This is a genomic window from Pseudomonas pisciculturae, assembly GCF_015461805.1.
GTDB classification, from domain to species: domain Bacteria; phylum Pseudomonadota; class Gammaproteobacteria; order Pseudomonadales; family Pseudomonadaceae; genus Aquipseudomonas; species Aquipseudomonas pisciculturae.
Genome location: NZ_JACVZE010000008.1, coordinates 1 through 324,124 on the forward strand (window position 1 = coordinate 1; position 324,124 = coordinate 324,124).

Sequence of the window (324,124 nt, forward strand, 5' to 3'; positions counted from 1 at the left end):
CGAGCACCATACTGGCTGCCTTGAGTTTGAATTCACTGGAATAAGATTTGCGCATATTCAAAACACCTCAAATTTAGGCGCCATCATAGCGCCCGATTAAAGTGTCCAAAATCATTAGGCCAGATCAAGCCCCCTCCCACATTGGGTTTGCGGTGGTCTGTAGATCAGCGCTTACTGTCAGAGCAACGAAATCGGGTAACTGATAAAGACCCGATTCTCATCAAACTCGTTATTACTGAAATCCCGACGCATGGTCGCATTGCGCCAGCGCACGTTCAGGTTCTTCAACGCACCACTCTGCACCGTATACGCCAACTCCGACTCCCGGCCCCATTCCTTGCCGTCGGTAATCGCGCCGGTGTGCACGTTACTGCCGCTGATATAGCGGTTCATCATGGTCAGCCCCGGAATGCCCAGCACCACGAAGTTGAAGTCATGGCGCACCTGCCAGGATTTTTCCTTGGCGTTGTCGTAGCTGGCGTTGTAGCTGTCGTTGGCCAGTGTGCCGCCGCTGGTGCCATTAACCTTCATCCAAGCGCTGTCGCCGGTGAGTTTCTGCAAGCCGACATAGAAGGTGTTGCCGTTGTATTTGGCCGAGAGCAGGGCAAACGCGGTCTTGTTATCGAGGTCGCCGGCCAGGGCGCTGCCGTCTTCCTTGCCGGTGAAGAAGCCGAGGTTGGCGCCCAGGGTCCAGTCGCCCACGGGCTGGCTGTGGGTGAGGTTGAAATACTGCTGCTGGTAGATATCGGTCAGCTCGGCGTACCACACGCCAACCTGGGTGCGTTTGTCGTTGAAGGTGTATTCGCCGCCACCGAAGTTGAAACGGTCGGAGGTGAAGGCGGCTTTGCCGTTCATGAACATGTCTTCCATGCTCGCGTCGTTGCGCGGGCTGTTGCCGCGAAACTGGCCGCCGTAGAGGTTCAGGCCGGCGATTTCATTCGACGTCACCTGGCCGCCACGAAAGGTCTGGGGCAGGGAGCGGCCATCGTCGGAGCGCAGGATTGGCAGCACCGGCATCCATTCGCCGACCTTCAGTTCGGTCTTCGACAGCTTGGTTTTCAGCGCCACGCCCAGGCGGCCGAAGTTATCGGCGGGGCGGCCGTCATCGTGCACGGGCAACAGTTGAGTACCGGCAGTGCCTTTGCCACCGTCGAGTTTTTGCGAATACAGGCCCAGCACATCAATGCCGAAGCCAACGGTACCTTGGGTGAAGCCTGACTTGGCATCGAGGATGAAGTTTTGCGTCCACTCTTCGGCCTTGGCCTGAGGGTTGGTGTCGTTGGTGAAATTGCGGTTGAAGTAGGCGTTGCGCAGGTTGAGGGTGGCTTTGGCGTCTTCGACAAAGCCATCGGCCTGGGCGCTGAGGGGGAGGGTGAAGGCGAGGCTGCCAAAACTGATAAAACCCAGACGTGCGCAGGAATTGCGGGCGAATTGACTCACAGTGAAGCTCCCTTTCTTTTGTTGTTTTTATTATTTGTCATACGTTGTCGTACAACATTGGAGGTGATATTTGCGAGGTTTTGGTGAAGTGTCAAGCAGAAGTTATACGATGACTTTGCTGGCGATGATCTAAAGCGGGGCACGGTCAAAGTGGGAGCTGGCTTGCCTGCGATAGCATCGGCGCGGTGTTTCTGGCAGACCGCATCGTCTGCATCGCAGGCAAGCCAGCTCCCACAGTTGATTGCATTTCAAAGAGGGGACGTCAGTTGGCCATGACCATCGGTGGCAGGGTTCCTAGTAGAGAAACCGCCGCCACTGCCGCAATCCCCAACAGCCACTCCAGCATCACACTGGCCTTCAAACTGCCTACACGCTCGTCACAACGCTCGATCCGCAACCGGTTCAACAGCGCCAGTGCCAACATCCCGAGCACCAGCATCACCTTGATCAACAGAATCAACGCAAACCCGCTGAACAGCGGGGTGGGCCACAACTGCCCGGTCAGCACGCGCACGTTGATCAAGCCAGTGACCAGCAGCCCGGCCACCAAGCCATACCCCACACCGCTGAACCGTCGAAGGGTCGGCTCCAGCGCATGGCCTTGCGGTTGACGCAGGATCAACACCAGTAACAACAACCCGCCAAGCCACGCGCCCACGCAGGCCAGATGCACCACCTGATTGAGAATCAGCAGTTGCCCGCTGAGCCCATCGAGCATGGCGCCATGGCCAACCGGGGCCAGGGTTGCCAGCAGCAGGGCGAGCACGGGCAGTCGCAGTGCCGGCCAGGGCCTGGCCAGCACGATCACCAGTAACAGGTTGAGCAGCAGATGCCACACCCACACCTGGCCAAAAAACGTCTTGCCCAGTACCAACTGCACGGTGGCCGGTTGCAGCGCCGCATCCCAACTGCCGGCCATGCTGGCGGTGATCAACAGCAGCCAGGTCACGCCCGATACGAGCCCGATCCAGGCCAGTGCGCGAGTGATGCGCAACAACTGCCGGTCCAGTCTTGGCTGTGCTTCAACGCCCAGCAGCCAGGGCCTGAACAAGCAGGCCCCGAACATCAGCAACACAACGATGAAATGCACAAAACGGCACAGCACCAGCAGGGTCGCCATGGGTTATTGGCCGACCTTGAAGCTGTATTCACCGTTGCTCTTGTGGGTGTCGACCGACACCGCGTTCCACACCACCTTGTAGGTGCCGGTGGCCAGTGGTGCGGCAGGCGTGACCACCAGGGTTTTCTTGTCGGCGTCTGGGGTTTGCAGGCCTTGGATGGCGACTTCGGTGCCGTCCTTGCTCAGGGACACTTTGGTAAAGGTGGCTTCTACGCCTTCGCTGAAGGTCAGGCGCAGATCCGCAGGCGCGGCGACGGTGCTGTCGGCGGCGGGCGTTGCGGTTTTCAAGTGGGCGTGGGCGAAAGCCGCCGAAGCGCCTAATAGGGAGGCGAGCAGGGTGACGGTGGTCAGGGTCTTTTTGATCAACATTGTTCAATACCAATCAATGGGGGCAGAAGCGGGCAGTGTACGAAGTTTTAGTATGGCCTGTCGCCGCGATCTAGAGCCGGTGGTAGTCTCTAACCCTAGTTGTTGTCAGGGAGCCCTTATGGGCAATCACAAGATCGGAATTCGCCGGGTCAACGTCGAAAAAATCCTACTGGCGGCGGAGAAAATCTTCGCCGAGAAAGGCTATGGCAGCACCGCCATGGCCGATATCGCCGAAGAAGCGCAACTGCCGCGCTCCAACCTGCATTACTACTTCACCACCAAGAGCGAACTGTACAGCGCTGTGCTGTTCGACCTGCTGGAATTGTGGAAACAGGACGCCCTGAGTTTTGAGACCTTCGATGACCCACGCGTGGTGCTCAGCAGCTACATCCGCGCCAAGATGCAGCGCTCGCGCACGCGGCCCTATGGTTCGAAAGTCTGGGCCAATGAAATCATCCACGGTGCGCCTACCCTGGGCGAAGCGCTGGATGAAAGCCTGTACGACTGGGCCAAGATGAAGGAAGCGAAAATTCGCCAATGGGTGGAAGACAAACGCATCCTGGCGGTAGAACCGTCGAGCCTGCTGTATATGATTTGGGCGTCGACGCAGCACTATGCTGACTTTGATCATCAGGTGAAGATTTTGAATGATCACCAGCCGTTGTCGGATATGCAGTTTGAGCGGGCGATTCAGACGGTGACGGGGGTGATTTTGCGCGGGATTGGACTGGAGCCTTGAGGTGTGTGGTGAGGCTGATAGCCTCATCGGGGGCAAGCCCCCTCCCACATTTGGGTTTGTGAACACGGTCAAATGTGGGAGCTGGCTTGCCTGCGATAGCGGTCTGAAGGCCTACACCGCTTCCCGATAAGGATTACGCGGATCCTGCGTCCAATTCAAAAACGGCTTGCCGGTATCCATCGGCACCATCTCGATACAGTCCGCCACCGGGCAGGTGATCTGGCACAGGTTGCAGCCCACACATTCATCATCGATCACCTCGTATTTGTGCGTGCCATCTGCCTGTTTCAAGCTCGCAATCGCTTGGTGCGAGGTGTCCTCACAGGCAATGTGGCAACGCCCACAGCCAATACAGGCCTCTTGGTCGATCTTCGCGATCACCTGATAGTTGATGTCCAGGTACTTCCAGTCCGTGGTATTGCCCACCGCCCGCCCGGAAAATTCCTGCAGGCTGGTGTAGCCCTGGCTGTCCATCCAGCGCGACAGCCCGTCCTTCATCTCTTCCACAATCCGAAACCCATGCAGCATCGCCGCCGTGCACACCTGCACCGCGCCGCAGCCCAGCGCAACGAATTCGGCTGCATCGCGCCAGTTGCCGATGCCGCCAATGCCGCAGATCGGCAGGCCCTGGGTTTGCGGGTCGCGGGCAATTTCGGCGACCATGTTCAGCGCGATCGGCTTGACCGCTGAGCCGCAATAACCGCCGTGGGTGCTTTGAGTACCCACCATCGGCAGGGCGACCATGCGCTCCAGGTCGACGCTGGTGATGGAGTTGATGGTGTTGATCAGCGACACGGCATCCGCGCCGCCGCGATAGGCCGCCCGCGCCGCCACGCGAATGTCGGTGATGTTCGGCGTGAGCTTGACGATCACCGGCAGCGAGCAATAGGTCTTGCACCAGCGCGTCACCTGTTCGACATACTCCGGCACCTGGCCCACCGCTGCACCCATGCCGCGCTCGGGCATGCCGTGGGGGCAGCCGAAGTTCAGTTCGATGCCATCGCAACCGGTGGCTTCCACCAGCGGCAGGATGTTTTTCCAGGACTCCTCCACACACGGCACCATCAGCGACACGATCAGCGCGCGGTCGGGCCAGTCTTTTTTCACCTGGGTGATTTCCCGCAGGTTGATCTCCAGGGAACGGTCGGTGATCAGCTCGATATTATTGATGCCCAGTACTTCACGGTTGGCGCCGTAGTGGGCCGAGTAGCGGGATGACACGTTGACCGCCGCCGGGTCTTCACCGAGGGTTTTCCACACCACGCCGCCCCAGCCTGCTTCGAAGGCGCGCACTACGTTGTAGGCCTTGTCGGTGGGCGGCGCAGAGGCCAGCCAGAAGGGGTTAGGGGCTTTGATACCGGCGAACACAATCGAGAGATCGGCCATTACGCAGCCTCCACATTCAGCATGAGTTGGGCGTGCATGGCTTCGGCAGCCAACTTGCCGTGTTGCACGGCTTGCACGGTGAGGTCTTGGCCGAGGCTGACGCAATCGCCGCCGGCATACACCCCGGGAATACTTGTGCGCAGCTGTTCATCGACGAAGATGCGCTCGCCGACGCGGTGCAGTTGTTGAGCGAGAGGATCGTGCAACGCCTCGCTGTCAAACCCTTGGCCGATGGCCTTGAAGATCGCATCGGCGGCCAGTTCAAAGGTCTCGCCGGTGGGGTGCAGGCGGCCGTTTTCCATGTGGGTACGCAGGAAGCGCATGCCGCGTACGTGGCCTTTTTCGTCGAGCAGTACTTCTTCGGGCTGGGCCCAGGTCAGCAGGCGCACCTGATTGGCTTTGGCAATGTCTTGCTCGTGATGAGTGGCGCCCATATCGGCCAGGCCGCGACGGTACACGAGGTTCACATCACGAGCGCCGAGTCGGGCCATCTGCACGGCCATGTCGATGGCAGTATTACCGGCGCCGAGCACGATGCAGCGGTCGGCCAGCGGCAGTTGGGTCAGGTCATCGGCCTGGCGCAGTTCGCGAATGTACTCGGTGGCGGCGAGCAGGCCGGGGGCGTCCTCATGGGGCAGGCCGAGTTGTTTGCTGGCGGCGAGGCCGAGGCCCAGGAACACCGAGTCGAATTGTTGGTGCAGCTCGCTCAGGCTGAGGTTGTCGCCCAGGCGTTGGCCGTGGCGTATCTCGATGCCACCGATTTGCAGGAGAAAATCCAGCTCTTTCTGGGCGAAATCATCCACCAGCTTGTACTTGGCGATCCCGTATTCGTTGAGGCCGCCGGCTTTTTCTCGGGCTTCGAAAATCACCACGTCATGGCCGTGCAAGGCACTTCGATGGGCGCAGGCCAAACCGGCGGGCCCGGCGCCGACCACGGCAATGCGCTTGCCAGTGGAGGCGGCACGGTGGAAGGGGTGTTCAGTGAAATGCGCGTTGTCTACCGCATAGCGTTGCAGCAAGCCGATCAGCACCGGGGCGCATTCTTCGGCGTTGTTACGCACGCAGGCTTGCTGGCACAGGATTTCGGTGGGGCACACTCTGGCGCAGCTGCCACCGAGGATGTTGGCCGAGAGGATTTTTTGCGCAGCGCCTTGCACGTTTTCGGTGTGAATGTTGCGGATGAACGATGGGATATCGATCTCGCTGGGGCATGCGTTCACGCATGGCGCGTCGTAGCAATACAGGCAGCGCGAGGCTTCCAGTTGGGCCTGGCGGGCGTTGAGGGGGGGCGCCAGGTCGGTGAAGTGGCTGGCGAGGGTAGGGCCATCCTCTAGGGGATGGGGGAGGTGGGTCAGGGTCTGGATCACGGGTTTGGCCTCACGGTTATTGAGGTGCTGCCTCTGATGGGCATTGGTTTTTGTGTTGTTTGTACTGGCCTCTTCGCGAGCAAGCCCGCTCCCACATTTTGAATGTGTTCACAAATCGAAATGTGGGAGGGGGCTTGCTCCCGAAGGCGGCTTCAGCGGTTCACAGCCACTGGCTTGGAGTGCGCTGCCCGCTTGCTCAACTGCTCAAACACCGGCGGATACGTCGGCCGCTCCACATACCGCCCGGCACCCCGCTCGGCGCGCAGGTCGCCGTCTGCCCAGACCAACTTGCCCTGGCTGATGGTGTGGCTCGGCACGCCGCGTACGGTCTTGCCTTCGAAGATGTTGAAGTCGACTTTTTGATGGTGGGTCTTGGCGGAAATGGTCCGCGTGCCCTCGGGGTCCCACAGCACCAGATCAGCATCGGCGCCGACGCGGATCGCGCCCTTGCGTGGGTAGAGATTGAAGATCTTCGCGGTGTTGGTGGAGGTCAGGGCGACAAACTCTTGCATCGACAGGCGCCCGGTGTTGACGCCTTCATCCCACAACAGCGCCATGCGGTCTTCGATACCGGCGGTGCCATTGGGGATCTTGCTGAAATCGTCCCGGCCAGCCGCTTTTTGCTCGGCGCAGAAGCAGCAATGGTCAGTGGCGGTGGTGTGCAGGTTGCCCGATTGCAGGCCGTGCCAGAGGGCTTCCTGATGCCCGCGTGGGCGGAACGGCGGGCTCATCACGTAGCCGGCGGCGGTTTGCCAGTCGGGGTGTCTGTAGACGCTGTCGTCCAGTAGCAAATGGCCGGCGAGGACTTCGCCATAGACCGGTTGGCCCTTGCTGCGGGCGTAGGTGATTTCGTCGAGGGCTTCCTTGGTCGAAACGTGTACCAGGTACAGCGGCGTGCCAATGGTTTCGGCGATACGGATCGCGCGGCTGGCGGCTTCACCTTCTACCTGAGAAGGCCGCGACAACGGATGCGCTTCCGGCCCGGTGATGCCCTGGGCCATCAGCTTGCGTTGCAGGTGGTACACCAGCTCGCCATTTTCGGCATGCACGGTGGGCACTGCGCCCAGCTCCAGGCAGCGCTCGAAGCTGGCGACCAGGGTGTCATCCGCCGCCATGATCGCATTCTTGTAGGCCATGAAATGCTTGAAGCTGTTGATGCCGTGATGGTTGACCAGCTCGGCCATTTCTTCGCGCACCTGCTCGCTCCACCAGGTGATCGCCACGTGAAAACCGTAATCGGATGCGGATTTTTCTGCCCAGCCGCGCCACTGGTGAAAGGCTTCCAGCAAGGATTGCTGCGGGTTGGGGATCACAAAATCGATGATCGACGTGGTGCCCCCTGCCAAACCCGCCGCCGTGCCACTGAAAAAGTCTTCACTGGCCACGGTGCCCATGAAGGGCAGTTGCATATGGGTATGGGGGTCGATGCCGCCGGGCATCAAATATTGACCGCTGCCATCGAGTATTTCAGTGCCGGCGGGAATATCCAGATTCGTACCAATGGCGCGAATTAGACCGCCTGCGCATAAAACATCGGCGCGGTAACTTTCATCATGGGTAATAACGGTGGCGCCACGGATCAACAGCGACATGTCGAGTTCCTCACAGGCTTGACCGGCTTGTGCCAGTTCTAAGTGTTGTAATGCTGCGTGCCGATGGAGAAGTTAATTCCTGTCATCGGTGACAGGAATAGAAACTAGCCCGAGTTTTTCGATTGGGCAAGAAGATTTTTTATAAGCTTATATCGTGTTTAAAGTATTGAGTTATAACGATAAAAATCAAAAATAACCAAAATGTAGCGAGCGCTCACCATTTTGACGCACTTGACAGGTTCTCAAATTGAGCAACATTTCTTATTGCAAATCAGACGCTTGAGACATGCCCCTTGACGGGGCCGGGAAATAAAAATAATTGTGTTGCACCAGATTGAGTCCTGACAGTTCGGGAAACTTTCACTTGGTTTAGCCTGAGCCGCGTGAGAAGTACCGATGGATCAATCGGAAAGCTGATAAACATCAGCAAGTTATATAAGCGGTGCGGGTTGAAGATGGTCGGTCGGCACGGTTATTGAGTGCAGTGGCGGCTGGCCGGGCCCGTGATGTCATGTTGTTTACGAGGTACTCCGGCCATCCAGCGTAAAGCGTTGGATGAGCAACAATAATTCGAAAAAACCGTGGAGCGGCCATGCAACAGAACAGATCGCAAGTCATTGAACGCAACGGCCTGTACGAACTCGACGCCGGCCCCGACGTCCTCGACAGCCCGCGCTACAACCACGACATGGCACCGACCAAGGTGCACGAACGAACCTGGAACAAGTGGCATATCACCGCGCTGTGGGTGGGCATGTCGATCTGTGTGCCCACTTACACGCTGGGCGGGGTGCTCACTGCGTACTTCGGCTTGTCGGTGGGCGAGGCGCTGATGGCGATCTTGCTGGCCAATATCGTGGTGTTGATCCCGCTGACCCTCAATGCGTTTCCTGGCACCAAGTACGGCATTCCGTTTCCGGTGTTGTTGCGTTCATCGTTCGGCATTCTGGGTTCTAACGTGCCGTGCCTGATTCGGGCGCTGGTGGCGTGCGGCTGGTTTGGTATTCAGACGATGTTTGGCGGGCTGGCGATCCACCTGTTTTTGGGGTCGATTTTCGAAGGGTGGAAGTCCCTCGGTGGCACCGGTGAAGTCATCGGTTTCATGATTTTCTGGGTGCTGAACCTGTGGGTGGTGTTGCGCGGCGCCGAGTCGATCAAGCTGTTGGAAACCCTGTCGGCGCCGCTGCTGGTGGCCGTGGGGATTGGCCTGCTGGTATGGGCGATGCCGAATGTGTCCATCAGCGAGTTGATGGCGATCCCGCCCAAGCGCCCCGAAGGCGCGAGCCTCACCGGTTACTTCATGGCCGGCCTGACCGCGATGGTGGGGTTCTGGGCGACCTTGTCGCTGAATATTCCGGACTTCAGCCGTTACGCCAAGAGCCAGAAGGACCAGATACTGGGGCAGATTTTCGGCTTGCCCCTGACCATGTTCCTGTTCGCCTCCCTGGGCGTGATCATGACCGCCGCATCGGTGAAACTGGTGGGTGTGAGTGTGTCCGACCCGGTGACGTTGATTGGGCATATCCAGAGCCCGGTGTGGGTCGCGGTGGCCATGGCGCTGATTATCGTCGCCACGTTGTCCACCAATACCGCGGCGAACATCGTTTCGCCCACCAATGACTTTCAGAACATTGCCCCCAAGCTGATCAACCGCACGACCGCCGTCATCCTCACGGGGCTGGTGGGGTTGGCGTTGATGGGGCATGAGCTGCTGAAGAAACTGGGGTTGATCGTCTCCGACGTGAGCCTGGAGACGGTCTACTCCAACTGGTTGCTCGGTTACTCAAGCCTGCTCGGGCCTATCGCCGGGATCATGGTGGTGGACTACTTCATCACCCGCAAACAGCAACTCGACCTGGCCGGTTTGTACCGCGATGACGTGTACCCGGCGTGGAACTGGAGCGGTTTTATCGCGTTTGGCGTGCCGGTGGTGCTGACGCTTTTGTCGTTGGGCAGTGACGCATTCAGCTGGTTCTACAGCTATGGCTGGTTTACCGGTTCGGCGTTGGGTGGGCTGCTGTATTACGGCCTGAATGCCAAGCGCGGGGCCAGCCCGGTGCCCGCCAAATCCCAGTTGTGAATGCGGACCAGTGTGGGAGGGGGCTTGCTCCCGATAGCGGTGTATCAGCTACAGAGTTATCAACTGAACCACTGCAATCGGGAGCAAGCCCCCTCCCACATTTGACCCGAGTCAAACCATAAGAAATTCAGCTTGAGGAGATCCCCATGAACGCTGCGCTCGACGTTCTGCAATCCACCCATCAGCACATCAACCGCGACCGCTTGTGGCAGTCCCTGATGGACCTGGCCCAACTTGGCGCCACGCCCAAGGGCGGCGTGTGTCGCCTGGCCCTCACCGACCTCGACCGCAAGGCCCGCGATCTGTTTGTGCAGTGGTGCGAAGACGCCGGCTGCACCGTGACCGTCGACGGTATAGGTAACATCTTCGCCCGCCGCCCCGGCCGCAACCCCAACCTGCCGCCGGTGATGACCGGCAGCCATATCGACACCCAGCCCACCGGCGGCAAGTTCGACGGTTGTTTTGGCGTGCTGGCCGGAGTGGAGGTTCTACGTACGCTTAACGACCTAAAGATCGAGACCGAAGCGCCGCTGGAAGTGGTGGTATGGACCAACGAGGAAGGCTCGCGTTTTCCGCCGTGCATGATGGGCTCAGGGGTATTTGCCAAGAAATTCAGCCTAGCGGATACCTTGGCCAAGGTTGACGCGGATGGCATTTCTGTAGGCGACGCGCTGAACGCCATCGGCTATGCGGGTACTCGTCCGGAAAGCGGTCACAAGGTCGGCGCGTATTTCGAGGCCCATATTGAACAAGGCCCGATTCTGGAGGATGAGAAAAAAACCATCGGCGTAGTGTTAGGCGCATTGGGCCAGAAGTGGTTCGACCTGAAACTGCGCGGCGTCGAAGCCCATGCCGGGCCAACACCGATGCACCTGCGCAAGGACGCCTTGGTCGGCGCGGCGGCTGTGGTTGCAGCGGTGAATGCGGCAGCGTTGGGGCATCAGCCGCATGCTTGCGGCACGGTGGGTTGTTTGCAGGCTTATCCGGGGTCGCGCAACGTCATCCCCGGCGAAGTGCGCATGACCCTGGATTTTCGTCACCTGGAACCGGCACGGCTGGACTCGATGATCGCCCAGGTACGTAACGTGATCGAAGACACCTGCGCCAAACACGGCTTGAGTTTCGAAATGGAACCCACTGCGGACTTCCCACCGCTGTACTTCGACAAAGGCTGCGTGGACGCCGTGCGCGACGCAGCCAATGGCTTGGGCCTGTCGAACATGGACATCGTCAGCGGGGCCGGGCACGACGCGATCTTCGTCGCTGAACTGGGCCCGGCGGGGATGATCTTTGTGCCGTGCGAAGGGGGCATCAGCCATAACGAAATCGAGAATGCTGCGCCGGATGATTTGGCCGCCGGCTGCGCGGTTTTGTTGAGGGCAATGGTCGCCGCCTCAGCCGCTATCGCCAGCGGCAAACTCGCCGCCTGAAATGCAGTTCAAAACTGTGGGAGGGGGCTTGCTCCCGATGGCGGTGTGTCAGCTACATATGTATCAGCTGACACGTCGCTATCGGGAGCAAGCCCCCTCCCACATTTGAACTGTGTTGGCAGTTAGATCCAGATGGCATCCCATAGTGGGTAGTCGCCAATTCGCTCGACCAAACCTGCCCGTAGCGGGTTGGCCACCACATACCTGGCCATCTTCACCAAATCATCTTCCTTGCGCAGTGCTCGATCATGAAAACTCTCCTGCCAAAGCCGCCCTTTGCGCCCGCTTGCCCCGTTGACGGTCCGTGTGCTTTTAGATTTCACCTGACACATCAGATCCGCCAGCGATCCCTTTTTCAACTCGATAATCCAATGAAAGTGGTCAGGCATGATCACCCACGCCAGCGAATTCGCCAGCCCTTGGTACTGAACCAGGCGAAACTGCCAAACCACCAGCCGACCGAGATAAAAGTTGCTAAAAATGGGCGTGTGTTCGTGGGTGTTGGTGGTGATGAGATAGATGCGGTTGGGCTCGCTGAAACGCCCGATACGCAGGCGGTTTGACGCCGGTAGATCTGCCATTCCCTGGCCCTCTCAAGGTGTGTGTTGAGAGGCTAGATGGGTGTGCAAGAAGTTGATGGGCAGGCTGTTGGCAGGATGTGTCTGGGCAGGCGCTATCGGGAGCAAGCCCCCTCCCACATTGGATCTGCGGTGTTTATACAATCTGTGTCTTGCGCAGAACCCATGTGGGAGGGGGCTTGCTCCCGATGCGGTGCGTCAGTCGCAGCAGTTTTAACCGGCACGCCTTTGCCAGCCGCCGCCAAGGGCTGTGATCAAGCCGACGCTGGCTTGCAGTTGTCGCGTCTGCACCGCCTGCAACGTTCTCTGTGCCTGCAACGCCGCCGTCTGTGCAGTCACCACATCCAGATAACTCACCGCCCCGGCCTGGTAGCTGTTCATCGCCAGCGTTTGGGTGTGCTGCGCTGCATCCGCCGCTGCTTGTTCATCCTGCGCTTCCTGCTGCAAATCCCTCAGTTGCCCCAGGTTGTCTTCAACTTCGCGGATGGCTTTGAGCACATGACTACGGTACTGCGCCGAGGCTTCTTCGAATTCGGCTTTTGCCTGGCGTTCATTGGCGCTCAGGCGGCCGCCATCGAAGATCGGCAGGTTGACCAGCGGCCCCAGCGCCCAATAGCGATTACCCGCCGAGAGCAAATTGCCAACGCCCTGGGTCTGCCCGCCTATCAGCCCGGTCAGGCTGAAGTCCGGGTACCACGCGGCCTTGGCCACGCCGATATTGGCGTTGGCGGCGAACACCCGGCGTTCTGCCGCAGCGATATCCGGGCGGCGTTGCAACAGGTGGCTGGGCAGTTGCGAAGGAATGCCTGGCAAGGTGATTAGTTGCTGGCTCGGCGGCAATGAAAAATCACTCGCCGCCACGCCCACCAGTTCGCCGATGGCATGCTCGGTGAGGTTGCGTTGGCCGCGTACTTCATCCAGCTGCGCCTTGGCTTGCGCGAGTTGGTTTTGCGCGCGGGTCAGGTCCAGCTCCGAAGCGATCTGGCCTTCGTAGCGACTGCGCGTGAGTTGTAGCGCCTGGCTGAAATCCTCCAGCGAACTGTTGAGAATCCGTGCCTGGGCGTCGAGCCCATTGAGCTGCACATACAAGGTCGCCAACTGGTGTTGCAGGCTCAGGCGCGCCACCGCTAGATCGTCGGCGGACGCTTGCGCCTGGGCATCGCCGGCCGCCACCTGGTTGCGGATTTTGCCCCAGAGGTCCAGGTCGTAACTCAGGGAAAAACCAGCGGTGTTGCTGTTGTAGACCGACGGCTGGGTATCGCCCCGCAGCGGTCGTGAGTCCGACTGGCGTTGTCGCAACGGCTGCGCACTGGCAGTGATCTGCGGGAACAGCCCGGCATGCAATTGGCTGGCATACGCCTGGGACGCGTCAAAGTGCGCCAGCGCGGCGGCCAAATCCGGGTTGGCCTTGAGCAGTTGCTGTTGCAGGCCGCTCAGGCGCGAATCGTTGTAGAGCGTCCACCATTGAGGCGCCAATGGGTCGGACGGTTGCGCGCTGTGCCACGGGCCGTCGCTGGTTTGTTCGCGATAGCCCGCTGGCAAATCAACCGAGGGCACCTTGTAGGTCGGCGCCATTGAGCAGCCCTGTAATGCCAGCAGCATCAAGGCGGTGAGGGGCTTAAGCCTTGGGTGCATGCGCACCTCCGGAGGCCGCTGCCAGTTGCACCGGGTCGCCTTCGCGCAGGGCGTCGGGTGGGTTGTCGACGACGCGGTCGGCGGGTTTCAGGCCTTGGTCGATGACCAGGCGTTCGCCGAGGTCCAGGCCGATGTGGATGGTTTGCAGATGCACATGATTCTGCGCGTCCAACACAGCGACTTGGGTGCCTTGGGCACGGAAGATCAGGGCGCTGGCGGGAATGCTAACGCCGTGGGTGTCTGCTGGAATCGGCAGTGTCGCTTCGGCGTAGTCACCCGGCAGCAATTCGCCCTTGGGATTGTCGGCCACGAACTGCGCGAGCAAGGTGCCGGAGCGGCGATCAATGGCGGTGGAGTCGCCAATCAGGCGCGCCTTGAAGTGTTCACCGGGATGCTCGGGCACGGTCAGCTCGGCTTCAAGGCCTGGGTGGATGACGGCCGCGTAGTTCTGCGGCACCGGCACGTACAGGCGCAGTTGGTGAGTGTCGGCGATATTGAACAACTCCGGGTCGCTGTCGGTATCGGCTTTGATCAACTGGCCGATATCGGTGTTGCGCGCGGTGATGGTACCGGCGAACGGTGCGCGCAGGGTCTTGTAGCTTTCCAGTGCCGACAGCCTTGCGTAGTCGGCTGCGGCGGCTTCGGCGTTGGCCTTGGCGGCCGCGGCGTTGGAGGTTTTTTCATCGGCCTCCTGACGTGATACCGAGTGGCTGGCCAACAGGTTTTGCCAGCGCGTGGCCGTGGTTGCGGCCAGGCGTGCGTTGGCCTGTTCCTGAATCAGGCGGGCGTGGGTTTGGGCTAGTTGTTGGTCCAAATCCGGGCTGTCGATTTCGGCAAGGATCTGCCCGGCTTTGACCTGGGTGCCGATATCGGCTTTCCAGTCTTTCAAGTAGCCGCTGACCCGTGCATGGATCGGCGCCTTGCTCCAGGCTTCCAGGTGTGCGGGCAAGCGCAGGGTGTCGCCGGCGGCGTTTTGTTGCGGTTGGAACACCATCACTTGCGCGATGGCGGCGGTTTCCGTCCACGCAGTAACCGATTGCTCGTGCAATGTACGGGCGTGCAGGCCGTTGGCGACCAGCAGGGCGGCCAGTGTCAGGCCGCCGACACCCATGAGCATCAGACGCTTGCGCGAGGGTTGGTGATCAGACGACATGTGGGGTTTCTCCTGCAACAGCGCGAGTAGGGTGACGCCCGTGGACCAGGCTGAAAACCACGGGTACAAACAACAGGGTGGCGACGGTGGCGAAGATCAAGCCACCAATCACCGCCCGGCCGAGGGGGGCGTTTTGTTCTTCGGAAAGGGCCAGCGGCAACATGCCGATGATCATCGCCAGGGCGGTCATGCACACCGGGCGGAAGCGCGTGTAGCCGGCCTCCATCGCGGCCTTGAGCGCATCACCATGCTCGGCCAGGCGTTCGCGGCAGAAGCTCACCACCAGGATCGAGTTGGCGGTGGCCACGCCCATGCACAAGATGGCCCCGGTCAGTGCCGGCACCGACAGCGAGGTGCCGCTGAGGAACAGCATCCAGACGATCCCTGCGAGTGCCGCCGGCAATGCGGTGATGATCACGAACGGGTCGGCCCAGGATTGGAAATTGACTACGATCAGCAGGTAAATCAGCACCACCGCGCCCAGCAGGCCCAGGCTCAGGCCGCTGAAGGCTTCGTGCAGTGCATCGATCTGCCCATGCAGGCTGATGGTCGCGCCTTTGGGGCGCATTGACGCGGTGTTATCCAGCACCTTTTGCACATCCCGTGCTACGCCGCCGAGGTCGCGGCCCTGTACGTTGGCGTAGAGGTCCAGGGTCGGCTCGATGTTGTAGTGGGTCACCACCGCCGGGCTTTGCACGCGAGAAATGCTCGCCACGCCGCCGAGGATTTGCGACTGGCCGTTGGCACCGGTCACCGGTAGCGCTTCCAGTGACGGCAGGCTGTCGAGGCGGTATTGCGGCGTGGCCGCGACGATGGAGTACGACACGCCATTGGCCGGGTTGAGCCAGAAGGTCGGCGCGGTCTGCGAGGTGCCGGCCAGGGAGGCGACCATGCTGTTGGTGACGTCGCGCTCGGTGATGCCCAAGCCGTTGGCACGCAGGCGGTCCACATTCACTTGCAGCGACGGGTAGCCGGTGGACTGCTGGATGCGCAGGTCGGCGATACCGGGTACGTGTTGCAGGCGGCGCTCAAGCTCTACCGCGTAGGCACGGTTTTGTGCATCGTTGCGCCCGGAGATTTTCACGTCCAGCGGAGCCGGGGCGCCGAAGTTGAGGATCTGGCTGCTGATGTCGGCTGGCAGGAATGCGAAGTGACTGCCGGGGAAGCTTTGCGGCAGGGCTTCACGCAGTTTTTTCACGTAGTCGGCGGTGGGGGCGTGGTCCTTTTTCAGGCTGACCTGGATGTCGCCGTCCTGCGGGCCGATGGTGCCGCTGCTGCTGTAGGCCATGTCGATGCCGCTCAGCGGGATGCCGATGTTGTCGACGATGGTGTCCAGTTCTTCGGCAGGGATCACTTCGCGGATTCGCGCTTCGATACGGTCGAAGGCGGCGGCGCTTTCTTCAATGCGCGTGCCCAGCGGCAGGCGCACATGCAGGGCCAGGGCGCCTGCGTCGGTGGCCGGGAAGAAGTCCTGGCCCAGGCTTGGCAGCAGCAGGAACGAGGCGAGTACACAGGCCAGGAAGCCGACGATAAAGCGCTTGCGGTTGCCCAGCGCCAACATCAACAGGCCATGGTAGGTGTCGCGGATATTCGAGAAGTGGCGCTCGAAACCCTGCTGGAAATTCAGCACCGCTTGCAGCAGCGCATTTCGCGGAGGTTTGTGCTGCTCGCCCTCGTGGTGGTTGATGAATTGATCTTCCGGGTGATGCCCTTCGCCTTGCTCCGGTGTGTGGGGCTTGAGCAGGAACATCGCCAGGGTTGGCACCAGGGTGCGCGAGAGGATGAACGAACTGGCCATGGCAAAGATCACCGCCAGGGCCATGGGCCGGAACAGATAACCGGCGATGCCTTGCAGCAGGAACATCGGCACGAACACGATGCAGATACACAGCAGCGAGACGAACGCGGGGCCGACGATCTGCGCGGCGCCGTCGAGGATCGCGGTTTTCACCGACTTGCCTTGTTCCAGGTGCCAGTTGATGTTTTCGATGGTCACCGTGGCGTCATCCACCAGGATACCCACGGCCAACGCCAGCCCGCCCAACGTCATCACGTTGAGGGTTTGCCCGCTCACCGCCAGCAGCGCGATGGCCGACAAGACTGCCAGGGGAATCGAGGCGGCGATGATCAGCGTCGAACGCCAGCTGCCGAGAAACAGCAGGATCATCGCGCTGGTCAGCAGTGCGGCAATGATGCCTTCCTGGGCCACGCTGCCCACCGATTGCTTGACGAACACCGAGGCATCACCCAGCAGCGAAGTCTTCAGCGACGGCGGCAGGGTTTCGTTGATGCGCGGCAGCATCTGGCGGATGCCGTCGATGATCGACAGGGTGGAGATGCTGCCGTTTTTCAACGCCGGCATCAGCACGGCGCGGTGGCCGTCGACGCGTACGATGTTGGTCTGCGGCGGCGAGCCGTCCCGTACGTGAGCCACTTGGCCGATGGTGATCAGCGCGCCATCCACGGTCTTGATCGGCAAGTCGTTAAGCTCGTCGATCGCCTTGGGGCTGTTGTTGAGCAAGATCGTGTATTCGTTGGGGCCGAGTTTGGCGGTGCCCACCGGAATGATCTGGTTCTGCAAGGCCAGGGCGTTGCCCACGTCCTGCGCCGACAGGCCTTTGGCGGCCAGCGCCTGCGGGTCGAGGTCGAGGGTGATCTGGCGTTGCTTGCCGCCCATGGGGGTGGGCATGGCCAGGCCGGGCAGGGCGCTCAGGGGCAGGCGGATATTGTTCTGCACCAGGTCGCGGATCTTCGCCTCCGAGAGGCTGGGGCTGGAGAACGCCATTTGCAGGATCGGCACCGTGGAGGCGCTGTAGTTGAGGATCAGCGGCGGCGTGATGCCCGGTGGCATCTGCTTGAGCACGGTTTGTGACACCGCCGTGACTTGGGCGTTGGCGGTACGGATATCTACGCCGGGCTGGAAGAAGATCTTGACGATGCCCATGCCGGGCAGCGATTGCGATTCGATATGTTCGATGTCGTTGACGGTGGTACTCAGGGAGCGTTCATAGGTATAGATCACCCGACCGGCCATGGCGTCTGGCGACAGGCCGTTGTACTGCCACACCACGGCGACCACAGGGATGCCAATATCGGGAAACACGTCGGTGGGAGTTCGCAGGGCCGCCATCGGCCCGATGATGCAGATGAATATGGCCAACACGATAAAGGTGTATGGCTTTTGCAGTGCGGTCTTTACCAGCCCGAGCATGCGTGAGTCTCCGGAGAAAGCAGGATTGCAAACCCCGGCAGTCTTGCCCGACCCACCTAACACGCACCTTTCAGCCAGGTGAAGGAACATTTAGGTTGGGGCTTAAGATCGTTTCATCTGTATTCATTTGTTCTACGCAGGCCAGCTCTCCAAGCTTGTAACCCATTGGACACATCGTCTTCCCTTGGAGCCCTGCCATGTCACTTAAACCTAAGTCACTTAACCCTCTGTTGTTGATTCCCGCCCTCGGTGCCGTGCTGTTATTATCGGCGTGCGCCGGCCCGATCCCGAAAGCGGACCCGAGCGAAGCCTGGATTGGTTTGAAAGAAGACGCGCCGAATGACCTGATGGCCGAGCGCGTGGACGGCAAGCGTGTGGATGACGGGCGTTTTTTTGAGGTGACCCCAGGGGATCATCGCCTGGACGTGACGTTATTCGAAGAGGAACCCGGTGACGACAACCAGCGGGATTGCCAGGGCCGGGTCGAGTACCAGGATTTCAAGGCGGGTGAGCACTACACCCTGACGGAATCAAGCTTGGGCACCACCGTGCGCGCATCCCTGAAGGATGGCCATGGCAAGGAAGTCGCAGCAACGCAGGACTTCAGTTGCATGCCCGGCTAGGCGTGATGCACCGCCGCCTTGTGGGGCTTCGCGGGTTTAACGTGGGGGTGATGGTGCCGGCGCGTAATGCGCAACACCCCCCACAACATAGCGCCGGCAACGGCCAGCCAACCGCAGATCAACATTAAAATCGTTGTAGCAAGGCTCATTCTGGCCTCCTTTCGCCCCGTACGGGGCACACACAGTCTTCTCAATGGACAGTCTAGCTACCTGGCGGTTGCCTGCTATTGACCAATGGTCGTGTCTGTCCAACTTCTTTGCTCTATGCCGGGTGTTTTACTGGCGCTTGAGGCTATACCCGCGTGGCAGAGCGTCCTATGATCATCGGCCTTACCGGCAGTTGATCAAGAGAGTAAAAAATTGCGGTTACGGTCGAACCTTTCAACGTCCTTGTTGCTTGCTTGTGCCCTGGGCCTCGCAGCCTGTTCCTCTGCGCCTTCAAAGCTGCCGGGCTTGCCGGAGCGTGTCGAGCTCAACGGTGTGCCGACTTTTCGTGGTGAGGCCTATCAGAGCGGCCCTACGGCTTTAGCCAGCATGCTGTCGCAACAAGGCATTGTCATGACACCGGGCTTGCTGGATAAGCCCTTGCATTTGCCCGGCGGCGAAGCGCACCTGGAGCGCAACATGCAGGTGCTGGCGCGTGAATACGGGCTGATGGTGTACCCGTTGGACGCCAAGCTGACGGCGGTGCTGGCGCAGGTGGCTGCGGGTTACCCGGTGATGGCGCGGATTGGCGGCGGGGTATGGTCGGATGCGCGCTATGTCGTGGTAGTGGGGTTCAATCAACAGAAAAGCACAGTGCTGCTGCGGTCGGGCATGGACCGACGTTTGTTGATGAGCTTCAGCGACTTTGAATCAAAGTGGAAGAGCGCCGGGAACTGGGCAATTCTCACCCAGCGGCCGAGCCAGTTACCGGCCAATGTGGATGCGCAGCGCTGGCGGGATGCGGCGAATGCGACGGCTCAGGCCGGGCAGGAGCGGGCGGCGGCGCAGGCCCTAAAGGTGCTGGCAGAACGCAAATAATCCATCATGTGTAGGTCAATGTGGGAGGGGCGGTGCGACGATTCGACTTGCCCCCGATAGCGGTGTTTCAGTCACATAGTTATCAACTGACCCACTGTCATCGGGGGCAAGTCGAATCGTCGCACCGCCCCTCCCACATTTGAGCATTTCATATTGGAATTGAGGTTGTGGCTTAGCGACGCACTTCTGCCGCGTTCGGGCGATTCTTCAGGTTTTTATCGGCCTTGTAGCGCAACGCTACATCCGGCACCGACCCACTCTTGCCGGTCTCAACCCAATTGCGAATCCGGCTGGCATCGGCAAAGTGCGTGAACTTGCCAAACGCATCCAGGATCACCAACGACACCGGGCGGTTACCCATGCTGGTGACCAGCACCAGGCAGTGGCCAGCCTGGTTGGTAAAGCCGGTCTTGGTCAGCTTGATATCCCAGTTGGCGCGGTTGATCAGGTGGTCGGTGTTGGAGAAGCCCAGGGTGTAGTTGGGCTTGCGGAACGACACGGTCTTTTCCTTGGTGGTGCTCAACTGGCTCAGCATTGGATAGTGACGCGCTGCGGCCAGCAGCTTGCTCAGGTCGCGGGCCGTGGACACGTTGTGAATTGACAGGCCTGTAGGCTCTACATAGTGCGTGCTGGTCATGCCCAGCGCCTTGGCCTTGGCGTTCATCGCGGCGATAAAGGCTGGGTAGCCGCCTGGGTAGTGGTGGGCCAGGCTGGCGGCGGCACGGTTTTCCGAGGACATCAGGGCGATCAGCAGCATTTCTTTGCGGGGCATTTCGCTGCCGATTTTCACGCGGGAGAACACGCCTTTCATTTCTGGCGTGTCCTTGATGTTGATATCGATGTACTCATCCATGTTCTGCTTGGCTTCGAGCACGATCAGGCCGGTCATCAACTTGCTCACCGAGGCGATGGGTACCACCACGTCGGGGTTGCTGGAATAGATGACCTTGTTGGTCTGCAAGTCCACCAGCATGGCGCTGCCGGAGGCGATTTGCAGTTTGGAGGTGTCACGCGGCGCTTGGGTGGTCTCGGCGGCGTGCGCGAAGGTGCCTGTGAAAGCAAAAAATAGGCTGGCAATAGAAAGACGAATTTTCACGCGGATGAACTCGCTAAAAAGTAAGGAAATACCGTTGGGGAACGGGTTGTGCGACAAATGCCGTTACATTTTAGGAGTATGGATCAGAAAGCGATAGAGAGCCTTTAAATAAAGGCTGTAAGCCGATGATGGGTTAGGGCTGTACCGGGTGTGTGGGGCTGGGATGTATGGGGGCGTTACAAATTTTGTTGCTGAGTATCACTGCGTTGCTTTCTGGCGATACTCGGTTGGAGTCAACCCGAGTTCCCGGCGGAACGCCCGGCTAAATGCTGCATCCGAGTCATAGCCAAGACCTTCGGCAATTGTAGAGATACGCTGGCTTGAGGATCTAAGGCGTTTGACGGCGAGTTGCATTCTCCAGCGCACGAGATATCGCATTGGGGATTCGCCGATCAGCCGGCTAAATTTATTCGCAAGATTTGACCGTGATTGACCAATTCTGGTCGCAAGCTTCTCCACCGTCCAATCTGCACCTGGCTCGGCGTGCAGCAATGCAAGTGCGTGACCGACGATAGGGTCGCGCAATGCCGAAATCCAGCCGGTAAAGCTATCCGGTGCTGTTGAAAGCCAGTTACGAATTGCCCAGATGAACATCAGGTCGATGATCCTGGAGAGCATGATCTTGCTCCCTATCGACGGAAACGCCTGCTCCTTTTGCATTGCCTGCACCGTCAGGTTGAGCCACTCCCTGGAGCCAAGCGTGTCAGGCTCGGTGGATGGCTGGCTTGACACGTGGAGAACCTTCGGCAAGCCCGACATCAGGGCCTTGCCGCCAATGCAATCAAACCGGTAAAGCCCGGAGGTAATGCTGCCGCCGGGCGTCGACGCTGTGGTTTGATACTGGATCCAATGGCTTACGCCACTGGGGATAAAAATGATGTCGCCCGTGCAAAGGTGCGTTGGCGTGTTGGCGTCCTCAAAGTGCAGTGCGAACGCCCCGTGATGCACGATATGAAAGCACCCCTTTTCTCCGTCAAAACGCTGCTTTTCAGTTTTTGAATAAACGTGTGTTGGAAGCAACTCGCTGGTCATTTCTGCCTTACTGAAGACATCAAAAAAAACGTCTGCAGCCGGGTGCCTCAAGTCGGCGTCGAACTTTCCCGTACTGCGGCGTTTCAGCATGTTTTCTGGCGTTTCGATCATGGTAAATCCCTTTCTGTCGACACAATAATTGCTCGGCCAGAAGGCTCCGAGGGTTTGCGCTTGGTTTGGCAGATGAAACGATTCAGGGTTCCTCTGGGAGATGCTCTAAACAACGGATTTCCGCTTAGCGGATTTCTTTCACTGACGAGTGGGGTTCTAACAATGACCAATAAACCTACGATATTGCTGGTCCACGGGTTTTGGGGCGGCGCAGCGCACTGGAGCAAAGTAATTGTTGAGTTAAACCGTAAAGGCTATACGTCCATTCATGCAGTAGAGATGCCTTTGACATCGCTCGCTGAAGATGCAGAGCGCACGCGTAAGATGATCGCTCAGCAAAAGGGGCCTGTCTTGCTTGTGGGGCATTCGTACGGTGGCGCCGTCATCACTGAAGCGGGTGACCAGCCCAATGTCATTGGGCTGGTTTACATCGCGGCATTTGCACCTGATGCAGGTGAGAGCCCGGGCGAGATCACTCAGCGAAATCTGCCACAAGCTGCCGCCAACCTTGAGCCGGATAGCGACGGATATCTGTGGGTAAAGGCGGATAAATTCCATGAGAGCTTTTGCCAGGACCTCTCTGCCAGTGAAGCGTTGGTGATGGCCGTCACTCAAAAGGCTCCGCTCGCCAGTACATTTGGCGACAAGATCACTGCACCTGCCTGGAAGAACAAACCGTCTTGGTATCAAGTGTCCAGTGAAGACAGAATGATTCATCCCGAGAATCAGAGGTTAATGGCGGCAAAGCTTGATCCTGAGGGCCTTATTACTTTAGCGACCAGCCATGCGTCGCTGGCGACTAAGCCTTTCGAAGTTGCTTCGTTTATTGATGAGGCTGCGGTAGCTGCATCCAAGGACTAAGTTCGCCCGAAGGATCCACTAGCCCAGCGTGTGTTGGGCTGCCCATGTTTATTACAGGCAATAAAAAGCCCTGCGCAACGGCAGGGCTTTTTTAGCACGGCTGTTTATTAGTCGTGCAGGGCTTCTGCCGCATACAGCGTGTTTTCCAGCAAGCACGCTCGGGTCATCGGGCCGACGCCACCCGGTACTGGAGTGATCCAGCCGGCGCGGGGCAGGGCGGTTTCGTACACCACGTCGCCCACCAGCTTACCGTCTTCCTGACGGTTGATGCCGACGTCGATAACGATGGCGCCCTCCTTGATCCACTCACCCTTGACCAGGCCTGGCTTGCCGGCGGCAACCACTACCAGGTCGGCGCGGCCAACGTGGCCGGCGAGGTCCTTGGTGAAGCGGTGGGTGACGGTCACGGTGCAGCCGGCCAGCAGCAGTTCCATGGCCATCGGGCGACCGACGATGTTGGAGGCGCCGACGACCACGGCATCGAGGCCGTACAGGTCGATACCGGTGCTTTCCAGCAGGGTCATGATGCCTTTCGGCGTGCACGGGCGCAGCAGCGGAATACGCTGGGCCAGGCGGCCGACGTTATAAGGGTGGAAACCGTCGACGTCCTTGTCTGGGCGGATGCGCTCCAGCAGTTTGGAGGCGTCCAGGTGTTGCGGCAGTGGCAGTTGCAGCAGGATGCCGTCGATACCCGCGTCGTCGTTGAGGCCGTCGATCAGGTCGGTGAGCGCCTGTTGGGAGGTCTCGGCAGGCAGGTCGTAGGCCTTTGAAATAAAGCCGACCTCTTCACAGTCTTTACGCTTGTGCGAGACATAAACCTGAGAGGCAGGATCGCTGCCGACCAGGATCACCGCGAGGCCAGGCGTGCGCAGGCCTTGCTGGCTGCGCTCGGTGACTCGTTTGGCGATCTGCTGGCGCAGGCTGGCGGCGATTGATTTGCCGTCGATAAGTTGTGCAGTCATTACGCGTGATTAACCATCGAGAGGGGGAAGAAAAGTGCGCGCATTCTCGCATGCCATGGCGTGAGGGCAAAGGCGCTTGGTCTGCAAATTGCCCTAACCCCTTAAATAAAATGAATTTTTTTCAAAAAAGATTTGACGGGTTTCCAGGCCCTCTATACTATTCGTCGCACTTGTCGGGCACAGCCTAGCACTGGTTAAGAAGGTCAAGCAGAATAGATGGTTATTCTGTAAGGCTGGAAGCATTTAGTTTGTAGTCCTAATAGAATACAGATTAATCAGGCGCCCGTAGCTCAGCTGGATAGAGCATCCGCCTTCTAAGCGGATGGTCGCAGGTTCGAGTCCTGCCGGGTGCGCCATTAGGCAGCTTTGGCACAAGTAGCGCTATATGGTGGGCGTAGCTCAGTTGGTAGAGCACGGGATTGTGACTCCCGTTGTCGAGGGTTCGATCCCCTTCGTCCACCCCATATTTTGAAAAGGCGCCAGATTAATCGTCTGGCGCCTTTGCTTTAAGAGCTTCAAGCGCGGATGTGGTGGAATTGGTAGACACACTGGATTTAGGTTCCAGCGCCGCGAGGCGTAAGAGTTCGAGTCTCTTCATCCGCACCAATTTCAAAGCGTCACCCTGCCGCAAGGTGAGGTGAGGTTCAACAAAGAAGATGTTCGAGTTCTTTGTTAATGCAATATGGTGGGCGTAGCTCAGTTGGTAGAGCACGGGATTGTGACTCCCGTTGTCGAGGGTTCGATCCCCTTCGTCCACCCCATATTCGAAAGGCGCCAGATTTAACAGTCTGGCGCCTTTTTTGGTTTTAGCGGTTCGAATATTCAGTGGCTGCAGGTTCTGGGCTGCAACGGCAGGGCGTTTCATCGTATTTATGTGTCTCGATGATACTGCGTTGTCCGCTCGCTCCCTTTGAAGGGTGGGCCGTCAGGGAGATGGGTGACGACTTCTTCTATATATAGAAGGGGCGGCGCAGAGCCCTGGCGTGATTGTCTGTATTTGTCACCGGGGCGAGGTACTTCAGTGCCTTCGTACCGATAAATTGCCGGCTGTTTTCGGGCGTATTTGCAGTAGGGTGACTTCTTGAGTTTGACCCACTAGAATGCATGCCCTTGATTGGGGTCGGAAATGGCCGGCTAACGTCTGTGCAACGAGGAATATCCATGCAAGTTTCTGTTGAAAATACTACTGCTATCGAACGTCGCCTGAGCATCACCGTGCCGGCTGAGCGTATCGAAACTGCGGTCAACAAGCGTCTGCAGCAGACTGCCCAGAAAGCCAAGATCGCTGGTTTCCGTCCAGGCAAAGTGCCGATGAGCGAAATCAAGCGCCGTTTTGGTGCTGATGCGCGCCAGGAAGCTGTTGGTGACGTGATTCAGGCTTCTTTCTACGAAGCTGTTGTTGAGCATAAGCTGAACCCGGCTGGCTCGCCTTCGATCGAGCCTAAGTCCCTGGAAGCGGGCAAGGACCTGGAGTACGTTGCTGTATTCGAAGTGTTCCCAGAATTTGAAGTGGCCGGTTTCGAAGGTATCGAAATCGAGCGTCTGAGCGCCGAAGTGGCTGATTCGGACCTGGACAACATGCTGGAAATCCTGCGCAAGCAGAACACTCGTTTTGAAGTGGCCGACCGCGCTGCCCAGAACGAAGACCAGCTGAACATCGATTTCGTTGGCAAGGTTGATGGCGAAGTATTCGCTGGCGGCTCCGCCAAGGGTACTCAGCTGGTGCTGGGTTCCAACCGCATGATCCCTGGTTTTGAAGACGGTCTGGTTGGCGCTAAAGCCGGCGAAGAGCGCGTTCTGAACCTGACTTTCCCTGCTGACTACCAGAACCTGGACCTGGCTGGCAAAGCCGCCGAGTTCACCGTGACCGTCAACAGCGTTTCCGAGCCTAAGCTGCCAGAGCTGAACGAAGAATTCTTCGCTCAATTCGGTATCAAGGAAACCGGTATCGAAGGTTTCCGCACCGAAGTTCGCAAGAACATGGAGCGCGAGCTGCGTCAGGCCATCAAGTCCAAGGTCAAGAACCAGGTTATGGACGGCCTGCTGGCTGCCAACCCGATCGAAGTGCCTAAGGCTCTGCTGTCCAACGAAGTGGATCGCCTGCGCGTTCAAGCGGTTCAGCAGTTTGGTGGCAACATCAAGCCTGACCAACTGCCGGCTGAGCTGTTCGAAGAGCAAGCCAAGCGCCGCGTTGTGCTGGGCCTGATCGTGGCTGAAGTGGTCAAGCAGTTCGACCTCAAGCCAGACGAAGACCGCGTTCGCGAAATGATCCAGGAGATGGCTTCGGCCTACCAGGAGCCTGAGCAGGTCGTGGCTTGGTACTACAAGAACGACCAACAGCTGAACGAAGTACGTTCGGTTGTGCTTGAAGAACAAGTTGTGGATACTGTTCTGCAGAAGGCTAAGGTGACCGATAAAGCGGTCTCTTACGAAGAAGCAGTCAAACCGGCGGAAGCAGCACAAGCCGACTGATTGTCCAACTCGTTGGAAATACAACCATAAGCCAGCCTCGCGCTGGCTTATGCGTTTTCAAGACATGACTATTTGGGAGTAACTGCAGAGCATGTTCCGTAATTCCTATATTCAGCAGAACTCTGATATCCAGGCCGCTGGCGGCCTGGTCCCGATGGTTGTCGAGCAGTCCGCTCGTGGCGAACGCGCCTACGACATCTACTCGCGCCTGCTCAAGGAGCGAGTGATCTTTCTGGTGGGCCCGGTAGAGGACTACATGGCCAACCTGATCTGTGCGCAACTGCTGTTCCTTGAAGCGGAAAACCCGGACAAGGACATCCATCTCTACATCAACTCTCCAGGCGGTTCGGTAACGGCGGGCATGTCGATCTACGACACCATGCAGTTCATCAAGCCAAACGTGTCGACCACCTGCATCGGCCAGGCCTGCAGCATGGGCGCGTTCCTGCTGACCGCGGGTGCCGAAGGCAAGCGTTTCTGCCTGCCGAACTCCCGTGTGATGATTCACCAGCCACTGGGCGGCTTCCAGGGCCAGGCGTCGGACATCGAAATCCACGCCAAGGAAATCCTGTTCATCCGTGAGCGTCTCAATACGCTAATGGCTAAACACAGCGGGCATACCCTGGAAGAAATCGAGCGCGACACCAATCGCGACAACTTCATGAGCGCCGAGGCTGCGCAGGCATATGGCCTGATCGATAAAGTGATTGACCGTCGCCCCGCTTAATATAAGCCGCTCAAAATAGGGCTGGTCGGCATGTCCGACCACTTGCGGGCTTGAAAAAGCCCGCATAAGCCTTCATCTTGTGTTGCAAGCCTATCGGATTTGGATCGAACGAATGACTGACACCCGCAACGGCGAGGACAACGGCAAGCTGCTCTATTGCTCCTTCTGTGGCAAAAGCCAGCATGAAGTACGCAAATTGATTGCCGGCCCCTCGGTCTTTATCTGCGACGAGTGCGTCGACCTGTGCAATGACATCATCCGTGAGGAGGTGCAGGAAGCCCAGGCCGAGAGCAGCGCGCATAAATTGCCTTCGCCTAAAGAAATCAGCGGCATCCTTGACCAGTACGTGATTGGTCAAGAGCGTGCAAAGAAGGTTCTGGCCGTAGCGGTGTACAACCACTACAAGCGCTTGAACCAGCGTGACAAGAAAGGTGACGAAGTTGAACTCGGCAAGAGCAACATCTTGCTGATCGGTCCTACGGGCTCGGGTAAAACCTTGCTTGCAGAGACCCTTGCTCGCCTGCTGAACGTTCCGTTCACCATCGCCGACGCCACCACCCTCACCGAGGCTGGCTATGTGGGCGAAGACGTCGAGAACATCATTCAGAAGTTGCTGCAGAAGTGTGACTACGACGTAGAGAAGGCCCAGATGGGTATTGTCTACATCGACGAAATCGACAAGATTTCGCGCAAGTCCGACAACCCGTCGATCACCCGTGACGTTTCCGGTGAAGGCGTGCAGCAAGCGCTGTTGAAGCTTATCGAAGGCACGGTTGCTTCCGTACCGCCCCAAGGCGGCCGCAAGCACCCGCAGCAGGAGTTCCTGCAGGTCGATACGCGCAACATCCTGTTTATCTGTGGCGGTGCATTCTCCGGGCTGGAAAAAGTTATCCAGCAGCGTTCCACCCGTGGCGGCATCGGTTTCAGTGCAGAAGTGCGCAGCAAGGAAGAAGGCAAGAAGGTGGGCGAGTCCCTGCGTGAAGTCGAGCCTGATGATTTGGTCAAGTTCGGTCTGATCCCGGAATTCGTTGGCCGTCTGCCGGTCCTGGCCACGTTGGACGAGCTGGATGAGGCTGCTCTGATTCAGATCCTCACCGAGCCGAAAAACGCCCTGACCAAGCAATACGCCAAGCTGTTCGAAATGGAAGGTGTAGACCTCGAGTTCCGTACCGATGCACTCAAGTCAGTGGCCAAGCGGGCACTGGAGCGCAAAACCGGTGCACGTGGTCTGCGTTCGATTCTCGAAGGCGTGTTGCTCGACACCATGTACGAAATCCCCTCGCAGTCTGAGGTGAGTAAAGTGGTGATCGACGAAAGCGTTATAGAAGGTAAGTCCAAGCCACTGTATATCTACGAAAACAGTGAGCCGGCTGCCAAGGCTGCGCCAGACGCGTAAGCGTTTTGCAGTTTCGGTAAAAACAAGGGGCCTTTAGGGGCCCCTTTGTTTTTACGGCGTTTTTTGTTGCGAGGCGTTTCCTGCGTTTAACTGCTGGCAATAAGCTTGTTTTTTTTGCATGCAGCCCCCATCTTGGTTTCAAGCTTATTTTTCATCTGTCATAGAGGCGAAATCATGAAGACCACCATTGAATTGCCTCTCCTGCCGTTGCGTGATGTCGTCGTCTATCCGCACATGGTTATCCCGCTGTTCGTGGGGCGCGAGAAGTCTATCGAAGCCCTCGAGGCCGCGATGACGGGCGACAAGCAGATCCTGCTGTTGGCCCAGAGAAATCCTGCTGACGATGATCCAGGCGAAGACGCCCTGTATCGCGTTGGTACCATCGCTACTGTCCTGCAACTGCTCAAGCTGCCTGATGGCACCGTCAAGGTGTTGGTCGAGGGTGAGCAGCGCGGTGCGGTGGAACGTTTCATGGAGGTGGACGGCCACCTGCGCGCCGAAGTGGCGCTGATCGACGAAGTCGAAGCCCCTGAGCGTGAGTCCGAAGTCTTTGTACGCAGCCTGCTCTCGCAGTTCGAGCAGTATGTGCAGTTGGGCAAGAAAGTCCCGGCTGAAGTGCTGTCTTCCCTCAACAGTATCGATGAGCCAAGCCGCCTGGTAGACACCATGGCCGCGCACATGGCGCTGAAGATCGAGCAGAAGCAGGATATCCTCGAAATCATCGACCTGTCGGCCCGTGTCGAGCACGTACTGGCGCTGCTGGATGCCGAAATCGACCTGTTGCAGGTTGAAAAGCGCATTCGCGGTCGCGTGAAGAAACAAATGGAGCGCAGCCAGCGCGAGTACTACCTGAATGAGCAGATGAAGGCCATTCAGAAAGAACTCGGCGACAGCGAAGACGGCCACAACGAAATCGAAGAGCTGAAAAAGCGCATCGATGCTGCGGGCCTGCCAAAAGACGCCCTGACCAAAGCCACCGCTGAACTCAACAAGCTCAAGCAAATGTCGCCGATGTCGGCCGAAGCCACCGTGGTTCGTTCCTATATCGACTGGCTGGTGCAGGTGCCGTGGAAGGCCCAGACCAAGGTGCGTCTGGACCTGGCTCGCGCCGAAGATATCCTCGACGCCGACCACTATGGCCTCGAAGAAGTCAAAGAACGCATCCTCGAATACCTCGCTGTGCAAAAACGCGTGAAGAAGATTCGTGGTCCTGTGTTGTGCCTGGTGGGGCCGCCTGGGGTGGGTAAAACATCCCTGGCTGAGTCCATTGCCAACGCGACCAACCGCAAATTCGTGCGCATGGCCCTCGGTGGTGTGCGTGATGAGGCGGAAATTCGTGGTCATCGCCGTACTTACATCGGTTCGATGCCAGGAAGATTGATTCAAAAGATGACAAAGGTGGGTGTGCGCAACCCGCTGTTCCTGCTCGATGAAATCGACAAAATGGGCAGCGACATGCGTGGCGATCCGGCATCAGCCTTGCTGGAAGTGCTCGACCCCGAGCAGAACCATAATTTCAACGACCATTACCTGGAAGTCGACTACGACTTGTCCGACGTAATGTTCCTGTGCACCTCCAACTCCATGAATATTCCGCCAGCCTTGCTGGACCGGATGGAGGTGATTCGTCTGCCGGGTTACACCGAAGACGAGAAGATCAACATCGCCGTCAAATACCTTGCGCCCAAGCAGATTTCGGCCAACGGTCTGAAAAAGGGTGAGATCGAGTTCGAGGTCGGCACCATCCGCGACATCGTGCGCTACTACACCCGCGAGGCCGGTGTACGGGGCCTTGAGCGCCAGATAGCGAAGATCTGCCGCAAGGCGGTCAAGGAACATGCGTTGGAAAAACGCTTCTCGGTGAAGGTCACGGCCGACTCCCTGGAACACTTCCTGGGCGTGCGTAAGTTCAGCTACGGCCTGGCCGAGCAACAGGATCAGGTCGGCCAGGTAACTGGCTTGGCATGGACTCAGGTAGGCGGCGAATTGCTGACCATCGAAGCCGCCGTGATCCCGGGCAAGGGCCAGTTGATCAAGACCGGCTCCCTCGGCGATGTGATGGTCGAATCCATCACTGCCGCGCAGACCGTGGTGCGCAGCCGCGCCAAGAGCCTGGGGATTCCCCTGGACTTCCACGAGAAGCACGACACCCACATCCACATGCCGGAAGGGGCAACCCCCAAAGATGGCCCTAGTGCTGGCGTAGGCATGTGCACGGCCCTGGTGTCGGCACTGACTGGCATTCCGGTGCGCGCCGATGTGGCAATGACGGGCGAAATCACCCTGCGTGGCCAGGTATTGGCTATCGGTGGGTTGAAAGAGAAATTGCTTGCCGCACACCGGGGTGGTATCAAGACCGTGATCATTCCTGAAGAGAATGTTCGCGACTTGAAGGAAATTCCTGACAACATCAAGCAAGATCTGCAGATTAAACCGGTTAAATGGATTGACGAGGTCCTGCAAATTGCGCTGCAATACGCGCCGGAGCCCTTGCCGGATGTGGCTCCGGAGATAGTTGCAAAGGACGAAAAACGTGAGTCTGATTCCAAGGAAAGAATTAGCACGCATTAATGCGATTAAGCCTGGGGGCTTCCTTGACAGCTTTTTAGAGCCCTTGTTATAAAGCGGCTCTTAAGTGTCTGTAGGCCATTCAGCACTGGTTTTTGCTTTCACCAAAAAACTTAGAATCATACTCAATAGATATATAAGGGGACTTAGAGTGAACAAGTCGGAACTGATTGATGCTATCGCTGCATCCGCTGATATCCCGAAAGCTGCTGCTGGCCGTGCGCTGGATGCAGTAATCGAATCCGTCACTGGCGCTCTGAAGGCCGGCGACTCCGTAGTACTGGTAGGCTTCGGTACTTTCTCTGTGACCGATCGCCCAGCTCGCACTGGCCGTAACCCACAGACTGGCGCAGCCCTGAAAATCGCTGCTGCCAAGAAACCAGGTTTCAAAGCCGGTAAAGCCCTGAAAGAAGCCGTTAACTAAGCTTCGATCCAGCCTTTACCTACCCGGGTCGAACGCAGGTTTGACCTGGCAGCGGAGCGGCAGTTGACCCATGTATGCATCGGGTCGCCACGCCGGGGGGAGAACCAAAGCCCCCGTCCGCTCCGCCAGTTGCGAGAAGGCGCATCCTTGGATGCGCCTTTCTTATATCCGTACTCTACCCACGCTCCACGGTTGGCTATTTCTGAAGATCAACCGTTTCTGGGGGACGCATGCTGCAAAATATCAGGGACAATTCACAAGGCTGGATTGCCAAGACCATTATCGGGATCATCGTCGCATTGATGGCGTTCACCGGTATCGAAGCCATTTTCCAGGCTTCGGGTAACAGTAAGCAGGACGTGGCCAAGGTCAACGGTGAAGAAATCACCCAGACCGAGCTGAGCCAGGCCGTCGACATGCAACGTCGCCAGTTGATGCAACAGCTGGGCAAGGATTTCGATGCTTCCCTGCTGGACGAAAAACTGCTGCGCGAGGCGGCCCTCAAGGGTCTGATCGATCGCAAGCTGTTGCTGCAAGGCGCTGCCGATTCCAAGTTTGGCTTCTCTGAAGCAGCATTGGACCAAGTGATCCTGCAGACGCCGGAATTCCAGGTGGACGGCAAGTTCAACGCCGAACGCTTTGACCAGGTGATCCGTCAGCTGGGCTACAGCCGTATGCAATTCCGTCAGATGATGACCCAGGAAATGCTCATCGGCCAGGTTCGTGCAGGTATCGCTGGCAGCGGTTTCGTGACCGACGCCGAAGTGTTGGCATTCGCCCGTCTGGAAAAACAGACCCGTGACTTCGCCACTGTCAACGTCAAGGCCAACCCAGCGGCGGTGAAACTCACCGACGATGAGGTCAAGGCTTACTATGACCAGCACGCCAAAGAGTTCATGACCCCGGATCAAGTCGTCATCGACTACCTGGAGCTGAAGAAGTCCTCCTTCTTCGACCAGGTCAGCGTCAAGGACGATGAACTGCAGGCTGCCTATCAGAAAGAAACCGCCAACCTCGCTGAACAGCGTCGCGCGGCGCACATCCTGATTGAAGTCAACGATAAGGTCACCGACGCCCAGGCCAAGGCCAAGATCGAAGAGATCCAGGCACGCCTGGCCAAGGGTGAGAAGTTCGAAGCCCTGGCTAAAGAGTTCTCCCAGGACCCGGGTTCAGCCAACACTGGCGGCGATCTGGGCTTTGCCGGCCCTGGCGTTTATGACCCAGACTTCGAAACGGCCTTGTACGCGTTGAACAAGGACCAGGTTTCGGCGCCGGTACGCAGCACCTTCGGTTGGCACTTGATCAAGCTGTTGGGCGTTGAAGCACCTGAAGTGCCGACGTTTGCCAGCCTGAAAGACAAGCTGACCCGCGAGCTCAAGACCCAACAGGTCGAGCAGCGTTATGTCGAAGCGACCAAGCAATTGGAAGATGCGGCATTTGAAGCCTCTGACCTGGCCCAGCCAGCGTCCGACCTGAAGCTGACCGTGCACACCTCCGCGCCGTTTGGCCGCGAGGGTGGCGAAGGTGTTGCGGCCAACCGTGCCGTGGTCACTGCGGCGTTCAGCCCGGAAGTGCTGGATGAAGGTGCCAACAGCACCGCTATCGAACTGGACCCGGAAACCATCATCGTGCTGCGTGCCAAAGAGCACTTGAAGCCTTCGCAGTTACCGCTGGAAAGCGTCGCTGCGGCGATCCGCACCCAGATGGCCAAGGAGCGCGCAAGCGCGGCTGCCAAGGCACATGCTGACGAGTTGATCGCCAGCCTGCGTGATGGCAAGACCCCGCTGAACCAGCCGATTGACGGCCAGGCGTGGAAGGTTACCGAAGCCGCTACCCGCAACCAGGAAGCGATCGACCCTACCGTGCTGCAAGCCCTGTTCCGCATGCCCAAGCCTGCGGCCAAGGACAAGCCGACCTTCACCACCGTGACCTTGCGTGACGGTAGCCTGGTGATCGTGCGCTTGAACGGCGTCAACGAAGCGGCTGCCCCAACGGACGAAGAAAAGGCGCAAATCCGCCGCTTCCTCGCTTCTCGTGTGGGCCAGCAGGACTTCGCGGCGTACCGCAAGCAGCTGGAAACCAAGGCTGACATCAAGAAGTTCTGATGTCGGTTTGAATAGAAAGCCCCCGGCCTGAAAAGACCGGGGGCTTTTTTATGGGCGCTTGCTCAGCGCCAGCAGCATCAACACGACGACTGCCCACGGGAACGCAATTACCCCCCAGCTTTGCAGCAACAAACCACCCACCAGCCCGCCGCCGGCGATACCCAGGTTCCACACAGTCACGAGCATCGACTGTGCTGCATCTGCAGAGTCCCCAGCGGCCTTGACCAGCGCAGTTTGTAGCAGGGCAGGCAGGCCACCGAACGCCAGGCCCCAAACCGCTACAGCAATGTAGACCACCAGGGGCGAGCTGAGCCACATCGCCAACGCGAGGGCGAGCAAACCAAACAGTGCGCAACTGATCAGCACCAACAGGCGCAGCCAGCGGTCGATCAACAGCCCCACCAGCCAGATACTTACCAGCGCTGCCAGGCCAAACACCAGCAGCACGCTATCGATGTCGGCGGCGATCCCGGCCGGAACCAGCAACGGTGCAATGTAGGTGTACAGAATGTTATGGGCCAGCACGTAGGTAAAGGTCACCCACAACACCGGACGAATGCCGGGCAGCGCCAGCACTTGACGCAGCCCCCGGCGCTTCTCGGTGGGCTGGCCGGCGAAGTCCGGCAGTTGCCAGCGCGCCCAGATCAGCAGCACCAGGGTCAGCCCGGTCATAATTGCGAAGCTCAGACGCCAGCCCACCACAGCGCCCAGAAAGGTGCCGGCCGGCACGCCCAGTGACAGTGCCAGTGGCGCACCTAACATGGCCACTGCAATCGCCCGGCCTTGCAGGTGTGGCGCCACCATCCGGCTCGCGTAACCGGCTAGCAGCGCCCAAAGCAACCCGGCGAATACCCCGGCGAAGAAACGCGCGATCAACGTAATACCGTAGTGGCTGGACACGGCGGTCACGCTGTTGACCAAGGCAAAGCCCCCAATGGCCAGCAACAACAGCGGCCGTCTGCGCCAGCCCCGGGTCAGCAAGGTCAGGGGAATGGCTGCCAGCAATGAGCCCAAGGCGTAAAGTGTAACCAGTTGGCCGACCAGTGCAGGTGACACGCCAAGGCCTTCTCCCATTTGGGGCAGCAGCCCGGCGGGCATGGCTTCGGTGAGGATGGTGATAAAGCCGGCGCAGGCCAGTGCCAGCAAGCCGCCTAAGGGAAGCCTATCCGGGGAGTCGCTTACAAGTGATGTCATGACGCAGTATCCATGCAAAGGGCAAGGATGCAGGGTAGGGGGCTGTGATCGACGGAAAAACAGGCTAAGGTTCCGAACTTATCGGACATCAGCGTCCGTAATAATTGAGGACTCAATCATGGATAGTCTGGGCAGCCTCTCAGTCTTCGTGCAGGTCGCAGAGACTCGCAGCTTCACGGCGGCCGGGCGCGCCTTGGGTGTGTCGTCTTCGGCAGTGGGCAAAAGCATTGCGAGAATGGAAGATCGCCTCGGGGTGCGCTTGTTTCATCGCAGCACCCGCAGCATCACCTTAACCTCGGAGGGCGCGTTATTCCTTGAGCGTTCGCGGCGCATCTTGGCCGAGGTCGAGGCGGCCGAGCGTGAGTTGACGCAAGCCAGCGCTACGCCACGGGGCAAGTTGCGTATCAGCCTGCCACAAGTACGCGGATTGTTGATGCCGGTGCTCAGCGACTTTATGCGTGCTTACCCGCAGATCGAGTTGGATGTGGACTTTTCCGACCGCATGGTGGACGTTATCGAAGAAGGCTTCGATGCAGTCATACGCACCGGCAAGCCGGAAGATTCGCGCCTGATGGCCCGTCATCTAGGGCACTACCACTTGGTGCTGGTAGGTACGCCGGCCTACTTCCGTCAATACGGTACGCCGCAACAGCCGCTGCACCTCAATGACCACGCTTGCTTGCGCCACAAGTTCTGCGCCACGGGCAAACTGGAGCCCTGGCCGCTGCGCCTGGCGCCTGGTACGGTGGAGCCGACCCTGCGCGCGCCTTTGGTCAGCACCACCATCGAGTCCCTTAATCATGTGGTGCATGAGGGGTTAGGCATTGCCTGCCTGCCGGATTACATGGTTAACCATGCCGTTGCGCAAGGGCGCCTGCAAAGGGTACTGGATGATTACCTGGAGCATCAGGGTAGTTTCTGGATGCTCTGGCCATCAAGTCGCCATGCCTCGGCCAAACTGCGCGTGTTTATTGATCATATGTGCGCTGGGCTTTTTCCCACCGCTACCCCTGCGTAGCCCTGTGACGTTTTACTGACAGGAATGCGCCCGCCAAGGCCTGTTCTGTTGCACAATACCGCCCGGACTGTTTTCCCCAGGATTTTCAATGTCGACATCATTTCACTTGCGTAGCCTCGGGCTGGCGCTGGTGTTGGCGGGCGCCGCGGGCTGCTCGTCACCCAAGACCGCTATTTATGAACATGAGAATTTCGACGACTCCGGCACGTTTTCCCGGGATTACCCGGTGACTGATGTGGCGGCATGCGAAGCGGCGCGACGTGCGCTGCTGAGCCAGGGTTACATCATCACCAGCAACGATCCGAAGCTGGTAGTGGGTAACAAGAGTTTCCAGCAGACCGGTGAGAGCCATCTGCAGATCAGCTTCAACGTGGTGTGTGCCGATGATGGCAAGGGTACTAACCACTCGACGATGTTCGCCAACGCCTTGCAGGACCGCTATGCGCTGAAGAAGGTCAACAACTCAGCAAGCCTGGGTGTCGGCGTGCTGGGCTCGGTGTCGATGCCGATCGGCTCTACGGATGACTCGATGGTGAAGGTCGCCAGTGAGACCGTGTCGGCGCCGAAGTTCTACGACCGCTATTTTGCGCTGGTGGATGTATTCCTGCCGCAAGAGGTGAAGAAGGCCGAGAATATCCCCGAGAAGCCCAAGGCAGACCTGGGGGTGCCGGAGCCAAAAGTCGCACCGGCTGCCGAAAAGGTTGAGGCGCCCAAGGAAGAGCCAGCGGTTTCCGTTCCGGTCTCGCCGCCCGCCGAGGCCGCGCCGATTGCCCCGCAGGAAGAAACTGCGCCTGCACCAGCGACCAGTAATCCGGACCTGCCGGCGCCAACAGAAGCGATTCCGCCTCTGCCGACGCCCGCGCAGTAAATCACACCGCTACGGGGTCGACCTTGTCGACGTTGATCCCGTAGCGTGTGATCGCCTCACTGACTTTGTCGCGGCCTATTACGCCGTCATCCGCTAGCGCCTTCAAGGCCGCCAGAGCGATGAAATAGCGGTCCACCTCGAAGAACGCCCTTAAGGTCTCCCGCGTATCCGATTGCCCGAAACCATCGGTGCCGAGCGCGACAAAGCGCCGGCCTGGTACGAATGGGCGGATCTGATCGGCGAATAACTTCATGTAATCCGTCGCGACGACCACCGGCCCGGTGTGCCTGGCCAGGCACTGCTCCACATAACTTACACGCGGCGCGTGCTCGGGGTGCAGCAGGTTCCAGCGTTCTACGGCATGCCCATCGCGGCGCAATTCGGTGAGGCTGGTTGCGCTCCACACCGTGCTGCGCACGGCGAAATCGTTTTCCAGCAGCTCAGCGGCGGCGATCACTTCCCGCAGGATCGAGCCGCTGCCCATCAGTTGCACCTGCGCCTGATCGCTTGTGCTCAGTGGGTACATGCCTTTGATAATCCCATCTTCCACGCCGTCGGGCATGGCCGGATGCGGGTAGTTTTCGTTGAGCAGGGTGATGTAGTAATAAATGTCCTCCTGCTCGACATACATCCGGCGCATGCCCTCGCGAATAATCACCGCCAACTCGTAGGCAAAGGTCGGGTCGTAGGACACGCAGCACGGAATCACCGACGAGAGGATATGGCTGTGCCCGTCGTCGTGTTGCAGGCCTTCGCCCATCAGCGTGGTGCGCCCGGCCGTGGCACCCAGCAGGAAGCCGCGGGCCCTTGCATCGCCCGCCGCCCAGGCCAGGTCGCCGACGCGCTGGAAGCCGAACATCGAATAGAAAATATAGAACGGTACGGTCATCAGACCGTGGTTGCTGTAGGACGTACTCGCCGCAATCCAAGAGGAAATGGCGCCGGATTCATTCAGGCCTTCCTGCATGATCTGCCCGTCTTTGCTCTCTTTGTAGTAGCTCAGTTGCCCGGCGTCCTGTGGGGTATAGAGCTGGCCAACGGCGGAGTGGATACCGATCTGACGGAACAGGCTTTCCATGCCGAAGGTGCGCGATTCGTCTGGCACGATGGGTACGATCAGCTTGCCCAGGTGCGGGTCTTTTAGCAGGGTGCCGAGGATGCGCACGAAGGCCATGGTGGTGGATATCGCGCGTTCGCCGGTGTCCTTGAGCTGGGTGCTGAAGGCTGACAGTTCGGGAATTTGCAGCGACTGCACGGCGCTATGGCGAGCGGGTACATAGCCCCCCAAAGCCTGACGGCGCGCCGCGAAATAGCGGGCTTCTTCGCTGTCGGCGGCGGGCTTGATGTAGGGGATTTCGGCGAGTTGCTCGTCAGCTACTTCCAGACCGAAACGGTCACGAAAGGCTTTGATGGCGTCGGCGCCCATCTTCTTCAACTGGTGATTGATGTTTTGGCCTTCGCCAGCATCCCCCATGCCAAAGCCCTTGACGGTCTTTGCCAGGATCACCGTCGGTTGGCCGGTGTGGCGCACAGCGGCGGCGTAAGCGTTGTAGACCTTGTCGGGGTCATGCCCGCCTCGTGAGAGTTTCCAGATTTCGTCGTCGGACATGTCTGCCACCAGTGCGAGCAGCTCGGGGTACTTGCCGAAGAAATGTTCGCGCACATAGGCGCCGTTCTGGGATTTGTAGTTCTGATACTCACCGTCCACGCACTCCATCATGCGTTGGCGCAGCAGGCCGCTCTTGTCTTTGTCCAACAGCGCATCCCAGCCGCCACCCCAGATCACCTTGATCACGTTCCAGCCGGCGGCGCGGTAGAGGCTTTCGAACTCCTGGATCACCTTGCCGTTGCCACGTACCGGGCCGTCCAGGCGTTGCAGGTTGCAGTTGACCACGAAGATCAGGTTGTCGAGTTTTTCGCGACCGGCCAGGGAAATGGCGGCCAGGGATTCCGGTTGGTCCATTTCGCCATCACCGAGGAACGCCCAGACTTTGCGGCCCTGATGTTGCTTGAGGTCGCGAAACTCCAGGTAACGCATGAAGCGCGCCTGGTACGCGGCGGTGATCGGGCCCAGGCCCATGGATACCGTAGGAAACTGCCAGAAGTCGGGCATCAACCGTGGGTGCGGGTAGGAAGAAATACCCTCGCCACCGGCTTCGCGCCGGAAGTTGTCGAGCTGCGCTTCGCTGATGCGCCCCTCTAGGTAGGCGCGACCGTAGATGCCTGGGGAGGAGTGGCCTTGGATATACACCAAGTCGCCGTCGAAGCTGTCGGTACGCCCACGGAAGAAATGGTCGAAGCCTACGTCGTACAGTACGGCGGCTGACGCATAGGTGGCGATATGCCCACCTACACCGGAGTGTTTGCCTGCGCGCAGCACCATGGCCATGGCGTTCCAGCGAATGTACGCATTGGTGCGGCGCTCAATCGCCAGGTCTCCGGGGTAGGGCAGTTGGCGGTCCACCGCAATGGTGTTGACGTAGGGGGTGGTGACCCGCCCGTAGAAGTCGCCATGGCGCGCAACGTCGAAATCAAGCAACTGGTCGATCAGGTAGTGGGCGCGCGGGCGACCTTCGGTGTGCAGCACCGATTCGATGGACTCCAGCCACTCGCGGGTTTCCTGCGGATCGTCGTCGCGTCTGATTGCGTTATTCGGGGGCATGTGAGGCTCCAGGGTAGGCGGATTTCAAGTGGCGGGTTCCTTGTGGGAATGCCGTCAAAGTAATTGCAATTGCAACTACAAGGTCGAATCTAGCGCGGGATGAGCTACTATTGCAACCTTCTTGAAATTCCCCGGATGGTGTTGCATGTCGTCGAAAGAGCCTGATGTATGGTTCCGTTTTGTCAGGGCCCACAGGACGGTCATCCGCGAAATCGAACGGCGCCTGGCTGAAGCGGGCTTGCCGCCCTATGCCTGGTACGACGCATTGTGGGGTTTGGAAAGCGGGCCAGAGGGCACGCGCCGCATGCACGAATTGGCCGATGTGCTGGCTATTGAGCGCTACAACCTCACACGCCTGGTAGACCGCTTGGAAAAGGATGGTCTGGTGGTGCGCTCCCGGTCCGAAGGCGATGGTCGTGGAGCATCCGCTTCGATCACAGACACTGGCCGGGTGCTGCGTAAAAAGATGTGGAAGATTTACGAAAGCACGGTAGATGAGTTGTTTTTGTCGCAAATCGAGCCCGAGCAGCGCCAGGGGTTTGCCGATGCGTTGGAGCGCACGGCGGGGATGGCCATGGAGGCGGGTGTGCAGACCCGTGGGCGCCGCAAAACCTGAAGAGCTGTGGAGATCCGATGTGGGAGCGGGCTTGCTCGCGAAAGCGGTGGTTCAGTTGAAGCATCTGTGAATGACACACCGTATTCGCGAGCAAGCCCGCTCCCACATGTTTGATAGCATTCCAATTCATGGCAGTGGGTAGCGGGCCATCGCTGTTTCCAATTGCTGTAAACCAATACGCCCTTCATCCACCAACGCGCGCAACGCCGCCACCACAATCCAATACCGACTCGGCGCAGCCCCCAACGCGACAAACCTGGCATCCATGTACCCGCCCAGTTGATCGACAATCGGCTGCGGATAGCCGGTGATAGCAATCACGGGCGCTTCACTCCCTTCCAGGCAATCACGCAAATGGCAGCCACGCTTGGGCTCGGTGGGATGCAGGCGATTCCAGCGCTCAGCGGCCGCCGCCTCGCGAGCCAGTCGCGTATAGCTGGGGCAACTCCATACCTGCGACTTCACATTCCAGTCCTGTTCCAGCAGCCACGCCGCTTGAAGGACTTCCTCCAACGCCTGGCCCGCGCCTAGCAATCGGATATCGGCTGCGCGTTCACCCTGGATCAGGTACATGCCCTTGAGCGCGCCGTCGCGGTCTTGCTCCGCCAGTGGCATTGCGCGCTCATGATCATGCAGCGCCAGGTAGTAAAAGCCCGGCTGGCCGTCCACATACAAGCTGCGCAACCCGGCCAGCACAATCGCCCGGGCTTCCTCGCCGCAGGCCGGGTCGTACGGTGTGCAGCGTGGGTTGGTCGCCAGCCAAAGTGGCAAAGAGGGCTGCGTGCCTTTGGGCCAGCGGGAGGGGTGGTTCTCGATGTCGTTGCACAGGATGCCACGCTGCGCCGTGGCGTCCGACAGCGCGCACAACTGCGCCGAAGACGCCGCACTGTGCAAGTACAGCATGGGTTTTTCCGCGGTGTTGCGGGCGAACCAGGTAGGCCAGCGGCCCAGGCGTTGGTTGCGCGACTGGCTGCGAATCACCCACGCCTGCCGGCTGGATTCAAGGGTATTGGCTATGTTCATCACGGTGTACAGCGGCGAGCTGCGGGAATGTTCGGCAGCGCTCAACGCATCAAGGCACAGCTGTGCGGCGTGGGCGGTGGAGGCGGGCATGGGTTGAGTCCCCTGATAACGAATGCCCTAACCCTAAAGGAAAAGTGTATGTGATTGCAATTGCAATCAAATTCGAAATCCAAGATGCTAAATTGCCACAACGCTGCTACGTTTAATTCTGGAGTGCAGGAACGTCATGGCGCAGACATTTTTTCGTCACAACGGCACTTTAGGCTGGTGATGCAGGTCACTTATTTGCATCCGCTTTTTTCAAGAAGGAGTCCACGATGGACGATTACCAGGAAGAGTTGCTCGAGTACCACGCGATTGAGTTGGACCCGTTGGAACCGGCAGACGACGCAACAGAGTTGTAACACCGACTTCAGGCGGAATGCCGCTGACTGCGGCGAAATTCCCCTGGGGTCTGGTTGTTCCACCGCCTGAACGCCCGTTGAAACGCCTGGGCTGAGGCAAAACCCAGCAGGTAGGCGATCTCGCCAAATGCCAGCTCCGTATCGCGAATGTAGGTCATGGCCAGATCGCGGCGGGTATCGTTGAGAATCGCGCGAAACTGAGTGCCTTCTTCGGCCAGTTTGCGGCGCAGTGTCCAGGTGGGCAGCTTCAGGCGTGCCGCCACTTCTTCCAGGTCGGGCTCCCGGCCACCATTGAGCATCGGCCCGAGCAAGCGGGTAATGCGCTCGCGTAGGCTGCGGGTGCGGGTCAACTGCTCCAACTCCCTCTCGCAAAGTTGTAACAACAGGTTCCAGGTACTGGGGCAATGCTGTGGGTTGCGTAATGCCAGGGTGTGCTGGTTCAAGCGCAGTTGGTTGGCATCGGCGCCGAAATGAACATCGCCGAGCATGCTGTAGCGCTCGCTGTAGTCCGGCACTTCAAACTCGATGTCGATGCGTTGCGCCTGCACCGCCTGCTGCGCCAGGGCCGATAACTGAAACAACCAGCCGGCGATGATCGAGTCCACCACAAAGCGGTTGTAGGCGTTATACGGGCTGATGGAATAGAACCGCAGCCAAGCGCCTTCGGCATCCTCATGAAAACTCGATTGCCCGCGGTAGTTGGAGCCGTAAAGCGCCTCGAACCGGGTGAGTGCACGCGCGGCTTCACGCACATTGGGCGCCTGGGCGGCGGTGACGCCAGCGAGCCCGGCCTGGCTCAAGCGGCTGAGCTGGCCCATGCGCAGGCCCAAGCCTGGGTCGCCGGTGAGTTGGATGGCCGCATGACCCAGTCGCATATAACGCGGGATCGATAACCGTGCACCGGCCTCGGCGAGTCGCGCCGGGTCGAGGCCGTATTGCAGCAGCAGTGGCTGCGGGTCTAGCCCGTGGCTTTGAATGGCATCGGCCAAGGTGTGCACAAAACCCACCGACAGGTCCCCCAGCCGCACCGGTTTCACAGCCAGATATTCAACATGCGCGCGCCACGGGCTTCACCGTCGGCGCTGATTTGGCCGTGGTTGCTGAGAAAACTGTGGCCGCCGGTGCCCAGGTCCCAGAACTGCCCGCGTAGAAATACACTCATGCCAGCACTGGCCTGACTGACGGGCTGCTGGCTGATCAACGTCAGGCGGCGCCAGGCTTCGCCCTCGCTGAGCTCTTCGGGTTTAAGGCTGATTTCGGGCGGGGTGGACACGCTTTTAAAACCGCGCCAAGGTCGGTCCCAGGTATCGCGGCCCAGCACAAACGCGGGCACTGCGATCATTTGCGCGCCTTGCTCGTTGAGTTTGCGGTAGTTGTCCGGGTACCAGCTGTCACTGCCTACCAACACGCCCAAACGCCCGGCGGGTGTGTCGACCACACTGACGATGTTCTCATCGCCGGGGGCGATAAAACCGCGTTCATCGTAGATCGGGTAGAGCTGGCGCTGCGGCTGGCCCACTGGCAAGCCGTCGGCGTTGAATACCAGGCTGGCGTTGTACAGCGCGCCGTGGCCGATTTGCAGTTGCCCTTGGCTCACCGTCGGATTGGGCAAGGTGATGGAGCCGGCCACCAGGGTGACGCCAAACTCCTTGGCCAAGCCGCCGAACAGCACTTGATAGTCGCGGGCCATGTCGGCCGATTTCATGCGCAAGTAGGCATCATCGGTACGGTTGTCGCCGGTGGCGCTGATCCAGGCGCGGGCGAAGCGCAGCGGGTTGCTGACCGACAGCCAGTTCATCGCCTCCTTGGCATGCAAGGCTTGGTACACCTCGTTCTTTTCGCCCTTGAGCATCAGCCAGGTGCCAATATGTTCCGGCAGCACCACGATAGTCTTGTCGTTGATCAGGCCCTGGTCGCGGGCGTTTTGCAGATAGGCCGCGAGTTTCAGGTGCAGGCGTTCCAGGCTTTGGTAGTCGGCCGGGAACAGCTCCGGCTGGATGCCCAGCAAGTTGCCACGATCGGCCGGCAGGCCTTCGTTGACGGCGAGGGTGATGCGCAGGTCCGACAGGTAATGCGCCACAGGGCGCTCCTGGGTCCAGACCAGATACGCGGCGACGGCGGCAACCAGGGCCAGGGAAACGGTAAAAGCGAGAAGTTTACGCATGGGGCAACAGACAACAGACCGGGTATAGGGTTCGCCGACTAGGGTAGGGCTCATGCACGCGCTTGCCAAGGGGCGCTGTACATTTGGATCAATAAGTTGTCAGTTACGGTCATTGAGCCTTCATCCATCGCCTCTTAGTCTGTGGGACATAAACCGATGGCACGCCGTTCGAGCGCGCCACGTCCCGTGATGATCCGTTGTGGAGCTTGACCATGACCGCTGTTGCCTACCCGCACCTGCTGGCCCCGTTGGACCTGGGTTTTACTACGTTGCGCAATCGCACCCTGATGGGCTCGATGCACACCGGCCTTGAAGAAAAACCCGGTGGTTTCGAGCGCATGGCGGCTTACTTTGCCGAGCGTGCCCGTGGCGGTGTGGGTTTGATGGTCACTGGCGGCATTGGCCCCAACGATGAAGGCGGGGTGTATTCCGGTGCGGCCAAGCTGACCACCGACGAAGAGGCGCAAAAACACAAGATCGTGACGAAGGCCGTGCACGAAGCCGGTGGCAAGATCTGCATGCAGATCCTCCACGCCGGCCGTTATGCCTACAGCCCCAAGCAGGTTGCGCCGAGCGCTATCCAGGCGCCGATCAACCCGTTCAAGCCCAAGGAGCTGGACGAAGAGGGCATCGAAAAGCAGATCCAGGATTTCGTCACCTGCTCGCTGCTGGCCCAGGTCGCCGAGTATGACGGCGTGGAAATCATGGGCTCTGAAGGCTACTTCATTAACCAGTTCCTCGCGGCCCATACCAACCATCGCACCGACCGTTGGGGCGGCAGCTATGAAAACCGCATGCGCCTGGCCGTGGAGATCGTGCGCCGGGTGCGTGAAGCCGTAGGCCCGAATTTCATCATCATCTTCCGCCTGTCGATGCTCGACCTGGTGGAAGGCGGCAGCACCTGGGAAGAGATCGTGCAGTTGGCCAAGGCCATCGAGCAGGCGGGCGCGACGATTATCAACACCGGCATCGGCTGGCACGAAGCACGTATCCCGACCATTGCTACCAAGGTGCCCCGTGGCGCGTTCAGCAAAGTGACGGCCAAGTTGCGTGGCGCGGTGCAGATTCCGTTGATCACCACCAACCGCATCAATACCCCGGAAATCGCCGAGCAGATCCTGGCTGAAGGCGACGCGGACATGGTCTCGATGGCGCGGCCGTTCCTCGCCGACCCGGAATTCGTCAACAAAGCCGCCGCCGGGCGTGCGGATGAAATCAACACCTGCATTGGCTGCAACCAGGCCTGCCTGGACCACACCTTCGGCGGCAAGTTGACCACCTGCCTGGTCAACCCGCGGGCGTGTTATGAGACTGAGCTGAACTACCTGCCGGTCAAGCAGATCAAGAAGATCGCCGTCGTCGGCGCCGGCCCTGCGGGCCTCGCTGCTGCCACAGTTGCGGCTGAGCGCGGCCACCAAGTGACCCTGTTCGACTCCGCCAGCGAAATCGGCGGCCAGTTCAACATCGCCAAGCGCGTGCCGGGCAAGGAAGAGTTTTTCGAAACCCTGCGTTACTTCAAACGCAAGTTGCAGACCACCCATGTGGAGCTGTGCCTCAACACCCGCGTGGATGTCGAGCAATTGAAGGCCGGCGGGTATGACGAAATCATCCTGGCCACCGGCATTGCACCACGTACACCCGCGATTCCAGGCGTCGAGAACGCCAAGGTGCTGAGCTACCTGGACGTCATCCTTGAGCGCAAGCCAGTGGGCAAGCGTGTCGCCGTGATCGGCGCGGGCGGCATTGGTTTTGACGTGTCGGAATTTCTTGTGCACCAGGGCGTGTCCACCAGCCTGGACCGCGAAGCATTCTGGAAAGAGTGGGGTATCGACACCCAGCTGCAAGCCCGTGGCGGTGTGGCCGGTATCAAGCCGCAACCCCATGCGCCTGCGCGGGAAGTATTCCTGCTGCAACGTAAAACGTCCAAGGTCGGCGATGGCCTGGGCAAGACCACCGGCTGGATCCACCGCACCGGTTTGAAGAACAAACAGGTGCAGATGCTCAACAGCGTCGAGTACCTGAGCATCGACGATCAGGGCCTGCATATCCGTATCGGCGCGCAGGGCGAGCCCCAACTGCTGGCGGTGGACAACATCATCATCTGCGCCGGCCAGGACCCGTTGCGCGAACTGCACGACGGCTTGGTGGCAGCGGGCCAGAACGTGCACCTGATCGGCGGCGCCGACGTGGCGGCAGAGCTGGATGCCAAACGCGCCATCAACCAGGGCTCGCGACTGGCCGCCGAGCTGTAAGGCACATAGACTACGGGCCCTTTTTGCACGCCGAGATGCATTCCGATGGGCCCGTTTGATTGGCTTCCCCGCGCACCCCTCGAACCCTTGCATCTGGATTGGCTGCAAGGGGTTGAGCTGGCCGTACTGCGCCTGGACCGCATCGACCCGCTGATCAGCGGCAACAAGTGGTTCAAACTCACCGGGCATCTGGCCCAGGCGCAAACAGCCAGCGGCATCATCAGCCTGGGCGGCGCCTACTCCAACCATTTGCATGCGCTGGCGGCGGCGGGCAAACGCTTTGGTTTTCCCACTGTCGGCCTGCTGCGTGGCCATCCTCAAGACACCCCCACGGTGCTCGACCTCAAAGCCTTTGGCATGCACCTGCATTGGCTGGGTTATGGCGGTTATCGTGCGCGCAACGAGCCGGATTTCTGGTTGCCTTGGCGCGAGCAATATCCTCATTTTCATCCTGTGCCCGAAGGTGGCGGCGGGTTGGCCGGTGCGGTGGGGTGCGGCGTGCTGGTGGAGCAAGCCCGCACGCAGTTGAGCGCATTGGGTTGGAGCGATTACGACGGCTGGTGGTTGGCTGCGGGTACCGGCACCACATTGGCGGGGTTGGTGCTGGCGGAGGCAGGTACGCACCCGGTATACGGCGCCATGGCCGTACCGGATGATCACGGTGTGGCGCAAAATGTGGCCGCTATCGCGGAAGGTGGTTATGAGCTGTTGGACGCCTGCCGAGGGGGCTTCGCCAAGGTTGATCCGCAGCTTCTCGACTTTATTGAAACCACGGAAAAGGCTTGCGGTTTGCGCCTCGAATCGCTCTACACCGGCAAAGCCCTACTGGCCTTGAAACAACAGATCGAGGCCGGGCGCTTCACCCCCGGCACCCGCCTGATCTTCATCCATACCGGCGGCCTGCAAGGCTGTCGCGGGTTCAAGGGTTAGCCCGCTTCCCCGGCATCATCCGCAACGCCGTGTTATCGCGCATCACATAATGGTGAAACAGCCCCGCCAACGCATGCAGCCCGATCAACCAGTACCCCACCTTGCCAAACCACACATGCCAACCCTCGATCTGCTTGGCCAAGTCCTTGTTTTCGCCAATCAACGGCGGCAGCTCCATGCCATAGAACATCACCGAATGCCCCTCGGCACTGACGATCAGCCAGCCGGCAATCGGCATGCCGATCATCAGCGCATACAGCGCCACATGCATGAGCGTCGCCAACAGGCTCTGCCATTGCGGCGGTGCGGGCACGATCTTCGGTGCAACGCCCAGGCTGCGGGCAAACAGGCGCAGCCATACCAGCACAAACACGGTGAGGCCGAGCATAAAGTGCATCTCGACAATCAACGTACGCGCACCGCTGCCTTTGGGAAACTGGCCGCGTAACTCAATGCAGGCGTAGACCACCGCCAGCAGCACCACCATCAGCCAGTGCAACGCAATCGATACAGTGCTGTATCGCGTATCGGAGTTTTTCCACGGCATCGCTGGGTTCCTCACTCATCAGGGCAAACGTGTGGCGAGGGAGCTTGCTCCCGCTGGGGCGCGAAGCGGCCCCCAAAAGCCGGCTCCAGCTTCGCTGTCGAACGGGACCAAGCGCCCTCGCCACAGGTACGGTTAACAGCATTGCGTTCTTGAGCGACGCAGTCCTTTTACTGTATGCCGGTTTTGAGCGGTTTGCCTGGTGCGAGTGCCGTTGTCTTGACCTCTATCAATGACCCTGCGGCATTTCCCCACGGGCCAGGCGCGCATTGATGTCGGCGATCACCCCTGGCAAGTCAATGAGGGTGTCGATCAGGTAGTGCGGGCGCGAGCCTTCGAACAGCGCTTCGATACGCTGGCGTTCGCTGGCCAGTGTCGCGGCATCCAGGGCGCGGAACTGTTCGTAGGTCAGGCCCAGCGCGTTGCCGGAGCAGGTCAGGGCCACGGTCCACATACCCGCACGGCGGCCTTCGAGGATGCCGGGCACTGTGTCGTCGACCTTTACGCAGGCCGCGACATCATCGAGCCCCAGCGCAATCACGTTGGCCAACGCCTGGGCGGGCCAGGGGCGACCGTTGGGTACTTCGTCGGTGGCCACCACGTGGTCGGCAACGTAGCCGTTGGTGGCGGCCAGTGCGACGACTTTATCCATCACCTGCTTGGGGTAGCCGGAGCACGAGCCGATCTTCAGGCCTTGCGCGCGTAGCTGGGCGATGGTGTCGAGGGCGCCGGGGATCAACGCCGAGTGTTCGGCGATCTTCTCAATCTGCAACGGCATAAAACGCTGGTAGATAGCGCTGACGTCATCGTCGGTCGGCGTACGGCCGAATGCCTGGCGATAACGCTCGGCCACCTGCGGCTGATCGCACAGGGTGCGGATGTGGTCCCACTTACCCATCCCCATCGGGCCTCGCGCTTCTTCAATGGAAACTTGCACGTCGAACTCGGCAAAGGCCTCGACAAAAATCTGCGTGGGCGCAAACGAGCCGAAGTCGACCACGGTGCCGGCCCAATCGAGGATCACAGCCTGGACAGTGTTGGGGTTTTGATAATTCATGCGGGCGATCCAATGGAAGAAAGGTTGATGTTCATGGCGTGCAGTGCCTCGGCGATGGCGGCGACGGCGGCGTGCATGTCGGTGGCGTCGACGTCGCCGATGCAGCCCACGCGAAAGGTGTCTACCTCGGTCAGTTTGCCGGGGTAGAGGATGAAACCCTTGGCCTTGACCCGCTCGTAGAAGTGCTTGAACTGGTAGCGCGGGTCTTGCGGGGCATGAAAGGTGACGATGATCGGCGCCTGGATCGCGGCCGGCAGAAAGCTGCGCAGGCCGAGTTCGGCCATGCCGCCCAGCAGCACCTGGCAATTGCGTGCGTAGCGTTGATGGCGTGCGGGCAGGCCACCTGCTTCGGCGTATTGCAGCAGCGCTTCATGCAGGGCGGCGACCACGTGGGTCGGCGGAGTGAAGCGCCATTGGCCGGTCTTGGCCATGTACGCGTGCTGGTCGAACAGGTCCATCGCCAGGGAATGGCAGTTACCTTGGGCGGCCGCCAGCGCTTGTTTGTCGGCGAAGACGAAGCCCATGCCGGGCACGCCTTCCAGGCACTTGCCGGACGCGGCGATCAGCGCATCGAACGGCACTTCGCGGGCATCGATGGGCAGCGCGCCGAAGGAGCTCATGGCGTCGACGATCAGGCGCTTGCCATGGTTTTTCACGACCTGAGCAATGGCCGGCAGCGGGTTGAGAATGCCGGTGCTGGTTTCACAGTGGATCAACGCGACGTGGGTGATGGCGCTGTCGGCGCGCAGCAGGCGATCAACATCGGCGGCGGTAGTGGGTTCGTCTTCGGCGGTTTCAAACGTGCAGAAGGCGCGCCCCAGTACTTCACAGATCTTCGCCAGGCGCTTGCCATAGGCGCCGTTGATCAGCACCAGCACCTTGCCGTTGCGCGGCACCAGGGTGCCGATGGCGGCTTCGACGGCGAACGTGCCGCTGCCTTGCAAAGGCACGCAGTGATGGCTGCTGGTGCCATCAATGATCGCCAGCAATTGCTCGCAGACGCTGGCGGTCAGTTGGTTGAAGCGCTCGTCCCATGAACCCCAATCCACCATCATCGCCTGGCGGGTGCGGGCAGAAGTGGTCAAGGGGCCTGGGGTGAGCAGGGTCGGTGCGGCGGCGGTCATTTTACATCCTCGCAAGGCTGGGGCTGAAGCTACGGCGCCTAAATTGCAGTTTGGCTTGTTATCAATCAAATTGTTTGTTGTTATGCGAGCTATCAGTGAGGCCGATAGCTATGAACCTGTTTCAACTGCGTGCATTCGATGCCGTGGCCCGCGAGGGCAGTTTTACCCGTGCCGCAAAGCGATTGTTTATCAGCCAGCCGGCGGTGACGGGGCATATCAAGGCCCTGGAGGAGTACTACCAGATCCCCTTGCTGCGCCGCACGGCGCGACGGGTGGAGCTGACCGAGGAGGGCGCACGCCTGGCGGCGATTACCCGGGCGATCTTTGGCCTGGTGGACGAAGCGCAAGCCCTGCTGGAGGCCAATCGCCAATTGCTCACCGGGCGCCTCGAAGTGGCGGCCGATGGCCCGCACCTGGTGATGCCGATGATCGCCAGCCTGCGGGCGCGCTACCCCGGCATCACCGTCAACCTGCGCTTGGGCAATGCCCAGGAAACCTTGGCGGCGTTGTTGTCCGAGCATGCGGATGTGGCGGTGCTGACCGAAGTGGAGCAACGTAATGGCCTGCATTTGCAGCCCTTGAGCGAGTCACGGATTTGCGCGCTGGTGCCGGCCAACCACCCCTGGGCGACACAGCCAGAAGGTATCCGCCTGGCGCAACTCAACGACGAGATCATGGTGCTGCGCGAGCCCAGCTCCATTACCCGCCGCACCTTTGATGACGCCTGCCTGGCGGCTGGCGTACAGCCCAAGGTGTTGCTGGAACTCGACAGCCGTGAGGCCGTGACCGAAGCCGTCGCCGCCCAATTGGGGGTTGGGGTCGTGTCGTCGATGGAGGTCAGCCCAGACCCTCGGGTACAGGCGGTCGCGCTGCAAGGTGACGGCCTGGCCAACCGGCACATGCTCGGCTGCCTGGAGCGACGCCGCTCATTGCGCCTGATCCAGGCGTTTTTCGAGTTGGCGCCCTGACGGTTTTTTGGTGGAACGTTGCGTTTTTGCGCTATAAACTCTGCCCCCAAAGCGCCGGCCAGTAGACGTTTGGGCGCGATGGATATCGAGAGAGTGAGTCATGGGCGCACAGTGGAAAGTCAAACATAAAGAAGCGGCATCCAATGCCAAGGGCAAGATCTTCGGCAAGCTGGTGAAAGAAATCACCATCGCCGCCCGCAACGGTGCCGACACCGCGACCAACGCCCACCTGCGTCTGGTTGTAGAGCAGGCCAAAAAGGCCTCGATGCCCAAGGAAACCCTGGAGCGCGCCATCAAAAAAGGCGCCGGCCTGTTGGGCGAAACCGTGCAGTACCACCGCGTGACCTACGAAGGGTTTGCCCCGCACCAGGTGCCGCTGATCGTTGAGTGTGTGACCGACAACATCAACCGTACCGTGGCAGAAATCCGTGTGGCGTTCCGCAAAGGCCAACTGGGGGCTTCCGGCTCCGTGGCTTGGGACTTTAACCATGTCGGCCTGATCGAAGCTTCGCCGGACACTCCGGACGCTGACCCTGAGATGGCGGCCATTGAAGCCGGTGCTCAGGATTTCGAAGACGGTGAAGAGGAAGGCGCGACCCTGTTCATCACCGAGACCACCGACCTGGATGCGGTACAGAAATCGCTGCCAGAGCAGGGTTTCACCGTGTTGTCGGCCAAGTTGGGTTATATCGCCAAAAACCCGGTGAGCGGTTTGAGCGACGAGCAGATGGCTGAAGTTGAAGCCTTCCTCGAAGGCCTGGACAACCATGATGACGTGCAGGATATGTTCGTCGGGTTGGCTGGCTGATTATCCAACTGGATAAATAGGCCCAAAATGTGGGAGCGGGCTTGCTCGCGAATGCGGTGTATCAGTCAATTCATGTATCGACTGATACACCGCATTCGCGAGCAAGCCCGCTCCCACATTGGTTTAGTGGTGTTGGAGGGAACTGAGTACGACTTCAATTTCCTCGAAGCCAGGCCGCGCCAACACATCCGGCTGGCAGCAGCTGTCGCGCAACGCTAGCAGCCCCTCACCTACCTCCCTCTCAACCCGCTCCAACAACTCCCCTAACAACACCCCAAACGCCCGCACTTCAATGCGCTGCAACGCCCGAGTCTCCAACGTGTCCGCCGTGGTGTGAAACGACGCCGCGCCAAAGTCCCCCAGCAAACAATCCCCCGCGTCATTGCACAGGATATTGTGACCGTACAAATCGCCATGGGTGATGCCGTGCCGGTGCAGATGCGCCGCGACCGAAGCAATGCCCCGCGCCATGCGCAACGCAACCTCAAGACTGAAACGGGTATCGGGTGCGTAGATATCGCGGGTGCACGAGGCCAGGCTCGGCAGGGCGGCGAGGTTGCGGTAGCTGGGGTCGATCAGGCTCATCACCAATGCCGCCTGACCCTCAGGATGATCGATTACGCGGCCTTCTACCTTGATCAGGTTGGGATGCAGCCCGGCAGCGATGCAGGCCTGCATTTCGTGCAAGGGCGAACCGTCGCTGGTGATGGTGCCTTTGTAGAGTTTCACCGCCACGGGTTTAGCCGCCGGCGTCCACATGGCCTTGCGGATCACGCCAGAGGCGCCCTCACCGAGAACCTCGGCCATTTCCAGTTCGGCCCAGGGAATGTCTGGCGTGGCGTCTTCCTCGGCGATGCTCACCGCCATCTCCACCGGGTTACCGGCGTAGGCCAGCCAGGTGAGGTTCGGCAACGCCAGTAGCCATTGCGGTAAGTGAGTAAAGCGGTTCGAGGCAATACGCAGCAGTTCGAGGTTATGACAGTTGGCCAGGCTGTGGGGCAACTGTGACAACTGGTTACCGGCCAGCATGAGTTTTTGCAGCAAAGGCCGCTGGCCCAACTCATCGGGCAATTGGCTGATCTGGTTGTCGGTGAGGATCAACCAGCGCAGTAACGGCGGCAGTGCGGCGGCGGGTACATGGCTGATCTGGTTGGCCTTGAAGCCGATCATGCTCAGCTTGGCGCACTGGCCCAGGCATTCCGGCAGTTCCGTAAAGAGGTTGTCCGAGCAAAACAGCACGCGCAGGTGCGGCAGGCGGTGCAAGTCGTCGGGCAGGCTGCTCAGGGCATTGGCGCTGAGGTTGAGGATTTCCAGGGAGTCCGCCAGCGCGAAGATTTCCCGGGGGAACTCGGTCAGCCCGCAGGACAGGTCCAGGCGCGTGATGCCAGCCAGTTGGCCGGCCTTGAGTTGGGCGAGGGTGTGCATGACCGGCGCAATCTCTGATGGCGTGAAGGGGGCTCATGATACCGGGTCGGGCAGCGCTTGCGGGTCGAGCGGCTGCAGTTGGCCCAGACGGCTGGCGGTGCGTGCCAGGTCGATGGCCTGGCCCGCCAGGCATTCGGCCAGGGGCTGGAGGCCGATCAGGGTCAGGTGCTTGTCCTTGTCGTAAAGCACGTCCACCAGGTTGATAAAACGCTGCTGTACGGCAATCGGGCAATCGGCCAGGTGGGGCAGGCCGTCGATGATCCAGTGGTCGAAGTCTTGGCACAGCAGCAGGTAGTCCATGACTGCCGTGAGCTGTTCGCACAGGTCGTTGAACGCGAAGGCGATGGTGCGCCCCTGTTGGCTGCGGCAACGCAACTGACGGTTGCCGACGGCCAGGGGCTGTGGCGGGCAGTCTGCAGCGGGTAGATCGAGCGCAGTACGCTGACTGGCGGTGCCCGGCCACACGTAATGGCCGTGGGTAAAGCGTTGCGTACTTTGCGCTTGGGGCAGGCTGCGAAAGTCCTGGGGTGAACTGACTTCCAGCACATCCATGCGCGCCGCGATCAAGTCAATCACCGGCTTGAAGCGTTCATGGTACAGCGGGTTGGGCAGCAGCCCTTCGGGCGGGTAGTTGGACGTGACCAGCACCAGCACGCCGCGTTGGAACAGCGCCTTGAACAAGCGGCTGATGAGCATGGCATCGCCGATGTCATGCACATGGAATTCGTCGAAACACAGCACCTGGCAACCTGCCAGCAACTCATCCAGGGTCATCGCCAGCGCATCGTCCTGATGCTGGTGCTGGAACATGCCCCGGTGTAAACGCGCAAAGAAATCGTGGAAATGCACGCGTTGCTTTTCGGCAATCGGCAGCGCCTGGAAAAAACCGTCCAGCAGCCAGCTTTTACCGCGCCCCACCGGCCCGTGCAGGTACAGGCTGCGGGTGGCCAGGCCCGCAAGCAGGTGCTGGGTTTCGCGGGCCAGGGCGTTGATGGCGCGGGTCTGCCCATCGCTGAGGGTATAGCCCTGTTGCGCGGCTTTTTTCTGAAAGAACGGCGGGATGGGAGAGTCGTCAAGGGTGTCGGTTTTTTTACCGAGCAGGCGACGAATCAGGGAGCGCGGAGCCAAGGCAAATCACTCTGTAGGTCGATGGTCGCTCACTTTAGGACGCTTGCCGCGATTTGACCAATAGAGAAGGGCGCCGCCAGCCATCTCGAAAAAGCATGGCGCTGGGTGGCCCTGTCGTAACTGGCGGATTCCCGCTGAGGGTCTAACCTTCTACACAGCAGTTACCCCTGTACAAGGATTTGGGGCATTGAAGGGACGAGCAGTAGTGGCAGTCATGAGCGCGATGCTCTGCAACACGGCTTACGCTGCGCAACTCCAGGTGGAGGTGCGCATCGACGTGCAGCGGGGCTGCCAGCTGGTGGGTATGACCCGCAGTGCTGGCATCGAGCAACTTGGCGTATTGGATTTTGGCAGCGGCCCGCGTCTGGATGACCCGGCCGGGCCCCTGAGTGCGGCGCTCATCAGCCAGCGCCAACCACGCCTTGAGTGCAACCCCGACACGCCATACCAACTGCGCGTCGATGGCGGCCTGCATGGCGGCTCCGGCGACGTGCGCTACCTCAGCGCGGGTCTCCCTTCTGGCAAACCCATTCCCTATCGTTTGTATGCCGACGCCGCGCGGCGCATCCCCTTGCCGGTGGATGTGCCCCTCAGCGGTCGCGTGCCGGATTCGGGCAGCGTCGACCTGCCGCTCTATGGGCGTATCGAACCGCTCAAGGACATCCCCGCAGTCGGTCGTTATTCCGACCTGCTCAAGGTCACGGTCACATGGTGAGCCGGTGCCTGGCCCTGGTGGCTATGGGTGGCTTGCTGCTGCTGGCGGATGACGCGCAGGCGGCGGCCGCTACCGGGCAGATCCACGCGCGGCTGGTGATCACCGCCAGTTGTGAGGTCAGCAAGGGCCCGGATGTCGCCCCGGTTACCCCGGAAAGCGGGTCAGCCCTGCTGGATTTCGGCAGTCATGGGCCGACTTGGAGCGAGGGGATGACCGCCGGCGTCACCGATGGCAACAATGCGCCGCTGGCCGTGTCCTGCAACCCCTCACTGGTCAGCAGTTTCACCGTGACCATCGACGGCGGCGTCAACGGTGACGGCGCCACGCGACGCCTGAGCAACGGCCGTCAGACCATTCCCTATCGTTTGTCGGCTGATCCCTTGGGGCGCAGCACCTACAGCATCGGCCAGCAACGCAATTTCGTCGTGACCAGGGGCACACAGATACCGATCCCGGTATTCGGCTCGGTGGTGGCGAATACCCGGGCCTTACCGGCCGGCATCTACACAGACACCCTGACGGTGACTCTGGATTGGTAAACCATGAGGATGGATATCATGCATGTACGCGTATCTCGATTAGGCGTTTGCGCGCTGGGCCTGGCGATGGCTTGCAGTGTCAACGCGGCCACCACGGTGACTGGGCAGATCACCTCCAGCCTGACGTTGATCGCCAGTTGCCAGGTCAACGGCTCCGGGGCGGCCACCGGGCTGAACTTCGGTAGCTTGAACTTCGGCACCACCAACAGCCTGTTCACCAATGCCGACGCCCAGTTGCTCGGCGGTACTGGCACGGGTGGGGGGTTGTCGGTGCTGTGTTCGGCGGGTACCACGCCGACGATCAAGGTGCGTGCCGGCGCCCATGACAACGCCTCCCCTGGCGGCACCCGCGCGCTGGCCGACGGGCTGGGCAATTTCGTGCCCTACGACTTCTACACCGACAGCGGGCATTCCACGCTGCTGGCCATTGATGGCGTGATTACGCTCGCCACCAGTACCGGCGTGGCGCAAACCGTTAGCCTCTACGGCCGGGCGGTGGGTAAGGCGGGGCTGCCAGCGGGCAACTACACCGACACCGTGGCCGTTGAACTGACGTTTTAGCGATGTGGCGCATCGCATTGATGGCCTGTGGGCTGGCGCTTCCTTTGCCGTTATCGGCGTTGCCCAGCCAGAGCTTCCAGGTGAGTGCCACCATCACACCGGGTTGCCTGGTGGTGGGAGGCGGCAGCAATTACGGGACGTTGGCCTACGGCAGTTATTCGGCGCTGGCCACCAGTACGGTGACCGCCGCGCTGACGGGCGGTGTGACCCTGCAATGCACGCCGGGGGTGACGCTGAACATGAGCGTCGACGGCGGGCTGCATAACAGCGCCGGGCGTAATTTGCAGCTCAACACCGGCAGTGCGCGGGTGGCTTATCAGTTGTTTCGCGATGCGGCGTTCAGCCAAAGCCTAGGGGTCAGTCAGAGCGTCAGCGTGGCCTACACCGACGCCAATAACATCAGCCTGCCGATCTACGGGCGGGTGCAATTACCGGGCAATCAGCCTGGGGGGACGTACAGCGACACGTTGCAGGTGCAACTGTCGTGGTAGGGCTATGGGTATAAGGAGTGGTTTTATGCGTTCACCTTCCCGGCGGTTGTGGGCCGCGGGTGTTGCCTTGGGTGCTTTGTGCACGGCCGGGCTCGTGTCGGCGGCCAGCTCGGTGCTGATCTGGCCTATCGACCCGGTGCTGGAGGCTGACCAACAGGCCAGCGCACTCTGGCTGGAAAACCGAGGCTCAGAGACGGCCAACTTGCAGGTCCGGGTGTTTGCCTGGAGCCAGAGCGGGTTTGACGAGCAATATCAGAACCAGCGCGACGTGATCGGCAGCCCGCCGGTGGCCAGGATCGAACCGGGGCAGAAGCAACTGGTACGCCTGACCCGTACCCGCGAAGTGCCCCCGGGGCAGGAGCTGGCCTACCGCATCATCATTGATGAAATCCCGTCACCCATGCAGTTGCCCACACCACCGGAGGGCAAGACCACGGCGGCGGCGATTCGCTTCCAGATGCGTTATTCGGTGCCGCTGTTCGCCTATGGCACGGGCCTGTGGAGCAAGGAGGATGCCACGCGCCAACGTGACCCCAAGGGCGCCGGCAAGCCGGACCTGAACTGGCACAAAGTCACGGTGGCGGGGCGCAGTTACATCGAAGTGCGCAACCAGGGCGCCGTGCATGCCCGCCTGACTGATGCCTCGTTCAAACAGGGCGGCCAGACTCGGCCCCTGGTGGACGGCCTGTTGGGCTACGTATTACCGGGCGCGACCATGCGCTGGCCGGTGCCGGATACCTTATCGGCCGACCAGCCGCTGCAGGTGCGTATCAACGGCGCAGCGCAGTTGGAGAGCCTTGCGCCGAAGCGGTAACGGGGTGTGCAGCGGGACGGGCTGACGCCCGGGTTCAACAGGATGGAGATGTCCATTGAAGGGCACAACGCCATGGTGAGTCGTGGTCCGGCTCGTTGTCTGTGGTCGTCGGTGGCAGTGGTGAGCGGGCTGTGGGGTGCACTGTTTGCGCTGCCAGGCGTGGCTGGCGACTTGCCGCCGCCGCCGAGCAGTATGGAGGCTGTCGCCGATGCGCAGTTGTTTCTGGAGCTGGTGGTCAACCAGATGGACACCGGCCGTGTCATCGCGGTCGAGCAACGGGCTGGGCAACTCTATGTGCCGGCCACCGCCTTGCAGGACGTGGGCATGAAGCTGCCCGGCGAACCCACAGGCAGCGTGGCCCTGGAAAAAGTCCCCGGCCTGCACAGCGACTACGACAGCAATGGCCAACGCCTGTTGTTGGACGTGCCGCCATCGTGGTTGCAGGAACAGTTTATCGGTAACCGCAACACTTACCCGCGCACCCCGGCGATGAGCAGCTTTGGTGCCTTGCTCAACTACGACCTGTATTTCAATGACACTGATGAAGGCGGCAGCTACCTCGCCGCCTGGAACGAACTGCGGCTATTTGATAATTGGGGCACCTTGTCCAACACCGGGCAATACCGCCAGACCCTGGCCGGCGGCATCAGCAACAGCACCCTCAACAACGGCTATCGGCGTTACGACACCACTTGGCGTTTCTCCGACGATGAGCGAATGCTCACCTACGAGGCCGGTGATGTGATCAGCGGTTCGTTGCCCTGGAGCAGTTCGGTGCGCCTGGGCGGGGTGCAGCTGTCGCGGGACTTTGCCGTGCGGCCGGACTTGGTGACGTACCCCTTGCCACAATTTGCCGGCGAGGCGGCGGTGCCGTCGTCGGTTGACCTGTTTATCAACGGCTACAAATCCGAAAGCGCACAGCTGCAACCGGGCCCCTACACCCTGACCAACGTGCCGTTTATCAATGGCGCGGGCGAAGCGGTGGTGGTGACCACCGATGCCTTGGGTCGCCAGGTATCGACCACGGTGCCGTTCTACGTCACCAGTACGTTGTTGCAACAAGGCCTGACGGATTTCTCGGTAGCGGCCGGGACCTTGCGGCGGGACTACACCGTTCGGGACTTTGCCTACGGCCCAGGCGTGGCCAGCGGTACCTTTCGTTACGGCTATTCCGACAACCTGACCCTGGAAAGCCACGCCGAGGCCGCCAGCAACCTGACCCTGGGCGGGCTGGGCGGCAATCTGCGCTTGGGCAACTTCGGCGTGCTCAACAGCGCCGTCAGTCAAAGCCAGTTTGAGGGGCGCACCGGCCAGCAACTGAGCCTGGGCTATCAGTACAACAGCACGCGCTACAGCTTGTCGTACCAGCGGGTGGAGCGGCGCGACGAGTACGCCGACCTGACCCTGGTGGACACCCCTTACGCCAGCCTGAGCAAGCGCAGTGAACAGGTGACCCTGAGCCTTAACCTGGAACGCTTCGGCAGCCTGGGCCTGGGCTATTTCGATGTGCAGGCGTCGGATGACTCGCGCACACGCCTGCTCAACCTGAGCTGGAGCAAACCGCTGTGGCGCAATACCAGTTTTTACCTGTCGGCCAACCGCGAGATCGGCGACAGCAACTGGGCCATGCAGGCGCAGTTGGTGATCCCGTTCGACCTCAATGGCAGCCTGGCCGTGAGCAGCGAACGCGGCAAGGACGGCGCCAGTCGCCAGCGCGTCAACTACAGCAGCGCGGTGCCCAGTGAAGGCGGCGTGGGTTACAACCTCGGCTACGCCCAGGGCGATGGGCCCACCTATCGCCAGGCCGACCTGACCTGGCGCCTGCAATCGGTGCAATTGCAGGCGGGCGTGTACGGCAGCAGCGATGCCCAGACCCGTTGGGCCGATGCCAGCGGCTCGTTGGTGTGGATGGGCGGCGACACCTTTGCCGCCAACCGCATCAACGATGCTTTTGTGGTGGTGAGTACCCAAGGGTTTGCCGGGATCCCGGTGCGCTACGAGAACCAACTGGTGGGCCAGACCGACCGCAACGGCAAATTGCTGGTGCCGTGGAGCAGCGCCTACTACCGCGCCAAGTACGAAATCGACCCACTGAACCTGCCGCCCAATATCCAGAGCCAGAATGTGGAACAGCGGGTGTCGGTGCGGCGCGGCAGTGGCTACCTGCTGGAGTTTCCGCTGCGTCGGGTGCTGGCCGCCAGCGTCACGCTGGTGGACAGCCAGCATCAGGAACTGCCCCTGGGCAGCCTGGTGGTGCATGAGCAGAGCAGCCAGCAGGCGGTGGTGGGTTGGGATGGCTTGGTGTACCTGGACAATCTGGCGGCCCATAACACGTTACAGGTGACCCTCGGTGAAGGGCGAACCTGCCAGGCGACGTTTGATATCGATGAGCAGCAACAAGACGTGCCTTTGATCGGGCCGTTGGTGTGCCAATGAGGGTGTGAGCAAGGAGCGCGCGGGTGAGGGGCAAGGGATGGCTATACAGTGTGTTGAGCGTTGCCGGCGTGGGTATTTCGAGCCCGGCGCTGGCCCTGTGCGGGGTGGCGGTAACGACGCCGGCGGGTTTTGGCTCGGTCAGTTCGGTCACTGTGAACACCACCTCGCAAGGCAGTTCGACCTTGAACGGCGGGTTGAGCTGCGGGCAGTCGCTGATCGCCCTGGGCACCAACGATCACTTTTACCTGACCGTTTCCTCGTTGACGGCGGGGATGGTCGGTCCTACCGGCGATGTGATCCGCTATACGGTCTATGGCAATAACACCACCAGCTATCCCATCGCGCGTAACACGCTGTTTGACTTCGGGCCTAATGGCATCGCCACCGCCGCGGGGCTCTTGACCGGCCCGGGCAATAAGTCCTTGCCGCTTTACTTGGGCAGCATCACTGGCAGCAATGTGGCGGCGGGGGTCTACACCGAAGTCTTGAACCTGGCGTGGTCCTGGGACTATTGCGTCGGCTTGGGTGTGGGCACGTTATGTGCGGTGCGCGATAAAAACCTGACGCCCCAGACCCGTACGTTGACCGTCACAATGACGGTGACCAATGACTGCCAGATCACGGCACCGGCCATCAGCTTTGGCAGCGCCCCGGTGATCAGCGGTTTTGCCACCGTGACCGGGCAGGCCAGCGTCTCTTGCACCAAGGGCAGCACCTACACCGTGGGCATGAGCGACGGCCAGAACCCGGTTGCCGTGGGCGGGCGCCGGCGGATGATTTCGGGCAGTAATTACTTGGCCTACGACATCTTCAAAAGCGCCGGCGCCACCCGATGGGGCAGCGTCGGCGCGGCTCGGCGCGACAGTTCAACCGCCGAAATCAACCCCGGCAATGGCCTGGGCACTGGCACGGGGGTGGGCAGCCAGGTGTACAACTACAACGCGAAAATCTACACCGACCAGACCACGCCGCCGGCAGGCACCTATATCGACAACGTGGTACTCGATGTGGGTTTCTAGAAACTCAGCAGCGGTGTGGCAGGCTGGTTTTCAGGGCTGACCATCGCGTAGTTGTAGCCGCCGCCGGACCAATATTGGGCGCGCAAGCCGTCTGCACTGCGATTGCCCCGCGGCAGAAAGCCGTTATCCGGGCCGGGTGGGCGGATGTAGAAGCTGATGCGCCGACCGTTTTGATCCTCATACAGCACCATTGCCGCCGCGCCTTGATCGGTGGTGAGCAAACGCCCGCTGATCGGCGTGAACCCGGCAGCGCTCAAGTCCGGCAGGCGGTGGGCCTGGTTGAAGTAACGGTCGAGCCAGGCCTGCATGGTGCCGCCACCCTGGGCCTTGAAATCGGCGGGCATGATGCCGTCCTGGGCAAACAGGCGGTAAGCCTGCATCGCATCGGCCATCGGCAGCAGCGGTGGTTGCGTGGCTTCGCGGGCATGCCAGCCGCCGAGGCCGCCGAGGCTCACGGCAATCAGCAACACCGCCGCTGTGGCGAACTGCCGGCGTGTTTGATGCTTGATGCGTTGGCGTATCAGCGCCGGGTCCAGGTCTGGGTTGGCCGGCTGTTGCAGGGTGCCGCCCAATGCGGCGCGCAGCGATTGCGCATCCTGTTGCCAGGCATGCACCTGGGCCGCGACGTCCGGGTGGGCCGCCAGCCAGGTTTCAAGGGCACGTCGATCGCTCTCCTGGAGCTGGTGATCGACATAGGCGTGCAAATCGCGTTCGTTGGGGGGCAGGCTGATCATTTGAGTATCCGCAGAGAAGGGCTGGCAATTTCGCCATCACTGAGTTGACGCAGGGCTTGGCGCGCCCTCGACAGGCGCGACATCACGGTACCAATGGGCACCTCAAGGATCTCGGCGACCTCCTTGTAGCTCAAGCCCTCCACCGACACCCACAGCAGCAGCGCACGTTGCTCGGTGTTGAGTTGGTCGAAGGCTTGCAGGGTCGATTGGGCGATCACCGTACGTTCCACCGATGGCTGCGCGTCATCGCGACCGGTAAAGAACTCCAGCATGCGCGCATAGCGCCGGGTGCGGCGGTGCGCGTCGAGGAACTGTCGGTAGAGGATCGAGAACAGCCACGCGCGCAGATCGCCTTCGATGCGCTTGTCGGCCCAGCGCGTGATCGCGCGTTCAAGGGTCGATTGCACCAAGTCGTCGGCGCTGCTGGCGTTACGGGTCAGGGACACGGCAAAGCGCCGCAGCCTGGGGATGAGTTCACGTAACGGTTCGTCGAGTTCGTGCATGGGAATCTGGCTGGTCACTACGCTGGGACTAGGGAGACGTGCGGCGTTGAAGGTTATTCCCGGTCTTTGCAAAAAATCGGCAAATAAATCGAAGGCCAAGGAATAGACCCGTGCGGCGTTCGTCTTAATGCTCCGACCTTATGTTTCACCCCTAAGGCCTTTGGCCCTGGAGTTCCTTCATGGTAGATCAGTCATCACCGCCCCGTCCCCCCTTAAGCACCGCGAGCCTGATCGCACGCCTCGTGGGTATCGGCGCCGTGGTTGCGGTTGTTGCGGGGGCGTTTGCCTACGTCAACGGCACCCTTGACCCACAACGCCTGCGCCCGAAAACCTTGGTCAATGCCCTGGAAACCAACAACGGCGTGCACCCAGGTTTTCGCCGCAACCATGCCAAGGGCGTGTGCGTGGCCGGGTATTTCGAGAGCAGTACGCAGGCCCGTGCTTACTCCAGTGCCCAGGTGTTCAGCGAAGCCAAGACGCCGGTGATCGGCCGGTTTGCCTTGCCCAGCGGCAACCCCTACGCACCGGACAGCAGTGTGCCGATCCGCAGCTTTGCCCTGCAATTCAGCCAGGCCAATGGTCAGCAATGGCGCACCGGGATGAACAGCATGCCGGTGTTCCCGGTGGGTACGCCTGAAGCCTTCTACGGTTTGCTCAAGGCCGGCGCGCCGGACCCAGCCACGGGCAAACCGGACCCGGCGGCGATGCCGGCGTTTTTTGCGGCCCATCCCGAGACGGCGGCGTTTCTAGCCTGGGTCAAGACGGCCAAACCGTCGGCCAGCTATGCGACTGAAACCTATAACGGCATCAACGCGTTTTACCTGGTGGGCGCCGATGGCAAGCGTCAGGCGGTGCGTTGGGGCGTGGTGCCACAGAGCCAGGACGCAGCAGGCGATAGCGCGCCGGCCGGCGGCGACTTCCTCGAAAAAGACCTGGTGCAGCGCCTGTCTGCCGGGCCGCTGCGCTGGCAGTTGAACATGACCCTGGCCAACCCCGGCGACCCGCTGGACGATGCCAGCAAGACCTGGACCGGTGAACACAAGGTGCTGAACGCCGGCACCCTGGTGCTGCAAAGCAGCCAGCCGCAGGCCGACGGTGATTGCCGCGACATCAACTTCGACCCGCTGATTTTGCCCAGCGGCATCCAAGCCTCCAATGACCCGCTGCTGGCGGCACGTTCGGCGGCCTACGCCAGTTCGTACCTGCGCCGCGCCGGCGAAGTCAGCCCGTTGCACAACACTCCACAGGAGTCGAAGCCATGAATGCCCAACCCCGGTTTTTCGCCCCGTTGGCGCGCCTGTTGCACTGGCTGATGGCGCTTATGGTCATCGCCATGCTGTTTATAGGCGCGGGTTTGGCGGCGTCGGTTTCAGAGCGATACGAATGGTTGATTCACCTGCACAAGCCCTTGGGGATCGCGATTCTGGCACTGGTGATCGTGCGGCTGGTGGTGCGTTTTTCCACCCGCCAACCGCCGTTGCCCGCAGACCTGCCATTGTGGCAAGTGCTGGCGGCCAAGGCGTCCCATCTGGTGCTCTACGGCCTGATGCTGGTGTTACCGCTATTGGGTTGGGCGATGATTTCAGCCGCCGGAGACCCGGTGATGCTCAGCAGCTCGGTGCAGTTGCCGGCGTTGGTGGGGGCCAATGCGCCGTTGTTTGCGGTGTTGCGCAAGGCCCATGGTTACCTCGCCTACCTGCTGTTCTTGACGGTGCTGGTGCACCTGGCGGCGGCGTTGTTCCATGGGCTGATCCGGCGTGACGGCGTGCTGCAAAGCATGACCGGGTCCAAACCCTAGCGCAGGCGGCCGACGATATCGGCGATGCTGCTTAATACGTCCTTGCCCAATTGCAGCGAGCGCTTCCCCGACCAGCCCGTCAGGGGGTTGGGGGCGTCGTTGTTGTCTTTGAACGGCATTTCCAGGGTCAGGGACAGGCAGTCGTATTGCTCGCCCACGGCGTTGCAGGCCAACGTCATGTTGGCTTCACCCGGCAGGTCGCGGGTGTAGCCGTGGGTGGTCTGGAAGTCTCGGGTCAGTGAGCTCAAGTGGCTGCGAAAGTGTTTCTCCAGGCCGGCAATGCGGGGTGTGTAGCCGGGGTTGCCTTCGCAGCCGGCGGTGAATACGTAGGGGATTTCCTCGTCACCGTGGATATCGAGGAACAGGTCCACGCCGTACTTTTCCATCTGCTGCTGCACGAACAGCACTTCGGGGCTGATCTCCTGGCTGGCGCTCTGCCAGGCGCGGTTAAGGTCCTGGCCCATGGCGTTGGTGCGCAGGTGGCCATGGAAGGCACCGTCCGGGTTCATATTGGGCACCAGGTAAAGGTCGGCGACCTTCAGCAACTTTTTCATCTCGGCGTCGCCGTCTTGTTGCAGGCGCTCAATGATGCCTTCCATAAACCATTCGGCCATGTGTTCGCCGGGGTGTTGCTGGGCGATGATCCAGATCTTGCGTTGACCTTCACCGCCCTTGCCGCGACGCAACAGTTGGATATCGCGGCCTTCGACACTGTTACCGGTGGCCAGCAGTTGGGTGTCAGCACGGCTCAGGGCCTGCTCGATCAGCCAGTCGTGGCGCGCACGGCTGTAGGGTTCGAAATAAGCAAACCAGGCGTGTTTTTCGCGGGTCTTGAGGCTGACGTGCAGGATTTCTCCATCAAAACGCGAAGGCACGCGAAACCAATTGATGTGGTCGTAGGAGGCCACAGCTTGATAGTCGCTCCACGCATGCGGGTAGGAAGACTTGCCCGCATTGCTCAGGCGAAAGGTGTGGGTGTGGCCCACGTGCATGCCTTCGGCCTTGAAGTGAAACCATTGGAAATGCTGACTGCGGGTGTCGGGTTTGATCGCGAGCAACAACTGGTAGGCATCGTGGGCATCCAGTACCTGGATATTGCCACTGTCGAAGTTGGTGCTGATCCTGATGGAGGTCAAAGCCACGGTCATAGTCTGGTTGCCTGATTATGAGTGTTGTGACAGATATCTTACACAGGAGTGGGTCAATCTCTGGATGCAAAAATTGTTGCAGGGGAGGGGGCATCGTCCTTGACGCGGCCGAAGCTTAGAGTCTATGAGATTGATTCTCAAGCGCTAATTCGCAAAGATCCGGTCTGGAGCGCTGCTTCGACTTTCTTTTGGCGATGGTCTTTTGCTACCATGCGCGCCATCGAGCAACACACAGTCTTCATTAGCCTGAAGCCATGCCAGGGAAACTGGCAAAAAAAAGACCCGGCCAAAGAGCCGGGTCAAAAACCGTGATTAGCCTGATGAGGAGATATTCCAAGAGTCCGACCTAAGGTCCCTTGGTCTATCGACTGATCTCGCGATCAGCTAGGTCCAATAATAATCATTATCATTTGCAAGTCAAATGTTTTTATCCATCTGATAGAAATATTTTTCGTTCGCGCCTGTTATCCGTTTGCCTGAGCCTGTGGCGCGTGCAACGACCGCTCTACCAAGGCCTTGGCCATATCAATCAAATACACCACTGAAAACGCCAGGTCCCGCTGGTTGCCTTGATACCTGCTCGCCGACTCGTAGGCCGTGGCCGCTGCGCTGCGCAACAGGTCTGAGGCGTGCACCAGGGCTTCCTCCTGGCTGATCTCGGGTTTGATGGCGAACATTGCTCCGTCCGGGGCTTGTGCCGATATATCTTCTTTCAAGTAATAATCCAGCGCGCGTCGGGCAGCTGCGCTGTTGCGCATGTCGCGTAGTTCTTCGTTTGCAGGTGTTTCGGGCAGCAGGCGAGGGCTTGTGGTCATAAGGGGAGGTACTCCGTGTGGGTGTCGAAAACCTTATGCTCGATAATAGTACGTATCGTATTTATGTCGTTTTATGGATTACTACAAACTGTTTATTGCCCTGGAAAATACCTCACGTATCTTCAGGCGCCATGGATAACTGGATAGCGTTGGTCAAGGCCAGCATGAAAGATCGCAAGGTCACGCAAGGTGAACTGGCTGAACGCTTGGGGATGTCCCAGGGCGGTGTCGGCCATTGGCTCAACAAGCGTCGAGCACCAAGCCTGGAGGACATGAACCGCGTATTGGCAGCGTTGGGCCTCGGCTATGTGGAAGTGGTGCTGGAGATTCGTGAGCGTCGCCTTGATGTCTTGCCACCCGCCAAAACACACTACAACCCGTATTTCCGCTACCCGGTCAGCGATTGGAAAGGCCTGTGTGAACTCCGTGAAGAACGTGCCGCCTATGGCGCGTCACGCTTCGAGCTGACGGACTATCACGCCCAGGGCAACGCCTTCTGGCTGCCAGTGACGGGCGATGCCATGACGGCCCCCAACGGCCTGAGCATCGGCGCGGGAATGCTGATCCTGGTAGACCCAGCCATCCCCGCCGAGCCCGGCAAACTGGTGGTCGCCCAATGGGCCGACAGCCCTCAGGCAACTTTTCGCCAGCTACAGGAAGAGAGCGGCCAGCTTTACCTGGTACCGCTCAACCCTACTTACCCCAAGGCCCGCTTCACCGACGATTGCCGCATCCTGGGCGTCGTGGTGCAGGCGACGGCCAGGTTTTAGCCAGCCGTTTCAAGCTCTACCAACGCGCAACCTTCGGCAACCATTTCGCCTTCGTGGCAGAACAGTGCCTTGACTACCCCGGCGTGGGGGGCACGGATGCTGTGCTCCATTTTCATCGCCTCAAGCACTACGAGCTGTGTGCCGGCTTCCACCGGTTGGCCCACCTCTACCAGTACGCGCACAATGCTGCCGTTCATCGGCGCGGTAAGGCCGCCTTGATGGGATTGGTTGGCCTCCACCGCTGCAATCGGGTCGAACAGGCTCACCGCGTGCATTTCGCCGTCCCAGCGCAAGTAAAGGGTGCTATCGCGACGAACCGCCAGATGGGCGCGACGCACGCCCTTATGCTCAATCAGTAACTGCTCGTTTTGCAGTTGAGCGTTGCCCGACAACATCACCAAGCGATCCTGCCCATTGCAGCTCAAATGCAGGGAGACCTCTGCCGGCAAACCTGCGCGGAACCCACGGGTGTCCGCCCACGGCCCGTCACCGGCCGGCAGGCTCTGCATGAAGGCCGCACCGGCGGCTTGCCAGAACTGATCACTCAATGCACTGGGCTGCGGCAGCAATTGGTCCTGATAGCGCGGAATAAACCCGGTATCGAGTTCAGCTGCTGCGAAGGCCGGATGGCCAATGATGCGCCGCAAAAAGCCCAGGTTGGTCTTGAGACCGCCAATGGCAAACTCATCGAGCATGCTTAGCAAGCGCAGGCGCGCCTGTTCACGGTTTTCGCCCCAGGCGATCAATTTGCCGAGCATCGGGTCGTAGAAGGGCGACACGCTATCGCCTTGCTCGACCCCGCTGTCCACGCGGCGGCCAGGGCCGGGCGCGGACTCACGGTACAGCGTCAAGTCGCCAGTGGCCGGCATGAAATCATTGGCCGGGTCTTCGGCATAGAGCCGCACTTCAATCGCATGGCCCATCAGCGGCACCTGCTCCTGGGTGATCGGCAACGCCTCGCCCTGGGCCACGCGAATTTGCCAGGCCACCAGGTCCAGGCCGGTAATCGCCTCGGTCACCGGGTGTTCCACTTGCAGCCTCGTGTTCATCTCCATAAAGAAGAACTCGCCCCGCGCATCCAGCAAAAACTCCACGGTGCCGGCGCCCACATAACCGATGGCTTGGGCCGCACGCACGGCGGCTTCGCCCATGGTCTTACGCTGTTCAGCGCTCAGCCCCGGCGCAGGCGCTTCTTCGACGACCTTTTGGTGACGACGCTGGATCGAGCAATCGCGTTCGTTGAGGTACAGGCAATGCCCGTGTTGATCGGCAAACACCTGGATTTCAACATGGCGTGGCTTGATCAGGTATTTCTCTACCAGCATCTGCCCATTGCCGAACGACGACAGCGCCTCGCGCTGTGCAGAGGCCAGGGCTTCGGCGAGTTGGCTGACGTCTTCGACCACCTTCATGCCCTTGCCGCCACCACCGGCCGTGGCCTTGAGCAATACTGGGTAACCGATGCGCTCGCAGGCGTCGCGAAAGGTTTCCAGGTCTTGGGCTTCGCCGTGATAACCCGGCACCAGCGGGACGCCGGCGGTTTCCATCAAGGCCTTGGCAGCGGACTTGCTGCCCATGGCGTCGATGGCCGAGGCGGGCGGGCCCAGGAAGATCAAACCGGCGGCTTCAATGGCGCGGGCAAAACTGGCGTTTTCGGATAAAAAGCCATAGCCCGGATGAATCGCCTGGGCGCCACTGGCTTGTGCTGCGGCGATCAATTTGTCGATTTGCAGGTAACTGTCGGTGGCCTTGCTGCCACCCAGGTCTACCCGGATATCCGCTTCGCGGCTGTGCTGGGCATCCCGGTCAGTGGCGCTGTGCACGGCCACGGTGGTCAGGCCCATGGCCTTGGCGGTGCGCATCACGCGGCAGGCAATTTCGCCGCGATTGGCTACCAGTAGGGTGGTCAGTGTGCTCATGAACGCGGCTCCTGAGCTTGCCAACTGGGTGCACGTTTTTGCAGGAACGCGCGCAAGCCTTCCTGGCCTTCGGCGCTGACGCGAATCCGGGCGATGGCATTTTCGCAGTAACGGCGCAGTGCTGGGGTGAGGGCGCCGTTGCCGACTTCGCGCAGCAAATCCTTGCTGGCGCGCATGGCCGCCGGGCTGTTTTGCAGCAGGTTGGCGATCCACTGTTCCACGTGCAGAGCGAGGTCTGCGGCAGGGTAACTCTCGGCCAACAGACCGATTTCCCGCGCGCGTTGGCCGCCAAAGCGTTCGGCCGTGAGCGCATAGCGGCGGGCCGCACGTTCGCCGATGGCCTGCACGACAAACGGGCTGATCACCGCAGGCGCCAGGCCGATGCGCACTTCCGACAGGCAGAACTGTGCATCATCGGCGCCAATGGCCATGTCGCAGCAACTGATCAGGCCCAACGCGCCGCCATAGGCCGCGCCTTGCACCACGGCCAGGGTCGGGATTTTGAGTTTGGCCAAGTTGTACATCAGCTCTGCCAGTTCGCGGGCGTCGTCCAGGTTGGTGTGGTAATCCAGCTCGGCCGATTGCTGCATCCAGGCCAGGTCGGCGCCGGCGCTGAAATGCTTGCCGCGCCCGCGCAGCAACAAAAAGCGCAGGGAAGGGTCGCCTTGCACTTGGTCGAGGGCGATGATCAGTTCGCGGATCATCTGGGCGTTGAACGCGTTGTTCTTGGCTTCGCGACTGAGCCACAGGGTGGCAAAGCCACGGCTGTCGGTGATCAGTTCGAGGGTGCTGAAATCGTTCATGGGGTACAGCTCCATTTACATGCGGAACACGCCGAAGCGGCTCGGCTCGATGGGGGCATTCAACGCGGCAGAAAGGGCCAGGCCCAGCACATCGCGGGTTTGCAACGGGTCGATGACACCGTCGTCCCATAGGCGCGCACTGGAGTAGTAGGGGTGGCCTTGGGTTTCATATTGGTCGAGGATCGGTTGCTTGATCGCGGCTTCTTCATCGGCACTGAACGCGTTGCCGGCACGTTCGGCCTGCTCGCGCTTGACCTGCACCAGCACGCCGGCGGCCTGTTCGGCGCCCATCACGCCGATGCGTGCATTTGGCCACATCCACAAAAACCTCGGGTCATAGGCGCGCCCGCACATGCCATAGTTGCCGGCACCAAAGCTGCCACCAATGATCACGGTGAACTTCGGCACCTTGGCGCAGGCCACCGCCGTGACGAGTTTGGCGCCATGCTTGGCGATGCCGCCGGCTTCGTATTTCTGGCCGACCATAAAACCGGTGATGTTCTGCAAGAACAGCAGGGGAATGCCGCGCTGACAGGCCAGCTCGATAAAGTGCGCGCCTTTTTGCGCAGCTTCGGCAAACAAAATCCCGTTGTTGGCAAGGATCGCGATCGGGTAGCCGTGCAGGTGCGCAAAGCCACAGACCAGGGTGGTACCAAACAATGCCTTGAATTCATCGAACACCGAGCCGTCTACCAGGCGTGCAATCACTTCACGCACATCGAACGGCTGCTTGGCGTCGGCCGGGATCACACCGTACAACTCTTCGCCGCTGTACAACGGCGCGACGGGCGTGCGCTGTAGCAACTGGCCCTGCTTGCGCCAGTTGAGGTTGGCCACACTGCGTCGTGCCAGGGCCAGGGCGTGCTCATCGCTGTCGGCATAGTGGTCGGCCACGCCAGAGATCTTGCAGTGCACATCGGCCCCGCCCAGTTCTTCGGCGCTCACCACTTCACCGGTCGCGGCCTTTACCAGCGGCGGCCCGGCGAGAAAGATGGTGGCTTGCTGGCGCACCATGATCGCTTCGTCGGCCATGGCTGGCACATAGGCACCGCCAGCGGTGCATGAGCCCATCACCACGGCGATCTGCGGGATGCCCTGGGCGCTCATGTTGGCCTGGTTGAAGAAGATGCGCCCGAAGTGCTCGCGGTCCGGGAACACTTCATCCTGACGCGGCAGGTTGGCACCGCCGGAGTCCACTAAGTAGATGCACGGCAGGCGGTTCTGCTCGGCAATGGTCTGCGCGCGCAGGTGTTTTTTCACGGTGAGCGGGTAGTAGGAACCGCCTTTGACCGTGGCATCGTTGGCGACGATCATGCATTCGACACCTTCGACGCGGCCGATGCCGGCAATCACCCCGGCGGCGGGCACATCTTCACCGTACACCTGATGGGCGGCCAATTGGCTGAGTTCCAAAAAGGGTGAGCCGGGATCAAGCAGGCGATTGATGCGTTCGCGTGGCAGCAATTTGCCCCGCGAGGTGTGCCGCTCTTGAGCCTTGGCGCCACCGCCTTGCTGCACATGGGCGAGTAGGGTGTGCAGGGCGTCGACTTGTTGGCGCATCACCGCGCTGTTGGTGGCAAACTCCGCCGAGCGCGGGTTGAGTTGGGTATGCAAGGTGGCCATGGTGCGCTCCCTCAGCGGGTTTCGTTGAACAGTTCGCGACCGATCAACATGCGGCGAATCTCACTGGTGCCAGCGCCGATTTCGTACAGCTTGGCGTCCCGCAACAGGCGCCCGGCAGGGAATTCATTGATATAGCCGTTGCCCCCCAGGATCTGGATTGCATCCAGCGCCATCTGCGTAGCGCGCTCGGCGCTGTACAGGATCACCCCGGCGGCGTCCTTGCGCGTGGTTTCGCCGCGTTCGCACGCCTGGGCTACCGCGTAAAGGTAGGCGCGGCTCGCGTTGAGTTGGGTGTACATGTCGGCGACCTTGCCCTGGATCAACTGGAATTCGCCGATGCTCTGGCCGAACTGCTTGCGGTCGTGAATGTAGGGCACGATCAGGTCCATGCAGGCTTGCATGATCCCGGTGGGGCCGCCGGAGAGCACCACGCGCTCGTAATCCAGACCGCTCATCAGTACCTTCACGCCACCGTTGAGCGCGCCGAGGATGTTTTCTTCGGGCACTTCGACGTCATCAAAAAACAGCTCGCAGGTGTTGGAGCCGCGCATGCCCAACTTGTCGAATTTGCTGCTGCGGCTGAAGCCTTTCCAGTCGCGCTCGACGATAAACGCGGTGATGCCGTGGGGGCCCTTTTCCAGGTCGGTCTTGGCGTAGATCACGTAGGTGCTGGCGTCGGGGCCGTTGGTGATCCAGGTCTTGCTGCCGTTGAGCACGTAGTGGTCGCCGCGCTTGTCGGCGCGCAGTTTCATCGAGACGACATCGGAGCCTGCGTTCGGCTCGCTCATGGCGAGGGCGCCGACGTGTTCGCCACTGATGAGCTGGGGCAGGTACTTGAGTTTCTGCTCGTGGTTGCCGTTGCGGTTGATCTGGTTCACACACAGGTTGGAGTGGGCGCCGTAGGACAACGCCACCGATGCCGAGCCGCGGCTGATCTCTTCCATGGCGACTACGTGGGCCAGGTAACCCAGGCCGGCACCGCCGTATTCCTCTGAAACAGTGATACCGAGCAGGCCCATGTCACCGAACTTGCGCCACAGGTCGGCAGGGAACAGGTTGTCGCTGTCGATTTGCGCTGCGCGGGGTGCGATTTCCTTGGCTACAAAGGACTGCACCTGGTCGCGCAGCATGTCGATGGTTTCGCCGAGGGCGAAGTTCAGGGACGGGTAACTCATGGACAGGCACCTTTTCTTAAGCATTGTTTTTATGGGGCCGCTTTGTGGGTTAGGCAGCGTGCTCACCTTTACGTTAACGTAAGCTTGCGTTACGGCGCTGTCAATCGTAGTTTACGTAAACGTCAACCTACAAAAAATACAATAGGGGTCGTTATGGAACAACCGAATCAGAGCTACAGCCGTGGCTCTCAGGACAAGACCTTGCTGGCCATGACGATTGGCCAGGCCTTCGACAAGACCGTCGCGCAATACCCCGATGGCGAAGCGCTGGTGGTGCGCCATCAGCAGCGCCGCTACACCTGGCGGCAGCTGGCCGAGGCCGTTGACCTGCACGCTCGGGCATTTATGGCCCTGGGCATGCAGACCGGAGATCGCTTGGGGGTCTGGGCCCCCAACTGCGCCGAGTGGTGCATCAGCCAGATCGCCAGCGCCAAGCTGGGGGTGATACTGGTCAACATTAATCCTGCGTATCGCAGCAGTGAGTTGGACTACGTGCTCAAGCAGTCCGGCTGCCAGTGGCTGGTGTGCGCGGGGGCGTTCAAGACGTCCGACTACCACGCGATGCTTCAGGCGTTGAAGCCGGACGTGCGCGGCATCATCAGCCTTGATGCCAACCCGCCCGAAGGGTTCATGCCCTGGTCGCAGTTATCAGCCCTGGGCGCAGGTGTTGCGCCCGAACAGTTAAGGGCATGCCAGGCCGGCCTGCACTTCGATCAACCGGTGAACATTCAATACACCTCCGGCACCACCGGCTTCCCCAAGGGCGCCACCCTCAGTCACCACAATATCCTCAACAATGGTTACATGGTCGGCGAAAGCCTGGGCCTCACCGCCCAAGACCGCCTGGTGATCCCGGTGCCGCTGTACCATTGCTTTGGCATGGTCATGGGCAACCTGGGTTGCATCACCCACGGCACCACGATGATTTACCCCAATGACGGCTTCGACCCGTTGCTGACCCTCACCGCTGTCGCCGAAGAGCGCGCCACCGGCCTGTACGGCGTGCCCACCATGTTTATCGCCATGCTCGATCACCCACGTCGTGGCGAATTCGATTTGGCGGCCCTGCGCACCGGCATCATGGCCGGCGCCACATGCCCCATCGAAGTGATGCGCCGGGTCATCAGCGAGTTGCACATGGGCGAAGTGCAGATCGCCTACGGCATGACCGAAACCAGCCCGGTGTCGCTGCAAACCGGCGCCGATGACGACCTGGAACGGCGCGTCACCACCGTTGGCCGTACTCAGCCGCAGTTGGAACACAAGATCATCGATACAAACGGCAACACCGTTGCCCGTGGCGAGATCGGCGAACTGTGCACCCGTGGCTACAGTGTGATGCTCAGTTACTGGAACAACCCCGACGCCACCCGCGAGGCCATCGACGATGCAGGCTGGATGCACACCGGCGACCTGGCGAGCATGGATGAACACGGCTATGTGTGCATCGCCGGGCGCAACAAGGACATGATCATTCGCGGCGGCGAGAACGTGTACCCGCGTGAGCTGGAGGAGTTTTTCTTCACCCACCCGGCGGTGGCGGATGTGCAGGTTATTGGCATCCCGGACGAGCGCTATGGCGAAGAGATTGTGGCGTGGGTCAAGTTCCATCCGGGCCATGTGGCCAACGCGTTGGAGTTGCAGACCTGGTGCAAAGACCGGATCGCGCACTTCAAGACGCCCAGGCACTTCAAGTTTGTAGACGAGTTTCCGATGACGGTCACCGGCAAGATCCAGAAATTTCGCATGCGCGAAATTTCGATTGAAGAGCTGCGAACCCACTCTACCTAACACCGCAAATCAAATGTGGGAGGGGGCTTGCTCCCGATAGCGGCGTGTCAGTCACCTCATGAATTGGCTGACACATTGCTATCGGGAGCAAGCCCCCTCCCACATTTTTATTCTTCGCCCGCCCAGAACATATCAAACGCCAGAAAGCACAAAGGGGACCCAAAGGTCCCCTTTAATTTGTCGTTGCGTGCTCTTTTTTTATTATTGAGGGGCGGTCTATTGTTGTTTTTGGCAACCGTTACCCTTTACCGCTGTTTTTGGCGACCCCCATCCGGGGTCAAGAGCAAACGTATTTTTTTGAGCGCTGATCTGCTTCTTCGTAAACGATCCAACCAGTGGGTAGCTACCTGAGGTAGTTTTATTTTTCTCTACTGGTCGCGGGTTTCGGCATTACCGTTCCCTGCGAAGCACATCTTCTCCAAAAAAATCTGTTAGCTGCGTCTCTGCCGTGTTGTTTTTGTTATGTCAGAGTCGTTTCGTCTTATTTTTATTAGGTTTGGCGCTTTTTATTCTTGTTATGCCATAGAGATAGCAGAAGCCGTGCCAACTTTTTAAAGTCCTTTAAAATCAATGGCTTGTGTTTTTTGCATGAAATGACCTACGGCAAATACGACAAAATATGTTCCCGTGTTACTCGATGTGTAGGCGGGCGGTAACACATTGTCACGGCCCAGCTACTCAACCGGCGTTACGTGCCTTGGCCACTCGTGAGCCGGTAGGTCGGCCCAGTACGTTGCTGATTTGCAGGCCCGCAGCTATCAATGCTTGCAGGTCGATACCCGTCTCGATGCCCAGGCCGTTGAGCAGGTACACGACATCTTCAGTTGCGACGTTACCGCTGGCGCCCTTGGCGTACGGGCAGCCGCCCAGGCCCGCGATAGAGCTGTCGAACACACTGATACCTTCCAGCAGGCTGGCGTAGATATTCGCCACGGCCTGGCCATAGGTGTCATGGAAATGCCCCGCCAGTTTGTCCCGTGGCACCTGCGCACCCACCACCTCGAATAAGCGTCGGGTAGCGCCCGCCGTGCCAGTACCGATGGTGTCGCCCAGGGAAACTTCATAGCAGCCCATGGCATACAGCTCCCGTGCGACCGCAGCGACTTGCTCGGGGGCGATCTCACCTTCGTACGGGCAACCCAACACACAGGACACATACCCGCGCACGCTGATGCCATGCTGCTTGGCCGCCGCCATGATCGGCGCAAAACGCTCCAGGCTCTCGCTGATGGAGCAGTTGATATTGCGCTGTGAAAACGCCTCGGACGCCGCCGCAAACACCGCCACTTCCTTTACCCCGGCGGCCAGCGCGTCTTCAAAGCCGCGCAGGTTTGGCACCAGTGCACCGTAGGTCACGCCGGGCTTGCGCTGGATCTGTGCAAACACCTCAGCGGAACCGGCCATCTGCGGCACCCACTTGGGCGAGACAAAACTGCCGACTTCGATATAGCTCAAGCCCGCGGCGCTCAACGCGTCCACCAGCAGGACCTTGTCCGCCACACTGATAGGCAGGGCTTCGTTCTGCAAACCGTCGCGTGGGCCGACTTCTACCAGGCGAACATGGGAGGGGAGGGGCATGGCGATTACCTTCTGATTATTGGCCAATCTGGCTCATGGTATGGGCCAGGGCCTGGGTGCAGCGCTCTTCGGCGGTGTCCAGTTCCAGCTTCATCTGTTCGATGTCCAGCAACTGCTGCTCAAGCTGCTCACGCCGCTCGGTGATCTTGGCGAGCATGCTGTTGAGCTGCACATGGTTGCCGCTGGTGGGGTCGTAGAGTTCGATGAGCTCACGGCATTCGGCCAGGGAGAAACCGATGCGCTTGCCCCGCAAAATCAGCTTGAGGCTGACCTTGTCTCGCGCCGAATAGATGCGCTCCTGGCCCCGGCGTTCCGGGGCCAGCAGGCCTTGTTCTTCGTAGAAGCGAATGGCGCGGGTGGTGATGTCGAGCTCGCGGGCGAGGTCGGAGATGCTGTAGGTGGTGCTCATGGATGGCGCTCAAGAAAATCTTGTCGCTAAACTAAAGGCAGGTTGACGTATACGTCAAGCGAATCGCAGTCTGTGGCGAGGGAGCTTGCTGTGGCGAGGGAGCTTGCTCCCGTTCGACAGCGAAGCTGGAGCCGGCTTTTCTGGGGCCGCTACGCAGCCCAGCGGGAGCAAGCTCCCTCGCCACAAAAGCTGCCCCAGCACAAAAAGCGGCTCAAGCTTGCTTGCCATCCAACTTCTTCTCATGCGCCGTAACCTGCTGGCACAACTCGATCATCTGCTCGCGCATCCAGCGATTCGCCGGGTCCTGGTCGGTGCTTTCATGCCAGTACAGGTGCGTTTCCACGGGCGGCACGTCGTTCACCGGCAGGTTGAACCAATGCAACTCATGACGGCGTGCAAAGCGCTCGGGCACGGTCATGACCATGTCGGTCTGTTGCAGCACTTGCGACGCCATCAGGTAATGCTGGGAGCGCAGCGCGATCTTGCGTTGCAGGCCCATCTTGCCAAGTGCCAGGTCGACATGGCCCAAACCGTTGCGGCGGCTGGAGATATGGATGTGGGTCAGGCCCAGATAGTCATCTAGGGTGAGTTTATCCTTGCTCGCCATGGGATGGCCTTTACGCATCGCGCACACGTAGCGGTCTTCCATCAGCTTGACGTGACGCACCTGCGGGTCGGTGTTAAGCGGCGCATCCACGGCAAAATCCAGACGCCCGGCCGCCAGTTCCTTGGTGGTCTCGCGGCGTTTTGACAGAAAACTCTCGATCACCACCGTCGGCGCCAAACGGCGCAGGCGCTGGAACAGCAGCGGCAAAATCACCGCCTCAGTGAGGTCGGTCATGCTGATGCGATAGGTCTTGGCCGCCTGTTGCGGGTTGAAAATGCGGCTTTCCTGCACCGACACCCGTAGCAGCGACAGCGCATTGCGCACCGGGCCGATGATGTTCTGCGCCATCGGCGTCGGCACCATGCCTTGTGCGGTGCGTACGAACAACGGGTCGTTGAAGGTCTCGCGCAGGCGGGCCAGAGCGTTGGATACCGCCGGCTGCGTGATGCCGACGATCTGCCCGGCGCGGGTCAGGTTGGCTTCGGTGTAGATCGCGTCAAAGACGATAAACAGGTTGAGGTCGACCTTGCTCAGATTCATTTCGTTGCGCTCTTATTGTTAGGTGGCCATCGGTCAATCATATATCGGTGATGAATGTTAATACACGCCGAGAATAGGCTAGGTAAATTATCAGTGCTGTTCTAGCATCGATTGCATGACCTAAACAACCTCTCAGAGAAGGGAGCTGCTCATGGATTTCGCTTATTCGCCCAAGGTTCAGGAACTGCGTGAACGCGTCACCGCGTTTATGGACGCCTACGTTTATCCGGCCGAGCCGGTGTTCGAACGCCAGGTCAACGAAGGTGACCGTTGGCAGCCCACTGCCATCATGGAAGAGTTGAAAGCCAAGGCTAAAGCCGAAGGCCTGTGGAACCTGTTCCTGCCCGAATCTGAGTTGGGCGCTGGCCTCACCAACCTCGAATACGCACCGTTGGCCGAAATCATGGGCCGCTCGCTGCTGGGCCCCGAGCCGTTCAACTGCTCCGCCCCGGACACCGGCAACATGGAAGTGCTGGTGCGCTACGCCAACGAAGAGCAAAAAGAGCGCTGGCTACAACCGCTGCTGCGCGGCGAGATCCGCTCGGCGTTTGCCATGACTGAACCCGATGTGGCTTCCTCGGACGCCACCAACATGGCCGCCACGGCCGAGCGTCAGGGCAACGAATGGGTGATCAACGGCAAGAAATGGTGGACCTCCGGCGCTTGCGACCCGCGTTGCAAGATCCTGATCTTCATGGGCCTGAGCAACCCCGACGCACCGCGCCATCAGCAGCACTCGATGATCCTGGTACCGGTCGACACCCCCGGTGTAAAAATCGTACGGCCGTTGCCGGTGTTCGGCTACGACGATGCGCCCCACGGCCACGCCGAAGTGCTGTTCGACAACGTGCGTGTGCCGTACGAAAACGTTCTGCTCGGTGAAGGCCGTGGCTTTGAAATCGCCCAGGGCCGCCTTGGCCCAGGTCGTATCCACCACTGCATGCGCTCCATCGGCATGGCTGAGCGGGCGTTGGAATTGATGTGCAAACGCGCCGTCAGCCGCACCGCGTTCGGCAAACCGTTGGCCCGCCTGGGGGGCAATATCGACAAGATCGCCGACTCACGGATGGAAATCGACATGGCCCGCCTGCTGACACTGAAGGCGGCGTACATGATGGACACGGCGGGTAATAAAGTGGCGAAAAGCGAAATCGCCCAGATCAAGGTAGTGGCGCCGAACGTGGCGTTGAAGGTAATCGACCGTGCGATCCAGATCCATGGCGGTGCGGGTGTTTCAAACGACTTCCCGCTGGCCTACATGTACGCCATGCAACGCACCCTGCGCCTGGCCGACGGCCCGGATGAAGTGCACCGCGCGGCGATTGGCAAGTTTGAAATTGGCAAGTATGTGCCTCGGGAGTTGATGCGCGGCGGGCAGTAACACCGCATCGCCTGCATCGCGGGCAAGCCCGGCTCCCACATTTTGAAGGCGTTCACAAATCAAAATGTGGGAGGGGGCTTGCTCGCGAAGGGGCCCGCCTGAACAACAAAAAACCTGAGGTTTCAGTACACCCAAACCTCCACCCGCCGGTTCTTGATGCGCCCTTCATCCGCCGTATTCGCCGCCACCGGCATCTGCGCCCCAAACCCGCGAATATCCCTCAGCACCACGCCGTTCTTGACCAACTCCCGCCGCACCGCCATGCCGCGCAGTTTCGACAGCAGCGCCGCACGCTGCGGGTCATTCTTGGCATCGCCAAACCCCACCAGGGTCACCTGCCTGTCGAGCTTGCCGTGGCCCTTGAGATAGGCCGCCACCCGCTGCAAGTCCTGGCGCGCCTTGTTGTCCAGGCTGGCGCTGCCTTCTTCGAAACGAAAATTCACCGTCAGGCGTTGGGCTTGGCGGGCGATGGCTTGATAGTCCTCCGGCATCGACGAGCGTGACTCCACCGAAATCGCCTGCACCTGCTGCGCGATAAACCCGCTGGCCGCGACAATCGCCTGGCCTTTGCTGCTCTGGGAAAAGTCCACCAGCGCCTTGGCCCATGGGTTATGGCTCGACGGCGGCAGGTAGAAAAACAGTCGGCGTGACAGCGGGTAATCCTCGGTAGCAATCAGGCTGTTCAACGGCAACATCGGCTGCGAGTCGCCGTCGACAATCGCCACGGCCTTGGCCTGGCGCACATAGGGCAGGCCGATAAAACCGATGCCCTGCGGGTCTTGGCTCACAGCGTCAGACAACTGCTCGCTGGACTCAAAACGCTGGGCCGCTGCGGCCAACGGCTTGCCGCGCAGGCGCAGCACCAGTTCCTTGAAGGTGTCGTAGGTGCCGGACTGATCATCCCGCGCATATAAATGAATAGCCCCGCCGACGCCGCCCAGGGCTTCCCACGTGCTGATATCGCCATTGAAAATCTGCGCCAGTTGCTCAGTGTTCAGGGTGTTCAATGGGTTTTGCGGGTTGAGGATAATCGCCAGGCCGTCGATGGCGATCACCTGTTCGGCGCCGGGGCTTTTCAGGTCGCCCAGGGGTTCAAGGTCGACCAGCTCGCTGTCTTTGATCGGACGGGATGACGCGGCGAGGTCAGCGGTGGTTTTTTTCAGCGCGCTGAAACCGGTGCTGGAGCCGTGGGCAGCGACTTCGATGGTCACGGTTTTGCCCTGGCGGGTCTTGCCGATGACGCGCTGTTCATTGGCGCCTTGCGCCGGTTCGCCGTGCACCGCTTGCAAGCCTTGGTGCTCCATCAAACCCTTGACCAACGCTGGCCCCAGTGCGGCGCCGATGGTGTTGGAGCCCTGGATGCGCAAGGCCGGGCCTTGGTCGGGAACAGGGAGGGGGGCAGCCACAGCGAACAGTGGAAACAGGACCAACAGGAACAGAACGCGCAGCCTCATGCCGGCACCTTCTTAAGCCAAAGGGAGTGCCGCGAGAATAAGTCAGGCAGGTTGCATAAATATGACTGACGCAGTGTGGTGCAAAATGTGGGAGGGGCGGTGCGACGATTCGACTTGCCCCCGATTGCAGTGTGTCAGCTACTAATAAGCTGGCTGATACTCCGCTATCGGGGGCAAGCCCCCTCCCACATTTGACCCCCTATCAGCCAGGAGGAATCAGCTCAATTCAAGCCATATCGGCGCATGGTCCGACGGCTTCTCCAGCCCACGCAAATCGTAATCCACGCCCGCATCCTTCACGCGAGGCAGCAAGCCATTGGACGCCAAAATCACATCAATGCGCAGCCCACGCTTGGGCTCATCCTCAAACCCACGGCTGCGGTAATCAAACCAGCTGAAGCGGTCGGCCACGGTCGGGTTGAGGTGGCGAAAGCTGTCCACCAAACCCCAGTTTTTCAGGCGGGCCAGCCACTCGCGTTCTTCCGGCAGGAAGCTGCACTTGCCGGTCTTGAGCCAGCGCTTGGCGTTGTCGGCACCAATGCCGATATCGATATCTTCGGGGGAGATGTTGATGTCGCCCATCACCACCAGCGCCTGGTCATTGCTGAACTGGCTTTCGAGCAACTGTTGCAGGTCTTCATAGAAGCGCTGCTTGGCCGGGAATTTGGTGGGGTGGTCGCGGCTTTCGCCCTGGGGGAAATAGCCGTTCATGATGGTGATCGGGTTGCCGTTTTCATCGGCAAAGGTGCCCCAGATAAATCGGCGCTGGGCGTCTTCTTCGTCGCCGGCAAACCCTTTGTGCAAGCTCAACGCCGGCTGGCGCGAGAGCAAGGCCACACCGTAGTGGCCTTTCTGGCCGTGGTAGTACACGTGATAGCCAAGGGCTTGCACTTCGGCGAGGGGGAACTGGTCGTCATGTACCTTGGTTTCCTGCAGGCCAATCACATCCGGTTGGTGCTTCTCGATCAGTGCCGCCAGCTGATGAGGGCGGGCGCGTAGCCCGTTGATATTGAAGGAGACGATTTTCATGGTCGGCAGTCCAGTCTTGGCAAAAGGGCGATGCTAGCCGACAAGTCGGACGGGGGCCAGCATGGCGGTAGGGCAGATGCGCTGCTAATGTCCGGGAACGACTCGTGCTGTGTAGGTTCGTAGCTATAAGAGCACTGCAAGAACGCTGCCTTTCAAGCCGCGCCCAGGGAGATTGACCATATGCCGGACACTTCAACTGCACCCGCTGAAATTCGCCTGCTCAACAGCGGCTATTCCCGCGAGGCTCGTTCCTTGTTGTACCAGGCCTATCGACACGAACCGACGTTCGCCTACATCTTCGAGGCCGAGCGTCCCGGTTATGAACAACGTGTGCGCGCCACGGTACGCGAGTTGGTCAAGCAGCATTTTTTTCAGAAACTTCCCGCCATCGGCCTGTTCGTCAACGACCGGCTGATCGGCATCGCGTTGATCGCACCGCCGCAACGGCGCCTGGGGATCACCGAAAGTTGGGCCTGGCAACTGCGCATGTGGCTGAGCACCGGGGTGCGCGGCACCCGGCGCTATCTGGACTACCACCACGCGGTTCTGGCCTGCTTGCCCAGCGAGTCGGTGCATGTGCTGCCATTGTTGGGTATTCACCCGCAGTTCCAGGGCAAGCACTACGGCGAGCAGTTGCTGGAGGCCGTGCATAACTGGTGCGCCGAAGACCCGCACTCGTCTGGCGTGGTGCTGGACACGGGGAACTCTCGCTATCTGGAGTTTTATAAGCGTCAGGGCTATGAGGAGATTGGCGAGGTCGCTGTAGGCCCCGTGCTGGAGCATGTTTTTTTCCACCCCAACCCCCGGCCGTTACAGGCTGCAACGGCTTAATGCAGAATTATTCAGACAATTCTGGGTTCAATGAATCTCCCTTGCTCGTGTAGCATCCGCGCCTATGAAGTTTCCAGGAAGATACACCAGCGGCTTGATGCTGCTGTTCACAAGCTTTGGCGCCTTGGCGCAAAGCGAATTGGACGTGCGGATCAAGCCCTCAAACGACGCGTTGAAAGCCAACATCGAAGGCTACATCGGCGGGGTGGGCGATCGTGATGAAGAGGCGTTGCTGCGGTTCAGCCGTGGCGCCGAAGAGCAGGCGCGTAAAGCCGCCCAGGCTCTGGGCTTCTATCAGCCACAGATTGAAAGTGATGTGAAAGGCGGTAAAAACCCGCGCTTGATCCTCACCATCGACCCAGGCGAACCGGTGCATTTGCGAGACGTAACCATTCGGGTCGACGGCCAGGCCTCCGACCTCAAGGGGTTTCGCGTGCCCGCCAGCCACGACCTCAAATCCGGCGCCGTGCTCAATCACGGCCATTACGAAGACGCCAAGCGTCTGATCCAGAACCAGGCCTCGCGCTACGGCTTTTTCAGCGGGCGCTTTATCAGCCAGAAACTCTCGGTAGACCCGCAAGCCGGCGTGGCCGATATCGAACTGATCTACGACAGCGGCCCGCGCTACACCTTGGGCCACGTCAACTTCAAGGGTGACACGCCGTTCGATGACGAACTGCTGCAACGCATGGTGCCGTTCAAAAGCGGCGCACCCTACGATTCCGAACTGATCGCCGAACTCAATCAAAACCTGCAAGCCAGCGGCTTTTTCGAAGGCGTGCGCGTGGACGCGACCCCGGCTGCGTCAACAGACGATGTGATCCCGGTGGCGGTGCAACTGGAAACCCGCAAGCCGCGCACCATGGGCCTGGGGCTTGGGTTTTCCACCGACGTCGGGCCGCGCGGCAAGGCCAACTGGACTCGCCACTGGGTCAACCCCCAAGGCCATAGCTATGGCTGGGAAGCCGAACTCTCGGCACCCCGTCAGAACGTCGGCTTGTGGTACGACATCCCGCTGGACCCACCGCTCACCGACAAATTGCGCTTCGCCGGTGGCTACCAGAATGAAGAACTGGCCAACACCGACACCTTGAGCAAGTTGCTCACCCTCGGCCCTGAATGGCACAGCAAATTGCCCAGCGGCTGGACCCGGGTCATCTCCCTCAAATACCAGCGCGAAGAGTATCGCCTGGGCAATGACTCGGGCCTCAGTAACCTGGTGATGCCGGGTATCAGCTATTCCTACCTGCGCAGCGACAACCGCATCGACCCTCACAACGGCTACCGCCTGCAATTTGATTCCAAGGTGGCCAAGGAGGGCTTGGGTTCCGACACCAACCTGCTTTACGGCACGGCCATGGTCAAAGGCCTCACCACGCTGTGGGACAACCACCGCTTTCTGGCCCGCGCACAAGTGGGTGGCAGCGCCACCAACGGTTACAAGTCGGTGCCGCCGTCACTGCGCTTCTTTGCCGGTGGCGACCAGAGCGTGCGCGGCTACGAGTACCAGACGCTGTCACCCGAAAACGATCGGGGCGACCGCATCGGTGGCCGCTACATGGTGGCCCTGAGCGCCGAGTATCAATACTCCATCACTGACAAGTGGCGGGTCGCGACCTTTATCGACCAAGGCAACTCCTTTAACAGCCTGGAACTGCCCAGCCTGAAAACCGGCGTTGGTGTTGGCATCCGCTGGGTCTCGCCGGTGGGGCCGATCCGCCTCGACCTGGCCCATGCCCTCGAAGATCCGGGCGGCGTTCGATTGCACTTTTCCATGGGGCCTGAGCTGTGATGCGTGGTTTGAAAATAGCGGGGCTGGCCGTGGTGGCCATCCTCGCCGTGCTGTTACTGGCACTGTGGGCGGTACTCGGTACTCAAGCGGGCAGCCGCTGGGCCCTGGGCCGGGTGCCGGGTTTAAGCGTGGAGAATTTCCAAGGCCACTTGGGTGGCCGCTGGAGCGCCGACCATCTGTTGTGGCAGCAGGAAGGCAGTCGCGTCGAGCTCACGGCGCCGACGTTCGATTGGTCACCGGCGTGCCTGCTGCGTATGACCCTGTGTATCGATCAGTTGGACGTAGAAAAAGTCAGCCTGCAATTTGCGCCGAGCACTGAAGAGAGCAGCGGGCCAATCCTGTTACCCGATTTGAAACTGCCGGTAGCCCTCCAGTTGGGCGACGTTCGCGTCGGTAGCCTGCTGTACAACGGCAGCGAAGAACTCAAGGGCCTGCAACTGGCTGCGCACTGGACTGCCGCGGGTATGCAGATAGATTCAGTACACCTGCAACGCGACGATTTGGTCCTGGACCTGACAGGCCTGCTGCAACCCACTGGCAACTGGCCATTGAGCGCAACCGGTAATGTGAGCCTGCCGTACGCGCCAGGCGGGGCGCCGTGGAAGGTCGCGTTGAAAATTGAGGGCGACCTGCTCAAGACCCTCAAACTCGACGCCGACAGCAGCGGCTACCTGCCCGCCAAACTCACGGGCGAGTTGCAACCGTTGGTGGAAAACCTCCCGGCGCAGCTGCATATCACCTCAGACGCTTTCAAACCCAGCGCCGACCTGCCCGATACCCTGCAACTCAATCAACTGGATCTCACGGCCAAAGGCGACCTGAAAAGCGGTTACCAGTTGCTGGGCAAGGCCGTACTCCCAGCGGAAAAAGGCCCCGTGGACCTGCTGCTGCAAGGCAAGGTCGACGCAAAGGGCGCGCAGATCGCCGGGCTGGACCTGACGGCAGGCGACAAACAAAGCCTCAAGCTCACCGCCCAATTGGACTGGCAACAAGGCTTCAGCGCCGACGCCAAGATCGACTGGCTGGATTTCCCTTGGCATCGCCTCTATCCGGTGATCGATGAGCCCCAGGTTGCACTGCGCACCTTCAACGGCGAGATCTCCTACAAGGACGGCAACTACCTCGGCAACCTCAAGGCCGACCTCGATGGCCCGGCGGGCAAGTTCAATGTGGTCACGCCGTTCAGTGGCGACCTTAAGCAGATCTTTCTGCCGGAACTGAAACTCACCGCAGGCCAAGGCAAGGCCGAAGGCCACCTCAACCTGCAATTCGCCGATGGCATCGCCTGGGACACTGCGCTGGATTTGTCGGCCTTGAACCCGGCGTACTGGGTCGCAGAACTGCCTGGCACCCTGGCCGGCCCGCTGCGCAGTAAGGGTGAGTTCAAGAACGAACAACTCAAGCTCAACGCCGACCTCGACCTCAAAGGCCGGCTGCGCGGGCAAACCGCCGTGGTGGCGGCCAAGGCTGAAGGCGCGGGCGAGCAGTGGACACTGGCTAACCTGGATATCCGCCTGGGCGACAACCGCATCAACGGCAGCGGCAGCTTGCAACAGCGCCTGGCCGGGCAGATCGATATCAAGCTGGCGCGCCTGGCCCAGCTGTGGCCGCAATTACGTGGGCAAATCAACGGCCGTCTCGACGTCGCCGGTAGCCTCAAGGCGCCCCAAGGCAAGCTCGACCTCAAGGGTCTGCAATTAGCGTTTGCCGACAATCGCCTGCAAAGCCTCACCCTTAATGCAAACCTCGACAGCGCCCAACGCGCCAAAATCGACCTCAAGGGCAGTGGCATCCAATCCGGCGATACGCAGGTGGGTACCTTGACCGCCAGCGCCCAGGGCGATATCAAAAACCAGAAAGTCCAACTCGACCTTGCCGGGCCTTTGATCAAACTGGCGTTGGCGTTGGACGGCAACCTCGACAAAGGTAACTGGCGCGGGCGCCTCGCCAGTGGCGATGTACAGGCCGGCGGCCAGGACTGGAAGCTACAAGCGCCAGCCAAAATCGAACGCCTGGCCGATGGCAAACTGACCTTCGCCGCCCATTGCTGGGTGTCTGGCCCCGCGAGCCTGTGTGGCGAAGACCAACGCCTGATGCCCGAGCCCAAGCTGCGTTACCACCTCAAGCAATTCCCCATCGACAGCCTGGCGGCTTGGTTGCCCAAGGACTTCGCCTGGCACGGCAAGCTCAACGCCGACGTGCAACTCGACTTGCCTGACAGCGGCCCCAAAGGCGTGGTCTCGGTGGACGCCAGCGGCGGCACCTTGCGCGTCAAGGACAAGGCCCAGTGGGTGGACTTCCCCTACGACACCCTCAAGCTGGAAACCACCCTCAACCCCAAGCGCATCGACACCTTGCTGAACTTCCGTGGCGGCAAACTCGGCGAACTGATGGTGCAGGCGCAGATCAACCCCTTGGCCAAGAACAAACCCATCACCGGCACCTTCAACCTCGCCGGTCTCGACCTCGCCGTGGCGCGGCCGTTTGTGCCGATGGTGGAAACCCTCAGCGGCAAGCTCAACGGTAACGGCCGCATTTCCGGCGGCTTGCTGGCGCCACTGGTCAACGGCAACGTCAATCTGGTGGGCGGCGAAGTGTCCGGCCCTGAACTGCCCATCAGCCTCGAAGGCCTCAACGTGCAAGCGTTGATCGCTGGCGAAAGCGTGCAGCTCAACGGCGCCTGGCGCAGCGGTAAAGCCGGGCAGGGCAGCCTCAAGGGGCAGATCGATTGGGGCCAGGCCGTGGTGGTCGACCTCAGCCTGCAAGGCTCGCAACTGCCGGTCACCGTGGAGCCTTACGCGGTGCTGGAAGTAGCGCCTGACCTTAAGATCACGATGAAAAACGACAAGCTGGCCATCGCCGGTAAGGTGCAGATTCCGCGTGGCGATATCGTGGTGCGGGAGCTGCCGCCGTCTACCGTCAAGGTCTCGGATGACACCGTGATCATCGGCAGCCAGACCGAAGAGGGCAAACCGCCGATGGCCATGGCCATGGATATCGACGTGGCCGTGGGCGAAGACCAGCTCAACTTCTCGGGCTTCGGCCTCACGGCCAAGGTGCAAGGCCACGTGCATATTGGCGACAACCTGGACACCCGTGGCGAGCTGTGGCTCAACGACGGCCGCTACCGCGCCTACGGCCAGAAGCTCGACGTGCGCCGCGCCCGATTGCTATTCGCCGGGCCGCTCGACCAGCCGTACCTCGACATCGAAGCCATCCGCAAGACCGGCGATATCGTCGCCGGTATCCGTTTGAGCGGCAGCGCCGAGCAGCCCACTACGCAAATCTTCTCTGAGCCGGCGATGGCCCAGGAGCAAGCCTTGTCTTACCTGGTGCTGGGGCGTCCGCTCAATAACACCGGCGAAGACAACAACATGCTCGCCCAAGCCGCGCTGGGCCTGGGCTTGATGGGTAGCGCCGGGGTTACGTCTGACTTGGCCAAGAACCTCGGTATCAAGGATTTCGAGCTCGACACCCAAGGCAGCGGCACCACCACCGCAGTCGTGGCCAGTGGCAAGATCACCGAGAAACTCAGCCTGCGTTATGGGGTGGGAGTGTTTGAGCCGGCGAGCACGATTGCGTTGCGGTATTTGTTGAGCAAGAAGGTGTATCTGGAAGTGGCCAGTGGTGTGGCCAGTTCCCTGGATATCTTCTACAAGCGCGATTTCTAAAGCCTCACTGGGACTAAAAATGTGGGAGGGGCGGTGCGACGATTCGACTTGCCCCCGATGGCGGAGGGTCAGCTACAAATCAGTAGACTGATACACCGCTATCGGGGGCAAGTCGAATCGTCGCACCGCCCCTCCCACATTTGTTTGTATTCCACTTCCCCATCTCAAGAAAATACCAAGCAACCTAATCATTCCATTTGACATTCGCTGCCTAAGCAGTAATATCTCGTCATACATTCACTGCCTAGGCAGTAATAAGGTGACTTCCCAATGAAACACTTCACCCCGGACAACTTCCATAACTGCCACCTCGGCCTGTTGCTGGGCCGTGCTGCGATCCTCAAAGACAAGATCATCGACACCCATATGGAGCCCCACGGCATCACCGCCGCGCAGTTCAAGGTGTTGATCATCATGGCGCAGTTCGGCGTCGATACCCCGGCGGAGCTGTGTCGCAACCTGTCCCTGGACAGCGGCTCAATGACCCGCATGCTCGACCGCCTTGAGCAAAAGGGCCTGCTGGACCGCAAACGTTCCGAGCAGGACCGCCGCCAGGTGCAGTTGGTGCTTACCGAAGGTGGTCAGCGTTTGGCTGACATGTTGCCGCACATCGGTGCGCAAGCCTTGAACCAGCTCGCTGGCGCTCTTGAGCCGGGTGAGCTGGAGACCCTGGAAAAGATCCTCAAGAAAATTCTGATAGCTGCCGGTGACCCCATCACTCTGCAGCGGGTAGGTAAATAATGAACACACGTGCCCTTTGCCTGGTGCTGGTCGCCATGAGCATGGCCGGCTGCGCCAACTTCAGTGGTCTCGATACCCAGGGTAAAAACCTCGACGCCAATACCCTGCAAATCGGTAAATCCCTGAGCGGCATAACCCTGTCCCAAGCCGCCTGGCCCAGCGCCGATTGGTGGAAAAGCCTCGGCGACCCGCAGCTCGACAGCCTGATTCAGGAGGCCCTGCAAAACAGCCCCGACATGCAAGTTGCGAGCGCCCGTGCCCACCAGGCTGAAGCGGCTGCCTACGCCGCCGACGCTGCACGCATGCCGACCCTGGACGCTAGCGCCGGTGTGACCCGCTCGCGCCTTCCTAGGGATCAAGACCCATTGGGGCAGGGCGATGCCTATTCCACCGTGCGAAAAATCGGCGCCAGCTTCAATTACAGCTTTGACCTCTGGGGTGGCCAGCGCGCCGCCTGGGAAGCCGCATTAGGCCAGGCCCGCGCCGCCGAAGTCGATCAACAGGCTGCGCGCCTGACCCTGGCCGCCAACGTGGCCAAGGCCTACAGCGATTTGGGCCAGGCCCATATCGTGCGTGACCTGGCCAATGACGACCTCAAGCGCACCCGTCAAATGTTGGACCTGGGCAAACGTCGCCTCAGCTCGGGCATCGACAGCCAATACCAGTACCAGCAAACCGAAAGCCTGGAAGCCAGCTCACAGTCGCAACTGATCGACGCTGAAAAACAACTCTCCAGCGCCAAGATCGCCCTGGCGGTGTTGCTCGGCAAAGGCCCTGACCGTGGCGGCGAGTTGACCCGCCCCAATGTGCTCAAACCCAGCGCCGTGGCCGTGCCGTCGGTGCTGCCCGCCGAACTGCTGGGCCGCCGCCCCGACCTGATCGCCGCGCGCTGGCGCGTCGAGGCCGCGAGCAAGAACGTGGCCGCGAGCAAAACCCGTTTCTACCCCAACCTCAACCTGAGCGCGAGCGCCGGGGCCGAGTCGTTGCTGGGGGATGCGATGTTCGGGTCCGCCAGCCGCTTCTTCAGCATCGCGCCGACGATCTCGCTGCCGATTTTCGACGGTGGCCGTCTGCGCGCCGACCTCGATGCTCGCGACGCCGACTACGACCTGGCCGTGGCCCAGTACAACAAAACCCTGGTGCAAGCCTTGGGTGACATTGGCAACACCCTCGCACAACTGCGCGACACCGGCCGCCAAATCCAGGCCCAGCAACATGCTGCGGACATTGCCCAGCAGTCCTACGACACCGGCGTGCAGCGCTACAGCTCGGGCATCGGTAACTACCTGGATGTGCTCAGCATCGAGCAGCAATTGCTGCAAGCCCAGCGTCAGTTGGCAACCCTGAATGCCGCGCAGATCGATCTGTCGATTCAATTGATGCAGGCCCTGGGTGGCGGGTTCAACGCCGCAAACGTGGCAGCGGCCACCCCAGCAACACGTACGGAATAATTTGAGGTATTTGTCATGGCCACTGCCGACAGCAACACCGCAACACCGCAAGACAACAACCCACGCAAGCGCAAAGTCCTGCTGATCGGCCTGGCGCTGATCGTCATCCTCGCCGTCGCTGGCGTGTGGGCCTGGCATGAACTCTATGGGCGCTTCAACGAAAGCACCGACGACGCCTACGTGAACGGCAACGTGGTGGAAATCACCCCGCTGGTCACTGGCACCGTGGTCAGCATCGGCGCCGACGATGGCGACCTGGTCCACGAAGGCCAGGTGCTGATCAACTTCGACCCGAACGACGCCGCCGTCGGCTTGCAAAGTGCCCAAGCCAACCTGGCCCGCACCGTGCGCCAAGTGCGTGGCTTGTACAGCAACGTCGATGGCATGAAAGCCCAGGTCAACGCACAGAAAGCCGACGTGCAAACCGCCCAAGACAATTTCAATCGCCGTAAAACGTTGGCCCAGGGCGGTGCGATTTCCCAGGAAGAACTGTCCCACGCCCGTGACAGCTTGACCGCCGCCAAGAACGCGCTGACCAACCTTGAGCAACAACTCAAGACCAGCAACGCCCTGGTGGACGACACCGTGATTTCGTCCCACCCCGACGTGCAGGCCGCCGCCGCGCAACTGCGCCAGGCTTACCTGACCAACGCCCGCAGCACGCTGATTGCACCGGTTACCGGTTACGTGGCCAAGCGCACCGTGCAACTGGGCCAGCGCGTACAGCCGGGTACTGCGTTGATGGCGGTGATCCCACTGAACCAGCTGTGGATCGACGCCAACTTCAAGGAAACCCAGCTGCGCAATATGCGCATCGGCCAGCCGGTGGATATCGAGTCGGATATCTACGGCAGCGACGTGAAGTTCAGCGGCACCATCGACAGCCTCGGTGCTGGCACTGGCAGCGCGTTTGCCTTGCTGCCGGCGCAAAATGCCACCGGTAACTGGATCAAGATCGTGCAGCGCGTGCCGGTACGCATCCATATCAACGCCGACGAGTTGGCCAAGCATCCGCTGCGCGTGGGCTTGTCTACGCTGGTCAACGTTGACCTGCACGACCAGAGTGGCCCGGTGCTCGCCCAGCAGCCGCCGCAAAAAGCCTCGTTCACCACCACTGTGTATGACCGCCAACTGGCCGAAGCCGACGCCATGATCACCCAGTTGATCCATGACAACAGCGTCGCCGCTCCCAAGGCTGCGCAACGCTGATGAGCAATAACGCCTCCTTCACGCCACCCAGCCTGTTGATGGCCACTATTGGCCTGTCGCTGGCGACCTTTATGCAGGTGCTCGACACCACCATCGCCAACGTGGCGTTGCCGACCATTTCCGGCAACCTGGGCGTCAGTTCGGAGCAGGGCACCTGGGTGATCACCTCTTTTGCCGTGAGCAACGCCATCGCCTTGCCGCTGACCGGTTGGCTGAGCCGTCGGTTTGGCGAGGTGAAGCTGTTCCTGTGGGCGACCATCCTGTTTGTACTGGCCTCGTTCCTATGCGGTATTTCCACCTCGATGCCCGAGCTGATCGGCTTTCGGGTGCTGCAAGGCTTGGTCGCCGGGCCGTTGTACCCGATGACGCAGACGTTGCTGATCGCGGTCTACCCGCCGGCCAGGCGTGGCATGGCCTTGGCGTTACTGGCGATGGTCACGGTGGTGGCGCCGATTGCCGGGCCGATCCTCGGCGGGTGGATCACCGACAGTTACAGCTGGCCGTGGATCTTCTTTATCAACGTGCCTATCGGCATCTTTGCGGTGATGGTGGTGCGTTCGCAGTTGAAGAAACGCCCAGTCGTCACCAGCCACCAGCCGATGGACTACGTTGGGTTGCTGAGCTTGATCGTCGGGGTTGGCGCCTTGCAGATCATCCTCGACAAGGGCAATGACCTGGACTGGTTCGAGTCCAACTTCATCATCATTGGTGCGGCGATTTCGGTGGTTGCCCTGGCGGTGTTTATCATCTGGGAGCTCACCGACAAACATCCGGTGGTCAACCTGCGGTTGTTTGCCTATCGCAACTTCAGGATCGGCACCATTGTGTTGATCCTTGGCTATGCGGGCTTCTTCGGTATCAACCTGATCCTGCCGCAATGGCTGCAAACCCAGATGGGCTACACCGCTACCTGGGCCGGGCTGGCAGTGGCGCCGATCGGTATTCTGCCGGTGCTGATGTCACCGTTCGTGGGCAAGTACGCGCACAAGTTCGACCTGCGTTTGCTGGCGGGCCTGGCGTTCCTGGCGATTGGCTTGAGCTGCTTTATGCGGGCGGGTTTCACCAATGAGGTGGATTTCACCCATATCGCCCTGGTGCAGTTGTTTATGGGTATCGGCGTGGCGCTGTTCTTTATGCCGACCTTGAGCATCCTGATGTCTGACCTGCCGCCGCACCAGATTGCCGATGGCGCGGGCCTGGCCACCTTCCTGCGGACCCTGGGCGGCAGCTTCGCGGCGTCGCTGACCACTTGGATCTGGATTCGCCGGGCCGACCAGCACCATGCGTACATGAGTGAAAACATGACCACTTACGACTCCGCCACCCGCAATGCGCTGGACGCGTTGGGTGGGGCAGGGCAGAAGGCCTACACGCAGCTGGACCAGATCCTCACCAGCCAGGCGTACATGATGTCCACCGTGGATTACTTCACGTTGCTGGGGTGGATGTTCATGGGGTTGATGTTGCTGGTGTGGCTGGCCAAGCCGCCGTTTGGGGCGAAGGCTGGGCCGGAGGCTTCAGGTCACTGATCCACAAAAGCCGGGATGCAATCCAAAGGTTGGAAAGCAGTCAAAGGTTGGAATGCAGTCTAATGTGGGAGGGGGCTTGCCCCCGATGGCGGTGTGTCAGTGAATATATCTATCACTGACCCACTGCAATCGGGAGCAAGCCCCCTCCCACATTTAAATCTGTGTTCACATTGGAGCTGTGTTGTCTGGTCTTAGGCGCCAGGCAGTGCCAGCTGTGGATTGACGAAGTCAAACGCCGCCAACTGAAACCCTTGCTCATCCACCTGCAACGCCCACCCTTGCTTGTCCCAATCCCCCAGCACAATGCGCTTGGCCGCCTGGTCACCAATCTGCAACTTATGAATGGCCGGGCGGTGGGTATGGCCGTGGACCAGGGTGCGCACGCCAAACTGCTGCATCACCCGCGGCACTTCCTCGGGGGTGACATCCACAATGTCATTGGCCTTCATGCGCGTCTGCGCACGGCTCTCGCTGCGCAGTTTGCGCGCCAGCTTGTGGCGGGTGCGCAACGGCAAATGCCGCAGGATAAACAGCACAATGGGGTTGCGCAGGATGCGCCGCAGCTTCATATAGCCGACGTCGCGGGTGCAGAGGCTGTCGCCGTGCATCAATAGCACCGGCTCGCCTAACAATTGCACGACACTCGGGTCCTTGAGCAAGGTGGCGCCGGCGGCTTTGCAGAACGCCTTGCCGATCAGGAAATCGCGGTTGCCATGCATGATAAAAATCGGGGTGCCGCTGTCGCTCAGCTCGCGCAGAGCCTCGCCTATCGAACGCTGGAAGGGGGTCATGCCATCGTCGCCAATCCAGGCTTCAAAGAAGTCCCCCAGAATGTACAACGCCTGGGCGCCACGGGCGCGGCCGTGGAGCAGATCCAGAAACGCCCGGGTAATATCCGGGCGCTCCTCTTCCAGATGCAAGTCTGAAATAAGCAGGATCACGCTTAGATGATCTCGGCTTTCTCGACGATAACGTCTTCTACCGGAACGTCTTGGTGACCGGCTTTGCTGGTGGTCTGCACGCCTTTGATCTTGTCAACGACGTCCTGGCCTTCGGTCACTTTACCGAATACCGCGTAGCCCCAGCCTTGTACGTTCTTGCCGCTGTGGTTCAGGAAGGTGTTGTCGGCCACGTTGATGAAGAACTGCGCGGAGGCCGAATGCGGCTCCATGGTGCGGGCCATGGCAACGGTGTACTTTTCGTTGGAAAGGCCGTTGTCCGCTTCGTTCTGAATGCTTGGGCGCTTGTCTTTCTTTTCTTTCATGCCAGGTTCGAAACCGCCGCCCTGCACCATGAAGTTACCGATCACACGGTGGAAAACGGTGTTTTCGTAGTGGCCGGCGTTCACGTACTCGATGAAGTTGGCAACGGTGATCGGCGCTTTTTCGGCGTTCAGCTCGATGACGATGTCACCGTGGTTGGTGGTCAGTTTGACTTGAGTCATGGTCGTTTCTCTTTCAAGGAATTCGTGGGTGTGGACGACTGAGCGCCTTACCAGTTTGGCGAAACAGCGGCCAAGGGGCGCAGTTTAGCGTGACCTGTAGGAATTTCGAGGTGGTTTTTTACCGCCTATGCAATAAATGCAGCAGTTTTTGGCCGCGCTCTGTCAGCGGCTTGACAGCATCGGCTATGATATCGCCTTTGTTTTATCTGGCCCCAACCGGCCACGAACCTGTCTGTTCAAGGATCCTATGAGCAAGCCCACTGTCGACCCTACCTCGAATTCCAAGGCCGGACCTGCCGTCCCGGTCAACTTCCTGCGCCCGATCATCCAGGCGGACCTGGATTCGGGCAAGCACACGCAGATTGTCACCCGCTTCCCGCCAGAGCCCAACGGCTACCTGCACATCGGTCACGCCAAGTCGATCTGTGTGAACTTCGGCCTGGCCCAGGAATTCGGCGGCGTCACGCACCTGCGTTTCGACGACACCAACCCGGCCAAAGAAGACCAGGAATACATCGACGCCATCGAAAGCGACGTGAAGTGGCTGGGCTTCGAATGGTCCGGTGAAGTGCGCTATGCCTCGCAATATTTCGACCAGTTGCACGACTGGGCCGTCGAGCTGATCAAGGCCGGCAAGGCCTACGTTGACGACCTGAGCCCGGAGCAAGCCAAGGAATACCGTGGCAGCTTGACTGAGCCTGGCAAGAACAGCCCGTTCCGCGACCGTTCGGTAGAAGAGAACCTGGACTGGTTCGCCCGCATGCGCGCCGGTGAGTTCGCCGACGGCGCCCGTGTACTGCGTGCCAAGATCGACATGGCCTCGCCGAACATGAACCTGCGCGATCCGATCATGTACCGCATCCGCCACGCCCACCACCACCAGACCGGTGACAAGTGGTGCATTTACCCCAACTACGACTTCACCCACGGCCAGTCGGACGCCATCGAAGGCATCACCCACTCCATCTGCACCCTGGAGTTCGAAAGCCATCGCCCGCTGTACGAGTGGTTCCTGGAGCACTTGCCGGTGCCGGCGCACCCACGTCAGTACGAATTCAGCCGCCTGAACCTGAACTACACCATCACCAGCAAGCGCAAGCTCAAGCAACTGGTGGATGAGAAGCACGTACATGGTTGGGACGACCCGCGGATGTCCACCCTGTCGGGCTTCCGTCGCCGTGGCTACACGCCTGCGTCGATCCGCAACTTCTGCGACATGGTTGGCACCAACCGTTCCGACGGCGTGGTGGACTTCGGCATGCTCGAATTCAGCATCCGCAACGACCTCGACCACAGCGCCCCGCGCGCCATGTGCGTGCTGCGTCCGCTGAAAGTCGTGATCACCAACTACCCGGAAGACAAGGTCGACCACCTCGAGTTGCCGCGTCACCCGCAAAAAGAAGAACTGGGTGTGCGCAAGCTGCCGTTCAGCCGTGAAATCTACATCGATCGCGATGACTTCATGGAAGAGCCGCCAAAAGGCTACAAGCGCCTGGAACCGGCTGGCGAAGTGCGCCTGCGTGGCAGCTACGTGATCCGCGCCGACGAAGCGATCAAGGACGCCGATGGCAACATTGTCGAACTGCGTTGCTCGTACGACCCGGAAACCCTGGGCAAGAACCCCGAAGGCCGCAAGGTCAAGGGCGTGATCCACTGGGTGCCGGCCGCCGCCAGCATCGAATGCGAAGTGCGTTTGTACGATCGCCTGTTCCGCTCGCCGAACCCTGAGAAGGCCGAAGACAGCGCGAGCTTCCTCGACAACATCAACCCTGACTCCCTGCAAGTACTCACTGGTTGTCGTGCCGAACCCTCGTTGGGCGAAGCACAGCCGGAAGACCGTTTCCAGTTCGAGCGCGAAGGTTACTTCTGCGCAGATATCAAGGACTCGAAACCAGGTCAGCCGGTATTCAACCGTACCGTGACCTTGCGTGATTCGTGGGGCCAGTGATTTAAGGGATTTGTCGTGCTAACGATCTACAACACACTCAGCAAGACCAAAGAAGTCTTCAAGCCGCTCGATGGCAACAACGTGCGCATGTACGTGTGCGGCATGACCGTGTACGACTACTGCCACATCGGCCACGGCCGCAGCATGGTGGCCTTCGACCTGGTGACCCGCTGGTTGCGTTTCAGTGGCTATGACTTGACGTACGTGCGCAACATCACCGACATCGACGACAAGATCATCAACCGCGCCAACGAAAACGGCGAGTCGTTCGACGCGCTGACCGAGCGCATGATCGCCGCGATGCACGAGGACGAGGCACGCCTCAACATCCTCAAGCCAGACATGGAACCGCGTGCCACGGACCACATCCCGGGTATGCACGCCATGATCCAGACCCTGATCGACAAGGGTTACGCCTACGCCCCAGGCAACGGCGACGTGTACTACCGCGTCGCCAAGTTCATGGGCTACGGCAAGCTGTCGCGCAAGAAAATCGAAGACCTGCGCATCGGCGCACGTATCGAAGTGGACGAAGCCAAGCAAGACCCGCTGGACTTCGTGCTGTGGAAGGCCACCAAACCGGGCGAGCCGAGTTGGGAGTCGCCATGGGGCGCGGGCCGTCCGGGCTGGCACATCGAATGCTCGGTGATGTCCACCTGCTGCCTGGGCGAGACCTTCGACATTCATGGCGGCGGCAGCGACCTTGAGTTCCCGCATCACGAAAACGAAATCGCCCAAAGCGAAGCCGCCACCGGCAAGACCTACGCCAACGCCTGGATGCACTGCGGCATGATCCGCATCAATGGCGAGAAGATGTCCAAGTCCTTGAACAACTTCTTCACCATTCGCGACGTGCTGGAAAAGTATCACCCGGAGGTTGTGCGTTACCTGCTGGTGTCGAGCCACTACCGCAGCGCCATCAACTACTCGGAAGACAACCTCAAGGACGCCAAGGGCGCTCTGGAGCGTTTCTACCATGCGTTGAAAGGCTTGCCGGTCGTCGCCCCAGCCGGCGGCGAAGCGTTCGTTGAGCGCTTCACCCAGGTGATGAACGACGACTTCGGCACTCCCGAAGCCTGCGCGGTGCTGTTCGAAATGGTGCGCGAGATCAACCGCCTGCGCGAGAGTGATCTCGACGCAGCGGCGGGCCTGGCGGCGCGCTTGAAAGAGCTGGCCAGCGTGCTGGGCGTGTTGCAGATGGAAGCCGATGACTTCCTGCAAGCCGGCGCCGAAGGGCGTGTGGATGCTGCCGAGGTGGATGCGCTGATCCAGGCGCGCTTGGCTGCACGTGCGAACAAGGACTGGGCGGAATCCGACCGTATCCGCGACCAACTCACCGCCATGGGCGTGGTGTTGGAAGACGGCAAGGGTGGGACAACGTGGCGGTTGGCTGATCAGGCCTGATCGGTAAACGCTGAATGAAAAACGCCCCGACTGGTTCGGGGCGTTTTTTTGCACATCACTTTAACGACCCACTCGACCCCTCGATCCACTCTGGGAGCTGGCTTGCTCGCGAATGCAGTGTGTGTCAGTCAATAGATTCATTGGCTGATCCACCGCATTCGCGAGCAAGCCCGCTCCCACATTTTGATCTCCATGTATCAGGTGGGACTGTGGTTTGCTCTGGCTCTGGCTCTGGCTCTGGCTCTGGCTCTGGCTCTGGCTCTGGCTCTGGCTCTGGCTCTTGATTTTGATCTTAGGCGCCCCGTTAAACACGCTGGCCGGAATTCGGCATGGATTTGGGGGGTAAACCGGCAGGGATGCCGGTTTAGCCGCCCCGCGCCATGGATGGCGCGTGGCGGCGGCCCCCCAAATCCATGGCGGATTACGGGCATGCCGAGCCTAGGCGAGGCACCGAGTGTTGGGGCAAGAGCCCTTTTGGTTACTTTTGGGGCTCTTTTCCAAAAGTGACCCGCCGTAAGGGCGGAACCCTAAGCCGCCGTTACCGAAGAAATGGATATGTACCCCGCCCAAAAAAAGCCTCAGCGCCTAACACACAGCTATCGCAGGCAAGCCAGCTCCCACATTTTTTACCGTGCCCGCTCAGTACCGCGAAAGTCTGCGCGGCGTACGTAATCCACCCACTCATATTCAAGGCCTTGGTGTTCCCTGACACCATGCCGGCTGACCTCGATGAACTCATTCTCGAAGCTGGGGAATTTGGCTTCGCCTTCGTGATCATCGTTGAATAGGGTGAGGTAGAGCCTGTCCACCTGGTCGATCACCTGGTCATACAACTCCGGCCCGCCGCCGATATGAATCTCTTCGGGCGCAAAGGCCGCCGCGCATAGCAGGGCGGATGCCAGGGACCGGCAAACAATCGCGTGTTCGTGCTGATACGCCGGATCACGCGAAAGCACGATATTCGGCCGATCCATCAGCGGTCGCCCGCTGAGTGCAATCACCGACTCAAAGGTCTTGCGCCCCATGATCACGGGTTTGCCGATGGTCTTGGCAGTAAAGCGCCGCATGTCGTCGGGCACCATTCGCAGCAACCCGCCAGCCTTACCGATGGAGCGGTTGCGACGGCCCATGCCTGCCACTATTGCGAGGGGTATGCTCACGGTCTGTTCCTTCAGAGGTGTTTTCATTTGTTTTGACGCCTGCCCAATCCTAGCTTTAGATAGTCGCCACCACCCACCCCACGACTGAAATGGCAGCGATTAAAATGGATTGTATTTTCTGCAGCATTGTCCGCAAAACCGCCCCGGCCCACATCCTGTGGGAAGACGACCAGCACATGGCCTTCCTCTCGATCTTCCCCAATACCCCCGGTTTCAGCGTGGTCATCCCCACGCAGCATTACGGCAGTTATGCGTTTGCGCAGTCGGATGAGGTGCTGGCCGCACTGGCGGTGGCGGCGAAGAAGACGGCCTTGCAGATCGACCGCGCGTTCCCCGATGTGGCGCGCACGGGGCTGATCATGGAGGGGTATGGGGTGGATCACCTGCATGCGAAGTTGTTTCCCATGCATGGGACGGGTGGGGACAGTACGTTCAAGCCGTTGAGCTCGAAGGTGGATAAGTTTTTTGAGGCGTATGAGGGCTATATCTCGTCCCATGATCATGTGCGGGCCGATGATGGCGAACTTTCTGAGCTAGCGGCGCGAATCCGGTCTTTCGCCTAGCATCGATCCAAATGTGGGAGCGGGCTTGCTCGCGAATGCGGTGTGTCAGTCAATACATGCGTGACTGATGTACCGCATTCGCGAGCAAGCCCGCTCCCACATTTTTAACCGAGTTTTCCTGAGGAATTAGCGGCGGCTGCTGACTTCGGCGGGCACATCATCCCCGGCCATGCGCTTGCGGAACAGTGCGGTTCTAGCCAGTAATAACGTGGTCACCGGCACCGTGATCGACAACAAAATCGGAATCAACCACCCGTGCAACACCGGCCCGGACTTGAGCACCGAAAAGTACACAATCGACGCCAACGCCACGCACCACGCCCCCAGTGTCGAGGCCAGTGCCGGCGGGTGCATGCGCTGGAAGAAGTCTTTCATGCGCAACAACCCAATCGCACCAATCAAGGCAAACACGCTGCTCATTACCAGCAGCACCGCGACGATCACTTCCACCCATAACGGCATCATTCAATCACCTCGCCACGCAGCAGGAATTTGGCCAGGGCAAACGAGCCCACAAAGCCGAACAGCGCGATCAGCAGCGCCGCTTCGAAGTAGGTGTCACTGGCATACCGAATGCCCAGCACCAGCATCATCAGCATCGCCAGCATGTAGAGGTAGTCCAGCGCCAGTACCCGGTCTTGCGCCGAGGGGCCTTTGAACAGGCGCACCAGCGTCAGCACCATGGCCAGCGAAAACAGGAACAGGCTGAACAGGATCGCATTGGAGAGCAGGGCGCTCATTCGAAGATCTCCATCAGGGGCCGCTCGTAGGTGGTCTTGAAGTGCTCGATAAACTGCGCTTCATCGTCCAGGTCGAACACATGCAACAGCAGGATGCTGCGGTCCAGCGCCAGTTCAGACCAGATGGTACCGGGCACCACCGTGGTGATCATCGACAGGGCGGCCAGGCCGTTGGCGTCGCGCAGGTCCAGAGGGATCTTGATAAAGCGCGAGCGCGGTGGGCGCCAACCGCATATCAGCACACCCCAGGCCACTTGCAGGTTGGACACGATCACATCGCGGCCCACCACGAAGAACAGGCGAATGATCACCCCAGGCCTGCGAATACGGATCGGCAACGGCCGCAATGGCGCCATCAGCAGCGGTGCCAGAAAGCCCAGCAACGCGCCCAGCAGCAGGTTGCCGGGGCTCATCGACAGGTTCAGCACCAGCCACAGCAACCACAGCGCCAGCGACAACCACGGGGCGGGGAACAGGCGTTTCATGGCTGCACCTCCATGGCGGCGGTCTTGGCTTCAGGGCTGGGCACGGGCCGCGTGGCCATCACTGCCATCACATACTGCTCGGGGTTGTTCAGGCTCACGGCGGTGTCTTGGGTGTAGCGCATCAGCGCTTCGCCCTTGAAGGTCAGCGCAATGCTCAGGCCCAGCAGGAAGAAAATCGGCAGGCATTCATAGCGGCGCAGCAGCGGCGAGGGGCGTTCTTCCGGGGTCCAGAAGCGCTGGATGCCCAGGCGTGCGAAGGCAATCAGCGAGGCCAGGCCTGAGAGGATCAGCAGGGCGACGAGGCCCCAGGCCGCCGGACGGATCGGCGCGTCAGCGCTAACCCCTAGCCCCAGCGGATTGACCAGCGCACTCAACAAACTGAGCTTGCCGATAAACCCCGACAGCGGCGGCATGCCGATGATCAGCAGCGCACAGGCGATAAAGCTCAAGCCCAGGAACGCCATGGTCCAGGGAATCACCTGGCCGACCACAGCTTGCTGCTCGTCATCAAGGTTCACGCCAGGCCGTGGATGCAGCGATTCCATGGCCTTGGGCAATGCATCGATTTCTTCATCCAGCGGCAGGTCATTGGCCGAGCGCGAGCGCTCGATCAGCTCGGCCAGCAGGAACAGCGCGCTCAAGGCCAGCGTCGAGCTGACCAGATAGAACAACGCCCCCGCCGTCAGGCTTGGCTGGGCGAAACCGACGGAGGAAAGCAGAATCCCCGCCGACACTAAAATGCTCAAGCTGGCCATGCGCTCCAGGCGTTGTGCCGCGATCATCGCCAACCCGGCGCAGATAATGGTCGCCATACCGCCGTACACCAGCCAGTCACCACCAAACAGCGCCGACGCACCGGCCTGGCCGGAGAACAGCAGCGTCCACAGGCGCAGCACGGTGTACACGCCGACCTTGGTCATGATCGCAAACATCGCCGCCACCGGCGCACTGGCTGAGGAGTAGGCAGGTGCCAGCCAGAAGTTCAGCGGCCACATGCCGGCCTTGGCCAGGAACGCCGTGGCGAGAATTGCGGCACCTGCATGCAACAGGCCGCGATCAGCCTCTGGCACCAGCGGGATCTTCAACGCCAGGTCAGCGAAATTCAGCGTACCGGTGACCCCGTAGATCATCGCCGCGCCAATCAGAAACAGCGACGACGCCAACAGGTTGATCGCGATGTAGTGCAACCCCGCCGACACCCGCGCCCGGCCCGAGCCGTGCAGCATCAAGCCGTAGGACGCCGCCAGCAGCACCTCGAAAAACACGAACAGGTTGAACAGATCAGCGGTCAGGAACGCGCCGTACAGGCCCATCATCTGCACCTGGAACAACGCATGGAAACTCGTCCCTGCCCGGTCCCAGCGGGCCATGGCAAACAGCAGCGCGCTCACGCCGATGATGCCGGTGAGCACCAGCATCAGTGCCGACAGTTGGTCGACCACCAGCACAATGCCGAACGGCACTTGCCAATTGCCCGGCAGGTACACGCCAATCGAGCCAGGGCCGCCTTTTTGCGTCCAGTACAGCAGCAGGATCGCGATGCCCAGGCCGATCACGCTGGAAAACAGGTTGATCTTGGCTTTAAGCGGGCGGCGTTTTTCGCCGAGCATCAGCATCAATGCGGCGGTGAGCAACGGCAGCAGGATCGGCGCGACGATCAGTTGATTCATCCACGTCATTCCTTGGGCTCCCGGCCGTCCACATGGTCAGTACCGGTCAAGCCCCGCGAGGCCAGCAGCACCACCAGGAACAAGGCGGTCATGGCAAAGCTGATCACGATGGCCGTCAGCACCAGGGCTTGGGGCAGCGGGTCGGTGTAGTTGAGCAGGTCTTGGGGCACGCCGTCCTTGATGATCGGCTCTTTGCCGATAAACAGACTGCCCATGCTGAAAATGAACAGGTTCACCCCATACGACAACAGGCACAGGCCCATCACCACCTGGAAGGTTCGTGGCCGCAGGATCAACCACACGCCGGAGGCCGCCAACACCCCAATGGCGATTGCGATGACTTCTTCCATCAGGCGGCTCCTTCTGTTGCGGCGACCACTTTGGCCTGGGTGCTTGGTTTGTGCGCACGCACCGATTGGTGACCGAGGGCGGTGAGCATCAGCAGCGTCGAGCCGACGACCATGGCGTACACGCCGACGTCGAAGAACAAGGCGCTGGCGACATGAATATCCCCCAGCACCGGCAAGCTGAAGTGCCACGTGTGGGTGGTGAGGAACGGGTAACCCGCAAACAACGCGCCGAGCCCGGTGAGTGTGGCCGAGAACAGCCCGAAGCCCATCCAGCGCATCGGCCGCAGGCTCATCTGCGCCTCGACCCACTGGGTGCCAGCCACCATGTATTGCAGGATGAACGCCACCGACATCACCAAACCGGCGACAAAGCCGCCGCCCGGCTGGTTGTGGCCGCGCATGAACAGGTAGAACGACACCACCAGCGCAATCGGCAGCAGCAGGCGTACCAGTACGGCCGGCACCATCATAAAGCCCAGGGCGGTGTCGCTGGCTTGGCGCGGGTTGACCAGGTCGGTGGCCACGTCTGGCGCCAGTTGGCGCTGTTGGGCGGGCAGTTGCATGCTTTCTTTCGAGGGGCGGAAGCGACGCAGCAGGGCGTACACGGTCAGCGCCACGGCGCCGAGCACGGTTATTTCGCCCAAGGTGTCGAAGCCCCGGAAGTCCACCAGCATCACGTTCACCACATTGCTGCCGCCGCCTTCGGGCAGCGCGCGGCTGAGGTAGAACGAAGAGATATCGTTGGGCGTCTGGCGCGTCAGCATGGCGTAAGACAACAACGCCATGCCACCGCCCACTACGGTAGACAGCAGGAAGTCCCGCAGGCGACGGATACGCGCCTTGCGCAACGAGCTTGGCAGTGGCGAGACTTCTTCGATCCGCCGTGGCAGCCAGCGCAGGCCGAGCAGTATCAGCACTGTGGTCACCACTTCGACAACCAGTTGCGTCAGCGCCAGGTCCGGCGCCGAGAACCATACAAAGGTGATGCAGGTCATCAGGCCGCACACGCTGACCATGGTCAGGGCCGCCAGCCGGTGGTATTTGGCTTGCCAGGCGGCACCGAGGGCGCACGCAATCGCCAGCAGCCACAGGGTCACGAACACGATTGAACCCGGGATCTTCGGCCGGTCGCCCCAACTAAGGCTGCTGTGCAGCATCGGGATCACACCGGCGACCACGGCCACCAGCACCAGCAGGAACAGCTGGGTTTGCAGGCGCTTGGTACTGATGCGTTTCTCGATCTTGCGCACGCCGCGCATCATCACCACCAGGCTGCGCTCGAAACCGCGCTTGCCATTGAAGTAGCTGATCAGGGGCGGGTATTTGAAGCGGCCACGCTTGAGCTGCTTGCGCAGGATCAAATACAGCACCACGCCGCAGCTCATGGCCACCAGGCTCATGATCATCGGCGCGTTCCAGCCGTGCCAGATCGCCAGGCTGTACTCGGGCAGCACGCCGCCTACTACCGGAAGGGCAGCAGCGGCCAGGATCGAACCCACCACCTGGGCCGGGAAGATCCCCACCAGCAGGCAGGTAAACACCAGCAGCTCCACCGGTGCGCGCATCCAGCGCGGCGGCTCGTGGGGCGTATGGGGTAGGTTGGTGGCGGTGGGGCCGAAGAACACATCCACAGTAAAGCGCAGGGCATAGACCACGCTGAACGTACCGGCGATGGTCGCAATCACCGGCAGCGCGAACTCCACCCAGGCGGTCGAGGAAATAAACACGGTTTCGGCAAAGAACATCTCTTTGGACAGGAAGCCATTGAGCAACGGCACCCCGGCCATGGAGGCACTGGCAACCATCGCCAATGTGGCGGTAAACGGAATCAGGCGAACCAAACCACTGAGCTTGCGGATATCCCGCGTGCCGCTTTCGTGATCGATAATACCCGCCGCCATGAACAGCGAGGCCTTGAAGGTGGCGTGGTTAAGAATGTGGAAAACGGCAGCGACGGCTGCCAGCGGGCTGTTAAGGCCCAGCAGCAAGGTGATCAAGCCAAGGTGGCTGATGGTGGAGTAGGCCAGCAGGCCCTTGAGGTCGTTCTGAAAAATCGCGCAGTAAGCGCCGAGGAGTAGAGTAATCGCGCCGGCACCGCCGACGATATAGAACCATTCTTCGCTGCCGGACAGCGACGGCCACAGGCGGGCCAACAGGAACACGCCGGCCTTCACCATCGTTGCCGAATGCAGATACGCCGACACCGGCGTGGGGGCCGCCATCGCGTGGGGCAGCCAGAAGTGGAACGGGAACTGCGCGCTTTTGCTCAAGGCGCCGATCAGCACCAGGGCCAGCATGATCGGGTACAGCGCGTGGGTGCGAATCTGATCGCCCGCCGCCAGCACCAGATCCAGGTCATAGCTGCCGACGATATGCCCCAGCAACATCACACCCGCCAACAGGCACAAGCCCCCCGCGCCGGTGACCATCAATGCCATGTAGGCGCCGCGGCGCGCATCGGCGCGGTGGTGCCAATAGCCGATCAACAGGAACGAAAACAGGCTGGTCAGTTCCCAGAAAAACACGATCTGAATCAGGTTGCCCGAGATCACCAGCCCGAGCATCGCGCCCATAAAGGCCAGGAAAAACGCAAAGAAGCGCGGCACCGGGTCATCCGGCGACATGTAGTAGCGCGCATACAGCGACACCAGCGTGCCAATGCCCAGCACCAGCATCGAGAACAGCCAGGCAAACCCGTCCATGCGCAACACGAAGTTCAAGCCCAGGCTGGGCAACCACATGAATTCTTCGCGGATCACGCCACCGTGGGCGATCTGGGGGTAGAGCAGGGCGACTTGAATGGTGCCGACCAGGGCCACAAGGCCGGCCAACAGGGATTCGGTGTTACGTGCGTTATGCGGCAGCAAGGCCGCCAGACAGCTGCCAGCGAACGGCAGAAGCAGTAGAACTATCAGGGACATAGGCTTCTAATCTGCGGGAGTTTGGGATGCATCATACGTGCCGCTTTCACGATCACCAAACGGCAAGATGTGGCAGGATCCTACAAGGTAAGCTGAAACCCCCCGTAACGCACTGTTACACCAAGACCAAATTTGGAATGCAACTCCTGTGGGAGCCGGGCTTGCCCGCGATGGCGATATCCCAGGCCTCCCACCCATCGGGCCTTACCCCAGACGCTCCTGCTCCAAGTCACTCTCCAACTCAGCAGCCTTCTGCCCCTTGGTCTTCAACTCACTCACAATCACCGCCACCACAATCAACACCGCTCCCAGCATCGCAATCGGCGGGAAGCGCTCGCCGGCAATCCGCCCAACCACACCTGCCCACACCGGCTCCCCGGCATAAATCAGCGTGGCCCGCGTTGGCGAAACACTCTGCTGCGCCCAGTTCATCGCCACCTGGATCACCGCACTGGTCAAGCCCAGGCCCACCGCGCTAAACAGCAGCAACCACGAGAACCCCGGCAGCGCCTCACCCATCGGCACCACCATCATGAACGACAGCACCGACGCCGTAGCCAGTTGCACCACAGTTACCCGGCGCACATCCACTTGGCCGGCATAGGCGCCAATCAGAATGATCTCGGCCGCTATCGCAATTGCACCAATCAACGTAGCGATTTCACCGGGGCTGAAATTCAACGAAGCCCCCGCTGGCCCCGTCAACAGCATCAACCCGGCAAACGCCAGCATGATGCCAATGCTCGGCATCAGCCCAGGGCGACGGCCGAGTACCAGCCATTGCAGCAACGGCACGAAGGGTACATATAAAGCGGTGATAAACGCCGACTGGCTGCTAAGGATCGTCTGCAAGCCAATGGTTTGCAGGCCGTAGCCAAACATGATCGCCACGCCGATAAATATCCCGGCCTTGAGCTCGAACAGCGTCAGGTCGCGCAGGGTACGTATAGAGAAGAAACCCACCACAATCGCCGCCGCTGCAAAGCGCAGGCCTACGAAGAACATCGGCCCACTGACGGTCATGGCGTGTTGCACCAGCAAAAAGGTGCCGCCCCAGATCATGGTGATAAACACCAGGATGCATTCGGCTTTGCTGAAACGGTTGAAACGCGAGGGGGTTTTCGGGGCAGTCATGGCGGCTCGGTCTTGCAAGGGAAAGGCACGGACCGCACAATGCGCCGCACGCTGGGCAGTATACTGCGCACACCCACCCATTGAGCAATATAGTGCACAAAGAAAATCCACAACGGGCCTCGGTCCTGCAGCACGTCAGCCAGAACGTTCGTCGCCTGCGCCACGCTGCCGACTTGAGCCAAACCGCGCTTTCGGAAAAGTCCGGGGTCAGCCGGCGCATGCTGGTGGCCATCGAGGCGGGGGAGAAGAACGTCAGCCTGTCTACCCTGGACCGGGTCGCCGAGGCGTTGGATGTGGCGTTCAGTGACCTGATCCAGGCCCCGGATGTGCGCGACCACAGCCGCATCAATGAATTGGCCTGGGCCGGTGAAATCGACGGTAGCAAGGCGGTGTTGCTGGCCAAGGCCACCGCACGCCGTGAAGTGGAACTGTGGGAGTGGCGCCTTGAACCCGGCGACCGCTATTGCCCCGACCCCGACCTGGAAGGCTGGAGCGAGCAGCTGTTTGTGTTTGAGGGCAGCTTGACCCTGGTAGTGGCTGGCGTAGAAAACAGCATCGGCGCCGGGGAGTTCTTCATGTTCGCCAGTCACCAGCAGCATACCTATCGCAATGACGGCGACGTGGCCGTGCGCTTTATACGCAACGTAGTGATCTAACTGTTTACCAGGCAACAGCGTATGGACACTTTGCTGGTTTAATGCGCCGCCCAACCCTGCATTTCATCAGCAACTTACTGATTTAGCTGGCGATTAATTTCAGGCACGACTCCTGCAATCACTCCGATATACCCTCGGAGCCTGGAGTCGGCCCATGTCAGCCCACCCTCAACACCCTGCCCATATCATCCGCTCGGACGCGGAGGCCATCGAGGTCGCCACGCGCCTGGCTGAACGCTTTGCCGTCGAGGCCAGCGAGCGCGACCGCGAGCGTCGCCTGCCCGTTGCCGAGCTCGACGAATTTTCCGCCAGCGGCCTGTGGGGCATCACCATTCCCAAGGCCTACGGCGGCGCCGAAGTGTCTTATGTGACGGTGGCCGAGGTGATCAAGTTGATCTCCGCCGCCGACCCGTCTCTGGGGCAGATCCCGCAGAATCACCTGGGTGTGGTCGACATCCTGCTGCAAACCGCCAGCGAGGAACAAAAGCGTTACTACTTCGGCAAGGTCCTGGCGGGTTATCGCTTCGGCAATGCGTTCTCCGAAGCCAAGAGCAAAAACGCCGGCACCTTTGATACGCAGATTCGCTTGCGTGGCGACACCGCGCAAATCAACGGTGAGAAGTTCTACTGCACCGGCGCGCTGTTCGCCCATATCGTGCCCACCGTGGGCAATAATGAAAACGACCAGGCGTTCATTGCCTTTATCGAGCGCGACGCGCCAGGCCTGAGCGTGGTCGATAGCTGGGATGGCTTCGGCCAGCGCACCACCGCCAGCGGCGGCGTGACCCTTGATGGCGTCACCGTACCGCTGAGTGCGGTGATCCCCGCGCACTTGGCGTTCGATCAACCCACCGCCAACGGCCCGATTTCACAGATCATCCAAGCGGCTGTTGATACCGGCATCGCGTTGGGTGCGCTTGAACAAGCCAAAATCTATGCCCGGCAAGCGCGCCCGTGGATCGACAGCCAACAAGATCACGGCTGGCAAGACCCATTCACCATCGCCGCCATCGGCGACCTGGAGTGGCGCGTACATGGTACCGAAGCCATCCTCGCCAAAGCCGGCCTGGCGGTAGACCGCGCCCTTGCCGAGCCCAACGAAGACACGGTAGCCAACGCCTCACTGGTCGTCGCCCAAGCCAAAGTGCTGTCGGCCGAAACCGCCTTGCTCGCCAGCAGCAAACTGTTCGAACTGGCCGGCACCCGCTCGGTCACCGGCAAGCACAACCTCGACCGCTTCTGGCGCAACGCCCGCACCCACACCCTGCACGACCCGGCCCGCTGGAAATACCACCTGATCGGCAACTTCGTGCTCAACGGCGTGAAACCTGCGCGCCACGCCTGGAACTGAGGAGCTTACCCATGACCACCCTGAACCTTGCGCGCCAATTGCTGGACAGCACCCGTCGCCACGTTGAAACCAGCACCGACCCGTACGTGATCAGCCGCTTCGGCGACTTGCAGATCCGCGTCGACGTAGCCGCTGCCTTGCTCGAACGCGCTGAAACCCACCCAAGCCCGGTCGCTGCCACTGAAGCGCAGATCGCCGCCGCTGAAGCCCTGATCGCCGCCAGCAACGCCGAATTCGAACTCACCGGCCAACGCACCGCACTGCCCTCGACCCTCGACGACCCCCTGCGCGCCAAATACCAAGTTGTCGGCAACTATCACCTCAACGGAGTGCTGTGATGTCCCGTGAAATCCGCTTGAATGCCTTCGACATGAACTGTGTCGGCCACCAGTCTCCTGGCCTATGGGCGCACCCGCGTGACCGCTCGTGGCAGTACAAAGACCTGGAGTACTGGACCGACCTGGCCAAGATCCTTGAACGTGGCAAGTTCGACGGGCTGTTTATCGCCGACGTGCTGGGCATCTACGACGTGTACAACGGCAACGGTGACGCAGCGATTCGCCAGGCCACCCAAGTGCCGGTCAACGACCCGCTGTCGCTGATCGCACCGATGGCGTTGGTGACCGAGCATCTGGGCTTTGGCCTGACGGCCTCGCTGTCCTTCGAGCATCCGTACCCGTTCGCTCGCCGTCTTTCTACGCTGGATCACCTGACCAAAGGCCGCATCGGCTGGAACATCGTCACCTCCTACCTGGAAAGCGGCGCCAAGAACCTTGGCCAGAAAGCCCAGACCGAACACGATGCGCGCTACGACTACGCCGAGGAATACCTAGAGGTTTGCTACAAACTCTGGGAAGGCAGTTGGGAAGAGGGCGCCGTACTGCGTGACCGCGAGCGCAGGATTTTCAGCGACCCAAGCAAAATCCACGAGATTCGCCACGTCGGCAAACACTTCCAGGTGCCCGGCATCCACCTGTGCGAGCCGTCGCCACAGCGCACGCCGGTGCTCTACCAGGCCGGTGCATCCAGCCGGGGCAAGCAGTTCGCCGCCGAGCAGGCCGAATGTGTGTTCGTCGCCGCGCCGTCCAAGGTGCTGCTGAAAAAGACCGTGGCCGACATCCGCCGCCGTGCTGCCGAGGCTGGGCGTGATCCGAAGAAGATCCTGATCTTCAACCTGCAAACGGTGATCGTCGGCGAGACCGACGCCAAGGCCAAGGCCAAGTTCGACGAATACAAATCCTACGTCAGCTACGAAGGCGCGATGGCGCTGATCTCCGGCTGGACCGGCATCGACTTCAGCCAATTCAAGCCCGATGAACCGCTCAAGCATGTGCATACCAATGCGATCCAGTCCGCGGTGGAAGCCTTCTCCACAGCAGACCCGAACAAAGTCTGGACGCCCAATGAACTGGCCGACTGGGTCGGCATCGGCGGCTTTGGCCCATTGTTCGTCGGCAGCCCGGAAACCGTGGCCGACCTGTTGCAGGAGTGGGTGGAAGACACCGATGTGGATGGCTTCAACCTGGCCTATGCATTGACCCACGAAACCTTCATCGACGCCGTGGAGTTGTTGGTGCCGGAGTTGCAGAAGCGCGGGGTGTACAAAACCGAATATGCCCAGGGCACGTTGCGCGAAAAACTGTTTGGTGACGGGGATCGGCTGGGCGCCAATCACCCTGGCGCTGGATACCGAGACCTTAAGGCCACTAGCCTCTAACTGAAACACCTCGGTCAATGTGGGAGCTGGCTTGCCTGCGATAGCGGACTGTCAGTTGATAAATGATCAGCTGACCCACCGCCATCGCAGGCAAGCCAGCTCCCACATTTGATCTTCATTGTTTGATAGATACCAGCCAGCGGACCACCGCACGCACACCCCACCAATAGGAGCCTTACCCCTATGAGCGTGCACGCACTCAAACGGCCGCTGGCCCTGGAATGGCCCGCCGAACTGCTCGGCGACCTGCCCAATGCCCTGGAACAACTGCACCATTGGGCGCAGATCACGCCGCTGCACACCGCCCTGCGCCACAAACGTCAGGGCCAGTGGTATGCGTGGCGCTGGATCGACGCCTTGCGCGATGTAGAGCGCCTCGCCGATGGCTTGCGCCAGCAGGGTTTCAGCGAGCAGTCGCGGCTGGCCCTCAGCGGTGCGTTCGAGCCGAACCTGTTGCTGTTGGCCTTGGCTGCCCAGTCCATCGGCGGGCAGGTGCTGACCGTGGCCGACAACGTCGACCCCGAGGCCCTTCAACACCACTTGTGGCGTATTCAACCCACCCATTCCTATACCCAAAGCCGGCAACACACGCGGTATTGGCAAGGCGCCAACCTGCTGGATTTTGCCCAGCTGCTCGGCCCGGCCGACCCCGCGCAACACCTCACCCGTTGGTGGCAACCCAGCGGCGAAACCGCGTTGTGGAGCGAGGAGGGCACCCACTGGCAGGGCGGCCTGAGGGTGGTGCTGGAGCAATGGCTCAACACCGGCCACGGCCTGGCGTTTCCGGAAGGCCTGGCCTCGGCGCAGCGTGATCGTGGCGAAGTCGCGCCCACGGGCCTGCTGCTGTCGCCGGCACGTTTGCAGTACCTAGCCGATGAGATCGAAAGCCGCCTGGCGCCCCACGGCACCTGGCGTCGGCGTCTGTGCGACTGGGCCATTGCGCAGCCACACAGTGGCCTGCGCCGGCTGGTGAAAAACCGCGTGCGCAAACTGCTGGGTTTTCAGCGCCTGGCCTATATCTGGCAACCGCTTAAATCGACCGCCGAGCCGAGCTGGCTGTATGAATCCAAACGGGACATCGCATGAGCCAAACCATTCTCCAAGTGCGGGACATCTCGCTGTCGTTCAAGGGGGTCAAGGCGATCAATGCCTTGTCCTTCGATGTACAGCGCGGCGAGATCTGCGCGCTGATCGGCCCTAACGGTGCCGGTAAAAGCTCGTTGCTCAATGTGCTCAATGGCGTTTACCGGTTCGACGCGGGCGAGATAGTGTTCGAAGACCAGCACTTTCACCGCATCGACCCACTCGGTGCGGCACGGCGGGGCATTGGGCGCACGTTTCAGAACAACGCGTTGTTCAAGAAAATGAGCGTGCTCGACAACATCCTCACCGGCCTGTCGCGGCATATGCGCAGCACCTTTATCGAACAGGCCCTGGGCCTGCCCCGCGCGCGCCGTGAGGCCGAGACTTTCCGCCTGCGTGCACAGAGCATTCTCGAATTCCTTGAACTGCAAGCGCACCGGGACGTGTTGGTTGGCAACCTCTCTTATGGCCTGCAAAAGCGCGTGGAGCTGGGCCGCGCGTTGATCGCCGGGCCCAGCCTGTTGCTGCTCGACGAACCCATGGCCGGCATGAACGCCGAGGAGAAACAGGAAATGGCGCGCTTCGTCGCCGACGTGAACCGCGACCTTGGCACCACGGTGGTGTTGATCGAACACGACATCGGCGTGGTCATGGGCTTGTCCCACCACGTCGTGGTGCTGGACTACGGGCGCAAGGTCGGCGACGGCACGCCGGCCGAAGTGCAGGCCAACCCCGAGGTGATCGCGGCCTACCTGGGAGCGGCGCACTGATGACGTTTTTCCTCGAAACCCTGCTCGGCGGCTTGCTCGCCGGCACCATGTATTCCCTGGTCGCCATCGGCTTCGTACTGATCTACAAGGCCAGCGGCGTGTTCAATTTTGCCCAGGGCTCGATGCTGCTGTTTGCCGCGCTGACCTTTGTCAGCCTGCATGACCAGGGCGTGCCGTTTGCCCTGGCGTTGTTGCTGACGGTAATCGTGATGATCATCGGCGCGCTGCTGATCGAGCGCTTGGTGCTGCGGCCGCTGGTGAACCGTTCGCAGATCACCTTGTTTATGGCGACCCTGGGCCTGTCATTCATCATCGAAGGATTGGCCCAAGGCTTGATGGGCTCGCAAGTGCGCGCCCTCGACCTGGGTATCGACGATGTGCCGCTGTTTCTCGGCCCCTTGATGCTCAGCCAGTTCGACCTGATCGCCGCCGCGGCTGCGGTGGTGCTGGTGACCGTGCTGGCGCTGCTGTTCAACAAAACCCGCATCGGCGTGTCGCTGCGGGCCGTGGCGGATGACACCACGGCGGCGCTGTCCATCGGTATCAACCTCAACCGTATCTGGCAGATCGTCTGGGCCGTGGCGGGGGTGGTCGGGCTGGTGGCCGGGCTGCTGTGGGGCGCGCGCCAAGGCGTGCAGTTTTCACTGTCGCTGGTGGTGCTCAAGGCCCTGCCGGTATTGATCATCGGTGGCTTCACCTCGATTGGCGGGGCGATTGTCGGCGGGCTGATCGTGGGCGCGGCCGAGAACCTCGCCGAGGTGTACATCGGTCCGCTGATCGGTGGCGGCATCACGCCGTGGTTCGCGTATGTCTTGGCCTTGGCCTTCCTGTATATCCGCCCCGCCGGCCTGTTCGGCGAGCGTGCCATTGAGCGAGTCTGAAACCATGTCGATCCCTGTCGTGCAAGAAACCGCGCCGTTGTTGCTGATCCAGCGGCGCATTCCGTGGGGCCTTCTTGGCCTGTTGGCGCTGGCGTTTATCGTGGTGCCGCTGTGGGGCAATGACTATTGGCTCAATGCGATTTTGATCCCGTTCCTCGTGCTTTCGCTGGCCGGGCTTGGGCTGAATTTGTTGACCGGCTATACCGGACAAACCTCGGTAGGCGCGGCGGGTTTCATGGCAGTTGGTGCATTCGCGACCTATGGGTTTTTGCTGCGTCTGCCTGAGCTGGGCTTGCCGGTGGCATTACTCGGTGGCGGGGTTATCAGCGCGTTGGTCGGTTTGCTGTTCGGCCTGCCCAGCTCGCGCATCAAGGGCTTCTACCTGATGGTCACCACGTTGGCGGCGCAGTTTTTTTTGGAGTGGCTGTTCGTCAAATTCCCGTGGTTCTACAACTATGGCTCGTCCGGCACCATTTCTGCGCCGAAGCTGGCGTTGTTCGGCCATGACCTCAACACCCCGCTTGGCCGCTACCTGCTGACGTTGGTAACGGTGCTGCTGCTGACCTGGACCGCCATCAACCTCGTACGCAGCCAGGTGGGGCGCAACTGGATGGCGATCCGCGACATGGACACCGCCGCCGCCGTGGTCGGCATCCCGGTGGTGCGCTACAAGCGCCTGGCGTTTGCGGTCAGCTCGTTCTACTTAGGCATTGCCGGCGCGCTATGGGCTTTCGCCTACCTGGGCACCGCCAGCGCCAGCAGCTTCGATATCAACCGCTCATTCCAGATCCTGTTCATCATCATTATCGGTGGCATGGGCAGCATTGCTGGCAACTTCGTCGGCGCGGCGTTTATCAGTTTGCTGCCGATCTTTCTTAGCCATGCCGGGCAGGCGTTATTTGGCGGTTCGGTGGATGCGGGGCAGTTGCAGAACCTGCAAAAAATCATCTTTGGCGCGTTGATCATCGTGTTCCTGATCAAGGAACCCGAGGGCTTGATTCGCCTGCTGCACAACCTGCGTGACCGTCTGCGGCAGTGGCCGCTGCGCTTCTAACTCCTAAGAGAACTCTCCATGCGTGCATCCTTGAAACGTTCCCTGGTCGGCACCGCCTTCGCGCTGGCTGCACTGGCCGGTGCTGTGCCCCAGGCCGTGGCTTCGGCCGATCAGCAATTCTTCCCTTTAGCCACCTACCGCGTCGGCGCCTACGCTTCCAGCGGCGTGCAGGTGTGGGCCGGGATGATCGACTACCTGCGCTATATCAACGAGGTCGAAGGCGGCATCAATGGGGTGAAATTGGTGTGGCAGGAATGCGAAACCGAGTGGACGGCGGAGAAGGGCATCGAATGCTACGAGCGCTTCAAGAACGGGCTCGATGGTGCGCCGGTGGCGGTGTACCAGCCCAACGGCGCTCCAGCGGCGTATGCGCTCAGCGAAAGGGCAGAGGTGGACAAGATCCCACTGATCACCCTCGGTTACGGGCGCACCGAAGCCACCGACGGCACGGTGTTCCCGTACAACTTCCCGGTGATGCTGACCTTCTACAGCGAAGCCTCGACGCTGGTGAACTACATCGCCCAGCGCGAGGGCGGGTTCGACAAGCTCAAGGGCAAGAAGATCGCCACGGTCTACCACGACTCGGCCTACGGTCGCGAAACCCTAGGGCCGCTCAAATTGCTGGCCGAGAAGTATGGCTTTGAGAATATCCAGATCCCGGTGGCCGACCCGGGCAACGAGCAATCCGCGCAGTGGCGCCAAGTACGCCAGGCCAACCCCGACTGGGTGTTCTTGCGCACGTGGGGCGTGTCTACCCCGGTTGCCGTGAAAACCGCCGCGCGCTTTGGTTTCCCGGTGGACCATATCATCGGCGATATCTGGGCCAGCTCCAGCGAAGACGTACTGCCCGCAGGCGCCGCCGCCAAAGGCTACCTGGCCCTCACGCCTTACCCGGCGGGCGCTGATTTTGAGATCCATAAACGTCTCAAGCAGTACATCCTCGACAAGGGCCACAGCGATCTCAAAGACCTGAAAAACTTCGGCAGCGTCTACTACAACTCGGGCCTGGTGAACGCCGCCGTGGCGGTAGAAGCGATCCGTACCGGCCAGGCCAAGTTTGGCAAGCGCCCGCTCAATGGCGAAGAAGGGCGCTGGGGCCTGGAGCACCTGAATATCGACGATGCGCGTTTGAAGGACATGGGCTATCTGGGCCTGATGCAAAACCTCAAGCTTTCGTGCCGCGATCACGAAGGCGGCGGTTCGGCGCGGGTGCAGCAATGGGACGGTGCCAACTGGACGTTGGTGAGCGAGTGGATTGCAGCAGATCGCGCGCTGCTGCGCCCATTGATCGACGAAAAATCCGCGGCCTTCGCCAAAGAAAAAGGCCTGACGCCGCGCACCTGCACCGGGGATGAGTAAACCATGAGCCAGCCCGCCGTTGAGTCCGCCATTGCCTCGCTGCTGACGGTCAATGACATTGAAGTGATTTACGACGGCGCAATCCTGGCGGTGGCCGGGGTGTCGCTGCACGTGCCCAAGAGCGCCATCGTCGCCTTGCTTGGCGCCAATGGCGCGGGCAAGAGCACCACCCTCAAGGCGATTTCCGGATTGGTGCGGGCCGAACGCGCCGAGGTCAGCCGGGGTGTGATCGCGTACGACGGGCACGACCTGGCCGGCGTCGACCCCAGCCAGCGCGTGCGCCAGGGCATGGTCCATGTGCTGGAAGGCCGCCATGTATTCGGCCAGCTTACGGTGGAAGACAACCTGCGCAGCGGCGGCTTTGTGCGACGCCTGAGCCGCAAGGACATGGAGCACGACCTGGAGCGTATCTACGCCTGGTTCCCGCGCCTCAAGACCAAGCGCCACACCCGCGCCGGCCTAACGTCGGGCGGCGAGCAACAAATGGTCGCCATCGGCCGGGCGTTGATGACCCGTCCTACTTTGGTACTGCTCGACGAGCCGTCCATGGGTTTGGCGCCTATGATCGTGCAGGAGATCTTCGAGATCATCGCGCAGCTCAACCGTGAGCAGCAGGTGAGCTTCCTGATCGCCGAGCAGAACATCAACGTCGCGCTGAACTATGCGTCCCACGGCTACGTGCTGGATACTGGCCGAGTGGCCTTGAGTGGCAGCGCCGCGCAGCTGCTGGCACGGGGCGATTTGCATGACATTTATCTGGGTAAACAGTAAAGGCGAACTTGCATGACTGACTCCATCCGCAACGCTGATGTCTTGATCATCGGCGGCGGGCTAAGCGGCACCATGCTGGCGGTGCAACTGCTGCGCCAGCCGGGCCAACGCCGCATCCTGGTGATCGAGCCACGTGCCGAACTTGGTCGTGGCGAGGCCTACAGCGCGGTTGAACTGGGCCACACCCTGAACGGCAACGCCGCCCGCATGAGCGTCGACCCGGACAACGCCGACGACCTGACCCAATGGCTCACCGACTACATCGGCGCGGGTGGCTGGCCGGAGTCGGACCAACAACATGTACCCATCAGTGAACTGTTCCCGCCACGCGGCATTTTTGGCCTGTACGCGCAGCAACGCCTGGTCGAAGCCAAGGCACTGTCGGTGTCTACGGTCGAGCATGTGCGCGGCGAAGTGGTCGACCTGCAAGTGGATGAAGACGCAACGTTGCTGACCCTCGCTGACGGCCAGCAACTGCGCGGCGCCTTTGCGGTGTTGGCCACTGGGATGTTCCCCGCGGCGCGTACGCCGCAGACTGAGTCCAGCGGTTTGAATGCGGCGGCTGTTGACCCCTGGGATGTGAAAACCATGACCCAGCTCGACCCGCAGGCCACGGTGTTGATCATCGGTTCCGGGCTGACCATGGTGGATGCCGTGGTGTCTCTGGAACAAGCCGGCCATCGTGGCCCCATCGAAATTTTCTCGCGCCACGGCCTGCTGCCCCATGTGCGCCGCCAGCCACCGAGCTGGGTGGATTTTTTGGGTGAAGATCACCGTCTGCGCAGCCCGCTGCAATTGCTGCGGGAGGTGCGTCGTCAATGCCGCAGCGCGATAGAGCAGGGCATCGATTGGCAGTCGCCGCTGGATACCGTGCGCGCCCATATCGGCCGCTTGTGGAGCCAGGCCAGCGAGCGCGAAAAGCGCCAGTTTGTGCGGCATGTACGGCCCTGGTGGGAAAGCCATCATCACCGTTCGCCGCCGTTGAGTGCGCAGTTGGTGGCGCGGTTGCATGAAGAGGGGCGGTTGCGCATTCAGGCCGCGTCGTTCAAAGGCTTGGAACCTTCGGTTGAGGGCGTGACCATCCGCTTGCGCCACCGGGGCGAGCAAGCGCTGACCCTGATGTCGGGTGCGGCGTTGATCAACTCCAGTGGTATCGAATACGACTGGCGCCGCGTGGCACGGCCGTTGCCGCAGCAGTTGCTCAAGCGCGGGCTGATTCAACCTGGGCCGTTGGCGTTGGGGATTGCGGCGCATGCCAGCGGGGCGGTGATGGATGCGGCGGGGCAGGTCAGCCAGCGATTGTTTGCCATGGGGCCTCCGTTGCGGGGGTTGTGGTGGGAGAGCACGGCGGTGACCGATGTGGCGATTCAAGCCAAGGCATTGGCCTTGAAACTGACCACCTTCTAAATCTGCAATGCAATCCAATGTGCAATGCAACTCAATGTGGGAGGGGGCTTGCTCCCGATAGCGGTGGGTCAGCTGAAAGTCTAGTGCTGACAGACCGCCATCGGGAGCAAGCCCCCTCCCACATTAGAGCCTCATTCATTTCGGGACCTTCACCAGGCCGGACTTGAGCCCGAACACTTCAACGCCCTGCGGGGTTGATTGGCCGGTGGTGACTTTAACCCGCTCCACCGGCTTATCCATCGCCTCTCGATACTCCACCTCACCCGCCGAAATCGCCTGCACCGGCACCACAATCGCCTGGTCATTGTTGTAAGTCACAATGGTCAACCGCGCACTCATGCCCAACCGTACCCGTTGCAACTGTTGCGGCGTGAGCTTGGGGATCGACAAAGTCACCACAAACTGCGCGCTGCCCTGGCTGTCGCTGGCAATCGCCAGGCCGCTTACCACACTGACCGAGCCGGTCAGGCGTTCGCCGTCGAAACCATCCCCCAGCACTTCGACTGCCTGACCCTGGCGCAGTTGGTTGATGTCCAGCTCCGACACCTTGGCGGTGATTTTCAGCCGTTCGATATTGGCCAGGCCAAACAACACCTGGCCTTGGCTGACCTTGCTACCGGCTTGTACCGGGGCGTTAGTGTTGCCGCCGCCTTGGGGGCCGCTATTGCCAGGGGCGGGCACCACGATGCCGGAGAACGGCGCCTTCACCTCTTTGCCCTCAAGCAACTTGAGCAGCGCGTCGTACTTGACCGTGGCGTTGGTCAGTTCCATATCGGCGATCTGGCGGTATTCGCCCTTGCCCTGGTCGAGGGCCTGTTGCAGTTCGCTGCGGGCTGAGGCGAGGTCGAATTGTTGTTGCTGGGTTTGCTGCTTGAGGTCGTCCAGCTCGTTGCGCGGGATGATGCCGCGCTGGAACAGGTTTTCGCTTTCGGTGAGTTTGCGCTGGTTATTGCCGGCGGACATTTCGGCGGTGCGCAGGCTGCGTCGGGCGCGGGCGACGGCGGGGCTGCTGTCCCAATCTTGCATCTCTTGCACGGCGCGGCGCGCCTTGAGCTGGGTGGAGAGCGCGTCGCGCAGTTGCACTTCGAGGGTGGAGGGGTCCATGCGCAACAGCACCTGGCCGGCTTCGACTCGCTGGCCTTGTTCCACCAGGTTGGCTTGCACATTGCCGTCGAACGGCGCCGTGAGGGTGAGGGTGGTGTCGGGTTCGATCTTGCCCACCAGGCCGATCTGGTGCACCAGCGGGTCGGGTTTGACCGCCAGCCACTTCTCGGCAGGGTTGGACGGTTCATTCGCCGGGCTGCGCAGGCCGAGCAGCCCGGCAGTAGCGAGCAAGGCGATCACGGCAGCGCCGAGCAGGCGTTTTTGATTAGTAGTCATTGAGGGCGATTTCCCAACTTTCCAGCGTCATGCCCAGGGTCAAGTCGAGCTGGGTCTGGGCGTTCAGGTAAGCGATCAGCGCATTGAGTTGCGCGTTCTCGGCGTTGCGCAAATCGGTTTCGAAACTCAGCACCTGGAAGTTGGTGGAGCGCCCGGCGCTGAGTTTTTCCCGCTCGATCTCGATCTTGCGCCGCGACAGTTCCACGGCACGTTGGGAGATTTCGTATTGGCGCCAGCGGGTGCCGAGGTCGCGCACCACGTCGTTGACGCTGCGCTCCAGCTCTTGGCGGGCGTCGGTAATGCGGATCTCCTGGTCCTCCACATTGACCCGCGCACGCACTTCGGCCTGGCGCGTGCTGATGTCGCCAATGGGGATTTGCACCTGCACGCCGGCATAGCTGTCCCAGGTGCGGTTGTTGCTGCTGCCGGCATCGCTGTTGTAGGCATCGCGCACCTGATTTGCGCCGGCCACCAGGTCTACTTGCCAGCGGCCCGAGTCTTTTGCGATTACCAGGTTGAGGTCGGCCTGCTGGCTACCGAGCAGGGCAGCGAGGTATTCAGGTTGCTGGTTTTGCGCCAGGTTAAAGGCCTGGCGCTTGTCGATCTGCAGGGGCTTGGCCTCCAGGGCTTCGCTGGCTCGGATCGGCGTAGACAGGTCCAGGGCCAGCAGGCGCAGCAGGGCCAGGCGGCTGGTGTCGAGTTGGTTTTGGGCCTCTTCAACGCCCAGTTGTTGGGTGGCGATATCGGCTTCGGTCTGCACGATTTCGAACTCGGCCATGCGCCCGGCGTTGATCAGCGCCTTGTTGATTTCCAGCAGGGTGCCGGAGCGTTTGAGGGCGTCCTGCACGATGGTCAGTTGCTCTTGAGCGCGCAGCAGTTCGCGGTAGGTGGCGATGATCTGGCTGATGGTTTGCGCCACGGTGGCCTTGAGGTTCAGGCGGTTGGCCTGCTCCGACAGGCGTGACAGGCGCAGCGGCGCGGTGGTGGCGTCCCAGCCGGCACCGCGCATCAGTGGCTGGATGATCGCCAGGTCGAGGCCGTCGCTGCGGTAGCGGCCGGCGCGGTCGGCGTTGTTCAGTTGCTGGGTCCAGGCCATGCTCAGGCGGGTGCCGTATTCGCCGAGCAGGCTGGTGGACGGGGCCACGTTGGCATTGCGCGCGTTGTCGGCGGTGCCACGGGTGCCCCGGTAGTAGCTGTTGAGGGTCAGCTTGGGGTTGAAGGTGTCTTCGGCCACGCGCAAGTCGAACTTCTGCGCCACCCGTTGCAGGTAGGCGCTGCGGATCGCCGGGTTGTTGCGCAGGCCCAGGTACACCGCATCCCCCAGGGTCAGGGTGGTGACCTGGGCATTGAGCGACACGCCACGGTCATAGCCGCTGCGGGTGGTGCTCGGGGCTGATGGGTTGATGACCACCTTTGAGGCCATGACGGGCAGGCAAACCAGGGTCAGCAGCGCGAGCCATTTATTCATCGCGCAGGGCCTCCACCGGTTGCAGGCGTGAGGCTGAGACCGCCGGGTAAATGCCGAAGAACAACCCCACCAGCAACGTGCTGCCCACCCCCAGCGGCAGCGCGGCCACGGCCAGTGAAAATTCCCAGCCCGACAGCCAGGCGTAAAGCCATGCGGCGGTCATCCCCAACACCGCACCGCACAGCGCGCCGACGGCGGTGAGGGTGACGGCTTCGAGCAGGAACAGGTTGCGGATATCCCGCTGGCGTGCGCCGAGAGCCATGCGAATGCCGATCTCGCGGCGGCGCTCCGCGACATTCATCAGCATCACGTTCATCACACCGACACCGCCGCCCACCAGGGAAATCGCCCCCAGCGCCAACAGCAGATAGGCGAAGGTGCGGCTTTGCCGGGTCATGCCGTCGATCATTTGCTGAGGCACCTGGATATCCACCGTATGCTCGGTCAGTTGGCGTTGCAACGCCGCGGCGGCGTCCCTGGCCACGCGCTCCATGTCCAGACCGGGCGCGGCGCGAATGACGATATTGCTGATCTGCGGGTTGGCGTAGATGCGGCGCATGCCTTCGGCGGGGATAAACAGCGATTCGCCCCCCTGGATGGGCATCAACAACGCGCGAGGCTGGGCGTGCAGAATGCCGATGATCAGGAACAGGTAGTCGTTGATGCGCACGCGATCGCCCGGTTTCAGCGGGTCGCCAGGGACGCTCAGCGCCTGGGCGACCTCGGCCCCAATCACGGCGTAGGTTTCATTGGCGTCGAAGGCGGACAGGAAGCGGCCTTCGCGCAGGTTCAGGCGCATCGCCTGCTGGATGCCCGGGGTGCTGCCGACAAAATTGGCGTTGGTGGTGCGCCCGTGGAACACCACAGGCCCGCTGAACAGGCTGAGGGCACCAATGTGGATGATGCCGGGCACGGCCTGGCGTACGGCATCGAGGTCCAGGTGGGTGCGCATCTGTAGGGTGCTGGTGCCTTTGGATGGGAACTGCGCGACCAGGGTGTCGGTGCCCATGTCCTTGAAAATCATCGCCGCATCCACCGCCGCGTTGTGGCCGATATTGATCAGCGCCACCACCGACGAGCTGCCGATCACAATGCCCAGCAGGGCCAGGATCGAGCGTTTACCCAGGGTGCGCAGGCTGACGAAGGCTTCATGCAGCAGCTGGCTGAAGCTTTGCTCGACCCGCGGGCTCATGGGCGGGCAATCTCTTGCACCACGCCATTGCGCACCAAAATCTTGCGCTCCAGGCGTTCGGCGATGTGCGGGTCGTGGGTGACGATGATCAGCGTCACCTGCTGCTCGCGGTTCAGGGCCAGGAGCAGGTCCATGATGTCCTGGGCGGTGCTGCTGTCGAGGTTGCCGGTGGGTTCGTCGGCGAGGATCACCGAGGGGTTGCCCACGAGTGCACGGGCGATGGCCACTCGTTGGCGCTGGCCGCCGGAGAGGTCGGCGGGGCGATGGTGGGCGCGGTCGGCCAGGCCAACCTGGTCGAGCATGCGCAGGGCTTGCTCCACCGATTCATGGCGCGAGATGCCGCGATAACTCAGGGGCAGGGCGACGTTGTCAAGGGCGCTGAGGCGCGCCAGCAGGTTGAAACTCTGGAACACAAAGCCGATTTGTTGGTTGCGGATCGCCGCCAGCTCATCCGGGGTGGCGTTGAAGATATCGTGGCCAGCAAAGTGGTACTGGCCGCCGTTGGGCAAATCCAGCAGGCCGAGGATATTGAGCAGGGTACTTTTGCCGGAGCCGGAAGCGCCGAGGATGCCGCAACTGTCGCCACTGGCGATGTGCAGGCAGACGTCGTTAAGAATGGATAGATGCTGCCCGGCCAGCTGATAATGCTTGCCGATGCCTTGCAGGGAGATCAAGCCTGGGTGCGCGGGGGTATCTGTCGTCATGACTACGCCTTCAGTCTCGACGGTTCTCGCTCGCCCCTGTAAATCTTTGTAACAAGTTCGGGGGCTGCCTGGAACGCGTCACGGACTGGTTTTATTTCTTGTTTTTAAAATATTGTTTGAATAGTAACCGCGTTCCCCATGCTTCGCCAGCCATGGATATAGAGCGGTTTTACGCTCTGAAACGATTCACCTAGGGGGTGTTCCGAGTGTGCTGGACCCCGTTCGACTACCGGCAGAAAGCCCGCTGGCCAAGGCTTTGGATAATATGGCGGAGTGTCACTACTTGCTTTCGATCGGCCGCCCCGGTATAAAAAATCAAATTATTTTTTAAAACAATATTTCCGCCGTGGAACTCTTATGGTCGCGAAGAAACTCAGCGCTCCAAACGTTACCAAAACTCGATTGCTGGATGCGACTGAGGCCCTGTTCATTAAGTACGGATACGATGCGGTTTTGTTACGCCAGATTACCGAGCGTGCCCAGGTCAACCTGGCCGCCGTGAACTATCACTTCGGGGACAAGGACGCCCTGATGAAAACCCTGCTGATGCAACGCCTGGAACCGCTCAACGAGCAACGCCTGGAGCTGCTGGCACGTTGCGAGGCCGAAGCCGACGGCCCGCTGGACTGCGACACCCTACTCGGCGTGTTGTTCGCCCCGGCCATGGGCCTTGAGCGCAGCGACCCGGCCGGTGCCAATGGGGAAGGGCGTTCGTTCATTCGCTTCCTGGGCCGGGTGTACAGCGACACGTCGCCGTTTATTCAGGAATACCTCAAGGTGCATTACCAACCGGTGTTCCAGCGCTTCTTCGAAGCCTTCGCCCTGGCCCTGCCAGACCTGCCGCGCAATGAACTGGGGGTGCGCCTGCAATTTGCCCTCAAGGCGATCTCCGGCGTGATGGCCGGTACTGAGTTGCGCCTGCTGATGAACTCCATGAGCCTGGGCCGCCCGGCCACGGACGCTGAGGTGATGGCCAAGTTGATCACGTTGGTGTCGGCGGCGATCCGCGTGCCGCAGCAAAGCCCTGAAGCCGAAAATGCATTGGCCAAGGTGCTCGATACCCAGCGCGCCATTCGTGAGCAAACGGTCGCGCCCGTCGTCAAGGCCGCACGTTAGCCAGATTTCAGTATAGGTATCTACACAACTACTGCCCCCAGCATCCACAAGCTATGGCTATGGCTATGGCTATGGCTATGGCTTTTGACTTGGCTTTTGATCTTGATCTTAGGCGCCCCGTTAAACCACGCTGGCCGAACGCAGGCTTGAATCCGTGGGCCGGCATGCCGGCTCTTTTCCAAAGTGACTCGCCGTAAGGGCGAAACCAATATCAGCCCTCACCAAAATAACGGATATGTACCCCGCCCAAACCCCTCCAGCGCCCAACACACAGCCATCGCAGGCAAGCCAGCTCCCACATTAGAGCGGTGTACATCCCACAAAACTCGGCCACATGATAGGCCGCCTTCGCGACCAAGCCCGCTCCCACACTCGAACCGGTTTACACCCGGCGAGGCCGTCACGGGAGCAAGCTCCCTCGCCACAGGTCCAGCAGCAATGCTCAAAGTTGTGTAGATACCTATGCAGATCTCAGGCAAAAAAAACCCAAAAAAAAGCCCGCTGGGGCGGCGGGCTTGATGTGCAACATGTGTAACGGATGAGGCTTCACACTACGTTCCGGGATGTGAATAAAACGTGAAAACTTTGTAAGCTAAAATGTGAAAAGCCTGGGTTTTGTATAAGTTTCTGAAAACTTCCTGCTTCGCCCACTTTTTCAGATTTTCCAGTGTCCGGCAGTCTTCGCCAGCCGCTGGCGCATCCCGTCCACATTCTGCGCCAGTTGCAGTGTCAACAACCGATAGCCATCCAGCGCACTGTAAACCGGCGCGTCCAGTGCTGGCTCAACACCGCTGGCAGGGCTGACCCGCTCTAACCGCTCGGTCACTCCCGACTTCAACGCCCGCGCCATTCCCACCAGTTGCACCCGAATCTGCCGGTGCTCGGCCTTTAACATTGCCTGCATCCGCGCCATGGCCTGTTCGTCCCGTGGGTCGGGGCGAGTATTGCCGAGAATCTCCAGGGTGCTGATGCACAGGCGCAGGTGGCGTTGAATCGCATCCAATTCCGTCATTGAGATACGCACTTCCTTGGACACCGACGGCATCAGCGAACGCAGTTGCACCATCGCCCCATTCAGGCGGTTGAGCAGTTTGAAGTGTTCATCATCGGTGACCGAGCGACCGCTGATGATGCGGCTATAAATTTCGGCACAGTCGCGTAACGCACTGGCCAGGTTGTAGCGCCACGAATACACCGCATACAGCGGCAGGGCGAACGAGAACGCCAGGGCCAGCACGATGCCGATCAGGATGTCGACGGTACGCCATAGGCCATCCGACACGGGGTTGTCGCCGTGGCCGGCGACGATAAACACCGTGATCGCCGAGAGCAGCGCGATGTACCCGCCCTTGCCGATGGCGTGATAGGAAAAGAACCCGCATACCACCGACATCAGCAGGTAGGTCAGCAACGGCTGGCCCAGCCAGGCCTGTTGCAGCACCAGGGCCAGACCGACACTGGCGCCGATCAGGGTGCCATAGGCGCGCTCTACCGCTTTTTTGCCGATATTGCCGTGGTGCTGCAACCCGCCGATCACGATCAGCATGGTCACCGAAGCCCATTCACCATGGGGCAGGTTGATGCCGGTGGTCAAAAGGATCGTTGCCAGCAGGCCGATGGATACGCGCACGGCATGTATCAGTTTGGCGTGGCGATAGCGGCGGTACGGGTCGAGCAGGGGGCGCAGCAGGCGCCGGGCAAAGAGGGGCAGGTTCATCGGTACTAAAATGGCCTCGATAGTCGGTTTGTGCGGGGTCTGAATGTGGGAGCAGACTTTTGATCACCGATAACTCAGAAGATGTAATCGGTTGTCAGGAAGCTGGAGTCACGGTTGCGCAAGATATCGCTGACCAACGCCTTGTTACTCTCCTGGAACTTGGTCGCCACCAGCGTACGAATCGAAAACACCCGCAACGCGTCATGTACCGACAACGTGCCCTCGGCCGAGTTCTTGCGGCCGTTAAACGGGAAGGTGTCGGGCCCGCGCTGGCACTGGGCGTTGATGTTGATACGGCCGACCTGGTTGGCGAAGGTGTCCACCAATTTGCCGACGGCTTCGGGGTCGGTGCCGAAAATGCTCAATTGCTGGCCAAAGTCGGAATCCAGCACGTACTCGATCACGGTTTCCAGGTCGCGGTAAGGCACGATCGGCACAACGGGGCCGAACTGTTCCTCGTGGTACACGCGCATCTGTGGGGTCACCGGGTACAGCACCGCCGGGTAGAAGAACGAGCCACGGCTGGTGCCGCCATGCTCATTCACCACCTGGGCGCCGTGTTGCGCGGCATCGGCCACCAGGCCGTTGAGGTAGTCGACCTTGCCCGCTTCGGGCAGTGGGGTCAGCGCTACGCCGTCTTCCCACGGCATGCCGGGTTTGAGGGTGGCGAGCTTCCTGTTGAATTTCTCGATGAAGCTTGCGACGACATCCTCATGCACGAACAGGATTTTCAACGCGGTGCAGCGCTGGCCGTTAAACGACAGGGAACCGGTGACCGCTTCGCTCACTGCGTTGTCCAGGTCCACCTCAGGCAACACGATGCCGGGGTTTTTCGCATCCAGGCCCAATGCCGCACGCAAGCGGTGTGGCTTGGGGTGCAGCTTTTTCAAATCGCTGGCGGCCTTGTTGGTGCCGATAAACGCAAAGATATCGATCTTGCCACTGGCCATCAGCGCGCTGACGGTCTCGCGGCCGCTGCCGTAGATCACGTTGATCACCCCGGCCGGGAAGCTGTCGCGGAAGGCTTCCAGCAGCGGGCGGATCAACAACACGCCGAGCTTGGCCGGCTTGAACACCACGGTGTTGCCCATGATCAGCGCCGGGATCAGCGTGGTGAACGTCTCGTTGAGCGGGTAGTTGTAGGGGCCCATGCACAGCGCTACGCCCAATGGCACGCGGCGGATCTGCCCGAGGGTGTCTTGCTCCAGCTCAAAGCGGCTGGAGCGGCGGTCCAGCTCCTTGAGGGCGTTGATGGTGTCGGTGATGTAGTCGCAGGTGCGGTCGAACTCTTTTTGTGAGTCTTTGAGGTTCTTGCCGATTTCCCACATCAGCAGCTTGACCACCGCGTCGCGCTGTTCACGCATACGCCGTAAAAACGCCTCCACGTGTTGGATGCGATCGACCACGCGCATCGTCGGCCACTCGCCCTGGCCACGGTCGTAGGCACGTACGGCGGCGTCGAGGGCGGTGAGGGCGGTGTCGGCGTCCAGCAACGGCGTGCTGCCGATATGCACGCGTTTTTCACCCAGTTGCACCGGGCTCTGTACTTGGGCGAGCGGCCCGTTCCACACCTGCAACTGGCCGTCGACCAGGTAATCACGCTGTTCAATGGGCGCCGCCAGGCGGTATTGCTCGGGAATATCGGCGACGGAGTTGGGAAACAGCTGGGCGAGCAGGTTGCTGGTGGTCATGTCGTTACCCCTGAAATAGTTGCAAAACATGACTAGAGAGTCACCCAACACAGGGCTCTATGGCAAGGCTTGCGCGCTTTCTCCTACGCAGCGAAGTGAACGCCGGTTAAACTGTGCGGCTTTCTTGAAGGAGTTCACATGAGTCAGTACCAGCCGGGCATTCTTGCCGCCCCAGTGCCGTTGCAGGCACGCCATCTGTTTTTTGCTGTCGATTCCCTGGCCGCCGTGCCCGCTGCGCTGGACGCACTGGTGCAGTGGGTCGATTCGGCGGCAGTGGTGGGTTTTGGCGAGCCGCTGGTAACCGCATTGGGCGCACAGATCGACGGCTTGCGCAGCTTCCCGGCCGTCAGCGGGCCTGGCGCGCACAACCCGTCCACCCAGCAGGCGTTGTGGGTATGGCTGCACGGTGTTGATCGCGGTGAGCTGCTGTTGCGCAGCCGTACCGTTGAAAAGGCCCTGGCCCCGGCGTTTCGCCTGGTGCAAATGACCGAAGGCTTTCGCTACAAGACCGGCTTCGACCTCACCGACTACGAAGACGGCACCGAAAACCCCCACGACGATGCCGCCGTTGAAGCCGCCCTGACCGACAGCGGCGCCAGCTTTGCCGCGATCCAGCAATGGCAGCACGACCTCGACGGTTTCGCCGCATTGCCCGCCCAGGAGCGTGACCACATCATCGGCCGCCGCCATGGCGATAACGAAGAACTCGATGACGCCCCCGAGTCTGCCCACACCAAGCGAACCGCCCAGGAGAGCTTCACCCCGGAAGCCTTCGTGGTGCGCCGCTCCATGCCGTGGGCCGAGAATGGCCAGGCGGGGTTGATGTTCCTGGCGTTCGGGCATTCCTTCGACGCATTCGAAGCGCAATTGCGGCGCATGAGTGGCTTGGAAGACGGGATTGTCGATGGGCTGTACCGCATCAGCACGCCGTTGACCGGGGGCTACTACTGGTGCCCGCCGGTCAATAATGGGTGCCTGGACCTGAGTTCGTTTCGCTAGCCTGCGCCTGACGTAATGGCTACAGGCGCGCCATCGGTGACAACGGCGCGCTTAGCGCCCGCGTCATAAATGGCTCTGGCGGATAGGCCTGCGCCAAGCAAACGGGGGGGTGGGCGCATGGAGCGCCAATGACGGGTTTGTCTTTGGGCACATTGCCAGGGGCAGGCTTGGGTGGGGCCTTCTGGGTGAGGACCGTTAGCGCTTTGTTTGTACCGAAGGCCGCGGCGCCACCGACGGCCGCGAGCGCGACCGCTTTCGCGACGGGTACGATAACGGCCGACAGCGCCGCGCCGATTGCAGCAAAGATGGGAAGCATAGGCAGTATCCTTTTTCACGAGTGAGTAATGGTGATGAGGGAACGCCTCTCTTGAGTGTTGCCAACGTCGCGATCGGTTCCCGCCTTGCGCCCATGAATGGGTGATGTCAGCGATGGCTGTCCCCCCTAATCCTTGGGGGGCGTTCGCTTATTGAAAGGGGTCAGGCGACCCACTCCACCTCACCGCTGTTGAGTCGGTAAATGCCGCCGACGATGTTCAACGTTCCCTGGGCGAGGGCGTCGGTCAGCACGCTTGATTCGCGCTTGAGTCGCGCCACGTTGTCCATCACGTTTTGCGCGATGGCGTTGTCGAGCAAATCGCCAGGGGTGTTCACTACGGTGTTCACGGCCGGCTTGAGCGCATCCGCCAGGCCCTGGATTTTCCCCGGGAAGCGGGCATTTTCCTTGACGGCCTTGACCCCGGCCGCAATGGCGCCGCAGCGATCATGCCCCAATACCACGATCAGCGGCGTACCCAGCACGGCCACTGCGTATTCAAGGCTGGCCAGGCCATCATCAGTGACGAAGTTGCCGGCTACCCTCACCGCGAAGATATCGCCATGACCCGTATCGAACGCGTACTCCGGTGCGATCCTGGAGTCGGCGCAACCCAGCACCGCTGCAAAGGGGTTTTGCCCGGCTACCAGCGTTTCCCGCTCAGCGATGAAGTCAAGTCGCTTGGTGACGCCGGCAACGTAACGGCTATTGCCTTCCATCAACCGGGCAAGTGCCTGCTGAGGGTTGAGACCGTTGGCGGGTTTGGGTACTACGACTGGGGCCGCGTGGGCCTCGGTGGCGGGCAGCGCGCCCGCCAGCAACAGGGCGCCTGCACCGGCGGCGGCCAGGCGCAGGAAGCGCCGACGGTCATTCAACGAAGTCGGAGCAGTGGTTGTATGAGCATTGCACATGGGCTGGACTCTCGGCGTAAAGGAGCCAAGGGTGCAAAGAATGTTGCGTAAAGAACCTAGGATATTTCCGGGTATCGGCAGGTTTCTGCGCTCGAAGATGAAAATACTGACAGCCAGGCAATTGGCCACTGAAAAAAATCGCCACTCCCCGTAACCTAGACGCTTTTGTCACCTGTGCGGATGGGTCATGTCTTCTGTTGCCGATGGGTTACCTCTCAATAAACGCCTGCCGGCGGTGATCGCGATCTCGCTGGGGATCGGCATGGCGACGCTGGACACGGCCATCGTCAACACCGCGTTGCCCACATTGGCCGAGGGGATCGGTACGGATTCCGCCTCAGTAATCTGGGTGGTGAATGCCTACCAGTTGGCAATTATCGCCACCGTGCTGCCGTTTGCTTCACTCAGTGATGTGCTGGGCCATCGCCGGGTGTACCTGGGTGGGTTGCTGCTGTTTATCGTCTCATCGCTGTTTTGCGGGCTGGCCGGGTCGCTGGTCACGCTGACGGCTGCGCGGGTGGTGCAGGGGCTGGGGGCGGCGGCGATCATGAGTGTGAACACGGCGCTGCTGCGGCATATCTACCCGTCGAAAATGTTGGGGCGTGGCCTGGGCTATAACTCGTTGGTGGTGGGGCTCGCCTTTACGTTGGGCCCAACGGCCGCCTCGGCGATTCTATCGGTGGCCACTTGGCACTGGCTGTACCTGATCAACGTGCCGCTTGGGTTGTTGGCCCTGGTATTGGGCCTGCGCTCGCTGCCGACCCTGCCAATGACCGGGCATGCATTCGACCGACTCGCTGCGTTGCTGTGTGCGGGGCTGTTTGCTCTGTTGGTGCTGGGCCTGGGCACGGCGGTTCACGGTGCCCAAGGTGTATTGCCCCTCGGTTTGATCGGCGTGGCGCTGGTGTGCGGCGGGTTGTTGTTGCGGCGCCAGGCCGAACACCCGGCGCCGATGCTGGCCCTAGACCTGTTCAAGCGGCCGGTGTTCGCGTTGTCGTCCCTGACCGCGATTTGCGCATTCAGCGCCCAGGGCTTGGCGTTTGTGTCGCTGCCGTTTTTGTTGCAAGCGGTGCTTGGGCACAGCCAGGTGGAAACCGGTTTTCTGATGACGCCGTGGCCGGCCGTTGTCGCGGTGATGGCGTTGGTGGCGGGGCGACTGGCGGACCGCGTGTCGTTAGGCCTGCTGTGCGGCATCGGTCTGTTGATGCTCAGTGCGGGCATGGCGGCGTTGGCCGGTTTGGGCGCGGGCGCATCGGCCTTCGATATTGGTTGGCGCATGGCGTTGTGCGGCGCGGGCTTTGGTTTCTTCCAGTCGCCCAATCTCAAGGCGTTGATGACCAGCGCGCCTCTGGCCCGTAGCGGGGGAGCCAGCGGCATCGTGGCGATTTCGCGGTTGCTGGGGCAGACGCTGGGGGCGTCGTTGGTAGCGCTTTGCTTCCACTTGTCGTTAGGCAGCGGCCCGCAATACGCGCTCTGGCTGGGCTGCGGATTTGCATTGGTGGGGGCTGTCGCCAGCGGATTGCGTCTGTTGCCCTATGGGAAAAAACGCTGAATAAGGCTACCGTGGCGACCTGAATATTTCGGGATGTTTCAGATTTATGACCCGCCAGGCCCTTCGCACCGCCGACACCCAGTCCCGCCGCGCCGCGCTGACCTTGGCCTTGTGCTTGCCCAGCGACGTGTTGCTTTACTTGTTGCTGCCCATGGAATCCCAAGCGTTTGGCATCACGCTGGCCCAGGCCGGGGTATTGCTGGCCGCCAACCGATTGGTGCGGATTTTTGGTTACCGGCATGTGCTGAATTTCTACGCACGCAATGGCGACCGCCTCACCTGCATGATCGCTGCGGGCGCTGCGACGCTGTGCGCGGTGGGCAACTCGGTGTTGTCCGGTTTCGCGGCGCTGCTCGGTCTACGGTTGGTGTGGGGCCTGTGTTTTGCCGCCTTGAACCTGTCGACCCAAGTCTTGGCCACTGCGCAACCCGAAGGGGCTGCACGCCGGGCCGGGCGCTCGCGGGCATTGATCGCACTGGGGCCGATGCTGGCGCTGCCGCTGGGTGGCTGGCTGACGCTATGGGCCGGGCCACGTCCGATTTTTCTGATTCTGGCAGCGGCCTGCCTGGTCGGGTTATGGATGGCGTGGGGGTTGCCGACGGTTGGGCACGACTTGCACAGCACGCCGGGCCGACGCTTCAAGTGGCCGGACAGCGTGGCGATGTGGTCGTTTATCGAGGGCGTGGCGCTCGATGGGCTGTTTATCTTCGGCCTGTCGATTCAGGCACAGAAGATTCTCGGCGGCGACGCAGTGCTGATCGCGGGCGGTTTGATGGCGTTGCGGTATGTCTCGGAAATGCTCCTGAGCCCTTTAGGCGGCCGTGCGGCACAGCGCTTTGGCGCCACGTCGATGCTGTTGCTGTTTTCGTTCCTGAGTGCCCTGGCCCTGACTGCGTTTGGCAGCTACTGGGTGATCGTCGGCGCGGCGGCGGTGCTGGTGCTGCGTGCACTGCAATTGCCGCTGGTGACTACATTGGTGGCCGAGCGTAACCCAGGTTCGATGCGGGTTTCGGCGCTGGCGTCCAACGCGGTGTGGCGCGATATCGGCGCGGGTCTGGGGCCATTGCTGGCCGGTCTGCTGCTGCCGATTGCTTCGGCGCCGTGGGTATTCGGTGTGGCAGGGGCGGCCATTGCGGTGAGTGCGGTGTTCTGCTGGCGGGCAAAGGTCTCAACGCAGTAGCTCAGGCGGTTTTCAGGCGCTCGATCCAGGCGGGATCGAATCGGGTCTGCTCGGTTTCGATCCCCAACGCCTGCAACCTGGCCTTGTGCGCGTCGACCTCACCGACCAGCTGCGCCTGTGCACTGGAATTGGCGTCCAGCTCATGCATCTGCGTCAGCCCCAGGTGGTAAAAGCGCAACACCTTGAGCGCCGTCAGGTCATTGGCCTGCACCCGCTCGGTGACCTTGTGCATCACATTGGTCACGCTCATCAGGCAGCGCTTGAGCTGCCAGCCATACACTGCTGCTGCCATCCACGGCCGGGTCCAGAACGGGCCGCGCACCAGCGCTACCGTAATCAACACGCCAGCGAACACACCTCCGACATTGAAGCGAACGTTATCGCCGCCGGGCTCACCGAACAGCAACACCGCCAGGCTCGACAGCAACATGGCCAACGCCAGGAACAGCACCGCGACAATGACCGTACTGCGGCGGGTTTGCTGGCGATAGGTGACGGGGTCCAAGGGTTTGAGTTCGAACATCCGGTTCAAGTCTCTAGAAGAGGGCGGGCAGGCATCTTCGCACGCTTGGGCAAACAAGTTGAACGATGGCTCAACGCAGTTTCTCTAAAACTACGTAACCCCCCCTGAGGTGAACCATCATGGCCGAATACAAACAGCCGCCACCCGGCACCCCCAACCCTGACCGCACACCCGGCGAAGAGGAGCGCGACAACGATGCGTTGCGCCCCAACGACCCGGCGGAGCGTCAGGACAACGAAGTGAAGCAGGTCGAAGACGACCTGGAAAAACTTCACGACAAAGCCCGTCCACTTTGAGCAAGGAGAATGCCGTGAGCACGACTCCCAAAGGCCCGCACTCGGGTGAGCAGGGTGCCGATAAAGATGAACTGGGCTTTGATCCGGATTCGCCGGATGTGAGTGATCCGCAGGTTGACCCTATCGGCGCGGCGATTGCGCCGTTGGATAAAAACAAAGACCCGGCGAAAAAAAAGCCGCCCTATGATCCATTGGGCGACTTGAAGCCATAACCTGAGCCCCGGCGTTGTACGGGGCTTTGTTTATTTGGGCGCTATCCACGTGACTTCGGTAATCCCAAACTTCTCTGCCCAAGGGCGAGTCGTCTTTTTCACTTGCTCATGCCCTACGCGGCCTACGCGACTGACATGGGCAATATCGGCATCAACCGCCGCCCAATGCCAGGCCTCGGCGTTGTTCATCACCTCGGCGCGCACCACAAAAGACTTCGGTTGACCGTGCAGTTGGTAGTGGATGGTGTAGATTTTCGCGCTGCTCATGTTGCCTCCCTGTGTTGTTATCAATGGATAGGGGAGCGTTCAAAAAGGTTCATTCAAAATGACAATCTGCGTGCAGGCGCGGCATAGTGACGCCTTCGCCCCGCGCCCAAGGATTGCGCAATGTCCCACCTGACCCACCGCCAGCTCTACCTGCAACGCTTGGGCTACGACACGCCACCGCCGCCCACTTTGCAAACCCTGCAAGACTTGCAACTGCGCCATGTGTGCACTTTCGCCTTCGAAAGCCTATCGACTTTGCTGCATTTGCCGGTACCCATCGACCTGCCCAGCGTCGAGCAAAAAGTGCTGTTGGATGGGCGGGGCGGGTATTGCTATGAGCTGAACCAGATGTTCCTGGCCTTGTTGCTGTCGCTTGGCTTTGAGGCCCGAGGCATCACCGGTCGAGTGGTGATGGGCGGGCCGGCGGATGCGCACACTGCGCGTACCCATCGCCTGAGCCTGGTGACCCTGAACGGCGAGCGCTATATCACCGATGTCGGCTTTGGCGGCATGGTGCCCAGCAGCCCGTTGTTGTTGGACACCGAGGCGGTGCAGGCCACGGCCCATGAGCCGTATCGGCTGACTCTCGACGGCCAGGGCAGCTACACGATGTGGGCGCAGGTGGCGCAGCAGTGGCGCGGGCTGTATGTGTTCGACCTGCAAGTACAGGCCGATATCGACTACACCATCGGCAACTGGTACGTATCGACTCATCCGGATTCGCCGTTCTTGGGCCAACTCAAGGTCGCGCGCCTGGCGCCGGGTAAACGTTACACCCTGGCCAACGCCAACTATGCCGTGCATTCCCTGGATCGACCGAGTGAAAAGCGCACGCTGGGCAGTGCCGATGAACTGTTGCAGGTGTTGCAGGAGACCTTTGGTCTTTGCTTATCGCAGCTTCCTCAACTGCGAGAGGCACTTGATGAAATGACGGATAGGCACTTGGATCACGAAAAGCCAGTGCCTACCCCATAGCCATCGCAGGCAAGCGTGACTCACCGCGCCCAAGCGCCCCGGTAGCCTGAGTCTCACTGCATGCCTGGCCTGACAATACGTTCGGAAGCGCCGCACGCCATAAGGCGTGACGTGCTCTGGGCTGCATCGTGGCAGATGACTAGGCTCTGAGCCTTATGGGTTCGCAGGTCATCCGGTTATGTCTTCCATGCATCACAATACGCCGACTTTGGCGGTCATCGACCCACGTGGACTGAGTGTTCGCAGTGTCGCTTATCATCGCCGCACGCCCGGGGAGAAGCCCCAGGCGTGCATCACCCAGCAGGTCTTCGATGCCAGGGGGGGCTTGCAGGAACAGTGGGACCCGCGTTTGTTTGCACTGCAACAGACGCACGCCGACATACAGCCCAATCAGCGTCATTGCACCAGCCTCACTGGCAAGGTGTTGAGTACGCACAGTGTCGACGCGGGCCTTGAAGTAAAACTCTTTGGCCCCGGCGATCAATTGTTGCAGCGCTGGGATGGTCGGGGGGCTCAACAGCGATTTGAATTCGACGGGGCGATGCGGCCCGTGGCGGTGTACGAGCGGGGTGCGGGTGACGCCGTCGAGCGCTGCGTCGAACGCATGAATTACGCGACGACTACCGCAGAAAATGCAGCGCATAACCGCTGTGGCCGATTGCTGCGTCACGATGACCCTGCCGGCACCTTGCTGTATGAACGGTACGACCTTCAGGGCGGGGTCACCGAACTCACTCGACGATTTTGTGCAAGCCTGCACGACGTTGACTGGCCGTTGCCGCACTCCGCACGCGACACGCACCTTCAGGCCGAGGCCTTTACCACCACCTGGCAATACGATGCGTCGGGCCAAGTGCTGGAGCACGTCGATGCCAAGGGGCACCGCCGGCAATCACGTTACGGCGTCGACGGCAGCCTGATTCACTGCTCCCTGGTGTTCAAGAGTGGCGTGCGCAAGCCGTTGCTGGACCAACGCACGTACAACGCTTTCGGCCAAGTGCTGTCTGAGCGTGCCGGCAACGGCGTGGTGACGGTGGCGGAGTACGCCGATACCGACGGGCATCTCAAGCGCCTGACTGCACGCAAGCAAGATCGACTGCTGCAGGACCTCTCGTACGCCTACGACCCGGTCGGCAACGTCCTGAGCATCCGTGACGCCGCGCAGCCGGTGCGCTGGGCAAGCAATACCCAAGTCGACGCTGTCAGCACGTTCGAGTACGACAGCCTGTCCCGCTTGATCAAGGCCACTGGCCGCGAAAATGCCAGTCATCCTAATGCCCCAAGCGGGCCCGCGCACGTTGCATTGGGGGCGGTGGACGGCAATCTGTGGCGACAATACACCCGCCACTACCGCTATGACGTGGCGGGCAACCTGCTCACGATGCGACATGCACCCAGCACCGGAAGCGGTTTTACCCAGCACATGCGGGTCGGTGAGCGCAGCAACCACAGTGTCGTCGAGCAAGCAGGCGCACGTGCACCAGGGCTGGGCCAGGGTTTTGACGCGTGCGGCAACCAGCAGGTGTTGGCGCGTGGGCAGGCCATCACTTGGAATGTGCGCAACCAGATGGTCCAAGTGACGCAGGTGATGCGTGAAAACGGCGAGCACGACGATGAAGTCTATGTATACGACGCTGCCGGGCAGCGGGTCATCAAACGCCGCGTGGAGCAAGGCAAATCCCTGACCCACCGCCATGAAGTCCGCTACCTGCCAGGGCTGGAGTTGCATCGCGCAGGTGCCACGGGGGAATGGCTCGACGTGCTGCTTGTACAGGCCGGTCGTACCAGCGTGAGGGGGCTGCTTTGGGAGCAGGGGCGTCCTGAAGGCTTAGCGAATGAGCAGTTGCGGTTCAGCCTGGCCGACCATTTAGGCAGCAGTGCATTGGAGTTGGATGAACAAGCGGCACTGCTTAGCCAGGAAAGCTACTACCCCTTTGGCGCAACGGCTTGGTGGGCAGCCAAAAATGCCGTCGAGGCCAGTTACAAAACCCTGCGTTATGGCGGCAAGGAGCGCGATGCTAGCGGCTTGTATTACTACGGCGTGCGGTATTACGCCCCCTGGCTGTTGCGCTGGATCAGCGCGGACCCCCTGGGCGATGTTGATGGCTTGAACCTCTACGCCATGGTAGGCAACAACCCCGTCAGTTTTGTCGATCCGGACGGCTCGCAACGTTATCCGATTCTCATGCCGCTGATGATTATCGTCATGCTTGCGCTGGCGGGTTATGGGTCACAGATGGGGGTTGGCATGGTTGCACTAGTCGCGGGCTTGGGGTTTGTATTGGGTATCGCCTCACTGACGGTGATCGCTCATGGGCGGCATCGACCTTTGCCCGAAAGACGTCGGCAGTTCTATCAGCCTGAAATCTTAAAAAATGCTCAGGAACTGGGGCAAAGGCGCGGTTTGAACAGCGACGAGATCAACGATTTAGCCGCCTTTTTCCTGTCCCATCGATTGGCTGCTCCCGATACGCAAGTGTTGTCCTATGGCCTTACCCCGGCGGCACGCGGCGGCTTCTACGGCTACATTGGTCCTAGAGAGAACAGGGTCGAGGCCGAAGCTGCCTCTCATGCAGAGCGTAACCCTCACCGCACGCTGTCCCGTCTGGGCTTCTCTGGCACGCTGGTCAGGGCGTCGGCGCGCAAGACCGGCGCGGCTCCTCTGCCACCGGGTGGGCCGACCGAGGCCGACGTTCACCCGCAGACTCGCGTGTCCACGGTTCGTCGAGACAGCGGCGCGGTGGCTGTTGATGAACCGGCGTCTGAAACCCCAGGGCCGTCCGCCGGCGGTGCAGTGCAACGTCTTGTGATCAATGCCGCCGATATTCTGGAGGAGCTGCGCGGCGAGGGCGGGAGCATTATCCGCAACGTGATCCGCGAGTTGGAGCAAAGACTAACCCCATTCTCGAAAGGCCACGCCTACCATGGCGCCGAGAAAACCCGTGGCTTTGATTTGCCGGGGTATCGCGGGCAGCAGCGCCGTGGTGCCTATCGGTTATTGGTTCAACATGTGAGTGGCCTCAATTACCGTGCAGTCAGGGTCATGAACCCCCACCGTGGCTGACGCGTCGTGCTTGCTGAACCGTTATCGAGCCGAGCCTTTTAAAGGCCCGGCTCTTTTGCAGCCACCGGTGTGATATCAGCCGGTGGCGGGCGGCATAATCGTGTCGTTTTCATCCTCACTGACGGTGTACCAGGCCCAATAGGTCTGGCGGCGGGTGTGGTTATTGGCATTGAGGGTGCGTAGGAGGCGGCCCAGAGGGTCGTAGAAATAGCGCTCACTGTGGCGCTGCGCCCTGAGTGCCTCGTCGTTGACGTAGCCTGCACGGTCGACAAAATAGGGGCGCCAGGTCCGTGCTAGCTGGCCTTTTGCGTTGTATTCGGCAGGGGCGCTGATGCGCCAGCGAGTGGGGGTTTGGACCTCCAGCAGTACCTGGAGGTTGCCACTGTCCAGGCTCTCCCGGTCGTTGACTCGCCAGGCCGGCCCCGGTTGAGTCTTCTGTTGGTGTTGCAGGATTCGACCAAAACCGTCGCTGAACGCGAGCGCGACCTGGATATGTTTATCTTCTTGAGCACCTGCCCCCTGAAGCCGATCGGTTTGAAAGGCTGCGGTATGCACGGGTTGGCGGGTGGTCGCCTGGATCAGCGCTTTGAGTTCGAGGTGATGGGGTTGAGGGCTTGCCAGCGCGTTCAGTCGCAGCAATGCCGACCCGCGGATATGCCCGCCAGGCAGTAGATAGCCGCGCTCTATCCATTGCGTCTTTACACTGGCCGGCGTGATGCGCCCCATCCAACTGAAGGCCTCATGTAAGAACGCACGGTGGGCGTCACCCAGCGCGTGCTCAGGGCCGGCGATGGCCTGTATGGGGCTGGCGCCGGGCTCGCGCTTGAACGATGCGCGTGTGTCTGCGCCGATGGGCGTCTCGCCCTCATGGCCCAGCATGCCTACGGCCAGCACCTGCCCCAGGGCATTGTAGTGAATGTATTGTTGCGTTCTCTGCGGGTCGGTCATCAATACCGGCAAGCCAAGACGGTAATCATAGGTGGCAGAGGTGGTGCAGCCGTCTGCCGTTGTGACCTGGATGAGGTGTAAACAATAGGCATCGTATTCGGTGAGGTTTGGCGCATGGCTCTCACTCGCCCACTGCCTGCGCGGTCGAAAGAAACCCTGTGACTGGTCATAACGCACGTGCTCCCGGGTGAGCGACCAGAGCGTTTGCGCCGACGGCTGCACGGAAGCTTCGGGCAAAAACAGGCGCATGGGCCGATAGCCCAGGGTCGTCAGTGAGAGCGTCGGCAAATGTTGGTAAGCCGCCAGGGCGGGCTCATCCAGTTCTGCGACCTCCAGGCAGGCGGTCAGTGCCTGGAAACTCGCCGTTCCGGGTGCCAACGTTTCACTGCAATCGGCTTGGCAGTAATGGTGCACTGAAAGCCCGGCGAGTTGGCGCTGGGCACTTGGCCCCAAGGGATGTGCCGCATGGCGGTCGGTGAAGTATTCGTATGCAATCTGGTCGGCGCGAAGCGCGTTTTTTGCCAGCACCAGCACATTACTTCTTTGCCGATAGGGCAGTTGCAGGCGCCAACGCTCAGTGGCATCGAGATGAATCCATTGAGTGCACGTTTCGTTCAGGTACCAGGACTGTTGCGCGGGGTCGTGTGCATCACGCCACCATTGCTGTTCATCGTCCGCGCTGAAGGGCGGTGCGTCGGTGGCGATGGTTCGCCGCGCATGGTCGATGGCGATGCTGTGCTCAAGTGCGCCGTAGCGGTCCCAGCGCAGATTGATCTGATGGCGGCAGAGCGGGTCATCCTTTTGGCGCTCATAGCGACAGGTCACCGACTCCAGCAACCGGGGCATCAGCGCTGCTGGCTCCGAGGGTTGGCGTGACGGTTTGAGCAAGCGTACGAGGTAACGCTGGTGTTGAACCGAGTAGGGCACTGCCGTTTGCGGGGGATCGTCGGCCGCGTAGATTTCCTCACGCAGCAGCATGCCGCTCAACGCACGTTCGACCTCACGCAAGGTCGTCGGCAGAGGGTGTGTGAGCACCCTGTCCTGCGGGTCGTCATCTGTCACGCAGGTGAGCAACGTGGCACCTGGTTTCGGGGCTGCTGCGTCGCCGGTGTAAAAGGGCGTGTGCGGTGGGTACAGCGTGTGAAACCAACGCTTGGTCAGCAACACGCCGCTGTCGCGAAGGGTGGGCGGGCCGTCGGTCTCCAGCAGCAGGCCGAAGCCGATGAACTTGCGGTCTTCGCTGTCGTAACAACTTTCTCTGTAGGTGAAGTGCTGCGATTGGCTATCGCCGCTGACCAAGTCTTTTTGCCCGCGACTTTTGAGCACGTGCACGGTAAAGGGCAGCCCCCTGCCGATGGGCTTTGCCTGTGCATGGCCGTCACGTTTGTCGTCCAGCCATTCCTGGGCGCTGCTGCGATAGCCCAACTGTGTGGCCGCGCCCATGTTATTGAGCATACCGTTGAGCAAATAGGGTTTGTGCCGCACAAAGTCGTAGCGCCAGTGCCGCGGGCTTTTATGCGGTACGGTCAGGATCAGGCTGGAGCAGCCCACACCTTGCAGGTCCGCGATAGTGACCTGGCACGTCGTGTCGTAGCGCACCCCCTCTGGCCAGGGCAATCGCATCGCCGGCTCCACCAGCCCTGTGCCGAACCGATTCATGAAGATCAGCGCCTGGTCTGATTGCAGGTAGAGCACATCGACTGCGCCTGAGCCATCCAGGTCGGCCAGGCGGATGCGGGCGGCATCGAACCCGTCATAGGCGAAGGGCAATGTCGCGAACACAAACCCTCGACCAAAGTGGCCGCGCCCCAGATTGGGCCAGCATTTGATTTCGTTGTGACGAATGCGCACCAGGTGTTGTTGACCGCTGCCCAGCGGGTCACAAAAGGCGATCAACTCACCGGGCCCGTTGCTCAAGGTCGGCAGCTGATCATCGTCGGGCGCATGGGTGACCTGCACGCCAGGCCCGTAGCCTTCGGCCTGGCGCCCGGCATACAGGCGTACGCTGCGGCTGCCGATCAGTGTCAGGTCCAAGCACCCCGCGCCCATCAGGTCGGCCAATTGCCCCTGAGGGTGGAAGAACTCCTGGGGCAATGCCGCAAACGGGGTAAAATCGGACCACTGACGCTGTGGGCCCAAGCTGAAAAAGCCGCTGAGCCCCGGTTGCGCCATGACCCACTCCAAGTGCCCGTCACCGTTAACGTCCATCAAGGCCTGATAGGTAACGCGGGTGCTGTCGTTAACAGGGATGCGTGGCAGTTGCTGCTCAGGGCCGTAGGCGACAGCGTCGGCGTCGCCCGGGTTGAGCGCCCTGGTTGGCTCGCGGTAGTGCCAGCTTTTATCGGTACGGTAGAGCAGCCCCGGCAGGCCGTCGTTGAACAAATCAACCAACTGATAGTGGTGCCCGTCATTGAGGCCCGCCATGGCCTCGAACGGACGGTAGTGGCGATTGTTCAGCAACGGTTTGAAGTGCTGGTAGGCCAGTTCCAGCGGGGGCCAGGCGTCGGTCTGCCCTTGGCCATCGTAGGCCTGGTTATGCACGGCGCGCAGGTAGCTGCCGGCGTACGCATGGCGACTGTATTCCAGCACCAGCCGCTTGGTGAGTACAGGCTCCGGGCCCATCGTCGGCTCGTCGGGGAAGTAATGGAACATCAGTATTTGCCGGCAAAGACGCTGCGTGCCCAGTTCAAAACCAAAGGCGTAGCGCAAAAAAGGGTCTGGACGTGCGTCCCACGGCTGCTGTGCGGCGTAGCCGGGTAGGTGGGTCAACTCACTGCTGCGTTCGCCATAGTCAAACAGCAGTTCAAAGTGCCAGTGTTTCTCGCCGACATCCGGACTGTTCCAAAGGGCCAGTTGGCTCTGGTGCTTGAGGTTGCCGTAGCACACGCGTTCAAGGTAACGCTGAGCACGAAAGTCTCTTGAACCCGGCGCCAGCGCATCCTCTTGTTTGTAGTGGTAGTAGATCTGCTCACCGAGGGGGTTGAGGCTTTCCTGCAAAAACCAACAGGCGACATGCTCGCGGTTGCCGGGGTCGGTACAACGCGCCAGGTCGGTTTTGCCAAACAGATGGACGTTCCCGTCTGCGGCTTGAATCAGCCAGAACCCGGCGGCGTCGGAGGGGGGCGACCAGTGCTCGATCCGGTCGAACTGCGCCTCCACGGCTGGAAAGTAGCGCACCACGCGGTGCGTTTCGTTTAAGGCCAGGTCGTTGAACGCCGTGCGCAGCACACTGTGAATAGCACCGTCTGCGTCCCGTTCGGGAATCAGGTCAACGCCCTGGGGGCTGATGAATACATCATTGTCAGTGTAGGTCGGTACGCCCTTGCGGATATCGCGGCTGATGGTCGCCACCGGCACCGCCCAGCCGAGGCCGAATGGGCTGTTGCCCTGGCCGCTTCGGTAGCTGAGGGTTAACGCGGGGTCGAAGCCGCGACCGGCTGAAATCGGCAAGGGCAACTCTACCGACGCTTCGCCACTCATGCCGACAGGCGCCCAGTTGGCGCCGGGACTCTTCAGGGCTTCTGTGCCTTCGGGGACGACCAGTGGCGAGGATGACGGATTGCCCTGCGATTGGGTGTTCATTGCTGACCCCCGCGTTTAGCGGTGTAGCGCACATGCACGATGATATCGGTCAAGGAGTTGAGCAGGGCATTCTGGTCTTTGTGATTGGGGAAGGTCAGTTGCCACGAGGAGATAGCGCCGGTGTATTCAAACGGCAGGTAGCGCTCATCGTTCTCAAAGCTCAACGTGAATAACCCGCTGTCGTTCAGCCCGTTGGACAGCGCAATTTCCTGGCGCACACGCAAGTCGTGCCTGGCTGGAGCGTTCGCCGCAGCCGAGGGCGTCAGGTAGACGGTGCTGGCGGTCTGGGTCAGCAGGGCCTTGACATCCTCATAGGGGCCCAGGGTGGCCGGTAGGGAAACACTGACGGTTTTGATGCGCCTCAGGTAGTGGTTGGGGTAGTCGTTCTCGAACGCCTTGTGCGTCAGCTTGAAGGTGACGCTGCCTCGGCTGACAAGCGCGGCATGAAAGGCTTCCCAGGTTTGATCTTCAGTCGCGGCGGGTTCCCTTTCGCACAACTGGCGCAGCGAGACGGTCTTGCAGATTTCCAGCAGGCGTTCGTTGTGGGTGAGATAGGCGTTGCTCATGGTCAGCAAATTGAGTTTGAGCCCTTCGCCTGCGCTCAAGCCGCGGTATTTGTTGCTCCACTGATGGGGTGCAATGAAGTGCTGATCCCATTGCGCACGTTCTTCTTGCCAGCACGCCTGAGCGGTCAGGCAGAGCGATAAAGTCGAGTCATAAGCCTGGAAGTAGACACTCGCTAGTTGGTCGTTGAGCCATTGGTAGAGCTGGCTGGCGGTGAAGCGCTTACCCAGCATGTCGTAGAGGGTGCGCGCCTGCGCGAGCGACGCCTCGGCCAGGCGCAGTTGCAACCGGTTGATATCCTCCTGCTGTGTGTACGCTTTAAGTTGTGCGTCGACCTGAGCCAGTTCCAGCCGTGCCTGGTCCAGCGCGTGCTGCCATTCCTGGGCGCGTCGGGCGAACTGTTCGCAGCGATCAAGCCCGGTAGCCTCGGAGCGTTTGTCGTTGGCCATGCCTTGAAGGGCCGCATGCGTGGCATGGAAGGCGCCTTCGAAGCGAACGCCGCCGTTGGCGGTCCCGAAAATGTTCGGCAAGAGCATCGCCAACCCTGCTGCGGCTTGGGCTCCGGCTGCTGCGAGTTCCCATTTGGCACTCTCGCGGTACTCCTCTGTGGCTCTGACTTCTCCCTGGGTGAGACCGGCTTTGAGTTGGGTTTCAAAAAATGTCACGCGGCCTTGAACAAGCTTGCGTCCGGCCAACAACGCTTGCCGGTTTTTAGTGTCCAGCTGCAACGCCTGGGCTTGTTGCTCGACGGACAGGGTCGCCAGTTCCCAGGCATGTTGCTGCTGGGTTTCCAGGAGTTGGGCGTGTTCCTTGCGTTCCAGCAGTGACAATAGGGTGGTGCCCAATTGCGTCAGGTTATCGACCATTTGCAGCGCGTATCCCAAGATCACATTGAAGCGATAATGAGCGTTATGCGGCGGGGGTGAAGTGTGTACAGACCTAGGGGCGCCGCCCCCGTGAGCATAGGCAGTCAACAGCATTTGCGGTGTCAGCGTCGCCGCATACAGTTGAAGGTTCAGGGGGTTGCCGGTCAAGTCGAGGTAGTGACGCAGGTTATGCAGGCGCGCTTCGACTTTGTCCCAACGCATGAGCAGGTCGGCGCTTAACGAGCGGCATAGTTTCGTGACCGTACTTGTGTCGGCCTTGGGGGACGGTTTGAACGTAGAGGCCTTGAGTTGACCCAGGGTAGTGGCGGACCACGGGTCGATGGGGTTGACCGGCGGACGAGGGCCAAGCAGGCGTTTGGTTCTGATGTAACACAACTTGGCCTCAGCCAGACTGTCGCGGGTCAGCCGGCGATAGGCGGCGTCACCGCGATTAAGCAGGATGTCGACGTACAGCAGGTACAGCGCCTGACGAAAATACACAGGGTTTCCCAGGGCCAGTTGGTTGGGGTCGTTTGGCGCCGCCATGGCGTAATTCGGTTCGACCTGATCGTGCAGCAACGCGGGAAGTCGCCAACAGTCACGCAGGGTTTTGAGTGTCGTGGAGGTGTTGGCAGGTTCGAAGAGATACCGCAACCAGGACTCCGCTTCAGCGTGTTGGTGTTCAACATTCAAGCGATGCGCCAGAAGCCAGGGCAAATAAAGAAACAATTCCCAGAAGTATCGGCTGTAGGCGCCCTGGAAATCCAAGGGCTTGTCATCGGAGCCTTTCAGCAGCGTTGGCTCGCGCCATGTATGAGACGGTAAGGCAAGCAGGCGATGGAGGCCGTCGTTGGCGGTTTTCGTCAGCAGGTTGGCGACACAGGTATTGGTACGGATGGGTGCGCGTTTCAGATCAGGGCCTGTGTCGGTAATGATTGAATCTTTGAAGTCGATAAATTCTGCGGTACCGCCCGAAGAGGGCGGACCGAGGCGGATTCCGGGTGCCACCGGTATAGCGAGCGTCTGACCACCACGCTGGATATCAACGGCGACGGAGACAGCTTTGAGCGCATACCCCAGAATCGTTGCGCCTGAATGTTGGTGGCTGGTTTCCAGGATCAGTACGCCATTGATCAGCGTGATGGTTTCGTTGCCATTGGGCTTTTCGGCGTAGGGTCTCAAGGTGGCAGGGTCGAGCTCAACCTGCAGCTTGAGGGGGTGGGGTACGAGTAATTCGGTGAAGGTGTCGTGCAAATCGTGCCGTGGGTTTTCGGTCATGCCAATGAGCACCGTGTTGCCTCGATGGACATGTAACGGTAGGGCGTGGTTTTGCCATACGGGGTACATGAGCACGGGCTTGTATCGGCGTTGAGCCTGCATCACCCGGCAGTTATTAAGATGCACATCCCGTAAGTGCCGCTTGTCGCCCGTACAATCGTGAAAGGCTAATTTGATCAGGCTGGGTGCATCCGGGGTGTTAAAAAAATATTCAAAGGTTTCCTGACTGATGAAGGCATTGCTCAAACTGATCAGGCCGCTCTGCGTCGATGTGGGGGCAAGGCCCGTCGCTGGAAAAACCAATGTGAGTGAGGCGTTGTCTTTGTCACGAATAAAATCGGTGTGGCTGATGCCTGCGGTTTTGTAGTCGAAGGTCAACCGAATTGACGTCGAGGCAATGTCGAGAATGGGTTGGTAAATATCGAAGACAATCTTCGAGGCGTCACCCAAGGCAAACACAGTGTCACCGTTTTTTTTGCGGGTACTCAGTATCAGCGTGAAGCTCGCCAGCGTACTCAGGCTTGTTAGCGTCACGGTCCTGTGGGACTCGAAGCTTTTTGCAAGTCGGCTCGTCACTTCAATGACCGAGGTGGTGGTGTTGAGTTGGATGTCGTCGGGGCCCAGGTTGCCTATGTTGTCTTGGGTGCGGTCGAAGTCCCAACCGTCGGACCCTGGGTGAGGTGTCAAGTTGTGTACGTGTTTGAGACGGACCTGAGACGTTTGCGGCGCCCTGAACTGAAAGTTACGCTTGTTGTGTTGGGCAAATAACGTCAAGTATCGCCCGGCCAGTTCTGGGTTCATTTTCCATGGCCATAACGTGCGTGCGCCGCCGATGGACTGCACCCAACTGATGTTGAAGTGTTGATCCATCTGAACAGCCTGATAGAAATACGTGGCTGATTCGCCGATCCTGGAAGGGGCGTCAGAGGCCTCGGGGACCGCGCAGAGGCCGAGAAACAGCGAAGATGGCTGGGTGGCGGTGTCGAGGAAGGCCAGGCTGGTAATCCCGCCCATCAACTGCTCTTTGTTCAGGTTCATGATGGATTGCAGGACGCAATAATCCTGTATGCACGTTTGCGGTGCGCTCCAGCTGCCATCCAGCTTGCAAAAAGAGAAGTTCATCCGTAACTGTACGTAGTGGTTCCTCATCTGGGTTTCCAGACGGTGCGCGTACTCGTTTTCTGTTTCAGTTTCCCCTCTGCCGCGTAACGGCGTGAAGTCCGTTAAAGGCGTCAACGGCTTAATACACTCAACCCACACTACAAACAGTCGACCATTGAAGAAAACCGGGCGAATGCTCTGTTCAGGGATAGGTTCGCCACCGAGCGGCAAATGGATTTTTTTCCAGTTCGACCACGCAGTCGGGTACGGTTTGTGGGTCGCGTTGCTTGCTGCTTTATCACGTTGAGACAGGTCCAGCGATCGCCAGTAGAAGGTGTTTTCAGACCTGGATTTACCCACGAAGTAGTAAACGCTGTCAGCGAGATTGGCGGTGTCGCCGTCAATGTAACCATTGAGCGTTTTGATGCTGGCCAGTTCTTCGAATCGGTTGAGGTAACCCTGCACGGCCTTCGACAGTGGCTCAGCTTCGATGCGGAACTGGCTGAGTTCATTTTCGAGTTGCTGGAAACTATCGGTTTTGCCCTGGCGCAAGCTTGGGGAAAGGTAGCTCGCCGGGTAATGGCGCAGTTGCTGGTGGGCACGCCAGAGTGAGTAGGTCTGTAACGTGTCGTTCCAGGTTTTCTCTTGGGAGGGGCCGATGCCCCCGGTTTCGTAGCCGGGCTCAATGCCCATGAAAATGGCAGTGATGTAGTGTTGCAGGCTGGTAATGGCGCTTGCGATCAAGGTAGTGGGTACGGCCTGACTGACCTGGGGGTCGATCAGCCAGTGCGCGTAAAGGTCATCGGTGGTCTTGAGGGTTTCTGCCAGTTTCAAGCGCTTGATCGTAGCGTCTTCCGCCAGGGCGGTGGTCAGGTAAAAGGCGAGCATGGCATCGCGTAAATGCTCGTTCAGCGTGTGGGTGAGTGAGTCAGACATGGTCATTCCTTGAGCCGGGAATAAAGGGGCGTGGGTTATTGCGCGGCGGCGACAAGGGCGGCGCCCGTCTGTGCCCAATCTTGCGTCGTGAAGTCCGAGTTCAGGTTGACGGCCTTGAGCAATACGTCGGCTGACAGCCCGGTGCGCTTGGCTATTTCTCGACAGCGAATGATCCAGTCCAGGTCCGCCAGGGTGAGCACTCGCTTGCCGGGCAGGCGACCCACCAGGCTATTGATTTCGCCGGAGGTCCAGTCGAGCAGCGAGGCGAGGCGAGTGTGTGATGGGGTGTCTGCAGGGGCGGGAGAGTTGGCGTGTTGCAGGTAAGTCAGCAATGTTTCCTGGGAGAGTCCGTAGGTATCCAGGCATTGCGCAAAGCGCTGAAGCAGATACACCGTGGAGAGTGTCAATTTGAGCATTGCGCCGGGAGCGTAGTCTCTGCTCAACCATTGCGGATGAAGCAGGAAGGTATGCAGCACCTCACGGCTGACGGGCAGCCCAAGGAGCGTTTCTGCGTCGGGCAGCATCAACAACAGGTGCTTGAGCACTTCGGTGCTGGACGTAGCACTGGCGGCACGGGCGGTCTGACGGGCAATGTGTTTGAGCGATTGACTGATTAGGGTTGGATCGTAGGAGGCGTGCAAGGCCGCGCCGAAGAACGCATCTATTTTTTCTTTAAGCGGCAGCACCTGCAGGTAAAACTCGGCGAGCTTCTTGGAGAGTGCGGCCTTGATGTCGGTCTGCAGGATTGTGTTGCGTGTCGCGTCACTGTCGAACATTTGGTTGTCGACGAAATCAATCAGGTGTTTGGGTAACGCTTTTGGGGCTCGCCGGGGAAGCAGGGGGTTGTTGTGCAGAAAACCCTGCACGATCACGGCATGCCATTGGATAGGCAGCTTGCCTGTGCCGGCGAGTGGTTGCGGCAGCTGGAGGTCGTCGATGTCCTGTTGTTTGAGCAACCCGTGTCGGGTGAGGTTTGTCAGTTCCTCAAGAAGATTGAGGTGCGCCTGCACTGCAGGAGGTTGTAAGTTGTGGTTGATAATCAACAGGCGGTGCAAATCGGTGACAGATTGACCTCGGCGCCGTAGCCAGCCCACCAGCCAGTCCATCTGCATGAGCATGTCCAACAGGTCGCAAGGGTCGCTGTCGCCTGATCCATGCAGGAAAGGCGCAACCAAATACTTGCAGAAACGCTTGCCACCCAGCAGGTGTGCGAGGTGGTAGCTGTCCATCACCGACAGGCCAAACAGCGCTGCAATGCGAGTCTGTCGATACAAGGCGGACAGCACGGTCAGTGTGTGGTGAGGAGCAGGCAGATACTCTCGAGCCTGGCCAATGAGCCAGAGCAAAGAGTCGGGGGTATCCCTCAGACCCAGGCACGTGCACAACCCATACCGGAGGCTGTCGGGTAAGGGTTGGTCGAGGCGCAGTTCCAGCTGATCCATGCGCACGGGAAGACCCGGCAACGGCGTGTGATCGAACACCTGGTCGAACAGCGTTTTGCGCGTGCGCGGCGCCCTTACCGGGATATCGTGAAAAATCGCTGCAAACTCTTCGGCTTGCAGTTGGTGGTGGTGATTGAGGTAGCGAAAGACGCCCAGTACACGCAGGGAATTACCGTTGATAAGTGCGCTTGGATTGGCGGTGGGCTCGCACTGCATGGCGCTCACGAGTAGCGTGTCGAGTATGTCGAAGGGCACTTGCATCACGCGCTGTAGACGGATCATCCGGTGCAGGCGCTCGAAGCGATTAAACGAAGTGTTCACAAGGCGTGCCGGGGCATTGGCCGTTACCTCAAGCGGCGTTGTGGTATCGAGGTCGGTGGTTATCGGCCCATTGACGTAGGCCGCGCCGGCCTGAAGTTTGAGAGGTTCCGGCGGCAGGGCCGCGGGTGAGACATTGGGCGAAAGCTGCGGTAGGTATCGGCCGCAGGCCAGCAGTGCTTCGGTTTGATCTGCAGATAATTCTGTACGTTGCAGCCACGTCTCAAGGGATAGCAGTGCTGTTTCGTTCGAGCCGTAATGGTCGGTAAGGAAGTCCCGCTGCTTAACATTCGTGGGGGCTATCAAAAAGGCTTCAGTCAGCAATTCTTGCAGGGCCGGGCTCACGCCGGACAACAGGCGCTGCGCTTCATACGCGGATTGGATAGGGGCGCCGTAAGTGTTTTCCGCCCGTTGATTAAGCGGCAGCTGGATGCTGATGAGGTAGCTGATTTCGCCCAGTTGCGGTTTGCCGGTTGACGACAAACCCAGCACACATTCCTGATGGGCTCGGTCAAAGGGCAAGAGGAACGGGTAACGCCGTTGGCTGAGTACCTTGTGCAGGGGCTGCCCGCGGTACTTTCCCGCTGTGACTTTCAGGAAGGTATCCAGTTTGTCGGCGAGCATCGTGTTTACGATTGAGAGTTGGGGGACGAGGGCGGTGAGGCTGTGCCCGTCAATCTTCAATGTGGTGAGATCCGGGCGGCGGGCTTCCAGCTGGATCTTCGGTGCGCTTCCTGTACCGGTCGATTCCAGTGTCAGCGCAAACGCATGCAGTGCCTGCAAATACGCGACAGGAGAATCGACGGCAGCCATCGAGTCCGGTGAACATAAAAGCGACCACTGTTCATTGAACAGTGCGGTATAGGTGGGGGCGAGGGTATCCATGTTTTGGTGAATCTCCAGAGAACTCACGGGCCAATGCCGTAGGTCGAGGCACGCTACCACGGGCTGACGCAGTGGCCAGGTGGCCCTTTTCAGCACGTGAGCGGGGAGATATCACCGCGAGTTGTCCCTCTGCGAATCGCTGCGCCATTGGCGCACGCCCATGGGCGAAACCCTCTAAAACCAAAGCATCAGAATGCAAAACGGCGCCCTAAGGCGCCGTTTTGTTTACCGCATCACACTAAGCGATCAAACGCCCAACACCGCATGCTGCACCAGGGTCAGCAACGGTTGCGGGTACACGCCCAGGAAGAACGCGAGCAGGGCGATGGCCAGCAGCATCACGCCGCCTGCCTTCTGTTCCCAATGCAGCTCGGCATCCACACGGCGCAGGTTTGGCTCGATCAGGTACAGTGTCACCATCACGCGCAGGTAGTAGAACACGCCGATGGCGCTGCCCAGCACCAGGGAGGCCACCAACCACCATTCGTGTGCTTCAACACCGGTAGCCACGATGTAGAACTTGCCGATAAAGCCTGCGGTCAGCGGAATGCCGGCCAGTGACAGCATCATTACGGTGAGTACGGCGGTCAGGTACGGACGGCGCCAGAACAGGCCGCGGTATTCGTACAGGGCATCGGCGTCACGGCCTTTGAACGGCGAGGACATCAGCGTGATCACGCCGAATGCGCCGAGGCTGGTGATCACGTAGGTGACCAAGTACACACCCATCGCTTCCACGGCCAGGCCTTTGCTCGCCACCAGGGCGATCAGCAGGTAGCCGAAGTGCGCGATGGAGGAGTAACCCAGCAGACGCTTGAGGTTGTTCTGGGTCAGGGCCAGCAGGTTACCGAACAGGATCGACGCAATGGCGATCACGGTCAGTACGTTGCTCAGCACGCCGGTGTTGGCGACAGGCGAGATCTGGAACAGACGCACCATCACCGCAAACACAGCAACCTTCGACGCAGTGGCCAGGAACGCAGCCACCGGCGCCGGGGCGCCTTCGTACACGTCTGGGGTCCACAGGTGGAACGGCACCAACGACAGCTTGAACGCCAGGCCGATCAGCATCATCGCCAGGCCCAGTTGGGCAATTGGCGCTGGGCTGTTGGTGGTAGCCAGGGCGTGGCCGATACCGGTGAAGCTCAGGCTGCCGGCTTCGGCGTAGAGCAGGGCCATGCCGAACAACAGGAACGCAGAACCTGCTGCCGACAGCACCATGTACTTGATGCCGGCTTCCAGGGAGCGCTTGTTGAAGAAGGCGTAGGCCACCAGGCCATAGGTCGGGATCGACAGCAGTTCCAGGCCGATGAACAAGCCCGCCAGGTGCTGCGCGCTGACCAGCACGATACCGCCAGCCGCAGCCAGCAGGATCAGCAGGTACAGCTCTTCGCGGTTGCCTGGGTAGCCGGTGCCGCCTTCGCCGAGGTAGGCGTGGGCGAGGGTGACGCAGGCCAGTGTGGCGACCAGGATCAACGCGATGTACAGCAGCGCGAAGTCATCGACCATCATCAACGGCGTAACTGCCAATGGCGCGACCTTGAGGGCCGGGATGATCGACAGCAGGGCCAGGTTCAACCCGGCACACGACAGCAGGAACGTTTGCGAGTGATTGCGGCGCCAGGCGATGGCCAGCATCACCGCGACAACGGTGAGGCTGGTGATCAGCAGCGGCGCAAGCGCGATAAAGTGTTGGATCGTGAATTCCATAGCGCTCTTACCGGGCCGAAGCGAGTTGAGAGAAGGCGGTGCCGAACCACTGCTGCACGCCATGCATCGTCGCGGCAGAAGTGTCCAGGAACGGTTGCGGGTACACGCCGATGTAGATCAGCAGTACCGCAAGGCCGAGCACCATGATCAGTTCGCGAGCATCCATCCCTTGCAGGACGGTGTCGGACTTGGCCGGGCCGAAGTAGGCGCGGTGGATCATGATCAGCGAGTAGACCGAACCGAATACCAGGCCGGAAGTCGCAATGGCGCTGATCCACGGGGTTTGCACGAAGGCACCCATGAGGATCAGGAACTCGCCGATGAAGTTACCGGTACCCGGCAAGCCCAAGGATGCGGCGGCGAAGAACAGGCTGATCGCCGGCAGGTACGCGATGCGCGACCACACGCCACCCATCTCACGCATGTCACGGGTATGCAGGCGCTCGTACAGCTGGCCACTCAGGATAAAGAGGGCAGCGGCCGAAACACCGTGGGCCAACATCTGGATCACCGCGCCTTGCAGCGCCAGTTGGCTGCCGGAGTAGATGCCGATCAGTACGAAACCCATGTGGGAAACGGACGAGAAGGCAATCAGACGCTTGATGTCGGTTTGGGCGAACGCCAGGAACGCACCGTAGAAGATCCCGATCAGACCCAGGGTCATGGCGATCGGCGCGAACTCGGCCGAGGCATTCGGGAACAGCGGCAGGGCGAAACGCAGCAGGCCGTAGGCAGCGGTTTTCAGCAGGATACCGGCCAGGTCAACGGAACCTGCGGTCGGCGCCTGTGCGTGAGCATCCGGCAGCCAGGAGTGGAACGGCACCACCGGCAGCTTCACCGCAAACGCGATGAAGAAGCCCAGCATCAGGATGTACTCGGTGGTCAGGGACATCTTGGTTTTCAACAGGTCGGCGTAGTTGAAGGTGATCACGCCGGTGGTGTTGAAGTTGACCAGTACCAGACCCAGGATCGCCACCAACATGATCAGGCCGGAAGCCTGGGTGAAGATGAAGAACTTGGTCGCCGCGTAGATCCGGGTTTTCTTGCCGTCCGAAGAACTGTGACCCCAGAGCGCGATGAGGAAGTACATCGGCACCAGCATCATTTCCCAGAAGAAGAAGAACATGAACAGGTCCAGCGCCAGGAACACGCCGACAACGCCGCCCAAAATCCACATCAGGTTCAGGTGGAAGAAGCCCACGTGACGCTGAATCTCTTTCCAGGAGCAAAGTACCGAGAGGATACCCAGCAAGCCGGTCAGCAGGATCATCAACAGTGACAGGCCGTCGAGGGCCAGGTGCACGTTGATGCCGAAGCGCTGGATCCACACGTGCTTGAATTCAAGCGCGAACGTTGGATCGACACCCGGTGCCGGAGCAAATGAATAGTCGCCATGGGCCCACAGCCAGAGGCCGAGTGCGAGTTCCAGGGACATGGTCAGCAACGCAATCCAGCGGGGGAGGGTGGCGCCGAAGCGCTCACCCATCCAGCAGAGCAGGCCGCCGATAAAGGGGATCAGGATTAGCCAGGGCAGAATCATGACAGGCTCGTTTCCTTTCGCAAGTTCGCAAAGTTGGCAAAGTTCATAATCAGACCGCTACCACAACGATGGCGCCGATCACCAGAACCGCACCGGCGGCCATGGACGCGGCATACCAACGCAGTTGACCGGTCTCGCTGCGGCTCAGGGCGGTGTGACCGGCCTTGGCGGCGCGCGGGATCAAACCGATGGTCTGGTCGAGCGGGTCTTTGCGCAGTACATGGCTGATGGCCAGGTAAGGCTTGACGAACAGTTTGTCGTAGATCCAGTCGAAGCCCCAGGCAGCGAACCACCAGGCCGACAGGAAGCGGCCAATGCCACTGTTGGCAACGCCCGTCACGAAGCGACGCTTGCCGAGGAACAGCAGCGCGGCCAACAGGATACCGGCGATGGCGATGGCGCCCGAGGCGATTTCCAGGCTGTGCTTGGCAGCGCCGCCGGCATGGCCGGCGCTTTCCGGCAGTACACCGGCCAACGGTGGAGTGATCATGGCGCCGATGAAGGTCGACAGCACGATCAGTACCGACAAAGGCAACCAGTGGGAGATGCCGTGGCCTGCGTGGGCTTCGGTCTTGGCTTCACCGTGGAACGTGATGAAGATCAGGCGGAAGGTGTACAGCGAGGTCATGAACGCACCCACCAGGCCTGCGTACAGCAGGTTCTGGTTACCGCTGGCAAAGGCTTCCCAGAGGATTTCGTCTTTCGAGTAGAAACCGGCGGTCACCAGTGGCAGGGCTGCGAGCGCGGCACCACCGACGATGAAGCTGGCGTAGGCCAGTGGCAGTTTCTTCCACAGGCCGCCCATCTTGAAGATGTTCTGCTCGTGATGGCAGGCAACGATCACCGCACCGGAGGCAAGGAACAGCAGGGCCTTGAAGAAGGCGTGGGTCATCAGGTGGAAGATTGCCGCGTCCCAGGCACCAACGCCCAGGGCCAGGAACATGTAGCCGATCTGGCTCATGGTCGAGTAGGCGAGGATACGCTTGATGTCGGTCTGTACCAGGGCAGCAAAACCGGCCAGCACCAGAGTCACGCCGCCGACGATGCCGACAAGGTGCAGGATGTCCGGCGCCAGGGTGAACAGGCCGTGGGTACGGGCGATCAGGTAGACACCGGCGGTTACCATGGTTGCCGCGTGAATCAGTGCCGAAACCGGGGTAGGGCCGGCCATCGCGTCCGCCAGCCAGGTTTGCAGCGGCAGTTGCGCGGATTTACCCACGGCGCCGCCCAGCAGCATCAGGGTCGCCAACGTGATCCAGAAGTCGCCAACCTGGAACTTCTGCGGTGCCAGCACCAGCAGTTCCTGGATGTTCAGCGTGCCCACCTGTTGGAACAGGATAAACAGGCCGATGGCCATGAACACGTCACCGATACGGGTCACGATGAAGGCTTTAAGAGCTGCGTTACCGTTGTTGCGGTTGCTGTAGTAGAAACCGATCAACAGGTACGAGCACAGGCCCACGCCTTCCCAGCCGAAGTACAGGAACAACAGGTTATCGCCCAGCACCAGGAACAGCATGCTGGCGATAAACAGGTTGGTGTACGAGAAGAAGCGCGAGTAACCGGCTTCACCGCGCATGTACCAGGACGCGAACAAGTGGATCAAAAAGCCTACACCCACCACCACGCCCAGCATGGTGATCGACAGGCCGTCGACGTAGAGGGCGAAGTTCGGCTTGAAGCCTTCTACCGACATCCACTGCCACAGCACCAGGGTGTAGTGGCCGCCTTCGGGCGGCGCCACGTTGAATTGCCAGATGACGTAGGCGGCCACGATGGCCGACAGGCCAATGGAGCCCACGCCGATCAGGGCAGAGAGGTTTTCCGACCAGCGTCCGCGAGAGAACGACAGCAGCAGGAAACCGATCAGGGGAAATACGAAAGTCAGAAAGATCATGTTCATCCGCGCATCTCACTGGCAGCGTCGATATCAAGCGTGTGGAAGCGACGATACAGTTGCAGCAGGATCGCCAGGCCAATACTGGCCTCGGCGGCTGCCAGGCTGATCACCAGGATGAACATGACTTGTCCATCCGGCTGGCCCCAACGCGCACCGGCAACGATGAAGGCCAGTGCTGCGGCGTTCATCATGATTTCCAGGCTCATCAACACGAACAGAATGTTACGGCGAACCATCAGGCCGACCAGGCCAAGGCAGAACAGGATGCCGGCGACCGCCAGACCATGCTCCAAAGGGATAGCAGGCATCGTCATTGCTCCTTGGCTTCGTTGCGGCCCAAGTGGAAGGCGGTGATGGCTGCGGCGAGCAGCAGCATCGAAGCCAGTTCGACCACCAGCAGGTACGGGCCGAACAGGCTGATGCCCACGGCCTTGGCGTCTACGGTGGTGTGGCCGATGGCCTGGCCGCTCTGGTGAGCGAACAGCACGTACAGCAGTTCACCCAGCAGCAGGGCTGCCAGCACAACCGGGCCCAGCCAGATGCCGGGCTTGAGCCAGACGCGCTCCTGGGCGACCGAAGCCGGCCCCAGGTTGAGCATCATCACCACAAACACGAACAGCACCATGATGGCGCCCGCGTAGGCGATCACTTCCAGCACACCGGCGAACGGTGCGCCGAGGCTGAAAAAGGTCATGGCCACGGCGATCAACGAAATGATCAGGTAGAGCAGGGCGTGCACAGGATTGGTGTTGGTGATCACGCGAAGCGTGGACACCACTGCAATACCGGACGCGAAATAGAAAGCGAATTCCATCTTTCTTCCTTAAGGCAGCAAGCTCTTCACGTTGATCGGCTCGGCTTCGTTTTGTGCGGCGCCCTTCGGCTTACCGGCAACGGCCATACCTGCAACACGATAGAAGTTGTAATCAGGGTTTTTACCGGGACCAGAGATCAGCAGATCTTCTTTCTCGTACACCAGGTCCTGACGTTTGAACTCGGCCATCTCGAAATCCGGCGTGAGCTGGATCGCGGTGGTCGGGCAAGCTTCCTCGCAGAGGCCGCAGAAAATGCAGCGCGAGAAGTTGATGCGGAAGAAGTCCGGGTACCAGCGACCGTCTTCGGTTTCAGCTTTCTGCAGGGAGATGCAACCCACCGGGCACGCCACGGCGCACAGGTTGCAGGCTACGCAGCGTTCTTCGCCATCGGGGTCGCGGGTGAGCACGATACGGCCGCGATAACGCGGCGGCAGGTACACCGCTTCTTCCGGGTATTGCAGGGTGTCGCGTTTGCGAAAGCCGTGACCGAACACCATCACCAGGCTTCGCAACTGGGTACCGGTACCCTTAACGATGTCGCCAATATATTTGAACATGGGTCAAATCCTCACTGAACCGCGCCGGCGGGCGTGTTCAACAACACAACGGCAGCCGTCACCAGCAAATTGATCAGGGTCAGCGGCAGGCAGAAGCGCCAGCTGAAATCCATCACCTGGTCGTATCGTGGACGCGGAATGGAAGCGCGCAGCAGGATAAACAACATGATGAAGAACGCGGTCTTGAGGAAGAACCAGAAGAACGCCAACTGCGGCAGGATGCCGAACGGACCATGCCAGCCGCCGAAGAACAGCGTGACCAGCAGGGCCGAGATCAAGATGATGCCGATGTATTCACCGACGAAGAACATGCCCCATTTCATGCCGGCATATTCAATGTGGTAACCGTCGGCCAGTTCCTGTTCTGCTTCCGGCTGGTCGAAGGGGTGACGGTGAGTCACGGCCACGCCAGCGATGAAGAAGGTACAGAAGCCGAAGAACTGCGGAATGATGAACCACAGGTTCTGCGCCTGGTACTCAACGATGTCGCGCATGTTGAACGAGCCAACCTGAACCACGATGCCCATCAGCGCCAGGCCCATGAACACTTCGTAGGACACGGTCTGGGCCGAAGCCCGCAAGCTGCCCAACAGGGCGAACTTGTTGTTACTGGCCCAACCGGCGAACAGCACCGCGTAGACCGACAAACCGGCCATGGCGAAGAAGAACAGCAGGCCGATGTTCAGGTCCGCCACGCCCCAGGTCGGGGTGATCGGGATGATCGCGAAGGCGATCAGCAAGGCGCTCATGGCTACGACCGGTGCCAGGGTGAAGATCACCTTGTCGGCAAACGGAGGGGTCCAGTCTTCCTTGAAGAACATTTTGAGCATGTCGGCCGCGATCTGGAACATGCCGAACGGGCCAACGCGGTTCGGACCGTAACGGTCCTGCCACCAGCCCAGCAGGCGACGTTCGACGAAGCTGAGCAGGGCGCCCGCCACGACCACGGCCAACAGGATCACGATGGCCTTGACCACCGAGATGATCACATCGATCACTTCAGGAGTGAACCAAGTCATTTCGCTGCCTCCTGCAGACCGTCAACGGTTTTGCCAAAGATCGCCGCTGGAATGCCAGCGATGCCTTTTGGCAAGGCAATCAGGCCAGCGCCGAGCTCTTCATTGATGCGCAGCGGCAGACGCAGGGTCTGGCCGGCTACGGTCAAGCTGAGCAGGGCACCGTCGTTGACGCCCAGGCGATCGGCTTCGGACTTGGCCACCGACACATAGGCTTCAGGAATGCGCCCTTGCACCGGCGCGGCTTTGGAAGAGTTCTCTTCGCTGCCGAACAGGTGGAAGAACGGCACAACCTGCCAGGTGCCCTGGGCCGGGTTGAACGGACGCGGTACGGCAGCGAACCAGTTCAGCGAATCACCGGTGCTTTCGATCAGGCGGGTGCCTGGGTCGCCAGCGCGGATGTGACCACCGACTTCGTCCTGGAACTTGTTCCAGGCTTGTGGCGAGTTCCAGCCCGGCGACCAGGCAAATGGCACCTGCTGACGCGGTTCGGCGGAGCCCGAGTAACCTTCCATGGAGAAGGCAAACGCGGTGTCGTTGTCTTGTGGGGTACGCGGTTCGTGCACGCTGATATTGGCGCGCATGGCGGTACGACCGGAGTAACGCAGCGGTTCACGGGCCAGTTTCATGCCCTTGATGCGGAACGCGGCAGATGGCGCAGCGTCGACGATGCGGGCCAGTTGCGGCGCGCTGGCGGCGGTGGCAGCGGTCACGTGGTCGAGCTGGGTCCAGTCGATCGGTTGGTTCAGCAGGGTGGCGCGCAGGGCATGCAGCCAGCGCCAGCCTTCGTGTACCAGGATGCTGGCGTCCATGTACTTCGGATCGAACACCTGGAAGAAACGCTGAGCGCGGCCTTCCTGGCTCACCAGAGTACCGTCGCCTTCGGCGAAGGTGGCGGCTGGCAGCACCAGGTCGGCACGTTCGCTGGTGGCGGTGGTCTGGTGGTCGGCAACGATCAGCACCTTGGTGGCGTTGAGCGCGGCGTCGACCTTGGCCGAATCCGTACGGGTGTACAGGTCGTTTTCCAGCACCACGATGGCGTCGGCATTGCCGTCGATCACCGCTTGCAGGCCAGCGTCCAGGGACTCGCCACCGAGCATGGCCAGGCCAAGGCTGTTGGCTTCCGGCACTACCAGGCTGATGGAGCCGTTCTTGTCACGCAGCTTCAGGGCCTTGGCGATGTTGGCCGCGGCTTCGATCAGCGCTTTGGAACCCAACGAGGTACCGGCAATGATCAAGGGGCGCTTGGCCGCCAGCAGGGCGTCGGCGATACGCTGGGCCAGTTCGACGGCTTCGGTGTCCAGGCCTTCGACGGCAGGGGCGCTGGCGTCGAGGGCGTGAGCCACGGCGAAACCGATGCGAGCCAGGTCGTCTGGTGCGGCGTGCACGCACTCTTCGGCGATGTCGTCGAGCTTGGTTTCAGCCAGGCTGGCGATAAACAACGGGTTCAGCGCGTGCTGGCCGATGTTTTTCACCGCAGCGTCGAGCCACGGCTGTACGCGCATGGCGTCAGCCATCTCTTCGGCCTTGCCTTTGACCGACTGGCGCAGGGACAGGGCTACGCGGGCAGCGGTTTGGGTCAGGTCTTCACCGAGCACGAAAATGGCGTCGTGGTCTTCGATGTCGCGCATGTTTGGAACCGGCAGCGGGCTGTCGTTCAATACTTGCAGGACCAGACGGATTCGCTCCAGCTCACCGGCTTCGATGCCGCTGTAGAAGTGCTCGGCCCCGACCAGTTCGCGCAACGCGTAGTTGCTTTCGAGGCTGGCGCGTGGCGAACCGATACCGACGATATTGCGGCCGCGCAGCAGGTCGGCGGCTTTATCCAGCGCGTCGTCCAGGCTCAGCTTGGCACCGCCGGCCAGTGGCTGGCGCGGGCGGTCCTTGCGGTTGACGTAGCCATAGCCAAAACGGCCACGGTCGCACAGGAAGTATTGGTTGACCGAACCGTTGAAGCGGTTTTCGATGCGACGCAGTTCGCCGTAGCGCTCGCCTGGGGAGATGTTGCAACCGCTGGAGCAGCCATGGCAGATGCTCGGTGCGAATTGCATGTCCCACTTACGGTTGTAGCGCTCGGAGTGAGTCTTGTCGGTGAACACACCGGTCGGGCAGACCTCGGTGAGGTTGCCGGAGAACTCGCTTTCGAGCACGCCGTCTTCAACGCGACCGAAGTACACGTTGTCGTGGGCGCCGAATACGCCCAGGTCGGTGCCGCCGGCGTAGTCTTTATAGAAGCGCACGCAGCGGTAGCAGGCGATGCAGCGGTTCATCTCGTGGGAAATGAACGGGCCGAGGTCCTGGTTCTGGTGGGTACGCTTGGTGAAGCGATAACGGCGCTCGTTGTGGCCGGTCATCACCGTCATGTCTTGCAGGTGGCAGTGACCGCCTTCCTCACAGACCGGGCAGTCGTGGGGGTGGTTGGTCATCAGCCATTCGACAACGCTGGCGCGGAACGCCTTGGATTCTTCATCTTCGATGGAGATCCAGGTGTTGTCGGTGGCTGGGGTCATGCACGACATGACGATACGACCACGGGTGTCGTTTTCGTCGGTGTATTGCTTGACCGCACACTGGCGACAGGCACCGACGCTACCAAGTGCGGGGTGCCAGCAGAAATACGGGATGTCGAGACCGAGTGACAGACACGCCTGTAACAGGTTGTCTGCCCCATCGACTTCGAGCGCTTTGCCGTCTACGTGGATAGTGGCCATGGTTCAAAGTTCTTCGTTGGCCCGTTGTCAGCGGGCGTGGCTAATGGAATCTTGTTATTCATGTGCATCTACACAGCCGTTAAGGCGTCAGCACATGAGAAAGCGAAGGGCACGGACCCTTCGCTTCTTTAAGCGTTACGCGCCGACTACGATCGGCCTCGCCAGAGGCGGGACGGCGGCGCTGGTAGGCGCGATGCCGGCTTCGAACTCCGAGCGGAAGTATTTGATGGCGCTGCCCAATGGCTCCACGGCGCCCGGTGCGTGAGCACAGAAGGTCTTGCCTGGGCCGAGGAAACCGACCAGGCCCAGCAGGGTTTCGATGTCACCCTCGCGGCCTTCGCCTTTTTCCAGGGCCATCAGCAGCTTGACGCTCCACGGCAGGCCGTCGCGGCATGGGGTGCAGAAGCCGCAGGATTCACGGGCAAAGAACTGCTCCATGTTGCGCAGCAGCGAGACCATGTTCACGGTGTTGTCCACCGCCATCGCCAGGCCCGTACCCATCCGGGTGCCGACCTTGCCGATGCCGCCGGCATACATCTGTGCGTCGAGGTGCTCAGGCAGCAGGAAGCCAGTACCGGCACCGCCTGGCTGCCAGGCTTTCAAGGTGTAGCCGTCGCGCATGCCGCCGGCGTAGTCCTCGAACAGCTCGCGTGCGGTCACGCCGAACGGCAGCTCCCACAGGCCAGGGTTCTTGACCTTGCCGGAGAAGCCCATGAGCTTGGTGCCCATGTCTTCGCTGCCTTCACGGGCCAACGATTTGTACCAGTCCACGCCGTCGGCGATGATCGCCGGCACGTTGCACAGGGTCTCGACGTTGTTCACGCAGGTCGGCTTGCCCCACACGCCAACGGCGGCAGGGAAGGGCGGCTTGGAACGCGGGTTGGCGCGACGGCCTTCGAGGGAGTTGATCAGTGCGGTTTCTTCACCACAGATATAACGCCCGGCGCCGGTGTGCACGAACAGTTCGAAGTCGAAACCCGAACCGAGGATGTTCTTGCCCAGCAGACCCGCTGCCTTGGCTTCTTCTACCGCACGGTTGAGGTGCTTGGCGGCGGTGGTGTATTCGCCACGCAGGAAGATATAGCCACGGTAGGTTTTCAACGCGCGGGCGCTGATCAGCATGCCTTCGATCAGCAGATGGGGCAGTTGCTCCATCAGCATGCGGTCTTTCCAGGTATTGGGTTCCATTTCATCCGCGTTGCACAGCAGGTAGCGGATGTTGATGGATTCGTCTTTTGGCATCAGGCCCCACTTCACGCCAGTGGGGAAGCCTGCACCGCCGCGGCCTTTAAGGCCTGCGTCTTTCACGGTCTGGACGATGTCGTCCGTGGCCATGTCGGCGAAGGCTTTGCGCGCAGCGGCGTAACCGTTCTTGGCCTGGTATTCGTCGAGCCATACCGGCTCGGCATCGTCACGCAGGCGCCAGGTCAGCGGATGGGTCTCAGGCGAACGCTTGATCAGGTTGGCCGGGCCGAAAGATGTAAGGGTCATGGGTAGCCCTCAAGCAATTGGGTCACGCCAGTTGCCTGCACGTCACCGAATGTGTCGTCGTCGATCATCAACGCCGGCGCCTTGTCGCAGTTGCCCAGGCAGCACACCGGCAGCAGCGTGAAGCGGCCGTCCGGGGTGGTTTGGCCGAGGCCGATGCCCAGTTTGGTCTGGATCGCGTCAACCACTTTCTCGTGGCCGCCGATGTAGCAGACCATGCTGTCGCACACGCGAATGATGTGGCGGCCAACCGGTTGGCGGAAGATCTGGCTGTAGAACGTGGCCACGCCTTCAACGTCGCTGGCCGGGATGCCGAGGATCTCGCCGATGGCGTAGAGGGCGCCGTCCGGCACCCAGCCACGTTCCTTCTGAACGATCTTCAAGGCTTCGATCGACGCCGCGCGCGGGTCTTCGTAGTGATGCAGCTCGTGCTCGATGGCCGAGCGCTCGGTTTCACTCAAGGTGAAACGGTCTGTCTGGATAAGCGTGCTGTTCATGCTTAGCGGTCCACGTCGGCCATAACGAAATCGATACTACCCAGGTACGCAATCAAGTCCGCGACCATCTCGCCTTTGATCACCGAAGGGATCTGCTGCAAGTGCGGGAAGCTTGGGGTGCGAATCCGGGTGCGGTAGCTCATGGTGCCGCCATCGCTCGTCAGGTAATAACTGTTGATACCCTTGGTCGCTTCAATCATCTGGAAGGATTCGTTGGCCGGCATGACCGGGCCCCACGAAACTTGCAGGAAGTGCGTGATCAGGGTTTCGATGTGCTGCAGCGTGCGCTCTTTGGGCGGCGGCGTGGTCAGCGGGTGATCCGCCTTGTACGGGCCGGCCGGCATGTTGCGCATGCACTGCTCGATGATCTTCAGGCTCTGGCGCATTTCTTCGACGCGCACGATGCAACGGTCGTAGGCATCGCCATTGGCCGCCAGCGGCACTTCGAACTCGAAGTTCTCGTAGCCGGAGTACGGGCGCGCTTTACGCAGGTCGAAGTCGCAACCGGTGGAGCGCAGGCCAGCACCGGTGACGCCCCATTCCAGGGCCTCTTTGGTGTTGTACTGAGCGACGCCGATGGTACGACCCTTGAGGATGCTGTTATCCAGCGCAGCCTTTTGGTACTCGTCCAGACGCTTGGGCATCCAGTCGATGAACTCTTTAACCAGGCGCTCCCAGCCGTTCGGCAGGTCGTGTGCAACACCGCCGATGCGGTACCAGGCCGGGTGCAGGCGGAAACCAGTGACGGCTTCGATGACCTTGTAGGCGCGTTGACGGTCGGTGAAGGTGAAGAACACCGGGGTCATTGCGCCGACGTCCTGGATATACGTACCCAGGAACAGCAAGTGGCTGGTGATGCGGAAGAACTCGGCCATCATGATGCGGATGGTGTCGACGCGGTCTGGCACCTTGATGCCGGCCAGCTTCTCGACCGAGAGCACGTATGGCAGGTTGTTCATCACGCCGCCGAGGTAGTCGATACGGTCGGTGTACGGGATGAAGCTGTGCCATGACTGGCGCTCGGCCATCTTCTCGGCACCACGGTGGTGGTAGCCGATGTCTGGCACGCAGTCGACGATTTCTTCGCCGTCCAGTTGCAGGATGATACGGAAGGCGCCGTGGGCCGAAGGGTGGTTCGGGCCCAGGTTGAGGAACATGTAGTCCTCGTTGGTGCCGGAGCGCTTCATGCCCCAGTCTTCCGGACGGAAGCGCGCCGCTTCTTCTTCAAGTTGCTGCTTGGCCAGGTTCAGGCTGAACGGGTCAAATTCGGTGGCGCGGGCAGGGAAGTCCTTGCGCAGCGGGTGACCTTCCCACGTTGGCGGCATCATGATGCGCGTCAGGTGCGGGTGGCCAGGGAAGTCGATACCGAACATGTCCCAGACTTCACGCTCGTACCAGCTGGCGTTCGGCCAGATGCCGGTGACGGTCGGCACGCTCAGGTCGCTCTCGGAGAGGGCAACCTTGATCATCACGTCGCTGTTACGTTCCAGCGACATCAGGTGGTAGAACACGGTGAAATCGGCGCCGCTCGGCAGGCCCTGACGCTTGGTGCGCAGACGCTCGTCCACGCCATGCAGGTCATAGAGCATGACGTACGGCTTGGGCAGGTTACGCAGGAAGGTCAGGACTTCGACGAGCTTGGCACGCGCCACCCACAGCACCGGCATACCGGTGCGTGTGGCCTGGGCGGTGAAGGCGTCAGGGCCAAAACGGTTATTGAGTTCGACGACCACATCCTGGTCGTCTGCCTTATAAGGCGGGATGTACAGAGCGCTGCCTGTAGTCATGGTTTTTTTATCGCTTTCGGTCAACGTAAAGAATGAAGCCAGGTGTTCGTTCTATAAAAGAAGCGGTACTGGATCAGACTTCGTCAGGGCTGCGCAGGTTGGTGACTGCGATTCGCTGTTCGCGGCGCTCTTCCTTTTGCGAAGGCATCTCGGCGCGGTAGACGCCTTGATCGCCGACGACCCAGGAAAGCGGGCGACGCTCCTTGCCAATCGATTCCTGCAACAGCATCAAGCCTTGCAGGAATGCTTCAGGGCGAGGCGGGCAGCCAGGCACGTAGACGTCCACGGGCAGGAACTTGTCCACCCCTTGAACCACAGAGTAGATGTCGTACATGCCGCCAGAGTTGGCGCACGAACCCATGGAGATAACCCATTTTGGTTCGAGCATTTGCTCGTAGAGACGCTGGATGATCGGCGCCATCTTGATAAAGCAGGTGCCGGCGATAACCATGAAATCCGCCTGGCGCGGCGATGCCCGGATAACTTCGGCGCCAAAGCGCGCGATGTCGTGGGGCGCCGTGAAGGCGGTGGTCATTTCTACATAGCAGCACGACAGGCCGAAGTTGTACGGCCACAGGGAGTTTTTACGCCCCCAGTTGACCGCGCCATTCAGCACGTCTTCGAGCTTGCCCATGTAGATGTTTTTGTGGACTTGATCTTCTAACGGATCGGAAACGGTTTCCCGTTCGCCGATGGGGTACTGATCGTTAGGAGCATCCGGGTCGATCCTGGTGAGATTGTATTGCATCGCCAAAGCCTCATTGTTTCAGCTTCGCTTGCCGCTTACGACGAGCTTCCGGAGCCCAATCAAGGGCGCCCACTCGGAATAGGTAGACAAGGCCTGCCAACAGAATTGCTATGAAAACGAGAGCTTCGACGAATCCGGTCCAGCCGCTTTCGCGGACGGACACAGACCAGGCAAAGAGAAAGAGGGCTTCGATATCGAAGATCACGAACAGCATCGCGACCAGATAGAATTTGGCTGAGAGCCGCAAGCGGGCGCCACCTGTAGGCAGCATGCCGGACTCGAACGGTTCATTTTTGCTGCGGCCCCAGGCTTTTGACCCAAGGAGGCTGGAGACACCGAGCATGAAGGCACAGAGGCCGACAACACCGAGAAGGAAAATGGCAAAGCCCCAGTTGTGGGCCATGAGTCCTGTCGCTTCGGTCATGCTGGAAGTCCTTAACAGAGAGCAAAGGTCTCTGAGCTTAAAAAAGTAACGATGCAGTGACGATATGTCGCACTGCAATCAATCGCGGTGATTTTATGGCTAAACACCGGGCAAGTAAAATTCCTATAGCGAAATTATTCGATGGAATAAGGACATAGTGCACCTTCTTGGGGCTGTAGCCCTTGCGGGACGGGCATTAGCGGGCATTTGATCAAATGTGTTTTGTTTAAGCTGTAACGAAGTTTTCATCGTCCAAATGATAATGACTATTGTTTGCGCGGGGTTTAAGCGAATGTTTCTCGTGTGGCGCGGGAAGTTGTCGTTACTTGGTTGAATGCGGCTTAGTTGTTGACGGGGATCTTTTAACTGATCCGGGTGAGGCGGGTACCGCTCTGGATCAATGTTTTGCGCAAAATCCCAGGGTTGTCAATTTTTTAGTGTGAGAGGGGGCTTGCCCCCGATGGCAGTGGATCAGCTTGCACATGTGTTGTCTGACCCGCCCCTATCGGGGGCAAGCCCCCTCCCACATTTTGATCTTCATTTTGTCAGGGAGGTTTTCACGAAATAAAAAAACGCCCCGAACCAGTCGGGGCGTGATTGTTGTGCGGCACTGCGGTTAGCTCTTTAGTGGTTCCGCCGTGGCCGTGTACGCGGTGCTTAGTGGAACTGCTCTTCTTCAGTCGAACCGGTCAGCGCGGTCACGGACGAGGAGCCGCCCTGGATCACGGTGGTCATGTCGTCGAAGTAGCCGGTGCCCACTTCCTGCTGGTGCGCCACGAAGGTGTAGCCTTTGGACGCGTCAGCGAACTCTTGCTCTTGCAGCTTCACATAGGCAGTCATGTCGTTGCGGGCGTAGTCGTGCGCCAGGTTGAACATGCTGTGCCACATGTTGTGAATGCCAGCCAGGGTGATGAACTGGTGCTTGTAGCCCATGGCCGACAATTCGCGCTGGAACTTGGCGATGGTCGCGTCGTCCAGGTTCTTCTTCCAGTTGAAAGAAGGCGAGCAGTTGTAGGACAGCAGTTGGTCCGGGTATTCCTTTTTGATCGCTTCGGCGAAACGGCGGGCTTCGTCCAGGTCTGGCTTGGCGGTTTCGCACCAGATCAGGTCGGCGTACGGCGCGTAGGCCAAGCCGCGGGCGATGGCTTGGTCGAGACCGGCGCGTACTTTGTAGAAGCCTTCCTGGGTGCGTTCGCCAGTCACGAATGGCTGGTCGTACGGGTCGCAGTCCGAGGTCAGCAGGTCTGCTGCGTTGGCGTCGGTGCGGGCCAGGATGATGGTCGGCGTGCCGGCAACGTCAGCGGCCAAGCGGGCAGCGGTCAACTTCTGTACGGCTTCCTGGGTTGGAACCAATACTTTGCCGCCCATGTGGCCGCATTTTTTCACGGAAGCCAGTTGGTCTTCGAAGTGAACGCCGGCAGCGCCTGCCTCGATCATGCTCTTCATCAGCTCGTAGGCGTTCAGTACGCCGCCGAAACCGGCTTCAGCGTCAGCCACGATTGGCGCGAAGTAGTCGATGTAGCCTTCGTCGCCTGGGTTCTTGCCGGCTTTCCACTGGATCTGGTCGGCACGACGGAACGAGTTGTTGATGCGCTTGACCACAGTTGGAACCGAATCCACTGGGTACAGCGATTGGTCGGGGTACATGGACTCAGCGGAGTTGTTGTCCGCTGCCACTTGCCAGCCGGACAGGTAGATCGCCTGGATGCCGGCTTTTACCTGTTGCACTGCCTGGCCGCCAGTAAGGGCGCCCATGCAGTTGACGAAATCTTTGTCGGGGCGGAAGGATGGCTTGGCACCTTGGGTTACCAGGTTCCACAGCTTCTCGGCGCCGAGTTTTGCAAAGGTGTGCTCTGGTTGAACCGAGCCACGCAGGCGGACGACGTCAGCAGCGGAATAAGCGCGGGTCACGCCTTTCCAGCGTGGGTTTTCAGCCCAGTCTTTTTCGAGGGCTGCAATTTGCTGTTCGCGTGTCAGTGCCATGGGGAAAAACCTCGTCGCATAGGTCTAGGTGGAAAGATCCATTTGCCAGCCGCGCAATCGTTGCGGGGTATGGCTGCTCGCTGACCAGAAGCATAGGCGGTCAAGTCAGGTTCGACGGGGAAGGCGACGGGATGAACGATTGGCGAGAGGGCGGGTAGGTAAAGGCGGACCAAGAACAATCTTCAGGCGTCGTGGGCCCTTGGGTGTTCATCAGCGTGTTGCCGGGTTACCTGGTTAGCTTCCGTCCCTCGGGACAACTTCGTTCCAGTCGCAACCAAAGTCAAACACACCTTGTGGGCGGTACAGACACGAATCGGCTCAGGTGGGTAGCTTGGAGCGACGATCCGAAGGCCCTTGCCAGGGCCCCTGATTAGCGGGAGCGAGGCCATCATGCCCATGCTTTTTTGGATCGTCAAATGTTTTGTAGTGCTATTTTTTGGGCACTACATCTTTAGTCTAATACGACTCATCAGTCAGTTTTTGGTGCTTCAGTTCAGGGTGTCGACCTTGACCCGCACAGTCAGGTCATCGCGCCCCTGAGTAGAGTAGCTGCGGGTTGTAGAGGATTTGTCGGCCTGGGTCTGGCGATTGATGCCGGCCAGGGTGATCCACTCGCCCAGGCGGCCGCTGATAGTTGTGTCGGTACTTTGTACGTTCACTACATCGGGACGTTCCTGGCTCATGCGGTCACGGTTGGTACTGATTGCCAGGTGAACGGTGTCGCCGGTGACGCTGGCGGTCACGTAGAAACCCTGGGTTACGTTGCGGTATTGGGTTTGGTTTTGTAGGCGGCCGTAGCTGTCTTGCTGGGTGCTGGTGAGCGGCACGCTTTGGCCAACCTGGATCAGCGCCGGTACGCCTTCGCTGGCCTGGATCTGCTGCACGCCGCCGTCACGGCTGGTGGTGCCGTAGCTGATGATGCGGGTTTGGCTGTCGCCGCTGGCCTGCTGGTTGGTTTCGTTGGTGTCGACGGTGATCAGCAGGCGCTTGGACGGCGTGTCCAATTGACTGAGCAGGGCACGCAGGTCCTGGATCTTGCCGGGGTCCGCGTTGACGATAAGCTGGTTGCCGTAGGCGCTGACGGTGCCGTCCTTGCCGATGAAATTCTGCGCCACTGGCAGCAGGTCGGCGCTGGTGCGGTTGTTGAGGTTGACCACTTCGGTGTCGGCCATCGCCGAGGCACTGACGGCCAGCAGGAGGGCGGTGAGCAGGGTGCGTAGGGACATGTCCGTTATCTCTGCGAGTCAGTTGGGCTTGATAGTGCCAGTTTGTCGGCCGGGCGGGGTGCTTGTTGAATCGTAGACGGCAAAATGCCCTGGCAGGGCAGGGCATTTTGGGGTGTTGCTGATTAAGTCATCGCGGGCAAGCCCGCTCCCACATTTTGACCGCATTCCAAGGGGAGGACTCGGTCAAGTGTGGGAGCTGGCTTGCCTGCGATGCAGGCGCCGCGGTCTAGGATCAGTCTCCGCGCACCATATCCACATGCGGAATCCCGACTTCAAGAAACTCATCGCTGACAATCTTGAAACCCAGCCGCTCATAGAACGGCGCTGCATACACCTGAGCACTCAGGAACTGCTTGGCCTGGCCACGTTCTTCGGCCACCCCAATCACCGCTTCCATCAGTTTGTCGCCGACCTTCAGCCCGCGCCAATCCTTGAGCACCGAGACGCGCCCGATCTCGCCGCTTTCCAGCAAGCGCGCGGTGCCAATCGGAAAATCGCCTTCGAATGCCAGGAAATGCACCGCATCAGCGTCATCTGCATCCCATTCCAGCTCAGGTGGAACCGATTGTTCAGCGATAAATACCGCTTCACGAATGCGCCGTATCTCAGCGATATCCTTTTGCCAGTCTGCGACACTTACGTGAATCTTATTCATCGGCAAACCCCAGGCTTCCTTGCTTGACCAGTTCGCACAGCAGGTCGCGACCGTCTTCGTCTGCCAGCCATGGGCCAAGGTTTTCGGCGTGCAGGGCGTCGGCGGCGCAGACCAGCTTCAGCAACTCGCGCAGCTTGCCCGGCAGGTAACGGCTCTGGCCACTGGCGAACAGCAGCACGTCATCGTCCACTTCCGACCAGGCCATGCGCGCGCTTGGGTTGCGCACCAGGATGGCGCCGTCTTGCAGGGTGCTGATGAAGTCTTCCTCGCCCAACTCTTCGCCGGCCACCAGTTCCGGGTAGCGCGGCTCGGTCATGAACTGGCCGAACCAGGTCAGCAGCATGCGCTCGTCGCTCATGTGCTCGGCCAGCAGGCTTTTCAGGCGGTCGAGGGCGTCGCTCTGGATCTGGTGCGGGTCGCTGACCGGCTGGGCGTCGGCGTCGGTGTAACGCTCTTCGTCCGTCAGGTACTGGCTGAGGAAGTCGGTGAAGTGGGTCAGCACTTCGGCGGCGCTCGGGGCGCGGAAGCCGACCGAATAGGTCATGCAGTCGTCTTCGGCAATGCCGAAGTGCGCCAGGCGCGGCGGCAGGTAGAGCATGTCGCCCGGCTCCAGCACCCATTCGGCGCTTTCTTCGAATTCGGCGAGGATGCGCAGGTCGGCGTGTTGCAGCAGCGGGCTTTCGGAGTTGCACATCTGGCCGATTTTCCAGTTGCGCTTGCCCTGGGCTTGCAGCAGGAACACATCGTAGTTGTCGAAGTGCGGACCCACGCTGCCGCCGGGTGCGGCGAAGCTGATCATCACATCGTCGATACGCCAGCTCGGCAGGAAGCGGAACTGCTCCAGCAGCTCGGCGACTTCCGGTACGAACTGGTCAACCGCTTGTACCAGCAGGGTCCACTCGCGTTCCGGCAGGGTGCTGAAGGCGTCTTCGGCGAACGGGCCGCGGCGCAGCTCCCACGGGCGCTCGCCGTGTTCGATCACCAGGCGCGACTCGACTTCTTCTTCCAGGGCCAGGCCGGCCAGTTCGTCGGCGTCGATCGGGCTTTCGAAATCAGGGATGGCCTGGCGGATCAGCAGGGGTTTTTTCTGCCAGTAATCGCGCAGGAATTCCCGTGCCGTGATGCCGCCCAGAAGTTGAAGAGGGATGTCAGGATTCATGTGTAACCTATTGAAAGAAAGCACTTTTCAGACTGGAATAAAAACGCCCGGCGCGGCCGGGCGTCTCAAAGGGTCTTGCGATGATCAGATGCGCTTGGCTTGATCTACAGCGTTACCGATGTAGTTGGCCGGAGTGAGCAGTTTCAGCTCGGCCTTGGCGGCGGCTGGCATGTCCAGGCCGTCGATGAAAGTTTGCAGCGCTTGCGGGCTGATGCCCTTGCCGCGCGTCAACTCTTTCAGCTTCTCGTAAGGGTTTTCGATGTTGTAGCGGCGCATCACGGTCTGGATCGGCTCGGCCAACACTTCCCAGCAGGCATCCAGGTCAGCGGCGATTTTCTGCTCGTTGAGTTCCAGCTTGCTGATGCCTTTGAGGCTGGCTTCGTACGCGATCACGCTGTGGGCAAAGCCCACGCCGAGGTTGCGCAGTACGGTGGAGTCGGTCAGGTCGCGCTGCCAGCGGGAGATCGGCAACTTGCTGGCCAGGTGCTGGAACAGGGCGTTGGCGATGCCGAGGTTGCCTTCGGAGTTTTCGAAGTCGATCGGGTTGACCTTGTGCGGCATGGTCGACGAACCGATCTCACCGGCAATGGTGCGCTGCTTGAAGTAGCCCAGGGAGATGTAGCCCCAGATATCGCGATCGAAGTCGATCAGGATGGTGTTGAAGCGCGCAATGGCGTCGAACAGCTCGGCGATGTAGTCGTGCGGTTCGATCTGGGTGGTGTAGGGGTTGAAACCCAGGCCCAGCTCGTCTTCGATGAAGGCGCGGGCGTTTTCTTCCCAGTCGATCTCAGGGTAGGCCGAGATGTGAGCGTTGTAGTTGCCCACGGCGCCGTTGATCTTGCCCAGCAGCGGCACGGCCGCAACTTGAGCGATCTGACGCTCCAGGCGGTACACCACATTGGCCAGTTCTTTACCCAGGGTGGTCGGCGAGGCCGGCTGACCGTGGGTGCGCGACAGCATTGGCACGTCGGCAAAGCGGATAGCCAGTTCGCGGATGGCGTTGGCGGTCTGGCGCATCAGCGGCAGCATCACGTCATCACGGCCTTCGCGCAGCATCAGGGCGTGGGACAGGTTGTTGATGTCCTCGCTGGTGCAGGCAAAGTGGATGAACTCGCTGACAGCAGCCAGTTCCGGCAGCTTGGCTGCTTGCTCTTTGAGCAGGTATTCGATGGCTTTGACGTCGTGGTTGGTGGTGCGCTCGATCTCTTTCACACGCTCGGCGTGCTCCAGGGAGAAGTTTTCCGCCAGGGTGTTGAGCACGGCGTTGGCTTGCGCGGAAAACGCCGGCACTTCGCTGATGGCGGGGTGAGCGGCCAGGCGCTGGAGCCAGCGCACTTCAACCAGAACACGAGCACGGATCAGGCCGTATTCGCTGAAAATAGGGCGCAGGGCCTGGGTTTTGCCGGCGTAGCGGCCGTCAACAGGGGAAACCGCAGTGAGCGAAGAGAGCTGCATGGGGTGTTCTCGGACAGTCGGGCAACGAAATGGGGCGCGTATCATACATGAAAAAATCCGCCGGTCCGTCGCCAACTGACCGGCGTATTACGCGTGACGCTTGAAAAAAACGCTGTTGCTGCGACTTATTCGTTGCGCATCAACGGGTAAAGCTCTTTAAGCAATTTGCGTCGGCTGATGACCAACTGCCAACGATGACCGCCCAATTGACGCCACAACCGCGCCGAACGAATGCCGGCCAACAGCAGGGCGCGGATTTTCGAGGCGTTGTTTGGTTGTTGCAGGTTGCGCATGTCGCCGTGCACCTGGATGCGTTGGCGCAGGGTGCTCAAGGTGTCCTGGTATAGCGCACCGCAGGCGGCGATCACGTTTTCGTGGGCCGGGCCGAAGTGTTCTACCTGGGATTGAATCTGTGGCAGGCGCTTGCCGATGACTTCCAGCATGTCCTCGCGCTTGGCCAGTTGACGCTCAAGGCCGAGCATCGACAGGGCATAGCGTAGGGGCTCGCGCTGCAAGGTGCTGGGGTCGCGCTCCAGGGCGCCGATCAGTGCGCGGTAGCCTTCGCGCAGGGCGATGTCGTCGCCGCCGTAGACTTCCAGGGTGTCCTTGGGGTCGCGGATCAGCAGGCTGCCGAGCATGCAGGTCAGGCCTGCCTCGGTGACCTGGCCGGTCTTGGCGATCTTGTCCACCAAAACGGCGGCGAGGAAAACCCCGCCCAGTGCCGTCAATTGCTCCTGGGTCGGGCTCATGCCTTGTGGCTCCAGGCTTCTGCGATTTCAATCACGCCGCCGCCCAGGCAAATTTCGCCATCGTAGAACACTACGGACTGGCCGGGCGTGACCGCGCGTTGCGGGTCATCAAAGGTGGCGCGATAGCCGGTAGCGGTTTTTTCCAGCGTGCACGGCTGGTCGCTCTGGCGATAGCGCACCTTGGCGGTCAGGCGGCGCGGGGTGCTCAGGTCGATTGGGTTGACCCAGTAGATTTCCGAGGCCAGCAGGGCGCCTGAGAACAGCAGTGGATGCTCGTTGCCCTGGCCGACGATCAGCTCGTTGTTTTCCAGGTCCTTGACCAGCACGTACCAAGGCTCTTCGCCGGCGTCTTTCAAGCCGCCGATGCCCAGGCCTTGGCGTTGGCCGATGGTGTGGTACATCAAGCCATGGTGGCGGCCGATGACTTCACCGTCGGTGGTCTTGATCTCGCCCGGTTGTGCCGGCAGGTATTGCTTGAGGAAGTCGCTGAAGCGGCGCTCGCCAATAAAGCAGATCCCCGTAGAGTCCTTCTTCTTGGCGGTGGCCAGGCCGTGTTTCTCGGCGATCTTGCGCACTTCGGGTTTTTCCAGCTCGCCCACCGGGAACAGGGTCTTGGCGATCTGTTCACCGCCGACGGCGTGCAGGAAATAGCTCTGGTCCTTGTTCGGGTCCAGGCCTTTAAGCAGTTCGGTACGGCCATCGATATCGCGACGGCGCACATAGTGCCCAGTGGCGATCAGGTCGGCGCCCAGCATCATGGCGTAGTCGAGGAACGCCTTGAACTTGATTTCGCGGTTACACAGGATGTCCGGGTTCGGCGTACGACCGGCCTTGTATTCGGCCAGGAAGTGCTCGAACACGTTGTCCCAGTACTCGGCGGCGAAGTTGGCGGTGTGCAGCTTGATACCGATCTTGTCGCACACGGCCTGGGCGTCTGCCAGGTCGTCCATGGCGGTGCAGTATTCCGTTCCATCGTCTTCTTCCCAGTTCTTCATGAACAGGCCTTCCACCTCATAACCCTGCTCCATGAGCAGAACGGCGGAAACGGAAGAATCCACGCCGCCGGACATGCCGACGATGACGCGCTTCTTTTGTGTGTCAGAAGGGGCTGGATCACGCATAGGGTTTCAACGGGTGTCTTGAAAAAGGACGCGATTCTATCAGGCTCAGGCGTCCAAGGCTAAAGAGAAGGGCGGATCAATTCGAGACTGTGGCAGTGGCCGGCCAAATAATCATCGATGCAGCGGATGATCAGCTCGCTGCGCCAGTTGTCGCGCGCCGCCATTAACTCATCACGGGTCAGCCAGCGGGCGCGCAGGATGCCTTCGTCGAGTTGATAGTCCGGGTGGTGTTTCAGCGCCTTGGCGATGAAGCAGACCCGTTGATAGGTCACGCCGTTGCTGGGGGCGGTGTAGAGGTAGATGCCGACGATGCCTGAAGCTTCGACGTCCCAGCCGGTTTCTTCGAGGGTTTCGCGCACGGCGGCTTCGGTCAGGGTTTCATGCGGGTCGAGGTGGCCAGCGGGTTGGTTGAGCACGGCGCGGCCGTTTTTGAGCTCTTCGACCATCAGGAAGCGGCCGTTGTCTTCGACGATGGTAGCGACGGTGATGTGGGGTTGCCAGGTCATTCAGAACCTCGATTCAGGGTGTGGCGCGGTCTTTGAGTTGGATTGCAGTCAGTGTGGGGGCGGGCTCGCTCGCGAATGCGGTGGGTCAGTCGCTGTAAATGTTGACTGAATCACCGCATTCGCGAGCAAGCCCGCTCCCACATTTTGATCCGGTGTGTTCAACAAAATTGCAGTATCCGCAAACAAAAACCCCGGCACTGGGCCGGGGCTTCTTTGCATCCTTACAACCTTACTTCAACTTGGCAATTGCCGCGTTGAGGGTGTTGCTTGGGCGCATGGCTTTGCTGGTCAGCTCCGGGCTCGGCGCGTAGTAGCCGCCGATGTCCACTGGCTTGCCCTGTACGGCGTTGAGCTCGGCAACGATGGTTGCCTCGTTCGCGGTCAGGGTTTCGGCCAGTTCGCCAAACTGCGCTTGCAGTGCAGTGTCTTCGCTCTGGGCAGCCAGGGCTTGAGCCCAGTACAGCGCCAGGTAGAAGTGGCTGCCGCGGTTGTCGATGTTGCCGACTTTGCGCGAAGGCGACTTGTTGTTGTCGAGGAACTGGCCGGTGGCCTGGTCCAGGGTCTTGGACAGTACCAGGGCTTTTGGGTTGTTGTACGTCACACCCAAATGCTCAAGGGAGGCCGCCAGGGCCAGGAACTCGCCCAGGGAGTCCCAGCGCAGGAAGTTCTCTTCAACCAGTTGCTGCACGTGCTTCGGAGCCGAACCGCCAGCGCCGGTTTCGAACAGGCCACCGCCGTTCATCAGCGGCACGATGGACAGCATCTTGGCGCTGGTGCCCAGCTCCATGATCGGGAACAGGTCGGTCAGGTAGTCACGCAGCACGTTACCGGTCACCGAGATGGTGTCCAGGCCCTTGCGGGTGCGTTCCAGGGTGAACTTCATCGCGTCGACCGGGGCCATGATGCGGATGTCCAGGCCTTCGGTGTTGTGGTCTTTCAGGTAAGCCTGAACCTTCTCGACCACGACGCCGTCGTGCGCACGCTTAGGGTCCAGCCAGAAGATAGCTGGAGTGGCGCTGGCGCGGGCACGGTTGACGGCCAGTTTGACCCAGTCCTGGATCGGCGCGTCTTTGGTCTGGCACATGCGGAAGATGTCGCCGGCTTCGACTTTCTGTTCCATCAGCAGGTTGCCCTTGCTGTCGGTGACGCGCACTACGCCGTCAGCCTTGATCTGGAAGGTCTTGTCGTGAGAGCCGTACTCTTCGGCTTTCTTCGCCATCAGGCCAACGTTTGGCACGCTGCCCATGGTGGTTGGGTCGAATGCGCCATTGGCCTTGCAGTCTTCGATGACCGCTTGGTAGATGGTGGCGTAGCAGCGATCCGGGATCACGGCCTTGGTGTCGTGCAGTTGGCCGTCGGTGCCCCACATTTTGCCGGAGTCACGGATCATGGCCGGCATCGAGGCGTCGACGATAACGTCGCTCGGCACGTGCAGGTTGGTGATGCCTTTGTCGGAGTTGACCATCGCCAGGGAAGGGCGAGCGGCGTAGACCGCTTGGATGTCAGCTTCGATCTGCGCTTGCTGGTCGGCCGGCAGCGCCTTGATACGCGCGTACAGGTCGCCGATGCCGTTGTTCAGGTTGAAGCCGATCTGCTCCAGCACGGTGGCGTGCTTGGTCAGGGCGTCTTTATAGAACTCGGCTACGATCTGGCCGAACATGATTGGGTCGGAGACCTTCATCATGGTGGCTTTAAGGTGGACCGACAGCAGCACGCCTTGTTTCTTGGCGTCTTCGATTTCAGCGGCGATGAAGCTGCGCAGGGCTTTCTTGCTCAGTACGGCGCTGTCGATGATCTCGCCAGCCTGTACGGAGGTCTTTTCCTTCAGAACAGTCGCGGCGCCGTCCTGGGCGATCAGTTCGATCTTGACGGCGTCAGCGGCTTCGATCTGTACGGCTTTTTCGCTGCCGTAGAAGTCGCCATTGCTCATGTGAGCGATGTGCGACTTGGAGTCAGCAGCCCAGGCGCCCATTTTGTGCGGGTGCTTGCGGGCGTAGTTTTTGACCGACAGCGGAGCGCGGCGGTCGGAGTTGCCTTCGCGCAGTACCGGGTTCACGGCGCTGCCCTTGACCTTGTCGTAACGTGCACGGGTTTCTTTTTCCGCGTCGGTGGTTACGGTTTCCGGGTAGTCCGGCAGGGCGTAGCCCTGGGCCTGCAGTTCCTTGATCGCGGCTTGCAGCTGCGGGGTCGAGGCGCTGATGTTAGGCAGCTTGATGATGTTGGCTTCAGGCGTAACGGCCAGGTCGCCCAGTTCGGCGAGGTGGTCCGGGATGGCCTTGGCGCCCAGTTGCTCAGGGAAGCTTGCGAGGATGCGCGCGGCGAGGGAGATGTCGCGGGTTTCCACGGCAATATCAGCGGAAGCGGTGAAGGCCTCTACGATAGGCAGCAGTGAATAGGTGGCGAGGGCCGGGGCTTCGTCGGTGAAGGTGTAGATGATCTTCGAGCGGGTGGGCATATTCGGATTAACTCTCTTCTTTGCTGAAAGCGTGCGCAGAAACTCGAGATGCGCCGGGTGGAGCGCGTTCGTTCAAAGTCATCCATGAGCGAAATGTCGAGGTTTCTTCGCGGTGATGTTGGGTTGCATCAGTCGAGCGTCAAGCGTTTGGACTATTGTAATAGTCCTGCTTTCTGGCTGAAGGCTACTGTCTAGAGCGGTCAGCTGTCGTGACTCTTGGGTCAGCGGCGGCATTATACATAGGTCGCTATGCTTACGCCGAGCCTTCATACAAAAGGTGTGTCGTCCATTGGTCTAAAGGTCGCAGGTACTTCGTCGCGCCGAAAGTCGCATGGCGTGCTCAAGATTGGCGATTTTGCCTTTGATTTCAGGCTTGTAGGCGACTAATTGTGCTGTTTTCGATGCAAATGAGCATGGCGTGAGGTTTCAGTCGCCATTTATCTGGAGTAGGCTCGAACGCAGCCAGATGTTCAATCCATAGATGGAGTTCAGCATGGGATACAAGAAGATTCAGGTTCCGGCCGTCGGCGACAAAATCACCGTCAATGCAGACCATTCTCTCAATGTTCCTAATAACCCGATCATCCCTTTTATCGAAGGTGACGGTATCGGCGTCGACATCAGCCCCGTGATGATCAAGGTGGTCGACGCAGCTGTTGAAAAGGCCTACGGCGGCAAGCGCAAGATCTCCTGGATGGAGGTGTACGCCGGCGAGAAGGCCACTCAAGTCTACGACCAGGACACCTGGCTGCCCCAGGAAACCCTGGATGCGGTCAAGGATTATGTGGTTTCCATCAAGGGCCCGCTGACCACCCCGGTAGGTGGCGGCATCCGTTCACTGAACGTGGCCCTGCGTCAGCAACTCGATCTCTATGTCTGCCTGCGCCCGGTTCGATGGTTTGAGGGTGTGCCGAGCCCGGTGAAGAAGCCTGGCGATGTGGACATGACCATCTTCCGGGAAAATTCCGAGGATATTTACGCAGGTATCGAATGGAAGGCCGGCTCGCCTGAGGCGATCAAGGTAATCAAGTTCCTTAAGGAAGAGATGGGCGTCACCAAGATTCGTTTTGATCAGGACTGCGGCATTGGCGTGAAGCCGGTGTCGAAGGAGGGTACTGAGCGTCTGGCGCGTAAAGCCCTGCAATATGTAGTGGATAACGACCGCGACTCGCTGACCATTGTGCACAAAGGCAACATCATGAAGTTTACCGAAGGCGCCTTTAAAGAGTGGGCGTACGGTATTGCCGAGAAAGAGTTCGGCGCGACCCTGCTCGACGGTGGCCCGTGGATGCAGTTCAAGAACCCCAAGACCGGCAAGAATGTCGTGGTCAAGGATGCCATCGCTGACGCCATGCTCCAGCAGATCCTGTTGCGGCCGGCAGAATATGATGTGATCGCAACCCTTAACTTGAACGGCGATTATCTTTCCGATGCGTTGGCGGCTGAGGTGGGGGGGATCGGTATCGCGCCGGGCGCCAACCTGTCCGACACCGTGGCAATGTTTGAGGCGACCCACGGCACTGCGCCCAAATATGCGGGCAAGGATCAGGTCAATCCGGGTTCGTTGATTCTGTCGGCTGAAATGATGCTGCGTCACATGGGCTGGGTGGAGGCGGCTGACTTGATCATCAAGGGTACCAACGGTGCGATTTCAGCCAAGACGGTAACCTACGATTTTGAGCGCTTGATGGAGGGCGCGAAGCTGGTGTCGTCGTCGGGCTTTGGGGATGCGTTGATTTCGCACATGTAGATCTAGTCGTAAAAAAATCGGCCATTCCAAGTTGCTTGGGGTGGCCGATTTTTTTATTGCAGTTGCGCGCTCGGGGCGGGTCAGGCCGTTTGTTTCTTCTCTACGTGGTGAGCGTGTGAGGCTGCAGTTTTTGCGTGTATATCGACTTTCACTGCGTCGATGTTGGTAGCGTGCAGCCCTTTCGGTCCTTGAATGATTTCAAACGTTACCAACTGGCCAGCTTTCAGCGTTCTATACCCTTCCATGATAATCGCTGAGTAATGCGCAAAAAGGTCTTCGGTTTTACCTTCTTCATTGATAAAGCCGTAGCCCTTGGCATTGTTGAACCATTTGACCTTGCCATTGATCTTGACGCCAGACATACCCATATCCCTCTGCACCAGACTCCATCACTGGAGTATCATCCAGTTTATCCGTCCTAACCCGAATAAATTAAGGTTGACTGCGCGGACCTTTTTTACCCACTGTGGGTTCTATTGGTTGTAACACTGATTTGCCGATAGTCAAGGCGACCAGTCGGTCAGAGTTGAAATTCTGACAGGTCGCCCCCACCACTGTAATTGAACCACTGACGAACCTTTCTTTCCATGCATGCAAACAGCCAGATTCGACTAACATTCAATCAGGATCGACCGGATCAGGAACATGATGACGACGGTTCTGCAGGCATTGCTGTTCAGGAGGCCAAGCCTGCTCTACAGGCGCCGCCGATGTACAAGGTGGTTTTGTTCAATGATGACTACACACCGATGGATTTCGTGGTCGAAGTACTCGAGGTGTTTTTTAACCTGAACCGCGAGTTGGCGACCAAGGTAATGCTGGCCGTTCACACAGAAGGACGGGCAGTATGTGGAGTGTTTACCCGCGACATCGCCGAGACAAAGGCCATGCAGGTCAACCAGTACGCCAGGGAAAGCCAGCATCCGCTACTCTGTGAAATCGAGAAGGACGGTTAACGCCGACCACTTGGGTATGAGGTGAAGCTATGTTAAACCGCGAGCTCGAAGTCACCCTCAATCTTGCCTTCAAGGAGGCTCGTTCGAAGCGTCATGAATTCATGACCGTCGAACACCTGCTGCTGGCACTTTTGGATAATGAAGCTGCCGCCACCGTGTTGCGTGCGTGCGGCGCCAACCTCGACAAACTCAAGCATGATTTGCAGGAGTTTATCGACTCCACGACCCCACTTATTCCGGTTCACGATGAAGACCGTGAAACCCAACCAACCCTGGGTTTTCAGCGCGTGCTTCAGCGTGCCGTGTTCCATGTGCAGAGCTCCGGTAAGCGAGAAGTGACAGGTGCGAACGTACTTGTGGCTATTTTCAGCGAGCAGGAAAGCCAGGCAGTGTTCCTGCTTAAGCAGCAGAGCGTTGCCCGTATTGATGTCGTCAACTACATCGCCCACGGTATCTCCAAGGTGCCTGGGCACGGCGATCATTCCGAGGGTGAGCAGGAGATGCAGGACGACGAGGGCGGTGAGTCTTCTTCTTCGGGCAATCCACTGGATGCCTATGCCAGTAACCTCAATGAGCTGGCGCGTCAGGGGCGGATCGATCCGTTGGTGGGGCGTGAGCTGGAGGTTGAGCGTGTAGCGCAGATCCTGGCGCGTCGTCGCAAGAACAACCCGCTGCTGGTGGGCGAGGCGGGCGTGGGTAAAACCGCGATTGCCGAAGGCCTGGCCAAGCGCATCGTCGATAATCAGGTGCCTGACCTGCTGGCCAACAGTGTCGTCTACTCCCTTGACCTGGGTGCCTTACTCGCCGGGACCAAGTACCGTGGTGACTTCGAGAAGCGCTTCAAGGCGTTGCTCAGCGAGCTGAAAAAACGCCCGCAGGCCATCCTGTTCATTGATGAAATCCATACCATCATTGGTGCCGGTGCGGCGTCCGGTGGGGTCATGGACGCTTCCAACCTGCTCAAGCCGTTGCTGTCGTCGGGTGATATCCGTTGCATCGGCTCGACCACGTTCCAGGAATTCCGTGGCATCTTCGAGAAAGACCGTGCCTTGGCGCGTCGCTTCCAGAAGGTTGACGTCTCTGAGCCTTCGGTGGAAGACACCATCAGCATCCTGCGCGGGCTCAAGGGGCGTTTCGAAGCGCACCATGGCATCGAGTACACCGATGAAGCCCTGCGCGCTGCCTCTGAGCTGGCGTCGCGCTACATCAATGACCGGCACATGCCGGACAAGGCCATCGACGTGATCGACGAGGCGGGTGCCTACCAGCGCCTGCAGCCGGTCGAGAAGCGTGTGAAGCGCATCGATGTTCCCCAGGTCGAGGACATCGTGGCGAAGATTGCGCGTATTCCGCCTAAACACGTCAACAGTTCCGACAAAGAGCTGCTGCGTAACCTGGAGCGTGATCTCAAGCTCACCGTGTTCGGTCAGGATGCTGCCATTGATGCGCTGTCCACTGCGATCAAGCTTTCGCGTGCGGGCCTCAAGTCTCCGGACAAGCCCGTCGGTTCGTTCCTGTTCGCAGGCCCGACCGGCGTCGGCAAGACCGAAGCGGCGCGGCAGTTGGCCAAGGCCATGGGGATCGAGCTGGTACGCTTCGACATGTCCGAGTACATGGAGCGGCACACTGTGTCGCGCCTGATTGGTGCGCCGCCGGGCTATGTGGGTTTCGACCAGGGCGGCTTGCTGACCGAGGCGATTACCAAGCAACCGCATTGCGTGCTGCTGCTCGATGAAATCGAGAAGGCTCACCCGGAAGTCTTCAACCTGCTGCTGCAGGTCATGGACCACGGTACCCTGACCGACAACAACGGGCGCAAGGCGGACTTCCGCAACGTGATCGTGATCATGACCACCAACGCCGGCGCCGAGACCGCTGCGCGGGCTTCGATTGGCTTCAGCCATCAGGATCACTCTTCCGATGCGATGGAAGTGATCAAGAAGAGCTTTACGCCGGAGTTCCGCAACCGCCTGGACACCATTATCCAGTTTGGTCGCCTCAGCCATGAGGTCATCAAAAGCGTGGTGGACAAGTTCCTCACCGAGCTTCAAGCGCAGTTGGAAGACAAGCGCGTGCAGCTGGACGTGACGGAAGCGGCGCGCAGTTGGATCGCCGAAGGTGGATACGACGCGGCAATGGGCGCTCGCCCGATGGCGCGCCTGATCCAGGACAAGATCAAGCGGCCTCTGGCCGAAGAGATCCTGTTTGGCGAGCTTTCCGACCATGGTGGCGTGGTGCATATCGACCTGAAGGACGGCGAGCTGACCTTCGAGTTCGAGACCACGGCTGAAATGGCCTGATTGATAGTCGCAATAAAGCAAAAGGCGCCGAAAGGCGCCTTTTTGCTGTCTTCAAATATTGGAATTCATTAACAGCAATGGAGATCAAATGTGGGAGGGAGCAAGCCCCCTCCCACAGGATTTCTCAGTGCCTGATAAAACCTGTGCACACAAAAACGCCCGGCATAACCGGGCGTTTTGTATTGACTTGCTTAGCGAGCGCGGTAAGTGATGCGCCCTTTGCTCAAGTCATAGGGCGTCAGCTCGACGCGCACTTTGTCACCGGTAAGAATACGAATGTAGTTCTTGCGCATCTTGCCGGAGATATGCGCGGTTACGACGTGCCCATTTTCCAACTCCACACGAAACATGGTGTTGGGCAGGGTGTCGACGACAGTGCCTTCCATTTCGAAGCTGTCTTCTTTCGACATGCAGTAAAGCCCTCGGTATCCAGTGAATGGCCCGGTGCAACTGCGCCAGGCAAAAGCGGCGTGCATTGTGCCCGAAAAAGGGTGTTTAAGCCAAGGGGTTCTAGTTAAGCACGACCCATCTTTGATTAATCAGCAGTTCTATGGGCCGATATTGGGTCTTATAGCTCATCTTTTTGCAGTTTTTGATCCAGTAGCCCAGGTACACCGCCTCCAACTCCTGGCGCATGGCTTCGCTGATTTGCCAGAGGATCGCGAAACGCCCCAGGCTGCGACGCTCTTCGGTCGGCTCATAGAAGGTGTAGACCGCCGACAGGCCGTTAGGCAGCAAATCGGTCACGGCCACCGCCACCAGGCGGCCGTCAGTGCGAAATTCGTAGAAGCGCGAAAAAGGCAGGTCGCGTACCAGGAACGTGGAAAACTGATCGCGGCTGGGCGGGAACATATCGCCATCGGCATGGCGTTGTTCGATATAGCGCTGGTAGAGGTCGAAGTACTCCTCGGTGAATCGAGGCTTGCTCGATGTCACCGTCAGGTCGGCATTGCGCTTGAGAATGCGCTTCTGATTGCGGTCCGGCAGAAACTGCGCCACAGGGATGCGTGCCGGCACGCAGGCATTACAGTTTTGGCAATGAGGCCGGTACAAATGGTCGCCGCTGCGCCGAAAACCCATTTCCGAAAGATCGGCATACACATGCACGTCCATTGGCTGGCTGGGGTCGAGGAACAGCGTGGTGGCCTGCTCGTCGGGCAGATAGCTGCAAGAGTGAGGTTGAGTGGCATAAAACTTCAAACGCGCCAACTCGGTCATGATCAACCCTCGGATAAGCTTTGAAATAAGTGTAAGCCAGGTGCGACAAAGTCGCCTAGGAAACCCAAGGCCCGGTGTTGGGTTGATCCAGGTGGTCGCGCAGCAAACCTGCGAATTCACTGCGGGGTATGGCGCGGGCGCCCAGGCTGTGCAAGTGATCGTTGGGCATTTGGCAATCGATCAGCACAAACTCCCAGGCCTGCAATTGACGGGTCAGGGTGGCAAAGCCGAATTTCGAGGCGTTGTCGGCGCGGCTGAACATGGACTCACCGAAGAACAGCTGGCCCATCGCCAAGCCATACAGCCCACCCACCAATTCGCCGGCGTCCCACACTTCTACCGAATGGGCATGGCCGCGCCGGTGCAACTCCAGGTAAGCGCTTTGTATGCCTTCGGTGATCCAGGTGCCGTCGGCGTAGGCTCGCGGTGCGGCGCAGGCCTGGATGACGGCGGCGAAGTCTTGATCGAAGGTCACGGTGTAGCGTTGTTGGCGCAGTAACTTGCCCAGGCTGCGGGATACATGCAACTCATCGGGGAAGATCACCGTGCGCGGGTCTGGCGACCACCAGAGGATCGGCTGGCCCTCTGAAAACCATGGGAAGCACCCGTGGCGGTAGGCCTGTACCAGCCGTTCGGGCGACAGGTCGCCACCCGCGGCGAGCAAGCCGTTGGGTTCGCGCATCGCTTTGGCCAGTGGGGGAAACGTCAGTGAATCGCGTTGTAACCAGGTCAGCATGGCATCCAGGCTTGTGGAAGGGGAGGGGAGTGGCAGGTATGTGATCTGCCTCGGCAGTGCTGATTATTGTCGACGCAGCGCCATCGGGCCAGCCCGAATCCGGCATTGACCCGTATAAGCGTAAGCAAGTGATTCTGCAACTCTATGCCGGGGATGCGGTCGTAATCGGGTCTGCGGGATGCAGGCCATTTGCCAAGCTGCCCTGGATTAGTAAAAACAGCTCATAAGCCTTTGTCAGCAAAGGCAATGCATGCTCAAATTGAACATGTCGTAACACTTCAATTAGCTATGCTGCCGGGTAGGGGGCAGGGGCGTGGCATCGCGAACACAAACCCGTACAATGCGGGCATTGTGGCGCTATTGCCATTCCATCAAGTAATCGCCCGGTGTTAAAAGTAGAGTCAACGACGCTCGTTCATTTTTCAGCTGCTCGGATTGGGCAGTATTTGCAGTCATTCAGTCGATGGACGCGCTAAAGGCGCAGGAATAGACCCGTTTTGAAGAAATCCGCCGCAACACCTAAAGCAGCAGTCGTGCCGGCCTGGCGCCAGCACCTGCATTACCGACTCAAGGAAGGCGCGCTGATCGCCATTGGCGCCCTCTGCCTGTTCCTGATGATGGCCTTGCTCACCTATGGCAAGGACGATCCGGGCTGGAGCCACAATAGCAAGATCGAAGACGTGCAGAACTTCGGCGGCCCCGCCGGTTCCTACAGCGCCGACATTCTATTTATGGTGCTAGGTTACTTCGCCTACATCTTCCCGCTGTTGCTGGCCATCAAGACCTGGCAGATTTTCCGCCAGCGTCACGAGCCGTGGCAGTGGAGCGGCTGGTTGTTCTCCTGGCGCCTGATCGGCTTGGTGTTCCTGGTGTTGTCTGGTGCGGCGCTGGCCCATATCCATTTCCATGCACCCACTGGCCTGCCGGCCGGTGCGGGTGGGGCGCTGGGTGAAAGCCTCGGCGACCTGGCGCGCAAGACCCTGAATATCCAGGGCAGCACCCTGATGTTCATCGCCTTGTTCCTGTTCGGCCTTACCGTGTTTACCGACCTGTCGTGGTTCAAGGTGATGGACGTGACCGGCAAGATCACCCTCGACCTGCTGGAACTGTTCCAGGGCGCCGCCAACCGTTGGTGGGCGGCCCGGGTTGATCGCAAGCGTATGGTGGCCCAACTGCGCGAGGTGGACACTCGCGTCAACGAAGTGGTGGCCCCAACCACGCCGGACCGCCGCGAGCAGGCCAAGGTCAAGGAGCGTCTGATCGAGCGTGAGCAGGCCCTGAGCAAGCACATGTCGGACCGCGAGAAGCAGGTGCCGCCGGTGATCGCCCCGGCACCGCCTAAAGCGCCCGAGCCCAGCGCCCGCGTGCAAAAAGAGAAACAGGCGCCGTTGTTTGTCGACAGCGCCGTCGAAGGCACCTTGCCGCCGATCTCGATTCTCGACCCGGCCGAAAAGAAACAGCTCAACTATTCCCCGGAGTCGCTGGCGGCCGTCGGCCATCTGCTGGAAATCAAACTGAAGGAATTCGGCGTCGAAGTGACCGTGGACTCGATCCACCCAGGCCCCGTGATTACCCGTTACGAGATCCAACCGGCCGCGGGTGTCAAAGTCAGCCGTATCTCCAACCTGGCCAAAGACTTGGCCCGCTCCCTGGCCGTGACCAGCGTGCGTGTGGTGGAAGTGATACCCGGCAAGACCACCGTCGGTATCGAGATTCCCAACGAAGATCGCCAGATCGTGCGCTTCTCCGAAGTGCTGTCGACGCCCGAATACGACAACTTCAAATCGCCGGTCACTCTGGCCCTGGGCCACGATATCGGCGGCAAGCCGGTGATCACCGACTTGGCGAAAATGCCTCACCTGCTGGTAGCCGGTACCACCGGTTCCGGTAAGTCGGTGGGTGTGAACGCGATGATCCTGTCGATCCTGTTCAAGTCCGGCCCGGAAGACGCCAAATTGATCATGATCGACCCGAAGATGTTGGAGCTGTCGATCTACGAAGGCATTCCGCACCTGCTGTGCCCCGTCGTGACCGACATGAAGGACGCCGCCAACGCCTTGCGCTGGAGCGTGGCCGAGATGGAGCGTCGCTACAAACTGATGGCAAAAATGGGCGTACGTAACCTGTCGGGCTTCAACGCCAAGGTTAAAGAGGCCCAGGACGCCGGCACGCCGCTGACCGACCCGCTGTACAAGCGCGAAAGCATTCACGACGAAGCACCGCTGCTGAGCAAGCTGCCGACTATCGTGGTGGTGGTCGACGAATTCGCTGACATGATGATGATCGTCGGCAAGAAGGTTGAAGAACTGATTGCCCGTATCGCCCAGAAGGCGCGGGCCGCAGGTATCCATTTGATCCTCGCTACTCAGCGCCCTTCGGTGGACGTGATCACCGGCCTGATCAAGGCGAACATTCCAACGCGCATGGCGTTCCAGGTGTCGAGCAAGATCGACTCGAGGACCATCATCGATCAAGGCGGCGCCGAACAACTGCTGGGCCACGGTGACATGCTCTACATGCCGCCGGGCACCAGCCTGCCGATTCGTGTGCACGGTGCATTTGTTTCCGATGATGAAGTGCACCGTGTGGTTGAAGCCTGGAAGCTACGTGGCGCGCCGGAATACAACGACGACATCCTCAACGGCGTCGAAGAGGCCGGCAGCGGCTTCGAGAATGGCGGTGGTGGCGGTGACGACGATGCTGAAACCGACGCGCTGTACGACGAAGCCGTGGCCTTTGTGCTCGAAAGCCGTCGCGCCTCGATTTCCGCAGTGCAACGCAAGCTGAAAATCGGCTACAACCGCGCCGCACGTATGATCGAAGCCATGGAACACGCTGGCGTTGTGACCGCAATGAATACCAACGGCTCGCGCGAAATCATCGCCCCCGGGCAGATGCGCGACTGATCTCGTGCCGCGTGGCAGCACGCGGCACGCCTTAACGACTCAATGAGGACTCCCATGCGTCTTATCCGCATGCTGTTGTTGCCGGCACTGGCCCTGACTGCTGTTTCGGCTCACGCTGACCCGGCTTCCGTTGCCAGCCTGAAAAACCTGTTGGACAAGTCCCAGACCCTGACCGCGCGTTTCTCCCAGCTGACACTGGACGCCGGTGGCACCCAGTTGCAGGAAACCGCAGGCGAAATGGCCGTGCAGCGCCCTGGCCTGTTTTACTGGCACACCGAAGGCAAGGCTGAGCAGACCATCGTGTCTGACGGCCAGAAGGTTACTCTGTGGGACCCTGACCTGGAGCAGGCGACCATCAAAAAGCTCGACCCGCGCCTGAACCAGACCCCGGCGCTGCTGCTGTCGGGTGATGTGTCGAAAATCAACGACAGCTTCGACATCACCTCCAAGCAAACCAGCAACGTGATCGAGTTCACCCTCAAGCCCAAATCCAAGGACACGCTGTTTGACACGCTGTCCCTGTCGTTTGGCAACGGCGTCATCAACAACATGCGCCTGGTTGACAGCGTCGGCCAGCGCACCGATATCCTGTTTTCCGGGGTCAAGGCCAACGTGCCTGTGCCTGCGTCCAAGTTCAAGTTCGACATCCCCAAGGGTGCCGACGTGATCCAGGAATAATCTAGCCAGAGGTTTCAAGCGCTGCCCATGGATCTGTTTCGAAGTGACCCGATTGCCCAGCCCCTGGCCGCGCGCTTGCGTTCGACCAACCTGGATGAGTACGTCGGGCAAGAACACCTGCTCGCAAGGGGCAAGCCCCTGCGCGAAGCCCTGGAGCAAGGTGCGTTGCACTCGATGATTTTCTGGGGGCCGCCAGGAGTAGGCAAGACCACCTTGGCGCGGTTGCTGGCGAAAGTCTCGGATGCACACTTCGAAACGGTCTCGGCGGTACTCGCCGGGGTCAAAGAGATCCGCCAGGCGGTGGACGTCGCCAAACAGCAGGCCGGGCAGTATGGCAAGCGCACCATCCTGTTCGTTGACGAAGTGCATCGTTTCAACAAGTCGCAGCAGGATGCGTTCCTACCGTATGTGGAAGACGGCACGCTGATATTCATCGGCGCGACCACCGAAAACCCCTCGTTTGAACTCAACAACGCCTTGCTCTCGCGGGCGCGGGTCTATGTGCTCAAGAGCCTTGACGAAGCAGCGATGCAAAAGCTGTTGCACCGCGCGTTGAGCGAAGACAAGGGCCTGGGCAAGCGCCAGCTGACGGTCAGTGATGAAGGTTTCAAGATCCTGCTGACCGCCGCCGATGGCGATGGCCGGCGTTTTCTCAACCTTCTCGAAAACGCCTCCGATCTGGCCGAAGACGGTAGCGAGATTGGCGTCGACCTGCTGCAAAGCCTGTTGGGCGACACCCGCCGTCGTTTCGACAAGGGCGGCGAAGCGTTCTACGACCAGATCTCGGCGTTACATAAATCCGTGCGCGGCTCCAACCCGGACGGTGCGCTGTACTGGTTTGCCCGCATGATCGACGGCGGTTGCGACCCGTTGTACCTGGCCCGCCGCGTGGTGCGCATGGCCAGTGAAGACATTGGCAACGCTGACCCGCGCGCGCTGAGCCTGTGCCTGGCGGCGTGGGACGTGCAAGAGCGCCTCGGCAGCCCGGAAGGCGAGTTGGCGGTGGCGCAGGCCATCACCTACCTGGCCTGTGCGCCGAAAAGCAACGCGGTGTACATGGGCTTCAAGTCGGCATTACGTGCCGCCGCCGACTACGGTTCGCTGGAAGTGCCGCTGCACTTGCGCAACGCCCCGACCAAACTGATGAAACAGTTGGGTTACGGCGATGAATACCGCTATGCCCACGATGAGCCGGACGCCTATGCGGCCGGCGAAGACTACTTCCCCGATGAGCTTGAGCCGCTGGCGCTCTATCAGCCGGTGCCCCGTGGCCTGGAGCTGAAGATTGGTGAAAAGCTCAATCACCTCGCCCAACTCGATCGACTCAGCCCCAAGCAGCGGAGAAAGTAGTGCTCAAGACGATTCTTGCCGTGTCCGCAGCCGGCATCGCTGGTACATTATTGCGTTTCGCCACTGGTACTTGGGTCAGCGCCAACTGGCCGAAGCATTATTATGCGGCGACCCTGGCCGTGAACCTGGTGGGCTGCTTGATCATCGGGTTGTTGTACGGCTGGTTCCTGTTGCGCCCGGAAGTGCCGATTGAGATTCGCGCCGGCTTGATTGTCGGCTTTGTAGGCGGTCTGACGACCTTTTCATCCTTTTCACTGGACACGCTGCGCTTGCTGGAAAGCGGGCAAGCCTTGATTGCCTTCGGGTACCTGGGCATCAGCGTGTTCGGCGGGCTGCTCGCTACCTGGGCTGGCCTGTCCTTGACCAAACTTTGATAAACGAGAGACCGACATGCTCGATTCCAAACTGTTACGTAGCAACCTTCAGGACGTAGCGGACCGCCTGGCATCCCGTGGCTTTGCCCTGGATGTTGCGCGCATCGAAGCGCTGGAAGAACAGCGCAAGACCGTCCAGACCCGCACCGAAGCACTGCAGGCTGAGCGTAATGCCCGTTCCAAATCCATCGGTCAGGCCAAGCAGCGCGGCGAAGACATTGCGCCGTTGATGGCAGACGTTGAGCGTATGGGCACCGAGCTGTCCGACGGTAAAGTCGAGCTGGAAGGTATTCAGACCGAGCTGGATTCGATCCTGCTGGGCATCCCTAACATCCCACACGAATCCGTGCCGGTTGGCGCAGATGAAGACGACAACGTCGAAGTGCGCCGTTGGGGTACGCCAAAAGCCTTTGATTTCGAGGTTAAAGACCACGTTGCCCTGGGCGAATTGACTGGCGGCCTGGATTTCGAAACCGCCGCCAAGATGTCCGGCGCACGTTTCTCGTTGCTGCGTGGCCCGGTGGCCCGCCTGCACCGCGCACTGGCGCAGTTCATGATCAACCTGCACACCGCCGAGCACGGCTACGAAGAAGCCTACACGCCATACCTCGTGCAGGCGCCTGCGCTGATGGGCACTAGCCAACTGCCGAAATTCGAAGAAGACCTGTTCAAGATCAGCCGCGAAGGCGAAGCCGACCTGTACCTGATCCCGACGGCCGAAGTGTCGCTGACCAACATCGTGTCGGGCGAGATCCTCGACGCTAAAGAGCTGCCGTTGAAGTTCGTGGCCCACTCCCCGTGCTTCCGTAGCGAAGCCGGTGCCTCGGGTCGCGATACCCGCGGCATGATTCGCCAGCACCAGTTCGACAAAGTGGAGATGGTGCAGATCGTCGAGCCGTCGACTTCGATGCAAGCGCTGGAAGGCCTGACCGCCAACGCCGAGCGCGTCCTGCAACTGCTGGAACTGCCGTACCGCGTGTTGGCGCTGTGCACCGGCGACATGGGTTTCAGCGCCGTGAAGACCTACGACCTCGAAGTGTGGGTGCCAAGCCAGGACAAGTACCGCGAGATTTCGTCGTGCTCCAACTGCGGTGATTTCCAGGCCCGTCGCATGCAAGCGCGTTTCCGTAACCCGGAAACCGGCAAGCCGGAGCTAGTGCACACCCTCAACGGTTCGGGCCTGGCTGTAGGCCGTACCCTGGTGGCCGTGCTGGAAAACTACCAGCAGGCTGATGGCTCCATCCGTGTACCTGAAGTGCTCAAGCCGTACATGGCGGGCGTTGAGGTCATCGGTTAAATGGAATTTCTGCCGCTGTTTCATAACCTGCGCGGCAGTCGTGTGTTGGTCGTCGGTGGCGGGGAGATTGCCTTGCGCAAATCCCGGCTGCTGGCCGACGCCGGCGCGTTGCTGCGGGTGGTTGCTCCCCAGATCGAAGACCAACTCAATGAGTTGGTGCTGGGCAGTGGCGGGGAATTGATTCTGCGCGGTTATCAGGAGGCCGACCTCGACGGTTGCACCCTGGTAATCGCGGCAACCGACGACGAGCCGCTGAACGCGCAAGTGTCCAGCGATGCCAAGCGCCGTTGCGTTCCGGTCAACGTGGTGGATGCGCCGGCCCTGTGCAGCGTGATCTTCCCGGCAATTGTCGACCGCTCGCCCTTGGTGATTGCGGTGTCCAGTGGCGGCGATGCGCCGGTGCTGGCGCGCTTGATCCGCGCCAAGTTGGAAACCTGGATTCCGTCCACCTACGGCCAGCTGGCGGGGTTGGCGGCGCGTTTTCGTGCCCAGGTCAAAGGTTTGTACCCGGATGTGCAGCAACGTCGCGCGTTTTGGGAAGAGGTTTTTCAGGGGCCGATTGCCGATCGGCAGTTGGCCGGGCAGGGCGCCGAAGCCGAGCGCCTGTTGATCGAAAAGGTCAATGGTGCGCCGCCCTATGCGCCAGGTGAGGTGTACTTGGTAGGTGCAGGGCCGGGTGACCCGGATCTGTTGACCTTCCGCGCCTTGCGCCTGATGCAGCAAGCCGATGTGGTGCTGTACGACCGCTTGGTAGCGCCTGCGATTCTCGAGCTGTGCCGCCGTGATGCCGAGCGCGTCTACGTCGGCAAGCGTCGCGCAGACCATGCTGTGCCCCAGGACCAGATCAACCAGCAATTGGTGGACCTGGCCAAGCAAGGCAAGCGCGTGCTGCGCCTCAAGGGTGGCGACCCGTTTATCTTTGGGCGGGGTGGAGAAGAGATCGAGGAACTGGCGGCCCATGGCATCCCGTTCCAAGTGGTGCCGGGCATCACGGCGGCCAGTGGTTGCGCGGCGTATGCCGGGATTCCGCTGACCCACCGCGACTATGCGCAATCGGTGCGTTTCATCACTGGGCATTTAAAGGACGGGACGTCGGACCTGCCTTGGCATGACCTGGTGGGACCATCGCAGACCCTGGTGTTCTACATGGGCTTGATTGGCTTGCCGATCATCTGCGAACAGCTGATCAAGCATGGGCGTGCGGCAGATACGCCGGCAGCGTTGATCCAGCAGGGCACTACGTCCAACCAGCGCGTGTTTACCGGCACGCTGGCGGACTTGCCGCGCATGGTGGCGGAGCATGAAGTGCATGCGCCGACACTGGTGATCGTGGGTGAAGTGGTGGTGTTGCGCGAGAAGCTCAAGTGGTTTGAAGGCGCTCAGTCCCAAATCTGAGCCTTTTAAAAGCATCGGGAGCAAGCCCCCTCCCACATTTTGACCGCGCCGCCTGTCAAATGTGGGAGGGGGCTTGCCCCCGATGAGGCCCTCAATCACCGCCCATCTTTTGGATCAGTCCCAGACACCCTTGGTGCTCAACCGACCCCTATCATACTTACCATCAAACCCCTGCAACGGCCCCTTCGGCACAATCCCCGTCGGATTGATCGTACGATGGCTGGCATAGTAATGCCCTTTGATGTGTTCAAAATCCACCGTCTCGGCCACGCCCGGCCACTGATACAACTCCCTTAGCCAGTTCGACAGGTTCGGATACTCCGCAATCCTGCGCAAATTGCATTTGAAGTGCCCGTAATACACCGCGTCAAATCGAATCAGCGTGGTGAACAGGCGCACATCGGCTTCGGTCAGGTATTCGCCGGCCAGGTAGCGATGGTCACTCAGGTGCTGTTCCAGATAATCCAACTCGGCAAATACATCATCAAACGCACTTTCATACGCCTGCTGCGAAGTGGCGAAGCCTGCGCGGTATACGCCGTTGTTCACCGCGGGGTAGATGCGCTCGTTTAGCGTGTCGATGGTGCCACGTAGCGGCTGCGGGTAGAAATCCAGGGTGTTGCCAGTCAGCCCGTTGAACGCGCTGTTGAACATGCGGATGATTTCCGCCGATTCATTGCTGACGATGCGATTGAGCTTTTTGTCCCACAACACGGGCACTGTCACGCGGCCGGTGTAGTCGGCAGTGTCAGCCGTGTAGCGTTGATGCATGAAGGCAAAGTCGTCGAGGGCGTCACCGCTGGAGCCGTGAGCTTTGTCGAAGGTCCAGCCGTTTTCCAGCATCAACCAACTGACCACCGACACGTCGATCAGGCCTTCCAGGCCCTTGAGCTTGCGCATGATCAGCGTGCGGTGAGCCCAGGGGCAAGCGAGGGACACATACAAGTGGTAACGACCGGCTTCGGCCTTGAAGCCACCTTCGCCGCTGGGGCCAGGCGCGCCGTCGGCGGTCACCCAGTTGCGGCGTTGCGCCTGTTCGCGCTGGAAAGCGCCATCTGCGCTACTTTCGTACCACTGGTCTTTCCAGTGCCCTTCGATCAGCAAACCCATGACTGGCTCCTCAACTATTAAGCGTTGGAAGCCAGTCTAAAGGGATAGGTTCGATTTAAAAGCGCAAAGACTGCGGGTGAATTATCGATTAAATCGATTTGTCTCGCGCGTCCCAGTATTGCTGGGCCACAATGAAGGCTTGTTCCCGTGAGTGACCCAAGCCGCGCAATGTCAGCGCCATCGTGGCAATCAGTGCCAGTTGCGGGTAGCTGTCCTCGACGTCGCCACGCCACAGTGCTTTCAAGTGCTCGGGCTCCAAGGCCGCCGGCTTGACATGACGCTGAGCGGAGAGCGCGGGCCATTCCTCATCCCAGCTTTCGCCGCCAGTGGTGCCATACAGGTGGCTTGTGGCGTCGGGGTTGATCTCGATTTCGCCGCCGTCGCCTTTCACCACAATCACGTTGTCGCCCAGCAGGCCGCTGGCATCGCGATGCACACCCTGATAACCGGGGTGGAAAATGCTTTGCAGGCCCAGGCGAGCATTCAACGGGTTAAGCAGGCGCGCCAAAGAATGGATTGGCGAACGCAGGCCGAGGGTGTTGCGCAAATCGATCATGCGTTGCAACTGCGGTGCCCAGTCGCCCAGCGGGATAAACGCCAGATTGCCCTGTTCGAAGGCGCTTTCTACCTGCTGCCAATTGCGGCACAGCGGGATCTGCAAATATTCCAGCAGTTGTTCGGTGTACAACCGGCCCGCCGTGTGGGCGCCGCCGCCGTGCATCAGGATGCGCACACCGTTTTGCGCCAGGCACTTGGCCGCCAGCAGGTACCACGGCAGGTGGCGTTTTTTGCCCGCGTAGGTTGGCCAGTCCACATCCACGTTCAGTGACGGGGCATCGAGGCGTTCGCGCAAGGCCTCGGTGAAGCCGGCGAGTTCTTCCGGGCTTTCTTCCTTGTGGCGCAACAGCATCAGGAAGGCGCCGAGTTGGGTGTCTTCGACTTTTTCGTCGAGCAGCATGCCCATGGCTTCGCGGGCTTCCTCGCGGGTGAGGTTGCGCGCGCCGCGCTTGCCTTTGCCCAGGATGCGCACGAATTGCGCAAACGGGTGCTCGGCAGGGGTTTCAAGGGTGAGCGGGGCAAAGTCGGTCATAAGCAATTCGTCGGCCTGGGCAGGCCCGCCAGCTTGGCGGCGAGTTTGGCGGGAGTGCCGTTGAACAGTTTGTTGAGGTGCAGGCTGTTGCCCTTTTCCGGGCCCAGCTTCAAGGAGGTGTACTTGATCAGCGGGCGCGTGGCCGGGGACAGCTGAAACTCAGCGTAGAAGCCGCGCAGCAGGTCGAGGATTTCCCAGTGGTCGGGCGTCAACGCCAGCGGTTCGGCGGCGGCCAGGGCATTGGCGACTTCGACGGACCAGTCGTTCAGGTCGACGAGATAGCCGTCCTTGTCCAGCTCATAGGTGCGTTCGCCTACGGTCAAGGTGTTCATAGCCAGCTGTTGACCTTGTCGTAGTCGAGCGACAGTTGCACGAAAGCGGGGTAGTCCACGCTGTCGGCCCAGTCGGGTAAGGGCAGGTTGCGCGCCTGCATGTCTTCGGCCAGCACAAACACTTTCACGCCCTTGGTGTGCAGGGCGGGGGCGTGTAGCCCGTAGGCGCCGTCGCCGCACAGCAGGATCGCGTCCTCGGCGCCGCAGATACGCAGGCAGCTGTCGAGGCGACTGTCGGAAAACGGCGAGTGAGACACCACATGTAAAGTCGACATCAGAGGGTAATCACCTGATCGTAGCGGTCAATCAATTGGGAAATAGCCTCGTTGCTCAACGGTTGCGCCTCGGTGGGCGGCGTCAAGCCACGCACGGCCATGCTGTGGCGGCAGACAAATACATCGTCGATGCCGAACAGCCCCAATGCTTGCAGGTTGGCGCTGAGGTCCTTTTGTTGCACGGCCTTGGCGTTCTGGTGCGGTGCGAGTTGGAACACGCCGTCGTCCATGAACAGCAAGCCGATGGGCAGATCAAACGCGCCGCCGGCCAGCACGATATCCAGCGCTTCCCGCGCACTTGGCCCCGACCACGGCGCCTGACGGCTGATCACTAATAAGGATTTGGACACGTCATGGCCCTCCAAAACAGATCAGGCGGTCGGCGGTCTGCGCGGCATCATGCAATTGGCCTAGGCCCGACAACGCCCACGGCGCGTCCAGGTTCACGGCGCTACGCTGGTAACGAGCGGCTTCTTCGCTATTGAGCACACCACGACGCAAGGCCGCAGCGATGCAGACCACACCGTCAAGCTGGTGCTGGCTGACAAACTCGCGCCATTGACGCGCGACATCTTGCTCATCCTGAGGGGCGACGATGTTATTGGACGCGGCGTACACGCCGTCCTGATAGAAAAACAGCCGCACAATCTCATGCCCACCGGCCAACGCCGCCTGGGCAAACAGCAGGGCGCGGCGCGAGGAGGGCGCATGGGCGGCACTAAACACTGCAATCGCAAACTTCATGGAACACTCTGCAAGCAAACGTGGGCCAATGATAAAGCCGCCGCCGTGAAAAAGCCCGCCGTGATCAAAACAGTCACTGTCACTGAACGTTCTGACGATTGCCGGTAGGACCAAGGCTGCCTAGTCTGTGGGCAACCGAAACGGAATTGGAGTGCCCATGTCTGGCCCCTTGGCGTCCCTTAAAGTATTGGATTTCTCTACGCTGCTGCCCGGCCCGTTTGCATCCTTGATGCTGGCGGACATGGGCGCCGAGGTGCTGCGTATCGAATCGCCCACGCGCATGGACCTGCTGCGGGTGCTGCCGCCCCACGACCAAGGTACATCGGCCAGCCATGCGTACCTCAACCGCAACAAGCGCAGTTTGGCGCTGGACCTCAAGCAAGCTGAGGCAGTGGAGATTGTGCGCGCGTTGGTCAAGGACTACGACATTGTCCTGGAGCAGTTTCGGCCCGGCGTGATGGAGCGGCTGGGTCTGGGCTATGAGGCGTTGAAGGCGATCAATCCCCGGTTGATTTATGTCTCGATCACCGGTTACGGCCAGACCGGCCCCTACAAGGATCGCGCCGGTCACGATATCAACTACCTCGCGTTGGCCGGCATAGCCAGCTATACGGGGCGCCAGGACAGCGGGCCGGTGCCGTTGGGCGTGCAGGTGGCGGATGTGGGCGGTGGTTCGTTGCATGCGGTGGTGGGGTTGCTGGCGGCTGTGATTGCTCGGCAGCACAGCGGCGTCGGCCAATACCTTGATGTCAGCATGACGGATTGTTCGTTCAGCTTGAACGCCATGGCGGCCTCGGGTTACCTGGCTTGCGGGGTGGAGCCTGGGCGGGAAGGACATGTATTGAACGGCGGCAGTTTCTACGATTACTACCGCACGCGCGATGGGCGTTGGATGTCGGTAGGCAGTCTGGAGCCAGGGTTTATGCTGCAATTGTGCGACGCATTGGGGCGCTCTGACTTGGCGGCGCTGGGATTGTCGCCGCAGCTTAAGATTGCGCTCCAAGTTGAGTTTGAAAAGCGCAGTTTCGATGAGCTGTGTGAATTGTTTGCCGCAGTGGATGCCTGTGTCGAGCCGGTGCTGAGCTTGAGCGAGGCGGTGGAGCATCCGCAATTGAAAGCGCGGGGGTTGGTCAGCCAGGTGCCGCGCGGCGATGGCTCGACTCAGGCGCAGTTGGCTTGCCCGCTGAAGTTTTCTGATGGTCTGCCGGAGCCAAGGCATATTGGGGTTGCGGTGGGGGCGCACAGTGATGAGGTGTTGGTGGAGTTGGGGTTCAGTGCTCAGCGGATAGAGCAATTGCGGCAGACCAAGGTGGTTGGGTGACTGGTCTGGTGCTATCGGGGGCAAGCCCCCTCCCACACTGATCATCGGTACGGTCAAAATGTGGGAGGGGCGGTGCGACGATTCGACTTGCCCCCCGATGAGGCCCTCATTCCACCCGAGTTTCCCCGGTAAACACCAAGGTTTGCCGACACCGCCGACACAAATACCGCCGCCCCTGACCCACCAACCCATGGCGCTGCGCCGAAAACGGGAAGTCGCTGTCTGCACACGGACACCGGTAGATATAGCGGGTCACCTGGCGACGCTTCACTTCATAGGTATGGCAACGATCAGGCGGCAGCTCGTACACCCCGCGCATGATCAATTGCCATTCCTCGCCATGGGGCTGAATGCGCTCACCAAACAATTGGTGGGCAATTAAATGCGCCACTTCGTGGGCCACGGTCTGTTTCAGGAAGTGTTGGCTGTTTTCACGGTACAACTGTGGGTTGAAGCGCAGCAGGTTCTCATGCAAATGCGCGACACCGGCCTTCTGGCCCCGCAGCTTGAGGCTGACCTGGGGGCGTTTGAAGCTTCGTTTGAAAAAGGATTCGGCTTGCAGGTAACAATCTTCGACGCGGGTATTGAGTTGCTCGGGCATGCTGTACATATCTCCAGAGGTGCCCAGTATGCCGCAAAGCCGGGTGTTTCCGAATCTGTCAGGCGCCGAATGGTCATGTATGACGCACAAAGCCACCTTGCGGTGGCCCTGCGCTCTGGTTGAAACCGCTTAGTTGGTGTAGATCGGCCCTACGCCCAGCCCCCAGACGATCACGGTAAACGCCATGATCGCCACCAGTACCACGAGGCCTACAGCCAGTACCGAGCTGGAAAACAAAAAGCCTTCGTCCGGGTCAATGCTCATAAAGGTCGGCAGCCCCACGTATAGCAGGTACACCGTGTAGCAGATCGCCGCCGTGCCCACGACCATGCCTAGCCACATATGCGGGTAAAGCGCCGCCAGCCCGCCGATAAACAGAGGGGTCGCGGTGTAGGTGGCAAAGGCCACGCAACGCGCCATGCTGGGGTTGGCGTCGTAAGTACGTGCCATCCAGTGAATGAACGCACCCATCACCGCGACGCCGCCGAGCATGGCCGCGTAAGACATGATGGTCATCCACAGCGCGCTTTCCTGGGTCAGCATGACCGGTGAGCGGTTGCCGATGACCCAGCCAACTTGAGTGGTGCCGATAAAGGCTGATACGGCGGGGATCGCCGCGAGAATCAGCGTGTGAGTGAGGTACATGTGGCTGATGCTTTCTTCTTTATCGCCACGGATTTCCCGCCATTCCTGGTCGGGATGGGTAAAAAGCCCCACGACGTGATGGATCATGCCAGTCACTCCTGTCGTAATTACCATCGCCCCCCATCGGAGCGCCCACGGGCCAATTGGCCTCAAAGGTCTGGATAGATGTGCGACCTCTAGTCGCAGTATAGGAACGTATGACCGGAATGACTGTAGGGCCTTTAGAGCGAATTGCGCTGTAAACGTTGGGCTTAATCGCGCTGAGGCCTGTCGGGACTGCCACGGTCGATGGGGGAGCTGGCTTGCCTGCGATCGGGGTGGGGCAGCCAGCTCATCTGTTTCTGACCCGACGCCATCGCAGGCAAGCCAGCTCCCACATTGGATCGGCGTCGCTCATTGAAGTATTTTTGCGTAAAATGCCCCGCTTTTCGTCACACACCTTTTGCGGATCCAAGCGCCATGGGCACTCTTACGGTCAACCAGAACAAACTGCAAAAACGCCTGCGTCGCCTGGCCGGTGAAGCGGTCGCCGACTTTAATATGATCGAGGACGGCGACAAGGTCATGGTCTGCCTTTCCGGCGGAAAAGACAGCTACACCATGCTCGATGTGCTGCTGCACCTGCAAAAGGTCGCGCCGATCAAGTTCCAGATCGTCGCCGTCAACATGGACCAGAAACAACCGGGTTTCCCCGAACACGTGCTGCCGGCCTACCTTAAGGAGCTGGGCGTCGAGTACCACATCGTCGAGAAAGACACCTATTCGGTGGTCAAGGAGCTGATCCCGGAAGGCAAGACCACCTGCTCACTCTGTTCGCGCCTGCGCCGCGGCACGCTCTACACCTTCGCCGACGAGATCGGCGCGACCAAAATGGCGCTGGGGCATCATCGCGACGATATCGTCGAGACCTTCTTCCTCAATATGTTCTTCAACGGTTCCCTCAAGGCCATGCCGCCCAAGCTGCGCGCCGATGACGGGCGCAACGTGGTGATCCGCCCACTGGCGTATTGCAACGAGAAGGACATCCAGGCCTACTCCGACCTCAAGCAGTTCCCGATCATCCCGTGCAACCTGTGTGGCTCCCAGGAAAACCTGCAGCGCCAAGTGGTCAAGGACATGCTGCTGGACTGGGAGCGCAAGACCCCGGGCCGCACCGAGAGCATCTTCCGCAGCCTGCAGAACGTGCAGCCGTCGCAGCTGGCCGACCGCAACCTGTTCGACTTTACCAGCCTCAAGATCGATGAGAGCGCCGCGTCGCGCTTCGTCAATGTAGTGAACCTCTAAGGTTCTTCAACGCTCTGAAAGACGGCGCTCATGGGCGCCGTTTTCATTTCAACCCCCAGGAGAGGGCATGCGCGATTACAAATGGCTGCACGAATATTGTCTGAACCGTTTCGGTTCTGCGGCCGAGTTGGAGGCCCACCTGCCGGTGCCGAATACTCCCGCGCAGTTGCGCAAGATCAGCGATGACCGCTACCTGTCGACCCTGGCCCTGCGGGTGTTTCGCGCTGGCCTCAAGCACAGCGTGGTGGATGCCAAGTGGCCAGCGTTCGAGAAGGTGTTTTTTGGTTTTGATCCAGAAAAGGTCGTGCTGATGGGCGCCGAGCACCTGGAGCGATTGATGCAGGACACCAGCATCATCCGCCACTTGGGCAAACTCAAAAGCGTGCCGCGTAATGCGCAGATGATTCTGGACATTGCCCAGGAGAAGGGCAGCTTCGGTGCGTTTATCGCCGACTGGCCGGTGACCGATATCGTGGGGTTGTGGAAGTACCTGAGCAAGCACGGCCATCAGTTGGGCGGGCTGTCGGCGCCGCGCTTTTTGCGCATGGTGGGCAAGGATACGTTTGTGCCGAGTTATGACGTGGTGGCGGCATTGAATGCACAGAAGATCGTCGACAAGGCGCCTACGAGCCTGCGGGATTTGGCGACGGTGCAAGGGGCGTTCAACCAGTGGCATGCCGAGAGTGGGCGGCCGATGTGCCAGTTGTCGATGATGCTGGCTTACACCGTCAATCATTGAGACCGAGGTGATACCTTCGCGAGCAAGCCCGCTCCCATATTTGACCGATTTCCGTCAGTTGAAATGCGGTCAAATGTGGGAGCGGGCTTGCCCGCGAAGGCTGCCTGACAGGCACTACAGTTCTATCAGGCCTCAGCGAGTCGCCGAGTCAGCTGATGCCGCCAGCGCACATACAGCAATGCCGTGCAAAACACCGCCAAACTCGCCAGCATCTCCAGCACCCCGAACCACTGCCGGTTCGGGTCATACGCCGCCAACGCGCCTTTGATGAAATACAAGTTCACCACAAAGCACATCCATGAATGCCCGCGCGCACTGCCCAGCAGCATACCCGGCGCGAGCACCAGCAGCGGCACCAGTTCGATGACCAGAATCACCCACGGCCGCGCACCGTGCAGGTCGGCGACGAACAGGTAGTACACGCACAACAACCCCACCAGGCCCACAAATGCCAGCAGGCTCAATGCACGTGCCACCTTGACCCGAGGCTCCAGCCACGCCTGGGGTGGCAAGACCTTAGGCTTTCTGGCCACGGCCGCTCTCCAGCAGGGTAGCGGTGCTCGCCAGGCGCAGGCCCAGGGCGCGGCACAGGGCGATCTCATGTTGGTCGAGCAGGCGCTTGCCATCCGGCCCGGCGTGGTGGCTGGCGCCGTAGGGCGTGCCGCCGCCCTGGGTGTCGAGCAGGGCTTGTTCGCTGTAGGGCAGGCCCGTGATCAGCATGCCGTGGTGCAACAACGGCAGCAGCATCGACATCAATGTGGTTTCCTGGCCGCCGTGCAGGCTGGCGGTGGAAGTAAACACCCCGGCCGGCTTGCCGACGAGGGCGCCGGTGAGCCACAGGTTACTGGTGCCGTCGATAAAATACTTGAGCGGCGCCGCCATGTTGCCAAAACGGGTCGGGCTGCCGAGGGCCAGGCCTGAGCAGTTCTTAAGGTCATCCAGGCTGGCGTAGAGTGCGCCTTCGTCCGGGATGCTTGGCGCAACGGCTTCGCACTCGGTGGAGATCGCCGGCACGGTGCGCAGGCGCGCTTCCATTCCGCCTTGCTCGATGCCCCGGGCAATCTGCCGGGCCATTTCGCTCACCGAGCCATGGCGGCTGTAATACAACACCAGCACATACGGGGTCGTCACGGCAGGATCTCCAGCACGTTCTCCGGCGGGCGGCCAATGATGGCTTTATCGGCGGTTTCCAGGATTGGGCGCTCCATCAACTTCGGGTGCTCGGCGATGGCGGCGATCAGTTGTGTTTCGGTCAGGCTCGCGTCGGCCAGGTTGAGGGCTTTGTATTCGTCTTCGCCGGTGCGCAGCAATTGCCGAGCGCTGAGGCCCAGCTTGGCGAGCAGGGCCTTTAATTGCGCGGCGTCCAGCGGGGTTTCCAGGTAGCGCACCACCGTTGGGGTGAGGCCACGGGCTTCGAGCAGTTCGAGCGCACCGCGGGATTTCGAGCAGCGCGGGTTGTGATAAAGCGTCAGATCGGTCATGTGCGGGTCGCATCTTGCGTAAGGTGGCGGGTATTCTACCCGCGCAGCGACCCGCCCTTAAACCGTAAGAGGCGATAGGTCGCAGCCAACGTTCATTTTTTACGAAGGAATACCCCATGACCAGGCAATTGATCGGTGCATTAGCGATCATCACCACCCTGCTGCTCAGCGGCTGCGGTAACGATTACGGCGTAGACCAATACGGCCAGAAAGTCGCGGCTGAACGCCTGGATAAACAGTGGGTGGTAGTCAACTACTGGGCCGAATGGTGCGGCCCGTGCCGTACGGAAATCCCGGAACTCAATGCCTTGGCAGAGCAGCTCAAAGGGCAGGGCGTGGGCGTGTTCGGGGTTAACTTCGACAATGTGCAGGGTGAAGAGCTGAAAGCGGCCAGCGAGAAACTGGGCATCAAGTTCACCGTACTGGCGCAGAACCCGGAGGTGATCTTTGATATTCCCCGCAGCGAAGCGTTGCCGGTGACCTACATCATTGATGACAAGGGCAAGGTACGCGAGCAGATGATGGGGGAGCAGACGGCGGAAGGTGTAATCGCCAAACTCAAGGCCTTGCGCGGTTAAAGCAACACCGCTAATCAAATGTGGGAGGGGCGGTGCGACGATTCGACTTGCTCCCGATCGCGGTGTGTCAGCTACAGATAAGCTGACTGATACACCGCCATCGGGAGCAAGCCCCCTCCCACATTTTGACCTCGCCCAATCCTGAGATTGGCGTTGTCAGCCCTCTTCAAGCCACAAGCGAATCGGCTTGCCTTCAGCGGGCCAGAAACGGGTTTGCTCGATCGGCGAAATATCCCAGCGTTGCACGCCTTGCAGCGCCTGGAAGAAGCGGTGCTCCTGCTCCATCAACGCCTCGGCGCAGAGTTTGCGGGTGCTGCCGATCTTGCCAAAACTGAGCGTGTCGCCGTCGAGGGTGTACGGCGCGAACCAGTGGTTGCAACCGCCGTTGCCGTAGGCGCGACCATCCGAACCCAGGGTGACGGTCAGGTGCGCGTAGTCCATCAGCGGTCGCTCGCCGATCCATTCCACCACGTAGCTGTGATCCTGCTTGAGCTTGACCGGATCGCCGGCGCAACCGGTGAGGCCGGCACCGAGGGCGGCGAGCAGAAGCAGGCCTTTCATTGCGCGGCCTGCTGGCATTTCGGGCAGCGGTGCTTGTCGCCTTCGCTGGCCCAGCCGAGCTCTTTGATACGTGCGTTGGCAGCCGGTTGCAGGGGCTCTTTGGTCAGCTTGGTTTCCACCGCGAATTCAAACTCCAGCACGCTGTCGCAGCTGTCGCAATTGACCTTCCAGGTGTGAATCTCCAGCTCGCCGAATTTGGGCCCCTGGGCCATGGCGACCCACTGGCCTGCCGGGCGGATGGAGTAGCGCGCATCGCCTTCGACGGTCAAGCGCATCGACAGGGTTTTACTGCCGCGCAGGGTGACGATCAAGACGTCGCCGTGTTTGATCGAACCACCGTTGCCGGTGACCTGGTAACGGCCCGGCACCAGGGCGCGGCATTCGATCAGGGTGTGTTGCGGGCTCAGCAAGCTGAAGCGGAAATCGTGTTCGGCCATGGATCCTCCAAATAGGCGCGGCATCCTATCACGGGTGCCTGCCCATCATGCGCCTGGTATGTGACCACTGATCATCCTTCGACGAGGTTCTGCGCCCGGCCATCAGCCCATGCCGCGATGTTGCCCAGGGTAGTGCCCGCAATCGCCGAAAGGGCTTCGTGGGTGAGGAACGCCTGGTGGGCCGTGATGATCACGTTGGGGAAGGTCAGCAGGCGCGCGAGCACGTCGTCTTGCAGGGGCAGGTCGGAGCGGTCCTCGAAGAACAGCTGGGCCTCCTCTTCATACACATCCAGCCCCAGGTAGCCGAGCTGGCCGTCTTTGAGTGCTTCGATCAGTGCCGGGGTATCTACCAGGCCGCCGCGTCCGGTATTGATCAGCATCGCGCCAGGCTGCATATGAGCCAGGGAACTGGCATTGATCAGGTGCTTGCTGTCGGCGGTGAGCGGGCAGTGCAGGCTGATGATCTGCGCCTGGGCCAGCAGCTCGGGCAGGCTCACGTAGCGGGCGCCGAGTGCCAGCACCTGCGGGTTGGGGAAGGGGTCGTAGGCCAGCAACTGGCAGCCGAAACCGGCCATGATCTTGGCGAAGGTGGCGCCGATCTGGCCGGTGCCCACTACACCGACTGTCTTGCCCACCAGGTCGAAACCGGTGAGGCCGTGCAGGCTGAAATCGCCGTCGCGGGTACGGTTGTAGGCGCGGTGCAGGCGGCGGTTAAGGGCCAGGATCAGCGCCACCGCGTGCTCGGCTACGGCGTGGGGCGAGTAGGCCGGCACGCGCACGATGGTCAGGCCCAGGCGCTTGGCGGCGGCCAGGTCTACATGGTTGTAGCCCGCCGAGCGCAGGGCGATCAGCCGCGTACCGCCTTTGGCCAGGTGTTCCAGCACCGGGGCGCTGAGGTCGTCGTTGATAAAGGGGCAGACCACCTCGTGGTGCTCGGCCAGGGCCACGGTGTCGAGGTTGAGCCGGGCTGGCTGGAATTGCAGTTCGACGCCGGGCGGTAGGGGCTCGCCGAGAAAGCTGTCGCGGTCGTAGGTTTGGCTGCTGAAGAGAATGACGCGCATCAAAGACTTCCTTTTTTTGATGAATTCAAGCGCTGACCCGTGCCTCACCGGCCAGCCGCGTTATAGCAATGTCCAGTTCATCCAATGCGGCCAGGGCCTTGGCGTCGTCTTGCTTGAGCAAGGTTTCGGCCCGCTGGCAGGCGGCGCGCAGTTGCGGCACGCCGCAGTAGCGGGTGGCGCCATGCAGGCGGTGCACGCGTTCGATCAGAGCGTTGTTGTCATTGGCATCGCGGGCGATGGCGATCGCCAGGCGGTCGGCTTCCAGGGAGGCCAGCAGCATGGCGAGCATATCGGCGGCCAAGTCGGCCTTGCCGGCAGCCAGGCGCAGACCCTCTTCGTGATCCAGTACCGGCAGTTGCACGCCGGTGCCTGCGGCGTCGAGTGTTCGGTCGGGGCTCTGATTGCGCAGGGCCAGGCCGGTCCATTTCAATACCACTTGGGCCAATTGCCGTTCGCTGATGGGTTTGGTCAGGTAATCGTCCATGCCGCTTTGCAGCAAGGCGCGCTTTTCGTTGGCCATGGCGTGGGCGGTCAGGGCGACCACGGGCAGAGGCGTGCCGTTGCGCTCGCTTTCCCACTGGCGGATCACTTCGGTGCTTTGGCGCCCATCCATGCCGGGCATTTGCACGTCCATCAGCACGAGGTCGAAGGTGTCCTGCTTCACTGCGTCGACGGCGGCATAACCGCTTTCTACCGCACGCACCTGAGCACCCATGTCTTCCAGCAGGGTTTGCACCAGCAGCAGGTTTGCCGGGTTGTCGTCCACGCACAATACGCGCGGTGCCCGACTGGACAGCGGCTCGCCTGGTTCGCTGCGCGACGGGCGCGGGCTGATCAGGTCGGACAGGGCCCGACGCAGCTTGCGGGTGCACGCCGGCTTGGCCTGGAGTTGGCTGTTGGGGTTGGGCACCGACTGGTTGAACAGCATTTGTTCGGTGGTGGGGCAGAGCACCAGCACCTTGCAGCCCAGGTGTTCCAGGTCCCATAAATGTTGATTGAGGCGCTCGGGTGGAATGTCGTTGGCCGTCACGCCGAGCACGGCGAGGTCGATGGCCTGCTCGGTCTGATGGGCACTGGTGATGCCGTTGGTCAGGCTTTCGAGGGTGTTGAACGGCGTCACTTGCAGGCCACAGTCCTCCAACTGATGTTGCAGGGCCTGGCGCGCAAGCTCGTGGTTTTCCAGCACGGCCACGCGATGGCCCAGCAGTGGGGCGCTGGGCAGGTCTTCAACATCGTCGCGGGTCTTGGGCAGGTTCAGGCTGATCCAGAATTCCGAGCCTTCGCCCGGTGTACTGTCGACGCCGATTTCACCGCCCATCTGTTCGATCAATCGCTTGGAGATCACCAGCCCCAGGCCTGTTCCGCCCGGTTGGCGCGACAGCGAGTTGTCGGCCTGGCTGAACGCCTGGAACAGTGCGCGCACATCCTGGCTGGAGAGGCCGATGCCGGTGTCCTGCACGCTGATGCGCAGTTGCACGCTGTCTTCCTGCTCGTCCTCGATCATCGCGCGGGCCACGATGGTGCCTTCGCGGGTGAACTTGATCGCGTTGCTGATCAGGTTGGTGAGGATCTGCTTGAGGCGCAGCGGGTCGCCCACCAGTGCCAGCGGCGTGTCGCGGTAGACCAGGCTGACCAGTTCGAGCTGCTTGGCGTGGGCGGCGGGGGCGAGGATGGTCAGGGTGTCTTGCAGCAAGTCCCGCAGGTTGAAGGGGATGCTGTCGAGCACCAGTTTGCCGGCCTCGATCTTCGAGAAATCGAGGATCTCATTGATGATGCCCAGCAGGTTGTCGGCGGATTTTTCGATGGTGCCCAAGTAGTCGAGCTGGCGTGGCGTGAGCTCGCTTTTTTGCAGCAGGTGGGTGAAACCGAGGATGCCGTTGAGCGGCGTGCGGATCTCGTGGCTCATGTTGGCCAGGAACTCCGACTTGATGCGGCTGGCTTCCAGGGCCTCTTTGCGCGCCAGGTCCAGCTCGATGTTCTGGATCTCGATGGTTTCCAGGTTCTGGCGCACGTCTTCGGTGGCCTGGTCGATGCTGTGCTGCAATTCTTCCTGGGCGTTTTGCAGGGTCTCGGCCATGCGGTTGATGCCCGAGGCGAGATGGTCCAGTTCCTGGCTGCCCAAAGGGGGCAGGCGGGTTTCCAGGTTGCCGTCCTTGAGCTGGGCCACGGCTTGCTTGATCAGGCCAATCGGCGAGTTGATGGTGCGGCTGATGCGCAACGCCAGCGCCGCGGTGCAGACCAGGCCGATGGCGATCAACAGCAGGCTGGCGAACAGGCTGCGGTAGCCGCGCAAGAGCATGCCGTTGTGGGACAGTTCCACTTCGACCCAGCCCAATAGGCGGTCGGATTCGTCAGGGATCAGGTCGCCGGCCAGATTGCGATGGCGGCCAAACACGGGCAGCAGATAACGGGTGGCATCATTGCCGGTGCGTTGCAGCAGGTGGGAACTATTGCCGATGGGCGGCGGGTTGAGCATCGTCGGGCCGGCGTGGGCCAGCGGCGCGCGGTCTGGGCCGAGGAAGGCAACGGTGCGTACGTCCTGCTGTTCCAGGGACTGGGTGGCGATGCGTTCGAGCAGGTCGGTGTTGCGTGCGCTCAGGGCGGGCGCCACCAGCGGGGCGAGTTGCTCGGCGATCATTTCGCCGCGTTGCAGCAGTTGGGTCTGCAATTCCGAAAGCTGCATCCAGGTGAAATAGCCCCCCAACAACAGGGCCATCAGGCTGGTCGGCAGTAACGTCAGCAACAGTACGCGGCCTTTTATCCCCATTCTTCTCAGCACGCCATTCTCCCGCCACCACCGTGTTATCAATGAATTGCGCAGGCGTCCGGCCCGCGCCACCTGCGCAGTGTAGCCATTTGCGCGGCGTGGAATCTTGCAAATTAACGTCGGGCCGCAATCTTCGGGCCACCGGGCGCCGGATGGCGATTGCCTGCGGCAGGGTTATCTTGAATAATCAGCGATTGAGAATGACTTGCAGACGCTAATGAATCCCGCAGCTATTGGCTTACCCAGTATCCTGACCATTGAAGATGACCCTGTGCTGGGCGCCTATGTGCAAGAGAGCCTGGGGCGTTGCGGCTTCCAGGTCACCTGGTGCCAAAACGGCCAGCAAGGCTTGCAGATGGCCCGTGATCAGGCATTCGACGTGGTGTTGATGGATATTTTGTTGCCAGGGATGGATGGCTTGTCGATCCTGACCCATTTGCGTGAAAGCCATTCGATACCGGTCATCCTGATGTCAGCCTTGGGCGCCGAAGCCGATCGCGTCAGCGGTTTTCGTCTTGGCGCCGATGATTACCTGCCCAAGCCGTTCAGCATGATCGAATTGCGGGTGCGCATCGAAGCCATACTGCGCCGCGTGGCGTTGGATCGGCGCCCGTTACCGAGCCTGGCGCCTGCACGTGACGACGCCCGCACCCTGCGTTTTGACGATGAGCTGTGCGATGTTCTCCACCAGGACCACTGGGCCGGTTTGACCCGCAGCGAATACCGCCTGCTGGAAACCTTGCATCGCAACAGTGAGGAGGTGCTGAGCAAGGCGTTCCTTTACCAGCACGTCTTGCAGCGCGGTTATGCCCCCCATGATCGCAGCCTCGACATGCATATCAGCCAGATCCGCCGCAAGCTCAAGGCCATCGGCTACAACGAGCGCGAAGTGCGCACGGTTTGGGGCAAGGGCTATGTGCTGAGCGGTCACGATGACAGTCTTTGAACGCCCCCTTAAGCAACTGCCGGGCAAACACTCTTTATTCTGGAAACTGGCGTGCCTGCTGATCGCGTTCTGCTTGCTGATGATCTGGCTCAGTTGGTCCTGGGGTCGGTATATGGAGGAGCAAAACGCGTACCTCGACGACGAGGCGCGAACTACCTTGAGAGGTTACGCCGTCAGTGCTGAACAGGCCTGGAAGCGTGGCGGCAGGGCCGGTGTGGATGCCTGGTTGCAATCGATGCGTACGCGGGAAACTACCTGGGTCGGTGTAATCGGCAGCGACCTGCAATCGCTGAGCAGCACAGCGCTGATCGACAAGGAAAGCCAGCGCCTGACCTTTCTGCGCGGCCTTGACTGGCCCGTGAGCCGGCACGTCAAAGGCTTGCCGTGGCTGAAGGTGCCATTTGCGGTCAACCCGAATGCGGGCTCCCTGGTGATCGAATTGCCGCAGCGCTTTATGCCGGGGCGCTACCAGTTGTTCTGGCGCGTGGCGACCAACGGTGTGATCCCGGGTTTGTTCACGCTGTTGTTGTGCGTAGGCCTGTATCGACTGTTGATCATGCCCCTCAACCAACTGCGCGAGCAGGCCAATGCCTGGCGTGCTGATCAATTGCATACGCGGCTGTCCCACGATGCCACCAGTCGCCAGGATGAATTGGGCGAGCTGGGCCGGGCGTTCGACCATATGTCCGAGCGCTTGCAGGGTACTGTGGTGTTGCAGCAGCAATTGCTGCGGGACATGTCCCATGAATTACGCACGCCACTGAGCCGCTTGCGAGTGGCCTGTGACAGTGAGCGAGACCTTGCGCAACTGCGTGAGCGCCTGGGGCGCGAGATCGACGGCATGCAGCGCCTGGTGGAAGATAGCCTGCAACTGGCCTGGCTGGATACCGAGCGTGCGCCTTTGCCCAAAGAAGATATCCAGCTGCAAGCGCTGTGGGACATGTTGCGCGAGAACGCCTGTTTTGAAAGCGATTGGCCTGCGTCGCGCCTGCCGTGCCTGCTGGAGCCCGACTGTTGGGTGCGGGGCAATCTGAATGCCCTGGCCCAGGCGCTGGAAAACATCCTGCGTAATGCGATTCGTCATTCCCCGGCCGAGGGTGTGGTGTGTCTGGATGGGCGACGAGAGGGCGACTACTGGCATTTATGGCTGGAGGATCAGGGCGCAGGCATTGATGAGCAGGATCTGGAGCGGATCTTTGCGCCATTTACTCGTCTGGAGGGCTCACGCCCCGGCGATGGTGGGTTCGGCCTGGGCTTGAGTATTGCCCGTAACGCTGTACTACGCCAGGACGGCAGCCTGTGGGCCGAAAACACCGGGCGAGGGCTGCGGGTTCATCTGCGCTTACCGGCCCTCTAGGCCCTAGCCGCGACGCTGTTTGCGTTTTTTCCACTGGTGCGCGACCCACCAGCGCCAGTAGCCCATGGTCAGGCAATAGGCCAGCGCGCCCAGCACCAACCCTAATACCACCGAGCCCAGCAGGAATGGCTGCCACAGCGTACTCAGTTGGCCGCTGATCCATTCCCAGGTGAGGTCGTCCGGCAGGCTGCGCGGCGGCACATTCATCAGCCAGGCCCCGGTCATGTAAGTGCAGATAAATACCACCGGCATGGTAATCGGGTTGGTCAGCCACACCAGGCTCACTGCGATGGGCATGTTGCCGCGAACCACAATTGCCAGGACCGCCGCGAGCAGCATCTGCAAGGGGATAGGGATAAATGCCGCGAACAAACCTACCGCCATCGCACGCGCCACCGAGTGCCGGTTCAGGTGCCAGAGGTTCGGGTCATGCAGCAACGTACCGAGAAACTGTAATGACTTGTGTTCCCTGATACTGGTGGGGTCGGGCATGTACCGTTTGAATAAGCGCCGGGGCATAAGGGGTCCAGGTCAGTTCGAGGGGCAAGTATGCCCGCATTCTATAAACAGAAAATTCAGACTTTGTGACAAAAGATCATAGGCCGCTTTGCAGGTCCGGCTAAGACTCAATGGATCACTGGAAAAGGATGATTCATGAGGACAGGGATGCTTGCCTTGGCGCTGGGTTTGTTGGCGCTGCGTTACTTGCCTGGATTGCCATCTGTCGGGTGGCTGCTGGCCGTGCTGGTGTTGGCGTTGATGCTGTTGCCGTTTCGCACTTATCCATTGGCGTTCTTCTTGGTGGGGTTTAGCTGGGCTTGCATCAGCGCGCAATGGGCGCTGGATGATCGCCTGCACCCCGCGTTGGACGGCCAGACTCGCTGGATCGAGGGGCGTGTGATCGGGTTACCGCAACAAACGGGCGAGGGCGTACGGTTTGAATTGGCCGACAGCCGGTCTCGTAATGCCCGGCTGCCCAAGCGCATCCGCGTGTCTTGGCGGGGCGCACCCACGGTGCGCAGTGGCGAGCGCTGGCGACTGGCAGTAACCCTCAAACGGCCAGCCGGTCTGCTGAACTTTCATGGTTTCGATCAGGAAGCCTGGTTATTGGCCCAGCGCATCGGTGCGACGGGGTCGGTGAAGGACGGCGAGCGCCTGATCCCGGCGCAGGGTGCCTGGCGCGACACGGTCCGCCAGCGTCTGCTGGCGGTAGATGCCCAAGGCCGTGAAGCGGGCGTTGCGGCGTTGGTGCTGGGCGATGGTTCCGGCCTGACCCGTGAAGATTGGCAGGTGCTCCAAGACACGGGCACCGTGCACCTGCTGGTTATTTCCGGCCAGCACATCGGGATGTTGGCGGGTTTGATCTACGCACTGGTCGCTGGCCTTGCGCGTTACGGTTACTGGCCCCGCACCTGGCCGTGGCTGCCTTGGGCCTGCGGCCTGGCCTTTACCTGCGCAGTAGCTTATGGCCTGTTGGCGGGGTTTGGCGTACCGGTGCAGCGCGCCTGCGTGATGCTCGGGCTGGTGCTGCTGTGGCGCTTGCGGTTCCGCCATCTTGGGCTGTGGTGGCCTTTATTGCTGGCGTTTAATGGGGTGCTGATCCTGGAACCGTTGGCCAGCCTGCAACCTGGGTTCTGGCTGTCGTTTGCAGCGGTGGCGGTGTTGATCCTTACATTCGGCGGGCGCCTGGGGCCTTGGCGCCTTTGGCAAGCGTGGACCCGGCCGCAGTGGTTGATCGCTATCGGCCTGTTCCCGGTTTTGTTGGCGTTGGGATTGCCCATCAGCCTTAGCGCGCCGCTGGCTAATTTGGTGGCCGTGCCTTGGATCAGCCTGGTGGTATTGCCCTTGGCGCTGTTGGGAACTGTGCTGTTGCCGCTACCTTTTATAGGGGAGTTGTTGCTGTGGCTGGCGGGTGGCACATTGGATGGGCTTTTCAATGGCTTGGCGTGGCTCGCAGGGTGGGTGCCTGCATGGGTCCCGGCGGAGGTGCCGTTGGGGTGTTGGTGTGTGAGCCTGCTGGGCGCGGTGCTACTGTTGCTGCCCAAAGGCGTGCCATTTCGCGTGCTGGGTTGGCCGATGTTACTGCTGGCGGTGTTCCCCCCGCGAGAGCAGGTGCCCTACGGGCAAATAGAGGTGGTGCAACTGGATGTCGGGCAGGGGCAATCCGTGGTCCTGCGCACCCGCCATCACACCTTGCTCTACGATGCCGGCCCGCGTTCCGGCACGTTTGACCTCGGCGCCCGGGTGGTACTGCCATCGTTGAGAAAGCTTGGTATTGGCCATTTGGACATGATGCTGCTCAGCCACGCCGACGCCGATCATGCCGGTGGCGCGGCGGCAGTTGCCAACGGTATGCCGGTCAAGCGCGTGGTGGGCGGCGAGACCGACGGGGTGCCGGCGTTTCTCGGTACGCAGCGGTGTCTTAGTGGCGAGCGCTGGACGTGGGATGGCGTGTCGTTCGAGCTCTGGCAGTGGCCGGGCGCCACTAATGGCAACGCGAAGTCCTGCGTATTGCAGGTGCAGGCGAATGGCGAGCGCTTACTGTTGACCGGAGATATCGATCGCGCCGCCGAGCAGGCCTTCCTTGACTCTCCCTTGGCGGTACCGACCGATTGGTTGCAGGCACCGCACCATGGCAGTCGCAGTTCGTCTTCCTGGCCTTTTTTACAGCGGCTGGCGCCTACCTCTGTATTGATATCCCGGGGGCGCGGCAATGGTTTCGGTCATCCTCATCCTCAGGTTGTAGAGCGCTATCAGGCGCTGGGCAGCCGAATGTATGACAGCGCCGAGCAAGGTGCCGTGCGTTTTAGGTTGGGGGCTTTCGCGCCGCCGGTTGTTGCGCGTGGTCAACGTCGCTTCTGGCGTGAACGGTTACCTTAATCCGGAGTTACAAAGGGCTGGCTCAGGCGCAGGGTCGACGAACCCCGCTGCCGAACCTATATGGTAAAGTGGCGCACTTTTTCGAGGGGACATTCACTGTGTGGGAATTGGTCAAATCCGGCGGCTGGATGATGTTGCCGATCATCATGAGTTCTATCGCCGCACTCGGCATCGTTGCCGAACGCCTGTGGACCCTGCGCGCCAGCCGCGTGACCCCCGAGCATCTGCTGGGGCAGGTCTGGGGCTGGATCAAGAACAAGCAGCTGGACAAGGAAAAACTCAAGGAGCTGCGCGCCAATTCGCCACTGGGTGAAATCCTCGCGGCCGGCCTGGCCAACTCCAAGCATGGTCGCGAGATCATGAAGGAATGTATCGAAGAGGCCGCCGCTCGGGTCATCCATGAGCTGGAGCGCTATATCAATGCCCTCGGTACCATTGCTGCCATGGCCCCATTGTTGGGGTTGCTGGGCACGGTGCTGGGCATGATCGATATTTTCAGCTCGTTCATGGGCTCGGGCATGACCACCAATGCGGCCGTGTTGGCCGGTGGTATTTCCAAGGCCCTGATCACCACGGCGGCGGGCCTGATGGTCGGCATTCCTGCGGTGTTCTTCCACCGTTTCCTGCAGCGCCGCATCGATGAACTGGTGGTGGGCATGGAGCAGGAAGCCATCAAGTTGGTGGAAGTGGTGCAGGGTGACCGTGACGTAGACCTGGTTGGGGGCAAAGCGTGAAATTTCGCCGCAAGCAACGGGAAAATGTCGATATCAACCTCGCGTCGCTGATCGACGTGGTGTTTATCCTGCTGCTGTTTTTTGTCGTCACCACTACTTTCACTCGCCAGACCGAACTGCGTGTCGACCTGCCCGAAGCCGTCAGCGGCTCGCCGGCCGAGGATCAGGAGGTCAAGCAACTGGACATCGCCATCAGTGCCGAGGGGGTATTTTCGGTGAATAACCAGTTGCTGGAGAAAAACGACCTCACCAGCCTGATGGCCGCGCTGGAGAAAGAGTCAGGCGGAGATACCAAGATGCCGCTGTCCATCAGCGCCGATGGCAAGACCCAGCACCAGGCCGTGATCACCGCGATGGATGCCGCCGGCAAGCTCGGTTTCAGCCACTTGCGCATGACCACCATCGAGGCGGCGAGCCAACCCTGATGGCCATGTCTGATCGTTTACTCAAGGCCTGGTACGAGGGCCATCCGGCACTCGTGCTGTTGCGGCCGCTGGAGTCGCTGTATCGCCAAGTGGTACTGCGTAAACGCGCACGGTTTCTGGCGGGTGAAGGCGAGATTTATCAGTCACCGGTGCCGGTGGTGGTGGTGGGGAATGTCACCGTCGGTGGTACGGGCAAGACGCCGCTGATCCTGTGGTTGATCGAGCATTGCCGGCGCAGCGGTTTGCGCGTCGGAGTGGTCAGTCGAGGGTACGGCGCCAAGCCGCCATCGTTGCCGTGGCGAGTTGATGCCAGTCATAGCGCCGACGTAGCCGGTGATGAACCCCTGCTGATCGTGCAGCGCAGCGGTGTGCCGTTGATGATCGACCCCGACCGCAGTCGTGCGGTCAAGGCATTGCTGGCCAGCGAAACCCTGGACCTGATCCTCTCCGACGACGGCCTGCAACATTACCGCCTGGCTCGCGACCTTGAGCTGGTGCTGATCGACGCCGCCCGTGGCCTGGGCAACCGTCGGTGCCTGCCGGCCGGGCCATTGCGCGAGCCGGTGGAGCGTCTGCACAGTGTCGATGCGCTGCTCTACAACGGCGCCGAATCAGATCGTGAAGACGGTTTTGCCTTTCGCTTGACGCCGACTGCGTTGGTCAACTTGAAAACCGCTGAGCGTAAAGCCGTCGATCATTTTCCCGTGGGCCAGCCAGTTCACGCGGTTGCCGGCATCGGCAACCCGCAGCGTTTCTTCAATACCCTGCAAACGCTACACTGGCACCCGATACCCCATGCTTTTGCCGACCACGCGCCGTACAGCGCCGAGGTCTTGAATTTTACGCCGTCATTGCCGCTGGTCATGACCGAGAAAGACGCGGTGAAGTGCCGCGCTTTTGCCCAGCCTGACTGGTGGTACCTTGCGGTGGATGCGGTGCCGTCACCGGCGTTCGTCGCCTGGTTCGACACGCAATTGATGCGTCTGTTGCCCGCCCGACTCTTGCCTTAAACGCTTCTTTCCAGGAAACACTCATGGACACCAAACTGCTCGACATCCTCGCTTGCCCGATCTGCAAAGGCCCGCTCAAGCTCAGCGCCGACAAAACCGAGCTGATCAGTAAGGGCGCTGGCCTGGCTTACCCTATCCGTGATGGCATCCCGGTGATGCTGGAGAGCGAGGCCCGCACCCTGACCAACGACGAGCGTCTGGATAAATGACCACTGCCTTTACCGTTGTCATTCCATCGCGCTACGCCTCGACGCGCCTGCCGGGCAAACCACTTCAACTGATCGGCAATAAGCCGATGGTGCAGTTGGTATGGGAACAGGCCTGTAAAAGCAGCGCCGAGCGCGTCGTGATCGCCACCGACGACCCACGCATCATCGAGGCCTGCAAAGGTTTCGGCGCCGAAGCGGTGCTGACTCGAGAAGATCATAATTCGGGCACTGATCGCCTGGCCGAAGTGGCCACGCAACTGGGCCTGGCGCCGGATGCCATCGTGGTCAATGTGCAAGGTGACGAGCCGTTGATCCCTCCGAGCGTGATTGATCAGGTGGCAGCCAACCTGGCGGCTCACAGCGAGGCGCGCATGGCGACCCTGGCTGAGCCCATCGAAGACATCGACACCCTGTTCAACCCGAACGTGGTGAAAGTGGTCAGCGACATCAATGGCCTGGCGCTGACCTTCAGTCGTTCGACCTTGCCCTGGGCACGTGACGCCTTCGCCAAGAGCCGTGACGTACTGCCCGAAGGCGTACCGTATCGCCGCCACATTGGCATTTACGCCTACCGCGCCGGATTCCTGCATGACTTCGTCAGTTGGGGCCCCTGCTGGTTGGAAAACACTGAGTCTCTGGAGCAACTGCGTGCCCTTTGGCACGGCGTGCGCATACATGTGGGCGATGCGCTGGAAGCGCCGCCAGCCGGTGTGGACACACCCGAAGACCTAGAGCGCGTCCGTCGCCTGCTGGGGGCCTGATGGAAGTTCTGTTCGTCTGCCTGGGCAATATCTGTCGCTCGCCTACCGCTGAAGGTGTGTTGCGCCATAAATTACGCGAAGCGGGGCTGGCGGGGCAGATCGAAGTGGCGTCTGCCGGTACCGGTGACTGGCATGTCGGCAACCCACCGGACCAGCGCAGCCAGCGTGCAGCGTTGGTGCGTGGCTACGATTTGTCGGCCCAACGTGCCCAGCAGGTCTCCCGCGCCGACTTTGCACGGTATGAGCTGATCCTGGCCATGGACCACAGCAATCTGCGTAACCTCAAGGCGATGCAGCCGCCGACGGGCAAGGCGCAGTTGGATCTTTTTCTGCGTCGCTACGATTCGGAAGTGGACGAAGTGCCAGACCCTTATTACGAAGGCGAGCAAGGCTTCGAACGTGTCCTGGACCTGATCGAGCGGGCCTGTGATTCATTGGTAATCGAATTGAAGGGGCGGCTATGACCTTGCAGGTGCTTGCGCAGGTGTCGCTCAAGCCATTCAACAGCTTTGGTATCGACGTGCGTGCGCAGTTCTTCGCCGAAGCCCACAGCGATAACGATGTCCGCGATGCCCTGGCCTACGCCACAGCGCACTCACTGCCGCTGTTGGTGATCGGTGGTGGCAGCAACTTATTGCTGACCCAAGACATTCAGGCGTTGGTCTTGCGCATGGCAACCCAAGGTATCCTGGTGTTGCAGGACGACGGTCAGCACGTAGTCGTCGAAGCGGAGGCGGGCGAGGCCTGGCACCCGTTTGTACTCTGGACGCTGGAACAGGGCTTTTGTGGCCTTGAAAACCTTAGCTTGATCCCCGGGACCGTCGGTGCGGCGCCGATGCAAAACATCGGCGCCTACGGTGTGGAGATCAAGGACGTATTCGCCGGCCTGACTGCCCTGGATCGCCATACCGGCGAGCTACGAGACTTCAGCCTGCAAGAGTGCAACTTCGCTTACCGTGACAGCCTGTTCAAGCATGAGATTGGGCGTTGGCTGATCCTGCGAGTGCGCTTTTCCCTCAGCCGTGTCAGCCACCTGAAACTCGATTACGGCCCGGTGCAACAGCGCTTGGCGGGGCAGGGCATCACCGAGGCGACGCCGAGTGATGTCAGCCGCGCAATCTGTAGTATCCGCCGGGAAAAACTGCCAGACCCCGCAGAACTCGGCAATGCCGGCAGCTTCTTCAAAAACCCTTTGGTGTCCCAAGTGCTGGCGGCTGAACTCCAGGTGCTCTACCCGGACCTGGTGGCCTACCCTCAGGCTGACGGGCAGATGAAGCTCGCTGCCGGTTGGCTGATCGACAAAGCGGGCTGGAAGGGCTTTCGTGAGGGCGACGCGGGTGTACACAAGCTGCAAGCGCTGGTATTGGTGAACTATGGCGACGCTACGGGGCACGATATCGCCAACCTTGCCCTGCGTATCCAGCGTGATATTGCATTGCGCTTCAAGGTCGATCTGGAAATGGAACCCAACCAGTACTGAGCCCAAACCTTGAAAACAAAAACGCCCCGTATCTTTCGATACGGGGCATTTTTATTGCAGCGACACAATCAGTCGTCGCGGCTCATGATGCCGAAGATCTGCAGCAGGCTGACAAACAGGTTGTAGATCGATACATACAGGCTGACGGTCGCCATGATGTAGTTACGCTCACCGCCGTGGATGATCGCACTGGTCTGGAACAGAATGCACACGGAGGAGAACAGCACGAAACCTGCGCTGATCGCCAGTTGCAGGCCGCTGATCTGGAAGAACATGCTCGCCACAACAGCGGCCAGCAACACGAAGAAGCCTGCAGTAATGAAGCCACCCAGGAAGCTCATGTCTTTACGGGTGATCAGTACATAGGCCGACAGGCCACCAAACACCAGCGCCGTCATGGCAAATGCCGAACTGACCACTTCCGCACCGCCGGCCATGCCGAGGTAACGGTTGAGGATCGGGCCGAGGATAAAGCCCATGAAACCGGTCAAGGCAAACGCCGATACCAGGCCCCAGGCCGAGTCACGCAGCTTGTTGGTCAGAAAGAACAGACCGTAGAAGCCTATCAGCACAACAAAAATGTTCGGGTAGCCGACGCGCATCTGCTGAGCTATGAACGCCATCACGCCGCTGAATGCGAGGGTAAGGGCGAGCAGGCCATAGGTGTTGCGCAACACGCGGCTGACTTCAAGCTGCTCAGCCTGCGCGTTACCATTCACTGCGTAATTCTGTTCGCGCATGGCGACACTCCTTCAGTTTTGAAACGTTCAGTCGCAAAGATCATAACAGACGCTCTGTAACAAGCGATGCCAAGAGTTTGACAGTGTGTTTCATTCGGGTATTATGGCGCCCGCTGAGACAGGATGAGCTATTCTAATCCTGTGATGCACAAGGGAAATTGGCAGAGTGGTTGAATGCACCGGTCTTGAAAACCGGCGGACGTTAATAGCGTCTCCAGGGTTCGAATCCCTGGTTTCCCGCCAAGATTCAAACGAAAGCCCCGCACTAGCGGGGCTTTTGTGTTTCTGGGGTTTGGGTAGAGAGCGACGGTTTTTCATAGGCGTTCCATAACTATTGTGGAAGCGTTCCAGAATTTTTCTATTTTGACGGCTTCTCGGTTGGCCTGAACCTTTGCGGTACGCGCATCGCGATCCCCGGCAACATTGGCTGGCGTCATCGAGTCGATAAGCGCCGCCCTCCACTGACGGAATGCAGCAAGCAGATTGAGGTGATGGCCTATTGCAATTACGATCGCGTCCTTCTCAAAGGAGTGATTTGATGTTTCCACGATATTTCCGCTGGATTTCGGCGTTGGGCATCCTTGCTGCAGCTGTTGTCTTCGTACTTGCGAGCCTGCAAATATTTACGGGTATGGCGCCGGCAACAGACCTGATTCGACCGATCATTGCAGCGGTCGCATTTGGCTGGGCCTTCACACAGTCCACAAAGGTCTGAGCCTGGACAAAGTTTTTACCCAGGTTTGCGGGTTACTCTTCGTCTTCGACGTTTATTTGAAACCATTCGGCAAAACCCGCTTGGATCCTCAGTCCCGTCGTCAGAAATAGGCATGTGAGCCGTGGAATAAAAAAGCCACTGCACAAGTGTGGCAGTGGCCTAAGAAGCAGGTTTAGCGCGGTAACAGCAACGCTATCAAGCGACGGCGAAGTAGTGCTTGACGAACTCTTCGCTGACAATCTCCCAGACCACGGCAGTCCCCTTGGTCACGAACCAGGTGTCGCCCACCGCATAACGCGTGCTTTTGCCCGTGGCTTCTTCGGTCAGGATGACTTCTCCGGTGACCACCGTTGCTTGCTCATTGAACGGGTATTCCATGCGGAACTTGCCTTGGGTGGTGCCAAAGTAAGCGCTGCTGACGGCGTCGGTAGGGGCCCCAAAGGTCATCTTGCCAAAGGCTTTGACTTCGCCTTCGAGGATGGTCGAGCCGAGGTCGGCCACGGTGCCCCAGGCGTCCAGTGCGGACAGCTTGATGTGTTGCTCGATAGTGGTAATGGTCATGGCAGTTCTCCAGTGAGTGGTTTTGACGCGCTGTTCAACGGCGCCCGTTGAAATAGCCCGAGAGTTGGTGAAGGCTTTTGCCGGCCGTGAGGATCAAGGGGCGGATATGATCCTTGCCGAGAATCTGTGCGTGTTTGACGGAACTGATCAGGTTGTAGCGTGACGAGCCTTCGCTCATGCCTTCGGCCAGCACCTTGCAGATGATGTGGCTCGGCGTGACGCCGAAACCCGCGTAGCCCTGCACGTAAAAGGCGTTCGGGCGGCCGCTCAGCGTGCCGATTTGAGGAAACAGGTTGGCTCCCGTTGCCATCGGTCCGCCCCAGGCGAGGTCGATCTTCACGTCCTTGAGGTAGGGGAAGATGTCCAGCATGCGCTTGCGGTTCCACGCCTTGAGGTCCTTGGGGATGTGCTCGATCACCGGGGTTGCGGCGCCGAACAGTAGCCGGTTCTCATTGGTCACGCGGTAGTAGTCGATCACGGGACGGATGTCGCTGTAGGCCCCGCGGATCGGGCTGATGCGCTGGATCATTTCTTCAGAAAGTGGCTCCGTCATCATCTGGAACGCGTAGGTGTTGATCGTGGTCTTGTGCAACTCCGGCTCCAGCTTGTTGAGAAAGCTGTCGCAGGCCCACAGCAGCTTTTCAGCCGTCACTGAGCCACGGCCGGTACGCACCGTGATGCGCTCGCCGTAGGTCACTTCAAGCGCCGGGCTGTGTTCAAAGATGCTGACACCGAGGCTGGCTGCCGCGGTTGCTTCGCCCAGCAGCAAATTGAGCGAGTGCACATGGCCACCGCCCATGTGCAGCAGGGCGCTGCTGTAGGCATCGGAGCCAATGATCTGCTTGACCTCGCTGCCCTGCATGAAGCGGATCTCGTCGCGGGTATTGATGGTCTTGAAATCCTTCTCCCACGCACGCAGGGTTTTGGCCTGGCGATCATTGAAGCCCAGGTAGCCATAGCCATGGCAGAAGTCCGCATCGATTGCATATTTGGCGATGCGATCCTTGATGATGCCCGCGCCCAATTCGCTGATTTCAAAGATCTCGCGCAGCCCTTGTTCGCCGACGCTGCCTTTGATCTTTTCCAGGTCATGGCCGATGCCCGCCATGATCTGGCCGCCGTTGCGGCCGGTGCCCCCGAAACCCAGGTAGCGCGCCTCCAGGACCACGATATTGGTGATGCCTTTTTCGGCCAGCTCAAGCGCGGTATTGATGCCGGAAAAACCGCCGCCAATGATCACAACTTGCGCGTCGACATCGCGTTCCAGGGTTGGGAAGGCGAGGTTGTATTTTTTGGTGGCCGAGTAATAGGTAGGCGTTTCGATATTGATCATGGTGCGGCCTGACTAGGTTGAAAAAAACGTCATAGCAAGGCTCCAGCAAGCCTTGTTCCATGGCATCCATTAAGGACCTAACGAGCGGTAGGTGTCTTGATTGTGCATGCCTTCGCTTTTGTATCTGCGTGCCAGCGCAAGCGCCAGAGGGCTGATGCAAAACACAGGGGGAGCAGGCTGTGCTAGATTGGTTAACGTATTAACAAATAATCTGGCTGTGATGCATGACCAAACCCCGCCCGTCGTTGACCCTTAACCTATTGCAAGCACGCGAAGTCGCCATGAGTTATTTCCGGCCGTCACTCAATGAACACGGCCTGACCGAACAGCAATGGCGCGTTATCCGGATTCTCAGCCAGCAGGGCGAGTTGGAAACCAACCGCCTGGCCGACCTGGCGTGCATTCTCAAACCCAGCATGACCGGGGTACTGAGCCGCATGGAAGCCGCAGGCCTGGTGCATCGGCGCAAGGCTGATCAGGACCAGCGTCGGGTATTGGTGACGCTGGCCGAAGGTGGGCAGGCATGTTTTGCTTCGATGAGTGATCGCATGGAGCAAAACTACCAACGCTTGCAGGAGCGCTTCGGCGCCGAGAAACTCCAGACCTTGCTGGCCTTGCTCACAGAACTCAAGTCGATCAAACGCTGACACCCCCCTGCAGGAGCGAGCAAGCTCGCTCCTGCAACCGTCAGTACACGCCGCCGGCAGCGCTGGTGGGCGCCCGGGAACCCTTGAAGGTGCTGGCCAGGGTTTGCAGCCCGCGCATCAGCACGGTGGTGTCGACGCCGACCGCGACAAAGGCCGCGCCGAGTTCGATATAGCGGCGGGCGAGTGTTTCGTCAGCGCTGAGAATGCCCGCCGCCTTACCCGCTCGTTGAATGCGCACAATCGCGTCCTCAATGGCGGCCTGCACCTCAGGATGCCCGGGGTTGCCACGATGACCCATGGCGGCGCTGAGGTCGGCAGGCCCAATAAACACCCCATCGACGCCTTCGACCGCCGCAACCGCGTCCAGGTTGGCCAACCCTTCAGGGTTTTCAATTTGGACCAACAGGCACATCTGCTCGTTGGCCAGATCCAGATAGCCAGGAATACTGTTCCAGCGCGATGCTCGCGCCAGCGCACTGCCAACGCCGCGAATGCCCTGGGGCGGATAGTGAATGGCGCGCACCAGCTGGCGTGCCTGCTCGGCGCTTTCAACCATTGGCACCAGCAGCGTTTGGGCGCCAAGGTCCAGCACCTGTTTGATCAACGCCGTATCGCCAATCACCGGGCGAATCACCGGTTGACTGGCGTAGGCCGCAACCGCCTGAAGTTGGCTCAACAACCCTCGCAGGTCGTTGGGCGCGTGCTCGCCGTCAATCAGCAGCCAATCGAAACCGGCGTTGGCAGCCAGCTCGGCGCAATACGCGTCCGCCAGGCCCAGCCACAGGCCAATTTGCACGGTGCCGCTACAGAGGCGTTGCTTGAATAGATTTACCGGCATATCCATGACAGGTTCCTCGTCAGACAAAACGGCATGAAATGGAACCGAGCATGTCGTAGTCGACATGGAAGGTATCGCCAGGGTTGGCCGCCACCGGGCGCGTAAACGAGCCCCCCAGAATGATCTGGCCGGGCTGCAAGGTGACGTCATACGGCGCCAGCTTGTTGGCCAGCCAGGCCACGCCCTTGGCCGGATGGTTGAGCACGGCGGCCGACACCCCGGACTCCTCGATCACGCCGTTGCGATACAGCACGGCAGGGACTTTGCGCAGGTCGATTTCAGTCGGGCGAACAGCGCGTCCGCCCATGACTACACCGGCGTTGGCCGCGTTGTCGGAAATGGTATCGAAGACTTTGCGGGTGGCCTTGGTCTGCGGGTCGATTTGCTGAATGCGCGCATCGATGATTTCCAGGGCAGGGATCACCCATTCGGTGGCGTCCAGCACGTCAAAAATCGTGCAGTTGGGGCCCTTTAGCGGCTTGCCGAGGATAAACGCCAGCTCCACTTCAACCCGAGGCACGATAAAGCGACTGAATGGGATATCGGTGCCTTCGTCGAAAATCATGTCGTCCAGCAACGCGCCGTAGTCCGGTTCGGTGATGTTCGAAGAGACCTGCATCGCACGGGAGGTGAGGCCGATCTTGTGGCCGACGAGCTTGCGACCGTCCTTGATTTTTTGTGCCACCCAGGCCCGTTGAATGGCATAGGCGTCTTCGATGGTGATGTCGGGGTGGTCCAGGGAAAACTGGCGCACTTGCTCGCCAGAGCGTTCGGCCTGGTCCAGTTGTGCGGCAGCTTGCTGTATCACGCTTTCGTGGAGCATGGTCTGGGTCTCTTACTGTGGATTGACGATGGCGGCCTGGGTGCGCAGCACCAGCACGGCGCCCAATGTGATAAAGGCGGCGAGTACATACAGGGCAAGGCTGGCGCTATGAGTGTTGTCACGCATCCAGCCGATCAGGTACGGCGCGAGGAACGACGCGATGCTGCCGAAGGAGCTGATCAGGGCGATGCCGGCGGCTTGGGTCGAGTTGGACAGGAAGGCGGGTGGCAACTGCCAGAACATCGGCAGGGCGGCGCTGGCCCCCATGCCTGCGATGATCAAACCCGTCATGACCAGCACCGGGTTTTCTGGCATTAGCCCGGCGATGGCAATCCCGGCAGCCGACATGAGCAGCGGCACCAGCAAGTGCCAGCGCCGCTCGCGATTACGGTCTGAAGAACGCCCGCAGGCAATCATGAAAAAACAGCCCGCCAGGTAAGGTACGGCGCTCAGCAGCCCGACCTTGCCATCACTGCCGATACCGGCGCCGTGGATCAGGGACGGCATCCAGAACGCCAACGTGTTCACCGCCAGCATGACCGCGAAATACACCGCTACCAGCACCCAAACTTGTGAGTCTTTGAGGATTGCGGAAAACGACGTGATGGCTTTGCGTTGCTCCTCGCTGTGCAGTTGGTCGCGCAACTGAGCCTTTTGCGCATCGCTCAGCCAGTTCACACCTTCAAAAGTGTCCGGCAGGTATTTGAGTACCACCAGCCCCAGCAGCACCACGGGCGCGCCTTCAATCAAAAACATCCACTGCCAACCCCGCAGGCCGCCGAAGTCGTGGAATGCCTCAAGAATGCCGCCCGACAGCGGGCCACCGATAACGCCGGCCATGGGCACGGCGATTGCGAACAGTGCCGTGACCTGGGCCCGCCGACGCGCCGGGTACCAGCGATTGAGAAACACCAGAATGCCAGGGAAGAACCCGGCCTCGGCGACACCGAGCAAGAAGCGCAGGACGTAGAACTCAACGGCATCGTCCACAAACAGCATGCTGGTGGACAAAATCCCCCACACCACCATCAGGCAGGCGATCCAGCGGCGCGGGCCGAAGCGGTCCAGCGCCAGGTTGCTGGGTACGCCGAACAAGGCATAGGCCACGAAAAACAGACCGGCGCCGAAGCCGTACACGGTGTTGCTGAAGTGCAGGTCGGTGCTCATTTGCATCTTGGCAAAGCCGATATTGATGCGGTCCAGGTGGGCAAACAGGTAGCAGACCAGCAGCAGCGGCATCAGCCGCCAGGTGATGGTGCTGTGGGTGCTGTCTTGCGACGTGCGCAAAGGCTGTGTGGCAGTGTTGGCTGTGCTCATGATGTTGTACTTCTTTTTATATGAGATAGGCACGGGGAGGAGGGCGGCTGGCCGCCCTCAGGTGGGTGTGTTGAACAACGGGTGAAGGCTGCTGTGCTTGGCGTCGTAGACTTGTGCGGAGCTTTCGTCGATTTGCACGGTGATGCCCAGGGGTCGCCTCTGGAGAATGGGGTCCAGGTAGGCGCGCAGCACCCCAAGCAAGCTGTCGCCTACCGCTTGGTGCACGGTGTGGCTGCGGCCGCTGCCCATGCGCAGGTTGGCGTAGCAAAAGCCGTAGTCGCCCTTGCCGTCAGCGATAGCACAATGCGCCGCCGGGTACGCCAGCACGCGGGTGCCGCCAGTGGGGAAGACGGCTTTGCCAGCTTCGTCACGCTGTTCCAGCATGGTGTCGGCGAGGGCGCGGCAGAGCGCAGAAATGTCCGCCTCTTTTTCAAGCTCGGGGGTGTAAAGCAGCACCAGGTGCGGCATGTCGAGTCTCCTGCGTTGTACTCAAGGGGCGTTTAAAGGCGACTGGTGGGCAGCACCGCGCCAGGGTTGGCCGCTTGAGCCGGGGGAATGTTGGCGCCGTCCTGCGGGGTAACCGGAAACACCGCGTTGATCTGCCCCGTACCGGAGGAACCGAAATAGGGCGTCAGCACTTCGGCCTTGCCGTCATAGTCGCTCCAGCCCAGCGCGCCGAGGAGCATGGCGGTGTCGTGCATGAAGCCTTCGCCGTGGCCTTTGGACGCGTATTCCGGGAGCATCCCGCAGAACTCGGGCCATTCGCCGTCCTCCCACATTTTCACCACGCGGTGATCGAGGGTTTCCAGGAATGGGCTCCAGACTTTGGTGGCGAAATCCGGCGCCTGGCCGTTCTGGGCAAAACGGTGGGACAGCGAACCGCTGGCGAGAAAGGCCACGGTGCCGTCGTAGTGATCTTCGACCGCCTTGCGCATGGCCCAACCCAGGCGCGCGCTGTCGCCCAGAAAGTGCGAGGTGCACAACGCCGACACCGAGATCACTTTGAAGTCCTGCTGCTGGTTCATGTAGCGCATCGGCACCAGGGTGCCGTACTCCGGGCCCAGCGTGGTGGCGTGGTGCGCCATGGTCTCGACCTGGAAGCGGTTGCATTCTTCGGCGAGCAAAAGGCCCAGCTCGGTATTGCCTGGGAATTCGTATTCCATGTTGCTGATGAAGTGGGGCAGCTCATTGCTGGTGTACACGCCTTTGAAATGCGGGCCGCACAGCACGTGGTAATTGGCGTTGACCAACCAGTGGGTATCGAACACCACGATGGTATCGACCCCCAGTTCGCGACAGCGGCGGGCGATTTCATAGTGGCCGTCGATGGCGGCCTGGCGAAAACCCTGGCGCGGGCCGGGCAGCTCAGAGAGGTACATGGAAGGCACGTGCGTAATCTTGGCGGCTAAAGCCAGCTTGCCCATGATGAATCTCCTTTCTTGTTGTTGGGTGCTTGGGCGCCGGGCTAGTGCGGATGTGCATGAAGCCTGGCGACCAAGGTGGTTCGGTTACACGCCCCAACGCGGGATGTGGTGACTGCCCATCGAGACGCAGATGTTCTTGATCTCGGCAAACACTTCAAAGCTGTATTGCCCGCCTTCACGCCCGGTACCGGAGCCTTTCACGCCGCCGAACGGCTGACGCAGGTCACGCACGTTCTGGCTGTTGATAAAGACCATGCCGGCCTCGATTCCACGTGCCAGGCGGTGAGCTTTACCAATGTCCTGGGTCCAGATGTACGAGGCCAGGCCGTACTCGGTGTCGTTGGCCAGTTTGAGCGCTTCGGCTTCGTCCTTGAACGGAATCAGGCACACCACCGGCCCGAAGATTTCTTCCTGGGCGATGCGCATGCTGTTGTTCACATCGGCAAACACGGTGGGTTGAATGAACTGACCCTTGGCCAGATGCGCAGGCAGGTTCGCCGGGCGCTCAAGGCCGCCAGCGAGCAGGGTGGCGCCTTCTTCCAGGCCGATTTTGATGTAGCCGGTGACTTTGTCGTAGTGGGCCTGGGTGATCATCGAGCCTACTTGGGTTTTCGGGTTTTGCGGGTCGCCGACGATCAGGCGCTTGGCTCGTGCCGCGAACTCGGCGACGAACGCGGGGTATACGCTTTCCTGAATGAACACCCGGCTGCCGGCGGTGCAGCGTTCGCCGTTCAACGAGAAGATCGTGAACAGTGCGGCGTCCAGTGCACGCTCCAGGTCGGCATCTTCGAAGATCACCACCGGTGATTTGCCACCCAGTTCCATCGAGTACTTTTTCAAACCCGCGGTCTGCATGATCTTCTTGCCGGTGGCGGTGCCGCCGGTGAAGGAAATGGCGCGCACGTCCGGGTGACGCACCAGCGCGTCACCGGCTGTAGCGCCGTAGCCCTGGATAATGTTGAGCACGCCATTGGGAATGCCGGCCTCGACGGCCAGGCGCCCCAGTTCGTTGGCAGTGAGCGGCGATAGCTCGGACATTTTCAGCACGGCAGTATTGCCCAGCGCCAGGCATGGCGCGGTCTTCCAGGTGGCGGTCATGAACGGCACGTTCCACGGCGACACCAGGGCACATACACCCACCGGCTGATACAGGGTGTAGTTGAGCATCTGGTCATCGACCGGGTAGGTGTGACCGTCCATCCGCGTGCACACTTCGGCGAAGAAATCGAAGTTGTGTGAGGCGCGCGGGATCAACACGTTCTTGGTCTGGTGGATCGGCAAGCCGGTGTCGAGTGTTTCCAGTTCGGCCAGGTGCGGAACGTTCTGCTCGATCAGTTCGCCCAGTTTGCGCATCAGCTTGGCGCGTTGCGCCGCCGGGGTATTGGCCCACTTGGGAAAGGCTTCCTTGGCAGCAGCGACGGCTTGTGCGACTTCTTCGGCGCCACCGCTGGCCACTTCGCCAATCGCCTCGCCAGTGGCCGGGTTGTAATTGATGAAAACGTCTTTGCTTTCTACTTCGCGGCCGTTAATCCAGTGCTTGATCATGGTCGTTACGCCTCTTGCTCAGCGAGTTTCTTGTTCTTGAGAAGTTGGTGACTGAAGAATTCAGCTTCGCTGACGATCCGGTTGACCAGGCGGCCAACGCCCTCGACTTCGACCACGACCTCATCGCCCGGCACCACATCCGCGAGCCCCTCCGGGGTGCCGGTGGCGATCATGTCGCCGGGTTGCAGGGTCATGAAGCTGGACAAGTATTCGATCAGGTAAGGGATGTCGAAAATCATGTCCTTGGTGCTGCCTTCCTGGCGCAGTTCGCCGTTTATCCAGGTGCGCAGCTTCAGGTTCGAGGCGTCAGGTACGTCCGCCACATCCACGATCCAGGGGCCGACCGGGGTGGTGGCGTCGCGGTTTTTCACGCGCAGGTTCGGGCGGTAGTAGTTTTCCAGGTAATCGCGGATCGCGTAGTCGTTGCACACGGTGTAACCGGCCAGGTAGTCCAGCGCATCCTCGCGTTTGACGTTGCGCGCAGGCTTGCCGATCACCGCCACCAATTCGCACTCGTAGTGCATGTAGGCAACGTTGTCCGGGCGCCAGGTGATCTGATCATGGCCGGCGTAGGTGCCCACGGATTTAACAAACGCGAGGGGTTCGGTCGGAGGCGCGAAGGCCAGTTCCGCCGCGTGGTCGGCATAGTTCAGGCCCAGGGCGAACATGCTGCCGGTAGCGGGCGGTAGCCACTCGACGGCGCTGGCCGGCACGCGGCGACCGTCTGCGAGGTGGAGGGTGTTGTCGTCGCCTTCCACGGTTGCGCAATGAATGGCGCCTTCAAAGCGGATACGTGCGTGTCTCATACAGAGGCCTCCTGCTCGGCGACGATGTGATTGACCAGGCTGCCCAGGCCGCTGATCTGGACTTCAACTTGATCGCCGGGCTGTACGTCGACCCGGCCTTGCGGCGTGCCGGTGATCAACACGTCACCGGCATGCAGGGTCATGAACTCACTGATTTCAGCGATCAACTGCGGGATGCTGCGCACGAAGTTGGCGGTGGAGTTTTCCTGACGCAACTGGCCATTGATCAGCAGTTTAAGGCTCAGGTCATGGGGGTTTGCAACCTGGTCGCGAGGAATCAGTTCAGGGCCGATCGCGCAGAAACCATCGCGGCATTTGGCCTTGACCGCAGGGCGGTAGTAGCTGTCTTCCGGCAGGCTGAACTCATTGACGATGGTGTAGCCGGCCACGTAGTCGAGCGCCTGCGCTTGGCTGACGCGGCTGGCGTCTTTGCCGATCACCACACCCAAAGCCGGGCCGGGTTGCAGGTGCTCGACACCCGCCGGGTAAACCACTGCCTGGTCATGGCCGTTGCGCGTATTGGGGGTCTTGATAAACAGCACCGGTTTTACGGGCGGCTGTTTGTACGGCGCTTCGTGAAATTGAGCGAGATGCTGATCGACCAGACCCTGGTAGTTCAGTGCAACACCGAACAGGGTACCGGTCGCAGCGTCATGCAATGCACGGCTCATGCTTTTCTCCTGGCAGTAGCGGGGCGCAGGCGGCCTCGCCTTAATTGTTAATGTGTTAACGTTATAATTAAGATGTTAACGATCGTCAAGGCCTGAGCGAGTGGCGAAAGTCTTTGGGCAGGTGCAACATGGGCGGCGCTGCGGGTTGTACCGACAAAAATAATGAGTGAACTCAGATGAACGATCGTCACCCGATCCCCAACATCAACATCGGGCAGGTCTACGACCAGCGTTACAGCGACAGCGAGGTGCATTACGACAAGCTCGGCAACCTCGCAGGTTTCTTCGGCCGCAATATGCCGGTGCACCGACACGATCGCTTTTTCCAGGTGCACTACGTCAAAAGCGGTGCGGTGCGCGTCTACCTCGACGACCAGCAGTACCTGGAATCGGGCCCGATGTTCTTTCTGACGCCACCGACAATCCCTCATTCGTTCGTGACAGAAGCCGATAGCGACGGGCATGTGTTGACCGTGCGTCAGCAACTGGTCTGGCAATTGATCGAGAGCGACCCTGGTTTGGCACCGGGCCCGCAACTGGCTGCGGCGTGCGTTGCACTGGATCGGCTGGCGCCCGAATATCAGGGTGAAGCGCGCCGGCTCGCGTTTTTGTTCGAGGAGTTGCGCGTCGAGATGAATGCCACGGCGGCAGGCCACAGCGCGGCATTGCTGAGCCTGACGCGCCTGATCATGCTCAGCCTGTTGCGGCTGTGCGCCAACTCGCTGGAGGCCACGCCCGCTCGCCATGAGGATTTGCAGATCTTCCATCGCTTTAACGAGCTGATCGAAGCGCATTACCTGGAGCATTGGGCATTGGGGCGGTATGCGCAGGCGGTGGGCGTCACTGAAGCAAGGCTTAATGATGTGTGCCGGCGTATTGCGGACTTGCCCTCCAAGCGCCTGGTGCTTGAGCGCGTCATGCAGGAAGCCAAGCGCTTGTTGCTGTTTACACGGGGCTCGGCAAACGAAATCTGCTATCAGCTGGGTTTTAAAGACCCGGCTTATTTCAGTCGTTTTTTCCAACGCTATGCGCAGATGACTCCGGGGGAGTATCGGCAACGTCAGGCGGGTTTGCGTTAGCGCCAGCATGGGTTTGTTCCGTCTTCGTCCAACCAGCAGCGAAAAAAAACCGCGCAGGGCGCGGCTGAAGAAAGAGAGGCCCATGCTGATGGATTTTTGGGGGTGCGAACATGCGCTTTACGGTGGATCGCTTGTACTTTCCATCCAGAAGTACCCATCCCGTAGCTTCCATCAGGCGGTGCGGCTTTAGAACAGCGACAGGTTGTAACCCACAATCAGTCGGGTTTCGTCGATGTCGGTGGTCAAGCCGCCGCCGGAGCGCAACGTCGCATTGCGCAGGCGGATGTTCAGGTTTTTGAAGGTTCCACTCTGCACCACATAGCTCAAGTCGGTATCGCGCTCGCGCTCGGTGCCCCCGCTGACTCGGTTGGTGTCGATGTGGGAGCCGCTCACGTAGCGGGTCATAAAGGTCAGCCCCGGCAGCCCCATGGCGGCAAAGTTGTAGTCATAACGCAGTTGCCAGGCGTCGGTTTCGGCTTTGGTGAAGACGTTGATCGTGACCAGGTTGACCGAATAGGGGTCAAGGCCCGGGTAAGCGAAGTCGCCCTGGCCCGAGAGGTTCTGATACCCCACGCCGAAGCGATGGCCGCCGATGCTCAAGCTTTCCATGCCATTGAAAAACCGATTGTTGATCCGGCCGCCATCCACGCGGGCGGCGGCGCGCAGGCGGTGTTCGCCGTCTTCACGCGTGACGAAATAGCGCAGGTCCGAACGTAAGCTGACCCCGGCGCCCAAGGGTATTTCGTGGGTAACGCCGGCGAAGTCCTGGCGGTAGATGTCCTTCATGCGCGCATGGTAGTAGCTCGCAGTGAGGTTGGGCGTCAGCGCGTAGGCGCCGCCGGCAACGTCCAGGTAGCGGGTGTTCACGCCGGCGTAGCTCATGGAGTCGTTGCTGCTGGAGTCACGCAGGTTTTGTTGTTCCAGGCGGCCGAGATTCAAGGTCAAGCCGTCGAGCTCTTTGGAGGTGATGAGTTCGCCGCTGTAGGTGGATGGCAGCAGGCGGGTGTCGTTGAACGCGGCCACCGGCAACTGCGGTTGCAGGGTGCCGATTTTCAGGACGGTCCTGGACAGTCGCACCTTGCCGGTCAGCCCCAGCTCGCTATAGCTATCTGCAGCCCGGCCACTGGCGCCGTAAGGCAGCAGGCCGGTGCCATGGCGGTCTGGGCTGGAGTCCAGCTTGAGCCCCAACTGGCCCAACGCATCCAGGCCAAACCCCAGGGTGCCATCGGTAAAACCGGACTCGTAACGCAACATCAGGCCCTGGGCCCATTCGGCGGCTTGGCTTTGCGGCGCATTTGCCTGGCGATAGTCGCGGTTGAAGTAATAGTTGCGAGTTTCCAGCGTGGCTTTGCTGTCCTGGATAAAGTCGGCAAAGGCATGGAACGGGAGGGCTGTGGTGCACAGGCTCAGTGAGGCCAAAGCACTGCGGGTGCTGACGCGCATTGGGGTGATTCCTTGTTGTTTTTATTGTGATCGTTGGCGGGACTATGCTGGCCCCTTTGTTTCGTTAACATATTATCGAAGTGGCAAAAAAGCAAAGCCTTCTTGCAGCATTTCGCGGCGTTGGAGGGCAGTGGGCATCTGCGCCGTTGTTGCACCTGAGGGCTGTCGACCTTAATCTGGCCGCTCCTCCACAGTGCGCACACCCAATGGCCAATCCCCGACCTTCTCTGACCCTCACCTTGCTCCAGGCACGCGAGGCCGCAATGGCCTTCTTTCGTCCAGGGCTCAACGAACATGACCTGACCGAGCAGCAATGGCGGGTGATCCGCATCTTGCGCCAGCAAGGCGAACTGGAAAGCCACCAGCTGGCCACTCAGGCCTGCATTCTCAAGCCCAGCATGAGCGGTGTGCTAAAGCGTCTTGAGCGCGATGGCCTGGTGACACGGCGCAAATCCAGCGAAGATCAGCGGCGGATTTTTCTTAGCCTGACGGTGCAGGGCCACCAGTGCTTTCTGTCGATGAGTGAGGGCATGGAGCGCGGCTATCTGGAAATTCAGCGCCAATTCGGCGAAGACAACATGCAGCAACTGCTCGCGCTGCTGGATGAGCTGAAAAAAATCAAGCCTTAAAGCGGCATCGCTCGATCAAGACAACCTGCCGGTTGCTCGCCAAAAAGGCCGCAGAGCAGGGCGGTCAGTAGCGAATCATGACCGACTTCAGCTCTGTGTAGTCGTCGATAAATGCCGAACCAAATTCACGGCCGATACCTGATGACTTGGTGCCGCCGAAGGGCACTGCCGGGTCGAGTAGGGTGTGCATGTTGACCCATACAGTCCCCGCTTGAATTTCCGGCACCAGGCGCAGGGCCTTGGACAAGTCGTTGGTCCACAGGCTGGCACTGAGGCCGTAGGGCGTATCGTTCATCAGGTGCAGCAGCTCTTCTTCAGTGTCGTACGGGAAAAACGTCGCGATCGGGCCGAAGGTTTCTTCGTTGAGCAAGGTGTCGTTGATGGAGTGGGCGAGGATGATCGTTGGCTCGACATAGCAGCCGGGGCCCTCGATGATGTTGCCGCCGTAGACAATCCTGTTGTTTTGCGCGCGTGCCGTGTCAAAAAAACCGGAGAGTTTCTGTTGATGTTGCTTGTTGGTGACGGGGCCGAACTGGGTTGCTTCGTCCAGTGGTGAGCCAATTTTCAAGGAGGCCAGGCGCTGGGCGAGCTTTTCCATGATTGGCTCGATTTGCGAACGGTGTGCAAAGAACCGCTCGGCGGCCGCGCAGATTTGCCCCGAGTGCAGGAAGCCCGCCTCGATAATGCCGTCCGCCGCTTTGTCCAGGTCAATGTCACGCAGAAAACCGACTGAGTTCTTGCCGCCCAGCTCCAGGGTGGCGCGGGTCAACTTCGCATCCATCGCGCCCCTGCCCACGGCGATCCCGGTGGGGACGGAGCCGGTGAACGAGACCTTATCGGTGCCCGGGTGTTCGATCAGGGCTTTGCCGACCAGGCCGCTGCCCGTCAGCACGTTCAGTGCGCCGGGCGGCAGGCCGGCTTCGCTGGCCAGTTCGGCAATGCGCAGAATCGTCAGCGGTGTGAACTCACTCGGCTTGATGATCACGCTGCAGCCGGTGGTCAGGGCCGATGCCAGCTTCCAGATGGCAATCATGGTGGAGAAGTTCCACGGCACAATGCCGACCACCACGCCGACCGGCTCGCGCAGCGTAAAGGCGGTGTAACGTTCTCCGGCATAGGAGGGCAGCGACGGGGTGATCGTTTCGCCAGTGATTTTAGTGGCCCAGCCAGCGTAATAACGCAGGAAGTGGGCAGCCTGATCGACCTCGAATGCGCGGGCAATCTGAATGAGTTTGCCGGACTGGCAGGTTTCGATCTGCGCCAGTTCTTCGCGGTTTTGCTCCAGCAGGTCGGCGAGCTTGAACAGCACTGCTGCACGGGCTGCGGGGCTGGTTTTGGACCAGGCTTTAAAGCCCCGGTTGGCAGACTCGACAGCACGGTCGATGTCGCCCTGGGCGGCATCGCTGACCTGTGCAATCACTTCCCCTGTGGCCGGGTTAATGACCTTGAGTTTGGTGCGGGTGCTGCTGGCTACATAACCTCCATCGATGTAAAGACCGTGATCGCGCGCCAGAAACTGGCTGACACGGGGAAGCAGTGGGGTATCGTTCATGCGGGCAGGCTCCAATGATCAAACAGGCAGACATTGGGAGGGAAAGTACGCGGGGCGACGCGGTTTATCTTGACTGTGCGTGTCACGGACATGACTGAGCCTGCCAGCTTTCGCACGCGGTGATGGGCTATGAAAAGTACAACCTTCTACGTGGAACGTGCATGTTCCACGGCGTGTACGCGACTCATACTGGCCCGGTATTTTTCAGCGTTCCTGGCCAGGAGCAACGGTTTGCGCGCAAACCGGAGCTGTTCGGCATAGGCGCCGCCGACATCCAATAATAAAGAGTCCCGTCATGAAAAAGCCCAACCCTCTGCTCGAAGACCTCAAGGCTGTCCTGCCTGCCATTGCTGCCAACGCCTTTGCGGCGGAAAAAGACCGCAGCGTCCCGGCCGAGAATATTGCCTTGCTCAAAAGCATCGGCATGCACCATGCGCTGCAACCGCGCAAGTATGGCGGCCTGGAGATTTCACTTCCCGAGTTTGCCGATTGTATTGCGCTGCTGGCGGCGTCGTGCGCCAGTACCGCCTGGGCGATGAGCCTGTTGTGCACCCACAGCCATCAACTGGCGATGTTCTCCCCAACCCTGCAGGACGAGGTGTGGGGGCATGACCCCGACGCCACTGCCAGCAGCAGCATTGCGCCCTTCGGGCGGACCGAAGAGGTCGAAGGCGGTGTGACCTTCAGCGGTGAGATGGGCTGGAGTTCGGGCTGCGATCACGCAGAGTGGGCGATCATGGGCTTTCGTCGCAAAAACGCCGAGGGCACCCAGGACTATTGCTTTGCCGTGTTGCCGCGCAGTGATTACGAGATCCGTGACGACTGGTATGCGGTGGGCATGCGCGGCAGCGGCAGCAAGACGCTGATCGTCAAGGATGCCTTTGTGCCTGAGCACCGCATCCAGAAAGCCAAGGACATGATGGAAGGCAAGTCCGCAGGCTTTGGTCTTTACCCTGACAGCAAGATCTTCTTTGCACCTTACCGTCCCTATTTTGCCAGCGGGTTTTCGACGGTCAGCCTGGGGGTTGCCGAGCGCATGCTTGAGGTCTTTCGCGAGAAAACAAAAAACCGTGTGCGAGCCTACACAGGCGCTGCGGTGGGTGCCGCCACACCGGCGCTGATGCGTCTGGCCGAGTCCACGCATCAGGTGGCTGCCGCTCGCGCCTTGCTGGAAAAAAGCTGGAATGAGATCGCATTTTACAGCGAACAGCACCGCTATCCCGAGCGGGAAACCCTCGCGTTCTGGCGCACCAACCAGGGCTACGCGACCAAAATGTGCATCCAGGCCGTTGACCGTTTGATGGACGCCGCTGGTGGTGGCGCCTGGTTTGAAACCAATGAGCTGCAACGCTTGTTTCGCGATTCCCACCTCACCGGCGCACATGCCTACACCGACTATGACGTGTGCGCGCAGATCCTCGGGCGCGAGTTGATGGGGCTTGAGCCAGACCCGTCAATGGTTTGATCGCGTCATCGCCGCAGGGCTATTCCAATAACAACAATCAGGGTCGATCAGTAGGTCGGCCCGGGAGTTTTTCATGTCTGATGTGCTTGCATCCAATCCAACCGCTGAATTCGACGCCCGTGCGTTCCGCCGAGCCTTGGGCAACTTCGCCACCGGTGTCACGGTGGTGACGGCGTCGACGCCCAGCGGCCGCAAGGTTGGCGTGACAGCCAACAGCTTCAACTCGGTGTCCCTTGACCCTCCATTGATCTTGTGGAGCATCGATAAACGCTCCAACAGCCACGAGGTGTTTGAAGAGGCCAGCCACTTTGCGGTTAACGTGCTGGCGGCTGACCAGATCGACTTGTCCAACAACTTTGCGCGGCCGAAGGAAGACCGGTTTGCCGAAATTGAATTTGAGCCGGGGCAGGGCGGCGCGCCGGTATTTGCCGACTGCTCGGCACGGTTTCACTGCGAAAAGTTCCAGCAAGTCGACGGCGGCGACCACTGGATCATGATCGGCAAAGTGGTGGCGTTTGATGACTTCGGCCGTTCGCCCCTGCTGTATCACCAAGGTGCCTACTCGATGGTGCTGCCCCACACCCGCATGACCAAGCGCGACGAAGGTCAGCCGCCCAGCAGCCATTTCCAGGGGCGCTTGAGCCACAACCTGTATTACCTGATGACCCAGGCGCTGCGGGCTTATCAGGCCAGCTACCAGCCTCGCCAGCTGTCCACCGGGCTGCGTACCAGTGAGGCACGGATGTTGATGGTGCTGGAGAGTGACGCCGGCCTGGATCTCAACCAGTTACAGCGTGAAGTGGCGATGCCGGTGCGTGAAATCGAGGAGGCGGTGGCCAATCTCAAGCGCAAGGGGTTGGTGGTGGACGATAACGACCGCGTACGGCTGACCGTCAAAGGTGTCGATGAGACGGAGTCGCTGTGGACCATCGCCCGTGAACAGCAGGACAAGGTGTTCGGCCAGTTCTCGGATGAGCAGATCGATACGTTCAAGACCGTGCTCAAGGCCGTGATTGCCAGCTGAGGGTTGAGCCGGCGCTGCCAGGCAGCAGCTACAGACAAAGTGCCTGGCAGTGCCATACAACGTATTCCCCGCGATTTCGCGTCATACCCCGTGCACAACTGACTTCACAGCCAAACGGTGCATGGATGTTCAATTACCGCCAAAAATGATTTTGCAGCTGGCGACGACCCTGAGCCTGCTTCGGAACGGCCAAGCCTTGTCTGCGCCCTCGCTACAGGCGTATCCAGCGCTGCTTGAGACCCTCGGGGCGCTCGCCGATAAACATCAGCAGACCCAAAGTGATTTGCACGAGGCGCTTGCCACCGTTATGCGGTTGTCGCAGGTTTCGGCGCAGCAAGACCGGTTACTGGCCGACCTGACTGTTCGGCATGAACAAACGCTTGAACATTGCGTCACCCTGCACGCCGACAGTGAGCGGCATGCCCGGAGGGTCGAGACGTACGCCAGCCAGGCCCATCTCAGGGAGTTGCTCCAATCCACATTGACCGAAGGCACCTGGGACCAAAGCCGAAACGAGCGTTTTCGATGCCGTTGCCGCGCTGACTCAGCTCGCCAGGTGCCCGACGTTGGCAGGCTGCAACAAATCCGGCGGCAGCCGTGGGCAAGACGCTAGGGGTGCCGGGGCGCACAGTGAGGGTGTGCGGCGACGCCAGCATCCAGTTGAGAGGATCAGCCTGTCGCTTCTTACGCCAACCTAACGTCAGGGACATTAAAAAATGTCGATCAACCATAAGCTCACTGAGCATTTGAACCGCGGGTCGGTGGGGTTTCCGACCGCACTGGCCAGTACTGTAGGCCTGATCATGGCCAGCCCCGTCATCCTTACGGCGACCATGGGCTTTGGTATTGGGGGCAAGGCCTTCGCCGTGGCGATGTTGATCGCGGTGGTGATGATGCTGGCCCAGGCGACCACGTTTGCCGAAGCGGCAGCGATTTTGCCCACTACCGGCTCGGTGTATGACTACATCAACTGTGGCATGGGGCGGTTCTTTGCAATAACCGGCACGCTGTCGGCCTACCTGATCGTGCATGTGTTTGCAGGCACCGCCGAAACCATTCTGTCGGGCGTCATGGCGCTGGTGAACTTTGAACACCTCAACACATTGGCCGAGTCTGCCGGTGGTTCGTGGTTGCTGGGGGTGGCGTTCGTGATCGGGTTCGGCATCCTCAACGCGTTTGGCGTGAGCGTATTTGGCCGTGCAGAAATCATCCTGACGTTCGGCATGTGGACCACACTGATGGTGTTTGGCGTGCTGGGCTTGATCGCGGCCCCGGCGGTCGAGTTGGAGGGCTGGTTTGGTGAGTCGTTGGTGGGCAGCGACCCGATGACTATTCTGTCGCTGGTGGGCATGGCCATGTTTATGTTTGTGGGCTGCGAATTCGTCACGCCGCTGGCGCCTGACTTGCGCAAATCCGCCACGACCATGCCCAGGGCCATGCTCCTGGGCCTGGTGGGCGTGGCATCGTGCATGTTCATTTATGGCGCGGCCATGAAGCGCCAGGTGGAAAACCTGGTGCTGGACCCCGCCACCGGCCTGCACTTGCTGGATACACCGATGGCGATTCCCAAGTTCGCCGCCCAGGTCATGGGGGATATCGGCCCGGTCTGGCTGGGCATCGGCTTTTTGTTTGCAGGCGCTGCGACCATCAACACCTTGATGGCCGGTGTGCCGCGCATTCTCTATGGCATGGCGGTCGATGGTGCGTTGCCCAAGGTGTTTACCTATCTGCATCCACGCTTCAAGACGCCGCTGCTGTGCATTCTCGTGGCGATGTTGATTCCGTGCCTGCATGCCTGGTACCTGGGCGGTAATGCGGACAACATCCTGCATTTGGTATTGGCGGCGGTGTGTGCGTGGAGCACCGCTTACCTGTTGGTGACGCTCTCGGTGGTGATGCTGCGAATCCGTCGCCCGGACCTGCCACGGGCCTATCGCTCACCGTTCTTTCCGCTGCCGCAGATCATTTCCAGCGCGGGGATTTTGTTGGGCATGTGGTTTATCACGCCGCCCGGCATGAACCCTGCGGATGTGTACATTCCTTTTGGCGTGATGTTGGGCAGCACTGCCCTGTACGCGCTGTTTTGGACGCTGGTGGTGCAGAAGGTCAACCCCTTCATACCAGCGCGGGTCGAAGATGTACTGGCCAAGGAATTTGCCATGGAGCCCGGTATTCAGCCGACCGAGGTACTCGATCATGCTTTCAAAACTGTCTGATTTGTTCAGTTCCAAGCGCGCACCGGCGGGGTATCGTCCGGGCGCGACGCTTGAGCATGTGCGGCGTAATCTCGGCCAGCCCTCGTTTCAATTGTCGGCCCCGGTACGCGCGCAGTTTCAGTTCAGCCCAGAGGGGCCGGTCATCGAGGTACATGAGCGCGCGCAAGCGCAGTTACTGATGCATATAGTGCTCACGCAGTTTCGCTTCCACACGCCCGCCTCACAGTGGCGCGAGGGGTGTTACCAAGTGCACCATACGGGGGCCATTACCCGTACGGGTTTGGTCTGCCGCCGCCGCGAAGGGCCGCGGGACTTTGCCGATTTGCTGACCCGCGAACTGAGCACCAACAAGGCGTTGCGCGAGGCGCTGATGCCGCTGGATTTCAAGAAGATCACCCTTGAATACTCCCACGGCGGCTGGAGCGTGACGCTGGAGCACATGGGGGGCAGCGAGGTGGTCAATCGCATGCCTGCTTTTCGCCGCTATATTTCGTTGAGTATTGAACAAACTCGCCTATGCAGCAGAGCATCTTTGCGCTTCATCTCGTGCTTAAGACCCTTTAAGCCTTGAGTGGCATGGCTTGTGCTTAAGTACTTTGCATAGATCTACAGTTGTACGCTTATAGATAACATGTTAACTATTGGCGTACAAAAATAAGCATCTCGTGCGGAGGTATTCATGAGCATCCATCAGGCTGCCTGGGACGGGTTGGACCAGTGGACAACAACCATGCAGGCATTGTGCGGTCGTTTCGAAACCCAACTGGCGTTCAATCGCTCGCTGTTTATCGGCGAGATTTCCACCTGGTCCCATGGGGGCCTGTCATTGGCCAATATGCGCACCAACGCTGGCAACATCGTGCGTTACGGCGACCGTGCCGATTGCGACAACGACGAGCACTGTTTCCTGGTCAGTCAGCGCACCGGTTACTCCCACATCACCCAGGGCGGAGTGACTATCCAGCTCGCGCCGGGCGACCTGATGCTGATGGATTCAGTCGGCCCGTGCTCGATTGCACCCCATGGCCTGATCGAGCACGCGTCCCTGTCGTTGTCGCGCGCGCAAGTGCAGCGCCAGCTCAAGGGCGTCTCTCCGATCTTTGGCAAAATCTCATCGACCAAGGCCTGTGGCCGCATGCTGCATCTGCTGATGGACCAGGCGTGCAAGGGCAGCGACGGCACCGACAGCGCCGCGGCCGAGGGTGAGGCCTTGCAAAGTGCGTTTATCCTGCTGCTGGCGTCCGGGTTGGAGCAGGCCGAGGAGAAGGCCAGCGATGCTGCTGTGCTCGGTGGCGTGAACCTGCGCAGTTATGTGCAAAAGGTCATCGATGAGTCTTTGGCCCAGACCCATTTGACGCCCGCCTGCCTGGCGGGGCGGCTGAAGATTTCCGTCAGGCACCTTTACCGTCTGTTTGAAGAGGAGGGCGACAGTGTGTGTCGTTACATCCAGCGCGCAAGGCTTGAGCGCAGCGCCACCGATTTGTCGAACCCGTTCCTGCGTTCTGAGTCGATTACCTCAATTGCTTACAAGTGGGGGTTCACCGATTCCGCGCATTTCAGCCGCTCCTTCAAAAAACACTTTGAACAATCGCCCAAGGATTTCCGCGCGCAGGCGCTCTCGGGCGCGTTAGCCGGTGCTGCCTGACCGTTAATTGGTTAACGACTTGACCTTTTGCCAAGCCATTGGCTAACCTCGCAACTTCAGCCTACCGACCGGTAGGAAGCAAGTCGTGAGTTTATGATGAAATCGATCAATTCAAGCAGTCCCTCATTGAAGTTCGCCGTGGCCTTGGGCGCCATTGGTGCCCTTGGCCCATCGGCCGTCGACATGTATCTGCCCAGCCTGCCGGAGATGGCAGTGGACTACTCGACCAGTGTGGCCAGTATTCAGCTGACACTCACGGTCTTCCTTTTAGCGATGGGTCTTGGCCAGCTCCTGTTCGGCCCTATCGTTGACGCCTGGGGGCGTCGACGTCCCTTGATCGCAGGCCTGGTGGTGTTCAGCTTGAGTGCCCTGGTGGCCGGTGCGGCACCAACACTGGACTGGCTGTTGGTGGCCCGATTCGTTCAGGGCCTGGGCAGTGCGCTGACCCTGGTGGTCATCATGAGCATGGTGCGTGATGTCACCCAAGGCGTGCAGGCGGCCAAGCTGTTTGGCTTGCTGATGACCATCGAAGGTGTGGCACCGATTATCGCGCCGGCATTGGGCGGCTACATTGACGCGCACTTTGGCTGGCGGGCGGTGATGGTCGTACTGGCCATGCTGGGAGCCTTGGTGGCGGTGAACGCCATGGTGGTCCTGCGGGAAACTTTGCCCGCGAACAAACGCGAGCCGCTGAACTTCAAGCTCGCGATCCAAACCTACGCACGCATCGGCCAGGACTTGCGCTTCCTGCAGCCGGCGCTGGCGCTGTCATCGGTGTTCTTTTTCCTGTTTGCCTACATCGGCGGCGCCACTTTTATCTACCAGAATGACTACGGGTTGCCCGCCGCCCAGTTTGGTACCCTGTTCGGCGCAACCGGTATAGCGATCCTGATAGGGGCCTCGCTGGCGGCGAAGTTGGTTGGCCAATACGGCCTGGCGCGCATGGCCCTGGCAGGTTCGTGCTGCATCGTGGCGGGTGCGCTCATTGCCTGCATGACGGTGGCTGCCGGGATGGGCTTGTCGTGGCTGGTGGCCGGGGTCGCGATTGCGTTGCTTGGGGTGGGGATTGCAGAAACCACGCTGATGACGCTGGTGATGTCGTCGCAAACCACCGCGCTGGGTTCGACCGCCGCCTTGCTGGGGGCCTTTCAGCTTGGTACTGCGGCGTGTGCGACACCTTTGACCGGCCTGGTCAGCAGTTACGGCGCGGCGGCGTGGAGTGGCTTGCTGGTGCTGTGCGCCGTTGCGGTGGGTATGCTCACCTGGATCAGTGTGCGCCAAGGCAAGGCTGACTCGATCACTGCGTTAAATCACTGATAAAAGAATGCTGGCAAGGATATCCCTATGAAAGTGCTCAGCCCCTCAGCGGGAAGAATTTGCGACATTGCCTTGGTGCATTTCGCAGAGCGAGGCTACGACGCGTCCTCACTCAACGACATCGCCGTGCTGGCGGGGATGCGCAAGCCTTCGTTGTATGCGCACTTCAAAAGCAAGGATGACCTGTTCAGCGCGGCGCTGGATTTGGCGTTGGCGACCGAACGCCAATACCTCGAGCAACAGTTTGCGGTGACTGCCAGCGCTTCGGTTGGCCTCGACACGCTGTACACCGACGATCTTGCGCAGCGCTATGAGCATTCAGCGGCGCTGCGCTTTCTGCTGCGTACCGCGTTTTTTCCGCCTGCCGAACTCAAAGGCCAGGTGAGTGCAGGGTTTGAAGCTTATCTCGAACGCATGCACGAACTGTTTGGCGTCAGCCTCAAGGCCAAGTACCCGACGCTGAATGCCACCGACCTTGGGATATTCCAGGATGCGTACATCGGGCTGATTGATAGCCTGCACGTCGAGCTGATCTACGGTAACGAGTCAACCTACCGTCGCCGCGTCGCTGCGTTGTGGCGAATCCTGGGGGACTCCATTGCACTGGCGGCTGGCGCGGTAGCCCATGGATAAGGAGGTAGTTGGCCAGTGTGGCAGTGTCGTTACTGTAAGCGAGGGCACCTGACCTAATGTAAGCCCGTTGGGTGACCGCTTGCTTAACGGGCGCATGCGCAGTGTGGTCCAACTATATAGCCGCATTAAATTTGTGGCTTTGTTGATGAGCTTTTACTCGTCATCTTTTTGTTTTTTCACTATTATCGTTCGTCTGCGAACTCAAGGAAGAGCGGTTGAGCGCCTTGAGGCTGGTAGAAAATTTACACTCGATCATTGAATGAGTTGTTACTTTTACCCAGAACCTAACGACTCAGCCAACCGTAATTACTTCTTGGTGGAACCGATGGATAAAATGTGTGGCATCGTTGTAGTGGTAGGGCTTGCCCTCTCGGGATGCGTTACAAAAACGCCAGAAAAACCTAACGTGGCTCCACCTCCCGCCGTCGTCCATGAAGCACCACCTGAAGTCGCACCTTCGACACCAGAAAATTATACTGTGCGATATGAGGGTGCACCTGCGAACGCAAGTGCTCACGCCCCAACGCCTGTCTCTGCGCAGGCCGCCGAGTCTGAATCCGACACGAACTTGAACCAAAATCGTGCTGAGCAGTGCCGTAAAGAGCTGGATGTTTTGAAGATTTACAGCAAAGCGTCTTACACTAAGTACGACACGGAATACCAAGCGATTGCCGTCAAGACGGCTAAATATATGGAAATCAAAGACTCGTTAGGTCCTGATCTGAACTATATGGTTATGCCCGCTTATCAATTTCAGATTCGTGAGTTCTGCTTCCGGGTCAAGACCCGTCTCTCGGAGCTTGTGCTTCGCCAAGCCAAATAAAGATTTCACGTTCGGGTGAGTCTTTTGCCGGTTAAGGCAGCGCTGAAAGGCTTCCCGTCAAAGTTCAAACAAAGGCCCCGCACTGGCGGGGCTTTTTATTTCTGGGGTTTGGGTAGTACATTGACTCACGGAAGGCTCTAGACCGGGGCTTTTGATGCATTTCGGAGCTACGTAAAGGTTGACGTGATGGCCCTAAGCCATGATCATTCCGGCCTGCCGTTTCGGCATGCCATGGATGAGTAGGTAAATGGGTACCAAAGTTTTCGAGGGAAATATCTCTCGTACTAGCAACGCAATCATTGTTAACGGTCGACTAACGAAATACGAGTTCATCGAGATCGGTGGGCAGCGAGTGATGAAAGTACAGGCAGATTCCCTTCTGGATACTTTCATCAAAGTCGGGGATGACGTAGGCCTGTCGTGCGTCAAAGTGATGGGCGGCGTACACAAGGTTTGCGCGGTGCGGGAGTCCGATGGCCGCATCACAAAAATGGAAGGGTCTGTACCGGTTCTCGCCGCGATTGTAGCGTTTGGTCTTTGGGTGTTCTTGCTCGCCTTCATTTTTATGTTTGCGGTGTTCTTTATGCCAACGGCCTTGGCAATCTTGCTTTGGCTCGGGCTTCCTGCGCTGTTTGCGTATTTCCATACCGTTGACTATTTCAAAGCGCGAAATGCGTTCGACGATGTCTCGCCGAAGGCAGCCCCCACTAAAGAGTGGTAGCCCGCTCGTGACACTGGGGGCGCAGATGCTTTTGGTTTGTGCATCGCGCCCTCGGTGCTCTGCCCGGCTGTTGAGCCGGTTTTTTTCGCCTCAAATTTGCATTGCTGGGCACTACTGTCTGGGAGAACTGCTACCGTTTACGCTGCAGTTTTTGGAGCCTGCCGGATGAATCGTCACCCTCCACCTGACCTTGTCGCAACGACACCCGCTGAGCCATGTACTGAAAGCCCTCCCGCTCACCCACCTATTTGGCACTACGGCCCGGATATACCGATTATTGGCAGCAATGGCATGGGTGTTTTTGGTTTCTACCTTGCGCTGCTCTTGCTGTTACCCGGTTATGGGCTGGCGATGTTGCTCATGGGTGGGCTTGATGCGATGCAAGGTGCTACGCCCGGCACCGGGCCAGGCGTTACCGCATCGTTGTTCATCCTGCCGTTGATTGGCAGTGCCGTGCTCACGGGGGTGTTCTTTGCGTGGTTTGCCTCTGCACCTCAGGTGCAGGCCTTCACGTTTGACGCAAACCAGCAATTGCTGACCCTTACGGTCACGCGGCGCGGCCGTAAGCCCACCGAAGTGCGCGTGGCATTTGACGACATCCTCTACATCCGCCCCTACGTAGTTTTCAGTTCTGACCGCAATGGTCATTTTCGTGTCGTTTATCAGGGGCCGAACGGGAAAGTTTTCGAGTATGAATTAGGTGACGGTACTTCTCTGAAAAATCTGGAGTTTCATGCGCAGTGGTTTCGGGGAATGATGGGTGATCGGGTGCACGAGCTATTGAATCTGGACAAGTGAGAGTGGCCAAACCCTCTCGCCACTCAATGCATCGCTCGGCCCTGTTACGGGGCCGAGCGACAGTTCATCAATGCCGTTTGTTCTTGTGTTTGTGCTTGTTGTTGCCCTTGTGTTTTTTACCGTCAGAACGATGATTGCTCTCATCATCCGCCAGGTTATTGCCCAGCGCGCCACCTGCGGCACCGCCCAGGCCAGCGCCGATCGTCGAGCCGGTTGTGCCGCCCAGGCGATTGCCTATCAACGATCCGCCAGCGGAGCCGACCCCGCCGCCTATCGCAGCTTCTGCGCGATTACCCTTTTGAGCACCGACTGCTCCGCCTGCGGCACCGCCCAAGCCTGCGCCAACCGCTGCTCCGGTTGAGCCGCCGAGCTGTTGGCCGACGATATTGCCAAGTGCACCACCAACGCCGCCTCCGAGAGCGGCGGTACCGTCTCCGGCAGCCATCGCTCCTTGGGAAATCAGGGCGCCCAGAACCAGGGCGGGTAGTGTCATTTTCATGGGGTGAACCTCTATGGGTTGTCAGCAGGCGCTCACGATTTGAAGTACGCCTGGTATTAGGATTGAAACAAAAGCTCGAAGTTCTTCGCGCAGGGTACCCTGAGGCAAGGGGTTGTAACAAAGTGTGGCGCGATCAGCCCGGCCGTAGTTGTTCGTACTCCGCACTCAAACGTATGATCAGACCGAGCGATCTAACCTGGTCGCTCAGACTCCCCCCTTTTGAAGGACATGAGCATGCAAAAGCACTTCGGTAATTCTGGCTTGTTCAAGGCTGCTTCGTATCACTGCGATGAAACCATGGGCTGCGGCATCGCTGCCTGGGTATTGAAAAACAGTGCGTTGAATACGAAGGAGTTTTTGATATGTCCAAAGAACTACTCGGAGTTTCTGCTCTAGGGTTGATGATAATCGGTGAGTTTTGTGCAATTTACAGTGAGGTGGTAACCGCCCGGTTGGCTCAAGCGGGCGACGGCTCATTGCAGGCGTTCATCATGCCTGTGTTGGTGATGTGTTTCGCAGGCTTTTGTCTGCTGGGCGCTTATTGGCTGGGGTATCTGGCGGTCGGTGATATCTGGGTAGTCACGGTCGTTTCCGTCACCTCGTTACTGCTGCTGGAGCCTGTCGTGATCTGGGTGCTGTTCCATGAAGTACCCGGCCGAGGCGCATTGATCGGCTTTTGCCTGGGCGCTTTGGGAATGCTCGCGACGGTCTTGCTGTAGTTGCACGTTCTGGTCCGGCACTCAACTGTCGGGCCAGATTATGGACTTATAACGGGCGATACCTCACACCACCGCACCTGCGGCCGAATTTAAAAACACCAGCAGTGGCCTTTCACTCAGCAAAAAAGCTGAGCCACCGAAAGCAAGCAAATAACCTGGACGACTATTTGCGCTCGAATCGGATGTTTCATTGCTGTCACCCTCATGGCAGCGGACGGTAATGCTGTCGTCTGCGACTTTGAGAGCCGCAATCACCCGTAACACACGCCGCTGCACCCTTCAGTATAGGCGCTAAAACGAATTGTTCACGTTTGGCCCGCTGTAACGGTGCGACGGTACCGGTTTGTAACAATCTGCCCGCCTGCACCGCACTTTTTTTCATTTCTCCGATCTATCCTTGTCCCAGCCCCGCCGATCCCCTGCGTGGCCAGACAAACCAGATCGGGTGCCGATGGATCGCGCGTTTCCTTTTTCAACCCTACTACGGGTGCGTTGGCCGCTGTTGCTGGCCGCGGCTTTGATGCTGTGTACCGGTGGCTGCACCCAGCAACAGGGGCGGGATATCGCCAAGCAGTTCAGCAATGGCAAGCCCGATGAGTTCTTCCAGACCAGCGTCGACCGCATGGCTACCCTGAGCATGCAAGATAACCTGCAAAGCCTGTATCTGCTGATGAACAAGCTCTATCTGCGCAACCCTAACCAATGGCGCCAGTCCGGTTCTCCAGATGCGGTCACGGCTGCACGGGAAATTCGCCAGGCCATTGAACAACGTCGATCCTTGCCTGCTCTTGGCGATCGTCGCGACCTCGCGGCGCTGAGTTATTCGTTGAGCCCGGAGTTCAAGGGGGACCGCGTCGGCGCGTTTATCTATGCGATCGGCAGCATGTTGGTAACCGCCCACGGTGGGCGAACCCAGTTCTATATGACTGACTCGATCAACCCCCAGTTCGTGAGCAACGCTGCGCGCAATATTGAAAAAGCCACTTGGCTGCTGAGCAAACGCCAGGATGCCAATGGCGTGCTGTTGCTGTTCTCCAACGAAATTTCGGAGGAGGGCAGTAACCTCAGTTTCGCGGTCGAGTTTGGCAAGATCGTGGCGCGCCTCGACCTGTTGACCCAGTTGCTCGACGAACGCTACCGGCGCATTGGGCTTAACTATGCGCAGAGCCTGTTGCTGATGAATTTCCTGCCGGTGCAATGAGTGCGCGCCTCGGGCCAGCCCCATTGGTGCGGCGTTTCTCTTTCCTATGTAGGACGCGGCCTATCTTGCCTCTTGATGCTTGAAACACCTTCGGGTCATCAATAGCCTCGGATTTTTCCGAAAAGTCGAGGCCTCTATATGGGTAAGCGAAAAACGGTTTGGCCCACTGATCGTGAAATCCGTCTACGCTTTATCCTTTTCGCCGTGATTGATGCTGCGAGTGCCCAGGGCGTAGCGTCTGAGTTGTTGTTGGCAGCGAACGCGCTGTTGCGCGATTCGCCCACTGAGGCGCAATTGCTCGGCGCCCTGGGTGACATTCTGAGCGCCGATGAAATGTACGGTTTCAGGTTTACGCCCGGCTCTGAAGCAGAAGAGTTCATGCAAGCGCTGGAAATATCAGCCGACTAGATTCATCCCCATTCCTCCGCTTGTGCGCTCAATGGAAGTCGTCCTTACGGCTGCTGCTCCCTGAAAGCGCAATTCCCCTCTCAGCCTATGCCACTTCCGTCTACGACTGAGCATCTCAAAAACGACGCGATACGTTTCTATAACCGACCTGTGCTCTTAGCGTCGGTTCTCTGTAACTCTATGAATTTAAACAACTTAATCTTATTAATATTGTGTTTTGTGTGAATTCTATATGTATACAGAGAAAATACATTCTATTGACCGACACTTTTGCCCATGCGAATCTCAATCCCACAGGCAGCCTTTACCGGGGCTTGAAACTAAAAAAACAACGTAGAGCGAGGCGCGCCATGAAGACATTTTGGAAGACCGTTTGTGCGGTTGCGTTAGTGGGTGTGGTTGCGCTTCCGGTCCAGGCCGAAGAAAAAACCATCACCGTTGGCACCATGTCCTGGGAAGACCTGACGCCGATTACCGGCATTACCAAAAAGGTGTTGGAGAACGCCGGTTACACCGTAAAAGTGGTGGAGTTCTCCGAGATTGGCATCGCTTACGCCGCGCTGACCAAGGGTGACGTGCAAGTCCTGGCGTCGCAGACCGATTACGCGACCCAGGATTACTGGAACAAAAACAAGAACCGCCTGGAAAAACTCTCGCCGGTGTCCTACGGCTTGTACCAGGCCATTGCTGTTCCGAAGTACGTGGATATCGATTCGCTGGAACAACTCAACGATAACGCCGACAAGTTCAGCGGCAAGATCATCGGCATCGAGCCCGGCTCAGGCTTGATGAGCGACGCCAACAAAGCCGTCAAGGACTATGGCCTCAAGCTGCAACTGCTTGAAGGCAGTACCGCCGCCATGACCGCTGCACTCAAGTCCGCCGTCGACCGCAAAGAATGGGTGGCCGTGACTATCTGGGAGCCGTCCTGGATGGCCCAGAAGTTCGACCTCAAGTTCCTCAAAGACCCCAAGGGCTCCTTCGCACCTCCTCAGGCTTACTACTGGATCGGGCATAAAGGCTTCACCGCTGAATACCCCCATGCCCGTGAAGTCATCGCCAGCGTGTACGTGCCCCTGGCCGATATCACCGCCATCAACGGTGTCGTCAAAGACGGCAAAACCATGGATGAGGCCGTCAACGGTTGGGCCGCCAGTCATGCCGACTTGATGAAGCGCTGGGCCAATATCAAACAATAAGCATCGATCTTTTTTTGCCACTGCCAGGTTCGAATAACACGTTCTGATCAATTAGAAAAACCAGCCCGACTGGTTCAATAGGCTTAGCAATGACAACGGTCAAAATAGACACCAACGAAGTGCTTGTGGATTGCCAGTCGGTCTGGAAAATCTTCGGTCAGAACGCCAAGGCGGCGATGGAGGCGGTGGTCCACCAGGGCCTGGGCAAAACCCAGGTTTTGCAGGATTTCAGCTGCGTGGTCGGCGTGTCGGATGTGAGCCTGCAGGTTCGCCGCGGTGAAATCTTTTGCATCATGGGCTTGTCCGGCAGTGGCAAATCAACCCTGATCAGGTTGCTCAATAAATTGATTACACCCAGCGCCGGCAAGGTGCTGGTCAAGGGCAAGGACCTGTCCGCGTTATCGCCTGCGCAGTTGCGCGATGTGCGGGCAAAAAACATCGGTATGGTGTTTCAGAGCGTAGCGCTGCTGCCTAATCGCACGGTGCTGGAAAACACCGCCTTCGGCCTGGAAGTGCAGGGCGTGGGCAAGGCTGAACGCTACAAAGTGGCGGAACGTGCATTGGCCAAGGTCGGCTTGACCGACTGGGCTTCGCGCTACCCTAGCGAACTGTCTGGCGGTATGCAGCAACGGGTTGGACTGGCGCGAGCGCTCACTGCCGACCCAGAAATTATCCTGATGGACGAGCCGTTCAGCGCGCTCGACCCGTTGATCCGCCGCCAATTGCAGGACGAATTCCGCCAGCTCACCAAAGAATTGGGCAAGTCCGCCGTGTTTATCACCCACGACCTGGAAGAGGCGATTCGTATCGGTGATCGCATCGCCATCATGAAGGATGGGGTGATTATCCAGGTCGGCACCGCCGAAGAGATCGTGTTGAACCCGGCGGATGACTACGTCGCCGAATTCGTCGCCGGCATTTCACGCCTACACCTGGTCAAGGCCCATTCGGTAATGACGCCCGTAGCGGTGTACGCTCAAGCCTTCCCGCTGTGCGATTTCAACCGGCTGAACCAGACCTCACCCGACACTGATATCGATGCGCTTATCGGCCTGACCATAAATGCCGAGCTTGAACCGCTGGCAGTGGTCGAGCACGGCGTGGTGGTCGGTATCATCACCGCTAAAGACTTGTTGCGCGGCGTCCAGGGTATCCCCAACGATGCTCACGCCGTCGCCCCTGTGCTGGAGACCTCGCCATGAGCACCCCGGACTTCTCGGTGCAATTCGATGCCGCCGTGGACTCGGGCCTGATGTGGCTGCAAGACAATGGCGAGGCCTTTTTCGAGGCTGCCAACACGGGGTTGACCGCAGTATTCAAAGGCGTGCAGTGGTGCATTGCCGCGCCGCCGTTCTACGTGATTGCCATCGTCATCGGCCTGCTGGGCTGGCGCATGGTGGGCGCACGCTTCGCACTGTTGTCGGCGCTGGCCTTGCTCGTATGCAACTTTATCGGCCTGTGGCCCGAAACCGTCAGCACCCTGGCGCTGGTCTTGACGGCCACGTTGCTGGCGCTGTTGGTGGCGGTGCCGCTGGGGGTGTTGGCCGGGCTCACGCCGGCGTTTGACCGCGTGGTCGACCCCTGCCTGGACCTTGTGCAAACACTGCCGCCTTATATCTACCTGTTGCCGGCTATCGCGCTGCTGGGCTACGGCCCCGCTACCGCCTTGCTGGCCACCTTTATCGTCGCGGTGCCACCCGCGCTGCGCCTGACCTCGCTGGGTATCCGCATGACGCCCAAAGAGTTTGTCGAGCTGGGCGAAGCCAGCGGCGTCACCGGCTTGCAGATGTTCTTCAAGATCCGCCTGCCATTCGCCATGCCGAGCATCATGGCTGGGGTCAATCAAAGCCTGATGATGGCGTTTGGCATGGTGGTCATCGCCGGCATCGTCGGCTCCGGGGGGCTGGGCGAAACCATCTACGGCGCAGTGCGCACGCTGGATATTGCCAAGTCGATCAACGCTGCGCTGGCCATCGTCATCCTCACCATGATCCTCGACCGCCTCGCGCAAGCCGCTGCACAGTCGCGGATGGGAGCAAGCCAATGAACCTGACGGACTTTCGTTTTTCGCCAGGCGCGTTCCTGGCGCCGGCTATCGATTGGCTGAACGCCAATCTGCACGGCCTATTTGTGGTCATCAGCAAGATCATCGAAGCGACCTTGGGCGCCATCGAAACCGCGTTGCTTGCGCCTCATGCCTACGTGTTGATTGCCGTCGTGGTGCTGGCGGCGTGGGTGCTGGCCAATTGGCGTGTGGCATTGTTTGCCGGCCTGATGTTGGCGTTCTGCCTGTTTGCCGGGCTGTGGGTGGCGTCGATGCAGACCATCGCACTGGTCTCGGTGGCGGTGCTGATCTCGGTGAGCATCGCGTTCCCGCTGGGCATCCTGGCTGCAAGGGTCAAGCGCGTGGATGCGGCGTTGCTGCCGATCCTCAATATCATGCAAACCGTGCCGCCTTGGGTGTACCTGATCCCCGCAGTGATGCTGTTCAGCCTGGGCCGGGTGCCGGCGATCATTGCCACTATCGTATATGGCATTCCGCCGATGCTGCGTTTGACCACCCTGGCGTTCAAGCAATTGCCCAAGGACTTATTGGAGCTGGGCCAGGCCATGGGCGCGTCGCCTCGGCACATCTTGTTCAAGATCGAATTACCCACGGCGGCACCGACGCTGCTGGTGGGGCTCAACCAATGCATCCTGTTGTCGCTGGCGATGGTGGTGTTGGCCGGATTGGTCGGCGCAGGCGGCTTGGGCGCGGAAGTGACCCGCGGTTTGACGCGCATGGAAATGGGCCTGGGCCTGCGCGCCGGCCTGGCCATTGTCGCGGTGGCGCTGTTGCTCGATCGTCTGTCACGCGGCGCCTTGCAGCGTCAGGCACGGCGAACATAACGTGGTAGCGCGACGTCAATTCAGCGATGGCATGCAGTGCAAGAACCTGCGTTACCTCAACGATCATCAAGGCTTGGAGGTGCGCAAGGCGCGGGCGGGTTTTGTGCTGCTGGAGCATTTTTCGTTGCCGGCCTTTACCCAGGCGCTGGACACCATCGTCACCGCCAACCTGCTGCGGCCCGACCTGTTCGCCACACAGACCTTTGGCCTGACCGCTGATGAAATCGTCAGCGACCTGGGCCTGGTGATCCGCCCGGACGCGCGCCTGACGCTCAGGGCGGTGTGCGAACTTGACCTGCTGGTGATCTGCGGCGGTTATCGCACACCGCTGCGCTACAACGATGAGTTGAGCTTGCTGCTGGAGGCGGCGGCAGAGCAGGGCGTGGCGCTGGCCGGGATATGGAACGGCGCGTGGTTTCTTGGGCGGGCAGGGCAGTTGGAGGGTTATCGCTGCGCGGTTCACCCGGAGCATCGGCCGGCATTGGCGGAGATCGCCCGGCTTACCCATGTGACGAGTGAAGCCTACGTGGTGGACCGCAATCGTCTGACGGCATCAAGCCCCACCGGGGCCTTTTATATGGCCCTTGAGTGGATCCGCAGCCTGCACGGCAAAAGCCTCACCGACGGCATCGAAGACATCCTCGCCTTCGAAGCCTCTCGTTTTCGGCGCGTCAAACCGATGTTGAGCGTGTCGGTAAGCGGGCCGCTGCGTGAGGTGATCAACCTGATGGACGTAAACCTCGAAGAGCCGCTGCAAATGCACGACCTGTGCCTGTACGCCGGCCGCTCCCGGCGCCAGATCGAGCGCCTGTTCAAGGACCAACTCGGCACCTCGCCGCAGCGCTACTACATGGACCTGCGCATCACCGAGGCGCGGCGCTTGTTGCAGCACACCTCGCTGACCATCGTCGAGGTGTCGGTGGCCTGCGGGTTTGTTTCCCCCAGCCATTTCAGCAAGTGCTACAGCGCCTATTTCGGCCATCGTCCGTCCAAAGAAATCCGCCTGGTCAAATAGCCAATGGCCCCGTAGGCAAAGGGCTGCAACTGATGTTTATGCTGTGTATTTTAATTGTAGACACAAAGTATTTTGTTGTTTTATAGTGCGAATACAGGTAGTAGACCGTGTGCACTTACTACTAGGAAGGTTTCACCATGGCGACCAAAGAACTCAGCACCCCGGCTCCCGTCGAGCCAACCCTGGACCGCAAGGCTGTTTTGGGTGAAGCGCTACGGCGCCGCATCCTCAGCATGGAGCTGGCACCAGGGGCCGTGGTGGATGAGTTGGCACTGTGTGATGAGTTCGGTTTGTCGCGCCCACCGGTGCGTGAACTGATGCGGCAAATGGCGGCAGAAGGGTACATCGACCTCGAAGCCAACCGCGCTGCACGGGTGTCGGCGATGAGTTACCAGTCGCTGCGCAGTTTCTTTTTGGCGGCGCCATTGATTTACATCGCCACGACCCAGTTGGCCTGCTCCCACGCAACGCCGGCTGAGGTTGTGGAGTTGAAGCGGATACAAGCTTTGTTTCGCACGGCCATCGAAGAAAAAGATGTCGAGAACCGTGTGTTGTACAACGACGAGTTTCACCTGCAGATCGGCAAGATGGCCCACAACGCCTACCTGATGCCGAGCTTGCAGCGCTTGCTGATCGACCACGCCCGCTTGGGCAAGATTTTCTACCGCCACCCCACCACGGTGGATATGCAGGAAGACCTGGAAGTGGCCGCCCAGCAGCACGACGACATGATCCGCGCAATTGAACACCACGATCCGGTCTTGGCCGGGGAAATCGTGCGGGCCCACCTCGAACTGTCCCGTCGGCGGATGTCCGAGTACGCGGCGCCCGAAGGCCTGGATGTACCGCTCACCTTCTGACCTGTCGAGACCGGCCAGTGTGACGCGATGCAACCGGGTAGCTGTTAGCTCTAACAACTATAAAAGAACCCAGGTCGCGAACATGGCACTCATTAGAAACACCCCGGCAGACGATTCAACCTGCGGCTGGTTTCACCTCAGCCCACCGCGCGTGGCCCGGCCACCGCACATTGGCACGCGAACCGCGCGCTGGGCCGTGGTAGGGGCGGGGTTCACCGGCCTTGCGGCGGCGCGCCAGCTGGCGCTGAATTTCCCGGACGACGAGATCGTGCTGATCGAAGCGCAGGAAGTCGGCTACGGCGCCTCCGGGCGCAACGCCGGCTTTGCCATCGACTTGCCCCACGACATCGGCGCCGAAGACTATATCGGCGACATCGCCACCGCCACGATCAGCATGGAACTCAACCTCGCCGGGCAATCCATGCTGCGCGCGCTGGTGGACCAACACGGCATCAACTGCCAGTGGCGCGATTGCGGCAAATACCAGGCTGCCATCGAAGACCGTGGCATCGCCGTGCTGGATGCCTATCGTCGTGGTCTGGACAAACTTGGCCAGCCCTACCAAGTGATCGAGGGCGACGAATTGCCCAGCCGCATCGGCACCCGTTTCTACCGCAAGGCCCTGTTCACCCCTGGTACCGCGCTGGTGCAACCGGCGGCGCTGGTCAAAGGCCTGGCAGACACCTTGCCGTCCAACGTCACCCTGTACGAAAACACCCCAATCACCGAAGTGGAGTACGGCGACAAGACCGTGCTGATCCACAAGCACGGCCGCATCGTCGCCGACAAACTGGTGTTGACCAACAACGCCTTCGCCATGAGCTTCGGCTTTCTCAAGAGCCGCATGCTGCCGATCTTCACCTACGCCAGCCTGACCCGCCCGCTGGACGAAGAAGAGCAGGCGCGCTTGGGGGGCGACCCGTTCTGGGGCGTGATCCCCGCCGACCCGTTTGGTACCACCTTGCGCCGCACCGTCGACAACCGCCTGCTGGTGCGCAACAGCTTCAGCTTCAACGCCGATGGGCGCAGCAACCCCAAATACCTGCAGCGGTTTGTGAAGCGCCACAAAGAGTCCTTCGACCGGCGCTTCCCGCTGCACCGCGAGGTCAATTTCGACTACACCTGGGGCGGCTCCCTGAGCCTGTCACGCAACCACATGGCGCACTTCGGCGAGCTGGCCAAAAACGTCTACGGCGCCTTGTGCTGCAACGGCTTGGGCGTCACCCGCGGCACCGTCACCGGCACCTTGTTGGCCGAGTGGCTGGCGGGCAAAAGCAATCACCTGGTGGACTTCCTGTTGACGTCCCCGGGCCCGAGCAGAAACCCACCCGAGCCGCTGTTATCAGCGGGTGTAAATATGAACTTGCTATGGGGGCAAAGCCGCGCCGGCCAGGAAAGCTGATTCGCAACACGCTTAATACGCAATACCGAACTTAATCTATCGATTGGAAAACAGCAGGCGTTTACGCGACGGCGGTTTCTGATTGAGACGGCTTTCATTCGCCTGGATTTCAAGTGTGCGTTGTAACCCGGCGAATGAACGAAGCGAAGTAGGAGATAATAATGACAAGTCCGAATGCCTCAGTTGAGGATGTACCGCTCAATAACTTTCACCGTTTGCTCACGGCCCGTTCGGGCGGTGGTTCATTCGTGGATGGTTATGTTTTAAGCATTATTGGCATTGCGATGCTGCAAGTGACCGGCGCCCTGGAGCTGACCGAGTTCTGGCAGGGCCTTATTGCCGCGTCAGCCTTGATCGGCGTGTTCTTTGGCGGGTTTATCGGTGGTTGGTTGACCGATAAGTTAGGCCGCAAGAAAGTCTATTTCATTGGCCCGTCGTTATTTATCGTGTGTTCCCTGGCGCAGTTCTGGGTTGAATCGGCGTGGGTATTATTTGCCCTGCGCTTCATCATTGGTTTGGCGGTGGGCATTGAATACCCGGTGGCCACTTCATTGTTGGTGGAGTTCCTGCCGAAGAAACAACGAGGCCCACGGCTCGCCGCACTGACCATCCTGTGGTTTGCCGGTGCCGCGTTCGCCTATGTAGTGGGTAACGCCATCATCAACACCGGCGCAGATGACGCTTGGCGCTATGCCTTGGCCAGTGCTTCGGTGATTGGCCTGGTGCTGTTTGTGCTGCGCCTGGGCACCCCGGAATCGGCGCGCTGGTTGCTGAGCAAAGGCCGCGACGCCGAAGCCGAGCAGGTGATCAAACGCGTCTACGGCCCGCACTACTCGCTGCGCGACCTGCCGGAGCAACCGGACGAACGCAAGATGACCTTCCGCGACCTGCTGCGCTCGGGCTACGGCAAGCGCCTGTTCTTTGTCTCGGTGTTCTGGTCGTGCTCGATCATCCCGGTGTTCGCCGTGTATGCCTTCGCACCCAAAGTGTTGCAAGCGCTGAATCTGAAAGGCGAGTGGGCGTCCTACGGCTCGATGTTCATCACCCTGTTGTTTGTGGTCGGTTGCATCCTCGCCACGCGGCTGATCAACACCATCGGCCGACGCAGCATGCTGATCCACAGCTTCCTGTGGTCGGGCCTCGCCTTGCTGTTGCTGGCGGCCTTCTCCAGCAGCCATGAGCTGCTGGTGCTGTGCCTGTTTGGCGCCTACGCCGTGTTTATCGGCGGCGCCCAAGTGCTGCAACTGGTTTACCCCAACGAACTGTTCCCCACCGAAATCCGCGCCTTTGCCGTGGGCATCGGCACCTCGCTGTCGCGGGTCGGCGCTGCTGTGGGCACCTACCTGGTGCCGCTGTCGCTGACCTCCATCGGTATCGGCAACACCATGTACGTCGCGGCTGGCGTGACCTTTGTCGGCCTGGCGGCCGCCTGGGCCATGGCCCCTGAAACACGCTCATTGAACTTGCGGGACGCAGCGGCATTGAGCAGCTGAACGAAAAAACCACCCCTTTCACTGTTGGAGAAACACCCATGAAATTCGAAGGCATCTACACCCCGGCAATCACCCCGCTGACCGCCACTGGCCAGATCGACAACGCAGCCTTCGCCGAAGTGCTGGAATACCTGATCGAGTCCAAAGTACACGGCATCATCATCGGCGGCTCCACCGGCGAGTACTACGCGCACACGTCCCAAGAGCGTATCGACCTGGCGGCCCACGCCAAAGAAGTCATCGGCAACCGCGTGGCGCTGATCGTCGGCACCGGCGCCATCCGCACCGAAGACTCGGTGGAATACGCCAAGGCTGCCCGCGCCATCAAGGCCGATGCGATCCTGGTCGGTTCGCCGCCGTACGCACTGCCGACCGAAGAAGAAAACGCCATCCACGCCCTGGCCGTAGACAAGGCGGCCGACCTGCCGATCATGCTCTACAACTACCCGGGCCGCATGAGCGTGAGCATGGGCAACGACTACTTCAAGGCCGTATCGGCCTCGAAGAACGTTGTGGCCATCAAGGAAAGCTCCGGCGACATGGGCCAAGTGCATCGCCTGGCCACCCAGTTCCCGAACATCGCGCTGTCCTGCGGTTGGGATGACCAAGCCCTGGAATTCTTCGCCTGGGGCGCCCGCAGCTGGGTGTGTGCCGGTTCCAACTTCGTACCGCGTGAACACGTTGCGCTGTACGAAGCGTGCGTGATCGAAAAAGACTTCGACAAAGGCCGCAAGATCATGGGCGCGTTCATGCCGCTGATGGACTACCTCGAAGGCGGCAAATTCGTGCAGGCCATCAAGGCCGGCTGCGCCTTCAACGGCATGCGCACCGGCAGCGTTCGTGCGCCGCTGCAACCGCTGACCGAAAGCGAAAACCAAGCGCTGCAAACCGTTATCACCAACCTCAAGCGTGACGTTGCGCGCATCCAAGGGGGTGCATGATGACTCACCTGCTCACTGCCCCCGAATACGCCGCGATTGCCAAGGACATCCAGTTCCCAACCCAATCCTTCATCAATGGCGCGTTGCACACGTCTGCCTCGGGCAAGACCTTCGCCACCACCAACCCGGCCACCGGCGAGTTGCTGGCTGAAATCACCGCGTGCAACAGCGCCGATGTGGACTACGCCGTCGCCTCGGCCAAACAGGCCTTCGACGATGGCCGCTGGCACAAACTCAGCCCCGGCACACGCAAGAAAGTGCTGCTGCGCTTCGCCGACCTGCTGGAGCAGCATTCCCACGAACTGTCCGTGCTCGAAAGCCTGGACAGCGGCAAGCCGGTGCGCGAGTGCCAACTCACCGACGTGCCGGAAACCATTCACATGATCCGCTGGCACGCCGAGCTGATCGACAAGATCTACGACAACACGGCGCCGGTTGGCCACGACGCGCTGACCCTGGTGGTGCGCGAAGCGATTGGCGTGGTTGGCCTGGTGCTGCCGTGGAACTTCCCGCTGCTGATGCTGGCCTGGAAAATCGCCCCGTCCCTGGCGGCTGGTTGCTCCATCGTGGTCAAGCCTGCCAAGGAAACCACCCTGACCGCGCTGCGCGTGGCTGAGCTGGCATCCCAGGCAGGCATCCCGGACGGCGTGTTCAACGTGGTCTCCGGTGGTGGTCGCGAAGTGGGCGAACCGTTGGGTCGTCACATGGACGTGACAATGGTCAGCTTCACTGGCTCTACCGACACCGGCCGCCTGTTCCTGCAATACGCGGCCGAGTCCAACCTCAAGCGCATCGTGCTGGAGTTGGGCGGCAAGAACCCGGCCGTGGTCATGAACGATGTGGCCGACCTCGACCTGGTGGCGGGGCATATCGTCAACGGCTCGTTTTGGAACATGGGCGAGAACTGCTCGGCCTCGTCGCGCCTGATCGTGCACGCCGACATCAAGGATGAACTGCTCAAGCGCATCGGCGTGCAGTTGCAAGACTGGAAAATGGGTAGCCCCCTGGACCCGGACAACCGCCTGGGCTCAATGGTCAGCAAGGCACACTTCGACAAGGTCAGCTCGTACCTGGTAAACGCCAGCGAAGGCAACCAGCGCGTGGTCTTCGGTGGCAAGACTGAAGACGGCATCTACGTGCAACCGACCGTGGTCGATAACGTCAGCGCCGACAGCCTGCTGTTCAAGGAAGAGATCTTCGGCCCCGTGCTGACCGTCACCACCTTCAACACCCTGCAAGAGGCCGTCGCCCTGGCCAACGACACCATCTACGGCCTGGCCGCCTCGGTGTACACCGACAACCTGCGCAACGCGATCAAGCTCTCGCGCGAGATCCGCGCCGGTATCGTTACCGTCAACTGCTTCGGCGAGGGTGATGCCTCGACACCGTTCGGCGGCTACAAGCAGTCCGGTTTCGGCGGGCGTGACAAGTCCATCTGGGCCCACGACCAGTACACCGAAATCAAGACCATTTGGATCGATACGTCCGAAGGTTAACCACACCAGGCGCCCCTCTACAAAGCTCCACGCAAGCGGCGATTGGGGCGCCTTCCTCTCAACCGGGTCAACAATAAGAAGTCCACGGCCCAGCTCGTTTTCTCGAAGCCCTTTTCATGACTGCCTATCGTACTGCCCTTACTTCTGCCCATATCACCGCACTACTGTTTGGCTTGACCGGCATTTTTGGCGCACTGATCCATGCCAGCGCCAGTGTGATCACCTTTGGCCGAGCGGCGTTTGCCCTGTTGGCGCTGATGGTCTTCGCGCACCTGCAAGACCGCGCGCTGCTGCGCGGCCTGAACCTTCGCAAACTCGGCATTTATGCTGTCTCGGGGCTGATGCTGGCCGCGCACTGGATCACGTTTTTTATCGCGATCAAGGTGGGCGGGGTAGCGGTGGCGACCCTGGGGTTTGCCAGTTTCCCGGCCTTTATCACCTTGCTCGACATGGCGGTGTTCCGAGACCGGCCGCACCTGGCCGAAGCACTGTTATTGCTGCTGGTCACCCTCGGCCTGGTGTTGGTCACCCCCTCATTCGAACTCGCCAACCAAGGCACCGTCGGGTTGTTGTGGGGCATCGCGTCTGGCTTGTCGTTTGCCTTGCTCGCCATGACCAATCGCCGTGCCACCGATGGCCGTAATGGCGTGCAAGTGGTGTTCTGGCAGAACGCGACGGTGGCCGTGATCATGGCGCCGTTTGCCGTGTTCGACCTGGTGGGCCTCGGCGCGGTCGACTGGACCAACCTGATCATCCTCGGCGTGCTCTGCACGGCGGTGTCCCAGGCGCTGTTTGTCAAAAGCCTCAAGGGCCTCAATGCGCGCAGCGCCGGCATGATCATTTCACTGGAGCCGGTGTACGCCATCGCCTGCGCGTGGTGGTTGTTTCACGAGGCGCCGTCGTACCGAATGTTGGCGGGTGCGGCGTTGATTGTGCTGGCGATTGTGTTGTCGGCGCAGGGCAAGGGGCACGGGCCGCAGCCGGCGACGGGTTGAGTCGCAGTTTTTTTCCGATGGTTAGATCGATTATTTCCTTCTGATTGGTCGGCCAATCTGTTTCGAATATCCATAACGACGGTTTTTCTACTTTGCCGGAGAAGGCTGGCGTTATAGCGACGAAAGGTGTGCGCCAGCATCCTGGTTGGCTGTTTTGTTCGACTAAGCTTGGCCCCGAGCATCCAAACCTGCTGCTCTGCCGCCGTCTTGCGCCGCCGCCGGGCGTCTCTAGAATCGGCGCCAGAACTTAGCCATTTCCTGTCGATTACGGAGTTTCGAACATGATGAATGCAATGCAGATGCCGATGAACACCACCATGCCCATGATGCCGATGATGGGCATGCCGATGATGATGGCCACCATGACCTGCAACATGGCCGGCGACGCCATGATGTGCACCATGAAACCCGCTGCGGGCATGGACATGGCTCAGTTCAAGACCAACGCCGAAATGATGGCGATGATGATGAACTGCGGCATGCCGATGATGATGCAGTGCGCCAACATGTCGATGATGTGCATGTCGGCCGACGCCATGAAGATGATGAAGGACATGAACATGCCGATGATGGCCATGGGCATGCCAATGAACTGCATGATGGAATGCACCCTGATGGGCGACAGCATGCAGTGCAAAATGATGCCAATGCCCGGCATGAGCATGGAGATGATGGGCAACTGCTGCATGCTCATGAACAAACTGATGAACGACTGCGCCATGCCGATGATGATGAGCTGCAACGGCATGCCGATGATGTGCTGCACCTGCTGATAGGTAGCGCGCAATAAAAAAACGCCCCGACCAGTCGGGGCGTTTTGCATTTCAGTCCAGCCGCTCTGGGTAGGTGATCACGAGGAACGCCACCGCCTCGCTGTCCGCCGGGTTGCGGTAGCGGTGGGGCTGGTCGGCATAGAACAAAATCGAATCGCCGGTTGAAAGCAGGTAGCGCTCGTCATTGACGCTCACCTCCAGCACACCCTGGGCCACCACCAGGTTTTCCTGGATTCCGGCGCCGTGGCCTTCGGAGACTTCCTCGCCCAGCGCCCGTAGGCGAATCTCATAAAATTCGGATTGGCGCGCCGTGTCGTAGGGGAACAGCGCCCGGCTGATAAACGCGCCATCGGCACTCACCAGGCGCTTGCTCTGTTGCGCTGGCAGCACTTCCACCCCCTCAAAGGCGCGGTCCTCCAGGAACGCCGCCACCGACACCTTCAACCCCTTGGCAATCTTGCACAGCACCTTGATCGACGGCACGCTGCGCCCGGACTCGATCTGCGCCAGCATTGCCCGGCTTACCCCGCAGGCTCGGGCCAGCCCGTCTAAAGACAAGTGACGTTTACCGCGCAGGCGTTGCAGGTTGTGGGCGACGCACAGGCTGATCACATCGTCGTCGGTATTGGGTTTTGGCAGCGGTTCGGGTGGTTCTGGCAGTACATGCAGGAAATTCATCGGCCTTACGCCCGGCGGGTATCGCTGGACAGTGCGGCCTGTGCGGTGAACACCGCCAGCCCTGCACGTGCGGCGTACATCGCCCACATCAGCTCGGCCGCAGCACGCGCCTGGCGGCGTTTACGGTGGAGCGTGAAGTCGATGACGGTGGCAGATGTTTGCATGGGGGCGGTCTCGTGGGGCTTGGTTAGCTCAGTGGCTCCACAGTAATCCTTGGCGGTTATTTCTTTAAATACTGAGTTTGCATGTGGTAATTCGATTTTGGACTTAGAAAATAATCCTGGTCCGATGCTGTTGTGGGAAAGGTCTGGCTCGTTAATTAAGCGTGACTTGGCGCACGCCCTTGTCTTCCCATCCCATGCCCCCCGACTCTCAAGGACTTGCCCGATGCTGCTGCGCCAACCTCCGCTCCTGTTTGCTGCCCTGACGTTAAGCTCACTGGTACACGCCGAAGACCTGCTATTGGCCCCGGTAGAAGTCACGAGCAGCGAAGCCAGTGCTGGCGAAGTGGCCCAAGCCCAGCTTAAAAGCGTGCCCGGCGCCACCAACTACATCGACATGAGCAGCGTGGCGCAGGGGCGGGTGAGCACCAACGAGGATGTGTTCAAGTACCAGGCCGGGGTATACGCCAAGGCGGCGAACAACGAAGGGGTCAAGCTCTCGATTCGCGGCTCGGGCCTCAACCGCAGCCCCGGCGCTCACGGTTCGGGCCTGTACGAGATGTTCGACGGCCTGCCACTGACCGGCCCCGGCGGCACGCCCTACGAGTTGAAGGTGCCCCTGTGGCAAAGCCGCGTCGAAGTGCTGCGCGGCGCAAACGGCTTCGACCAGGGTGCGCTGGCGCTGGGCGGCGCGGTCAACTACGTGACCCGCACCGGCTACGACGCCCCCAAGCTGCAACTGCGTTATGAAGTGGGCAGCAAAGGCTATGCCCAGCGCGAGATCAGCTCGGGCCAGGTGCTGGGGGATGCCGATTACTACATCAGCCTCACCGACTCCGAATCCGACGGCTATCAGCGCCAGAGCGCGGCCACCGGCAAGGGCTTTGCCGCCAACTTCGGCTACCGCTTCAGCCCGGAACTGGAAACCCGTTTCTATATTCGCTACCGCGAAACCACCAACGACACCCCCGGCAAACTCACCCGCGACCAGATCAGCCACGACCCACGCGCAGCCAACAGCCTCAATGCCGCTCGCGATTCCAAGCGTCTGGAGCCAGGCTCCACCTGGATCGCCAACAAGACCACCTTGCAGCTCGACGACAACTCTCGCCTGGAGTTTGGCCTGGCGTACCACGATTACCCGATGGACCTGCGCGAAGGCACCATCCGCCTGAAAGTCGCCTACACCGACATCAGCAGCACCCTCAACTACATCCGCCAGGACACGCTGTTCGGGCATGACAGCAAGACCACCATTGGCCTGCGCACGACCCAGGCGATGCCCAATAACGGCGGTTCCGAATACGTGCGCATCCCCGGCGCCTACGCCCCCGGCACCAAGACCCGCGACTACAGCTACCTGGGTTCGGACACCGTGCTGCATATCGGTAACGACCTGGAACTGGTGCCCGACCTGTGGCTGACCACCGGCCTGGCCGCGATCTACACCCGTCGTGAAACCGAGGTGAGCTACCCCGTGACGGGTGCAAAGGTCAGCCAACACGACTGGGACTACGCGCCGCGCATCGGCCTGCGCTACGACTTCACCCCGCAATTGCAGGTGTACGGCAACCTGAGCCGCTCGGTTGAGCCGCCGCATGCGTGGTCGATGATTTGGGGGTCTGGTAACAAATTCACCGGCGGTCCAGCTAATGGCTATGCGCGCGAAGGCATCAAACTGAAAAACCAGACCGCCACCACCCTGGAAATCGGCGGCCGTGGCGAGCAGTGGTTCGGTCAATGGGACCTGGCGCTTTACCGCTCCGAAGTGCGCCACGAACTGCTCACCGTCGAAACCCAGGCGCAAACCTCTACCACCGACGCCGTCATCGCTGAAAATAACGCCAGCCCCACCGTGCATCAGGGCATAGAACTGAGTCTGCTCAGCCCGTTGTGGGAGGGCGGCCGCAACGGCCGTCTTGCCCTGCGCCAGGCCTATACCTACAGCGATTTCCACTACCGCGACGACGACCGCTTCGGCGGCAACACCTTGCCGGGCATCCCCAAGCACTACTACCAGGCGCAGGTGCGCTACAGCCATCCGACGGGTTTCTACACCAGCCTCAATACCGAGCATTCTTCAAAGGTGGCGGTGGACTATGCCAACTCGTTCTACGCCGCGTCCTACACCTTGCTGGGCGCCACGTTTGGCTACGACGCGCCCAAGCAGGACTGGCAGGCGTGGGTCGACCTGCGCAATTTGACCAACAAGCGCTACGCCAATACCGTCACGCCGGGGTATGACGACAAGGGCCTGGACGCCGCACGTTCCACGCCTGGCGATGGCCGCGGCATCTATACCGGCGTGTCCTGGGCCTGGCGCTGATACAACACCGACATTCAGGCAAAGCAGGTCTAAATGTGGGAGGGGGCTTGCCCCCGATGGCAGTGTGTCAGTGACTTAATTTGTTGGCTGACACTCCCTCATCGGGGGCAAGCCCCCTCCCACAGTTGATTTGTATCAACTTAGAGATCCTTGCTCCTACATCGTTTTACTGGCATTGTTCGCGCAATTGGTAACACTTCCCATTTGAGACATTTTTGCGCATGCACAACATTCCGGCCGCGCTGGGCGATTCCATTCGCCAGCAGACCCTCACGGCAATGTACAGCGAGCACCACGGCTGGTTGCACGGCTGGCTGCGCAAAAAACTCGGCTGCTCCCAGCATGCCGCCGACCTGGCTCACGACGCTTTTATCCGCGTACTCATGCTGGCCGAACCGCAAAACATCAAGGAACCCCGGGCCTTCCTGGCCACCACGGCAGGGCGCCTGCTGATCGACGGCGCCCGTCGCCGACGTATCGAAAAAGCCTACATGGAAGCCCTGGTGATCCAGTGCGAAGACGCCGGTATGCCTGACCCTGCGGCGATCCACGTAGCGCTGCAAGCCCTGGAACGCATCGCCGAAATGCTCGCCGGCTTGCCCGCCAAGGCCCGGGAAGCCTTTCTGCTGAGCCGCCTCGATGGGCTCACCTACAGCGAAATCGCCACGCGCCTGAACGTCTCTTCCAGCACCGTCAAAAACTACATCTCCAGCGCCCTGGTGCACTGTTACCACAGCCTGCACGGCGCGGACCCGTTGGCATGAGTTCTGAACAAATCATCCAGCAAGCCGCGAATTGGCTGACCCGCCTGCACGACGAAGACGTCACCGACGCCGACCGCCGCGCTTTCGACACTTGGTGCCAGGCCGACCCACGCCACGCCCTCGCGATCGAGCGTATGCGCGGCTTGTGGGGCAGCCTCGACACCTTGCCGGCCAAACCGGCACGTATCGCCCTCAACCGCGCCTTCGCCCCACGTCGCCCACGGGGCGTACAGGTGGCGGGGCTGGTCGGCATGCTGCTGTGTGGCTGGTTCGGCCTCGATCACCTGCCGGTGTGGATGGCCGACCAACGTACTGGCGTCGGCGAGCGTCGGCAGATCGCCCTCGAAGACGGCAGCCAACTCCAGCTCAACAGCAACTCGGCCGTAGACGTGAGATTCGATGGCCACCAACGGGTGATCGAACTGCTGCAAGGCGAGCTTTGGGTAGATGTGGCCAAGGACGCGCAACGGCCTTTCGTGGTACGCACCAACCAAGGCACGGCGACGGCCTTGGGCACGCGTTACCTGGTCAAGCGCGCAGACGATGGGGCCACCGTGGTGACGGTGATCGAGTCCAGCGTGGCAGTCAAAGGCGACGCCAGCGAAGGCGTCAAGGTGACGGCCGGCCAGCGCTCGGTTCTCGACCACGGCTTCGCCCAAGCCCCACAAGCTACCGGCAACAGCGACCCAGACGCCTGGACCCGTGGCCTGCTCAAGGTCAACGACCAACCCCTCAGCGAGGTGTTGCAAACCCTGGCCAGCTACCGCCACGGCCTGGTGCGCTTCGACGCACCGGCCTTGAAAGACTTGAGGGTGTCCGGCGTGTTCAAGCTCGACGACACGACGGCAGCACTCGCGGCACTGGCCGATAACCTGCCGATCCAAGTGCAGTACTTCACCGACCTGCTGGTGGTGGTCAAGCCGCGTTAAGGCTGGCGCAAGCGTTTGTACAACGTATTGCGGCTCACCCCCAGCTCCCGCGCCAGGTGCGAGATATTTCCGCCTGCTGCCTTCAGGCGCTGGTTCAGGTCGATGCCGTCATCCAGAAACTCACCTGTTGGCAACGGCACCGGCACATTCAAATCCACAAAAAAATCATCCGGAAGATGCTCAGGGCGGATCGGTTGCTCCTCGGCCATCGCCAATGCCACCTGCAACACACTGCTGACCTGGCGCAGGTTTCCGGGCCACGGGTGCTGCTCGAACAACGCCAGCACTTCGGGGCTCAGGCCTGCCCATTGCGTGGGTTCGCGATGTTGCTGCCACAGTTGCTGGAACAGGGCGCGCTTGTCGGTGCGCTCGCGCAGCGGCGGCAGCTCTAGGGTCAGGCCGCCAATGCGGTAGTACAAGTCCTCACGAAAGCGCCCGGCCTGCACCCATTCGCGCAGCGCACGGTTGGTGGCCGAGATGATGCGCAGATCCACCGGGAACAATTCGCTGCTGCCCACCGGTTGCACGCAGCGCTCCTGCAACACCCGCAACAACCGGGCCTGGGTTGGCAGCGGCATATCGCCGATTTCGTCAAGAAACAGCGTGCCCTTGTCGGCCTTACGGATCAGGCCGATGCTGCCTTTCTGATTGGCCCCCGTGAACGCGCCTTTTTCGTAGCCGAACAGTTCCGATTCCACCAACTCGGCCGGAATCGCCGCACAGTTCACCGCGATAAACGCTTGCGAGCTGCGAGAGCTGGCCTGATGCAGGGCTTTGACGAAGACCTCTTTGCCCACCCCGGTTTCGCCGTGGATCAACAAGGGAATGTCTTTCTCCAGCAGGCGCTCGGCCTGGCGCACGGCTTTCTCCACGCGTACATCGCCAAAGTGCAGGGTCTTGAGGCCAATCGCCGCAGGTTTTGGCGGCTCTTTGAACACGCGCGCCTGCACGGGGGGCTGTTTGGGGCGCTTCAACAAACACTGGAACCGATTGCGGCCCTGCGCCTGCAATGAAAACGGCAAGCCTTCGGGTTGGTTGAGCAGCTCCAGCAACGACACCTTGAACAAACGGTCGATCATCACCCGCGACAAACTAATGCCCAGCAGGTTGTCGGCACGGCGGTTGGCCGACAGCACCTGGCCGCTCTCATCAAAAATCAACAGGCCCGCCCACTGGCTGTCGAGGTTGCTCAAACCGGTGTTAAAGGTCAGTTGGAAATGCTCACCGCGAAACAGGTTGAGGATCAGCCGGTTTTCAACCGTCTGGCTCATCATCTTGACCATGCCCAAGGTGTGGGAGGGCGGCAGGTAGCTGTCGCTGGACACATCCAGCACCGCGATGATCTCGCGCTGGGCATCAAAGATCGGCGCCGCCGAGCCGGTCATGAAGCGGTTGGCCTTGAGGAAGTGTTCATCGTGTTCGATGTGTACCGCCTGGGCACAGGCCAGCGCCGTGCCGATGGCATTGGTGCCGCTGGAACGCTCTTGCCAACTGGCCCCAGGGTTGAAACCGCGAGCCAGCTTGGGCTCGATAAAACGCTGAGTGCCCCACGAGGTCAGCACCTGGCCCTGATTGTCAGCCAGCATGATCAGGCAGTTGGAATTGCTCAGGATGTTTTCGTAGTAGGGCAGCACTTCCTGATGGGTGGTCTGCACCAGGGAATGCTGGCTTTCGAGCAACTGGCTGATGCCCTCGGCGGGGAGCTGGTCGAAGCTTGGCGTGCTTTGATGATCCAGGCCAAAGGCGCGGCAACGGCGCCAGGATTCCTGGATAAGGGTGTCGTGAGGCAGTGGTTCGGCCATGGTGTGACCTTCTTTTTATTGTTTTAGGTACTGCACGATCTAGTGGTCGGATACAGGTCAATGTGGGAGGAGGCTTGCTCCCGATAGCGGTGGGTCAGTCACAGATGTATCAACTGACACGGCCTCATCGGGAGCAAGCCCCCTCCCACATTTGCCCTCTGTTGTCTGGGCAACCGAGTCAGAAGAGTGTTGTTCAGAACTGTTCATTGTCAACCCCCGAACTGTTCAGTTGTTCACCCGGAGTGTTCACTCTCGAACATGCTGTTTATCTCATTTCCTTACACATCAAACGCTTGCGTTTTTGGCACGAAACTCGCTCTGACGAATGGCCAGATTCATTCCAATAATAAAAAAGGTCGTGTCATGTCATTGACCCTGGAACATGTCTCCCGCGTCGTAGAAGGGCAAACCTGGATCGACGACGCCACCCTGCGTTTCGAAGCCGGCTCCTTCAACGTTTTGCTCGGCCGCACGCTGTCCGGCAAGACCAGCCTGATGCGCCTGATGGCCGGCCTGGACAAGCCCGACAGCGGCCGCATCCTGATGAACGGCGTCGACGTCACGCAAAAGCCGGTGCGCCTGCGCAACGTGTCGATGGTGTATCAGCAGTTCATCAATTACCCCACCATGACCGTGTTCGAAAACATCGCCTCGCCGTTGCGCCAGGCCGGTGTGGCCAACGAGATTATCCAGGCCAAGGTGCTGGAAACCGCCAGGATGCTGCGCATCGAAAAATTCCTGCAGCGCCACCCGCTGGAGTTGTCCGGCGGCCAGCAGCAACGCACGGCCATGGCTCGCGCCTTGGTCAAAGACGCCGAGCTGATCTTGTTCGATGAACCCCTGGTGAACCTGGACTACAAACTGCGTGAAGAGCTGCGTCAGGAAATGCGCGAGCTGTTCAAGGCGCGCCATACCATCGCCATCTACGCCACCACCGAACCCAATGAAGCCCTGGCCCTGGGCGGCACTACCACCATTCTGCATGAAGGCCGAGTGATCCAGAGCGGCAAGGCCGCCGAGGTCTACCACCAGCCCCAAAGCGTGCTGGCTGCCGAACTGTTCTCCGAGCCGCCGATCAACCTGATGCCGGGGCGCATCAGTGGCAACGAAGTCAGCTTCGCCAATTTCGTGCACTTCCCCCTCAACGTCGACCTGCGCCCCATTGGTGAGGGTGAGTTCCGCTTTGGCGTGCGCCCCAGCCACATCAGCCTGGTGCCCAGCAACGATGACGACCTGGAACTGGCGGTGACCGTGGAAGTCGCCGAGATCAGCGGTTCAGAAACGTTCCTGCATGTGCGCAGCGAACACTTCCTGCTGGTGCTGCACCTGCCGGGCGTACATGAATACGACGTCGATGCGCCGATCCGCGTGTATATCCCCACCCATAAACTGTTTGTGTTCGATAGCCAGGGCCGCTTGGTCCAGGCCCCCGGGCGCCGTGTCGCGAGGGTTGCCTGATGGCCGAGATCCATTTGCAGAACCTGGCGCACAGCTACAGCCCTACGCCGAGCGGCCCCGAGGACTACGCCATTCGGGCCATGAATCACGTGTGGGAGCAGGGCGGCGCCTACGCGTTGCTGGGGCCATCGGGCTGCGGCAAGTCGACTTTGCTCAATATCATCTCCGGCCTGCTCAGCCCGTCCGAAGGCCAGGTGTTGTTCGATACCAAGGTGGTCAACGACCTCACCCCGGAAAAACGCAATATCGCCCAGGTGTTTCAGTTCCCGGTGGTGTACGACACCATGACCGTGTTCGACAACCTGGCGTTCCCCCTGCGCAATCAGGGCATGGCCGAGGCGAAAATTCACAGCAAGGTGCAGGAAATTGCCGAAGTCCTTGACCTGCAAAACCTGCTCAGCAAAAAGGCGCGCAACCTCACCGCCGACGAAAAGCAGAAAGTCTCCATGGGTCGTGGCCTGGTGCGTGACGACGTGTCGGCGATCCTGTTCGATGAACCGCTGACGGTGATCGACCCGCACCTCAAGTGGAAGCTGCGGCGCAAGCTCAAGCAGATCCACGAGCAGTTCAACATCACCATGGTCTACGTCACCCACGACCAGCTTGAGGCATCGACCTTCGCCGACAAGATCGCCGTGATGTATGGCGGCCAGATCGTGCAGTTCGGCACGCCCCGCGAGCTGTTCGAACGACCGAGCCACACCTTTGTCGGCTATTTCATCGGCAGCCCTGGGATGAATCTGATCGAGGTGCAGGCCGAGGCGGGCGGGGTGCGCTTTGCCGGCACCCATCTGTCGCTGTCCGAGGCCTTGCAGGCGCGCATTGCCAGTACCGAGTACACGAAGCTGCAAGTGGGCATCCGCCCGGAATTTATCCACGTGTGGGACGAATACAGCCCCGACGCCCTGCAAGCCGACGTCACACACCTGGAAGACCTCGGCACCTACAAGATCATGACCCTCAACCTCGACGGCGCGCTGCTCAAGGTGCGCCTGGCCGAAGATAAGCCCGTACCTGAAGGCAAGGCTTCCATCAGCTTCCCCGCGCAATGGCTGATGCTTTACGCCGACGACTACCTGCTGGAGGTGCAGCCATGAACAAGGTGCAGAACAACAAGGCCTGGTGGCTGGTGTTGCCGGTGTTTTTGCTGGTGGCGTTCAGTGCGGTAATCCCCATGATGACCGTGGTCAACTATTCGGTGCAGGACATCTTCGATCAGTCCAGCCGCTATTTCGTTGGTGCCGACTGGTACAAACAGGTGCTGCTCGACCCAAGGTTGCACGACTCGTTGCTGCGCCAGTTCATCTACTCGGCCTGCGTGCTGCTGATCGAGATACCCTTGGGGATTGCCATCGCCCTGACCATGCCGACCAAAGGCCGCTGGTCTTCGCTGGTGCTGATCATCCTGGCGATACCGCTGCTGATCCCGTGGAACGTGGTGGGCACCATCTGGCAGATCTTCGGCCGCGCCGACATTGGCCTGTTGGGCTACAGCCTCAACGCCATGGGCATCAGCTACAACTATGCGGCCAACACCGCAGACGCCTGGGTCACCGTGCTGGTGATGGACGTGTGGCACTGGACCTCACTGGTGGCGCTGCTCTGCTACTCCGGCCTAAGGGCGATCCCGGACGTGTACTACCAGGCTGCACGGATCGATCGCGCATCGGCTTGGGCGGTATTCCGACATATCCAACTGCCGAAGATGAAGAGCGTGCTGTTGATCGCGGTGATGCTGCGGTTTATGGACAGCTTCATGATCTACACCGAGCCCTTCGTGCTCACCGGCGGCGGGCCGGGGAATGCCACCACGTTCCTCAGTCAGACGCTTACCCAGATGGCTGTAGGCCAATTCGACCTGGGCCCAGCGGCGGCGTTTTCGCTGGTGTACTTCCTGATCATCCTGTTGGTGTCCTGGCTGTTCTACACCGCCATGACCCACTCCGACGCCAACCGCTGAGGCCGCCAACATGAGCAAGCGTCTTACGTTTATGAAGAAAGTTATCCCCCTGCTGATCTACATCCTGTTTTTGCTGGTGCCGATCTACTGGCTGCTGAACATGTCCTTCAAGAGCAACACCGAAATCCTCGGTGGGCTGACGCTGTTTCCGCAGGACTTCACCCTGGCTAACTACAAGGTGATCTTCACCGACCCGAGTTGGTACACCGGTTACCTCAACTCGCTGTACTACGTGAGCCTGAACACGGTCATATCCCTGAGCGTGGCGCTGCCGGCGGCCTATGCGTTTTCGCGCTATCGCTTCCTCGGCGACAAGCACCTGTTTTTCTGGCTGCTGACCAACCGCATGGCGCCACCGGCGGTGTTTTTGCTGCCGTTTTTCCAGCTGTATTCGTCGATTGGTCTGTTCGACACCCATATCGCCGTGGCCCTGGCTCACTGCCTGTTTAACGTGCCGTTGGCGGTGTGGATTCTGGAAGGCTTTATGTCGGGCGTGCCCAAGGAAATCGACGAAACCGCCTACATTGACGGCTACTCGTTTCCCAAGTTTTTCGTGAAGATTTTTATCCCGCTGATCGGCTCCGGCATCGGCGTGACCGCGTTTTTCTGCTTTATGTTTTCCTGGGTCGAGCTGCTACTGGCGCGCACCCTGACCTCGGTCAACGCCAAGCCCATCGCGGCGGTAATGACCCGCACGGTCTCGGCTTCGGGTATCGATTGGGGCGTGCTGGCAGCGGCGGGGGTGTTGACTATCCTTCCCGGCATGCTGGTGATCTGGTTTGTTCGCAACCACGTGGCCAAGGGCTTTGCCCTGGGCCGGGTCTGAGGAGTCGATGATGGAATGGATGGCCTGGACCACCCCCACCGCACTGTTCTTTGGTGGCATCGCGCTGATTCTGGCGGGCATGACCACCTGGGAGCTGCGCTCGCCGAGCATCCCTCGGCGCGGTTTTTTACCGATCAGCACCACCCGTGGTGATCGTTTGTTTATCGGTCTTCTCGGCAGCGCCTACCTGCATTTGCTGGTTATCGGCGTTACCGACTGGAGCATCTGGGTGGCCACTGCGCTGTCCCTGGTATGGCTGTTGAGTGTGATGCGTTGGGGCTAGTGCCCTTATGAATAAACAACCAGGAGGTCTCTATGTTGAATAAGAACAATAAGCTGCGACATAGCATTTCATTGGCCGCCGTATTGGCCCTCAGCGGTTTGAGCGCCTCGGCCTGGGCCGATGCGTACGAAGACGCCGCGAAAAAATGGATCGGCAGCGAATTCAAACCGTCCACCCTCACGGCCGAGCAGCAGCTTGAGGAACTCAAGTGGTTTATCAAGGCCGCCGAACCCTTTCGTGGGATGAAGATCAACGTGGTGTCGGAAACCCTTACCACCCACGAGTACGAGTCCAAGGTGTTGGCCAAGGCCTTCAGCGAAATCACCGGGATCAAGCTGACCCATGACCTGCTGCAAGAAGGCGATGTGGTGGAGAAGCTGCAAACCCAGATGCAGTCCGACAAAAACATCTATGACGGCTGGGTCAACGATTCCGACTTGATCGGTACGCACTTTCGCTATGGCAAGACCGAATCCATCACCGACCTGATGGCCAATGAAGGCAAGGCCTATACCTCGCCGACCCTGGACCTCAAGGACTTTATCGGCCTCTCATTCACCACCGCGCCCGACGGCAAGATCTACCAATTGCCCGACCAGCAGTTCGCCAACCTCTACTGGTTCCGCGCCGACTGGTTCGAGCGTGCCGACCTCAAAGCCAAGTTCAAGGAAAAGTACGGCTATGACCTCGGCGTGCCGGTGAACTGGTCAGCCTATGAAGACATCGCCAAGTTCTTCAGCGAAGACGTCAAGGAGATCGACGGCAAGCGCGTCTACGGGCACATGGACTACGGCAAAAAAGACCCGTCCCTGGGCTGGCGTTTCACCGATGCCTGGTTCTCCATGGCCGGTGGCGGCGACAAGGGCTTGCCCAACGGCTTGCCGGTGGACGAGTGGGGCATTCGCGTGGAGGACTGCCACCCGGTGGGCTCCAGCGTCACCCGTGGCGGCGACACCAACGGCCCGGCCGCCGTGTACGCTACCCAGAAATACGTGGACTGGATGAAAGCCTACGCACCACCGGAAGCGGCGGGCATGACCTTCTCCGAGTCTGGCCCAGTGCCTTCGCAAGGCAACATCGCCCAGCAGATCTTCTGGTACACCGCGTTTACTGCCGACATGGTCAAGCCGGGCCTGCCAGTGGTGAATGCCGACGGCACGCCGAAATGGCGCATGGCGCCGTCGCCTGTCGGGCCTTACTGGGAAAAAGGCATGAAAAAGGGCTATCAGGACGTAGGCTCCTGGACCTTCCTCAAGTCCACCCCAGAGAAACAGAAACTCGCGGCCTGGCTTTACGCGCAGTTCGTGACCTCGAAAACCGTCTCACTGAAGAAAACCATCGTCGGCCTGACGCCGATTCGTGAGTCCGACATCAACTCTCAAGCCATGACCGACATGGCGCCGAAACTGGGTGGCCTGGTGGAGTTCTACCGCAGCCCGGCACGCACCGAATGGTCGCCAACCGGCACCAACGTGCCCGACTACCCACGCTTGGCACAACTGTGGTGGAGCAACATCGCCTCGGCTGCCAGCGGCGAGAAAACCCCGCAGCAGGCGCTGGACAACCTGGCCAAGGAGCAAGACGCGATCATGACGCGACTGGAACGCTCCAAGGTGCAGCCGGTATGCGGCCCGAAAATGAACCCCGAGCGTGACGCGCAATACTGGTTCGACCAACCGGGGGCACCGAAGCCGAAACTGGCTAACGAGAAACCCAAGGGCGAGACCGTGGCGTACGGCGACCTGCTCAAGCAGTGGGAGGCGGCGCGCAAATAGTCGCGATTTGTAAATCAGCTCCAATGTGGGAGGGGGCTTGCTCCCGATAGCGGTGTATCAGTCGACAGATTAATTGACTGGTATACCGCTATCGGGAGCAAGCCCCCTCCCACATTAACCTCGCGTTGCGGCCAAAATTCGCGCCGTATCCTTCGCCGGCGGCAACCCAAACACCCGCGCATAATCGCGGCTGAACTGGGTCGCGCTTTCATACCCCACCTCAAACGCTGCACTGGTCACGCTGCTCGCGCTGGCCACCATCAAGGTGCGCGCCTGTAGCAGCCGCACACGCTTGTGATACTGCAACGGGCTCAAATTGGTCACTGCCTTGAAGTGCCGGTGAAACGCCGAAACACTCATTGCCGCTTTCTGGGCCAACGCCTCCACGCGAATCGGCTCGGCATAGTCGCGACGAATCCATTGGATCGCCCGGCTGACCCGCGCCATGGCGGTATCCGGCGCGGCAATCTCGCGCAACATCCAGCCGTGGGGGCCTTGCAGCACGTGGTAGAGGATCTCTCGCTCATACGCAGGCGCCAGCGCGGCAATCGCCACCGGGTCACCCATCAGGCGCAGCATGCGCACCCAGGCGTCCATCAAGGCGGGTGTGACGGCCGCGACTGAAAACCCGGCTTCCTGCTCGCAACGGCCACTGGGCGCGGGCAGGTCGTTGAGCAGGGTGGTGAGCACGGTCGGGTCCAGGGTCAAGCTCACTGCCAAATACGGTTCACCCGTAGTCGCCGGGTTTACCACGCCCACGGCGGGCAACTCGATGGACATCACAAAGTACGTCGCCGGGTCGTAATGCAGGGTGCGGTCGCCCACGGTCATGCATTTACTGCCCTGCAGGATCAGGTTGATCATCGGGTCATAGACCGCCGCGAGCATATGCTCCGGAATCGCCCCCTGCACCATCGCCACGCGCGGGATGCCGGTCTCTGTGCGGCGGTTTTCGGCATGGGCGGCCAGGGCGCGCAGTTCGATCAATTGAGTATTCATGCGGGCCATGCTGTTCCTTCCTACAACGCTTGCGCAAGCAAAAAGCAGAAACAGGCAGGATTGGAGTAGGAACGGCTGCGTCGGCGGGCAGGGCGATGGCTACTGTGGTCACTCAACTTTTTAACAGTGGAGCAGGCCATGAGCGTCATCGTGATTACCGGAGGCAGCCGTGGTATCGGTGCCAGTACCGCCGAACTGTGTGCCCGCCAGGGTCATGGCGTGATCCTTACCTACAACCGCCACCCGGATGCGGCGCAGGCGGTGGTGCAGCGTATCGAGGCCGATGGCGGTAAGGCCGTGGCGCTGGAACTGGATGTTGCCAACGTAGGCTCGTTCGCCGCATTCCGCGACGCGGTCACCAGCACCCTGCATTCGACATGGGGGGTAAGCACTCTGAGCGGCCTGGTGAACAACGCCGGCTACGGCCTGTTCAACCCGCTGGAGTCAGTGACCGAGGCGCAGTTTGACGGTTTGTTCAACGTGCACCTCAAAGGCCCGTTCTTCCTTACCCAAACCCTGCTGCCGCTGCTTGCAGAACACGCCAGCATCGTCAACCTCACCAGTGCCACCACCCGAGTTGCCACCGCAGGCGTCGCACCTTATGCCACGTTCAAGGGCGGCCTGGACGTACTCACCCGCTACATGGCCAAGGAGTTCGGCGAGCGCCGTATCCGCGCCAATGCGGTGTCCCCCGGTGCCATTCGTACCGAATTGGGCGGCGGCTTGAACGATGAGTTCGAAGCCCAGCTGGCCGGGCAAACTGCCCTCGGGCGTGTTGGCGAACCCGAAGACGTGGCACGGGTCATTGCGATGCTGTTGTCACAAGAAGGCCAGTGGATCAATGCGCAAACCATAGAAGTCGCTGGCGGCTACATCATCTGAACCTGGAGGCCACACCATGCTCGATCATCTGTTTATCTCGGTCAGCGATATCCAGCGTTCCATCCGTTTCTACGAAGCCACCCTCAAACCCTTGGGCATCACCGCCCGGCTTGACTACGACGGCAAGGACGGCCCCCCGGCCACCCGGACCTGAAGGGCTTTGGCGCCCACGGGCGCATGTTCTTCTGGCTGCGCGAAGGTGTGGTGGAGGGGCGGGCGGTGCATGTGGGCTTTGTCGCCAACAACCGCGCCGAGGTCGAAACGGCGTACACCGCTGCGTTGGCCAATGGCGCTACCGACAACGGCGCACCCGGCGCACGCCTGCATTACGACCCCAACTATTACGCCGCCAACGTGCTTGACCCGGACGGCTACAGCCTCGAATTCGTTTACAAAAACTGGCAGCACACCTCATGAAAACACTGATGATCTACGGCGCCACCGGCTACACCGGGCGCATGGCGGCAAAACACGCAAAACAACTCGGGCTGAACCTGGTACTCGCCGGCCGCAACGCCGGGCACTTGGCAAGCCTGGCGGCTCAGCTGGACGCGCCTTACCGGGTGTTTACCGCAGACGCCAGCCAGTTGGAGGGCATCGACGTCTTGCTCAACTTCGCCGGCCCCTTCGCCCAGACCGCCGGAGCCTTGATGCGCGCCTGCATCGCCAACGGCACCGACTACCTGGACATCACCGCCGAAATCAACGTGTACCGCCTGGCCGAACAACTGGGCGCCGACGCGAACGTGATGCTGCTGCCCGGCGTTGGCTGGGACGTGGTGCCCACCGACTGTCTGGCCATGCACGTTGCCAGCCGTGTGCAGCAACCGCAGTCCTTGAAAATAGCCTTGCAGGTGCCGGGCGCCATGTCCCGTGGCTCGGCAATGAGCGTTGGCGAGATCATCGGTGCCGGCGTCATGGCGCGCATCGACGACCAGTTGCTCGCCACCCCGGATGCGCAACCGCAACACCTGGACTTTGGCGACGGCCCGGCGCTGTGCGCACCGCTGTCGTTTGGCGACCTGGTTACGGCCTGGCACTCCAGCGCCGTCCCGAATATCGCCGTGTTTGTGCACATCACCGGCGAAGCGTTCCCCGAGGGCGACTTGTCGCTGCTGCCCGACGGCCCCACTCAAGCCCAGCGCGACGCCCATCGTGCCCGTGCGGTGGCTGAAGTCACAGGTGCGGACGGCACGGTTGCACGCTCAGTCATCGAAACCGTCAACGGCTACAGCTACACCCCGCTGGCCGCTGTAGAAGCGGCTCGCCGAGTGCTCGGTGGCGAGCGCCAGGCCGGTTTCCAAACCCCTGCAAAGCTGTTTGGGGTGGGTTTTGCCCAGACCATTGCCGGCACACAGATCACCGATTATTAACCTCAGGAATAACGCCCATGACTGCTATCGACCTACAAACCGCTGCCGAGAAGTTCGCGGTCATCGACACCTTGCATCGCTTTGCGGCGGGCATTGATCTGAAGGACTCGGCCCTGCTTGCCTCGGCATTCACCGTCGGTGCCGTCTCGGATTTCCGCCCGGCCGCCGCCAAGGCCGGCTTTGAATACCCGGTGCTGGAAGGGCGCGACACCCTTGTTGGCGCATTGTCCGGCGCCCTCAGCCAGCTCGACACCACGCACTCGGTGAGCAATGCGCGGGTGACCCTCGATGGCAACAGTGCGCGGCTGGACGCCTTGGTCGAAGCCCAGCACGTGCCGCAAAGTGACCCTTCACGGCATTACCTGATGAAAAACCGTTATGACGTGGAGTTGGTGCGGGAGGCGGGCGTATGGCTGATCCAGCGCGTGACCGTGGATAACGTGTGGCGCTCGGGCGACCCGGCCGTACTTGCCGGTATCTAATAGCCCTGTGGCGAGGGAGCTTGCTCCCGCTGGACCGGGCTGGCGCTCCAGTGCGTAGCGCTCCCGTTTGTTGGGGCCGCTTCGCAGCCCAGCGGGAGCAAGCTCCCTCGCCACACTGGTTCGCAGTCGGTTCAAATCGGGGTTTTGAACCGCGCCGCATCCTTCACCGGCGGCAAACCAAACAGCCGCGCATATTCGCGGCTAAATTGCGAGGCACTTTCATACCCGACCGTGAAGGCAATGGACGCCGCATCCAGCGTGTCGAACAGCAGCAACCAGCGCGCCCGCAACAGGCGCAAACGTTTCTGGTACTGGATTGGCGTCATTGCGGTAATGGCTTTGAAATGCCGATAGAACGCCGCCACGCTCATATCGGTCATGGCCGCCAGCGGCTCCACGCGAAAGGGTTCGGCATAGTGCTGGCGAATCCACTCGGTGGCCCGGCGAATTTGCGCCAGGCGGCCATCGGGGCGCGCCATGTCCACCAGGGTGTCGCGCAACGGGCCTTGCAGCACACGAAACACGATTTCGCGCTCAATCATCGGTGCCAACACGGCGGCTTCGCTGGGGCGATCCATCAGCCGCAGCATACGCAGCCACGCATCGATCATGTGCTCGGGAGCGGGCACGGCTGAAAACCGTTGGGTGCGCACGCGTTCAAGGGGTGGGATTTCATCCGCCAACACGGCGGCGATCACGCCGGGGTCCAGGGTCAGGCTCAGTGCCAGGTAGGGCTGCTCGGGCGAGTCGGGATGAACCTGCCCGGTCGCTGGCACCTCCACCGGCACCACAAAGTAGCTGGCCGGCCCATAGGATGAGACCTGATCGCCGATGGACAAGGTCTTCGACCCCTGCAACACCAGGTGCAGCATCGGCTGATACACCTGATCGGCGCAGGCTTCGGCGCACACCATCGCGACGCGGGGCAGGCCGGTATCGGTCCATTTGTTTTCTGCGCGCCTCACGAGGCGGCGCAGTTCGTCCAGGTCGTTGTTCATGGGCCGACCTTGAGCTACGTCGACCGGCAAAGCAAGGCAACTGAGAAGAATAGGCAAGCATGGGATAAGAACCGGCAACCGCCCGTGCAGTCACCGCCCGAATACTGGCAGCACGCAATATCACTCCACCTTAAGGAACATCAGGCTTATGAAACTCGACGGAAAAATCGCAGTTGTCACCGGCGCCTCCAAAGGCATCGGCGCAGGCATTGCCAAAGGCTTGGCAGCGGCGGGCGCAACAGTGGTGGTCAACTACGCCACCAGTCAAACCGACGCGGATGCGGTGGTTGCCCATATTCAGGCGCAGGGCGGTAACGCCATCAGCGTTCAGGCGGACATGAGCTCAGGCGCCGACGTGACGCGCTTGTTCGACACCGTGCGCGAGACTTTCGGCCGCCTGGATATCCTGGTCAACAACGCCGGTGTCGCGGTGTTCCAGATGCTCGAAGACCTGACCGAAGAGGCTTTCCACAAGCAGTTCAACCTCAACGTGCTCGGCTATCTGCTGGCGGCGCGGGAGGCAGTGAAATTGTTGGGGCAGGGCGGCAGTATCATCAATATCAGCTCGATCCTCAGCACCGACCCGTACCTGGCTTCCAGCGTTTACTCGGCCACCAAGGGCGCGGTGGATACGCTCACCTTCGCCTTGGCGCGTGAGTTGGGGCCCAAGGGCATCCGGGTCAACTCGATCTTGCCGGGCCACACCAACACGCCGGCCACCGATGGCAACTTTGCCGGTGAGTTTGGCCAATCGCTGATTGCCGGTACGCCGCTGGGGCGTTTCGGCGAGCCGGAAGATATCGCGCCGTTGGCGGTGTTCCTGGCGTCTGAAGACGCCCATTGGGTCACCGGCGAGTCGATCCGGGCTTCCGGTGGTGTGCGGGGTGTTGGTTACTGACCGCGCCGATCACTGCCGTACCTGGGGGTGTGCGGCAAACACCTCCACCAGCCAGTCCACAAACACCCGCACTCGTGCACTGAGGTGGCGGTTGGGCATGTACACCACCGACAGCGGGTTGGGCGGCGCCGACCATTGCGTGAGCACTGGCACCAAGGCGCCTGCCTCGATGGAGGGTTGCACCATAAAGCGCAGCGTGTGGATCACCCCCAACCCCGCAAGGCCAGCCGCCAGGTAGGCGTTGCTGTCATTGACGGCCACGAAATGGTGGCCTTGCACTGCGACCTGTTCGTCTCCCCGTATCAACACCAGCCGGTTTTGCTTGCCGGTACCGGGGAAAAAATAGCGAACCAGCGTATGGCCGTTTTCCAGTTCTGAAGGATGGCTCGGAGTGCCGTGAGCCGTCAGGTAAACGGGCGTGGCACAGGTGACAAACTCCAGGCTGCCTAGGCTTCGCGCAATCAACGTTGAATCCGGCAAGTGCCCGCCGCGTATGACGCAGTCGATGCTTTCACTCGCCAGGTCGGCGGTGCGGTCGCTGGCGCCGATATCCACCTGGATATCCGGGTAGCGTTGATGAAAATCGCGCAGGGCCGGGATCACCAGCAACGTGGCGATGGTGGTGCCCATGTCGACCCGAACGCGGCCGCTGGGTCGGCTACGGGTCACCGCGATGTCCGACTCGGCCTCTAGCCACTGGTCCAGTACCCGGCTCATGCGTGTGTGGTAGGCGCTGCCTTCCGGGGTCAGCGTCACCGTGCGTGTGGTGCGGTTCAGCAGCTTCACCCGCAAGTGAGCCTCCAGCCCCTGTACCAGCTTGGTCACCGCGTTGGGGTGCACCTGCAGTTGCGCAGCGGCCTTCACGAAACTGCCGGTTTCGACGATGCGCAAAAACGCTTGTACGGCGTGGAAGTAGTCCATGGTGCCTCGCGTATTGTCACGAATTGAGTGATACGAGATACAGCAATACGCCGTTTATCACCAAAGACGAAGAGATTACCTTGTTTTACGCCTCGCAACCCGCGAATCGACAGGCTTTCAAGGAATCATCATGACTCACTCTCTCAAAGGCAAAGTCGCATTGGTCACCGGCGCTTCACGGGGTATTGGCGCCGCCATCGCCAAGCGCCTCGCGGCCGAAGGTGCCGATGTTGCGTTCAGCTATTCCCAATCGGCCGAGCGTGCGCAGGCGGTACTGCGCAGCATCAAGGCCCATGGGGTAAACGGGCTTGCCGTGGCTGCGGACCAAGCTGATGGCGCCGCGGTGGCAGCGTTGGTCAAGACGGTGCATGAGCACTTCGGGCGCCTGGATATCCTGGTCAACAGCGCAGGCGTGTTCACCATGGGCGTGGTGGGTGACCCCGACGCTGATATCGCTGCGCTGGACCGCCAACAGGCGATCAACCTCAACGGCGTGGTGGCCGCCGTGCGTGCGGCGGTGCCCTTGATGGCCGATGGCGGGCGCATTGTGTCGATCGGCACCATGTTTGCGAGCCGTGCGCCGTTCCCCGGGATTGGCGACTACGCGGCAAGCAAGGCCGCCGTGGCCGCGTACAGCCGCGCCTGGGCACGCGACCTGGGGCCGCGAGGAATCACGGTCAACACCGTGCAGCCGGGGCCGATCAATACCGAAATGAATCCAGAGACAGGCGACATGGCGCCATTGGTCAAGCAGATGACCGCGTTGGGGCGCTATGGCCAACCGGAAGAAATCGCCGGGGTGGTGGCGTTTCTGGTGGGGGCGGATGCGGCCTACATCACTGGCGCCACATTAAACGTCGATGGCGGGCAGAACAGCTGAAGCCCAATCACAGGGAAGCCTCAATGCCAGTCAGTGTTCGCCGTCAGAGCGGCGTCAGTACATTCATCACCGTATCCAGTGCCACCCGCGTGTCATCCAACTGCACCAGCGACGCATGCCGCGCGCCCAGTGCGTCGCGGTTCTGGATCGCGGTGAGGATCGCCTTGTGCCGAGGCAGGCTCAGGCCCTGGATATCGGGGCGGCGGTTGGTGATGTTGATCGACTCGCGCAGGGGCAGTGACAGCATGTTGCACATATAGGCCAACAGATCGTTGCGCGTGGCGTCGGCGATGGCGCGGTGGAAGTCCAGGTCGGCTTGCAGCAATTGCTCGTGGGTCTGGGCGGTTTCCATGCCTTGGTAGGCTTGTTCGATGGTGGCGATATCTTCGTCGGTCGCGGTGGTTGCGGCCATGGCGGCGATTTCCGGTTCCAGGATGCGCCGCACACCCGCCAGGGTGTTGAAGAATTCGCTGTGGGGCGTGGACTGCATCAGCCAGGACAGGACGTCCGGATCGAGCAGGTGCCATTTCAAACGGGGCCGAACCACTGCGCCCACCCGTGGCTTGGAATACACCAGGCCCTTGGCGCTGAGCACCCGAGTTGCCTCGCGCAACACCGACCGGCTGACCTTGTATTCCTCACAGAGCGTAGCCTCCATGGGCAATCTTTCTTCAGGTTTGAAGCGACCGGAAACGATGTTCATGCCCAAGTCCTGAACGATCTGGGCGTGCATGCTCTTGCGCGGCTTGGGCGGCTGGTGATCCATAACGGAAAAAGGCTCTGGCTAAATACGCCGCATCATAGCATCCCAATTAGTGGGAACGGCTGGGGGCTTTTTTGTCACGAAAGCTTGGCATATTGTACGACTATATCTATTTAAATATCACGACGTGAGCGCATATTGAGCTGTTGTTTCGTAAATAGTACTACTATATAGTCGATCCCAACGTTTATAAAAACAACAGGCGAAGATCGCCCCAACGTCGGTTTTCGGGAGAAAAAACATGCGGTTAGTTCAGTTCGAATTGAATAACGGTGAGCGCCGGGTGGGCGTAGTGGAAGGTTCCAGGCTGCTGGAAGTCAAAGCCGCCCGCAGCGTGCGCGAACTGGCGCTGGCCGCCATCGACGCCGGTGTGGGCCTGGCGCAACACGTTGACAACCTGGGTCTGGGCGAAAGCCATGACTACGCTGCGTTGCTGGCCGAGCTGAAAATCCTGCCGCCCCTGGACCACCCAGACCCTGCCCATATGCTGATCAGCGGCACCGGCCTGACCCACCTGGGCAGCGCCTCCGCCCGCGACAAGATGCACCAGGCCGGTGACGACACTGCACTGACCGACACCATGCGCATCTTCAAATGGGGCGTCGAGGGCGGCAAGCCCGCAGCCGGCGAGGCGGGCGTACAGCCGGAATGGTTCTACAAAGGCGACGGCAGCATTGTGGTGCGCCCCGGCGCAGCCTTCCCGGTGCCTCCGTTTGCTGAAGACGCGGGTGAAGAGCCCGAGATCAGTGGCCTCTACGTCATCGGCCCGGACAGCAAGCCCTACCGCGTAGGCTTTGCGGTGGGTAACGAGTTCTCCGACCACGTGATGGAGCGCAAAAACTACCTCTACCTGGCCCATTCCAAACTGCGCAGTTGCAGCTATGGCCCCGAGCTGCGCGTCGGCGAACTGCCCCAGCATCTGTCGGGCAGTAGCCGAATCCTGCGTGACGGCAAGGTCATCTGGGAAAACGAGTTCCTCAGCGGCGAAGCCAATATGTGCCACAGCCTGGAAAACCTCGAATACCACCACTTCAAATACCGCCAGTTCCTCACGCCGGGCGATGTGCATGTTCACTTCTTCGGCACCGCCACGCTGTCATTCGCCGACGGTATACGTACCCAACCGGGGGATGTGTTTGAGATCAGCCAGGCCGAGTTCGGCGCGCCGCTGGTCAACCGCGTCGGCACTAGCGACGCAGCGTTCGAACCCGGCCACGTCATCACCCTTTAAGGAGACCTTCATGACCCAGTTCCTCGGCCACAACTACATCGGCGGCCAGCGCAGCGCCAACGGCAGCATCACGCTGCAAAGTGTCGACGCCAGCACCGGCGAAGCCTTGCCCCAGGCCTTCTACCAGGCCACCCCGCAGGAAGTCGACGCCGCCGCCAAGGCCGCCGCGCAGGCCTACCCGGCGTATCGCGCACTGAGCGCGGCCCGGCGTGCGCAGTTCCTTGATGCCGTGGCCGATGAGCTGGACGCATTGGGCGATGATTTTGTCGAACTGGTCTGCCGCGAAACCGCGCTGCCTGCCGCCCGCATCAAAGGCGAGCGCGGTCGCACCAGCGGCCAGATGCGCCTGTTTGCAACCGTGCTGCGTCGTGGGGATTTCTATGGCGCGCGCATCGACAAGGCGTTGCCAGAGCGCCAACCGCTGCCGCGCCCGGACCTGCGTCAATACCGCATCGGCCTGGGCCCCGTCGCCGTGTTCGGCGCGAGCAATTTCCCCCTGGCTTTCTCAACGGCGGGCGGTGATACCGCAGCGGCATTGGCGGCGGGCTGCCCGGTGGTGTTCAAGGCGCACAGCGGGCATATGGCAACGGCCGAGCGGGTGGCCGATGCAATCATTCGGGCGGCCGAGGCCACCGAGATGCCGGCGGGTGTGTTCAACATGATCTTCGGCGGCGGCGTAGGGGAGGCGCTGGTCAAGCACCCGGCGATCCAGGCTGTCGGCTTTACCGGCTCGCTCAAGGGCGGCCGTGCCCTGTGTGATATGGCGGCAGCACGCCCGCAGCCGATCCCGGTGTTTGCCGAGATGTCGAGCATCAACCCGGTGATCGTGTTGCCTGAGGCGTTAAACACACGCGCCGACAGCATCGCCCGCGACCTGACCGCCTCGGTGGTACAAGGCTGCGGTCAGTTCTGCACCAACCCCGGCCTGGTGATCGGTATTGCGTCGCCTGCCTTTACCGCGTTCACCCAGCAGGTCGCGCAATTGATCGGTGATCAACCGGCGCAAACCATGCTCAATGCCGGCACGTTGGGCAGCTACGGCAAAGGCCTGGAAAAACTCCTGGCCCATCCAGGCATCCAGCATCTGGCGGGCAACACCCAGTCAGGCAACCAGGCGCAACCGCAGCTGTTCAAAGCTGATGCAAGTCTGCTGATCGACGCCGATGAAGTGCTGCAAGAAGAGGTCTTCGGCCCTACTACGGTGTTTGTCGAAGTCGCCGACCAAGCCCAACTCAGCGCCGCGTTGCATGGCCTGCACGGTCAACTGACGGCGACGATCATTGGCGAGCCGCACGACTTGCAACAGTTCGCCGAGCTCACGCCACTGCTGGAGCAGAAAGTCGGGCGCATCCTGCTCAACGGCTACCCCACCGGCGTGGAAGTCTGCGATTCGATGGTGCACGGCGGTCCGTACCCGGCGACGTCCGATGCGCGTGGCACCTCGGTCGGCACCCTGGCCATCGACCGTTTCCTGCGCCCGGTGTGCTTCCAGAACTACCCGGACAGCCTGCTGCCCGACGCGTTGAAAAACGCCAACCCGCTGCGTATCCAACGCCTGGTGGATGGCTCGCCCACGCGCGATCCGCTGTAAAACGCAGGCCTGAGAACAATAAAAATCCAGGAGGCATCATGCCGTGTATCGCCGTTACCCCGCACCGCGCGCAATTGGGCGAGGGGCCGTTTTGGGATGGGCCGACCCAGGCGCTGTACTGGGTCAATATCGCCGGCAAGCAGGCGCTGCGCCTGATGGGCGGGCACTTGCAGGTATGGCAATTGCCCGAGCATGTCTCGGCGTTTATCCCGTGTGAAAGCGGCGATGCCTTGGTGACCTTGAGCAGCGGCGTGTATCGGCTGGACCTGGTCACCGAGGCCCTGACGTTGCTGTGCGTAGCCGACCCCCAACCGGGCAACCGGGGCAACGAGGCACGCTGCGATGCCCAAGGCCGCCTGTGGCTGGGCACCATGCAAAACAACATTGGCGAGCACGGTGAAGACCTGCCGATAACGCGGCGTTCCGGTGGCCTGTTCCGTATCGATGCGGATGCCCAGGTCACGCCATTGCTCAGCGGCTTGGGTATTCCCAATACCTTGCTGTGGAATGAAGACGCCAGCCTTGTGCATTTTGGCGACAGCATGGATCGAACGCTGTACCAGTTTGCAATCCAGCCCAATGGCCAACTCGACCCCGCGCAGGTGTGGTTCGGCCCCCACGAACGCGGTGGGCCGGACGGCTCGGCCATGGACGTTGAAGGCTATATCTGGAACGCCCGCTGGGATGGCAGCTGCCTGCTGCGCATAGCGCCGGATGGCCGCGTGGATCGCATCATTGAACTGCCCGTCAGCCGCCCCACCAGCTGTGTGTTCGGTGGCCCCAACCTCACCACGCTCTACATCACCAGCGCGGCAAGCCCGTTGGATCATCCGTTGGATGGCGCGGTATTGGCCATTGAAGTGGATGTACCTGGAACACCCTGCACACGCTTCGCCGGATAACCAACGAGCTGCAATTGTGGCGAGGGAGCTTGCTCCCGCTGGGGTGCGAAGCACCTCCAAAAAAGCTTGTTCCTATGGTTCTACTTAAAAACAACAACAAGGAGTCACCCTATGAATCGTCGTCGTGGTTTGCGTTCCCTGTGCTGCGCCGCTGTGGCGGTCTCGGCCCTGAGCTTGAGCGGGCTGCTGCTGGCCGCTGAAGAAGTGAAGATCGGCTTTCTGGTCAAGCAGGCAGAAGAGCCGTGGTTCCAGACCGAGTGGGCTTTCGCCGAAAAAGCCGGCAAGGAACATGGCTTTACCGTGATCAAGATCGCCGTGCCCGACGGCGAGAAAACCCTCTCGGCCATCGACAGCCTGGCGGCCAATGGCGCCAAGGGTTTTGTGATCTGCCCGCCGGACGTGTCCCTCGGCCCGGCCATCGTCGCCAAGGCCAAGGCCAATGGCCTCAAAGTGATCGCCGTGGATGACCGCTTCGTCGACGCCAAGGGCAATTTCATGGAGGACGTGCCGTACCTGGGCATGGCCGCCTTTGAAGTAGGCCAGAAGCAGGGTGCGGCCATGGCTGCTGAGGCGAAAAAACGCGGCTGGGACTGGAAGGACACCTACGCGGTGATCAACACCTTCAACGAACTCGACACCGGCAAAAAACGCACTGACGGCTCGGTCAAATCCCTCGAAGAGGCTGGCATTCCCAAGGACCACATCCTCTTCACCGCCGCCAAGACCCTTGACGTACCCGGCAGCATGGACGCCACCAACTCGGCCCTCGTGAAGCTGCCCAGCGGCGCGAAAAACCTGATCATCGGCGGCATGAACGACAACACCGTGCTGGGCGGCGTACGAGCGACTGAAAGCGCCGGCTTCAAGGCGGCCAACGTGATTGGCATCGGCATCAATGGCACCGACGCCATCGGCGAGTTGAAAAAGGCTGACAGCGGCTTCTTCGGTTCGATGCTGCCAAGCCCACATATCGAGGGCTACAACACCGCGTTGATGATGTACGAGTGGGTCACCAAAGGCACCGAGCCGGCCAAGTACACCGCCATGGATGAAGTGACGCTGATCACCCGCGCCAACTTCAAGGAAGAGCTGACCAAAATCGGGCTGTGGCAATGACCGCTGCGGCCCTGCGGTTTGACGGCATCGGCAAGACCTTCCCCGGGGTCAAGGCGCTGGACGGCATCAGCTTCAGCGCCCAGCCCGGGCAGGTACACGCGTTGATGGGCGAAAACGGTGCGGGCAAGTCGACGCTGCTGAAAATCCTTGGCGGCGCGTATATTCCCAGCGCTGGCACGTTGCAGATCGGCGAGCAGGCCATGGCCTTTAAAAACGCCGCTGACAGCATTGCCAGCGGCGTGGCGGTGATTCACCAGGAGCTGCACCTGGTGCCGGAAATGACCGTGGCCGAGAACCTGTTCCTGGGGCATTTGCCCTCGCGTTTTGGCGTGGTCAATCGCGGGCTGCTGCGCAAGCAGGCCCTCGCGTGCCTCAAGGGGTTGGCGGATGAAATCGACCCGGCTGAAAAGCTCGGTCGTCTGTCTCTGGGCCAGCGCCAGCTGGTGGAAATCGCCAAGGCCTTGTCCCGTGGCGCCCATGTCATCGCCTTCGATGAACCCACCAGCAGCCTGTCGGCACGGGAGATCGACCGCTTGATGGCGATCATCACGCGCCTGCGGGACGAGGGCAGGGTGGTGCTGTATGTGTCGCACCGAATGGAAGAAGTGTTCCGCATCTGCAATGCGGTCACCGTGTTCAAGGATGGCCGTTACGTGCGCACCTTTGACGACATGAGCGCTTTGACCCATGACCAATTGGTGACCTGCATGGTCGGCCGCGATATCCAGGATATCTACGACTACCGCCCGCGCGAGCACGGCGACGTCGCGCTCAAGGTTGACGGCCTGCTGGGCCCCGGCCTGCGCGAGCCCATCAGCTTCAACGTGCGCAAGGGCGAGATTCTTGGGCTGTTCGGGCTGGTGGGGGCGGGGCGTACCGAGCTGTTTCGCCTGCTCAGCGGCCTGGAACGCGCCAGCGCCGGTGAATTGGAACTGTGTGGTGAAACCTTGCACCTGCGCTCACCCCGCGACGCCATCGCCGCCGGCGTACTGTTGTGCCCGGAAGACCGCAAGAAGGAAGGCATCATCCCGCTGTCCAGCGTCGCCGAAAACATCAATATCAGCGCCCGTGGTGCGCATTCGGCCTTTGGCTGGTTGTTGCGTGACGGCTGGGAGAAGGGCAACGCCGACCAGCAGATCAAGGCCATGAAAGTCAAAACGCCGAATGCGGCGCAGAAGATCATGTACCTGTCTGGCGGCAACCAGCAAAAGGCAATCCTGGGCCGCTGGCTGTCGATGCCGATGAAAGTGCTGCTGCTGGACGAGCCCACGCGGGGCATCGATATCGGTGCCAAGGCCGAGATCTACCAGATCATCCATAACCTCGCGGCCCAGGGCATTGCGGTGATCGTGGTGTCCAGCGACCTGATGGAAGTGATGGGCATCAGCGACCGCATCCTGGTGCTGTGCGAAGGCGCATTGCGCGGCGAGCAAACCCGCGAACACGCGACTGAATCCAACCTGCTGCAACTGGCTTTGCCGCGCAGCGTGGCGAACTGAGAGACGACTATGACCATTCAACAAAACGCGCTGCCCACCGCACGCAAACCCCTGGATGCGCGCGCATTGCTCGACAACTGGGCGATGCTGCTGGCAGCGGTGAGCATCTTTTTGCTCTGCGCCTTGCTGATCGACAACTTCCTCTCGCCGCTGAACATGCGCGGTTTGGGCCTGGCGATTTCCACCGTGGGTATCGCTGCCTGCACCATGCTGTTCTGCCTGGCGTCGGGGCACTTCGACTTGTCGGTGGGCTCGGTGATCGCCTGCGCGGGCGTGGTGGCGGCCATTGTGATGCGCGATACCGACAGCGTCATGCTCGGCATCGGTGCGGCGTTGCTGATGGGGCTGGTGGTTGGGCTGATCAACGGCATTGTCATTGCCAAGCTGCGGGTCAATGCATTGATCACCACCTTGGCGACCATGCAGATCGTGCGCGGGTTGGCCTATATCTTTGCTAACGGCAAGGCGGTGGGTGTCTCCGAGGAGCAGTTCTTCGTGTTCGGCAACGGCCAATTGTTGGGCGTGCCGGTGCCGATCCTCATCACTATTTTGTGCTTCCTATTCTTTGGCTGGCTGCTCAACTACACCACCTACGGGCGCAACACCATGGCCATCGGCGGCAACCCGGAAGCCGCGTTGCTGGCCGGTGTGAACGTGGACCGTACCAAGATCATGATCTTTGCCGTGCATGGTTTGATCGGTGCATTGGCCGGGGTGATCCTGGCCTCGCGCATGACCTCGGGCCAGCCGATGATCGGGCAGGGGTTTGAGCTGACGGTGATCTCTGCCTGCGTGTTGGGCGGGGTGTCGTTGAGTGGTGGGGTGGGGATGATTCGCCATGTGATTGCCGGGGTTTTGATCCTGGCGATCATTGAGAATGCGATGAACCTGAAGAACATCGACACGTTCTACCAATACGTCATCCGTGGCTCGATCCTGTTGCTGGCGGTGGTCATTGACCGCATGAAGCAACGCTAAGTGATGCAATGTGAGAGCTAAATGTGGGAGGGGGCTTGCCCCCGATGGCTGAGTGTCAGTTGAAACATCTATGGCTGACACACTGCAATCGGGGGCAAGCCCCCTCCCACATTTTAATCGGTGGTGAATTTGAAGATGGTGTTCTGGGTATAGGTTTGCCCAGGATTCAGGCGAGTTGATTTAAAGCCCGGCTGATTCGGCGCATCCGGAAAATGCTGTGTCTCCAGCGTAAACCCACTCCAATGCTGATACGTCTTCCCCGCCTTACCCTTCACCGTCCCATCAAGGAAGTTGCTGGTATAAAACTGCACCCCAGGCTCGGAGGTAAACAGTTGCAAGCGCCGCCCCGACTCAGGGTCGTGCACCTCGGCGGCCAACTGCTTCACGTCGCCTTTGGTATCCAGCGCCCAGTTGAAATCGAACCCGCCTTGCTTGGGCTCGGCAAACTTGAGCTGCGGATGATCATCCTTGATGTGCTGGCCGATCGGCGTGGGCTTGAGGAAGTCCATCGGCGTGCCCTTGACCGGCGCCAGTTCACCGGTGGGAATCAACGTCGCATTCACCGGCGTGTAATGGCTGGCATGCAAGGTGGCGACTTGCTTGAGAATGTCGCCATTACCCGCGCCGGCCAGGTTGAAGTAGCTGTGGTTGGTCAGATTGAGCACCGTGGGTTTGTCGGTGGTCGCCTTGTAGTCGATGTGCAGTTCATTGTTGTCGTTGAGGCGATAGGTGACCTCGGTTTTCAGGTTGCCGGGGAAGCCCATTTCACCGTCCTTGGACAGGTAGGTGAGGGTGACGCCCACCGAGTCCTTGGCTTTTACGGGCGTGGCGGTCCATACCTGCTTGTCGAAACCCTGTGCGCCGCCGTGCAGCGAGTTGGGGCCGTCGTTGAGTGGCACCTGGTAGCGCTTGCCGTCGAGCTCAAAGGCACCGCCGGCCAACCGGTTGCCAAAACGCCCGATAGTCGCGCCGAAAAACGCCGTGCCAGCCTGGTAGCCCTGCACATCGTCGAAGCCCAGCACCACGTCTTCGACCTTGCCGTGCTTGTCTGGCACCTTGAGCGACTGCAACACGCCGCCGTAGGTAATTACCGTGGCTTGCATGCCGTGGCTGTTACGCAGGATGTACTGTTCGACGGCAGTGCCGTCATTGGTTTTACCGAAGGCCTTGTGCTCGCTGCTGAGCCCTGCGGCCTGGGCGCCGCCACTGGCGATCAGCATGGACATGGCGAGGCCCGAGAGCAGGTATCGAGGGTGCTTCATGGTCGAACTTCCTTTTGTTGTTTTGACTGGAATAGTTCTACTAATGTGCGATATTTTGTCGATGTGACAGCGAATTTATAGCCTTTAACGCCGTTTTTGCAAAATAAAATAAGACTAATTAAGTGAGGCAGCACGTTATGAGTACCCAGCACGCCGTATACCCCGACCTTGAAGGCAAGACCGTCCTGATCTCTGGGGGCGCCTCGGGCATTGGTGAGTTCATGGTGCGGGCCTTTGCCGCCCAGGGCGCCAAAATCGGCTTCGTGGACCGCGCCCAAAGCCAGGGCGAACGCTTGGCAGCGCTGTTGAGTTCCAAGGGCCATACGGTGGAGTTCGTGTGCTGCGACATCACTGATGAAATCGCCTACAAGGCCGCCATCGGCCGCTTCGAACAATCCCTGGGGCCGATCACCATCCTGGTAAACAACGCCGCCAACGACGTGCGCCACACCCTCGAAGAAGTCGACTCCGAAACCTTCGACAAACTCATCTCCGTCAACCTCAAGCACGCGTTCCTCGCCGCCAAGGCCGTGGTGCCGATGATGAAAAGCGCGGGCGGCGGCTCGATCATCAACCTCGGCTCGGTCGGCTGGATGATGGCCTCGGCCGGCTACCCGGTGTACGCCGCCAGCAAAGCCGCCGCCCACGGCATGACCCGCGGCCTGGCGCGTGAACTGGGGCCGAGCCATATCCGCGTGAACACACTGGTGCCGGGCTGGGTAATGACCGAAAAACAACTGGCGATGTGGGTCGACGACGCGGCCAAAGAACTGATCAGCCGCAGCCAGTGCCTGCCGGGCAGTGTGCTGCCGGAACATATCGCCAATATGGCGCTGTTTTTGGCTTCCGATGCCTCGGCGATGTGTTCGGCGCAGAACTTTATTGTGGATGGTGGGTGGGTCTAAACCTGACTCGGTAATTCAGACAACACAATCCAAATGTGGGAGCTGGCTTGCCTGCGATAGCGGTGGGTCAGCCCGCATTTGCACCGACTGACACGCCGCAATCGCGGGCAAGCCCGCTCCCACAGTGGCGGGCGCTACCTAACCCTTCGGCTAGTTGTTTACCGCGAAAAGATTCTGTTAGCGTTCAAGTGATTCGTGAGGTGTGGGACTTCATAAGGCGGACACTTGAATATGGTGAGTTATGGCGTAATTATCGGCTTGGCCTTTTGCCTGATCAGCGCAGCCTTTGATGTTTATGTCGCTTTTATCACCCAGTCGATAAATACGCTTGTTGTAATCTTTTACTGTTTTACAGTCTCCGCAGTGTTTTTTGCCGCCTGTGCCCTCTGTCAGAAGTCGAGCCCTTTACTTTCAAAGTTCAGCGAAAGCTGGCGGTTGATTGTCATCGTCAATATCTCGGTATTGCTCAACTGGGGCGGCTTGTTTTACGCGCTTCGTTATCTTGAACCCGCCGTAGTCGGTGTTGCCTCGGTCGCCTTTGGCCCGGCACTTACGATCATAATTGTGCTGGCCACTAAGCGTGGTACCAAGGTTGCCTTCATAGATACGCTGGTCTCATGCCTGGTGCTGATCTCGGTGGGTATCATGCTGTTCAACTCCTTCGCCGGCGATAGCGGCATTGCCACCACCACCGCTGAGCAGCGGTTGCTGGGGATTGCCAGTGTGTTGGTGTGCGCAGTGGGCACGGTCATGTACACAGTGTTTTCCAAGCAGCTGTTCGCCCGGCAATGGTCCGTTTATGAAACGCTGGCCGTCAGAAACATTGTGATGATCGGCGTGTGCGTTATTGCAATCCCAGCGACAGGCGAAAGTTTTGCCCTGGGCCGTGAGTTGATCTTGCCGATGATGGTTTTGGTCGTGGCGGGGCATTTGCTGCCGATCTATCTGATTCAAAAGACCATCTATTACCTCACGCCGATTCATGTATCCCTGGTGTTGCTGACCCTTCCGGTATTTGTGCTGTTGTTGCAGTACTTCGACGCACGAGTCGAGTTTTCCATCGCCACCGTTACGGCGGTTGGCATCATTGTGCTTTTGCTGGTTGGACGGGCGCTATTCGCATTGATGAGGGAAGTGACATGATCAGCGTTGTCGTAGTCGACGGTTTTTCGTCCGGTAAATTTGTCGCCAAAGGCTTGAGTGAAAGCGGTTGCCGGTTGATGCATTTAGCCTCATCTGGCGAGTTGGACAGTTATTACTACAAGGGCTTTGACCTCTCGCTGTATGAACAGATGATCGTGAATGCCGATTACGCTGCCACCTTGGCAAGTGTCGAACGGTTCAAACCGCAGTTCATTATTGCCGGCGCCGAAACCGGTGTACTGCTGGCAGATCTGTTGAATGAGCACCTGCAATTGCCGTATCGCAATGACATCCGCCAGAGCACCGCCCGGCGCAACAAGTACGACATGATCCAATGCATCACCCAGGCGCAACTGCCGGCTGCGCGGCAGTTCGTGGCTGATACCTGGCAGCTGGCCGAGGGCTGGATCGATGATCACGGTCGTTTTCCGGTGGTGATCAAGCCCCTCGAAAGCGCCGGGGCCGATGGCGTATTTATTTGTGACGACGTGCGGGCTTGCCAGGTTGCGGTGGGCAAACTGCTGGGCACCACCAATAAGTTGAACATTGCCAATACCCAGGTGCTGATCCAGGAATACCTGGTGGGTGTGGAGTATGTGGTCAATATGGTCTCACTCATCGGTCAGCAACTGGTGACTGAGGTGGTGCGGTACCAAAAGCAGCGTACGGATATAGGCGGCATCCTTTACGACATCGATGAGCTGATTGGCTCCGACTCGCCAGAGTATGACCTCTTGGTGGACTACACCCGAGCGGTTGTGAGCAGCCTGGGCATCCGCAACGGCCCCAGCCACGCAGAGGTGATGCTCACTGAAGACGGCCCCAAGTTGGTGGAGATCGCTGCGCGAACCGATGGCATTCTGCGCCCCGATGTCTCCAGGCAAACTACGGGGCTTGGGCAAATTGAGGCAATGGTTTTATCCGTCACGGCGCCGGATGTGTTTGCGCAATTGCTGGCAAGGCCGTTTGATTATCGACTCTTGCGACACACCTATAATGTCTGTTTGATCAGCCATGCGGATGGCCGCTTTAATAAAGACTCTTTCCTCGAGGAGCTACTCAAGCTTGAATCCTTCTTCGATGCGGTGTTCTACGTTGAAGATGGGCAGCGGGTAGGTGTGACTCAGGATGTATTCAACCAGCCGGGCACGGTGTATCTGGTGCATGCTGATCCTAAAGTGATTGCAGCGGATTCCCTCAGGATTCGCGTTCTTGAAGTGCAGGGGGCCTATCTGGCAGCGTGGTAGTCAGGCGCAGCAGTCCAAATGCGGGAGCGGGCTTGCTCGCGAAGGCGCAGTGTCAGTCGATACATTTGGTGGCTGACCCACCGCTTTCGCGAGCAAGCCCGCTCCCACACAAGCCCGCTCCCACATTGGATTGGTGGTGTTTACTCGATTGGGTATTTCTTGAAGGCTGGATGCTGTTCCAGGCGTTCAGCCAGGCGTTTGAGGTTGGGGAACGCGTCTTCCTTTACGACCGACGCCACGGTGAATTGGCTGAAGGACCACGCCACTGCCGCAGTCAGGTTGGCTTGGTTCAATGCTTCACCGTCTCCCAACTGCTTCTCCAACAGCGAATAGGCCGCCAGCAACTGCCCGCTGATGCGATCAAGCCACGGCGCATGCAGCTTCTCGGCCGGGCGCAGGTTGTGTTCGTACACGATCTGCACGCTCTTTTCGCACGCCGCGAGGGCCAGGCCCAGCCGTTGCAGGTCGTGGGCGCGGTCGGCGGGGGCCTGGGGCAGTAGCTTTTTGTCGGCTGGTGCGAGGGTTTCCAGGTAGTCGAGGATCAGGCTGGAGTCCATCAGCACCGTGCCGTCGTCCAATACCAGGGTTGGCGCCTTGACCACCGGGTTGATCTGGGAGAACTCGTCGAAGGTGCTGAACACCGACAGCGATTGATGCTCAAACAGCACCCCGTACAGCTCCAGGGAAATAGCCACGCGACGTACGTAAGGCGAGTCCAGCATACCGATCAGTTTCATGCAGCCTCCATTGCTCACAACGAAATAGGCTCAAGAGATTAAGGGCACTTGATCGGCCTGCGCAATGGCCTTGCGTCATTGCTTATAAACGACCACCAGGCTGTCTTCGATGCGCTCGTTCACGTCGGGCTCAGGCTGCGCTGACGGCTGGCCCCAGGGGGGTGGCCGGTAATACGTTTGAACGCACGACTGAACGCCGCCTGGGACGTATAGCCCAGGCGCAGTGCCACTTCTTCGATCGGTAAACGCTCCAGGGTCAGCCATTGGCTGGCCAGGCGCATGCGCAACTCCGTGACGTAGCGCAGAGGCGGGATTCCCAACGTGGCCTGGAAGCGCTCGGCGAATACCGAGCGGGAGGTATGGCAGTGCGCCGCCAACTCGGCCACGCTCCAGTCGCGACCCGGTTGCTGGTGCAACGCCAGCAGGGCGCCGGCCAATCGCGTGTCGCGCAACGCTGCCACCAGGCCCGATGCATTGCCGCAGGCACATTCCACCCAGCCTCGCACAATCATGGCGGCCACCACATCGGCCAGGCGCGCGAGGATGCCGGAGTAACCGATACGGGCAGCGGATACTTCACGTTCCATCACCGCCAGTATCGGCATCAAGCCGGGGTAACGCTGGCCCTGGGCATCGATCAGCATCATGGCTGGCATCAAGCTGCCGAGCCCCTGAATACTGCCGAGCTCGAACGCCATGCAGGCACTGAACAGCAAGGTACTGGGGCGCGAATCGGGGGAGGCGTCCACGGCGCAGACGGTATCGCCGAGCGCGATGGCGTCAAAGCCATTGATGTCCTGCACAGGCCTGTCCGCATGAGAGGACAGCGCGTGGGCGCCGCCGTGGGAGATGAACACGGCATTGCCCGCCGACAACTCAAACAGGCCACCGTCGTCGGTACGAAGGGTGGCCGTCCCAGCGGCAAGGAAGTGGAAGTAGGCGTGCCCGGGTTTGGCCTCAAACCCCATGCCGAAGCTCGGCCCGGCCTGGATACGGCGGTACTGCACCCCGCGCAGGCGCATACCGCGCAGCAGTTCGTCGATAAGGTCGCTGGAGAGATTAAAGGGCGCTGCTGCGGTCATGTTCGGGGTTTGGGTCAAAAACTCAAGGGTTTGCATCATAGATCATCCGGGTTGGCGAACCTAGACTGGCCGTCACGCTAATGTCCCAAGGATGTCGTTTGATGAATAACTGTGTCGCTCAAGGCTCGCTGCATTCGCACGCAGAGCCCGCCACCCCGGCCTGGATGGCAGTGTTTTCCCTGGCGATGGGGGTGTTCGGGTTGTTGACAGCGGAATACCTGCCGGCCAGCTTGTTGACGCCGATGGCAATGGACTTGGGCGTGTCCGAGGCCCTGGCCGGCCAAGCCGTGACGGTGACGGCAGTGGTGGCGTTGTTCGCCGGGCTGCTGGTGCCTGGCCTCACGCGTGGGATCGACCGGCGCGTGGTGTTGTTGGGGTTTTCCCTGCTGATGATTGCCTCAAACCTGTTGGTGGCATTCTCCTCCAGCCTGGCGGTGTTGCTGTTGATGCGCATCCTGCTGGGCGTCGCCCTGGGTGGTTTTTGGAGCATGGCGGCGGCCGTTGCGATGCGCTTGGTGCCTGCTGCGCTGTTGCCCCGTGCGCTATCGATCATCTTTAGTGGCATTGCGGTGGGGACGGTGGTTGCCGTGCCGCTGGGCAGCTACCTCGGTGGTCTGTATGGCTGGCGCAGTGCGTTTCTTGCCGCCGCCGCCGTCGGTGGGGTGACGCTGGTGTTCCAGCTGTTCACGCTGCCACGCCTGGCCCCTACGGGCACTGCACGTCTGCGCACGGTACTGGATGTGCTGAGGCGGCCGGGCATCGCCATCGGCATGTTTGGCTGCGTGCTGGTGCACACCGGGCACTTTGCGTTGTTTACCTACATCCGGCCGTTCCTGGAAAGCACCACGGGGGTCGGGACGCAAGGGCTGGCCTTGATGCTGCTGGGGTTCGGTGCAGCCAACTTCGTCGGCACGTTGCTGGCGGGTTGGATGTTGGTGCGTTATCCGCGCGGCACCTTGGTGTTGATGCCGGTATTGGTGGGCGTCGCGGCACTCGCCCTGGTGCTGTTGCCCGCTTCGCTGCCAGGTCAGGCGATATTGCTGGTGCTGTGGGGCATGGCCTTTGGCGGGGTGCCCGTTGCGTGGTCGAACTGGGTGGCCCGCGCCGTGCCGGACCAGGCTGAAAGCGCCGGTGGCATGGTTGTGGCTTCGGTGCAGTCGGCCATTGCGGCGGGGGCGGCCGGTGGAGGGGCAATGTTCAGTGTCAGTGGCATCGGCGGGGTGTTTCTCGGCGCGGGTGTGTTGATGTTGCTGGCGGCCTTGTTGATTGCGTTACGGGTCAATGTGCCGCGCAACGGTACTGTGGGTGCGTCGCTGCATGTTTGAAGCGGCCTTGCAGGTTGACGGCAATTGACTGTGTGACGAGCCATCAACCTTTGGTTTAGTCTGGAGCGCTTCGTTGATCGCAAGCGCCTCTGGAGCAGTAAGCATGACCGACTACGTACCCCCAAAAGTCTGGACCTGGGACACCGAAAACGGCGGCACTTTCGCCAGCATCAACCGGCCCATCGCCGGTGCGACACATGAGAAAGAACTGCCCGTTGGCAAGCACCCGTTGCAGTTGTATTCCCTGGCGACACCCAACGGGCAGAAAGTCACCATCCTGCTGGAAGAGCTGCTGGCCCTGGGGCACAGCGGCGCGGAATACGACGCCTGGCTGATCAAGATCGGCGATGGCGACCAGTTCGGCAGCGGGTTTGTCGGCATCAATCCGAACTCCAAGATCCCGGCCTTGCAGGACCGCAGCGGCACCACGCCGATTCGCGTGTTCGAGTCCGGCGCGATCCTGCAGTACCTGGCCGAGAAATTCGGTGCGTTCTTCCCCACCGAACCTGCGGCCCGTGCCGAGTGTTTGTCGTGGTTGTTCTGGCAGATGGGCAGTGCGCCTTATCTGGGGGGCGGTTTCGGGCATTTCTATGCGTATGCGCCGAGCAAGATGGAGTACGCGATCAACCGCTTTGCCATGGAGGCCAAGCGTCAGTTGGATGTGTTGGATCAGCGTCTGGCAGTGAGCGAATACATCGCTGGGGATGAATACACCATCGCCGATATTGCGATCTGGCCTTGGTACGGTGGGTTGGTCAAAGGTCGCTTGTATGGCGCGGCAGAGTTTTTGTCAGTGCATGAATACAAGCATGTGCTGCGCTGGGCGGATGCGATTGATGCGCGGCCGGCGGTGCAGCGCGGGCGGCGGGTGAATCGGGTGTCGGGTGAGCCCCATGAGCAACTGGCCGAGCGCCATTCTTCCAGCGACTTGGACTAAACGCATAACACGGAAAACTGTGGGAGCGATCTACACCTGATACAACTCAGTAGCCTGTCAGGTCGCTATCACAGGCACGTCTATGCCTTGACCTCAATGTCGAGGGCCTGTGCCATTCGCACCAGGTCGGCAAACGAGCGCGCGACCATTTTGCGCATCGCCTGCCCACGATGGATCTTCACCGTGATCTCGCTCAAACCAATCTCACCGGCAATTTGCTTGTTCATCAGCCCAGACGCTGCCAGGGCCATCACCGTTTGCTCGCGGGGCGTGAGGGTGGCATAGCGCATGCGCAAGTCGTCATTGCCGCGCTCGGACTCGCGTCGAGTCTTGTCTTTTGTATGGGCGGCGCACACGGCATCAATCAAGTCTTGCTCACGAAACGGCTTGGCCAAAAAGTCCACGGCGCCGGCTTTCATGGCGCGCACGGTCATGGCGATATCGCCGTGGCCAGTCATGAACACAATGGGCAGGTTGATCCGCGCCGCCACCAGTTCATTCTGAAAATCCAAGCCACTGGTGCCTTGCAGTCGCACATCCAGCACCAGGCAACTGGGCAGGTCGGGGCGGGGGAAATTCATGAACTCGGCCGCCGAGCCAAACAGCTGCACTTGCAGGCCCACCGAGCGCAACAGGCTGCCGAGGGATTCGCGCAACGGGCGGTCATCATCGACGATATACACCCAGGGTTCGTGGCTGATAACGCGGTTCATCGGGTGCAGGTCGTTCATGGGGCGTCCTTGGCCAATAGCGGCAGTGAACAGGTGAAGGCCGAGCCTTGGCCTGGTGTGCTGGTGGCCCAGAGTCGGCCGCCATGAAAATCGATGATCGAGCGGCAGATCGACAGGCCCATGCCCAAGCCATCGGGTTTGGTGGTGAAGAAGGGCTGAAACAGGGTGAGCATCGAGGCGTCGTCGATGCCGATGCCGTGGTCGGCGACCTCCAGCAGCACGTCATTGCCCTCGACCCAGGTGCGCACGTGCAGCAGGCGTTGGCGCGGCGCGATGGTTTCCATGGCGTGGCAGGCGTTGATGATCAGGTTGATGATCACCTGTTGCAGTTGCACGCGGTCGGCGTTGATCTGTGCATCGAGCACGTTCAACTCCACGCGGCTGCGCACCTTGTGGCGCGACAGTTCGTGCTGCACCAGGCCCAGGGTTTCATTGACGATGGCGTCCAGGGACTCGGGCTTGCGCAGTGGGTCGCACTTGCGTGACAGCGCACGGATGCGGCTGATCACCTCACTGGCCCGGCAGGCGCTGGAGACGATGCGGTCCAGGGATTGGCGTGCTTCGTCGAGGTCTGGCTGCGGGCGGTCGAGCCAGCGTCGGCAGGCTTCGCCGCTGCTGGTAATAGCGGTCAGGGGCTGGTTCACCTCGTGGGCGATCGAGGCGGCCAATTCGCCCAGGGAGGTGATGCGGGTGACATGGGCCAGCTGGCTTTGGGCGTGAAACAATGCTTCTTCAGCGCGTTTGCTGGCGGTGACATCCATCACCGCGCCCAGGTACTCGACCCGCCCACGGGCCTCGACGGGGCTGGCGATCATATGGATATGCTTGATGCGCCCGTCGGGCATCAACAGGCGATGCTTGACCTCAATCAGCGGCGAGCGATTCTGCGCCTTTGCGAACACTTCGTGGGCCAGGTGCAGATCGTCGGGGTGGGTGCGCTCCAGCACCATGGCTGCCGTGGGCGCTTGGTGATGGGGGTACTCAAAGATGCGCGCCAATTCCTGCGACCAGGACATCGACTCGCTGTCGCCGCGAAAACTCACGCTGCCCGTCTGGCTCAGGCGCTGGGCACCAATCAGGTAGGCCTCATTGTGGCGCAGGCTGTCTGCCGCGTATTTGCTGCGCAGCGCCAGAAAGGTGATGGCAGACAGGGCAGTGAGGCAACGGAAGAAACCGGTGACCGCCTCCCAGCGATCATAGTTGCCGTTGTACAGGAAGAGCATGGTGAGCAGCGCGATGGAAAACAGTGCAACACCAATCACCACATTGATCGAAAACAGATTGGCAGCCATCAACAACAGCGTGATGTACAGCAGGGTGGGCGCCCAGTCGGTGTGGGTTTCAGAATTGATCACCACGATGCCGCAGGCCACCACCAACCCCACCGCCCAGCCCAAGGCGTTGATTGCAGGTGTGGGGCTGATGCCGAATGCGGCGCGTGCCTGGGCCTGGCGCGGGGTGAACAGCAGCCTGTCCCAGAGACCGGTCAGCCATGAATGTTCGCGGCGCACACTCGCGGGAGCGGTGGTTTTCATGGCCTTCGGGCACTCCATTGTTGTTGTAGAGAGTGGAGCATCGGACGCTTACTTTAAAAGCATCCGTTCGCACCGAGTAGGACACAAAACCCTGAAATCCTGCCAAGCTCTATACCCAGGTATGACTGGCCTGTCCCCAGGTAGGAGAGACGCCTGGCTCGCCCGCACCTAACCTGAGGCCTCTCACTCCTCTCCAAGGCCCTGCGGCCGGGTGGCTAACATGATGAACAGAAATGACCTGCGTCGTGCTGACATCAATCTGCTGGTGGTGTTCGAGTCGATGATGCACGAGCGCAATGTCAGCCGTGTCGGAGAAAAATTGTTCCTCGGCCAACCGACCATCAGCAGCGCCCTGGGCCGTTTGCGGCTGATGTTTGATGACCCGCTGTTTATCCGTGCCGGGCGCTTGATGCAGCCCACCTCCCGTGCCGAAGAGATCTTCAGCAATCTGGGCCCGGCGCTGGACAGCATCGCGGCGGCGCTCAGCCGTTGCCAGGCGTTCAACCCTGGCACCAGCGAGGCGACCTTTCATATCGGCCTGTCGGATGACGTGGAGTACGCCTTGCTGCCGAGCCTGCTGCGGCGCCTGCGCATCGAAGCGCCCAATATGACCCTGGTGGTGCGTCGCGCTGATCACTGGCAGATGTCTCAGTTGCTCGCCAGCGGCGAGATATCCCTAGGCATCAGCCACACCCAGGAACTGCCGGCCAATGCCCGCCGCAAAAGCCTGCGGCCGATGCGCCCGATGTTGCTGCGCGCGGACCACCGGCCGGGTGATCTGGGGTTAGAGGAATTCTGCCAGCGCCCTCATGCGGTGGTGTCGTCGATGGGCAATGTGCTCGATGACGCTGATCGCGCCCTCGGTCTGCTCGGTCGCCAGCGCAAGGTGGTGCTCACGGTGCCGCAGTTCAGTGCCTTGACGGTGTTGCTGGCCGACAGCGACATGCTCGCCATCGTGCCGGATTACGTGGCCCACGCCATGGCCGGGGTGAGTGGGCTGCGGGCGCAGTGTGCGCCGCTGGCATTGCCCGAACAGGAGCTTGCATTGGTGTGGCGCGGTACGACCCACAACGACCCGGGCGAGCGCTGGTTGCGGGCGCGGTGCAGTGCGTTTCTTGGCGACCCTGCGACCGAGTTCTCTGTGGTGAGCGAGCTTGCCCGCGCTGGGCTGCGAAGCGGCCCTAATAAAGTCACTGCGGTGTGTCAGAGCGGTTGAGGTGGCAGGGTTTGGGGCTGCTTCGCAGCCCAGCGCGAGCAAGCTCGCTCACCACAGAAAGCTCGCTCGCCACAACAGCTGAGGAACACTTGCCATGTATACCCATCCTTTGTTGCTCGGCGGTGCATTGATTCTGCTCGACCTGACACTCTGGCAGTGCCTCGGCCCGCCCAAACGCACCTTGCGCACGGTGCTGCGGGTATTGGTGTTCGCGCTGTTCTGCTGGGTGATGGTAACCGCCGGTATCAGCCCGTTGCAGCCGCCGCCGTGGCCCGATGACGCAGTGCTTAATCTGATGGCGACGGTGATGGGGATCGGCTGGTGGTTATTTGCCGCCCGCACCGTAACGGTCATCTTGGGCCATGGTCTCACTGCCCGCGTCGGTCAGAGCGCGCGTTTGTTGCACGATGTGATGGGCGCCGTGATCTTCCTGGTGGCCATCGTCGGCGCGGCGGCGTATGTGCTGCAATTGCCGGTCAAGGGGTTGCTGGCGACCTCGGGGGCCATGGCGATCATCCTCGGCCTGGCGGTGCAAAGCACCTTGAGTGATGTGTTCAGTGGCATCGTGATCAACACCACCAAGCCCTATCAGATTGATGATTGGGTCAGCATCGACGGCATTGAAGGCAAAGTGCTGGACATCGACTGGCGCTCCACCCACTTGCAGACCGAGGCCGGCAGTGTCGCCGTAGTGCCCAACTCGCTGGCGGCCAAGGCCAAGATCCTCAATCACAGCCGGCCGGCTGCGCTGCATGGCGTCAGCGTCACCCTGGCGGTGCCCAGCGCAGCGGCGCCACGTCAGGTGCTGGAGGCACTGGAAAAAGCCTTGCAGGGCACCCAAGCCTTGCTGCCGGGGCAGGCCGCAAAAGTCTCGATAAAAAGCTCACAACTGGGCTTCAACGAATACGAACTCAGGGGCTTTGTGGCTTCGCGTTCAGCCCGCAGTGGGGTGCGCAATCTGATGTTTGACCTGGCCCACCGACACCTTGAAGCGGCAGGCGTGACGTGGGGCGCGACCGTGCAGGCCTGGAGCCGCCAGCGCCAGTTGCTGGAGGAAGCGCGGGTGATGCGGGCCCTCAGTGTCGAGGAGCGCGACCGCCTGGCCGACGCCATGACGGCAGTAGACTTCCAGGCCAATCAGGTGTTGCTGGCCTTCGATGAAATCGCCGATGGCCTGCTGATCATCGCCGCTGGCGTGGTCTCGGTGGCGGTGCATGATGGCGAGCGCGTGGTCGAAGCCGTGCGCATGGGCCCCGGCGAAGTGATGGGCGAGGAGGGCATCCTGACGGATGGCCGTTCCCGTGGGCAATTTCGCAGCCTCACCAGCGGGCGCCTGTATCGCATCGAAAAAGCCCTGCTGGGCGCGCAGTTGCAGCACAGCAGTGATCTGTTGATGGCGTTGGATAAATTGCAGCATCAGCGTGAAGGTATTCGGGATGCCGTGGTACTCAAGAAACCGCAGCCCATCAAGAAAACCGGGTTCCTGCGCTGGCTGCAAGACAAATAACCACCGCTGGCTTTGCATTGGAATGCAACCCATGTGGGAGGGGGCAAGTCGAATCGTCGCACCGCCCCTCCCACATTGATCTTCACTGCTTACCGGTACCGTGTCAGCGGGAGAATCGCTCGCGGTATTCGCGAGGCGAAATCGTCAGGTGCCGGTGAAAGGTATAACGCATCCGTTCTTCATCCCCGAAACCGCACAACCGCGCGATCTGGTCGATATTGCGTTCTGAGTCTTCCAACAATCGTCGCGCCGCTTCCATGCGAAACAACTCGACGGCCTTGGCCGGCGTGCGCCCAGTACGCTGCTTGTAGACCCGCGCAAAATTGCGCGGGCTCATCTGCGCCTGTTGCGCCAAGCGTTCCACTGACAGGTCGGCTTCCTGCAGGTTGTCGGCGAGCCACAGGTGCAGCTCATCAAAACCTGCGCTGTCGTCGGTTTGTGCCTGCAACAGCTGGCTGAACTGCGCCTGCCCGCCAGGGCGCTTGAGAAACACCACCAGTTCGCGGGCCACTTGCAAGGCCACATCACGGCCACAGTCGATTTCCACCAGGGCCAGGGCCAGGTCGATCCCGGCAGTCACACCCGCCGAGGTCCACACATTGCCCTGCTGGATAAAAATCGCGTCCATATCCACCACGATCGCCGGGAAGCCGGCCTTGAGCATGTCGCACATGGCCCAGTGGGTGGCGGCGCGGCGGCCGTCGAGCAAACCGGCCATGGCCAGCAGGAAGGTGCCGCTGCACACCGAGGCCGTACGCGCGGCCGTGCCTGATGCCACCCGCAGCCATTCCACCAGTTCGGTGTTGGCCGCCATGGCCTGCTGGATCGCCGGCGCGCCGGGCACGATCAAGGTGTCGATGGCGCTGGCGCTGAACTGCGCCAACTCCACCGTGTGCACGCTCAGCCCTTCGGCGGTTTGCATCAACCCGCCCGCCAGGCTCGCCGTGTGCATCACGTAGCCGGGCAAGCCGCGCTCGGTCATGGCTTTGGTGGCGGCCCAGAACACCGTCTGGGCGCCGGTCAGGTCGAGCAAGCCCATCTGCGGATAGGCCAAGAACACCAACGTGCGCGGCTGACCCAGCGCCGCGACCGCCATCATGCGCGGGCCAGCAGGGTTTCCAGCTTTTCCTGGTCGCGCGCGAACTGGCGAATGCCTTCGGCAAGTTTCTCGGTGGCCATGGCGTCTTCGTTGGAGGCCCAACGGAACTGCGCTTCGGTCAACGATTGGCGAGCTTCGCCAGCGGTGCCCGGTTGCAATTTGCGCTCAAGAGGGCCGCTGTCTTCGGCGAGTTTTTGCAGCAGGTCCGGGCTGATGGTCAGGCGGTCGCAACCGGCCAGTTGTTCGATCTGGCTGAGGGTGCGGAAACTGGCGCCCATCACCACGGTAGGGATGTTGTTGGCCTTGTAGTAGTTGTAGATACGTGTCACCGACTGCACGCCCGGGTCGTCAACGCCGGTGTAGTCCTGGCCGGTGCTCTTGCGGTACCAGTCATAGATGCGGCCCACGAACGGCGAGATCAGGAACACCCCGGCATCGGCGCAGGCCACGGCCTGGGCGAACGAGAACAGCAGGGTGAGGTTGGTCTGGATACCGGCTTTTTCCAGGCGCTCGGCGGTGCGAATGCCTTCCCAAGTGGAGGCCAGCTTGATCAGCACACGGTCGCGGCTCACACCGGCTTGGTCGTACAGCGCGATCAACTGGTTGGCCTTGGCCCATAGCGCCTCTTCATCAAACGACAATCGCGCGTCGACCTCGGTGGAAATGCGCCCCGGAATCACCTTGAGAATCCCCGCACCCACCGACACCGCAAAGTGATCGCAAGCCAGGTCTACATCGCCTTTGGCGTGGGCCACGGCGCTGCGCAACAGCTCGGCGTACTCGGGGATGGCGGCCGCCTTGAGCAGCAGCGACGGGTTGGTGGTGGCGTCCACCGGGCGCAGGCGGCTGATGGCTTCCAGGTCGCCGGTGTCGCAGACTACGGTGGTGAATTGCTTGAGTTGTTCGAGCTTGGACGTCATGAACGGTAGTCTCCGAAATAGGGGTTATTGGTTCAGGGCCTGCGCGGTATCCAGGTCGCTGATCAGGATGTCCAGGTAGCCGCCCTTGAGCGCGCCGCGAATCGCCTGGACCTTGTTCAGCCCGCCGGCCAGGCCGAGTACACGGTGGATGGCACGCAGCTTGGGCAGCGCCACCGACACCACGAATTCTTCATCTTCTTCCAGTACCGGCTTACCTTGCGCATCGAAGTAGCGCAGGCAGATATCACCTACCGCGCCACGCTCGGCGAGCAGGCGCAGCATGTCTTCGGTGTAGTAGTTGCCGCTGTTGCGCAGCAGTTGCGAGGGCTCCAGGTCGCCGATGCCGACAATCGCCAGGGTGATGCTGTCAAAGCGTTGCAGCACCTCCTTGACCTCTTCCATCTGCACGATGCGTTGCTTGCTTTCCACCGATTGCTCGATGCTTTGCGACGGCAGCAGGTACGCCGGGCAGTTGAGCAGGGTGGCCAGGCGCTGGGTGAGCAGGGTGGCTTCGAACGCGCCCTTGTTGCCAACGCCGCCGAGCAGTTGCACCACTTCTTCGGCGCCTTGCTTGCCTGCCTGCACATGCAGATGGCCGACCATGGCGCGAATGGTGCTGCTCCATGACGAAATACCGATGTGATCCTGGGGTGACAGGCTGGTTTCCAGGTAATGGGCGGCCGCTGAGCCGATGGCCTGCTTGATGCTCTCGTCGTTGCCGGGCTCGGTGGCTTCCACCACGATCACCCGGCGCACGCCGTAGCGGCGCTGCAATTGGCTTTCCAGCTCCAAATGCAGCCCTTGCAGGCGCATCACGCTGATTTTCACCACGCCGTCTTGCAGCGCCCGGCGCAGGGCGCGGCTGATAAAGGACTGGGAGAGGTCCAGTTGCGTGGAAATCTCGGACTGCTTGAGCCCTTCTTCGTAATAGAGGCTCGCGATCTTGGTGATCAGGCGCTGTTCTTCGATCTGGCTCATGAAGGCCTCAGTAGATGTATCAATGTCGGTGAGGATACCAAACCCTTACGACATGATCAGGCCGCCGTCGATATTGATCGCTTGGCCGGTGAGGTAGGCCGCATCGTTCGACGCCAAAAACGCCACCAAACCCGCGACATCCGAGGGTTTTCCGGCACGGCGCAGAGGGATGTTCTTGACCCATTCGGCCATCAATTCACCCTTGCCATAGCGTTTTTCGTCGGTGCTGAGGATCTCGCCCCAGACGCGGTCGTTGTAGTCCCACATCTCGCTCTCGATGATGCCGGGGCAAAATGCGTTGACCGTGATGTTATGCCGCGCCAGTTCCAGCGCCAGGCTTTGGGTGATGCCGATCACGCCCATCTTGCTCGCGGCATAGTGCGGCGTGTAGATAAAACCCTGGCGGCCCTGGCCGGACGAGGTATTGATCAGTCGCCCGCTGCCTTGCTTGACCATGTACTTGGCCGCTTCCCGGCAACCGAGCCACACGCCGGTGGTGTTCACCTGCAGTACCTTGTCGAAGTCGGCGCGGGGCATTTTGTCGTAATGGTCGATGGTGATGATGCCGGCGTTCTGCACCGACACGTCGATGCTGCCGAAGCGTGCGTGTCCTTCACGGTAGAGCTTTTCGATGTCGTCTTCGTTGGTAACGTCGATGCCCAGGGCGAGGGTGTCGACGCTGTATTCCTGGGCGAGTTGGTCGGCGGTGAAGGTCACGCGCTCCAGGTCGTTGGAGGCCAGTACCAGGTTGGCGCCTTCTTGGGCGAAGCGCTCGGCAATGCCGGCGCCGATGCCACGGCAGGCGCCGGTGATAACGATGGTTTTACCGCTGAAACGTTGCGACATGAGAGTGGGCTCCAAGGCTTACCAGCAAACGAAACCGCCATCGACCAACAGGTCGACACCGGTGCAGAACGACGATGCCTGGCTCACCAGGAAGATCGCCGGGCCAACCATTTCTTCCACGCTGGCCATGCGGCCCATGGGCGTGGTCTGTTCAAAGATCTTCACCTGGTCGGCGACTTCCGGGCGTGAGTTCATCGGCGTGGCGGTGTAGCCAGGGCTGATGCAGTTGACCCGCAGGCCCTTGTCGGCCCACTCCATCGCCAGGCTTTTGCTCAGGTGGATCACCCCGGCCTTGGAGGTGTTGTAGTGGGCTTGCAGCAGGCCACGGTTGACGATGCTGCCCGACATGGAGGCGATATTGACGATGGCGCCTTTGCCACGGGGCAGCATCACCGCGGCCTGGGCCTGGCAGCTGAGGAAGATGCCGGTGAGGTTGATGTCCAGGGTGGTTTGCCAGCGTTGCAGCTCCAGGTCTTCGGCGGCCTGGGCATTGGCGATGCCGGCGCAGTTGACGGCCACGCTGAGTTCGCCGAGTTCTTGTTCGGTGCGCGCTACGGCTGCATCCAAGGCGGCGCGTTCAGTAACCGTGCCACTGAGGGCGAGGGCGCGACGGCCGAGGGCCTGGATGCGTTCGACGGTGCTGCTGATGCCTGGGCTGCCGGGCAGGTCGAAGCACGCCACATCGGCACCCGCTTCGGCCAGGCCCACTGCAATCGCTTGACCGATGCCGCTGCCGGCGCCGGTCACAAAGGCTACCTGACCCTGAAGACTAAAAAGCTGCATGAATAACTCCAATTTTGAATTCACTGTAGATCCCCTGTGGGAGGGGCGGTGCGACGATTCGACTTGCTCCCGATAGCGGTGAGCCAGGCACAGATTTTTTCAACTGACCCACCGCTATCGGGAGCAAGCCCCCTCCCACATTTGATCTCCATTGTTAGTAGGGGCCGGGTTATGCAGTGGCCATTTCCATCACCGATACCGGCGTAGCCTCACCCCGCTCCAGAATCCCCATCTGCCGCCCCCGGCTCATGACCATCACGCGGTGCGACAACCCCAACACTTCATCCAGGTCCGAACTCACGACAATCACCGCCATGCCCTTGGCCGCGAGATCCGCGATCACTTCATAGATCGCCGCCCGTGCCCCCACATCGATGCCCCGTGTCGGCTCATCGAGAATGAACACCTTGGGGTTGCGCGCCAGCCATTTGGCAATGATCACTTTCTGCTGGTTACCGCCTGACAGGCTGGAGATCCGCGACTGCGGCGCCCCTTTCACACCCAAACGCGCCACCGCCGTGCGGGCGAATTCGTGCAGGGCGGCAGGCAGCACCCAGCCGCGTTTTTCCAGCAGGTCGGTGTTGCCGTAGATCAGGTTGTCTTCGATGCGATGCTCCACCACCACGCCTTGCTGCTTGCGGTCTTCGGGCACCAGCACCACACCGGCCTGGATCGCTTCGAAGGGTGAGCGCAACTGGCGCACTTCGCCGTCCAGCAGCATGTGCCCCTGGATGTCCTGGGCCGCACCGGCGATGGTACGTACCAGCTCGGTGCGCCCGGCGCCAACTACACCGGCAATGCCGAACACTTCACCAGCGCGCACGCTGAAGTCGATGCCGTGTAGGGCTAGTTCGCGGCAGCGCAAGTCCTTGACCTGCAACATCACCCGCTCCTGGGGCGGCTGCAACGCGGGGAAGATACGCTCCAGGCTGCGCCCGACCATCTGCTCCACCAGCTCGCGTACCGGCACCTGGGCCGTGGCGTGCAGGGCCACCTGTTGGCCGTCGCGCAACACCAACACCCGGTCGGCAATCCGTGCGATTTCTTCCAGGCGATGGCTGATATAGATAAACGACACGCCCTCGGCCTTGAGCCGTTCGACCTGCTTGAACAGCAGCTCAGTCTCTTCACCACCCAGCGCAGCGGTGGGCTCGTCGAGAATCAACAGGCTGGCCTTGAGGGTCAGGGCCTTGGCGATTTCCACCAGTTGCTGGGCCGCCACGCTCAGGCCTTCGACCTTGCGCGAGGCGGGCACCTTGAGCCCCAGGCGTTCCAGTTGGATCTGTGCCTGGGCCTCCATGTACTCGCGGTCCACCTTCCCGTAACGCATGGGCAGGCGGCCGACGAAGATGTTTTCGGCGATCGACAACTGCGGCAGCAGGCGGATTTCCTGGTGGATCAGGCCGATACCCGCGCTCAACGCCGCCCCTGGGGAACCGGGTGCGTAGGGCTGGCCAAGCCAGGTCATGCTGCCCCCGGCTTCGGGTTGTACAAGACCGGCGATGATCGACGACAGGGTGGATTTACCCGCGCCGTTCTCGCCCAGCAGGGCCAGCACTTCGCCGGGGCGAATATCCACGTTCACCTGGGACAATACCTGCACCGGCCCATAGGCCTTGCTGATATTGCGCAGGCACAACACCGCTTCCACGGCGTTATCCAAAGCTGCTGCGTGCATGACGACCTCCAAGGCTTACGGGTGCTGTTGCAGGAACGGCGCGACGTTTTCTTTGGTGGTCAGCACGGTGGGCAGCAGTTGCTCTTTAGGCACGGCTTTACCGGCTTTGAGGTCGATGGCAGAGGCCACTGCCAGGCGGCCCATTTGTTGGGTCTGCTGGGTCATGGTGGCGTTCAGCACGCCGCTTTGCACGGCCTTGAGCCCGGCGACGTCACCGTCAAAACCAACTACCACGACTTTGTGATCGAGGTTGCCGACCTTCACCGCCTGGGCGGCGCCGAGGGCCATGGCATCAGCACGGCCGAAGAAGACTGTGATGTTGGGGTCACGCTGGAGCAAGTCCTGGGCGACGGCAAAGCCTTTGTCCTGAGCCCATTCGGCGGGTTGCTGGGCGACCACTTTCAGGTCCGGGAAGGCTTTGAGGCCCTCTTCGAAGCCTTTGGCACGGTCGTTTTCCGGCGTGGTGCCGAGCTGGCCTTGCAGGATCGCGATGCGGCCTTTGCCTTCGGTGACCTTGCCGACGTATTCGGCCAGGGTCTTGGCGCCGGCCACGCTGTCGCTGGCGATAAAGGTATCGCCCGGCGCGTCGGGGGCGTTGCGGTCTACGGCGATCACCGGGATACCGGCGGCCTTGGCGGCTTTTACCGGCACACCGGCAGCGGTAGCGCCCGCAGGGATGTAGATGAGTACGTCGATCTGGCGGGTGATCAGGTCTTCAATCTGGCTGACCTGGGTGGACGAGTTGCCCTGGGCGTCCACGGTGATCACTTTGATGCCCTTGGCCTTGCCCTCGGCTTCCACCGATTGCTTGATCTGGTTGAAAAAGTCGGCCTGCAGGTTGGCCACGGCCAGGCCGATGGTCAGGTCCTTGGCCCAGGTGGTGCCGGCAGTGGTAAGGGTGGCGGCAGCGAGTGCGGTGGCCAACAGCAGTTTCTTGGGGCTGAACATGTCGGGTGACTCCTGGTTTTATTGTTGGAGGGTGTCAACGGTCGAACAGGTTTAACGGGCAGTACTGGAACGGCGACGCAGGGTGTCGATGGTCACCGCGAGGGCGATGACCACGCCGATCACCACTTGTTGGATAAAGGGCGAGACGCCCAGCAGGTTCAGGCCATTGCGCAACACGCCAATGATCAGCACGCCCACCAGGGTGCCGCCGATACTGCCGACGCCACCGTTGAGGCTCGCGCCGCCGATCACCACGGCGGCGATGGCGTCCAGCTCCAGGCTCAGGCCGGCACTGGGTTGGGAAGAGTCCAGGCGTGCGGCCAGGGTGACCGCAGCGATCCCGGCGAGGGCGCCGCTGATGGCGTAGACCCACAGCGTGATCGCCCGCACCTTGATGCCCGACAAGCGCGCCACTTCCGGGCTGCCGCCCATGGCATAGAGGTTACGGCCACCGGCACGAAAGCGCAGGAACACCCAGGCCACCAGCAGCATCACCAAAAACAGCCCGACGGTGGCCGAGAGGAAGCCGAAGTGACGCACCGTGGCCAGGCTGGTGAACCAGTCCGGGTAGCCGACGATCTGCCGGCCTTCGGTGAGGATATTCGCCAGGCCACGGGCCACCGACATCATGGTCAGCGTGGCAATGAACGGCGGCAACTTGGCGTAGGTGATCAGCGCGCCGGACACCAGCCCGGCGAGCATGCCGGTGGCAATCGAGATCGGAATCGCAAAGCCCAGCGGCACCGCCTGATCCTGGTAGAGCCAGCCGAGCATCATCATCGAGAACGCCAGCACCGAGCCCACAGAGAGGTCGATACCGCCGATGACGATCACCGCTGTCATGCCAATGGCGAGGATGCCCAGCACCGTGACCTGATCAAGGATGTTCAGGCCATTGCGCAATGAGAAGAAGAATTCGGAACTGAAGGAGAAAACCAGCACCAGCAGCACGAGGCCGATCAGCGGGCCGCCGATGTTGCTGGGGAGCAGTTTCACCAGCCGTGGGCGGTGGGGCGGCTTGAGTTCGGCCGGGTGCTGGACAATAGCTTTGGCGTCCACAGTGTTCTCCTGATTTATTTTTTTTGGAGTGCTTTCAGGTCGCTTGAATATTTATGCGTGCCTGACTGTTAATTCAGATTCCAGTGACACCGTGGCAAAGTCAAGCGCTTAATTTTTCAGGTATGCCTCTAGACCGGTGCTTTCATACCACGCGAAGCCACGGGATAGAGTGCTCGGTGTAGGATTTTGGCCGTTTGTCCGAGGGATATTTTTCATTTTTAACGTGTTCTGTCTCTTGACGTGTTGATCGTTCGGCGCCTAAATAGAAATATATTGTCACTGCTGAATAAATATTCAAAACAGCTTTGGACACTTTCACCCCGCGTGGTCAGCCTCAAAGGAGCCGCTGCATGAATGCCTTCCAGTACGACGCCCACCAGATCAAAGAACAGGCCCGGCTTATACGGCGCCATGTCATTCGCCTGAATGCCGACTCACCGGCGGGCGGCCATACCGGGGCGGATTTGTCTGAAACCGACATCCTCGCCACCCTGTATTTCCGCATCCTCAATGCAGGCCCGGAACGCACCCAAGACCCTGAGCGCGATATCTACATCCAGAGCAAGGGCCATGGTGTGGGCGGGTTGTACTGCTGCCTGGCACAGGCGGGCTACATTCCGGTGGACTGGTTGCCGACCTACCAACACTTCAATTCCCACTTGCCCGGCCACCCGGTGCGCCAGAAAACCCCCGGCATCGAACTCAACACCGGCGCCCTCGGCCACGGTTTGCCAGTGGCGGTAGGGCTGGCGCTGGCGGCAAAAATGTCCGGCAGCAAAAAGCGCATCTATGTACTGACCGGCGACGGCGAGCTGGCCGAGGGCTCCAACTGGGAGGCGGCGATGGCTGCCGCCAAATACGGCCTGGATAACCTCTTTGTGATCGTCGACAAGAACAAGCTGCAACTGGCCGGGCTGACCGCCGAGATCATGCCGCTCGACCCGCTGGACGTGAAATGGGCCGCCTTTGGCTTCATCGTCAGTGAGTGCGACGGCAACGATGTGGGCCAGCTGATTCAAACCCTGGAAGGCATGCAGGCAAAAAAGGGCGCGCCGCAAGTGCTGATCGCCCACACCGTCAAAGGCAAGGGCGTGTCGTTTATCGAAGCCCGCCCCGAGTGGCACCACCGCGTGCCCAAGGGTGATGAAATCAACGCAGCACTGGAGGAGTTGAGTCATGGCGAGTGAACATTTGGCGAGCGTGATGGTGGAAGGCTTTATCGCTGCCGTCGATGCTGGGCTCGACGTGGTGCCGGTGGTCAGCGACTCTACCTCCACGGCCAAGATCGGCCCGTTTGCCCAGCGCTTTCCCGAGCGGTTGATCAACGTGGGGATCGCCGAGCAGTCCCTGGTCAGCGTGGCGGCCGGGTTGGCGCTGGGCGGCAAGATCGCCGTGACCTGCAATGCCGCGCCGTTTTTGATTTCGCGGGCCAATGAGCAGATCAAGGTGGACGTCTGCTACAACCAGGCCAACGTCAAAATGTTCGGCCTCAATGCCGGTGCCAGCTACGGCCCATTGGCCAGCACCCACCATAGCCTCGACGATATTTCGGTGATGCGCGGTTTTGGCAATGTGCAGATTTTTGCCCCGGCCGATGCACTCGAATGTCGGCAGATTGTCCATTACGCACTGCGCCATGAAGGCCCGGTGTACATCCGTCTCGACGGTAAGGCCTTACCCGATGTGCATGGCGCCGACTATCAATTCACTCCCGGCCAGGTGGACATCCTGCGCCAGGGCGCCGATGTGAGCATTGTTGCGCTTGGCTCGGTGGTGCATGAAGCAGTGGATGCAGCGGCGTTGCTGGCAGAGCAGGGAATCCAGGCCCAGGTGATCAACCTGTCGTCGATCCGCCCGTTGCAGCGCGATGTGTTGCGTGATGCGCTGCGAGGCACCCGCGCGGTGATCACCGTGGAAGAGCACAACATCAATGGCGGCGTCGGTAGCCTGGTGGCCGAAGTGCTGGCCGAAGCCGGGCTGGGAATTACGCTGGTACGCCTGGGTATTGGCGATGGCGAATACGCCGCCGCCGGTGCCCGCGAACCGACCCGCGCCTTGCATAACATCGACGCGGCTGGGATCGTGGCGGCTGCCACTCGGTTGCGGTGAATTTGATGACTAACAACACTCCGCTGATCCTGGCGATAGACGAAGGCACCAGCAACGCCAAGGCGGTGCTGGTCAATGAGCTCGGGCAGGTGATTGCCCGGGGTTCGCGGCCGTTGAGCATCAGCCATCCGCAGCCTGGGTTTTCCGAGCAGGACCCGCTACTCATCTGGAAGAGCACCCTGGCGGCGATTGAAGAGTGCCTGGCCCAGGTCGACCGGCCGATCACCGCGCTTGCCATCAGCAACCAGCGTGAATCGGTGGTGGCCTGGGACCGGCGCAGCGGCGAGCCGTTGTCGCCGTGCATTAGTTGGCAGTGCCGCCGCTCGACGGCGTTGTGCAGCCAACTGCATGAGCAGGGGCATGAAGCACTCATCCTGAAAAAGACCGGGCTGGCGCTGGACCCGATGTTTTCCGCCGGTAAGTTTCGCTGGATTCTCGATAACCTCGAAAACGGCCATGCCCGTGCAGCAGCGGGCGAAATCTGCCTGGGCACCGTCGACAGCTGGCTATTGTGGAAGCTCAGTGGCGGCCAGGTGTTTGCCACCGACTACTCCAACGCAGCGCGTACGCAACTGTTCAACCTGCATACCTGCGCGTGGGACGCTGAGTTGCTGGACCTGTTTGCCATTCCTCTTGCCGCGCTGGCACCGATCCAGCCGAGTGCCGGTTTCTTTGCTGAAACCGTCGCGGTCGGTGGGCTGCCTGCCGGTATCCCGGTGATGTCGATGATCGGCGACTCCCACGCTGCGCTCTACGGCCAGGGCGGTTTTGCACCGGGGTTGGTCAAGGCCACCCTTGGCACAGGTTCATCGTTGATGACGCCCATGAGCGGGCCGATTGCTTCTACCCACGGCCTGTCCACCACCTTGGCCTGGCATGACGGTGGCCAACCCACGTTTGGCATGGAAGGCAATATCGTCCACACCGGCGCGGCCGTGCAGTGGGCTGCGCGCCTGGGGGCCGGGGAGTCCCTGGATGCGTTGACCGAACAGGCCGCGCAATTGCCGGACAACGGTGGAGTGTACTTTGTGCCAGCGTTGTCCGGGCTAGGGGCGCCGCACTGGAAAGCCGACGCACGCGGCTTGATCTGCGGGCTCACCGAAGCCACCTCGGGCGCGCATATCCTGCGGGCGTCGCTGGAGTCTATCGGCTATCAGATTCGCGATGTGTTCGAAGCGATGCAGCAAGACATCGGCAGCCCGTTGAAGGAACTGTGGGTAGATGGCGGTGCTACACGCAATCGCTGGTTGATGCAGTTTTTGGCCAACCTGCTGCAACGCCCGGTGGTACGCAGCCTATCGCCGGAGGTATCGGCGCTGGGTGCGGCGCATCTGGCCGGGCGGGCGTTGGGGGTGTGGGCCAGTGATGCTGCGTTGGCCGCGCTGGAGCGTCAGCGTGAACGGTTTGAACCGCAGGATGACCCGGCGATGCCAGGGCGTTACACAGAGTGGAAAAAAGCCCTGACTCGTACACTGCTCTAATGTCATGTGCAGATCAAACTGTGGGAGGGGGCTTGCCCCCGATGAGGGAGTGTCAGTCGGCAAATTTGTTGCTGACACACTGCAATCGGGAGCAAGCTCCCTCCCACATTTAGTCCTCAGCGGGCTTTAGGGCCTCCAGGTTTGTACATCCTTGGCATCCACAGCCTTGGGCAACAACCCGGCCTTGAAGAACGCATCCGCGATTTTCTGTTGCTCACCCAACTGATCAACCGTCACCGGCTGCACCTGGTAACTGCGGTGCGCATTGGCTGCTTCCACCGTGGCCACATCCAAATTCCCCCACAGCGGCCCTAGCACTTTTGCCGCATCTTGCGGGTGGGACTTTACCCACTGGCCAGCCTTGTCCAACTGCTCATACACCACCTTCAACACCTCAGGATGCGCCTTGGCGTACGGCGTGCCGGTCAGGTAATAACGCTTGTAGCTGGCCAGGCCCGCGCCATCGGCCAAGGTGCGGGTGGGCAGTTGGCGCTGCACGCTGGTGAGGAAGGGTTCCCAGGTAACCCAGGCGTCCACCTTGTTGTTTTCAAACGCGGCGCGGCCATCGGCGGGGGACAGGTAGGCGGGTTCGATATCAGAGAATTGCAGGCCCGCCTTGGCCAGTGCCGCGATCAACAGATAGTGCGTGCCGGCCGCCTTGGTCACGGCGATTTTCTTGCCCTTCAAGTCACCCAACTGCTGGATCGGTGAGTCCTTGCGCACCACGATGGCCTGGGCTGAAGGCGAAGGCGCTTCCTGGGCGAAGTAGGTGAGTTTGGCCTGGGCGGCCTGGGCGAAGATCGGCACGGTGTCGGCGACGTCGGCGCTGATGTCCACGTTGCCCACGTTCAGTGCTTCCAGTAGTGGCAGGCCGCTGGGGAACTCGTGCCAGCTCACGTCGATATTGTCGGCCTTGAGGGCTTTTTCCAGGGTGCCCTGGGTTTTGAGCAGGGTGATCAGGGTAGAGGACTTTTGGTAACCAATGCGCACGGTTTCCTGGGCTCCGGCGCTCACGGCGACAGAAAAGGCCAGCAACCCGAGTACCGCGGCGAGGGGACGACGTATGGACATGGCGAACTCGATCTTCAACGAAATAAGTCTGAGCTTAAAGTTCTAAAAACCATTCGTTAAATACTCTTTCGATCTTAGCTTAGGATGCTTTTTTCGCGTTTCGACGATTCAGGCATAACCATAGAGTTATATGTTTCTTTCATAATGATTACTCATTTATATAATCGAATTGATTTTATAAGCGAGTATTTGTGCATGGATGATTTCGACCGTCTCACCCGCCGCCGCCTGCTGGGCATTGCTGGCATCACTGTGGCCAGCCTGTCGCTGCCACGCTTTGGCTTCGCCGCCGATGCACATGCTGGTCACAACACGGCGCAGGAGCCCGCCGGCACCGGCGACTTCATCCGCCTCGATGCGCCACGCAAGTTGAAGCTGGCGGTTAACCTCAACGCCGTGTGCCTGGCCCCGGTGGTCATCGCCCATGGCCAAGGCTTCTTCACCAAACACAACCTGGATGTGGAGTTGGTCAACTTCGGCAACTCCACCGAAGTGCTGCTCGAGGCCATTGCCACCGGTAAAGCCGATGCCGGCGTGGGCATGGCGCTGCGCTGGCTCAAGGCGCTGGAGCAGGGCTTTGACGTGAAACTCACTGCCGGTACCCATGGCGGTTGCCTGCGTTTGCTCAGTGCGGTCAACGGTGGAGTGACCAAACTCGAAGACTTGAAAGGCAAGGCCATCGGCGTGACCGACATGGCCAGCCCCGACCGCAACTTTTTCTCGATCCTGCTGAAAAAGCACGGCGTCGACCCGGTGCGCGATGTGGAATGGCGCCTGTACCCGGCCGACCTGCTGGGCACTGCGCTGGAGCGCGGCGAAGTGCAAGCAGTGAGTGGCAGTGACCCGTTCATGTACCGCCTGATCAAGTCTGGTGTGGCGCGGGAGCTGTCTACCAACCTGGTGGAAGAATACGCCAACCTCAGTTGCTGCGTGGTCGGTGTCACCGGCAAGTTGGTGCGCGAAGACAAGCGCGTGGTGGCGGCGCTGACCCAGGCGATCCTCGAAGCCCACGACTATTCCGTGCAACATCCGGAGGAAGTCGCCAAAGGCTTCCAGGCCCATGCGCTGAATACCTCGGTGGAAGAGGTGCAAGCAATTCTGCATGACCACACCCACGGCCATCACGCGGTGGGTGCCGCACTCACTCAGGAAATCACCACCTACGTCACCGACCTGAAAACCGTCGAGGTGATCAGCAAGGGCACCGACCCGGTGGAGTTTGCCAAGGAGATCACCGCCGATGTCTTCAGCTGACGCCACTACCCTTAATCCGCCCCTGACCCTGAAAATTTGGGGGCAGGGCGTTGCAGTGGTGACGGCTTGGCTGGCCGTCGCACTGTTGATCAGCTACTGGCCTAACGCGGTCCGCAATTGGCCGATGACCCAGGGGCTGGCCAACGTCTGCGTCGGCGTGGCGGGATTATTCGTTGTGTTGAGTGTGCTGGGGCGAAGGGTGTCGAGGCTGGGCACGCGCCTGCGCACGGCCGGCTCCTGGCTGATTGCCTTGCCGGCATTGCTGGCTATCTGGGAATTGCTCACCGCCAAGCTTGCGCTGTTGCCGGTGCCGTTTTTTGCGCCGCCCCAGGCATTGCTTGCGGTGTATGTCGAAGACTACGCACGCCTGGCCGACAGCCTGCTGCATTCGGCACTGCTGCTGGGCTCGGGCGTTGCGCTGGGGGCGATCACCGGTTTTATCGCCGGTGTGGCCATCGGCTGGTCTACACGCATTGGCTACTGGCTGCACCCGGTGCTGCGCATCCTTGGGCCCGTGCCGTCTACGGCGTTGCTGCCGCTGTGTTTTTTCCTGTTTCCCAGCAGTTGGAGCGCCAGTGTGTTCCTGATCGCATTGGCCACCTGGTTTCCGGTCACGGTGCTGACCTGGTCGGGTGTGGCCAGCGTGGATAAGGCCTACTACGACGTGGCGCGCACCTTGGGCGCCAAGCAAGGGTTCTTGATTTTCAAAGTGGCGATTCCAGCCGCCTTGCCCCATGTGTTCGTCGGTCTGTTCATGGGCCTGGGCGCGTCATTCTCCACCTTGGTGGTGGCGGAAATGATGGGGGTCAAATCCGGCATCGGCTGGTACTTGCAATGGGCCCAAGGGTGGGCCGCCTACGCAAATATGTACGCCGCATTGTTGATCATGGCACTGGCCTGCTCGGGGTTGATCACCGGGTTGTTCCTGGTGCGTGACCGGTTGCTGGCCTGGCAAAAAGGAGCAATGAAATGGTAGCCCTGGCACACGCGGTATCGGCGCCTGCGGGTTTGGCGCTGCGCATTGAAAACCTCAGTCATGGCTTTGCCTTGGACGGTGAGCACCTGCCGGTGTTGCAGCAGGTTTCGCTGGACGTTGCACCGGGGGAGTTCGTGGCATTGCTGGGGCCTTCGGGGTGTGGCAAATCCACCTTGCTGCGCTTGGTGGCGGGCCTGGAACCGGCGGATTCCGGACGCTTGCTGGCCGATGGCGCGGCCATCACCGGGCCGGACCCTAGCCGTGTGGTGGTGTTTCAAGACCCCACGCTGTACCCGTGGCGCCGTGTGTGGGACAACGTTGCCGTGGGCCTGGAAGCCCAAGGGTTGCTCAAGACGCAGTCGGCGAAGGTCGATGAGGCGCTGGAAAAAGTTGGTCTCAGTCAGTTTGCCCGTGCCTACCCTCGGCAGCTCTCTGGCGGCATGGCCCAGCGGGTGGCGTTGGCGCGCGCGCTGGTCAATCAACCGCGTTTGCTGATTTTGGATGAGCCCTTGGGCAAGCTCGATTCGCTGACGCGTATCACCATGCAAAAGGAGTTGATCGACCTGTGGCAGCGCCAAGGGTATACGGCGTTGTTGGTGACCCATGATGTGGAGGAGGCGTTGTTGTTGGCCAATCGGGTGATTGTATTCAGTGACCGCCCGGCGCGGATTCAGGCGCAGTTGACGATTGAACGACCGTATCCGCGGCATCGGGATGATCCTTATCTGGTGGATTTGCGGCGGCAGATATTGGGGTTGTTGGGGTTGGGGGAGAGTTGGTAGCCAATCCTCAGGTGTACACCGCCCCAAGGTGGGAGCTGGCTTGCTCGCGAAGGCAGCCTTTCATTCGGCTGAGTTTTATTGGATGTACACCGCTCAAATGTGGGAGCTGGCTTGCCTGCGATGGCTGTGTGTCAGGCGCTAGAGAGGGTTGGGTCGGAGTGCATATCCGTTATTTGGGTGAAGGCTGATATGGGTTCCGCTCTTACAGCGGCTCACTTTTGAAGAGCGCAAAAGTAAGCAAAACGCTTCGCCCCACCACTCGGTGTCTCGCCTAGGCTCGACATGCCCTCTCTCCGGCTTGAATCCGTGGGCCGCCGTCATGGGCCATCCTTGGCCCAGGACGGCTAACCCGGCGTCCTGCCGGGTTGCCCACGGATTCAAGCCTGCGTTCGGCCAGCGTGGTTTAACGGGGCGCCTAAGATCAAGATCAAAAGCCAAATCAAAAGCCAGAGCCAGAGCAGGGGCGTCTGGGGGAGGGCTGCGTTGGCGGACTACCGGGCGGCTTAACGCGAGATGCAGCGAGACCTATGAATTTCAAACGAAAAAAAACCGGCTGATCAGGCCGGTTTGGGGTTCCCGCAAACAGTGCGGCGTTAAGCGTGGTTGTCCAGCAGACGATCCGAACCGCCCTCAGCGACACGGTTGCCTTGCAGGCGTTCAGCACCGCCTTCAGCCACACGTCGTTCCAGCAGGCGATCCGAACCACCTTCGGCTACGCGGTTACCTTGCAGGCGTTCGGCACCGCCTTCTGCTACACGTCGTTCCAGCAGGCGATCCGAACCACCTTCGGCGACACGGTTGCCTTGCAGGCGTTCGGCACCGCCTTCAGCTACACGACGTTCCAGCAGACGATCCGAACCACCTTCGGCTACGCGGTTGCCTTGCAGGCGGTCAGCACCACCTTCGGCGACACGATTTTCGATCAGGCGATCCGAGCCGCCTTCAGCGACAACCGGGTGGGCAAAAGCGTTTGCAGCAAGTACCGAGAAAGCGAGGCTAAGCAAGATTTGGCGTTTCATGAGTGTGTGCTCCAAGTGTTTTAGTTGGGTGTCGCTGGGTATGGGTTTGATGTTACGCGTTGCATTTTTTAAGAGAACTTCATTGCGCTGATGGTGACTATCGATGCCAGCGATAGCCCGTTGTTGCGGGCTATCGCGGGGCCGGTCATGGCATCTGCGGCAGTTCGTTGGGGCGCAGGTCAAACACCAGTACCTCGGCGTCTTCGCCGTGGCTCAGGCGAACCTGGCGCTCATCGCGTACTCGGGCACCGTCGCCTTCCTGCAAGCGCTGACCGTTGACTTCAACGCTGCCCCGGGCCACATGGATGTACACGTGGCGGTCCGGTGCCAGGTCGAGGGTGGCGGCTTCGTCGCCGTTAAACAGGCCGGCGTATACCCGTGCATCCTGGCGCACGCTCAGCGAGCCGTCGGCGCCGTCCGGTGAGATGATCAACTGCAAGCGCCCACGTTTCTGCGCCTCGGTGAAATGCTCCTGCTGGTAGCGCGGTTCGGCGCCGGCCACGGCGGGCACGATCCAGATTTGCAGGAAGTGCACGCCACGGGTCTGGCTGTGGTTGAACTCGCTGTGGGCCACGCCGCTGCCGGCACTCATCAGTTGCACGTCGCCAGGGCGGATCACCGAGCCGGTGCCCAGGGTGTCCTTGTGTTCCAGGGCGCCTTCGAGCACATAAGAGAAGATCTCCATGTCGCGGTGCGGGTGCTGGCCGAAGCCTTTGCCAGCGATGACGCGGTCATCGTTGATCACTAGCAGGTCAGAAAAGCCTTGCTCTTGCGGGTTCCAGTAGTTGGCGAACGAGAAGGTGTGGAACGACTTCAACCAACCGTGATTGGCGGCGCCGCGTTCGGAAGCTTTGCGAAGGGTCAGCATGGTCTTGTCCTCAAGTGGTAGCGGGCTGCGGTATGCAGGGCTACTGCGTTGAGAAGAAGGTTAATGGTTACTGAGATATTCATTAAGAAGATGAAAACTGAATAACTGTCCCTCACAGATTGACAGTTAAAGTCATGCCATAATGCGCGACTCTCACCTCGCAACTCTTTACTCGATGGACGCTCATCCTATGAAAACCGTGGCCATGGCGCTGTTCCCGGACTTCCTCCTGCTCGACATGGCCGGGCCGCTCGAAGTGTTTTCCATTGCCAACCGCTACCTGCCGGCGGATGCGCATTACCAGATCCTCACGATTGGCACCGAGCCCGGGCCGTTGCGTGCGTCCAATGGGGTTGAGGTGAACACTGACCTGTTGCTGGATCAGGCGCAGGATGCCTATGACTTGCTCCTGGTGCCCGGCGGCCCTGGCGCCTATAACGAATGCCACCCCGCGCTGCTGCCCTGGCTCAAGGCGGCTGCACCACGGGCGCGGCGGGTGGGTTCGATCTGCACCGGGGCCTTCGTGCTGGGCTACGCCGGGCTGCTGGACGCGCATCGCGTGACCACCCACTGGCACTACACCGAGCGGCTGATCAAGGCGTTTCCCAAGGCCATCGTCGAGACTGATCGCATCTACCTGCAGGATGGGCGCTTGATCACCTCCGGCGGGGTCACCGCCGGGATCGACCTGGCACTGTCGGTCGTTGCCCAGGACCACGGCAAGCAAGTCGCCGTCGATGTGGCCAAGGTGCTGCTGGTGGTCATGAAGCGCCAGGGTGGCCAGGCCCAGTTCAGCCCGATGACCGCCGCGGTGGCGCCCCAGGAAACCACCATCACCCGCGTGCAGAACCATGTGTTGGCGCATCTCGATCAACCGCTCACGATTGAGTCCATGGCCGAATTGGCCGGCATGAGCGCACGCCACTTTGCGCGGGTGTTCGCCAAGGACGTGCAGATGACCCCCATGGCCTTCCTGCAAGGTGCGCGCATCGACCGTGCCCGCCAGTTGTTGGAAACCACTGACCTGCCGCTCAAGACCGTGGCTTTCCACGCAGGCTTTGGCAGCGTGCGTTATATGCGCTTTCTGTTCAGCGAAAAGCTTGGCCTGAACCCCACCCAATACCGACAACAGTTCAGTTAACGACACAATGTCCGTCTCGCGCACCCGATTGTCCGTGTCGCTCCCCGTGCCAGCATTGCCCTGTCATGCCTAGCTGGCAAGATAGCTGCAAGCCCATGGAAAAGGATGCGCAAATGCCCTGGGCCGGGTGTTTGCGCGCGATAACAGACATGAACAACCCCCAGGCGATTGACGTTGACGGCACGGTACGCTTCGGTGCGTATGCCTTTCACCGGCAACAGCGGCTGGTCAGCAAAGCAGGCTGGCCGGTGCCTTTGGGCGGGCGTGCGCTGGATATCCTCGCTGTGCTGCTTGAAGCGCCGGGGCAGTTCATCAGCAAGCTGACGTTGATCGAGCGCGTTTGGCCCAACAGCGTCGTGGAAGAAAACAACCTGCGGGTGCACATCGCCGCACTGCGCCGTGCCCTTGATGGCCAGCGTTTTATCCTCAACGACCCCCTGCGCGGCTATTGCTTTGCCGCCGCCGTACAGGGGGCAATCCAGCACGTCGAGCCTCGGCACAATCTGGCCGTGCGGCTCAGCCCGGTGATCGGTTGCGATGAGCTGCTCGGCGTGCTGGTACGGCGCCTGTCCGGGCAACGCCTGGTGACCCTCACCGGCTGCGCCGGCGTGGGCAAGAGCACACTGGCTCTGGCATTGGCCGAGCGCGTGTTGCCGCGTTATCGCGATGGCGTATGGTGGGTCGACCTGGCCACGGTGCAGGCGCCTTTGGCGATGCTGCGCCACCTGGCCACGGCGTTGCACCTGGAGCCCAGCGGCAGCGCCACTGAACTGTCTCGCCAGTTGGCCTCCCGGCAACTATTACTGGTGCTCGACGGTGCCGATTTGTTGCTCGGCGCGTGCCGGCATTTGCTGCGTGTGCTGCGCGAAAAAGCCCCACACGTCAGCGTATTGATCAGCAGTCGCGAGCCGTTGGAGATTACTGGTGAATGGGTGCAGCGAGTGCCTCGCCTGGCGGTGCCCGCGCCGTCGGCGTTGGGCTGCGTGGCACACGCGATGACTTATCCGGCCGTGCAATTGTTCGTCGCGCGGGTGAGCGCCAGCCAGCAGGGCTTTGTGCTGCGGCCTCAAGACCTCGCGCCCCTGCGGGACATCTGTCGGCGCCTCGACGGTATCCCGCTGGCCCTGGAGCTTGCTGCGGCGCAAGTCGCCGCCTTGGGCGTGCGCGGCGTGCACCTGCAATTGCGCCAAGGCCTGCTGGTGCTGACCCGCGGCCGGCGTACGGCAGTGGAGCGCCATCAATCCCTGACGGCCGCGCTGGATTGGACCTTTGAGCGCCTGAGCCTGCCCGAGCGTTGGCTGTTCCTGCAACTGAGCCTGTTCAAGATGGCTGTCACCTTGCCCGCGTTGAGCGAGCTGGTGGCCGGTACCGAATTGGAGCACGCTGACCTGTCCTACCTGCTGGCGCGCCTGGTCAACACCTCGCTGCTGCACCTGGAGCCCGGCCCGGGGTTTTCGCGTTATCGCCTGCTCAACTGCGTGCGCAGCTATGCGCTGGCCCAACTGCGTGACCCGGCGCAGGTGGCGCGTTTGCAGCAGGGGTACGGACATTACCTGGGGCCGTTTTCAGGCCGGCCGTTTGTCTTGCAACTCGTCGAGCAGGCTGCGTACGCGGATTAGATCCTGAGTGGCGAAGCCTTCGGTAAATCGCGCATAGACCGAACCCAGCACATCCCGCGCCACCTGCACGCGGCCTTGCTGTTGCCACAGGCGTGCCAATGACGTGGCGCAACGCAGCTCCCAGGCCAGCGCGCCTTGCTGGTTCGCCAGGCCCAGGGCCTCAAGCAGCAACGCCTCGGCCGCTCGCTCATCCGCCAGGCTCTCGGCGCGTACCCGCAGGATCTCCGGGGTGCACCAGCCAGCCGCGCCGCTCCTGGCTCGTTCGAATACAGCGTCTTGCACAGCGATTGCGTTGAACGTCACCAGGGTATCTTCGACCAGGCCCAGCCCCTGTATATCGGCAATCTGCAACGTACCTTCGTAGCAGCGCGCCCAGGTTTGGAACAACTGCGCCGAATGCTTCTGCGCCTGTTGCAACAGCAAGTCCAAGTGGTCGCGCGCGACGGCGGTGTCACCGTTGTAATGGGCAATCACCACCCCGGCCAGCGCCAGGGTGTAGCAAATCGACGTGCCATGATTGATCTGCAATGCCAGCTCAAGGGCTTGGCTCGCCGTGCGCTGGGCGCGCTCGGGAAAACCGCGCAGCCACAGGATGCGCGCCAGGATGGTCAGCGAGGCAACGCTCTGGTCGTACTGCACGCCAAAGCCATGGGTAAATCGATTCAAGTGGCCGCTCTGGGCCATGCGCTGCATCACTTGCTCGGCATTGTGCAGCGCCAGTGCCTGGTTGCCGGCGTAATGCTGTGCCAGCACTCGCAGGCGCTGCGCGCTGAGGGCCAGCAACGGTTCGGCCTGAGGGCCGAGTTGGTCAAAGTGCAGGCTCTGTACCAGGGCCTCGCGGTAATTGCCGCTGCACAGGTTGACCGCCATATGCCCCGACACGGCTCGCAGTTGGCCCGCCAGGTCTTTGCCAGCCTCTGCCAGGCGTCGCGCAGCCGTAAACGCCTCGATGGTCTGAGGCGTACCGCCCTGGGTGTGATACGAAAAACTGCCCAGCGCCAACAGCAACGCCATATGCAAGCGTTGGCTCGGCGCTGTCGATTGTCTCAGTCGCGCCAGGGCCTTGCTCACGTAAAGTCCATGTTCGCGCAGCAGCGACAGTTCCTGCCACAACGGCATCGCGCTCACCGTCAGGCCAATACCCAGCCGGTGCACGCCCTGGTCGCCCAGGCCCCAGTCGAGGGCGGCGCGGATGTCTTCGCGCAACGGTGCGTAGCGCTCGATCCATACCTGGGTTGCGGTGCTCTCCCAGTCGTCCTGCGCCTGGTTCATGAGGGCCAGGCAGCGCTCGGCGTGACGTTCGCGGGTAGCGTCGAACTCGTCGGCGATGCTGAGTTTTTCCAGGGCGTAGGTGCGGGTGATGTCCAGCAGGCGATAGACCATCTCGTCATCACCGGCCTCCACGTTGAGCAAGGATTTGGCCACCAGTTGCGTAATGGAACCCAGTACCTCGGTCGGCGCGATCTGCTCCCCGGCAATCACCGCCGCCGCGCTGGCCAGGCTGAAGCCGCCACGGAACACCGCCAGGCGCCGCAAGCAAATCTGCTCGCACGCCGTCAGCAGTTCGAAGCTCCAGTCCAGCGTGGCGCGCAGGGTTTGATGGCGGGGCAGGGCGTTGCGTCGGCCACGGGTCAGCAGGCGGAAGTTATCCTCCATCTGCACCAGCAGCCCCGGCAGGCCGAAGCGTTCGATTTGCGCGGCTACCAGTTCAATGGCCAGTGGAATGCCGTCGAGGCGCTGGCAGATATCGATCGCCAGCGGCAGTTCGGCTTCGCTGAGCTCAAAGCTGTCCTGATGGGACATGGCCCGTTCGATCAACAGTTGCAGGGCCGGGTAACCCAACGCCTGGGCGCGGTTGCCGGCAGCGGGTGGGCAGGCCAGCGGTTCCAGGCGCTGCACGTACTCGCCCTCGGCGCGCAACGCTTCGCGGCTGGTGGCAAGGATGTGCAGCCTGGGCGCGTGGCGCAGCAGGGTTTCACTGATCAGGGCGATGTCGTCGAGCAGGTGCTCGCAGTTGTCGATCACCAGCAGCAGTTGGCGCTCTTGCAGGTTGCGGGCAAAGACGGCCAGGGGTTCTTGCTCGGTGTAGGTAAGGTCGAGCAGCGCGGCGAGGCTGGGCACGATCATCGACGGTGCGCTCAGTGGTGCCAGGTCCAGCAGGCGAATACCGTCGCGGTAATGACCGATCAGTAACTCCGCGACGCGCAATGCGACGGTGGTCTTGCCGATACCACCGGTACCGGTGAGGGTGATAAAGCGTTGCTCGGGCAGTTGCTGCACCAGGCTGTCGATCAACGCCTGGCGGCCGATCATCCGCGTGCGGCGCAGGGGCAGGTTATGGCACGGACTTGCTGTGGGGCCGTCGCTAGGCAGGCTCATCGGTTCGATGCTCAGTGGCGCAACAAAACTGTAGCCACGCTGGGCCACGGTGACGATATAGCGCTGCCCGGCCTGGCCATCGCCCAAAGCCTTGCGCAGCGCTGCCATGTGCACCCGCAGGTTGCCGTCTTCCACCACGCTTTTGGGCCAGACGCGGGCAATCAATTCTTGCTTGCTCACCACATTGCCGGCCTGTTCCAGCAGGATCAGCAGGATCTCTACCGCCCGCCGCCCCAGGCGTAATGGGCGGCCGGCCTCCAATACCAAGCGCTGGCGCAGGTGGACGCGGTAGGGGCCGAAATGCACGGCCTGATCGCTGTGGTCACTCATGGTTGCCCATGCTCTGGGAAAGGGTCTGGCAAGCATATTCCAGGTGCGCACGCACCACTAGGCCGCAATCACTTGAGGCTTGTGACGCAATTGGTGATTTCGCCAGGTCATCGGGTTAACACCCTCGCTGCGGGTAAACATGTGGCAGAAGTGTGCCTGGTCGCAAAAACCGCACTCCAGGCTGATTTGCGTCAGGCTCAGGGCAGAACTGGTGATCAACTCTTTGGCTCTCTGGATGCGCTGCTGGCGAATCCACTCCTGAGGCGACAGCCCGGTGGTGCACTTGAACGCCCGGGAAAAATGGCTGCGCGACAGCGCACAGGCTTGGGCCAGGTCGGCAATGGCCAGGCTTTCGCCGAGGTTGGCCTGAATCAGTTGCTTGGCGATACGCTCGCGCCGAGGGCATAGGCCGCCGGTAGCGGATAAACGAGGGGCATATTGCTCGAATCGGGCCATGACAATTATCCGCAGTCGATGGGAGCGTTCCCGGTGAATGGATGCAGTGTAGACGCCAGTCATCTTGTTGCCGTACCGCCTGGCTGACGAGTTAATCGTTGTTAATTTCGCCAGGTGCAGGCGTCGAAAAGACAGCACAGGTGTGCAATCCAACCAACGTTTTGCGTGCTTATCTATGAGCTTGCCAACCGTTTGGATACAACCATGAACCGCAACGACCTGCGCCGCGTCGACATGAACCTGTTGGTGATTTTCGAAGCGCTGATGTTCGAGAAGAACCTGACCCGCGTCGCCGAGAAACTCTTTATGGGCCAACCGGCGGTGAGCGCGGCATTGGGACGTTTGCGTGACCTGTTCGACGACCCGTTGCTGCTGCGCAACGGGCGGGGCATGGAGCCCACGCCACGCGCTGTGGCGATACTCAAGGAGCTGCAACCGGCCATGGACATCATCTCGGGCGCCGTCAGTCGCGCCAAGGATTTCGACCCATCAACCAGCTGTGCGGTGTTCCGCATCGGCCTGTCTGACGATGCTGAGTTCGGCTTGTTTCCGCCGTTGCTCAGCCAGCTGCGCGAAGAAGCCCCCGGCATCGTCGTGGTGGTGCGCCGGGCCAACTACCTATTGATGTCGTCGCTGCTGGCCAGCGGTGAAATCACCGTGGGGGTGAGCTACACCACTGAACTGCCGGCCAATGCCAAGCGCAAAAAGCTGCGGGACATTCCATGCAAGGTACTGCGCGGTGACGATGGCGACGCACCGCTGACCCTGGACGACTACTGTGAACGGCCCCATGCGATGGTGTCGTTCTCGGGGGATCTGAGCGGCAACATCGATCTGGACTTGGCCCGCATCGGCCGGGCGAGGAGGGTAGTGCTGGCTGTGCCGCAATTCAGCGGCTTGCGTGCGCTGCTGGCCGGCACGCAGATCATTGCGACCGTGCCGGACTACGCCGCTTGCGCGTTAACCGAAGGCACCACCTTGCGGGCCGAAGACCCGCCCTTTGCGATCGATGCGGCGGAACTGTCGATGGTGTGGAGCGGGGTGCATGACAATGACCCGGCGGAGCGCTGGTTGCGGGGGCGGATTGCTGAGCATATGGCACGGGTCATTTAGCACGCGGCGGCTATAGGAACGACCGGTCTTTTATGTCGATCACACTCCAAATGTGGGAGCGGGCTTGCTCGCGAAGGCGGCGGGTCAGTCACCTGATTTATCGACTGACAAAGCCCCATAGCGATCAATCCCCCTGCCACCATTTTGAACTAAAAATATAAAGTATTTCTACAAAAGCTAAAAAAAACCACAATGATACAATTTGTGGTAAGGCGCGGTGGTAGGTGGGTGAGTGGAGGTGTGAGCGGGGTGGCTCGTC

The 324,124-nt window shown here is 60.5% G+C and carries 288 protein-coding genes, 5 tRNA genes and 1 pseudogene; 153 read left to right on the plus strand and 141 right to left on the minus strand.

The annotated features are described in order from the left end of the window. Positions 1–177: 177 nt before the first annotated feature. The 3 genes from ICY20_RS20890 to copC form a co-directional block, all read right to left on the minus strand. Positions 178–1,440 carry an OprD family porin gene (locus tag ICY20_RS20890; RefSeq protein ID WP_194938490.1) on the minus strand — a complete coding sequence of 421 codons (1,263 nt, stop codon included), beginning with the start codon at positions 1,438–1,440 and terminating at the stop codon, positions 178–180. Positions 1,441–1,702: 262 nt separating this feature from the next. Further along, complete coding sequence (gene copD / locus ICY20_RS20895) at positions 1,703–2,560, minus strand: copper homeostasis membrane protein CopD (RefSeq protein WP_194938491.1); 858 nt, start codon at positions 2,558–2,560, stop codon at positions 1,703–1,705. A gap of 3 nt (positions 2,561–2,563) precedes the next feature. Further along, on the minus strand, positions 2,564–2,929 hold the full coding sequence (gene copC, locus ICY20_RS20900) for a copper homeostasis periplasmic binding protein CopC (protein WP_159963354.1): 366 nt from the start codon (positions 2,927–2,929) through the stop codon (positions 2,564–2,566). A 118-nt stretch (positions 2,930–3,047) separates the two neighbouring features. On the opposite strand from copC, the gene ICY20_RS20905 reads away from it, so the two are divergent. Further along, positions 3,048–3,668 carry a TetR/AcrR family transcriptional regulator gene (locus ICY20_RS20905; protein ID WP_159963353.1) on the plus strand — a complete coding sequence of 207 codons (621 nt, stop codon included), beginning with the start codon at positions 3,048–3,050 and terminating at the stop codon, positions 3,666–3,668. Positions 3,669–3,779: 111 nt separating this feature from the next. Here the strand turns inward: ICY20_RS20905 and preA are convergent, their stop codons facing one another. The 3 genes from preA to hydA all read right to left on the minus strand — a co-directional run bounded on the left by preA (position 3,780) and on the right by hydA (position 8,013). Continuing rightward, positions 3,780–5,054: an NAD-dependent dihydropyrimidine dehydrogenase subunit PreA gene (gene preA, locus ICY20_RS20910; protein ID WP_159963352.1), complete on the minus strand. Its 1,275-nt coding sequence runs from the start codon at positions 5,052–5,054 to the stop codon at positions 3,780–3,782. Continuing rightward, positions 5,054–6,421: an NAD(P)-dependent oxidoreductase gene (locus ICY20_RS20915; protein ID WP_194938492.1), complete on the minus strand. Its 1,368-nt coding sequence runs from the start codon at positions 6,419–6,421 to the stop codon at positions 5,054–5,056. Before ICY20_RS20915 ends, preA begins: the two co-directional genes overlap by 1 nt. Positions 6,422–6,573: 152 nt before the next feature. Next, positions 6,574–8,013, minus strand: coding sequence for a dihydropyrimidinase (hydA, locus tag ICY20_RS20920; protein ID WP_194938493.1), 1,440 nt, complete (start codon positions 8,011–8,013; stop codon positions 6,574–6,576). Between the two features lie 592 nt (positions 8,014–8,605). Between hydA and ICY20_RS20925 the strand changes: the two genes are divergently transcribed. Then, positions 8,606–10,093 carry an NCS1 family nucleobase:cation symporter-1 gene (locus ICY20_RS20925; RefSeq protein ID WP_194938494.1) on the plus strand — a complete coding sequence of 496 codons (1,488 nt, stop codon included), beginning with the start codon at positions 8,606–8,608 and terminating at the stop codon, positions 10,091–10,093. Positions 10,094–10,239: 146 nt separating this feature from the next. Continuing rightward, positions 10,240–11,523, plus strand: coding sequence for a Zn-dependent hydrolase (locus tag ICY20_RS20930; protein WP_159961019.1), 1,284 nt, complete (start codon positions 10,240–10,242; stop codon positions 11,521–11,523). A 122-nt stretch (positions 11,524–11,645) separates the two neighbouring features. Here ICY20_RS20930 and ICY20_RS20935 read toward each other — a convergent pair whose 3' ends face one another. The 4 genes from ICY20_RS20935 to ICY20_RS20950 form a co-directional block, all read right to left on the minus strand. Beyond that, positions 11,646–12,104, minus strand: coding sequence for an REP-associated tyrosine transposase (locus tag ICY20_RS20935; RefSeq protein ID WP_194938495.1), 459 nt, complete (start codon positions 12,102–12,104; stop codon positions 11,646–11,648). A 210-nt stretch (positions 12,105–12,314) separates the two neighbouring features. Beyond that, positions 12,315–13,736 carry an efflux transporter outer membrane subunit gene (locus ICY20_RS20940; protein ID WP_194938496.1) on the minus strand — a complete coding sequence of 474 codons (1,422 nt, stop codon included), beginning with the start codon at positions 13,734–13,736 and terminating at the stop codon, positions 12,315–12,317. Then, on the minus strand, positions 13,720–14,889 hold the full coding sequence (locus ICY20_RS20945; RefSeq protein WP_194938497.1) for an efflux RND transporter periplasmic adaptor subunit: 1,170 nt from the start codon (positions 14,887–14,889) through the stop codon (positions 13,720–13,722). Before ICY20_RS20945 ends, ICY20_RS20940 begins: the two co-directional genes overlap by 17 nt. Beyond that, positions 14,879–18,100 (minus strand): efflux RND transporter permease subunit, encoded by a 3,222-nt coding sequence (locus tag ICY20_RS20950; RefSeq protein WP_194938498.1) that lies wholly within the window; start codon positions 18,098–18,100, stop codon positions 14,879–14,881. Before ICY20_RS20950 ends, ICY20_RS20945 begins: the two co-directional genes overlap by 11 nt. A 197-nt stretch (positions 18,101–18,297) precedes the next feature. On the opposite strand from ICY20_RS20950, the gene ICY20_RS20955 reads away from it, so the two are divergent. Together ICY20_RS20955 and ICY20_RS20960 are read left to right on the plus strand one after the other, a co-directional pair. Continuing rightward, positions 18,298–18,723: a PA0061/PA0062 family lipoprotein gene (locus ICY20_RS20955; RefSeq protein ID WP_194938499.1), complete on the plus strand. Its 426-nt coding sequence runs from the start codon at positions 18,298–18,300 to the stop codon at positions 18,721–18,723. 360 nt (positions 18,724–19,083) lie between these two features. Next, on the plus strand, positions 19,084–19,746 hold the full coding sequence (locus ICY20_RS20960; protein ID WP_159961007.1) for a peptidase C39 family protein: 663 nt from the start codon (positions 19,084–19,086) through the stop codon (positions 19,744–19,746). A 172-nt stretch (positions 19,747–19,918) separates the two neighbouring features. On the opposite strand, the gene pbpG is transcribed toward ICY20_RS20960, so the two are convergent. After that, on the minus strand, positions 19,919–20,842 hold the full coding sequence (pbpG, locus tag ICY20_RS20965; RefSeq protein WP_159961005.1) for a D-alanyl-D-alanine endopeptidase: 924 nt from the start codon (positions 20,840–20,842) through the stop codon (positions 19,919–19,921). A 198-nt stretch (positions 20,843–21,040) separates the two neighbouring features. Then, complete coding sequence (locus tag ICY20_RS20970; RefSeq protein ID WP_194938500.1) at positions 21,041–21,985, minus strand: AraC family transcriptional regulator; 945 nt, start codon at positions 21,983–21,985, stop codon at positions 21,041–21,043. 162 nt (positions 21,986–22,147) lie between these two features. Here ICY20_RS20970 and ICY20_RS20975 point away from each other — a divergent pair, with 162 nt between their 5' ends. Further along, the gene (locus ICY20_RS20975) at positions 22,148–22,846 is read left to right on the plus strand and encodes an alpha/beta hydrolase (RefSeq protein ID WP_159961001.1); all 699 of its coding nucleotides are present in this window, start codon (positions 22,148–22,150) and stop codon (positions 22,844–22,846) included. Between the two features lie 107 nt (positions 22,847–22,953). Here the strand turns inward: ICY20_RS20975 and folD are convergent, their stop codons facing one another. Further along, on the minus strand, positions 22,954–23,808 hold the full coding sequence (folD, locus tag ICY20_RS20980) for a bifunctional methylenetetrahydrofolate dehydrogenase/methenyltetrahydrofolate cyclohydrolase FolD (protein WP_159960999.1): 855 nt from the start codon (positions 23,806–23,808) through the stop codon (positions 22,954–22,956). Between the two features lie 279 nt (positions 23,809–24,087). Here folD and ICY20_RS20985 point away from each other — a divergent pair. From ICY20_RS20985 to ICY20_RS21030, 10 genes are all read left to right on the plus strand, one after another. Continuing rightward, positions 24,088–24,164 (plus strand) — tRNA-Arg (locus tag ICY20_RS20985). A gap of 32 nt (positions 24,165–24,196) precedes the next feature. Then, positions 24,197–24,272 (plus strand) — tRNA-His (locus tag ICY20_RS20990). A gap of 57 nt (positions 24,273–24,329) precedes the next feature. Beyond that, positions 24,330–24,414, plus strand: a tRNA-Leu gene (locus tag ICY20_RS20995). A gap of 79 nt (positions 24,415–24,493) precedes the next feature. Further along, a tRNA-His gene (locus ICY20_RS21000) sits at positions 24,494–24,569 on the plus strand. Between the two features lie 400 nt (positions 24,570–24,969). Then, positions 24,970–26,280 carry a trigger factor gene (gene tig / locus ICY20_RS21005; RefSeq protein ID WP_038848420.1) on the plus strand — a complete coding sequence of 437 codons (1,311 nt, stop codon included), beginning with the start codon at positions 24,970–24,972 and terminating at the stop codon, positions 26,278–26,280. A gap of 91 nt (positions 26,281–26,371) precedes the next feature. Continuing rightward, a complete protein-coding gene (gene clpP, locus ICY20_RS21010; RefSeq protein ID WP_159960997.1) occupies positions 26,372–27,007 on the plus strand; it encodes an ATP-dependent Clp endopeptidase proteolytic subunit ClpP in 636 nt (211 codons plus the stop codon). 112 nt (positions 27,008–27,119) lie between these two features. Then, positions 27,120–28,403, plus strand: coding sequence for an ATP-dependent Clp protease ATP-binding subunit ClpX (clpX, locus tag ICY20_RS21015; RefSeq protein WP_010209414.1), 1,284 nt, complete (start codon positions 27,120–27,122; stop codon positions 28,401–28,403). A 174-nt stretch (positions 28,404–28,577) separates the two neighbouring features. Then, positions 28,578–30,974, plus strand: coding sequence for an endopeptidase La (gene lon / locus ICY20_RS21020; RefSeq protein WP_159960995.1), 2,397 nt, complete (start codon positions 28,578–28,580; stop codon positions 30,972–30,974). 148 nt (positions 30,975–31,122) lie between these two features. Then, positions 31,123–31,395: an HU family DNA-binding protein gene (locus ICY20_RS21025; RefSeq protein ID WP_105695716.1), complete on the plus strand. Its 273-nt coding sequence runs from the start codon at positions 31,123–31,125 to the stop codon at positions 31,393–31,395. Positions 31,396–31,625: 230 nt separating this feature from the next. Beyond that, positions 31,626–33,500, plus strand: a complete 1,875-nt coding sequence (locus tag ICY20_RS21030) for a SurA N-terminal domain-containing protein (RefSeq protein ID WP_159960993.1) — start codon at positions 31,626–31,628, stop codon at positions 33,498–33,500. A 48-nt stretch (positions 33,501–33,548) separates the two neighbouring features. Here the strand turns inward: ICY20_RS21030 and ICY20_RS21035 are convergent, their stop codons facing one another. After that, positions 33,549–34,694, minus strand: a complete 1,146-nt coding sequence (locus ICY20_RS21035; RefSeq protein WP_194938501.1) for an MFS transporter — start codon at positions 34,692–34,694, stop codon at positions 33,549–33,551. A 118-nt stretch (positions 34,695–34,812) separates the two neighbouring features. Here ICY20_RS21035 and ICY20_RS21040 point away from each other — a divergent pair, with 118 nt between their 5' ends. Both ICY20_RS21040 and ICY20_RS21045 read left to right on the plus strand, forming a co-directional pair. Beyond that, the gene (locus ICY20_RS21040; protein ID WP_159960989.1) at positions 34,813–35,712 is read left to right on the plus strand and encodes a LysR family transcriptional regulator; all 900 of its coding nucleotides are present in this window, start codon (positions 34,813–34,815) and stop codon (positions 35,710–35,712) included. Positions 35,713–35,800: 88 nt separating this feature from the next. Beyond that, the gene (locus tag ICY20_RS21045; RefSeq protein WP_194938502.1) at positions 35,801–36,580 is read left to right on the plus strand and encodes a DUF2242 domain-containing protein; all 780 of its coding nucleotides are present in this window, start codon (positions 35,801–35,803) and stop codon (positions 36,578–36,580) included. Position 36,581: 1 nt separating this feature from the next. Here ICY20_RS21045 and aceE read toward each other — a convergent pair whose 3' ends face one another. After that, positions 36,582–39,242, minus strand: coding sequence for a pyruvate dehydrogenase (acetyl-transferring), homodimeric type (aceE, locus tag ICY20_RS21050; protein ID WP_194938503.1), 2,661 nt, complete (start codon positions 39,240–39,242; stop codon positions 36,582–36,584). 145 nt (positions 39,243–39,387) lie between these two features. Here aceE and ICY20_RS21055 point away from each other — a divergent pair, with 145 nt between their 5' ends. Beyond that, positions 39,388–39,858, plus strand: a complete 471-nt coding sequence (locus ICY20_RS21055) for a MarR family winged helix-turn-helix transcriptional regulator (RefSeq protein ID WP_159960983.1) — start codon at positions 39,388–39,390, stop codon at positions 39,856–39,858. Between the two features lie 126 nt (positions 39,859–39,984). Here ICY20_RS21055 and ICY20_RS21060 read toward each other — a convergent pair whose 3' ends face one another. The 3 genes from ICY20_RS21060 to ICY20_RS21070 form a co-directional block, all read right to left on the minus strand. Beyond that, positions 39,985–40,971, minus strand: coding sequence for a transketolase-like TK C-terminal-containing protein (locus ICY20_RS21060; protein WP_194938504.1), 987 nt, complete (start codon positions 40,969–40,971; stop codon positions 39,985–39,987). A 322-nt stretch (positions 40,972–41,293) separates the two neighbouring features. Continuing rightward, entirely contained in the window at positions 41,294–42,322 is a 1,029-nt protein-coding gene (locus tag ICY20_RS21065) for an AraC family transcriptional regulator (protein WP_194938505.1), read from the minus strand. After that, entirely contained in the window at positions 42,319–43,449 is a 1,131-nt protein-coding gene (locus ICY20_RS21070; RefSeq protein WP_159960977.1) for a carbon-nitrogen hydrolase family protein, read from the minus strand. The genes ICY20_RS21065 and ICY20_RS21070 overlap by 4 nt, the downstream gene beginning before the upstream one ends. 212 nt (positions 43,450–43,661) lie before the next feature. On the opposite strand from ICY20_RS21070, the gene ICY20_RS21075 reads away from it, so the two are divergent. Together ICY20_RS21075 and ICY20_RS21080 are read left to right on the plus strand one after the other, a co-directional pair. Beyond that, entirely contained in the window at positions 43,662–45,701 is a 2,040-nt protein-coding gene (locus tag ICY20_RS21075; protein WP_194938506.1) for an NADPH-dependent 2,4-dienoyl-CoA reductase, read from the plus strand. Between the two features lie 45 nt (positions 45,702–45,746). Further along, a complete protein-coding gene (locus tag ICY20_RS21080; RefSeq protein ID WP_194938507.1) occupies positions 45,747–46,631 on the plus strand; it encodes a 1-aminocyclopropane-1-carboxylate deaminase/D-cysteine desulfhydrase in 885 nt (294 codons plus the stop codon). Here ICY20_RS21080 and ICY20_RS21085 read toward each other — a convergent pair. From ICY20_RS21085 to ICY20_RS21095, 3 genes are all read right to left on the minus strand, one after another. Then, positions 46,621–47,178, minus strand: coding sequence for a cytochrome b (locus tag ICY20_RS21085; RefSeq protein ID WP_159960971.1), 558 nt, complete (start codon positions 47,176–47,178; stop codon positions 46,621–46,623). The genes ICY20_RS21080 and ICY20_RS21085 overlap by 11 nt on opposite strands. A gap of 226 nt (positions 47,179–47,404) precedes the next feature. Beyond that, on the minus strand, positions 47,405–48,232 hold the full coding sequence (phnX, locus tag ICY20_RS21090; protein ID WP_159960969.1) for a phosphonoacetaldehyde hydrolase: 828 nt from the start codon (positions 48,230–48,232) through the stop codon (positions 47,405–47,407). Next, positions 48,229–49,356 (minus strand): 2-aminoethylphosphonate--pyruvate transaminase, encoded by a 1,128-nt coding sequence (locus tag ICY20_RS21095; protein WP_194938508.1) that lies wholly within the window; start codon positions 49,354–49,356, stop codon positions 48,229–48,231. Before ICY20_RS21095 ends, phnX begins: the two co-directional genes overlap by 4 nt. 110 nt (positions 49,357–49,466) lie before the next feature. On the opposite strand from ICY20_RS21095, the gene ICY20_RS21100 reads away from it, so the two are divergent. Then, on the plus strand, positions 49,467–50,324 hold the full coding sequence (locus tag ICY20_RS21100; protein ID WP_159960965.1) for a LysR substrate-binding domain-containing protein: 858 nt from the start codon (positions 49,467–49,469) through the stop codon (positions 50,322–50,324). A gap of 100 nt (positions 50,325–50,424) precedes the next feature. Then, complete coding sequence (locus ICY20_RS21105) at positions 50,425–51,132, plus strand: YebC/PmpR family DNA-binding transcriptional regulator (protein WP_159960963.1); 708 nt, start codon at positions 50,425–50,427, stop codon at positions 51,130–51,132. Positions 51,133–51,255: 123 nt separating this feature from the next. Here ICY20_RS21105 and ICY20_RS21110 read toward each other — a convergent pair whose 3' ends face one another. Both ICY20_RS21110 and zapE read right to left on the minus strand, forming a co-directional pair. Further along, the gene (locus ICY20_RS21110; RefSeq protein WP_194938509.1) at positions 51,256–52,557 is read right to left on the minus strand and encodes a leucine-rich repeat-containing protein kinase family protein; all 1,302 of its coding nucleotides are present in this window, start codon (positions 52,555–52,557) and stop codon (positions 51,256–51,258) included. 33 nt (positions 52,558–52,590) lie between these two features. Beyond that, entirely contained in the window at positions 52,591–53,685 is a 1,095-nt protein-coding gene (gene zapE / locus ICY20_RS21115; protein WP_194938510.1) for a cell division protein ZapE, read from the minus strand. 214 nt (positions 53,686–53,899) lie between these two features. On the opposite strand from zapE, the gene ICY20_RS21120 reads away from it, so the two are divergent. The 7 genes from ICY20_RS21120 (at position 53,900) to ICY20_RS21150 (ending at position 60,260) form a co-directional block, all read left to right on the plus strand. Beyond that, positions 53,900–54,400 carry a Csu type fimbrial protein gene (locus tag ICY20_RS21120; RefSeq protein ID WP_200846495.1) on the plus strand — a complete coding sequence of 167 codons (501 nt, stop codon included), beginning with the start codon at positions 53,900–53,902 and terminating at the stop codon, positions 54,398–54,400. After that, complete coding sequence (locus tag ICY20_RS21125) at positions 54,394–54,939, plus strand: Csu type fimbrial protein (RefSeq protein ID WP_194938511.1); 546 nt, start codon at positions 54,394–54,396, stop codon at positions 54,937–54,939. Before ICY20_RS21120 ends, ICY20_RS21125 begins: the two co-directional genes overlap by 7 nt. An 18-nt stretch (positions 54,940–54,957) precedes the next feature. Next, positions 54,958–55,500 carry a Csu type fimbrial protein gene (locus ICY20_RS21130; protein WP_194938512.1) on the plus strand — a complete coding sequence of 181 codons (543 nt, stop codon included), beginning with the start codon at positions 54,958–54,960 and terminating at the stop codon, positions 55,498–55,500. Positions 55,501–55,502: 2 nt separating this feature from the next. Continuing rightward, on the plus strand, positions 55,503–55,991 hold the full coding sequence (locus ICY20_RS21135) for a Csu type fimbrial protein (RefSeq protein ID WP_194938513.1): 489 nt from the start codon (positions 55,503–55,505) through the stop codon (positions 55,989–55,991). 25 nt (positions 55,992–56,016) lie between these two features. Then, a complete protein-coding gene (locus ICY20_RS21140) occupies positions 56,017–56,805 on the plus strand; it encodes a fimbrial biogenesis chaperone (RefSeq protein WP_159960951.1) in 789 nt (262 codons plus the stop codon). A 72-nt stretch (positions 56,806–56,877) separates the two neighbouring features. Next, positions 56,878–59,241 carry a fimbria/pilus outer membrane usher protein gene (locus ICY20_RS21145; protein ID WP_194938624.1) on the plus strand — a complete coding sequence of 788 codons (2,364 nt, stop codon included), beginning with the start codon at positions 56,878–56,880 and terminating at the stop codon, positions 59,239–59,241. A 23-nt stretch (positions 59,242–59,264) separates the two neighbouring features. Next, positions 59,265–60,260, plus strand: coding sequence for a Csu type fimbrial protein (locus ICY20_RS21150; protein ID WP_194938514.1), 996 nt, complete (start codon positions 59,265–59,267; stop codon positions 60,258–60,260). Here the strand turns inward: ICY20_RS21150 and ICY20_RS21155 are convergent. After that, complete coding sequence (locus ICY20_RS21155) at positions 60,257–60,994, minus strand: anti-sigma factor family protein (RefSeq protein ID WP_159960947.1); 738 nt, start codon at positions 60,992–60,994, stop codon at positions 60,257–60,259. The genes ICY20_RS21150 and ICY20_RS21155 overlap by 4 nt on opposite strands. Continuing rightward, positions 60,991–61,497 (minus strand): sigma-70 family RNA polymerase sigma factor, encoded by a 507-nt coding sequence (locus tag ICY20_RS21160; RefSeq protein WP_159960945.1) that lies wholly within the window; start codon positions 61,495–61,497, stop codon positions 60,991–60,993. Before ICY20_RS21160 ends, ICY20_RS21155 begins: the two co-directional genes overlap by 4 nt. Positions 61,498–61,676: 179 nt before the next feature. Here ICY20_RS21160 and ICY20_RS21165 point away from each other — a divergent pair, with 179 nt between their 5' ends. Beyond that, positions 61,677–62,759, plus strand: coding sequence for a catalase family peroxidase (locus ICY20_RS21165; protein WP_194938515.1), 1,083 nt, complete (start codon positions 61,677–61,679; stop codon positions 62,757–62,759). Further along, positions 62,756–63,295 (plus strand): cytochrome b, encoded by a 540-nt coding sequence (locus tag ICY20_RS21170; RefSeq protein ID WP_194938516.1) that lies wholly within the window; start codon positions 62,756–62,758, stop codon positions 63,293–63,295. The genes ICY20_RS21165 and ICY20_RS21170 overlap by 4 nt, the downstream gene beginning before the upstream one ends. On the opposite strand, the gene ICY20_RS21175 is transcribed toward ICY20_RS21170, so the two are convergent. Both ICY20_RS21175 and ICY20_RS21180 read right to left on the minus strand, forming a co-directional pair. Then, positions 63,292–64,443, minus strand: a complete 1,152-nt coding sequence (locus ICY20_RS21175; RefSeq protein WP_159960939.1) for a M14 family metallopeptidase — start codon at positions 64,441–64,443, stop codon at positions 63,292–63,294. The genes ICY20_RS21170 and ICY20_RS21175 overlap by 4 nt on opposite strands. Positions 64,444–64,907: 464 nt before the next feature. After that, positions 64,908–65,258: a DUF6124 family protein gene (locus ICY20_RS21180; RefSeq protein WP_159960937.1), complete on the minus strand. Its 351-nt coding sequence runs from the start codon at positions 65,256–65,258 to the stop codon at positions 64,908–64,910. Positions 65,259–65,389: 131 nt separating this feature from the next. Between ICY20_RS21180 and ICY20_RS21185 the strand changes: the two genes are divergently transcribed. Further along, positions 65,390–66,028 carry a LexA family protein gene (locus ICY20_RS21185; protein WP_159960935.1) on the plus strand — a complete coding sequence of 213 codons (639 nt, stop codon included), beginning with the start codon at positions 65,390–65,392 and terminating at the stop codon, positions 66,026–66,028. Here ICY20_RS21185 and ICY20_RS21190 read toward each other — a convergent pair. The 4 genes from ICY20_RS21190 to ICY20_RS21205 are packed head-to-tail and all read right to left on the minus strand — an operon-like array spanning position 66,025 to position 71,548. After that, on the minus strand, positions 66,025–67,947 hold the full coding sequence (locus ICY20_RS21190; RefSeq protein ID WP_194938517.1) for an acetyl/propionyl/methylcrotonyl-CoA carboxylase subunit alpha: 1,923 nt from the start codon (positions 67,945–67,947) through the stop codon (positions 66,025–66,027). The genes ICY20_RS21185 and ICY20_RS21190 overlap by 4 nt on opposite strands. After that, positions 67,944–68,750 carry a gamma-carboxygeranoyl-CoA hydratase gene (locus tag ICY20_RS21195; protein WP_159960931.1) on the minus strand — a complete coding sequence of 269 codons (807 nt, stop codon included), beginning with the start codon at positions 68,748–68,750 and terminating at the stop codon, positions 67,944–67,946. The genes ICY20_RS21190 and ICY20_RS21195 overlap by 4 nt, the downstream gene beginning before the upstream one ends. A gap of 15 nt (positions 68,751–68,765) precedes the next feature. Continuing rightward, positions 68,766–70,373, minus strand: a complete 1,608-nt coding sequence (locus ICY20_RS21200) for a carboxyl transferase domain-containing protein (RefSeq protein ID WP_159960929.1) — start codon at positions 70,371–70,373, stop codon at positions 68,766–68,768. 11 nt (positions 70,374–70,384) lie between these two features. After that, positions 70,385–71,548 (minus strand): isovaleryl-CoA dehydrogenase, encoded by a 1,164-nt coding sequence (locus ICY20_RS21205; protein ID WP_159960927.1) that lies wholly within the window; start codon positions 71,546–71,548, stop codon positions 70,385–70,387. A gap of 153 nt (positions 71,549–71,701) precedes the next feature. Here ICY20_RS21205 and ICY20_RS21210 point away from each other — a divergent pair, with 153 nt between their 5' ends. Then, the gene (locus tag ICY20_RS21210) at positions 71,702–73,339 is read left to right on the plus strand and encodes an AMP-binding protein (protein WP_194938518.1); all 1,638 of its coding nucleotides are present in this window, start codon (positions 71,702–71,704) and stop codon (positions 73,337–73,339) included. Between the two features lie 678 nt (positions 73,340–74,017). Here the strand turns inward: ICY20_RS21210 and ICY20_RS21215 are convergent. The 3 genes from ICY20_RS21215 to ICY20_RS21225 all read right to left on the minus strand — a co-directional run bounded on the left by ICY20_RS21215 (position 74,018) and on the right by ICY20_RS21225 (position 76,473). Further along, positions 74,018–74,917 (minus strand): hydroxymethylglutaryl-CoA lyase, encoded by a 900-nt coding sequence (locus tag ICY20_RS21215; protein WP_194938519.1) that lies wholly within the window; start codon positions 74,915–74,917, stop codon positions 74,018–74,020. Between the two features lie 16 nt (positions 74,918–74,933). After that, positions 74,934–75,326 (minus strand): MerR family transcriptional regulator, encoded by a 393-nt coding sequence (locus ICY20_RS21220; protein ID WP_159960921.1) that lies wholly within the window; start codon positions 75,324–75,326, stop codon positions 74,934–74,936. Positions 75,327–75,537: 211 nt separating this feature from the next. Continuing rightward, positions 75,538–76,473 carry a LysR family transcriptional regulator gene (locus ICY20_RS21225; protein WP_159960919.1) on the minus strand — a complete coding sequence of 312 codons (936 nt, stop codon included), beginning with the start codon at positions 76,471–76,473 and terminating at the stop codon, positions 75,538–75,540. A gap of 151 nt (positions 76,474–76,624) precedes the next feature. Here ICY20_RS21225 and ICY20_RS21230 point away from each other — a divergent pair, with 151 nt between their 5' ends. Next, positions 76,625–77,854, plus strand: coding sequence for an acyl-CoA dehydrogenase (locus ICY20_RS21230; protein ID WP_194938520.1), 1,230 nt, complete (start codon positions 76,625–76,627; stop codon positions 77,852–77,854). A gap of 122 nt (positions 77,855–77,976) precedes the next feature. On the opposite strand, the gene ICY20_RS21235 is transcribed toward ICY20_RS21230, so the two are convergent. Both ICY20_RS21235 and xthA read right to left on the minus strand, forming a co-directional pair. Then, entirely contained in the window at positions 77,977–79,308 is a 1,332-nt protein-coding gene (locus tag ICY20_RS21235) for a substrate-binding domain-containing protein (RefSeq protein WP_194938521.1), read from the minus strand. A gap of 216 nt (positions 79,309–79,524) precedes the next feature. Continuing rightward, entirely contained in the window at positions 79,525–80,337 is an 813-nt protein-coding gene (gene xthA / locus ICY20_RS21240) for an exodeoxyribonuclease III (protein ID WP_159960913.1), read from the minus strand. 180 nt (positions 80,338–80,517) lie between these two features. Between xthA and ICY20_RS21245 the strand changes: the two genes are divergently transcribed. From ICY20_RS21245 to ICY20_RS21275, 7 genes are all read left to right on the plus strand, one after another. Then, on the plus strand, positions 80,518–81,168 hold the full coding sequence (locus ICY20_RS21245; protein WP_159960911.1) for a GNAT family N-acetyltransferase: 651 nt from the start codon (positions 80,518–80,520) through the stop codon (positions 81,166–81,168). Between the two features lie 64 nt (positions 81,169–81,232). Continuing rightward, positions 81,233–82,960 (plus strand): autotransporter assembly complex protein TamA, encoded by a 1,728-nt coding sequence (locus tag ICY20_RS21250; protein ID WP_159960909.1) that lies wholly within the window; start codon positions 81,233–81,235, stop codon positions 82,958–82,960. Beyond that, on the plus strand, positions 82,960–86,631 hold the full coding sequence (locus tag ICY20_RS21255) for a translocation/assembly module TamB domain-containing protein (RefSeq protein WP_194938522.1): 3,672 nt from the start codon (positions 82,960–82,962) through the stop codon (positions 86,629–86,631). The genes ICY20_RS21250 and ICY20_RS21255 overlap by 1 nt, the downstream gene beginning before the upstream one ends. Before the next feature lie 270 nt (positions 86,632–86,901). After that, on the plus strand, positions 86,902–87,372 hold the full coding sequence (locus tag ICY20_RS21260) for a MarR family winged helix-turn-helix transcriptional regulator (RefSeq protein ID WP_159960878.1): 471 nt from the start codon (positions 86,902–86,904) through the stop codon (positions 87,370–87,372). Beyond that, positions 87,372–88,823, plus strand: a complete 1,452-nt coding sequence (locus ICY20_RS21265; RefSeq protein WP_194938523.1) for an efflux transporter outer membrane subunit — start codon at positions 87,372–87,374, stop codon at positions 88,821–88,823. The genes ICY20_RS21260 and ICY20_RS21265 overlap by 1 nt, the downstream gene beginning before the upstream one ends. Before the next feature lie 15 nt (positions 88,824–88,838). Continuing rightward, positions 88,839–90,032, plus strand: a complete 1,194-nt coding sequence (locus ICY20_RS21270; protein ID WP_159960874.1) for an efflux RND transporter periplasmic adaptor subunit — start codon at positions 88,839–88,841, stop codon at positions 90,030–90,032. After that, positions 90,032–91,561: a DHA2 family efflux MFS transporter permease subunit gene (locus tag ICY20_RS21275; RefSeq protein ID WP_159960872.1), complete on the plus strand. Its 1,530-nt coding sequence runs from the start codon at positions 90,032–90,034 to the stop codon at positions 91,559–91,561. The genes ICY20_RS21270 and ICY20_RS21275 overlap by 1 nt, the downstream gene beginning before the upstream one ends. Before the next feature lie 191 nt (positions 91,562–91,752). Here ICY20_RS21275 and lpxH read toward each other — a convergent pair whose 3' ends face one another. Continuing rightward, complete coding sequence (gene lpxH, locus ICY20_RS21280; RefSeq protein WP_194938524.1) at positions 91,753–92,502, minus strand: UDP-2,3-diacylglucosamine diphosphatase; 750 nt, start codon at positions 92,500–92,502, stop codon at positions 91,753–91,755. A 2-nt stretch (positions 92,503–92,504) separates the two neighbouring features. Continuing rightward, on the minus strand, positions 92,505–93,005 hold the full coding sequence (locus tag ICY20_RS21285) for a peptidylprolyl isomerase (protein ID WP_159960868.1): 501 nt from the start codon (positions 93,003–93,005) through the stop codon (positions 92,505–92,507). A gap of 247 nt (positions 93,006–93,252) precedes the next feature. Here ICY20_RS21285 and ICY20_RS21290 point away from each other — a divergent pair, with 247 nt between their 5' ends. Further along, positions 93,253–94,953, plus strand: a complete 1,701-nt coding sequence (locus ICY20_RS21290) for a glutamine--tRNA ligase/YqeY domain fusion protein (protein ID WP_159960866.1) — start codon at positions 93,253–93,255, stop codon at positions 94,951–94,953. A gap of 15 nt (positions 94,954–94,968) precedes the next feature. Continuing rightward, a complete protein-coding gene (gene cysS, locus ICY20_RS21295) occupies positions 94,969–96,357 on the plus strand; it encodes a cysteine--tRNA ligase (protein ID WP_159960864.1) in 1,389 nt (462 codons plus the stop codon). Between the two features lie 626 nt (positions 96,358–96,983). On the opposite strand, the gene ICY20_RS21300 is transcribed toward cysS, so the two are convergent. After that, complete coding sequence (locus ICY20_RS21300; RefSeq protein WP_194938525.1) at positions 96,984–97,517, minus strand: dihydrofolate reductase; 534 nt, start codon at positions 97,515–97,517, stop codon at positions 96,984–96,986. A gap of 104 nt (positions 97,518–97,621) precedes the next feature. Here ICY20_RS21300 and ICY20_RS21305 point away from each other — a divergent pair, with 104 nt between their 5' ends. Continuing rightward, on the plus strand, positions 97,622–98,080 hold the full coding sequence (locus ICY20_RS21305; protein WP_194938526.1) for an HIT family protein: 459 nt from the start codon (positions 97,622–97,624) through the stop codon (positions 98,078–98,080). A gap of 126 nt (positions 98,081–98,206) precedes the next feature. Here ICY20_RS21305 and ICY20_RS21310 read toward each other — a convergent pair whose 3' ends face one another. The 7 genes from ICY20_RS21310 to ICY20_RS21340 all read right to left on the minus strand — a co-directional run bounded on the left by ICY20_RS21310 (position 98,207) and on the right by ICY20_RS21340 (position 105,380). Continuing rightward, positions 98,207–98,545, minus strand: a complete 339-nt coding sequence (locus ICY20_RS21310) for a Na+/H+ antiporter subunit G (RefSeq protein WP_194938527.1) — start codon at positions 98,543–98,545, stop codon at positions 98,207–98,209. Then, a complete protein-coding gene (locus ICY20_RS21315) occupies positions 98,542–98,820 on the minus strand; it encodes a K+/H+ antiporter subunit F (protein ID WP_105522735.1) in 279 nt (92 codons plus the stop codon). Before ICY20_RS21315 ends, ICY20_RS21310 begins: the two co-directional genes overlap by 4 nt. Next, positions 98,817–99,305 carry a Na+/H+ antiporter subunit E gene (locus ICY20_RS21320; protein ID WP_194938528.1) on the minus strand — a complete coding sequence of 163 codons (489 nt, stop codon included), beginning with the start codon at positions 99,303–99,305 and terminating at the stop codon, positions 98,817–98,819. Before ICY20_RS21320 ends, ICY20_RS21315 begins: the two co-directional genes overlap by 4 nt. After that, the gene (locus ICY20_RS21325; protein WP_194938529.1) at positions 99,302–100,984 is read right to left on the minus strand and encodes a monovalent cation/H+ antiporter subunit D; all 1,683 of its coding nucleotides are present in this window, start codon (positions 100,982–100,984) and stop codon (positions 99,302–99,304) included. Before ICY20_RS21325 ends, ICY20_RS21320 begins: the two co-directional genes overlap by 4 nt. Beyond that, complete coding sequence (locus ICY20_RS21330; RefSeq protein ID WP_003192163.1) at positions 100,981–101,325, minus strand: Na+/H+ antiporter subunit C; 345 nt, start codon at positions 101,323–101,325, stop codon at positions 100,981–100,983. Before ICY20_RS21330 ends, ICY20_RS21325 begins: the two co-directional genes overlap by 4 nt. Then, a complete protein-coding gene (locus tag ICY20_RS21335; protein ID WP_194938530.1) occupies positions 101,325–104,246 on the minus strand; it encodes a monovalent cation/H+ antiporter subunit A in 2,922 nt (973 codons plus the stop codon). Before ICY20_RS21335 ends, ICY20_RS21330 begins: the two co-directional genes overlap by 1 nt. A gap of 204 nt (positions 104,247–104,450) precedes the next feature. Then, entirely contained in the window at positions 104,451–105,380 is a 930-nt protein-coding gene (locus tag ICY20_RS21340; RefSeq protein ID WP_194938531.1) for a DMT family transporter, read from the minus strand. 92 nt (positions 105,381–105,472) lie between these two features. Between ICY20_RS21340 and ICY20_RS21345 the strand changes: the two genes are divergently transcribed. The 11 genes from ICY20_RS21345 (at position 105,473) to ICY20_RS21395 (ending at position 116,429) form a co-directional block, all read left to right on the plus strand. Next, positions 105,473–106,036 carry a helix-turn-helix domain-containing protein gene (locus ICY20_RS21345; RefSeq protein WP_159957836.1) on the plus strand — a complete coding sequence of 188 codons (564 nt, stop codon included), beginning with the start codon at positions 105,473–105,475 and terminating at the stop codon, positions 106,034–106,036. A gap of 154 nt (positions 106,037–106,190) precedes the next feature. Then, positions 106,191–107,387: an SfnB family sulfur acquisition oxidoreductase gene (locus ICY20_RS21350; protein WP_159957834.1), complete on the plus strand. Its 1,197-nt coding sequence runs from the start codon at positions 106,191–106,193 to the stop codon at positions 107,385–107,387. Between the two features lie 11 nt (positions 107,388–107,398). Next, positions 107,399–107,725 (plus strand): acyl-CoA dehydrogenase, encoded by a 327-nt coding sequence (locus ICY20_RS21355; RefSeq protein WP_159957832.1) that lies wholly within the window; start codon positions 107,399–107,401, stop codon positions 107,723–107,725. After that, positions 107,725–109,104, plus strand: a complete 1,380-nt coding sequence (locus ICY20_RS21360; protein WP_194938532.1) for an LLM class flavin-dependent oxidoreductase — start codon at positions 107,725–107,727, stop codon at positions 109,102–109,104. The genes ICY20_RS21355 and ICY20_RS21360 overlap by 1 nt, the downstream gene beginning before the upstream one ends. Before the next feature lie 183 nt (positions 109,105–109,287). After that, complete coding sequence (locus tag ICY20_RS21365) at positions 109,288–110,190, plus strand: AMP-binding protein (protein WP_159957828.1); 903 nt, start codon at positions 109,288–109,290, stop codon at positions 110,188–110,190. Beyond that, the gene (locus ICY20_RS21370; RefSeq protein WP_194938533.1) at positions 110,187–110,957 is read left to right on the plus strand and encodes an ABC transporter ATP-binding protein; all 771 of its coding nucleotides are present in this window, start codon (positions 110,187–110,189) and stop codon (positions 110,955–110,957) included. The genes ICY20_RS21365 and ICY20_RS21370 overlap by 4 nt, the downstream gene beginning before the upstream one ends. Further along, a complete protein-coding gene (locus ICY20_RS21375; protein ID WP_159957824.1) occupies positions 110,957–111,838 on the plus strand; it encodes a branched-chain amino acid ABC transporter permease in 882 nt (293 codons plus the stop codon). Before ICY20_RS21370 ends, ICY20_RS21375 begins: the two co-directional genes overlap by 1 nt. 4 nt (positions 111,839–111,842) lie before the next feature. Beyond that, entirely contained in the window at positions 111,843–112,892 is a 1,050-nt protein-coding gene (locus ICY20_RS21380; protein ID WP_159957822.1) for a branched-chain amino acid ABC transporter permease, read from the plus strand. 18 nt (positions 112,893–112,910) lie between these two features. After that, positions 112,911–114,251 carry an ABC transporter substrate-binding protein gene (locus ICY20_RS21385; RefSeq protein WP_159957820.1) on the plus strand — a complete coding sequence of 447 codons (1,341 nt, stop codon included), beginning with the start codon at positions 112,911–112,913 and terminating at the stop codon, positions 114,249–114,251. Between the two features lie 3 nt (positions 114,252–114,254). Continuing rightward, positions 114,255–115,022, plus strand: a complete 768-nt coding sequence (locus ICY20_RS21390; protein ID WP_194938534.1) for an ABC transporter ATP-binding protein — start codon at positions 114,255–114,257, stop codon at positions 115,020–115,022. Positions 115,023–115,034: 12 nt separating this feature from the next. After that, positions 115,035–116,429, plus strand: coding sequence for an FAD/NAD(P)-binding protein (locus ICY20_RS21395; RefSeq protein ID WP_194938535.1), 1,395 nt, complete (start codon positions 115,035–115,037; stop codon positions 116,427–116,429). 135 nt (positions 116,430–116,564) lie between these two features. Here ICY20_RS21395 and ICY20_RS21400 read toward each other — a convergent pair whose 3' ends face one another. From ICY20_RS21400 to ICY20_RS21415, 4 genes are read right to left on the minus strand one after another with little or no spacing between them, the layout of a single operon-like run. After that, positions 116,565–117,809 (minus strand): efflux RND transporter periplasmic adaptor subunit, encoded by a 1,245-nt coding sequence (locus ICY20_RS21400; RefSeq protein ID WP_194938536.1) that lies wholly within the window; start codon positions 117,807–117,809, stop codon positions 116,565–116,567. Continuing rightward, positions 117,799–119,277, minus strand: a complete 1,479-nt coding sequence (locus tag ICY20_RS21405; RefSeq protein WP_194938537.1) for a TolC family protein — start codon at positions 119,275–119,277, stop codon at positions 117,799–117,801. The genes ICY20_RS21400 and ICY20_RS21405 overlap by 11 nt, the downstream gene beginning before the upstream one ends. Continuing rightward, positions 119,270–120,469 carry an ABC transporter permease gene (locus ICY20_RS21410; RefSeq protein WP_194938538.1) on the minus strand — a complete coding sequence of 400 codons (1,200 nt, stop codon included), beginning with the start codon at positions 120,467–120,469 and terminating at the stop codon, positions 119,270–119,272. The genes ICY20_RS21405 and ICY20_RS21410 overlap by 8 nt, the downstream gene beginning before the upstream one ends. Further along, entirely contained in the window at positions 120,466–121,173 is a 708-nt protein-coding gene (locus ICY20_RS21415; RefSeq protein ID WP_194938539.1) for an ABC transporter ATP-binding protein, read from the minus strand. Before ICY20_RS21415 ends, ICY20_RS21410 begins: the two co-directional genes overlap by 4 nt. A 357-nt stretch (positions 121,174–121,530) precedes the next feature. On the opposite strand from ICY20_RS21415, the gene ICY20_RS21420 reads away from it, so the two are divergent. Then, positions 121,531–122,289, plus strand: coding sequence for a TetR/AcrR family transcriptional regulator (locus ICY20_RS21420; protein WP_194938540.1), 759 nt, complete (start codon positions 121,531–121,533; stop codon positions 122,287–122,289). Between the two features lie 655 nt (positions 122,290–122,944). On the opposite strand, the gene ICY20_RS21425 is transcribed toward ICY20_RS21420, so the two are convergent. Together ICY20_RS21425 and ICY20_RS21430 are read right to left on the minus strand one after the other, a co-directional pair. Beyond that, positions 122,945–124,006 (minus strand): FUSC family protein, encoded by a 1,062-nt coding sequence (locus ICY20_RS21425; RefSeq protein WP_159957805.1) that lies wholly within the window; start codon positions 124,004–124,006, stop codon positions 122,945–122,947. A 74-nt stretch (positions 124,007–124,080) separates the two neighbouring features. Then, on the minus strand, positions 124,081–125,697 hold the full coding sequence (locus tag ICY20_RS21430) for an NADP-dependent glyceraldehyde-3-phosphate dehydrogenase (RefSeq protein WP_194938541.1): 1,617 nt from the start codon (positions 125,695–125,697) through the stop codon (positions 124,081–124,083). 138 nt (positions 125,698–125,835) lie between these two features. Between ICY20_RS21430 and ICY20_RS21435 the strand changes: the two genes are divergently transcribed. Beyond that, positions 125,836–126,696, plus strand: a complete 861-nt coding sequence (locus ICY20_RS21435; RefSeq protein ID WP_194938542.1) for a Dyp-type peroxidase — start codon at positions 125,836–125,838, stop codon at positions 126,694–126,696. A 477-nt stretch (positions 126,697–127,173) separates the two neighbouring features. Here ICY20_RS21435 and ICY20_RS21440 read toward each other — a convergent pair whose 3' ends face one another. Continuing rightward, positions 127,174–127,920: a carbonic anhydrase gene (locus tag ICY20_RS21440; RefSeq protein ID WP_159957799.1), complete on the minus strand. Its 747-nt coding sequence runs from the start codon at positions 127,918–127,920 to the stop codon at positions 127,174–127,176. Between the two features lie 187 nt (positions 127,921–128,107). Between ICY20_RS21440 and ICY20_RS21445 the strand changes: the two genes are divergently transcribed. Together ICY20_RS21445 and ICY20_RS21450 are read left to right on the plus strand one after the other, a co-directional pair. Beyond that, the gene (locus ICY20_RS21445) at positions 128,108–129,472 is read left to right on the plus strand and encodes an MFS transporter (protein ID WP_159957797.1); all 1,365 of its coding nucleotides are present in this window, start codon (positions 128,108–128,110) and stop codon (positions 129,470–129,472) included. Positions 129,473–129,518: 46 nt separating this feature from the next. Further along, positions 129,519–130,652: an MFS transporter gene (locus tag ICY20_RS21450; RefSeq protein ID WP_194938543.1), complete on the plus strand. Its 1,134-nt coding sequence runs from the start codon at positions 129,519–129,521 to the stop codon at positions 130,650–130,652. 1 nt (position 130,653) lies between these two features. On the opposite strand, the gene ICY20_RS21455 is transcribed toward ICY20_RS21450, so the two are convergent. Then, entirely contained in the window at positions 130,654–131,175 is a 522-nt protein-coding gene (locus ICY20_RS21455; protein ID WP_159957793.1) for a DUF3087 family protein, read from the minus strand. A 119-nt stretch (positions 131,176–131,294) separates the two neighbouring features. On the opposite strand from ICY20_RS21455, the gene ICY20_RS21460 reads away from it, so the two are divergent. Both ICY20_RS21460 and ICY20_RS21465 read left to right on the plus strand, forming a co-directional pair. Next, the gene (locus ICY20_RS21460; protein WP_194938544.1) at positions 131,295–131,471 is read left to right on the plus strand and encodes a hypothetical protein; all 177 of its coding nucleotides are present in this window, start codon (positions 131,295–131,297) and stop codon (positions 131,469–131,471) included. 14 nt (positions 131,472–131,485) lie between these two features. After that, a complete protein-coding gene (locus tag ICY20_RS21465; RefSeq protein WP_194938545.1) occupies positions 131,486–131,683 on the plus strand; it encodes a DUF6021 family protein in 198 nt (65 codons plus the stop codon). Between the two features lie 30 nt (positions 131,684–131,713). Here the strand turns inward: ICY20_RS21465 and ICY20_RS21470 are convergent, their stop codons facing one another. Next, on the minus strand, positions 131,714–131,950 hold the full coding sequence (locus ICY20_RS21470; protein WP_122489842.1) for a DUF6555 family protein: 237 nt from the start codon (positions 131,948–131,950) through the stop codon (positions 131,714–131,716). A gap of 120 nt (positions 131,951–132,070) precedes the next feature. On the opposite strand from ICY20_RS21470, the gene ICY20_RS21475 reads away from it, so the two are divergent. Beyond that, positions 132,071–132,925: an arylamine N-acetyltransferase family protein gene (locus ICY20_RS21475; RefSeq protein WP_194938546.1), complete on the plus strand. Its 855-nt coding sequence runs from the start codon at positions 132,071–132,073 to the stop codon at positions 132,923–132,925. Positions 132,926–133,103: 178 nt separating this feature from the next. Next, positions 133,104–135,989 carry an RHS repeat domain-containing protein gene (locus ICY20_RS21480; RefSeq protein WP_194938547.1) on the plus strand — a complete coding sequence of 962 codons (2,886 nt, stop codon included), beginning with the start codon at positions 133,104–133,106 and terminating at the stop codon, positions 135,987–135,989. Between the two features lie 75 nt (positions 135,990–136,064). Here ICY20_RS21480 and ICY20_RS21485 read toward each other — a convergent pair whose 3' ends face one another. From ICY20_RS21485 to ICY20_RS21605, 25 genes are all read right to left on the minus strand, one after another. Next, positions 136,065–140,519 carry a SpvB/TcaC N-terminal domain-containing protein gene (locus ICY20_RS21485; protein WP_194938548.1) on the minus strand — a complete coding sequence of 1,485 codons (4,455 nt, stop codon included), beginning with the start codon at positions 140,517–140,519 and terminating at the stop codon, positions 136,065–136,067. After that, positions 140,516–145,264, minus strand: a complete 4,749-nt coding sequence (locus ICY20_RS21490; RefSeq protein WP_194938549.1) for a Tc toxin subunit A-related protein — start codon at positions 145,262–145,264, stop codon at positions 140,516–140,518. Before ICY20_RS21490 ends, ICY20_RS21485 begins: the two co-directional genes overlap by 4 nt. Positions 145,265–145,299: 35 nt before the next feature. After that, positions 145,300–147,909, minus strand: a complete 2,610-nt coding sequence (locus ICY20_RS21495; protein WP_194938550.1) for a Tc toxin subunit A — start codon at positions 147,907–147,909, stop codon at positions 145,300–145,302. Positions 147,910–148,155: 246 nt separating this feature from the next. Beyond that, on the minus strand, positions 148,156–149,619 hold the full coding sequence (gene nuoN / locus ICY20_RS21500) for an NADH-quinone oxidoreductase subunit NuoN (protein ID WP_159957779.1): 1,464 nt from the start codon (positions 149,617–149,619) through the stop codon (positions 148,156–148,158). Between the two features lie 7 nt (positions 149,620–149,626). Beyond that, positions 149,627–151,159, minus strand: a complete 1,533-nt coding sequence (gene nuoM / locus ICY20_RS21505) for an NADH-quinone oxidoreductase subunit M (protein ID WP_017737145.1) — start codon at positions 151,157–151,159, stop codon at positions 149,627–149,629. A gap of 49 nt (positions 151,160–151,208) precedes the next feature. Next, positions 151,209–153,062, minus strand: a complete 1,854-nt coding sequence (gene nuoL, locus ICY20_RS21510; RefSeq protein WP_159957777.1) for an NADH-quinone oxidoreductase subunit L — start codon at positions 153,060–153,062, stop codon at positions 151,209–151,211. Then, the gene (nuoK, locus tag ICY20_RS21515; RefSeq protein ID WP_003174727.1) at positions 153,059–153,367 is read right to left on the minus strand and encodes an NADH-quinone oxidoreductase subunit NuoK; all 309 of its coding nucleotides are present in this window, start codon (positions 153,365–153,367) and stop codon (positions 153,059–153,061) included. Before nuoK ends, nuoL begins: the two co-directional genes overlap by 4 nt. 2 nt (positions 153,368–153,369) lie before the next feature. Next, positions 153,370–153,873: an NADH-quinone oxidoreductase subunit J gene (gene nuoJ, locus ICY20_RS21520; protein ID WP_003174726.1), complete on the minus strand. Its 504-nt coding sequence runs from the start codon at positions 153,871–153,873 to the stop codon at positions 153,370–153,372. Between the two features lie 9 nt (positions 153,874–153,882). After that, positions 153,883–154,431 carry an NADH-quinone oxidoreductase subunit NuoI gene (nuoI, locus tag ICY20_RS21525; protein WP_003174725.1) on the minus strand — a complete coding sequence of 183 codons (549 nt, stop codon included), beginning with the start codon at positions 154,429–154,431 and terminating at the stop codon, positions 153,883–153,885. An 11-nt stretch (positions 154,432–154,442) separates the two neighbouring features. After that, entirely contained in the window at positions 154,443–155,450 is a 1,008-nt protein-coding gene (gene nuoH, locus ICY20_RS21530) for an NADH-quinone oxidoreductase subunit NuoH (RefSeq protein WP_017737147.1), read from the minus strand. Continuing rightward, positions 155,447–158,158, minus strand: a complete 2,712-nt coding sequence (gene nuoG / locus ICY20_RS21535; protein ID WP_194938551.1) for an NADH-quinone oxidoreductase subunit NuoG — start codon at positions 158,156–158,158, stop codon at positions 155,447–155,449. The genes nuoH and nuoG overlap by 4 nt, the downstream gene beginning before the upstream one ends. A 135-nt stretch (positions 158,159–158,293) precedes the next feature. Then, positions 158,294–159,649, minus strand: coding sequence for an NADH-quinone oxidoreductase subunit NuoF (gene nuoF, locus ICY20_RS21540; RefSeq protein WP_194938552.1), 1,356 nt, complete (start codon positions 159,647–159,649; stop codon positions 158,294–158,296). Further along, positions 159,646–160,143 (minus strand): NADH-quinone oxidoreductase subunit NuoE, encoded by a 498-nt coding sequence (nuoE, locus tag ICY20_RS21545; protein WP_033896837.1) that lies wholly within the window; start codon positions 160,141–160,143, stop codon positions 159,646–159,648. Before nuoE ends, nuoF begins: the two co-directional genes overlap by 4 nt. A gap of 2 nt (positions 160,144–160,145) precedes the next feature. Next, a complete protein-coding gene (nuoC, locus tag ICY20_RS21550) occupies positions 160,146–161,930 on the minus strand; it encodes an NADH-quinone oxidoreductase subunit C/D (protein ID WP_159957771.1) in 1,785 nt (594 codons plus the stop codon). A 73-nt stretch (positions 161,931–162,003) separates the two neighbouring features. Then, positions 162,004–162,678: a NuoB/complex I 20 kDa subunit family protein gene (locus ICY20_RS21555; RefSeq protein WP_194938553.1), complete on the minus strand. Its 675-nt coding sequence runs from the start codon at positions 162,676–162,678 to the stop codon at positions 162,004–162,006. A gap of 10 nt (positions 162,679–162,688) precedes the next feature. Further along, a complete protein-coding gene (locus ICY20_RS21560) occupies positions 162,689–163,102 on the minus strand; it encodes an NADH-quinone oxidoreductase subunit A (protein ID WP_003219575.1) in 414 nt (137 codons plus the stop codon). A 657-nt stretch (positions 163,103–163,759) separates the two neighbouring features. Next, entirely contained in the window at positions 163,760–165,085 is a 1,326-nt protein-coding gene (gene aceA, locus ICY20_RS21565) for an isocitrate lyase (protein WP_159957769.1), read from the minus strand. A gap of 488 nt (positions 165,086–165,573) precedes the next feature. Next, positions 165,574–166,311: a secretin N-terminal domain-containing protein gene (locus ICY20_RS21570; protein ID WP_159957767.1), complete on the minus strand. Its 738-nt coding sequence runs from the start codon at positions 166,309–166,311 to the stop codon at positions 165,574–165,576. A 232-nt stretch (positions 166,312–166,543) separates the two neighbouring features. Further along, complete coding sequence (locus ICY20_RS21575) at positions 166,544–166,966, minus strand: GNAT family N-acetyltransferase (RefSeq protein ID WP_194938554.1); 423 nt, start codon at positions 166,964–166,966, stop codon at positions 166,544–166,546. After that, a complete protein-coding gene (locus tag ICY20_RS21580; protein WP_159957763.1) occupies positions 166,959–168,125 on the minus strand; it encodes a ribosomal protein uL16 3-hydroxylase in 1,167 nt (388 codons plus the stop codon). Before ICY20_RS21580 ends, ICY20_RS21575 begins: the two co-directional genes overlap by 8 nt. Positions 168,126–168,209: 84 nt before the next feature. Beyond that, positions 168,210–169,580 (minus strand): adenylosuccinate lyase, encoded by a 1,371-nt coding sequence (purB, locus tag ICY20_RS21585; protein ID WP_159957761.1) that lies wholly within the window; start codon positions 169,578–169,580, stop codon positions 168,210–168,212. A 125-nt stretch (positions 169,581–169,705) separates the two neighbouring features. Further along, a complete protein-coding gene (gene hflD / locus ICY20_RS21590) occupies positions 169,706–170,329 on the minus strand; it encodes a high frequency lysogenization protein HflD (protein ID WP_017737157.1) in 624 nt (207 codons plus the stop codon). Next, the gene (gene mnmA / locus ICY20_RS21595) at positions 170,326–171,450 is read right to left on the minus strand and encodes a tRNA 2-thiouridine(34) synthase MnmA (protein ID WP_159957759.1); all 1,125 of its coding nucleotides are present in this window, start codon (positions 171,448–171,450) and stop codon (positions 170,326–170,328) included. Before mnmA ends, hflD begins: the two co-directional genes overlap by 4 nt. 59 nt (positions 171,451–171,509) lie before the next feature. Then, positions 171,510–171,956: an NUDIX hydrolase gene (locus ICY20_RS21600; RefSeq protein WP_194938555.1), complete on the minus strand. Its 447-nt coding sequence runs from the start codon at positions 171,954–171,956 to the stop codon at positions 171,510–171,512. 229 nt (positions 171,957–172,185) lie between these two features. Beyond that, the gene (locus tag ICY20_RS21605; RefSeq protein ID WP_194938556.1) at positions 172,186–174,411 is read right to left on the minus strand and encodes an NADP-dependent isocitrate dehydrogenase; all 2,226 of its coding nucleotides are present in this window, start codon (positions 174,409–174,411) and stop codon (positions 172,186–172,188) included. 493 nt (positions 174,412–174,904) lie between these two features. Here ICY20_RS21605 and icd point away from each other — a divergent pair, with 493 nt between their 5' ends. After that, positions 174,905–176,161 (plus strand): NADP-dependent isocitrate dehydrogenase, encoded by a 1,257-nt coding sequence (icd, locus tag ICY20_RS21610; protein WP_159957753.1) that lies wholly within the window; start codon positions 174,905–174,907, stop codon positions 176,159–176,161. An 80-nt stretch (positions 176,162–176,241) separates the two neighbouring features. Here the strand turns inward: icd and cspD are convergent, their stop codons facing one another. Continuing rightward, the gene (gene cspD / locus ICY20_RS21615) at positions 176,242–176,523 is read right to left on the minus strand and encodes a cold shock domain-containing protein CspD (RefSeq protein ID WP_159957751.1); all 282 of its coding nucleotides are present in this window, start codon (positions 176,521–176,523) and stop codon (positions 176,242–176,244) included. 225 nt (positions 176,524–176,748) lie between these two features. On the opposite strand from cspD, the gene clpS reads away from it, so the two are divergent. Next, positions 176,749–177,117 carry an ATP-dependent Clp protease adapter ClpS gene (clpS, locus tag ICY20_RS21620; RefSeq protein WP_005789091.1) on the plus strand — a complete coding sequence of 123 codons (369 nt, stop codon included), beginning with the start codon at positions 176,749–176,751 and terminating at the stop codon, positions 177,115–177,117. A 29-nt stretch (positions 177,118–177,146) separates the two neighbouring features. Then, the gene (gene clpA / locus ICY20_RS21625; protein WP_159957749.1) at positions 177,147–179,417 is read left to right on the plus strand and encodes an ATP-dependent Clp protease ATP-binding subunit ClpA; all 2,271 of its coding nucleotides are present in this window, start codon (positions 177,147–177,149) and stop codon (positions 179,415–179,417) included. Between the two features lie 191 nt (positions 179,418–179,608). Here clpA and infA read toward each other — a convergent pair whose 3' ends face one another. The 3 genes from infA to aat form a co-directional block, all read right to left on the minus strand. After that, complete coding sequence (gene infA / locus ICY20_RS21630; RefSeq protein WP_002553999.1) at positions 179,609–179,827, minus strand: translation initiation factor IF-1; 219 nt, start codon at positions 179,825–179,827, stop codon at positions 179,609–179,611. A 100-nt stretch (positions 179,828–179,927) separates the two neighbouring features. Next, entirely contained in the window at positions 179,928–180,635 is a 708-nt protein-coding gene (locus tag ICY20_RS21635) for an arginyltransferase (RefSeq protein ID WP_159957747.1), read from the minus strand. A 55-nt stretch (positions 180,636–180,690) separates the two neighbouring features. Then, entirely contained in the window at positions 180,691–181,371 is a 681-nt protein-coding gene (aat, locus tag ICY20_RS21640) for a leucyl/phenylalanyl-tRNA--protein transferase (protein WP_194938557.1), read from the minus strand. Between the two features lie 497 nt (positions 181,372–181,868). Between aat and ICY20_RS21645 the strand changes: the two genes are divergently transcribed. Genes ICY20_RS21645 through cysG form a run of 6 tightly spaced genes read left to right on the plus strand, consistent with a single transcriptional unit; the run spans position 181,869 to position 189,371 of the window. Beyond that, positions 181,869–184,277: a DNA translocase FtsK gene (locus ICY20_RS21645; RefSeq protein WP_159957743.1), complete on the plus strand. Its 2,409-nt coding sequence runs from the start codon at positions 181,869–181,871 to the stop codon at positions 184,275–184,277. A gap of 54 nt (positions 184,278–184,331) precedes the next feature. Next, on the plus strand, positions 184,332–184,955 hold the full coding sequence (lolA, locus tag ICY20_RS21650; protein ID WP_159957741.1) for an outer membrane lipoprotein chaperone LolA: 624 nt from the start codon (positions 184,332–184,334) through the stop codon (positions 184,953–184,955). 27 nt (positions 184,956–184,982) lie between these two features. After that, a complete protein-coding gene (locus ICY20_RS21655; protein ID WP_194938558.1) occupies positions 184,983–186,305 on the plus strand; it encodes a replication-associated recombination protein A in 1,323 nt (440 codons plus the stop codon). Further along, positions 186,305–186,679: a fluoride efflux transporter CrcB gene (crcB, locus tag ICY20_RS21660; protein ID WP_159957737.1), complete on the plus strand. Its 375-nt coding sequence runs from the start codon at positions 186,305–186,307 to the stop codon at positions 186,677–186,679. Before ICY20_RS21655 ends, crcB begins: the two co-directional genes overlap by 1 nt. A 16-nt stretch (positions 186,680–186,695) precedes the next feature. After that, positions 186,696–187,976 (plus strand): serine--tRNA ligase, encoded by a 1,281-nt coding sequence (gene serS / locus ICY20_RS21665; RefSeq protein WP_194938559.1) that lies wholly within the window; start codon positions 186,696–186,698, stop codon positions 187,974–187,976. Beyond that, the gene (gene cysG / locus ICY20_RS21670; protein ID WP_194938560.1) at positions 187,977–189,371 is read left to right on the plus strand and encodes a siroheme synthase CysG; all 1,395 of its coding nucleotides are present in this window, start codon (positions 187,977–187,979) and stop codon (positions 189,369–189,371) included. It abuts the gene before it with no gap. Positions 189,372–189,485: 114 nt separating this feature from the next. Here cysG and ICY20_RS21675 read toward each other — a convergent pair whose 3' ends face one another. The 6 genes from ICY20_RS21675 to tusD all read right to left on the minus strand — a co-directional run bounded on the left by ICY20_RS21675 (position 189,486) and on the right by tusD (position 192,922). After that, positions 189,486–190,481: a glutathione S-transferase family protein gene (locus ICY20_RS21675; RefSeq protein ID WP_194938561.1), complete on the minus strand. Its 996-nt coding sequence runs from the start codon at positions 190,479–190,481 to the stop codon at positions 189,486–189,488. Between the two features lie 88 nt (positions 190,482–190,569). After that, on the minus strand, positions 190,570–191,571 hold the full coding sequence (locus ICY20_RS21680; protein WP_159957731.1) for a glycosyl transferase family protein: 1,002 nt from the start codon (positions 191,569–191,571) through the stop codon (positions 190,570–190,572). Continuing rightward, positions 191,568–191,903: a TusE/DsrC/DsvC family sulfur relay protein gene (locus ICY20_RS21685; RefSeq protein WP_194938562.1), complete on the minus strand. Its 336-nt coding sequence runs from the start codon at positions 191,901–191,903 to the stop codon at positions 191,568–191,570. The genes ICY20_RS21680 and ICY20_RS21685 overlap by 4 nt, the downstream gene beginning before the upstream one ends. Next, complete coding sequence (tusB, locus tag ICY20_RS21690) at positions 191,900–192,178, minus strand: sulfurtransferase complex subunit TusB (RefSeq protein WP_159957727.1); 279 nt, start codon at positions 192,176–192,178, stop codon at positions 191,900–191,902. Before tusB ends, ICY20_RS21685 begins: the two co-directional genes overlap by 4 nt. Continuing rightward, on the minus strand, positions 192,178–192,528 hold the full coding sequence (tusC, locus tag ICY20_RS21695; protein WP_122489804.1) for a sulfurtransferase complex subunit TusC: 351 nt from the start codon (positions 192,526–192,528) through the stop codon (positions 192,178–192,180). The genes tusB and tusC overlap by 1 nt, the downstream gene beginning before the upstream one ends. A 1-nt stretch (position 192,529) precedes the next feature. Next, positions 192,530–192,922 (minus strand): sulfurtransferase complex subunit TusD, encoded by a 393-nt coding sequence (gene tusD / locus ICY20_RS21700; protein WP_194938563.1) that lies wholly within the window; start codon positions 192,920–192,922, stop codon positions 192,530–192,532. 157 nt (positions 192,923–193,079) lie between these two features. On the opposite strand from tusD, the gene ICY20_RS21705 reads away from it, so the two are divergent. After that, positions 193,080–194,243 (plus strand): CaiB/BaiF CoA transferase family protein, encoded by a 1,164-nt coding sequence (locus ICY20_RS21705; protein WP_194938564.1) that lies wholly within the window; start codon positions 193,080–193,082, stop codon positions 194,241–194,243. 106 nt (positions 194,244–194,349) lie between these two features. Here the strand turns inward: ICY20_RS21705 and ICY20_RS21710 are convergent, their stop codons facing one another. After that, positions 194,350–194,844, minus strand: a complete 495-nt coding sequence (locus tag ICY20_RS21710) for a SprT family zinc-dependent metalloprotease (RefSeq protein WP_122490033.1) — start codon at positions 194,842–194,844, stop codon at positions 194,350–194,352. A gap of 129 nt (positions 194,845–194,973) precedes the next feature. Next, positions 194,974–195,576: a Yip1 family protein gene (locus ICY20_RS21715; RefSeq protein WP_122489801.1), complete on the minus strand. Its 603-nt coding sequence runs from the start codon at positions 195,574–195,576 to the stop codon at positions 194,974–194,976. Positions 195,577–195,948: 372 nt separating this feature from the next. Here ICY20_RS21715 and ttcA point away from each other — a divergent pair, with 372 nt between their 5' ends. Together ttcA and ICY20_RS21725 are read left to right on the plus strand one after the other, a co-directional pair. Beyond that, positions 195,949–196,773: a tRNA 2-thiocytidine(32) synthetase TtcA gene (gene ttcA / locus ICY20_RS21720; protein ID WP_194938565.1), complete on the plus strand. Its 825-nt coding sequence runs from the start codon at positions 195,949–195,951 to the stop codon at positions 196,771–196,773. Positions 196,774–196,840: 67 nt separating this feature from the next. Beyond that, positions 196,841–197,512: a DNA-3-methyladenine glycosylase I gene (locus ICY20_RS21725; RefSeq protein ID WP_135291986.1), complete on the plus strand. Its 672-nt coding sequence runs from the start codon at positions 196,841–196,843 to the stop codon at positions 197,510–197,512. Between the two features lie 125 nt (positions 197,513–197,637). On the opposite strand, the gene ICY20_RS21730 is transcribed toward ICY20_RS21725, so the two are convergent. Genes ICY20_RS21730 through arsC form a run of 3 tightly spaced genes read right to left on the minus strand, consistent with a single transcriptional unit; the run spans position 197,638 to position 198,993 of the window. Next, on the minus strand, positions 197,638–198,045 hold the full coding sequence (locus tag ICY20_RS21730) for a DUF2069 domain-containing protein (RefSeq protein WP_159957717.1): 408 nt from the start codon (positions 198,043–198,045) through the stop codon (positions 197,638–197,640). After that, the gene (gene wrbA, locus ICY20_RS21735; protein WP_194938566.1) at positions 198,029–198,643 is read right to left on the minus strand and encodes an NAD(P)H:quinone oxidoreductase; all 615 of its coding nucleotides are present in this window, start codon (positions 198,641–198,643) and stop codon (positions 198,029–198,031) included. Before wrbA ends, ICY20_RS21730 begins: the two co-directional genes overlap by 17 nt. After that, positions 198,640–198,993 carry an arsenate reductase (glutaredoxin) gene (gene arsC, locus ICY20_RS21740; protein WP_159957713.1) on the minus strand — a complete coding sequence of 118 codons (354 nt, stop codon included), beginning with the start codon at positions 198,991–198,993 and terminating at the stop codon, positions 198,640–198,642. The genes wrbA and arsC overlap by 4 nt, the downstream gene beginning before the upstream one ends. A gap of 116 nt (positions 198,994–199,109) precedes the next feature. Between arsC and ICY20_RS21745 the strand changes: the two genes are divergently transcribed. After that, positions 199,110–199,571 (plus strand): TlpA disulfide reductase family protein, encoded by a 462-nt coding sequence (locus ICY20_RS21745; protein WP_159957711.1) that lies wholly within the window; start codon positions 199,110–199,112, stop codon positions 199,569–199,571. Positions 199,572–199,727: 156 nt separating this feature from the next. Here the strand turns inward: ICY20_RS21745 and ICY20_RS21750 are convergent, their stop codons facing one another. The 4 genes from ICY20_RS21750 to ICY20_RS21765 all read right to left on the minus strand — a co-directional run bounded on the left by ICY20_RS21750 (position 199,728) and on the right by ICY20_RS21765 (position 204,409). After that, the gene (locus ICY20_RS21750) at positions 199,728–200,132 is read right to left on the minus strand and encodes an META domain-containing protein (protein WP_159957709.1); all 405 of its coding nucleotides are present in this window, start codon (positions 200,130–200,132) and stop codon (positions 199,728–199,730) included. After that, positions 200,129–200,569 (minus strand): hypothetical protein, encoded by a 441-nt coding sequence (locus tag ICY20_RS21755; RefSeq protein ID WP_105522798.1) that lies wholly within the window; start codon positions 200,567–200,569, stop codon positions 200,129–200,131. Before ICY20_RS21755 ends, ICY20_RS21750 begins: the two co-directional genes overlap by 4 nt. Before the next feature lie 71 nt (positions 200,570–200,640). After that, positions 200,641–201,630 carry a 2-hydroxyacid dehydrogenase gene (locus tag ICY20_RS21760; RefSeq protein WP_159957707.1) on the minus strand — a complete coding sequence of 330 codons (990 nt, stop codon included), beginning with the start codon at positions 201,628–201,630 and terminating at the stop codon, positions 200,641–200,643. Between the two features lie 25 nt (positions 201,631–201,655). After that, a complete protein-coding gene (locus ICY20_RS21765; protein WP_159957705.1) occupies positions 201,656–204,409 on the minus strand; it encodes a response regulator in 2,754 nt (917 codons plus the stop codon). Between the two features lie 205 nt (positions 204,410–204,614). On the opposite strand from ICY20_RS21765, the gene ICY20_RS21770 reads away from it, so the two are divergent. Then, entirely contained in the window at positions 204,615–205,343 is a 729-nt protein-coding gene (locus ICY20_RS21770) for a response regulator transcription factor (RefSeq protein ID WP_194938567.1), read from the plus strand. Beyond that, complete coding sequence (locus ICY20_RS21775) at positions 205,330–206,700, plus strand: sensor histidine kinase (protein ID WP_194938568.1); 1,371 nt, start codon at positions 205,330–205,332, stop codon at positions 206,698–206,700. The genes ICY20_RS21770 and ICY20_RS21775 overlap by 14 nt, the downstream gene beginning before the upstream one ends. Before the next feature lie 3 nt (positions 206,701–206,703). On the opposite strand, the gene ICY20_RS21780 is transcribed toward ICY20_RS21775, so the two are convergent. After that, on the minus strand, positions 206,704–207,219 hold the full coding sequence (locus tag ICY20_RS21780) for a DUF2062 domain-containing protein (protein WP_122511572.1): 516 nt from the start codon (positions 207,217–207,219) through the stop codon (positions 206,704–206,706). A 135-nt stretch (positions 207,220–207,354) separates the two neighbouring features. Between ICY20_RS21780 and ICY20_RS21785 the strand changes: the two genes are divergently transcribed. The 8 genes from ICY20_RS21785 to murB all read left to right on the plus strand — a co-directional run bounded on the left by ICY20_RS21785 (position 207,355) and on the right by murB (position 214,199). Further along, positions 207,355–209,580: a DNA internalization-related competence protein ComEC/Rec2 gene (locus tag ICY20_RS21785; protein ID WP_228758531.1), complete on the plus strand. Its 2,226-nt coding sequence runs from the start codon at positions 207,355–207,357 to the stop codon at positions 209,578–209,580. Positions 209,581–209,678: 98 nt separating this feature from the next. Beyond that, positions 209,679–210,314 (plus strand): MotA/TolQ/ExbB proton channel family protein, encoded by a 636-nt coding sequence (locus ICY20_RS21790; protein WP_159957699.1) that lies wholly within the window; start codon positions 209,679–209,681, stop codon positions 210,312–210,314. Then, positions 210,311–210,739: an ExbD/TolR family protein gene (locus tag ICY20_RS21795; protein WP_159957697.1), complete on the plus strand. Its 429-nt coding sequence runs from the start codon at positions 210,311–210,313 to the stop codon at positions 210,737–210,739. Before ICY20_RS21790 ends, ICY20_RS21795 begins: the two co-directional genes overlap by 4 nt. Continuing rightward, positions 210,739–211,749 (plus strand): tetraacyldisaccharide 4'-kinase, encoded by a 1,011-nt coding sequence (gene lpxK, locus ICY20_RS21800; protein ID WP_194938569.1) that lies wholly within the window; start codon positions 210,739–210,741, stop codon positions 211,747–211,749. Before ICY20_RS21795 ends, lpxK begins: the two co-directional genes overlap by 1 nt. A 23-nt stretch (positions 211,750–211,772) precedes the next feature. After that, positions 211,773–211,958 (plus strand): Trm112 family protein, encoded by a 186-nt coding sequence (locus tag ICY20_RS21805; RefSeq protein WP_105522807.1) that lies wholly within the window; start codon positions 211,773–211,775, stop codon positions 211,956–211,958. Continuing rightward, the gene (kdsB, locus tag ICY20_RS21810) at positions 211,955–212,719 is read left to right on the plus strand and encodes a 3-deoxy-manno-octulosonate cytidylyltransferase (RefSeq protein WP_159957693.1); all 765 of its coding nucleotides are present in this window, start codon (positions 211,955–211,957) and stop codon (positions 212,717–212,719) included. Before ICY20_RS21805 ends, kdsB begins: the two co-directional genes overlap by 4 nt. Beyond that, positions 212,719–213,183 (plus strand): low molecular weight protein-tyrosine-phosphatase, encoded by a 465-nt coding sequence (locus ICY20_RS21815; RefSeq protein ID WP_159957690.1) that lies wholly within the window; start codon positions 212,719–212,721, stop codon positions 213,181–213,183. Before kdsB ends, ICY20_RS21815 begins: the two co-directional genes overlap by 1 nt. Continuing rightward, on the plus strand, positions 213,180–214,199 hold the full coding sequence (gene murB / locus ICY20_RS21820; RefSeq protein WP_194938570.1) for a UDP-N-acetylmuramate dehydrogenase: 1,020 nt from the start codon (positions 213,180–213,182) through the stop codon (positions 214,197–214,199). Before ICY20_RS21815 ends, murB begins: the two co-directional genes overlap by 4 nt. A 68-nt stretch (positions 214,200–214,267) precedes the next feature. Here murB and ICY20_RS21825 read toward each other — a convergent pair whose 3' ends face one another. Continuing rightward, positions 214,268–214,939 carry a Bax inhibitor-1/YccA family protein gene (locus ICY20_RS21825; RefSeq protein ID WP_194938571.1) on the minus strand — a complete coding sequence of 224 codons (672 nt, stop codon included), beginning with the start codon at positions 214,937–214,939 and terminating at the stop codon, positions 214,268–214,270. A gap of 152 nt (positions 214,940–215,091) precedes the next feature. Here ICY20_RS21825 and ICY20_RS21830 point away from each other — a divergent pair. After that, positions 215,092–215,182, plus strand: a tRNA-Ser gene (locus ICY20_RS21830). A 71-nt stretch (positions 215,183–215,253) separates the two neighbouring features. Here the strand turns inward: ICY20_RS21830 and ICY20_RS21835 are convergent. The 3 genes from ICY20_RS21835 to ICY20_RS21845 all read right to left on the minus strand — a co-directional run bounded on the left by ICY20_RS21835 (position 215,254) and on the right by ICY20_RS21845 (position 217,548). After that, on the minus strand, positions 215,254–215,487 hold the full coding sequence (locus ICY20_RS21835; protein ID WP_194938633.1) for a hypothetical protein: 234 nt from the start codon (positions 215,485–215,487) through the stop codon (positions 215,254–215,256). A 362-nt stretch (positions 215,488–215,849) separates the two neighbouring features. Further along, entirely contained in the window at positions 215,850–216,215 is a 366-nt protein-coding gene (locus ICY20_RS21840; protein ID WP_194938572.1) for a cupin domain-containing protein, read from the minus strand. Between the two features lie 34 nt (positions 216,216–216,249). Continuing rightward, a complete protein-coding gene (locus tag ICY20_RS21845) occupies positions 216,250–217,548 on the minus strand; it encodes an NAD(P)/FAD-dependent oxidoreductase (RefSeq protein ID WP_194938573.1) in 1,299 nt (432 codons plus the stop codon). A gap of 224 nt (positions 217,549–217,772) precedes the next feature. On the opposite strand from ICY20_RS21845, the gene hpaR (ICY20_RS21850) reads away from it, so the two are divergent. Beyond that, positions 217,773–218,195 (plus strand): homoprotocatechuate degradation operon regulator HpaR, encoded by a 423-nt coding sequence (gene hpaR / locus ICY20_RS21850; protein WP_194938574.1) that lies wholly within the window; start codon positions 217,773–217,775, stop codon positions 218,193–218,195. Positions 218,196–218,235: 40 nt separating this feature from the next. On the opposite strand, the gene hpaI is transcribed toward hpaR (ICY20_RS21850), so the two are convergent. The 8 genes from hpaI to ICY20_RS21890 form a co-directional block, all read right to left on the minus strand. Continuing rightward, a complete protein-coding gene (gene hpaI / locus ICY20_RS21855) occupies positions 218,236–219,039 on the minus strand; it encodes a 4-hydroxy-2-oxoheptanedioate aldolase (RefSeq protein WP_194938575.1) in 804 nt (267 codons plus the stop codon). A gap of 13 nt (positions 219,040–219,052) precedes the next feature. Next, the gene (hpaH, locus tag ICY20_RS21860; protein WP_159957668.1) at positions 219,053–219,856 is read right to left on the minus strand and encodes a 2-oxo-hept-4-ene-1,7-dioate hydratase; all 804 of its coding nucleotides are present in this window, start codon (positions 219,854–219,856) and stop codon (positions 219,053–219,055) included. Between the two features lie 12 nt (positions 219,857–219,868). Then, the gene (locus tag ICY20_RS21865; protein WP_194938576.1) at positions 219,869–221,173 is read right to left on the minus strand and encodes an MFS transporter; all 1,305 of its coding nucleotides are present in this window, start codon (positions 221,171–221,173) and stop codon (positions 219,869–219,871) included. Positions 221,174–221,230: 57 nt separating this feature from the next. Beyond that, positions 221,231–221,641 (minus strand): 5-carboxymethyl-2-hydroxymuconate isomerase, encoded by a 411-nt coding sequence (locus ICY20_RS21870; protein ID WP_159957664.1) that lies wholly within the window; start codon positions 221,639–221,641, stop codon positions 221,231–221,233. Positions 221,642–221,673: 32 nt separating this feature from the next. Further along, a complete protein-coding gene (gene hpaD, locus ICY20_RS21875; RefSeq protein ID WP_159957662.1) occupies positions 221,674–222,597 on the minus strand; it encodes a 3,4-dihydroxyphenylacetate 2,3-dioxygenase in 924 nt (307 codons plus the stop codon). Positions 222,598–222,681: 84 nt separating this feature from the next. Further along, complete coding sequence (gene hpaE, locus ICY20_RS21880) at positions 222,682–224,142, minus strand: 5-carboxymethyl-2-hydroxymuconate semialdehyde dehydrogenase (RefSeq protein ID WP_194938577.1); 1,461 nt, start codon at positions 224,140–224,142, stop codon at positions 222,682–222,684. Between the two features lie 5 nt (positions 224,143–224,147). Next, a complete protein-coding gene (locus tag ICY20_RS21885; protein WP_194938578.1) occupies positions 224,148–224,948 on the minus strand; it encodes a fumarylacetoacetate hydrolase family protein in 801 nt (266 codons plus the stop codon). Beyond that, positions 224,945–225,619, minus strand: a complete 675-nt coding sequence (locus tag ICY20_RS21890; protein ID WP_159957656.1) for a fumarylacetoacetate hydrolase family protein — start codon at positions 225,617–225,619, stop codon at positions 224,945–224,947. Before ICY20_RS21890 ends, ICY20_RS21885 begins: the two co-directional genes overlap by 4 nt. A 176-nt stretch (positions 225,620–225,795) precedes the next feature. On the opposite strand from ICY20_RS21890, the gene hpaA reads away from it, so the two are divergent. Continuing rightward, on the plus strand, positions 225,796–226,698 hold the full coding sequence (hpaA, locus tag ICY20_RS21895; RefSeq protein ID WP_159957654.1) for a 4-hydroxyphenylacetate catabolism regulatory protein HpaA: 903 nt from the start codon (positions 225,796–225,798) through the stop codon (positions 226,696–226,698). A gap of 186 nt (positions 226,699–226,884) precedes the next feature. Here hpaA and ICY20_RS21900 read toward each other — a convergent pair whose 3' ends face one another. Then, positions 226,885–228,141, minus strand: coding sequence for an OprD family porin (locus tag ICY20_RS21900; protein ID WP_194938579.1), 1,257 nt, complete (start codon positions 228,139–228,141; stop codon positions 226,885–226,887). A 206-nt stretch (positions 228,142–228,347) separates the two neighbouring features. Between ICY20_RS21900 and hpaR (ICY20_RS21905) the strand changes: the two genes are divergently transcribed. Further along, entirely contained in the window at positions 228,348–228,770 is a 423-nt protein-coding gene (gene hpaR, locus ICY20_RS21905; RefSeq protein WP_159957650.1) for a homoprotocatechuate degradation operon regulator HpaR, read from the plus strand. A gap of 64 nt (positions 228,771–228,834) precedes the next feature. On the opposite strand, the gene ICY20_RS21910 is transcribed toward hpaR (ICY20_RS21905), so the two are convergent. Beyond that, a complete protein-coding gene (locus ICY20_RS21910; protein WP_194938580.1) occupies positions 228,835–230,322 on the minus strand; it encodes an aldehyde dehydrogenase family protein in 1,488 nt (495 codons plus the stop codon). A gap of 295 nt (positions 230,323–230,617) precedes the next feature. On the opposite strand from ICY20_RS21910, the gene ICY20_RS21915 reads away from it, so the two are divergent. Together ICY20_RS21915 and ICY20_RS21920 are read left to right on the plus strand one after the other, a co-directional pair. Beyond that, the gene (locus ICY20_RS21915; protein WP_194938581.1) at positions 230,618–231,787 is read left to right on the plus strand and encodes a p-hydroxyphenylacetate 3-hydroxylase oxygenase component; all 1,170 of its coding nucleotides are present in this window, start codon (positions 230,618–230,620) and stop codon (positions 231,785–231,787) included. A gap of 73 nt (positions 231,788–231,860) precedes the next feature. Continuing rightward, a complete protein-coding gene (locus ICY20_RS21920) occupies positions 231,861–232,811 on the plus strand; it encodes a p-hydroxyphenylacetate 3-hydroxylase reductase component (RefSeq protein WP_194938582.1) in 951 nt (316 codons plus the stop codon). Positions 232,812–233,154: 343 nt separating this feature from the next. Here the strand turns inward: ICY20_RS21920 and ICY20_RS28275 are convergent, their stop codons facing one another. Then, the gene (locus ICY20_RS28275) at positions 233,155–233,286 is read right to left on the minus strand and encodes a hypothetical protein (RefSeq protein WP_267464012.1); all 132 of its coding nucleotides are present in this window, start codon (positions 233,284–233,286) and stop codon (positions 233,155–233,157) included. Positions 233,287–233,527: 241 nt separating this feature from the next. Between ICY20_RS28275 and ICY20_RS21925 the strand changes: the two genes are divergently transcribed. The 8 genes from ICY20_RS21925 (at position 233,528) to ICY20_RS21960 (ending at position 240,964) form a co-directional block, all read left to right on the plus strand. Continuing rightward, complete coding sequence (locus ICY20_RS21925; protein WP_194938583.1) at positions 233,528–235,027, plus strand: APC family permease; 1,500 nt, start codon at positions 233,528–233,530, stop codon at positions 235,025–235,027. After that, positions 235,008–235,598 (plus strand): DUF3156 family protein, encoded by a 591-nt coding sequence (locus ICY20_RS21930; RefSeq protein WP_194938584.1) that lies wholly within the window; start codon positions 235,008–235,010, stop codon positions 235,596–235,598. The genes ICY20_RS21925 and ICY20_RS21930 overlap by 20 nt, the downstream gene beginning before the upstream one ends. 108 nt (positions 235,599–235,706) lie before the next feature. Then, on the plus strand, positions 235,707–236,672 hold the full coding sequence (gene feaR, locus ICY20_RS21935) for a transcriptional regulator FeaR (RefSeq protein ID WP_194938585.1): 966 nt from the start codon (positions 235,707–235,709) through the stop codon (positions 236,670–236,672). Positions 236,673–236,768: 96 nt separating this feature from the next. Further along, positions 236,769–237,989 (plus strand): multidrug effflux MFS transporter, encoded by a 1,221-nt coding sequence (locus ICY20_RS21940; protein WP_194938586.1) that lies wholly within the window; start codon positions 236,769–236,771, stop codon positions 237,987–237,989. Positions 237,990–238,016: 27 nt separating this feature from the next. Beyond that, complete coding sequence (locus ICY20_RS21945; RefSeq protein ID WP_159957634.1) at positions 238,017–238,622, plus strand: TetR/AcrR family transcriptional regulator; 606 nt, start codon at positions 238,017–238,019, stop codon at positions 238,620–238,622. Positions 238,623–238,881: 259 nt separating this feature from the next. Next, positions 238,882–239,445, plus strand: coding sequence for a hypothetical protein (locus ICY20_RS28170; RefSeq protein WP_228758532.1), 564 nt, complete (start codon positions 238,882–238,884; stop codon positions 239,443–239,445). 247 nt (positions 239,446–239,692) lie between these two features. After that, a complete protein-coding gene (locus tag ICY20_RS21955; RefSeq protein ID WP_159957632.1) occupies positions 239,693–240,166 on the plus strand; it encodes a hypothetical protein in 474 nt (157 codons plus the stop codon). A gap of 165 nt (positions 240,167–240,331) precedes the next feature. Further along, entirely contained in the window at positions 240,332–240,964 is a 633-nt protein-coding gene (locus ICY20_RS21960; RefSeq protein ID WP_200846336.1) for a hypothetical protein, read from the plus strand. Between the two features lie 67 nt (positions 240,965–241,031). On the opposite strand, the gene ICY20_RS21965 is transcribed toward ICY20_RS21960, so the two are convergent. After that, on the minus strand, positions 241,032–241,463 hold the full coding sequence (locus tag ICY20_RS21965; protein ID WP_194938587.1) for a glycine zipper domain-containing protein: 432 nt from the start codon (positions 241,461–241,463) through the stop codon (positions 241,032–241,034). 401 nt (positions 241,464–241,864) lie between these two features. Here ICY20_RS21965 and ICY20_RS21970 point away from each other — a divergent pair, with 401 nt between their 5' ends. The 15 genes from ICY20_RS21970 (at position 241,865) to ICY20_RS28175 (ending at position 256,854) form a co-directional block, all read left to right on the plus strand. After that, the gene (locus ICY20_RS21970) at positions 241,865–242,182 is read left to right on the plus strand and encodes a hypothetical protein (RefSeq protein WP_194938627.1); all 318 of its coding nucleotides are present in this window, start codon (positions 241,865–241,867) and stop codon (positions 242,180–242,182) included. A 451-nt stretch (positions 242,183–242,633) separates the two neighbouring features. Further along, positions 242,634–243,383: a hypothetical protein gene (locus ICY20_RS21975; RefSeq protein WP_194938588.1), complete on the plus strand. Its 750-nt coding sequence runs from the start codon at positions 242,634–242,636 to the stop codon at positions 243,381–243,383. 138 nt (positions 243,384–243,521) lie between these two features. Then, the gene (locus tag ICY20_RS21980) at positions 243,522–243,791 is read left to right on the plus strand and encodes a hypothetical protein (RefSeq protein ID WP_194938589.1); all 270 of its coding nucleotides are present in this window, start codon (positions 243,522–243,524) and stop codon (positions 243,789–243,791) included. 350 nt (positions 243,792–244,141) lie between these two features. Next, positions 244,142–244,990 (plus strand): glycine betaine ABC transporter substrate-binding protein, encoded by an 849-nt coding sequence (locus tag ICY20_RS21985; protein WP_159957622.1) that lies wholly within the window; start codon positions 244,142–244,144, stop codon positions 244,988–244,990. 89 nt (positions 244,991–245,079) lie between these two features. Next, positions 245,080–246,192, plus strand: a complete 1,113-nt coding sequence (locus ICY20_RS21990; RefSeq protein WP_159957620.1) for a quaternary amine ABC transporter ATP-binding protein — start codon at positions 245,080–245,082, stop codon at positions 246,190–246,192. Continuing rightward, a complete protein-coding gene (locus tag ICY20_RS21995) occupies positions 246,189–247,037 on the plus strand; it encodes an ABC transporter permease (protein ID WP_194938590.1) in 849 nt (282 codons plus the stop codon). The genes ICY20_RS21990 and ICY20_RS21995 overlap by 4 nt, the downstream gene beginning before the upstream one ends. Further along, positions 247,034–247,879 (plus strand): ABC transporter permease, encoded by an 846-nt coding sequence (locus ICY20_RS22000; protein ID WP_159957616.1) that lies wholly within the window; start codon positions 247,034–247,036, stop codon positions 247,877–247,879. Before ICY20_RS21995 ends, ICY20_RS22000 begins: the two co-directional genes overlap by 4 nt. A gap of 1 nt (position 247,880) precedes the next feature. Further along, on the plus strand, positions 247,881–248,894 hold the full coding sequence (locus ICY20_RS22005; protein ID WP_194938591.1) for a GlxA family transcriptional regulator: 1,014 nt from the start codon (positions 247,881–247,883) through the stop codon (positions 248,892–248,894). Between the two features lie 137 nt (positions 248,895–249,031). Further along, positions 249,032–249,754, plus strand: a complete 723-nt coding sequence (locus ICY20_RS22010; protein WP_159957614.1) for a GntR family transcriptional regulator — start codon at positions 249,032–249,034, stop codon at positions 249,752–249,754. Between the two features lie 82 nt (positions 249,755–249,836). Continuing rightward, complete coding sequence (locus ICY20_RS22015; RefSeq protein WP_194938592.1) at positions 249,837–251,156, plus strand: NAD(P)/FAD-dependent oxidoreductase; 1,320 nt, start codon at positions 249,837–249,839, stop codon at positions 251,154–251,156. 161 nt (positions 251,157–251,317) lie between these two features. After that, complete coding sequence (locus tag ICY20_RS22020) at positions 251,318–252,649, plus strand: MFS transporter (RefSeq protein ID WP_194938593.1); 1,332 nt, start codon at positions 251,318–251,320, stop codon at positions 252,647–252,649. Between the two features lie 38 nt (positions 252,650–252,687). Beyond that, positions 252,688–253,590 carry a dihydrodipicolinate synthase family protein gene (locus ICY20_RS22025; RefSeq protein WP_194938594.1) on the plus strand — a complete coding sequence of 301 codons (903 nt, stop codon included), beginning with the start codon at positions 252,688–252,690 and terminating at the stop codon, positions 253,588–253,590. Further along, the gene (locus tag ICY20_RS22030; RefSeq protein WP_159957606.1) at positions 253,590–255,086 is read left to right on the plus strand and encodes an aldehyde dehydrogenase; all 1,497 of its coding nucleotides are present in this window, start codon (positions 253,590–253,592) and stop codon (positions 255,084–255,086) included. The genes ICY20_RS22025 and ICY20_RS22030 overlap by 1 nt, the downstream gene beginning before the upstream one ends. Positions 255,087–255,202: 116 nt before the next feature. Further along, positions 255,203–256,081, plus strand: coding sequence for a DMT family transporter (locus ICY20_RS22035; protein WP_194938595.1), 879 nt, complete (start codon positions 255,203–255,205; stop codon positions 256,079–256,081). A gap of 281 nt (positions 256,082–256,362) precedes the next feature. Then, complete coding sequence (locus ICY20_RS28175) at positions 256,363–256,854, plus strand: hypothetical protein (protein ID WP_228758533.1); 492 nt, start codon at positions 256,363–256,365, stop codon at positions 256,852–256,854. Positions 256,855–256,905: 51 nt separating this feature from the next. Here ICY20_RS28175 and ICY20_RS22045 read toward each other — a convergent pair whose 3' ends face one another. Beyond that, positions 256,906–257,532 (minus strand): helix-turn-helix domain-containing protein, encoded by a 627-nt coding sequence (locus ICY20_RS22045; RefSeq protein WP_194938596.1) that lies wholly within the window; start codon positions 257,530–257,532, stop codon positions 256,906–256,908. Positions 257,533–257,537: 5 nt separating this feature from the next. Further along, the gene (locus ICY20_RS22050) at positions 257,538–257,696 is read right to left on the minus strand and encodes a hypothetical protein (protein ID WP_194938597.1); all 159 of its coding nucleotides are present in this window, start codon (positions 257,694–257,696) and stop codon (positions 257,538–257,540) included. A gap of 223 nt (positions 257,697–257,919) precedes the next feature. On the opposite strand from ICY20_RS22050, the gene ICY20_RS22055 reads away from it, so the two are divergent. The 3 genes from ICY20_RS22055 to ICY20_RS22065 all read left to right on the plus strand — a co-directional run bounded on the left by ICY20_RS22055 (position 257,920) and on the right by ICY20_RS22065 (position 261,712). Beyond that, positions 257,920–260,019: a TonB-dependent receptor family protein gene (locus tag ICY20_RS22055; RefSeq protein ID WP_194938598.1), complete on the plus strand. Its 2,100-nt coding sequence runs from the start codon at positions 257,920–257,922 to the stop codon at positions 260,017–260,019. A gap of 221 nt (positions 260,020–260,240) precedes the next feature. Further along, the gene (locus ICY20_RS22060) at positions 260,241–260,783 is read left to right on the plus strand and encodes a sigma-70 family RNA polymerase sigma factor (RefSeq protein WP_159957598.1); all 543 of its coding nucleotides are present in this window, start codon (positions 260,241–260,243) and stop codon (positions 260,781–260,783) included. Continuing rightward, positions 260,780–261,712: a FecR family protein gene (locus ICY20_RS22065; RefSeq protein ID WP_194938599.1), complete on the plus strand. Its 933-nt coding sequence runs from the start codon at positions 260,780–260,782 to the stop codon at positions 261,710–261,712. Before ICY20_RS22060 ends, ICY20_RS22065 begins: the two co-directional genes overlap by 4 nt. Here ICY20_RS22065 and ICY20_RS22070 read toward each other — a convergent pair. Continuing rightward, entirely contained in the window at positions 261,709–263,514 is a 1,806-nt protein-coding gene (locus ICY20_RS22070) for a sigma-54-dependent Fis family transcriptional regulator (protein ID WP_194938600.1), read from the minus strand. The two genes, ICY20_RS22065 and ICY20_RS22070, sit on opposite strands and share 4 nt — an antisense overlap. Before the next feature lie 363 nt (positions 263,515–263,877). On the opposite strand from ICY20_RS22070, the gene ICY20_RS22075 reads away from it, so the two are divergent. The 6 genes from ICY20_RS22075 to ICY20_RS22100 are packed head-to-tail and all read left to right on the plus strand — an operon-like array spanning position 263,878 to position 269,816. Then, positions 263,878–264,972, plus strand: coding sequence for an ABC transporter ATP-binding protein (locus ICY20_RS22075; RefSeq protein ID WP_159957592.1), 1,095 nt, complete (start codon positions 263,878–263,880; stop codon positions 264,970–264,972). Then, positions 264,972–266,069: an ABC transporter ATP-binding protein gene (locus tag ICY20_RS22080; protein WP_194938601.1), complete on the plus strand. Its 1,098-nt coding sequence runs from the start codon at positions 264,972–264,974 to the stop codon at positions 266,067–266,069. Before ICY20_RS22075 ends, ICY20_RS22080 begins: the two co-directional genes overlap by 1 nt. Next, positions 266,066–266,932 (plus strand): carbohydrate ABC transporter permease, encoded by an 867-nt coding sequence (locus ICY20_RS22085; protein ID WP_122511609.1) that lies wholly within the window; start codon positions 266,066–266,068, stop codon positions 266,930–266,932. The genes ICY20_RS22080 and ICY20_RS22085 overlap by 4 nt, the downstream gene beginning before the upstream one ends. A gap of 31 nt (positions 266,933–266,963) precedes the next feature. Further along, positions 266,964–267,758: a carbohydrate ABC transporter permease gene (locus ICY20_RS22090; protein ID WP_200846343.1), complete on the plus strand. Its 795-nt coding sequence runs from the start codon at positions 266,964–266,966 to the stop codon at positions 267,756–267,758. A gap of 10 nt (positions 267,759–267,768) precedes the next feature. Next, positions 267,769–268,041 carry a DUF2160 domain-containing protein gene (locus tag ICY20_RS22095; RefSeq protein WP_159957588.1) on the plus strand — a complete coding sequence of 91 codons (273 nt, stop codon included), beginning with the start codon at positions 267,769–267,771 and terminating at the stop codon, positions 268,039–268,041. A 32-nt stretch (positions 268,042–268,073) separates the two neighbouring features. Then, entirely contained in the window at positions 268,074–269,816 is a 1,743-nt protein-coding gene (locus ICY20_RS22100) for an ABC transporter substrate-binding protein (RefSeq protein ID WP_159957586.1), read from the plus strand. A 114-nt stretch (positions 269,817–269,930) separates the two neighbouring features. On the opposite strand, the gene ICY20_RS22105 is transcribed toward ICY20_RS22100, so the two are convergent. Continuing rightward, entirely contained in the window at positions 269,931–270,815 is an 885-nt protein-coding gene (locus tag ICY20_RS22105) for an AraC family transcriptional regulator (RefSeq protein ID WP_194938628.1), read from the minus strand. Positions 270,816–270,953: 138 nt separating this feature from the next. Between ICY20_RS22105 and ICY20_RS22110 the strand changes: the two genes are divergently transcribed. The 4 genes and pseudogenes from ICY20_RS22110 (at position 270,954) to ICY20_RS22125 (ending at position 273,552) form a co-directional block, all read left to right on the plus strand. Next, on the plus strand, positions 270,954–271,697 hold the full coding sequence (locus ICY20_RS22110; RefSeq protein ID WP_194938602.1) for an SDR family NAD(P)-dependent oxidoreductase: 744 nt from the start codon (positions 270,954–270,956) through the stop codon (positions 271,695–271,697). 16 nt (positions 271,698–271,713) lie between these two features. After that, a pseudogene (locus ICY20_RS22115) lies at positions 271,714–272,114 on the plus strand (VOC family protein). Further along, a complete protein-coding gene (locus tag ICY20_RS22120) occupies positions 272,111–273,070 on the plus strand; it encodes a saccharopine dehydrogenase family protein (protein WP_194938603.1) in 960 nt (319 codons plus the stop codon). The pseudogene ICY20_RS22115 and the gene ICY20_RS22120 overlap by 4 nt, the downstream one beginning before the upstream one ends. 17 nt (positions 273,071–273,087) lie before the next feature. Further along, entirely contained in the window at positions 273,088–273,552 is a 465-nt protein-coding gene (locus tag ICY20_RS22125) for a nuclear transport factor 2 family protein (protein ID WP_159962720.1), read from the plus strand. A gap of 131 nt (positions 273,553–273,683) precedes the next feature. Here ICY20_RS22125 and ICY20_RS22130 read toward each other — a convergent pair whose 3' ends face one another. Beyond that, a complete protein-coding gene (locus ICY20_RS22130; RefSeq protein WP_159962721.1) occupies positions 273,684–274,550 on the minus strand; it encodes an AraC family transcriptional regulator in 867 nt (288 codons plus the stop codon). Between the two features lie 148 nt (positions 274,551–274,698). On the opposite strand from ICY20_RS22130, the gene ICY20_RS22135 reads away from it, so the two are divergent. Then, a complete protein-coding gene (locus tag ICY20_RS22135) occupies positions 274,699–275,448 on the plus strand; it encodes a glucose 1-dehydrogenase (RefSeq protein ID WP_159962722.1) in 750 nt (249 codons plus the stop codon). A gap of 9 nt (positions 275,449–275,457) precedes the next feature. On the opposite strand, the gene ICY20_RS22140 is transcribed toward ICY20_RS22135, so the two are convergent. Continuing rightward, the gene (locus tag ICY20_RS22140) at positions 275,458–276,369 is read right to left on the minus strand and encodes a LysR family transcriptional regulator (RefSeq protein ID WP_194938604.1); all 912 of its coding nucleotides are present in this window, start codon (positions 276,367–276,369) and stop codon (positions 275,458–275,460) included. 130 nt (positions 276,370–276,499) lie between these two features. Here ICY20_RS22140 and ICY20_RS22145 point away from each other — a divergent pair, with 130 nt between their 5' ends. After that, positions 276,500–277,249 carry an SDR family NAD(P)-dependent oxidoreductase gene (locus tag ICY20_RS22145; RefSeq protein ID WP_194938605.1) on the plus strand — a complete coding sequence of 250 codons (750 nt, stop codon included), beginning with the start codon at positions 276,500–276,502 and terminating at the stop codon, positions 277,247–277,249. 43 nt (positions 277,250–277,292) lie between these two features. Here the strand turns inward: ICY20_RS22145 and ICY20_RS22150 are convergent, their stop codons facing one another. Continuing rightward, a complete protein-coding gene (locus ICY20_RS22150) occupies positions 277,293–278,015 on the minus strand; it encodes a FadR/GntR family transcriptional regulator (protein WP_159962725.1) in 723 nt (240 codons plus the stop codon). Positions 278,016–278,253: 238 nt separating this feature from the next. On the opposite strand from ICY20_RS22150, the gene araD1 reads away from it, so the two are divergent. The 6 genes from araD1 (at position 278,254) to araH (ending at position 285,329) form a co-directional block, all read left to right on the plus strand. Next, positions 278,254–279,243 carry an AraD1 family protein gene (gene araD1 / locus ICY20_RS22155; RefSeq protein WP_194938606.1) on the plus strand — a complete coding sequence of 330 codons (990 nt, stop codon included), beginning with the start codon at positions 278,254–278,256 and terminating at the stop codon, positions 279,241–279,243. A 10-nt stretch (positions 279,244–279,253) separates the two neighbouring features. After that, a complete protein-coding gene (locus tag ICY20_RS22160) occupies positions 279,254–280,834 on the plus strand; it encodes an aldehyde dehydrogenase (NADP(+)) (RefSeq protein WP_194938607.1) in 1,581 nt (526 codons plus the stop codon). A 38-nt stretch (positions 280,835–280,872) separates the two neighbouring features. After that, entirely contained in the window at positions 280,873–281,736 is an 864-nt protein-coding gene (locus ICY20_RS22165) for an SMP-30/gluconolactonase/LRE family protein (protein ID WP_194938608.1), read from the plus strand. 111 nt (positions 281,737–281,847) lie between these two features. Further along, entirely contained in the window at positions 281,848–282,852 is a 1,005-nt protein-coding gene (locus tag ICY20_RS22170) for a substrate-binding domain-containing protein (RefSeq protein ID WP_194938609.1), read from the plus strand. After that, positions 282,849–284,351: an L-arabinose ABC transporter ATP-binding protein AraG gene (gene araG, locus ICY20_RS22175; RefSeq protein ID WP_194938610.1), complete on the plus strand. Its 1,503-nt coding sequence runs from the start codon at positions 282,849–282,851 to the stop codon at positions 284,349–284,351. Before ICY20_RS22170 ends, araG begins: the two co-directional genes overlap by 4 nt. A gap of 9 nt (positions 284,352–284,360) precedes the next feature. Then, complete coding sequence (gene araH / locus ICY20_RS22180; protein ID WP_194938611.1) at positions 284,361–285,329, plus strand: L-arabinose ABC transporter permease AraH; 969 nt, start codon at positions 284,361–284,363, stop codon at positions 285,327–285,329. 113 nt (positions 285,330–285,442) lie between these two features. Here araH and ICY20_RS22185 read toward each other — a convergent pair whose 3' ends face one another. Continuing rightward, entirely contained in the window at positions 285,443–286,591 is a 1,149-nt protein-coding gene (locus ICY20_RS22185) for an aldose epimerase family protein (protein ID WP_194938612.1), read from the minus strand. 137 nt (positions 286,592–286,728) lie between these two features. Between ICY20_RS22185 and ICY20_RS22190 the strand changes: the two genes are divergently transcribed. The 3 genes from ICY20_RS22190 to ICY20_RS22200 all read left to right on the plus strand — a co-directional run bounded on the left by ICY20_RS22190 (position 286,729) and on the right by ICY20_RS22200 (position 289,886). Next, a complete protein-coding gene (locus ICY20_RS22190; RefSeq protein ID WP_159962732.1) occupies positions 286,729–287,496 on the plus strand; it encodes an SDR family NAD(P)-dependent oxidoreductase in 768 nt (255 codons plus the stop codon). Positions 287,497–287,727: 231 nt separating this feature from the next. Continuing rightward, on the plus strand, positions 287,728–288,639 hold the full coding sequence (locus tag ICY20_RS22195) for a DMT family transporter (protein ID WP_194938629.1): 912 nt from the start codon (positions 287,728–287,730) through the stop codon (positions 288,637–288,639). Then, a complete protein-coding gene (locus tag ICY20_RS22200; protein ID WP_194938613.1) occupies positions 288,636–289,886 on the plus strand; it encodes an ATP-grasp domain-containing protein in 1,251 nt (416 codons plus the stop codon). The genes ICY20_RS22195 and ICY20_RS22200 overlap by 4 nt, the downstream gene beginning before the upstream one ends. 140 nt (positions 289,887–290,026) lie before the next feature. On the opposite strand, the gene ICY20_RS22205 is transcribed toward ICY20_RS22200, so the two are convergent. Continuing rightward, positions 290,027–290,623, minus strand: coding sequence for a glutathione S-transferase family protein (locus ICY20_RS22205; RefSeq protein ID WP_194938614.1), 597 nt, complete (start codon positions 290,621–290,623; stop codon positions 290,027–290,029). Between the two features lie 119 nt (positions 290,624–290,742). Beyond that, positions 290,743–291,741: an AraC family transcriptional regulator gene (locus tag ICY20_RS22210; RefSeq protein WP_194938630.1), complete on the minus strand. Its 999-nt coding sequence runs from the start codon at positions 291,739–291,741 to the stop codon at positions 290,743–290,745. A 65-nt stretch (positions 291,742–291,806) separates the two neighbouring features. On the opposite strand from ICY20_RS22210, the gene ICY20_RS22215 reads away from it, so the two are divergent. Both ICY20_RS22215 and yghU read left to right on the plus strand, forming a co-directional pair. Continuing rightward, positions 291,807–293,030, plus strand: a complete 1,224-nt coding sequence (locus ICY20_RS22215) for an MFS transporter (protein WP_194938615.1) — start codon at positions 291,807–291,809, stop codon at positions 293,028–293,030. Positions 293,031–293,133: 103 nt separating this feature from the next. Next, on the plus strand, positions 293,134–293,967 hold the full coding sequence (gene yghU, locus ICY20_RS22220) for a glutathione-dependent disulfide-bond oxidoreductase (protein WP_159962735.1): 834 nt from the start codon (positions 293,134–293,136) through the stop codon (positions 293,965–293,967). Between the two features lie 80 nt (positions 293,968–294,047). Here the strand turns inward: yghU and ICY20_RS22225 are convergent, their stop codons facing one another. Further along, positions 294,048–294,698 carry a response regulator transcription factor gene (locus ICY20_RS22225; RefSeq protein WP_194938616.1) on the minus strand — a complete coding sequence of 217 codons (651 nt, stop codon included), beginning with the start codon at positions 294,696–294,698 and terminating at the stop codon, positions 294,048–294,050. Beyond that, positions 294,695–296,233 carry a sensor histidine kinase gene (locus tag ICY20_RS22230; RefSeq protein WP_194938617.1) on the minus strand — a complete coding sequence of 513 codons (1,539 nt, stop codon included), beginning with the start codon at positions 296,231–296,233 and terminating at the stop codon, positions 294,695–294,697. Before ICY20_RS22230 ends, ICY20_RS22225 begins: the two co-directional genes overlap by 4 nt. A gap of 220 nt (positions 296,234–296,453) precedes the next feature. Between ICY20_RS22230 and ICY20_RS22235 the strand changes: the two genes are divergently transcribed. Both ICY20_RS22235 and ICY20_RS22240 read left to right on the plus strand, forming a co-directional pair. Then, a complete protein-coding gene (locus ICY20_RS22235; RefSeq protein ID WP_324187960.1) occupies positions 296,454–297,449 on the plus strand; it encodes a LysR family transcriptional regulator in 996 nt (331 codons plus the stop codon). A gap of 94 nt (positions 297,450–297,543) precedes the next feature. Beyond that, positions 297,544–298,956 (plus strand): mechanosensitive ion channel family protein, encoded by a 1,413-nt coding sequence (locus ICY20_RS22240; RefSeq protein WP_194938618.1) that lies wholly within the window; start codon positions 297,544–297,546, stop codon positions 298,954–298,956. A gap of 103 nt (positions 298,957–299,059) precedes the next feature. Here ICY20_RS22240 and ICY20_RS22245 read toward each other — a convergent pair whose 3' ends face one another. The 8 genes from ICY20_RS22245 to ICY20_RS22280 form a co-directional block, all read right to left on the minus strand. Continuing rightward, positions 299,060–300,055, minus strand: a complete 996-nt coding sequence (locus ICY20_RS22245; RefSeq protein WP_194938619.1) for a GlxA family transcriptional regulator — start codon at positions 300,053–300,055, stop codon at positions 299,060–299,062. Continuing rightward, positions 300,052–300,975 (minus strand): transaldolase, encoded by a 924-nt coding sequence (gene tal, locus ICY20_RS22250; RefSeq protein ID WP_159962741.1) that lies wholly within the window; start codon positions 300,973–300,975, stop codon positions 300,052–300,054. The genes ICY20_RS22245 and tal overlap by 4 nt, the downstream gene beginning before the upstream one ends. 24 nt (positions 300,976–300,999) lie before the next feature. Continuing rightward, positions 301,000–301,953, minus strand: a complete 954-nt coding sequence (locus ICY20_RS22255) for a sugar-binding transcriptional regulator (RefSeq protein WP_194938620.1) — start codon at positions 301,951–301,953, stop codon at positions 301,000–301,002. Between the two features lie 45 nt (positions 301,954–301,998). Then, positions 301,999–302,799 (minus strand): SDR family oxidoreductase, encoded by an 801-nt coding sequence (locus tag ICY20_RS22260; RefSeq protein WP_159962743.1) that lies wholly within the window; start codon positions 302,797–302,799, stop codon positions 301,999–302,001. Between the two features lie 18 nt (positions 302,800–302,817). Continuing rightward, positions 302,818–303,582, minus strand: coding sequence for an SDR family oxidoreductase (locus tag ICY20_RS22265; RefSeq protein WP_159962744.1), 765 nt, complete (start codon positions 303,580–303,582; stop codon positions 302,818–302,820). Between the two features lie 169 nt (positions 303,583–303,751). Next, entirely contained in the window at positions 303,752–305,260 is a 1,509-nt protein-coding gene (locus tag ICY20_RS22270) for a sugar ABC transporter ATP-binding protein (protein WP_159962745.1), read from the minus strand. A gap of 15 nt (positions 305,261–305,275) precedes the next feature. Continuing rightward, positions 305,276–306,208 (minus strand): sugar ABC transporter substrate-binding protein, encoded by a 933-nt coding sequence (locus ICY20_RS22275; protein WP_105522886.1) that lies wholly within the window; start codon positions 306,206–306,208, stop codon positions 305,276–305,278. A gap of 51 nt (positions 306,209–306,259) precedes the next feature. Beyond that, complete coding sequence (locus tag ICY20_RS22280) at positions 306,260–307,267, minus strand: ABC transporter permease (RefSeq protein WP_122489679.1); 1,008 nt, start codon at positions 307,265–307,267, stop codon at positions 306,260–306,262. Positions 307,268–307,617: 350 nt separating this feature from the next. Between ICY20_RS22280 and ICY20_RS22285 the strand changes: the two genes are divergently transcribed. From ICY20_RS22285 to ICY20_RS22295, 3 genes are read left to right on the plus strand one after another with little or no spacing between them, the layout of a single operon-like run. Then, entirely contained in the window at positions 307,618–308,454 is an 837-nt protein-coding gene (locus tag ICY20_RS22285) for a transketolase (protein ID WP_159962746.1), read from the plus strand. Beyond that, a complete protein-coding gene (locus ICY20_RS22290; protein WP_159962747.1) occupies positions 308,444–309,376 on the plus strand; it encodes a transketolase family protein in 933 nt (310 codons plus the stop codon). The genes ICY20_RS22285 and ICY20_RS22290 overlap by 11 nt, the downstream gene beginning before the upstream one ends. A gap of 5 nt (positions 309,377–309,381) precedes the next feature. After that, on the plus strand, positions 309,382–310,857 hold the full coding sequence (locus ICY20_RS22295) for an FGGY family carbohydrate kinase (protein WP_159962748.1): 1,476 nt from the start codon (positions 309,382–309,384) through the stop codon (positions 310,855–310,857). A gap of 126 nt (positions 310,858–310,983) precedes the next feature. Here the strand turns inward: ICY20_RS22295 and ICY20_RS22300 are convergent, their stop codons facing one another. Continuing rightward, positions 310,984–311,928 (minus strand): aliphatic sulfonate ABC transporter substrate-binding protein, encoded by a 945-nt coding sequence (locus ICY20_RS22300; RefSeq protein WP_159962749.1) that lies wholly within the window; start codon positions 311,926–311,928, stop codon positions 310,984–310,986. 195 nt (positions 311,929–312,123) lie between these two features. Between ICY20_RS22300 and ICY20_RS22305 the strand changes: the two genes are divergently transcribed. The 3 genes from ICY20_RS22305 to ICY20_RS22315 are packed head-to-tail and all read left to right on the plus strand — an operon-like array spanning position 312,124 to position 314,940. Further along, positions 312,124–313,182, plus strand: coding sequence for an ABC transporter substrate-binding protein (locus ICY20_RS22305; RefSeq protein WP_159962750.1), 1,059 nt, complete (start codon positions 312,124–312,126; stop codon positions 313,180–313,182). Continuing rightward, positions 313,169–314,158 (plus strand): ABC transporter permease, encoded by a 990-nt coding sequence (locus ICY20_RS22310; RefSeq protein ID WP_194938621.1) that lies wholly within the window; start codon positions 313,169–313,171, stop codon positions 314,156–314,158. The genes ICY20_RS22305 and ICY20_RS22310 overlap by 14 nt, the downstream gene beginning before the upstream one ends. Continuing rightward, positions 314,152–314,940 (plus strand): ABC transporter ATP-binding protein, encoded by a 789-nt coding sequence (locus ICY20_RS22315; RefSeq protein WP_159962752.1) that lies wholly within the window; start codon positions 314,152–314,154, stop codon positions 314,938–314,940. The genes ICY20_RS22310 and ICY20_RS22315 overlap by 7 nt, the downstream gene beginning before the upstream one ends. 593 nt (positions 314,941–315,533) lie before the next feature. Here the strand turns inward: ICY20_RS22315 and ICY20_RS22320 are convergent. Both ICY20_RS22320 and ICY20_RS22325 read right to left on the minus strand, forming a co-directional pair. Then, positions 315,534–315,959, minus strand: coding sequence for a phage infection protein (locus ICY20_RS22320; protein WP_159962753.1), 426 nt, complete (start codon positions 315,957–315,959; stop codon positions 315,534–315,536). A gap of 145 nt (positions 315,960–316,104) precedes the next feature. Continuing rightward, positions 316,105–316,827 carry a pirin family protein gene (locus ICY20_RS22325; RefSeq protein ID WP_159962754.1) on the minus strand — a complete coding sequence of 241 codons (723 nt, stop codon included), beginning with the start codon at positions 316,825–316,827 and terminating at the stop codon, positions 316,105–316,107. A gap of 190 nt (positions 316,828–317,017) precedes the next feature. Here ICY20_RS22325 and ICY20_RS22330 point away from each other — a divergent pair, with 190 nt between their 5' ends. Then, positions 317,018–317,968, plus strand: coding sequence for a GlxA family transcriptional regulator (locus ICY20_RS22330; RefSeq protein ID WP_159962755.1), 951 nt, complete (start codon positions 317,018–317,020; stop codon positions 317,966–317,968). A gap of 95 nt (positions 317,969–318,063) precedes the next feature. Next, positions 318,064–319,587: a winged helix-turn-helix domain-containing protein gene (locus ICY20_RS22335; RefSeq protein ID WP_194938632.1), complete on the plus strand. Its 1,524-nt coding sequence runs from the start codon at positions 318,064–318,066 to the stop codon at positions 319,585–319,587. Here ICY20_RS22335 and ICY20_RS22340 read toward each other — a convergent pair. Together ICY20_RS22340 and ICY20_RS22345 are read right to left on the minus strand one after the other, a co-directional pair. Continuing rightward, positions 319,534–322,296, minus strand: coding sequence for an ATP-binding protein (locus tag ICY20_RS22340; protein ID WP_194938622.1), 2,763 nt, complete (start codon positions 322,294–322,296; stop codon positions 319,534–319,536). The genes ICY20_RS22335 and ICY20_RS22340 overlap by 54 nt on opposite strands. 57 nt (positions 322,297–322,353) lie before the next feature. Then, complete coding sequence (locus tag ICY20_RS22345; RefSeq protein ID WP_159962758.1) at positions 322,354–322,752, minus strand: helix-turn-helix domain-containing protein; 399 nt, start codon at positions 322,750–322,752, stop codon at positions 322,354–322,356. Between the two features lie 204 nt (positions 322,753–322,956). Between ICY20_RS22345 and ICY20_RS22350 the strand changes: the two genes are divergently transcribed. Next, positions 322,957–323,865 carry a LysR family transcriptional regulator gene (locus ICY20_RS22350; RefSeq protein WP_194938623.1) on the plus strand — a complete coding sequence of 303 codons (909 nt, stop codon included), beginning with the start codon at positions 322,957–322,959 and terminating at the stop codon, positions 323,863–323,865. Positions 323,866–324,124 lie beyond the last annotated feature (259 nt).

Excerpts from the sequence above, each read along its gene's own strand:
- kdsB (WP_159957693.1), top strand. The coding sequence starts at position 211,955 with ATGACCACTGCCTTTACCGTTGTCATTCCATCGCGCTACGCCTCGACG.
- ICY20_RS21250 (WP_159960909.1), top strand. The coding sequence starts at position 81,233 with ATGAAGTTTCCAGGAAGATACACCAGCGGCTTGATGCTGCTGTTCACA.
- ICY20_RS22325 (WP_159962754.1), bottom strand. The coding sequence starts at position 316,827 with ATGCTGACCCTTCGCAAAGCTTCCGAACGCGGCGCCGCCAATCACGGT.
- ICY20_RS21310 (WP_194938527.1), bottom strand. The coding sequence starts at position 98,545 with ATGATGCCGTTATGGGTGGAAGTGATCGTCGCGGTGCTGCTGGTAATG.
- ICY20_RS21285 (WP_159960868.1), bottom strand. The coding sequence starts at position 93,005 with ATGACTCAAGTCAAACTGACCACCAACCACGGTGACATCGTCATCGAG.
- ICY20_RS21915 (WP_194938581.1), top strand. The coding sequence starts at position 230,618 with ATGAAAAAGCCCAACCCTCTGCTCGAAGACCTCAAGGCTGTCCTGCCT.
- serS (WP_194938559.1), top strand. The coding sequence starts at position 186,696 with ATGCTCGATTCCAAACTGTTACGTAGCAACCTTCAGGACGTAGCGGAC.
- ICY20_RS21825 (WP_194938571.1), bottom strand. The coding sequence starts at position 214,939 with ATGCGCGAACAGAATTACGCAGTGAATGGTAACGCGCAGGCTGAGCAG.
- ICY20_RS21870 (WP_159957664.1), bottom strand. The coding sequence starts at position 221,641 with ATGCCGCACCTGGTGCTGCTTTACACCCCCGAGCTTGAAAAAGAGGCG.
- ICY20_RS21375 (WP_159957824.1), top strand. The coding sequence starts at position 110,957 with ATGACGTTTTTCCTCGAAACCCTGCTCGGCGGCTTGCTCGCCGGCACC.
- nuoJ (WP_003174726.1), bottom strand. The coding sequence starts at position 153,873 with ATGGAATTCGCTTTCTATTTCGCGTCCGGTATTGCAGTGGTGTCCACG.
- ICY20_RS22215 (WP_194938615.1), top strand. The coding sequence starts at position 291,807 with ATGAATAACTGTGTCGCTCAAGGCTCGCTGCATTCGCACGCAGAGCCC.
- ICY20_RS22170 (WP_194938609.1), top strand. The coding sequence starts at position 281,848 with ATGAATCGTCGTCGTGGTTTGCGTTCCCTGTGCTGCGCCGCTGTGGCG.
- ICY20_RS22340 (WP_194938622.1), bottom strand. The coding sequence starts at position 322,296 with ATGAGTGACCACAGCGATCAGGCCGTGCATTTCGGCCCCTACCGCGTC.
- ICY20_RS22235 (WP_324187960.1), top strand. The coding sequence starts at position 296,454 with ATGATGAACAGAAATGACCTGCGTCGTGCTGACATCAATCTGCTGGTG.
- xthA (WP_159960913.1), bottom strand. The coding sequence starts at position 80,337 with ATGAAAATCGTCTCCTTCAATATCAACGGGCTACGCGCCCGCCCTCAT.
- ICY20_RS22045 (WP_194938596.1), bottom strand. The coding sequence starts at position 257,532 with ATGAATTTCCTGCATGTACTGCCAGAACCACCCGAACCGCTGCCAAAA.
- ICY20_RS21110 (WP_194938509.1), bottom strand. The coding sequence starts at position 52,557 with ATGCACACCCTCGCCCAACTCAAGGCCGGCCAACTGGCTGGCATCACG.
- ICY20_RS21315 (WP_105522735.1), bottom strand. The coding sequence starts at position 98,820 with ATGAGCGCCCTGCTCTCCAATGCGATCCTGTTCAGCCTGTTCCTGTTT.
- ICY20_RS20925 (WP_194938494.1), top strand. The coding sequence starts at position 8,606 with ATGCAACAGAACAGATCGCAAGTCATTGAACGCAACGGCCTGTACGAA.
- ICY20_RS22100 (WP_159957586.1), top strand. The coding sequence starts at position 268,074 with ATGTTGAATAAGAACAATAAGCTGCGACATAGCATTTCATTGGCCGCC.
- ICY20_RS22350 (WP_194938623.1), top strand. The coding sequence starts at position 322,957 with ATGAACCGCAACGACCTGCGCCGCGTCGACATGAACCTGTTGGTGATT.
- ICY20_RS22295 (WP_159962748.1), top strand. The coding sequence starts at position 309,382 with ATGACTAACAACACTCCGCTGATCCTGGCGATAGACGAAGGCACCAGC.
- nuoL (WP_159957777.1), bottom strand. The coding sequence starts at position 153,062 with ATGAACATGATCTTTCTGACTTTCGTATTTCCCCTGATCGGTTTCCTG.
- hflD (WP_017737157.1), bottom strand. The coding sequence starts at position 170,329 with ATGAGCCCGACCCAGGAGCAATTGACGGCACTGGGCGGGGTTTTCCTC.
- ICY20_RS21185 (WP_159960935.1), top strand. The coding sequence starts at position 65,390 with ATGGATAACTGGATAGCGTTGGTCAAGGCCAGCATGAAAGATCGCAAG.
- ICY20_RS21925 (WP_194938583.1), top strand. The coding sequence starts at position 233,528 with ATGTCGATCAACCATAAGCTCACTGAGCATTTGAACCGCGGGTCGGTG.
- ICY20_RS21975 (WP_194938588.1), top strand. The coding sequence starts at position 242,634 with ATGGATCGCGCGTTTCCTTTTTCAACCCTACTACGGGTGCGTTGGCCG.
- ICY20_RS21480 (WP_194938547.1), top strand. The coding sequence starts at position 133,104 with ATGTCTTCCATGCATCACAATACGCCGACTTTGGCGGTCATCGACCCA.
- ICY20_RS21125 (WP_194938511.1), top strand. The coding sequence starts at position 54,394 with ATGGTGAGCCGGTGCCTGGCCCTGGTGGCTATGGGTGGCTTGCTGCTG.
- ICY20_RS21745 (WP_159957711.1), top strand. The coding sequence starts at position 199,110 with ATGACCAGGCAATTGATCGGTGCATTAGCGATCATCACCACCCTGCTG.
- ICY20_RS22245 (WP_194938619.1), bottom strand. The coding sequence starts at position 300,055 with ATGATGGCGGTCGCGGCGCTGGGTCAGCCGCGCACGTTGGTGTTCTTG.
- ICY20_RS22210 (WP_194938630.1), bottom strand. The coding sequence starts at position 291,741 with ATGCAAACCCTTGAGTTTTTGACCCAAACCCCGAACATGACCGCAGCA.
- ICY20_RS21395 (WP_194938535.1), top strand. The coding sequence starts at position 115,035 with ATGACTGACTCCATCCGCAACGCTGATGTCTTGATCATCGGCGGCGGG.
- icd (WP_159957753.1), top strand. The coding sequence starts at position 174,905 with ATGGGATACAAGAAGATTCAGGTTCCGGCCGTCGGCGACAAAATCACC.
- ICY20_RS21165 (WP_194938515.1), top strand. The coding sequence starts at position 61,677 with ATGGTAGATCAGTCATCACCGCCCCGTCCCCCCTTAAGCACCGCGAGC.
- ICY20_RS21490 (WP_194938549.1), bottom strand. The coding sequence starts at position 145,264 with ATGTCTGACTCACTCACCCACACGCTGAACGAGCATTTACGCGATGCC.
- ICY20_RS21900 (WP_194938579.1), bottom strand. The coding sequence starts at position 228,141 with ATGCGCGTCAGCACCCGCAGTGCTTTGGCCTCACTGAGCCTGTGCACC.
- nuoG (WP_194938551.1), bottom strand. The coding sequence starts at position 158,158 with ATGGCCACTATCCACGTAGACGGCAAAGCGCTCGAAGTCGATGGGGCA.
- ICY20_RS22090 (WP_200846343.1), top strand. The coding sequence starts at position 266,964 with ATGAAGAAAGTTATCCCCCTGCTGATCTACATCCTGTTTTTGCTGGTG.
- ICY20_RS21135 (WP_194938513.1), top strand. The coding sequence starts at position 55,503 with ATGTGGCGCATCGCATTGATGGCCTGTGGGCTGGCGCTTCCTTTGCCG.
- ICY20_RS21955 (WP_159957632.1), top strand. The coding sequence starts at position 239,693 with ATGGGTACCAAAGTTTTCGAGGGAAATATCTCTCGTACTAGCAACGCA.
- ICY20_RS21405 (WP_194938537.1), bottom strand. The coding sequence starts at position 119,277 with ATGAATAAATGGCTCGCGCTGCTGACCCTGGTTTGCCTGCCCGTCATG.
- ICY20_RS22270 (WP_159962745.1), bottom strand. The coding sequence starts at position 305,260 with ATGCACGCAGCAGCTTTGGATAACGCCGTGGAAGCGGTGTTGTGCCTG.
- ICY20_RS21170 (WP_194938516.1), top strand. The coding sequence starts at position 62,756 with ATGAATGCCCAACCCCGGTTTTTCGCCCCGTTGGCGCGCCTGTTGCAC.
- lpxK (WP_194938569.1), top strand. The coding sequence starts at position 210,739 with ATGGCCATGTCTGATCGTTTACTCAAGGCCTGGTACGAGGGCCATCCG.
- ICY20_RS22025 (WP_194938594.1), top strand. The coding sequence starts at position 252,688 with ATGAAATTCGAAGGCATCTACACCCCGGCAATCACCCCGCTGACCGCC.
- ICY20_RS21995 (WP_194938590.1), top strand. The coding sequence starts at position 246,189 with ATGAGCACCCCGGACTTCTCGGTGCAATTCGATGCCGCCGTGGACTCG.
- ICY20_RS22330 (WP_159962755.1), top strand. The coding sequence starts at position 317,018 with ATGAAAACCGTGGCCATGGCGCTGTTCCCGGACTTCCTCCTGCTCGAC.
- ICY20_RS21470 (WP_122489842.1), bottom strand. The coding sequence starts at position 131,950 with ATGAGCAGCGCGAAAATCTACACCATCCACTACCAACTGCACGGTCAA.
- ICY20_RS22310 (WP_194938621.1), top strand. The coding sequence starts at position 313,169 with ATGTCTTCAGCTGACGCCACTACCCTTAATCCGCCCCTGACCCTGAAA.
- araD1 (WP_194938606.1), top strand. The coding sequence starts at position 278,254 with ATGCGGTTAGTTCAGTTCGAATTGAATAACGGTGAGCGCCGGGTGGGC.
- ICY20_RS22315 (WP_159962752.1), top strand. The coding sequence starts at position 314,152 with ATGGTAGCCCTGGCACACGCGGTATCGGCGCCTGCGGGTTTGGCGCTG.
- ICY20_RS21600 (WP_194938555.1), bottom strand. The coding sequence starts at position 171,956 with ATGACCTGGCAACCCCACATCACCGTCGCTACCATCGTCGAAGACAAC.
- ICY20_RS21040 (WP_159960989.1), top strand. The coding sequence starts at position 34,813 with ATGGATAGTCTGGGCAGCCTCTCAGTCTTCGTGCAGGTCGCAGAGACT.
- ICY20_RS21970 (WP_194938627.1), top strand. The coding sequence starts at position 241,865 with ATGATAATCGGTGAGTTTTGTGCAATTTACAGTGAGGTGGTAACCGCC.
- ICY20_RS21960 (WP_200846336.1), top strand. The coding sequence starts at position 240,332 with ATGAATCGTCACCCTCCACCTGACCTTGTCGCAACGACACCCGCTGAG.
- ICY20_RS21385 (WP_159957820.1), top strand. The coding sequence starts at position 112,911 with ATGCGTGCATCCTTGAAACGTTCCCTGGTCGGCACCGCCTTCGCGCTG.
- ICY20_RS21365 (WP_159957828.1), top strand. The coding sequence starts at position 109,288 with ATGAGCGTGCACGCACTCAAACGGCCGCTGGCCCTGGAATGGCCCGCC.
- ICY20_RS21655 (WP_194938558.1), top strand. The coding sequence starts at position 184,983 with ATGGATCTGTTTCGAAGTGACCCGATTGCCCAGCCCCTGGCCGCGCGC.
- ICY20_RS22020 (WP_194938593.1), top strand. The coding sequence starts at position 251,318 with ATGACAAGTCCGAATGCCTCAGTTGAGGATGTACCGCTCAATAACTTT.
- ICY20_RS21160 (WP_159960945.1), bottom strand. The coding sequence starts at position 61,497 with ATGCACGAACTCGACGAACCGTTACGTGAACTCATCCCCAGGCTGCGG.
- ICY20_RS21580 (WP_159957763.1), bottom strand. The coding sequence starts at position 168,125 with ATGAATCCTGACATCCCTCTTCAACTTCTGGGCGGCATCACGGCACGG.
- ICY20_RS21275 (WP_159960872.1), top strand. The coding sequence starts at position 90,032 with ATGAGCAATAACGCCTCCTTCACGCCACCCAGCCTGTTGATGGCCACT.
- ICY20_RS21120 (WP_200846495.1), top strand. The coding sequence starts at position 53,900 with ATGAGCGCGATGCTCTGCAACACGGCTTACGCTGCGCAACTCCAGGTG.
- ICY20_RS21980 (WP_194938589.1), top strand. The coding sequence starts at position 243,522 with ATGGGTAAGCGAAAAACGGTTTGGCCCACTGATCGTGAAATCCGTCTA.
- ICY20_RS21930 (WP_194938584.1), top strand. The coding sequence starts at position 235,008 with ATGCTTTCAAAACTGTCTGATTTGTTCAGTTCCAAGCGCGCACCGGCG.
- ICY20_RS22290 (WP_159962747.1), top strand. The coding sequence starts at position 308,444 with ATGGCGAGTGAACATTTGGCGAGCGTGATGGTGGAAGGCTTTATCGCT.
- lon (WP_159960995.1), top strand. The coding sequence starts at position 28,578 with ATGAAGACCACCATTGAATTGCCTCTCCTGCCGTTGCGTGATGTCGTC.
- ICY20_RS21035 (WP_194938501.1), bottom strand. The coding sequence starts at position 34,694 with ATGACATCACTTGTAAGCGACTCCCCGGATAGGCTTCCCTTAGGCGGC.
- ICY20_RS28175 (WP_228758533.1), top strand. The coding sequence starts at position 256,363 with ATGATGAATGCAATGCAGATGCCGATGAACACCACCATGCCCATGATG.
- folD (WP_159960999.1), bottom strand. The coding sequence starts at position 23,808 with ATGACTGCACAACTTATCGACGGCAAATCAATCGCCGCCAGCCTGCGC.
- ICY20_RS22265 (WP_159962744.1), bottom strand. The coding sequence starts at position 303,582 with ATGCAGCTTTTTAGTCTTCAGGGTCAGGTAGCCTTTGTGACCGGCGCC.
- ICY20_RS21100 (WP_159960965.1), top strand. The coding sequence starts at position 49,467 with ATGAACCTGTTTCAACTGCGTGCATTCGATGCCGTGGCCCGCGAGGGC.
- tusD (WP_194938563.1), bottom strand. The coding sequence starts at position 192,922 with ATGAAGTTTGCGATTGCAGTGTTTAGTGCCGCCCATGCGCCCTCCTCG.
- aceA (WP_159957769.1), bottom strand. The coding sequence starts at position 165,085 with ATGGCACTGACACGCGAACAGCAAATTGCAGCCCTCGAAAAAGACTGG.
- ICY20_RS21155 (WP_159960947.1), bottom strand. The coding sequence starts at position 60,994 with ATGATCAGCCTGCCCCCCAACGAACGCGATTTGCACGCCTATGTCGAT.
- ICY20_RS21400 (WP_194938536.1), bottom strand. The coding sequence starts at position 117,809 with ATGACTACTAATCAAAAACGCCTGCTCGGCGCTGCCGTGATCGCCTTG.
- ICY20_RS21265 (WP_194938523.1), top strand. The coding sequence starts at position 87,372 with ATGAACACACGTGCCCTTTGCCTGGTGCTGGTCGCCATGAGCATGGCC.
- ICY20_RS21080 (WP_194938507.1), top strand. The coding sequence starts at position 45,747 with ATGGGCCCGTTTGATTGGCTTCCCCGCGCACCCCTCGAACCCTTGCAT.
- ICY20_RS21985 (WP_159957622.1), top strand. The coding sequence starts at position 244,142 with ATGAAGACATTTTGGAAGACCGTTTGTGCGGTTGCGTTAGTGGGTGTG.
- ICY20_RS21270 (WP_159960874.1), top strand. The coding sequence starts at position 88,839 with ATGGCCACTGCCGACAGCAACACCGCAACACCGCAAGACAACAACCCA.
- ICY20_RS21415 (WP_194938539.1), bottom strand. The coding sequence starts at position 121,173 with ATGACGACAGATACCCCCGCGCACCCAGGCTTGATCTCCCTGCAAGGC.
- ICY20_RS21175 (WP_159960939.1), bottom strand. The coding sequence starts at position 64,443 with ATGACCGTGGCTTTGACCTCCATCAGGATCAGCACCAACTTCGACAGT.
- ICY20_RS22195 (WP_194938629.1), top strand. The coding sequence starts at position 287,728 with ATGGTGAGTTATGGCGTAATTATCGGCTTGGCCTTTTGCCTGATCAGC.
- ICY20_RS22275 (WP_105522886.1), bottom strand. The coding sequence starts at position 306,208 with ATGTTCAGCCCCAAGAAACTGCTGTTGGCCACCGCACTCGCTGCCGCC.
- cspD (WP_159957751.1), bottom strand. The coding sequence starts at position 176,523 with ATGTCTGGCGTCAAGATCAATGGCAAGGTCAAATGGTTCAACAATGCC.
- ICY20_RS21340 (WP_194938531.1), bottom strand. The coding sequence starts at position 105,380 with ATGACTGCCCCGAAAACCCCCTCGCGTTTCAACCGTTTCAGCAAAGCC.
- ICY20_RS22050 (WP_194938597.1), bottom strand. The coding sequence starts at position 257,696 with ATGCAAACATCTGCCACCGTCATCGACTTCACGCTCCACCGTAAACGC.
- aat (WP_194938557.1), bottom strand. The coding sequence starts at position 181,371 with ATGCTGACCTGGTTACAACGCGATTCACTGACGTTTCCCCCACTGGCC.
- hpaH (WP_159957668.1), bottom strand. The coding sequence starts at position 219,856 with ATGCTCCACGAAAGCGTGATACAGCAAGCTGCCGCACAACTGGACCAG.
- ICY20_RS21355 (WP_159957832.1), top strand. The coding sequence starts at position 107,399 with ATGACCACCCTGAACCTTGCGCGCCAATTGCTGGACAGCACCCGTCGC.
- ICY20_RS21245 (WP_159960911.1), top strand. The coding sequence starts at position 80,518 with ATGCCGGACACTTCAACTGCACCCGCTGAAATTCGCCTGCTCAACAGC.
- ICY20_RS28170 (WP_228758532.1), top strand. The coding sequence starts at position 238,882 with ATGAGTTGTTACTTTTACCCAGAACCTAACGACTCAGCCAACCGTAAT.
- ICY20_RS21750 (WP_159957709.1), bottom strand. The coding sequence starts at position 200,132 with ATGAAAGGCCTGCTTCTGCTCGCCGCCCTCGGTGCCGGCCTCACCGGT.
- ICY20_RS21705 (WP_194938564.1), top strand. The coding sequence starts at position 193,080 with ATGTCTGGCCCCTTGGCGTCCCTTAAAGTATTGGATTTCTCTACGCTG.
- ICY20_RS21220 (WP_159960921.1), bottom strand. The coding sequence starts at position 75,326 with ATGAGCACCACCTACAGCATCTCCGACCTCGCCCGCGAGCTCGACATC.
- ICY20_RS22125 (WP_159962720.1), top strand. The coding sequence starts at position 273,088 with ATGACTGCTATCGACCTACAAACCGCTGCCGAGAAGTTCGCGGTCATC.
- nuoK (WP_003174727.1), bottom strand. The coding sequence starts at position 153,367 with ATGCCTGCTATCCCTTTGGAGCATGGTCTGGCGGTCGCCGGCATCCTG.
- ICY20_RS21420 (WP_194938540.1), top strand. The coding sequence starts at position 121,531 with ATGGTCGCGAAGAAACTCAGCGCTCCAAACGTTACCAAAACTCGATTG.
- yghU (WP_159962735.1), top strand. The coding sequence starts at position 293,134 with ATGACCGACTACGTACCCCCAAAAGTCTGGACCTGGGACACCGAAAAC.
- ICY20_RS21755 (WP_105522798.1), bottom strand. The coding sequence starts at position 200,569 with ATGGCCGAACACGATTTCCGCTTCAGCTTGCTGAGCCCGCAACACACC.
- ICY20_RS22150 (WP_159962725.1), bottom strand. The coding sequence starts at position 278,015 with ATGGATCACCAGCCGCCCAAGCCGCGCAAGAGCATGCACGCCCAGATC.
- nuoN (WP_159957779.1), bottom strand. The coding sequence starts at position 149,619 with ATGGAATTCACGATCCAACACTTTATCGCGCTTGCGCCGCTGCTGATC.
- ICY20_RS22135 (WP_159962722.1), top strand. The coding sequence starts at position 274,699 with ATGAAACTCGACGGAAAAATCGCAGTTGTCACCGGCGCCTCCAAAGGC.
- ICY20_RS21210 (WP_194938518.1), top strand. The coding sequence starts at position 71,702 with ATGGAACAACCGAATCAGAGCTACAGCCGTGGCTCTCAGGACAAGACC.
- ICY20_RS21885 (WP_194938578.1), bottom strand. The coding sequence starts at position 224,948 with ATGAGACACGCACGTATCCGCTTTGAAGGCGCCATTCATTGCGCAACC.
- copC (WP_159963354.1), bottom strand. The coding sequence starts at position 2,929 with ATGTTGATCAAAAAGACCCTGACCACCGTCACCCTGCTCGCCTCCCTA.
- ICY20_RS22165 (WP_194938608.1), top strand. The coding sequence starts at position 280,873 with ATGCCGTGTATCGCCGTTACCCCGCACCGCGCGCAATTGGGCGAGGGG.
- tusB (WP_159957727.1), bottom strand. The coding sequence starts at position 192,178 with ATGTCGACTTTACATGTGGTGTCTCACTCGCCGTTTTCCGACAGTCGC.
- ICY20_RS21495 (WP_194938550.1), bottom strand. The coding sequence starts at position 147,909 with ATGGATACCCTCGCCCCCACCTATACCGCACTGTTCAATGAACAGTGG.
- ICY20_RS21060 (WP_194938504.1), bottom strand. The coding sequence starts at position 40,971 with ATGCCCGCCTCCACCGCCCACGCCGCACAGCTGTGCCTTGATGCGTTG.
- ICY20_RS21845 (WP_194938573.1), bottom strand. The coding sequence starts at position 217,548 with ATGATCAATATCGAAACGCCTACCTATTACTCGGCCACCAAAAAATAC.
- ICY20_RS21190 (WP_194938517.1), bottom strand. The coding sequence starts at position 67,947 with ATGAGCACACTGACCACCCTACTGGTAGCCAATCGCGGCGAAATTGCC.
- ICY20_RS21455 (WP_159957793.1), bottom strand. The coding sequence starts at position 131,175 with ATGTTCGAACTCAAACCCTTGGACCCCGTCACCTATCGCCAGCAAACC.
- ICY20_RS22160 (WP_194938607.1), top strand. The coding sequence starts at position 279,254 with ATGACCCAGTTCCTCGGCCACAACTACATCGGCGGCCAGCGCAGCGCC.
- ICY20_RS21320 (WP_194938528.1), bottom strand. The coding sequence starts at position 99,305 with ATGAAACGCCTGTTCCCCGCCCCGTGGTTGTCGCTGGCGCTGTGGTTG.
- ICY20_RS22095 (WP_159957588.1), top strand. The coding sequence starts at position 267,769 with ATGGAATGGATGGCCTGGACCACCCCCACCGCACTGTTCTTTGGTGGC.
- ICY20_RS21195 (WP_159960931.1), bottom strand. The coding sequence starts at position 68,750 with ATGAACGATTTCAGCACCCTCGAACTGATCACCGACAGCCGTGGCTTT.
- ICY20_RS21865 (WP_194938576.1), bottom strand. The coding sequence starts at position 221,173 with ATGAGCACAGCCAACACTGCCACACAGCCTTTGCGCACGTCGCAAGAC.
- ICY20_RS21180 (WP_159960937.1), bottom strand. The coding sequence starts at position 65,258 with ATGACCACAAGCCCTCGCCTGCTGCCCGAAACACCTGCAAACGAAGAA.
- hydA (WP_194938493.1), bottom strand. The coding sequence starts at position 8,013 with ATGTCGCTGTTGATCCGTGGCGCCACCGTTATTACCCATGATGAAAGT.
- nuoF (WP_194938552.1), bottom strand. The coding sequence starts at position 159,649 with ATGACCCTTACATCTTTCGGCCCGGCCAACCTGATCAAGCGTTCGCCT.
- ICY20_RS22190 (WP_159962732.1), top strand. The coding sequence starts at position 286,729 with ATGAGTACCCAGCACGCCGTATACCCCGACCTTGAAGGCAAGACCGTC.
- clpA (WP_159957749.1), top strand. The coding sequence starts at position 177,147 with ATGTTAAACCGCGAGCTCGAAGTCACCCTCAATCTTGCCTTCAAGGAG.
- ICY20_RS21205 (WP_159960927.1), bottom strand. The coding sequence starts at position 71,548 with ATGAGTTACCCGTCCCTGAACTTCGCCCTCGGCGAAACCATCGACATG.
- arsC (WP_159957713.1), bottom strand. The coding sequence starts at position 198,993 with ATGACCGATCTGACGCTTTATCACAACCCGCGCTGCTCGAAATCCCGC.
- copD (WP_194938491.1), bottom strand. The coding sequence starts at position 2,560 with ATGGCGACCCTGCTGGTGCTGTGCCGTTTTGTGCATTTCATCGTTGTG.
- ICY20_RS21200 (WP_159960929.1), bottom strand. The coding sequence starts at position 70,373 with ATGGCCACCTTGCATACCCAACTCAACCCGCGCTCGGCGGAGTTTGCC.
- ICY20_RS20970 (WP_194938500.1), bottom strand. The coding sequence starts at position 21,985 with ATGATCGAAACGCCAGAAAACATGCTGAAACGCCGCAGTACGGGAAAG.
- feaR (WP_194938585.1), top strand. The coding sequence starts at position 235,707 with ATGAGCATCCATCAGGCTGCCTGGGACGGGTTGGACCAGTGGACAACA.
- infA (WP_002553999.1), bottom strand. The coding sequence starts at position 179,827 with ATGTCGAAAGAAGACAGCTTCGAAATGGAAGGCACTGTCGTCGACACC.
- ICY20_RS22145 (WP_194938605.1), top strand. The coding sequence starts at position 276,500 with ATGACTCACTCTCTCAAAGGCAAAGTCGCATTGGTCACCGGCGCTTCA.
- clpP (WP_159960997.1), top strand. The coding sequence starts at position 26,372 with ATGTTCCGTAATTCCTATATTCAGCAGAACTCTGATATCCAGGCCGCT.
- ICY20_RS22060 (WP_159957598.1), top strand. The coding sequence starts at position 260,241 with ATGCACAACATTCCGGCCGCGCTGGGCGATTCCATTCGCCAGCAGACC.
- ICY20_RS22105 (WP_194938628.1), bottom strand. The coding sequence starts at position 270,815 with ATGAATACTCAATTGATCGAACTGCGCGCCCTGGCCGCCCATGCCGAA.
- ICY20_RS21575 (WP_194938554.1), bottom strand. The coding sequence starts at position 166,966 with ATGAATAAGATTCACGTAAGTGTCGCAGACTGGCAAAAGGATATCGCT.
- ICY20_RS22255 (WP_194938620.1), bottom strand. The coding sequence starts at position 301,953 with ATGAGCCAGATCGAAGAACAGCGCCTGATCACCAAGATCGCGAGCCTC.
- ICY20_RS21605 (WP_194938556.1), bottom strand. The coding sequence starts at position 174,411 with ATGCCCACCCGCTCGAAGATCATCTACACCTTCACCGACGAAGCCCCG.
- ICY20_RS22070 (WP_194938600.1), bottom strand. The coding sequence starts at position 263,514 with ATGGCCGAACCACTGCCTCACGACACCCTTATCCAGGAATCCTGGCGC.
- ICY20_RS21410 (WP_194938538.1), bottom strand. The coding sequence starts at position 120,469 with ATGAGCCCGCGGGTCGAGCAAAGCTTCAGCCAGCTGCTGCATGAAGCC.
- ICY20_RS20930 (WP_159961019.1), top strand. The coding sequence starts at position 10,240 with ATGAACGCTGCGCTCGACGTTCTGCAATCCACCCATCAGCACATCAAC.
- ICY20_RS21725 (WP_135291986.1), top strand. The coding sequence starts at position 196,841 with ATGCGCGATTACAAATGGCTGCACGAATATTGTCTGAACCGTTTCGGT.
- ICY20_RS22080 (WP_194938601.1), top strand. The coding sequence starts at position 264,972 with ATGGCCGAGATCCATTTGCAGAACCTGGCGCACAGCTACAGCCCTACG.
- ICY20_RS22335 (WP_194938632.1), top strand. The coding sequence starts at position 318,064 with ATGGAAAAGGATGCGCAAATGCCCTGGGCCGGGTGTTTGCGCGCGATA.
- ICY20_RS21710 (WP_122490033.1), bottom strand. The coding sequence starts at position 194,844 with ATGCCCGAGCAACTCAATACCCGCGTCGAAGATTGTTACCTGCAAGCC.
- ICY20_RS22260 (WP_159962743.1), bottom strand. The coding sequence starts at position 302,799 with ATGTCGCAACGTTTCAGCGGTAAAACCATCGTTATCACCGGCGCCTGC.
- ICY20_RS21815 (WP_159957690.1), top strand. The coding sequence starts at position 212,719 with ATGGAAGTTCTGTTCGTCTGCCTGGGCAATATCTGTCGCTCGCCTACC.
- ttcA (WP_194938565.1), top strand. The coding sequence starts at position 195,949 with ATGGGCACTCTTACGGTCAACCAGAACAAACTGCAAAAACGCCTGCGT.
- ICY20_RS22140 (WP_194938604.1), bottom strand. The coding sequence starts at position 276,369 with ATGGACTACTTCCACGCCGTACAAGCGTTTTTGCGCATCGTCGAAACC.
- ICY20_RS21805 (WP_105522807.1), top strand. The coding sequence starts at position 211,773 with ATGGACACCAAACTGCTCGACATCCTCGCTTGCCCGATCTGCAAAGGC.
- ICY20_RS22000 (WP_159957616.1), top strand. The coding sequence starts at position 247,034 with ATGAACCTGACGGACTTTCGTTTTTCGCCAGGCGCGTTCCTGGCGCCG.
- ICY20_RS21450 (WP_194938543.1), top strand. The coding sequence starts at position 129,519 with ATGACCCGCCAGGCCCTTCGCACCGCCGACACCCAGTCCCGCCGCGCC.
- ICY20_RS22035 (WP_194938595.1), top strand. The coding sequence starts at position 255,203 with ATGACTGCCTATCGTACTGCCCTTACTTCTGCCCATATCACCGCACTA.
- ICY20_RS22075 (WP_159957592.1), top strand. The coding sequence starts at position 263,878 with ATGTCATTGACCCTGGAACATGTCTCCCGCGTCGTAGAAGGGCAAACC.
- ICY20_RS22030 (WP_159957606.1), top strand. The coding sequence starts at position 253,590 with ATGACTCACCTGCTCACTGCCCCCGAATACGCCGCGATTGCCAAGGAC.
- ICY20_RS21145 (WP_194938624.1), top strand. The coding sequence starts at position 56,878 with ATGGTGAGTCGTGGTCCGGCTCGTTGTCTGTGGTCGTCGGTGGCAGTG.
- ICY20_RS22240 (WP_194938618.1), top strand. The coding sequence starts at position 297,544 with ATGTATACCCATCCTTTGTTGCTCGGCGGTGCATTGATTCTGCTCGAC.
- ICY20_RS21075 (WP_194938506.1), top strand. The coding sequence starts at position 43,662 with ATGACCGCTGTTGCCTACCCGCACCTGCTGGCCCCGTTGGACCTGGGT.
- ICY20_RS21380 (WP_159957822.1), top strand. The coding sequence starts at position 111,843 with ATGTCGATCCCTGTCGTGCAAGAAACCGCGCCGTTGTTGCTGATCCAG.
- ICY20_RS22185 (WP_194938612.1), bottom strand. The coding sequence starts at position 286,591 with ATGAAGCACCCTCGATACCTGCTCTCGGGCCTCGCCATGTCCATGCTG.
- mnmA (WP_159957759.1), bottom strand. The coding sequence starts at position 171,450 with ATGCGTGATCCAGCCCCTTCTGACACACAAAAGAAGCGCGTCATCGTC.
- ICY20_RS22305 (WP_159962750.1), top strand. The coding sequence starts at position 312,124 with ATGGATGATTTCGACCGTCTCACCCGCCGCCGCCTGCTGGGCATTGCT.
- ICY20_RS21055 (WP_159960983.1), top strand. The coding sequence starts at position 39,388 with ATGTCGTCGAAAGAGCCTGATGTATGGTTCCGTTTTGTCAGGGCCCAC.
- nuoI (WP_003174725.1), bottom strand. The coding sequence starts at position 154,431 with ATGTTCAAATATATTGGCGACATCGTTAAGGGTACCGGTACCCAGTTG.
- ICY20_RS21325 (WP_194938529.1), bottom strand. The coding sequence starts at position 100,984 with ATGACGTGGATGAATCAACTGATCGTCGCGCCGATCCTGCTGCCGTTG.
- ICY20_RS21045 (WP_194938502.1), top strand. The coding sequence starts at position 35,801 with ATGTCGACATCATTTCACTTGCGTAGCCTCGGGCTGGCGCTGGTGTTG.
- ICY20_RS21215 (WP_194938519.1), bottom strand. The coding sequence starts at position 74,917 with ATGCCCCTCCCCTCCCATGTTCGCCTGGTAGAAGTCGGCCCACGCGAC.
- ICY20_RS22285 (WP_159962746.1), top strand. The coding sequence starts at position 307,618 with ATGAATGCCTTCCAGTACGACGCCCACCAGATCAAAGAACAGGCCCGG.
- ICY20_RS21335 (WP_194938530.1), bottom strand. The coding sequence starts at position 104,246 with ATGTCCCTGATAGTTCTACTGCTTCTGCCGTTCGCTGGCAGCTGTCTG.
- ICY20_RS21390 (WP_194938534.1), top strand. The coding sequence starts at position 114,255 with ATGAGCCAGCCCGCCGTTGAGTCCGCCATTGCCTCGCTGCTGACGGTC.
- ICY20_RS20905 (WP_159963353.1), top strand. The coding sequence starts at position 3,048 with ATGGGCAATCACAAGATCGGAATTCGCCGGGTCAACGTCGAAAAAATC.
- hpaI (WP_194938575.1), bottom strand. The coding sequence starts at position 219,039 with ATGGATATGCCGGTAAATCTATTCAAGCAACGCCTCTGTAGCGGCACC.
- ICY20_RS20945 (WP_194938497.1), bottom strand. The coding sequence starts at position 14,889 with ATGTCGTCTGATCACCAACCCTCGCGCAAGCGTCTGATGCTCATGGGT.
- ICY20_RS21085 (WP_159960971.1), bottom strand. The coding sequence starts at position 47,178 with ATGCCGTGGAAAAACTCCGATACGCGATACAGCACTGTATCGATTGCG.
- ICY20_RS21945 (WP_159957634.1), top strand. The coding sequence starts at position 238,017 with ATGAAAGTGCTCAGCCCCTCAGCGGGAAGAATTTGCGACATTGCCTTG.
- ICY20_RS21370 (WP_194938533.1), top strand. The coding sequence starts at position 110,187 with ATGAGCCAAACCATTCTCCAAGTGCGGGACATCTCGCTGTCGTTCAAG.
- ICY20_RS21965 (WP_194938587.1), bottom strand. The coding sequence starts at position 241,463 with ATGAAAATGACACTACCCGCCCTGGTTCTGGGCGCCCTGATTTCCCAA.
- ICY20_RS21130 (WP_194938512.1), top strand. The coding sequence starts at position 54,958 with ATGCATGTACGCGTATCTCGATTAGGCGTTTGCGCGCTGGGCCTGGCG.
- ICY20_RS21030 (WP_159960993.1), top strand. The coding sequence starts at position 31,626 with ATGCTGCAAAATATCAGGGACAATTCACAAGGCTGGATTGCCAAGACC.
- ICY20_RS21570 (WP_159957767.1), bottom strand. The coding sequence starts at position 166,311 with ATGTCCCTACGCACCCTGCTCACCGCCCTCCTGCTGGCCGTCAGTGCC.
- ICY20_RS21255 (WP_194938522.1), top strand. The coding sequence starts at position 82,960 with ATGCGTGGTTTGAAAATAGCGGGGCTGGCCGTGGTGGCCATCCTCGCC.
- ICY20_RS21305 (WP_194938526.1), top strand. The coding sequence starts at position 97,622 with ATGGATTGTATTTTCTGCAGCATTGTCCGCAAAACCGCCCCGGCCCAC.
- ICY20_RS22015 (WP_194938592.1), top strand. The coding sequence starts at position 249,837 with ATGGCACTCATTAGAAACACCCCGGCAGACGATTCAACCTGCGGCTGG.
- ICY20_RS22225 (WP_194938616.1), bottom strand. The coding sequence starts at position 294,698 with ATGAACGACCTGCACCCGATGAACCGCGTTATCAGCCACGAACCCTGG.
- ICY20_RS20940 (WP_194938496.1), bottom strand. The coding sequence starts at position 13,736 with ATGCACCCAAGGCTTAAGCCCCTCACCGCCTTGATGCTGCTGGCATTA.
- ICY20_RS22120 (WP_194938603.1), top strand. The coding sequence starts at position 272,111 with ATGAAAACACTGATGATCTACGGCGCCACCGGCTACACCGGGCGCATG.
- ICY20_RS21360 (WP_194938532.1), top strand. The coding sequence starts at position 107,725 with ATGTCCCGTGAAATCCGCTTGAATGCCTTCGACATGAACTGTGTCGGC.
- ICY20_RS21425 (WP_159957805.1), bottom strand. The coding sequence starts at position 124,006 with ATGAACCTGCCCCTCTTTGCCCGGCGCCTGCTGCGCCCCCTGCTCGAC.
- araH (WP_194938611.1), top strand. The coding sequence starts at position 284,361 with ATGACCATTCAACAAAACGCGCTGCCCACCGCACGCAAACCCCTGGAT.
- nuoH (WP_017737147.1), bottom strand. The coding sequence starts at position 155,450 with ATGACTTGGTTCACTCCTGAAGTGATCGATGTGATCATCTCGGTGGTC.
- ICY20_RS21675 (WP_194938561.1), bottom strand. The coding sequence starts at position 190,481 with ATGGGTTTGCTGATCGAAGGGCACTGGAAAGACCAGTGGTACGAAAGT.
- hpaR (WP_159957650.1), top strand. The coding sequence starts at position 228,348 with ATGGCCAATCCCCGACCTTCTCTGACCCTCACCTTGCTCCAGGCACGC.
- ICY20_RS22055 (WP_194938598.1), top strand. The coding sequence starts at position 257,920 with ATGCTGCTGCGCCAACCTCCGCTCCTGTTTGCTGCCCTGACGTTAAGC.
- ICY20_RS21330 (WP_003192163.1), bottom strand. The coding sequence starts at position 101,325 with ATGGAAGAAGTCATCGCAATCGCCATTGGGGTGTTGGCGGCCTCCGGC.
- ICY20_RS21775 (WP_194938568.1), top strand. The coding sequence starts at position 205,330 with ATGACAGTCTTTGAACGCCCCCTTAAGCAACTGCCGGGCAAACACTCT.
- ICY20_RS21760 (WP_159957707.1), bottom strand. The coding sequence starts at position 201,630 with ATGCGCGTCATTCTCTTCAGCAGCCAAACCTACGACCGCGACAGCTTT.
- ICY20_RS22110 (WP_194938602.1), top strand. The coding sequence starts at position 270,954 with ATGAGCGTCATCGTGATTACCGGAGGCAGCCGTGGTATCGGTGCCAGT.
- ICY20_RS22320 (WP_159962753.1), bottom strand. The coding sequence starts at position 315,959 with ATGAAACGCCAAATCTTGCTTAGCCTCGCTTTCTCGGTACTTGCTGCA.
- ICY20_RS21475 (WP_194938546.1), top strand. The coding sequence starts at position 132,071 with ATGTCCCACCTGACCCACCGCCAGCTCTACCTGCAACGCTTGGGCTAC.
- ICY20_RS22065 (WP_194938599.1), top strand. The coding sequence starts at position 260,780 with ATGAGTTCTGAACAAATCATCCAGCAAGCCGCGAATTGGCTGACCCGC.
- ICY20_RS21990 (WP_159957620.1), top strand. The coding sequence starts at position 245,080 with ATGACAACGGTCAAAATAGACACCAACGAAGTGCTTGTGGATTGCCAG.
- ICY20_RS21430 (WP_194938541.1), bottom strand. The coding sequence starts at position 125,697 with ATGACCACCAGCAACCTGCTCGCCCAGCTGTTTCCCAACTCCGTCGCC.
- ICY20_RS21785 (WP_228758531.1), top strand. The coding sequence starts at position 207,355 with ATGAGGACAGGGATGCTTGCCTTGGCGCTGGGTTTGTTGGCGCTGCGT.
- ICY20_RS22130 (WP_159962721.1), bottom strand. The coding sequence starts at position 274,550 with ATGAACAACGACCTGGACGAACTGCGCCGCCTCGTGAGGCGCGCAGAA.
- ICY20_RS21890 (WP_159957656.1), bottom strand. The coding sequence starts at position 225,619 with ATGAGCCGTGCATTGCATGACGCTGCGACCGGTACCCTGTTCGGTGTT.
- ICY20_RS21350 (WP_159957834.1), top strand. The coding sequence starts at position 106,191 with ATGTCAGCCCACCCTCAACACCCTGCCCATATCATCCGCTCGGACGCG.
- ICY20_RS21920 (WP_194938582.1), top strand. The coding sequence starts at position 231,861 with ATGTCTGATGTGCTTGCATCCAATCCAACCGCTGAATTCGACGCCCGT.
- ICY20_RS21485 (WP_194938548.1), bottom strand. The coding sequence starts at position 140,519 with ATGAACACCCAATCGCAGGGCAATCCGTCATCCTCGCCACTGGTCGTC.
- ICY20_RS20935 (WP_194938495.1), bottom strand. The coding sequence starts at position 12,104 with ATGGCAGATCTACCGGCGTCAAACCGCCTGCGTATCGGGCGTTTCAGC.
- ICY20_RS21095 (WP_194938508.1), bottom strand. The coding sequence starts at position 49,356 with ATGACCGCCGCCGCACCGACCCTGCTCACCCCAGGCCCCTTGACCACT.
- ICY20_RS21260 (WP_159960878.1), top strand. The coding sequence starts at position 86,902 with ATGAAACACTTCACCCCGGACAACTTCCATAACTGCCACCTCGGCCTG.
- clpX (WP_010209414.1), top strand. The coding sequence starts at position 27,120 with ATGACTGACACCCGCAACGGCGAGGACAACGGCAAGCTGCTCTATTGC.
- ICY20_RS21635 (WP_159957747.1), bottom strand. The coding sequence starts at position 180,635 with ATGACCGAGTTGGCGCGTTTGAAGTTTTATGCCACTCAACCTCACTCT.
- ICY20_RS21770 (WP_194938567.1), top strand. The coding sequence starts at position 204,615 with ATGAATCCCGCAGCTATTGGCTTACCCAGTATCCTGACCATTGAAGAT.
- tig (WP_038848420.1), top strand. The coding sequence starts at position 24,970 with ATGCAAGTTTCTGTTGAAAATACTACTGCTATCGAACGTCGCCTGAGC.
- ICY20_RS21440 (WP_159957799.1), bottom strand. The coding sequence starts at position 127,920 with ATGTGCAATGCTCATACAACCACTGCTCCGACTTCGTTGAATGACCGT.
- ICY20_RS21140 (WP_159960951.1), top strand. The coding sequence starts at position 56,017 with ATGCGTTCACCTTCCCGGCGGTTGTGGGCCGCGGGTGTTGCCTTGGGT.
- ICY20_RS22230 (WP_194938617.1), bottom strand. The coding sequence starts at position 296,233 with ATGAAAACCACCGCTCCCGCGAGTGTGCGCCGCGAACATTCATGGCTG.
- ICY20_RS21780 (WP_122511572.1), bottom strand. The coding sequence starts at position 207,219 with ATGCCCCGGCGCTTATTCAAACGGTACATGCCCGACCCCACCAGTATC.
- preA (WP_159963352.1), bottom strand. The coding sequence starts at position 5,054 with ATGGCCGATCTCTCGATTGTGTTCGCCGGTATCAAAGCCCCTAACCCC.
- ICY20_RS22205 (WP_194938614.1), bottom strand. The coding sequence starts at position 290,623 with ATGAAACTGATCGGTATGCTGGACTCGCCTTACGTACGTCGCGTGGCT.
- cysG (WP_194938560.1), top strand. The coding sequence starts at position 187,977 with ATGGAATTTCTGCCGCTGTTTCATAACCTGCGCGGCAGTCGTGTGTTG.
- ICY20_RS21910 (WP_194938580.1), bottom strand. The coding sequence starts at position 230,322 with ATGAACGATACCCCACTGCTTCCCCGTGTCAGCCAGTTTCTGGCGCGC.
- murB (WP_194938570.1), top strand. The coding sequence starts at position 213,180 with ATGACCTTGCAGGTGCTTGCGCAGGTGTCGCTCAAGCCATTCAACAGC.
- nuoE (WP_033896837.1), bottom strand. The coding sequence starts at position 160,143 with ATGAACAGCACGCTTATCCAGACAGACCGTTTCACCTTGAGTGAAACC.
- hpaD (WP_159957662.1), bottom strand. The coding sequence starts at position 222,597 with ATGGGCAAGCTGGCTTTAGCCGCCAAGATTACGCACGTGCCTTCCATG.
- ICY20_RS21445 (WP_159957797.1), top strand. The coding sequence starts at position 128,108 with ATGTCTTCTGTTGCCGATGGGTTACCTCTCAATAAACGCCTGCCGGCG.
- clpS (WP_005789091.1), top strand. The coding sequence starts at position 176,749 with ATGCATGCAAACAGCCAGATTCGACTAACATTCAATCAGGATCGACCG.
- ICY20_RS22300 (WP_159962749.1), bottom strand. The coding sequence starts at position 311,928 with ATGTCCATACGTCGTCCCCTCGCCGCGGTACTCGGGTTGCTGGCCTTT.
- ICY20_RS21435 (WP_194938542.1), top strand. The coding sequence starts at position 125,836 with ATGAGTCAGTACCAGCCGGGCATTCTTGCCGCCCCAGTGCCGTTGCAG.
- hpaR (WP_194938574.1), top strand. The coding sequence starts at position 217,773 with ATGACCAAACCCCGCCCGTCGTTGACCCTTAACCTATTGCAAGCACGC.
- phnX (WP_159960969.1), bottom strand. The coding sequence starts at position 48,232 with ATGAATTATCAAAACCCCAACACTGTCCAGGCTGTGATCCTCGATTGG.
- ICY20_RS21560 (WP_003219575.1), bottom strand. The coding sequence starts at position 163,102 with ATGACCGAAGCGACAGGACTCATGGCCCACAACTGGGGCTTTGCCATT.
- ICY20_RS22200 (WP_194938613.1), top strand. The coding sequence starts at position 288,636 with ATGATCAGCGTTGTCGTAGTCGACGGTTTTTCGTCCGGTAAATTTGTC.
- aceE (WP_194938503.1), bottom strand. The coding sequence starts at position 39,242 with ATGCCCCCGAATAACGCAATCAGACGCGACGACGATCCGCAGGAAACC.
- ICY20_RS21680 (WP_159957731.1), bottom strand. The coding sequence starts at position 191,571 with ATGACCGACTTTGCCCCGCTCACCCTTGAAACCCCTGCCGAGCACCCG.
- nuoM (WP_017737145.1), bottom strand. The coding sequence starts at position 151,159 with ATGATTCTGCCCTGGCTAATCCTGATCCCCTTTATCGGCGGCCTGCTC.
- ICY20_RS21105 (WP_159960963.1), top strand. The coding sequence starts at position 50,425 with ATGGGCGCACAGTGGAAAGTCAAACATAAAGAAGCGGCATCCAATGCC.
- lolA (WP_159957741.1), top strand. The coding sequence starts at position 184,332 with ATGCGTCTTATCCGCATGCTGTTGTTGCCGGCACTGGCCCTGACTGCT.
- tal (WP_159962741.1), bottom strand. The coding sequence starts at position 300,975 with ATGACGTCCAAGCTCGAACAACTCAAGCAATTCACCACCGTAGTCTGC.
- hpaE (WP_194938577.1), bottom strand. The coding sequence starts at position 224,142 with ATGATCAAGCACTGGATTAACGGCCGCGAAGTAGAAAGCAAAGACGTT.
- ICY20_RS21460 (WP_194938544.1), top strand. The coding sequence starts at position 131,295 with ATGGCCGAATACAAACAGCCGCCACCCGGCACCCCCAACCCTGACCGC.
- hpaA (WP_159957654.1), top strand. The coding sequence starts at position 225,796 with ATGAACGATCGTCACCCGATCCCCAACATCAACATCGGGCAGGTCTAC.
- ICY20_RS22085 (WP_122511609.1), top strand. The coding sequence starts at position 266,066 with ATGAACAAGGTGCAGAACAACAAGGCCTGGTGGCTGGTGTTGCCGGTG.
- ICY20_RS20955 (WP_194938499.1), top strand. The coding sequence starts at position 18,298 with ATGTCACTTAAACCTAAGTCACTTAACCCTCTGTTGTTGATTCCCGCC.
- ICY20_RS22345 (WP_159962758.1), bottom strand. The coding sequence starts at position 322,752 with ATGGCCCGATTCGAGCAATATGCCCCTCGTTTATCCGCTACCGGCGGC.
- ICY20_RS21070 (WP_159960977.1), bottom strand. The coding sequence starts at position 43,449 with ATGCGTAAACTTCTCGCTTTTACCGTTTCCCTGGCCCTGGTTGCCGCC.
- ICY20_RS21685 (WP_194938562.1), bottom strand. The coding sequence starts at position 191,903 with ATGAACACCTTGACCGTAGGCGAACGCACCTATGAGCTGGACAAGGAC.
- ICY20_RS21555 (WP_194938553.1), bottom strand. The coding sequence starts at position 162,678 with ATGCAATACAATCTCACCAGGATCGACCCGGATGCTCCTAACGATCAG.
- ICY20_RS21840 (WP_194938572.1), bottom strand. The coding sequence starts at position 216,215 with ATGACCATTACCACTATCGAGCAACACATCAAGCTGTCCGCACTGGAC.
- ICY20_RS20975 (WP_159961001.1), top strand. The coding sequence starts at position 22,148 with ATGACCAATAAACCTACGATATTGCTGGTCCACGGGTTTTGGGGCGGC.
- araG (WP_194938610.1), top strand. The coding sequence starts at position 282,849 with ATGACCGCTGCGGCCCTGCGGTTTGACGGCATCGGCAAGACCTTCCCC.
- ICY20_RS21225 (WP_159960919.1), bottom strand. The coding sequence starts at position 76,473 with ATGAATCTGAGCAAGGTCGACCTCAACCTGTTTATCGTCTTTGACGCG.
- ICY20_RS22010 (WP_159957614.1), top strand. The coding sequence starts at position 249,032 with ATGGCGACCAAAGAACTCAGCACCCCGGCTCCCGTCGAGCCAACCCTG.
- nuoC (WP_159957771.1), bottom strand. The coding sequence starts at position 161,930 with ATGACTACAGGCAGCGCTCTGTACATCCCGCCTTATAAGGCAGACGAC.
- ICY20_RS20950 (WP_194938498.1), bottom strand. The coding sequence starts at position 18,100 with ATGCTCGGGCTGGTAAAGACCGCACTGCAAAAGCCATACACCTTTATC.
- purB (WP_159957761.1), bottom strand. The coding sequence starts at position 169,580 with ATGCAGCTCTCTTCGCTCACTGCGGTTTCCCCTGTTGACGGCCGCTAC.
- ICY20_RS21290 (WP_159960866.1), top strand. The coding sequence starts at position 93,253 with ATGAGCAAGCCCACTGTCGACCCTACCTCGAATTCCAAGGCCGGACCT.
- ICY20_RS21715 (WP_122489801.1), bottom strand. The coding sequence starts at position 195,576 with ATGATCCATCACGTCGTGGGGCTTTTTACCCATCCCGACCAGGAATGG.
- ICY20_RS21235 (WP_194938521.1), bottom strand. The coding sequence starts at position 79,308 with ATGAGGCTGCGCGTTCTGTTCCTGTTGGTCCTGTTTCCACTGTTCGCT.
- ICY20_RS21940 (WP_194938586.1), top strand. The coding sequence starts at position 236,769 with ATGAAATCGATCAATTCAAGCAGTCCCTCATTGAAGTTCGCCGTGGCC.
- ICY20_RS21230 (WP_194938520.1), top strand. The coding sequence starts at position 76,625 with ATGGATTTCGCTTATTCGCCCAAGGTTCAGGAACTGCGTGAACGCGTC.